This window comes from Asticcacaulis aquihabitans, from assembly GCF_032490435.1.
GTDB lineage: Bacteria > Pseudomonadota > Alphaproteobacteria > Caulobacterales > Caulobacteraceae > Asticcacaulis.
This window is the reverse complement of record NZ_JAVGWM010000004.1, coordinates 113,693-575,065: the sequence shown is the minus strand read 5'-3', so window position 1 is coordinate 575,065 and position 461,373 is coordinate 113,693. Positions and strand designations below refer to the sequence as shown.

408 protein-coding genes, 5 tRNA genes, 2 other RNA genes and 2 pseudogenes (2 of these 417 only partly in view) are annotated in these 461,373 nt (G+C 59.7%); 205 read left to right on the top strand and 212 right to left on the bottom strand.

Annotated elements, in window-relative coordinates; all coding sequences use genetic code 11:
- Positions 1-468, bottom strand: the start of a protein-coding gene (locus tag RCJ00_RS17000; RefSeq protein ID WP_316223433.1) for an NADH:flavin oxidoreductase. Its footprint begins 627 nt before the window's first position; only the first 468 of its 1,095 coding nucleotides appear in the window; its start codon is at positions 466-468; its stop codon lies beyond the left edge, outside the window.
- A 91-nt stretch (positions 469-559) separates the two neighbouring features.
- Positions 560-1,663, bottom strand: a complete 1,104-nt coding sequence (locus RCJ00_RS16995) for an Mrp/NBP35 family ATP-binding protein (RefSeq protein ID WP_316223431.1) — start codon at positions 1,661-1,663, stop codon at positions 560-562.
- Positions 1,664-1,727: 64 nt separating this feature from the next.
- Here RCJ00_RS16995 and miaA point away from each other — a divergent pair, with 64 nt between their 5' ends.
- The 5 genes from miaA to RCJ00_RS16970 all read left to right on the top strand — a co-directional run bounded on the left by miaA (position 1,728) and on the right by RCJ00_RS16970 (position 10,817).
- Positions 1,728-2,585: a tRNA (adenosine(37)-N6)-dimethylallyltransferase MiaA gene (miaA, locus tag RCJ00_RS16990; RefSeq protein WP_316223429.1), complete on the top strand. Its 858-nt coding sequence runs from the start codon at positions 1,728-1,730 to the stop codon at positions 2,583-2,585.
- A gap of 97 nt (positions 2,586-2,682) precedes the next feature.
- Positions 2,683-4,653: an alpha/beta hydrolase family protein gene (locus RCJ00_RS16985; protein WP_316223428.1), complete on the top strand. Its 1,971-nt coding sequence runs from the start codon at positions 2,683-2,685 to the stop codon at positions 4,651-4,653.
- Between the two features lie 41 nt (positions 4,654-4,694).
- Positions 4,695-6,665: a S9 family peptidase gene (locus RCJ00_RS16980; RefSeq protein WP_316223427.1), complete on the top strand. Its 1,971-nt coding sequence runs from the start codon at positions 4,695-4,697 to the stop codon at positions 6,663-6,665.
- 54 nt (positions 6,666-6,719) lie between these two features.
- A complete protein-coding gene (locus RCJ00_RS16975) occupies positions 6,720-8,735 on the top strand; it encodes an alpha/beta hydrolase family protein (RefSeq protein WP_316223426.1) in 2,016 nt (671 codons plus the stop codon).
- Between the two features lie 102 nt (positions 8,736-8,837).
- The gene (locus RCJ00_RS16970; RefSeq protein ID WP_316223424.1) at positions 8,838-10,817 is read left to right on the top strand and encodes an alpha/beta hydrolase family protein; all 1,980 of its coding nucleotides are present in this window, start codon (positions 8,838-8,840) and stop codon (positions 10,815-10,817) included.
- Positions 10,818-10,903: 86 nt separating this feature from the next.
- Here RCJ00_RS16970 and araD1 read toward each other — a convergent pair whose 3' ends face one another.
- The gene (gene araD1, locus RCJ00_RS16965; RefSeq protein ID WP_316223422.1) at positions 10,904-11,899 is read right to left on the bottom strand and encodes an AraD1 family protein; all 996 of its coding nucleotides are present in this window, start codon (positions 11,897-11,899) and stop codon (positions 10,904-10,906) included.
- A gap of 124 nt (positions 11,900-12,023) precedes the next feature.
- Between araD1 and RCJ00_RS16960 the strand changes: the two genes are divergently transcribed.
- From RCJ00_RS16960 to RCJ00_RS16950, 3 genes are all read left to right on the top strand, one after another.
- On the top strand, positions 12,024-12,845 hold the full coding sequence (locus tag RCJ00_RS16960; protein ID WP_316223420.1) for a FadR/GntR family transcriptional regulator: 822 nt from the start codon (positions 12,024-12,026) through the stop codon (positions 12,843-12,845).
- A gap of 258 nt (positions 12,846-13,103) precedes the next feature.
- Positions 13,104-14,291 carry an aldose epimerase family protein gene (locus tag RCJ00_RS16955; protein ID WP_316223419.1) on the top strand — a complete coding sequence of 396 codons (1,188 nt, stop codon included), beginning with the start codon at positions 13,104-13,106 and terminating at the stop codon, positions 14,289-14,291.
- Between the two features lie 8 nt (positions 14,292-14,299).
- A complete protein-coding gene (locus RCJ00_RS16950) occupies positions 14,300-16,111 on the top strand; it encodes an IlvD/Edd family dehydratase (protein WP_316223418.1) in 1,812 nt (603 codons plus the stop codon).
- Between the two features lie 79 nt (positions 16,112-16,190).
- Here the strand turns inward: RCJ00_RS16950 and RCJ00_RS16945 are convergent, their stop codons facing one another.
- A complete protein-coding gene (locus RCJ00_RS16945; RefSeq protein WP_316223417.1) occupies positions 16,191-17,354 on the bottom strand; it encodes an MFS transporter in 1,164 nt (387 codons plus the stop codon).
- A 92-nt stretch (positions 17,355-17,446) separates the two neighbouring features.
- Here RCJ00_RS16945 and RCJ00_RS16940 point away from each other — a divergent pair, with 92 nt between their 5' ends.
- From RCJ00_RS16940 to RCJ00_RS16930, 3 genes are all read left to right on the top strand, one after another.
- A complete protein-coding gene (locus RCJ00_RS16940) occupies positions 17,447-18,349 on the top strand; it encodes a LysR family transcriptional regulator (RefSeq protein ID WP_316223416.1) in 903 nt (300 codons plus the stop codon).
- 109 nt (positions 18,350-18,458) lie between these two features.
- The gene (locus tag RCJ00_RS16935) at positions 18,459-19,814 is read left to right on the top strand and encodes an MFS transporter (RefSeq protein ID WP_316223415.1); all 1,356 of its coding nucleotides are present in this window, start codon (positions 18,459-18,461) and stop codon (positions 19,812-19,814) included.
- Between the two features lie 116 nt (positions 19,815-19,930).
- Positions 19,931-20,773 (top strand): MCP four helix bundle domain-containing protein, encoded by an 843-nt coding sequence (locus RCJ00_RS16930; protein ID WP_316223413.1) that lies wholly within the window; start codon positions 19,931-19,933, stop codon positions 20,771-20,773.
- Positions 20,774-20,835: 62 nt separating this feature from the next.
- On the opposite strand, the gene RCJ00_RS16925 is transcribed toward RCJ00_RS16930, so the two are convergent.
- Positions 20,836-21,234 carry a YccF domain-containing protein gene (locus RCJ00_RS16925; RefSeq protein ID WP_316223411.1) on the bottom strand — a complete coding sequence of 133 codons (399 nt, stop codon included), beginning with the start codon at positions 21,232-21,234 and terminating at the stop codon, positions 20,836-20,838.
- A 348-nt stretch (positions 21,235-21,582) separates the two neighbouring features.
- Here RCJ00_RS16925 and RCJ00_RS16920 point away from each other — a divergent pair, with 348 nt between their 5' ends.
- The 6 genes from RCJ00_RS16920 to RCJ00_RS16895 all read left to right on the top strand — a co-directional run bounded on the left by RCJ00_RS16920 (position 21,583) and on the right by RCJ00_RS16895 (position 27,227).
- Positions 21,583-21,780: a DUF4169 family protein gene (locus RCJ00_RS16920; RefSeq protein ID WP_316223410.1), complete on the top strand. Its 198-nt coding sequence runs from the start codon at positions 21,583-21,585 to the stop codon at positions 21,778-21,780.
- Between the two features lie 159 nt (positions 21,781-21,939).
- A complete protein-coding gene (locus RCJ00_RS16915; RefSeq protein ID WP_316223409.1) occupies positions 21,940-22,179 on the top strand; it encodes a ribbon-helix-helix domain-containing protein in 240 nt (79 codons plus the stop codon).
- Positions 22,180-22,409: 230 nt separating this feature from the next.
- A complete protein-coding gene (locus RCJ00_RS16910; protein WP_316223407.1) occupies positions 22,410-24,710 on the top strand; it encodes an ATP-dependent helicase in 2,301 nt (766 codons plus the stop codon).
- Between the two features lie 56 nt (positions 24,711-24,766).
- Positions 24,767-26,014, top strand: coding sequence for a cytochrome P450 (locus RCJ00_RS16905; protein ID WP_316223405.1), 1,248 nt, complete (start codon positions 24,767-24,769; stop codon positions 26,012-26,014).
- An 11-nt stretch (positions 26,015-26,025) separates the two neighbouring features.
- Positions 26,026-26,862 carry a peptidylprolyl isomerase gene (locus tag RCJ00_RS16900; protein WP_316223404.1) on the top strand — a complete coding sequence of 279 codons (837 nt, stop codon included), beginning with the start codon at positions 26,026-26,028 and terminating at the stop codon, positions 26,860-26,862.
- Positions 26,863-26,933: 71 nt separating this feature from the next.
- Positions 26,934-27,227 carry a RusA family crossover junction endodeoxyribonuclease gene (locus RCJ00_RS16895; protein WP_316223632.1) on the top strand — a complete coding sequence of 98 codons (294 nt, stop codon included), beginning with the start codon at positions 26,934-26,936 and terminating at the stop codon, positions 27,225-27,227.
- On the opposite strand, the gene RCJ00_RS16890 is transcribed toward RCJ00_RS16895, so the two are convergent.
- The 4 genes from RCJ00_RS16890 to ssrA all read right to left on the bottom strand — a co-directional run bounded on the left by RCJ00_RS16890 (position 27,197) and on the right by ssrA (position 31,840).
- On the bottom strand, positions 27,197-28,075 hold the full coding sequence (locus RCJ00_RS16890) for a DUF72 domain-containing protein (RefSeq protein WP_316223402.1): 879 nt from the start codon (positions 28,073-28,075) through the stop codon (positions 27,197-27,199). The genes RCJ00_RS16895 and RCJ00_RS16890 overlap by 31 nt on opposite strands.
- Before the next feature lie 44 nt (positions 28,076-28,119).
- Positions 28,120-30,540, bottom strand: coding sequence for a serine hydrolase domain-containing protein (locus RCJ00_RS16885; RefSeq protein WP_316223400.1), 2,421 nt, complete (start codon positions 30,538-30,540; stop codon positions 28,120-28,122).
- A gap of 97 nt (positions 30,541-30,637) precedes the next feature.
- Positions 30,638-31,183 (bottom strand): SspB family protein, encoded by a 546-nt coding sequence (locus tag RCJ00_RS16880; RefSeq protein ID WP_316223399.1) that lies wholly within the window; start codon positions 31,181-31,183, stop codon positions 30,638-30,640.
- Between the two features lie 300 nt (positions 31,184-31,483).
- Positions 31,484-31,840, bottom strand: a transfer-messenger RNA (tmRNA) gene (gene ssrA, locus RCJ00_RS16875).
- A gap of 110 nt (positions 31,841-31,950) precedes the next feature.
- Between ssrA and RCJ00_RS16870 the strand changes: the two genes are divergently transcribed.
- Complete coding sequence (locus RCJ00_RS16870) at positions 31,951-32,550, top strand: DUF4142 domain-containing protein (RefSeq protein WP_316223397.1); 600 nt, start codon at positions 31,951-31,953, stop codon at positions 32,548-32,550.
- A gap of 95 nt (positions 32,551-32,645) precedes the next feature.
- Here RCJ00_RS16870 and exaC read toward each other — a convergent pair whose 3' ends face one another.
- A complete protein-coding gene (gene exaC / locus RCJ00_RS16865) occupies positions 32,646-34,163 on the bottom strand; it encodes an acetaldehyde dehydrogenase ExaC (protein WP_316223396.1) in 1,518 nt (505 codons plus the stop codon).
- Between the two features lie 291 nt (positions 34,164-34,454).
- Here exaC and RCJ00_RS16860 point away from each other — a divergent pair, with 291 nt between their 5' ends.
- The 3 genes from RCJ00_RS16860 (at position 34,455) to RCJ00_RS16850 (ending at position 37,725) form a co-directional block, all read left to right on the top strand.
- Positions 34,455-35,495 (top strand): sigma-54-dependent Fis family transcriptional regulator, encoded by a 1,041-nt coding sequence (locus tag RCJ00_RS16860; RefSeq protein WP_316223395.1) that lies wholly within the window; start codon positions 34,455-34,457, stop codon positions 35,493-35,495.
- A 234-nt stretch (positions 35,496-35,729) separates the two neighbouring features.
- A complete protein-coding gene (locus RCJ00_RS16855) occupies positions 35,730-36,800 on the top strand; it encodes a GIN domain-containing protein (RefSeq protein ID WP_316223394.1) in 1,071 nt (356 codons plus the stop codon).
- Between the two features lie 76 nt (positions 36,801-36,876).
- Positions 36,877-37,725 (top strand): slipin family protein, encoded by an 849-nt coding sequence (locus RCJ00_RS16850; RefSeq protein ID WP_316223393.1) that lies wholly within the window; start codon positions 36,877-36,879, stop codon positions 37,723-37,725.
- A gap of 702 nt (positions 37,726-38,427) precedes the next feature.
- Here the strand turns inward: RCJ00_RS16850 and fumC are convergent.
- The 3 genes from fumC to RCJ00_RS16835 all read right to left on the bottom strand — a co-directional run bounded on the left by fumC (position 38,428) and on the right by RCJ00_RS16835 (position 42,760).
- Positions 38,428-39,825: a class II fumarate hydratase gene (gene fumC, locus RCJ00_RS16845; protein WP_316223631.1), complete on the bottom strand. Its 1,398-nt coding sequence runs from the start codon at positions 39,823-39,825 to the stop codon at positions 38,428-38,430.
- 234 nt (positions 39,826-40,059) lie between these two features.
- Positions 40,060-41,934: an ABC transporter ATP-binding protein gene (locus RCJ00_RS16840; RefSeq protein WP_316223392.1), complete on the bottom strand. Its 1,875-nt coding sequence runs from the start codon at positions 41,932-41,934 to the stop codon at positions 40,060-40,062.
- 85 nt (positions 41,935-42,019) lie between these two features.
- Positions 42,020-42,760: a hypothetical protein gene (locus RCJ00_RS16835; RefSeq protein WP_316223391.1), complete on the bottom strand. Its 741-nt coding sequence runs from the start codon at positions 42,758-42,760 to the stop codon at positions 42,020-42,022.
- Between the two features lie 207 nt (positions 42,761-42,967).
- Here RCJ00_RS16835 and RCJ00_RS16830 point away from each other — a divergent pair, with 207 nt between their 5' ends.
- The 3 genes from RCJ00_RS16830 to RCJ00_RS16820 all read left to right on the top strand — a co-directional run bounded on the left by RCJ00_RS16830 (position 42,968) and on the right by RCJ00_RS16820 (position 46,854).
- Positions 42,968-43,834 carry a 50S ribosomal protein L11 methyltransferase gene (locus tag RCJ00_RS16830; protein ID WP_316223389.1) on the top strand — a complete coding sequence of 289 codons (867 nt, stop codon included), beginning with the start codon at positions 42,968-42,970 and terminating at the stop codon, positions 43,832-43,834.
- Between the two features lie 203 nt (positions 43,835-44,037).
- Entirely contained in the window at positions 44,038-45,867 is a 1,830-nt protein-coding gene (locus RCJ00_RS16825; RefSeq protein WP_316223388.1) for an aminopeptidase P family protein, read from the top strand.
- Between the two features lie 93 nt (positions 45,868-45,960).
- A complete protein-coding gene (locus RCJ00_RS16820) occupies positions 45,961-46,854 on the top strand; it encodes a class I SAM-dependent methyltransferase (RefSeq protein ID WP_316223386.1) in 894 nt (297 codons plus the stop codon).
- A gap of 7 nt (positions 46,855-46,861) precedes the next feature.
- On the opposite strand, the gene ligA is transcribed toward RCJ00_RS16820, so the two are convergent.
- The 21 genes from ligA to RCJ00_RS16715 all read right to left on the bottom strand — a co-directional run bounded on the left by ligA (position 46,862) and on the right by RCJ00_RS16715 (position 72,131).
- Complete coding sequence (gene ligA, locus RCJ00_RS16815; protein ID WP_316223385.1) at positions 46,862-48,940, bottom strand: NAD-dependent DNA ligase LigA; 2,079 nt, start codon at positions 48,938-48,940, stop codon at positions 46,862-46,864.
- Positions 48,941-48,977: 37 nt separating this feature from the next.
- Complete coding sequence (locus tag RCJ00_RS16810) at positions 48,978-49,247, bottom strand: hypothetical protein (RefSeq protein WP_316223384.1); 270 nt, start codon at positions 49,245-49,247, stop codon at positions 48,978-48,980.
- A gap of 31 nt (positions 49,248-49,278) precedes the next feature.
- Complete coding sequence (locus tag RCJ00_RS16805) at positions 49,279-51,009, bottom strand: DNA repair protein RecN (protein WP_316223383.1); 1,731 nt, start codon at positions 51,007-51,009, stop codon at positions 49,279-49,281.
- Between the two features lie 101 nt (positions 51,010-51,110).
- Entirely contained in the window at positions 51,111-51,992 is an 882-nt protein-coding gene (locus RCJ00_RS16800) for an outer membrane protein assembly factor BamD (protein ID WP_316223381.1), read from the bottom strand.
- Positions 51,993-52,090: 98 nt separating this feature from the next.
- Positions 52,091-52,984, bottom strand: a complete 894-nt coding sequence (gene lpxC / locus RCJ00_RS16795; RefSeq protein WP_316223379.1) for a UDP-3-O-acyl-N-acetylglucosamine deacetylase — start codon at positions 52,982-52,984, stop codon at positions 52,091-52,093.
- A 315-nt stretch (positions 52,985-53,299) separates the two neighbouring features.
- Positions 53,300-54,988 (bottom strand): cell division protein FtsZ, encoded by a 1,689-nt coding sequence (gene ftsZ, locus RCJ00_RS16790; RefSeq protein WP_316223378.1) that lies wholly within the window; start codon positions 54,986-54,988, stop codon positions 53,300-53,302.
- A gap of 382 nt (positions 54,989-55,370) precedes the next feature.
- Positions 55,371-56,753 (bottom strand): cell division protein FtsA, encoded by a 1,383-nt coding sequence (gene ftsA, locus RCJ00_RS16785; RefSeq protein WP_316223377.1) that lies wholly within the window; start codon positions 56,751-56,753, stop codon positions 55,371-55,373.
- Positions 56,754-56,815: 62 nt separating this feature from the next.
- A complete protein-coding gene (locus RCJ00_RS16780; RefSeq protein WP_316223376.1) occupies positions 56,816-57,724 on the bottom strand; it encodes a cell division protein FtsQ/DivIB in 909 nt (302 codons plus the stop codon).
- 484 nt (positions 57,725-58,208) lie between these two features.
- Complete coding sequence (ftsH, locus tag RCJ00_RS16775) at positions 58,209-60,113, bottom strand: ATP-dependent zinc metalloprotease FtsH (RefSeq protein ID WP_316223375.1); 1,905 nt, start codon at positions 60,111-60,113, stop codon at positions 58,209-58,211.
- A 95-nt stretch (positions 60,114-60,208) separates the two neighbouring features.
- Entirely contained in the window at positions 60,209-61,510 is a 1,302-nt protein-coding gene (tilS, locus tag RCJ00_RS16770) for a tRNA lysidine(34) synthetase TilS (RefSeq protein ID WP_316223374.1), read from the bottom strand.
- Between the two features lie 49 nt (positions 61,511-61,559).
- Positions 61,560-62,504, bottom strand: coding sequence for a tol-pal system YbgF family protein (locus RCJ00_RS16765; protein WP_316223373.1), 945 nt, complete (start codon positions 62,502-62,504; stop codon positions 61,560-61,562).
- 268 nt (positions 62,505-62,772) lie between these two features.
- Complete coding sequence (gene pal, locus RCJ00_RS16760; RefSeq protein ID WP_316223372.1) at positions 62,773-63,330, bottom strand: peptidoglycan-associated lipoprotein Pal; 558 nt, start codon at positions 63,328-63,330, stop codon at positions 62,773-62,775.
- 259 nt (positions 63,331-63,589) lie between these two features.
- Entirely contained in the window at positions 63,590-64,924 is a 1,335-nt protein-coding gene (tolB, locus tag RCJ00_RS16755) for a Tol-Pal system beta propeller repeat protein TolB (RefSeq protein WP_411267552.1), read from the bottom strand.
- A gap of 13 nt (positions 64,925-64,937) precedes the next feature.
- Entirely contained in the window at positions 64,938-65,822 is an 885-nt protein-coding gene (gene tolA / locus RCJ00_RS16750; protein WP_316223370.1) for a cell envelope integrity protein TolA, read from the bottom strand.
- Positions 65,823-65,826: 4 nt separating this feature from the next.
- The gene (locus RCJ00_RS16745; protein ID WP_316223369.1) at positions 65,827-66,315 is read right to left on the bottom strand and encodes an ExbD/TolR family protein; all 489 of its coding nucleotides are present in this window, start codon (positions 66,313-66,315) and stop codon (positions 65,827-65,829) included.
- A gap of 3 nt (positions 66,316-66,318) precedes the next feature.
- Complete coding sequence (gene tolQ, locus RCJ00_RS16740; protein ID WP_316223368.1) at positions 66,319-67,044, bottom strand: protein TolQ; 726 nt, start codon at positions 67,042-67,044, stop codon at positions 66,319-66,321.
- Positions 67,045-67,150: 106 nt separating this feature from the next.
- Entirely contained in the window at positions 67,151-67,609 is a 459-nt protein-coding gene (gene ybgC, locus RCJ00_RS16735) for a tol-pal system-associated acyl-CoA thioesterase (RefSeq protein ID WP_316223366.1), read from the bottom strand.
- A gap of 45 nt (positions 67,610-67,654) precedes the next feature.
- A complete protein-coding gene (locus tag RCJ00_RS16730; RefSeq protein ID WP_316223364.1) occupies positions 67,655-67,927 on the bottom strand; it encodes a hypothetical protein in 273 nt (90 codons plus the stop codon).
- 60 nt (positions 67,928-67,987) lie between these two features.
- Positions 67,988-69,751: a carboxylesterase family protein gene (locus tag RCJ00_RS16725; protein ID WP_316223363.1), complete on the bottom strand. Its 1,764-nt coding sequence runs from the start codon at positions 69,749-69,751 to the stop codon at positions 67,988-67,990.
- A gap of 1 nt (position 69,752) precedes the next feature.
- The gene (locus RCJ00_RS16720; RefSeq protein WP_316223362.1) at positions 69,753-70,682 is read right to left on the bottom strand and encodes an ROK family protein; all 930 of its coding nucleotides are present in this window, start codon (positions 70,680-70,682) and stop codon (positions 69,753-69,755) included.
- Between the two features lie 87 nt (positions 70,683-70,769).
- A complete protein-coding gene (locus tag RCJ00_RS16715) occupies positions 70,770-72,131 on the bottom strand; it encodes a sugar MFS transporter (RefSeq protein ID WP_316223361.1) in 1,362 nt (453 codons plus the stop codon).
- A gap of 402 nt (positions 72,132-72,533) precedes the next feature.
- Between RCJ00_RS16715 and pyk the strand changes: the two genes are divergently transcribed.
- Both pyk and RCJ00_RS16705 read left to right on the top strand, forming a co-directional pair.
- Positions 72,534-73,988 carry a pyruvate kinase gene (gene pyk / locus RCJ00_RS16710; protein ID WP_524524940.1) on the top strand — a complete coding sequence of 485 codons (1,455 nt, stop codon included), beginning with the start codon at positions 72,534-72,536 and terminating at the stop codon, positions 73,986-73,988.
- Positions 73,989-74,052: 64 nt separating this feature from the next.
- Positions 74,053-75,291: a glycosyltransferase family 87 protein gene (locus RCJ00_RS16705; protein WP_316223359.1), complete on the top strand. Its 1,239-nt coding sequence runs from the start codon at positions 74,053-74,055 to the stop codon at positions 75,289-75,291.
- Here the strand turns inward: RCJ00_RS16705 and RCJ00_RS16700 are convergent.
- The 4 genes from RCJ00_RS16700 to RCJ00_RS16685 form a co-directional block, all read right to left on the bottom strand.
- On the bottom strand, positions 75,242-75,634 hold the full coding sequence (locus RCJ00_RS16700) for a cytidine deaminase (RefSeq protein ID WP_316223358.1): 393 nt from the start codon (positions 75,632-75,634) through the stop codon (positions 75,242-75,244). The two genes, RCJ00_RS16705 and RCJ00_RS16700, sit on opposite strands and share 50 nt — an antisense overlap.
- Positions 75,635-75,783: 149 nt before the next feature.
- The gene (locus RCJ00_RS16695) at positions 75,784-76,170 is read right to left on the bottom strand and encodes an endonuclease domain-containing protein (RefSeq protein WP_316223356.1); all 387 of its coding nucleotides are present in this window, start codon (positions 76,168-76,170) and stop codon (positions 75,784-75,786) included.
- 140 nt (positions 76,171-76,310) lie between these two features.
- Complete coding sequence (locus tag RCJ00_RS16690) at positions 76,311-77,255, bottom strand: Gfo/Idh/MocA family protein (protein WP_316223355.1); 945 nt, start codon at positions 77,253-77,255, stop codon at positions 76,311-76,313.
- A 70-nt stretch (positions 77,256-77,325) separates the two neighbouring features.
- Positions 77,326-77,685 (bottom strand): L-rhamnose mutarotase, encoded by a 360-nt coding sequence (locus RCJ00_RS16685; RefSeq protein WP_316223354.1) that lies wholly within the window; start codon positions 77,683-77,685, stop codon positions 77,326-77,328.
- A 210-nt stretch (positions 77,686-77,895) separates the two neighbouring features.
- Between RCJ00_RS16685 and fucP the strand changes: the two genes are divergently transcribed.
- The 7 genes from fucP (at position 77,896) to RCJ00_RS16650 (ending at position 84,241) form a co-directional block, all read left to right on the top strand.
- Positions 77,896-79,182 (top strand): L-fucose:H+ symporter permease, encoded by a 1,287-nt coding sequence (gene fucP / locus RCJ00_RS16680; protein WP_316223352.1) that lies wholly within the window; start codon positions 77,896-77,898, stop codon positions 79,180-79,182.
- Positions 79,183-79,203: 21 nt separating this feature from the next.
- On the top strand, positions 79,204-80,031 hold the full coding sequence (locus RCJ00_RS16675; RefSeq protein WP_316223351.1) for an amidohydrolase family protein: 828 nt from the start codon (positions 79,204-79,206) through the stop codon (positions 80,029-80,031).
- Between the two features lie 11 nt (positions 80,032-80,042).
- Entirely contained in the window at positions 80,043-80,798 is a 756-nt protein-coding gene (locus RCJ00_RS16670; protein ID WP_316223350.1) for an IclR family transcriptional regulator, read from the top strand.
- Between the two features lie 91 nt (positions 80,799-80,889).
- Positions 80,890-81,912, top strand: a complete 1,023-nt coding sequence (locus tag RCJ00_RS16665) for an aldo/keto reductase (protein WP_316223349.1) — start codon at positions 80,890-80,892, stop codon at positions 81,910-81,912.
- Entirely contained in the window at positions 81,909-82,211 is a 303-nt protein-coding gene (locus RCJ00_RS16660; RefSeq protein WP_316223347.1) for a UxaA family hydrolase, read from the top strand. The genes RCJ00_RS16665 and RCJ00_RS16660 overlap by 4 nt, the downstream gene beginning before the upstream one ends.
- Positions 82,201-83,442, top strand: coding sequence for a UxaA family hydrolase (locus RCJ00_RS16655; protein WP_316223346.1), 1,242 nt, complete (start codon positions 82,201-82,203; stop codon positions 83,440-83,442). The genes RCJ00_RS16660 and RCJ00_RS16655 overlap by 11 nt, the downstream gene beginning before the upstream one ends.
- A 70-nt stretch (positions 83,443-83,512) precedes the next feature.
- Complete coding sequence (locus RCJ00_RS16650) at positions 83,513-84,241, top strand: SDR family oxidoreductase (protein ID WP_316223344.1); 729 nt, start codon at positions 83,513-83,515, stop codon at positions 84,239-84,241.
- 17 nt (positions 84,242-84,258) lie between these two features.
- Here the strand turns inward: RCJ00_RS16650 and RCJ00_RS16645 are convergent, their stop codons facing one another.
- The 7 genes from RCJ00_RS16645 to RCJ00_RS16615 all read right to left on the bottom strand — a co-directional run bounded on the left by RCJ00_RS16645 (position 84,259) and on the right by RCJ00_RS16615 (position 93,030).
- Positions 84,259-85,104 carry an aldose 1-epimerase gene (locus tag RCJ00_RS16645; protein WP_316223342.1) on the bottom strand — a complete coding sequence of 282 codons (846 nt, stop codon included), beginning with the start codon at positions 85,102-85,104 and terminating at the stop codon, positions 84,259-84,261.
- A gap of 253 nt (positions 85,105-85,357) precedes the next feature.
- Complete coding sequence (locus tag RCJ00_RS16640; protein WP_023458508.1) at positions 85,358-86,788, bottom strand: sugar porter family MFS transporter; 1,431 nt, start codon at positions 86,786-86,788, stop codon at positions 85,358-85,360.
- A gap of 262 nt (positions 86,789-87,050) precedes the next feature.
- The gene (locus RCJ00_RS16635) at positions 87,051-88,859 is read right to left on the bottom strand and encodes an IlvD/Edd family dehydratase (protein WP_316223341.1); all 1,809 of its coding nucleotides are present in this window, start codon (positions 88,857-88,859) and stop codon (positions 87,051-87,053) included.
- A complete protein-coding gene (locus tag RCJ00_RS16630) occupies positions 88,852-89,751 on the bottom strand; it encodes an SMP-30/gluconolactonase/LRE family protein (protein WP_316223340.1) in 900 nt (299 codons plus the stop codon). The genes RCJ00_RS16635 and RCJ00_RS16630 overlap by 8 nt, the downstream gene beginning before the upstream one ends.
- Before the next feature lie 121 nt (positions 89,752-89,872).
- Positions 89,873-90,613 carry a D-xylose 1-dehydrogenase gene (xylB, locus tag RCJ00_RS16625; RefSeq protein ID WP_316223338.1) on the bottom strand — a complete coding sequence of 247 codons (741 nt, stop codon included), beginning with the start codon at positions 90,611-90,613 and terminating at the stop codon, positions 89,873-89,875.
- Between the two features lie 15 nt (positions 90,614-90,628).
- A complete protein-coding gene (locus RCJ00_RS16620) occupies positions 90,629-91,813 on the bottom strand; it encodes a fumarylacetoacetate hydrolase family protein (RefSeq protein ID WP_316223628.1) in 1,185 nt (394 codons plus the stop codon).
- Positions 91,814-91,977: 164 nt separating this feature from the next.
- Complete coding sequence (locus tag RCJ00_RS16615) at positions 91,978-93,030, bottom strand: LacI family DNA-binding transcriptional regulator (protein ID WP_316223337.1); 1,053 nt, start codon at positions 93,028-93,030, stop codon at positions 91,978-91,980.
- A 398-nt stretch (positions 93,031-93,428) separates the two neighbouring features.
- Between RCJ00_RS16615 and RCJ00_RS16610 the strand changes: the two genes are divergently transcribed.
- Positions 93,429-93,884 (top strand): hypothetical protein, encoded by a 456-nt coding sequence (locus tag RCJ00_RS16610; protein WP_316223336.1) that lies wholly within the window; start codon positions 93,429-93,431, stop codon positions 93,882-93,884.
- A 124-nt stretch (positions 93,885-94,008) separates the two neighbouring features.
- The gene (locus RCJ00_RS16605; protein WP_316223335.1) at positions 94,009-94,506 is read left to right on the top strand and encodes a hypothetical protein; all 498 of its coding nucleotides are present in this window, start codon (positions 94,009-94,011) and stop codon (positions 94,504-94,506) included.
- Positions 94,507-94,535: 29 nt separating this feature from the next.
- Here RCJ00_RS16605 and RCJ00_RS16600 read toward each other — a convergent pair whose 3' ends face one another.
- Entirely contained in the window at positions 94,536-96,062 is a 1,527-nt protein-coding gene (locus RCJ00_RS16600) for a hypothetical protein (protein ID WP_316223334.1), read from the bottom strand.
- 196 nt (positions 96,063-96,258) lie between these two features.
- On the opposite strand from RCJ00_RS16600, the gene RCJ00_RS16595 reads away from it, so the two are divergent.
- Positions 96,259-96,963 carry a hypothetical protein gene (locus tag RCJ00_RS16595; protein WP_316223333.1) on the top strand — a complete coding sequence of 235 codons (705 nt, stop codon included), beginning with the start codon at positions 96,259-96,261 and terminating at the stop codon, positions 96,961-96,963.
- Here RCJ00_RS16595 and RCJ00_RS16590 read toward each other — a convergent pair.
- Positions 96,953-97,786: a sulfite exporter TauE/SafE family protein gene (locus RCJ00_RS16590; protein ID WP_316223332.1), complete on the bottom strand. Its 834-nt coding sequence runs from the start codon at positions 97,784-97,786 to the stop codon at positions 96,953-96,955. The genes RCJ00_RS16595 and RCJ00_RS16590 overlap by 11 nt on opposite strands.
- 137 nt (positions 97,787-97,923) lie before the next feature.
- On the opposite strand from RCJ00_RS16590, the gene RCJ00_RS16585 reads away from it, so the two are divergent.
- Positions 97,924-98,439: a GNAT family N-acetyltransferase gene (locus RCJ00_RS16585; protein WP_316223331.1), complete on the top strand. Its 516-nt coding sequence runs from the start codon at positions 97,924-97,926 to the stop codon at positions 98,437-98,439.
- An 8-nt stretch (positions 98,440-98,447) separates the two neighbouring features.
- Here RCJ00_RS16585 and RCJ00_RS16580 read toward each other — a convergent pair whose 3' ends face one another.
- Positions 98,448-101,219, bottom strand: coding sequence for a PAS domain-containing hybrid sensor histidine kinase/response regulator (locus tag RCJ00_RS16580; RefSeq protein ID WP_316223330.1), 2,772 nt, complete (start codon positions 101,217-101,219; stop codon positions 98,448-98,450).
- A 176-nt stretch (positions 101,220-101,395) separates the two neighbouring features.
- Here RCJ00_RS16580 and RCJ00_RS16575 point away from each other — a divergent pair, with 176 nt between their 5' ends.
- Together RCJ00_RS16575 and RCJ00_RS16570 are read left to right on the top strand one after the other, a co-directional pair.
- Positions 101,396-101,833, top strand: a complete 438-nt coding sequence (locus RCJ00_RS16575) for a hypothetical protein (RefSeq protein ID WP_316223329.1) — start codon at positions 101,396-101,398, stop codon at positions 101,831-101,833.
- A gap of 142 nt (positions 101,834-101,975) precedes the next feature.
- Positions 101,976-102,968: a DUF535 family protein gene (locus RCJ00_RS16570; RefSeq protein WP_316223328.1), complete on the top strand. Its 993-nt coding sequence runs from the start codon at positions 101,976-101,978 to the stop codon at positions 102,966-102,968.
- 105 nt (positions 102,969-103,073) lie between these two features.
- Here RCJ00_RS16570 and rpoD read toward each other — a convergent pair whose 3' ends face one another.
- Together rpoD and dnaG are read right to left on the bottom strand one after the other, a co-directional pair.
- Positions 103,074-105,164 (bottom strand): RNA polymerase sigma factor RpoD, encoded by a 2,091-nt coding sequence (rpoD, locus tag RCJ00_RS16565; RefSeq protein WP_316223327.1) that lies wholly within the window; start codon positions 105,162-105,164, stop codon positions 103,074-103,076.
- A 113-nt stretch (positions 105,165-105,277) separates the two neighbouring features.
- Entirely contained in the window at positions 105,278-107,164 is a 1,887-nt protein-coding gene (gene dnaG / locus RCJ00_RS16560; protein ID WP_316223326.1) for a DNA primase, read from the bottom strand.
- Positions 107,165-107,392: 228 nt separating this feature from the next.
- Between dnaG and carA the strand changes: the two genes are divergently transcribed.
- On the top strand, positions 107,393-108,571 hold the full coding sequence (gene carA, locus RCJ00_RS16555) for a glutamine-hydrolyzing carbamoyl-phosphate synthase small subunit (RefSeq protein WP_316223325.1): 1,179 nt from the start codon (positions 107,393-107,395) through the stop codon (positions 108,569-108,571).
- 204 nt (positions 108,572-108,775) lie between these two features.
- Here the strand turns inward: carA and RCJ00_RS16550 are convergent, their stop codons facing one another.
- Entirely contained in the window at positions 108,776-109,096 is a 321-nt protein-coding gene (locus RCJ00_RS16550; RefSeq protein ID WP_316223323.1) for a hypothetical protein, read from the bottom strand.
- Positions 109,097-109,163: 67 nt separating this feature from the next.
- Between RCJ00_RS16550 and RCJ00_RS16545 the strand changes: the two genes are divergently transcribed.
- From RCJ00_RS16545 to RCJ00_RS16525, 5 genes are all read left to right on the top strand, one after another.
- Complete coding sequence (locus RCJ00_RS16545) at positions 109,164-110,246, top strand: hypothetical protein (RefSeq protein WP_316223322.1); 1,083 nt, start codon at positions 109,164-109,166, stop codon at positions 110,244-110,246.
- A gap of 315 nt (positions 110,247-110,561) precedes the next feature.
- Positions 110,562-113,861 (top strand): carbamoyl-phosphate synthase large subunit, encoded by a 3,300-nt coding sequence (gene carB, locus RCJ00_RS16540; protein ID WP_316223321.1) that lies wholly within the window; start codon positions 110,562-110,564, stop codon positions 113,859-113,861.
- Between the two features lie 259 nt (positions 113,862-114,120).
- On the top strand, positions 114,121-116,448 hold the full coding sequence (locus RCJ00_RS16535; RefSeq protein WP_316223320.1) for a DUF6311 domain-containing protein: 2,328 nt from the start codon (positions 114,121-114,123) through the stop codon (positions 116,446-116,448).
- Positions 116,449-116,667: 219 nt separating this feature from the next.
- Positions 116,668-117,141, top strand: coding sequence for a transcription elongation factor GreA (gene greA, locus RCJ00_RS16530; RefSeq protein ID WP_023458481.1), 474 nt, complete (start codon positions 116,668-116,670; stop codon positions 117,139-117,141).
- 164 nt (positions 117,142-117,305) lie between these two features.
- Positions 117,306-118,289 (top strand): mitochondrial fission ELM1 family protein, encoded by a 984-nt coding sequence (locus tag RCJ00_RS16525; protein WP_316223319.1) that lies wholly within the window; start codon positions 117,306-117,308, stop codon positions 118,287-118,289.
- A gap of 87 nt (positions 118,290-118,376) precedes the next feature.
- Here RCJ00_RS16525 and RCJ00_RS16520 read toward each other — a convergent pair whose 3' ends face one another.
- Positions 118,377-118,637, bottom strand: coding sequence for a GlsB/YeaQ/YmgE family stress response membrane protein (locus RCJ00_RS16520; protein ID WP_316223318.1), 261 nt, complete (start codon positions 118,635-118,637; stop codon positions 118,377-118,379).
- A gap of 210 nt (positions 118,638-118,847) precedes the next feature.
- Here RCJ00_RS16520 and trxB point away from each other — a divergent pair, with 210 nt between their 5' ends.
- On the top strand, positions 118,848-119,888 hold the full coding sequence (trxB, locus tag RCJ00_RS16515) for a thioredoxin-disulfide reductase (RefSeq protein ID WP_316223317.1): 1,041 nt from the start codon (positions 118,848-118,850) through the stop codon (positions 119,886-119,888).
- 156 nt (positions 119,889-120,044) lie between these two features.
- Positions 120,045-120,521 carry an Hsp20 family protein gene (locus tag RCJ00_RS16510; protein ID WP_316223316.1) on the top strand — a complete coding sequence of 159 codons (477 nt, stop codon included), beginning with the start codon at positions 120,045-120,047 and terminating at the stop codon, positions 120,519-120,521.
- Positions 120,522-120,812: 291 nt separating this feature from the next.
- Here RCJ00_RS16510 and RCJ00_RS16505 read toward each other — a convergent pair whose 3' ends face one another.
- The 9 genes from RCJ00_RS16505 to RCJ00_RS16465 form a co-directional block, all read right to left on the bottom strand.
- Entirely contained in the window at positions 120,813-121,280 is a 468-nt protein-coding gene (locus RCJ00_RS16505) for an EVE domain-containing protein (RefSeq protein ID WP_316223315.1), read from the bottom strand.
- Between the two features lie 66 nt (positions 121,281-121,346).
- On the bottom strand, positions 121,347-122,600 hold the full coding sequence (locus RCJ00_RS16500; protein WP_316223314.1) for a pentapeptide repeat-containing protein: 1,254 nt from the start codon (positions 122,598-122,600) through the stop codon (positions 121,347-121,349).
- Between the two features lie 64 nt (positions 122,601-122,664).
- Positions 122,665-123,717 carry a DUF559 domain-containing protein gene (locus RCJ00_RS16495; protein WP_316223312.1) on the bottom strand — a complete coding sequence of 351 codons (1,053 nt, stop codon included), beginning with the start codon at positions 123,715-123,717 and terminating at the stop codon, positions 122,665-122,667.
- 119 nt (positions 123,718-123,836) lie between these two features.
- Positions 123,837-124,547 (bottom strand): 2,3-diphosphoglycerate-dependent phosphoglycerate mutase, encoded by a 711-nt coding sequence (gene gpmA / locus RCJ00_RS16490; RefSeq protein WP_316223311.1) that lies wholly within the window; start codon positions 124,545-124,547, stop codon positions 123,837-123,839.
- A 74-nt stretch (positions 124,548-124,621) separates the two neighbouring features.
- Positions 124,622-125,428 (bottom strand): MOSC domain-containing protein, encoded by an 807-nt coding sequence (locus tag RCJ00_RS16485; protein WP_316223310.1) that lies wholly within the window; start codon positions 125,426-125,428, stop codon positions 124,622-124,624.
- Positions 125,425-125,631: a hypothetical protein gene (locus tag RCJ00_RS16480; protein WP_316223309.1), complete on the bottom strand. Its 207-nt coding sequence runs from the start codon at positions 125,629-125,631 to the stop codon at positions 125,425-125,427. The genes RCJ00_RS16485 and RCJ00_RS16480 overlap by 4 nt, the downstream gene beginning before the upstream one ends.
- Positions 125,631-125,978, bottom strand: a complete 348-nt coding sequence (locus RCJ00_RS16475; RefSeq protein WP_316223308.1) for a hypothetical protein — start codon at positions 125,976-125,978, stop codon at positions 125,631-125,633. Before RCJ00_RS16475 ends, RCJ00_RS16480 begins: the two co-directional genes overlap by 1 nt.
- Before the next feature lie 68 nt (positions 125,979-126,046).
- Positions 126,047-127,120, bottom strand: a complete 1,074-nt coding sequence (gene prfA, locus RCJ00_RS16470) for a peptide chain release factor 1 (protein WP_316223627.1) — start codon at positions 127,118-127,120, stop codon at positions 126,047-126,049.
- Positions 127,121-127,183: 63 nt separating this feature from the next.
- Entirely contained in the window at positions 127,184-127,780 is a 597-nt protein-coding gene (locus RCJ00_RS16465; RefSeq protein ID WP_316223307.1) for a glutathione S-transferase N-terminal domain-containing protein, read from the bottom strand.
- 206 nt (positions 127,781-127,986) lie between these two features.
- On the opposite strand from RCJ00_RS16465, the gene RCJ00_RS16460 reads away from it, so the two are divergent.
- Positions 127,987-130,236: a bifunctional diguanylate cyclase/phosphodiesterase gene (locus RCJ00_RS16460; protein ID WP_316223305.1), complete on the top strand. Its 2,250-nt coding sequence runs from the start codon at positions 127,987-127,989 to the stop codon at positions 130,234-130,236.
- A 29-nt stretch (positions 130,237-130,265) separates the two neighbouring features.
- Here the strand turns inward: RCJ00_RS16460 and ispG are convergent, their stop codons facing one another.
- Together ispG and RCJ00_RS16450 are read right to left on the bottom strand one after the other, a co-directional pair.
- Positions 130,266-131,381, bottom strand: a complete 1,116-nt coding sequence (ispG, locus tag RCJ00_RS16455) for a flavodoxin-dependent (E)-4-hydroxy-3-methylbut-2-enyl-diphosphate synthase (protein WP_316223304.1) — start codon at positions 131,379-131,381, stop codon at positions 130,266-130,268.
- 110 nt (positions 131,382-131,491) lie between these two features.
- Entirely contained in the window at positions 131,492-132,724 is a 1,233-nt protein-coding gene (locus RCJ00_RS16450) for a helix-turn-helix domain-containing protein (protein WP_316223303.1), read from the bottom strand.
- 163 nt (positions 132,725-132,887) lie between these two features.
- On the opposite strand from RCJ00_RS16450, the gene RCJ00_RS16445 reads away from it, so the two are divergent.
- Positions 132,888-133,301 (top strand): acyl dehydratase, encoded by a 414-nt coding sequence (locus RCJ00_RS16445; RefSeq protein ID WP_316223302.1) that lies wholly within the window; start codon positions 132,888-132,890, stop codon positions 133,299-133,301.
- Between the two features lie 89 nt (positions 133,302-133,390).
- On the opposite strand, the gene RCJ00_RS16440 is transcribed toward RCJ00_RS16445, so the two are convergent.
- Positions 133,391-134,179, bottom strand: a complete 789-nt coding sequence (locus RCJ00_RS16440) for a SapC family protein (protein WP_023458462.1) — start codon at positions 134,177-134,179, stop codon at positions 133,391-133,393.
- Positions 134,180-134,422: 243 nt separating this feature from the next.
- On the opposite strand from RCJ00_RS16440, the gene RCJ00_RS16435 reads away from it, so the two are divergent.
- Entirely contained in the window at positions 134,423-134,920 is a 498-nt protein-coding gene (locus RCJ00_RS16435) for a Fur family transcriptional regulator (protein ID WP_316223301.1), read from the top strand.
- A 171-nt stretch (positions 134,921-135,091) separates the two neighbouring features.
- Positions 135,092-136,294 (top strand): pentapeptide repeat-containing protein, encoded by a 1,203-nt coding sequence (locus RCJ00_RS16430; protein ID WP_316223299.1) that lies wholly within the window; start codon positions 135,092-135,094, stop codon positions 136,292-136,294.
- A 23-nt stretch (positions 136,295-136,317) separates the two neighbouring features.
- Here the strand turns inward: RCJ00_RS16430 and RCJ00_RS16425 are convergent, their stop codons facing one another.
- The 5 genes from RCJ00_RS16425 to RCJ00_RS16405 form a co-directional block, all read right to left on the bottom strand.
- Entirely contained in the window at positions 136,318-137,283 is a 966-nt protein-coding gene (locus RCJ00_RS16425) for a magnesium transporter CorA family protein (protein ID WP_316223298.1), read from the bottom strand.
- Between the two features lie 121 nt (positions 137,284-137,404).
- A complete protein-coding gene (locus RCJ00_RS16420) occupies positions 137,405-138,289 on the bottom strand; it encodes a CHAP domain-containing protein (RefSeq protein ID WP_316223296.1) in 885 nt (294 codons plus the stop codon).
- Positions 138,290-138,384: 95 nt separating this feature from the next.
- Positions 138,385-139,470, bottom strand: coding sequence for an acyltransferase family protein (locus tag RCJ00_RS16415; protein ID WP_316223295.1), 1,086 nt, complete (start codon positions 139,468-139,470; stop codon positions 138,385-138,387).
- Positions 139,471-139,678: 208 nt separating this feature from the next.
- Positions 139,679-140,059, bottom strand: coding sequence for a YdbL family probable chaperone protein (locus tag RCJ00_RS16410; RefSeq protein ID WP_316223294.1), 381 nt, complete (start codon positions 140,057-140,059; stop codon positions 139,679-139,681).
- A 24-nt stretch (positions 140,060-140,083) separates the two neighbouring features.
- Complete coding sequence (locus RCJ00_RS16405; RefSeq protein WP_316223293.1) at positions 140,084-140,266, bottom strand: YnbE family lipoprotein; 183 nt, start codon at positions 140,264-140,266, stop codon at positions 140,084-140,086.
- Positions 140,267-140,410: 144 nt separating this feature from the next.
- Here RCJ00_RS16405 and RCJ00_RS16400 point away from each other — a divergent pair, with 144 nt between their 5' ends.
- Positions 140,411-141,451, top strand: a complete 1,041-nt coding sequence (locus tag RCJ00_RS16400; RefSeq protein WP_316223292.1) for a potassium channel family protein — start codon at positions 140,411-140,413, stop codon at positions 141,449-141,451.
- Positions 141,452-141,458: 7 nt separating this feature from the next.
- On the opposite strand, the gene RCJ00_RS16395 is transcribed toward RCJ00_RS16400, so the two are convergent.
- Positions 141,459-145,058 (bottom strand): intermembrane phospholipid transport protein YdbH family protein, encoded by a 3,600-nt coding sequence (locus RCJ00_RS16395; protein ID WP_316223291.1) that lies wholly within the window; start codon positions 145,056-145,058, stop codon positions 141,459-141,461.
- Between the two features lie 564 nt (positions 145,059-145,622).
- Here RCJ00_RS16395 and RCJ00_RS16390 point away from each other — a divergent pair.
- Positions 145,623-147,098 carry a M23 family metallopeptidase gene (locus RCJ00_RS16390; protein ID WP_316223290.1) on the top strand — a complete coding sequence of 492 codons (1,476 nt, stop codon included), beginning with the start codon at positions 145,623-145,625 and terminating at the stop codon, positions 147,096-147,098.
- On the opposite strand, the gene RCJ00_RS16385 is transcribed toward RCJ00_RS16390, so the two are convergent.
- On the bottom strand, positions 147,095-148,369 hold the full coding sequence (locus tag RCJ00_RS16385; protein ID WP_316223288.1) for an MFS transporter: 1,275 nt from the start codon (positions 148,367-148,369) through the stop codon (positions 147,095-147,097). The genes RCJ00_RS16390 and RCJ00_RS16385 overlap by 4 nt on opposite strands.
- A gap of 136 nt (positions 148,370-148,505) precedes the next feature.
- Between RCJ00_RS16385 and dapE the strand changes: the two genes are divergently transcribed.
- Positions 148,506-149,648, top strand: a complete 1,143-nt coding sequence (gene dapE / locus RCJ00_RS16380; protein ID WP_316223287.1) for a succinyl-diaminopimelate desuccinylase — start codon at positions 148,506-148,508, stop codon at positions 149,646-149,648.
- Here dapE and truA read toward each other — a convergent pair.
- The 4 genes from truA to RCJ00_RS16360 are packed head-to-tail and all read right to left on the bottom strand — an operon-like array spanning position 149,597 to position 153,224.
- Positions 149,597-150,379: a tRNA pseudouridine(38-40) synthase TruA gene (gene truA, locus RCJ00_RS16375; RefSeq protein ID WP_316223286.1), complete on the bottom strand. Its 783-nt coding sequence runs from the start codon at positions 150,377-150,379 to the stop codon at positions 149,597-149,599. The two genes, dapE and truA, sit on opposite strands and share 52 nt — an antisense overlap.
- On the bottom strand, positions 150,379-151,308 hold the full coding sequence (gene fmt / locus RCJ00_RS16370; protein ID WP_316223285.1) for a methionyl-tRNA formyltransferase: 930 nt from the start codon (positions 151,306-151,308) through the stop codon (positions 150,379-150,381). Before fmt ends, truA begins: the two co-directional genes overlap by 1 nt.
- 59 nt (positions 151,309-151,367) lie before the next feature.
- Complete coding sequence (gene def / locus RCJ00_RS16365; RefSeq protein ID WP_316223284.1) at positions 151,368-151,901, bottom strand: peptide deformylase; 534 nt, start codon at positions 151,899-151,901, stop codon at positions 151,368-151,370.
- Positions 151,902-151,937: 36 nt separating this feature from the next.
- On the bottom strand, positions 151,938-153,224 hold the full coding sequence (locus tag RCJ00_RS16360; RefSeq protein ID WP_316223283.1) for a DNA recombination protein RmuC: 1,287 nt from the start codon (positions 153,222-153,224) through the stop codon (positions 151,938-151,940).
- A gap of 136 nt (positions 153,225-153,360) precedes the next feature.
- On the opposite strand from RCJ00_RS16360, the gene RCJ00_RS16355 reads away from it, so the two are divergent.
- Positions 153,361-153,915 carry a VUT family protein gene (locus tag RCJ00_RS16355; RefSeq protein WP_316223282.1) on the top strand — a complete coding sequence of 185 codons (555 nt, stop codon included), beginning with the start codon at positions 153,361-153,363 and terminating at the stop codon, positions 153,913-153,915.
- A 177-nt stretch (positions 153,916-154,092) separates the two neighbouring features.
- Here RCJ00_RS16355 and recR read toward each other — a convergent pair whose 3' ends face one another.
- From recR to ffs, 4 genes are all read right to left on the bottom strand, one after another.
- Positions 154,093-154,695 (bottom strand): recombination mediator RecR, encoded by a 603-nt coding sequence (gene recR / locus RCJ00_RS16350; protein WP_316223280.1) that lies wholly within the window; start codon positions 154,693-154,695, stop codon positions 154,093-154,095.
- 59 nt (positions 154,696-154,754) lie between these two features.
- Positions 154,755-155,087, bottom strand: a complete 333-nt coding sequence (locus tag RCJ00_RS16345; protein ID WP_411267557.1) for a YbaB/EbfC family nucleoid-associated protein — start codon at positions 155,085-155,087, stop codon at positions 154,755-154,757.
- Entirely contained in the window at positions 155,084-156,904 is a 1,821-nt protein-coding gene (locus RCJ00_RS16340) for a DNA polymerase III subunit gamma/tau (RefSeq protein WP_316223278.1), read from the bottom strand. The genes RCJ00_RS16345 and RCJ00_RS16340 overlap by 4 nt, the downstream gene beginning before the upstream one ends.
- A 195-nt stretch (positions 156,905-157,099) precedes the next feature.
- Positions 157,100-157,193: signal recognition particle sRNA small type (gene ffs, locus RCJ00_RS16335), an RNA gene on the bottom strand.
- A 132-nt stretch (positions 157,194-157,325) separates the two neighbouring features.
- On the opposite strand from ffs, the gene pelA reads away from it, so the two are divergent.
- The 4 genes from pelA (at position 157,326) to RCJ00_RS16315 (ending at position 162,028) form a co-directional block, all read left to right on the top strand.
- Positions 157,326-158,564: a pectate lyase gene (gene pelA, locus RCJ00_RS16330; RefSeq protein ID WP_316223277.1), complete on the top strand. Its 1,239-nt coding sequence runs from the start codon at positions 157,326-157,328 to the stop codon at positions 158,562-158,564.
- Positions 158,565-158,582: 18 nt separating this feature from the next.
- Positions 158,583-160,217 carry a glycoside hydrolase family 13 protein gene (locus tag RCJ00_RS16325; protein ID WP_316223276.1) on the top strand — a complete coding sequence of 545 codons (1,635 nt, stop codon included), beginning with the start codon at positions 158,583-158,585 and terminating at the stop codon, positions 160,215-160,217.
- A gap of 72 nt (positions 160,218-160,289) precedes the next feature.
- Positions 160,290-161,327, top strand: coding sequence for a class I SAM-dependent methyltransferase (locus RCJ00_RS16320; protein WP_316223275.1), 1,038 nt, complete (start codon positions 160,290-160,292; stop codon positions 161,325-161,327).
- A complete protein-coding gene (locus tag RCJ00_RS16315) occupies positions 161,324-162,028 on the top strand; it encodes a pseudouridine synthase (RefSeq protein ID WP_316223274.1) in 705 nt (234 codons plus the stop codon). The genes RCJ00_RS16320 and RCJ00_RS16315 overlap by 4 nt, the downstream gene beginning before the upstream one ends.
- A gap of 3 nt (positions 162,029-162,031) precedes the next feature.
- Here RCJ00_RS16315 and aguB read toward each other — a convergent pair whose 3' ends face one another.
- The 4 genes from aguB to RCJ00_RS16295 form a co-directional block, all read right to left on the bottom strand.
- Positions 162,032-162,916, bottom strand: a complete 885-nt coding sequence (gene aguB, locus RCJ00_RS16310; protein WP_316223272.1) for an N-carbamoylputrescine amidase — start codon at positions 162,914-162,916, stop codon at positions 162,032-162,034.
- A 65-nt stretch (positions 162,917-162,981) separates the two neighbouring features.
- On the bottom strand, positions 162,982-164,013 hold the full coding sequence (locus RCJ00_RS16305) for an agmatine deiminase family protein (protein WP_316223270.1): 1,032 nt from the start codon (positions 164,011-164,013) through the stop codon (positions 162,982-162,984).
- A gap of 182 nt (positions 164,014-164,195) precedes the next feature.
- Positions 164,196-166,667: a TonB-dependent receptor gene (locus RCJ00_RS16300; protein WP_316223269.1), complete on the bottom strand. Its 2,472-nt coding sequence runs from the start codon at positions 166,665-166,667 to the stop codon at positions 164,196-164,198.
- A 561-nt stretch (positions 166,668-167,228) separates the two neighbouring features.
- The gene (locus tag RCJ00_RS16295; RefSeq protein ID WP_316223267.1) at positions 167,229-168,470 is read right to left on the bottom strand and encodes an OmpA family protein; all 1,242 of its coding nucleotides are present in this window, start codon (positions 168,468-168,470) and stop codon (positions 167,229-167,231) included.
- Positions 168,471-168,877: 407 nt separating this feature from the next.
- On the opposite strand from RCJ00_RS16295, the gene RCJ00_RS16290 reads away from it, so the two are divergent.
- Positions 168,878-168,967 (top strand) — tRNA-Ser (locus RCJ00_RS16290).
- A gap of 246 nt (positions 168,968-169,213) precedes the next feature.
- On the opposite strand, the gene RCJ00_RS16285 is transcribed toward RCJ00_RS16290, so the two are convergent.
- Genes RCJ00_RS16285 through RCJ00_RS16275 form a run of 3 tightly spaced genes read right to left on the bottom strand, consistent with a single transcriptional unit; the run spans position 169,214 to position 173,499 of the window.
- Positions 169,214-170,485, bottom strand: a complete 1,272-nt coding sequence (locus RCJ00_RS16285; protein ID WP_316223265.1) for a hypothetical protein — start codon at positions 170,483-170,485, stop codon at positions 169,214-169,216.
- Positions 170,486-170,488: 3 nt separating this feature from the next.
- A complete protein-coding gene (locus tag RCJ00_RS16280) occupies positions 170,489-172,861 on the bottom strand; it encodes a bifunctional diguanylate cyclase/phosphodiesterase (protein ID WP_316223264.1) in 2,373 nt (790 codons plus the stop codon).
- A 20-nt stretch (positions 172,862-172,881) separates the two neighbouring features.
- Positions 172,882-173,499: a hypothetical protein gene (locus RCJ00_RS16275; RefSeq protein ID WP_316223263.1), complete on the bottom strand. Its 618-nt coding sequence runs from the start codon at positions 173,497-173,499 to the stop codon at positions 172,882-172,884.
- Between the two features lie 165 nt (positions 173,500-173,664).
- On the opposite strand from RCJ00_RS16275, the gene RCJ00_RS16270 reads away from it, so the two are divergent.
- Genes RCJ00_RS16270 through ybaK form a run of 3 tightly spaced genes read left to right on the top strand, consistent with a single transcriptional unit; the run spans position 173,665 to position 175,516 of the window.
- Positions 173,665-173,967: an antibiotic biosynthesis monooxygenase family protein gene (locus RCJ00_RS16270; protein WP_316223261.1), complete on the top strand. Its 303-nt coding sequence runs from the start codon at positions 173,665-173,667 to the stop codon at positions 173,965-173,967.
- Positions 173,968-174,026: 59 nt separating this feature from the next.
- On the top strand, positions 174,027-175,043 hold the full coding sequence (locus RCJ00_RS16265) for a threonine aldolase family protein (RefSeq protein ID WP_316223260.1): 1,017 nt from the start codon (positions 174,027-174,029) through the stop codon (positions 175,041-175,043).
- Positions 175,043-175,516, top strand: coding sequence for a Cys-tRNA(Pro) deacylase (gene ybaK / locus RCJ00_RS16260; protein ID WP_316223258.1), 474 nt, complete (start codon positions 175,043-175,045; stop codon positions 175,514-175,516). Before RCJ00_RS16265 ends, ybaK begins: the two co-directional genes overlap by 1 nt.
- Here ybaK and RCJ00_RS16255 read toward each other — a convergent pair.
- The gene (locus RCJ00_RS16255) at positions 175,513-176,277 is read right to left on the bottom strand and encodes a molybdopterin-dependent oxidoreductase (protein ID WP_316223257.1); all 765 of its coding nucleotides are present in this window, start codon (positions 176,275-176,277) and stop codon (positions 175,513-175,515) included. The genes ybaK and RCJ00_RS16255 overlap by 4 nt on opposite strands.
- A 1-nt stretch (position 176,278) precedes the next feature.
- Positions 176,279-176,902, bottom strand: a complete 624-nt coding sequence (locus RCJ00_RS16250; protein WP_316223256.1) for a cytochrome b/b6 domain-containing protein — start codon at positions 176,900-176,902, stop codon at positions 176,279-176,281.
- Between the two features lie 128 nt (positions 176,903-177,030).
- Here RCJ00_RS16250 and RCJ00_RS16245 point away from each other — a divergent pair, with 128 nt between their 5' ends.
- Positions 177,031-177,483: a DUF4442 domain-containing protein gene (locus tag RCJ00_RS16245; RefSeq protein WP_316223255.1), complete on the top strand. Its 453-nt coding sequence runs from the start codon at positions 177,031-177,033 to the stop codon at positions 177,481-177,483.
- Here the strand turns inward: RCJ00_RS16245 and RCJ00_RS16240 are convergent.
- The 3 genes from RCJ00_RS16240 to RCJ00_RS16230 are packed head-to-tail and all read right to left on the bottom strand — an operon-like array spanning position 177,480 to position 178,784.
- A complete protein-coding gene (locus RCJ00_RS16240; protein WP_023460111.1) occupies positions 177,480-177,611 on the bottom strand; it encodes a hypothetical protein in 132 nt (43 codons plus the stop codon). The genes RCJ00_RS16245 and RCJ00_RS16240 overlap by 4 nt on opposite strands.
- An 18-nt stretch (positions 177,612-177,629) precedes the next feature.
- Positions 177,630-178,259, bottom strand: a complete 630-nt coding sequence (locus tag RCJ00_RS16235; RefSeq protein WP_316223252.1) for a glutathione S-transferase N-terminal domain-containing protein — start codon at positions 178,257-178,259, stop codon at positions 177,630-177,632.
- 60 nt (positions 178,260-178,319) lie between these two features.
- On the bottom strand, positions 178,320-178,784 hold the full coding sequence (locus RCJ00_RS16230) for a DUF2269 family protein (protein ID WP_316223251.1): 465 nt from the start codon (positions 178,782-178,784) through the stop codon (positions 178,320-178,322).
- A 35-nt stretch (positions 178,785-178,819) separates the two neighbouring features.
- Here RCJ00_RS16230 and RCJ00_RS16225 point away from each other — a divergent pair, with 35 nt between their 5' ends.
- From RCJ00_RS16225 to RCJ00_RS16210, 4 genes and pseudogenes are all read left to right on the top strand, one after another.
- Positions 178,820-179,230, top strand: coding sequence for a DCC1-like thiol-disulfide oxidoreductase family protein (locus RCJ00_RS16225; RefSeq protein ID WP_316223250.1), 411 nt, complete (start codon positions 178,820-178,822; stop codon positions 179,228-179,230).
- The gene (locus RCJ00_RS16220) at positions 179,227-179,859 is read left to right on the top strand and encodes a DUF4166 domain-containing protein (protein WP_316223249.1); all 633 of its coding nucleotides are present in this window, start codon (positions 179,227-179,229) and stop codon (positions 179,857-179,859) included. Before RCJ00_RS16225 ends, RCJ00_RS16220 begins: the two co-directional genes overlap by 4 nt.
- A pseudogene (locus RCJ00_RS16215) lies at positions 179,813-180,163 on the top strand (saccharopine dehydrogenase NADP-binding domain-containing protein); the annotation flags it as partial. The gene RCJ00_RS16220 and the pseudogene RCJ00_RS16215, both read left to right, overlap by 47 nt.
- Before the next feature lie 202 nt (positions 180,164-180,365).
- Positions 180,366-180,941, top strand: coding sequence for a hypothetical protein (locus tag RCJ00_RS16210; protein WP_316223638.1), 576 nt, complete (start codon positions 180,366-180,368; stop codon positions 180,939-180,941).
- Here the strand turns inward: RCJ00_RS16210 and RCJ00_RS16205 are convergent.
- Both RCJ00_RS16205 and RCJ00_RS16200 read right to left on the bottom strand, forming a co-directional pair.
- Positions 180,926-181,447 (bottom strand): DUF1993 domain-containing protein, encoded by a 522-nt coding sequence (locus RCJ00_RS16205; RefSeq protein ID WP_316223247.1) that lies wholly within the window; start codon positions 181,445-181,447, stop codon positions 180,926-180,928. The genes RCJ00_RS16210 and RCJ00_RS16205 overlap by 16 nt on opposite strands.
- Before the next feature lie 48 nt (positions 181,448-181,495).
- Complete coding sequence (locus RCJ00_RS16200; protein ID WP_316223246.1) at positions 181,496-182,311, bottom strand: hypothetical protein; 816 nt, start codon at positions 182,309-182,311, stop codon at positions 181,496-181,498.
- Positions 182,312-182,510: 199 nt separating this feature from the next.
- On the opposite strand from RCJ00_RS16200, the gene RCJ00_RS16195 reads away from it, so the two are divergent.
- The 8 genes from RCJ00_RS16195 to RCJ00_RS16160 all read left to right on the top strand — a co-directional run bounded on the left by RCJ00_RS16195 (position 182,511) and on the right by RCJ00_RS16160 (position 189,326).
- A complete protein-coding gene (locus RCJ00_RS16195) occupies positions 182,511-183,092 on the top strand; it encodes a YceI family protein (RefSeq protein WP_316223245.1) in 582 nt (193 codons plus the stop codon).
- A 20-nt stretch (positions 183,093-183,112) separates the two neighbouring features.
- Positions 183,113-183,673: a YceI family protein gene (locus RCJ00_RS16190; protein WP_316223243.1), complete on the top strand. Its 561-nt coding sequence runs from the start codon at positions 183,113-183,115 to the stop codon at positions 183,671-183,673.
- A gap of 99 nt (positions 183,674-183,772) precedes the next feature.
- A complete protein-coding gene (locus tag RCJ00_RS16185) occupies positions 183,773-184,579 on the top strand; it encodes a DODA-type extradiol aromatic ring-opening family dioxygenase (protein WP_316223241.1) in 807 nt (268 codons plus the stop codon).
- 123 nt (positions 184,580-184,702) lie between these two features.
- Positions 184,703-185,389, top strand: a complete 687-nt coding sequence (locus RCJ00_RS16180; protein WP_316223239.1) for a glutathione S-transferase family protein — start codon at positions 184,703-184,705, stop codon at positions 185,387-185,389.
- 237 nt (positions 185,390-185,626) lie between these two features.
- Entirely contained in the window at positions 185,627-186,841 is a 1,215-nt protein-coding gene (locus RCJ00_RS16175) for a multidrug effflux MFS transporter (RefSeq protein ID WP_316223238.1), read from the top strand.
- 99 nt (positions 186,842-186,940) lie between these two features.
- Complete coding sequence (locus RCJ00_RS16170; protein ID WP_316223237.1) at positions 186,941-187,312, top strand: PadR family transcriptional regulator; 372 nt, start codon at positions 186,941-186,943, stop codon at positions 187,310-187,312.
- Positions 187,309-187,869 carry a DUF1700 domain-containing protein gene (locus RCJ00_RS16165; protein WP_316223236.1) on the top strand — a complete coding sequence of 187 codons (561 nt, stop codon included), beginning with the start codon at positions 187,309-187,311 and terminating at the stop codon, positions 187,867-187,869. Before RCJ00_RS16170 ends, RCJ00_RS16165 begins: the two co-directional genes overlap by 4 nt.
- Before the next feature lie 77 nt (positions 187,870-187,946).
- Positions 187,947-189,326, top strand: coding sequence for an alpha/beta hydrolase family protein (locus RCJ00_RS16160; protein WP_316223235.1), 1,380 nt, complete (start codon positions 187,947-187,949; stop codon positions 189,324-189,326).
- Positions 189,327-189,332: 6 nt separating this feature from the next.
- Here the strand turns inward: RCJ00_RS16160 and RCJ00_RS16155 are convergent, their stop codons facing one another.
- The 6 genes from RCJ00_RS16155 to RCJ00_RS16130 form a co-directional block, all read right to left on the bottom strand.
- The gene (locus RCJ00_RS16155) at positions 189,333-189,761 is read right to left on the bottom strand and encodes a metallopeptidase family protein (protein ID WP_316223234.1); all 429 of its coding nucleotides are present in this window, start codon (positions 189,759-189,761) and stop codon (positions 189,333-189,335) included.
- A 2-nt stretch (positions 189,762-189,763) separates the two neighbouring features.
- Positions 189,764-190,579: an enoyl-ACP reductase FabI gene (locus RCJ00_RS16150; protein WP_316223233.1), complete on the bottom strand. Its 816-nt coding sequence runs from the start codon at positions 190,577-190,579 to the stop codon at positions 189,764-189,766.
- A 59-nt stretch (positions 190,580-190,638) separates the two neighbouring features.
- Positions 190,639-191,862 carry a beta-ketoacyl-ACP synthase I gene (gene fabB, locus RCJ00_RS16145; protein WP_316223232.1) on the bottom strand — a complete coding sequence of 408 codons (1,224 nt, stop codon included), beginning with the start codon at positions 191,860-191,862 and terminating at the stop codon, positions 190,639-190,641.
- 60 nt (positions 191,863-191,922) lie between these two features.
- Positions 191,923-192,441 (bottom strand): 3-hydroxyacyl-[acyl-carrier-protein] dehydratase FabA, encoded by a 519-nt coding sequence (gene fabA / locus RCJ00_RS16140; protein ID WP_031239575.1) that lies wholly within the window; start codon positions 192,439-192,441, stop codon positions 191,923-191,925.
- Between the two features lie 141 nt (positions 192,442-192,582).
- A complete protein-coding gene (locus RCJ00_RS16135; protein WP_316223229.1) occupies positions 192,583-192,726 on the bottom strand; it encodes a hypothetical protein in 144 nt (47 codons plus the stop codon).
- Between the two features lie 95 nt (positions 192,727-192,821).
- A complete protein-coding gene (locus RCJ00_RS16130) occupies positions 192,822-193,442 on the bottom strand; it encodes an SH3 domain-containing protein (RefSeq protein WP_316223228.1) in 621 nt (206 codons plus the stop codon).
- A 238-nt stretch (positions 193,443-193,680) separates the two neighbouring features.
- Here RCJ00_RS16130 and RCJ00_RS16125 point away from each other — a divergent pair, with 238 nt between their 5' ends.
- Positions 193,681-194,667, top strand: a complete 987-nt coding sequence (locus RCJ00_RS16125; RefSeq protein ID WP_316223227.1) for a 2-hydroxyacid dehydrogenase — start codon at positions 193,681-193,683, stop codon at positions 194,665-194,667.
- 123 nt (positions 194,668-194,790) lie between these two features.
- Positions 194,791-194,865 (top strand) — tRNA-Gly (locus RCJ00_RS16120).
- Between the two features lie 155 nt (positions 194,866-195,020).
- Here RCJ00_RS16120 and RCJ00_RS16115 read toward each other — a convergent pair.
- Positions 195,021-195,755: a hypothetical protein gene (locus RCJ00_RS16115; RefSeq protein WP_316223226.1), complete on the bottom strand. Its 735-nt coding sequence runs from the start codon at positions 195,753-195,755 to the stop codon at positions 195,021-195,023.
- A 354-nt stretch (positions 195,756-196,109) separates the two neighbouring features.
- Between RCJ00_RS16115 and RCJ00_RS16110 the strand changes: the two genes are divergently transcribed.
- From RCJ00_RS16110 to RCJ00_RS16100, 3 genes are all read left to right on the top strand, one after another.
- Positions 196,110-196,604, top strand: a complete 495-nt coding sequence (locus RCJ00_RS16110; RefSeq protein WP_316223224.1) for a hypothetical protein — start codon at positions 196,110-196,112, stop codon at positions 196,602-196,604.
- 322 nt (positions 196,605-196,926) lie between these two features.
- Positions 196,927-198,021, top strand: a complete 1,095-nt coding sequence (locus tag RCJ00_RS16105) for a serine hydrolase domain-containing protein (RefSeq protein WP_316223223.1) — start codon at positions 196,927-196,929, stop codon at positions 198,019-198,021.
- A gap of 215 nt (positions 198,022-198,236) precedes the next feature.
- Entirely contained in the window at positions 198,237-200,846 is a 2,610-nt protein-coding gene (locus RCJ00_RS16100; RefSeq protein WP_316223222.1) for a PAS domain S-box protein, read from the top strand.
- Positions 200,847-200,868: 22 nt separating this feature from the next.
- Here the strand turns inward: RCJ00_RS16100 and RCJ00_RS16095 are convergent, their stop codons facing one another.
- On the bottom strand, positions 200,869-201,075 hold the full coding sequence (locus RCJ00_RS16095) for a hypothetical protein (RefSeq protein WP_316223221.1): 207 nt from the start codon (positions 201,073-201,075) through the stop codon (positions 200,869-200,871).
- A gap of 153 nt (positions 201,076-201,228) precedes the next feature.
- On the opposite strand from RCJ00_RS16095, the gene RCJ00_RS16090 reads away from it, so the two are divergent.
- A complete protein-coding gene (locus tag RCJ00_RS16090) occupies positions 201,229-201,813 on the top strand; it encodes a Smr/MutS family protein (RefSeq protein WP_316223220.1) in 585 nt (194 codons plus the stop codon).
- Between the two features lie 19 nt (positions 201,814-201,832).
- Here the strand turns inward: RCJ00_RS16090 and RCJ00_RS16085 are convergent, their stop codons facing one another.
- Entirely contained in the window at positions 201,833-202,828 is a 996-nt protein-coding gene (locus RCJ00_RS16085; protein WP_316223219.1) for an adenosine kinase, read from the bottom strand.
- A 62-nt stretch (positions 202,829-202,890) separates the two neighbouring features.
- Between RCJ00_RS16085 and RCJ00_RS16080 the strand changes: the two genes are divergently transcribed.
- The 3 genes from RCJ00_RS16080 to RCJ00_RS16070 all read left to right on the top strand — a co-directional run bounded on the left by RCJ00_RS16080 (position 202,891) and on the right by RCJ00_RS16070 (position 205,394).
- Positions 202,891-203,832, top strand: coding sequence for an ATP-grasp domain-containing protein (locus tag RCJ00_RS16080; RefSeq protein ID WP_316223218.1), 942 nt, complete (start codon positions 202,891-202,893; stop codon positions 203,830-203,832).
- Positions 203,822-204,334: a GNAT family N-acetyltransferase gene (locus RCJ00_RS16075; protein WP_316223217.1), complete on the top strand. Its 513-nt coding sequence runs from the start codon at positions 203,822-203,824 to the stop codon at positions 204,332-204,334. The genes RCJ00_RS16080 and RCJ00_RS16075 overlap by 11 nt, the downstream gene beginning before the upstream one ends.
- Before the next feature lie 82 nt (positions 204,335-204,416).
- Entirely contained in the window at positions 204,417-205,394 is a 978-nt protein-coding gene (locus tag RCJ00_RS16070; protein ID WP_316223216.1) for an acyl-CoA desaturase, read from the top strand.
- Positions 205,395-205,396: 2 nt separating this feature from the next.
- Here the strand turns inward: RCJ00_RS16070 and nth are convergent, their stop codons facing one another.
- Positions 205,397-206,050 (bottom strand): endonuclease III, encoded by a 654-nt coding sequence (nth, locus tag RCJ00_RS16065; protein ID WP_316223215.1) that lies wholly within the window; start codon positions 206,048-206,050, stop codon positions 205,397-205,399.
- Positions 206,043-206,384 (bottom strand): pyrophosphohydrolase domain-containing protein, encoded by a 342-nt coding sequence (locus RCJ00_RS16060; RefSeq protein ID WP_316223214.1) that lies wholly within the window; start codon positions 206,382-206,384, stop codon positions 206,043-206,045. The genes nth and RCJ00_RS16060 overlap by 8 nt, the downstream gene beginning before the upstream one ends.
- A 111-nt stretch (positions 206,385-206,495) precedes the next feature.
- Between RCJ00_RS16060 and RCJ00_RS16055 the strand changes: the two genes are divergently transcribed.
- From RCJ00_RS16055 to RCJ00_RS16035, 5 genes are all read left to right on the top strand, one after another.
- Complete coding sequence (locus RCJ00_RS16055; RefSeq protein WP_316223213.1) at positions 206,496-206,957, top strand: low molecular weight protein-tyrosine-phosphatase; 462 nt, start codon at positions 206,496-206,498, stop codon at positions 206,955-206,957.
- Between the two features lie 70 nt (positions 206,958-207,027).
- Complete coding sequence (locus RCJ00_RS16050) at positions 207,028-207,339, top strand: DUF3144 domain-containing protein (RefSeq protein ID WP_316223211.1); 312 nt, start codon at positions 207,028-207,030, stop codon at positions 207,337-207,339.
- An 87-nt stretch (positions 207,340-207,426) separates the two neighbouring features.
- Positions 207,427-207,726 (top strand): DUF3144 domain-containing protein, encoded by a 300-nt coding sequence (locus tag RCJ00_RS16045; protein ID WP_316223210.1) that lies wholly within the window; start codon positions 207,427-207,429, stop codon positions 207,724-207,726.
- Between the two features lie 4 nt (positions 207,727-207,730).
- Complete coding sequence (locus RCJ00_RS16040; protein WP_316223209.1) at positions 207,731-208,006, top strand: DUF3144 domain-containing protein; 276 nt, start codon at positions 207,731-207,733, stop codon at positions 208,004-208,006.
- Positions 208,007-208,010: 4 nt separating this feature from the next.
- Positions 208,011-208,289, top strand: coding sequence for a DUF3144 domain-containing protein (locus tag RCJ00_RS16035; protein ID WP_316223208.1), 279 nt, complete (start codon positions 208,011-208,013; stop codon positions 208,287-208,289).
- A 31-nt stretch (positions 208,290-208,320) separates the two neighbouring features.
- Here the strand turns inward: RCJ00_RS16035 and hslU are convergent, their stop codons facing one another.
- From hslU to hslV, 3 genes are read right to left on the bottom strand one after another with little or no spacing between them, the layout of a single operon-like run.
- Positions 208,321-209,634 (bottom strand): ATP-dependent protease ATPase subunit HslU, encoded by a 1,314-nt coding sequence (hslU, locus tag RCJ00_RS16030; RefSeq protein ID WP_316223206.1) that lies wholly within the window; start codon positions 209,632-209,634, stop codon positions 208,321-208,323.
- Positions 209,635-210,144: a GNAT family N-acetyltransferase gene (locus RCJ00_RS16025; protein ID WP_316223205.1), complete on the bottom strand. Its 510-nt coding sequence runs from the start codon at positions 210,142-210,144 to the stop codon at positions 209,635-209,637.
- 49 nt (positions 210,145-210,193) lie between these two features.
- Entirely contained in the window at positions 210,194-210,745 is a 552-nt protein-coding gene (gene hslV, locus RCJ00_RS16020; RefSeq protein ID WP_023460069.1) for an ATP-dependent protease subunit HslV, read from the bottom strand.
- Positions 210,746-210,806: 61 nt separating this feature from the next.
- Here hslV and RCJ00_RS16015 point away from each other — a divergent pair, with 61 nt between their 5' ends.
- Together RCJ00_RS16015 and RCJ00_RS16010 are read left to right on the top strand one after the other, a co-directional pair.
- Positions 210,807-211,541, top strand: coding sequence for a HesA/MoeB/ThiF family protein (locus tag RCJ00_RS16015; protein ID WP_316223204.1), 735 nt, complete (start codon positions 210,807-210,809; stop codon positions 211,539-211,541).
- A gap of 105 nt (positions 211,542-211,646) precedes the next feature.
- Complete coding sequence (locus tag RCJ00_RS16010; RefSeq protein WP_316223202.1) at positions 211,647-212,315, top strand: YitT family protein; 669 nt, start codon at positions 211,647-211,649, stop codon at positions 212,313-212,315.
- Between the two features lie 31 nt (positions 212,316-212,346).
- Here the strand turns inward: RCJ00_RS16010 and RCJ00_RS16005 are convergent, their stop codons facing one another.
- The gene (locus RCJ00_RS16005; protein ID WP_316223200.1) at positions 212,347-212,814 is read right to left on the bottom strand and encodes a hypothetical protein; all 468 of its coding nucleotides are present in this window, start codon (positions 212,812-212,814) and stop codon (positions 212,347-212,349) included.
- A gap of 127 nt (positions 212,815-212,941) precedes the next feature.
- Here RCJ00_RS16005 and rlmN point away from each other — a divergent pair, with 127 nt between their 5' ends.
- The 6 genes from rlmN (at position 212,942) to RCJ00_RS15975 (ending at position 217,342) form a co-directional block, all read left to right on the top strand.
- Complete coding sequence (gene rlmN, locus RCJ00_RS16000; protein WP_316223199.1) at positions 212,942-214,180, top strand: dual-specificity RNA methyltransferase RlmN; 1,239 nt, start codon at positions 212,942-212,944, stop codon at positions 214,178-214,180.
- Positions 214,181-214,325: 145 nt separating this feature from the next.
- Positions 214,326-214,784, top strand: a complete 459-nt coding sequence (locus tag RCJ00_RS15995) for a DUF350 domain-containing protein (protein WP_316223198.1) — start codon at positions 214,326-214,328, stop codon at positions 214,782-214,784.
- A 96-nt stretch (positions 214,785-214,880) separates the two neighbouring features.
- Complete coding sequence (locus tag RCJ00_RS15990) at positions 214,881-215,702, top strand: peptidase (protein ID WP_316223196.1); 822 nt, start codon at positions 214,881-214,883, stop codon at positions 215,700-215,702.
- A 26-nt stretch (positions 215,703-215,728) separates the two neighbouring features.
- Positions 215,729-216,373, top strand: a complete 645-nt coding sequence (locus RCJ00_RS15985; protein WP_316223195.1) for a DNA-3-methyladenine glycosylase family protein — start codon at positions 215,729-215,731, stop codon at positions 216,371-216,373.
- Between the two features lie 145 nt (positions 216,374-216,518).
- Entirely contained in the window at positions 216,519-216,911 is a 393-nt protein-coding gene (locus RCJ00_RS15980; protein WP_316223194.1) for a hypothetical protein, read from the top strand.
- A 65-nt stretch (positions 216,912-216,976) separates the two neighbouring features.
- A complete protein-coding gene (locus RCJ00_RS15975) occupies positions 216,977-217,342 on the top strand; it encodes a YidB family protein (protein WP_316223193.1) in 366 nt (121 codons plus the stop codon).
- 64 nt (positions 217,343-217,406) lie between these two features.
- Here RCJ00_RS15975 and RCJ00_RS15970 read toward each other — a convergent pair whose 3' ends face one another.
- Together RCJ00_RS15970 and acs are read right to left on the bottom strand one after the other, a co-directional pair.
- On the bottom strand, positions 217,407-217,727 hold the full coding sequence (locus RCJ00_RS15970; protein ID WP_316223192.1) for a hypothetical protein: 321 nt from the start codon (positions 217,725-217,727) through the stop codon (positions 217,407-217,409).
- 203 nt (positions 217,728-217,930) lie between these two features.
- On the bottom strand, positions 217,931-219,868 hold the full coding sequence (gene acs / locus RCJ00_RS15965; protein WP_316223191.1) for an acetate--CoA ligase: 1,938 nt from the start codon (positions 219,866-219,868) through the stop codon (positions 217,931-217,933).
- Positions 219,869-220,064: 196 nt separating this feature from the next.
- Between acs and RCJ00_RS15960 the strand changes: the two genes are divergently transcribed.
- Positions 220,065-220,802 carry a creatininase family protein gene (locus tag RCJ00_RS15960; protein ID WP_316223190.1) on the top strand — a complete coding sequence of 246 codons (738 nt, stop codon included), beginning with the start codon at positions 220,065-220,067 and terminating at the stop codon, positions 220,800-220,802.
- 98 nt (positions 220,803-220,900) lie between these two features.
- Here RCJ00_RS15960 and RCJ00_RS15955 read toward each other — a convergent pair whose 3' ends face one another.
- Both RCJ00_RS15955 and tsaD read right to left on the bottom strand, forming a co-directional pair.
- Complete coding sequence (locus tag RCJ00_RS15955; protein ID WP_316223189.1) at positions 220,901-221,908, bottom strand: NAD(P)H-dependent glycerol-3-phosphate dehydrogenase; 1,008 nt, start codon at positions 221,906-221,908, stop codon at positions 220,901-220,903.
- Positions 221,905-223,026 (bottom strand): tRNA (adenosine(37)-N6)-threonylcarbamoyltransferase complex transferase subunit TsaD, encoded by a 1,122-nt coding sequence (gene tsaD, locus RCJ00_RS15950; protein WP_316223188.1) that lies wholly within the window; start codon positions 223,024-223,026, stop codon positions 221,905-221,907. Before tsaD ends, RCJ00_RS15955 begins: the two co-directional genes overlap by 4 nt.
- 80 nt (positions 223,027-223,106) lie before the next feature.
- On the opposite strand from tsaD, the gene hemC reads away from it, so the two are divergent.
- From hemC to RCJ00_RS15920, 6 genes are all read left to right on the top strand, one after another.
- Positions 223,107-224,048, top strand: a complete 942-nt coding sequence (hemC, locus tag RCJ00_RS15945) for a hydroxymethylbilane synthase (RefSeq protein ID WP_316223187.1) — start codon at positions 223,107-223,109, stop codon at positions 224,046-224,048.
- Between the two features lies 1 nt (position 224,049).
- Entirely contained in the window at positions 224,050-224,796 is a 747-nt protein-coding gene (locus RCJ00_RS15940; RefSeq protein ID WP_316223186.1) for a uroporphyrinogen-III synthase, read from the top strand.
- Between the two features lie 114 nt (positions 224,797-224,910).
- On the top strand, positions 224,911-225,885 hold the full coding sequence (locus RCJ00_RS15935) for a COG4223 family protein (RefSeq protein ID WP_316223185.1): 975 nt from the start codon (positions 224,911-224,913) through the stop codon (positions 225,883-225,885).
- Positions 225,882-227,435 carry a heme biosynthesis protein HemY gene (locus RCJ00_RS15930; protein ID WP_316223184.1) on the top strand — a complete coding sequence of 518 codons (1,554 nt, stop codon included), beginning with the start codon at positions 225,882-225,884 and terminating at the stop codon, positions 227,433-227,435. The genes RCJ00_RS15935 and RCJ00_RS15930 overlap by 4 nt, the downstream gene beginning before the upstream one ends.
- Positions 227,436-227,519: 84 nt before the next feature.
- A tRNA-Thr gene (locus RCJ00_RS15925) sits at positions 227,520-227,595 on the top strand.
- A 133-nt stretch (positions 227,596-227,728) separates the two neighbouring features.
- On the top strand, positions 227,729-228,208 hold the full coding sequence (locus tag RCJ00_RS15920) for an integrase arm-type DNA-binding domain-containing protein (RefSeq protein ID WP_316223183.1): 480 nt from the start codon (positions 227,729-227,731) through the stop codon (positions 228,206-228,208).
- On the opposite strand, the gene RCJ00_RS20695 is transcribed toward RCJ00_RS15920, so the two are convergent.
- The 8 genes and pseudogenes from RCJ00_RS20695 to RCJ00_RS15885 form a co-directional block, all read right to left on the bottom strand.
- Complete coding sequence (locus RCJ00_RS20695) at positions 228,169-228,510, bottom strand: immunity protein Imm33 domain-containing protein (RefSeq protein WP_524524939.1); 342 nt, start codon at positions 228,508-228,510, stop codon at positions 228,169-228,171. The two genes, RCJ00_RS15920 and RCJ00_RS20695, sit on opposite strands and share 40 nt — an antisense overlap.
- A 276-nt stretch (positions 228,511-228,786) precedes the next feature.
- A complete protein-coding gene (locus RCJ00_RS15915; protein WP_316223181.1) occupies positions 228,787-229,353 on the bottom strand; it encodes an AbiU2 domain-containing protein in 567 nt (188 codons plus the stop codon).
- Positions 229,354-229,712: 359 nt separating this feature from the next.
- Positions 229,713-230,147, bottom strand: coding sequence for a hypothetical protein (locus RCJ00_RS15910; RefSeq protein ID WP_316223180.1), 435 nt, complete (start codon positions 230,145-230,147; stop codon positions 229,713-229,715).
- Positions 230,148-230,156: 9 nt separating this feature from the next.
- Positions 230,157-230,504 (bottom strand): hypothetical protein, encoded by a 348-nt coding sequence (locus tag RCJ00_RS15905; protein ID WP_316223179.1) that lies wholly within the window; start codon positions 230,502-230,504, stop codon positions 230,157-230,159.
- Positions 230,505-230,663: 159 nt separating this feature from the next.
- On the bottom strand, positions 230,664-230,894 hold the full coding sequence (locus tag RCJ00_RS15900; RefSeq protein WP_316223178.1) for a hypothetical protein: 231 nt from the start codon (positions 230,892-230,894) through the stop codon (positions 230,664-230,666).
- Between the two features lie 157 nt (positions 230,895-231,051).
- Positions 231,052-231,108: pseudogene (locus RCJ00_RS20670) on the bottom strand (hypothetical protein); the annotation flags it as partial.
- A 218-nt stretch (positions 231,109-231,326) separates the two neighbouring features.
- Positions 231,327-231,956: a DUF2939 domain-containing protein gene (locus RCJ00_RS15890; RefSeq protein WP_316223176.1), complete on the bottom strand. Its 630-nt coding sequence runs from the start codon at positions 231,954-231,956 to the stop codon at positions 231,327-231,329.
- Positions 231,957-232,017: 61 nt separating this feature from the next.
- On the bottom strand, positions 232,018-232,470 hold the full coding sequence (locus RCJ00_RS15885) for a VanZ family protein (protein ID WP_316223175.1): 453 nt from the start codon (positions 232,468-232,470) through the stop codon (positions 232,018-232,020).
- Positions 232,471-232,622: 152 nt separating this feature from the next.
- On the opposite strand from RCJ00_RS15885, the gene RCJ00_RS15880 reads away from it, so the two are divergent.
- Both RCJ00_RS15880 and RCJ00_RS15875 read left to right on the top strand, forming a co-directional pair.
- Complete coding sequence (locus RCJ00_RS15880; protein ID WP_316223174.1) at positions 232,623-233,519, top strand: peptidylprolyl isomerase; 897 nt, start codon at positions 232,623-232,625, stop codon at positions 233,517-233,519.
- Positions 233,520-233,732: 213 nt separating this feature from the next.
- Positions 233,733-235,616 carry a putative bifunctional diguanylate cyclase/phosphodiesterase gene (locus tag RCJ00_RS15875; RefSeq protein WP_316223173.1) on the top strand — a complete coding sequence of 628 codons (1,884 nt, stop codon included), beginning with the start codon at positions 233,733-233,735 and terminating at the stop codon, positions 235,614-235,616.
- A gap of 9 nt (positions 235,617-235,625) precedes the next feature.
- Here RCJ00_RS15875 and RCJ00_RS15870 read toward each other — a convergent pair whose 3' ends face one another.
- A complete protein-coding gene (locus RCJ00_RS15870) occupies positions 235,626-237,260 on the bottom strand; it encodes a long-chain fatty acid--CoA ligase (protein ID WP_316223172.1) in 1,635 nt (544 codons plus the stop codon).
- 290 nt (positions 237,261-237,550) lie between these two features.
- Here RCJ00_RS15870 and RCJ00_RS15865 point away from each other — a divergent pair, with 290 nt between their 5' ends.
- Positions 237,551-239,038, top strand: a complete 1,488-nt coding sequence (locus tag RCJ00_RS15865) for a methyl-accepting chemotaxis protein (protein ID WP_316223171.1) — start codon at positions 237,551-237,553, stop codon at positions 239,036-239,038.
- 42 nt (positions 239,039-239,080) lie between these two features.
- Here RCJ00_RS15865 and RCJ00_RS15860 read toward each other — a convergent pair whose 3' ends face one another.
- The 3 genes from RCJ00_RS15860 to RCJ00_RS15850 form a co-directional block, all read right to left on the bottom strand.
- Positions 239,081-239,755 carry a DUF4197 domain-containing protein gene (locus tag RCJ00_RS15860; RefSeq protein ID WP_316223169.1) on the bottom strand — a complete coding sequence of 225 codons (675 nt, stop codon included), beginning with the start codon at positions 239,753-239,755 and terminating at the stop codon, positions 239,081-239,083.
- Positions 239,756-239,832: 77 nt separating this feature from the next.
- Positions 239,833-241,698: a dihydroxy-acid dehydratase gene (ilvD, locus tag RCJ00_RS15855; protein WP_316223167.1), complete on the bottom strand. Its 1,866-nt coding sequence runs from the start codon at positions 241,696-241,698 to the stop codon at positions 239,833-239,835.
- Between the two features lie 119 nt (positions 241,699-241,817).
- Entirely contained in the window at positions 241,818-242,777 is a 960-nt protein-coding gene (locus RCJ00_RS15850; RefSeq protein ID WP_316223166.1) for an alpha/beta hydrolase, read from the bottom strand.
- A 362-nt stretch (positions 242,778-243,139) separates the two neighbouring features.
- On the opposite strand from RCJ00_RS15850, the gene RCJ00_RS15845 reads away from it, so the two are divergent.
- From RCJ00_RS15845 to leuB, 10 genes are all read left to right on the top strand, one after another.
- Positions 243,140-243,289, top strand: coding sequence for a hypothetical protein (locus tag RCJ00_RS15845; RefSeq protein ID WP_316223165.1), 150 nt, complete (start codon positions 243,140-243,142; stop codon positions 243,287-243,289).
- Between the two features lie 102 nt (positions 243,290-243,391).
- Positions 243,392-243,955 carry a dihydroxy-acid dehydratase domain-containing protein gene (locus RCJ00_RS15840; protein ID WP_316223163.1) on the top strand — a complete coding sequence of 188 codons (564 nt, stop codon included), beginning with the start codon at positions 243,392-243,394 and terminating at the stop codon, positions 243,953-243,955.
- A gap of 33 nt (positions 243,956-243,988) precedes the next feature.
- Positions 243,989-244,996, top strand: coding sequence for a ketol-acid reductoisomerase (ilvC, locus tag RCJ00_RS15835; RefSeq protein ID WP_023457557.1), 1,008 nt, complete (start codon positions 243,989-243,991; stop codon positions 244,994-244,996).
- A 75-nt stretch (positions 244,997-245,071) separates the two neighbouring features.
- Complete coding sequence (gene ilvG, locus RCJ00_RS15830; RefSeq protein WP_316223162.1) at positions 245,072-246,757, top strand: acetolactate synthase 2 catalytic subunit; 1,686 nt, start codon at positions 245,072-245,074, stop codon at positions 246,755-246,757.
- Entirely contained in the window at positions 246,735-247,022 is a 288-nt protein-coding gene (locus tag RCJ00_RS15825) for an ACT domain-containing protein (protein ID WP_316223161.1), read from the top strand. Before ilvG ends, RCJ00_RS15825 begins: the two co-directional genes overlap by 23 nt.
- Positions 247,019-248,611 carry a 2-isopropylmalate synthase gene (locus RCJ00_RS15820; protein WP_316223160.1) on the top strand — a complete coding sequence of 531 codons (1,593 nt, stop codon included), beginning with the start codon at positions 247,019-247,021 and terminating at the stop codon, positions 248,609-248,611. The genes RCJ00_RS15825 and RCJ00_RS15820 overlap by 4 nt, the downstream gene beginning before the upstream one ends.
- Positions 248,608-249,552 carry a branched-chain amino acid transaminase gene (locus RCJ00_RS15815; RefSeq protein WP_316223159.1) on the top strand — a complete coding sequence of 315 codons (945 nt, stop codon included), beginning with the start codon at positions 248,608-248,610 and terminating at the stop codon, positions 249,550-249,552. Before RCJ00_RS15820 ends, RCJ00_RS15815 begins: the two co-directional genes overlap by 4 nt.
- Positions 249,553-249,660: 108 nt before the next feature.
- On the top strand, positions 249,661-251,073 hold the full coding sequence (leuC, locus tag RCJ00_RS15810; protein ID WP_316223158.1) for a 3-isopropylmalate dehydratase large subunit: 1,413 nt from the start codon (positions 249,661-249,663) through the stop codon (positions 251,071-251,073).
- 1 nt (position 251,074) lies between these two features.
- Positions 251,075-251,665, top strand: coding sequence for a 3-isopropylmalate dehydratase small subunit (leuD, locus tag RCJ00_RS15805; protein ID WP_023457551.1), 591 nt, complete (start codon positions 251,075-251,077; stop codon positions 251,663-251,665).
- Positions 251,665-252,732: a 3-isopropylmalate dehydrogenase gene (leuB, locus tag RCJ00_RS15800; protein WP_316223156.1), complete on the top strand. Its 1,068-nt coding sequence runs from the start codon at positions 251,665-251,667 to the stop codon at positions 252,730-252,732. The genes leuD and leuB overlap by 1 nt, the downstream gene beginning before the upstream one ends.
- Before the next feature lie 51 nt (positions 252,733-252,783).
- Here the strand turns inward: leuB and RCJ00_RS15795 are convergent, their stop codons facing one another.
- Together RCJ00_RS15795 and RCJ00_RS15790 are read right to left on the bottom strand one after the other, a co-directional pair.
- The gene (locus RCJ00_RS15795) at positions 252,784-253,059 is read right to left on the bottom strand and encodes a DUF167 domain-containing protein (RefSeq protein ID WP_411267551.1); all 276 of its coding nucleotides are present in this window, start codon (positions 253,057-253,059) and stop codon (positions 252,784-252,786) included.
- A gap of 7 nt (positions 253,060-253,066) precedes the next feature.
- The gene (locus RCJ00_RS15790; RefSeq protein WP_316223153.1) at positions 253,067-253,372 is read right to left on the bottom strand and encodes a YggT family protein; all 306 of its coding nucleotides are present in this window, start codon (positions 253,370-253,372) and stop codon (positions 253,067-253,069) included.
- A gap of 139 nt (positions 253,373-253,511) precedes the next feature.
- Here RCJ00_RS15790 and RCJ00_RS15785 point away from each other — a divergent pair.
- Positions 253,512-253,587 (top strand) — tRNA-Ala (locus RCJ00_RS15785).
- Positions 253,588-253,695: 108 nt separating this feature from the next.
- On the opposite strand, the gene RCJ00_RS15780 is transcribed toward RCJ00_RS15785, so the two are convergent.
- On the bottom strand, positions 253,696-254,784 hold the full coding sequence (locus tag RCJ00_RS15780) for an acyltransferase family protein (protein WP_316223152.1): 1,089 nt from the start codon (positions 254,782-254,784) through the stop codon (positions 253,696-253,698).
- 213 nt (positions 254,785-254,997) lie between these two features.
- Between RCJ00_RS15780 and RCJ00_RS15775 the strand changes: the two genes are divergently transcribed.
- Positions 254,998-255,714, top strand: a complete 717-nt coding sequence (locus RCJ00_RS15775) for an SURF1 family protein (protein ID WP_316223150.1) — start codon at positions 254,998-255,000, stop codon at positions 255,712-255,714.
- A 56-nt stretch (positions 255,715-255,770) separates the two neighbouring features.
- Here the strand turns inward: RCJ00_RS15775 and RCJ00_RS15770 are convergent, their stop codons facing one another.
- Positions 255,771-256,229: a hypothetical protein gene (locus RCJ00_RS15770; RefSeq protein WP_316223149.1), complete on the bottom strand. Its 459-nt coding sequence runs from the start codon at positions 256,227-256,229 to the stop codon at positions 255,771-255,773.
- Between the two features lie 325 nt (positions 256,230-256,554).
- Here RCJ00_RS15770 and cyoA point away from each other — a divergent pair, with 325 nt between their 5' ends.
- Genes cyoA through cyoD form a run of 4 tightly spaced genes read left to right on the top strand, consistent with a single transcriptional unit; the run spans position 256,555 to position 260,800 of the window.
- Complete coding sequence (gene cyoA, locus RCJ00_RS15765; RefSeq protein WP_316223148.1) at positions 256,555-257,661, top strand: ubiquinol oxidase subunit II; 1,107 nt, start codon at positions 256,555-256,557, stop codon at positions 257,659-257,661.
- Positions 257,662-257,704: 43 nt separating this feature from the next.
- Entirely contained in the window at positions 257,705-259,714 is a 2,010-nt protein-coding gene (cyoB, locus tag RCJ00_RS15760; RefSeq protein ID WP_316223626.1) for a cytochrome o ubiquinol oxidase subunit I, read from the top strand.
- A gap of 1 nt (position 259,715) precedes the next feature.
- A complete protein-coding gene (gene cyoC, locus RCJ00_RS15755) occupies positions 259,716-260,372 on the top strand; it encodes a cytochrome o ubiquinol oxidase subunit III (protein WP_316223147.1) in 657 nt (218 codons plus the stop codon).
- Positions 260,372-260,800 (top strand): cytochrome o ubiquinol oxidase subunit IV, encoded by a 429-nt coding sequence (cyoD, locus tag RCJ00_RS15750; RefSeq protein WP_316223146.1) that lies wholly within the window; start codon positions 260,372-260,374, stop codon positions 260,798-260,800. The genes cyoC and cyoD overlap by 1 nt, the downstream gene beginning before the upstream one ends.
- 94 nt (positions 260,801-260,894) lie before the next feature.
- Here the strand turns inward: cyoD and RCJ00_RS15745 are convergent, their stop codons facing one another.
- The gene (locus RCJ00_RS15745; protein ID WP_316223145.1) at positions 260,895-261,530 is read right to left on the bottom strand and encodes a TetR/AcrR family transcriptional regulator; all 636 of its coding nucleotides are present in this window, start codon (positions 261,528-261,530) and stop codon (positions 260,895-260,897) included.
- Between the two features lie 226 nt (positions 261,531-261,756).
- On the opposite strand from RCJ00_RS15745, the gene RCJ00_RS15740 reads away from it, so the two are divergent.
- The 6 genes from RCJ00_RS15740 to RCJ00_RS15715 all read left to right on the top strand — a co-directional run bounded on the left by RCJ00_RS15740 (position 261,757) and on the right by RCJ00_RS15715 (position 273,118).
- Complete coding sequence (locus tag RCJ00_RS15740) at positions 261,757-262,914, top strand: efflux RND transporter periplasmic adaptor subunit (protein WP_316223144.1); 1,158 nt, start codon at positions 261,757-261,759, stop codon at positions 262,912-262,914.
- A gap of 67 nt (positions 262,915-262,981) precedes the next feature.
- Positions 262,982-266,158 (top strand): efflux RND transporter permease subunit, encoded by a 3,177-nt coding sequence (locus RCJ00_RS15735; RefSeq protein ID WP_316223142.1) that lies wholly within the window; start codon positions 262,982-262,984, stop codon positions 266,156-266,158.
- A gap of 1 nt (position 266,159) precedes the next feature.
- Positions 266,160-267,551 (top strand): efflux transporter outer membrane subunit, encoded by a 1,392-nt coding sequence (locus RCJ00_RS15730; RefSeq protein WP_316223141.1) that lies wholly within the window; start codon positions 266,160-266,162, stop codon positions 267,549-267,551.
- Positions 267,552-267,667: 116 nt separating this feature from the next.
- Positions 267,668-268,423 carry an ImuA family protein gene (locus RCJ00_RS15725; RefSeq protein ID WP_316223140.1) on the top strand — a complete coding sequence of 252 codons (756 nt, stop codon included), beginning with the start codon at positions 267,668-267,670 and terminating at the stop codon, positions 268,421-268,423.
- A 13-nt stretch (positions 268,424-268,436) separates the two neighbouring features.
- Positions 268,437-269,873, top strand: coding sequence for a DUF6504 family protein (locus RCJ00_RS15720; protein WP_316223139.1), 1,437 nt, complete (start codon positions 268,437-268,439; stop codon positions 269,871-269,873).
- The gene (locus RCJ00_RS15715) at positions 269,870-273,118 is read left to right on the top strand and encodes an error-prone DNA polymerase (RefSeq protein WP_316223138.1); all 3,249 of its coding nucleotides are present in this window, start codon (positions 269,870-269,872) and stop codon (positions 273,116-273,118) included. Before RCJ00_RS15720 ends, RCJ00_RS15715 begins: the two co-directional genes overlap by 4 nt.
- 10 nt (positions 273,119-273,128) lie before the next feature.
- Here RCJ00_RS15715 and RCJ00_RS15710 read toward each other — a convergent pair whose 3' ends face one another.
- The 4 genes from RCJ00_RS15710 to RCJ00_RS15695 form a co-directional block, all read right to left on the bottom strand.
- Positions 273,129-273,425, bottom strand: a complete 297-nt coding sequence (locus RCJ00_RS15710) for a hypothetical protein (protein WP_316223137.1) — start codon at positions 273,423-273,425, stop codon at positions 273,129-273,131.
- A gap of 157 nt (positions 273,426-273,582) precedes the next feature.
- Positions 273,583-276,009, bottom strand: a complete 2,427-nt coding sequence (locus RCJ00_RS15705; protein ID WP_316223136.1) for a TonB-dependent receptor — start codon at positions 276,007-276,009, stop codon at positions 273,583-273,585.
- The gene (locus tag RCJ00_RS15700) at positions 275,939-276,937 is read right to left on the bottom strand and encodes a FecR family protein (protein ID WP_316223134.1); all 999 of its coding nucleotides are present in this window, start codon (positions 276,935-276,937) and stop codon (positions 275,939-275,941) included. Before RCJ00_RS15700 ends, RCJ00_RS15705 begins: the two co-directional genes overlap by 71 nt.
- A gap of 81 nt (positions 276,938-277,018) precedes the next feature.
- Positions 277,019-277,576, bottom strand: coding sequence for an RNA polymerase sigma factor (locus RCJ00_RS15695; RefSeq protein WP_316223133.1), 558 nt, complete (start codon positions 277,574-277,576; stop codon positions 277,019-277,021).
- Positions 277,577-277,754: 178 nt separating this feature from the next.
- Between RCJ00_RS15695 and RCJ00_RS15690 the strand changes: the two genes are divergently transcribed.
- The 5 genes from RCJ00_RS15690 to RCJ00_RS15670 all read left to right on the top strand — a co-directional run bounded on the left by RCJ00_RS15690 (position 277,755) and on the right by RCJ00_RS15670 (position 286,120).
- Entirely contained in the window at positions 277,755-278,774 is a 1,020-nt protein-coding gene (locus tag RCJ00_RS15690) for a glycosyltransferase (protein WP_316223132.1), read from the top strand.
- Between the two features lie 75 nt (positions 278,775-278,849).
- Positions 278,850-279,743, top strand: a complete 894-nt coding sequence (locus RCJ00_RS15685) for a glucosamine inositolphosphorylceramide transferase family protein (protein ID WP_316223131.1) — start codon at positions 278,850-278,852, stop codon at positions 279,741-279,743.
- 700 nt (positions 279,744-280,443) lie between these two features.
- Positions 280,444-281,289, top strand: a complete 846-nt coding sequence (locus RCJ00_RS15680) for an IclR family transcriptional regulator (protein WP_316223130.1) — start codon at positions 280,444-280,446, stop codon at positions 281,287-281,289.
- 497 nt (positions 281,290-281,786) lie between these two features.
- Positions 281,787-284,639, top strand: coding sequence for a TonB-dependent receptor (locus tag RCJ00_RS15675; RefSeq protein WP_316223129.1), 2,853 nt, complete (start codon positions 281,787-281,789; stop codon positions 284,637-284,639).
- Between the two features lie 221 nt (positions 284,640-284,860).
- A complete protein-coding gene (locus RCJ00_RS15670) occupies positions 284,861-286,120 on the top strand; it encodes a DUF2264 domain-containing protein (protein WP_316223128.1) in 1,260 nt (419 codons plus the stop codon).
- A 31-nt stretch (positions 286,121-286,151) separates the two neighbouring features.
- Here RCJ00_RS15670 and RCJ00_RS15665 read toward each other — a convergent pair whose 3' ends face one another.
- The 4 genes from RCJ00_RS15665 to RCJ00_RS15650 all read right to left on the bottom strand — a co-directional run bounded on the left by RCJ00_RS15665 (position 286,152) and on the right by RCJ00_RS15650 (position 290,004).
- Positions 286,152-287,369, bottom strand: a complete 1,218-nt coding sequence (locus tag RCJ00_RS15665) for a DUF4861 family protein (protein WP_316223127.1) — start codon at positions 287,367-287,369, stop codon at positions 286,152-286,154.
- Positions 287,370-287,377: 8 nt separating this feature from the next.
- The gene (locus RCJ00_RS15660) at positions 287,378-288,565 is read right to left on the bottom strand and encodes a glycoside hydrolase family 88/105 protein (protein ID WP_316223126.1); all 1,188 of its coding nucleotides are present in this window, start codon (positions 288,563-288,565) and stop codon (positions 287,378-287,380) included.
- Between the two features lie 67 nt (positions 288,566-288,632).
- Entirely contained in the window at positions 288,633-289,478 is an 846-nt protein-coding gene (gene kduI, locus RCJ00_RS15655) for a 5-dehydro-4-deoxy-D-glucuronate isomerase (RefSeq protein WP_316223124.1), read from the bottom strand.
- Position 289,479: 1 nt separating this feature from the next.
- A complete protein-coding gene (locus RCJ00_RS15650) occupies positions 289,480-290,004 on the bottom strand; it encodes a heme-binding protein (RefSeq protein WP_316223122.1) in 525 nt (174 codons plus the stop codon).
- 354 nt (positions 290,005-290,358) lie between these two features.
- On the opposite strand from RCJ00_RS15650, the gene RCJ00_RS15645 reads away from it, so the two are divergent.
- On the top strand, positions 290,359-290,649 hold the full coding sequence (locus tag RCJ00_RS15645; protein WP_316223121.1) for a hypothetical protein: 291 nt from the start codon (positions 290,359-290,361) through the stop codon (positions 290,647-290,649).
- A gap of 9 nt (positions 290,650-290,658) precedes the next feature.
- Here the strand turns inward: RCJ00_RS15645 and RCJ00_RS15640 are convergent, their stop codons facing one another.
- Positions 290,659-291,462 (bottom strand): IclR family transcriptional regulator, encoded by an 804-nt coding sequence (locus RCJ00_RS15640; RefSeq protein WP_316223120.1) that lies wholly within the window; start codon positions 291,460-291,462, stop codon positions 290,659-290,661.
- Between the two features lie 103 nt (positions 291,463-291,565).
- Between RCJ00_RS15640 and rhmD the strand changes: the two genes are divergently transcribed.
- Genes rhmD through RCJ00_RS15625 form a run of 3 tightly spaced genes read left to right on the top strand, consistent with a single transcriptional unit; the run spans position 291,566 to position 294,421 of the window.
- A complete protein-coding gene (gene rhmD / locus RCJ00_RS15635) occupies positions 291,566-292,765 on the top strand; it encodes an L-rhamnonate dehydratase (RefSeq protein ID WP_316223119.1) in 1,200 nt (399 codons plus the stop codon).
- 40 nt (positions 292,766-292,805) lie between these two features.
- Positions 292,806-293,678, top strand: a complete 873-nt coding sequence (locus tag RCJ00_RS15630) for a 2,4-didehydro-3-deoxy-L-rhamnonate hydrolase (protein WP_316223118.1) — start codon at positions 292,806-292,808, stop codon at positions 293,676-293,678.
- Entirely contained in the window at positions 293,675-294,421 is a 747-nt protein-coding gene (locus tag RCJ00_RS15625; protein ID WP_316223117.1) for an SDR family NAD(P)-dependent oxidoreductase, read from the top strand. The genes RCJ00_RS15630 and RCJ00_RS15625 overlap by 4 nt, the downstream gene beginning before the upstream one ends.
- 120 nt (positions 294,422-294,541) lie before the next feature.
- On the opposite strand, the gene rhaT is transcribed toward RCJ00_RS15625, so the two are convergent.
- The 5 genes from rhaT to RCJ00_RS15600 all read right to left on the bottom strand — a co-directional run bounded on the left by rhaT (position 294,542) and on the right by RCJ00_RS15600 (position 297,995).
- Positions 294,542-295,606 carry an L-rhamnose/proton symporter RhaT gene (gene rhaT / locus RCJ00_RS15620; RefSeq protein ID WP_316223116.1) on the bottom strand — a complete coding sequence of 355 codons (1,065 nt, stop codon included), beginning with the start codon at positions 295,604-295,606 and terminating at the stop codon, positions 294,542-294,544.
- A 9-nt stretch (positions 295,607-295,615) separates the two neighbouring features.
- A complete protein-coding gene (locus RCJ00_RS15615) occupies positions 295,616-296,494 on the bottom strand; it encodes an amidohydrolase family protein (protein WP_316223115.1) in 879 nt (292 codons plus the stop codon).
- Between the two features lie 9 nt (positions 296,495-296,503).
- On the bottom strand, positions 296,504-297,265 hold the full coding sequence (lra1, locus tag RCJ00_RS15610; RefSeq protein ID WP_316223114.1) for an L-rhamnose 1-dehydrogenase Lra1: 762 nt from the start codon (positions 297,263-297,265) through the stop codon (positions 296,504-296,506).
- A gap of 110 nt (positions 297,266-297,375) precedes the next feature.
- Positions 297,376-297,684, bottom strand: a complete 309-nt coding sequence (locus RCJ00_RS15605; protein ID WP_023457512.1) for a transcriptional regulator — start codon at positions 297,682-297,684, stop codon at positions 297,376-297,378.
- 11 nt (positions 297,685-297,695) lie between these two features.
- Entirely contained in the window at positions 297,696-297,995 is a 300-nt protein-coding gene (locus RCJ00_RS15600) for an antibiotic biosynthesis monooxygenase family protein (RefSeq protein ID WP_316223112.1), read from the bottom strand.
- A gap of 198 nt (positions 297,996-298,193) precedes the next feature.
- Between RCJ00_RS15600 and RCJ00_RS15595 the strand changes: the two genes are divergently transcribed.
- A complete protein-coding gene (locus RCJ00_RS15595; RefSeq protein ID WP_023457510.1) occupies positions 298,194-298,367 on the top strand; it encodes a hypothetical protein in 174 nt (57 codons plus the stop codon).
- A 197-nt stretch (positions 298,368-298,564) separates the two neighbouring features.
- Here RCJ00_RS15595 and RCJ00_RS15590 read toward each other — a convergent pair whose 3' ends face one another.
- Positions 298,565-299,767: a mechanosensitive ion channel family protein gene (locus tag RCJ00_RS15590; RefSeq protein WP_316223109.1), complete on the bottom strand. Its 1,203-nt coding sequence runs from the start codon at positions 299,765-299,767 to the stop codon at positions 298,565-298,567.
- A 197-nt stretch (positions 299,768-299,964) separates the two neighbouring features.
- Here RCJ00_RS15590 and RCJ00_RS15585 point away from each other — a divergent pair, with 197 nt between their 5' ends.
- Complete coding sequence (locus RCJ00_RS15585; protein ID WP_316223107.1) at positions 299,965-301,197, top strand: flavin monoamine oxidase family protein; 1,233 nt, start codon at positions 299,965-299,967, stop codon at positions 301,195-301,197.
- A 121-nt stretch (positions 301,198-301,318) separates the two neighbouring features.
- Positions 301,319-301,570: a hypothetical protein gene (locus RCJ00_RS15580; RefSeq protein WP_316223106.1), complete on the top strand. Its 252-nt coding sequence runs from the start codon at positions 301,319-301,321 to the stop codon at positions 301,568-301,570.
- A 21-nt stretch (positions 301,571-301,591) separates the two neighbouring features.
- On the opposite strand, the gene RCJ00_RS15575 is transcribed toward RCJ00_RS15580, so the two are convergent.
- Together RCJ00_RS15575 and RCJ00_RS15570 are read right to left on the bottom strand one after the other, a co-directional pair.
- Positions 301,592-302,119 carry a cysteine hydrolase family protein gene (locus RCJ00_RS15575; protein WP_316223104.1) on the bottom strand — a complete coding sequence of 176 codons (528 nt, stop codon included), beginning with the start codon at positions 302,117-302,119 and terminating at the stop codon, positions 301,592-301,594.
- A gap of 131 nt (positions 302,120-302,250) precedes the next feature.
- Positions 302,251-304,389: an exonuclease domain-containing protein gene (locus tag RCJ00_RS15570; protein ID WP_316223103.1), complete on the bottom strand. Its 2,139-nt coding sequence runs from the start codon at positions 304,387-304,389 to the stop codon at positions 302,251-302,253.
- 144 nt (positions 304,390-304,533) lie between these two features.
- On the opposite strand from RCJ00_RS15570, the gene RCJ00_RS15565 reads away from it, so the two are divergent.
- Positions 304,534-305,469 (top strand): sugar phosphate isomerase/epimerase family protein, encoded by a 936-nt coding sequence (locus RCJ00_RS15565; RefSeq protein ID WP_316223101.1) that lies wholly within the window; start codon positions 304,534-304,536, stop codon positions 305,467-305,469.
- An 11-nt stretch (positions 305,470-305,480) separates the two neighbouring features.
- On the opposite strand, the gene RCJ00_RS15560 is transcribed toward RCJ00_RS15565, so the two are convergent.
- The 4 genes from RCJ00_RS15560 to RCJ00_RS15545 form a co-directional block, all read right to left on the bottom strand.
- Positions 305,481-306,848 carry a leucine-rich repeat-containing protein kinase family protein gene (locus RCJ00_RS15560; RefSeq protein ID WP_316223099.1) on the bottom strand — a complete coding sequence of 456 codons (1,368 nt, stop codon included), beginning with the start codon at positions 306,846-306,848 and terminating at the stop codon, positions 305,481-305,483.
- Entirely contained in the window at positions 306,784-308,814 is a 2,031-nt protein-coding gene (locus RCJ00_RS15555) for a TonB-dependent receptor (RefSeq protein ID WP_316223097.1), read from the bottom strand. Before RCJ00_RS15555 ends, RCJ00_RS15560 begins: the two co-directional genes overlap by 65 nt.
- An 86-nt stretch (positions 308,815-308,900) precedes the next feature.
- Complete coding sequence (locus RCJ00_RS15550) at positions 308,901-311,027, bottom strand: BamB-related PQQ repeat family beta-propellar protein (protein WP_316223095.1); 2,127 nt, start codon at positions 311,025-311,027, stop codon at positions 308,901-308,903.
- A 69-nt stretch (positions 311,028-311,096) separates the two neighbouring features.
- On the bottom strand, positions 311,097-314,696 hold the full coding sequence (locus tag RCJ00_RS15545) for an EAL domain-containing protein (RefSeq protein ID WP_316223094.1): 3,600 nt from the start codon (positions 314,694-314,696) through the stop codon (positions 311,097-311,099).
- 166 nt (positions 314,697-314,862) lie between these two features.
- On the opposite strand from RCJ00_RS15545, the gene RCJ00_RS15540 reads away from it, so the two are divergent.
- Genes RCJ00_RS15540 through RCJ00_RS15520 form a run of 5 tightly spaced genes read left to right on the top strand, consistent with a single transcriptional unit; the run spans position 314,863 to position 319,835 of the window.
- Complete coding sequence (locus RCJ00_RS15540; protein ID WP_316223093.1) at positions 314,863-316,110, top strand: TadE/TadG family type IV pilus assembly protein; 1,248 nt, start codon at positions 314,863-314,865, stop codon at positions 316,108-316,110.
- Entirely contained in the window at positions 316,107-316,766 is a 660-nt protein-coding gene (locus tag RCJ00_RS15535) for a response regulator (RefSeq protein ID WP_316223092.1), read from the top strand. Before RCJ00_RS15540 ends, RCJ00_RS15535 begins: the two co-directional genes overlap by 4 nt.
- Before the next feature lie 57 nt (positions 316,767-316,823).
- Positions 316,824-317,312, top strand: coding sequence for an MOSC domain-containing protein (locus RCJ00_RS15530; protein WP_316223091.1), 489 nt, complete (start codon positions 316,824-316,826; stop codon positions 317,310-317,312).
- 49 nt (positions 317,313-317,361) lie between these two features.
- Entirely contained in the window at positions 317,362-318,801 is a 1,440-nt protein-coding gene (locus RCJ00_RS15525; protein WP_316223089.1) for an APC family permease, read from the top strand.
- On the top strand, positions 318,801-319,835 hold the full coding sequence (locus RCJ00_RS15520) for an aromatic ring-hydroxylating oxygenase subunit alpha (RefSeq protein ID WP_316223088.1): 1,035 nt from the start codon (positions 318,801-318,803) through the stop codon (positions 319,833-319,835). The genes RCJ00_RS15525 and RCJ00_RS15520 overlap by 1 nt, the downstream gene beginning before the upstream one ends.
- Before the next feature lie 2 nt (positions 319,836-319,837).
- Here the strand turns inward: RCJ00_RS15520 and RCJ00_RS15515 are convergent, their stop codons facing one another.
- Genes RCJ00_RS15515 through RCJ00_RS15505 form a run of 3 tightly spaced genes read right to left on the bottom strand, consistent with a single transcriptional unit; the run spans position 319,838 to position 324,272 of the window.
- On the bottom strand, positions 319,838-322,279 hold the full coding sequence (locus tag RCJ00_RS15515; RefSeq protein WP_316223087.1) for an ABC transporter permease: 2,442 nt from the start codon (positions 322,277-322,279) through the stop codon (positions 319,838-319,840).
- Positions 322,279-322,983 (bottom strand): ABC transporter ATP-binding protein, encoded by a 705-nt coding sequence (locus RCJ00_RS15510; protein ID WP_316223085.1) that lies wholly within the window; start codon positions 322,981-322,983, stop codon positions 322,279-322,281. The genes RCJ00_RS15515 and RCJ00_RS15510 overlap by 1 nt, the downstream gene beginning before the upstream one ends.
- Positions 322,980-324,272, bottom strand: a complete 1,293-nt coding sequence (locus RCJ00_RS15505; protein ID WP_316223083.1) for an efflux RND transporter periplasmic adaptor subunit — start codon at positions 324,270-324,272, stop codon at positions 322,980-322,982. The genes RCJ00_RS15510 and RCJ00_RS15505 overlap by 4 nt, the downstream gene beginning before the upstream one ends.
- Before the next feature lie 156 nt (positions 324,273-324,428).
- On the opposite strand from RCJ00_RS15505, the gene RCJ00_RS15500 reads away from it, so the two are divergent.
- Both RCJ00_RS15500 and RCJ00_RS15495 read left to right on the top strand, forming a co-directional pair.
- Entirely contained in the window at positions 324,429-324,965 is a 537-nt protein-coding gene (locus tag RCJ00_RS15500; RefSeq protein ID WP_316223081.1) for a response regulator, read from the top strand.
- Positions 324,955-326,208 carry a sensor histidine kinase gene (locus tag RCJ00_RS15495; RefSeq protein ID WP_316223080.1) on the top strand — a complete coding sequence of 418 codons (1,254 nt, stop codon included), beginning with the start codon at positions 324,955-324,957 and terminating at the stop codon, positions 326,206-326,208. The genes RCJ00_RS15500 and RCJ00_RS15495 overlap by 11 nt, the downstream gene beginning before the upstream one ends.
- Before the next feature lie 10 nt (positions 326,209-326,218).
- Here RCJ00_RS15495 and RCJ00_RS15490 read toward each other — a convergent pair whose 3' ends face one another.
- From RCJ00_RS15490 to dinB, 8 genes are all read right to left on the bottom strand, one after another.
- The gene (locus RCJ00_RS15490) at positions 326,219-326,629 is read right to left on the bottom strand and encodes a response regulator (protein WP_316223078.1); all 411 of its coding nucleotides are present in this window, start codon (positions 326,627-326,629) and stop codon (positions 326,219-326,221) included.
- Positions 326,622-328,247, bottom strand: coding sequence for a response regulator (locus RCJ00_RS15485; RefSeq protein WP_316223077.1), 1,626 nt, complete (start codon positions 328,245-328,247; stop codon positions 326,622-326,624). Before RCJ00_RS15485 ends, RCJ00_RS15490 begins: the two co-directional genes overlap by 8 nt.
- Positions 328,244-328,882 carry a chemotaxis protein CheB gene (locus RCJ00_RS15480; RefSeq protein ID WP_316223075.1) on the bottom strand — a complete coding sequence of 213 codons (639 nt, stop codon included), beginning with the start codon at positions 328,880-328,882 and terminating at the stop codon, positions 328,244-328,246. Before RCJ00_RS15480 ends, RCJ00_RS15485 begins: the two co-directional genes overlap by 4 nt.
- Positions 328,883-328,884: 2 nt before the next feature.
- Positions 328,885-329,712 (bottom strand): CheR family methyltransferase, encoded by an 828-nt coding sequence (locus tag RCJ00_RS15475; RefSeq protein WP_316223073.1) that lies wholly within the window; start codon positions 329,710-329,712, stop codon positions 328,885-328,887.
- Positions 329,709-333,185: a response regulator gene (locus RCJ00_RS15470; RefSeq protein ID WP_316223071.1), complete on the bottom strand. Its 3,477-nt coding sequence runs from the start codon at positions 333,183-333,185 to the stop codon at positions 329,709-329,711. Before RCJ00_RS15470 ends, RCJ00_RS15475 begins: the two co-directional genes overlap by 4 nt.
- Before the next feature lie 252 nt (positions 333,186-333,437).
- Positions 333,438-334,460: a GTP 3',8-cyclase MoaA gene (gene moaA / locus RCJ00_RS15465; RefSeq protein ID WP_316223069.1), complete on the bottom strand. Its 1,023-nt coding sequence runs from the start codon at positions 334,458-334,460 to the stop codon at positions 333,438-333,440.
- 62 nt (positions 334,461-334,522) lie between these two features.
- Positions 334,523-335,152: a thymidine kinase gene (locus RCJ00_RS15460; protein ID WP_316223067.1), complete on the bottom strand. Its 630-nt coding sequence runs from the start codon at positions 335,150-335,152 to the stop codon at positions 334,523-334,525.
- 69 nt (positions 335,153-335,221) lie between these two features.
- Positions 335,222-336,325, bottom strand: a complete 1,104-nt coding sequence (dinB, locus tag RCJ00_RS15455) for a DNA polymerase IV (protein WP_316223066.1) — start codon at positions 336,323-336,325, stop codon at positions 335,222-335,224.
- A gap of 111 nt (positions 336,326-336,436) precedes the next feature.
- On the opposite strand from dinB, the gene RCJ00_RS15450 reads away from it, so the two are divergent.
- The 8 genes from RCJ00_RS15450 to RCJ00_RS15415 all read left to right on the top strand — a co-directional run bounded on the left by RCJ00_RS15450 (position 336,437) and on the right by RCJ00_RS15415 (position 347,645).
- Positions 336,437-337,222, top strand: coding sequence for a DUF72 domain-containing protein (locus RCJ00_RS15450; RefSeq protein WP_316223065.1), 786 nt, complete (start codon positions 336,437-336,439; stop codon positions 337,220-337,222).
- The gene (locus tag RCJ00_RS15445; protein ID WP_316223064.1) at positions 337,222-338,226 is read left to right on the top strand and encodes a Gfo/Idh/MocA family protein; all 1,005 of its coding nucleotides are present in this window, start codon (positions 337,222-337,224) and stop codon (positions 338,224-338,226) included. The genes RCJ00_RS15450 and RCJ00_RS15445 overlap by 1 nt, the downstream gene beginning before the upstream one ends.
- A 108-nt stretch (positions 338,227-338,334) precedes the next feature.
- Complete coding sequence (locus RCJ00_RS15440; protein ID WP_316223063.1) at positions 338,335-339,570, top strand: efflux RND transporter periplasmic adaptor subunit; 1,236 nt, start codon at positions 338,335-338,337, stop codon at positions 339,568-339,570.
- Between the two features lie 13 nt (positions 339,571-339,583).
- On the top strand, positions 339,584-341,548 hold the full coding sequence (locus tag RCJ00_RS15435; protein ID WP_316223062.1) for a MacB family efflux pump subunit: 1,965 nt from the start codon (positions 339,584-339,586) through the stop codon (positions 341,546-341,548).
- Complete coding sequence (locus RCJ00_RS15430) at positions 341,548-342,915, top strand: efflux transporter outer membrane subunit (RefSeq protein ID WP_316223061.1); 1,368 nt, start codon at positions 341,548-341,550, stop codon at positions 342,913-342,915. Before RCJ00_RS15435 ends, RCJ00_RS15430 begins: the two co-directional genes overlap by 1 nt.
- 52 nt (positions 342,916-342,967) lie before the next feature.
- Positions 342,968-343,675, top strand: coding sequence for a DUF6445 family protein (locus tag RCJ00_RS15425; RefSeq protein WP_316223060.1), 708 nt, complete (start codon positions 342,968-342,970; stop codon positions 343,673-343,675).
- 218 nt (positions 343,676-343,893) lie between these two features.
- Entirely contained in the window at positions 343,894-346,215 is a 2,322-nt protein-coding gene (locus RCJ00_RS15420; protein WP_316223058.1) for a glycosyltransferase family 4 protein, read from the top strand.
- A gap of 110 nt (positions 346,216-346,325) precedes the next feature.
- Positions 346,326-347,645 carry a glycoside hydrolase family 130 protein gene (locus tag RCJ00_RS15415; protein ID WP_316223057.1) on the top strand — a complete coding sequence of 440 codons (1,320 nt, stop codon included), beginning with the start codon at positions 346,326-346,328 and terminating at the stop codon, positions 347,643-347,645.
- Positions 347,646-347,717: 72 nt separating this feature from the next.
- Here RCJ00_RS15415 and RCJ00_RS15410 read toward each other — a convergent pair whose 3' ends face one another.
- Positions 347,718-347,906 (bottom strand): hypothetical protein, encoded by a 189-nt coding sequence (locus RCJ00_RS15410; protein ID WP_316223056.1) that lies wholly within the window; start codon positions 347,904-347,906, stop codon positions 347,718-347,720.
- Between the two features lie 375 nt (positions 347,907-348,281).
- Here RCJ00_RS15410 and RCJ00_RS15405 point away from each other — a divergent pair, with 375 nt between their 5' ends.
- From RCJ00_RS15405 to RCJ00_RS15365, 9 genes are all read left to right on the top strand, one after another.
- Complete coding sequence (locus RCJ00_RS15405; protein ID WP_316223055.1) at positions 348,282-348,608, top strand: ElaB/YgaM/YqjD family protein; 327 nt, start codon at positions 348,282-348,284, stop codon at positions 348,606-348,608.
- Between the two features lie 94 nt (positions 348,609-348,702).
- Entirely contained in the window at positions 348,703-349,143 is a 441-nt protein-coding gene (locus RCJ00_RS15400) for a hypothetical protein (protein ID WP_316223054.1), read from the top strand.
- Positions 349,144-349,373: 230 nt separating this feature from the next.
- Positions 349,374-351,227 (top strand): sensor histidine kinase, encoded by a 1,854-nt coding sequence (locus tag RCJ00_RS15395; protein WP_316223053.1) that lies wholly within the window; start codon positions 349,374-349,376, stop codon positions 351,225-351,227.
- Positions 351,224-351,670, top strand: coding sequence for a response regulator (locus tag RCJ00_RS15390; protein ID WP_316223052.1), 447 nt, complete (start codon positions 351,224-351,226; stop codon positions 351,668-351,670). The genes RCJ00_RS15395 and RCJ00_RS15390 overlap by 4 nt, the downstream gene beginning before the upstream one ends.
- 5 nt (positions 351,671-351,675) lie before the next feature.
- Positions 351,676-353,298: a response regulator gene (locus RCJ00_RS15385; RefSeq protein ID WP_316223051.1), complete on the top strand. Its 1,623-nt coding sequence runs from the start codon at positions 351,676-351,678 to the stop codon at positions 353,296-353,298.
- A 126-nt stretch (positions 353,299-353,424) separates the two neighbouring features.
- Positions 353,425-354,075 carry a hypothetical protein gene (locus RCJ00_RS15380; protein ID WP_316223050.1) on the top strand — a complete coding sequence of 217 codons (651 nt, stop codon included), beginning with the start codon at positions 353,425-353,427 and terminating at the stop codon, positions 354,073-354,075.
- Positions 354,076-354,115: 40 nt separating this feature from the next.
- Complete coding sequence (locus RCJ00_RS15375) at positions 354,116-354,286, top strand: hypothetical protein (RefSeq protein ID WP_316223049.1); 171 nt, start codon at positions 354,116-354,118, stop codon at positions 354,284-354,286.
- Between the two features lie 24 nt (positions 354,287-354,310).
- Positions 354,311-354,670, top strand: a complete 360-nt coding sequence (locus tag RCJ00_RS15370; RefSeq protein ID WP_316223048.1) for a hypothetical protein — start codon at positions 354,311-354,313, stop codon at positions 354,668-354,670.
- A 179-nt stretch (positions 354,671-354,849) separates the two neighbouring features.
- Positions 354,850-355,590 (top strand): sensor histidine kinase, encoded by a 741-nt coding sequence (locus RCJ00_RS15365; protein WP_316223046.1) that lies wholly within the window; start codon positions 354,850-354,852, stop codon positions 355,588-355,590.
- A 73-nt stretch (positions 355,591-355,663) separates the two neighbouring features.
- On the opposite strand, the gene RCJ00_RS15360 is transcribed toward RCJ00_RS15365, so the two are convergent.
- The 3 genes from RCJ00_RS15360 to RCJ00_RS15350 all read right to left on the bottom strand — a co-directional run bounded on the left by RCJ00_RS15360 (position 355,664) and on the right by RCJ00_RS15350 (position 357,166).
- On the bottom strand, positions 355,664-355,846 hold the full coding sequence (locus tag RCJ00_RS15360; protein ID WP_023457465.1) for a DUF1328 domain-containing protein: 183 nt from the start codon (positions 355,844-355,846) through the stop codon (positions 355,664-355,666).
- 207 nt (positions 355,847-356,053) lie between these two features.
- Positions 356,054-356,749: a response regulator gene (locus RCJ00_RS15355; RefSeq protein ID WP_316223045.1), complete on the bottom strand. Its 696-nt coding sequence runs from the start codon at positions 356,747-356,749 to the stop codon at positions 356,054-356,056.
- Between the two features lie 123 nt (positions 356,750-356,872).
- Positions 356,873-357,166 carry a 4a-hydroxytetrahydrobiopterin dehydratase gene (locus RCJ00_RS15350; RefSeq protein ID WP_316223044.1) on the bottom strand — a complete coding sequence of 98 codons (294 nt, stop codon included), beginning with the start codon at positions 357,164-357,166 and terminating at the stop codon, positions 356,873-356,875.
- 85 nt (positions 357,167-357,251) lie between these two features.
- On the opposite strand from RCJ00_RS15350, the gene RCJ00_RS15345 reads away from it, so the two are divergent.
- Positions 357,252-359,147 (top strand): glycoside hydrolase family 2 protein, encoded by a 1,896-nt coding sequence (locus RCJ00_RS15345; protein ID WP_316223043.1) that lies wholly within the window; start codon positions 357,252-357,254, stop codon positions 359,145-359,147.
- Positions 359,148-359,180: 33 nt separating this feature from the next.
- On the opposite strand, the gene RCJ00_RS15340 is transcribed toward RCJ00_RS15345, so the two are convergent.
- From RCJ00_RS15340 to RCJ00_RS15320, 5 genes are all read right to left on the bottom strand, one after another.
- Positions 359,181-359,996 (bottom strand): sugar phosphate isomerase/epimerase family protein, encoded by an 816-nt coding sequence (locus RCJ00_RS15340; RefSeq protein WP_316223042.1) that lies wholly within the window; start codon positions 359,994-359,996, stop codon positions 359,181-359,183.
- 61 nt (positions 359,997-360,057) lie between these two features.
- Positions 360,058-360,957, bottom strand: a complete 900-nt coding sequence (gene phhA / locus RCJ00_RS15335; protein WP_316223041.1) for a phenylalanine 4-monooxygenase — start codon at positions 360,955-360,957, stop codon at positions 360,058-360,060.
- 135 nt (positions 360,958-361,092) lie between these two features.
- Positions 361,093-361,401: a winged helix-turn-helix domain-containing protein gene (locus tag RCJ00_RS15330; RefSeq protein WP_316223040.1), complete on the bottom strand. Its 309-nt coding sequence runs from the start codon at positions 361,399-361,401 to the stop codon at positions 361,093-361,095.
- Between the two features lie 4 nt (positions 361,402-361,405).
- Entirely contained in the window at positions 361,406-362,005 is a 600-nt protein-coding gene (locus tag RCJ00_RS15325) for a hypothetical protein (RefSeq protein WP_316223039.1), read from the bottom strand.
- Between the two features lie 26 nt (positions 362,006-362,031).
- Positions 362,032-362,637 (bottom strand): hypothetical protein, encoded by a 606-nt coding sequence (locus tag RCJ00_RS15320; RefSeq protein ID WP_316223038.1) that lies wholly within the window; start codon positions 362,635-362,637, stop codon positions 362,032-362,034.
- Positions 362,638-362,885: 248 nt separating this feature from the next.
- Here RCJ00_RS15320 and RCJ00_RS15315 point away from each other — a divergent pair, with 248 nt between their 5' ends.
- Entirely contained in the window at positions 362,886-364,976 is a 2,091-nt protein-coding gene (locus tag RCJ00_RS15315) for a prolyl oligopeptidase family serine peptidase (protein ID WP_411267556.1), read from the top strand.
- Between the two features lie 72 nt (positions 364,977-365,048).
- Here the strand turns inward: RCJ00_RS15315 and RCJ00_RS15310 are convergent, their stop codons facing one another.
- The 3 genes from RCJ00_RS15310 to RCJ00_RS15300 are packed head-to-tail and all read right to left on the bottom strand — an operon-like array spanning position 365,049 to position 368,325.
- Positions 365,049-366,239: a hypothetical protein gene (locus RCJ00_RS15310; protein ID WP_316223036.1), complete on the bottom strand. Its 1,191-nt coding sequence runs from the start codon at positions 366,237-366,239 to the stop codon at positions 365,049-365,051.
- Positions 366,239-367,414, bottom strand: coding sequence for a hypothetical protein (locus RCJ00_RS15305; RefSeq protein WP_316223035.1), 1,176 nt, complete (start codon positions 367,412-367,414; stop codon positions 366,239-366,241). The genes RCJ00_RS15310 and RCJ00_RS15305 overlap by 1 nt, the downstream gene beginning before the upstream one ends.
- The gene (locus tag RCJ00_RS15300; protein ID WP_316223034.1) at positions 367,414-368,325 is read right to left on the bottom strand and encodes a response regulator; all 912 of its coding nucleotides are present in this window, start codon (positions 368,323-368,325) and stop codon (positions 367,414-367,416) included. Before RCJ00_RS15300 ends, RCJ00_RS15305 begins: the two co-directional genes overlap by 1 nt.
- A 138-nt stretch (positions 368,326-368,463) precedes the next feature.
- Here RCJ00_RS15300 and RCJ00_RS15295 point away from each other — a divergent pair, with 138 nt between their 5' ends.
- From RCJ00_RS15295 to RCJ00_RS15280, 4 genes are all read left to right on the top strand, one after another.
- Positions 368,464-368,868, top strand: a complete 405-nt coding sequence (locus tag RCJ00_RS15295; protein ID WP_316223033.1) for a Tat pathway signal protein — start codon at positions 368,464-368,466, stop codon at positions 368,866-368,868.
- Between the two features lie 115 nt (positions 368,869-368,983).
- Positions 368,984-369,358 (top strand): phasin, encoded by a 375-nt coding sequence (locus RCJ00_RS15290; RefSeq protein ID WP_316223032.1) that lies wholly within the window; start codon positions 368,984-368,986, stop codon positions 369,356-369,358.
- An 11-nt stretch (positions 369,359-369,369) separates the two neighbouring features.
- Positions 369,370-370,158, top strand: a complete 789-nt coding sequence (locus RCJ00_RS15285; RefSeq protein ID WP_316223031.1) for a 3-hydroxybutyrate dehydrogenase — start codon at positions 369,370-369,372, stop codon at positions 370,156-370,158.
- Between the two features lie 130 nt (positions 370,159-370,288).
- Positions 370,289-370,510, top strand: a complete 222-nt coding sequence (locus tag RCJ00_RS15280; protein ID WP_316223029.1) for a hypothetical protein — start codon at positions 370,289-370,291, stop codon at positions 370,508-370,510.
- Positions 370,511-370,717: 207 nt separating this feature from the next.
- Here RCJ00_RS15280 and RCJ00_RS15275 read toward each other — a convergent pair whose 3' ends face one another.
- The 5 genes from RCJ00_RS15275 to RCJ00_RS15255 all read right to left on the bottom strand — a co-directional run bounded on the left by RCJ00_RS15275 (position 370,718) and on the right by RCJ00_RS15255 (position 377,743).
- On the bottom strand, positions 370,718-372,559 hold the full coding sequence (locus RCJ00_RS15275; RefSeq protein ID WP_316223028.1) for an ABCB family ABC transporter ATP-binding protein/permease: 1,842 nt from the start codon (positions 372,557-372,559) through the stop codon (positions 370,718-370,720).
- A 124-nt stretch (positions 372,560-372,683) separates the two neighbouring features.
- Complete coding sequence (locus RCJ00_RS15270; protein ID WP_316223027.1) at positions 372,684-373,370, bottom strand: DsbA family oxidoreductase; 687 nt, start codon at positions 373,368-373,370, stop codon at positions 372,684-372,686.
- Positions 373,371-373,456: 86 nt separating this feature from the next.
- On the bottom strand, positions 373,457-375,346 hold the full coding sequence (locus RCJ00_RS15265; protein ID WP_316223026.1) for a sodium:solute symporter family protein: 1,890 nt from the start codon (positions 375,344-375,346) through the stop codon (positions 373,457-373,459).
- Between the two features lie 34 nt (positions 375,347-375,380).
- On the bottom strand, positions 375,381-376,562 hold the full coding sequence (locus tag RCJ00_RS15260) for an AGE family epimerase/isomerase (protein WP_316223025.1): 1,182 nt from the start codon (positions 376,560-376,562) through the stop codon (positions 375,381-375,383).
- Complete coding sequence (locus RCJ00_RS15255; protein WP_316223024.1) at positions 376,559-377,743, bottom strand: glycoside hydrolase family 130 protein; 1,185 nt, start codon at positions 377,741-377,743, stop codon at positions 376,559-376,561. The genes RCJ00_RS15260 and RCJ00_RS15255 overlap by 4 nt, the downstream gene beginning before the upstream one ends.
- Positions 377,744-377,964: 221 nt before the next feature.
- Here RCJ00_RS15255 and RCJ00_RS15250 point away from each other — a divergent pair, with 221 nt between their 5' ends.
- The 4 genes from RCJ00_RS15250 to RCJ00_RS15235 all read left to right on the top strand — a co-directional run bounded on the left by RCJ00_RS15250 (position 377,965) and on the right by RCJ00_RS15235 (position 382,570).
- The gene (locus RCJ00_RS15250; protein WP_316223022.1) at positions 377,965-378,381 is read left to right on the top strand and encodes a MerC domain-containing protein; all 417 of its coding nucleotides are present in this window, start codon (positions 377,965-377,967) and stop codon (positions 378,379-378,381) included.
- A gap of 111 nt (positions 378,382-378,492) precedes the next feature.
- Positions 378,493-378,807 carry a Dabb family protein gene (locus RCJ00_RS15245; protein ID WP_316223020.1) on the top strand — a complete coding sequence of 105 codons (315 nt, stop codon included), beginning with the start codon at positions 378,493-378,495 and terminating at the stop codon, positions 378,805-378,807.
- 249 nt (positions 378,808-379,056) lie between these two features.
- On the top strand, positions 379,057-380,454 hold the full coding sequence (locus RCJ00_RS15240; RefSeq protein ID WP_316223018.1) for a glycoside hydrolase family 43 protein: 1,398 nt from the start codon (positions 379,057-379,059) through the stop codon (positions 380,452-380,454).
- Between the two features lie 130 nt (positions 380,455-380,584).
- Entirely contained in the window at positions 380,585-382,570 is a 1,986-nt protein-coding gene (locus RCJ00_RS15235) for an ArnT family glycosyltransferase (protein ID WP_316223016.1), read from the top strand.
- A 74-nt stretch (positions 382,571-382,644) separates the two neighbouring features.
- Here RCJ00_RS15235 and pstB read toward each other — a convergent pair whose 3' ends face one another.
- The 5 genes from pstB to RCJ00_RS15210 form a co-directional block, all read right to left on the bottom strand.
- Positions 382,645-383,454, bottom strand: a complete 810-nt coding sequence (gene pstB, locus RCJ00_RS15230) for a phosphate ABC transporter ATP-binding protein PstB (protein WP_316223014.1) — start codon at positions 383,452-383,454, stop codon at positions 382,645-382,647.
- A 30-nt stretch (positions 383,455-383,484) separates the two neighbouring features.
- Positions 383,485-384,336, bottom strand: coding sequence for a phosphate ABC transporter permease PstA (pstA, locus tag RCJ00_RS15225; RefSeq protein WP_316223012.1), 852 nt, complete (start codon positions 384,334-384,336; stop codon positions 383,485-383,487).
- Positions 384,337-384,347: 11 nt separating this feature from the next.
- Entirely contained in the window at positions 384,348-385,325 is a 978-nt protein-coding gene (pstC, locus tag RCJ00_RS15220) for a phosphate ABC transporter permease subunit PstC (protein ID WP_316223011.1), read from the bottom strand.
- Between the two features lie 158 nt (positions 385,326-385,483).
- Positions 385,484-386,539: a phosphate ABC transporter substrate-binding protein PstS gene (gene pstS, locus RCJ00_RS15215; protein WP_316223010.1), complete on the bottom strand. Its 1,056-nt coding sequence runs from the start codon at positions 386,537-386,539 to the stop codon at positions 385,484-385,486.
- 191 nt (positions 386,540-386,730) lie between these two features.
- On the bottom strand, positions 386,731-387,852 hold the full coding sequence (locus tag RCJ00_RS15210) for a porin family protein (protein WP_316223008.1): 1,122 nt from the start codon (positions 387,850-387,852) through the stop codon (positions 386,731-386,733).
- 237 nt (positions 387,853-388,089) lie between these two features.
- Here RCJ00_RS15210 and RCJ00_RS15205 point away from each other — a divergent pair, with 237 nt between their 5' ends.
- Genes RCJ00_RS15205 through msrA form a run of 3 tightly spaced genes read left to right on the top strand, consistent with a single transcriptional unit; the run spans position 388,090 to position 390,092 of the window.
- A complete protein-coding gene (locus RCJ00_RS15205) occupies positions 388,090-388,935 on the top strand; it encodes an MTAP family purine nucleoside phosphorylase (RefSeq protein WP_316223006.1) in 846 nt (281 codons plus the stop codon).
- Between the two features lie 56 nt (positions 388,936-388,991).
- Complete coding sequence (msrB, locus tag RCJ00_RS15200; protein WP_316223004.1) at positions 388,992-389,459, top strand: peptide-methionine (R)-S-oxide reductase MsrB; 468 nt, start codon at positions 388,992-388,994, stop codon at positions 389,457-389,459.
- A gap of 9 nt (positions 389,460-389,468) precedes the next feature.
- Complete coding sequence (msrA, locus tag RCJ00_RS15195; protein WP_316223002.1) at positions 389,469-390,092, top strand: peptide-methionine (S)-S-oxide reductase MsrA; 624 nt, start codon at positions 389,469-389,471, stop codon at positions 390,090-390,092.
- 56 nt (positions 390,093-390,148) lie between these two features.
- Here msrA and galA read toward each other — a convergent pair whose 3' ends face one another.
- From galA to RCJ00_RS15170, 5 genes are all read right to left on the bottom strand, one after another.
- Positions 390,149-392,620, bottom strand: coding sequence for a beta-galactosidase GalA (gene galA / locus RCJ00_RS15190; RefSeq protein ID WP_316223000.1), 2,472 nt, complete (start codon positions 392,618-392,620; stop codon positions 390,149-390,151).
- Positions 392,621-392,673: 53 nt separating this feature from the next.
- Complete coding sequence (locus RCJ00_RS15185) at positions 392,674-394,011, bottom strand: glycoside hydrolase family 53 protein (RefSeq protein ID WP_316222998.1); 1,338 nt, start codon at positions 394,009-394,011, stop codon at positions 392,674-392,676.
- Positions 394,012-394,081: 70 nt separating this feature from the next.
- Positions 394,082-395,716: an EAL domain-containing protein gene (locus RCJ00_RS15180; protein WP_316222997.1), complete on the bottom strand. Its 1,635-nt coding sequence runs from the start codon at positions 395,714-395,716 to the stop codon at positions 394,082-394,084.
- Positions 395,717-395,831: 115 nt separating this feature from the next.
- Positions 395,832-397,652 carry a GAF domain-containing sensor histidine kinase gene (locus RCJ00_RS15175; RefSeq protein ID WP_316222996.1) on the bottom strand — a complete coding sequence of 607 codons (1,821 nt, stop codon included), beginning with the start codon at positions 397,650-397,652 and terminating at the stop codon, positions 395,832-395,834.
- 222 nt (positions 397,653-397,874) lie between these two features.
- Complete coding sequence (locus tag RCJ00_RS15170) at positions 397,875-398,576, bottom strand: TetR/AcrR family transcriptional regulator (protein WP_316222994.1); 702 nt, start codon at positions 398,574-398,576, stop codon at positions 397,875-397,877.
- A gap of 96 nt (positions 398,577-398,672) precedes the next feature.
- On the opposite strand from RCJ00_RS15170, the gene RCJ00_RS15165 reads away from it, so the two are divergent.
- The 3 genes from RCJ00_RS15165 to RCJ00_RS15155 all read left to right on the top strand — a co-directional run bounded on the left by RCJ00_RS15165 (position 398,673) and on the right by RCJ00_RS15155 (position 403,006).
- The gene (locus RCJ00_RS15165; protein ID WP_316222992.1) at positions 398,673-400,130 is read left to right on the top strand and encodes an efflux transporter outer membrane subunit; all 1,458 of its coding nucleotides are present in this window, start codon (positions 398,673-398,675) and stop codon (positions 400,128-400,130) included.
- A gap of 10 nt (positions 400,131-400,140) precedes the next feature.
- Entirely contained in the window at positions 400,141-401,283 is a 1,143-nt protein-coding gene (locus RCJ00_RS15160) for an HlyD family secretion protein (RefSeq protein ID WP_316222990.1), read from the top strand.
- 172 nt (positions 401,284-401,455) lie between these two features.
- Positions 401,456-403,006 carry a DHA2 family efflux MFS transporter permease subunit gene (locus RCJ00_RS15155; protein ID WP_316222989.1) on the top strand — a complete coding sequence of 517 codons (1,551 nt, stop codon included), beginning with the start codon at positions 401,456-401,458 and terminating at the stop codon, positions 403,004-403,006.
- 92 nt (positions 403,007-403,098) lie between these two features.
- On the opposite strand, the gene RCJ00_RS15150 is transcribed toward RCJ00_RS15155, so the two are convergent.
- Complete coding sequence (locus RCJ00_RS15150; protein ID WP_316222988.1) at positions 403,099-403,773, bottom strand: alpha/beta fold hydrolase; 675 nt, start codon at positions 403,771-403,773, stop codon at positions 403,099-403,101.
- Positions 403,774-403,851: 78 nt separating this feature from the next.
- Between RCJ00_RS15150 and gabT the strand changes: the two genes are divergently transcribed.
- Complete coding sequence (gene gabT, locus RCJ00_RS15145; RefSeq protein ID WP_316222987.1) at positions 403,852-405,129, top strand: 4-aminobutyrate--2-oxoglutarate transaminase; 1,278 nt, start codon at positions 403,852-403,854, stop codon at positions 405,127-405,129.
- Positions 405,130-405,163: 34 nt separating this feature from the next.
- Here the strand turns inward: gabT and RCJ00_RS15140 are convergent, their stop codons facing one another.
- The 4 genes from RCJ00_RS15140 to RCJ00_RS15125 all read right to left on the bottom strand — a co-directional run bounded on the left by RCJ00_RS15140 (position 405,164) and on the right by RCJ00_RS15125 (position 413,218).
- Positions 405,164-406,678 (bottom strand): tryptophan halogenase family protein, encoded by a 1,515-nt coding sequence (locus tag RCJ00_RS15140; RefSeq protein WP_316222985.1) that lies wholly within the window; start codon positions 406,676-406,678, stop codon positions 405,164-405,166.
- Complete coding sequence (locus RCJ00_RS15135; RefSeq protein ID WP_316222984.1) at positions 406,679-408,184, bottom strand: tryptophan halogenase family protein; 1,506 nt, start codon at positions 408,182-408,184, stop codon at positions 406,679-406,681. It lies immediately after the preceding gene.
- Positions 408,181-409,734 (bottom strand): tryptophan halogenase family protein, encoded by a 1,554-nt coding sequence (locus RCJ00_RS15130; RefSeq protein WP_316222983.1) that lies wholly within the window; start codon positions 409,732-409,734, stop codon positions 408,181-408,183. Before RCJ00_RS15130 ends, RCJ00_RS15135 begins: the two co-directional genes overlap by 4 nt.
- Before the next feature lie 133 nt (positions 409,735-409,867).
- Positions 409,868-413,218: a TonB-dependent receptor gene (locus RCJ00_RS15125; protein WP_316222982.1), complete on the bottom strand. Its 3,351-nt coding sequence runs from the start codon at positions 413,216-413,218 to the stop codon at positions 409,868-409,870.
- An 806-nt stretch (positions 413,219-414,024) separates the two neighbouring features.
- Between RCJ00_RS15125 and RCJ00_RS15120 the strand changes: the two genes are divergently transcribed.
- Together RCJ00_RS15120 and RCJ00_RS15115 are read left to right on the top strand one after the other, a co-directional pair.
- Positions 414,025-415,053 (top strand): cupin-like domain-containing protein, encoded by a 1,029-nt coding sequence (locus tag RCJ00_RS15120; protein ID WP_316222981.1) that lies wholly within the window; start codon positions 414,025-414,027, stop codon positions 415,051-415,053.
- A 32-nt stretch (positions 415,054-415,085) separates the two neighbouring features.
- Entirely contained in the window at positions 415,086-415,997 is a 912-nt protein-coding gene (locus tag RCJ00_RS15115; protein WP_316222980.1) for a DUF2608 domain-containing protein, read from the top strand.
- Positions 415,998-416,005: 8 nt separating this feature from the next.
- Here RCJ00_RS15115 and RCJ00_RS15110 read toward each other — a convergent pair whose 3' ends face one another.
- From RCJ00_RS15110 to RCJ00_RS15095, 4 genes are all read right to left on the bottom strand, one after another.
- Entirely contained in the window at positions 416,006-417,148 is a 1,143-nt protein-coding gene (locus tag RCJ00_RS15110; protein ID WP_316222979.1) for an aminotransferase, read from the bottom strand.
- A gap of 101 nt (positions 417,149-417,249) precedes the next feature.
- A complete protein-coding gene (locus tag RCJ00_RS15105) occupies positions 417,250-418,287 on the bottom strand; it encodes an ABC transporter substrate-binding protein (protein WP_316222978.1) in 1,038 nt (345 codons plus the stop codon).
- A gap of 113 nt (positions 418,288-418,400) precedes the next feature.
- Positions 418,401-419,441 (bottom strand): L-glyceraldehyde 3-phosphate reductase, encoded by a 1,041-nt coding sequence (mgrA, locus tag RCJ00_RS15100; protein ID WP_316222977.1) that lies wholly within the window; start codon positions 419,439-419,441, stop codon positions 418,401-418,403.
- Positions 419,442-419,445: 4 nt separating this feature from the next.
- Positions 419,446-419,868 carry a GlcG/HbpS family heme-binding protein gene (locus tag RCJ00_RS15095; protein WP_316222976.1) on the bottom strand — a complete coding sequence of 141 codons (423 nt, stop codon included), beginning with the start codon at positions 419,866-419,868 and terminating at the stop codon, positions 419,446-419,448.
- Between the two features lie 133 nt (positions 419,869-420,001).
- Here RCJ00_RS15095 and RCJ00_RS15090 point away from each other — a divergent pair, with 133 nt between their 5' ends.
- Positions 420,002-422,491 (top strand): glycoside hydrolase family 3 protein, encoded by a 2,490-nt coding sequence (locus tag RCJ00_RS15090; protein ID WP_316222975.1) that lies wholly within the window; start codon positions 420,002-420,004, stop codon positions 422,489-422,491.
- 3 nt (positions 422,492-422,494) lie between these two features.
- Here the strand turns inward: RCJ00_RS15090 and RCJ00_RS15085 are convergent, their stop codons facing one another.
- From RCJ00_RS15085 to RCJ00_RS15075, 3 genes are read right to left on the bottom strand one after another with little or no spacing between them, the layout of a single operon-like run.
- On the bottom strand, positions 422,495-422,752 hold the full coding sequence (locus RCJ00_RS15085; RefSeq protein ID WP_316222974.1) for a DUF6587 family protein: 258 nt from the start codon (positions 422,750-422,752) through the stop codon (positions 422,495-422,497).
- 4 nt (positions 422,753-422,756) lie between these two features.
- Positions 422,757-424,595, bottom strand: a complete 1,839-nt coding sequence (gene feoB / locus RCJ00_RS15080; RefSeq protein WP_316222973.1) for a ferrous iron transporter B — start codon at positions 424,593-424,595, stop codon at positions 422,757-422,759.
- 1 nt (position 424,596) lies between these two features.
- On the bottom strand, positions 424,597-424,836 hold the full coding sequence (locus RCJ00_RS15075; protein ID WP_316222972.1) for a FeoA family protein: 240 nt from the start codon (positions 424,834-424,836) through the stop codon (positions 424,597-424,599).
- A 246-nt stretch (positions 424,837-425,082) separates the two neighbouring features.
- Here RCJ00_RS15075 and RCJ00_RS15070 point away from each other — a divergent pair, with 246 nt between their 5' ends.
- Positions 425,083-427,350 carry a catecholate siderophore receptor Fiu gene (locus tag RCJ00_RS15070; RefSeq protein ID WP_316222971.1) on the top strand — a complete coding sequence of 756 codons (2,268 nt, stop codon included), beginning with the start codon at positions 425,083-425,085 and terminating at the stop codon, positions 427,348-427,350.
- Positions 427,351-427,419: 69 nt separating this feature from the next.
- Entirely contained in the window at positions 427,420-428,100 is a 681-nt protein-coding gene (locus RCJ00_RS15065) for a Fe2+-dependent dioxygenase (protein ID WP_316222970.1), read from the top strand.
- A gap of 101 nt (positions 428,101-428,201) precedes the next feature.
- Here the strand turns inward: RCJ00_RS15065 and RCJ00_RS15060 are convergent, their stop codons facing one another.
- The gene (locus RCJ00_RS15060) at positions 428,202-428,909 is read right to left on the bottom strand and encodes a TetR/AcrR family transcriptional regulator (protein WP_316222969.1); all 708 of its coding nucleotides are present in this window, start codon (positions 428,907-428,909) and stop codon (positions 428,202-428,204) included.
- 319 nt (positions 428,910-429,228) lie between these two features.
- On the opposite strand from RCJ00_RS15060, the gene RCJ00_RS15055 reads away from it, so the two are divergent.
- From RCJ00_RS15055 to RCJ00_RS15045, 3 genes are all read left to right on the top strand, one after another.
- Entirely contained in the window at positions 429,229-430,419 is a 1,191-nt protein-coding gene (locus RCJ00_RS15055; protein ID WP_316222968.1) for an efflux RND transporter periplasmic adaptor subunit, read from the top strand.
- A 162-nt stretch (positions 430,420-430,581) separates the two neighbouring features.
- Positions 430,582-433,818: an efflux RND transporter permease subunit gene (locus RCJ00_RS15050; RefSeq protein ID WP_316222967.1), complete on the top strand. Its 3,237-nt coding sequence runs from the start codon at positions 430,582-430,584 to the stop codon at positions 433,816-433,818.
- A complete protein-coding gene (locus tag RCJ00_RS15045) occupies positions 433,818-435,209 on the top strand; it encodes an efflux transporter outer membrane subunit (RefSeq protein WP_316222965.1) in 1,392 nt (463 codons plus the stop codon). Before RCJ00_RS15050 ends, RCJ00_RS15045 begins: the two co-directional genes overlap by 1 nt.
- A 59-nt stretch (positions 435,210-435,268) precedes the next feature.
- Here RCJ00_RS15045 and RCJ00_RS15040 read toward each other — a convergent pair whose 3' ends face one another.
- Complete coding sequence (locus RCJ00_RS15040) at positions 435,269-436,033, bottom strand: FadR/GntR family transcriptional regulator (RefSeq protein WP_316222964.1); 765 nt, start codon at positions 436,031-436,033, stop codon at positions 435,269-435,271.
- Positions 436,034-436,278: 245 nt separating this feature from the next.
- Here RCJ00_RS15040 and RCJ00_RS15035 point away from each other — a divergent pair, with 245 nt between their 5' ends.
- Together RCJ00_RS15035 and RCJ00_RS15030 are read left to right on the top strand one after the other, a co-directional pair.
- Positions 436,279-438,429 (top strand): alpha-glucuronidase family glycosyl hydrolase, encoded by a 2,151-nt coding sequence (locus RCJ00_RS15035; RefSeq protein WP_316222963.1) that lies wholly within the window; start codon positions 436,279-436,281, stop codon positions 438,427-438,429.
- 122 nt (positions 438,430-438,551) lie between these two features.
- Positions 438,552-438,839, top strand: coding sequence for a Dabb family protein (locus tag RCJ00_RS15030; RefSeq protein WP_316222962.1), 288 nt, complete (start codon positions 438,552-438,554; stop codon positions 438,837-438,839).
- A 21-nt stretch (positions 438,840-438,860) separates the two neighbouring features.
- On the opposite strand, the gene RCJ00_RS15025 is transcribed toward RCJ00_RS15030, so the two are convergent.
- Both RCJ00_RS15025 and RCJ00_RS15020 read right to left on the bottom strand, forming a co-directional pair.
- Positions 438,861-440,960: an ATP-binding protein gene (locus tag RCJ00_RS15025; protein ID WP_316222961.1), complete on the bottom strand. Its 2,100-nt coding sequence runs from the start codon at positions 440,958-440,960 to the stop codon at positions 438,861-438,863.
- 88 nt (positions 440,961-441,048) lie between these two features.
- Positions 441,049-442,533: a methyl-accepting chemotaxis protein gene (locus RCJ00_RS15020; protein WP_316222960.1), complete on the bottom strand. Its 1,485-nt coding sequence runs from the start codon at positions 442,531-442,533 to the stop codon at positions 441,049-441,051.
- 177 nt (positions 442,534-442,710) lie between these two features.
- Here RCJ00_RS15020 and RCJ00_RS15015 point away from each other — a divergent pair, with 177 nt between their 5' ends.
- Positions 442,711-443,436 carry a response regulator gene (locus RCJ00_RS15015; RefSeq protein WP_316223625.1) on the top strand — a complete coding sequence of 242 codons (726 nt, stop codon included), beginning with the start codon at positions 442,711-442,713 and terminating at the stop codon, positions 443,434-443,436.
- A 9-nt stretch (positions 443,437-443,445) separates the two neighbouring features.
- Here the strand turns inward: RCJ00_RS15015 and RCJ00_RS15010 are convergent, their stop codons facing one another.
- A complete protein-coding gene (locus RCJ00_RS15010; RefSeq protein WP_316222959.1) occupies positions 443,446-443,967 on the bottom strand; it encodes a DUF4260 domain-containing protein in 522 nt (173 codons plus the stop codon).
- A 217-nt stretch (positions 443,968-444,184) separates the two neighbouring features.
- Complete coding sequence (locus RCJ00_RS15005; RefSeq protein WP_316222957.1) at positions 444,185-445,222, bottom strand: aldo/keto reductase; 1,038 nt, start codon at positions 445,220-445,222, stop codon at positions 444,185-444,187.
- Positions 445,223-445,383: 161 nt separating this feature from the next.
- On the opposite strand from RCJ00_RS15005, the gene RCJ00_RS15000 reads away from it, so the two are divergent.
- Positions 445,384-446,289, top strand: a complete 906-nt coding sequence (locus tag RCJ00_RS15000; RefSeq protein WP_316222956.1) for a LysR family transcriptional regulator — start codon at positions 445,384-445,386, stop codon at positions 446,287-446,289.
- 85 nt (positions 446,290-446,374) lie between these two features.
- On the opposite strand, the gene RCJ00_RS14995 is transcribed toward RCJ00_RS15000, so the two are convergent.
- The 3 genes from RCJ00_RS14995 to RCJ00_RS14985 all read right to left on the bottom strand — a co-directional run bounded on the left by RCJ00_RS14995 (position 446,375) and on the right by RCJ00_RS14985 (position 449,019).
- Positions 446,375-446,451, bottom strand: a tRNA-Arg gene (locus RCJ00_RS14995).
- Between the two features lie 60 nt (positions 446,452-446,511).
- Positions 446,512-447,507, bottom strand: coding sequence for a LacI family DNA-binding transcriptional regulator (locus RCJ00_RS14990; protein ID WP_316222955.1), 996 nt, complete (start codon positions 447,505-447,507; stop codon positions 446,512-446,514).
- A gap of 105 nt (positions 447,508-447,612) precedes the next feature.
- Complete coding sequence (locus RCJ00_RS14985) at positions 447,613-449,019, bottom strand: helix-turn-helix domain-containing protein (protein WP_316222953.1); 1,407 nt, start codon at positions 449,017-449,019, stop codon at positions 447,613-447,615.
- A gap of 165 nt (positions 449,020-449,184) precedes the next feature.
- Between RCJ00_RS14985 and RCJ00_RS14980 the strand changes: the two genes are divergently transcribed.
- The 3 genes from RCJ00_RS14980 to RCJ00_RS14970 are packed head-to-tail and all read left to right on the top strand — an operon-like array spanning position 449,185 to position 450,845.
- The gene (locus RCJ00_RS14980) at positions 449,185-449,337 is read left to right on the top strand and encodes a hypothetical protein (RefSeq protein ID WP_316222952.1); all 153 of its coding nucleotides are present in this window, start codon (positions 449,185-449,187) and stop codon (positions 449,335-449,337) included.
- A gap of 5 nt (positions 449,338-449,342) precedes the next feature.
- On the top strand, positions 449,343-450,623 hold the full coding sequence (gene aceA, locus RCJ00_RS14975; RefSeq protein ID WP_316222951.1) for an isocitrate lyase: 1,281 nt from the start codon (positions 449,343-449,345) through the stop codon (positions 450,621-450,623).
- A gap of 12 nt (positions 450,624-450,635) precedes the next feature.
- On the top strand, positions 450,636-450,845 hold the full coding sequence (locus RCJ00_RS14970) for a hypothetical protein (RefSeq protein WP_023457387.1): 210 nt from the start codon (positions 450,636-450,638) through the stop codon (positions 450,843-450,845).
- Positions 450,846-450,903: 58 nt separating this feature from the next.
- On the opposite strand, the gene RCJ00_RS14965 is transcribed toward RCJ00_RS14970, so the two are convergent.
- A complete protein-coding gene (locus RCJ00_RS14965) occupies positions 450,904-452,181 on the bottom strand; it encodes an MFS transporter (protein ID WP_316222948.1) in 1,278 nt (425 codons plus the stop codon).
- A 115-nt stretch (positions 452,182-452,296) separates the two neighbouring features.
- Here RCJ00_RS14965 and RCJ00_RS14960 point away from each other — a divergent pair, with 115 nt between their 5' ends.
- Both RCJ00_RS14960 and RCJ00_RS14955 read left to right on the top strand, forming a co-directional pair.
- Positions 452,297-452,512 carry a zinc-finger domain-containing protein gene (locus tag RCJ00_RS14960; RefSeq protein WP_023457385.1) on the top strand — a complete coding sequence of 72 codons (216 nt, stop codon included), beginning with the start codon at positions 452,297-452,299 and terminating at the stop codon, positions 452,510-452,512.
- Between the two features lie 57 nt (positions 452,513-452,569).
- A complete protein-coding gene (locus RCJ00_RS14955) occupies positions 452,570-453,037 on the top strand; it encodes a VOC family protein (RefSeq protein ID WP_316222945.1) in 468 nt (155 codons plus the stop codon).
- Here the strand turns inward: RCJ00_RS14955 and RCJ00_RS14950 are convergent, their stop codons facing one another.
- Complete coding sequence (locus RCJ00_RS14950) at positions 453,038-453,334, bottom strand: hypothetical protein (protein ID WP_316222944.1); 297 nt, start codon at positions 453,332-453,334, stop codon at positions 453,038-453,040. It lies immediately after the preceding gene.
- 171 nt (positions 453,335-453,505) lie between these two features.
- On the opposite strand from RCJ00_RS14950, the gene polA reads away from it, so the two are divergent.
- The 3 genes from polA to RCJ00_RS14935 all read left to right on the top strand — a co-directional run bounded on the left by polA (position 453,506) and on the right by RCJ00_RS14935 (position 458,749).
- The gene (gene polA, locus RCJ00_RS14945) at positions 453,506-456,379 is read left to right on the top strand and encodes a DNA polymerase I (protein WP_316222943.1); all 2,874 of its coding nucleotides are present in this window, start codon (positions 453,506-453,508) and stop codon (positions 456,377-456,379) included.
- 204 nt (positions 456,380-456,583) lie between these two features.
- Entirely contained in the window at positions 456,584-458,266 is a 1,683-nt protein-coding gene (locus RCJ00_RS14940) for a methyl-accepting chemotaxis protein (RefSeq protein ID WP_316222941.1), read from the top strand.
- Between the two features lie 81 nt (positions 458,267-458,347).
- On the top strand, positions 458,348-458,749 hold the full coding sequence (locus RCJ00_RS14935; RefSeq protein WP_316222939.1) for a VOC family protein: 402 nt from the start codon (positions 458,348-458,350) through the stop codon (positions 458,747-458,749).
- 36 nt (positions 458,750-458,785) lie between these two features.
- Here the strand turns inward: RCJ00_RS14935 and RCJ00_RS14930 are convergent, their stop codons facing one another.
- Entirely contained in the window at positions 458,786-460,504 is a 1,719-nt protein-coding gene (locus RCJ00_RS14930; RefSeq protein ID WP_316222937.1) for a hypothetical protein, read from the bottom strand.
- A gap of 216 nt (positions 460,505-460,720) precedes the next feature.
- Here RCJ00_RS14930 and chvI point away from each other — a divergent pair, with 216 nt between their 5' ends.
- Positions 460,721-461,373, top strand: partial view of a two-component response regulator ChvI gene (gene chvI / locus RCJ00_RS14925; protein WP_316222936.1) — the 5' portion only. 58 nt of this gene lie beyond the right edge of the window; only the first 653 of its 711 coding nucleotides appear in the window; the start codon lies at positions 460,721-460,723; the stop codon falls past the right edge of the window.

Genomic DNA, 461,373 nt, shown 5'->3' with positions numbered 1-461,373 from the left:
GGCATTACCGGCGGCGGCGGCGAAAGCCGCGATTGTATCGGCAATATCGGCATCCGACATGGGATTACCGACGGTCTTGCCGTCGATCGCGATCCCGGATGGCATATCCATCGGCGTCGGACGGTAGCCGGCGTCCGCTCCCAGAACGGCCCCGGTATGCCAGATTTGCGGCGCAATCTTGCCACCCTTGGCGTGAACGGCCGCCACAACCTTCGCCCAGCCGTCGAGCGCGTCACCGTAGAAGTTGGGGATATTGGCTTCGTTCTTGGAGGCCGGCCGCTCAATAACCGTGCCTTCGGTCAGGATCAGCCCGACATTGTTTTGCGCGCGGCGTTCGTAGTAGTCGGCAACCGCCTGGTTCGGCACCCCGCCCGGTGAAAAATTGCGCGTCATGGGCGCCATGACGATGCGGTTCGGCAGGCTCAGCGATTTCAGGGCAAATGGGGAAAACAGGGTATCCAAGGACATGGGGCGCTCCGGATTGTATCTGTCGCAGATATAGTTACGGTAATTCAGCTGACAAGGCGTTCGCCTGTGGATATGACCTGCCGCGTCCTGTTTATTTCATTTCGGCCAGAACACGCTCGGCGATAATCTTGAAACGCGTCGCCATCTCGCTATCCGGCTCGGCGGCAGTGAAGGGCCGGCCGTCGTCGCAGCCCTTTCGCAGCGCGGGATCGAGCGGCACATCACCCAGGAAGGGCACTTTCAGGGCGCTGGCCATTTTTTGCGCGCCACCGCGGCCGAATATTTCCAATTCCGCACCGTCCGGGCCGACAAAATAGGCCATATTCTCAATGACGCCCAAAACCGGGATTGCCGTCTTGCCGAACAGGGTCACGGCGCGGCGCGCGTCGGCCAGCGCCATTTCCTGCGGCGTGGACACCACTACCGCGCCATCGATCAACGTCTTCTGGGTCAGGGTCAGTTGCACATCGCCCGTGCCTGGCGGCAGGTCCACGACCAGGACATCGAGCGGGTCTTCCGCCGTGCCCCAGCGCGTCTGGGTCAGCAACTGCGTCAGGGCCTGAGAGGCCATCGGGCCGCGCCATATCATGGCCTGATCCGGATCGACGAGAAAACCGACGGAGTTGACCTTAAGGCCGAAGACCTCAGGCGGTACCATCAGTTTGTCATCGCCGAATTCCGGCGGTTTACGAACCCCCAGCATAACCGGCGCCGAGGGGCCGTAGATGTCGGCATCCAGGAACCCGACGCGTAAGCCCAACGCATTCAGACCAAGCGCGAGCCCTAACGACACGGTCGATTTGCCGACGCCGCCCTTTCCGGAGCCGACGACGATGACCTTTTTCACATGATTAGGACGCACACCGGCAACCGGCGCCTTGGGACGGCTATCTTCGACCGCACGTTCCGATAGCTTGGCTGAAGCCTGCTTTTGTGGCTGGGGGTTGGGGGCCATTTCGGCGGTCAGCACGACCTGGGCTTTGGTGACGCCCTCAAGCCGGGCCAAGAGTTTCTCGGACGCCAGACGGACCGGCCCATATTGCGTGACCCTGTCCTGCGGCACTTCCAGCATGAAGCCGACGCGTTCGGGCGACACGATCAGGGCGCGCACCATGCCTGCGTCAGACAGCCCTTGCCCGCTCATCGGATCGATGATGGTATTCAATGCGGCGAGCACGGTTTCCTTGTCAAGCACGGACGAACCTCCTAGAAAAGCTGGGCTTCACATAGGCCCTAAGTGCCGCCAGTTAAAGTCCTAAATGCCCGAATTCGACCGCCCCATATATCTCCTCGCCGGCCCGACCGCCTCGGGCAAGTCGGCCAAGGCCTTGGACTGGGCGGAACGGACAGGCGGGGCAATCCTGAATGCCGATTCCATGCAACTCTACACCGACGTGCCGATCCTGACAGCGCGGCCGGACGCTAACGACATGGCGCGCGCACCGCATCATCTCTATGGGCACCTGGCACCCCAGGCGCAGTGGTCGGCCGGGGATTGGCTGAGGGCAGCGCGACCCCATATCGCGGACGCGCTGAATGGCGGCCCGCCGCTGTGCATAGTCGGCGGAACAGGGCTCTATTTCAATTCACTGATCTTCGGTCTGGCCGAGATTCCGGATATTGCCGACGATGTCCGCGCGGCGGCGCGATTGGCCTATTCTGAGATGGGCGAGGCCAAGCTCCGAGACGTCCTGAAAGCCCACGATCCGCAATCCGAAGCGCGCATCATGCCCAATGATCAGCAAAGACTGGCGCGCGCCTATGAGGTCTGGCTACAAACCGGCCAGTCCCTGTCCGACTGGCAGGCCCGGACGACGCCGGAGCTCCCCCAAGATTCCTATGTGCTGGATATATTACAGCCCGACCGCGACTGGCTTTATGAGCGATGCGACCGTCGCCTGCGCCTTATGCTCGATCAAGGCGCGCTCGACGAGGTTCGCGCCTTGGTGGCCAAGGGACTCGAACCCAGCTGGCCTATCATGCGGGTGCTGGGTCTGGCCGAATGCGTGGCTTACCTCAACGGCGACATGCCCCTGGACGAGGCCCTGACCCTGGCGCAGCAGAAAACGCGCAACTACGCCAAACGGCAGTCGACCTGGTTTCGCAACCAGTTCTGACGCTTATCCCCGCTTCGCCCTCGTCTTGCAGGTTTACCCCCTTGCGCGCCTGACGCGAACATTATAGCCATGGGGAGAAATGCCTGTGGGGGGTTACATGACACCAGTATTCGATCGCCGCGCCCTGTTGCGCCTGTCCGGCTCCGTCGCCGCGCTCAGCCTTCTGCCGCCCTTGGCCCGGGCGGAGGACACGGTTAACGCCGGCCCACCGCCGATAGAAATGTATGCCGGGTCACCGATGGTCGATCATATCGCCCTGTCGCCGGCCGGCAAGCGCGTGGCTGTTATCAGCCAAAAAGGCGACGACAAGTTGCTGGTCTATTTCGATGTGCCCGGTGGCAAGCCGACAGCGACTCGCCTGGGTCCCGCCAAGATCCGCAATCTCTTCTGGGCGGACGAAGAGCAAGTTGTTGTTTGCGATTCACAAACGACGTCCCTTCCGCAATTCACCGGCGACAAACAGGAAGTTAGCCTGGCGCGGTTAATCAATTTGAAGACGAACAAGATCACCACCCTGTTCGACAAACTGGACCACTTCTACGGCATCGTCTTCGGCCCCGTCTATCGCGTGAAGATTGATGGCGTCGTCAATCTCATGGCGTCAAACTACCGGATGGATGGCGCTTTTAATCGTTGCCTCTACCGTTTTCCTCTCGACCGCCCAAGCGGCCGGCCCGTCTACGAAGGATCGAACGATACCGAAGGATTCGTCATTGCGCCGGACGGTTACGTCGTCGCCTATTCCGACTTCGACGATAGCAAGAAGGAATGGGTGCTCTTCTACAACACAGCGCCGCGCGGAAAATCGGAGCGGTTCAGATCGATATACAAGATCAAGGAAGCCTTGAACTATCCGTCTCTCGAAGGGCTGGGCCGAGATGGCACGTCCGTCGTCGTTTATTTTGCGAACGGGGAATCGAAGGGCGAATATCATGAGATTTCCGCCGACGGCACGATCGGTCCGTCGCTCGATACCAGCGATTATATCAGCACGACACCGCTTTTCCATCCAACCACCTACCGGCTTGCGGGCTTCTCGCATCAAGACGACTGGGTTGGCTATGATTATACCGATCCCCTGCTGAAAAAATTGGCGGCGGCTCTACCCGAACTGATGGGCGAAGATTGCCGCGTAGCGATCTCCGATTTCGCCGAAGATCCGCGCAAGATGATTCTCTACGTGGAAAGCCCCGAAGACGCCGGAAGCTATTATTTTGCCGATCTGAGCACCGGCGCCCTGGAGATCATCGGCCAGAACTACGAAACCCTGCCGGTCGAATGGATCACGCAAAAGAAGCCGATTACCTACAAGGCGGCGGACGGGCTGCAAATTCACGCCTATCTGACGCTGCCGCCAAAGCATGAGGCGAAAAACCTGCCCCTGATCGTGCTGCCGCACGGCGGCCCGCAAGCGCGCGACTATATCGATTTCGACTGGCAAACCCAGACCCTGGCGTCACGCGGCTATGCGGTGCTGCAACCTAATTTTCGTGGTTCTTCCGGCTACGGCAGCAACTTCGTCGAAGCCGGTCACGGTGAATTTGGTCGCAAGATGCAGACCGACCTCAGCGATGGAGTACGCGACTTGGTCAAACAGGGCGTGGTCGATCCGAAACGTGTGGCAATCCTTGGCGCGTCCTATGGCGGATATGCCGCCCTGGCAGGCGCGACGCTTGACCCAGGCGTCTACCGATGCGCCGTCGCCATCGCCGGCATCAGTGATCCGAAATCCTTCGTCGAGTTCATTGCCGAACTCAGCAACAGCCACAGCAGCTCCAATGTCCTGTACTGGAAACGCTTCATGGGCGACTCCAAGGGTTGGGATGCAATTTCCCCCGTCAAACAGGCCGCTCAGGCCAATTGCCCGATTTTGCTGATACATGGCACGGATGACACCGTCGTTCCGATCGACCAAAGCCGTCGCATGGAAAGCGCCCTCAAGCGCGCCGGAAAACCAGTCGAATTCGTTACCTACAAAGGCCAGGACCACTGGGAAACCGTCGGGTCATCGCGCATCGAAATGATGAAGGTGGCCATGGCTTTTCTGGGGAAACACAACCCCGCATAGGGTGCCGGAAAGACTTATGCGTTCACTAGAATTGGGGGAATATGATGACACTCGATCGCCGCGCCGTCTTACGCCTATCCACCTTAGCGACAGTGCTCAGCCTGATTCCGCTTTCAACGCGCGCGCAAAACAACGTAGCGTCCTCCACGCCGCCGCCTATCGAAACCTATGCCGCCTCGCCATTGATCGATCACATCGCTCTGTCGCCGGACGGTCGACGTATCGCACTCGTTAGCCAAGACGGCGACAACAAGATCCTGGTCTATTTTGATGTCTCCAACGGAAACCCCAGAAGCATTATCTTCGGGGCGGCGAAAGTCCGCAGTCTGTTCTGGGCGGATAACGACCACGTCGTCATCATCAATTCCGAAACTACCTCCTTGCGGCAGTTCAGGGGACAGAAACAGGAGGTGAACCTCGCTCAAGTACTAGACCTGCGCACCGGCACACTTCGCGCCCTTTTCGACCAAGACAGACGCTTTTACAGCATCGTTATAGGCCCTGTAGAGTCCGTCAAGATAAATGGCGTGCCCCACCTGATGGCATGCAACTACAGGCTGTCGGCAGGATCTTTTTTCTGCCTATTTCAATTTGATCTTGATAAACTGGACGGCAGGCTGGTCTATGAAGCGCCCATTGATACCGAAGGATTCGTCATTGCGCCGGATGGTTACGTGGTCGCCTACTCCGTATTCAGCGACAGCCGTAAGGAATGGGCGTTGTTTTACAACACTGCGCCACGCGGCAAGACGCCGGTCTGCAAAAAAATCTATGAGGTCAAGGAAGCTCTGAACTACCCCTCCCTCGAAGGGTTGGGCCGAGATGGCACGTCGGTCGTCGTTTATTTTGCGAACGGGGAATCGAAGGGGGAATATCATGAGATTTCCGCCGACGGAACGATCGGTCCGTCGCTCGATACCAGCGACTATATCAGCGCGGCCCCGCTTTTCCATCCCACCACGAAACGATTGGCTGGTTTCTCGCATCATGACGACTGGGTAACCTACGACTATACCGATCCCTTACTGAAAAGACTGGCGGACAACATGCCTGAACTCATGGGTAAGGAGTCTCGTGTCCGCATTGTCGATTTCGCCGAAGATCCGCGAAAAATGATCCTGTACAAAGAAAACGCCAATGACGCCGGCAGCTATTATTTCGTCGACCAAGCCACAGGCGACTTTCAATTCATCGGCTCAAACTACGAAAACCTGCCGGTCGAATGGATCACGCAAAAGAAGCCGATTACCTATAAGGCAACGGACGGGCTGCAAATACATGCCTATCTGACACTGCCGCCAAAGCATGAGGCGAAAAACCTGCCGCTGATCGTGCTGCCGCACGGGGGGCCGCAAGCGCGCGACTATATCGATTTCGACTGGCAGACCCAGGCCCTGGCGTCGCGCGGCTACGCCGTTCTGCAGCCCAATTTCCGCGGATCTTCTGGCTACGGCAGTGACTTCGTGGAGGCAGGGTACGGCCAGTTCGGCCGCAAGATGCAGACCGATCTGAGCGATGGCGTGCGCGACCTAGTCAGGCAAGGCCTGGTCGATTCAAAACGTGTGGCCATAATGGGCGCCTCCTACGGTGGATATGCTGCCCTGGCCGGCGCCACCATAGATCCCGGCGTCTATCGGTGCGCCATATCCATCGCCGGCATCAGCGATCCGAAAACCTTCTCGGACTTCATTGCTGCGCAGAGCAACAGTAGCAGCGGTTCCAATGTCCTGTACTGGAAACGCCTCACCGGTGACCCCAAGGACTGGGATGCCATTTCGCCCGTTAAACAGGCATCTCAGGCCAGTTGCCCGGTGCTGCTCATTCACGGCACCGACGATACCGTCGTTCCCATCGACCAAAGCCGTCGCATGGAAAGCGCCCTCAAGCGCGCCGGAAAACCCGTCGAATTCGTTACCTACAAAGGCCAGGACCACTGGGAAACCGTTGGGTCATCGCGGATCGAAATGATGAAGGTGGCCATGGCTTTTCTGGGGAAACACAACCCCGCATAGCGCTTGACGTTTCGAAAGATACGAATAAGGTTACGGTAATATTGGGGGACTATCATGACTTTTACACTCGATCGCCGTGCTCTTTTGGCCTCCGGCTCCGCACTGGCGTTTTCACTGGCAAATCCAGTGCGGGCGCGCGCTGCCGCTCCGACCACGCCGCAGCCATCAATCGAAACCTACGCGACCCCGAAAATTCGCTCGGTCACCCTGTCACCCGACGGCAAACGCGTGGCCGGGATTACCCAGACCGGTGACGACAATATCCTCGTGGCCCTGACCATAGGCGAACCCAAGCCCAAGGCCTTCGCCATACCCGTCAAGAAGGTACGTGACCTCTTCTGGGGCGACAACTCTCACATCATAATGGTGGATTCCGCCACTGTTACAGTGCCGGAATTCGTCAAGGCCCGCGCCGAAGTTTTACAGGCACGCAGCATCGACATAGACAATACCAAGTTTGTCACCTTCTTCGACTATGCGCAGAAGCCCTCGACCACCGGGACGCTGATGACGTCGCAAAGCCGCTATTATCCGATCGTGATGGGCAGTTTGCACCGTATCAAGGTGGATGGAAAATATCGCGTTACGGCCTCGAACTACAATATGCAGGGCGAGTACAGCCTGGACCTGTTCAGCTTTGATCCGAACAGCGAACGCGGGGAACGCCTGCTGGCCGGAACCAATACAACCGACAATTTTGTCGTGACACCCGATGGACGCGTCGCGGCCTTCACAACCTATGACGATTTCCGCAAGGAGTTCGTCCTGGCCTATAATATGGATCTGGCGAGCGGGGGCAAAAACTTCAGGACGATTTACCGCCATAAGGGCGACGGCTTGTCGGCACCCGGCGCATCCGGATTGGGACGCGATGGCAATTCAATTGTCATCTATATCTATCCGGACGACGGTAAAACGCCGGAATACCACGAAGTGTCAGCGGACGGCGTGCTGGGCCCCGTGCTCCATCCGGAGGACAAGACCGGTGAACACTTCCCCCTTTTCCATCCGACAACAGGTCGGTTGGTCGGTTTTGGCCGCTATGACGAGTCATTCCATCCTGACTATTTCGATCCGCTGCTGAAAAAGCTTTACGATGCCCTGCCCAAGATGGTCGGCGATGGATACCGCTATGAAGTTGCGGATTATGCCGAAGACCCGCGCCAGATGATCGTCAAGACCGAGGGGCCGGACGATGCCGGGACCTATTATCATATCGACTTCACGACCGGACAGGCACAACCCGTCGCCGCCGTCTATCCGGACCTGCCGGAAGAATGGATTTCAAACAAGACGGCCATCGATTATAAGGCGGCGGACGGACTTAATATTCATGCCTATCTGACTCTGCCGCCGTTCAAGGCGGCGAACAATCTCCCGCTTATCGTCCTGCCACACGGCGGGCCAGAGGCACGCGACTATATCGATTTCGACTGGCAGTCCCAAGCCCTGGCCTCACGCGGCTATGCTGTGCTGCAACCGAATTTCCGCGGGTCGAGCGGTTACGGCGATAGTTTCACGCAGGCCGGCTACGGCGAATGGGGCCGCAAGATGCAGACCGATCTGTCCGACGGCGTTCGCCATCTGGTCGCGAAAGGCGTGGTCGATCCTAAGCGTGTGGCCATTCTGGGCGCGTCCTACGGCGGTTATGCCGCCATGGCCGGCCCGACGCTCGATCCTGGCGTCTACACCTGCGCCGTCGCCATCGCGGGCGTATCCGACCTTAAAGCCATGCTCGACTGGGAAACCGCCAATAATGGTGTCATTGACTCCACGACGGTACGCTATTGGAAGCGCTTCATGGGAGATCCTGCGCACTACAGCGACATATCGCCCGCGAGACAGGCGGCAAAGGCCTCCTGTCCGATTTTGCTCATTCACGGCACAGACGACACCGTTGTTCCTATCGACCAAAGCCGTCGCATGGAAAGCGCGCTCAAAACCGCCGGCAAGCCCGTCGAATTTATCACCTATAAGGGGCAAGATCACTGGGAAACCATCGGATCGGCTCGTATAGAGATGATGAAGGCCGCTATCGCGTTCCTCGAAAAACACAACCCGCCCGCCTAATATGCCAGGACTGCCCGTAACGCGTCCTTAGGTTTGGCAACCGCGCGCTTGAATTGCCGCGCGGCACATCATAGCTTGGGGAACTGCCCTTTGAGACCGCTGATGCCCCATGCCCAGAATCGCCGTGCCCTGAATCGGCGCACCCTGAACCGCCGCGCTCTCCTTGCCATGACGGGCGCAGGCGCTTTGACTATAGGACTGGGTAATGCGGCCAACGCGGCGGACTTGCTGCCGCGACCAACGCCGCGCGACTGGGCGAAATCACCGGCGCTTCGCTTCGTTTGCCTGTCGCCTGGCGGTACCCACATCGCCTACATGCGCGAAGAGAACGGCCGCAAATACCTCTATGAATACGTCATCGCCACCAAGGCCTTCCAGACCTATGATCTGGGGACGGCCAAGATCGCCTCGATCTGGTGGATCGACGACGGTCATCTGGCGGTTACATCGATGGCGACGGACAAGTTCGAAGCCTTTTCCGGCGGACGCGACACCTACTATATCGTCAGCGTCTATAACCTGCAGGCTCGGACCATCAACACCCTGTTCAGCCAGATCGAAGGGTTCAAAAGCTTCGTCAGCGGCGCCGTGCGGATCATCCACTCGAATGGCAAGCGGCAGCTCACCGCATCGTCCTTTCCGATCAATTACGACGAAGCGCGCTATCTTTACCGCTTCGATCTCGACCGGTCGGCCAACGCCACAGTCATGGACAGGGCGCCGTGGCACACCGAGAACTGGATACTGACGCCGGATGGCGAGATGCTGGCGCGTGCCACCTATTCTCAAAAGACAAAGGTCTGGGAGTTGCAGCGCTATAACCAGGGCATCTGGAAGACCATCTTCAGCCAGCATGCGGAACTGGATTATCCCAATCTGGTCGGGCTGGGGCGTGACGGTCAATCGGTCGTGGTCTTTATGAATGCCGGCGAAACAAAGGGGCACTATTACGAAGTGTCCGCCGATGGAGTGTTTTCATCACCGCTGCCCATCAAAGGGCTTACGGCGGAACCGATTTTCGATCCAAAGACATTCCGGCTCAGCGGATATACGACCTATGACGGCTGGACCCAGGAACACTATTTCGATCCGGCGATGAATGCCCTGGTCGACAAAGCCAAGGCATCAGTCGAAGGCTACCGCATGAGCATCATCGACCGAGCCGATGATCCGCGCCAGATGATTATCTATTCCGAAGGTGAAGACGACGCCGGCACCTACTACTTCCTGGATTTGAAGGCCGGGACCAGCCTGACCATAGGCGCGGAATATCCGCACATCCCGCCGGAATGGATCACCACAAAAACCGTGATCACCTATAAGGCCGCCGATGGACTGGAGATCGAAGCCTATCTCAGCCTGCCGCCCAACCGTGACGCTAAAAACCTGCCGCTTGTGGTGCTGCCGCACGGCGGCCCGGTGGCGCGGGACGGACAGGAATTCGACTCCGAGTCTCAGGCCTACGCCTCACGCGGATACGCCGTGTTGCAGCCCAATTTCCGCGGATCAAGCGGTTACGGCGAGGATTTCGTTGAAGCCGGTTACGCTCAATGGGGCCGCAAGATGCAAACCGATCTGTCGGACGGCGTGCGTCATCTGGTCAAGGCAGGAACGGTCGATCCCAAGCGCGTCTGCATCGTCGGCACCTCCTATGGCGGATATGCCGCCCTGGCCGGTGCGGCCTTCGATCCGGGTATCTATCGCTGCGCCGTTGATGTGGCCGGCGTGACCGACCTGGGCGATTTCCTGGAAAGCATTCGTGGCTATGACACCACCGTCGAGTCGACCACCTATCGGGGGGAAAAGCGCATCCTCGGCGATCCAGCCACCTATGCCGAGGTCTCGCCGGTTTTCCATGCCGCCAAGATGAACATCCCCATACTGATCGTTCACGGCAAGGACGATACCGTCGTCCCATTCAGTCAGAGCCTCGCCATGGTCAACGCCCTTAAGGCGGCCAAGAAGGATGTCACCTTCATTCAATACGACCATACCGACCATTGGGAAACCAACGAAGCCGCGCGGGCGGACATGTACGAAGCCATCGTCGCCTTTATCGAAAAGCACAATCCGCCACGATAGGTGACGGGCCGCCCAAAAACAAAAAGCTCCGGACAGTCGCCCGGAGCTTTTTCAATAAGAGCTTTTTCAATGAGAGACTGTGTCGATCAGAGCGCCTTTACGGCCACCGTCTGCTCGGCATTGGTCTTGAGCGGATTACGCAGGCCGTAGACATAGGGCTCGGCAATGATTTCAAAGACATCGCCGTCCTTGGTCTGGATGCCGTCGGCGAAGGATGCCGTGGCGGTGCCGAAACAATGGACATGTACGTCGCCGGGTTGGCGGAACAGGTCGTATTTGAAGTGGTGGTGTTCCAGGTTGTCCAGCGAATGGGACATATTGTCCTCACCCGAGATGAAAGGCTTTTCCCAGATGATTTCATTGCCGCGCCAGATGCGCGAGGTGCCGCGCACGTCGCGGGGCAGCTCTCCCGTCAGGATTTCGACGCCAAGCGAAGCGGGGCGCAGCTTTGAATGGGCCAGCCACAGGTAATTCTGCTTTTCGGTGACATGGTCGGAGAACTCGTTGGCCAGCGCGTAACCGATCCGGTAGGGCGCGCCATCATCACCGATCACATAGATACCGGCCATTTCCGGCTCTTCACCGCCGTCTTCGGCGAAGGCCGGCGATTGCAATTCGGCGCCGGGACCGACCAGGGTCGAGCCATTGCCCTTGTAAAACCATTCCGGCTGAGCGCCAACGGTGCCAGCCTCAGGCTTGCCACCCTTCACACCCATCAGGAACATGCGCATCGAATCGGTCTGGGTTTCCGCTGCGGCGGCCGCCTTGTGCATCTTGTCGCGGCCTTCGGCGGAACCGAGATGGGTCAATCCGGTGCCCGTTACGTGCAGGTGCGCAGCATCGGGGTGATCGATCGGCGCCAGGACACGACCTTCGGCCAAGGCCACGGCGACATCGACCGCCTCGCCCGTCCCAAGCGCGGCCACTTGATCGGACAGGGACTTGCCGGCGGCAATCGCCTTGCGGGCCAATTCATAGGTCGAATTCACGCCGGAAATAACATGCGCAGATCCGTCCGCCTGAGCTGCCAGGACGCGGCGCTCACCTTCCGGCGTAACTATCTGGATGAGACGTAGGGACATGGTATTTCCTCACTTTTTTCGGCAGCCCGCCGCGTTATTTACTCAGACAAATGGATTTAACCCAAGCTCTTTAGCTTGTAAATTCACTTTGTCAAACAGACAATTCAATGTCATGTGTTAAGGCATGAGAAAACCCGTTGCCCCGCCCCCTACTACCGAATTACGCCCGACCGGCAACCGTCTGAAAATGAGCGGTGGACGCCCGTTGCGAACGGACGGCCAGCACAATGCCGCCATACACGGCCACAGCATGTATCAGGGCCGTTTGCATGGCGCCCTCGCCCATCGCCTGGGCGTCGATATTCTCAAGGGCACGTTCAAGTCTGGCGAGATCCTGCCCAATGAAATTGAATCGAGTTCGAAGCTCGACATCTCGCGCTCGGCCTATCGCGAAGCGATCCGCATCCTGGCCGCCAAGGGCATGGTCGAAAGCCGGCCGAAAACCGGCACGCGCGTCACCGAACGCGAACGCTGGAACCTGCTCGACCCCGAAGTTCTGGGCTGGATGTTCGAAACGGAGCCAAGCCAGGACTTCATCAAGTCCCTGTTCGAACTTCGGCTGATCACCGAACCCGCCGCCGCCGAGCTGGCGGCTGTGCGCCGCAGCGACGATCAGGTGGAACAGATGCGCACCGCACTGGACATCATGAAGCGCGACACCTTGCAGACGGAAACCGGCCGCCGCGCCGATCTCGACTTCCACCATGCGCTGATTCAGGCGACTGGCAACGAGGCCTTGGCATCGCTGTCCAGCTCCATTGAAGCCGCAGTGTCGTGGACCACGCGGTACAAGGCCCGTCACAACGCCCTGACCCGCGACCCGGTGCCGGACCATGAGCGCGTCTTTGAAGCCATCGAACGCCGCGATGCCGGCGGGGCGCGGTGGTGCATGGAATCGCTGATCCGCATGGCGCATGAAGACACGCAGAAAACCTTCCATCCCTGAGAATCGGTGACTCTGTACCGTGATGGGAAACAGGCCTGGGATGGGCCACGGCCTACCGTGCATGTGAACGCGATTATTTGATCCGTTTTCTGTTTTATTTTGTACGATATATACTTTTTTTATTGTCTGACTAATGCCCGCGCGGTATGACGGAGTCGGTGACTCATAATTATGCGCCCGGAGTCTCATCTGGGTTGCAACACAGGTTGGAGACCGGCCGCCCAATGACGGTACGGTTGATCTCAGAGAGGATGTAATATGCTGAATTCGAAGAGAATTGCGCTTGTCGCGGGACTGAGCGTGCTAATGGCCCTTGGGGCCTGCAGCAAGCCCGCGGAAAAGGCGGAAACCGCTTCCGCAACGGCCGGCGCCACCACGGCGACCCGCCTGCCCTTCGGCGCCTTGTCCGACGGCACCCAGGTCGAGATGGTTGAACTCAAGAATTCAAAAGGCGTCACCGCCCGCCTCATCACCTACGGCGCTGCGATCCAGAGCTTGATGGTCCCCGACCGCGACGGCAAGGCCGCCGATATCGTGATCGGCTACGACAGCATCGAGGGCTACGAAAAGACTCCGAACTATACCAATGTCACGGTCGGCCGTTACGCCAACCGGATCGCCAAGGGCAAGTTCACCCTGGATGGCAAGACCTATACCCTGCCGATCAATAACGCGCCGAATTCGCTGCATGGCGGCACCAAGGGCTGGGACAAGAACAACTGGACCATCAAGGACGTGAAATCCGGCGGCGACACCTCTTCCGTGACCTTTACCCTGACATCGCCGGACGGCGATCAGGGCTATCCCGGCAAGGTCGTGGCCGAGGTTACCTATTCGCTTAACGAAAACAATGACCTGACCGTCAGTTACAAGGCCACTACCGACAAGCCAACCGTGATCAATATGACCAATCATGGCCTGTTCAACCTCGGTGGCATTCCGGCGACGCGCCCGGCCACCGACGCCGTGCTGACCATCCAATCCGACGCCATCCTGCCGGTCGATAAGTCCCTGATCCCAACGGGCAAGGAAATGCCGGTCAAGGGGACGCCCTTTGACTTCACCACCCCGGCCCTGGTCAGTGAGCGCGTGACCGCCAAGGATCCGCAGATTGTCATCGGCAACGGCGGCATCGACCACAATTACATCATCCGTGGCGGCGTGACGCCGACGCCGAAGCTGGCGGTCACTCTGGAAGACAAGACGTCCGGTCGCGGCATGGCCATCTCGACCACTGAACCGGGCATTCAGATGTATACCGGCAACTTCCTCGACGGCACCGTTGCCGGCAAGGGCGGCCAGAAGCTGGTCAAGTACCAGGCCATCGCCTTCGAAGCCCAGCGCTATCCGGATAGCCCGAATCATCCCGACTTCCCCACCACGCGCCTCGATCCGGGTCAAACCTACACCCAGACGACCGTCCATCACTTCTACGTTGTGAAATAAGAGTACAGATGTCCGACTCCTCCGATCCTTCCGTCAAGGCGACCAAGCTCCGTTCTCGTGCCTGGTTCGACAATCCGTCGAACCCTGACATGACGGCGCTCTACCTCGAACGCTACATGAACTTTGGGCTTTCGCTCGAAGAACTGCAATCTGGCAAGCCGATCATCGGCATTGCCCAGACGGGGTCGGACCTGTCTCCCTGCAACCGCCACCACCTTGTCCTGGCCGACCGGATCCGTGAAGGTATCCGGGAGGCCGGCGGCATTGCGCTGGAATTCCCGGTTCATCCCATACAGGAAACGGGCAAGCGCCCGACGGCGGGCCTTGATCGCAATCTGGCCTATATCGGCCTAGTCGAGGTGCTGTACGGCTATCCGCTCGACGGCGTCGTTCTGACGATCGGGTGCGACAAGACCACGCCGGCATGCCTGATGGCAGCGGCCACCGTCAATATCCCCGCCATAGCCCTGTCGGTCGGCCCGATGCTCAATGGCTGGTACAAGGGTCAGCGCACCGGTTCCGGCACCATCGTCTGGAAGGCGCGCGAGCTGCTCGCCGCCGGCGAAATCGACTATCAGGGCTTCATCAAGCTCGTCGCGTCCTCCGCGCCGTCCACCGGCTATTGCAATACCATGGGCACCGCAACGACGATGAACTCGCTGGCCGAGGCGCTCGGCATGCAATTGCCCTATTCCGCCGCCATCCCCGCGCCGCACCGCGATCGCCAGGAAACGGCCTACCTGACCGGTAAACGCATTGTCGACATGGTGCATGAGGACCTCAAGCCGTCGGATATCCTGACCAAGGAAGCCTTCGTCAACGCCATCCGCGTCAACTCCGCCATCGGCGGTTCGACCAACGCCCCTATCCACCTGAACGCCCTGGCCCGTCATATCGGCGTCGATCTGTCGGTGGAAGAATGGCAGACCTATGGCGAAGACGTGCCTCTGCTCGTCAACCTGATGCCAGCCGGCGAATATCTGGGTGAAGATTATCACCATGCCGGCGGCGTGCCCGCCGTCGTCAAGCAACTGATGACGCAAGGCCTGATCCACGAGGATGCCCTGACCGTCAACGGCAAGACGATCGGCGAAAACTGCGGCAATGCGGTGATCGAAGACGAAAACGTCATCAAGACCTATGACAAACCGTTGAAAACGCGTGCCGGTTTCCGTGTCCTGACCGGAAATCTGTTCGATTCGGCCGTCATGAAGGTTTCCGTCATTTCGCCGGAATTCCGCGAACGCTACCTGTCGAACCCCGCCGACCCGGAAGCCTTCGTTGGGCGCGCCGTCGTGTTCGACGGTCCGGAAGACTATCACCACCGCATCGATGACGAATCGCTTGGCATCGACGAGCACTGCATCCTGTTCATGCGCGGCGCCGGTCCTATCGGCTATCCCGGTGCGGCTGAAGTGGTCAACATGCGCGCCCCGACCTATCTGATCAAGCGCGGCATCCACTCGCTGGCCTGTATCGGTGACGGCCGCCAGTCCGGTACGTCGGGCTCACCGTCCATTCTCAATGCCTCACCCGAAGCCGCGGCCGGCGGTAACCTGGCCTTGCTCAAGACGGGCGACCAGGTTCGCGTTGACCTCAAGGTTGGTACGGTCAACGTGTTGATCTCGGACGAGGAACTGAAAACCCGCCGCGAAAAGCTGGAAGCCGAAGGCGGCTACAAATACCCCGCCAGCCAGACGCCGTGGCAGGCCATGCAACGCCGCACGGTGGGCCAGATGGGCACAGGCGCATGCTTGGAAGACGCTATCGAGTTCCAGCACATCGCCCAGACGCGCGGCCTCCCCCGCGACAATCACTAGCTCGTCTGCCGTACTCGCAAAGAAAAGCCGCCCGTATCAAACCGGGCGGCTTTTTTATTATATGCCGCATTTATGTATGTCAGGCCAACTGCGGTTTGCGCTCCAGTCGAATGGCCAGCCATGCCACGGCAAAGGCGGAAATTGGCAAGATCGCCGCCACCCAGGGCAGGATGTTGAGCCCTTGGGCGTAGCCGGCTATGACCGCGCCCCCAACCCACGCACCGATGGCATTGCCGAGATTGAAGGCGGCAATGTTAAAGCTGGAAGCCAGGCTCTGACCGGACCCTTCCGCCTTGCCAAGCACCCAGATCTGCAACGGCGGCACCGTGGCGAAGCCCGTGACGCCCAAACCGAAGACGAAAAGGACGGCCCCAACCTTATTGTGCAAGGCAAACGCGCCAGACACCAGGACCGCGAACAGAGCGATAATCGCGCCCAGCAAGGCGTCGACCAGGTTCCTGTCGGCCAGACGGCCACCCAGCAGATTGCCGATAACAAGCCCACCGCCGAAAACCAGCAGGATCGGTGCAACCGCGCTTTCGCTGAAGCCCGTGAGGGTCGTCAGTAAAGGAGCGATATAGGTAAAGACCGCGAAGACCCCGGCAAAGCCCAGCACCGTCGTCAGCAATCCGAGAAGCACCGGGCGCCGTGTAAAGATGCGGAAATCGCTCTTCCAGCTTTCGACCTCTTTCGGCGCTTCCGTATGCGGGACAAAGGCCGCCAGCACCGCCATCGCGGCGACGCCGATCAGGCCGACGGCCCAGAAAGTGGCGCGCCAACCATAATGCTGGCCCAACCAGGTCCCGAACGGCACGCCCAGCACATTTGCGACCGTCAGGCCGGTGAACATCAGCGCCACAGCCGACGCCCGGCGCTCCGTCGGCACAAGGGAGGTCGCCAGCACCGAACCTATGCCGAAGAAGCTGCCGTGCGCCAATGCCGTGATCACCCGGGCGGTCATAAGCAGCCCATAGTTTGGCGCCAGGGCGCAGGCGATATTGCCGATGGTGAAGATGAGCATCAGGACGATCAATGCCGTCTTTTGCGGCCAGCGCGACATCCATCCGGTCAGCAAGGGCGCGCCGGCGACCACGCCAAGGGCATAGCCACTGATCAGAAGGCCGGCCTTGGAGACCGTGACATGGAAATCGTGACCAACATCGAGCAACAGGCCCATAATAACAAATTCAGTGACGCCTATGCCGAAGGCGCCGATCGTTAAGGCGTAAAGTGCGAGGGGCATGAGGAAACTCCATTTCAAGCGCATCAGATAGACGCTTCGCGCCGGATGAATTAGAGTGCATTATAGAATATCATTTATGAGTTGATTTCATCATGCGCCAAGACAGCAATCGGTTCGGAGATATGGAAGCCTTTGTCCGGGTCGTCGATTTAGGCGGGTTTTCGCCGGCGGCGCGTGATCTGGGGCTAACACCGTCGGCCGTCAGCAAGCTGATCAGCCGCCTTGAGGCGCGCCTCGGCTCACGCCTGATCAACCGCTCTACCCGCAAGCTTCTGCTGACGCCCGAAGGCGAGCTGTTTTTCGAGCGCAGCGTACGCCTCCTGGCCGACCTTGATGACACGGAGCGCAGCATCGGTGCCCATCGCACACCACGCGGCCGCCTTAGGGTTAGTGTCAATGTCCCCGTCGGTCGCCGCATTCTGCTGCCTTTGGTGCCGAAATTCCTGGCTCAGTACCCGGAGGTCGAGCTCGACATTTCCATGACCGATCTGGTTGTCGATCTTTACGAACAACGCACCGACGTCGCCCTGCGATCGGGGCCGATGAAGAATTCCGGCCTGATGGCGCGTAAACTGGGTGAAACACGGCTGGATATTGTCGCCAGCCCCGCCTACCTGGCCAAATATGGTACGCCGCTCACCCCCGGCGATCTGGTCCACCATCGCTCCGTTGGCTTCGGGTACAGTCGAATGATGGACGGCTGGCCGCTGGTGATCGACGGACGAACGGAAATTTTCACTGTCCCCGGGCCGGTTAAGGTCGGCGACGGCGATAGCGTCCATCGCCTATGCCTAGATGGCCTTGGCCTGGCACGTCTGGCGCGTTACATGACGGCTGACGATATCGCGCAGGGGCGGCTTCTGCCTGTCCTGGAAGAGGGCAATCCCGGAGACATCGAAGAATTGCACGCCGTTTATCTGGGTCAGGGCGGTCACATGCCCGGCCGGATTCGTGCGTTTCTCGACTTTCTTGGTGAACATGTGCGCATGGGCTAGATTGCAACGAAATTCAACCTTGTCACCGGTGTCATTTCTTGCCTAGTATCGCCGCCTGTTCTGAGCTAAATGTCAGCGCTCTATAAGAATAAATGCCTAGGGAAACGTAATGTCACAGGATCAAAGCCCTGATGCCGTCATAAATGCGGCGGCCGGTAAGGCCAGCAAATACCGGTGGGCCATCTGCATCATGCTGTTGGTGGCCATGGTCATCAATTACACTCACCGCCAGACCTTCGCGTTGTTGAAGGATACGGTCGGCGCCGAACAGGGCTGGACCGAACAAACCTATGCCGACATCGTTTTCTGGTTCCAGTGCGCCTACGCCATCGGCTACATTACGTTCGGCGGTATTATCGACCGCTTCGGTGCTCGCACCGGCTACACCATCGCCTTCGTTATCTGGACAATCTCCCATACCCTGACCGGCTTCGTCGGCAATGCCACCCAGTTCATGATGGCGCGTTTTGCCCTCGGCATCGGCGAGTCGGGTGCCTTCCCGGCCAGTTTGAAAGCCATTGCCGAGTGGTTCCCGCAAAAGGAACGGGCTCTGGCCGTCGGCATTTTCAATGCCGGCTCGAACCTGGGCGCCATCGTAGCCCCCTTTGCCATTCCGCTAATCACCCTGCCCTTCGTCAACATGACCTTCGGGGAGCACCACCTGAGCATGACCGGCCTTGGCTGGGGCTGGCGCGCCTGCTTCTTCGTCACCGGCCTGCTCAGCATGGTCTGGGTTGTCGCCTGGTGGCTCATGTACCGCACTCCGCGTGAACATCCGAAGGTCAACGCCGCAGAACTGGCCATCATCGAAAGCGACCCGGCCGATACCGGTGCCAAGATTCCGTGGCTGAAGATCATTGGTGTCAAGGAAACCTGGCTGTTTGCCATCGCCAAGTTCCTGATCGATCCGATCTGGTGGGTCTGGCTGTTCTGGCTGCCCGGCATGTTGAAGAAAAATTACGGCCTCGACCTGTCGAGCTTCGGCCTGCCGATTATCGCCATCTATCTGATGTCCGATGTCGGCTCGGTGGCCGGCGGCTGGCTGTCGGGCAAGCTGATCAAGTCAGGCGTCAGTGTCAACTGGTCGCGCAAGATCACCCTGCTCGTCTTCGCCCTGCTCGTCATGCCGGTCTTCGCCCTCGACGGCGTAAAGGATCTGTGGGTTGCCGTTCTCATTATCGGTATCGCCACTGCCGCGCACCAGGCCTTTTCGGCCAATGTCTATACCTTGCCGACCGATACCGTGCCACGCAAGGCCGTCGCCTCGGTCATTGGCTTCGGCGGCATGTGCGGTGCCATTGGCGGCATGCTGATGTCAAAGAATGTCGGGTTCATCCTGGAAACAACCGGCTCTTACAAGACCATCTTCTGGATGGCCGGCTCAGCCTACCTGATTGCCCTGATCGTCATTCACCTGATCAGCCCAAAGCTGGAACGTACAACGAAGCTGGACGGCGTCGCATAACCTCTGCGCGCCGGCCTTGTGTCGCTATTTCAACCCGGATCTCACGATCCGGGTTTTTTCTTTCACTTATTTCTTAATCTTTGGCTATATGCTGTCTCCCAACTGGGGAGGTCGCAATGTCGATCCGAGCACGTATTTTGATTCTGGTGGGCTGTTTTGCCCTCATGGCAATCGGCCTCACTGGCCTCGGTCTAATGACCATCGCCGACTATAACCGCATGATAAAAACCTATGACCATGCCTACGACGCGGCCTGGCGCGGTGAGCGATTCAATCATCTGATCAGCAATGTCGTCATGGAAACGCGCGGCCTGTACAATGCCGAAAACGCCACCCAGAACGCCGGTTTTGTCGCGAGCCTGAACCATAATCTCGATGAGATGCAAAGCTTGATTACAGACTGGCAGGCCGTCGCCACTCCGGCCGAACAGCCGCGGCTCAAAGCTTTGGCGACCCAGACCCAAACATTCGTCACTCTGCGTCGCCGCGTGGGCCAACTGGCCGCCGCCGGCGATCTGGCCGAGGCGCAAAAGCTCAGCACCAATAACCGTCCCGCCCGCATCGCGTTTCAAGCCCAGGTCGAAAGCCTCGTGCAATCCACGCGGCAGGAGTTGAATACCGTCAAGGGAACCGCGGACGCCTATAGCAAACGCCGCGCCGGTCAATTCCTGATCACCGCCCTGTTCGCCATAGCCATAATAATGGGTCTATCGGTTTGGGTCGTGTCGCACTTCATCACAACACCTTTGCGCAACCTGGCATCGGCCATAATCAAAACGTCTAAGGGCGAGTATGAGCACACTATCGTTGTGCCTGATTCGGAAGATGAGGTGGCGTCCGTATGGCGTGCCCTGGCTGTGCTTAAAGAGCGCGCCATAGAAGCCGAACGCCTGGCCGCTGCGCAACGCGAGGCAGAACACCGCGAAGAGATGAAACTGCGGGAAATATTGCTCGACTAAAGCTTTGCCGGGTTTGACCCTATCAGAACTAGATGCCTTACTGCCCCCCTTACTGGCAGCTGTTACGGCTTATCGACGACCATCTTGCCCACGGGCGCCAAGGCGAGTTGCGCCAGCTGAATATCCTTGAACGCAAAGGGAATGCCGACAATCGTCACCGCTTCGGCTATAGCGGCCACGACGTGAGCCAGGGCAATATACCAGCCGGCGAATACGAACCAGATGATGTTCAAAATAACCCCGAGACAGCCGGTGCCTATATCAGCTTCGCCCGTATAGCCTTCGCGGTCGACGATCTGCTTGCCGAATGGCCAGAACACGAAGCCGGCAATGCGCCACGCCGAAAACGCCCAAGGCAGGCCAACAATGGTGCACGCCAGGACAGCGCCGCCCAGCAGCCACAGGCATCCCGTGACAAAACCGCCGAAAATAAACCAGAGAATATTGAGCACCAGTGTCATGGGAAGTCCTTTCATCCGTTATCACTATAGTCGTTTCAGCACCGCGATCATGTTAAATTTCAGTCATATGGGACGAGATTGACATGCGGTAGGCTGATACGCGCAGGCGACCGCCCGGCCTATGGACTCACCTGAAAGGAAGGCGTATACTTTAGTTCGCCTTCTCCATGCTTAAATAGCTTTATTTTTGCTTGAAAACGACCCAATTTGGCCAGTTCATAGTCCGATTGTGACGAACCGTTTACTTGAAATTGCAAGCGACCAACCATTGGTGTTATGAAGCGAACAGGACGCGTCACCGCATGCAAGGGCGACGCGCTAAAGGGCGAATTAGAGGACAAGACACGGATGGCTGACCTAATCAATCTCAATAAAGCTCGGAAAGCCAAGGCAAAAAACGAGAAAGCCGCACGGGCGGCGGAAAACCGCATCCTATACGGCATTTCAACCCATGTTAGAAAAATCGAAAAGACGAAGCAAAAGAGGGACGCCGAAAAAGTCGACGCTCACCGCCTGAAATCTGAGCCCGACAATAAAAACGGTTGACGACTTACAATAAAAGACCACAGATTATCTTCCAATAACAACACAAGGTTAAATAATACCAGAGGTCACCATGAATAATCTTATCCCGATCGCGCGTGACGGACCCCCGTCCGTAACGGGTTGCATAAGGGCAAGGCTTCATGAAAAGGGAGAAAAGCAATGCCTGGGCTAAAAAAACGTTCCGTCAACCTGGCAGGTCACGCCACATCGGTCGCATTGGAACCTGAATTTTGGACGGTTCTGGAAACCATGTCCAAAGATCGTCGAATCAGCCTCGCCGCCTTGATCGCGGAACTTGATTCCAATCGCGGCGAAAGCCTGTTGGCGTCCTTCTGTCGCCTGTCGGCCCTCGCTTATGCACAAAGCAAAAGTCCTGGCGCCAAACGCAAAAAAGCCTGACCCGATCCCGCACGCCCTTGTCTGCGCCCGATCGGCGCGTGAAAGTTGCAGCGGGATTTTTTAGAACCTTGTGAATAACATTGTTATCCACGGGCTCTGTCAGCGTCTTGGTCCGCTCCGGCCAGATATCTATCTGGCCGGACGGGACAACGTTCACTTTTTGTGCTGATTTGTGCTTTCGGCGGCATTTGCCTCTTGGCGGGCGGGCGAACAGGGATTAACTGAGGCGCATGGAATCCAGCTCCCCGTCAATCAGCCAGATGGCTGCCGTTAAACCCGACTTTTTTGCCGGCCTGAATGCCGAGCAGGAAGCCGCCGTGCGTACCACGCAAGGTCCCGTCCTTGTGCTTGCCGGGGCCGGTACGGGTAAAACCCGTGTGCTCACCACCCGCATCGCCCATATCCTGGCACAAGGGCTGGCGCGCCCCTGGGAAATTCTGTGCGTCACCTTTACCAACAAGGCCGCTCGTGAAATGCGCGAGCGGACGCAAAAACTGGTCGGTGCGTCAGCCGAAGGCCTGAGCCATCTCGGCACCTTCCACTCCATCGCGGCTCAGATCCTGCGACGCCATGCCGAACTGGTCGGGCTTAAGTCCAGCTTCACCATCCTCGACGATGACGATCAGGTCCGCCTGCTGAAAGCCATATTCGAGCAGGAGAATATCGACCAAAAGCGGTATACGCCGAAATCCTTCGCCTGGCAGATCGACCAGTGGAAGAACAAGGGCCTTACGCCGGACAAGGTTAAAGGAGGCGATGGCGCCGAATTCGGCGGCAATAAGGGCATCAAACTGTATCAGATGTACCAGGACCGCCTGCGCATCCTCAATGCCTGCGATTTCGGCGACCTGCTGCTGCACAATCTGGAGATCCTGACCAAGCACGCCGACATTCTCGAGCACTATCATAGACGCTTCAAATATGTGCTGGTCGACGAATATCAGGACACCAATATCGCGCAATATCTGTGGCTGCGCATACTAACCAATGCCGACCGTAACCTGTGTTGCGTCGGCGACGACGACCAGTCGATCTATGGCTGGCGCGGCGCCGAAGTCGACAATATCCTCAAATTCGAGCGTGACTATCCGGGTGCGAAGATCATCCGACTAGAGCGCAACTACCGCTCTACCCAGCATATTCTGGGCGCAGCCGCCGGCCTGATCAAGGCCAATACGGCTCGCCTTGGCAAGACCCTGTTCACCGATCAGGTCGGCGGCGACAAGGTCCAGGTCCAGGGGCTATGGGACGGCGCCGCCGAAGCGCAGTTCGTCGCCGAGGACATGGAACGGCTGCACAAAGGCACGCGCGATACATCGCCCCGCAAATGGTCGGACATGGCCATATTGGTGCGGGCCTCCTTCCAGATGCGGGCGTTCGAAGAACGCTTCGTCATGTTGCAGATACCTTATGTCGTCGTCGGCGGGCCACGCTTCTTCGAACGCGCCGAAATTCGTGACGCCATCGCCTATCTGCGCCTGATCCAATCGCCCGACGACGATCTGGCGTTCGAACGCATCATCAATGTCCCCAAGCGTGGCATCGGCGACGCCACCGTGCAAAAACTGTTGCAGCAGGCGCGTCTGGCCGGGGTTAGCGTCATGACTGCCGTGCGCGACCTGGTGCAGACGGACGAACTGCCGTCCCGCACCAAGACACCGCTGATCGGCTTCCTGCGCGATTTCCAACGCTGGCTGGAGCTCAGCAAGGACACCCAGGCGGATGTCCTGCTCGATACGGTCCTGACCGATACCGGCTATTACGACATGCAACGCGCCGACAAAACCTCCGGCGCGACAAGGCTGGATAACCTGAAGGAACTGGGCGATTCCATGCAGGCCTTCGATAATCTCGAGGCCTTTCTGGAACACGTTTCCCTCGTCATGGACCTGGAACGCGACAATGGCGGCGACAGTGTCCGTCTGATGACGCTGCACGCGGCCAAGGGCCTGGAGTTTCCGGTGGTCTATCTGCCGGGCTGGGAGGAAGGTATCTTCCCGTCGCAGCGGTCAATGGATGAAAACGGGCTGCGCGCCCTCGAAGAAGAGCGCCGCCTGGCCTATGTCGGCATTACCCGCGCGCGTCAGGAAGCCAAGATTTCCTTTGTGGCCAATCGTCAGGTCTATGGCCGCTGGACCAACCAGATTCCCTCACGTTTCGTCGACGAGTTGCCGATCGAAAATGTCGAGGCGACATCGCAGACCGGATATGCCGGCCAGGGCTGGCAATCGCAGCAGAGCCGGTGGGACCGCGCGGGTTATGAACCCAACTATACCAAAAAGGCGGCCTCCAGCGATTTCGGCGGCAATCTGAGCGGGATAGACATGTCGCGTCTGGCGCCTAAGCCAACGCCGCATCGCCCCTCACCGCCGCCAAAGCCGTCCGCCAAGAATTTCAAGCTTGGGGAACGTGTCTTCCATATGAAATTCGGTTATGGCGAAATCGTCGAAATCGAAGGCAACAAGCTTGTCGTAAATTTCGAGACCTCCGGCGACAAGAAGGTCATCGACAGCTTTGTGGATCGGGCCTAAGGTTTGCACCTGCGAACAGCGGCGCACACGAGGCGTGCCGCTCTGGAGAAGTCTGCATGCCTGACGCGTCGAACCCTAGCCCGCCACGTTTTCTGCTTTTTGAATATTCCGAACTAAACCCGAACTTCCGCGACAACCCGCACGCCCTGCTCGACCCCCAACGGGCAGACCGTCCGGTCGAACATGATGGCATGTTGCCCGCCATGCTCATTACCGCCTACGCTGCCGGACGTGAAACCCTTCGCGATCCGGATCTGTCGCGCAATTTCAATAATGCCGCGCCGAACAATCCGGTCATCGCCAATGTGAGACGGCTGAATGCTGCCGTAGAGGCCGAATTCGGCAGGCACGACTCGATTGTCATTCTGGACGGTGAAGATCATACCCGCGTCCGCAACATCATTGCCGAAGCCTTCCTGAAACGCGCCGCCGCCATGCAGGCCCGGGTGTCGGAGATCGTCGACGCCCGCCTCGACGCCTTGTCAGGCCGCGACAGCTTCGACGTCGTGGCCGACTATGCCGCCCAGATTCCCATGCGCGTCCTGGGCGCCCTCATGGGCTGCCCGGATGACAGCCTGGATGATCTGAAACGCTGGACGGAAGCCGGACAGGTGGCCTTCGATCCCACTAAATCGGCAGAGCAGGAAGAACTGGCGCTTGACGGCCGGCGTGGCATTCTCGGTCATTTTCAGACCCTAATGGCCGCACGCCGGGCAGACCCGCAGGACGATCTAGTCAGCGACCTGCTGGCCGCCCAGGCCGCTGGCGCGCCCATCGACGACAATGAAATCCTGCATAACCTGTTTGCCGTACTGGTGGCGGGTCATCTGACCACGTCCGACCTTATCGCCAACGGCGTCTCCTTGCTGCTCGATCACCCCGATGCGCGCGATGCCATCCTCGCCACGCCCGCCCTCATCCAACCGGCCGTCGAGGAAATCCTGCGTTACGAGCCGCCGATTTCCTTCACGGCGCGCTTCCCCAAAGCGGACGGCCAGGTGTCGCGCTGCCCGTACCATGCTGGTGACGCCCTGGTGGTCAGCCTGATCGCCACCAATCGCGACCCCGGCCGTTTCGACGCACCCCATGCGTTCGACATCAATCGACGCCCCAACCCGCATATGGCGTTCGGCGCCGGGGCGCACATATGCGTCGGCGCCCCTCTGGCGCGCCTGGAAGGACAGATAGCACTCCTCAAACTGTTCGAACGCTTCCCGAACCTGCGCCGCGCGGGCGGTACATCGTCCGAATGGCGCGCCGTCCCCGGCGTGCGCGGGCTGGTGCGGTTGGATGTGACGGTATAAGACACGGTCCGATGCAACACAGCCCCCGCCGTTGGTTCCTTTTGCCCGCCGTCTTGTCGGCCGCCGCGTCCATCATCGGCGCGACGCCCGCAGCCGCGTCCAACTGGCGTGCGGCCGACGCGCAGAATGTTCTGGTGATCGATACTGACAAAGGCCGCGTCTTTGTCGAGCTGCATCCCGAAATGGCACCGCGCGCCGTCGAGCGGGTGAAGCGGCTGGCCCGTCGTGGTAGCTATGATGGGCTGCTGTTTCACCGCGTCATTCCCGGCTTCGTCGTCCAGACCGGCAATCCCAACAATCACGATGGCGGCAAGACGGAATTACCGAACCTCGCACCGGAATTCCGTTTCCGGCTGAACGCCGACATGGCTCACACCGTTGTGGCGCGGCCGGCCGGGCTCAACGAAGGCTTCATGGGCGCCTTGCCCTATATTTCGGTCGATGAAAGCCGCATGGCCATCAATCCGGACCATGCCGTCCACGCCTGGGCCAGCCATTGTTCCGGCACCATGGGCATGGGCCGGGACGACACGCCGATCGATTCCGCCAATTCGGAAATCTATTTCATGCTGGCCCCGACCCAGCGGCTGGACCATGAATATACCCTGTTCGGTCAGGTCGTCGCCGGCGGAGAGGTTCTGCAGGGGCTGAACGCAGGTGAGCCCCCGGCACACCCGGACGCCATGCGCCGGGTGCAGGTTTTGGCTGACATGACCGCGGCGCCTAAGCTTGAAATCATGGACACGCACAGCGCCGCCTTCACAGCGCAGGTCGCCCGCGTCCGGGCGGAAAAAGGCGCCGACTTTTCGATCTGCGACATCACCGTTCCGGCCCGTGTGATCCCGTGACGGACGGCCTAGGCGAATGGACCCTGGCGGGCAAGGTCCGGGCACGCGAAACCGCCGACGGCATCGAAATCATGATCGATGGCCTAACCACCCAGGCCAAATATTATAAGCCCCTCGTCTACGAGTTTTTCCGCAAGGAATGGCGCGGCAGCCGGCCCGCCTGGGGCGACTATGCCGTGGAAATTCGCATGGAACATATCGGCGATCCGCCGTGGATGGACCTCGACAACCTGGCTAAGGCGTTGCTGGACGCCATCAAGGGCTTTGTATTCCATGACGACAGCCAGGTTGCCCGCCTTTTGGTCGAACGGCATCCGGGTGACCGCGAACAGATTCATATCCGCGTCTGCGCGCTTAAGCGTTGACGCAAATCCTGGGCATTATGGATGGCGTGGCCGCGCATGGTGTTGTTAAAATAGGCCCAGACACGCTTTGCGCCGGACTGGCCGATCCGGTCCGTCCAATCGGTGAGCGCGGCATCGCCATAGTCATCGCGATACCAATTTTCCGCTCCATGGAAACGCAGATAGATCTCATCGCTCGTGACCATCAGATCGTCGGGCAGGTTGGGGCCTGATACGGTGCAGAAGATAACCCCCGCATCGCGAAAGGCAGCACGGACCGTGTCATTCCACCATGAGGCGTGACGAAACTCCACCACATTGCGCCGCCGGGGATCGACCTGCGAGACGATGGCGTCGAGACGTTCCGGGCTATAGGTGAAACTGGCCGGAAGCTGGAACAGGAAACAGCCCATGTGCGGCCCGAGCAGGTCAGCGATGTAACCAAAATCCTGGATCAATTCACGTACATCGTCGAAACGCCTGACATGGGTGATCAGTTCGCTGACCTTGACCGTAAAGCGGAAATCGCGGTCACGCACCGGCTCCGCCCACTTCCGAACCGCCGCAACCGTCGGCCAACTATAGAAGGACGCATTGATTTCCACCGTGCCGAAATGATCGGCGTAATGGGGAAACCACTGGTTGGTCGGCATTTGGGTCGGGTAGAAGCCGCCTTTCCAGTCCCAGTAGAACCAACCAGAGCAGCCGATATTCAGGCGGGGTGGTTCGGTTGCGGGCAATGGCGGGGTGTCGGCTAGGCGCGCAACATGCATCTTTTCCGCCCGGCCCGTATTGGCCGCGCGCTGCCTGGCGCGGCGTTCGGCCGGCGATTGCTTCGGTTTGGCTTTATCTGAGGGCGATCCGTCCATCCCAGAAGGATGCCGGGGAAAAAATCAGATTTCGATCCGAAGCCTCACCAGCTCCACCACTCCAATGCGCCCCAGACGGTCAGCAGCAGCACATAGAGCAGCCAATAGGCCAGCAGCACGGCGTGGGACACTTTTTGCCACATCGGCCACCCATCGCGGCCACGCGTGCTATAGACGAAATAATAGGTGGCGACCTGATAGATCGTCCCCAGTGACGCAATGAGGGCCAGGCCGGAGGCCAGTCGCACCTGGCCGCTGGGCCAGCGCGTGAACAGGCTACCGGGGTCTTCCGCCAGTTGCGCCCGCCAGCTATGGAATACGAAAATGGCGGCCAGCCACAACACGGACAGACAGATCGAAATCAGGGTGGCGCGGCTCTGCCATTCGGTCGGATGTTCGTGCCGGGCCGGTCCCTTAGCCAGCGACAGCCAGACAAAGATACAGGTGGCAATCATGAGCAGGGTCATGACATTCAGCGTCGTCGGGCTGTGCCACCAGCCAATGCGTTCGTAGCGCGCGACATTGGTGGCGGTCTCAAACCCACTCACCTGAGTGCCGTCGGCATTGAACAGGAAATGGAGGCCGCCGGTCTGCTGCGCCGGACCGGGGTCTTCGGCGTCCTGCTGGGTAAAGAAGCCCGCCGCCGAAGCCGGGACGAACGCCGACAGGCCGTTCTGGGTTGTCAGGATCAGCCGGCCATCCGCATCGACACTGACCGTCACCGTATTGATCAGGCGGGTAATGGCGCCTTCCAGGCCGCCATAGGCGCGGCGTGTCGAGACGTATTGGCCTTCGATCGCTTGATAATAGGCCTTGTGCTGGGCATAGGCATTGTTGGCGGTCGGCATCAACGGCGGCCGGACCAGGTCGCCCGTCAGGTGGTCGAGCAGCAGGTTGGGGAAGCTGGACGCCAGGGCGCCGCCTGTCTGGGTATTGGTGCTGATGAATATGCCGAGGTTCAGTTCGGGGATAAGCACCATGTTGGAGTTGAACCACAGAGTCGTCCCCGAATGACCATAGGCCTTATACCCGGACGGCGTTTCCCGCATCATCAAACCCGATGGCCAGCCGTTATAGCCTTCCGGCATTTTCAGCATCGGCGTGCGGAAGGCGGTGGCGGAATCGGTGTTGAACAATTGAATGCCGTCGATCTGACCGTTGCCCAGCATCACGGCCATGAGCTGCGCCATGTCCTGGGCCGTAGAGGACGCGCCCAAGGCGCCCGCCAGAGGAATGGCATGGTCGAACGGTTGCGCTTCGTAGGTTGCGCCATCCCATATGAAGCCGTCGGACAGGTCGCGCGTCAGCTCCGGAGACAGCGGATCAGGCAGGTTTTCGAGATTGCCCACGCCGATCGTGTAGGGCTCACGCAGAGACGTGTGCTTCATGGCCAATGGCTGGAAGATACGCGATTCCATAAGGGTGGGAACGTCGCGCGCCTTGGCGGTCTGTTGCAAAGCACGCGCCGCCAGACCGGCGCCGAAGTTCGAATAGGAAGCGAATTCGTCCGGCTCACGCACGCGCTTGGGCTTATGCACCCGGAAATAGCTGTCGGGACCGGCTAAGCGCGCACCATTCAGCTGGAACAGGTGACCCAGGCTGGTATCTTCGTAACCCGAGGTGTGGTCCATCAAGCTGCGCAGGGTCAGCGGCTTATACCGGCGGTCCTCGGCGAAGACATCGGCCGGCAGATAGGCGGCAATGGGGGCATCCAGCTTTATGCGTCCGGCCTCGATTTCCTGACGCGCCACAATCCAGGTGAAGGCCTTGGAAATGGATCCGATGCGGAAAATCGATGTGTTGGGGTCGACCCGGCGCAAGGGTGACAGGCGATCATAGCCATAGCCCTTGAGCAGCAAGGGCGTATTGCCTTGAACGACGGCGACGCTGACACCCAGCACATGATCGCGTTGCATCAGGGTACGCACGACCGAGTCGGTGAAGGTTTCGATATCCTCAGGGCTGATGGGGGTGCTGGTCGGCGGCGCAACATGCACACCAGACGACGAAGCCGGAAGGGTTCCTGGAACGGCTTTGGGCGCCCCCGCGCCAGGCGCCGCAATAACCGGCGGGCGCGGCGACGACGGGGCCACCATCGGCGTCGCAGGCTTGGACGGTGTTTGGTAAATAATCGGATCGCCCGGCGCGACAACGGGGGGGCGGACAACGCTTTCTGTCGCTGGTTTGGGATGGAGGCGCGGCTTTTTGGCGACACCGGCTGGGCTTGCCGCAGAATTTGCCGTCGGCACATACGGTTTCAGATCGGAGGGCTTTAGATCCGAAGGCTTTAAATCCGAAGGCTGGGAACTTGTGGAAACAGCTTGAACCGGCGCGGCGACGGGATCGGTTGCCTGCGGAACGGCCGGCGCCGCCAAACCGAAGGCTGCCAGCAATAACGCACAGCCGCCCCAGCCCGCGAGACGGGCTTGTAAACGTGGGGTGAACCTGAGCCGCCTGAATTCCATCCACCAATTCCGAAAGGGTTTATTGCCTCCGCGAACCTAGTCGATTCTCGCACCGGTCGTATGGATATTGTGAGCGATCGGCCCTATTTTCTACAGATTATTTTTTGCGGAATTGATCGAGAGATACGATCTTCGGCGCATCGTCACCGTCGTCGCCGTCTTCGGTGGATTTCGGGCCGGTTTCCGAACGCGGCGCAGGCATCAGTTCGGTCACGACATCGCCGCCCTCTTCGCTGTCTTCGTCCAGATCCTGGGTCAGGGCGGCGGGATCATCGACTTCAAATTCAAGCATGAACTGGGCGTGCGGATCGTGGAAGCGCGTGATCGCCGCGTAGGGGACGGTCAAGATTTTGGGCGCCCCGCCAAACGTCAAGGTGACGCGAAAGAAGTCATCCGTGACACGCAGGTCGCGGAACTGATGCTGCAATACGATGGTGATTTCGTAAGGATAACGCGCCAGCAGATCGGCCGGAATCGATACGCCGGGCGCCCGAGTCAGGAAGGTGATATAAAAATGGTGCTCGCCCGGCAGCCCTTCCGGTGAGGCCGCGCGTGTCAGCCCCTGGCGGATAACGCCACGCAGGGCGTTCTGGGTCAGGGTGGCGTAATCCATTTGGTCGATGATCATTTGATCTTCGGACATCGGCAGGCGAACCTTTACGGTGAATTGGGTGTGCGTTCGCGCAGACTTAGCATGGTCGCCGCGAAACGAAACAGCAAATTGCCGTGAGACCGCAAGAATCTGCATTAATCCGCTCACGGCACGCAACGCCTCCGCGAGGGCGGCGGATAGCCGCCGGCGCCCGGTCGGGAGCTTTAAACAGTGATCCGCTCACGGCACGCAACGCCTCCGCAAGGGCGGCGGATAGCCGCCGGCGCCCGGTCGGGCGCTGAAAGGCAAGTCTTGAATGGATGAACGGTACGACCAGTATTGAAAGAGAAAAGTGGAAGCCTTCTGTTGCAAGGCGGCTTCCGGGCCCCGCCTAGGAGGCTTAATTCCTAGGAGTTTAGGTGGATTAACTCCGCCGCATTACGCAGCAAGAGCTTGATCCGAAGCGAAGTTATCGTTCGCAGTTATAAAATGAGCCGATCACAGAGGCTCACACTGAGGGAAAGCTTCACCTTTACACGCCTGTCGATGCTGATCGGCCCCATAAAAAGCCTTCTTGCGAAGGGAATGGTGGAGCCGCCGGGAATCGCACCCGGGTCCAGTTCGCTTATTACGTGGGCGTTTATCCCCATAGTCGAGCCGAAACCCGACCTCACCAATATAGGCGGGTCTGCGGCAAAGGGAAAGGCCGCGAGGGTGTCTTTATCGTTTTTTTGCGGGAGAGACACCGACACACGGGGCAAACTTATGCATCGCGGCTTAGCGTGCTGGCATCAACAGATCTCTGAGGAAACCTCCATATGCCGACTTACAAACAACACCGCACCGCCGCTATCTTCTCTGGCCTGGTCATGGTCGCCGGTCTCGGCGGTATCGCCGCCTGCTCCAAAACCACCACAGACAAGGTTGAAGACGCAACCGCGAACGTCGTATCCGACGCGTCATCCGCCGTCAGCAGCATCGGCGCCGACATGGAAGCCAACAAGACGGAAGACTTCGTCAAGAAGGCCGCTGTCGCGAATCTATTTGAAGTCAAGACCAGCGAACTGGCCGTCAAGACCTCCAAAAACGCTGAGGTCCTCAGCTTTGCCAAGATGATGGTCAAGGATCACACGGCCGCCGGTAAAAAGTTCGAAACCGCCGTCGTTGGTTCGGGTGTAACCGCGCCTGCCGCCCTGGATGACGACCATCAAAAGAAGTACGATGACCTGGCCAAACTGACCGGTAGCGACTTCGACAAGAAATATGCCGATTTGCAAAAGAGCGCACATGACGATGCCATCAGCCTGTTCGAGGACTATTCCAAGAATGGTAAGGACACCGCCCTGCAAACCTTTGCCACCGACACCCTGCCGACGCTGAAAGCGCATCAGGAAAAGGTGAAGACCCTCAATCCGTAAACCTTACCGTCTCCCCTGGACGAACACCCCTGGACAAACTTCGCCCGCCCCCTTTCGGAGGCGGGCGTTTTTGTTCTGTCCCCAGGCCTGACAGCCTAGAAGAAGCCAACCTTCGCCGGGGCATAGGACACCAGCAGGTTTTTGGTCTGCTGATAGTGGTCCAGCATCATCTTGTGGTTCTCACGGCCGATACCGGACTGCTTGTAACCGCCAAATGCCGCATGGGCCGGATATTGATGGTAGCAGTTGGTCCAGACACGGCCCGCTTCGATACCGCGACCGGCGCGGTAGGCGACGTTCATGTCACGCGACCACACACCGGCACCCAGCCCGTACACCGTGTCATTGGCGATTTCGATCGCCTCTTCGACCGTCTTGAAGCGGGTGACCGACACGACCGGCCCAAAGATTTCCTCCTGGAACACGCGCATCTTATTATGGCCTTCGAAGATGGTCGGCTTGATGTAGAAGCCGTCCTTCAGATCGCCAGACAATATGTTACGGTCACCGCCGGCCAGAACCTTTGCGCCCTCGTTTTTGCCGATTTCGAGATATTTCAGGATCTTATCGAGCTGTTCCTGCGATGCCTGAGCCCCAATCATGGTGCTGCTGTCGAGCGGATCGCCTTGGGTGATGGCCTCGACGCGCTTGATCGCGCGTTCCATGAAACGGTCATAGATCGATTCCTGGACCAGAGCCCGCGACGGACAGGTACAGACCTCGCCCTGATTGAGGGCGAAGAAGGCGAACCCTTCCAGGGCCTTGTCGAGGAAGGCGTCGTCCTCGGCCATGACGTCGGCAAAGAAGACGTTCGGCGACTTGCCACCCAGTTCCAAGGTAATGTTGGTCACATTGTTCGAGGCATATCCCATGATGGCCTTGCCGACCGCGGTCGAGCCGGTGAAGGCGATCTTGGCGATACGCGGGCTCTGCGCCAACGGTTTGCCCGCTTCGATACCTGTGCCGGAGACGATATTGAGGACGCCCGGCGGCAGAAGGTCCTGGATCAGCTCGGCAACGATCAGTATGGAGGCCGGCGTCTGTTCCGCCGGTTTCAACACAATGCAGTTGCCGGCGGCCAGGGCGGGCGCCAGTTTCCAGGCCGCCATCAGGATAGGAAAGTTCCACGGAATAATCTGGCCGACGACACCCAGCGGTTCATGGAAATGATAGGCGACCGTGTCATGATCCAGCTCACCGATCGAGCCTTCCTGGGCGCGAATGCAGCCGGCGAAATAACGGAAGTGGTCGATGGCCAGCGGAATGTCGGCATTGGTGGTTTCACGCAAGGGCTTGCCATTGTCCCAGGTTTCCGCTTCGGCGATGACGGCCAGATTGTCCTGAATGCGCTGGGCGATGGCAAGAAGGATGTTGGAGCGTTCGGTAACCGACGTCCGGCCCCACTTGGTCTTGGCGGCGTGCGCGGCATCAAGCGCCAGTTCGATGTCTTCGGCGGTGGAACGCGGCACTTCGCATAGCTTGCGGCCGTTGACGGGTGAGGTATTGTCCAGATACTTGCCGTGGACCGGCTCGATCCACTCGCCGCCTATGAAATTGCCGTATCGTGTCTTGAACGGCGTGGCGGCATCGATGTTTCGTTCGAATTTAGTCATGGTGTCCTCCTGCAAGGTTTTTTGCTTGGCAAGGTTTTTTGCTTGGCTTGAAGGTGCGCCCGCCATATGGGGGCGGCAAGCCTTGCTGAGGAAAACGACACCGGTTTTGACGCCGAATCTGTCAGTAAAAACGGCGTTTGTCGCGACTTACGACGCCTCTGTCGTGGCTGTCGCAGATTGCGACACTTGCCTTGCGTTTTTCATCAAAACTATCGTGAAAATGTAGTTTGTTCTTGCGCACGCAGCGCAACATACCATCCAATATGCGCAAGTTGAGGAAACGACTTGCCGATGACCGACCCATCGCAAATACAAAAAGCTCGCGACGTTTTTTTCGCACACAAGGGTTTGCCGGTCGATCAGATCGGCCACTCCATACTCCGTTCTTGGATACGCTGCGCGGATATGGGCCTGGATGCACAGGCTGTGCCGCCGGTTAGTGCGCCGACGGCCTCTGAAATCCGCCTTTTGCATGAAAAACACGAAGCCCTGCGGCGCATATCGCGTCCGGAACTGGATGCCCTCTATACCGAAGCCCGCGAAATCTCCGGCATAGTCATCCTGACCAACGCCAAGGGGGAAATCCTCGATGCGGTCGGTGACCCGACCTTTGCCGACAAGGCTGCACAGGTCGCCTTGCGGCCGGGCGCCCTGTGGAGCGAAGACGGCACGGGCACCAATGCTATCGGCACTGCCCTGGCTGAGCGTCGCGCCGTTGTGGTCAATGGCGCCGAGCATTATTTCCAGAGCCACCAGGTCCTGACCTGCGCCGCCACGCCGATCATCGATCCGCGCGGCGCCATTATCGGCGTTCTGGATATTTCCGCACCGGCCAGCCGCGAAAACGGCCACACCATCGGCCTTGTCCGCATGGCGGTGGAACAGATCGAACACCGGCTGTTTCGCGGCGGTTTCGACGGCTGCCAGACCTTGCGCTTCCAGACCGACCCCAATCTGCTCGGCGTCGCCCGCGAAGGCATATTGGTGGTCAGAAATGGCATTATCGTCGCCGCCAATCGCCGTGGCCTGTCCTTGATCGGCCGCACATGGGACCGGCTGGACGAACTCCACGTCGAAGAGGTGTTCGATGTGCATGCGGGTCACCTGGCCTCGGGCCGTCTCAAGGCCCTGGATGGCCGCGATTTTTTCGCGCAGGTGGATGGCGAAGAGGCCGGTCAGGCGCTCCCGGTCGGGCCACAACAAAGCCTGGAAGACATCGAACTGTCGACGATCCGTCAGGCCCTGGCTGCGCATAACGGCAATGTCAGCGCCGCCGCCCGCCATCTCGGCATCCACCGCAGTACCATTTATCGCCGCATTCCCAACGCCTGAGCGCGAGCGAAATCCTTATAATGTAACCGGTGCAGCGGCTGTTACATTATGAACCCCTTTTAATTTGATTTCGGCGTCGCCTTGCTTCACTTTAAGGTCAAGTTCGATCGATCCAGATCGAGAATTCGGCTTCCGGTGCCGCACCGGGCTTAGTCTGGCGCATTCTCCCTACAACGCGACGCGACTTAAAGCCTCACGCAGGAACACTCCGGCCGTCGATTTTGGAGGTTTAGTATGCGTTATTCTGTCATTCTGCCGATACTGAGCACTATAAGCGCCGCTGCGTTCGTCACGGCGTCACCCGCCCTCGCCCAGTTACGCTATCTGTCTGACGGCCCTCAGGTCGAATTCCGCGACATGGTCGCCCGCGTCGTCGTCACGCCCGAAGACCGGAGCGATGTCGATATCCGGGTTCGCTACGGCAAGGTCAAGGTGCCGACCCTGATGGTGTCTCAACGCGGCAATGTCACGGTCCTCAATGGCCACCTGAGCAACCCCGACCGGGCATCCGGTTTCAATTTCCGCATCAATATCCATGATGACGACCAGGTGTCGGTGAATGGCGGACGGGTCAATATCAGCGGTATCGGCATGGTCAATGTTTCCGATCTGCCTCTGGTCTTCGTGCGCGTGCCGGCCAATGCCATCGTCAAGGATTCGGCCTATACGTTCGGCCGCGTTGGAGCGGCAAGAAACCTCGATATCGTCATGAATGGCGGCGGCGAATGGGCCATCGATGCGGTCAGCGGCCAGCTTAATATCATCAATAGCGGCTCCGGTACGATCAATGTCACCAGCGCCGGCGACAGCATCGTCGACAATATGGGGGCCGGCGACATCAATATCGGCACTGTTCGCAATCTGAAGGCAGTACTGACCGGCTCCGGCAATTTCGCCGTCAACCAGGCCGCCGAAACCGTCTTGCAAAACCAGGGCTCCGGTGACGTTACTCTGACGCGTACCGCCGGGCTTAAGGTACAACTCAACGGCTCAGGCGATCTGTCCCTCGGCGCGGTTATGGGCCCCCTGACCGTCGTCAACAATGGCTCCAGCGACATCAATGTCGGTCGGGTCATGGGACCGGTGACACTGGACCTGTCCGGGTCGGGCGACGTATCCATTTCAGAAGGCCAGACGCCTGCCTTTATGCTCAAGGGATCCGGTTCGGGCGACGTCTACTACGGCGGCGTAACCCACACGGTCAATGTCGATACCAACGGCTCCGGCGACGTCAGCATCATGAAGGCCACCGGTGCGGTCGTCACCAAGGTGGTCGGCTCGGGCGAAATGCATATCGGCCACTGAACCGCCATTTGCGCATCTTTACAAACAGGCCCTCTCTGCGTTAACCTTTTTAAGGGAATAGCGAGGGGGCTTTTTCATGGACCAGGTCACGCAGATACTGCACGCGGTGCAGGCGTTCGTGTTCAGCCTCGGCGCGCTGGCCATCCCCCTGATTTTCGGGCTCGGCGCCTTTATATTTTCCGGATTGCGCATCAATCAGGAATGGCAGCGCGGCGTCGTCTATTTTCTCGGCCGCTATGCCTCGACACGCGGTCCGGGCCTATATTGGATCATTCCCGCCATCGAATACGTCAAGCGGGTCGATGTGCGCATTCTGACCGTCAAACTGGAAACACAGGAAACGCTTAGCCGCGACGGCGTGGCCGTGCGGGTCAACGCCGTTGTGTGGTACAAGGTGATCGATCCGGCCAAGGCGCTCAATGCCGTCACCGACCCCTATCTGGCGGTTCTCCAGGCCTCGGAGACGGCACTGCGCGACACCATAGGCCAGCACGGGCTCGACGAACTGCTCAAGCATCGCGACATGGTCAATGCCAAGCTGATGGACCTGCTGGAACGGTCCGCCGCAAAATGGGGGGTGCACATCGACGCCGTAGAGATGCGCGACCTGGATATTCCCGAGCAGATGCAACGCGCCCTCGCCCGCGAGGCCGAAGCCACCCGCGAAGCCAAGGCCCGCCTGATTAAGGCTCAGGGCGAAGCCGCCGCCTCCGCCACCCTTGTGGAGGCCGCGCGCATGATCGAAAGCGTTCCGGCCGCCTTGGAACTACGACGCCTGCAAACCCTGAGCGAAATCGGCACGGAGCACAACAGCACCATTGTGCTGGCCCTACCGATGGAAATGACACGGGCCGCCGCCAAGCTGGTCGAAATGACCAATCCACAGCTGGCGCCCACCGCCTTGGCCGCTCCGACAGAAAAATAGCCCCTCATTATTCGGAATTTACCGCCGCAAGCGGGCCGTTTCAGCGGCCTGCGACACCCTGTCGCGCGCATTTCATCCGAAAACAGACCGCGATTTTCGGAAATTTTCCAAAGATTTGAAGGCACACGCGAGACTTTAGTTGCGGTGCACAAAAAATCGTCAACATTACAAAACCGTAAGAATAACTTGTTGAATAAATTGAATTATTACATCTGATTCATGACATCGTATTAATTTGAACTATGCACGGCGAAGGCGCATATCGTCTCCATCGACACCAACCCAATGGAGATTAAACAATGACTGCTTCGCTTTATTCCGCTTCCGCCCTGGCCGCTATCACCCTGTTCATGGTCATCGCCCTGGCCACTGTCGGCATGTAATTTAATACCGCATCAAACTCAACAAAAGGATATCTGAAATGACCAAATCCATCGCTCCGATCGCCACCGTCGCCGCCCTGTTCGGCCTGACCGTCTTCATGCTGGTCTCGCTCGTCACCGTCGGCATGTAATTCACACCTCTCGCAAAGGATCCAGACAATGACCCTCCAGATTCAAACCGCCACCGCGCTTGCTGCCTTCACGCTCTTCATGATCGTGGCCCTCGTCACCCTCTGACACCTGCCTCGTACACGCGTAAAAATAAGGCGCGGAGAGCTTGGCTCCCGCGCCTATTTCTTTGTCTTGTCGCCGGCGCCAATCAGCCCGGATGGACCATGTTTTCCGGACGGACGAACTGGTCGAACTCCTCATTGGTCAGATAGCCGCCGCCAACGGCCTCCTCACGCAGGGTCGTGCCGTTCTTGTGGGCGGTCTTGGCGATCTTGGCGCAGGCGTCATAACCAAGGCGACCATTGAGCGCCGTCACCAGCATCAGCGAATTTTCCAGGCCACGCTTGATATTGTCGAGGCGCGGCTCGATGCCCGTGACACAGTTGTCAGTGAAGGACACCGCCGCGTCCGCCATCAGGCGCACGCTTTGCAGGAAGTTATAGGCCATGACCGGATTGAAGACGTTCAATTCGAAATGACCCTGGCTGCCGGCGAAGGTCAGGGCGGCCTGGTTGCCGAAGATTTGGACGCAGACCTGCGTCATGGCCTCGCACTGGGTCGGATTGACCTTGCCCGGCATGATCGACGAACCCGGCTCGTTTTCCGGCAGGGCCAGTTCACCCAGGCCTGAGCGCGGACCGGAACCGAGGAAGCGAATGTCGTTGGCGATCTTGAACAATGACGCGGCCACCGTATTGATGGCGCCGTGGCTGAACACCATGGCATCGTGGGCGGCCAGGGCTTCGAACTTGTTCGGCGCCGTGGTGAAGCCCATGCCGGTGATCGCGGCGATCTTTTCCGCCACGCCTTCGGCAAAGCCGATGGGGGCATTGAGGCCGGTGCCAACGGCGGTGCCGCCCTGGGCCAGTTGCATCAGCTTGGGCAGGGTCTGCTGAATACGCTCAATACCGTTGGTCAATTGCTGGGTGTAGCCCGAAAACTCCTGGCCCAGGGTCAAGGGCGTGGCGTCCTGGGTATGGGTGCGGCCGATCTTGATGATCGCCTTCCACGCTTCCGCCTTGTCGTTCAGGGCGTTGCGCAGGGTTTGCAGGGCGGGCAGCAGGCGGTGAACGATTTCTTCGGCGCAGGCGACATGCATGGCGGTCGGATAGGTGTCGTTCGACGATTGCGACATGTTGACGTGATCGTTCGGGTGAACCGGCTTTTTCGTGCCCATTTCGCCGCCCAGGATTTCGATGGCGCGGTTGGAAATGACCTCATTGGCGTTCATGTTCGATTGCGTGCCGGAACCGGTTTGCCACACGACCAGTGGGAAATGGTCGTCAAGCTTGCCTTCGATCACTTCGTTGGCCGCCTGGATGATGGCATTGCCGATGGTCGGGTCGAGCTTGCCCAGCGCCATATTGGTTTCGGCGGCGGCACGCTTGACGATGCCCAAAGCCCGCACGATAGGCAGGGGCTGCTTTTCCCAGCCGATCTTGAAGTTGCCGAGCGAGCGCTGCGCCTGGGCGCCCCAGTATTTCGAGTTGTCGACCTCGATCGGGCCAAAGGTATCGGTTTCGGTGCGTGTGGTCTTGGTCGTCATCTTGGGGGTCTCCGGGGGAAGGACGGGGTCGGAAGGGCCGGACGTGGGCGGTTCTATCTGGACGGTGAAATCGGTCGCCGTGATACGGCGTTTCTTTTTCGATCCCGACAGCCAGTCCAACAGGCCCATAACGCCCTCCTCACCATAAAAACTTGCGCGTCTTCGTTATGTCCACAGGCCTTAAAGCGCAACGACTTTATCGGTCCAGAGCGTATTTTTGCCCGTGACGCGGCGTTACGCCACCGTCTCGGCCAAGAAACCGCCGGTCTGGCGGGCCCACAGGCGGGCATAAAGCCCGCCGCGGGCGATCAGTTCGTCATGGCTGCCGACCTCGATAATCCGGCCGTCCTCAACCACCACCAGCCGATCCATACGAGCAATGGTCGATAGCCGGTGCGCGATGGCGATCACCGTCTTGCCACGCATAAGATCGAGCAGGCTGTCCTGAATGGCGGCCTCAACTTCGGAATCGAGCGCCGACGTCGCCTCATCCAGCACGAGGATAGGCGCATTCTTGAGCAGCACCCGTGCGATGGCGATGCGTTGACGTTGACCGCCCGATAGCTTGACACCGCGTTCGCCGACGTGGGCATCATAGCCGGTCCGGCCCTGGCTGTCGGTCAGGCCGGGAATGAAGCCCGCCGCATGGGCGCGCTCGGCGGCCTGGGCGATATCCGCCTCCGTGGCCCAAGGGGAGCCATAGACGATATTATCACGGATTGACCGGTGCAGCAAAGACGTATCCTGCGTCACCATGGCGATGTGGGCGCGCAACGATTCCTGGTTCACGGCGGCGACATCCTGACCGTCGATCAGAATACGTCCGGATGTCAGATCGTAGAGGCGCAGGAACAGATTGACGAGGGTCGATTTTCCAGCGCCGGAGGGACCAACCAGACCGATCTTTTCGCCCGGACGGATGGTCAGGTCGAAGTCCTGGATCGCCGGTGTATGCGTGTCGCTGTCGCTCTTCGTGATGCCGTAGTCGAAGCTGACGTGGTCGAAGCGGATTTCCCCCGCACGGACGGTCAAGGCGGGGGCATCGTCGGTATCGACGACCGTATGCGGCCGGGCGATGGTTTCCATGCCGTTCTGCACCGAGCCGATGTTTTCGAACAGGCTGGTCACCTGGAACATGACCCAGCTCGACATATTGAGCAGCCGCTGGGTCAGGGCCCCGACCAGGGCGATGGCGCCGACCGTGATGTCGCCACGCGTCCACAACCATATGGCCAAGGCCCCCATGCTGAGCAGAAGGGCGGAGTTGAGGAAGCTGGTCGTGGTGTCCAACCCGGTTACGAGGCGTTCCTGGATTTGCCATTTTCGGCTGTTGTTTGCCAGCCCCTCACGGACATATTTGTCTTCGTGTTGGGTGCTGGCGAACAATTTGACCGTCTGGATATTGGTATAGGTGTCGACGATACGGCCAACCAGGGCCGACCGCGCCTCCGCGCCTTCGTCCGCCGCCTTGGCCAGTCGCGGGACGAACCACAGGCAGATGGCAACATAGGCTGCACTCCAAACCAGAAGGGGCAGAACGAGGCGGTAGTCGGCCTGGAAGAACAGGACGATGGCGCTGCCGAAATAGATGACAACGTACAAAAGTGTGTCGCACAGGGTCGTCAGGGTATTACGCAGGGCTGATGCGGTATCGACCACCTTCGACGCGACCCGCCCGGCGAAGTCGTTGGTGAAATAGGCGATCGACTGCCGAACGACGTGGCGGTGCGATTGCCAGCGGATGAGGTTGGGAAAGTTGCTCGTTACCGCCTGACGCAGCAGCAGGGAATGGATGAAACCGAGCAACGGCCAGGCAATGCCCAGCACCAGCGCCATGCGGATGAAATCCATGCCGTGCGTGCGCCACAGGTCGGCCGGACGCGTATGGGTCAGGTAGTCGATGATTTCCGACAGGTAACGAAATACGGCGACTTCGGTGATGGTGAACAAAAACCCCGCCACCAGAAGCGCGACAAACAGCGGCCAGACCTGACGCAGGAAATTCCAATAGAATGGCAGCAGGCGATCGGGCGGCACGATGTCGCCATTGGTCCTGAACGGATCTATAATCCGTTCGAAGCGTGCATAAAGTCTGTCGAGCAGGGCCATGGGCCGCTTATAGCCCCGCGCGAACAAAAAGAAACCCCGTCGGCGCATGCCAACGGGGTTCTATATACCTTATGCCTAAAAAGCCTTACTTGGCGCCGAACAGGCGGGCCCAGAAGCCGGGCTTTTTCTTGGTCGCTTCGGCGGCCTTGCCCGTCACTTCATGTGCCCGGTTGACGATGCTGCTCGAAAAATCATCGACCTTCTTGCCAACATCTTCCATGACGGGCTGGGCGGCCTTAACGGCGTCGTCGATCTTGTCCTTGGCGGCTTCGATCGTGTCCTTCGCGGCGTCGATGGCGGCCTCGGCCTTGGCGCCAGCTTCCTTGAGCCCCGGTTCAGCGGCGGCCTTCAGATCGGCGATCTTGTCGGCGGCCAGGTCCTTGGCCTCCTCAATCTTTTCTTTGGCGGTGTCGAGCGCCTCGGCAACCTTGTCCGAGGTCTTCTTGGCGGCCGGCTTAGCCGAAACCTTGGCGGCGGTCACGGCCTTGGCCGGCAGCTTGCCGACCGTCTTCGCCGTTGATTTTGCGGCTGTCGCAGCGGGCTTCGCCGCGGACTTTGCCGCCGTGGCGGCCGGCTTCGCGGCGGCAGCGGCCTTGGCCGGCGCCTTCTTGACCTTGGTGGTGGCTTCCAGGACAGCCGGCTTAACGTCGTTTACGAGCGCCTTGGACGCGCCAGCAACCTTCTTCGGCGCGGCCTTAGCAGTCGCGGCGGTCGATTTGGCGGCTGTTTTCGTAGCGGCGGCGGCTTTCGCGGGCGCTGCCTTGACGGCGGTCACAGCCTTCTCGGCCGCAGCGGCCGGAGCCTTACGTGACAAAGTCTTCTTCACGCCCGCATCTGCCGGAATTTCCGAAGCCGCGGTTTTTTTATCGCCTGAATTTGATTTTGTGGTAGCTCTCGCCATCGTCTGTCCTTAAGTGCCCAGTATCAGCGCGCCAAATATCGTGGAATGACCGCAGATTTGCCCTGAAAAATATGAAACTACCCGAATCGGTAGCCAATATCAATTCCGTATCCCTTATCCAGTATAGAGATCATGACTTACAATCCGCAACAGATTATCGCCCGTGGCCCGCGCAAGATTTCCGAAACCGCCGCAGAGGCCATAGACGCGGATGACGTGCTGGAAGGGACGACCTATTCCATCCTCGAAGAAGACGAAGATCATGACGTCTGGCGCATCGACTCCTTCCCCACGACCGAGGAAGAAGACCTTCGCCTGCAAGAGGTTCTGAACAGCTATCCGGAACTCACCGTCACGGTCGATCAACTGGCCGATGCCGACTGGCTGGCCATGGCTCTGTCCGGCCTGCCGCCCGTGCGCGCCGGGCGCTTCTTCGTCTATGGCATCCACGATCGCGGCAAGGCGCCCGACAATACCGTGAACCTGCGTATCGAAGCCGGCGCGGCTTTCGGCACCGGCCATCACGGCACCACGGTCGGCTGCCTGATCGCCTATAGCGACCTGCTGAAATCCAAGCGTTTCAACCGGGTGCTCGATGTCGGCGCCGGCACGGGCGTACTGGCTATCGCCGCCGCCAAGACCGGCACCCGCATCGCGGTCGGCACGGACATCGATCCGGTCAGCGTCCGTATTTCAAATGAAAACGCGACCCTGAACAAGGCCAATGCCCGCTTCGTCTATGCCAACGGACTGGACCACCGCCTAGTGCGCCAGGACGCGCCCTATGACCTGGTGTTCGCCAACATCCTGGCCCGCCCCCTCGTCGGTTTGTCCATGGCCATTCGCGGCGCCCTCAAACCCCAGGGCCTGGTCATTCTGTCCGGCCTGCTGCGCACCCAGGAGCGCTTCGTCAAAGCGGCCTATCTCAGCAAGGGCTTCCGCACCGTTCGCCGCATCCACCGCGATGCCTGGTGCACCTTGGTGATGCAAAAAGTCTAAAGGACTTTTTGCATTTATAGAGCTCAAACGCCGCATGGCTTACGCGCAAACGTGCGCGGCGGCCGGTCGGCCTTGCCAAAGGCTATATCGCCTTTGGACTTCGGGATATGCTTGATAAGCCGGCACCGTCCGGATGGCCATTGAAACTCAATGTCTTGCGCCTATAGTAGCGTCCGAGCCATTCCCTATTTCCGAGTTCGACCATGACCGCCGATACCGCGCATTTCCAGCATTTCGATGTCACCACCCAGCCGTCTCAGGGCGTGACACATGTCGCGGCGCTGCGGGCGGAAATGCGCAAGCTCGGCCTGGACGGCTTTATCGTGCCGCACGAGGACGAGCACCAGAACGAATACCTGCCTGACGCCAATGAGCGCCTGGCGTGGGTATCCGGATTCACGGGCTCGGCCGGGGCGGCGATCATCTTTCTCGACCGCGCCGTACTGTTTGCCGACGGCCGCTACACCTTGCAATCGCGCGAGCAGACCGACCGCTCGGTCTTCGAGGTCGCAGATTTCCATGCCACCTCCCTGGCCGATACCGTGGCCAGCGCTGCCAAAGGGACCGTCATCGGTTACGATGCCGCCCTGATCAGCCCGTCAAGCCTGGCCACACTGGAAAGCGCCGCCGCGGGCGCCGGCGTCATCCTGAAATCCGTGTCGCCAAACCCGATCGACCTGGCCTGGGGGCCCAAGCGTCCCGCCCAGCCGATGGCGTTGATCGTGCCACAGCCTCTTGAATTTTCCGGTGTCGCTTCGGCGGATAAGCGCCAACATCTGGCCGACGGCTTGAAAAATGCCAACGCCGCGGCTGCCCTGATCACCGCGCCGTCGTCCCTGGCCTGGCTGTTCAATATCCGGGGCGGTGATGTCATCCGCTCGCCGCTACCGCTCGGTCAGGCCATACTCAAGGCCGACGGCACCGCGGAGCTGTTCATCGAGCCGGCCAAGATCAGCGACGGCCTGCTGGAATGGCTGGGTAACGAAGTCAGCGTCGCCGGACCGCAGGACGTGACCAAACGCCTGACCGCCTTTGCCGGCCAGACCGTGCTGATCGACGCCAACCTGTCATCGGCCTACTGGCTGGAAGCCATCAAGACCGCCCGCGCCACGCCCGTCGCCGCCGACGATCCCTGCCTGCTGCCGCGCGCCTGCAAGAACGACGTCGAGATCGCCGGCACCCAGGCCGCGCATATTCGCGACGGCGCCCTGTTGACCACCTTCCTGCATTGGGTCGCGACCGACGCCCAGGACAGCCTGCCGACGGAAATCGAGGTGGCGCAAAAGCTGGAAGAGATTCGCCGGGCGGCGGGCGACGTCAAGGACCTTAGCTTCGACACCATTTCCGGCTTCGGCCCGCACGGCGCCCTGCCCCATTACAAAGTCACGGTGCAAAGTGACCTCAGGACCGCCAAGGGCAATCTGTTGCTCGTCGATTCCGGCGCGCAATATATGGACGGGACCACCGACGTCACCCGCACAATGGCCATTGGCGAACCCTCCGCCGAACACCGGCGCATGTTCACCTTGGTGCTCAAGGGGCATATCGCGTTGGCCACGGTCAAATTCCCCGCCGGAACTACCGGAACGCATCTCGATGTCCTGGCGCGTCAATTCCTGTGGGCCGAAGGGTTCGATTACGACCATGGCACGGGCCACGGCGTCGGCGTCTATCTGGGGGTGCACGAAGGCCCGCAGCGCATTTCCAAGGCGCTCAATAAGTACGCTTTGCAAGCCGGCATGATCGTGTCCAACGAGCCCGGCTATTACAAGGAAAACGACTTCGGCATCCGGATCGAAAACCTGCAATTCGTCACCAAGGCCAAGGTGCCGGCGGGCGGTGAGCGGCCGATGCACTGTTTCGAAAACCTGACCTGGGCACCCATCGACCGGCGCCTCATCGATGTTGCCCTACTGACGCCAGCGGAGCGTGCCTATATGGATGGCTATCATGCTCGGGTGCTTGACCTGATCGGTCCCCGTGTCCCGGACACTGTGCGCGGCTGGCTGGCCCAGGTATGCGCGCCGCTATAGGCGCCCCATCAGGCGAAATCACGTTTCCCTTTGCCGCCACTTCCCTCTAGGGTAGTGGACAACGTCGTCTGTTCACCCCTTATCGAGGTAATCATGGTCTGTCCGTTATGCGCTTCGCAAAGGGCGACCAAACTCTACACATTGCCCGAAGGCCATGACACGCGGCGCTGCGACACCTGCGCGTTCGTTTTTTTGTGGCCGCGCCCCACGGCCGACTACCTAAACGCCTACTATAATACCGCCCCGGTTTATGATTTCACCTCGGATAGGTCGGCAGACTATGAGGAGGCCGTATCGGACAAGGTATCCCTTATCGGCCGCTTCCTGGCACAATTTCCCCGTCTTTTGACTGACGGCCAGGCGGTGGATTTCGGCGCGGGCAACGGCACGACGGTGAAGGCATTGGAACGGCTCGGCTTCGACGCACTTGGCATCGAGATCAGCGCACAGGCCCGCGCCGCCGCCCACGGCTTGTTCGGCGTGGCGATGCGGGATGGAAACCTGGATGATGTGGCGGAAAACCGCCTGAGTTTTCTCAGTCTGTTTGATGTGCTGGAGCACCTGACCGAGCCCAAGGCCTTCCTCGAACTGGCCCGGACACGGCTGAAAGACAATGCCGCCTGCGTCGTCGGGGTTCCGAACTATAATAGCCTGGAGCGGATGTGGCTGGGGACGCGGTCCAAGGCGCTGATATTCCCCGAACACGTCAATCAATTCACCACCCAGACCCTCAGGCGCACATTCGAAGGGGCCGGCTTCGACGTCCTTTATATCGGTTCTCCGCCGCCCTACGGCGTAGCGATCAGCTTCGGCTGGCGGCGTAGCGTGCGGGCGCGACTAGGGCGCAACGCCCTGTCACGGCTCCTGATCCAGGCGCTGACCTATATAAAGCGGTACTTAGTTTACCCGCTACCGAATCTGTTCGTCGAAAAGACAGGCCTGTTCGGACAAAGCCTGCTGATCGTCGCGACCCGATCGGCAATATAGACAAAGATCAGCCGATCATTGCCAGCCATTCGTCCTCGGTCAAAACCGCGACGCCCAACTCGGCGGCTTTTTTCAGCTTCGACCCGGCGCCGGGGCCCGCCACGACATAGTCCGTCTTGGCCGATACCGATCCGGCCACCTTGGCCCCCAGCCGTTCAGCCTGGGCCTTGGCTTCATCGCGCGTGAATTTTTCCAGTGAGCCGGTGAAAACGACCGTCTTGCCGCTCACCGCATGGTCGCCCGCCACCGCTTCGGCATCACGCACGCGCACCTGTTCCAGCAGGCGTTCATATATCCCGCGCTGATAAGGATGGGCGAAATAGCTGATCAGGGCGTTAGCGACAACTGGGCCGATCTGGTCATGATGCGAAACGCCGTCGCGCGCTGCTTCGTCGCCTTCGGCCGCCGCCACCATCACCTCATGGAAATGACGCTCCGTGCCGTAGGCGCGCGCCAGCAGGCGGGCGGTGGTTTCGCCAACATGCTTGATGCCCAGCGCCGCGATAAAACGATCCAGCGGCAGGTCGCGGCGGCTTTCGATGGCGGCAAACAGGTTCTTCACGCTGAGATCGCCCATGCCCTCCCGGTTCTTGAGCTTGGTCAGGGAGGCCGCGTCACGCGCTTCCAGGGTAAAGATATCGGCCGGCTCCTTGATCAGGCCTTCCTCATAGAAGCGCGTCAGCTGTTTCTCGCCTAAGCCTTCGATATCGAGGACCCGGCGCGACACGACATATTTAAGGTATTCGACGCGTTGATGGGGGCAAGCCTGATCGCCGGAACATTTGCGGGCAACACCCTCCTCGCCCTTGGCATTGCTTTCACGCACCACTTCGGTTTTCAACGGGCACGGGCAAACCGTCGGGAATTGGTACGGCTGGGCGTCAGCGGGGCGCTCCGTCAGTTCGACCGCGACGATTTGCGGGATGACATCGCCGGCGCGCTGGACGCGAACCATGTCGCCGATATGGATATCCTTGCGCGCGATTTCGTCGGCATTGTGCAAGGTGACATTCGTCACCACCACGCCGCCGACATTGATCGGTTCCAACCGCGCCACGGGCGTCAGCGTCCCCATGCGGCCCACCTGAATATCGACGGCGGTCAGACGCGTCAGGGCCTGTTGCGCCGGGAATTTATGCGCAATGGCCCAGCGCGGCGACCGCGATACGAACCCCAGGCGACGTTGCCAGTCGAGGCGGTCAACCTTATAGACCACGCCATCGATGTCGTAGCCCAGGCTGGAGCGTTCACGGCCAATATGGTCGTAGACATCGAGCAGGCCTTGCGCGCCTTCGACCCGTTGCGAATTTGGATTGACCTGAAACCCCCAGTCGCGGAACTTCGCCAAGGCTTCAGACTGGGTCGTGACGAAGTGATCGTCGCTGACCTCCCCCCAGGCATAGGCGAAGAAATGCAGAGGCCGTGACGCCGTGATGGCGGCATCCAATTGCCGCAGAGCACCGGAAGCCGAATTGCGCGGGTTGGCAAAGACCTTACTGCCCTCGGCCAGCGCCTTGGCGTTCATCTCGGCGAATGCCTTGAGCGGCATGTAAACTTCGCCGCGCACCTCTATGCGATCCGGGAAGCCGGTCCCGCTCAGGCGATGGGGAATGTCGGCTATGGTGCGGGCATTTTCGGTGATGTCCTCACCGGTGCGACCATCGCCCCGCGTGGCGGCGCGGACCAGTTCGCCTTTGACGTACAAGAGGCTGCACGAGACGCCGTCGATCTTCGGCTCCGCGGCGAAGGCCACGACCTCCGTATCCGGCAGACGCAGGAAGCGGCGGATGCGGTCTTCGAAGTCTGTCACGTCTTCGGCGGCGAAGGCGTTGTCGAGCGACAGCATGGGAACGCCATGTTCGACCGGCGAAAACTTGGCGGACACCAGGCCGCCGACCGTCTGGGTCGGACTGTCCGGCGTCTTTAGCTCCGGAAATTCAGCCTCAAGCGCCCGCAACTGGGCTTCTAGCGCGTCGTACTCCGCGTCGGTAAGCTCGGGGGTTTCTTGATTATAATAGAGTTCGCGGTGGTACTGGATCTGCGCTGCCAGTTCGGTATGGGCGGCGCGGGCATCATCGATCGTCATTGGGGCCTCTTTTTGCCGATCCTACCTGCCACAAATCTCAGATATTGTCAGGATTAATCCATGGCGTGTCGTCCGGCTCTTCAAGGCTTTTGCGCGTCAGGCGATAACAGAGCAAAACCAGGCAATACAGCACGGCCACGGCCAGTCCGAACTTGAAATAGGTGTGGAGCTTTTCGGCAAATTCCGCCGTCAGGTGATATTGCCAGCCAAAGGTATGAAGGGTCACGCCTGCACAAAGACCGGTGATCAGTACCGTAACGATCACAAACTGAAGCAGGAAAAAGACTATGCGGCGAATAATGGACATCGCGTCGGGACCTCCTTGGCCCCTGACCGCATTATACGACTTCTGCCGCCTTAAGTCTAATCGCTGCTGCGCGGGCTTCGGGCGTAATTTCAGCGCCCGACAGCATGCGGGCCAGTTCTTCCAGCGCCGCTTCGGGGTCAAGGCGCGTTACGGTCGAACGCACAGTATCATTATGTTCGGCCTTCGATACCTTGAGGTGCTGATCACCGCGTGCGGCCACCTGAGGCGAGTGCGTCACCACAATGACCTGAGAATGGGTCGCCAGACGCTTGAGGCGCAGGCCGACGGCATCGGCGACCGCGCCGCCGACGCCTTGGTCGACTTCATCGAAAATCATGACCGGGCGTGACACGTCCGGCGTGTCAGCGTCTTCGCCACGCGACGCCAGTGCGGCCTTTAGCGCCAAGGCAAAGCGCGCCAGTTCACCACCGGACGCGATGACGCCCAGGCCGCCCCAGTCGGCGCCGGGATTGGTCTTAACCTCGAATTCGACCGTATCACCGCCGGTCGCGCCATAGCGTTCCGGTTCCAGCGCCGTTACGGCGACGCGAAAACGGGCCTTATCGAGCTTGAGCGGTGCCAGTTCGTTCATGACCGCGGTCGCCAAAGCTTCGCCTGCCTGAATACGCCGCGCCCGCAGGGCTTCGACGGCGGCATGGAAGGTTTTCTGCGCAGCGTGCATGGCGATGGTCAAACGGCCGAGATGCGCGTCCAGATCTTCAATCTGGTTCAGGGACGCGGCAATACGAATGCGTTCCTTGGGCAAGTCTTCGACCAGCACGCCGAGCTTGCGCGCCATGGCGCGGATGGCAAACAGGCGTTCTTCGACGCGATCCAGTTGGCCAGGTTCGACATCGAGGCTGTCGGCGGCCTGGTCCATCAGCGCCAGGGCTTCGTCGGCAGCGATCAGGGTGCGGTCGAGGGCATCGGCGGCGGCGCTCAGGCGTTTCAGGACCTCGTCATCGCCCGTCGCCCCCGCCTGCATGGCGCGCGTGCGCGCGTGATCGAGCGAGCGGAACGCCTTGACCAGCCGTTGCGACAACTGATCCCCACCGACCGCGTTGCGCGCCTCGGTAATGTCTTCCAGAGCCCGTTCACCGGCCCCCAGAAGCGCCCGTTCTGACGCCAGTGCGGCTTCTTCATCATGCTGCGGATTGAGGCGGTCCAGCTCCTGGAGGCGCAGGGTCAGGGTTTCCAATTCCGCCTTGTCGGCGCTGGCCCGCTTGACCAGATCGCGATGCTCGTCGCGGATGGCCTTAAGCGCCTTCCAGCTATCCGCCACGCGCGCCAGATCGTCGAGGTTTCGGCCATAGGCATCCAACATGCCCAGATGCGAGCGCGCATCGAGGAGGCCGACCGTTTCATGCTGGCCGTGCACTTCCAGCAGGGTGTCGCCCATGGCTTTCAGGACAGCGACGCTGACCGGTTGATCATTGACGAAGGCCTTTGAGCGGCCGTCCCGGCTGACGACGCGGCGCAGCAACAGCCCCTCGCCCGGTTCCAGCGCCAGGCCCTTGTCTTCCAGAAAATCGTAAAGCGGGTGTTCAACGGCGATCTCGAATTCAGCCGTTACCGAGGCCTGCGGTGCGCCGGCGCGAATCAGGCCGGTGTCGGCACGCGCGCCCGTCGCCAGGCCGAGGCTGTCGAGCAGGATTGATTTACCAGCGCCGGTTTCGCCCGTCAGGACGCTCAAGCCTGGCTGGATATCCAGCTCCAGGCGATCGACTAGAACCACATCGGAAATCGTCAGGCGTGTCAGCATATCGCACCAAACCAAAGGGCGACCGCCGATTCATCGGCAGCCGCCCCCATTAAACCTCATTTTCGGCATTTCGCCAAGAACGTTTCGCGAACGCGTTCGCTTTAGCTAAACTTCATGAAGCTAAGCCAGCTCTTTTTCTTTTTCGTATCGGGCGCTTCAGGGCCCTTCTTGCCGTTCGGATCGGGCGCGATCGCCGGCTTTTCACCCTTTTCCGTCATCAGCTTGTAGGCACGCGCATACCAGCGGTCGCCCGGATAGTTGTAGCCCAGCACGGCGGCGTCCCGCGTCGCTTCTTCGTGCAGGCCCATCATCTCATTGGCTTCGACCAGACGATAGAGCGCTTCCGGTGTGTGGCTGGTCGTCTGGTAGTCGCTGGCCACCGTCTTGAAGCGGCCAATGGCGGCCAGGGGCTGGTTGTCGTTCAGGTACCAGCGGCCGACGTCCATTTCCTTACCCGCCAACTGGTCCTGGACCATGTCGAGCTTAACGCGTGCATCCTTGGCGTATTCGCTATTGGGATAGCGGCGCACGACATCGCTCAAGAGCCCCTTGGCGCTGTCCGTATAGGCCTGATCGCGGCCGACATCGACGATTTGCTCGAACGCGCAGATCGCCTTCATGTAATAGGCGTAAGGCGTCAGGTCCGACCCCGGATACAGTTTGATGAACTGATCGGCGGCGGCAGTCGCTTCGACATAATGATCAGCCTGATACTGGGCGTAGATGATCATGACGATGGCACGGCGCGACCATTCCGAATAGGGATGCTGACGCTGAACTTCTTCGAAGTAGGTAACGGCGTCGGTCCAGGATTTCTGGTCCAGGCTTTCCATACCGGTCTGGTACAGAAGCTCCACCGGCCGTTCTTCGTAAACGAGGTGCTGCTGCTTGTTCTTATTCGCGCACCCGGAAAGTCCCGCGACGGATGCGCTGGCCAGCAAAAGAACGATGGCCGATTTCTTCAGAAGCCCCACAACGCTCACGTAAAAACCCTCTTCTCAGCGGTCATGCCGCTTCTTGAATCTCTCTCGGGGATACATCTACACGAGCGCACGGCGCGCGCCAACCGGAGAATTAACCCTTAGCCGACATCGGCCAGGGCAGCGCCACGAGTGACGATGCGGTAGGCATCCGGGCGGGACAGTAATTCACGAACAAGGGCATTATTAAGGCCGTGACCGGCCCGGATTCCTTCAAACCTGCCAACAATCGGCATGCCCAGAACGTACAGATCGCCGATGGCGTCCAGCGCCTTATGACGGACGAATTCGTCGGTGAAGCGCAGGCCGCCTTCGTTGAGGATCACATCGCCGTCGATGACGATGGCGTTGTCGAGCGAACCGCCGCGCGCCAGACCGGCCTTGCGCAGGGCTTCGACGCCGTCAAGGAAACCAAAGGTGCGGGCTGCGGCCAGTTCTTCACGAAACGACTGCTCGGTGATGACCAGGTCGCAAACCTGATGGCCAATCGGCGTGCCGGGGAAATCGATTTCGAAACGGACTTCGAACTGATCCGCCGGTACAAGCGAGGCGCGCTTGTCGCCTTCGACGACTTCGATCGGCTTGAGGATTTCGATGGCGCACTGCGGCATCGCCTGGCAACGGAAACCGGCCTGATCGAGAAGCTGAACAAACGGAAGGGCCGAACCGTCCATGATCGGCACTTCGGGACCGTCCAGTTCGACATAGACGTTGTCAATGCTGAGCGCAGCGAAGGCGGCCATGACGTGTTCGATCGTGGAGACCGAGACGCCGGCGGCATTGGTGATGACGGTGCCCAGGCGCGTCTGGGTGACATTGGTGGCGATGGCGGCAACCTTGTTGTCACGATCCTTGATGTCGCCGCGAACGAAGACCACGCCGGTACCCACAGGCGCCGGACGGACAAGCATGCGCACAGGCACGCCGGTATGCAGGCCAAGGCCGGCAATGATGGCCGCATGGGCCAGGGTCTGTTCGTTCTGATCAGGTAACATAACGCTCACCTACTTGCCGCCCCAGCGCGCAATAAAAAAGCGGGCTTCTGGCCCGCATTAAACATCTCATTTTGGGGCGCGGATAACAAACGAACTTGTATTTCCGTTTGTAACGCCTTGCTTAACAGGGATTTAACATGATTTTGCGGTAAAAATCACCCGGTGGATTTGGGCAGGGATATAAGCCAGAGATACAGAATGTAATACGAAAAATCCAGGTCCGCGGAGCGGGCCTGGATTCCATTTGCTTAGAATTTAATTGAGCGCCCTAAGACCAGTCTGATCTCAACGGAGCCGAAACCCTCAGGTCACGGATCAGTTAGCGAGGCGCCTTAAGAAAGACGGGATCTCGAGATCGTCCTCGGCTTCCATAGATGGCTGAACTTCGGCACGGGCGGCCGGGTTGAGATTCGACTTGGCAGCCGACGGGGCAGCGCCCGGGGTGTAGCGATCGGCTTCATCGGCTTGCGGCTGGGCCTGAGCCACCGGAGCGGCGGGGGCAGCAGGTGCGGCGCTACGTTGCGGGAACAGACCGCGCCAGAAGGATTCGCGTCCCTCGTCTTCGGTATTCAGGCGGGGAGCCGGCGCGGGCTGGCTGGGGCGCGGGGCCGCCGTATGGGCATAGGGTGACGGACGCTGGATTTGCGGTGTCACGGCCGGGCGGGCCGGAGCCGGTTGCGGCGCAATGGTCGCCGGTGTGGGCACGGAGAAATCTTCATCCGCGACCGACGGATCAACGATCCGCGCAACAATGCGCGGCTCTTCCGCCGCCGGAGCTGGCGCCTGAGCTACAGGGGTCGGGGCCACAGGGGTCGAAGCCACAGGAGCCGAAGCGGCTGGCGTTTCGGTGAACAGGCTGGAACGCGCAGGCGCCGGTGCCGGTTGTGGCGCAGGCGTTGCATGTTGCGTTACGGGTGCAGCCGCGACAGGCGCCGGAGCGGGTGCGGCAGGCGCATCATTGCGCGAGCCATATCCCAGGCCGAAGGTCGGCGCCGGGGCAGCGGTGCGGGCCGGTGTGGCCAGCGGCGTCTGAAGGGCCACGCCATCCATGCCGGTGGCAACGACCGAAACGCGCAGCTTGCCTTCCAGGTTCGGATCGAAGGCGGCGCCAAAGATGATGTTGGCTTCCGGATCGACTTCCGACGAAATGGCATTGGCCGCTTCGTCAACTTCGTGCAGCGTCATATCCAGACCGCCGGTGACGTTGACCAGAACAGCCTTGGCGCCTTTGAGCGAGGTTTCGTCGAGCAGCGGGTTCTGGATGGCGTTCTGGGCCGCCAGCAGCGCGCGGTCTTCGCCCGAAGCTTCGCCCGTGCCCATCATCGCCTTGCCCATATCGGACATGACCGAACGGACGTCGGCGAAATCGAGGTTGATCAGGCCGGGCAGAACCATCAGGTCGGTGATGGAACGCACACCGGCGTGCAGAACCTGGTCGGCCATACCGAAGGCTTCGGCGAATGTCGTGCGCTCATTGGCGATGCGGAACAGATTCTGGTTCGGAATGACGATCAGGGTATCGACATAGCGTTGTAGTTCGGAGATGCCCGCATCGGCCAAGCGCATGCGGTGGCGGCCTTCGAAGGTGAAGGGCTTGGTGACAACACCGACCGTCAGAATGCCGCGCTCACGTGCGCACTTGGCGATGATCGGGGCCGCACCGGTGCCGGTGCCGCCGCCCATGCCGGCGGTGATGAAGACCATGTGAGCGCCTTCGAGGTGCTCGGAGATCACGTCGTTCGATTCTTCGGCGGCAGTCATGCCGACTTCGGGATGGGCGCCAGCGCCCAGTCCTTGCGTAATGCCGACACCCAACTGGATGCGGGCATCCGTGCGTGAAAACTGGAGTTGCTGCGCATCGGTATTTGCAACGACGAATTCCACGCCCTCAAGGCCGGCTTCGATCATGTTATTTACGGCGTTGCCCCCGGCACCACCGACACCAAATACAACGATACGCGGCTTCAGTTCAGTCGCGCGAGGCGCAGAAAGATGAATTGCCATGTTATCTTGCCAACCTTTCACAATCTCTCCCTTCAGGGGATGCGATTAACGCTATCGGACCCCAGATGCTCGGGAGACCATGAGACAACCAATATACTTAACGATTGGTTACCCGTTAACTTGAGTCGGATAAAAATGAAGCTGTTTTAGTAAGATTTTTTAACAGAGATTACCAAAGTGTGACTTTTTACCAGGACATTGAGTCAGGAAGGAGTCACTGGGGTTGTCTTTTTCGCCTATCGGGGGAGCAGAGGTTTCCGGAAGGTTAATTTGGCCAGTGTCTCCGCGGTACGCCATTAGTGATTTGCAGGTATCCAAATGCAACTGAGCCCGGCACGCTGGGGGCGTGTCGGGCTCAGTAAGGTCTGGCTGGTGATGACGATCAGAGATTGGTCTTTAACCAATCGACGACGCGGGCAATGACATTTCCGGTGCCGCCCGAAGGGGCGTCCTTTGGGCCGATCTTGGCCGCCATGATCTTCTTGACCGGCACGACATCGCGTGGGCCATAGAGGGTGCGCAGGATGACGCCGGCGGTAGCGGCGAAGGACGGGCCGGCCGCGGCGTCGCCCAGATGCGGCACGCGCATCGGCTTACCCAAACGGCACGGGCGGTCAAAAACGCGGATCGCCAATTCACGTACGCCCGCCAGTTGCGATGCACCGCCGGTCAGGACGATCCCCGCTCCCGGTTCGATCTGGACGCCGGACGCCTTGATCTTTTCACGCAGAAGCTCAAACGTTTCCTCGACGCGCGGGGCGATGATGCCTTTCAGGATGGAGCGCGGCACGGTGATCGGCGCGCCGCCGCGATCGTCACCACGCGGCGGGGCTTCGACGGTTTCGCGGTCTTCATTGGCGGAAGCGATGGCCGATCCATGCAGCGTCTTGATCCGCTCAGCGCCGGCCAGGGTGGTCGACAGGCCACGCGCGATATCGGCGGTCACATGGGCGCCACCGACATTCAGGCAATCGACATGCACCAAGGTGCCATTGGCGAAAATGGCGGCGGTCGTCGATGAGGCCCCCATGTCGATGCAGATGCAGCCCAGTTCCTTTTCGTCCTCTTCCAGAGCCGCGACGGCAGCGGCCAGCGGCGCGCAGACAATGGCCTGGACTTCGAGATGCGCCAGCGAAACGCACTGGATAATATTGTTGAAGACGTTTTCGTCGATGGTCACGACCAGCAGTTCAAGACCGAGCGCGCGTCCGGTCAGGTTGCGCGGGTCGCGGACGCCGGGTTGATCGTCGACACTCCACGACACCGGCAGCAGATGAATGGCGCGACGGTTGGGAAAACGGACCTGAGCCAGGGCAGAGGCAATGGCGCGGTTGAGATCGAGATCGGAAATGGGCTTCAGCCCCAGCGACACCTGGGCCGATACCTTATGCGATGCGGTTTGGGCGCCGGGAATAGTGACGCGCACCCCCTGGATAGACACATTTGCCATGGCTTCGGCGCGTTCAACCGCCTGAGCGATGGCCTGGGACGCGGCCTCCATGTCGATCACCGAACCGGCGCGGATACCTTTTGACTGGACATAGCCGACACCGGCCACGCGGATCGACTGGTCTGCCTGACGCGCGCCGTCCGGACGCATGATGAAACAGCCGATTTTCGACGCACCGAGGTCGAGGGAGGCGATCAGCCCAGACGCCGCGGGCGGGCGGGCGGGCGTTTCACCGGCAGCAGGACGCGCACCCTTTGTCTGCACATGGGTGGCGGAAAAGTGTTTGGCAGCTTGACGGTCTTCAAATCGGGACATGGGCTGTAAGTCTGAGAGATTCTGCTTGTTGCCAGTTGTTCTAACTGCGGGCGGGTTTCGGATCAGGCGGCGGGCGGCTTGGGGTGGGCTTCGAGCGGGACTACCACCAGGGCATCGGGGTCGAGCAGGTCAATGGAAGCGAAGCCCTGATCCAGCACACGTTGCTGGGCCATAAGGGCATCGAGCTTACCCAGAGCCTGTTCCTGGTTCAGGGCCGGCAGCTTGATGACCGCCGTATTCTTGAGCAGGATATTCCAACGGCGCGTATCGACCCGTTGCAAGGCATAGGTCTTCTGCATCAGAGCCGGACGTTGGCGCATCAGCTCGATGATGTCGGGCGCGGCTTCATTGGCCCCCTCGCCCACCACGTATGGCAGGTTGGGAAAGCGCGTCGATATGGCTTCGGGGATGATATTGCCCTGATCGTCAATGACCGTGTTCTTGCCCTGATACTGCCAGACAGCGAGGCGCGGACGCTCGACAACATCGATGATAAGCACACCGGGAAACTGACGGCGAACGGTCGCCGACTTCACCCACCCCACAGCCTCGATATCCTTCTGGACATTTGCGAGGTTCATGAGGGCGAAGGGCTGATCCTTCTCGAACTTGAGCGCGCGTTTGACGTCGGGCATGGCTTCCGGGCTGACGCCGACCAGCGAAATCTTTTGCAGGCGCAGGCCGAGGGCGGCCATGCGGCTGTCGGCAAAGTCAGTAACCGCGTGACCGAGGGCTTCGGCGCGATGGCCGGTGGCCAGGACGACGCTAAGCAGGCCGACGATGACGGCGACAGCGAGCCAGCCCGTCAGTTCGTTCGGCATATGGACCGCGCCTATGACGCTGGGCTTACCCGCCTGCGCGGCTTTGCGTCCGGCCGACCGCTTGCCCGGGCTGCGCGGCGCAGCCTTGCCTGCCGATTTCGGTGCGGCCGGGGCGGCTTGTCGTCTGCCTCCACGAACGACGGCGGGCATGGGCACTCTCCAGGTCTTACGGCCAGCTTTTGCGGCGCGATGCGTAGATAAATATTGGAGAGAGAACGTTCCGCCCCGCGCTTGCCCGGCAAGCCCGTCACGTCAGTCTCCCGCCCATTTGGTCAAGCCTGCATAAAAACCCGAACGTCCTTAACAGAGTGATAATGCCGCAGCATTTCGTAAGGAATTTGTAACGATATCCATAAAGATTCCGCCGCCAGCCGATTCCCGGTCGAATTCGCCTGTCGAAATCGCGGAGTTCAGGATCATGTCCTGATCCACACGTCATGACCTTCGACTCATGGCGTTTGGCCATGACGTGTGGCTAGGGCGACTGCCCGCCGCCGCCTATGCGGCGAGCCATGCGGCGTTTGAGCTGAGAAAGTGAATACCAATGAAGCGGTTCTAAACCGCGCACATGGTATGACAAGCAAAAACGGGCGGTGCTTTCGCACCGCCCGCTTCGCAGATCGATTTATGCCGTTCAGGCGACCACGGGTACGGCCGATGGCACCGCTTCTGTTTCCGGCACGGCCGAGTTGGAACTCAACTCGATCGAAACGCCAGTGTCTTCGTCGCGGACGATTTCCTCGCCATTCAAAATCTTGGCGATCTCTTCACCGGTCAGGGTTTCCAGATCCAGCAACGTGCGCGCCAGGCGGTGCAGCCCTTCCAGGTTTTCGGTCAGTATGCGTTTGGCCTCGTCGTAACCGGTCTTGACCAGACGCTTGACTTCGCTGTCGATCAGTTGCTGAGTTGCCTCCGACGTATCGCGGCCGAGCGCGCCATATTCATCTTCGCCCTGCTTGTAATCGACAAAGCCGAGTTCGTCCGAATAGCCCCAGCGGGTCACCATGGCCTTGGCCAGGCGGGTCGCCTGCTGGATATCCGAAGACGCGCCTGACGTGACCTTTTCCTTACCGAAGATCAGCTCCTCGGCGACGCGGCCGGCCATAAGGATGGCAAGGCGCGAAGTCATCTGGACATAGTTCTGCGAATAGCGGTCACCTTCCGGCAACTGCATGACCATGCCCAAGGCGCGACCACGCGGAATGATGGTCGCCTTGTGGACCGGGTCGGCCTCGGGCGCCTTGAGGGCGACGATGGCGTGACCGCCTTCGTGATAGGCGGTATTCTTCTTTTCGTCTTCCGACATGGCCATGGACTTGCGTTCGGCGCCCATGAGCACCTTGTCCTTGGCGTCTTCGAAATCGCGCATGGTCACCAGCTTGCGATCCTTGCGCGCCGCCATCAGGGCGGCTTCGTTGACGAGGTTGGCCAGGTCCGCCCCGGAGAAGCCGGGCGTGCCGCGCGCAATCACCTTAACGTCGACATCGACGGCCAGGGGGACATTCTTCATGTGCACGCGCAGGATGGCTTCACGGCCGACCAGGTCGGGATTGGGCACGGTGACCTGACGGTCGAAACGGCCGGGACGCAGCAAGGCCGAATCCAGCACGTCGGGACGGTTGGTGGCGGCAATCATGATGATGCCTTCATTGGCTTCGAAGCCATCCATCTCGACCAGCAACTGGTTGAGGGTCTGCTCACGTTCGTCATTGCCACCGCCATGACCGGCGCCACGGTGACGGCCGACAGCATCGATTTCGTCGATGAAGATGATGCAGGGCGCGTTCTTTTTGGCCTGTTCGAACATGTCGCGGACGCGCGAAGCGCCGACGCCGACAAACATTTCAACGAAGTCCGAACCGGAAATCGAGAAGAAGGGCACACCGGCTTCGCCGGCGACGGCGCGGGCCAGCAGGGTCTTACCTGTACCCGGAGGGCCGACCAACAGGGCGCCCTTGGGGATCTTGCCACCCAGCTTCTGGAACTTCGACGGGTCTTTGAGGAAATCGACGACTTCCTGCAAATCTTCCTTGGCTTCCTCGACACCGGCGACTTCGGCAAAGGTGACGCGGTTCTTGTGTTCGGTCAGCAGGCGGGCTTTCGACTTGCCGAATCCCATGGCGCCGCCACGGCCGCCGCCCTGCATCTGGCGCATGAAGAAGATCCAGATGCCGATGATCAGGATAACAGGCAGCAAGGTGGTGATGACGCTCATCAGCAACGAGGCGCGGCTCGACTGGATCGTCGTCTTCACGCCATTTTGGACCAGGGCGTCGTCGAGCGCCTTATGATCATAGGTCGGAATGACGGCGTGGAACTTGGTGCCATTGGCCAAGGACCCCGTCGCTTCATCGTTGTGAATCGTGATGTCCTTGATCTGCTTGCCATTCGCCTGAACCAGCAGGTCGGAATAGGCCAACTCCTGCGGCTTCTTGCTGTCAGGGACCAGACCCCCATGGGTGTTGGTGTTCATCACAACATAGATGCCGAGCAGGAAGGCCAGAATAACCCCAATAATCGCCATTGAACGCAGGTTCATGCCAATGTCTATCCTCGATACGGCCCAACAGGGCCACCCCTCCGCGGGGTAATCAGTACATTAGTCACCCATATAGGGTGGTCCGTTCGGTTTCGCTACATACGTTTGCCAGGGCCAGGCCAAGAATTGCAAGGACTGGGCCAAGAATTGCTCCCGAAAGCCCCTCCGAACGCCCAGGCAACCGCACTTTCCGTCTCGATCATTCCGAGCGCCGCAAAAAAGCGGGGCATAACCAGACAGTTTAGTCCGGAGACGTTGTAAGCACTCAATAGTTTACTTTCATTTTCTTTTTTCAAAACCGGCAAATGTCCGCGCACAATGGCGGGCAAGGCAGCCAAAACATCGCGATCCATCGCTGAAAGATCGCCGCGTACGCGGCAGACAGGCCTTATGTCGGCCAGATCATGCCCCGGCACAACGAAGCGGCCATCCCATACCTGATCCGAAACCGCAGCCGGTCGCCGCTCGATATCGCCTGGGTTGCGCGTAATGTGGATGAGGTCGGCGGCGGGCTCTATCCGCGATCCGCACAGGGTCATGACGCCGCCGGCGGGCAGACGCGCCAGCAGATTTTCAAGTTCGGCCCGACGCGGTAACTTATCGCCCCCTCCGGCGCAAACCACGGCGGCCGATAGCACCCGAAACGCCGCGTTCGATGGCAAGGCGTGCATCACATCGGCCCGAAGCGAGATCAGCCCATAGTCTGCCCATTGCGTATCGATAAAATCTGGCAAATCCGGCAGGTCGGTCGCAAACGGCACAGGCGCTGCCTCCGCCGCCGCACCGCCGCGCAGGCCCGCCCGGACGCGGGCACGCAAGGAAGCCGGATTGTCGTTCGCCGGATCGTCGATCCAGTTCACGCCTGCATCGCGCAGGTATCCACGCAAGGCCTCACGCCGGACATCGAGCAGCGGGCGATAGAGAAAAACGCCATGACCGTCGGGCCAGACCGGCGAAGGCGACCACGCCTGAGGCGCGCCTACATTCGATCCTTGCGCCCGCATAAGCCGGGCTTCGGCTATGTCATCGGCGGTGTGGGCCAGGCACAGGACAGATATGCCGGACTGCCGCGCCGCCGTGGCCAACAGGCCATGTCGCGCCCGGCGTGCCGCCGCCGCCAAACCGGTAGACGGCTTGTCCCCGGTCCAGTGCAGCGGGGTAAAGTCGGCCCCTACCCGTTTGGCATGCGCCCCGACCGAAGCGGTCCAGGCCGCACTGTCCGGGTTCAGGCCGTGATCGACACAAAAGACGTGGAGCGGGCGCTGGCCCCATTCGGCCAGCATATATAGCAAGGCGACCGAATCCCCGCCGCCCGATACGGCAACACCCAAAGGGCCGTCGCCATCGAGACGACGGGACAGATCAGGAAAACCATGCGGGAATGGTGCGCGCCCCACCGCGCCTAAGGGATTCTTCGGCGCGACAAGGACAGCAAAGCAATGGGCTTTAGGCGGCCGCGCACCGGTTCTTGTCCTTCAGGGTCTTGGCCAGGGAGCGGGTATCTGTGGTCGCGGCCTTAGCATAGTTCTTTTCGAACTGGGCCAAGGTGGCGCACACATCAGTCGGACGATTGGTGTCAGACAGGGCCTGGGCCAGTTTCACCGTAGCTTCCGGCGCCCAGGATGTCTTGGGCCAGCCCTTAAGCGATGTGGCGTAGGCGGCCACGGCCCCCGACGCATTGGACTTCATGGCGCGAATCTGGCCCAGACGGAACCAGGCTTCAGGCAATTGCGAGGATTGCGGCCAGGTGGTGGTGAAGGCTTCGAAGGCGCGGTCGGCGTCATCGACCTTACCCGAGGTCATCAGGTTGAAGGCCTGTTCGAAATCGCTTTCGGCATTGCCAAGCGACGCCGGCGGCGGGGGTGGCGGCGCCAATTGGGCGTCAATGTCCTTAAGATGGGCATCGGCCAGGTCGGCACGCTTGACCAGGGTGTCGAGACGCGCATTCTGGTTGGTGATCTGTTGCAGCAACTGCTGGTTCTGGTGTTGCAGATCCTCGATCTGGCCGGTCAGGGTCATGATGGTCGCCGCCTGATCGTCCTGCTTGCGCGACAGGGTATCGACCGTGGCCTGAAGCGCCACGACTTCCGGGTCGGGCTCGATCAGGATGGGCGGACTTTTCTGATTCTGGACACGCGACACAGACCGTTCCAGCTTCCGGACATTGCGGTCGAGGCGTTGCAGCTTCTTGGCGTCCCAGACAGTGTTGTCGGTGGGCTGCTGGCCCGGAATTTCCTTGTCGTCCTCGTCATCGAAAATCTGCGCGTGGGCACCCGTGGGCGCCATGGCCGTCAGCGGCACGATGGACAGGGGCAGCGACAAAGCCAGTATGGACAGGCCGGCGGCAGCCTTACCACGCGCGTTGAAACGAAGTTTAAAACTGTGATTCATGACGTAATCCTACCCCCGCCGCAATCGTACTGAAAAGCGTGATGCATCGAAGCATATTTATAATATGGTTAGCAATATAGTCGGGCTGAAATAAGACGTTGTTTGTGAAAAAGTCCATCCATTCAGAGCAAACCTAAACCTGGGTGTACTGTCCCGCATCTTTACGGCCCGGCACAAAACAAAAGGCCCCCTGCCGACCGGCAAGGGGCCTTCTGAAAAATAAACCCACAGCCCCAGTAACAGCCCGAGTATCTGTAGGGCGATGGTTTTACTGAGCGCCCGAGGTCAGGCTGGTGTGGGCGTTACGATTCTTGGCCCAGGCATCTTCGCCCGAACCGTTGTCGATCGGGCTTTCCTTGCCGTAGGAGATGGTCGCGATACGGGCCGGAACGACACCCTTGCCCGTCAGGAAGTCCGACACGGCCTGGGCGCGGCGGGCGCCAAGGGCGAAGTTGTATTCACGCGTGCCGCGTTCGTCGGCATTGCCTTCGATGCGGATCTTGACGTTCGGATAGCGGACGAGCCAAGCTGCCTGAGCCGCCAGAATGCCTTGCGCGTCGGCGCGGATGCTGGAGGAGTCGGTGTCGAAATAGACGCGGTCGCCGACATTGACGACGAAGTCCTGCTGCGAGCCCGGAACGATGCCCGGCAGCGGCGCCTGAGCAACCGGTTGCTGAACCGGCGGGGGCGGAGGAGCGGGTTGTTCGGCAGGGGCCGGCGGCGCCGTGTCGACAACCGGTTGGGCCTTTTTGGTACAGGCCGCGACGGAGGCCAGAATAAGGGCTGCCATGGCGATCTTGGCAACAGATTTGGTGGATACCGTCATGTTTAATCCTCTCGTTTATAACAGTCTTGGGGAATGTATCTCGGTCTTGTGACGGGATTATGCACAAAACTCATAAAGATACGATTATATGCCTATTAACTTTTGTCAAACCTCAGACGGGAAATTTCCATACAATTGGTAATTTTTAGCCTGTGGGCGGGGAAATGCCCTGAATTGAAGTGTCTTGTTACCTCAAAACCGTTGCATTCCCCTTACGCGACATGGTTACCAATATCAGACCACATTATTTCAGGCCAAATTACTTCAGGCGGGGCGACCAGGCGGGGTCAGACGCCCCGCCCGCATAGGGCACGGCACGTTCGACGCGGCCTGTGACTTCCACCTGCCACAAGGACGGCACGCCCGCCGGGCTTTCCCGGAAGAACATGATGTAACGACCATTCGGCGCCCAGGTCGGACCTTCTTCAAGATAGGAGGAGGTCAGGAGCTTGGCGTTGCCGCCGCTGGGGTCCATCACGCCGATAGAGAACCGGCCGCCCGACTGCTTGGTAAAGGCGATCATGTCGCCCTTGGGGCTGAAGACCGGCGTCGAATAGCTGCCGCCGCCAAAGGTGATACGGCGCACATTGCCGCCACTGGCGTTCATCAGGTAAATCTGCGGTGAGCCGCCGCGATCGGAGGTGAAGGCGATAGTCGAACCGTCGGCCGAGAAGGACGGCGAGGTGTTGATCGCCGATCCGCTGGTCAGCTTGGTCATGGCGCGGGTGCGCAGGTCCATCACATATATATTGGTCGCACCGCCCTGACTGACCGAAAAGGCCAGCTTGGACCCGTCAGGCGAGAAGCGCGGCGCGAAGGCCATGCCCTGAATTTGCCCAACCGCTTCCTGACGGCCGGTTTCCAGATTGTAGATATAGATGCGGGCGCTGTCGGCCGTCAGGGCCATATAGGCGACTTCCTGGCTATCGGCGGAAAACCGCGGCGTCATCACCTTGGTATTGTTGCCGGCGACCGGCAGATAGGACGGATTGGCGCCATCCTGGTCCATGATGGCCAGATGCTTGACGCGCGCCGTGCGGTAGCCGCTTTCGGCGACGAAAACGATACGGGTGTCGAAATAGCCCTCCTGACCGGTCAGCTTTTCATAGATGGCGTCGGCGATCTTGTGGGCGATGCGGCGCCAGTTTTCCGGCGTTGCGGTCAAGGACTGGCCCAATAACTGCTTCTGAGAGAAGATGTCCCACAGGCGGAAATCGACCTGCAGACGGCCATCGGCATCGACAAAAGCGCGGCCGTTGGAGAGATATTGCGCGTTAATCGTCTTCCACGAATTGAAATCCGGCTGGACGGCAACGTCGAGATTGGTCTGGATGAAAGCCGCCGGATTGATGGGCGCGAAATAGCCGGAGCCCTCCAGGTCGTTCATAACCACCTTGGAAATTTTCGCCCCCATGTCGCCACCGGCCGCATCCGTGCCGCCGATGGAAATGGCGATAGGCAAGGGCTGGATATTGCCGGAATCGACCGTGCCGGTCAGTTCGCTTTGTGCATTGGCCATTGCGGGCACGCACAGCAAAAGGATGGCGCCGGCCATCGCCGCGAACATTCTTGATATGACTGTCGTTGTCTTCATGGTCTGTAATCCTTTAGCGGCCGCGGCAGGCTGCCTGGGCGTTGAAGGTAATCTTGATGGGACGGTTATAGAGGCCTTCGGGCAGGCCCAGGAAAGCATTGGGCTGTCCCTTGTTGACGGCGGCCATGGCCAAGTTGGCCCCGGCTTGCCACACGGGGTCGTTACGCTTGTTCACCCAGGTCGGACCATCGGTAACACGGCCATTGGGCGAAAGTGTGAAGCGGATTTCGGGGCTGACCTCATCGCTGCCCGGCACGTCGCAATTGAGCAGCCACAGCTTGTTCAGCCGCGATGTCAGGGCGCTGACCTCCGCCTTCAGTCCGGCGTCAGCCGGGCCGGAGCCTTGCGCTGACTGGCCGGTCGTCTTTTGGGTCGACGCCTGGGCCTGACGCTTGGTCGGCGCCTGGGACGGCGTCGCGGCCAAACGGCCAAGCAGGTCATCCTCCGGCGCCTTCTTTGGCGCGGGCTTGGCCGGCTGCTTTTGCGGCGGTGTCTTGGCCGGCGCAGGTTCGACCTTTTTCAGGCCGTTCTTGTCGGGCGGCGCCGGTGTGGGCTTCGGCGGTTGAGGCGTCGGCTTAGGCGGGGTCGGGGTCGGTTTTGGCGGCGTGGGCGTGGGCTTGGCCGCCGGCTTGATCGGTTCCGGCACGGGTTGCGGCGGCGCAGGAGTCGGCTTTGGCGGAACAGGCTCCGGCTGAGGGACCGGCGCGGGTGTCTTGACGGCCAGTTCATCGACCGGCGCTTCTGCCATCTGCCGGCTCGGCATGTCGGAAATGACCTGCACTGGCACGGAATTGACCACCAGCGGCTTAGGCGTATGGGTCCAGGTAATGAAGGCAAGCAGAACCAATGCCGCGTGCAGCACCAGGGAAATCAGTAAGGACGGGCCGAACTTCTTCATGCGTCTATTGCGTCACCGCCGCCGTATGGGAGGCAGAGGTCGCGCTCTTGCCACCCAGGGTATCGGTCACGAGATTGATCTTGACGAAACCAGCCGTCGACAGCTTGCCCATCACCTTGGCGACGGCATCCCATGACGCGGCGCCGGCGCCACGCACATAGATTGGCGTATCGGTATCGCCGCGCGTCATGGCTTCGATGCGCGGGGCCATCTGTTCGTAACTCGCCGGATCGTCATTGACGTAGATATTGCCATCCTTGTCCACCGACACGGTGATCGGGTCGCCCTGATCCTTCAGGGCGGCGGCTTCGGTTTTCGGCAATTCGATCTTGATGCCGGAATTGAGCAACGGCGCGGAGATCATGAAGATGATCAGCAGCACCAACATCACGTCGACCATCGGTGTGACGTTGATTTCCGACAAGGCGGCGCGGCGGCCGCGACGACGGCCGCGACGCTTGGCACCGCTTCCGCCTGAACCTCCCATGGCCATGGATCAGCTCCCCAGCTTGTCGCCGAGACGGCGGGTCAACGAGACCATAAGTTCATCGGCAAAGCCTTCCATGCGCGACGAAAACCGCGCGACCTTGGCGTTGAACAGGTTGAAGGCGATATAGGCCGGGATGGCGGCAAACAACCCCATGGCCGTGGCGAACAGGGCTTCGGAAATGGCCGGGGCGACGGTGGTCAGATTGGTGTCGCCCTGAGAGGCAATGGCCGAAAAGGCGTTCATGATACCCCAGACCGTGCCGAAGAGGCCTACGAACGGCGAAGCCGTGGCGATGACGGCCAGGATCGACAGGCCATCTTCGATAGCGTCGGCCTCGTTGGCAATGACGTGGTTCAGTTCGCGATCGGCCTGGGCGATCAGCAGGTCGCCCTGAGTGGCGCTCATCGTCTTGCCCTTGTAGTCGCGCCAGGAGCTGGTGACGATCACCAAAAGCTTTTGCAACGGCTCCTTCGGCTGGGTGCCCAGGGTCGCTGCGATATCGTCAAGCGCGCGGCCGGAATTCAGTGCGCCTTCGAAGGCGTCGGCCTCCTTGTTGGCGCGACCGAACGCCATGACCTTCTGAATAATGATAGCCCACGACCACAAGGACGCCAAGGCCAGGCCGACCATGATGATTTTCACCACGATATCGGCATGCATGAAAAGATCGATGAAGTCCAAAGCGCTTGAAGCGTTTCCAGAAGCTGAACTGGCGGCGGAACTTACGCTCATGTCGCATCCCCAATAAGAGTTAATCGGAATAGTGAATCCATAATATGACGTACCTTGCACGACAATTGGCGACATTTCTATGGCACCGGGCCATAAAATGGCGCGTCTACAGCGCTTTTCGCACTGAAACCTGCGGCTTTATAGCGTCGAGCAAGGGCTTTGCCATACGGCGCGGACGGCCCTTGAGGTCTATACATACGACCGTCACCTCACCGTCGGCGACGCAGAGGCCATCACGCTCAATCCATTGCTGGATGACGAAACTGGCGCCGCGTGCGTTCAAAAGCCGGCTCTTGACGACGACCAGGTCATCGATACGTACCGGCGCCCGGTATTTGATCCGGATGTCGCTGACGGCAAAGGCCAGAGGCTCATCAAGCGCCGCCAGCTGGTGATGGTGAACGCCCAGCAGGCGCATATATTCAGACCGGCCGCGTTCAAAATATTTCAGGTAATTGGCATGGTAGACGACACCCGAAAAATCGGTGTCCTCATAATAGATACGGACGGGCAGATGATGCTCATCGCCGATGATCTGGCCAGACAGCGGGAATTCAGTGCTCATGCCGCCGTTCTAATGAGATCGGGCGGGAAAGGAAAGACTGAACCGCTACGGTTTGCCGCCCCACCGCCAACGCCACCCGCCCTTGGTCTTGGCGGCGCAGATCAGGATATAGGCAATCGTCGCGACGACAAAGACCGACATACCCACCACAGACATGAAGTTAGACCCAGGCTTATCCTGTTCAGAAAAATTGATTACGCCGATAAAAATCAAAACATAACCTACGGTGAGCGCCCATCCTTGCCAAGTTATGGGCAGGCCGGCACCATAGCCGTAACGTTTCGGGGCAAACCAGGGTTTTGAACGATCGTTGCTCATGGGAAAGTCTCGCCTAGAGGCCCTATTATACGCCGCCGCCCCTGCTCTGACAACAGGCGGCTAGGGCTGGTCCAGTAGGGCGCACATGTCGGCGCGCAAGCCGTCATGGGTCTTGCCACCTTTTTTCGTAAATTCGATATAGCGGCCCTTGTGACCATAGGCCGGCCAGTCGTCGCGGCTCTTGCCGTTCGGATCGCCCGTCGTGGCGAATTGCACCCAGTAGTCCATCAGGGGCGGCCAGCGGTCGGATTTGACGCCTTTCGGGCGCTCATTGAACACGAAGGCCAGTTCCGATCCGTGATGGACCGTGCCTTTCGGGTCGGCATCGACATCAAGCTGATAAAGATAAGCCGTCTGGCCATTGCGTGTCGCCTGGCGCGCCATCCAGTCCGACGGACAGCGAAGCATGATGTCGGTCGACACCTGCATGGTGACGTCGCCCAGAACCTCATCCGGCTTGGGCGTCTTGCTGACATCGAGCTTGTAAAAGCGCTGGACCTTGCCGCGCTGCTCACCAAAGCGTGTCGCGATCGATCCGTATAGCGAGGCACTGACATCGGCCAAGGTCAGTTCGCGCGCCGACACACCGATGATCAACGGCACAGGCGCGCCCTCACCGGCTTTGAAAATGTCGGCCGGGGATTTCGGCAGGACGCGGCCATCGACGGTGGCAGCATCCCAGATAAAGCCCGTGTCTTCCATATGCGGCTGAAGCGTGTCTCCCGCCGTCTGTAACGCCATGGCGGGCGCGTGGCGCAAGTCAGCCAAGGCCTTGGCGCCATCGGCCGGTGCCTTGCTGAACCGTTCCGCCAATTCCACGCCCAGCGCCTCGTTCTGCGCCAGGGTGCGGGGGGCAAAGCCAAACTGCGGCGTGCCGCTTTCCTCGATCGCCTTATGGAACAGGCCACGCGCCGACGGACTGGCCATGAGGAGCCCGACATCCTGGCCGCCGGCGCTGTGGCCGAAGATCGTCACATTGTCCGGGTCGCCGCCGAAGCTGGCGATATTGTCGCGCACCCATTGCAGCGCCTTGATCTGATCCATGAGGGCATAATTGCCCGACGCGCCGCCCTGCTCCGCCGTCAAGGCCGGATGCGACAGGAAGCCAAACACGCCCAGCCGGTATTGCAGCGACACCAGCACCACATCCTTGCGCCCGAGCGCCGAAGAAATGGTACCGTCCCCCGCGCCGGCTCGGTTGGCGCCGCCATGGATAAAGACCATGACGGGCTTGCGCGCCGTATGATTCAGCGACGCCGTGCGGATTTCAAGATAGAGGCAGTCTTCCGAGCTGCGCTCGGACGCCGCCGCGTTCCAGCCATAGGACAGTTGCAGACAGGCCGGCGCGCTATCCGGGCTAAAGCGCACGCCCGACCAGGCGGCGACATCCTGTGGCGCCGTCCAGCGCAGCTTGCCCACCGGCGGACTGGCGAAGGGTACGGCCTTGAACGCAAATGTGCCATCGGGCAAGGCCTGGCCGCCAAGCTGGCCGCCGGTAGTGGGGACGATGACATCGAGTTGAGGACCGGCCTGAACCGTCTGCGCGGTCGGCAGCGGCTCGGAGACCGTCTGGGTTGTGTCGGGCGCCGACAAAGCTGGCGTTGCCGCGGACTCTGGCGTTGCTTGGGTCGTTGCTGGGGGCGCGGCCGTCTTCTTTTTTGCCGTTCCCTTACCGGGAATGACGATATGATACCGGGCGGGCGGAAGCTGAGCCTGAGCTGGCGTTTGAGCGGGTGTTGATGTTTGGGCCCGGCATGGCAGAGCGACAAGCACGGACGCCACCAGACATTGGGAGGCCAAAAGCCAGGTGCGCCACGTCATCATCCTAAAGCCCGCCCTGCTTCCACAGGTAGGCAGCCCCTCGGACGCCGGAACTATCCCCCCACTTGGCCGGAAACAGATCGGCCCGCCAGGTGTCACTGAACACGTAGGGGCGAATCTTGCCGGGCAGGCGTTCATAGATTTCCGGAACATTGCTCAAGCCCCCGCCAAAGACGAAGGCATCGGGGTCCAAGGTATTGACAATGATCGCCATGCCGCGCCCCAGCCGATCCATCAGGCGATCGAACGCGGCCTCCGCCTGCGGATCGCCGGCGCGCATGGCGGCGATGATATCCTCACCCTTTTGTGCACGACCTGTAACGGTCTGGAAATCACGAGCGAAGCCCGTACCCGACACCCAGGTTTCCAGGCACCCCTTCAGACCGCACCAGCATTGTGTCGCGGACACCTCTTCGGCAGTCGGCCACGGCAGGGGGATGTGTCCCCACTCTCCGGCCAGGCCGTTGGCGCCTTCGATCAGATGGTGGTTGATAACGATGCCGCCGCCGCAGCCGGTGCCGACAATAATCGCAAAAACATTGGCATGGCCTTTCGCGGCCCCATCGATGGCTTCTGACAGGGCCAGGCAATTGGCGTCATTCGCCAGCTTGACCGGGCGCTGGAGCGCGCCTTCGAGATCTTCGCGAAAGGTCTTGCCGTTCAACCAGACCGAGTTGGCGTTACGCATCACGCCGGTTTTCGGACTGACGGACCCCGGCGCACCGACGCCTATAGTGGCTATGCGGTTGGCCAGCGACGGATCGGCCTGCTTGGCTTCGCTTTCAACGCGGGCAATCAGGTTACATACGACCTTAAGGGCGTCGGCGTAATTGCCGGGATTGGCTTCGCGATGGCGGGCCAGGAATGTCCCTTCGGCGGACAAAGCCGCGGCCTCAATTTTTGTTCCACCGAAGTCAACGCCCACATATAGCATAGGTCTTAACCCATTAATTTCTTATATTTATTTAATAAAAAACACCCTCCGAAAGCGCCATTGGGCCTTCGGAGGGTGACTGTCGTATTAGTGACCGCCGGCAACCACGTCTTCGTCGATCGCGTGGATCGGCGCGGACTTGGAGGCGAAGGCAAACCACAGGACGTAGACGTAGCAGATCAGCGGGGCAATGAAGCCCAGTTGGCGGCTACCCGTCATGTCAGCGATCTGAGCGAAGACCAGCGGCAAGAACGCGCCGCCAACGATCGCCATGACGAGCAGACCCGACGTGGCCGAGGTCGGCGCCGTCGAACGTTCCAGCGTCAGGGTGAAGATGGTCGGGAACATGATCGAGTTGAACAGGCCAACCAGCAGGGCCGCGAAGCCGATATAAACGCCGGTGGTCAGTTCCATCGAAACGCCAACGAACGGCACGGTCAAGACCTGATGCAGATCGGCCGGTTGCGAGCCATTGGAGGCAATGATCAGGCCACAGAGGACGATCGCGCCAACAGCGAAGATGCCAAGCATGACATAGCCCTTCACAAAGCGCAGGAAGGCCGAACCGGCAAAACGGCCGATCATGGCAAACAACATGTAGAAGGTGGTCAGCTTGCCGGCCATTTGCGCCGGAATGTTGAGAATGTTGGATTGCTCGAGGAACAACAGCAGGTTCAGCGAGATGGCAACTTCGGCGCCGACATACAGGAAAATGCCGATGGCGCCCAGATTGGCCCACTTGGACTTCAAAGCCAGGAAGGGCGAGATGGTCTGACCCATCTTAGGCGCGGCGTCGCTGATGCGCTGACGCACCATCCAGATGGCGACGATGAAGGCGGCCAGGGCCAGCGCGATGTACAGATAGACATTGCCGACGAAGGACAGGGTCTCAGCGCGCAGGGCATCGGTAACGACCACATCCGGCTTGAAAATGTCACCGCCGAGCAGGAATTGCGCACCGAAGAACAGACCACAGGCCGCACCAAGCGAGTTGAAGGCTTGCGACAGGTTGAGGCGGAAGTGCGAGCTCTTGGCATCGCCAAGCGTGGCGATCAGCGGATTGGCGGCCACCTGAAGCAGGGTGACACCCGACGCCATGGTGAACAGGGCGACCAGGAAGACCGGATAAATCTTGATCTTGGTGGCGGCCAGCGCGATCAGACAACCGACCAGAATACCGAGAAGGCCGACGATGACGGACTTGGCATAGCCGATCTTCGACATGAGGGCCGCCGACGGAAAAGACATGACCCCGTAGGCGATGAAGAAGGCGAAACCGGTCAGGTTGGCTTCGAGGTTGTTGAGGGTGAAGACCGTCTTCATGGCCTTCAGGAGCGGATCGAGGAGATTGGTGACCAGCGCCCATATGAAGAAGAGCACGGTGACATAGACAACCGCCAATACGAGGCCACTGCCTCCTGGCTTGGCTGCGGCTTTGGATTCGGACATGTTACCCCTGTACGATGTTTATGGGTGGAAAGGCGCTACCTAGCCCCCACCGATTAAATAAATCAAATTGCAAAAAGCGCATTTTTGCGTTGCTTGGCAAATGAAAACTATTGCGCAGTGCAGCAATTCTGCATTGACCAACGGGGCGACGGTATATCGTAATGAATTGTCTGACAAGACGGCGACGCCCGGTCGGCGAATCAAACGCACCTTTCTCGCCGGAATAATAAATCGCCACATCGACAGCGCTGTCATTTGATGCGCCCGCAACAAAATTTTGACTTGACCCGCTCCGAGAATAGAGGCTTTGTCGCACGCGAAAATCGCTTGTAAATCAGCGCTATCGGCCGTTCAGACTAAGCCTTTGAATTGTCGTATAAATCCGTGAGGGACGCTTTGAAAATCCTACGCCGCCGCAAAACCAAGATTGTTGCCACCCTGGGGCCTGCGAGCTCGAACGCCGAAATGTTGGCACAATTGTTCCAGGCAGGCGCCGACGTTTTCCGGCTCAATTTTTCGCACGGCAGCCACGAAGACCATGGTCGCAATATCGATTTGATCCGCGATCTGGAAGCCCGGTCGAAGCACCCGATCGGCATCCTGGCCGACGTCCAGGGTCCGAAGCTGCGTGTCGGCCGTTTCCAGGGCGGCGCTGTCGTCCTGACCAATGGTCAGCCGTTCCGCCTCGACCTCAACCCGACCCCGGGTGATTCGACGCGCGCCAACCTGCCGCATCCGGAAATCATCGCCGCGGCCCAGATCGGATCGCATCTGCTGCTCGACGATGGCAAGCTTAAGCTGCGCGTCACCCATGTCCGCGAAGACCACCTGGAAACCATCGTCGTCAATGGCGGCCGCCTGTCGGATCGCAAGGGCGTCAATGTGCCGGACGTCGTCCTGCCTATTCCGGCCCTGACCAAGAAGGACCGCGAGGATATGGACTTCGCCCTGTCGCGCGGCGTCGAATATATCGGCCTGTCGTTCGTTCAGCGTCCGGAAGACGTGATCGAGGCGCGCGAAATCATCCAGGGACGCGCCTGGGTGTTGTCCAAGCTCGAAAAGCCGCAGGCGCTCGACAATCTCGATGAAATCATCCGCCTGTCCGACGCGGTCATGGTCGCCCGTGGCGATCTGGGCGTCGAACTGCCGCCGGAAGAAGTGCCCCTGGCCCAAAAGCGCATCGTGCAATGCGCCCGCGCCGCCGGCAAACCGGTCATCGTCGCGACCCAGATGCTGGAGTCGATGATTTCCGCCCCCACCCCGACCCGCGCCGAAGCCTCCGACGTGGCCACGGCCGTGTTCGATGGCGCCGATGCCGTCATGTTGTCGGCTGAAACCGCCGCCGGCCAGTTCCCGATCGAAGCGGTCACCATCATGGACCGCATCGTCGGCCGCGTGGAACAGGATGACGGCTGGCGCACCATGACCGACCGCCGTCGTCCCGATCCGGAAAAGACGACGTCAGGCGCCATCGCCGCTGCCGCCCGTCAGGTCGCGCAAACCATCGACGCCGCCGCCATCGCCGCCATGACCAATTCGTCATCGACCGTCCTGCGTGTCGCTCGCGAACGCCCCACCGCCCCGATCATGGGCTTGACGCCGAACATGCAGACGGCCCGCCGCCTGGCCCTGACCTGGGGTGTGCATCCGGTGCTGACCCCACTCACCCACTCCATGACCGAAACCGTCGCCGTCGCCAGCAAGCTGGCGCGGTCCGAAGGCATTGCCGAGCCGGGCCAGGATATCGTCATCGTCGCCGGCATGCCCTTCGGCAAGTCGGGATCGACCAATGCCCTGCGCGTCGCCCGCGTGTCGCGCAGCAACGCCCTGGAAGCCGAATTCGATGACGGCGAATAAGCCTTTACGCTAAATCAAAGCTTTGTCTTTAGGCTCCGGGTGTCGTCATCCGGAGCCTATTTTTATGTCCCTGACCGCCGTGCGCGAAGCGAACTGGCTGAATGCCGAACGCGCGCGCGTCTATGGCTGGATGATCCTGATCGCATTCGCCGTCTCGGCCATATGGATCTGTGTGGCCAATACGCTTATCTTTCATACGCCCGATCCGCTTGGCGGCGATTTCCTCAGCTTCTACGCCGCCTCGAAACTGGCCCTGGCCGGCCACGCCGCCGATGCCTGGCGGCCGGACATTCACGGCGCGGTCGAAAATAGCCTGTTCGGCGGCGATCACGGCTACCTCGCCTTCTTCTATCCGCCCCCCTATCTGCTGGCCTGCTTCCCGCTGGCGCTCTTGCCGTTCGGCGTGGCGCTATGCCTCTGGCTGGGTGTGACGACTGCGGCCGGTATCGCGGCCTTGCGCGCCTATCTCAGAAGTGTTGCCGATATCCCTCTCGAATGGATGCCGCTCCTCGCCTTTCCGGCCGTCTGGATCAATATGAGCACGGGCCAAAACGGCGCCCTCACCCTCGCCATATTGGCGACCGGATTCTGGCTGGCTGACCGACGACCGATCCTGGCCGGGCTGGTACTGGGGCTGCTGGTTGTCAAACCGCAACTGGCCATTGTCCTGCCGCTCGCCTTTGCCGTAACCGGACGTTGGAAGACCTTTTTCGCCACCGCTCTAAGCGCCGCCGCTCTCTGTGCGATCGCCTATATCGTGTTCGGCACCGATGCCTATGCCGCCTTTTGGGCCAACAGCCAATATGCCAGCCAGACCCTGAATAACGGCCTGGTCGATCCGGCCCTCATGCAAAGCCTGTTCGCCGCGCTGCGCCAGTACGGCGCCCCCTTGCCCGTCGCCTATGGCGTGCACGCCCTGCTGGCGGCCGGCATCCTGGGCGCGCTGGCTTACCTGGCCCTGACCCGCAAGCCGGATGCCTATGCCTTGGGAGCGCTATGTGTGGCGGCAACACTGCTCGTCACGCCGTTTTCCCTGAAATACGATCTGTTGATCAGCGCCGTGCCTATCGGCTGGCTGGCCGTCACCGGCATGAAGACCGGGTTTCGTCCTTGGGAGAAGAGTCTGCTGTTGCTGGCCTTTTTCCTGCCCCTGCTGACGCGGACGTTTAGCGTCGGGCTTCATCTGCCGATAGCGCCGCTTATCCTCTTCGCCATCTTCGTGCTGGTCTGGCGGCGCGTCGCCGCCCTGCCCGTCAGGTCAGCTTATCCGTGGCAAAGGCAGCCGGCAGAAGCTCGGCCATAGTCACGCTTCTTTGCGGGCCGGTGTCATCGCACAGCCAGATGCGGGTGTCCGGTCCGGCAAATTCCGACAGCTTCTGGCGGCACCCGCCGCACGGCGTACACAGAGGCGTCTTTTCGGCAATAACGGCAATTTCGGCAATGCGTTTGGCGCCGCCCATGATCATCCGGCTGATCGCGGTGGTTTCGGCGCACCAGCCATCCGGGAAGGCCATGTTCTCGATATTGGCGCCGCTATAGATGTGTCCGTCGTCGCCACGGATGGCCGCGCCGACCGGAAAATGGGAATAGGGCGAATGGCTGAACGCGAGAGCGGCCTTCGCGGCGTCGAATAGATCCTTGGCCAAGCTGGGTTCCTTGCAACGGGGGCAACTGGGCAAGTCAGCTTGGCACTTCATCGCCGTTTTGAATAGCGAAAACTTTCCCCGCCAGCGCGGGATTGCTGTTTTACTTGTACCGCCCCACCTGTGGGGCGGGGGACCGCACGAGACAGCGGTCACGCTGGCGAGATGTGGTGGTGGGGGCCTTGCCTGGCCGTAATGCGCTCGATCGCCAACAGTATGACGCCATCGGCGACACTATCGGCATCCACAAATACGGCCGCAGCCGAAATGCGATAAACATCAAGACCGTTGGCTTTCAACCAGTCATCCCTGACCTTGTCGCGTTGAAAATTGTCCTCTTCACCGTGAAGCCCGCCATCGACCTCAATGACCAATTTGGCCTGGCTGCAATAGAAGTCGGCAATATAGGGGCCAATGGCTTCCTGCCTACGGAACACAGGCTTGCCGGGGTTACGCGCCTTCAACCGCACCCAAAGCAAATATTCGGGTGGCGTTAACGTCTTTCGAATTTTGCGCGCGAGATCGTAGTTGGGTTTCATGGTAGAAACCATAGCCTGCGTGTCGGACGAAGCAAGGCCCCCACCACCACATCTAGCGCTACGCGCGTCGTGCGGTCCCCCGCCCCGCAAGCAGGGCGGTATAATATTGCTTATTCAGCCCCACGCCAATTTCAAGGCTTTTACTCGATGTATTCGGGCGCGGCGATCCGCTTACCCAGCAGCATGGCGTCGGCGACGATACGCAGCGGCGAGAAGTCGGCGTCAGATTGACCCTTGCGGATCAGGTCGTGGAAATGGGCGTAGAGGCCGGAATATTCGGCTTCCTTTTGCTTGATCATGGTCCGGCCATCGATTTCCAGCTCGGTCCCGCCCATGGACAGGGTGAGCTTTTCGTAGGCCTTGGATTCGATGTAGATGCTCCAGGTCTGCACGCCGGTTTGCAGGAAGTCGTATTCGGCGCGGATCGGGAAGCCGGCTTCGGTCACCATGTCCATTTCGACCTGGATCGGCGCATCGCAATTCACCGGAATATGCAGGTCGGCCTTTTTCACCATGACCGCATCGGCCAATATACGGGTCAGAATGGACAACGAATTGATGCCGGGATCGAAGACGCCCATACCGCCGGGCTCGAAAATCCATGCCTGGCCCGGATGCCATTGGCGGACATTTTCCTTCCAGTGAATAGTGATACTCTTGATTTCCCGCTCCGACACCCACTTGCGCGTCGCTTCGACGGCGGGGGCAAAACGCGAATGCCACGATGCCAGCAGACTTACGCCCTTGGCGGCGGCCAGGGCCTTGATCGCCTCAGCTTCACCCAATGTCGCCGCGGGCGGCTTTTCCAGGAAAACGTGACGGCCGATGCCGATGACCTGCTTGGCGATTTCGTGACGAATCTGCGGCGGAGTACAGATGGCAATGGCTTCGATTTCCGGGTGCGCCGTCATCATGGCGTCCATGTCGTCATAGGCCTGGATACCTTCGGGACGGGCGCGCGGCGAACAGCCGGCAACCAGTTGCAGGTGCTTGTTGGCGCGGATCGACGGAATATGCTGATCGACCGCGATCTTGCCGAGCCCGATCAGGCCAATTTTCAGAGGCTTCTTACCAAATAATCCCATAGGTCCGTTTCCTTGACTTTCTTGCGGCCGTACTTAGCGCGGCGGCCGGCCGTTGTAAATTATAGTATAATTAAATTTGCTCAGCGAGCGAATAGATTCGATCCATCGCCACCCACTTTTGTCCCGGCGCGGCAAAAGGCAGGGCCTGCTGGAACTCCCACATCAAGGCTTCCCATTTTTGCACATCTTCGCTGGCGGCATCGGCGGCGGCTTTCCGGTCGGCGTCGAAATCCGGCCCTGGCGTCAGGATCATGAACATGCGGTTGCCAGCCAGATAGATCTCCAGCGCTGCGATACCCGCGTCACGTATGGACGCATTGATAGCCGCAGGCACCTGACCCGGCGCATGCCAGGCCTTATATTGCGCAATCAAATCCGGATCGTCCTTCAGATCGAGCGCATAGACGAATTTTTCAGAGGTGGAAGGCATCCATTTTTCCTGTTTCTTTTCTGAGAGATAGGCGGGTTTTTCGCTGTCCGCAGCCTCAAAATTGTCTGAGTATATAAAGGCGAATTGCGTCAAGTGCAAATACGGATTCATATTTCATATTTGACCAATCCATTCATATGTGATGTTAATTTACACTAATAAAAAGCCGATGCGGCCAAACCATGCGGCCAGAACAGGGAATATACCAATATGACACCACCGTCCGCTGATGAGACCCCGATGGAAGCGGCTCCCGCAAAAGGCCTGGCCGCACTATGGCCAATCATCCTGATCACTGCCCTGTTCTTCTTCTGGGGCATGGCGAATAATCTCAACGATATCCTGATACCGCAATTCAAGAAAGCCTTCACCCTGACCGATTTCGAATCGAGTCTGGTGCAGCAATCCTTTTATCTCGGCTACTTTTTCATGGCGCCCGTCGCAGGCCTTCTGATGCGGCGCTTCGGCTATAAGGCGGCCGTGGTCACCGGCCTGTGCATCTTCGCCATCGGCGCCTTTTCCTTTTATCCCGGCGCGGAATTCCGCCAGTATGGCTGGCTGCTGGGGTCGCTGTTCGTCATCGCCGCCGGCCTGGCGTTTCTGGAAACCTCCGCCAACCCGCTGATGACCATATTGGGCGACGAAAAGCACGCTGCCTTCCGCCTCAATCTGGCGCAGTCCTTCAATCCGCTGGGGTCTCTGGTCGGCCTGTGGGTGGGTCAGACCTTTATTCTCTCCGGCCTGGAAAAGCTTGACGCCGCCGATCTGGTCCGCGAGGCCAAGGCGGTGCAGATGCCCTATATCGTTATTGGCTGCGTCGTCCTGGCCTGGGCCTTGCTGGTCGGGCTGTCGAAATTCCCGAAGGCGGCAACCGCCAGCGTCGCGGAAGCTGAGGCTGAAAAGGTCAGCATGACGGGCCTTTTCAAACACCGGCATTTCCTGATGGGTGTGGTGGCGCAGTTCTTCTACGTCGGGGCTCAGGTCGGTATCTGGAGCTACACCATTCGCTACGCCCAGGCCGAGATCGGACTGACCGACAAGGCGGCGGCCAGTTACGTCATCGCCGCCCTGGTCTTATTCGCCATCGGGCGTTTCGCCGGCACGGCCCTGTTGCGGGTGGTTTCCGCTACCCGGCTGCTCGGCGGGTTTGCGGTGGTGAACATAGCCCTGACCGGCTATGCCGCCACGGTAGGCGGGCAGTACGGCCTCTATGCCATGGTCGCCGCCTCCTTCTTCATGTCGATCATGTTCCCGACCATTTTCGCCACCTCGGTCCGGGGTTTGGGCCCGCTGACCAAGATCGGTGCGTCCTTCGTCGTCATGTCCATCATCGGCGGTGCCGTACTCACCGCCATCATGGGCGTGGTATCGGATATGAGCCACATCCGGACAGCGATATTCGTGCCGCTGGTCTGCTTTATCGTCATCGCCCTGTATGGCCTGGGTTCCAAATCCGACGCCGCCGGCACCGCCCTGCCCGTTTCCGGCGGGCACTAGACTCGAAGCCGGACCGCACCCATGATCATCGACTCCCACCAACACCTCTGGCAGATCGGTCAGAACGACCATAGCTGGCCCACCCCTGACCTGGCCGATATCTATCGCGATTTCGGCGTAAAGGACCTGATGGCCGCGTCGCACGGACTGGGTCTAACCGGCACGGTTCTGGTGCAATCGCAACCGTCCGAAACCGATACGCTCTGGCTGCTGCGCATCGCGGCGGCGGTTCCACTGATCAAGGCCGTGGTGGGGTGGACCGATCTTGCCTCCCCGCGCGCCGCAGAAAACATCGCTTATCTGGCGCGCCAGCCAAAGCTGAAAGGCCTGCGCCCGATGCTGCAGGGACTCGAGCGCGACGACTGGATTCTGTCCGCCGACGTGCAGCCCGCGCTGGAGGCCATGGTGGCCCAGGGACTTACATTCGACGCGCTCGTTTTTCCCCGCCACCTGCCGCATATCGACACCCTGGCCAAGCGATACCCGGATTTGCGCATCATCATCGACCACGGCGCCAAACCGGCCATCGGCGCCGGTAAGCCAGCCGAGTGGATGGACGCCATTGCCGCGGTAGCCGAAAACAGCAATGTGGCCTGCAAGCTGTCCGGTCTTCTGACCGAATCCGCCGCCGGACAATCGCCTGACGCCTTGACGCCCTACGCCGATCATCTGCTGGCCGTTTTTGGTCCCGACCGCCTGATGTGGGGATCCGACTGGCCGGTTGTCCTGCTGAAAGACAGCTATCGTCATTGGTTCGACTGGACAATCCGCTGGCTGGCTGACAAACCCAAGACGACGCGCGACGCCGTCATGGGCGCCACGGCGCAAACCCTCTACACACTGAATTAAGGTTCAAACCGATGTCCGACAAAGCCGCCACCAAGTATCGTGCCCCCGCACTGGAAAAGGGACTGGACGTACTGGAACTGCTGGCCGGCGCCAAATCGCCCATGACCCTGTCGCAAATTTCGACCCGTCTGGACCGTTCGGTCAGCGAACTGTTCCGAATGGTGCAGGTTCTGGAGGCGCGCGGCTATGTCGCCACGGCCGTCAATGCCGACGGGTTCGAACTGACCAACAAGCTTTTTTCCTTGGGCATTTCACGCGGTCCCAGCCAGAACTTGCTGGCCAGCGCCCTGCCCCTGATGCAGTCACTGAGCGACCAGACCCGTCAGGCCTGTCACCTGGCCATCGCGTCAGACGACCGCATGGTGGTTATCGCCCGCATCGAAGCGCCGGGCGATCTCGGTTTTTCGGTGCGCGTCGGGTATCAGCGCCCCCTGGCGGATTCGACGTCCGGCACCGTGCTTTACGCTTTTCAAAAGCCGAAGATCCGTGAGCAATGGCGCGCCGTGCTGCGTCCGACCCTGACGCCTGAAGCCTGGGCCGCCTTTGAAGCCAAGGCTGAAAAGATCGCCGAGCAAGGCCATTTTACAGCGGCGTCCAGCTATATCGACGGGATTACCGACATTTCTTGTCCGGTGAACAACGACGTGACCGCCGTTGCCGCCTTGACCATGCCATGGATCCATGTCGGCGATGGCATCAGCATGCAGGACGCCCTGGCACGTCTGAAAGCCACAGCTAAAACTTTAAGCAAGATGCTCGGCGGATAGGTCTTGCGTCATCCATATTGCGGCAGTATGGGTTTTATCTATAATAACACTTTCAAACTTGAATGAAGTGCCGAGCAGAGAAGACGCCTAGGTGACGCCCGATTATATAATTTCCGATCGCCGGCTCGGCTCTACATCTGTCGAGGTAAGTCCGCTTGGTTACGGCGCGGCGGCACTGGGTAATCTCTATCGCAAGATTTCCGACGATGAGACGCGCGAGGCGCTGACCGCCGCGTTCGACGCCGGCATTCGCTATGTCGACACCGCGCCGCATTACGGCCAGGGCCTGTCGGAACGGCGCGTTGGCGCACACCTTCGGCCCGGCACGACCGTGTCGACCAAGGTCGGTCGCGTCCTGACGCCCATCGATCCCCCGCCACCCGGTACCGAACGGCACGGCTTCATCGACGGCGATCCCTTTGACGTGGCCTTCGATTACAGCGCCGATGGCATAGTCCGCAGTTTCGAAGACAGCCTGCAACGGTTGGGCATCGATCGCATAGATCTTCTGCTCGTTCATGACCTCGGCCGCGCCACCCATGGCCCGGACGCCGAGCGTCACATGCGCGACTTTCTCGACGGCGGATACCGCGCCATGGCCGACCTGAAGGCCAGTGGGCGGGTGGGCGCGATTGGCATGGGCGTAAACGAATGGCAGGTGTGCGAAGACGTGATGGCCCATTGCGATCTCGATGCCGTTCTATTGGCCGGGCGCTACACCTTGCTGGAACAGACCGCGCTCGATAGCTTCCTGCCGCTGTGCGACCGCACGGGTGTGTCGGTGATTGTCGGCGGGCCTTTCAATTCCGGCGTCCTGATCGGGGACGACCATTACGACTACGGCGCGGTTCCGCCAGCCGTCGCGGCGCGCGTCGCCCGGCTTAAGGCCATTTGTACCGCCCATGGTGTGCCCCTGGCGGCGGCCGCCCTGCAATTCCCGCTCGCCCATCCGGCCGTGGTCAGCGTCATTCCCGGCATGGCGGCTGCCGCGCAGGTCGAGGCGAACCTGACCCTATTTTCCACGCGCATACCGGATGCCTTGTGGGACGAATTGAGACACGAAAATATGCTGCACGCGGACGCCCCTCTCCCCAAAACGACGGTGGCGATATGAATAATAGCCCCTTCCTGCTGCTCCATCCGGACGACAACGTGCTGGTTTGCCGCCAGCATGCCTATCAGGGTCAGTCCGTGGTGATAGATGGCGAAACGGTCGTTTTGGCCAACGAGATCGATGTCGGCCACAAGATTGCCCGCCGCGCCCTTAAAACCGGCGAAAAGATCATCAAATACGGTGCCCCCATCGGATCGATGAAAGCCGATGTGCCGCAAGGCACCCATGTGCACATGCATAATATGCAAAGCGATTACATCAAGAGCCATACGCGTGAGGTCACCGGCCATGGACACTAAGCCCACCGCGCCCTTTCCGACCTTCGATGCCTGGTTGCGTCCCGACGGCCGCAAGGGCATTCGCAACGTTATCGTCGTCGCCTATCTGGTCGAATGCGCCCACCATGTGGCGCGTAAGATCGTCAATGCCTGCGACGACAGCGAAGTCCACCTGATCGGATTCCCCGGCTGCTATCCCAATTCCTATGCCTATGACATGATGGAGGCCCTGTGCACCCATCCCAATGTCGGCGGCGCGGTCCTGGTGTCACTCGGCTGCGAAAGCTTCAACCGTGACGCCCTCGGGCGCCACATCGCCGCGTCGGGCCGGCCGGTCGAAACCTTCGTCATTCAGAACGAGGGCGGGACGCTGGAGACCATCCGCAAGGGCGTGGCCGCCGTGAAACGCGTGCAGGATATGGCCAGCCAGACACCGCGCGTCGCCATGGACGTTTCAGAATTGGTCATCGGCACGATTTGCGGCGGATCGGACGGCACGTCCGGCATCACCGCCAATCCGGCGGTCGGGCGGGCGTTCGATACGCTGGGCGCGGCCGGGGCGGCCTGTATCTTCGAAGAAACCGGCGAACTGGTCGGCTGCGAAAAGATCATGGCGTCACGCGCCATCACGCCAGAGCTGGGCGCCGAACTGGAAGCCGCGGTCCTCAAGGCCGAGGTCTATTACACCATCATGGGATACGGATCGTTTGCCCCCGGCAATGCCGAAGGCGGACTGACCACCCAGGAAGAAAAATCGATGGGCGCCTATTCCAAGTCCGGATCGGCGCCCATCTGCGGCATTATCAAACCCGGCGACATACCGCCGTCCGGTGGGCTTTACCTGTTGGATGTCGTGCCGGACGGCGAACCGCGCTTCGGCTTCCCGAACATTTCCGATAATGCGGAAATTGTCGAAATGATCGCGTGCGGCGCGCACCTGACCATATTCACCACCGGTCGCGGCAGCGTGGTCGGATCGGCGATCTCGCCCGTCATCAAGGTTTGCGCCAATCCGGAAACCTATCGCAAGCTGGCCGGCGACATGGATGTCAACGCCGGACGGATCATGGAAGGCGGCGCGACGCTCGATGACGTCGGTGCGGAAATCACCGATCTTGTGTTGCGCGTCGCGGCGGGCGAACAGTCGCTCAGCGAACAGATGGGCCACCAGGAATTCATCCTGACCTACAAAGCGTTCGACCCGGTCGGCCCGGCCTGCCTGCCGCTGCGCGCCAAGCCCGCTTTTTCCTAAAGACAGGACGCATAATTGCACGTGCCGGAACGCAACGAGACGTTTGTTCCGGAATATGGAGACTAAAAAAATGGGACGTTTAACCGGAAAAACCGCCATCATCACCGCCGCCGGTCAGGGGATCGGCCGCGCGACCGCGGAATTGTTCCTGAAGGAAGGCGCCACGGTTATCGCCACCGATATCAATGCCGATGCGCTCGCCGATTTTGCCGGGGTCACGACGCGCCAGCTTGATGTTACCAATGCCTCGGCGGTGACAGCCATTGCGGCCGAATTTCCGGAAGTGAACGTGCTCTATAACTGCGCGGGCTATGTCCATGCCGGCACGATTCTGGATTGCGACGAAGATGCGTGGCAGTTTTCGCTCAATCTCAATGTCACGGCCATGTACCGTATGATCCGGGCCTTCCTGCCCGCCATGCTGAAAAACGGCGGCGGCTCGATCGTCAACATGTCGTCTATAGCCTCTTCAGTCAAAGGCATCCCGAACCGCTTCGCCTATGGTGCCACCAAGGCGGCCGTCATCGGACTCACCAAGTCCGTCGCCGCCGATTTCGTCGCCCAGGGCATCCGCTGCAATGCCATTTGCCCCGGCACGGTCGAGACCCCGTCCCTGCTTCAGCGCCTGCGCGATACCGGCGATTTCGACAAGGCCTATGGCGAATTCACCGCCCGCCAGGCCATGGGGCGCTTCGGCCGGACGGAAGAACTGGCCAATCTGGCGCTTTATCTGGCGTCGGATGAATCCAGCTTCACCACCGGCACCACCCACGTCATCGATGGCGGCTGGGTGAATTAGAGCGCTTTCCGGCGCGCTTACGCCAGGGCGATATCCATCCAGGTCATCTGGGTTTCGCCGCTTTTCAGGCATTTCAGACCGCTGTTCGGCTGGTTGAACGGATCCGGCATGTGGTTGACCGGCTCGACGCAGAAATAGTCTTCGTCCAATGGCACAAAGACGTGCATCCAGTGGCAGTCAGGCGACGCCCGCAAGGTGTGGGTCAGCCGGTCGCCGTCATAGATTTCCGCCCGCCCCTTGAAGCCGGTATAGGCGTTGTCGATGGTGATGTCGTGGGCGATGGCGTCGCCGTGCGTCCAGTCCTTTTTCAACACGCCGGCATGCCAGTTGCGCGGCAGGGTTTCCTCATCGGAAATCCAGACGCCATCGACCGACGCCTTGAGCCGCGATCCGGCCCGGCGGTTGAAATAGGGGTGAAAGCCCAGCCCTACCGGCATGATGGCTTTCGACAGATTCTTCACATTGAGGAAACAGCGTAAGCCGTCGGCGCGCAGTTCGTAGATCAGGGTCGCTTCGTATTCCCAGGGCCATTCATCGGCAAAATGATGGTAGCCGAGCACAGCTCGCGCCGATGTCGCCTCGATGACCTGCCAGGGTCTGCGCCATCCCTGCCCATGCAGAGTATGGGGGTGATCCCCCAGGTTGGGCGCCAGCTTGACCTTATGCCCTTCGAAGACAAAGCTGCCATTACGGATCCGGTTGGCGAAGGGCACAAGCGGGAAGCAGGCGGTTTGCAGGGCGTCGGTGGCGCCGTCGGGCGTCGGACGCAAGGCATCTTGGCCGTCACGCACCAGGCGCGACACACTGCCGGCCACCTCAGGATTGATATCGAGCCAGGTATCGCCGGAACTTAAGCGCAGCATTTTTTCGTTCTCTTTTCTGTGCGCGCAACCGCCTGGCGGCGTCGGCGCTTTTTCATTCGCACCCCGGCTTTACGACATCCGCGCCTTTCCCTTGCGCGACCGCCACGCCGTCCGGGGCGTAGGATTTTAGTCTTGCACTACCGGTTCGCTGCTTGAGTGCTTTCTGTTTGCACTACCGCTTCGCTGCTTGAGTGCGGAAATAATAAGGGCGGAATCCCTGTAAGGTTCCGCCCCCGTACTTACATAAGATAGGTTACGATTTCTTCCAGAGGCCTTCAATGGCTTCCAGCGTCTTGCCCTTGGTTTCAGGCACGAATTTCCACACGAACAGCGCGGCGAGGACCGAGCAGCCGGCATAGACATAGTAGTTCAGGCCGTGATTGAAGACGGCGTTGATCGCCGTATCGCCGTCCACCACCTTGAAGGAGGCGGTGACGATATAGTTGGAAATCCACTGAGCGGCGACAGCAACGGCCATGGCCGGGCCCTTGATTGAGTTCGGGAACATTTCCGACAGCAGCACCCACACGACCGGGCCCCACGACAGGGCGAAACCGGCGATGTAGAAGATGGCGGCATAGAGCAGCGCCGTCCCTTCGGTGTGCGTCTGGAAGAAATAACCGAGCAAGGCCATCGAGATCGCCATCATGATGGCGCCCAGGATGAGCAGCGGCTTGCGGCCCCAGCGATCGACCGTGACCGTGGCGACCAGGGTGAAGAGCACGTTGGCGGCGCCGACGATAACCGTCTGCAACAGGGCGGTATTGGTGCCCGACCCCATGTTCTTGAACATCAGCGGGGCGTAATACAGAACGGCGTTGATGCCGACAAACTGCTGGAACACCGATAAAAGCACGCCAACGACGATGACGCCGGCACCGAAGGAAAACAGCTTGCCAGAATGGGCCTGAAGGCTGTCCTTGATTTCCGCCATGGTGTTTTGCGCCACGTCCGGACCGTCGAGCGCGGTCAGGAGCTTCATCGCCTTGTCTTCCTTGCCCTTCATGACGTACCAGCGCGGCGTATCCGGCATGAAGAAGGCCGCCAGGAAGAAGAGCGCGGCGGGAATGGCGCAGGACGCCAGCATGTGACGCCAGCCCGTGGACAGGACCCAGGCGTCGTCACCCATCTGACCGATTTTCAGGTTGACGAAATAGACCAGAAGCATGCCGCCGACGATGGCGATCTGCTGGAACGTCACCAGCAGGCCGCGTTGCTTGGCCGGGGCGATTTCGGCGATGTACAGCGGCGAAATCAGCGACGCCATGCCGATGGCGCAGCCGCCGAGGAAGCGATACACCATGAATGGCGTCAGGGCATCGGGGCCCATGCCGCCGATGGCGCCCAAGCCCAGCTCCGGATAACCGGCCATGATCGACGAGATGAAGAACAGGACCGCGGCGATCATCATCCCCATGCGGCGGCCGATGCGTGTGGCCAGCGGGCCCGCGACTAACGACCCCACAAAACAGCCCCACAGGGCGATCCCGACCGCGTTACCGGTCATGGCGTTGCGCGCCAGTTCGCTCAATTCCGTGCGCGGCTGGACAAAATTATGATCGATAGCTTCAACCGCACCGGAGATGACGGCGGTATCGTAACCGAACAGGAGACCGCCAAGAGCCGCGCCAATGGCGAGCCCCATGACCAGTCCCATATTCACGGACTTCGTTGCTGAGGACATGTGCCTCTCACTCCCTTATAGGCGGACCTTGTCCGCGTGTTCCCTAAACCCAGCGCGTTCGGACTACGGATCTTGTGGCTTATGTCCGGTCTTCCCCGCGCGTGAGAAAAGCTTAGTCGAAATTCGGCTGTTCGCAAACAAATCAATCAAAAAGCGCGATATTTTCTAAAGACTTAGACGAAAATTCGCGTGTGCGGAGCCGCAAAATGATAACGCTACCAAAAAGGGCCGCAATGATGCATCGCACCATTACGGCCTGTACTCAGTGATTATGCCGGGGCATCTTCTCGGCAATTCTTTTGTATTTCAACGCAGGCTCCATGACGGCGCCGGTGTGCAATTGCGATACCGTGGCGCGATAGATTTCCTGCCACGGCGTCTGGCTGTCCGGAATGGGTGGTAAGCCATCCTTTTTGCGTGTTTCAATAACATCGGCGTCAACCAGCATGTCACAGGTGCCGGCATTAAGATCGATGCGGATGATGTCGCCGGTCCGCAGCCAGGCCAGACCGCCGCCGACGGCGCTTTCCGGCGAGGCGTTGAGAATCGACGGGCTGTCCGACGTGCCGGACTGGCGGCCATCGCCAAGCGTCGGCAGCGAGGTGATGCCGCGTTTCAGCAAGGCGTCGGGCGGCTGCATGTTGACCACCTCGGCCGATCCCGGCCAGCCTACCGGACCTGAGCCGCGAATGACCAGGATGGTGCGCTCATCGATGCCGAGCGCCGGATCGTTCAGGCGGTTGTGGTAATCGGTCGAGCCGTCGAAGACGACAGCCTTACATTCAAAGACGTTCTCATTGCCGGGTTCCGACAAATAGCGATCGCGAAACTCCTTCGAGATCACCGAGGTCTTCATGATGGCGTAGTCAAACAGATTGCCCTTGAGCACCATGAAGCCGGCGCGTTCCATCATGGGTTCGGCTATGGTGCGGATCATCTCGCGATCCTTGCTGTTCTTGCCGGTATTGTTCTGAGCGATGGTCTTCCCGGTAATGGTGGCGGCCGATCCGTCGATCAGATTGGCATCGAGCAGTTCCGCCAGGATGGCCGGCACGCCGCCGGCGCGGTGGAAACGCTCGCCCAGATACTTGCCCGACGGCTGCATGTTGAGGATGAGCGGGATGTCGTGCGCCTGCATCCAGTCGGCGTCGGTAATCTCGACCCCGGCGTGACGCGCCATGGCGACGATGTGCGGCTGGGCGTTGGTCGATCCACCGATGGCGGCGACGGCGGCAATGGCATTGGTGAACGACGCCTTAGTCAGGATCTTGGATGGCTTAAGGTCTTCATAGGCCATTTCGACGATGCGCACGCCGGTCTCATAGGCGATCTGGCCGCGTTCGCGATAGGGGGCCGGAATGGCCGAGCAACCCGGAAGGGACAGCCCCATGGTTTCGGCGACCGCATTCATGGTCGAGGCCGTGCCCATGGTGTTGCAATGGCCCGCCGACGGCGCCGAGGCGCAGGCCATGTCGATGAATTCCTCTTCGGTGATCTCACCCGCCCCCAGCTTGCGCCGGGCGCGCCAGATGACCGTGCCGGAGCCGACCAGATCGCCTTCATGCCAGCCATCCAGCATCGGTCCGCCCGACAGGACGATGGCCGGGATGTCGACGGCGGTCGCCGCCATGATGCCGGCCGGCGTGGTCTTGTCGCAGCCGGTCGTCAGAACAACCGCGTCGATGGGATAGCCGTGCAGGATTTCGATCAGGGTCATCATCGACAAATTGCGGTCGATGGCGGCGGTCGGGCGGCGGCAGTTCTCAAAAATCGGGTGGACCGGGAATTCGATGCAGATGCCACCTGCATCGCGAATGCCTTCGCGCGTGCGTTTGGCCAGGTCCATATGGATGCGGTTGCACGGGCTGAGATCGGAGCCTGACTGGGCGATGCCGATGATCGGCCGGCCAGAGCGCAGCTCCTGCGGCGTGATGCCGTAGTTCATAAAGCGTTCGAGATAGAGGGCCGCCATGTCGATATGGCCGGGGGCCTCGAACCATTCCTGCGACCGGAAACGGCCATTGGGTGTGGCCGGAATGCGCTTCGGCTTTTGCTCGTCATATTTAGACATGTGCAATCTCATACTGCGGCTGACCCGCGATGTCGGTTTGGAAGGTGAAGAGGCCGCCGGCCAAAGGCTGCTTTTGGATATCTTCGGCCGAAAGGCCCTTGGCCGCCGTGGTGGCGTAGACGGTCTTGAGATCGGCGCCGCCAAACGCGATCTTGGTGACGTTCGATACCGGAAGGCTGACCGTGCGGATCAGGCGGCCGTCTGGCGCGTAACAATTGACGCCCCAGCCGAAAAACAGCGCGTTCCACACATTGCCTGCGCTATCGACGACCGGGCCGTCCATATAGCCTTCGCCGTGCTCACCCGTCTTGCCTGTGGCATCGAGTTGCGCGAACAGGCGCTTGTTGGACAGGTGGCCGTCACGGTCGAGATCGAAGGCGTAGATATGCTTTTTCAGCGTGTCGTTGTGATAGAGGGTCTTGCCATCGGGTGACACGGCCGGTCCGTTGGTGATGACGTAATCATCGTCCATGACCTTCAGGCCGCGCGCGTCATAACGATAGAGCTTGCCGGTCGGGCGCTCCTCGTCGTCGTCCATTGAACCGAACCACAGGCGGCCGTGGGCATCGACATAGCCATCATTGAGCCGGTTGGTTGGCAGTCCCGGCTCGACATGGGTCAGGAGGGTGAAAACACCACCATCGGGATTGAAATCATATAGGCCCGTCTTGCAGCCGACAATGAAACCGCCGCGTCGTTTGGGCGCGATGAAACCGCAGGGCGATGGCGCGTTGAAGGTCTGTTTCGCGCCGGTGCGGATATCGTAGCGATGGACATGCTGCTGCTTGATATCGACGAACCAGACGGCGTGGTCGCGGGCGGACCAGATCGGCCCTTCCCCCAGGGTCGCCTTGAGGTCCCAGATACAGTTTGGTTTGAAAAGCTCAGTCATGCGTGTCTCATTGAGAAGCCAGAAACCCCACCCCCGCATATCGCTATTGCGCAGCCCGTGCGGTTCCCCTCCCCCGGCACGCCGGCCCAGCACACCGGAGAGGGCCAGGAACCGCGAAGGCCTACCGCCAGCCGGCGTCGATCCAGTAGCCGTGGCCAGTGCACAGCGACGCATCATCCGACGCCAGGAACATGGCCAGGGCAGCAACGTTTTCCGGCACGATACGGCCAGGCAGGCATTGCGCCTCAACGATCTGGCGCTCACCTTCGGGCGTATACCACTTCATCTGGCGCGGCGTTTTCACATTGCCGGGAATGATGGTGGTGACGCGGATATTGTCCGGCCCCAGTTCGCGGGCCAGGGCGCGGGTCATGCCTTCGATCGCCGCCTTGGCGGTTTCGTAGAGCACGAGATCCGGCAGACCGAGGTGCCACGAGATCGAGCCGAAATTGATGATGGCCCCGCCGCCGGCCGCCTTCATGCCCGGCGCGATCAGGCGCGTGCATATCATCATGTGCTTGAGGTTGACGGCGATATTCTTGTCGAAGAATTCCGACGTGACTTCCGACAGGCTGTGTCGGTCGTCACGCGCGGCATTGTTGAGCAGAATATGCACCGGGCCATCCGCCAGGATAACGGCCAGGGTCCGTTCCAGCGCAGGCGTGTCGGTCAGGTCGCACTTGTGAAACACAGGCGCATTGTCACCGGACAGGCCGGCCGACACGTCATCGACCAGGTCGATGAAATGCACGCGGGCACCCTGGCGGACAAAGCCTTCGACAAGCCCCGCGCCGATGCCGGAGCCGCCGCCGGTGATCAACACCTTGCGGCCCTTGAGGCTGGGGTAAATGGCAGACGACATGGAGGTACTCACTGGTTAGGAGGCTATTTTTTCGGGTTTGGCCGAATTGCGGGCTTTCAGCAGTCCACGGTCGGCCAGGTTTTGCATCAGGTCGGCGATACCGAAGGTCCACTCACGCGCGTCTTTCGACGTGGTGACGCGGTTTTCCAGGCGCCCGAGCTTGGGCGACGAGACGGTGACCACATCGCCCACCTTGTGGGTGAAGCCACGGCCCGGAACATCGCGATCCTGGGTCGGCGCAAACAGGGTGCCGAGCATCAGAACGAAACCGTCCGGATAGTGGTGCTCGCTCATCGCCTGGGCGATCAGGTCGAGCGGATCGCGGCTGATTTCGCTCATGGTCGAACGACCGACCAGTTCATAACCCTCCGGACCGTCGATCTTGAGGTCGAGCACGGCGGTGCGCACGTCATCGATGGAGAAACCGTCGTCGAACAGGCGGATGAAGGGACCAAGCGCGCAGGAAGCATTGTTGTCCTTCGCCTTGCCGAGCAGCAGGGCGGAACGGCCTTCGAAGCAGCGCAGGTTGACGTCATTGCCGAGCGTGGCGCCGACGGCGCGGCCATGCGGCGTGACGACCATGACGACTTCGGGTTCGGGGTTATTCCAGGTGGAGTCGGAACGCACGCCGACTTCATCCCCCCAACCGACGCTCGACAGAACCGGCGACTTGGTGAAAACCTCAGCGTCAGGGCCGATGGCGACTTCGAGATATTGCGACCACAGGCCATCGGAAATCAGCGCGGCCTTCAACTTGGCGGAGGCCTCAGACCCTGGCTTGACCGAGCGGATATCGGCGCCGACACGTTCGGCCAGGGCATTGCGGATGTCCTGGGCCTTGTCGGAATCGCCACGGGCACGTTCTTCGATGACGCGTTCCACAGCCGACACGGCGAAGGTGACGCCGGCGGCCTTGACGCATTGCAGATCGATCGGCGACAGGAGCTGATTGTCGCCGCGGTTGCCGGTCCAGACCTTGGCAAAGTCGAAGTCGTCGAGGGACCCCAGCGGCAGCCCGCCTTCGGGCACGCCGGTCTCGGGCCAGGCTTTGAGAAGCTGGGAAACGGTTGGGGCGACCGGCGACATGTCAAAAACATGGCCATTTTTGATCAGGATCGGCGTTGGGCCGTCCGTCGTCTGGATGCGACCAACCAGGGTCGCGTTCCGCCAATCCTCAGGCAGAAAATCGGGCATTCCTATAAGTCCTTCAATAGATGTGAGGGGCCATTCACCCTCGTCTTCTCTACCCGTTTGACAGGCCCGTACATGCTGACGGACCACTTTTTATTGTTAGCGCTACCAATCTGGCACAACGCCGCGTCTGTCAAGAAAAATATGTTTTTTGCAAAAACGCGTGACGCCCCCTAAGCTTCCGGAATCTCGGCCGACGACTGGCGCTCGATAAGTGAAAAATCACGCACTTCGCGCACGGCTTCGAACGGTTTCCCCATGCGATAGGCGCGAATCTGGTCGAGCAGAAGGCGCACCGCCAGACCGGCCATGTCGGAGATGGGTTGGCGCACGGTCGTCAGTTCGGGCCAGACGGACGAGGCCATGGCCGTATCGTCGAATCCCACCACCGTCACCTGATCCGGGACGTCCAGGCCGATGCGATGCGCCGCGGCGACAGCGCCGGCGGCCATGTCATCGTTCGAGGCGAAAATGGCCGTCGGCTTGTCCTTGTGGCTGAGCAGACGCTCGGCCGCGTCAAAGCCGGACCGATAGGTGAAATAGCCCTGGCCCACGAAATTGTCGTCGACCTCAAGCCCGGACTTGGCCATGGCAGCCAGGAAACCATCGTAACGGATCTGGCTGGCATAGGCATTGGGATGCCCCTTGATAAAGGCGATGCGTCGGTGGCCCAGTTCGATCAACCGCCGCGTCATGGCCTTGGCCGCCTTGAAATCGTCGATGGTGACGCAGGAAACGGTCGTGTCGGGCCGCGCCATGGCGACACCGACAAAGGGCAGGTTCATGTCCTTGAGAATCTTGGCGACCCGCGTCGAATCGCTGAGCGGCGGCGACAGGATGACACCATCGCAACCGCCGGCCTTCATCTTTTCCAGGGCGACGGTCGCCCCTTCCGGGCCTTCGCAGCTTTCGATAAGCAGTTGCGCACCGCTTTGCGAGCTTTCCGACAGGATGCCGAGGAGAAATTCCGACAGGAAGGCCACGGACGGGTTGGAGTAAAGCAAACCGATGCGGGCGGAGTCCTGGGTGGCCAGGGAGCGGGCGGCCAGATTGGGAGAATAGTTCAGCGCCTCGACACTGGCCATCACCTTGGCCCGCGTCTCCTCGCGCACATTCTTTTCGCCATTGATGACCCGCGACACGGTCATGGGCGACACGCCGACATGCCGCGCCACGTCATGAATGGTGACGATATTGCCTCCGCGTCGTCCCAGCTTGCGCGCCATGGGTCCCCTGTGCCGTATTCTGAGCATTTATTGCCGTGTAAACGTTTGTATAGGGCGCAATTTCGCGCTTGGCAAATCGCTTCACTTATCAAAAGGGGTGCCCTGAGTTTTCAGAAATGAAAACAAAACCAGCTGGCTGAAAATCATACAAAAAAGGCTTGAAAACGGGAGGTTTGTTTGACGCTATAAAGGCCAAGGGCGCGCCCCAAGCGCCAAAAGACAACACGACCATACACAGGCCCGACGACCACGACACTCAGTTTTGCGCGAATCACCATGCCTTTGCTTGCCTTGTCACCCGGCATCAAACCGACCTTTACGCCGGTGCTGAAGATCACGGGCAGTGGATTGGTTTCCGCCCGGTCTTAGGCTAAACTGGACCAAACAGGGGAAACGCCATGGTCCGCAAAGCCGTTATAGTCACTGCCATACTGGCGCTCAGTCAGTGCTCGCCAAAGCCAGCAGAGGCGCCCGCCCCGGCCGCGCCGAAACCGGTCGATTTCAGCTACGATATCGCCCTGCACGTCAAACCGGAGGCAGCAGCGAAGGCCCAGACCCTGACGATTTCGGCCAAGTATTATGGACTGCCGGTCCCCGAAACCATGCATCTGGCCAATGCCGGCGGCGCCATTGAATTCAACACCGATACGGTTGAGGTCGCCCCGCGCGACCAGACGGTGCACATGACGGGCGATGGCATGCCGAAAGACCGGGTCAAGGACATCAACACCGGATCGCCCCTGGTGCAGATCACGGTGAAGGACAAGGCAGGACGGGTCCAGTGCAGCGTGTTCCAGGACTACGTCAAGACGGCCCAAGCAAAGCCCGTCGCCATCTATTGCGGTCCCGCCTGATATTTGTGACAGTTTTATGACTGGCGTATCACGGCACGATCGACTACAGCCTTTGCCAAGTGCTTTATAACGACGCCCCTTGCATCGGGGCCGTCGCGATCGATCTCTGCTACAGGAAACCGTCATGCCCTTTCGTCATTTCAAGCCCGCCCTGCTCGTGTCTTCGGCTGTCCTGATGGGCGTGATGCTCAGCCAGTGCGGCAGCCAGCCGGAAAAGGCCGGCGGCGCCCAGATGGCCGACATGAGCTACGAGGCGGCCATAACCTTCACGCCTGCCGCTGTCGCCAAACTCAAGTCTCTGGCGCAGAAAGCGACCGTCGAAGCCTATTATCACGGCGCACCGCTTGACACCGCCAAGGACAAGGTCAATGAGGCCGGGCAAATCGATCTGGGCATGGATCAGGTCGACATCGACGCCAGCACCCAGACCGTCAAGCTGACCGGCAAGGGCATAGATCCGGACGTGCTGAGCACCGCGACGGACGGCAAACCCTCGGTGACACTGCGGGTCTATTCGGCCGCCACCGCCGGGACGGCGAACCAGTTGAAATGCACGGAATTCAACGGCACGGTAGAGGCGGCGAAAGCCGCCCCGATCGCCATTACATGCGACGCCGCCTGACCCACACCTTCCACTAGCGCATCAATGCCCTAGTGGAGACGGATATCCCAGCTCCGGATAAGGATGCGGTTGGCCTTGGCGGACGCCTGGACATCGGGACGTTGCTTCAGCGCCCGCATTGACGCGACCAGTTTGGCGTCCCGTTCGCTATAGGACAGGCCGGACAGGCCCAATTGCAGGAACACAATGGCCTCGTCGCGGCTGGCCGGATCGTTGATGGCGGTTATCAAGGCCTTGGCGGCGCTTTCGGTGTCGCCCGCGCACAGATAGGGTTTGATCTGCAACAGGCCCAACCCCTCCAGCACCTTCATATCGCTGGCGAACGCAGCCTTGTCGCCCAAAAAGCCTTGCGCGCAGGCGTCGTTCATCACCAGCATGGCCTTGCCACCATCGTCGAGCCCTTTGAGATCAATGCGCGGGATCAAAGCCAAGGCGGTCTTTTCTTGTCCCCGATCGATAAGAAAGTTCATATAGGACAGCATAAGGGGGCTGGCCTTTTCGGCCCCCAGCTTTTTCGCACCCTCTTCGTAGGCGACGCCGGAGTCACCATAGCGGCCGACATTGGCAAGCAGCTCAGCGCGCGTGGTCAGCAGTTCCGGATAGGTTTCCGGCGAACCGAACTTGTCTAGCCCATACTGATCGACCAGGGCCAGAATTCCCTCAAGCTGGGTCAGGGCCAGGGAATTCTGGTTGTTCGTCTGTTCCAGCGTCATCAGGTAGCTCAGAGAGAACAGGTCAGCGGGATTGCTGGCAACGACGCGTTTCACGTCGTCGATTTCACGCGCAATGACAGGGCCGACCGGCAGGGCGGGCACGTCGGCGGCACTGATATCGGCATCACCCTGGCTGAGGACATAGAAGAGGCTGTCGGTTTTCAAACCCGCGCGATACAGGTCCGCATGGACCGTGTCGTTGCTCTTCACCGAGGCGCGCAGACCTTCCAGGCGCAAAAGGCCGATCAGGGGCCGCCCGGCGATGTTATGAATCTGCCAATGGACCTCTTCCAGCCGGTTCATGAGCGCCAGGGTCCGCGCGGGCTGGCTGTCATGGAAGTGCAGCAGGACGCCAATGACGCTTAGGTCCGTCAGGCTCGGCGCCTGGTCAGGGAATTTCGCCATGCCGGCTTCAAGCGTTGTCGCCGCGGCGTCCGGCTGATCGTTCAGCAATTGCAGGAAGACGTGCGCGTCATAGGCATTGATGTCACGCGCGCGCGATACGTTTTCCGTCGACAGGGCCAGGGCCTCGGCAATGCCACGCGTCTGCAGCGTGCAGCCGATCAATTGGAACCGAACCTGCGCCGCCAGGGCGGGGTCATTCTGTTCCAGGTAGGGATCGTGCCAGAGCTGGTTGAGCGGCACCAGGGCGCCTTCGCAATCACCTGCCTGGATGGCGCTCGTCGCCTGCATGATGGCGATGGCGGTGCCAGAGCTTGAGGCCGGCGGCTCAGCCACGGCGGGCGCGGCGGCGCACACACTTGCGACGCACAGATTCACGGCGACGGCCACCGCCGCCCATACTTTGAAACGCGTCTCTTTGTACCGGAATTGCCTGCGCATCGATTAGTCCCCCATACGGCCCGATACCCCACACAAAAGGCCGTTAACCTAACTTAACGGCAAAACAACACCTCACAAGCAGAATCTGATAAGCGGGGAATACAACGCCGGACCGTGACGTCCCCTCCACAGTTCGCATTGACGATCACGAATTCGTGATATAGCCTTCTCCCTCCTAAACAGGAGTGCGACGAATATGCCGAACAAGGGGTTTCGTGGCTTAATCATGGCTGTTCTGGCGACCGGACTGGCCAGTTGCGGCGGGATGCCTATCGGCCCGGATCTCGCCCGCGCCCCCTCACCGTTTGGCGATGCGCCGATTGTCCGTCTGGTATCGACATCCCCGGACGACAAAGCGCCCCCGATTGAGATTTTTCATGGCAATGCCACGGACACAGCCGTCCTGCCCATCACGCCCGTCAGCCCCGAAAAAAGTCTCGATGCCCTTATAACCTGGCAGGCATTCGATGGCGGTGTGACTGACGGACAGGCTTACTGGCTTGTGGGCGCCAACGTGTTCCGGACGTCGGATCGATCGTCTTACGCCGTCCTGCGTTTTCCAAAATCAGCCCGCTTCGCCCCCAAAAGCACAACCCATGCAGAACTCATGGTCCTCAGTTGCGATATGCGGACGGGCTATACACCCTCTGCCCTGCCGGCAAGCGCGCACACACCTGAAGACACAGTGGCGGGAAGCCCAGTTACGGAAAACATGGGGATGGAAAACGAGGACGACGAACCCAAAAAGGACTGCGATTTCAACTCGCGCGAAGAGATCGACAACTTCCTGCCGCTTCTGATGAAAGCCGCGCACCAGAACAGCGCGGACACGCGAAAAAAGACCACGGACGACGGTGAAAGCCATTATCAATGGGAACAGGTCGATATCCTTATCCCGTGACCAGCTTTAAGCCTACCAGGGTCAAAACGGTGGCCAGCAGGCCGCGCAGCACCTTTTCCGGCACCTTGCCCGCGAACAGCGAGCCTAGGATGATGCCGGGGATCGAGCCGATCAGCAGCGACGCCAGCATATTGAGATCGACATTGCCGATAAACAGATAGCCCATGCCCGCCAATAGGGTCAGGGGCACGGCGTGAGCGATGTCGGAGCCAACAATCTTGACCGTCGGCAGTTGCGGGTAAAGCAGGATCAGCGCAGTGACGCCGAGTGCACCGGCTCCGACAGACGACAGCGAGACCAGAAAGCCCAGGACCAGTCCGGTCAGGATGGTCAATATCGCGCGACGGCCGGTATGCAGGGGCTGGTGATCCGCCTCGGCCTTTTGCTGACGCCGGGCCGCCAGACGCTGAAGAATATCGCGCAGAAGCAGCATGGCGGCGGTGACAAACAGGGCGTAACCCAGGACATGGGTGATCAGAGACGACATCGCCGCCGACTTGCCGAAGTGATTTATGGCGAACAGGGTGGCGATCGTCGCAGGGATGGACCCCAGAGCCAGCAGGCCAACAATCATCCAGTTTATGGTGCGCTTGGTGCCGTGGATGGCCGTCCCCACCCCTTTGGTGACGGCGGCATACAACAGGTCCGTTCCAACCGCCGTGGCCGGATGGACATGGAACAGCAGAACCAGAAGCGGCGTCATCAAAGATCCGCCGCCAACCCCGGTAAGGCCAACCAGTACACCGACCATCAGGCCGGACAGCGAATAGAGCGGATTGATGTCCAGCCCGGACAGGACGGCGGGCAGGTCGAAATGCGGCATGGCTGTCCCGTGTAGGCTGAGCTTCGGCACGGCGGAACATAAAGATACCGCCGGTCGATACAAATGAATTAAATTATCTGCATCGGTTAGGCGCGCTTACGGTTGACCACGCCGTGGCGTGCCGCTCTACTGGGCGCATGTCCCAATCTCCTGCTGCTAAGTCTCCCGCCATCACCCGCCTGTCCGCCCCGTTGGATCCGGCGCTCCTGGCAAACCTCCATCGTCTCAACCAGGACCATGCCGAGGCCCTGTCCTCGCTGTCCCTCGCGTCATTGGAGCGGCTGATCGGCGGCGCCCATCTGGCCGCCACCGTCGATGACGGCGACGGCCTGGTCATCGTGTGCGATCAGGCGAGCGACTATGACAGCCCCAACTTCCTGTGGTTCAAGGCGCGCTACGATCGCTTCGTCTATGTTGATCGCATCGTGGTATCGGACACACGGCGCGGCGAAGGCCTGGCCCGGCAGCTATACGATACGGTATTTGCGGCGGCACGGGCGGACGGCCACAGTCAGGTGGTATGCGAGGTCAATTATGATCCGCCCAACCCCGGTTCGGATGCATTTCACGACCGGCTGGGCTTCGTTGAGGTCGGCCGGGCGGTACTGGCCGATCGCGGCAAGGGCGTGCGTTATCTGCGGCTCGCCCTCTAACGCGCACTCTAGGCCGGGACGCCGGCGGCGATCTTTTGCCGCAATTCCTCAGGCCGGAACGGTTTGGCGATGTAGTCATCCATGCCGACGCTCAGACAGCGTTCCCGATCGCCGGCCAGGGCATGGGCCGTCATGCCGATGATGCGCGACGGTGGGCGCCCCTCTGTGGCCTCCCATTCGCGGATCAATCGCGTAGCGTCCAAACCGTTCATGCCATGCATCTGGACATCCATAAGCACGGCCACATAGCTGCCCGCCTTGGTCTTTTCGAAGGCTTCGATGCCGTTATGGGCGACATCGACCGAGTAGCCGAAATCTTCCAGAAAAGCCGAGGCGACCACGATATTGGGCTCATAGTCCTCAACCAGCAGGACCTTTGGCTGAAGCGCGGCTTCCACCGTGCTGTTCAATATGGCCGCCAGGGTATATTCCGTTCGCGCCACCTGGTCTCCGGTCGCCACCTTCAGCGGAATGCGAACCACGAAAGTCGAACCAACGCCAACCTCGCTTTCGACCGAAATGGCGCCCCCCATGATTTCGGTCAGGGTCTTGGTTATGGTGAGGCCAAGGCCAGTGCCGCCATATTTGCGATTGATCGATGTATCGGCCTGAACGAATTTCTGAAAAATGGTGTCCAGCTTTTCCGGGGGAATGCCTATGCCGGAATCCCGCACCGAAAGGGTCACATATTCGCTGTCCTTTGTGTCGCCGGGCTCACAGGTGATGGCCACATGGACGGTGCCGGTGTGGGTAAATTTGATCGCGTTGGAACACAGGTTGACGATAATCTGGCGCAGGCGGGTCGGGTCGCCCATGAAGACGCGTTCTTCGATACAGTCGCCTTCGGCAGTAAAGGTCAGCCCCTTTTCGCGCACTTGAACCGCCATCATCGACGTCACTTCCTGCAACAGGCGGGTCAGACTGAAGGGAATATGCTCCAGCTCAACCGTGCGCGCCTCGATCTTGGCGATATCGAGCAGATCATTGATCAAGGCTAGCAAACTGTCGGCACTCGACGACAGGGTGCGCAGATATTCCATCTGGCGCGGGCTGAGGGGCTGACTTTTTGCCAGGATGGTGGTCAGGCCGATAATGGCGTTCATCGGCGTACGGATTTCATGGCTCATATTGGCCAGGAATTCCGTCTTGGCGATATTGGCGGCTTCGGCGGCGTTGCGCGCCTCGAGCAAGGCTTCCTGAGCCTGTTGCTGGGCCGTCATGTCGCGGCAAATCTTGATGAAGCCCTTTACGCGACCGTCTTCGTCATACATGGCCGACATGGTGCCGGAGGCGTAGAAGCGGTCGCCGTTCTGGCGCAAATGCCAGCGTTCATCCGAGGCGCGGGTCTTGGTCGCCGCCATGGCCAGTTCGGTGCGCGGTGCGGCGTGTGCGCGGTCTTCCGGCGTGAAAATGAGCTCGATATGCTCGCCCAGCACCTCTTGCGGCTTGTAACCGAAAATCTGCTGCGCCCCGGGGTTCCACAAGACGATACGGCCCGCTTCGTCCAATGAGATAATCGCGTAATCCTGAACACTTTCCAGCATCAGGTTGAGATAGTCCTGGCTTTCTTTCAGGCGCAAGGCGGCCGTCTTGCGTTCGGTGATGTCCTGCACCATACCGACCAGATATTGCGGCTTGCCCGCCTCGTCGCGGGTAAATTCGGCGCGCCGGTAAATCCACCGAATGGCGCCATCCGACGGACGCCGTATGCGGTATTCCGTCTCCAATTGCGTCGTGCCACGCGCCCGGTCCTCAGGTGTCGACCGCGCCAGCCTGTCCTCAGGCAGGACAAGCTTGGAAACCTCCACCAGTGAGGCGGTAGGCGCGACCGGAAGGCCAAAAATGGAGCAGAATTCTTCCGACACGCTCAGTTGGTCGGCGTCCGCTCTAGTGACGAAAACGCCAATGCCGCCAACCTTCTGGGCCATTTGTAATTGGGAATGGCTCTCTTCCAGGGCCCGTTCGGTGCGCTTTCTCTGGTCTATATCGATCAATACGCCCGGGAAACGGACGGGCGTGCCCGCAGCATCGCGTTCCACTGCGCCGCTGGCCTCGACCCACAACCAGCCATCTGCTCTCCGAAGGCGGTATTCCATGCTGAAAGGCGCGCCGTCTTCGAGAGTGGCGCGAAAGGCTTCGGCAAGACGGTAGCGATCATCGGGATGGATGGCCTTATAGGTCTCGCCGGCAGGAAGTCCGTTTTGAATGTCATCCGGCGGCAGATTGAAGGCACGGGCGAACCGTTCGTCGCCCATGATGAGGTCGCGCGCGATGTCCCATACCCAGGTTCCGACCACCGCGCCGGAATCGAGCGCCAGATTGATCCGTTCGGAGGCGCTGTCGGCCACGGTCTGAATATTGGCGATGCGTTCATCACGGGCAACGCGGTCGGAAATGTCGACATAGGTGCAGATGACGCCCTTTATCTCGCCATTCTGACGCATCGGCTGGGCGCGGTATTCGACGGGAAAACGGCTGCCATCGGCACGAAAGAACAGCTCATAGGGGATGTGACAGCCTTCGCCGCTCGACACCGTTTGATAAATCGGACAGTCTTGCGGCGAATGGACATCGCCCTCAGGACGCAAACGGATACGGTCGTGAACGATAGTGCCGACAATCTGATCGCTCGCATCGAATCCGAACATGGTGATGAAGGCGGAATTGCACATGGTGACACGACCGGCGGCATCCATCGTGCACACGCCTTCGACCGTCGAATCCAGGACGAGACGGAAAAAATCAGCCTGCTCACTGGGCGAAAGTTTACTAAGCGGCATTACCCCGAACATCCCAGCTGATACGCGTCGCCGGTTCCCATCAGCGAATGAGCCAAAGGATGACATTTCGTTATAAAGCGTCAATGTGGAAGTCCGCGGATGGACATTCAATTGCTATTTATTGACATTTTCCGCCGACCGGTTGTGAACTGGAGCGTCAACAGAATGGATCACTGATGCCTAACCTCACCAGCTACAGCGCCGCCTACATCGCCGACGCCCGCGCCAAGATCGACCTGCAACTGGCGACCTATCACGCCTTTCTTATTGCCGCCCAGACGGGGGAGGACACGGCCGCCATGGGCGCCGCCCGCGACGCCTTCGAACCCGTCTTTCTACGCAACCTCGTCCTGGCCATGGACCACTATTTCGACGCCATACCCCCGGAGGCGGAAAGCCGGGATGGCGATCCGATCAACGAGGTGCGCGCCCTGAGCGATTGCATCATGCACAATCATCACAAATTCCAGTCGGACGGCCATATCGCGCTTTCGCCGTCTACAACCGTCCTTGGCCTGAAAAACGGCGATGACATTCGCCTGACCGTGCCCGATTTCAAACGGCTGGCCGACGCCTTTTTCGCCGAAATATCCGAGCGGTATCCAGAGGCGTAAGCCGCCCGAACACGTGACGTCGGGGCACATGCGGTCCCGTCATATTTTTGTCGTGGTCCCTACGGGTTACGCACTTTCGCCGTGTCATACTTATGAGCATCCCCATACCGAGGGATGACGGGCTTCGGGGGAAGGTTTTAGTATGCGTTCTGCGTTACCGGCACCACGGGCCGGCCTGTTTTCCGGCGTGAGCAATGCCTGGCAAGTGATGACCGATCCGCATCACCGGACCGGACGCCTTATAACCCTCGCCCTCAATCTGCCCGCGTACGGTCGCTACTATGCCCGACTGCGGCGCAGCCAGTACGGCCAGGTAATCGTCAGGGGCGATCCGTTTTTCGACCGCAAGTTCGTCACGCCCTATCTGGCGACCTTTTTTACGGCCGCGCAACGCCTGACCATTCAGTCGCACCTGTGTCACCTCTTCGACACCGCCTTCTGCCTCAAGGCCTTCGTGCCGCAGGTCAGGAACGGCCTTGTCCTGTGGCAGTCGGGCAGCGGCGACACCCATCAGGACATCACCTTGCGCCTGCCGGTGCGCACCATGCTGGAAGGCGACCTGACACTGGACTACCGGCTGGGTGGCGAGCGGCTCTACCGGCTCAGCTTCGCCTTCGTGCCCGGTGTCCTGCTCGGCATGACAGATGCCCAGGTCGCCTTCATTGGCGGTTCGCAAGGCGTGCGCGGCACGGCGGAAAAGGTGCGTCAGGCTGCCCAGATGAACGGTGAAATCAATGCGGCCTCCCTGCTGCTGATCGCGCTGAAGGCCATCTGCCAGAACCTCGGCATCTCGTCGATTTGCGGGGTCGAAGCGGCGGCCCAGCCGGTCGTCCATGCAGAACCCGAAGCCCATGTCAGCGTCTACGATCAGCTTTGGCAGAAAAATCACGGGGAAAGACGTGACGGATTCTACCTCATGCCCGCGGCAACGCCTGACGACGACAGCGTGGCGGGCGGCCATAAGTCACGAACGCGCCGTAAGCGCCGCCGTAAACAAGCCCTTCTGGATGACATGACGCAGACGTTCAAAGCCTGCGTGGCGGTCCAGCCACAGGTGTCGTCTGAGGTTATTTCGCTGAAAGTACCCACAAAGCTGAACGTGACGCCGCTCAGCGCGCACCTGACCACGGCCTGAAGCCGCGCCGACAAGCGATCACCAGAGGGAATGGTCGCCATTCACATAAATAAAAAGCTCCGGACCTTAGCCCGGAGCTTTTTATGTGTGCATCGATGGTAAAACTTACGAATCCAGGAACGACCGTAGCTTGCGCGACCGGCTCGGGTGCTTCAGTTTGCGCAGCGCCTTGGCTTCGATCTGGCGAATACGTTCGCGGGTGACCGAGAACTGCTGGCCCACTTCTTCCAGGGTGTGATCGGTGTTCATGCCGATACCGAAGCGCATGCGCAGAACGCGTTCCTCGCGCGGCGTCAGGGACGCCAGCACGCGGGTGGTCGTTTCGCGCAGGTTCGACTGAATGGCGGCATCAATCGGCAGGACCGCGTTCTTGTCCTCGATGAAGTCGCCGAGGTGCGAATCCTCTTCGTCGCCGATCGGGGTTTCGAGCGAGATCGGCTCCTTGGCTATTTTCAGGACCTTACGGACCTTTTCCAGCGGCATGGCCAGCTTTTCAGCCAGTTCTTCCGGCGTCGGTTCGCGGCCGATTTCATGCAGCATCTGGCGCGATGTGCGAACGATCTTGTTGATCGTTTCGATCATGTGCACCGGGATACGGATGGTGCGGGCCTGGTCGGCGATCGAGCGGGTGATCGCCTGACGAATCCACCAGGTGGCGTAGGTCGAGAACTTGTAGCCGCGGCGGTATTCGAACTTATCGACCGCCTTCATCAGGCCGATATTGCCTTCCTGGATCAGGTCGAGGAATTGCAGGCCGCGATTGGTGTACTTCTTGGCGATCGAGATAACGAGGCGCAAATTGGCTTCGACCATTTCGGTCTTGGCCTGACGGGCTTCGCGCTCGCCCTTTTGAACGGTGCCGACGATGCGGCGGAAGTCATCGACCGCCACGCCCATGTCGGTGGCCAGTTGCGTAACTTCACCGCGAATGCGGTTGACCGCGCCGGAGTCGTTATCGACGAACTTCTGCCAGCGGATGCCCATGTCGCGCACCTTGTCGGTCCATTGCGGATCGAGTTCACGCGAATAGTAGGCCTGAAGGAATTCCGTACGCGAAATGCCGTAGCTGTCGGCCAGGCGCAGCAGGCGGCCTTCCAGGCCCATCAGCTTCTTGTTGATGCCGTAAAGCTGTTCGACCAGGGCTTCGATCCGCTGGTTGTTGAGCTTGAGCGTCTTCAGGTGACGGGTGATGGTCGAGGTGACCTCATCATAGGCGGCCTTATCGGCCGGATCGACGGGCTCGCCCTTGAGTTTGGCGTTAAGCAGCCTTTCCTGGGTGTCGCGATAGATTTCGAACTCGCCGGCAATGGCATCAAGCGTCGCCATCACGCCGTCGCGCAGTTCGGATTCCATGGCCGACACCGAGGGACCTGCGCCGTCATCGAAGTCGTCGTCGTCTTCTTCTTCGGGCTCAGGCTTCTTTTCTTCTTCGTCCATCGGGACGTAATCATCGTCCTCGTCGTCCTCGCCCTTGGGCTTTTTTGGCTCGACGGGCTTGGCTTCAACGACAGCCTTGGTTTCGACCGGTTTGGGCGGTTCCGGCGCCTTGACCACCGGCGCGGGCGCCGCGCGGGCCGGAACGACAACGTCAGCCTCTTCGCCTTCAACCTCTTCGCCCAGGGCGCCCGGAGGCGGACCTTCCGACGGGCCACCGCCGTAAGTGCCTTCCAGATCGATGATTTCACGCAGCAGGATGCGGCCGGAGCCCAGTTCCTCACGCCAGATCATGATGGCTTCGAAGGTCAGCGCGCTTTCGCACAGGCCGCGGATCATGGTGTCGCGACCGGCTTCGATGCGCTTGGCGATGGCGATTTCGCCCTCGCGGCTCAGCAGTTCGACCGATCCCATTTCACGCAGGTACATGCGGACGGGATCGTCGGTGCGGTCATAGTTCGACGTCTTTGTGGTTTCCACCACCGCGCCGGCCTCTTCGCGAACCACGACTTCGCCGCCCTCGGCAGCCTCTTCCTCGGACTCAATGACATTCACGCCCATTTCGGTGAGCATGGCCAGGGTGTCTTCGATCTGTTCCGAGGTAAATTCTTCCGATGGTAGAACCTTGTTCAGTTCATCCATCGTGACATAGCCGCGCGCCTTGGCGGCCTTAATGAATTTCTTGACCGCGGAATCGGTCAGGTCGAGCAAGGGCCCATCGGACGGGGAGTCGTTTTCAGGTTTTTCCGTCTGTGTGCTCATTTTGTCACGCTCATATGGGTCTCCGCATTGTATCCGCGGCCTGCGGATACGGCACATGTGTCATATTCGGCATAGTCTAAACGAACCCTTAACCACATGACTCTGCACGGTTTTTAGGGGGCCTCGTCCTGCCAGATTTGTCCGCTTCGCAAGGACTTCCGCAGGGCATCGCGTTCCAGCTTGAGCCGTGAAAAAAATTCTGTTCCCACCTGTTCGCGGGCCGAATTCAAGGCACGATCCAATGCCGTCAAACGCGAGACCGCGTTGAACGCCTGTATCCAGCGGGCGTGGGCATCAGCTTGAGATAGGTCCTTCGATAGGAATGGCGCGCCAGCTTTAAGGGCCGCCTTCTGAATCTCGCCTAACAATGCTCCAAGTCCTTGTTTGTGCAGATGGCGACTCAAACCGTCCCTGTCAAGCCCTTCATGTTGAAAACTCAATGCAACCAGCGCGGCTGACAGCGGCATCAGGGCCTCTTCGCCCAAACCGTAGGCTTCCAGCCCCTCCACCTGGTCCATCAGCCACTCAGGATTTTCGATCAATCCCTGGGCGATGCTGGCAGATGTCGGGTCAAGGGCCGCCGACAGGTTTTGCGCCGCCACCTTCGATTCCTGCATGGCGGGCGGAATATAGGTCTCGCCCTTCTTCCAATTGCCCTTGCCCCCCTTGAACTCAACGTTCGGCACGAAGGGCGCGCGCGGCTGAAAGGCCGGCCGTTGCGGCGTGACCAGGACATCGAAACGTTCCAGGAGGTCCTGACGGTAACTGTCGGCCAAGTCCTTGTCCTCGATCTGGGCCGCCAGGGCGCGCAGGCGTTTTTTCAACCCGGCCTTGCGCTCGGGCGTATCAAGCGGCTCGGCCTCGGCCTCACGCGCGAACAGGACTTCGACGAAAGGCTTGGTTTCCTTGAGCGCTTCGCGCAGGGCCAGCGCCCCCTTTTCACGCAACAGATCGTCCGGGTCCTGGCCGCCCGGCAAAAGGCACACCTTGAACGACCGGCCAGGCTTGAGCTTGGGCAGGGCGCGGTCGAGCGCACGGAAGGCGGCGCGCTGGCCGGCCTTGTCACCGTCGAAACACAGGGTCGGCTCCTCATGACGGCGCCACAGGATGTCGATCTGCTCCTCGGTCAGGGCGGTGCCGAGCGGGGCCACGGCGGCGACATGGGCGCGCTGGCAGGCGATGACGTCCATATAGCCTTCGACGACGACCAGTTCGGCGTGCTGTTCCTCGGCGCCGAGCAGTTTCAGCGCCTTGGGCAGGCCGAACAGCATCTGGCCCTTGTGGAACAGGGTCGTTTCCGGACCGTTGAGATATTTCGCCTTATCGTCGGGATTGAGCGCCCGCCCGCCGAAGGACACGACGATGCCGCGCTGGTCCTCGATCGGGAACATCAGCCGGTCGCGAAACCGGTCATAGGGGGCCGAGCCGTTCTCGACCTCGATCAAAAGGCCGCATTCGACCAGTTCGGATACCTTGGCGCCCCGCTGAACCATGGCATCTTTAAGGGCCGTGCGGTCGCGCGGAGCATAGCCCAGGCCGAAGGTGGCGATGTCTTCCGCCGACAGGCCGCGCCGCTCCAGATAATCGCGGGCGTTCTGGGCCGCCGGGGTCTTGTCCTGCAAACGGGCCACGAACCATTTGTGCGCCAGATCCATCCAGTCGCTGAGGCCGCGCCGCTTGATTTCCGCCGCCTTGGCCTGGGGCGTTTCGACCGGCAGGGCCATGCCGGCCTCGCTGGCCAGACGCTCGACCGCTTCATTGAAGCTCAGGCGCTCGGTTTCCTGCAGGAAGGAAATGATGTCGCCATGCTTGCCGGAGGAAAAGTCGTGATAAAAGCGCTTCTGGTCGTTGACGTAGAAGGACGGGGTCTTTTCCTTGGTGAAGGGCGACAGGCCGACCCATTCGCGGCCATTGCGACGCAGCTTCACGCTCTTGCCGATGACCTCGGACGGTCGCAGGCGATTTTTCAGCTCTTCCAGGAAATGATCGTCGAAACGCACGGGGGTGTTATAAACTTTCGCATTGCCGGTTGGGTACCGGAATTAACACATACTAACAGATGATTCGCGAAGGCGGCGGCGCCTTGCTTACGGCGCCTGTATATTCGGCCTGTATATTCGTGATGTCCGGCACACAATTAACACTTGATAACCGCGGCCCATGTCCCTATGTGTGCCGCCGTTTGCATGCACGCCTGCCGTTTGTAATTTCAAAGGAGATGATACCCCATGACAACTGAACTTCTGGAAGGTTGCACGGGTGTATTGGTCCTGGCCGACGGCACGGTTTATCAGGGCCTGGGCTGCGGCGCCGTTGGCGACGCCCTCGGCGAAGTCTGCTTCAACACGGCCATGACCGGCTATCAGGAAATCCTGACCGATCCGTCCTACATGGAACAGATCATTGCCTTCACCTTCCCGCACGTCGGCAATGTCGGCGTCAATTCGGACGATGTCGAACAGCTGGGTAACGATCCGAAGCGCGCCGCCAAGGGCGCCATCTTCCGCGACGCACCGACCCCGCCGGCCAACTGGCGGTCCGACATGAGCTTCAACGACTGGCTGACCGCACGCGGCATCGTCGGCATTTCCGGCATCGATACGCGCAGCCTGACCAAGACAATTCGCGAAAACGGCATGCCGCACGGCGTCATCGCCCATTCGCCGACTGGCCAGTTCGACCTGGAAGCCCTCAAGGCCAGGGCCCGCGACTGGAAAGGCCTGAATGGGCTCGACCTGGCGATCGACGCCACCGTGGCGCAATCGGCGGCCTATAGCACCGGGCTGTGGCAATGGCCGGAAGGCTTCAACCCCGCTACCAAGCATGACTTCAAGGTCGTGGTCATCGACTACGGCGTCAAGCAGAACATCCTGCGCGCGCTGGTCGATATCGGCGCTGACGTCGAAATCGTGCCCGCCAAGACGACGGCCGAGGACATCCTGGCCCGCCGCCCGGACGGTGTGCTGCTGTCCAACGGTCCGGGCGATCCAGCGGCCACCGGCGAATACGCCGTGCCCGTCATCCGCAAGCTGGTTGAGGCCGGCCTGCCGATCTTCGGCATTTGCCTGGGCCACCAGATGCTCGGCATCGCGCTGGGCGCTCGGACAATCAAGATGAGCCAGGGCCACCACGGCGCCAACCATCCGGTCAAGGACGAAACGACCGGTAAGGTCGAAATCGTGTCGATGAACCACGGCTTCGCCATCGACCGCGACTCGCTTCCCGAAGGCGTCGTCGAAACCCATGTCTCCTTGTTCGACGGCTCCAATTGCGGCATCGCCATGACGGGCAAACCGGTCTTTTCGGTGCAACACCACCCGGAAGCCTCGCCCGGCCCGGTTGATAGCCTCTACCTGTTCGAGCGCTTCGCCCAGAACATGCGTACCGCCACGGTGGCAACGGTTTAACGGATGTTATCACCGCAAATATCGGGTCCGTTATTAAATACTATTCCACTTCACTAGATGATGTGGCTCAAACGGGAATTTACGCAATCTTTTATCTGCTCCTGCCAGTGTAATATCTGCGCCGACTGTGCGACCTCTTTGCTGCTTAAAGGTGACCACAACGATATGTGACGCCGATTTGAAGCCACTCTCAACTTATTCTGCTCACACGTTTTTCTGTAGGAGCGCTTCGGCGACGTATCCATCATAAAAAAAGTCACAAATTTTCGCTAAATATTGACACGTCAGCGACAGCAACATAGCCTCAAACAACCTTAAGTTATTCTTTGCAATCAGAAACTGGGCGGGCATTGGTATGGTAAATTTGTCAAATGCACAAAAGGTGGGTTGCATAATACTCATAGCGGCCATTGCATGCCTTGGGGCTTGCGGTGGCGGTGATGGCGGAAATTCCACGCCAGGCCAAAGCTCGTCATCCTCGTCGTCTTCTTCATCCGCTTCTTTTTCTGCGGGCACGACCTTCACAGTTAACTCGCCGTCGCAATCTCGCTTTTCCGGACCAACCGTTGCGGGACTTAGCAATGGCAGCTTTGTGTTAGGATGGAATGACAATGGCGATATTACCACTTCAAAACCCACCATTGGTGGCATATTTCGGCTGTACAACGCTACCGGCACTGCAATTACATCTGAAATTGTACCCGCAACGTCGGCGCTAAATACTGGCTCTCAGAAGGCGTTATTGTCAGATATATCCCCTTTGACAGGCGGATCCTTTATAACGTTCTGGACAGCTTCCGTTGTTTCCGCGTCTACTAATCTGCCTACCAACAATATATTATATGCGCAGACCTACGATTCCGGAGGGCAGAAAACTGGTAGTGATAAACTGCTGCTGTCATCCAGTTATAAATATATCAAAGACATCAAAGTTAAAAACCTAACCTCTGGGGGTTTCCTAGCGAATTGGAGCAGTTACGCTGATTCCAGTCTTAACGCACCCGTAACGTATAAGGCTCAGGTTTTAGATTCCCAGCTTAATACAAGTGGGACGGAGTTTGAGATCGGCTCACCTGTCGGCCAGAAAGTCTTCACCTATAGCCTTGCTGGCCTGACTAATAGCGAGATTATGGTGGTTAAGAATGCGGACACAAAGGGCGATATTACGAACGCATCCATTACCGCCCAAAAATATAGCGCATCCGGGCTAAAAAGCAGCAGTGAAATCACTTTAGTGCCAAACTGCCCCTGCACCCCAGTTATAACAGCCTTGTCAGGTAGTAATTTTGCCTTAGCATGGGAAAATTACGAGAGTGTGTCAGGCGTTACAACGAACACAGGCATCTCTGTACAGATTTTTAATTCCCAAGGCATAGCCTTAAGTAGTCAAATTAATGCCGCCTCAACCTCTGGGGCACGATATACACCAAATATTATTAGCTTAAATAATTCAAACTTTGTCGTCATATGGATGGATGCCAATAACATCCTAAACGGTCAAATATTCGATAGTTCAGGCCTGAAAATCGGAACTGAGTTTACAATAACGTCGGATGTTGGGCTGATCACGCCCGTCGGTATATCCTCTACCAATGATGGCGGATTTGTTGTCGATTGGGGTTATGATTATTACAATTATCTTAACGGCATTAAGGCGAAAATTTACAGCCGTTAGCCGAGCTAATGTTTCTAAAGCACTCAAATGCGACATCGCCGACGTTATAACTCAAATATGAGTACAGCCCTTTCCTTAGCGGTTTTGGCGCGGCGTTGATCACCAATGATGCAGCTCTTAGCAGCTCCGGTATTTTCTGTCGGTTGAAAACTGACCCGCGTGATAAAGACTCTAAAAAATCTTGTTCAAGGGTTGCGTTGCCATCCCTAAGCCACTAAAGCACCCGCTTAGCCATAAAACATGCAGCGCCGACAGGCGTATATTCTCACCGGACTGTGCCCGTCGCAGCCCGCTATATGTGTACGAAAGACCGAGATGCCCAAACGCACAGATATCAAGTCCATTCTCATTATCGGCGCCGGTCCGATCGTTATCGGCCAGGCCTGTGAGTTCGACTATTCCGGCGTTCAGGCCTGCAAGGCGTTGCGCGAGGAAGGCTACCGCATCATCCTGGTCAATTCGAACCCGGCGACGATCATGACCGATCCGAACATCGCCGACGCCACCTATATCGAGCCCATCACGCCGGAATTCGTCGAAAAAATCATCGCCAAGGAACGTCCGGACGCGCTTCTGCCGACCATGGGCGGTCAGACCGCGCTGAATACCGCCCTCGCCCTGGAAAACTCCGGCGTACTGGCGAAGTACAATGTCGAAATGATCGGCGCCAAGGCCGAGGTCATCGACAAGGCCGAAGACCGCCAGAAGTTCCGCGACGCCATGGACAAGCTGGGCCTCGAATCGGCCAAGTCCGCCGTCGCCCACACCATGGAAGAGGCCATGGACGGCCTCGCCAGCATTGGCGGCCTGCCGGCGGTCATCCGCCCGTCCTTCACCCTGGCCGGAACCGGCGGCGGCATCGCCTTCAACATGGAAGAATTCAAGGACATCGTTTCCAACGGCCTCGACTTGTCTCCGACCACCGAAGTGCTGATCGAAGAATCGATCCTCGGCTGGAAGGAATACGAGATGGAAGTCGTGCGCGATACCGCCGACAACTGCATCATCGTCTGCTCCATCGAAAACGTCGATCCGATGGGCGTGCACACCGGGGATTCGATCACCGTCGCCCCTGCCCTGACCCTGACCGACAAGGAATACCAGATCATGCGCTCGGCCTCCCTGGCTGTGCTGCGGGAAATCGGCGTCGAAACCGGCGGTTCGAACGTGCAGTTCGCGCTCAATCCGCGCGACGGCCGTATGATCGTCATCGAAATGAACCCGCGCGTGTCGCGTTCGTCCGCCCTGGCGTCCAAGGCCACCGGCTTCCCCATCGCTAAGATCGCCGCCAAGCTGGCCGTTGGCTACACCCTTGACGAACTGCAAAACGACATCACCAAGACCACGCCCGCCTCGTTCGAGCCGTCAATCGATTACGTCGTCACCAAGATCCCGCGTTTCGCCTTTGAAAAATATCCAGGCTCAGAGCCGTTGCTCGGCACGTCGATGAAGTCGGTCGGTGAAGTCATGGCCATCGGCCGCACCTTCGCCGAATCGGTTCAGAAGGCGCTGCGTGGCTTGGAAACCGGCCTGTCGGGCTTCGACGAGATCGAAATTCCCGGCGTAAAGACCGCCGAAGACCTCAACGCCATCCGCGACGCCGTGATCCGGGAACTGGGCCGTCCGACGCCGGACCGCCTGCGCGTCATCGCCCAGGCCTTCCGTCACGGCTTGTCGGTCGAAGACATCAACGCCGCGTGCGAATACGAGCCGTGGTTCCTGCGCCAGATCGAAACCATCGTCTCCGAAGAAGCCAAGATCGGCGCGCTCGGACTGCCGACATCAGCCAAGGCGTTCCGCACGCTCAAGGCCATGGGCTTCTCCGATACCCGCCTCGCCCACCTAACCGGGAAGTCAGAAAAGGACGTCCGCGCCGCCCGTCAGGCACTGAACGTGCGTCCGGTGTTCAAGCGCATCGACACCTGCGCCGCCGAATTCGCCTCATCGACCGCCTACATGTATTCGACCTACGAATCGGGCGCCCTGGGCCAGGTGCCGGAATGCGAAGCCAATCCGTCGGACCGCGCCAAGGCCATCATCCTCGGCGGCGGTCCCAACCGGATCGGCCAGGGCATCGAATTCGACTATTGCTGCTGTCACGCCGCCTTTGCCTTCAAGGAAATCGGGCTTGAGGCCATCATGGTCAACTGCAACCCCGAAACCGTCTCGACCGACTACGACACCTCCGACCGGCTCTATTTCGAGCCGCTGACGGCCGAGGACGTGCTGGAACTAATCCATGTCGAGCAGTCCAAGGGCACGCTCAAGGGCGTGGTCGTGCAGTTCGGCGGCCAGACGCCGCTGAAGCTGGCCCAGGCGCTGGAAGACGAAGGTATACCGATCCTCGGCACCTCGCCCGACGCCATCGACCTGGCCGAAGACCGCGAACGCTTCCAGCACCTGCTGCGCGACATCAACCTGACCCAACCGATCAACGCCATCGCCCGCACGCCCGAAGAAGCGTTCAAGGCGGCGCATGAGGTCGGCTATCCCATCGTCATCCGCCCCTCCTACGTCCTGGGCGGCCGGGCCATGGAAATCATTCGCGACGACGAACAACTGACCCGCTATGTGCGTGAGGCCGTGAAGGTGTCGGGCGACAGCCCGGTCCTGATCGACCAGTACCTGTCCGCCGCCATCGAGGTCGATGCCGATGCCCTGGCTGACGGCACGGATGTCTTCGTGGCCGGCATCATGGAACATATCGAAGAAGCCGGCGTGCACTCGGGCGATTCCGCCTGCTCCTTGCCGCCCTTCTCGCTCAAGCCGGAAACGGTCAAGGAGCTGGAGCGCCAGACGGTCGAACTGGCCAAGGCCTTGCACGTGCGCGGTCTGATGAACGTTCAGTTCGCCATCCTGCATCCCTATTCGGAAAATCCGCAGATTTTCGTGCTGGAAGTCAATCCGCGCGCCTCGCGCACCGTGCCCTTCGTCGCCAAGACCCTGGGCCAGCCGCTGGCCGGCATCGCCGCCAAGGTCATGGCGGGTGAGCCCCTCGCCGGCTTTGGGCTTAAGCCGCGCGACTACCGCCACGTCGCGGTCAAGGAAGCCGTCTTCCCGTTCGCGCGCTTCGCCAATGTCGATACGGTTCTCGGGCCGGAAATGCGTTCAACCGGCGAAGTCATGGGCCTGGACTGGGTGCGTGACGGCGAAGAGATGATCGATGCCTTCTCACGCGCCTTCGCCAAGTCGCAGCAGGGGTCGGGCGTTCGCCTGCCGCAATCGGGCCGCGTCTTCGTCTCGGTCAAGGACATGGATAAGCCGATCGTCGTCGAATCGATCCGTACACTGATCGATCTGGGCTTCAAGATCGTCGCCACGGGCGGCACGGCCGATTACCTGAAGGCCCAGGGCCTGGAAATCGAAGCCGTCAAGAAGGTGCTGGAAGGCCGTCCGAACATTCTGGACGCCATCAAGAACGGTGAGATCGACCTGGTCTTCAACACGACCGAAGGCAAGCAGTCCCTGGCCGACAGCTTCTCGATCCGTCGCACCACCCTGATGATGAAGATCCCCTACTACACCACGGCGTCCGGCGCCGTCGCCGCCACCCGCGCCATCAAGAGCGGCCGCGACAACCAGCTGGATGTCCGTCCGTTGCAGGAATATGCCTGATACCGTCGCCATGAGCGGCTTAACAGCTCAGGTTAATAGGGCGGGGACTTCGGTCCTCGCCCTTTCCATTTAGGCGTAACAAAAAGTCACTGGATCACACGCTTGTGAACTTCGCGGATTTTGGTATGATTGCAGCGCAAAAAATCACTACCTTTACCGTATAAGGTGCCGCAAAAAAGCCTTGCGGTCCGGGCAGAAGCCCCGGTTTGGGCACGATTGCTGCACACTGACGACCTCCTGATCCTGAAGTAGAGACACTATGACCTTGCCGACCTGGCTCCGTCCCGGCCCGCTTTTTGCGAAAACGCAAGCCGCCGTCAGGCGCATGCCGCCGGAGGCATGGACGGGTCTGCATCGCGGCCTGTGCCTCATTGCGCCGCTCCTTCTGTTCGCCGCCTTTTTTGATCTGAACGTTCTCAATCCGACGCGCATCCTGTGGCTGCTCGATGAGGACTGGGGCCAGCACGTGCTCGGCTGGAACGCCTTCCGCCACATGCCATGGTCGACCTTCAACCACGAAACGCTCCTGGGTGCGCCGGTCGGCAACACCATTATCTCGACCGACTCGAACCCTTTGTTCGCCTTTTTCTTCAAGACCTTCCGTCACTGGTTGCCCGATAATTTCCAGTATATCGGACCGTGGTTCCTGTTCTGCGTGATCATGCATTTTACCTTTGCGTATAAGCTGATCCGCCCCCATGCCCCCAATCGCTGGGCCGCGCTCGGCGGGGCCATCGCCCTGTCCGCCCTGCCCATGCTCTATTACCGCATGCGTCACGACACGCTTGTGGCGCAATGGCTCATTCTGTGGGGCCTGCACCTCTTCATTAATGTCCGCGACGATCAGTTGCCGACGGGCAAGGGGCTGGGCTTTGCCTTAAGCTGGTTCCGCAACGGCGCCAAGATGCTCGGCTATAGCGCCCTGCTGTTCGTCACCGGTCTGATCCACCCCTATATCCTGTTCATGGTTGCGGCCATATGGGGCGGCGACTGCCTGAAGCGCTTCTTCAGCGGCCTGAGCCTCGTCGAGCGTAAATTGCAGGCTAAGCCGTGGGTTCTGGTCGATGCTGTTGTGCGCGCCGTATTCACCCTGGCCTGGGCCATCCTGGCCCTGTTCATTGCGGGCAGCTTTACCAAGGGCATGAGCCCGGGCGCCGGCGGCTACGGCTATTACTCCTTCCCGCTCGATGGCTGGTTCAATCCGGTCAAGCCGGAATTCTCGTCCGTCCTTAAGGCGTGGCCGCTCGATGGCGGGCAATCGTTCGAGGGCTATCAGTATCTTGGCTTCGGCCTCATTGTTCTGGTCGTAGCCGCAGCGATCCTCTATTTCACGCAGCCCGAAGCCCGCCAATCGCGCAGCTTTATCGCTGCCTTGCGCCCGCTCACCGCGCCATTTCTCATACTGCTGCTCATCGCCGTATCGAACCACGCGCAGTTCTACGGATACGATGTCTGGAAATTCAAACTGCCGGATGAACTGCGTGGCCCCGCCGCCGTCCTGCGCGCCTCAGGCCGCCTGACCTGGCCGATTACCTATCTGCTGATCGTGACCGCGCTGGTGGTGCTTTTCAAATCGCGCCCCAAGACCATCGCCATCCTGCTGCCGCTCGTCCTGGTGGTTCAGGCCTATGACATAGCCGGCATGTCGCGCGCCATGCGTAAGGCGACCGCGCTGGCCGCCAGCACGGAACAGTATCATGAAACCCCCAGTCCCGAATGGGACCAACTGGTCAGCGCCGCCAAGGGGATCGACTTTTATCCGACCAATGTCCACCTGAACGACCGCCTGTTCTACGAACTGACATGGCGCGCGACCTCTCAGGTCAAGCCAGTCAACACCATGTACGCGGCCCGCGAAAACCTGATCCAGATCGCCAATCAGGAAGCCAGCCAGGACGCCTTCAAACGCGGCGAAGTGCGCACCGACCATCTGTTTGTCTTCCTCAAGCAATGCGACGCGCCGCAGTCCCTGTGGCCGAAGCTGCGCATGCTCGACGGCGTCTGGATCATTCCACCGGAAGGCGCCAATCTCGACCTGCCGGCGCCGGAATGGACGCCGCTGCGCCCCGAAGTCCGCTTCGGCTGGCTTGACCAAGGCACCTGCCTGCTCGACGAAAACTGGTCGCGTCCGGAATATGACGGTGTTTGGAGCGAAGGGCCTCAGGCCAACCTGCGCATTCCGATCAAGCACGTCCAGTTCGATACGCCGCGCCCGAAGGCACTCGATCTCACCCTGAAGGCCAAGAGCCGCAAGCCGGTGTTGGTCAGCGTGGTCATCAACGATGTGAAGATGGACGAAATCATGCTCGACCACACAGCCACACTCAACACCATCCGCCTGCCGGCCTCGGTCATGCGTGGCGAGACGCTGAAAATTCGCTTCCTGATCGAAGAGCCGGGCCGTAAGACCAAGACAACCGTCGTATCGGCCAATGTCAGCAAAAATGTTCGCGGTCGGTCGGAGGCGCACACCTTGAAACCCGTCCCCCTGGAAGCGAAAGACCTGGGGATCAAATTGATCGACATCAAGCTGACCGATCCCGATACCGCCCCCAAACCCCCTGTGCCCGGCCAGATGCAGGGCTAAACACACACCAGATCGAGCGCCTGATCCGCCCGATCAAAAGCCCTTTCATATTTTTGCGAATGGAACTATAAGGGCTCCCCGGTTTCGTTTGTGCACTGCGCTCAGCAGCAAAACGGACAAACCCATCACCGTCGTACAGTTTCCTGACCGGTTGTAGTCGCCCTCAACCGTCGTCAGGCTTTTTGTCATTCCTCAGGGTGGAAAAGAACTTAATCGCACATGGAAAAAGTGCCGATGACCGTCGCGGGCTATCAGGTTCTCGACGAAGAATTGAAACGTTTGAAGTCTATAGAGCGTCCCAGTGTGATTGCGGCCATTTCGGAAGCGCGCGCCCACGGCGACCTGTCCGAAAACGCCGAATATCACGCCGCCAAGGAACGCCAGGGCTGGATCGAAGGCCAGATTGCGGACATCGAAGACCGGATCAGCCGCGCGCAGGTCATCGACGTGTCCAAGCTTTCCGGAGCGCACGTCAAGTTCGGCGCGACAGTCACCGTAATCGACGAAGACACCGAAGAAGAAGGCCGCTATCAGGTCGTGGGTGAACACGAAGCCGACGTGAAGTCGGGCAAGATTTCGCTGACCTCACCTCTGTCGCGCGCCATGATCGGCAAGGAAGTCGGCGACGTCGTCGAAGTTCAAACCCCTGGCGGCGTCAAAGCCTACGAAATCGTCAAGGTCGAGTGGCTTTAAGACTATGGGGGGCGACTTCGGTCGCCAGCCTATGCCTTTCTGATTTTGTCGAATCGGACACAGACTTGCGCGGGATTATCCTGCGCAAGTCTTTTGCTTTCTGAAGGACCGCCAAGGCATTTGGGGGCAACCGGACGCGGATATTTTTGTTTCAGGTGGAATGAATGCCAGAACCCTTGACGATCTGGGTGGTGTCCGACGGACGCGCCGGTATTGAAAACCAGGCGCTGGGTTTGGCCGAGGCCGTTAGCCGCATCACACCGGCACAGATCGTTATCAAGCGCATCCACTACGCGCCGCTGTTCGATCGCCTGCCCACCGCGCTGAAACTCTTTCCCGACGCCATGCTGCGCCCCGACAGCGACCCGTTGACGGGGCCATATCCGGACATCTGGATCGCGGCCGGGCGGGCCACCTTGCCGCACAGCCTGCGCGTAAAGGCACGATCCGGTGGCCGGACCTTCGTTGTCCAGCTTCAGAACCCCAAGCATAATCCGAAGGCGTTCGACCTGGTCATCGCGCCGGAACACGACCATATCAGCGGCGGCAACGTCCTGTCATTGATCGGATCGACCAACCGCATCACGGCGCAAACTCTGGCGGACGCCTACACACGATGGGAAGACAGCTTGAACGCCCTGCCCCATCCCCGAGTCGCGGTGCTGATCGGCGGGCGGTCCAAGGCCTATGACATCGATGAGGCGCGCGCCTCAGTTCTCGGCGCGGAAATTCACAGCGCCATTGCCCATGCCGGTGGCTCTGTGCTGTTGACCGTGTCGCGGCGGACGCCCGATACCGCGCGCCGGATACTGACCGACGCCCTCGCCGATCTTCCCGGCCTCATATTTGATGGCCAAGGTGACAACCCCTATTTCGCCTTTCTGTACGCCGCAGACCGCTTCCTGATCACGGAAGACTCCGTCAATATGGCGACAGAGGCGGCCGCAACAGGAAAACCGATCCAGATTCTCAGCATGGAGCGGCGAACCCTGGGTTCGGGTGAGAAGTTCGAGGATTTTCATGAAACCCTGCGCGCCAAGGGCATTACGCATCCGTTCAACGGCGCGCTCGCAGGCGAGGCCTATCCGCCGCTTGATGAAACCGCCCGCGCGGCGCGACACCTGCTCGACGCCTATAATAAAAAATAGGCGACGAAGCTCTCACTCTTCGTCGCCTATTTCTAAATCCTGAGAGTTGGGATCAACAGGATTATATGGTTAGCCGAAGCGGCAGTATTAAACGCGTCGACCGCGCATCATGCGACCGATGGCGATCAGGATACAGGCGCCGACAATGCCCGCGACCAGATAACCGATAACGCCACCGAAAGAGATGCCGATAATCGAGAAAAGGGCGTTGGCTACGATCGAACCGACAATGCCGAGGATGATGTTCATCAACAGCCCCTGATTGGACTTCATGATCTGCTCAGCCGCCCAACCGGCGACCGCACCTACGATAATAGCCAAAAGCCAGCCGATACCTTGTTGTTCCATGACACTCACCTCTTTCAAAAAAACCGCGCAAGAAAACGACGACGGCGGATGAGTCTGACCTTAATTGTCAGTTCGAATTTTCGAGATATGGATATGCCGCCAATTTGCAAGGTTTCAGAAAATGACCGCCTTTATGCAATTCCTAATGACAAGGCGTGCGGCACTTCCTATCTAGAAGGCCATTAACGATTTCGATTCCGAGTGAGTGTCATGTCCACGCCCCGTAACCTTCGCTGCGCCATCATCGGTACCGGCCCCGCCGGCTGGACCGCCGCCATCTACGCGGCGCGCGGCCTGTTGTCGCCGGTCATCTTCACCGGCCCCCAGGGTGGCGGACAACTGACCATCACCACCGATGTCGAAAACTATCCCGGCTTCGCCGAGGTCGTCCAAGGTCCGTGGCTGATGGACCAGATGAAGGACCAGGCCGTCCATATGGGCACCGAGATCATCGGTGAAATCGTCACCAAGGCGGACCTGTCGCGCCGTCCGTTCCTGCTGGAAACCGAAAGCGGCGCGCAATTCCTTGCCGAAACCGTCATTATCGCCACCGGTGCCCAGGCCAAGTGGCTGGGGATCGAGTCCGAAAAGACCTATCAGGGCTTCGGCGTCTCGGCTTGCGCCACCTGCGACGGATTCTTCTATCGCAACAAGGTCGTCGCGGTTGTCGGCGGCGGTAATACGGCCGTCGAAGAAGCGCTCTTCCTGACCAAGTTCGCCGCCAAGGTCTATCTCATTCACCGCCGCGAGCAATTGCGCGCCGAAAAGATCCTGGTCGAACGCCTGCTCAACGATCCGAAGATCGAGCCGGTATGGAATGTCGCCGTTGACGAAATCCTGGGCGAGACCAATGAATTTGGCGGCGCCGGTGTGGTCGGCGTGCGGCTTCAGGACGTCAATACCGGCGAATACCGCGTCATCGATCTGGACGGCGTTTTCATCGCCATCGGCCACGCGCCCGCCTCGCAACTGTTCGAAGGGCAACTGGAAACCAAGCAGGGCGGTTACCTGGTCGTCGAGCCGGGTACGCCGAAAACCTCGATCAAGGGCGTTTTCGCCGCCGGCGACGTCACCGACGATGTCTACCGCCAGGCCGTCACCGCCGCGGGTATGGGGTGCCAGGCCGCGCTGGAAGCCATCCGCCTGCTGGCCGAAGAAGACCACCACCACGCCCTGCTGACGGCGCGCGAAATCGATGAAGAATTTTCGCACCTGCCTCTTGAACAGCAAAAAGTCGCTACCAAATCATAAGGCGAAGGTGCCGATCACGGGCCTTCTGGTTTAACAACACCGCCCATTAGGGGGTGTAGATGTTTAACCAAATCAAACCTTTACGGACTACGCCCGTGTCTGCCTGCTGTGCGCACGATGTCCGTAAGGCACTCGCTTTATGCAAGGAGAGCCCTTATGCGTACTTCAGTTGATTATTCCCCCCTCTATCGTTCCGCCGTCGGTTTTGACCGCCTGTTCAACCTGCTCGACACCGCCACCCGTACCGACAATGCGCCGGGCTGGCCCCCATATAATATCGAGCGTTTGAAGAACGAATCCGAAGAGGGTGACACCTATCGCATCGAAGTGGCTGTCGCGGGCTTCAAGCCTGACCAGCTCAATATCGAAGTGAAGGAAAACGTCTTGACCGTCACCGGCAAGAAGGACGCCGAAGACGGCAACCGTACCTTCCTGCATCGCGGCCTGGCCGAACGCTCGTTCGAGCGCCGCTTCCAACTCGCCGACCATATCAAGGTGACCGATGCCGAGCTGGCCAATGGCCTGCTTTCCATCACGCTTACCCTTGAAGTGCCGGAAGCCAAGAAGCCCAAGACGATCGCCATCAAGACGGCCGTCAACGACACGACGCCGGTCCTGACCGCCGCCGAGTAACGTCTGAAAGCGTGCCCTGATCTAGGGCATTTCCCGAGACTATTGAATCGGACAAATGCTCTAGATCTTTAGTTTGCCGCACTTTTGATCCGAAAAGTGCGTCACACTTTTCGGAAAGTGCTCTAGGCCCCTGTTTTCAGGGTTTGGGGCACGCCACTACCCTTTGTTTCTCCCCGAACTCATGTGTGTCGCGCCGTCCGCCGGTATGGCTGGACAGCGCTAGAAGCCCCCGGACCGCTGATCTCCACCTGCGTCCCTACAGGTGTAGATGGTCAGCCGCCGGGGGCTTTTTCATAGTTGAACCGTCACCGCCTGACCGGTCATAGCCTGGCTGATAAGCATAAAATCGTGGTGGCTAATTTCGCGCACGCCGAACCGCAAGCTGTAGCCCCAGTTCGGGTCCGCCGTCAGTTCCAGACACTCTTTCAGCGCCTTCACCGGCTGCTCCGTCCCATTCGCCCAATCGACATCACGGCGGAAGGGCTGAAACTCGGTGCTCATATAGCCGCGATAAACCTCGCCCGGCCGGATGCGACCGATCGCGGTAAAGGATTGAAACCCGTCCTTGCGCCCCATCTGTTCCGATGGAGAATAGTAGACGATGCCATCCCCCGGCATCATGCGCCGCAATGGGCCCTGCTTGCCGTGATTGACCTGCATGAACCCTTCCGCACGGCCGCGCCGGACATGTTCGGCGCAGGCCACGGCCAGCCAGAAACGGGTAGCGCCACAGGGATTATCGGCGGGTATCTGGGTCATGGTCTGTCTCCTTACGGAATAGACCCTGCCCCATGGCCGGCAAAATATCTGTCAGCAGTGAAAGGCTTAACTGGCCAAACGGCCGCGCAGGCCGACACAGGTCACGTTTTGCAGCGACTCCAGATTCATCGCCGCCCCTTCCAGATTGGAGCGCGAAATATCGGCGCCGTCCAGTTGCACCAGCTTCATCTGGGCTTCCGAGAAATTGACATTCCGCATACGCGTATTGCGCAGATCCGCCGGTAGAAAGCGGGTGGCGTCGATCTTCAGCGCGCCGAGGTTGGCGCCTTCCAGATTGGCGCCGTCGAGCCGCGCCCGCGCCAGCCGCACGCCACGCAGGTCCGCTCCCTTGAGATTACAGTTGCGCAAATCGGCCTCTTCCAGATGCGCGCCCTGAAGCTGAACGCCGCGCATATCGAGACCGTAAAAAATCGCGCCCTTGGCCGACAGGGCCGCCAGGTTCAGCCCCTTGATGCTGACCAGCCCACGCAGGTCGGCATTATCGAATTTGGACGGCTTGCCATCCTTGCCCAGGGTGTCGACCCATAGGGCATGATCGCGCAACATGTCGCCATAGGGCAAGGCCTTGACATCCATGCCAACCACCTTGTCGGTCAACATGCCGGTCATGTCGGCCTGAGCCGTCCGCCACATGTCCGTCTTCGCGCCGATCAGGACGGCATCCTTGAGTGAAGCACCCGACAGATCGGCGCCCGACAGGTCCGCGCCGGCCAGATCGACATTATCCATGATGCATTGTCTGAGATTGGCGCGCACCAGCTTGCACGATTTCATCGTCGCATCGGTGAAATCGGCCTTCATGGCCTGAATGCCCGACAGCTTCGACCGTTCCAGATTGGCGCCGCGCAGATTGGCATAGGAGGCTTCGGAACTGCGCATGGCAATTTCAACATAGGACAGGCCGGCCTGCTTATCGGGCAAGGCGAGGGCACCTTCGCGCAGATCGGCTTCGTACAGGTCGCAATCCGACAGATTGGCGCCACGCAGACAGGCGCCGCGCAGGTCGGCCCGCCGCATCGACGCCCCCGTCAGGTTGGCGACTTGCAGGTCGGCACAATAGAGATTGCAGGTATCCAGGACCGCCCGGCTTAAATCACACCCCGTGAGAATGCAGGCCGTAAAATCGGAATCGGTCAGGACACGGTTAGCCAGGGACAGGCCGGACAGATCGCACCAGGCAAAGACCGCCCGCGCGCCGCCCGGCTTCATAGCCCGGAGACGTTCGTGCCGGGCGCAAATGGCATCCACCTGCGCCTGGGTCATCTTTGTGTACCGGTCGTCACCGGCCGTTGCGGTCATGGGACGTGGCTTTCCCTCACTGTTGGAACAGAAGTTTGCCACGTAAATCTTAAAATTTGGGTTATCAGGCCATTAAGCTTAATGCGCGCAAGGCCGCGGCAAGCGCGGACGCGGGCCGGACACAGAGATGACGGTAACCGGCGGCAGCTGCGGCTTGTAATTCCGCCCTCAGGTCCTCTGTATCGGGCCGGAATTCCGCATCGAAACCAATGCCTGTCTCGCTTTCTTCCACCAGAGGCAGACCGGTCGCATGATAATGGGCCGTGGGCGCGATCAGGAAGGCGGCGTCGTGCGCCAACAGACCGCTTTCCAGAGGTATGCCCGCCGCCTGGAGACGTTTCGGTCCGATGTGCGAGGCGTAGGGCGACGGGTCTTCGCAGGCATAGATCACGCGCGCCACGCCAGCCTCCACCAGGCGCTGAGAGCAAGAACAGCCGCCATTCGATCTTTGGCCGCATGGTTCCAGGGTGACATAGGCCGTGGCGCCCCACGCTGCCTCGCCCGCCCGGTCAAGCGCGGACTCTTCGGCATGAGGACGGCCGCCGTCGCCGGTCGTGCCTTCGGCGATGATGATGCCGTCCTTGACCAGGACACAGCCGACCGATGGATTGGGCCAGGTCTTCCCCGGCCGCGCCAGGGCAATCGCGCGGCGCATATAGTCGGCGTCCATATCCCTCTCTCCAGCTGGGGGGAAAGACGCATCTTTAGAGAGTGAAGTCACACGTTTTGCCGGATAAAACTGAAAATCATGATCGACTATAGTCTCAACGATGCGGCCTTCGCAAATGGCGAGGAGGGTTTCGATAAGGGATGCCGGAGTCGTAAGCACGTGCCCGCTGGGAAACCGCGCCACCGACCAGCCATTGGCGGTCATATAGTCATTACGGATACGGTCTTTCGGATCGTCGATATGCTGGCTGCCGTCCAGTTCGATGACGAGCCTTCGGTCGCGGCAGGCAAAATCGGCAATGTATGCGCCTATGGGCACTTGGCGGCTGAACTTGAAGCCGTTCAGATTGCGATTGCGCAGGGCTTGCCACAGCCTGTCTTCGGCGAGATTACCCGCGCGGCGTAAGGATTGAGCTAATCCGGTTAACTTGGATTTCCTGGTGCGCACGGTTGGGCCCCTCACCCCGGCCCTCTCCCCGTTTTACGGGGCGAGGGGGATTTGATGTTATAGCCCCCTCTCCCTGCTTGCGGGGAGAGGGCCGGGGTGAGGGGCCGCTTGCTTATGCTCTAAATCACCGGCAGCGGATTGGCGCGCGCGGTGTCGAGATACTTCGCCGACAGCGGCTTCAGATTGTCATCCAGCTTGAGCACCAGCGGGTTGCCGGTCGGCAGTTCAACATCCAAAATCGCCTCATTGCTGAGGTTGAACAGAAGCTTGACGATGGCGCGGATGGAGTTGCCGTGGGCGGCGACCAGGATGGTCTTGCCCGCCTTGAGCTGCGGCGCGATCTCGCCTTCCCACATCGGCAGGACGCGATCGAGCGTCGTCGCCAGGCTTTCGGTGTCAGGCAGGGTCGCGCCGGCGTAGCGACGGTCGGCCTTGAAATCATACGCGCTGCCGGCTTCCAGCGGCGGCGGCGGCACGTCATAGGACCGGCGCCAGATTTTGACCTGCTCTTCGCCGTGCTTGGCGGCGGTTTCGGCCTTGTCCAGGCCCGTCAGACCGCCATAGTGGCGCTCATTCAGACGCCAATCCTTGACGACCGGTACATAGGACTGTCCGGCCGCTTCCAGCGCCAGATTGCAGGTGCGGATGGCGCGGGTCAGGACCGAGGTGAAGGCTTCGTCGATATTGATGCCTTCGGCCTTGATCAACTCGCCCCCGCGCGTTGCCTGCGCCTCGCCCTCGCTGGTCAGGTTGACATCGACCCAGCCGGTAAAACGGTTTTCGAGGTTCCACTGGCTTTGACCGTGGCGAAGCAGGACGAGTGTGGGCATAGGCGTCTCCTATTGGGGTTTTCCAGACTATCGCGCATGGCTATAGGAGGCTTGCCGCCCCAGATCAATACAGATCAGTAGACATGCAGGGCGTCGCCCGGCCGGGCCGTTCCGCCCTTGATGACGCGGGCATAGATGCCGCAATCGCGATGACCGTACTGCTCCCACAGGGCAGCGCACAGATCGACATCACGTTCGGCGGTATCCGGGTTTACGTGCGTGGCGACGCAGCGGACGATCGGTTTCAGCACTTCGAATTCCGGCCCTTCCGCGCCCAGCCGGATATGTTTGCCGGCCCAGTCATGGTCTTCGAAGGCGCTTTGATCTTCGACCCAGATATTGGCGCGCAGGCGCAGCGGATCAAGGTCGCGCCCGATACGCTGGCCCAGGTCGCGCAGGGAATTGAGATTGAGGAAGGAGACGAACCCCTTGCCGGAATCGGTGAAACGGAAATGGCTACGCACCACCTCCGGATCGGGCGCGCTCAGCAGGGTGAGCGGAAAGGCTGCCGGATCGTAATCCTCGTGCCGGGCCAGAACCGTCTCGACATGGCGGGCCAGACTGTGCCGGCCGGCATCGCTGGCCATATCGAAGCGCCATGTCTTGCCGTCTTCATCGACGATATCGAGCACGTCGGCGAATTCGTCATACCGTGTCCGTAATCTGGCCACGGCCGCAAACCGAGCCAAGACAGCAAACTTCATCTTGGAAATGGTCTTAGGCGCCACCGGGTCGAAGCCGGAACGGCCGACTTCCAGAGCATAGAGGCGGTCGAACGGAAAGAAGCCGTCGGGGCACAACAGGGCTTCGTTCACCGGTTCAGGCGTGAAGCCCTTGACCGGATGCCGCCACAAGGCGGATATGACACCACTCTGTGTCACGGTTTATTCCTATACTGGGCGTAGCTGACCAGAAAAAGTAAGAGGCTGAGCCCCGCCGTGATCGGCGATATCTGGGTCAGGGCCTGCCCCACCGGCATGCCGAAAGTCATATTCTTGTAAATCTGATAGGCGGCCAGGAGGAATTGCGCGATCAGCAGCATGGCCCACAGGATCAGCACCTTGCGCATGATGGGTTTCGGCATCAGAGGTTTCCCTTGTTTTTGCGTGACCGCCATTGCCAGTAGCCAAACCCGGCCAATCCCATAAGCGGCAGATAGAGAACCAGCAAGGTCACGTCCCAATGGGTAATGAAGACATCGTGCCAGTCGACCGGATGGGTCATAAAATACCGAATAGCCGTGGCGCCGATCAAAAGTATACAGAGGCCAGACAAGGCCCATGTCCACCGCCCGGGCAGCATTCGGCCATTCACCGCCAGGACCAGACCCAGCATCGCCAGCGAAAAACGGCCTTCGCCCTGCACGGCCAAAAAGAAGGCCAGTGCCATAAGCAGCAGGGCGACGGCCTTGTAAACGGCTTGCCTGTTCATCTTGCGCGTCTCCCTCTGCTGCGGTGCCTTGGCACGCCCCCTCTTTCGCCGACGGGATAAACCTAATCCTAACCCAGTTCTTCAGCAAGCATGGCCAGGCGTTCGGCCTGGTCTTCGGCAATCAGGGCATTGATCATCTGATCCATATCGCCTTCCATGAATTGCGGCAGGTTATACAGGGTCAGATTGATGCGGTGATCGGACACGCGCCCTTGCGGATAGTTATAGGTGCGGATGCGTTCAGAGCGATCGCCGGAGCCCACCTGGCTCTTGCGCGCATCGGAGCGAGCGGTATCGAGCGCTGTGCGTTGCATGTCGTACAGCCGGGCTTTCAGGTTGCGCATGGCGATCTGGCGGTTCATGTGCTGCGACTTTTCCGAAGACGTCGCCACCATCCCGGTCGGCAAGTGGGTGATGCGCACCGCCGAGTCCGTCTTATTGACGTGCTGGCCGCCGGAACCCGAGGCGCGGTAGGTATCGATGCGGATATCCTTATCCAGGATCTCGATCTCGACATCCTCGGCTTCCGGCAGGACCGCCACCGTGGCGGCCGACGTATGGATGCGGCCGCCCGCTTCGGTGGCCGGCACGCGCTGGACGCGGTGAACGCCGGATTCGAACTTCAACTTGCCGAAGACGCCATCGCCAGTCACCGACGCGATGATTTCCTTATAACCGCCCATTTCGCCTTCGCTGACCGAGTCGATTTCGACCTTCCAGCCTTGGCCGGCGGCGTAGCGGCTATACATGCGGAACAGATCGCCGGCGAACAGGGCCGCTTCGTCGCCGCCGGTGCCGGCGCGCACTTCCAGGATGGCCGAGGCGTTGACGTCCTTGTCCTGGGGCGCCAGCAAAAGCGCCACACCATGCTCCAGTTCCGGGAGCGTCGTCTTCAGGGTATCGAGTTCTTCCGCGGCAAGGGGCGACAGGTCGGGGTCGTTGAGCGCGGCCATCTCTTCCAGTTCCGGCACGGACTGACGCGCCTTCTGGAGCCGGGTTACCGCCTCATAGACTGGCTTCAGTTCGGCATGTTCCTTGGACAGCTTGACGATTTCGCCGCCGTCCGTCGCCGATTCCATGCGCGCTTCGATCATCTGGAAGCGGTCCATGACCTGGGCCAGCTTGGCGTCGGGAAGGTGTATCAAGGCAATGACTCTCGGTAAAATTCAGGAACTCTGGGTAAAAATTCAGGCCTCTGCCTAAACTCATTTTGGATAGGTATCAATAAAGCTTTGCCGCTGTTCCAAAACTTCGTGCAGAGCGGCTGCTTTCGGCGCCGCAGCGCGCCAGTCGAGATCACCGAGGCGAAAATCGCAGAAGGTGCCCGCGATCGCCAGGGTCAGGGTCCCCATGTCGAAAACGTCAGGTGACGGACAGATCGCATCGGCCGCAGCGAAGCCGCGCATCAGATTCTCCTGCCAGCGGGTCAGCCAGTAGGCAGACCGCTCGCCTTCGGGACGACGGTTTTCGTAAACGATCTTCGCCATCATTTCGTTCAGGCCAGCGGCCGCGGTTTCGAGACGGCGCGTTTGCCAATAGGCCGGGCCAGGTTCGGGCAACAGGCGCGGTCCCTCCCCTTGCGTGTCCAGCCAGGCAGCTATCAGCCCACTGTCGGTCCAGGCCACGCCGTCGTCGTCGATCAGAGCCGGAATCTGCGACAAAGGATTAACGGCGAGTAGGTCCGGCGCCGCTTCCACCGGAATACGGACGATTTCTTCCACCCGGTCGGTCAGACCCTTTTCACGGACGACGATGCGCGTCTTGCGCGCAAAAACAGAGGTCAGGCTGATAAAGAGTTTCATGACGGCGTTATCCGGTTAAGAATTGGTCGAACCTTACCTGACCTGCAACCCCTTTGCCGTCAAGGGTCTGCGACACCTTTGGGTGCTTTTCGCGTCATAAATATCTTAACAATCGTTTAAATAAAAAAGGCCTTTGTTTGTCATAATTTAAGATATCTACAGTAACCTTCAGATTGAATTATCCGTAACCTCAGAATGAGGACCTGGTGAAAAGACCTTCAAGTGAATTAAAACTGCTTGCGCCAATGGCCTTGATTGTCATCGTGGCTGTGTGTGCTTTGGTGGGCAGTTTGTGGGTATGGGCGGAGCAAGCCGACAGTATGTCGCGCACCCGCGAAGAACGCCTTGTCCGTCTGGGGCTGAACCAGATGGCGGACGATCATTCCATGCTCATGACGCCAATCACCATCTGGGACAAGGCGGTCGAAAGCACCGCTGTCAAGTATAACGAAGAATGGGTCAAGGGCAATATAGGCGAATACTTCCAGAACTTCGTCAATTTCGAAGCGAATATGCTGCTGGACGGCAATGGCAAGATCGTTTTCGCCTATAAGGACGGCAACACGGTAGACCCCGCCCTCTTTGCGGCGCTACAGCGGCAAACCCAGGGTTTGGTCAATGACCTGCGCGACAGGCAAAATGCCTTGCGGGCCAAGGGACAGTTCTACAATGCCGCAACCAATCACGAAGGCCGCCTGATCGCGGTCGACGGCAAGATCTATATTGTCGGTGCATCTCTGCTCCTGTCGGACAAGAAGAATTCGCCGCTCAACGCCTATACCCCTTATGTCGCCATCGGTACGCATCGTTTGAGCGGCGACGAACTGATCGCCCTGTCGCAACGCTACATGGTGTCCAATATCACCCTGCTGCAGCCCGGCCAGGATCGCGCCGACGGTTCGGCGTCCGTCGCCTTCCGCGACGAAGTGACCGGCAAGGTCGCCGCCGAACTGACCTGGATGCCCGACACGCCCGGCCATACGCTTTTCATTCGCACGCTCGGTCCCGTCCTGATGATTTCCCTGGGCCTGGGCCTGATCGCCATCGTCCTGCTGCACCAGAGCCAGCGCGCCGCCAAGGGCCTGATTGCGTCGGAGGCCAAGGCCAAGCACATGGCCCTGCATGACAGCCTGACCGGCCTGCCCAATCGCACCCTATTCGCCGACCGCCTGAATCAGGCGACCGAGCGCCTCAAACGGCAAGGCGGACAGGTGGCCGTCATGTGCATCGGCCTCGACCGCTTTAAAGACGTCAATGATACGCTCGGCCACCTGGCCGGCGATGAGCTGATCCGCCACAATGCCGGAAAGATCGCCGCCATGATCCGTTCCAGCGATACGCTGGCGCGGCTTGGCGGGGACGAATTCGTCATCATCCAGACCGACACCGACGGCAATAGCGCCGGCTCGCTCGCCAAGCGCGTCCTGGAAGGCCTGACCGGCACGGTCAATCTGGAATCGGGCCAGGTGTTTTCCTCGTGTTCGATCGGTGTCGCCATTCTGCAAGATGGCGATATCGACCCCGCCGAAGCGCTACGCCAGGCCGATCTGGCGCTGTACCGCGCCAAGGACATGGGCCGCGGCCAATATGCCTTCTTCGAAATCGAGATGGACGCCACCATCAAGCTGCGTAAAACCCTTGAAACCGGCCTGCGCGAAGCTGTCCACAATGGCGATATCGATGTCGTCTACCAGCCTCAGGTTGACCATTATGGCGTCATCGTCGGGGTCGAAGCCCTCTGCCGCTGGACCCATCCAACCCGCGGTCCTGTCTCGCCCGCCTATTTCATTCCATTGGCCGAAGAATGCGGCCTGATGCAGGAGCTGGGCACCTTGGTCATGCGCCGCGCCATGATGGACGCCCATCGCTGGCCCGGTCTGAAGGTCGCGGTCAATGTCTCCGCCTCCCAGATTCGGTGCGCCGCCTTTGTCACCCAGATGAAGGAGATGTTGATCGAAACCCACACCACGGCGGGCCAGATCGAGATCGAAATCACCGAAGGTGTGCTGCTCAATGACGACAGCGCCACCCAGATGATCCTGCACGACCTACGCCACATGGGCTTCTCGATCGCGCTCGACGATTTCGGCACCGGCTATTCCTCGCTCGGCTATCTCAGCCGCTACCCGGTGGATAAGATCAAGATCGACCGCTCCTTCGTGTCGAACCTCGGCGTCGACCCGGAAGCCGAAGCGGTTATCCGCGCCATCGTCAAGCTGGCCAAGGCGTTGAATCTGAACATCGTCGCCGAAGGCGTCGAAACGCGCGCTCAGAAAAACCTGCTTCGCCAAGCCGGCTGCAACATTATCCAGGGCTATTTGTTCTCAAAACCCGTGGCCGGGACGATCATCGATACCATGTGGGACAACGACCGCAAGCTGGTGCCCAACGAACCGGACAACGACATTTACGCCAAGTCCGCGAAGGTGGTTAAGCTGTCGCCACGCATGCCGTAAAGCGCAGACCTTCGGCGCCTGTCAGGCGCCTAAAGCTTCTCAGCGTGGGCTTCGACCAGTTCGACGATATGTTCGATCATGTCGGCATTGCTGAGCTTGTGATCGGGCTTGCCTGCCAGGTAGACCATGCCCGAGCCAGCGCCGCCGCCGGTGAAGCCGACATCCGTATACAGCGCCTCGCCCGGGCCGTTGACGACACAGCCAATGATGGACAGAGACATCGGCTTGGCGATATGGGCCAGGCGCTCTTCCAGCTTGGTCACCGTATCGATGACATTGAAGCCCTGACGGGCGCATGACGGGCAGGCGATGATGTTGACGCCGCGGTGACGCAGGCCGAGCGATTTGAGCAGGTCGAAGCCGACCTTGATTTCCTCAACCGGATCGGCCGCCAGGGATACGCGCAAGGTGTCGCCAATACCGGCCCACAACAGGTTGCCTAGCCCAATGGCGGACTTGATGGTGCCGGTCCGCAAGGGCCCGGCTTCGGTCACCCCAATGTGCAGCGGACAATCGATAGCGTCGGCTAGGGCGTTGTAGGCGGCGACCGTCAGGAAGACATCGGACGCCTTCACCGATATCTTGAATTCATGGAAATCGTGATCGCGCAGGATATTGGCGTGGAACAGCGCGCTTTCGACCATGGCTTCCGGACAGGGCTCGCCATACTTTTCCATCAGGTCTTTTTCCAGCGATCCGGCGTTGACGCCGATCCGCATGGAGCAGCCATAATCCTTGGCAGCCTGAATGACCTCTTTCACCCGGTCGGGCGATCCGATATTGCCGGGATTGATACGCAGGCAGGCGGCACCCGCCTTGGCGGCCTCGATGGCGCGCTTGTAATGAAAATGGATGTCGGCGACGATCGGCACGTTGGCATTGTCAACGATGGTTTTCAGGGCCGCCGTGGAGTCCACGTCCGGGCAAGAGACGCGCACAATATCGGCACCGGCCTCTTCCATGGCCGCGATCTGGCGCAGGGTCGCCTGGGCATCCGAGGTCAGGGTGTTGGTCATGGACTGCACGCTGATCGGTGCGTCGCCGCCCACTGCTACCTTGCCCACCATGATCTGGCGGCTAGGGCGGCGCTGGATCATCCGCCAGGGGCGGACATGGGTGTGGTCGTGAGGTTGATGGGTATCCATGCGCCAGGTGTCTCGTCTATTTCCAGAACTATAATCAGCAAGCCATGCGGCTTATATCAGGATGTCGCCCGCGCGTCACAAGCGTGATGTCAAATAATATTACGGTGCCGCTATTGGCTGTCTGAGGGCGCGGGCGCGGCTGAACTGGCGGCGGCATCCGGCGTTGCGGCGGGCCGCTGGCTCGGCAGGTAAGGAATGGGGCCCGTTGGCTTGGTGGCCTTTAAAGGCGCAATGGGTTCGGAAACAGTCTTGGCTCCCGTCCCCTCCGACTGGGCCTGATGCTGATCGAGCGCCGCCGACAGCTGCGATGCCTTGCTATTGACTTTGCCGATCGGCGCCACCAGCGATTTGATGCCTTCAGCCGTATTCACCGTCGCCAGGCTGCCGGCGTATTCGCCGTTGTAATACATGTCGAAGGCGGTCGCGTCGGATACGTCGAGCAGCAGGTTTTGCTGATCATTGACCGGAACGCGATAGGCCTCTCCGGCGCCCAGCGAATGGGCGAAATAGACGGTGCCATCCGGCGAACGCACAACCAGATTGACCATCTTGCTGGCCTGGATGGTGACGGTGGAATTTTCCGGCGGCGCGCCATAAACCGCACCGCGCGGGTTGAAGGCCTTGCGCATCTGGAACGTATCGGCTGCCGGCGCGACCGCCGCGGAATTGGCGTGCGATTCCGCCTGCATCGAGGCAAACCCGGCTTCCAGCCCCGGCGTCACATAGGGCGCGGGCACGTCTTGATCCTGCGGCGCGGGCTGGGGCTGCCCCACAAATATAGCCCCGTTCAGGGTATTGGGCAGACCGGCAATGGTCCAGGGCTTGTTCGCCACCGCGTCGCCATGTGTGCCGCCGCCTAAACGCAGATTGGGTTGGCGCTGGAGAATATTCCACACCACGACTGCCGCCACCAGACACAGGGCGGCCCCGATATAGAGACGGTAGTTCGGCTTGACGTCATCCAGAGATGCCCCGGATGGCGCGTGCAGACGCGTCGGCGCCGCCGTCACCTCACGCTTGAACATATCGGCGAGGGTTTCTTCATCGAGGCCCAACGCCTTGGCATAGGCCTTGATGTAACCGATAGCGAAGGCGCGCGGCGGCAGGACATCGTAGGCCGCCTGCTCGAAGGCTTCGAGATAGGTTCGGCGCACGCGGGTGATGTCCGCGACCTCGTCCAGGGAAAGCCCCAGGGATTCGCGCGTGTTTTTCAGAATTTCGGCCAGATGAAAACGATCCGGCAATTGGCCGTTATCGCGGGTATGAAAGACCGGCTGACGGGCACCCTGATAGAGGCCCTGATAGGGCTCATCCTCGATAATGGGGGGCTCAGACGTACTCATGGTCTTCCTGCACTGGGTCGCGGCAACAGAACCATATAGCCATTGAATAATCAACAACCGCATAGGGTTAAGAGCCTGTACCGCCGCCAATTTTTGGTGTTTGCGCTCCCCGGCAAGTCAGTCTATGGAAATATCTCCTTTGCTGACTTCCGAAAGCTCTTTCATGCCCGCAGCCTTCGACGACCTGTATATCGGCCAAAGCGTATCCATCGGCGCCGGCGTCATATCCGAAGAGGAACTGGCCGCCTTTTGCAAATCCTATGCGCCGAGCTGGAACCCGGATGACGGCATTCCCGACGCGTTGATCTTTGCGCTGTGGTCGAAACTGGAAACCGAAGCCGCGAGCCACTGGCCGCAGACCAAGCGGCTGGCCGTCGATGCCCTGCGCTGGTCGCGAAATCCGCCGCCGGGCGAATTGCTGCGCGGCCGCCTGACCGTGATGGGTAAGGATGCGGTAGGCGACACCAAGGGCGTGGTTATCGCCCAGAACGACGTGCTCGACGAAGCCGGGCGTCTGGTCTTTTCCTGCTTGACGCGCTCGGTGTTCCAGCGACTGCCCAAGGCGCCGATAGAGTAGATCCAGCGCTACCATTCCCCGATACAGGAAAGCTCCGGACAATCGCCCGGAGCTTTCTGCATTTTTAGGCCGTAAAGTCGCCTGAAGTTTTAGTTGGCGACCGGCTGGGCGTTGTTGCGCTCGATCGTCATGGCGATCAGCTTGTCCCAGGCCAGCAGGGAGTTCAGGTGGGCGTAGATGTGGGTCAGGGCGCCATTGTCGCGCAGTTCGACCAGCTTTTCGCCCGACAGCTCGTTGAGCTTCTTGTCATCGACGGCGAAGTATTCAGCGATCTTTTGCGGTTCACCCGGCGTGCCGTCCGGATTTTGCGGGCGGTACAGGGTTTCACGCGCAGCCAGCAGGTCCAGTTCACGCAGGAGGCCTACGAAGGATTCCGTGCGACGGCGCTCGTTTTCAAAATCCGAGCAGAACTGCATGGCGTTCTCGACATAGGCCGATGCCTTGCCGTTTTCGAAGAAGGGCACGTCCGGGTTGGTCTTGGCGACCATTTCGGCCTGCGTGTCGACGCAGAGGATCATGCGTTCCTGGGTTTCGTCATTGGCGAAAACGAAGGGATAGCGGCGCGCGAAGGCCGGCAGATAGGCGTCCGGCTTGAACTGGCCGTCCGCCGAAACGAACACGTTCTGGCCAGCCGACAGGCCCATGGCGGCGACGGGCATGTAGTTTTCACCGATGAAGACGATCGGGAAGCTCAGCGACGCCGCCGGGAATTCAGCAACGGTCAGCGGCACGACATTGGTTTCCGCGACAAAGGCGTGGGGCGCCGGAATAGCCTTGATACCCATGGCGCCGTGGACTTCGGGGGCCAGCGGCTCAGGATTTTTATAGAAAAGGACGTTCCCTGTGAGCGTCGCGTCGTTGGTTTGTTCTTGTGCCATGGTCGCTTTACTGAAAAGGCTGGAGAAAAAAATGAGCCTCGCTTCTAGCGCAACGCGCACCGGTGGGCAAGCTCTGTGACCGGCCGGGCGAACGGGGTTCGATGTTTTCTGCAACCAGGCGGCTTTTGTGCCGGTATGAGGCAACCGATTGCCGGTGCCGACGACCGATTCCCTGCCATGGCCTCACTGCCGTTATATTTTAAGCCAGTTGCGGAATCGCCGTTCAGACCTTACCTTATAGGCATGAGCCATACGTGCGAACACACCCACGATCACGACCATGATCATACACCCGATGTCGTAGCCACGCGGCTGCAGGCCGCTCAGGTGCGCGTTGCCGACGCCGGCGAGCGCATGACTTCGTCACGCCTGCGCACCTATGAGCTGATCCTGGAAGCCAATGCGCCCATCAAGGCCTATGACGTCATCGACCGCTTCCATCCCGATGGCGCTGCCAAGCCGCCGACCGTCTACCGCGCCCTCTCCTTCCTGGAGCAAATGGGCCTGATCCACCGCATCGAAAGCCTGAACGCCTTCGTCGCCTGCGATACACATGATCACAGCTTTCCCAACGGACATACGGCCGCGTTCCTGTTGTGCGAATGCTGCGGCCAGAGCGAGGAAATCGCTATCCCCAGCCTTCCCGACGTCGAAACCCGTGCCACGCAAACCGGCTTCCTGGTCAATCGTGTTACGCTGGAAGTCCGCGGCCTTTGCCACGCCTGCCGTGAGACGCATTAAAGCGGCCTCGCCGGCTATTGCCTTATAAAAATTGTGGTTGAAATCAACGGGCTGACCTGCGCTGTTTGCGATATCGGCGTCAGCCTCAACTTGCCACGACTCAACAATTACCTCTATAGGCAGTGGTTGAGATTAAAAAGAGCCACAACTTCAGGGCGATAGGGAGAACGCATGCCAACTGCCGCTACCTTACAGATGCTCGACCTGAGCTCCCTGCGCCATATTCTGGACCTGCACGCCCAGTATCGGTCCGGCAAACTGGGCGGTCGCATTGCCAATCTGTCCTATATCGACCTGACGGACTTCAAGCTTGAGGGCGTGGACCTGTCTGACGCCAACCTGACGGGCGCCCGGCTATATGGCGCGTCCTTGCGCGACGCCAATTTCATGCGCGCAAACCTGTTCGGAGCGGATCTGCGCAATGCCGACCTGCGGTTTGCGCGACTGGATCGCGCCGACTTGCGCGGTGCATCCTTGCGGGGCGCCAATCTGACCGCTGCTTCGCTCATCGGGGCGGACCTGCGCGAAGGCATGATTGCCTTCAAGGACGACAAGCAGGGGCTTCGGCTCATGAAGCACGAAAAGCGGCCCGGCGAACTCGATTACGCCATCATGACCGGCGCCGACCTAAGTGGGGCGCGGATGAACGGCACCATGGCCGTATCGGCCGATTTCAACGATGCCAACCTGACGGGCGCAATCATGTCCCAGGCCAAGTTGCGCAAGGCCAACCTGTCCGGCGCCAATCTGTCCGGCGCGGATCTGGCCGGCGCAGACGTAACGGGCGCCGATATGTCGGGCGCGGTCATGGTCGACACCCAGACCAGCGGCTGCAATCTGCGCGAAGCCGACACCACTGGCGTGCTCAGCGCGCCGATTTCGGTGTATATCGATGACCATCCCCTGATCGATTATGTCGCGCAACACGAAGACTGGGCGCGCACAGGGGGCGCCAAGGGCGGTCGGCAGACCCTGCCAGGAGTCGATTTCCGGCTGGTCGGAGATATGCGCAAACGCATCTTGACGACACTCGACGCCGAAGATGCCGTCTTTTTTGGTATGGACATGAGCGGGATCGAATTACAGGGCGCCAATCTCGTCAATGCCGACCTGCGGCGCTGCAATCTTGCCGGCGCCGACCTGCGCGGCGTGCGTCTGATCGGCGCCAGGCTGACCCATGCCAATCTGGAAGGGGCCAATATTGGTCCGTTGGAACTGGGTGGAGGACGGCTGATGCGGGCGGATCTGTCTCGCGCGGTGCTCAACCACGCCAATCTGAAAAACGCCGACTTGACGCGCGCACGTATGTTGGAAACCACATCCGAACACGTAAAGGACGAGGGTTGTAACTATACCCTCACAGAGCGCGCCTAGACCGTATCAGTCGAAGCGGCGCTCTAAATCCACCGCTTGACCTTGAACAGGACTAGCAGGCCGACAATGATCAGCCCCATGATGCCGCAAACGGCTTCGAAGGCAAACGGCTGATGCAGGAACGGCATGTATTCGAAATTCATGCCGTAAATGCTGGCGATGAGCGTCAGGGGCAGGAAGATCACCGACACGATCGAAATGACCTTCACGATCAGGTTTTGCTCGACATTGATCAACCCCAGCGCCGCCTCAAGCAGAAAGGCGATGTGGCCGGAGACGTGGCTTGAATGGTCGCTTAGCGAGGTGATGTCCTGAGACATGGTGCGCAGGCGATCATGGAATTCACGCAGCTCCGCGCTTTTATGGATGCCCGTGGCCGACTTTTCCAGTGTGGCGGCAAAGGCGGTCAGGCGCGACAGGGACACAAGAGAATCGCGGATTTTGACGATATCGTTCTGCGCTGCTCCCAGGCTGATCAGCACGTTTTCCAGCCGGGTCTTGCGCCGCGTCGTGAAGACAGCTTTGGACAGGGCATCTATGCCGCCACTGGTTTTTTCAATGAGATCGGCCGTACGATCGACGATGACATCAAGCAGGTTTAGAAAGGCGACCGCCCCGTCGAAACACAGGGCGGGTTGCTTTTCCACGTGCCCCCCGAAAATCCTGAATGACGCCGGATCGATATAGCGGATGGAGACAAGCCGGCCGCCAACCAGGACGAAGGTGACCGGGCCTGACTGCAGCTGCGATTGACCGCCGAAAAAGGCGATCTGGGCGGTCATGAAGGCGGCACCGTCCTCGAGATACAGGCGGCTGGAGGTTTCAATCTCGTCCATGTCCTCGCGCGTCGGCAACTGGACGCCAAGCCAGGCTTCCAGGCTAAGTTCCTCATCGCGTGTCGGCATATGGAGATCGAGCCAGACGACGGCAGGATTGAGCGCATCTGCGCCTTCGGCCACATGGCCGTTCTGTGAGCGTAAGCTTAGCAAGCGGTTCCCCGGACGATCAGCGCGGCGACGGCGCCGGACAAAAGAAAAGGCCGGAGGCCATACCGCATGACGGCATGGCCTCCGGCCCGCATCTAGCCGCAAACCTGCGGAACGGTAAAGATCAGTCTTTCAGCTTGGTACGAACGCGCGACTTGGATTTAGTCGCCTTGGCGGACGGTGCCTTGACCTTGACGACCGGGCGGCCGGCGGCTTCGTTGTCGGCATCAATCTGAGCCACCAGTTCAGCGGCCGGCTTACCCGTAACGTGCGCGGTGACCTGGACCGGCTTCACGGACTGGAAGCCCTTGTGATTGCCGGGGGTGAGCGCGGCCTGAAGGTCGGCGGGCAGGTCCTTGGCCGACGGGCTGGCAACAGGGGCGGTATTCATGGCGATCTGGGTCGCGGCCGGCTTCGGCGCGGCAACCGGTTCAGCCTGAGCGATCATGGTCGTGACATCGTCACCCATCCGCACATTGTTCGGGTCTTGATAGATGAAGCCGTAGGTCGTGTAGACGGTGGTGCCGAGGTCATTCGTCGGTCCGTACCAAACCTTGACCAGCGACCAGTCACCCTTTTCCGAGACGTCGAGGACGTTGACATTGTCTTCGACCTGGCCGCGGCGGCCATTGATCGGCGACCAGTTGGCATGGGTGACCTGAATATAGCGGTCGGTAATGATCTGGGAGACAACGGCGACGTGGCCGCGGCTCATCTTGCCTTGCTGACGGAAAACCAGCACCGCGCCCGGACGGGGGGCCGTGCCCTCCTCATAGCGACCGGTGGCTTTTTCCCACCACGTCCACGCGTCGCCGAAGATCTGCATGCCGGTGAATTGACGGGCAAAGGTGACGCACTGGAGATAGGCGGCGCCGGCCGGAGAGTTACGCGTAGCGACCTTGACAGCGGCCGCCTTAGTCGTTTTATGGGCTTTGGTCTTGGCTTCAACAGAGCCAGCGACACATAGGGCAAGAACGGCAAAGGCCAACGCCGAAACGGTTTTTTTCACGCAAACTACTCATTTACTGTTGATCCCGTGTCTTGGATACAACAGAAAAATTAATTTTCAAATAGCTTTTGCGCCCGCTCGGAGAAAAATTAACCTTATTTCGCCCACAAATACGTGATCGAGTTGTGAAGTCGTTCACCGTGAAAACGGACGATTTTACGAAATGGCCGCTCGATGAGATGGTGCGCCAGCATCGATAACGGCACCAGCGCGACCAGGCCGACAGCCCACCAAAACAGCGGTAAAGGCTGGTGTTCCGTACCCAGAACTGCGTTGGCGGCCTTCAGATAAACCCACTTCCACGGCACATAGATCATATAGGTCGCGAAGCTGATTTCACCCAGATAGACCAAGACACGGTTCGACATCACGCCGTTTTGGTTCAGGCCTGAAACAGACAGGACCAGCAGCCCCAGGGCGACGACCATCAAAATGTCCGATTGTCCGAAGGTGGCCGCGCCCGCAACCGCGGCCAGAGCGATCAGCGTGCCCGCAACGGCCACAGTGCGATTCGCTACCGCGCCGGAGCGCCACGCCAGATAGAGCGCGCTGCCGTACAGGAAGCTCGGGATAATGCGCAAAGCGCCCCATTGGAAGGTGGCACGGGTCAAGTTGAAGCCCGCAAACGCCGCGAAGGCAACATTTATGGCCACCAGAAGGGCGATGGCCAGACTGACCGCCACGATCGGCCTGTCGCGCAACCGCCAGGCAATGAAGGCGACCGCCGGGAAGGACAGATAAGCGAACCATTCTGCCGAAATCGACCAGGACGGATGGTTGAAGGAGGGCGTCGGCGCCAGCCCCCATGCCTGCGTCAAGGTCAGATGCGCCGGCAATGCCGCCCAATTTCCCGCATTGGCGTCAAGCTGCACGCCTTTTAGAGCGGCCACCGCGATCAGCAGCAGGGTAAAGGCCAGGGTGGCGATATGAAGCGGGTAGACGCGCGCCAGACGATGGACGGTGAATTGGCCGTAGCTGAACCGCCCTTCGCCGAAGCCATCGAGATAACAATAGGAGAGGATAAAGCCGGACAGCACGAAGAACAGATCGACGCCGAGATAGCCCTTGTCGACAATGCCCATTACCGGCGCACCGGCCAGTTCGTGAATGTAGGTATAGAGCACGACCCAGAAAGCAGCGAAAAATCGCAGCGATGTCAGCGGCTTCAAATGGTCCTGCATTACCTGCTCCCGTCGTCCCTGCCTTCAGGAACCCGATGTGTCAAATCCGACGCCGACACGGCGCCGTTTTAACCCCTATGCACGAAGTGTGCCGGAGAAGGTTGCAGATTGACTTAAGCCGGAACGTAAAATCGGCAACAACCCGCAAAAAACCCTCCGGAACGTCGTCCGGAGGGTTATGTCTTAGCCGAAACTATTCTTATCGGGACTATTTCTTGACCCAGGCGCCGCCGGCGTCCTGGTAATATTCACCGGCATTGACCTTGGCCAGGATGACCTTGACAAAGGCGGCCTGGGCGGCGGCATCGACCGATACGCCGTTTTTGGCGGCGGCCTGGCCATAGACTTCGCGGCGGCCGGCATTGATCTCATCGACGGCGGCCTTCAGGGCAGCATCACCGCCACCGGAGACGAAACCGATGTAGCCGTCATTCTTTTCGCCGACCACACCCTTGGCCTTGGCGGCATCGACCTTGGCCTTGGAAGCGGCGACATCGGCATAGGCCGGCGCCGTCATTACTGCGGCGGTGGTGATCGAACCGGCCACGAGGACGGCAGCCAGGACGGTTTTAAGCAGAGCGTTCTTCATGATTTTTCTCACTTTCCGTAGCGCCTAGAACAGGTTCGGGTTTTCTTTGGCGAGGGCTTTCACGTCCTCATCCAGGTGGACCTTAACATCGACATCGAGCTTGGCGTAGATAGGCGCCAGGTTGACATTGACATTGACCGAGGGCGTGCAAGCCATCAGCGTCAGTCCGCTAATCGCTAAAGCTCCCGCCGCAATCGCTTTTTTCATAATGGCTCCCTCTTGAACACGCTTTGGATCGATATCGACACTATAGGCAGATATAGGCTGAACCGTGGCTGAACGGAATGGATATTTTACTTGAAACCGTGCCGTTTTTGACCGCAAAACAAGGCACGCCGAGAAAGTCCGTTCATGCCCTCACCCGTGGCAAAGCCGTCGTCACCGATCATCGCGAGGCGGCGCCCAAGGCTCAATATCTGGCAATCCCTTTGGCTCCGCGCCGGGCTGGTGGTGGTCCTTCTCGGCATAGCCATGGCCGGCCACTGGCTTGATCGCGGCGGTCTGCGCGACAATACCGACAACCACGTCTCCTTTCTCGACGTGGTCTATTTCACCGCCATCACCGTCACAACGGTCGGCTACGGCGACATCACCCCGGTCACCGACCGCGCCCGGATGTTCGACACCTTCGTGGTGACGCCCATCCGGCTTTTCATCTGGATAATCTTTTTCGGCACGGCCTATACTCTGGCGCTGAAAAGTACGTGGGAGCAGTTCAGGACACACATGATCCGCAAAAAGCTGAAAAACCACATCATTGTCTATGGCTACGGCGCCACCGGCGAAGCGGCGGTCGACGAATTGCTCCGTCAGGGGGCAAACCCGGACACCGTCGTCGTTGTCGACCAGAATGCCAGCCGTGTCACGGCCGCCACCACGCGCGGCGTCACCGGTATCGAAGGCGACGCCACCTATAACGCGGTACAGGACGCCGCCTGCGTCCAAACAGCACGCGCCGTGATGGTATCGACCCACCGCGACGATTCTACCGTGCTGATCGTCCTGTCGGCGCGCCAGATGAACCCGCAGGTGCCCATAAGCGCCACAGTCCGCGCCACCGAAAACGAAGACCTGATCCGCCAGGCCGGCGCCACCAACATCATCAATCCGGTCAGCATGGGCGGTCATCTGCTGGCGCGCGCGTCGGAAGGCCATCTGGTGGTCGATTGCATCGCCGACCTGGCCTCAGCCGATGGCAAAGTGGTCATGCGCGAACGTCTGGCGGCTCCGGATGATTTCGGCCGCCGCCTGCGCGACCTGACCACCGGCATGGGCGTGCGCATCTGCCGCGACGGTCGGCTATACGGCTATTGGGAAACGCCGGCCCAGGCCATTCAGGCCGGCGACATGATCGTCGAAATCGCCCGCACGGAAGACGGCCAAAGCACCTGAGACGCGGCTATTCCGATTTTACCTTCAGCGCGGTCAGGGAATTATACTGCACCGCAGCCTCAATGATCTTGTCGAGCGGCAGCGGCACTTCGAGATAGAGTTCCAGCGGCGTATTCGACGGCAAGGCGATCGGCTTCTGCATCCACTTGCCTGTAATATAGTCATACAGGCTGATATTGGCCTTCTGCTTTTGCGGCGGGTCGAAATAGCCCTTGATGTGGAAGTTGATATTGAGGATGCCGCCGTCCGTGGAATTGAGACGGGCATCGACCTTGTCGAAGGCGATATGCTCCATGGCCTGGTAGGCCAGGTCCTGAAACGGATTGAAATTCGGATCGGCGGCCGCCTGAGCGTTCTTGGCCGCCAATGCCGCGGCTGGCGACGCCGTGTCGCTGGTCATCGATCCGGTTGCCTCGATGCCGGTGACGGCGCTGCGCCGAACCGATATATGGCCGGGCGCATCCGACGACATCACGCCGTCGGACAAACGGATCTTGCCGGCTTCGACACGGAACGGCATGCGGCCAGACATATGCCCCTCAAAGGTCATGCTCTTGGCCAGGTCGGAAGCGGCCACCACCTTGCCGAAATCGAGACCATCGAAGGTCAGGGTGCCGGTCACCGGCGTCTTGCCGTCGAACGGCACAATCGTGGGCTCCAGCCGCAGCACCCCGCCAGGACTATCGACACGGGCCGATTCGACGCGCATCTGGTCGCCAAGGAACTGGACGTCCAGATCCAGATCGGTCAGCGGCACACCCAACTGAGTCTTGGCCAGGTGAATTTTCTGACCCGGCTCGGACCGCAGTGGCGCCAGGGAGGTGAAATCAATCTCACCGGTCAGGCCTTCTGAAGCGCCCGTCGGACCGATAAAGTCCATCCCCTTCGGCCCAAGATTTTGCGTTGCGCCCATGAAGTCGCGCATGCCGATTTTCAAAACGCCGCCACTCCAGGTCCGCGTCTTGTCCCAGTTGAAGGCACCCTTGAAATCTATGCCGCCGTTCACGCCACCGGCGAACAGCATGGTCGCCATGGGCGCCAATTGCGCGGGCTGAAGGCCGTCCGCGGTGAAATTCAGGTCCAGAGTATTGACCGACAAAGCGCCCGCGCCGCTGGCGTTATCATTGTCTAGGTTGATGGCCGCGATGCGCACCGGCTTGCCGTCCGGTCCCTTTGCCGCCGGGGTCGCTGCGAAGAAGCGGCCGGTCAGGGCGCGCCGGTCTTGGCTGATCGTCCCCGACAACAGCAAGGGGGTAAAGCGCGTCTGGTCGGCCGGCAATCCATCGGTCAGGGTTGCGCCGCTGAGCGCCGCCTTGAAGCCCAAGCCGTCACCCAGGCTATAGGCTTCGAACGGGCCTTTGCCATCGGCCAGCTTTACACTTTCGTTCGGTGCGGTAAGCGCCAATCCGCCGAATGCCCCGCTTACGCGCCAGGTGGCGGAACTATAGGTCAGAAAGGTCTGGCCGGTCTGGGTGATCGTCGTCGACAGATTTTCGAAATGCTCACCCAATTCGGCAGAGCGAGCCATGAAGGTGGCGGGGCGGCTAAGGCTGACGATCAGCCCTCCGCCATTGGTTACAACAAATTGCCCCTGGCCGTCGAACTTCGCCCCGGCGATAGGATCGAAATCGAATTGCGCGGCCAGGCTGAAAGCACCGGCGGCAAGACCGCGCGGATCGGACGCCAGACCATCGACCGTCAAGGCCAGTTGCGGCAGATTCGCACCCGCCAGCGCCAGACCGAAGGCGCCGGCTTGACCGGTTGCAAACAAGGGCTTGGTGGCGTGTGGCGTCAGGGTTGCCGTACCGCCGCCGTCCAGATCGGCCACAGCACTTTTGACGCGGACATTGAGTCGGGGCGGCGCGCCGGAGGGATCACCGCTGACATCGACGCTCAGACCCTTCACACGCAGGGCAAACCGCTCCAGCGCGCGATCGAGCGTAATAATAGCATCCGGCGGGGGCGGATTGGGGGCGCCCGGCACCGGAGTTTTCGATGCCGCGGCGAGTCGGTCGGCGGCGCGATCACGCGCCATGGCCGACAGGCCGGTGTAGCTGCCGCGCGCCGCCGTGATATCGCTGGTCAGGCGGAAGGTCCATGGACCGGCGTTCGCCGCCGCCTCACCTTCGCCTTGCACGGACAGGGTGGCCTGGTCGAGCGCCATGCCGGTCATGGGACGGAACTGCCCCAGGTCCGCACGGCCATTAAACGACAATTTCGCTCCGTCGCGATCCGAGGCCAAGGCCAAATCACCGAGATCGACGCGAACCGTCCGCGCCAACAGGTCGCCCTGTTTCAAAAGCGCGGCGTCGCCATGCAACGGTCCGGTGAGGTTGAAGGCCAAGCCGGTATCGCTGGAGAAACCGGTATTGAGCTGGAGGTCCTTGCCCGACACAGTGAGGGCATTGCCGCTCAGGTCCGCGCCCATCACCATGGCGGCCCGGGTCATGACCTCGGCGCGGCCGGAATAGGCCGTGCCCTTCTCATTCGTTTTCAGGTTGCCGGCGAATTGCAGCTGGGTGTCAAAGCCGGTCGCACGCGTCCCCGCGCCACGAATTTCATCGGCACGCAGCCCCACCGTCGCCGCAACCGCCCCACTGAAGGCTTCGTACATCGATTTGGAATGGCGATAGGGCAGATAGGCATCAAGGTCGAGTGCGACATTGCTGGCAAAAAAGCGTTCGTCGTCCACGCCGATGGTTTCAACCAGATTGCCGCCCGGCCGAACCGTCCAGTCGTCACCACCGAGATTGGCCTTCACGTGCAACTGGTCGCCGGTCACGCCGGTATTGACGGAACGCGCCGTGATCCGGCCCTGGCGCAACTGGCCGGCGCCCAACTTTCCCGTCAGGTGGGTCGCGGGGAGGGTCAGGTCGAGCAGCGCCAGTTGCCCGTCGTGCAGGGTGATCCCGCCGTGGCCCTGAAGCAGGCCGTAATCGCTGTCGAGGCGGACCTGCGCGTCCTCTATAATAATGTCGCGCGGCGGCGGCGTGTTGGACGGCGGCGCGGACAGCATATTCTGCACAAGCCGGTCGAGCGAACCGAAATGCAGTTTGCCGTCCTTGATGGAAAAGGCCACCACCGGTCGCGTCAGACGCACGCGGTCTACGCGCGCCAGCGGTTGTCCGCCGCTAAACAGGTTCAGCGTATAATCCGCTACAAAGCGTTCGACGCGCATCTCAGGCTGTTTCGCATTACCGATCAGGACGGAGCCTTCGGCATGGCTGAGCGACAAGGCGTCGAACGTAACCCGAGAACGGACCCCTTGGCCGCGCAGCCAGCCCTCGACCACCGCGGAGGCCACTTCCTTGCGCGCACCGACAACGGCAACGCCGCACAGGGCCACGCCGCACAGGGCGATTCCAATCCAGCCCGCTGCGCCGAAACCGCCGCCCTTCTTGCCGTTGCCTGACCCTGACCCGCGTGACCCAGACCCGCGTGACCCAGGCCCGCGCGACCCAGGCCTACGCCCCGGCAAACCAATATCGTCCTGCGTGTCAGCCGGCGGCCCACCATCCACTCCGACCGGACGCGTGAAGCTGTCCCCCGCGCTCATATGCGCAGGAAACCACAAGGCTTCGTCGTCAAAGGGGATGGGTTTCGTCATCAATCGAGTCTTATACGCTTCTGTATCGCACGGGAGGCTTCTGCCTGCGGAAAGGGGGCCAGTATCATGCAAACCTCTTAAAAAATGTGGACACAATAACAAATTTGTCCGCAGCCTAGGTCGAATTTGAGCCCAAAATCCGACATTTCGTCCGGGAACGGTGTTTTTTCGGGGACGACAGCAAATACCCCTAATTTTTCAAGAACAATGAAATGCTTACCGGCAAGAGGCAGGGCACGCGAATTTGAAAAGGTTAACGCGTTAACCTTCAATTAACCTCTTTTAAGCAGGATTTTAAGGATCACAAGGTAAATCCGGACCCTGCCGGAAGATCTGCAGTCGAGCCTTAAGCCTCATTTTCGCCTTATTTTGGCGTAAGCAGAGCCTTCCACATCTATGAGACTCAGGTCATTGTGCCGACTTTCTGCGAGTCTTGCCTGCCGCTTGGGCGCCAAACTGGCCTCAAGCAAAGCTAAATTGAGTATGTTTCCCCTGCCCGTCCACGGCCTTGCCAATGACGGAACCGGGCGGGACACCACCGCTTAACAGGACGAATACGCGTACATGGCTCAACTCGATCCCCGCCGACAACCTGTCAGACTGACGCCAATGGTTTTTGCCCTGGCGACGGCCGTGACGGTCGGCACTCTGTTGTGGCGTGTCATTCAGCCGATGCCGGGCCTGTCCGCCCCCATGGACCCCGCCGCCGCGATGGCGCTGGAAACCCAGGCCTATGCCGAAGCCGCCGCCCGTCCGGGCTACAGCCAGCCCGTCGACATGCCGGTATCCGTGCGCTCCGGCGAATCCCTGGCCGACGCGCTCAAGCGCATGGGTATCTCCGGTGACGAAGCCCAGATGGCGGTCAATACGCTCTCGCAATCGTTCAAGGTCACCGATCTGAAGACCGGCCTGAACCTGGAAGCCGCCATCGCCCGCCCGGTCAGCGGCACCGGTACGGCCCGCCTCTTAGGCCTCACCCTGCGTACCGGCCCCGCCAAGCAACTGACCCTGACCACCGACCGCGACGGCACGATGCGCCTGCGCGCCCTGGAAGAATCGGTGCGCGACGAACGCCGCATCGCCATTGGTCAGATCAAGGGCTCCTTGTTCACCTCCGCCGCTGCTCTCGGGGCGACGCCAACCCTGACCACCCAGGTGGTCAAGCTGTTCGCCCACAAGGTCGATTTCGAACGCGATATCCAGGCCGGCGACAGTTTCAAGCTGGTCTTTGACCGCAAGGTCACCGAAAGCGGCCGCACGGTCGAAGCCGGCAATCTGCTCTATGCCGAAATCCAGGCCAAGGGCGGGGTCAACCGCTTCTATTCCTTTGCGCCGCGCGGGGCGAAAAACATCGAATATTACGATGAAAACGGTCGCAGCATCAAAGGCTTCCTGCTGGCTACGCCAATCTACGGCGCCCGTACCTCATCCGGGTTCGGCATGCGCTTCCACCCGATTGTCGGCTTCATGAAGATGCATACCGGCATCGACTTCGCCGCGCCCTCAGGCACCCCGATCCAGGCCGCCGGCGACGGTGTCGTCATGGACGCCAAATGGTGGGGCGGCTATGGCCGATGGGTGCGCATCGCCCACAACAAGGAGTGGGAAACCGGCTACGGCCACATGTCATCGATTGCCGTCCGTCCCGGTCAGCGCGTGACCCAGGGCCAGATTATCGGCTATGTCGGCACCACGGGCCGTTCCACTGGCCCGCACCTGCATTTCGAAGTGTGGCATGACCACCATCCGATCGACCCGAAGGGCGCGAAGGTGCCGCAATCCAACACCCTGGCCGGTGCCGATATGCTCGCCTTCCGCGCCCGCAAGCGCGAAATCGACTCGATGATCGCGGTTGCCCAGGTCAGCCCGAACGGCACCACGATCAATGACAATGCCGTGGCGCTCAATGGCGGCTATCATTACGAGAGTGAGAACGAGACCTCACGACCGCAGGCCCTGGCTCAGACCGAGGTCAGCCCGGTCCGCGGCAATGCCCGCCCCTTGCGGTCCGCCATCACAACCACACGCGGGACGCGCTAGTCCAGCCGGTCCGCCTTCCACAGGGGCGGGAACAGCTTGATCCACGCGCCCGTGACGATAAGCGATCCAATCCCACCGAAGAGCGCGGCATTGACCGGCCCCATCAACCGCGCCACGACGCCGGTTTCGAATTCGCCCAATTCGTTCGACGCACCGATAAACAGGTAGGACACCGAGGCGACACGGCCGCGCATGTGGTTGGGCGTAACGATCTGCACCAAGGTGCCGCGGACATAGACGCTGATCATGTCAGCCGCGCCCAGGACGATCATCGCCGCAATCGACAGCCATATCATGTTTGACAGGCCGAAAACGATCGTCGCCAGACCGAAGACGGCGACGCCCGCAAACATCCACGGTCCGGCATGGCGGCGAATTGGGGACCATGACAGGATAAAGGATGTCACGATCGCACCGATGGCAGGTGATGCCCGCAACAGCCCGAAGGCGGCTGGCCCGGCGTGCAGGATATCCTTGACGAACATCGGCATGAGGGCAGTGGCGCCACCCAGAAGAACGGCGAACAGGTCGAGCGAAATCGCGCCCAGGATGATCTTGTTAGACCAGATATATTCCATGCCTTCCTTCAGCATCGCCGTCTTCGATCCCGATGGCGCGTCGGGATTGGTTGGCGTGCGGATGGTCAGAACCAGAACCGCAGCGATCAGGCACAGGCCGGCGCAGAACCCATAGGCGAAGCGGGGAGAAAACCCGACAAGCAACCCGCCCAGCGCCGGACCGACGATCAACCCGGTCTGAAACGCCATGGAATTGACGGCGATTGCCTTAGGCAGGATATGTTTCGGCACCAGCATCGGCCCGATGGCCGAACTGGCTGGAGCACTGAAGGCGCGAAGCGCGCCCAGCACCGCGCTCAGAGCAAACAGGCCCCAGAACGGCGGATGCGGAATGAAGGAATAGGCGAAAAAGCCCAGCGATAGCAGCAGCTGGGCCAGGAGCACGACGCTGACGATCTTCTTGCGGTCATGGCGATCGGCGACAATGCCCGCGGGCAAGGTAAAGGCGAACAGGGTCAGAAACTGCGCCAGGCCGATCAGGCCGACATAGAGCGCCGATTCCTTCACGCCCTCAGTACGCCGCGCGATTTCATAGACCTGCCAGGCAATGGCCGCGCTTTGGGCCGATGTCCCGAGCACGCCGAACAGACGCGACAGCCAGAACGAGCGGAAGTCCGGAATTTGCAACGGGTGGCGATTGTCCTCCTGCAGCGGCGGCAGGTCGATGGCGGGCGTTTCAGGCGGCGTAGTCACGGCAAAACCTTGAGCAAAAATGCAATCTCGACCCTAATTTAGAGTCTTCCCCCGGCGTCTAAAGGCACTTAGAGGAAAGACGCGGCAATTGCATGTGTTTTTTGCCGAAATGCGATGCATCGGCGCGGAGTGTGGAATGCTTGACGTAACAACCCTGACCCAGGCTCTGATTACCCGGCCGTCAGTGACGCCGGCCGATGCTGGGGCCATGGATACGGTCGAGACCATTCTGACCGATCTGGGCTTTACGTGTACGCGCCTCGCATTCGGCGAGATCGAAAATCTCTATGCCCGGCGCGGCACCGCCTCCCCCAATCTGTGCTTCGCCGGCCATACCGACGTTGTGCCGGTCGGGGTGCGCACCCTTTGGAAATACGACCCGTTCGGCGCCGAAATCCATGATGGCCAGGTGATCGGCCGTGGCGCCGTCGATATGAAGGGGGCCATCGCCGCCTGGATCGCCGCCGTGTCTCGCTTCCCCGACCAGGCCGGCTCCCTGTCCTTCCTGATCACCGGCGACGAAGAAGGCGTGGCGACCGACGGCACGGTGCGCGTCGTAGACTGGCTCAAGCAAACAGGCGAGGTTATCGACCACTGCATCGTCGGCGAACCGTCGTCATCGACACAACTGGGCGATATGATCAAGGTCGGGCGACGCGGATCGATCAACGCTACATTTACCGTCACCGGCAAGCAGGGGCACGTCGCCTATCCGCAGCGCGCGCTCAACCCTCTGCCCGTACTGGTCGATCTGCTGGCCGAGCTGAAGGCGCGAACGCTGGATGACGGCTATGCCTCATTTCCACCGTCGAACCTCGAAATCACCACCATTGACACCGGCAATACCGCGACCAATGTCATCCCCCAGGCGGCGCGGGCGCGGGTCAATATCCGCTTCAACCCGACGCATACCGGCGTGGCGTTGAGCCAATGGTTCGACACGGTCGCCCGCGATATGGCGGAAAGGTCGGGCGCAGCCATCGAGGTACAGTCGAGCATTTCCGGCGAGGCCTTCCTGACCGAGGCCGGGCCCTTTGTCGACCTGATCGCCGACGTGATCCAAACGCAATTCGGCCTGGATACCGACCGCTCGACGACCGGCGGCACGTCCGATGCACGCTTTATCCGTAATCTGTGTCCCGTGGTCGAATTCGGTCTGGTCGGCCAGACCATGCACCAGATTAACGAGTGTGTAGCCGTTGCCGATCTCGACGCGCTGACCGACGCCTATTCGGCCTTGATCGAGGCATATTTTTCGAAATTCGGCTCAGCCTCGTAAGTGACCTGCGTCAGATAAAGGCCGTGCGCCGGCGCGACCTGACCGCAGCGGGCGCGGTCAGCGGCGGCCAGGGCTTCGCCCGCATAGGCCACCGGATAGCGCCCGGTGCCGATATCGACCAGGGTTCCCGTCATCGACCGGACCTGACGATGCAGGAAGGACCGCGCTGCGAATACCAGATGCACTTCTTCGCCGAACCGCTTGACGCGGGCAATATCGAGTGTGCGCATCGGTGAGTTGGCCTGGCAGGCGACAAAGCGGAACGTGGTGAAATCATGATGCCCGGTCAGGGCCTTGGCCGCCTCGATCATCGCCTCGACGTCGAGCGGCTTCTTGACATGCCAGACGCGGCCCTGGTCGATGGCGGGCGGCGCTTCGCGGTTGAGGATACGGTACAGATACATGCGCCCCGTTGCCGAAAAGCGCGCCGAAAACTCGGCATCGACCTCTTCCGCCGCCAGGATCGACACGGTCAGCGGAAACAGGTGGGCGTTGATGGCGTCGCGCACCACCTTGGGCGGATAGGTTTTCTCCAGATCGAAGGTCACCACCTGCCCCGTGGCATGTACGCCCGTATCCGTCCGTCCAGCGACGGTCAGGCGCAGGGCCTGGCCGGTGAACTTGAAAATGGCCGCCTCGATGGCGGTCTGAACGCTCGGCTGATCGCCCTGGGCCTGAAAGCCATTGAACGGACGGCCGTCATATTCGACAAGGAGCTTATAGCGGGGCATTACAGCAGGATATCGCCGGGATTGAGCAGGCCGCCGTTGAGAAAATCGGCCGCGTCCTGCGCCGCCTTGCCTTCGCGCTGTATCCGCACAAGCTCAATCACACCGTCACCGGTCGCGATCTTCAAGCCCCCCAGCAGGCGTGTGCCCGGCGTTTCGGCCGACACCTCTTCGGTCAGGCGCGACATCAGCACCTTCAGCCTCTGCTCGCCCTTGGCGGTTTGCAACAGGCACCAGGCGCCCGGAAAGGGCGACAGGCCGCGAATATGATAGTCGAGATCGCGCGCCGGCCGGTTCCAGTCGATCCGGGCCTCTTCTGGCGTAATCTTGCGGGCATAGGTCGGTTCTCCGACCTGCGCCTGCTCGTTGGCGCCACCGCGTTCGATGGCGGCCAGGGCGACCGGCAGGAGCGAAGCCCCCAGCGCCGCCAGCTTGTCATGCAGGCTCTGGGCGGTGTCGTCCAAGGTGATTTCGACGCGCCCGGTCAGGATAATCGGGCCTTCGTCCAGGCCTTCGCTCATGCGCATGACTTCGACGCCGGTATGGGTGTCGCCGGCCATGATGGCCCGCTGGATCGGCGCGGCTCCCCGCCAGCGCGGCAGAAGCGAGGCGTGCAGGTTGAAACAGCCCAGAGGGGGATGATCGAGCACCGCCGCCTTCAGGATCTGACCGTAGGCGACGACAATGGCGGCATCGATATCGAGCGCCTGGAAATCGGCAATGGCCTCGGGCGCCTTCATGGATTTGGGTGTGCGAACCTCGATCCCCAGGCTTTCCGCAAAGCTGTGGACCGGCGACGGGCTGAGCACATGCCCCCGGCCTTTCGGCGCGGGCGGCTGGCTGTAGACGCAAACGATATCGTGACCGCTGGCCACCAGTTCGGCCAGCGCCCTGACGGCGAATTCGGGAGTGCCCATGAAGGCTAGACGCATAAAAGACCTCTCAGCAAGTCTGGGAGGTCTAATCGCAATAGACTATGGGAGCAAGCTCTTTACGCCGCGTTGCGCGTCAGCTTCTTTACCTTGGTGACGGCGCGGTCGCGCTTCAGCTTGGACAGGTGGTCGATAAAGAGCACGCCTTCCAGATGGTCCATTTCGTGCTGGATACACACGGCGAACAGGCCCTCGGCGTCTTCTTCGACCGCGTTACCGTTATAGTCGAGATAGCGCAGCTTGACCCGGGCCGGGCGCTGCACTTCGTCGTAGATTTCCGGAACGCTGAGGCAGCCTTCTTCGTACGGCGCGGTGTCTTCCGACTTCCAGACGATTTCCGGATTGACGAAATAGCGCGGCTTTTTGACCGCTTCGCCTTCGGGATCGTCTTCCGGCTTTTCTTGCAGGTCCATGACGATGACCCGGACGGGTTCACCAACCTGGATCGCGGCCAGGCCGATGCCCGGTGCGTCGTACATGGTTTCGAGCATATCGTCCATCAGGGCGCGCATGGCGTCATCAACGACGGCGACGGGCTTGGAGACCTGCTTCAGGACGGGGTTCGGGACGGTGAGAATTTCGCGTATTGCCATAGCCGAGATGTAATCTCACAGGTCGAAAATTTCAAGTCAAACAGATTCACTGTCGGACGATTGCAGTGATTTCAACTTGTTAGCCACCTTTGGCTGGCTTTCGATGGGCGTCAGATCCGGCAAAGGCTTGCCCTGATGGTCGACCTGGAGGTCTTCGAACCGCCGCGCCTGGGTCAGCACCTTGGTCTCCAGCGAACCGATAAAGGCATTGTATTTTTCGACCGCCCGGCCCAAAGCCCCGCCGAGGCCCGACACATGATCGCCCATGACCGACAGGCGCGCATAGAGTTCGCGCCCCAGATCGGCGATATGGGAGGCGTTCTTCATCTGGTCTTCGACACGCCAGCCATAGGCGACAGCCTTGCACAGGGCGAACAGGGTCGTCGGGGTGACGATGATCACCTTCTTGTCCATGGCCTCGTTCATCAGTTGCGGCATGCGGTCGAGCGCCGCCGCCAGGAAGCCGTCACCGGGAATAAACAGGGCGACGAAGTCCGGCGACTGATCGTTGAACTGGTCCCAATAGGCCTTGCCCGACAGGTCCCGAACGTGGGCACGCAGAGCCTGGGTATGCCGTTGCAGGGCGGCTTCGCGCGCCTCGTCGTCCAGCGCATCCATGGAATCGAGAAAGGCGGTCAGGTTGACCTTGGAATCGATGACGAACACGCCATTGGACTTATCGCCGGGCATGCGCACCACGACGTCCGGCCGGCGGCGCCCCTCATCCGTATCGAGATTGTGCTGCTCGATGAAATCGAAGCGCGTCAGCCCGGCCGCCTGGAGGACGTTGCGCAGGGTTTCTTCACCCCACCGCCCCTGGACGCCGGCGCCACGACGCAGCGAATTGGCCAGTTTCTGCGTCACTTCACGGGTCTGATCCGAGGCGGTCAGCAACTGCTTGATCTGCTGCTCCAACTCGCCGCTGTTCTTGCTGCGCGCCTCTTCCATCGCCTTCACCTGGGCTTCGAAGCGCGTCAGGGTTTCGGAAACGGGTTGCAGGCTGGAATTCATGCGCTCAAGCGCCAGCTTTTCCCGTGCGACGAAGCTTTCCTCGGCTCGCAGCAATAGGGACGATGCCGACTTCTCCATGGCCTGATGCGACACCAGCTGAAACTGCTCACTCATGGCCGTGCGGGCGTCTTCGAGGCTGCGCACCTGTGTCTTCGCCGCGGCCAGATCGGCGGTGACATCGGTCAGCCGGTCGCTCAGTTCTTCGTTGCGCGCCCGCAGGCGTTTCGTCTCGGTGAAGGCCAAAACCCACGCCCCCGCAAAAACCACGGCGACAACGATAACAACGAGCAGACTGACGCTTGACATGTTCATGCTATGTTCCTAACTTCCGGAAACAAAAATGGCAAGCCCTATTTGCGCTTGCGGTCCGCAACGCCACTGATACAGTTTCGCCAGAGAAGGCGTGCCATGAAATGGCCCGAGATGACAGAAGCTGGGGAACCATAACATGATCGACGCCAAGTCTGCCGCGCGCAAGACATTTACCGGCCGGGCGCCGTGGACCTATCTTTACCTGTTTCTGATTCCGTTCATCAACTGGGCCTATGCGGCGGTGCCGACCATCCCTCTGCCCGATCACGGCGAATGGACGCCGCTGGCCATTGTCACCGGTCTGGTCCTGGTGGTGCGCGACTTCGCGCAACGCGAAATTGGCCACTGGATTTTCATTCCTCTGATGATCGGCCTGGCCATATCGTTCAAAATGGCCCCGGCGGAAATCGCCCTGGCCAGCGCGGTCGCCTTCGGGATCAGCGAGACAATCGATTGGGGCCTGTTTACCTTTCTGAAACTGCCGCTGTCTAAGCGCGTCTTCATTTCGGCGGCGGTGGGCTCACCGATCGATACGACAGTCTTCTATCTGATGGCGGCGACAGCCATTCCCGGCATTTTCAACATCTGGGCCATCGGCGCTTCCATCCTGTCCAAGCTGGTCGGCTGCGTGATCGTCTATCTATTGATGAAGAACCGCGAAAAGAAGGCGGCATTGGCGGCAGGCGCCTGAACCGTATCTGGCTATTGGAGGTTGGCGAAGGAAGGCCCCCACCACCACATCTCAACGCTTCGCGTCTCGTGCGGTCCCCCGCCCCGCAAGCAGGGCGGTATAAGCGCCGCACGAAAAGCCTGGATTTTGGATGAGAGGCTGGCCGGCCAGCGACGCCTATCGCCAAAAGGCAGGCTTTTATCGCCTGGACTTGAACGCATGGGCTATGGTCCCGTCGTCGAGCCAGTCGAGCTCCCCGCCAACGGGTACGCCGCGCGCCAGATGGGTGATGGCGATCTGGTTGCCGAATGATTTCAGCCGGTCGGCTATGTAGTGGGCCGTGGTCTGGCCTTCCACCGTGGCGGGCAAGGCCATGATGATTTCGCGCACGCGACCGGACTTGACGCGCTGGATCAGGCCATCGAGACGCAGGTCTTCCGGGCGCACACCGTCCAGAGCCGACAATAGCCCGCCCAACACGTGATATTGCCCGGTAAAGGCGCCCACCCGTTCCATGGCCCATAAGGCGCTGTCCTCTTCGACGACGCAGATCATGGCATCATCGCGCATCGGATCGGCACAGGTCGGACAGGGGTTTTGCGTCGACAGGCGTCCACAAACCGTGCAGGTTTCCACCTTGTCGGCGGCGTCCTGCATGGCGTGGGTGAGTGGAATCAACAGTTGGTCGCGGCGTTTCAGCAAGGCCAGGGCAGCACGCCGCGCCGACCGCGGTCCCAGCCCGGGCAGTTTGGACAAAAGCGCCATCAGACGCTCGATTTCAGGTCCGGCGCCCGATGCCATCAGACGCGCCCTACCAACGGCAGCCAGATACAGGAAGGAGGCGCGGCTTCACGCATCAATCAGAAGAATTTCGGCATGTTGGGCAGACCGCCGCCAGGCCCCAGATCCTTGGCGGCCTCGGCCATGACTTCCTTGTTGAGGTCGTCGAGCTTGCGGCGGGCATCGGCGTGGGCGGCGCGGATCAGATCGGCCAGCACTTCGCCTTCGCCCGGTGTCAGGAGGCTTTCATCGATAGTCAGCGCGCTCATATCGCCCGAGCCCTTCAGCTCCATCTTGACCAGACCGGCGCCGGCGGTGCCATGCACCGTGCTTTCGCTCATCTTGGCCTGCGCTTCGTGCAGCTTTTGCTGAACGAGTTGCGCCTGCTTCATCATGGCGGCAAAATCCATCAGTCGTTTTCCTTATCTTCATCGGGACGTTCATCGACGGGAACCACAGGCTCCGTCTCCGTCACCACAGGTTTCGGGCGGGCGCGGACGGCAATAATTTCCGCGCCGGGGAAGGTTTTCAGCATGGTGGAAACGAACGGATTGGCCTGAAGACGCGCCTTGGCGGCGGCGGTTTCGCGCTTGTCGCGCTCCATGATCGATTCCGCGCCGCCGGAGCCTTCGGTGGCGATGAGCCACCGGCTGCCGGTCCATTCGCGCAGACGCATCGACAACCGGCGCACCAGGTCGGCCGGGGCACGCGGCGCCAGTTCGAAAGTAATCGCGCCGGGTTTGAAGGCAATCAGGCGGACAAACTGCTCGACATCCGTGCGCAGACCAATATCACGCTTTTCGGAGATCAGTTTCAGAACCTCGGGAAAGGTTTGCGGGTTGGGCGGGGCCTGGACCTGCGGGCGCATCTGGACGGCAGTCGCGCCGCCTCCCCCACCACCGCCACCACCGGGCAAACCGCCCGGACCATTCGGCACCAGGGGCTCGCCGCCTTGCAGGCGCTTCATCAGGAGTTCTGGTCCCGGCAGGTCGGCGGCGTAACAGAAGCGCACAAGCGCCATTTCAAAGGCCGCCGAGGCGTCCGGCGCACGGCGCAATTCTTCGAACGCCTTCAGCATCAAGGTCCACAGGCGCGACAAGGTGCCCGCCGACAGTTGCGACCCCAGTGCGGTCACGCGCATGGCTTGGGCCTTGGGCAGACGCGTCGCATCGGCGCCCAGAATCTTGGCGACAGAGGTCGCGTGGGCATATTCCAGCATGTCACCCATGATCTGGGACGGATCGGCGCCAAACCCGTAAAGGGTGCGATAGGCCAGCAGCGCTTCGCTCATCTGGCCGGAAATGATGTTTTCGAACAGGGCCAGCGTCGCGGAGCGGTCGGCCAGACCGAGCATGTCGCGTACCACTTCGGCGCTGGTCGTCTCCCCCGCTTCGCTCTGCACCAGAGCCTGATCAAGCAGGGACAGGCCGTCACGCACTGATCCTTCGGCGGCGCGGGCGATCAGGGCAACCGCGTCGGCATCGATCTTCACCCCTTCCAGGGTGCAGATTTTCTCCAAATGCGGCGTCAGGGTCTCGGGCTCGACGCGGCGCAGGTCGAAACGCTGGCACCGGGACAGGATGGTCACCGGCACTTTGCGGATTTCCGTGGTGGCGAAGATGAACTTGGCGTGGGGCGGCGGCTCCTCAAGCGTCTTCAGCAGCGCGTTGAAAGCGCCCGTCGACAGCATATGGACTTCGTCGATGACGTAGACCTTGTAGCGCGCCTCGACCGGGGCATAGCGAACGGATTCGAGCAGGTCGCGCATGGCGTCAACGCCGGTCCGCGACGCGGCATCGAGTTCGAGGACGTCAATATGACGGCCTTCGATGATGGCCTTGCAATGAACGCCCATATGCGACAGATCGACACTCGGTTCATGAACCGTATCGCTCTCGTAGTTGAGCGCGCGGGCCAGAAGGCGGGCGGTCGTGGTCTTGCCCACGCCGCGGACACCGGTCAGCATGAAAGCGTGCGCAATGCGTCCTGCCTGAAACGCATTGGTCAGGGTGCGCACCATGGCTTCCTGGCCGATCAGGTCTTCGAAGGTGCGCGGACGGTATTTGCGGGCTAGAACCGTATAGGCTTCGGACTTGTCGATCGGCTTGGCGACCGGCAACGACTTGGGTTCCGACGCGCCGCCGAACATATCGTCGGTCAGGTCATCGCGCTCCGGCACATCCAGTTCAGCGTTTGCAAAAGGATCGTCAAGGTCGGAATGATCGGACATGGTTTCTTATATAGTGGCTTTTTGGACAAGCGTCAGCCCACAAAGCTCGATTCGTACACAGGTGCAATTGTGAGGTATTTTTCAAGCGTTGCAGGCTTGTTTAAGCGTCGAAGACTTGTTTAAGCATCGAAGGCTTGGAAAGCGCAAGTGCGCGCCGGAGCCATTGCCCCAAAACGTGCGGCGTCTGAGCAAAGCGCGGGTGAGACGACTGACCCGAAGGTGAATTCGTTGTGGCTGCTGCCTTCCGGCCCTGACCAGGTTGGCGAGGCCTTCGCCCAGCCGTCTCGAGGCCTATATGCGTATTTTTGTGGCGTGATGCAAGAGCGGATTTTCGTCAATAAATGACACCGGTATCATTTATCTTGCGCCACGGCCTGGGTGGTGGCACTCTCACCCAAAAGCAAACTCAGGGATACCGACCATGCGCGCCGCTTCACTTATCGCCCTGGCGATTTTCATCGCCGCTCCCGGTTACGCTGCCGTAGTCGGCAAGACGGTGCCTGCCGAAGCGCTCACCGATGCGCGGGTGGCGGGCAAGAGCGACTGGCAGGCCTATCTGGCGCGATCGCAGGCACGAATGGCCGCAGACAAGGCGGCACTGTCGGCGGAGCAGGCCACCAATGGGGCTGTTGCGCCCATAGCCGAAACCAGCGCCGGCATCCACACCATGCCACTCGATCGCGATGCCGCGTGGTATGCCACGCCGGGTGCGCGCCATGTCGCCGATGTCATTGTCAGCTTCCAGACCCCCGCCGGCGGCTGGAGCAAGAACGCGCCACGCGATGGCGACGTGCGCAGAAAGGGCCAACCCTATGTCGCCGGCCATGCCAAGGCCATGCCCGACGACGTGGCGTGGAACTGGGTCGGCACGTTCGACAACAATGCGACAACCACCGAAATGCGCTTTCTGGCGCGCGTGGCGGCGCAAACGCCCGGACCGGATGGCGACGCCTATCGCGCCAGCATTCTGCGCGGTCTCGGCTACATTCTGGAAGCGCAGTATCCGAACGGCGGCTGGCCACAGGTCTATCCGCTGCAAGGGGGATATCACGATGCCATAACCTATAATGACGATGCGCTGGGCGATATCACCAGCCTGCTGTCGGACGTGGCCGCAGGCAAAGCCGACTTCGGTTTCGTACCGGTCGCCTTGCGCACCCAAGCCCGCGACGCCGAGGCGCGCGCCCTGACCTGTATTCTCGACACCCAGGTCCGGATCGACGGGCGATTGACCGTATGGGGGCAACAGCACGATGCCCTCAGCCTGGCACCCGTCGGCGCGCGGAATTTCGAACCGGCCGCCCTGTCCAGCTCGGAAAGCGCCAATCTGCTGATCTACCTCATGGCCATCAAGGCTCCATCGCCCCGTGTGGTCGCGGCCGTGAAGGCCGGTGCCGCCTGGCTGGAAGCCTCCGCCCTGCACGATCTGGTGTGGACGAAGGATCGCGAACTGATCGCCCAGGCCGGCGCGCCCGTACTATGGGCCCGCTATTACAGCCTGACAACGGGCAAGCCAGTCTTCGGGGATCGCGACCTGAGCATCCATGACGATGTGATGGAAATTTCAGCCGAGCGACGCAAGGGCTACAATTGGTACAGCACGTCGCCGCAAAAGGCGCTGGACGCCTACGCCAAGTGGAGGCAAGCTCACAAGGAATAAAGTGGACGGGAGAGACGCGTGCAGACACCGGATGAGATTACGCCCAATGGCTATGTCAGACGCTGGTGGAAAGAGGCCGTGGTCTATCAGGTCTATCCCCGCTCATTCTACGATTCCAACGGCGACGGCATCGGCGATCTGCGCGGCATTATCGCCAAACTGGATCACATCAAGGGGCTGGGGGTCGATGTCATCTGGCTGTCGCCGCATTTCGATAGCCCCAATGCCGACAATGGCTACGACATCCGCGATTACCGCCGGGTCGGCACGGAATTCGGCACCATGGCGGATTTTGATGCCCTGTTGGCGGCGATCAAGGCCGCCGGCATGCGGCTGATCATCGACCTGGTCGTCAATCATACGTCGGACGAACATGCATGGTTTGCCGAAAGCCGGTCTTCGCGCGACAATTCGAAACGCGACTACTATATCTGGAGCGATCACAAGCCGAATGATTGGACGTCGATTTTCGGCGGCCCCGCCTGGACGCAGGACAAAAGCGGCGACTGGTATCTGCATCTGTTCGACCCCAAGCAGCCGGACCTGAACTGGGACAATCCCGCTGTCCGCCAAGACGTCTACGATCTGATGCGCTTCTGGCTGGACAAGGGGGTCGACGGGTTCCGCATGGACGTCATCCCGTTCATTTCCAAGGACAAGACCTTTCCCGACCTGCCGGAAGACCTGCGCGCCAAACCACAATATGTCTATGCCAACGGCCCGCATGTTCACGATTATCTGCATGAGATGAACCGGGACGTATTGAGCCAATATGACGTCATGACGGTGGGCGAGGCCTTCGGTGTCACCCTGGCGGACACGCCGAAACTGGTCGACGAACGCCGCCAGGAGCTGGACATGATTTTCCAGTTCGCGGCGGTGGAGGTGGATCGCGGCCCGGACGGGCGCTGGACGCCCTGGCGGCTGACCGACCTCAAGGCGGTTTTCGCGCGTCAGGATGCGGCGCTGGACCGGCATTGCTGGCCTACTGTCTTTCTCAGCAACCATGACAATCCACGCATCGTTTCACGGTTCGGCGACGACAGCCCGCAGTGGCGGGAAAAATCGGCCATGCTGCTGGCCACCTTGATCCTGACGATGAAAGGCACGCCCTTTATCTATCAGGGTGATGAGATGGGCCTGACGAACTGCGCCTTCAGCGACATCAGCCAGTTCAACGACCTGTGGACCGTGAACGCCTGGCGCGAGGAAGTGGAAAGCGGTCAGTGGCCCCCGGAGGCCTTTTTCGCCAATCAGAACAAACTCAGCCGCGACCATGCCCGCATGCCCATTCCCTGGACAGCCGATGGCGGCTTTACAACCGGCACGCCGTGGTTCGCGCTCAACCCGAACTTTGCCGAAATCAATGCCACGACGGGTCAGGGCATCTATGACCACTATGCCCGTTTGATTGCCCTGCGTCACGCCAATCCGGCCCTGGTCTATGGCGACTATGAAGATATCGCACCGGATCATCCGCAGGTTTTCGCGTATCGTCGTACCCTGGGCGACACATCACTTCTCATTATTCTGAACTTTTCGAGCAACACCGTTGCCTTCGACTGTCCAGCCCAGGCGCCTGTTGTGACCAATTACGACGGTTCGACTGGCGCGCTGGCGGGGTGGGACGCCCGCATCTACAGGCTGGATTGATATCAATTCTGATATTTCAGAAATATATGCAAGGCAGTTTGCTTTTGCGGCTGTCTGTGCGATAGCCAGCCGATGCAAGATCCTGTCTTAGATACCCTGTTCCTGCCGCTCGAAAGCGGCGCCATCGATTGGCCCGCCAACGGCCCCGCCCTCTTCCTGCGTGCCCGCTCCGGTGACGCGCTGGACGACATTGCGCGTGATAAATTGCTCTGTGAACAGAGCTTCAAACCGCAGCACGACGCCCTGCTTCGCGCGGGCTTTGCCATGGCCAATAGCGATGCCGGCCCCTTCGGCTTGACCATCGTCCTGCCGCCGCGCCAGCGCGAAGAATATCGTGCCCTTCTGGCCCGCGCCCTGACGCAGACAGTGGACGGCGGGATCGTTATGGCCGCCGTGTCCAACAACGAAGGCGCCAAGACCGTCGAGAGCGATTTGAAGGCATTGGCCGGCAATATATCCAGCCAGTCGAAGAACAAGTGCCGCGTCTTCTGGGCCCGCGTCGATGCCACTCGCGCCAATGCCGCCCTGATCGCGGACTGGCGGCAACTGGACGCGCCGCGCGAGATCGAAGAGGGCCGCTTCGTCAGCCGTCCCGGCGTCTTCGCCTGGGACCATCTCGATCCGGGATCGCGCCTGCTGGCCCAACACCTGCCATCGACGTTCAAGGGCAAGGTGGCCGATCTGGGGGCCGGTTTCGGCTTCCTGTCCGACGAGGTGCTGAAACGCAATCCAGCGGTCACCCACCTCGACGCCATCGAAGCGGAAGGTCGCGCGCTTGAGATGGCGCGGCAAAACCTGGCGGCCTATGGCGAGCGGGTCGCCTTCCACTGGCTGGACGCCACCAAGCCCCTCCCCGGCCCGTATGACGCCATCATCAGCAACCCGCCCTTCCACGCCACAGACCGCGCCGATCGCCATGACATCGGCAAGGCGTTCATCGTTTCGGCGGCACGGGCATTGGTTTCGGGCGGACAGATGTGGTTGGTGGCCAACCGGCACCTGCCTTACGAAGAGACGTTGAGCAGCGTCTTCAAGTCGGTCAGCGTCGCCGCCGAAAACGGCTATTACAAGGTCTTCCGCGCCGTCGGACCGAAGGGTGTCAGCAAGTGAAGCTGATCAAGCGCCTCGCCAATCTGGGCTACGGATCGCGCAAGGAGATGCAGACGCTGATCCGCATGGGCGCCATCACCGATGCCGCCGGGACGCCGCTGTCCGACGATACCGACATTGCGCACGAAGAGATCCGGTACCGCGGTAAGGCGCTCGACCCCGCCTTCGGCATGGTGATGATGCTCAACAAGCCGACGGGCTATGTCTGTTCGCTGAAGGATCGCGGGCGGCTTGTCTATGAACTTCTGCCGTCACGGTTCGCCGAACGCAAACCGGTCCTGTCGACCATTGGGCGGCTCGACGCCGATACGTCGGGCCTTCTGTTGTTTACCGACGATGGCGACTATCTGCACAAGATCATTTCGCCGAAAAATCATGTCGCCAAGATTTACGAAGTGACCTGCGCCCGAGCGATCGAAGACCACTATGCCGCTGTCTTCGCCGCTGGCACGCTCGTGCTGGAAAGCGAAAAGGACGCGCTGAAGCCTGCCTTCCTAGAGGTGACCGGTGAAACAACGGCGCGCCTTACCCTTTATGAAGGGCGATATCATCAGGTTCGCCGTATGTTCGCTGCCGTCGGCAACCATGTCGAAAGCCTGCATCGCGCGCAGATGGGCAATCTGACGCTCGGCGATCTGAAACCCGGCAAGTGGCGGCTGTTGAGCGCGGCAGAGGCGCAAGGCCTCCTGATCCCGCAATAACGGCTATAGCGCAGGACGTGGCGAGGCCAGGGCCGTGTACAATTCCGGGCGGCGATCGCGGAAAAAGCCCCAGGCGGCGCGGTGCGTATTGAGGAAGTCGAGGTCAAATTGGGCCACCAGAACGCCCTCTTCCCCGGCGCCGAATTCCGCGACCTTGTCACCGCGGTGATTGGCGATGAAGCTATGGCCATAGAAGGTCTGGCCGGCGCCGTTCTGCGGCGAAATCAGGCTTTCGGTGCCGATACGATTGGAGGCGATCACCGGCATGACATTGGCGACCGCATGGCCTTGCATGATGCGTTGCCACGGCGCGGCGGTGTTGAGTTCTGAATCGTGCGGTTCCGACCCGATGGCGGTCGGATACATGAGCAGTTCGGCGCCTTGCAAGGCCATGGCGCGGGCAGCTTCGGGGTACCATTGATCCCAACAGATGCCGACACCGACCTTGGCGAACCGGGTATCCCAGACCTTGAAGCCGGTATCGCCAGGGCGGAAATAGTACTTTTCCTGGTACCCGGGACCGTCGGGAATGTGGCTCTTGCGGTAGACGCCCATCAGTTCGCCGCCGGCATCGATCATGACCAGCGAATTGAAATAATGCGGGCCTTCCTTTTCGTAGATAGAGGTCGGGATAACGACATCCAGTTCGCGCGCCAGCGTTTGCATGGCCAGGACGGCGGGATGTTCACGCCACGCAAAGGCGGTCGCGAACCATTTTTCTTCCTGCGACACGCAGAAATATTCGCCCTGGAACAGTTCCGACGGCAGTATGACCTGAGCGCCCTTAGCGGCGGCTTCGCGCACAAAGGCTTCGGTCTTGGCGATATTGGCCGCCATGTCGGAACCATAGGCGGTCTGGATGGCGGCGACGGACACGGTACGGGTCATGACTATCATACTCCATTTCCAGAATGCATTGGCATTCCGGCATGGTCAAAAAAGGGGGCGCGGGGTCACGCCTTGATGAGCGGCACCTGCTGGCTAATGCAGTGGAAACTGCCGCCGCCGGTCAGGATGGCACGCGACGACAGGCCAAGCACCTGACGTTCCGGGAAGAGGATTTGGAGCGCCTCAACCGCCAGTTCGCCCGGCCGGTCGTTATACATCGGCACGACCACGCAATCATTGGCAATCAGGAAGTTCATATGGGAAGCCGGAATGATTTCGCCATCCTCGTCCAGCACTTCGCCCGGTGACGGAATGCGCACGATCTGGAGCGGCTGGCCGCGGGCATCGGTCTGGGACGACAACAGCTTGGCCGTCGCGTCGTAGACGGCGGCGTTGGGATCGTCACGGCCATAGGCGATCGGACAGGCCACGACACCCGGCGCCACGAAACGCGCCAGATTATCGACGTGACCATCGGTGTGGTCATTGAGCATACCGTCATCCAGCCAGATCACCTTACGGATACCCAGGGACTGGAACAGGGCTTCTTCGGCGAGGGACTGGGTCCAACCCGGGTTTCGATTGGGATTGAGCAGGCATTGCCGCGTGGTCAGCGCCGTACCGTGGCCGTCATGATCCAATGCGCCGCCTTCCAGGATAAAATCCTGCACGGTGTGGGCGAAACCATCGGCCTGGCTGATCTGAAGCGCCACCTCGTCGTCGTGCTTCAGGTGATATTTGCCGCCCCAGCCATTGTTCTGAAAGCTGACTGGCAGGGCCTGATGCAGATCGTCATCGTCGGCATCGTCACTGACATAGATCGGACCGGTGTCACGGAACCAGATATCGCCAAAACGGCCCTCGACGATGTCCAGGGTTTTCAGATCGCCCAGCAGATCCTGCGCCGCGCTGCGCGCCGCCTCCCCCATCACCATCAGTTTGACGTGTTCGCCACCCAGCTCACACAGGGTCCGCACCAGCGCCGCCACCTCGGCCTGCGCCGGGATCAGGTCTTCCTGCCACAGGTTTTCGTGACTGGGAAAGCCGAGCCAGATGGCCTTGTGCGCTTCCCACTCCGCCGGAACGATACGTGTCATGATGACTCCCGCCAATTGGCCTCTGCGGACGACGATCCGCTGCGGCTCTGGTCACTCGGAGATTGGTCTCCAGGATAGTCCGGCTCTTAGCACAGGGCCGGGCGATTTGACCACGATTTACATAAAAAAACGGCTCCCGGAAACCCGGAAGCCGTTCTTTGTCAGATGGTGAACATCAAGTCTTAGAACTTGGTGCGCAACGTGATCATCGCGGTACGCGGCGCGCCACGATAGTGGAAGGTCGTCACGCCGGCCTTGCTTTGATTGCCAGCCGTGTTCGGATCGACATCCAAAACGGTCTGCGCATTCAAGCCCGAACCCAGCGAACCGAGGTAAACTTCGTCGGTCAGGTTGGTGACGTTGACTTGCAGGACGGTCGACTTGGCAAACGGCAGGGTGTAGCTGGCGTCAAAATCGAAGGTCGTATAGGATTTGACCTTCTCATCATTGACGTCGGTCGTAAAGCGTTCGCCAACATACTTGCCTTGCAGACCCAGTTCAACTTCCGGCAGGATGTTCCACTGAACGCGGCCGCTATAGGTCCATTCCGGCGTTTCCACCAACATCTTGCCCTTGGTCGGCAGGAAGGTTGTGGCGGTCAACTGCAGATCGTTCGACAGCTTGGCATGGTTATAAGATGCCGAGCCGTACAGTGACAGGGTTTTGGTGGCTTGCCAGCCAACCTGACCGTCCCAGCCGTATTGATCGACGTCGCCAACGTTACGTTCGATCGACAGTTGGGTTTCGGGATCATAGGTCGTCACTAGGCGATTCTTGAACTTGGTGGACCAGAAGGCGGTCGACAGCAGGATGGTCGAAGACTGATAGCGATACCCGAGGTCGATCGACTGAGTGGTTTCCGGTTCGGCGACCGAGACAACGAGCGGCGAACCAGCAGCGGCGGCACGGCTATACTTGTAGAGATTGTCTGTACGCGGGGCCGAAATTTGTTCGGCGTAAGACGCGTAGACCGACTGGGTTTCGGTGAAGGCGTAGGAGACGCCGAGGTTCGGCAGAGTCTTCTTGTATTCCTTTTTGAATTTGATCGGCGGGATGTACTGGGTCGTACCACCGCCAACGAGGAAGACATTGCCCGAAGCCGTCGGTGTGCCCGTAGTGGGCTCAGTCGTACAACGCGGGAAGTCGCCACCCGAAGGTTGGTAGCAGTAGTTGTTCAGCTCGCGCGTCAGAACGGGCGAACGAACCCCCAGATTGACGGTCAGCTTGTCTTCGAAGAACTGGCCACGATATTCCAAGGCGAACTGTTCAAGCTTGGCGATCGAGAAACGGTTGCGGTTCTGCAGCACATTGCCGTCCGCAGCCTTGACCGCATTGGCGATATTGTCACGCCCGCCCCAGATATCAACCGGCGTACCATCGGCCTTCAGATAGCCGAAGGCGCCCGTTTGACGGTGACGGCCGTAGTCGAGCGTATAGGCGCCACGAATACGGTTGTTGTCATTGAGGTCCCAGATCAGCGAGGTTGAGACGCCATAACGGTGCGTATTGGTGGTCGCGGGACGCCACAGCGTAATGGTGTCCAAAGTATCGCCGTCGCCATTCAGGTCAACACCCGGGCCAGCAGTGTCGGTACCCGACAGGTCGAGGCGGCTGTCCTTTTCCTTGACGTTTTCAAACTGTGTGCCGCCTTCGGCCAGAACATACTGGAACGACGGGTCGAAAGTGAACACCAAGTTGGGCAGGATGTGATACTTGAATTGGCCGCGCAAGCTGCCTGTATCCGACGGGTTGATACGCTGACCATAGAAGTTGGTACAGCCCGACTGAATTTGAGCACCACCCGTGCCGGTTACTGTCTGAACGCAGGTCGCGTCGTAATCAAGGTTCGGGTTGGCCTGGAACTGCGCAATCGACAGATTACGATAGTTGTTGTTGCGGTTCACATTCCAGTTAGCCGACACGCTGACGAAGTCGCCGGCGTCATTCAGGGTGCGATAAATACGGCCGTTGACCTGCTTTTTATTCATCTTGCCCGGGCCCTTGAACTTGTCGTACTGGGTCTGGGAGTAGGTCAGGAAGGAGGTGAAGCCCGCGATTTCACCGGTATTCACCATGAGGAAGGCGCGCGTATAATTGTCGGATCCCAGCGAAGCGGTGGCATCGACACCAAAGTTCTTAGTGGGCTTTACCGTCTTGTAGGAAACCGTACCACCGGTCGCCGAAGCCGTCGGGCTATCAACATCGGTCGTTCCAAGGTTAACGGCGGCCGATTCGATCAGTTCCGGATCAAGTTGCTGGTTGGAATAGATTGCATAGTTGCCGGTATCGTTCAGGGCGACGCCGTCAAACGTAAGGGAGACGCGGCTGCCGTCAAAACCGCGAATACGCAGGTTGCCGCCGGAATTGCCGTAGGGATCGTTATTGGTGAAATTAACACCCGGGACCAGATTGATGGTCTGGAGGATGGTCTGCCCCGGCGTTTGGGTTTTGATATAGTCCTGTGTAATCGTCGAGCGCGACTTGGAGATAGATTCCTTGGTCAAAGCGCCATCGATCGACTTTACGCCACGGCGTCCAGTGACAACGACAGTCGCTTCAACAGCATCAGAGCCAGTCGTCTGGGCATAGGTCGTTGTAGCGAACAGGCCCGTCAGAGCCGTACCGGCCAGAATGATAGACTTGGTGAACTTCATAAGGAGTATCCCTCTCCAGGTTAAAACAAAAAAGGCAACACGACACAGGTCCTCGGCACGCAACTCGGGCGTCATCGCCTATGCGTATTCGGAGGTTCAAAAAAAATTTGCCGGATTGATCTCTAGGGCTCTTTATAACTTTTTTTTTACAAATCCTATGAACGTTTTGTGACAATTGTCACATACGCAACGTGTTGCGGCATTGCAGCAACACATATTGCGGTGCAACGCAAAGATATCGCTGTTTTTATTGAGATATATTGTCCAGCATTTTGCGACATCAGAACAACAAAAAGCCTGTCCGACGAAAATCAGGCAGGAAACGACGCCCAAATTCTGACTTTATTGATATGAGTAGAAGTCCCCAGCCCTCAATTATAAAGCCAAATTCTAGCCTTACGTAGCGTCACGCTTGCAATTATGTCTTAATTTCGACGTCACCGAGGACGCGCTTCGTCCGTCAATCAGAACAACAAAAACCCGGCCTGACGTGACGTCAGGCCGGGCAATTGTGTCTTAACTTCGACTTATTGACGAGGACCGAAGTCCTTCACCGTCAAATTAGAAGGTGATGTCGATGGTCGAACGACGGTTCAGCGGTTCCTTCACGCCATCGCCGGTGGCGACAGCCGGAGCCGATTCACCCTTCCAGTCGACAGCCAGCTTGGAGCCGTCAACGCCGAGGCCAGCGAGGGCATCAGCAACGGTCTTAGCGCGGCGTTCCGACAGGCGGATGTTGTAAGCAGCCGAACCGGAGGTGTCGGTGTGACCGACGACAACGATACGGGCAGCATTACCAGCCTTGGCGTAGTCAGCGGCAGCCGAGACAACCGATTGCGCATCAGCCGTCAGGTCCGACTTATCGAATTCGAAGTACACGATGAATTCGCGGGCTTCATAGGCAGGAGCAACCGGAGCGGGCGGCGGCGGAGGCGGCGGAGCCACGACCGGCGGCGGGGGAGGAGGCGGGGGAGGAGGCGGCGGAGGCGGAGGAGCCGCTTCTTCGCCGAACGACCAACGCAGGCCAACGGTCAGAGTTTGATCGCTGAACTTACCCGAGAAGGTCCCGGGCTGTTGCCAGCCAGCCGTCGTCGCAGCAGCCGAAAGCGGCGAGATGCCCGCGTTAAAGGTCGCCTTGCCAGCGTCCAGATAACGGTAGGTCACGTCGAGGCTCAGACGATCCGACAGTTCCCAGGCCAAACCGGCCAGCAATTGATAGGCAGGAACCGTATCCTTGCCAACCATGCTCAGATCGGCAACACCATCCCGAGGGCTGGTCGACAGTTGGCCGAGCATCTTGGCCTTCACGCTGTCAAGACCGACGCCCGCACCGACGAACGGGTGGAAAGTCGATTCCGGCAGAATGTCATAGTACAGGTTGACCATGAGCGTCGTTTGTTCGAACGAACCCTTGGGGGAACCGCAAGCATCGCCAGCAGCGCGGATTACGCCGGTGGTGCAGATGCCGCTGTCGACCAAAGCGGTCGAACCCGGATAGGTGCGCGGGAAACCACGAACGCTGCTGATATCACCCGGGCGGTAGCCGCCTTCGAGTTCCACACGCCAGTTCGGGCTGTAACGGTAACCGAGACGGGCGAAGCCGGCCCAGTCGTCATCAGTTGATACATTGTAAACGTAAGGACCGCCGTCAGGCATATTGCCTTCCGAACGTGCCTTGTAATCCGACTTCCAGTTGTAACCGAGGTCAAGCGCCCCGTACCAACCGGTAGGTTGTTCTGCAGCAGCGGCACCCGCTACCGCCATCGCGGCGAGAGCAGCGCCCGCCAACAATTTGAGTTTCATGTTATTGCCCTCTCATGGCCATCCAACGAACAGCCGATCATCTCGACTGAAACCTTAGTACTCTGCTTCATAACTTTCCGAACTCGTTTTGCATAGCACCCAAATGCGTATTTGAGCGAATTATGCGCTTTTATAGCGCCTTTCAGGATAACTGACACCTGAAAGACACGCTTAGTCGGAATGAAGCCGTACCTGCCGTATATAGGTCAAACATCACCGTTAAAAAGCTATAGCACCAGGGGGGTGCATTATAAAAATTCCATAAACGCCGGAAAAACACTTGCGGTTTGTTCTGGCTTTCAGTAGAGACACGCCCTCTGATCGACCCCGGCGGCGCAAGCCGTCCAGAATCAGGCACAAAAATTCTTTATAAAATAAAGACTTTGTGCGGTTCCCCCTTTGAATACGGAGAGGTGGCAGAGTGGTCGAATGTACCGCACTCGAAATGCGGCGTGGGTGCAAGCCCACCGTGGGTTCGAATCCCACCCTCTCCGCCATTCTCCTTGAATCCCTGACAAGTTATTACGCTTTTCAAGGGTTTATGGCGTTTTAATCTTAAAAAGATGACGTAACGCCATTTTTTAAGAAACAAGCATATAATACCGTTTTTAATGTGCTCGCAATGCGCTGCAACATGCGTGAAAGACGCCATATCGCAAAACCTCAAATTGCAGCCCTGCGTCCAGATTTCGGGTGAATGGCGTAAACAACCTATCAATACGGCGAGCTGGCCTTTGAAGCCCTTACAGGTGTAGCTTAAGTGCCACCTGAATTTGCGTTTGCGCCTGCTTCGGCGACAGGTCGTGCGTCACCCGCGCCGGACGGTCACTGATGACATGCAAGGCCTCAAGGCCGCAGTCCAAATGATCACTCACCGGCCTCAGCCAGGCAAATGTGGCGCTATAGCCGGTTTCACCATTGTCATCGACCGCGCGTCTGGAATAGTCCTTCGCACCGAACCAATCGAAGCGCGCGCTTAAGCGGCCACCGCTTTGCAGACGCCGTGACCACAGCATATAGGCCGACTCGAAGTCCACATCGACCACGCGGCGCCCCTGCCCTACCGCCCAGCCCGTCGCCGTATGGCCGGCCATATATTGCGTCAGAAGTTCATCTTGCGCATTGAGCCGGTAAGCCGCTCCCACATTATAAAAGCGCGTCGCCCATCCCCATTGACCGTTGCGCAGGGCCATGGGGTCGCCTTGATTGTCGTAGACTTCGAGGTTGAGGGCAAAAGGCGCCGGCGGGCGCCAATCGATGCGCGCATAATAGCCGAGACGCTCGTCAACCTCGACCATCGGCCGGCTTTGTGCCGCCTGATTCGTCTTGAACAAACGATACCAGCCCTGGTTTTGGCCCTCCGGCAGAGGCAGGGCCGTATTTTCGGCCGACGATATGTCGTGAAGCGCCCAGCCCCGCCAGCTGAGGATCGTCCCCGCCGTATCGTCGCGCGTGAAACCGCCAAGCGTCAGTCCAACGCCCTGTCCCCAGACATTGGCCTGGCCGCTGATTTCAACGCCGCGTACGAGTACCTCTTCGCCGATCCAGGTGTTGATGGCCGACGGCGTCAGGGTACGCGGGACGGTCCACCCTGTCCCGTCATGCTCCATGGATATCGGCGGAAACATCTGGCCGGCACGCATGTTGAAGCGAAAACCAGACCGCGGGACCGGTCGCCACTGGACATAGGCTTCTTCTACTCCAACCGGCACGGCCGCATCCGAAACGCCTTGAAGCAAAACGTAGCCCGATACGGTATCTGTCAGTTGCGGCTTCCATAAAATGGCCAGTTGGGCAATGTCCGCGGCGGTTTCGCCACCGTGACGCAGCTTGCCAAATCCACCGTCGAGCCAGCTTCGCTCTCCGTCGGCATAGGCCAGGCGCAGATCGGCCCAGGCTGTGTAGGTTGCCGAATCGAACAGCTGCGTTTCAGCCCGGACCATCGCCGGCACGGCCGCCATGCCCACCAGAAGGAGCGCCAGTCCGCCTCGCCGATATGCTGGCCATGCCGCCATTTTTCAGGAAGCTGCCTTTCGATTACGATAGGTCGGCATCTTCGTCTTGGCCTCGCCAACACCTATGAAGTCATTGAGGAACAGCACCAGTTCGCCGAACGGCATGGGCTTGGCGATTCCATAGCCCTGCGCGATATCGCACCCCATCGATTGCAGCAGCGTGAACGACGCGGCGGTTTCCACGCCTTCCGCCGTTACCTTCATACCCAAGCCGTGAGCCAGGTCGATTGTGGAACGCACCAGCAAGGCATCCCGCTGACCGCTCTCGATTTCCATAATGAAGGATCGGTCGATCTTCAGCTCATTGGCCGGAATCTGCTTGAGGTAGGCCAGAGACGACAGGCCCGTGCCGAAATCGTCGATCGATATTTCCAGCCCGCGGCTGCGGAAGGTATTGATGGCGTCAAGACCGATCTTCGGGTCTTCGATAACCGCCGTTTCGGTGATTTCCAGGCATATCTGTCCGACCGCCTGATCACACAGGCTGAGCGCCTTGGCGTTATAGGCTTCGTCAGACAGCAGGCGGCCGGAATAGTTGATGCTGATGTCGAGATTGAACCCGGCCGACTTCAGCCGGCCCTGGTCTGCCAGACAGGTTTGCAGCACCTGGGTGGTCAGGTCGCGAATGGCACCGGTTTCCTCGGCGATGGCGACAAAGCGTTGCGGCGACACGAAACCCCGCTCCGGGTGGTTCCACCGCACCAGGGCCTCGACCGCCGTGACGCGACCTTCGCGATAACTGAATTTCGGCTGATACCAGACCTGCAACGCCTTGCTCGCCAAGGCGGCATGCAACTGGTCGGTCAGCAGCAGGGTATCGGCCAGTTCGGAATAGATACGCGGGTCGAACAGAGCGACCTTGGCCTTGCCCGCTCGCGCACGATCCAGGGCGATCAGGGCGCGTTCGATCATCTCATCCGGCGTGGGACGGGCGTTGGCGATATGATAGACACCCAGCGACACCATAACGTCCAGACTCTGGTCTTCCGTTACCCTGATACGTTTATCGAGACGTGCGGCGATGGCGCGCGCCAGCGGCATGGCCTGGGTGGCCTCGCAGGGGGACAGGCACAGGCCCAACGTATCGGCCGACAGACGGGCAATATAGGCATTGGAGAAGATGCGGACCAGAATATCCTGAAGGCGCGACACCAGCGTATGGGCATAGGATACGCCCCACACGGCGCGAATTTGCGTATAGCGGTCGATACCGATACAGACCACGACGACACCATTTTCCGTCCCCTTATCGCGCAGATTGGCGATGTGGTCTTCGAAGGCGGAACGATTGGGCAAATCGGTCGCCACGTCCGTCTTGGCCAGGCGCGTAATGTCGCGTTCACGGTCTTCGATCGACACGGCCATGTCGTTGAATGCGGAGGCCAGATCGGCCATTTCGTCGTGCGTGGTGATCTTGACCTGACCTGGACGGCCATCGCGCAAGGCGAATGCCGCATCCTTCAACGCCAGAATCGGCCGCGTCAAATTCCGCGCCAAATACAGCGAGCACAGCACCACGCACATCAGGCCGAACAGACCAATGCCCAAGAGCACGGTCAGCAAGGGCTGATAGGACTTCAATGCTGCGTTCAACGGATAGCTCAGCAGCAGAACGCTCTTCTGGTTGCCGTCGAGATTGGGCAATGAGGTCGCCACGGCGATCATGGTGCCGTGGCCGCTCTTGATCATGCTGGCCGCGTTGGTTTGCAGACTCTGGTCGATGAAGAAGCTCAGGGTCGAGGGCTTATAATCATTGGCCTGCTCCTGCGGCCCAAGCCATAGGCCGCCACGCGTTTGCGTCAGAACCGATGCCTTGATCGGGATGGACGACAGGCCTTGCAGGTTCTGCATTTCGGCCTGATCCAGGCGCTGGGCGAAGACAACCCAACCCTGGCGGTCGGGCGCCATGACCGGGGCGGCCACAGCCTGATAGGGATGACTGTCGACGGCGACGATACCGTTGATGGCGTTGAATTCGTTCTTGGAGGCCAGGGCGCTAGCCAATGCCTGACCCAGGTCACCCTTTTCGCCCACCACTGGCTGGCCGTCAGGCCCGATAATCAAGCCTCTCTGAATATTCAAACGCGATTGCAGATTGGTGAACGCCGATTCGACCGTCGCCGTATCCTTGGTCGCCAGAGCAGATTTGAAGCCGAAATCGCGCGACAGCAACACCGCGTTGGTCTGGAGGGAGTCCGACTTCAACGTCCAGATGCGGTTGAACACACTGGCCGACGCCTGAAGCTCCTTCTGCACCGAAGTGCGGGCATAGGACACCACCGCCATGTAGCAGGCAAGCGCGATCATCAGCAGGGCCACCGAAAACAGCCCACCGAACATCACAGATAACTTGGTGCTCAGGCGTTTGAAGATCATGCGGGTTCCAGTGACATTACTCAGTACTGACCGGCGGTCGGGGCCGGAAGATGGACCTTGACGCTGAAGGCCTGGCTGCCCGACGTCTTGGCTATGGCTCGCGCCATCTGATGCTCCGGCGCGTCCATATTGGGATGCCAGACCGCAAGGCTTCCGGCTGTGTCAGGCAGTTTCAGCATGACACGGCCGGCGCCATCGGTTGTGGCGTAGTAAGGGGTGGAGACGACACGAATATAGGCCGACATCGAATCGTGAATATTGCAGCCGAGCGCCACCGTGCCCGGCTGAGTAAAGGTCATGGATCGGCTCTTGCCCTTGCCATAGAGCGGAAACTGAAACTTGGCGATCGGCGAAAATGAATAGACGTGGTGGTTGACACGGTCTTCGTTCGGAAATGCCACGGTGGCGCCGGCCGGTACCGCCAAAACATAGGGCGCGAACTGGACATTCTTCTGAGCCATGACAAATGCCTTGCTCTTTTCCGCCGCAGGCACAGAGGCACCACTATCCGGCGTAAAGGTCACCACCGCATTTGGCACCGGCTTGCCCGCCGCGTCAGTTACGACAGTCGCCAGATCGCCGGCGGTCGCCGAAGTCGCGGTCAGAACAAGTGGAAAGATGAGCAGCGATGGTTTCATACGCTCTGCATATCACAACAGTTATAAGACTCGGTTAAACTGCAAATCCGCCTATTTCATTTCTGAAATACGTCTTTAAAAGCGCATTCAATCGTTAAGAACAGCTTATCCTGACACAGTCTGGTCACGATCATGCCAGTATCGCCACGAAGGAGATGATCCCCTATGAGCATATTGAGAGTGAATGAATTCAAGGCCCTGCCCGGCAGGTTCGAGGATCTGGTAAAAGCCTTCGAATCGGTCGTGCGTCAAATTCGCACAGTAGACGGCTGCGAACGCTGCGAATTACTTCTGAAGATCGCCGATGGGCTGGATGCCGACGACACGCTGATCGTTCTTGAGGTGTGGACCAGCATCGCGGCGCATAAACAGGCGGCTTCCGCGGTCGATCCCGACGACTTCAATCGCATCATGGCGTTGTTAAGCACCCGCCCGATCGGCCAGTATTACGGAGCCATCACCGAATAGGCTTTTCAGCCGGGACCATGGCCCTTATAGGAAGGCTGTTCCGATCTTGAGAGACTTCCATGGCCAATTTCGCCAGCGACAACACCGCCCCCGTTCACCCGAAGGTTTTGCAGGCGCTGAGCGATGTCAATTCCGGCAACGCGCCCGCCTATGGCAATGACGTCGTCACAGACCAGTTGCAACAGACCTTTCGCGCTGTGTTCAAGGCGACCGACGCCCGGGTATTCCCGGTCTTCAATGGTTCGGCCTGCAACGGACTGGCCCTGGCGCGGATGATCCGCCCCTATGAATCCATCCTGTGCCACCAGCAGGCGCACATCAATAACGACGAATGCGGCCTGCCGGAATTCTTCACCGGCGGCAAGATCGTGGGACTGTCCGGTGATCACGCCAAGCTCAGCGTCGCCAGCATCGGCAACCTGGTCGAAAAGACGCTGGAACACGCCCCGCACACCTCCCGCCCCCGGGTCATCAGCCTGACGCAATCGACCGAACTGGGCACCGTCTATTCGCTCAGTGAACTCGCCGACCTCTCGGCCTTTGCGCGAGCACATGGCCTGTACATCCATATGGACGGCGCGCGGATCGCCAACGCCGTTGCATCGCTGAATTGCGATCCGGCCCAGGTGGTGGCGGGGGTGGACATCCTGTCTTTTGGCGGCACCAAGAACGGCGCCATGCTGGCCGAAGCCGCTGTCATCCTCAATCCGGCGCTTGCCGAGGATTTCGCCTATGTCCATAAGCGCGGCGGTCAATTGCCATCCAAGGCGCGCTATGTTTCGGCACAGTTGCAGGCCCTGCTCGACGACGATCTGTGGATCACGCTCGGCCGCCACGCCAACGCGATGGCCATGACCTTGCGTGACGGCCTGATTGACCGCCCGGGGGTTGGCCTGCTGCATCCGGTCGAGGCCAATGAACTGTTCGTCACTCTGCCGAAGGCCACCGCCGACCGGCTGTTCGCCAAGGGTCACCGCTTCTATCCCTGGCCGAACGCCGGGGCGGACGCTTATCGCCTGGTTACCAGCTTCGCCACCACCGACGATGAGGTGGCGGCTTTTCTCGCGGATTGCTGATGTCCAAGACCACACCCGGCACATTGTTGCTGTCCAAGGCCGGTATCGCCTTCGACCTTCATCCCTATGATTACGATCCGGACGCGCCGCGCGTCGGCTTGCAGGCGGCCGAGGCTCTGGGCATCGATGCATCGCAAACCTTCAAGACCTTGATGGCGGAGGTCGATGGCAAGCCAGTCTGTGTCGTCGTGCCGTCGGATTGCGAAGTCAGCATGAAGAAGATGGCCGCGGCCTTCCACGGCAAGTCCGGCCAGATGATGAAGGTACCCGACGCCGAACGCCTGACTGGTTATAAGGTCGGCGGCATTTCACCCTTCGGCCAGCGCAAATCCACGCCGACGGTGATTGACGAAATGGCCCAGCTTTACGATATCGTCTATATCAATGCCGGACAACGCGGGCTGTTGCTCAGCATCGCACCGGACGACGCGGCTCACTTTCTCAGCGCGCCATTCGCGGACCTGACGTCCTAACTGCCGCCGAACCAGTTATAGCCCAGGTCTTCCCAGTACCCGCCGGGATAGACATTGGTAACGAAGATTTCGACGATGTGCTTGGGGTTCTTATAGCCCAGCTTGGTCGGCATGCGCAGCTTCATGGGAAAGCCGTATTTCGCCGGCAGTAACTGACCGTCGAACGTGAAGGCCAGCAGGGTCTGGCTATGCAGGGCCGTCGGCATGTCGATCGAGGTGAAATAGCCGTCAGCGCATTTGAAGCCGACATATTTGCACGTCGTGTCGGCCCCTACCCGCTTGAGGAACTCAGAAAACACTACCCCGCCCCATCGGCCAATGGCGCTCCAGCCTTCGACGCAGATGTGACGGGTGATCTGTTCGGTATAGGGCAAGGCGTGAAGATGTTGGAGATCCCAGGGCCGACGGTCGGCGATCTTACCCGACAGCTCCAGCCGGAACTTTTCACCATCGACGACCGGGGCCTTGTCGACGCTGTAAAAGGCATTGAACGGAAAGGGATGCTTGATATCGGCCTCGGAATAGGTCGGGGCCAGGGCATTGGGATTGAAGATAACCCCTTGCGCACCATCATTGAAGCGCGACACGGCCTTGAGGATTTCGTTGACCGATCCATAGTGGCTAATTGTAATGCCAGTGGCCAGGGACAGGCCGCCCAAGGTCAGGACGTTGCCGAGGAGGCGCCGTTTAGCCGGGTCCTTCAGCAGGTGATTGGCTTCCTTGAGGATCGCCTCTTCGTCGTTTTTGATATCCGGCGTCATGTCAGCGGCCCCACAGCATGGCTTTGATCGTCTTGGGCACCAGCACGGCCATGACGACATGGATGACAATAAAGGCGACAATGCCGCACATGGCGTAGAAATGGATGTAGCGCGCGGCTTCGTAGCCGCCCAGCAGAACCCGCAGCCAACCGAACTGCACCGACTTCCACAGCACGAGGCCGGACGCGATAAGCACCACCAGGTCGGCCATGGCGAACAGGTAGGCCAGCTTCTGAATGGTGTTGTACTGGCGAATATCGGCGTGGCTAAGCTTGCCCTTGAGGAAGGCCTTGATGTCCGCCCACAGGCCCGATGGCGTCACCGGCAGGAACTGTTTTCCACGCCGGGTGAGCAGAAACAAAAGAATGTAGAAAACGGCGCTGGCGAACAGGACCCATATGGCGGCGAAATGCCATTGGATCGCGCCGCCCAGCCAGCCGCCAATCGTCCATCTGTTGGGGAACAGGGCCTCGCCGGTAAATGGCACGCGCAGATGCATGAACCGCGTGGCGTTATAGATGCGCCAGCCACTGAGGATCAGTACGATCACGGCGGCCGCATTGAACCAATGGATCAGCCGCAGCCACAGGGGGTGGACACTGCTCTTGTCCCCATTTTCACTCATGCCCGTGCCTCCGTATATTGACCTTAACATGGATACGTTCCGAAACCCAGTTTGGTAACATGGTGGCGAAAATATTGACTTTCGTCGGCACCCATGTTGACGTTTGCGGAAAGAAACGGAGCGTACCCATGGCTGATCCCAAGCGGTTCAAGATGATCAACTGGTATCCGCCGATGATCGGCGCTGGCATACGGGTCATAGACACCGCGCCCGACTTTACGTCGATCACCGTCGAAATGAAGCTGCGCTGGTGGAACCGCAATATCGTGGGCACGCAATTCGGCGGTTCGCTCTATATGATGTGCGACCCGTTTTTCATGGCGATTTTGATGATGAACCTGGGCAAGGACTACATTGTCTGGGACAAGGCCGCTTCTATCCAGTTCCTCAAGCCCGGCCGCCGGCATGTCCGCGCCGTCTTTCACATCGCCCCGGACGAGATAGCTCGTATTAAGGCCCAGGCCGACAGCAACGGCAAGTACGAACCGGAGTTCGATGTCGATATCCTGGACACCGAAGGCACCCGCATCGCGCGGGTGCATAAGGTCCTCTATGTCCGCAGGAAGCCAGACAAGGCCTAAGCCTTGGCTGCGGCTTCAGCCTGCTTCTTCTTGGCGGCCAGCATTTTGTCGACCTGCGCCTGAGCGAGCGCCTTGCGTTGCTCGGCCAGTTCGTTCGGCGTAAGCAGGCGATGTTTGGCTTTGTTCATTTCGGTATCTTTCTTAAATTAAGGCAGGAGCATACCACGCTGCACCGCCTCACGGCGACCGACTTCTTCCAGCCAGCTCTTAATAAAGGGCCGCGCCTGGATTAGAGGCTCTATATGATCCTTCACGCGCACGCGATATTGCGCAAGCCAGGGATAGATGGCCATATCGGCAATGGAGTAGGCATCCCCGCCGACATGCGGCGATTCGGACAGACGCTTTTCCAGCACATTGAACAGACGTTCCGTTTCCTTGAGGTAGCGATCAACGCCCAAGGGCGTGGGTTCCGGCGCCGACAAGGCCCACCAACCCAATTGCCCCATCATCGGCCCCAGGCCACCCATCTGCCACATCAGCCATTGAATGACGGTATAGCGTTCATGGGGAATAGTGGGCAGGAAACGGCCAAAGCGTTCGGCCAGATAGATCAGTATGGCGCCCGATTCGAACAGGCTGAGCGGACCGCCATCAGCATCTTCATCAACAATGGCCGGTATCTTGTTGTTGGGGGCAATGGCCAGGAACTCAGGCGCGAATTGCGCGTTCTTGCTGATATCCACCGGGTGCAGAACGTAGGGTACGCCCAGTTCCTCCAGCATGATGGAAATCTTACGGCCGTTGGGCGTGCCCCATGTGTGCAGCTGAATCATGGCGTGTCCTCTCTTGTGAATCGCTGGACTGAAGATAGGTCTTACCCACCGCCATGCAAGTCAGGACGGCGTAAAGACCATGAGCCAAAAGATTGCTACGACGGCCGGAAAGGCCAATGACCCAAGGACAAGCCACCAGCGGTTCAGCACCCAGTAGGCTTTTGGCAAGGCTGTACCGCTGGCCAAGGCGTCGGCCGCCAGGCGTTTCATGCGGATCTGCATCCCCACGACCGGTACCCAGCAGGCGCCGGCAAACACATAGAGCCCCATGGCCGCCATAAGCCAGGGCGCGGTTAGCGAATATCCGGCCATATGAACCAGGGCCAGGCCGGTCAGAGGCTGGATAATTACCGCCGGCGTCGTAAAGCACCAGTCGGCCATCACCACCGTTCGCGTGGCAAAGGCGATGGCGCGTAGATCGCGGGAAAAATTGGCCATCAACATAAAGAAGGCGGTGCCCACGCCCGTTCCAAACAACACGGTCGATGACAGGATATGCAGCCATTTGACGCACAGATATAGCATGGCTGGCCGCCCCTTCCGTGGTACCCTTTGACGCAATGGACAGTATACACGCCACGCCTTCACCGCAATCGCCACGCGACATCTGGCTCGTCTACGATGGCGATTGTCCCTTTTGTTCCGCCGCAGCGAATGTCGTCCAGGTCAGGCGCGCCGTTGGCGACCTGCATATCTTAAACGCCCGCGATGCGTCGGGCCAGCCTCTGATGGCGGAGATCGCCGCCGCTAAGCTGGACCTGAATCAAGGCGTCGTGGTGAAATTCGAGAACCGGCTTTATCACGGAGCGGACGCAATCCACCTGCTGGCTATGATCGGTTCCGGTAACGACTGGCTGAACCGGTTGAACGTCAGCCTGTTTCGCAACAGGACGATGGCGGTCCTGGCCTATCCTGTCCTGAAATCGCTCCGCAACCTGGCTCTGGCCATACGCGGGAAACGGCCCATATGACCGACGGCCGCCCGACATTCGCCGCCGTCTTCGCCGACCAATGGGACGGATTGCCGCCAGCTATGAAGCTGCACTACGCCAACCGTCCGTTGTCGAACGACCGCGTAACGGTGACGGGGACATTGACGATAGAGATGGGGGCGATGATGCGCCTGTTGGCCCCGCTAATGGCCGCCCTGGGACTTTTCACGCCACGGGACGGCAAGGCTATTCCGTGCACGGTGCATTTCCTCAGCGAGCCCGGATCAAACGCCTTCATCTTCGAACGCTGGTTTCAATTCCCCGGCCGGGCGCCCTACAGATTTCGCTCCCGGCTGGTGCCCCAGGAAAACCATGAGGTTATCGAATATATGGCCAGTGGCGTCGGATGGCGTTGTGTCTATGAATACGACACGGATACGGTGCGCCTGCGTCACCGGGGCTATGTCTGGCGTCTGTTCGGCCGCGATATTCCCCTGTCCGGGTTGGGGGCGTTTTTGATGGGACGTGGCGACGCCTTTGAGCAGGCGACCGGAGCGGCCAGCTTCCGTATGCGCATGACATTGTCCGGCGGGCTGTTCGGCCGCGCCATGGCTTACAGCTATGCGGGCGAATTCACCGTCACCGAAATGGCCCTTACCGATGCGTGATATCCTTATTCTTGGCGGTTACGGCAATTTCGGTAAGCGCATCGCCGCGGCCCTCGACCGTCACGGCCTGCCCGTCCTGATCGCCGGCCGTGACCGACATAAGGCCGAAGCCCTGTGCCGTGAGCTGGCCCATGCGCGTCCGCTCGTCGTCGATATCACTGACAATCTGACTGAGGTTCTGGCCACAGAGCGGCCTTCGGTGGTGATCCATACCTGCGGCCCGTTCCAAGGCGCCGACTATAGCGTGGCGCGCGCCTGCATCGCCGCCGGCGCGCACTATATCGATCTGGCCGATGGCCGCGACTTCGTTCGCGATTTCGTACACCTGAATGCCGAAGCCCGTGCCGCGGGCATCACGGCGATAAGCGGCGCCAGCACCGTGCCGGGTTTATCGTCGGCGGTGGTCGATCATTTCAGGCCGCAATTCAGCCGTATCGATGAGATGGATTTCGGCATATCTCCCGGCCAGAAGGCCGAACGCGGTCTGGCGACCACCCGCGCCATTATTGAGCTATGTCGGCAAGCCCCTGCGTCCCTTCGCCGACCACCCGCGCGCTTATGGCTGGCAGGACGCGCATCGCCAAACCTATCCCGTTATGGGCCCGCGCTGGCTCAGTACCTGCGATATTCCCGATCTCGACCTGCTGCCTCCTGTCTACGGCCTGAAATCGATCCGCTTCGGCGCGGGCCTGGAACTGGGCTTTATGCATCTGGGCCTGGGGCTGATGTCCGTCCTGGTGCGCGCCGGCCTTCCAATCGACCTGCCGCGCTTCGCCAAGCCGCTGCTGGCGGTGAGCGACGCGTTCAATATCATGGGCAGCGACGTCGGTGGGATGCATGTCATCCTCATGGGCATCGGCCTGGATGGCGCACCGCTGACGCACCGCTGGTTCATTGTCGCCAAATCGGGGGATGGTCCGCAAATTCCTTGCGTACCCGCCATTCTTCTGGCCCGGCGTCTATACGAAAACGGCCCCGGCATATCTGCCGGAGCCTTTCCGTGCGTCGGGTTGATCACGCTCGAAGACTATCTGGACGAACTCGGACGCTTCGATATCAGCGTGCATCAGCCGCCAAGATAATCCGGCTTGCCAAGTGGAACGCCTGAATGGCGCAGGATGGCATAGGCCGTGGTGTAGTGGAAAAAGAAGTTAGGCAGACCGAAACCGGTCAGGTAGCTCAGGCCCGTAAATTCCATGGTCCGTTGCGGGAACTTTATCACCACTTGACGCGTCTCCGACCCTTCGAAACCGGCTTGCGGAACCGAGTTGACGAAATCGATGGTCTTTTGCAGGCGCTCGTGCAATTCCGCAAAGGTCTTTTCGTCGTCGGCATAGCTGGGGTTTTCGACATTACCGAGGCGCGCGGCGATACCCTTGGCGTTATCGCTAACCAATTGGATCTGCTTTGAGAAAGGCAGCATGTCGAGCGCCAGGCGGGCATTGAGCACCGCGTCTTCCTTGACGTTCTTTTCGCCGGCCCAGGCCTCGGCCTTGCCCAGGATGGTCTTCAGGTTGGTCAGCGCGCGCAGAACGATAGGCACGCTGGCCTGATACATGTTGATGGCCTCATTAGCGGTTTCGGGCATCAGATCCTCTTTCGGTTAAGTGGGACCCCGCATATAGGGAGTGGCGCGTTACTTGGAAGGCCTGTTCTGCTTGATATATTCGAGTTCGCCCTTGGCAATCTTATTGCCCGGTTCCGCGATCAGCGAGTCGCTATAGGCTTTTTCCGCCTCGTCCCAGCGGTGCAGTTCGACCAGCACATAGCCGCGCTTGCGCAGCGCGCCCGCCTTCAACACATCGGGCAGGTCAGTGTTCCGCGTCATATAGGCGTCGAGTTGCGTCAGCGCCTCTTCGCTGCGCCCAAGCTCAGCCAGGGTAAGGGTGTCTTCCATGATCAGGGCGTGATTGTCCGGATCGTTTTTCAGGCCCTTGACATAGACCTCATGCGCCGCCGGAAAATCTTGGTTTTCATAATCGGTCCAGCCAATGATGAAGGCCAGAAGGGGGTATGGTAACGGTGAGCGCTGCTCGACCTTGCTCCCTTTCAATGGCGATTGCGGCGCCATCACGTAGGCGGACAGGGCCAGGAACTTCGTTAGATCCTCGGTATACACAACGACCGTATCGCCGCATTTTTCCGTCGCCACCGGCACATCCGGCGCGTGACCCAAGGCCGCCTTCAGGGCCGGCATCATCTCATTAAGCTTTGCAATATCGTGCGCCTGCATGAGGTCGAGAGCCTTGGACGCGACCTCCTGATCCGCCTTTTCCTGCGCCGCATCGTGCGTGCGGCAATCGACGATTTGAAATGCGCCTGCCAGATCGCCTGATGGGTCGGCTGGCGCGACCTGAGCCGCCGCCCCCCCTCCCAGGCCCACGATCGCGACAAAGGCCAACGCCCCGAACAGCGCCCCGAATAACGGCACGAAAACGTGTCTCGAAATCATCGTCATACCCCTGTAGTATTCGGCCGCCGTAGTCGGCCGGGAATAGACCACAGTTTCGCGACCTCGGCAATTGGCGGGGAATGACCGGCCAAGGGCAAATTCGGGCGGAGAAAATTGTAATGCCCCTCTTGAAAGGGCAAACAGTAACCACTATTGTTACGCTTCCAATTTACGACTCACTCTAACGGGAGACCTCCCCATGTTGTTCAAGTCCTTCGTATCCGCTTCGGCGGTCGCTCTGGCGCTGTTCGCCTCCGCGCCGTCCTTCGCCGCCGATGTTTACAAGCTGGAGCCCACCCACACGTCGGTGACGTTCCAGTGGACGCACTTCGGCTTCTCGCATCCGTCCGGCAAGTTCATGAACGCCGTTGGTCAGGTCACGCTTGACGAAGCCAATCCGGCCAAGAGCTCGGTCGAGGTTTCCTTCGCCATCGACGGCATGAACACCGGCGTCCCCGCACTCGACAACCATCTGAAGGGCCCGGAATTCTTCGACGCCGCGAAGTATCCGACCGCCACCTTCAAGTCGACCAAGGTCGAACCGACCGGCGCCGATACCGCCAAGGTGACCGGCGACCTGACCATCCATGGCGTGACCAAGCCGGTCACCCTGACCGTCAAGCTCAACAAGAAGGCGCCGCATCCGATGATGAAAAAGGATGACGCGGGCTTCAGCGCCACCGGCCAGATTAAGCGTTCCGACTTCGGTATCGGCGCCTATGTGCCGAACGTCTCCGACGAAATCGACCTCTTCATCGAAGCCGAATCGATCAAGCAGTAAGACGCTGAATGGGGGTTCGAATGTTCAGATACGTCGCGCTATTATTCTGCCTGTTGGCTACGCCGGCGATGGCGGGCGGCCCGCTGACATTCGAACCCGACCATACCTCGGTCACTTTTCAATACCCCCATTTCGGCCTGTCACATCCATCGGGCAAGATCATGGGGGCCAGTGGCACCCTCGCGCTCGATGAAAACGACCTGACAAAAAGCACGGTTGACATCACCCTGGACATGGCGACCCTGACGACTGCCCTGCCTCCTTTTGACCAGATGCTGAAGGGCGATGACTATTTCAACGTCGTCAAATTTCCAAAGGCCAGTTTCAAAAGCACCAAGGTTGAACCAACGGGTGAAAACACAGCCAATATGACGGGCGATCTGACCATACATGGCGTGACGCAATCGGTCGTGCTGGCCGTGGTGTTCAACAAAAAAGCCTTCAATCCGGCGCTGTTCAAGACCGGTTACGGCTTTTCCGCCACCGGCCACATCAGCCGCAGGGCGTTCGGCATGAGCAAGTTCGAACCGATCGTCGGTGACGACATCGACCTGTTCATCGAAGCCGAAGCCTATCCTTAATCCCTGGTTGCGTCCCGCCTACGCCTGGGTTCCGATTCGTGAACAGGGCCGGATGACGCGCGGAGCGATGCCAGAACGTATTTCCTAGAAAGTATGGCCATGACCCGCGCCTCTCGCACGCCTACGGTTTACATTCCTCACGGCGGCGGCCCCTGCTTCTTCATGGAGTGGAACCCCGCCGACATGTGGGACGAGATGGGCGCCTATCTGAAGCGCTTGCCGCAGGACGTCGGCGAAAAGCCGAAGGCTTTGTTGATCGTTTCCGCCCATTGGGAGGCGGCCGAATTCACCATCCAGACCAAGCCCGCGCCGGGGATGTTGTTCGACTATTACGGCTTTCCGCCACATACCTATGAACTCAGCTACCCTGCACGCGGGTCGGAGGCGGTGGCGCGGCGCGTACAGGCACTGGCTGCGGAGGCCGGGATCGCAGTGGCCAGTGACGCGGATCGCGATTTCGATCACGGCGTCTTCATTCCCATGCTGATGGCCTGGCCCGACGCCGACATTCCCACCCTGCAACTGTCGCTGAAACAGGGTTTGAGCCCGCAAGAGCACATGGCGCTCGGCAAGGCTCTGGCACCGCTTCGTGATGAAGGCGTTTTGATCATCGGCTCCGGCATGAGCTTCCACAGCATTCCGCGCCTGATGGGACGCGGATCGGGCAGCGGTCCGGCTTCGCACGCCTTCGACGACTGGCTGAGCGCCACGGTGGCGGGAGATGTGCAAGGCCTGACCCGGTGGGCCAGCGCCCCCAACGCCCATGATTGCCATCCGCGCGAAGAACATCTGTTGCCGCTTATGGTCGTGGCGGGAGCTGGCGATGGCGACGCAGGCCGCCGCACCTATCACCAGGACAGTTTAGGGCCCACGGGCATCGCCATCAGTGCTTTCCAATTTGGTTGATTGGCGAAAACTCGCCGGTCATTGGCGGTAAAACCTACTGGCAAACTTACAGGCTCTACGACATTAAAGTCGCACAAGATTGCGGCGGCGGGTCGCAAGGCTGTAAACGGAAAGGACATCGCCATGTACGAACTGCATATCGGCAATAAGAACTATTCCTCCTGGTCGCTTCGCCCCTGGGTGTTGTTGACGGCGCTTGGTATTCCCTTCACCGAGCACCAGCACTATTTCCAGACCGACAACAGCGCGTTCAAGGCATTTTCGCCGTCGGCCCTCGTGCCGTGCCTGATCGATGGCAAGACAACGATCTGGGATTCGTTGGCCATTGCCGAGCATGTCGCCGAAGATCATCCGGAGGTGTGGCCCCAGCAATCGCGTGAGGCGCGCAGCTTCGCGCGATCGGCCGCCGCGGAAATGCATGCGGGCTTTTCAGCCCTGCGCAATCTGTGCTCAATGAGCGTCGGCGTACGCGTCAAGATGCACGACACGCCGCCCGCACTGATCCGCGACCTGGCGCGCATAGACGACATCTGGCGCTACGGCCTGGCCAATTTCGGCGGCCCGTTCCTGGCTGGCGGCGTCTTTACCAATGTCGACGCCTTTTATGCGCCGGTCGTTTTCCGTATCCAGACCTATGGCGTCGGCTTTGACCTGAGCAAGGAAGCGCGTGCCTATGTCGATCACATGCTGGCCCAGCCTGCCATGCAAAAATGGTATGAAGGCGCCCTGGCCGAAACCGCGCGCGACGAACCGCACGAAGTCGAGATTGCTCAGTCGGGCCAGATAATCGCCGACCATCGCGCCAAATAGCTTGCCTGGAAAGGTCAGGCAAAATAAGCTCCCGGGACAATACAATCTCGGGAGCAACATCATCGCCGGTGTCTCATCCGAACGCGCGGGCAAAAACCGGATCAAGACGGTGAGCAATAGCTATCCGACCGGGGGCGCATACCACGACATATCGATCTGCATGGCAGGAGGCAGATCGGTACGCTATCCCCGTAATTTACTCTCGCACTTGCGAGATATTGAGCCTATATCCGCCGCATGTCCCAACCCGTCACTCCTCGTACACCGCACTTTGTTGAATTCGTCGCCCTGATCGCGTCTTTGATGGCGCTGGGCGCGCTCGGCATCGATTCCATGCTGCCTGCCCTGCCGGTCATCGGCCAGGATCTCGGCGTCACCGTGCATAACCACCTGCAATGGATCGTTTCGATCTATTTCCTCGGCATGGGCTTTGGGCAACTCTTCTTCGGCGTCATGTCCGACTGGCTGGGACGTAAACGCGTGTTGATCGGCGGCGTCATCCTGTATGTCGTGTTCGGCCTGATCGCCGCCTTCAGCCAGAATTTCACCTTCCTGCTGATCCTGCGCCTGTGCCAGGGACTAGCCGTCGCCACCACGGGCGTCGTCACGCGATCGATCATCCGTGACCTCTATTCCGGCCCGCAGATGGCCAAGGTCATGTCGATCAGCTTCGTGGTGTTTCTTCTGGTGCCGATCCTGGCGCCAAGTCTGGGCCAGGTTGTGCTGCTGGTATGGCCGTGGCGCGCCATCTTCCTCATCATGGCTGCCCTGGGCGCGCTGACGGCGATCTGGGCCTGGATACGCCTGCCCGAGACCATGAACCCGGCGGACCGCCACCGGCCGGATATTTCCCATATCCGCCGCGTCGCCTTCTTCGTCGTTACCGAACCGAGTTCGATCTTCTACTCATTCGCCATCACCTTCCTGATCGGCGGGCTTCTGGCCTATGTCGCCCTGATGCCGCAGATCTTTGCCGATGTCTTCCATAAGCCGCATCTGATGGCCATCATCTTCGCCGTCTGCGCCGCCACCATGGGGGCGGCGTCGGCGCTGAATGCTTCGCTTGTGGTCAAGCTGGGCGTCAAGCGTATCTCGCACAGCGCGCTGACCGGCTATATCGTCGTCACGGCGATCCATCTGGCCTGGGCCGCCGCCGGCAAGGAAACCCTTGTCAGCTTCACCCTGTTACAGGCCCTGACCATGGGCCTGATGTCGTTATCGACCTCCAACTTCTCTGCCGTGGCCATGGAAAAGGTCGGCCATGTCGCCGGCACCGCCGCCTCGCTGCAAGGCGTGATCACCACGGTCGGCGCGGCCGTCGTTTCCGGCCTGATCGGCCAGGGCTGGACCGGACATATCGCCTGGCTGCCCGGTGCGGCGCTGGGCTGCGGTCTCATCGCCATCAGCCTGATCGCCATTGCCGAAAAGGGCCGGCTCTACGACCGCAACTAGAGCATTTCGCATACCTAAAATTTGCGACAGAAACCGCTTGCCAATCGATCGTCTCAGTCATATACCTTGCATGACAAAGTATATGGTATGGAAAGCCTAATGCCGCCCGCCGACAAGGCCACCGCTGATAAGACGCCTGAAGGTCGCCGCACCCAGATGTACAAGGGCGTGCTGGAGCTTGCCCTGATGCGGCTTTTGCGCGACGGCCCGCAATACGGCCTGCGCATCCTCGATCAACTGCATGAAGAAGCCGGGCTCGACCTGTCCGAAGGCACGCTCTATCCGCTGCTCCACCGCCTGGAAAAAGGCGGACTGATCCAGGCCGAGTGGCGCCATGAAACGGGTGCCAGCCACCCACGTAAATATTACGGCCTGACGGCGGCGGGCACGAAGGAATTTGGTGAACAGAGCGAAATCTGGCTCGACATGACGGAACGGCTAAACGCCTTTTTGAGGGGAGGATCGAAATGAGCGACGCATCCATCGAAACCTGGCTGACCCAGCTTGAAACGGCCCTGCAACCCCTGCCCGCAGACGAGCGCGCTGATATTGTCGGCGAGGCCCGCACCCATCTGGAGGAACGCCTGGACGCGGGGCTGAGCCCGGCGTCGGCGCTGGCGGGCTTCGGCCGGGCGGAAAGCTATGCGCGCGATTTTCTCGACGATCACACCGTGACCAGTGCGCTGGACAGCAAGCGGGCCTTCGCCATGGTCAAGGCATTGGTCTCGGTCGCGGGCCAGAGCATCGTGGCAACGATCGGTCTGTTATGCTTCCTCGTCTTCGGCGCAACGACTCTGGCCAGTATCGCCTGTATCCTGATAAAGATTGCGCGGCCACAAATGGTCGGCCTGTGGTCCGGCGACGGTACATTCGCCTTCGGCGCAATCAGCGATCCGCCGGCCACGCCGGAACTCCTCGGGAACTGGGCCTATGTCGTCCTGATCGCCCTCATCATCGTCGATGCCTGGCTGGCGCGATTCAGCCTGATCGCGGCCCTGAAAGGCCTCAAGGGCCGCACGATCACCTGATCGTCCAGGGGCCTTCCGATGCCTTTACACGCATGACGAAAGTGCTACTGTCGCGTCGCAACATGTTAGGGACTGAAATGAAAAAGCTGTCGATCCTGGTGGGCATACTGGCTCTGGCATCGGGGCCGGCCCTCGCCGAAGAGGCCGCCGGCGACTGGGGTGGCATACTGGGCGGACAGTTGCACGTCATCGTCCACATCAAGAAAAACGGAGCGGCCTATAGCGGTACGCTCGAAAGCCCGGACCAGGGCGCGGTCGTCATTCCCATCGACACGATTACCACGACACCCGACCATCTCGCCTTTTCAATAGCCGCCATCCACGGCAGCTATGACGGCAAATGGGACGACGCCCAGAAGACATGGACAGGCACCTGGACCCAGGGCCAGGCTATGCCGCTCACCCTTAAGCGTCTCGACCCGGCCGCCAAACCAACACCGATCGCGCGGCCGCAGGAACAGGCCATATCCGTCGGCCCCAATCCCTATACCGCCAGCGAGGTGACCTTCGACAGTCGCGCCGCCGGCGTCAAGCTGGCCGGGACGTTCAGCGTGCCGAACGGCAAAGGGCCCTTCCCCGCCGTAGTGCTGATCGCCGGTTCCGGACCGCACACCCGTGACGAAGACGTCTTCAATCACAAGATTTTCGTCGTCCTGACCGATGCGCTGAACCGGGCGGGCATCGCCGTGCTGCGTTACGACAAGCGCGGCATCGGCCAGTCGAGCGGCAACTACAAGACGGCCACGACCACCGACTTCACTACCGACGCCACCGCTGCCGTCGAATGGCTAAAAAGCCGTCCCGAGGTGAATAAGAGCCGCATCGGACTTATCGGCCATAGCGAAGGGGGGCTCATCGCGCCGACTGTCGCGGTGGCCGATCCGTCCGTCGCCTTCGTGGTGCTGATGGCAGGCCCCGGCCTGCCCGGCGATACTCTGCTTCTTATGCAGCAGGCAGCCATTGCTCGCGCTTCCGGTGAATCAGAAGCGGCAATCGCTACCGCCCAGGCCATGAACAGGCAAGCCTTCGACGTGATCAAGGCGTCTTCGAGTCCTGAAGACGCTCAAGGTAAGGTCAAAACTTTGATGGCTAGCCTTGTCGCCAGTGGCCAGATAACCCAAGCCCAGGCCGACGCCGCCGTAACGCAATTGACCTCGCCGTGGGGCTATGAATTCCTTCGCTATGATCCGCGCCCGACCTTAAGCAAGGTCAAGGTGCCGGTCCTGGCCATCAATGGCGGGCTCGACCGTCAGGTGCCGCCCAAGGAAGACCTGGAGGAAATCCGTCAGGCGCTTAAAGACAACCGCGACGTAACGGTGACGGAACTGCCTGGCCTCAATCACCTGTTCCAGACGGCAAAAACCGGCGCCCCGTCAGAATACGGCCAGATCGAGGAAACTGTAGCCCCAGTCGCCCTGAAGATCATTACCGACTGGGTGTCGGCGCACAGCAAATAAGGACGCTCAGCCCTTTTTCAATTCCGTTTCCAGCCATTCCATGTCGTCGTCCGACAGGCCGAAATGATGACCGGCCTCATGGACCAGGACGTGGCTGACCAGGTCTTCCAGCCTCACCCCGGCGCTTTTGAGGCTGCCCGCCTCGTCACATTCGACGGAGGCAATCCATTCATCAAGGATAGGACGGCGAAACAGGTGGATCATGGCGGGCAGGTCGCCCGTGACGGCTTCCAGTTCCGCCGGACGACCAGTGTAAAGTCCCGTCAGCTCAAACGGATCCTCGATTCCCAATTCGCCGAGCATCTCTTCGGACGGAAAGTCTTCCACGATCAGGACTACGTCGCGCAGATAGCCCGCAAACGGATCGGGCAGCCGTTTGAGGGCTGCCCGGGCGATCGTTTCGATATAGTCGAGGGTGGGCGCCAGACCGTGCACCTTTAGCCCTCTTGCTCGTCCGACAAGCCCATTATGTGGAAACCGGCATCGACGTGGACGACTTCGCCCGTGGTCGAGAAACCGAGATCGGAGGCCAGCCACAGGGCGGCGCCGGCGACGCCTTCCATAGAGGTCGCTTCCTTCATCGCCGAAAACTGACCCGACTTGGCGTGGAGCCCACGACCGCCGGAAATACCGGCCAGCGACAGGGTGCGCATGGCCCCGGCCGAAATGGCGTTGGCGCGGATGCCCTTGGGGCCCAGATCGCGGGCGATGTAGCGCGTGGACGCTTCGAGCGCGGCCTTGGCAACACCCATGGTGTTGTAATTCGGAATGACGCGTTCGGACCCGAGATAGGTCAGGGTGACCAGAGACCCACCGTTCGGCATCAACTCAGCCGCGCGACGCGCTGTATCGACGAAGGAGAAGGCAGAGATATTCATGGCCAGCAGGAAGCCTTCGCGCGTCGTGTTTTCAACGAACGAGCCTTGCAGCTCGTTCTTGTTGGCGAAGGCGATGGAATGGATGACGAAATCGATTTCGCCATAGATGTCCTTCAGCTTGGCGAAGGCGTCATCCATCGACGCATCGGACGACACATCGCATTCGATCAGATGCTTCACACCGATCGAGGCCGCCAGAGGCTCGACGCGGCGCAGCAGCGATTCGCCCATATAGGAAAAGGCGATATCCGCACCCTGGGCCGCCAGTTGGCAGGCGATGCCCCAGGCGATGGACTTGTCATTGGCGACGCCCATGACCAGACCCTTCTTGCCCTTCATCAGGTCGCCCTTGGGGAAGTTCCATTCATCGGACATGCGATTATCTCTCTTGTTGCGGTTGGGTTTGAGCCACGGAATTGGCCGGGCAAACCGTCTTAAAGGTCTTCTTGCGACAGAATGATCGAGCCGTTCGTGCCGCCGAAGCCGAATGAATTCGACATGATGGTGCCAATGGGCCCGTCATGGCGCTTACGCAGGATGGGCATGCCGTCAAATGCCGGATCGAGGTTTTCAATATTGGCGCTTTCCGCCGCGAAATTGTTCTGCATCATCAACAGGCAGTAGATGGCTTCCTGCGCCCCCGCCGCGCCGAGCGAATGCCCGGTCAACGACTTGGTCGATGAGATCATCGGCATGTTGGCGCCAAACACATCTCGCACCGCGCCCATTTCCTTTTCATCCCCGACCGGCGTGGAGGTGCCGTGCGGATTGAGGTAATCGATCTTGCGGCCACCGGCTTCGGCCAGGGCGATCTTCATGCAGCGTGCGGCGCCTTCACCCGACGGGGCGACCATGTCGTAACCGTCGGAATTGGCGGCGTAACCGACCACTTCGGCAATGATGTTGGCGCCGCGCGCCCGGGCGCGCTCATAGTCTTCCAGAACGACCATGCCAGCGCCACCGGCGATGACGAAGCCATCGCGATCGCGGTCATAGGCGCGCGAAGCGACCGCCGGGCGATCGTTGAAATTGGACGACATGGCGCCCATGGCGTCAAACATGTCGCTGAGCGTCCAGTCGAGCTCTTCGGTGCCGCCGGCGAACATGACATCCTGCTTGCCCAGCATGATCTGTTCCGCCGCCGCGCCGATGCAGTGCACGGAGGTGGCGCAGGCCGAACTGATCGAATAGTTGATGCCGCGAATTTCGAACCAGGTGGCCAGGACGGCCGACGGTCCGGACGACATGGCCTTCGGCACGGCGAAAGGCCCGATACGTTTCGGCGATGTCTTTTCGCGGGTGATGTCGGCGGCTGCGACGATGGCGCTGGTCGACGGGCCGCCGGCGCCGAAGATGATGCCGGTGCGCTCGTTGGAAATATCGTCCTTTTCGAGTCCGGCCGAGGTGATCGCCTGCTCCATGGCGATGTGGCCATAGGCCAGGCCCGGCGACAGGAAGCGCGCAGCGCGGCGGTCGATCAGGGCCTGCCAGTCATCGACCTTCGGCGCGGCATGAACCTGGCACTTGAAGCCCAGGCGCGCATAGTCTTCCGCAAAAATAACACCTGAGCGCGCTTCTTTCAGTGACTGCGTCACTTCGTCGACACCCATGCCGATGGAAGAGACAATCCCCAGTCCTGTAATTACGACTCTACGCATGCAAACGTCCTATCTTCTGCCGCCCTGTGGCATTTAATCGTCGCCCCATTGAGCAGGGTCTTAACCGAGTTCCTTGGCGTCGAACAAGCCGACACGCAGGCCCATAGCCTGATAAATAGGCTTGCCGTCTGCTTCAACAACCCCGTCACCAATGCCCATAATCAGTTTGCCGGACATGACCCGCTTCATATCGATCTTGTACACGACTTTTTTGACATTCGGTGTCACCTGGCCGGTGAACTTGACTTCGCCGACGCCCAAGGCGCGGCCACGGCCGGGATTGCCCTTCCAGCCGAGGAAAAAGCCGACAAGCTGCCACATGGCGTCAAGGCCCAGGCATCCCGGCATGACCGGATCGCCGATAAAGTGGCAGGCGAAGAACCAAAGTTCCGGATTGATATCCAGTTCCGCTTCGATATAGCCCTTTCCGAACGCGCCGCCCGTATCGGCAATCTGAGCGATACGGTCGAACATCAGCATCGGGGGCGCCGGAAGCTGAGCGTTGCCAGGGCCGAACATCTCGCCGCGGCCACAGGCCAGCAGGTCTTCATATGAGAAAGATGAGGGGCGTTCGGTCATCAAATGGCTCCGCAGCATCTGCGACGTATCGTTTCATACGTTTCTGATGCGTGTAACATTAAAAAACGATGCGTTACATTATGCGGCGCGTCGGCTCAACCCTTTTGAGGGATTTATGCGGAGTTTTGCTGCGGAAACCGATCAGCCGACCAGGCGCAGACGCAGGCGGTGCGCGTTCATCATGCCGCGGAACCGGGTTTGACGGAAAAACGCCGTCAGACCATAGGCCAATTCCATGGCCAAACACGCAAGGCGGTATTCCGCCCGGATTTTGAAATGACTCATCGGTGGCACCCCGGCAACCTGAACAGATAGGTTACTATGGCGCGAACTGATTAAAGGGTTGGCCACCAAAGACGGTTAAGGAAGGCTTGCAGGACCTATTTGGGCGCAAAAGGATCTGGCCGTTTGCAGACGGCAGCGGTCTGCGTTCCCCACAGCTCGGATTGGGGCGCCCAGCCGGTCTGGCCGTCAGCGGAAATCCGGCACCACCCCTTCTTGCATTTGTCGAGAGACGCCAGGGATCGGGGCCGCAACGTGGCTCTCACATCGCTGTCGGCGGAGGGGGATTTGCGAATGGCCACCTTCTGCCCGACGGGACTCATGACCGTCTTCTGGGCCTGGATCATGCTGCGCGCCACCCAGGCCACGCCGCCATCGGGATCGCAGATAAGCCGCCAGTCGCGCGTTTCGGAAATGATCTGCACCGGCAATGTCGCCTGACGATAGGTCCAGACGATGCGGTTATCCTTGCTGGGTCCATTGCGCGCATAGACCTCATTCTTGCGCAGCATGGCCCAGCGCGGCACAGCCAATCCGGTCGGCGTATCATAGGTCGTCTCTTCGGCATGGGCCGGCATGACGCCGGTCGTCAGCCCGGCGACCACCAGCCAAAAAGCGGCCGCGAACGCCGGCAGGACTTGAAAAACGCGGCGCAACGCGTTTATGTCGAAACCCCAGGGACGAACTGCGGCAAAAGAAACAGCTTTAGACTGACGCATAACGAACATGGGACTTTTGCAAATGACGGGAAGCCGTCATCATGGCCCGCAAGGGTTCAGATTTGGTTAACGGAATGCTAATGCACTGCGAATGCGGGCAACCGTCTCAGGCCGGAAAGCGCTACCGCTCTCATGCGCTTTTCAGGTAGGATGCGGCGCAAATAGCCCCGCGATGATCGGCCGCTTCGGGAAAGAGCGGCTGGCCGTCGACGAAACGCTTAACAAATTAAAGGCTTAAATGAACACGCAAAAACTCAAGGTCGTCCTTACCGTCAAATTGCCAGACGCGGTCGAAACGCGGATGCGTGAATTGTTCAATACCACCCTCTGGCTCTTCATGACGCCCATGCCGCCCGACCGGGTGCTGGAGGTCGCGCGCGATACCGACGTGCTGGTCACATCGATCAACGACCGCATCGATGCCGACTTCTTCGCCAATTGCGGCGACCGTCTCAAGATGATCGCCAATTTCGGCGTCGGCCACGACCATATCGATATCGCCGCCGCCACCGAAAAAGGCATCATGGTCACCAATACGCCCGGCGTCCTTACCGAAGATACCGCCGAAATGACCATGGGCCTCATCCTGGCCGTGTCGCGCCGCTTCGTCGAAGGCGCCGAACTGGTGCAGAATGGCGAATTTTCGGCCTGGTCCCCCACCTTCATGCTCGGCCGCCGGATATTCGGTAAACGGCTGGGCATTATCGGCATGGGCCGCATCGGTCAGGCCCTGGCCCGGCGCGCCAAGGCGTTCGGCATGAGCGTGCATTATCATAACCGCAAGCCGGTCTCAGCGCGCATCTCCGACGAACTGGGCGCCACCTATTGGGACGATCTCGATCAGATGCTGTCGCGCATGGACGTGGTGTCGATCAACGCCCCCGGCGGCACCGGCACTCAGCACATGCTCAATGCCGACCGCCTGTCGCGTCTTCAGCCCCATGCCATCCTGGTCAATACGGCGCGCGGCCAGATCGTCGACGAGCAGGCCCTGGCGGCCATGCTGCGCAACAATCGCATCGCCGGGGTCGGCCTGGACGTCTATGAGCGCGAACCGGCCATCAATCCGGAACTCATCGGACTGCCCAATGCCATCCTGCTGCCGCACATGGCCTCAAGCACCATCGAGGCGCGCCAGGACATGGGCGATCGCGTCATCCTGAACATCAAGACGCATCAGGACGGCCACCGCCCGCCCGACCGCGTAATCCCCGCCATGCTCTAAGCGGGGTTTGGACCTATAAAAAAGTTTTTCACAGGATTTCGCAAATAGGCCCTTGCAATGTTTTCGGCCTTCCGTCTATAAGGCCCACCTCGCGGTGAGGCACACACCTCTCCAACGGATAATGCGGGCGTAGCTCAGCGGTAGAGCGCCACCTTGCCAAGGTGGATGTCGAGAGTTCGATCCTCTTCGCCCGCTCCAATCCTTCTTTAGGATTGCTTTTGTTGGTTTTTGAAACCAACGTGTAACGGATAAAAAGCACCCTCTTGGGTGCTTTTTTCGTTTTTGTCCCTCGGCGTGAAAGTCTCTTATTTTTTCGGCAATACAATAGCGCTGGCGTCCGTAACAAGGGCCGCTTAGGCACGTTCATTAGCGCGTTTAAAAATATATGCATCCATGCCAGCAACCTGACGGCGGCTTATTTCGGCTGTGGCTGCCTTGTAATTTCGCCCATCAATGTCATCTCCCAATCCGGTGGGATCGGTAAAATAGAGGCTTCCAAGTTCCAATTGAAGGGCCTGAAAGTCGTAGGGCTCCATCCTTTCTGTCTCTCGGCGCACATAACGGTACATTGTTCCTGCCAATGCCCGTAACGACGCAATCTCGATAACGTGCTTGATTAGGTCTGAGTGCAATACAACGGTATTCGGCGAGGACAGACTTGCCTTCAGTCCCCTCAAACGAGAGTAACAAAGCTGATAGGTTGAGATGATATCCGCCAGCCTATCTTGAATGTCACGTCGGGTTGAGCTCTCAATAGCTTTTTGCAGTCCATCTACGATTGATGGTCGGCCCCGCGGCAGCTTTAACGTAGCGACCGATTTGTCCACTACGTTCGAAACAGTAGAACCAAACACGCTGCGAAGACTTTCCCTAAGGTCATCAGTGAAATCATAAATTTCAGCCAACAATACCGGTAGCGCGGCCCTTGAAGCTAAATGCGTTTTCCGGAGACGCTCGGCCTCATGGCGTTCTGTCTGAGTAATTTGCACAAATAACAAAATGCCGGCAATTGCTGTGGCTAATAAAGCCGCTAGGGCGATTCCATTGCCGTGGCGTTGCGCACACACTTGTCCAACGTCGGCGGGCATCACGGTTTTTCTGCATTCTCGACTGAAATCATAAGATATCGGAGCGCGGACTGGGGGCATCCTCACGTCGGTCGCAGGAACCGGAGGAGGTGAAATGGGAGCCGACCTAGGCAACAGCTGCGACCCAACCGCAATTGCACACATTAATCCCAAGCCAGGCCAAATATTGTCCGTCATCCCTCACCCCGAATCACTTCGCAACGATCGCACATTAGAGCTCAGCTTTTGAGTTCGCTAAAACTATTGATACAAATTTTCAACTTTTACAGGTAATGCTGATGTCATTCAACGTCACGCATTGCTTTACCATCGCCTTCATTTGGTAACCAACGCTGCTTTATAACGGTCAATACCTTGGCATTAGAAATCGAAACTGCTTTAATAGCTTTAGGTGGTGTGGTGATAGGCGGCTCAATCTCCAGCTTCACAACCCTGATGGTCCACAGAGGTGAACGTCAAAAATTTAGGCGCGAACGCTCGTGGGAACTGCGACGAGAGGCTTATACATCGATATTTGGATCTCTTGATCGAGCACGGGACATTCTTGCCTACATAAATGAAGCTTACAAAGATGATCCACATGGTTATGATGCAAGTAAGGAAAGGCGCGAAGCCCAAGGGCAAATGATCGAACTATTCCAGGCAGCTCGATCTACGTTCCACACAAATAGACTAATGCTGTCCAAAGCATTTGTGTCCGAATATCAATACATGCTCGAGCAAATAAACGAGGCAAGCTGCGAAAATCTCATCCCGCCTGAAGTCGCTGAAAAGACATTATTGGCAGTTCAAACAGCACTTCCACGTTTGGAATTATTAGCACGAAGAGAGTTGAGTGCTGAGAATTAGAGCCATTCCGCCCCCTACGATTGGCAACAGTAAGGCTAAATAGTACTACTGTAGCACCACCACCTAAACACAAATTATAAACGGACGATCCTGTGATGATAAGCGCGCAGATCTTTGCGTATATTGGTTTATATTTCTCTTCGCTTTCACGCCCATAGCGTTGCGAATATGAGAACACGCAGGCGCTCAGCCCATTAATTTTGTTTAACTTGATTATCGCGCACGCCTGACGCACGCCTGAAAGCGCTTACACGGCATCGCATTGATAAGAAAATTGGACGGCGGATCAAGGCGCGAACCGTCCAACACCAGGAGGCACGCTTTGAAGACAGTCTCATCCACACTCCCTTCGCCTCATCGGATGTCACGTCGCGCCTGCCTGGGCGGGTTGGCAGCAGCCGCCACGCTTACGCCTACCGCGACGTGGGCGGCTGCCACCAACGTCATCGATCGGCTGCCTCTGGATGGTGCGCCCGGGCTTGCCGCGGGCATTGTCCGCAAGGGGCAGGTCAAGGCCACCGGCGGCAAGGGCATCGCCACCCTTGGCTCTAAAGCAGCCCCTAATCGCAACACGATTTTTGAAATTGGCTCCCTGACGAAGACCTTCACGGCCTGCCTCATCTTCCAGCTTCAGGAAGAGGGGCGCTTGAGCATTGAGGCGCCAATCGGCACGTACGTAACGGACCTGCCCAAAGCCTGGCAGGGATTGCCCCTCTCGCAACTTCTCAGCCACACCGCCGGGCTGCCCAACTATCTCAACGGCGAAAATTTCCGCACGATCATTCCGCAGGATCTCAAGCCAAGGCAGCTCATTGCCATGGTCGCTGACCAGCCGCTCGTCTTCACGCCGGGGGAACGGCATGAATACAGCAATACGGGCTTTATTCTGCTCGGCATGGCCGCGGAAGCCATAACCGGCACGGACTATTGGGACGCATTGCAGACGCGGTTTTTCGGTCCGGCCGGCATGACATCGACGGGACCGCGAAACCGCGTGAAAACAGGTACACGGCTGGCGTCCGGGCATCTCTGGGACGGCACAGCTTACGACATGGCGCCGCCGCGTGCCGCTCCGGGATCGACATGGGCGGCGGGCGGCTTGCTATCGTCCGTAGCCGATATAGACCGCTGGTCCATCGCTCTCGATGAAGGGCGCATCCTGACCCCGGCCCTGCGTCAGAAGATGTGGCAGCCCGCCACCTTGAACGACGGCAGTCCGGCGGGATGGGGATATGGATGGCAGGTGGAGCGTATCGACGACCGAACCATCGTCTCCCACGGCGGCAGCACGGCCGGTTTTTCGTGCTGGTGCCGGCGCGATCTGTCACAGGCCCTTTCGACGATTGTCATGACAAATCAGAATGGCCTGGCCGATCCGAAAGCTATGACCGAGGCTCTGCTGACCTATAAATTGTAATCCCGCCCGCCCTAAACCGCGCTGCTCACGCCGGGAACCAGGCGCCGTCGCGTCGGCAAAGACGCCAAAACGGGTCTATGCCTTAAGCAATTGTCATGTAAGATAAATCCCGCACCGTCATGTCAGGTATATTTCTTGCTGGTTTGATGGCAGCGGGCGGAGTCTGTCACAAAATGACGCGCTGCCCGCAGAGATTATAGGTGGGATTTCTCGGTATGTTATTGCAAAATGAGCATGATCTGATCGCCCTTCTCGGGGTTGCCGCATTCATTTTGCTTGCGCTCGCCATTGGCGGCGGGGTCATCGCCTCGTTGAAATCCTTTCAGGTCCGCCAGTTCCAGGACCTGCTTTTCAAGGCGGAACGCAAGATCGACACCCTGGAACGGCGGATGTTCAACGTTTTGAACGCTGTCCCCGTGGCCTTGGTCGAAACCGATGTGACCGGAAAATTCACCTTCGCCAACCGGGCGGCGCACCAGCTTCTCGGCCGCAAGGATTCCGAGCTGATCGGCCTGCGCTTCCATTCCGCCACCTGGGGCATTTCCTATCCCGACGGGCGGGTCATCCCCGCCGATCTGATGCCGATTGCCCGAACCCTGCGCGGCCAGACCGTCAAGGGTTTTCAGCATATGCTGACCAACCACGGCAGCCACGAAAAAGTTCTGGTCAGCGTTACCTCCATGCCGATCATGAACGGCGCGGGCGAAGTGATCGGCTCGACCTCGGCCATGGTCGAAATAGAAAGTTCAACCGGCGAAGGCGTTGACGATCTGAACGGCCTGTGGCGCGGGCATTGGTTCGCCGCCGCGACGGTCCCTTTCTGGGGGCTCGACGCCAAGGGCCAGATTTTGGACATCAATAATGCGGCGCTCGACATCTTCGATCTGAAACGCGAGCAGGCGCTCGGTCAGAATTGGACCCAGTTCTTCGTCGAGGACGGCGATTTCCAAAAGGCGCTCGATTATCTCGGTGAGATTCAGGACGATCAGTCCCCGCACAACCAGGCATCGGCGCAACTGACCCTGAGGGTAACGGACGGCGACCGTCAGCCATCGATCGTGACGGCGTGGGTGGTCCGCACCCACGAAGGCGGAGAGCGCGGGCTCACCGTCATGGCCTTGCCGGCAAGCCAGGCCGCTGAGTTGGGACCTGTGCCGATTTCGCACATGGCGCCCTCCGTCGCCGCGCTCGACGAAGACGATGCCCAGGAACTTTCCGATCACCGTCTGGCCGAAGAAGCCCGCGCCGCCCTCGGCATCGGGACCTGGCAATATGACGCGGACGCCGACACCATTGTCGAAGATGAGGGCATGATGGCTCTGATCGGCCGAGAATATGTCGGCGGGCCGACCTTGATTTCCGAAGCGGATCAGGCCGCGGCCGATCAGGCCTTCGGCCAGCTCATGACCGGGGAAACCGATCACCTTGCGCTCGATCTGCGCGTCCGTCGCAAGGATGGAACGGAGCGCTGGATCGCCCTGGAAGGCCAGGCCAGACCTTTGCCCGGTGGCGGAAAGCAGATTTACGGCGTTGCTTTCGATTGTACGGCCTGGAAGGGCGAAAAACAGATCGAGACGGTCGTTCAAACAACAGGGATCACCGAAGCGGACCTCGAGATCGCCGTCGAAAAAGCGCGTATCGAGGCGCTTAATCAAGGATTGGCTAAAGGATTGGCGGAAGGACGGGCTGAAGCCCTGACGGATGCCCGTGAAGCGGCTGACCAGGAACGGGAACGTGCAGTTGAAGCGGCTCTGACCGAGGCGAACGCCAAGGCCAAGGCCGAGCTTGATGCCGCGGTCGCCGCCGCCCGCATGGACGCCGTGTCCAGCGATGTCTACGGATGGCAATCGCCGCCGGTAAGCCAGCCCCTGCCCGACCCGGTAATTGTCCACACGCCGGACCCGGTCGTCATGGCGGAAAATGATTCCCTGAAGGGGCAACTCGACGCCCTGCGCAACGACTATGAGCAGGCGGAGATTCGTCGTGACGAACTGCAACGGCAGCTTGACGAAATTATCTTCGCCAAACCGATTGCGGTCGAAGCGATTGAAGACCCGCGCATAGCCGAATTGCAGGCGGAACTCGACGCCGCCAGAGCTGCCCAGACGGAGCTGCAGGAGCGGCTGACGACACTAGCTAACACGCCCGCGCCGGAGCCCGATTTCAGTCAGCATGAAAAGCGCATAGACAAGCTGAGCGCTGATTTGAAGACAGCGCAAGACGCCCTGGCAAGCCTCGCCACGCGTTACAAGGCTCTGGCCGAGACACCACCGCCCGAACCCGACTATAGCGCCCACGACGCCCGTATCGCGCAGGCCGAAGCCGAACTCGCCACCTTGCGTCAGGCGCATGAAGCCTTGGTCAATGCCCCTCCGCCCCAGCCCGATACCAGTGCCTGGGAGGCCCGTCTGGCCGCCGTACAGTTCGAAGTCGTCAAGTGGCAGGCCGCCTATCAGGATGCTCAGGCAAAACTGATGGCTACCCCCGCCGTCGATACGGCCGCTCTGGAAAAGCGACTGGATGAGTTGCAAGCCCTGCTCGACCAATCTCAAGCGCAACAGGCCGAAATGCAGGCGCGCGTCTCTCAACTGGATTCCGCCCTCACCAATGCGCAAAGATTTGAAACCGTCGGCCGCCTGACAAGCGATGTGGCGCAAGACTTCGCCCAGATGTTGAACGTGATCAACGGGGCGCTGGAGGTGATGTCCAAGCAACCAGAGACGCCGGAAAATATCAAACGTCTGTCGGAAGCTGCCCTTACGGCGGGTAAGCGTGGCGAACGCCTGACGCGCCAATTGCAGGCCTTTCAGTCAGAAGAGTTCTGAGGGCCCGCGCGGCTCGCTCCGACTAATTGACCAGGTGTGATGCCAAGCTGATAACGGTCAACCAGAACACGCCGCAGACAACCGTTACGCCGGCTATCGTCCAGGCAAAGGGGTATTTTTGCGGGCGATCGACCGTGACTTTGCGCGAAAAGATATAGTATGCCGGATGATCGAAACCGCCTTCGACATAGTCCTTCGCCGCATTATGAAAATTGAAGGTGGTGGCCATGTTTCCAACCTTTCTGGCTTTATCATTCTACCGATGTCTATCGTCCGTCGTTTCGCATAAAAAGGAAAGATGAGTGTTCGGCGCGAAAATAAGGGCGGCGTTTGGGACGCATTTCGGTAGCCACGGGCCGCAAACCTGAATTAAACTGGTCCCATGGCGCGCTTCGGTTTCAAGGCAGAGGATTTACGGCTGTGGGCGCTGGTGACGGCGACTGTCCGCCCGCACACGACCGCCAAGCCCAAAAAGCAACCCAAGCCACCGCAGCCGGAAACCGAAACCATTACGGTCGCCGACATGCCTGGGGAAATGACCGCCGAACGACCCAGACCGGTGCCTCTGACGCCGTTTAAGCTGGGTCAGGCCGTCAAGCCTACCGCCGGCTTCAAGATCACCCGCGCCGCCGACCAGGCGCCCGATCCGATCGAGCCAAAGCGTAAACGCCGCATCAGCCGCGAACGCGATCCGATCGAGGCACGGCTCGATCTGCACGGGCTCAATGCCTTCGCCGCCGAGGCGCGCCTGAAAGCCTTTGTGCAACAAGCCTATGCCAACGACTATCGCGCCGTTCTGGTCATTACGGGCAAGGGCATGGCGGAAAACGGCATATTGAAGCGCTACGCGCCCGAATGGCTGGCCGATCCTGCGCTGTCGCATATTGTCGCCGGCATTTCCCAGGCCCATGCCCGCCATGGCGGTTCCGGTGCGCTCTATGTCGCGCTCAAGCGTCGAATGAACTAGCGATCAGGCCAAAGAGGGACTAAATCAGCCCGCGCTCGGTCGCCAATTGCTTGAGCGAGACTTGGGCGCGCGGACCAATGTGACCGATGACGTGGGCGGCGGCCAGCGAACCCAGTTCGGCGCAGGTGGTGACATGCAGGCCTTGCGTCAGGCCGAACAGAACGCCGGCGGCATATTGGTCGCCCGCGCCGGTCGTATCGACGACCTGAGGACAAGGGGCCGCCTTGATGACATGGGTATCGTCCATCTTGGCCACCACGGAGCCTTCGGCGCTGCGCGTCACGAAGGCCAGGTCGGTCTTGCCGCGCAGATAGCGCAGGGCCTTGTAGAAATCATCCGTTTCGAACAGGGCCAGCAATTCGGTTTCATTGGCGAAGACCAGGTCGATATGGCGGTCGATAAAGGCCAGCAGGTCATCGCGCCAGCGGTTGACCACAAAGCCGTCCGACAGGGTGATCGCCGTCTTGCGACCAGCGGAACGGGCGACTTCGGCAGCCTTGGCGAAGGTTTCGCGCCCGGACGGGCTGTCGAAGAGATAGCCTTCCAGATAGGTGATCTGGGACGCCTTGATGACCTCTTCCTCGATATCTTTCGGGCTAATCAGAGCTGCGGCGCCGAGGAAGGTGGCCATGGTGCGCTGACCGTCCGGTGTCACATTGATCAGGCAACGCGCCGTTGGCGTGGGATCGTCGTGCAGAACGGGTGTCTGAAAATGGACATTCATCTTCTTGAGGTCGTGCGCGAAAAACTCACCAAGCGCATCATGGGCGACCTTGCCGACATAGGCGCATTTGGCGCCAAACGATGCCGCGCCCGAAATGGTGTTGCCAGCGGACCCACCCGACGCCATCTCCGTATCCTGCATCGCGCCCGACAGGCTGAGCGCCCGGTGCGCGTCAATCAGCGTCATCGCCCCCTTGTGCAGGTCATGCCGGGTCAGGAAAGCGTCATCCGTCTGAGCGAGAACATCGACGATGGCGTGGCCGACAGCGGTGATGTCATAAGAGGTCGTCATATTTGTTCTCGTAAGTCAGGCTATGGGTTGAATGGCGTAACCTAATGATCAATAACGGCTCTATGAGCAAGCGTATTTTAATCCTGACCCCGAATCCCGACCATCCTTCGCACCACGGCCGCTGGCCTTACGTGCTTGACGGGTACCGTGAGGCCCTGGCCGGCATTGGCGCCGAAATCTTCGACCAGCCCTGGTCCGAGCCGGTGACGGGGGACTACGATCTCATCGTCCCACTCGTCGCGTGGGGGTACCACAACGCGCCGGACGATTTCCGCGCCGCCATGACGCGGCTGGCCGGACGGCGCGTCTTCAATCCGCCGGAAATCGTCAGCTGGAATGTCGACAAGCGCTATCTGCGCGATCTGGCCGATGCCGGTGTGCGGATCATCCCGACCGTGTTCGTCGACCAGGTGACGGATGAGGCAGTCGCCCGCGCACGTCTTGACTTCGGGCAACAGGCTCTAGTCCTGAAGCCGGTCGTATCGGCCGGCGCCAAGAACACCCTGATCTGGGAAGGCGACAGCCTGGCCGCTTTCACCGACGGCGCGCCGGACGTCGAAGACCGTAAGGCCATGCCGCCGGAAGGTGCTGCCATGATCCAGCCCTTCATGCCAGCGATCCGCAGTGAAGGCGAATGGTCCTTGCTCTATTTCGCCGGTGAATTTTCACACGCGGTGCTGAAGACGCCCAAGAGCGGCGACTTCCGGTCGCAGCCGGACTACGACGCCAATCTGCGTGTGCTCGACGCGCCGGCCGCGGCGCGCGTGCTTGCCGACGCTGCTATTGACTTCATCGGCCGTGACCGCCTGCTTTATGCCCGTATCGACATGGTGCGCGCCAGCGACGACGGCTTCTGCCTGATGGAAATGGAACTGATCGAACCCGACCTGTACCTGACCTATGATCCGGAAGCGGCGATGCGCTTCAAGGACGCGTTTGAGACCGCCCTGCATGTCTGCGGCTGCTCCGGGCATGACCACACGGATGGCCACCATGATCATTGAAACCGACCGACTAATTCTGAAGCCCCTGGCTGTGACCGACTATGAGGCGCAATGCGCCCTGTGGAACCAGGAACCCGTCTTTCGCCATATCACCGGCAAACCGATGACCGGGGACGAGGTTTGGCTGCGGCTGCTGCGCGATATCGGCCACTGGCAGGTTTTCGGCCACGGCAACTGGTCGGTCAAGCTCAAGACGACCGAGCAGCACATCGGCAGCATCGGCCTGTTCGACTACAAACGCGACATTACTCCCGCCTTCGACGCGTTCGAGGCCGGATGGGTATTCGATCCGGCCTTTCACGGTCAGGGCCTGGCCTCCGAAGCCCTTCAGGCCACCCTTCTGTTCGGTGACGAAAAGCTGAAGCTGCCCAAGACTCTCTGCATGATCAGTCCGGAAAACGAGGCTTCGTTGCGATTGGCCGAACGGCATGGCTATGTCCGCATCCGCCACAGCCTGTTTCACGGCCATCCCGTATTGATCCTGGAACGCCCGCACGCCTGAAACCCGCCATTGATACCCGCTTGACGAATATAACATCTCATGCTTAGTTATTTAGATAATTAGCTAAATGAATGGATTTGTCATGCGTTTTGAAAATATCGATCGCGTCGATGGCGCTCAGGCCGATCCGGTGTCGGGAACGGTTGTTTATGCCCCCGTCAAATCCCTCTTCCTGCTGGCGATGTATGGCGCAGCCATCTACGGCCTAGTGCGTTATCTGCGCATCGACGCGGTATTGCTGTTCACGGTCAAGACAATGGTTGTCCTGCTGCTGGGCCACAGTGTCGGCATGCACCGCAGGCTCATCCACAAAAGCTTCGAATGCCCGCTGTGGCTGGAACGCACCCTTGTCTATTTCGGCGTGCTGGTCGGCCTGGGCGGTCCCTTCGCTATGATCCGAACCCATGACTTTCGCGACTGGGCGCAAAGGCAAGGCCGTTGCCACGACTATTTCGCCCATCGGCGGCGGCCGATTATCGACGCCATGTGGCAGATGCATTGCGACCTCCGTCTGGCGAAACCACCCCGGTTGACGATTGAACCACAGGTCGCCAATGACGCCTTCTATCGCTTCATCGACCGGCACTGGATCGCGGTTCATCTGCCCTGGGCCCTGGCTTTTTACCTGATTGGCGGCTGGGCCTGGGTCATCTGGGGTGTCTGCACGCAGATCGCCACGACGGTTACGGGCCATTGGCTGATCGGTTATTTCGCCCACCAGGCCCATGACGACAACTGGCAGGTCACTGGCGCCGGCGTACAAGGTCGCAATGTGCCACTGGTCGGCTGGCTAACCATGGGGGAAGGCTGGCACAATAACCATCATGCCTTTCCCGGCTCGGCGCGGATGGGGCTTTATACCGGTCAGAGCGATCCCGGCTATCGGTTCATAAAGATGCTGGAGGCAATGGGATTGGCATGGAACGTGCGCACCGCGCGCGATCTGGCCCACCGCCCGCAATTACAATGGGCATCAGGCGCGCAACCGCACTTCAAACCGGACATAAAACCCTGCCCGACCCTGCACTGGATCGGCCGGCGCTTGCGCCTTCGGGTATAGCTCTAAAGCAGGGGCAGCGTCTCGACCCCGATCTTGGGGCACAGGTCGCGCACGATACATATGTCGCACTTGGGCTTGCGCGCCACACAGACATAACGGCCGTGCAGGATGAGCCAGTGATGCGCCCGCGTCAGCCAATGTTTTGGGATGATCGCCATCAGTTGCGCCTCGACCTTGTCCGGCGTGTTGGCCGCGGCATCGACCAGCCCCAGCCGGTGCGACACGCGGTAGACATGGGTATCGACCGCGATGGCCGGCTCAATGTTCATCTCATTCAGCACGACACTGGCCGTCTTATTGCCAACACCCGGCAGACTCAGCAGCGCGGCGCGAGTCATTGGCACCTGACCGTCATATTGCGAGACCAGAATGCGCGACATCTCGATCAGATTTTTCGCCTTGTTGCGATAGAGGCCGATCGTGCTGATCATGTCCATGATCCGCGCCTCGCCAAGCGCCAACATGTCCGCCGGATTATCGGCCAGCTTGAATAGTGGCGCCGTCGCCTTATTGACCGCCACATCGGTCGTTTGGGCCGACAAAGCCACCGCCGACAACAGGGTAAAGGGGTTGGTATAGTTCAGTTCGGTGCGCGGATCGGGTTTGTCCGCTTCGAACCGCTCGAACAGCTTCTTGATCAGGGCGGGCTTAGCCAAGGGCTTCTTCGGCCATGACCGCCTCCCAGCTCAGCCACTTCTGCTCTACGGCGGCCCTCAGGTCGATATCCTCGGCACGCGCCATGAGCAGAAGAAAGGCCAGGACATCGGCCATTTCCTTGGCGACCTCCGCCTTGGCGCCTTCGACCGGGCGGCGCGAGCGTCCCGTCAGGGCGAGATAGCTTTGGGTTAGTTCGCCCGCTTCTTCCTGAAGTTTGAGCATATACCAATCCCGGTCGGGTTTGATGTCATGAACCCGGCGATAACGGCCCAAGACCGCTTCGAGACGGTCGGTCAGGGCATCGAGATCGGGAAAGGGTGTTTCGGTCATCATGGACAGTCTCCATGGCTTTTTGAGATTTACATGGATGCTATGGGGCGATTCTATAGGCCCGCAAGGTAAAAGCCGCTTGCCGACCGCTATCAGGCTTCATAAACAGGGCGCATGATCGCCATTCTGTTTGTTTGCCTTGGCAATATCTGCCGCTCCCCCCTCGCCGAAGGCGTGTTCCGTGCCCAGGTTGAAACCGCTGGCGCGACAGACCGCTTCAGTATCGACTCCGCCGGCTGCGGCGGCTGGCATGCTGGTGAGCAACCCGATACGCGCGCCATCCAGACGGCGGCCCGTCATGGTATCGATATTTCCGCCCAGCGCGCCCGCCAGATTCAGATCGACGATTTCGATCGTTTTGACCTGATCCTTGGGCTGGATCGGGACAATGTCCGCCATCTCACCGCCATGCGACCCGACACGGCGCGCGCCAAGGTCGCTCTTTACCTGGATGAAGCCCTGGGCCTGAGCAAGAATGTGCCCGATCCCTATTATGGCGGGCTTTCCGACTTCGAAACGGTCTATGCCCTGTGCGAAAAGGCGAGCGCCGGTTTGCTAAAGCAACTACCGGGTTAAACAGGCTGGCCTAAGCCGAAATTTCGAGGCATGGTATGGTTTCATTTCTGACTTTCCAGTGAGCCATGCCATGTTGAACATTCCTGACGACCGCTTTGCCGCCCGTGCCGATGAGCACATCAATCTGGCGAATAGCCATTTGCAGGACACCGGCTCCGATCGCGTGGTTGCTTCCCTGGTTGATGCGGCTACGCGTTTCTACGTCGGAATGTGGGCCAACCACAATGTTGGCAGCGCCGAGGAAATGGTCGCGCGCCGCGAAGAAGCGATAGAATCCTTCGCCGTGCAAAGCCGCCGCATGCTGGAACGGCACCTGGACGAATACACGCGAAACTACGCCGCCTATACGGCGACTGGAAATCTCAGCACCGGATCGCGCTGATCCTTTAGAGCACCGACCTGATTTTCGACTTCACACACCGTCTATGTTCGCCCGTTTCAGCGGGCGCAGATCAACAACAGGTAATCCATGTCCGACACGCCCAAAGTTCCTGATCCCAGTTTTTTCGAACGGACCAACACACTGATCAACGTGGCCAATGACCAATGCAGCGGCGTCTCCGCCGATCAGGTCAGCCACTCCTTCACCAATGCCTCGACGCGCTTCAATGTCTGGCTGTGGTCGATCACCTCGAAAGATGTCGAGGATCTGAAAGCGCGCCGCGAACAGGCGCTGGACCTTTTGCTGCAGGAAACTCATGACGCCTTTGCGCGCCATTTTGAGGAATATGTCGCCAACTACGACGCCTATGTGAACGCGAATCGCTAAGTCCATGGACGATCAATTCAATAACCGCGCCGATTCGCACATCCGCCTGTCGCATCAGCAGGCGATGCTGTTCGGCGAACAAAAGACGGCGGAGTCCATGCTCTATGGCGCTGCCTGGTATTCGGCGTGGTTGACGGCGAAAGCGGCCGGCTCGAAAGATGAACTGGCGGCGCGCGCCGCCGCCGAAACCGAGCGTTTGACCGAGGCCTTTCGCGCGGCGGCCGAAGCCGCCATGGCCGATGTCATCAACCGCTTTGACGACCTGAACACAAAGGCCTGATCCCATGGCAAGCCAGGAAGAACTCGACTTTACCGGGCGCGCAAAGGCCCATATCGACCTATGCAACGCACAAAGCGCCCATGCCCACAGCGAAGATGTCGCCCTGTCAGCCATGTACGCGGCGGCGCGCTATACGGCCTTTCTGTGTCTGGGCGCCAATACGTCCGGTGAGCAGATGGCCGGACGCCGCGAAGAAGCCCTGGCCATTTTCGATGACCAGTTCCGCCAGATGTTCCTCGATTGCTATGACGAATTTGCCCGGGATTTCGACAGATCCAAATAGGGTCAGATCCAAATAGAATTGGGCGAAATAGCTATAGGATATACCGGCTGAGATCGGCGTCGCCGGCAATTTCGCCGAGGCGCTTTTTCACGTAGTCCGCATCTATGGTTACGGTTTGGCCGGACATGTCCGACGCCGTGAAGCTGAGGTCCTCCATCACCTTTTCGATGACGGTATGCAGCCGGCGTGCGCCGATGTTCTCGACCTTGGCGTTGACCGTCGCCGCCGCTTCGGCCATGGCGGCGATGGCGCCGTCGTCGATGTGCAAGGTGACGCCTTCGGTCGCCATCAGGGCCTGGTTCTGCTTGATCAGATTGGCTTCCGGCTCCGACAGAATGCGGCGGAAATCCTCCTGGGTCAGGGCTTTCAGCTCGACACGGATGGGCAGTCGCCCCTGCAGTTCCGGCAACAGGTCGGAGGGTTTGGCGACATGGAAGGCGCCAGAGGCAATAAACAGGATGTGATCGGTCTTTACCGGTCCATACTTGGTCGAAACCGTCGTGCCTTCGATAAGCGGCAGGAGATCGCGCTGCACGCCTTCGCGCGACACATCAGCACCGCCACGTTCCGACCGCGAAGCGACCTTGTCGATTTCATCTAGGAAGACAATGCCTTCGTTTTCCGCCAGCTTCAAAGCCTCGGCGGCCACAGCATCCTGATCGAGCAGTTTGTCCGACTCTTCGGCGACCAAGGACGGGATGGCCGCCTTGACCGTGGTCTTGACCGTCTTTTTGCGACCGCCCATGGCCTTTGACAACATGTCGCCGAGATTGAAACCGCCGGGCTGCTGGCCTGGAATCTCCATCATGCCAATCGGCGTGCCGGTTTCGGTCATCGAAATCTCGATGTCCTTGTCATCCAGTTCATTGTTGCGCAATTTCTTGCGGAAGCTTTCTCGGGTTGCGGGCGCGGCCGTTTCGCCGACCAGCGCGTCAATCAGACGTTCCTCGGCGGCGGCCTCGGCCTTGGCGCGAACGCCCGCGCGATTCTTGTCTTTGATCATCAGCACTGCGGCTTCGACCAGGTCGCGCACAATTTGATCGACATCGCGACCGACATAACCGACTTCGGTAAACTTGGTCGCTTCGACCTTGATGAACGGAGCCTGGGCCAACTTGGCCAGGCGCCGCGCGATCTCGGTCTTGCCGACACCCGTGGGCCCGATCATCAGGATATTCTTCGGCGTGATCTCGTCACGGATGTCATCGGCCGTCGCCTTGCGGCGCCAGCGGTTGCGCAAGGCGACCGCGACCGCCTTCTTGGCATCGGCATGGCCGATAATATAGCGATCGAGTTCCGAGACGATTTCCCGGGGCGAGAAAACATTGGGAGAAAAAGAGGTCATTTATGCATCATAGGTTGGAGATTTGGACATAAGCGTGACCTGGCCCCAACGGGGGCTGTCATGCTCAGCGTAAATGGTGAAGCCGGCGTTCTGATAGGCCTTGATGGCCTGGGCATTGGCGGTATCCGGATCGATCAAGAGCTTAGGCACGCCCCGCGCCAGCAGGTCATCCGAGAATTGGCGAAGGATACGCGACCCCAGTCCCTGGCCGGTCAGGCTGACGTCGCCGATGAACATATCGACACCCATGGCACCGGTCGGCTGATCGGCAAAGTAGAAGCCATCATAGGCATAGTTCGGATCGTAAAACTGGATATAGCCAATCGGTTTGCGGTTATATTCGACAATGAAGGCCGCGCCATAATCCGCACCGATAAAGCCCAGAGCGTCTTCCAGTTCCTCTTCCGGCCCGGAGCCATCCTGCGTCCACCACGGCTGGACATGGGGGGACGACATCCAGATCAGCAGCAGACCGGCATCGCGTTCATGCAAGGGACGAAAGGTAATCACGACATCCCTCCGAACACATGGTCACCGGTCATAGGATGGGCTGTGCGCATCAGGACTCGAGCATTTCAATCGTCAAATGGTCATTGGTATAGACGCATATGGACGACGCGATCTTCATGGCCTTGCGCGCAATCACTTCCGCATCCGGCTCGTATTCGAGCAGGGCCCGGGCCGCCGACAGAGCATAAACACCGCCGGAGCCAATGGCGGCAACGCCATCTTCCGGTTCGAGCACGTCACCGACACCGGTAATGGTCAGGACCGTGTTCTTGTCCGCCACCAGAAGCATGGCCTCAAGGCGACGCAGGTAGCGGTCGGTCCTCCAATCCTTGGCCAGATCGACACAGGCACGGGCCAGTTGATCGGGATAGAGCTCAAGCTTGGCCTCAAGCCGCTCAAGCAGGGTAAAGGCGTCGGCCGTCGCACCGGCAAAACCGGTGATGACCTTGCCGCCGGACAAGGTGCGCACCTTACGCGCGCCGCCCTTGACGATGGTTGGCCCCATGGAGACCTGGCCGTCGCCGGCGATGACGGTCTTGTTGTTCTTGCGCACGGCGACGATGGTGGTGCCGTGCCAGTTCGGGAAGTTTGAGTCTGTCATGAGGCGTTAATTGGCGCTTTTCCCCTTGCAGTTCAAGTGCGCCCGGCGCATTTGACGCACTATGCTCACAGACGATGAAATCGACCGCTACGCCCGTCACCTGGTATTGAAGGAGATCGGCGGTCAGGGCCAGATGAAGCTCAAAGCCGCCCGGGTGGCCCTTGTCGGCATGGGCGGCATCGGCTCGCCGGCGGCGCTGTATCTGGCGGCGGCGGGGGTTGGCGTGCTCGGCCTGATCGACGACGACCATGTATCGGCAAGCAATCTGCAACGCCAGGTCCTGTTTCAAACCCGCGACGTCGGCGCCGCCAAGGCCGAAGTGGCCGCAACGCATCTGGCGGGCCTCAACCCCCATTGCGACTGCCATATCCATCGCCTGCGCCTGACGCCGGACAACGCCGTCGATATACTCCGGGACTACGATATCGTTCTGGACGGATGTGATAATTTCGAGACGCGGCTGTTGGTTAACCGCGTATGCCACGATTTGAAAAAACCGCTGGTGTCCGCAGCACTCGGACGCTTCAGCGGGCAATTGGCGACCTTCGACGGTCGCCCCTGCTATCAGTGCCTGGTGCCCGATATTCCACCCGACGCGGAGACTTGCGAACGCGTCGGCGTGGTGGGCGCCCTTGCCGGCATTATCGGCACCATGGCGGCACTTGAGACGATAAAGCTGATTACCGGGGCCGGTGACGCGCTGCGGGGACAATTGTTGATATTCGATGGCCTTGGCATGACGTCGCGGACGGTGAAACTGGCCGCCGATCCGGCCTGCCCCGTGTGCGGGGGTTAGCTATTTCGTGTTTACAAAAATTGTGTCATAAGAAACCATAATTACAAAATGGCAGGGATGAAGCGTATGGGCCGGGCATAGACCGCTTTCGGAACGGAATGCCGCATGACGACTGCCAAGGCTATCGACAAGGGGACGGGCAAGATGCCCGACAAGGACGGCGCGGATGCCCTCTATCCGACGGTCAAACACACCCTGATTGAAGACATCTATGCCTTCGCCATCGGCTGCGCCTTTATTGCGCTGGGCATTGTCATGCTGAAATCGGCCGGACTGACGACAGGCGGCGTGGCGGGTATCGCACTGCTCGTCTCCTATATCGCGCCACTGCCGGTTGGCCTGCTGTTCATCCTGATCAATATTCCCTTCTTCCTGTTCGCCTGGCCGGCCATGGGCAAACGCTTCATGATCAAGACGGTTGCCGTCAACCTCGCCATCATGGCCGGGGCCAATCTCGCCCACTACGCCTTCAAGTTCGAGACGGTCCACCCTTTGTTCGCTGCCCTGTTCGGCGGCACGATTATCGGCATGGGTATATTGGCACTGGCCCGTCATGGCGCCGGTGCCGGCGGTACGGGTGTTCTGGCGCTCTATCTGCAAAAAACGAAGAACATCAACGCTGGCAAGACGCAGATGGCGTGCGATGCCCTTATCATGGCGGCGTCGATCCTGATCCTAAGTCCGCAGCATCTGCTCTATTCGGTGATTTCCGCCGTCGCCATGAGCGGCGTCCTGGTCGGATTTCACAAACCGGAACGATATCTGGGTCGTTAAGCACTACGGCTCAATCAACCCACCGCCTTGACTATCTGCCCAGTCCTGTCAGGGCCCGCAGCAACTTTGTTTGATCGACATATTGCAGCATATCGCCGATGGCGGACTGGACATTGGCATCGCCTAGCAACCCTTGCAGGGCCTTCTGGCCCAGGGCCGTGAACGAGGCCTGAATCGCCTCCTGACCGTCGGTCTGAAGGGCTGTGCGGGTTTCAGCGGTACAGTCCGTCGTCAAAAGACGGGTAAAGAGGTCACCACCGGCCTTGTTGATCGCGACATATTGCGACGCGGAGATAGCGCTCATGTCGGCCACCTTCGGATGGCGCGCCATGATGGCGAACGCCCAACGCACCAATGTGACCTGATCATCGGCGGAGGCTGACCGGACCAGACAGGCCGACAGGGCCTGGGTCGCGGGGCCGGTGGCGGCATTGGCGGCGACCGGAAGCGCCGTCGCGGCGACTGCGCTGATCAGGAAAATTTTGAGGAAATGCTTCATAACAGGACCTTCCAGGTAATATGACCACCAGGATGACCAAGCAATGTGGCGTCGATTAGACATTTGCAGCCATTTCCTGTATAGCCTCGCGCAATCCCTGCAATCTGACCTTTGAAAGCCGCATATCTTGGCCCATACGCTCGACCTGTCCGTTAAATCCTCGGTTGTCACCCAAGCTGTCGCTCCGTTGGTGAACATCACCGGACTGACGCGGGCTGGCCTGATTGAGGCCTTGACCGAGTCCGGCGTGGTCGAACCGCGCAAGGCCAAGATGCGCGCCACCCAGATCTGGCGCTGGGTGCACCATTACGGCTTTACCGATTTCGACCTGATGACCGACATCGCCAAGGATCAGCGCGCGCTCCTCAAAGAGAAATTCTCGCTGGCCCGGCCGGAAATCGTCGAACGCCAGATCAGCCAGGACGGCACACGCAAATATCTGATCCGTATGGCGCCGGGCATCGAGGTGGAAAGCGTCTACATTCCGTCGGTCGGCCGCGCGGGCGCCCTGTGCGTATCGTCCCAAGTCGGCTGCACGCTCAACTGCTCCTTCTGCCATACGGGTACGCAAAAGCTGGTGCGCAACCTGACGACGGCGGAAATCGTCGCCCAGGTCCAGGTGGCCCGGGACGATCTGGGCGAATGGCCGTCGCCAAAGGAAGACCGCCAATTGTCGAACATCGTCTTCATGGGCATGGGCGAACCACTCTACAATCTTGACCAGGTCGCCGACGCCATCGACATCATTTCCGACGGCGAAGGCATCGCCATTTCGCGCCGTCGCATCACCGTATCGACCTCGGGCGTTGTGCCGGAGTTGGAAGCGCTCGGTAACCGTACCCAGGCCATGTTGGCCATTTCCTTGCACGCCACCAATGATGAACTGCGCGACGTGCTGGTCCCGCTCAACAAGAAATATCCGATCGAACAGCTTATGGCCGGGATCCGCGCCTATCCGGGCCTTTCCAATGCCCGCCGCGTCACGTTCGAATATGTCATGTTGAAGGGGGTGAACGACACCCCGGCCGAAGCCCGCGCCCTTATCCGCCTGCTCAAGGGCATTCCGGCCAAGATCAACCTGATCCCGTTCAATCCGTGGCCGGGCAGCGACTATCTATGCTCGGACTGGCGCACCATCGAAGCCTTCGCCGCCATCCTCAATAAGGCCGGCTACGCCTCGCCCATTCGCACGCCGCGCGGACGCGATATCCTGGCGGCGTGCGGACAGTTGAAATCGGAAAGCGAAAAGAAACGCGCCTCAGTTGTGCGTCGCGAACAACGCGACGAAGCTGCGTCAAATCGGGACACGGGTGCCGCCGAAGGCGGCCTGCCCTTTGCCTATCTGACAGGCGACATGCTGGACTAACCTGTTGTCCGAGTTAAACAAACAGCCTGTCATATAAAATTTGTCCACAGGCCGACAGCGTGGGCTTGATCTTGCAGGGAAGTTACCTCATTAGTATGCGCGCCCGTTACAATAGTGACGGTCAGCGCAATAGAGGGGACCGCGCATGACGCCCGACAGTTTTAACCTTAACTTCCTGTCGCCCGACGTTTTGCGGCCGGAAATGCAGGCCTTCGCGACGGGCTTTCCCATCACCCTGCTGCATGCCGGCGTGACGCTTCTGATGCTGCTGATCGGCGCCACCATCTATTCTTTGTTGACGCCTTACAAGGAAATCAACCAGATCCGCGACGGCAATTCGGCTGCCGCCGTCGCCTTTGGCGGCGTCATCATCGGTCTGGCCCTTCCGCTGGCCGCCTCCATGGCCGCCTCGACTTCGCTGCGTGAAATTGCCCTGTGGGGCGGCGCCACCATCATCCTGCAACTGTTTGTTTTCCGGTTGGTCGATTTCCTGCTGGCCGGCCTGCCCAACCGCATCAATGAGGGCGAGGTTTCCGCCGCCGTGCTGCTGGTGTCGGCCAAGCTGGCCGCCGCCCTGATCCTTGCCGCCTCTGTCGACGCCTAGAACGTTTCCGATCATGTGGAATCGAAAAATTCTCTATCCGTCTGTTTTTCCAAAAAGTGGCGTCCACTTTTTGGCATGATGCTCTAGGATTACGGTATGAAACTGGACTGGCTCCTATATGCCGCGGCCCTTACGACCATTGTGGTCGTAACCGGCAATTGGCATGAAACGTCCAATTCGCCGCCCGCCCCGCCACCCCCGGGGATCGGCGAAATGTCCCTGTTCGCCAATTTCACGCCCTTCACCATTTCCTCGATCATCAACCTGCCCGTGGACGATCAGAAGATCATGACCGGCACGGCCTTTTCCATTTCGAAAAGCGGTGAATGGATTGTCGCCAAGGACAGCGTTGGTGACTGCACCCACCCCTTCCTCAATATCGGCGGCAATCTGGCTGTGCCGTTCAAGACCCGCCCGGCACCCGGTCATGATAATTTCCTGGTCGCCGTGACCAGTGGCGGCGGACGGCCGCTAAGCCTGGTCGATATGGCCAATGTCAAACCCGGCATGCGCGGCTTCATGATCGGTTATCCAGGCGGCAGCGTCGGCGAGGCCACGGGCCGTCTGATCGGGCGCGCCACCTTGGAACGCTCCAAGCGCTTCCAGCATAACGAAGCTGTTCTGGCCTGGGCCAAGGCCGGTCAAACAGAAGGTTTGAAAAGCGACCTGAATCAATTGCAGGGCGGGCCGGCGGTCGATGACAATTCGCACGTGGTCGGCATCACCTTGCGGGAAAATCCGCGCCGGGGCCGTATCTACACCACCGTGCCGGAAACGGTGTCCGCCATCGCCTCGACCGTGGAGCGTAAGCCGGATTTTGATGCCGAAAACACGCTGACCAAGCGCAACTACGGCATTGTTTCGGATACCTTGCGCCGCGAATACCGCGTGGCCCAGGTCGGCTGCATCATATCCTGACGCAATTGCGCAGCTGGCTGTGCTAAATGCCGGACATGACCGCCAATCCGCTCGATCCCGTCCACCTCGCCCACCTGGCGCAATGCGATGCGCGCCTGAAGCCCCTCACCGACGCCTTTTCGCATATCCAGTATCGTATACGGCCCGGCGGCTTTCCGGCCTTGCTCGGCCTGATCGTCGAACAGCAATTGTCGGTGAAGGCGGCAGACACCATCTTCGCCCGGCTGCGCGACGGCATCGGCGAATTGACGCCGCAAAACCTGCTGGCCCACGATGAGGATCTGTTGCGTGGCTATGGCCTGTCGCGTCCCAAGATCGCCTATGCCCGCGCCCTGGCCGACGCCTTTCACAGCGGCGGATTCGACACCGAGGCCTTGGCGGCGCTGAACATCGAGGACGCCGCCGCGCGTCTGATCGCATTGAAGGGAATCGGGCGCTGGACCGCCGAGGTCTACCTGATGTTTTCGGAGGGACGTCTCGATCTGTTTCCCGTCGGCGACGTTGCCCTGCGCGAAGCCGTGGGCTGGCTGGACGACCTGACTGAGCGCCCAAACGAAGCCTATTGCGCGGAGCGGGCACGCGATTGGTCGCCCTATCGGTCCGTTGCCGCCCACCTCCTGTGGGCCTGGTATGGGGCGGTGAAACGGGGCGAAATGTCCCGGCAGATCTAAGCCGGCTGGCCTTTGACACCGGCGTTATGCGGAGGCGGTCTATGGCCCTAAAACTGACAAAATGCTGCCGATATCCTCCCCCTCGACATGGTCCCCCATGCCCGGGGCCTGCGATTCAGGCCGAGAGTCTCAGAGGAAACTCAACATGCGAATTGCTTTTACCCTCAGCATACTGGCACTAGTGGCCACACCCGCCGCGATCATCAGCCAGGCCAACGCCGCCGCTACGCCGGCCAACACAAAGATGACCCAGTGCGCCGCGCAATGGCAAAAGGACAAGGCCGCCAATAAGACCAACGGACAGGACTACAAGGCCTATTCCGCCGCCTGCCTGAAGGGCGCTACGCCCGCACCTGCGCCTGTGGCGAAACCCGCCATGGCTGCTGCCAAGCCCGCCGCCACAGTGGTCAAGGCGTCCAACACCAAGCCGCAGGACCGCATGAAAGAATGCGGAGCCAAATGGAGCCAGATGAAGGCTGCCGGAAAAACCGGTAATCAGACCTATAAGCAGTTTTCGGCCACCTGCCTGAAAAGCTGATCTGAACAGGTGGGTCAGGCCGACATCAGTCTGACCCGATCTTCCCCAATCCAAGGAATAGAATCATGAGTCTTTTTGACGGCGTCCTTAACGCGCTGGGCGGCGAAAGCGGCGCCATGGCCGACCTGCAAGCCCTTGCCGGCCATTTTGGTGATGGCGGGCTCCAGACCGTTATCGATAAGTTTCACCAGGGCGGCTTGGGCGACATCGTCCAATCCTGGGTGAGTAATGGCGCGAACCTGCCGGTGTCCCCGGAACAGCTCCAAGCCGTTCTTGGGTCCGAACAGGTCACCAAGGTGGCCTCAGCGCTTGGAGTCGACACGACACAACTGGCGTCGGCCCTGCCGGAACTCATTCACAATCTGACCCCCGACGGCCAGGTGCCGCAGGGTGGCCTGAGCGACATACTCGGTGGTCTCTTCAAGGCTTAAACCAAGGACTAAACACTTAGCACGCAGGCGGCCAAGGCGGTCACCTGCGTGTTTGTTTCGCGGCCTAACCGATGCGCTTTACGGTGTTGTCTGGCGTAACTTCGACATCCGGCGTCAAGGCGTTGGCATTAGCATCCTTCGGCGCATCGAATTTACGCCCTTTGTCGGGGTGGAAATACTCCTTGTCCTCTCCCGATTGATTGAGCTCGTTCGGCGAAAACACCGTCTTGCCTTCAAACGTCTCGTCAACAGCCGGTGCGGTTTCGGTTTCCGTTTCGGCTGGGGTGGTCGAGGGCGGCGTCCGATCTTTCACCCGATCTTGGGCCGGATCTTGAGGCGGCGACGGGTGGTTGGACGGATGTGAGGTAAAGGTCTTAGGCATCATGGCGCGTCTCCTTTGATGGTCTTCTGGCAACAGCTTTTTAGCAGGTCAGTCTAGGCCACCTGCCGTAAGGAGAACGTCGTTTTTTATCACCCGAACCGTAAGACTGGCATGAGTGATACGCCTTACGGGTTTCTTGCATGTCACGAAAAAGGCGCCTGACCGGCTCGGTCGGCGCCTCTGTTTCGCGGGATATAGCTGGCGATCTAACCTAGCCCTTTGGCGCCTTCAACCAGGTCCGCCACCACGGATGGATCGGCCAGGGTCGAGATATCGCCCAACTGATCCGGATGTCCTTCGGCGATCTTGCGCAGGATACGACGCATGATCTTGCCCGAGCGGGTTTTCGGCAGGCCCGGCGCCCATTGAATGACGTCCGGCGCCGCCAATGGCCCGATTTCCTGACGTACCCAGGTCACCAGTTCCTTTTTCAGGGCGTCGCTGGCTTCGACACCCTGCTTCAGCGTGACATAGCACCAGATGCCCTGGCCCTTGATATCGTGCGGGTAGCCGACAACCGCCGACTCGGCGACGCTGTGATGCGCCACCAGGGCGCTTTCGATTTCGGCCGTTCCCAAGCGGTGGCCCGACACGTTCAGCACGTCATCGACACGCCCGGTGATCCAGTAATATCCGTCCTCGTCGCGGCGGCAGCCGTCACCGGTAAAATATTTGCCAGGGTAGGTCGAGAAGTAGGTATCAAGGAAGCGCTGGTGGTCGCCATAGACGCTGCGCATCTGGCCCGGCCAGCTGTCGCACAGACACAGATTGCCTTCGGTCGCCCCTTCCAGAACATGCCCATTGGCATCGACCAGACAGGTGACAACGCCAGGCAGAGGCTTCGTGGCGGACCCGGGCTTGAGCGGCGTGGCGCCGGGCACGGGCGTAATCAGGTGACCGCCGGTTTCTGTCTGCCACCAGGTATCGACGATCGGGCAACGGCTATCGCCGACCACACGATGGTACCACAGCCAGGCTTCCGGGTTGATCGGTTCGCCCACCGTGCCGAGAACCCGCAAGGAGGCGCGCGATGTCGCCTTTACCGGATCGTCGCCATGCCGCATCAAGGCCCGGATAGCCGTCGGCGCGGTGTAGAAGATGTTGACCTTGTGCTTATCGACCACCTGCCAGAACCGGCTGTTGTCGGGATAGTTGGGTACGCCCTCAAACATCAGCGACGTGCCGCCATTGGCCAGGGGCCCATAGACGACGTAGGAATGGCCCGTCACCCAGCCGATATCGGCCGTACACCAATAGACGTCGCCATCCTGATAATCGAAGGCCGTCTTGTGCGTATAGGCCGCCCAGGCGAGGTAGCCGCCCGTCGTATGCAGGACCCCTTTGGGTTTGCCTGTCGATCCGGACGTGTAGAGGATGAACAAGGGGTCTTCGGCATTCATCGGTTCCGGCGGACAGTCGGCGGACAGGCCTTCCAGTTCTTCAGAGACCACCAGATCACGCGGCATGCGGCTCCAGCCCGCTTTCGTGTGTTCGACCACAAAGACGTGGCGCACACCGGGGCAGGACTCCATGGCCTTGTCGATATTGGCTTTGAGCGGAATGATCTTGCCGCCGCGCAGGCCTTCATTCGCCGTGATGACGATATCCGACTGGCAGTCCTGGACCCGGCCGGATATCGAATCGGGCGAGAAGCCGCCGAAGATGATGTTATGGACCGCACCGATGCGTGTACAGGCCAGCATGAAATAGGCGGCTTCCGGTACCATGGGCAGGTAAAGGGTGATGCGGTCTCCCTTCTTGGCGCCATACTTTTTCAACAGGTTTGCGCGCTTGTTCACTTCGACGCTGAGCTGGTTATAGGTGACCGTATAGGATATGCCGGGATCGTCGCCTTCGAAGATCAGGGCCACCTGGTCACCACGCGTCGCCAGATGGCGATCAATGCAGTTGACGCTGACATTGAGCACGCCGTCATAGAACCAGCGGATACGGAAATCTTCGCGATGGAAGGAGACGTCCTTGACCTTGGAAAAGGGTTGCATCCATGCCAACGCGTCGCCGAGGGTTCGCCAATGCGCATCCGCGTCTTTTTCGAATAAGGCGTGCTGCGCCGCCAGTCCGTCGGCGGTCAACGTCTTCGGACGGATGAAATCGGCGGGGACGCGGAAAAACGTGTCGCTCATCAGGGCATTTCCTCAGGTCTTTTTACTTATGCAACAGCTTAGGGAAACAGGATTCGAGAGTCTATAAGACCAATAAGAAAAAACCCGCGGATTGGCGTGTACTAACGGCGCCTGATGCGAAATGCGACACGGAGCGGCTTGCCCTCGGCCACGGAGCGGCTATGGTCGCGGTAACAGCTTTCCAAGGAGTGCCTCCATGCTTTTGGCCATGTCTACCTGGTGCGAGATCGACGAGCGCCTGAAGGCGTCGCGCACCGTCGTCATCCCCATCGGTTCCAACGAACAGCACGGGCCGATGGGCCTGCTCGGCACCGACTGGCTGTGCCCGGAAATCATCGCTCACGCCGCCGAAAAGGAAGGCGACATTCTCGTCACGCCGACTTTCAATATCGGCATGGCGCAACATCATCTCGGTTTTTCCGGCACGATTTCGCTGAGGCCCTCCACCTTCATGGCTGCGATCGAGGACTGGGTCGACAGCCTCAACCGCCACGGTTTCGACCGCATCTATTTCCTGAATGGCCATGGCGGCAATGTCGCAACAATCGAAGCGACCTTCTCGGAAATCTATTCGCACTATTCCTATGCCGCAACGCCCTGCCCGTTCATCCTCAAGCTTCGCAACTGGTGGGACTTGCCTGGCATCAGCCGCCTGTGCGCCCGCCTTTACCCGCAGGGTCACGGCAGCCATGCCACCCCGTCGGAAATCGCCGTCACCTATGCCGCCTATCCCGACCGCGTCAAATCGGCCGCGATGGAACCGCAGATCGCGCCGACCGGCCCGATACGCGACGCCCTGGATTATCGCTATCGCTTCCCCGACGGCCGTATCGGATCGGATTCGTCCCTGGCCACGGTCGAACAGGGTCAGCAGATCATCGCCGCTGCGGTGAACGGGCTGATCGACGACATCGCTAAGTTTGACGCGGAGTAGATTAGCGCTTTCCGAAAAGTGTGCTGCACTTTTTGGGATGAAAAAGCGCGTGAAAGAAGGAAAGTAGAGCGCCGATTTCAGTCAGATCGGAATAGGCTCTAAACCCGCTCGGACTTCAGCGGCCGCGACAGCAGGGCTTCGATGGCGCGCGACACATCCATGTCGCCATTGAGAACGGCGTTGACCGCCTCGCAGATCGGCAGTTCGACCTTGTGCTTGCGGCCGAGGTCGACCACGGCCGGCGCCGACTGCACGCCTTCGGCCACACTGACCTTATCGGCGAGGAACTGTTCCAGGGTCTGTCCCTGCCCCAGCGCCAGGCCGACGCTCATATTGCGCGACTGCGGCGACGAACAGGTCAGCACCAGATCGCCAAGGCCGCACAGGCCGGCCATGGTTTCAAATTGTGCGCCCAGCGCCATGGCCATGCGCGACATTTCGGCAAAGCCCCGCGTAATCAGGGCGGCATGGGCATTGCGCCCCAGCCCCTTGCCCTCGGCAATGCCGCAGGCGATGGCGATAACGTTCTTGATAGCCCCGCCCGCTTCTGCGCCGATCAGATCGGTCGATTGGTAGGGGCGAAACGTCGGACCGGCGATGGTGGCGGCGATACGCGCGCCCAGGGCCGCATCCTCGCATGCGATAGTGACGGCGGACGGCAGCCCCATGGCCACTTCGCGGGCAAAATTGGGACCGGCCAACACGCCCGCCACGGCTTCCGGCAACACGTCTTCCAGCACCTCGGTCATCAGGCTGTCGGTTCCGCGCTCAACCCCCTTGGCGCACAGGACGATCGGCAGCCCCTCACGGACATAGGGCTTGAAGGCGGTCAAGGTCGACCGCATGTGCTGGGCCGGCGGCACGGCCAGTATCAGGTCGCATGTCGCCAGATCGGCGAAGCTGCTTGTCGCGGTGATGTCAGGCGACAAGGGGACGCCGCCAAGATACAGGCGGTTTTCATGGTCGGCATTAATCGCGGCAACGACTTCGGGTTCGCGCGCATGCAGGATGACGGCATTGCCGCCCAGGGTCGATACCTGCGCCAGTGCCGTACCCCAGGCGCCGGCGCCGATCACGCCCACCTTTTCGAACGTCTGTATCGTCACGCCTTCGCTCCCTTGCGGCCGGAATATTTATGGATTGGCGCGTTGGCGGCGCTGATCTCGTCGAGCGGCCAGCGCGGACGTGCGACGGTTGCCATGCCTACGTTCATGTCCGGCAACGCCGCCTGATGTCCTTCTTGGCTCAGCTTTTCGTAATGTTCAAGACCCGCCAAGGCGATCATGGCCGCATTGTCGGTGCAGTATTTGAGCGGCGGCGCCTTCAGCTCGAACCCGTTCCGATCGGCAACCGTCGTCAGGGCCGCACGAATCGCCTGGTTCGCGGCCACTCCGCCGGCGACAACAAAGGCGGGCCGGGAAACCGTCACCTGAGCCTTGAACAGCGCCATTGCCCGTTCCGAGCGTTCGACCAGTTGCCGTGTAATCGCCGCCTGGACGCCGGCGCACAGGTCGGCGCGATCCTGCGCCGTCTTGACGTGATCGTAAGCGATCAGGGCGGCAGCCGTTTTCAGGCCCGAAAAAGAAAAATCGCAGTCCTTACGGCCCAGCAGGGCGCGCGGCAGCGTAAACCGCGCGGCGTCGCCTTTCAGGGCTTCGGCTTCCAACGCCGGACCGCCGGGATAGCCAAGCCCCAGCACCTTGGCGATCTTGTCAAAAGCTTCGCCGGCCGCATCGTCTATGGTCGTACCCAGACGCGCGTAGTCGCCCACGCCCGTGACCGACAGCAATTGGCAATGGCCGCCGGAAATGAGCAGCAACAGGAACGGAAAGGCTACGTCTTCGCTCAGGCGCGCCGACAGGGCATGGCCTTCCAGATGGTTGATGCCGATCAGGGGCAGGTTGCGCGCTAAGGCAAAGCCCTTGGCGAAGGACAGCCCGACCATGACCCCGCCGATCAGGCCCGGCCCGGATGTCGCCGCCACCAGATCGAGCGGCGGCTGACCCGCTTCCGCCAGGGCGCGCGCCGCCAGATCGTCGATGGTTTCAACGTGGGATCGCGCGGCGATTTCAGGCACCACGCCGCCAAAAGCCTTATGCTGCATGACCTGGGAATGAATGACGGACGACAGGACATGCGTGCCCGTTGCGTCACGGCGCACCACCGCGACAGCCGTTTCATCGCAACTCGATTCAATACCCAAGACGGTGATACTGTGCGTCATCCTGCTCCTACACCCCGTCATATGGTCGCACGTCAAGTCTTTTGCATTGCCACCTCGTCATAAAATGCTAGGACACCCACATGACGAAGCTGAAGATTGGCACCCGTGGATCGAAACTGGCCCTCACGCAATGCGGATGGGTGCAAAGGCAGATCGTGGCCGCACTTGGCGGCGATCCCGCTCAGGCCGATGAGACCGCCCCCCTTGTCACCATTTCCACGGCCGGCGACCGTATCCAGGATCGTCGCCTGATCGAAGCCGGCGGCAAACAGCTTTTCACCAAGGAAATCGAGGACGCGCTGTTGCGCGGCGACATCGACGTGGCCGTCCATTCGCTGAAGGACATGCCCGCTGCCGATATTCCCGGCCTGTCTTTGGCGGCCATTCCCGTGCGCGAAGACCCGCGCGACGCGTTTTTGAGCCTCAATTACGGCACGATAGACGATCTGCCGCAGGGTGCGCGCCTGGGGACGGCCAGCCTGCGCCGCCAGGCCCAGATGCTTAGCATCCGTCCGGATCTCGAAATCGTCATGACGCGTGGCAACGTCGATACGCGCCTGGCCAAGCTGAAGGCCGGCGACTGCGACGCCATGCTGCTGGCGGCGGCGGGCCTGAACCGCATGGGCCTGAGCGACCACATCCGTTCCTATATCAATCCCGACATTCACGCCTCCGCGCCGGGTCAGGGCGCCCTGGCCATTCAATGCCGCACCGAGGACCTAGGCGCCGGCTGGATGAAGGCCCTCCACCACGAAGCCACCTTCCTGTGCGTGCAGGCCGAGCGTGGCGCGCTCGAAGCGCTTGAAGCGTCATGCCGCACGGCGGTGGGCGCCTATGCGACACTGACCGGCAGCCAATTGACCCTGTTCGTCGAGGCGCTAAGCGCCGATGGCCGGACGCGGTGGCAAAGGCGCGAGATGGTGTCCAATCCAGATGCCGTGTCCGCCCGTAATCTCGGCCTGCGGCTGGGCGTGGACATCAAGGCCGAGGCTGGCCCCGATCTTATCCAGTACGAAGGCTAACATGAAAACCGCCGTCTGGATTACCCGCACGGCATCGGGCGCGAACCGCACCGCGCGCGCCATAGAGGCCAAGGGCTATGAGGCCATTGTCGCCCCCGTCCTTCAGGTCCAGCCGCTGAAAGCGATCATCGATCCGCACAGTTTCGATGCGGTCATCGTCACCAGCCGCAATGGCCTGGCTGGCTTCACCGCCCTGTGCGCGCGTCGCGCCGTGCCTGTATGGTGCGTCGGTGACGCCACAGCCGAAGCGGCGCGCGCCGCCAAGTTCCAGGAAGTCATCAGCGCGGGCGGATCGGTCGATGATCTGGTTAACCTGATCGACCGGCAAGGCGACCGGCATCTGCGGTTCCTGTACGCGGCGGCGAAGACCCCGGCCGCACCGCTTACCGACCGGTTGCGAACCCTCGGTTTCACGATAAATGAGGTGTCCGTCTATGACACCCAGCTCGTGTCAGCCCCCCTCGCCCCGGACGGTCTCTCTCGGATCGGCCCGATCCTGATCCACTCCGCGCGCGGCGGACAGGCGGTCGCCGAGATCCTGATCCGGCATCACGATAAAATTGCCTTTCGTGATCTGAGCTTTATCTGTATTTCTGAGGCGGCGTGGCAGGGTGTGGAGACGGCATTGCGGGCCGCCCGGACTCCGGAGATTGAAAAATCTCTGGCCGAGGGGATCGCGCATCGCATTTCCCCGTTCCCAGACGAAGCCGCCATGCTTATGCTATTGGACGAAAGCGCCTCCCGATAAAGTCTCGGTACTTAATGCCGGTACTTTATGGATGAGACGCCCGGCCAGACAAAACGTGGCGCGGCGCCGGAGATCATGTCCCCGTCATCGCGTTAACTCATACGGGAAGAGACCATGAGCGATCCGCTAACCCCCACCGATGCCGATACCCGGCCTACCGGCGCGGACGCCGTACCCCCATCCGAGCCCGTCGATTGGCAGGAAACGAAGAGCGCGCTGAAATGGCCGATGATCGTGCTGTTTGGCCTGCCCATGGTGATCCTGGCCTGCGGCCTCCTCCTGTTCTTCCTGTCCTATCGTATCAAACCGTCAGCGGCGCCGGCAAAGCCCGCGGCCGTCGCCACCGCACCGGCGCCACAGGCCGACAAGGATGCCCAGATCGCCGAGCTCAGGAGCCAAATCGCCAGCCTGCAGGGACAGTTGGCGCACCCCGCCGATGCCGCCGTCCCCGCTCAGCCGCCGGTTTACACCGCGGACCCGACCGCCCTGACGCAATTGTCGGCGCGTCTGGATCGGATCGAAGAGAACCAGCGCGTCCTGGCCAAGGCAACCGCCTCGGCCTTCGCCGCCCGCACCTTGCAACTGGCCGCCAAGAACCAGCAACCCTTCCTGTCCGAACTGGCCGTGGTCGAGGCGGGCCTCGATGACGCCTCCTTGGCAGCGGCTCTGCGGCCCTATGCCGAAAAGGGCGTCCCCAGCGAGATCACCCTGGCGGTCCAGTTTCCCGCTGCCGCCGCCAAGGCCAATATCGCCGATAAGACGTCCGACCGCGAAGACAGCCTGATCGACACCATCCTGCATGCAATCGGCGGCTTTATCAGCATCCGCCGCACGGACAATCCCAACGGCCAGGGTACCCAGGCGATATTGCAACGCGCGGAAATCCGCCTCAATGGCGGCGACCTGAAAGGCGCGGTGGCCTATCTCGACACCCTGCCCCCCGCCGTTCAGTCCGCGCTGGGCCCTTGGCTTGCTCAGGCCCGGGCGCGCGTTCTGGTCGACGACGCGACCCGGCGCATTTCCGAAACCGCCCTAAATCGCTTAAGCCAGATGACGCGTGAACCGCTCAACAACGGGGGCGTTCTGTGATCCGCACCCTTCTGATCCTGCTCGGCATCACCGCACTCCTGGCCATCGCCATTGCCTGCGTAAGCGATCCCGGACAGGCGTCACTCACCTGGCTGAACTACCGTATCGATACGTCGGCATCGGCGGCGGTCATCATTATCGGCGTATTGGCCTTTTGCGCCGTCAGCTTCTGGAACATCGCCCTGTGGCTGTCGCGATCGCCTCAGCGCGCCGAACGCAAACGCGCCGCCGTCCGCCGCAAGCAGGGCGACGAAACCCTGACGCGCGGCTTCATGAACGTCGCTAGCGGCGACGGCACCGAAGCCCGCCGCCAGGCCGCCAAGGCGCTCGACCTGTGCGACAATATCGTCCTGGTCCGCATCCTCAGCGCCATGGCCGCCGAACAATCCGATGACGATGTCGCCACCAAAGCCGCCTATACTGCCATGCTGAGCGTCCCGGAGCTGAAACTGGCAGGGCTCAAGGGACTTATGAAACTGGCCAAAAGCCGGGGCGAAAAGGCCGAAGCCCTCAAACTGGCGGGCGAGGCCTATAGCCAGCCCAAGCCTAGTATGTGGGCGTTCGAAGCTTTGTTCGAAGCGCATCTGGAAGCCGGCGAATGGCCGCAGGCCCTGGCCCTGATCGACGGGGCCCTGACTCGCAAGCTGATCTCGCCGCTGTTTTCCGAACGCGCCAAGGCATCGCTTATGGCGGCTTCGGCCGCGCGGCTGGAAACGGCGGACGAAGCGTCGTCGCGCGATCAGGCCCTGGATTACGCCCAGCGCGCCGCCAAGCTGCAACCCGCCTTCACGCCAGCCGCCGTCATTGCCGCCCGCCTGCTGGGCAAGACAAAGAAGCTTGGGCGCGCCGAGGACGTGCTGGAAGCGTCATGGGCCGCCGCGCCGCATCCGGCAATCTGGCTCACCTATCGCGACCTGGTTTCGGACGAAACGCCTAAGGAGCGCGCGCGCCGCCTTCAGGGCCTGATCGACCGCAATCCCAAACATCGTGAAAGCCGCATGCTTCAACTGGAATGCGCCCTGCTGACCGCATCCAAACCGGATATTTCGGCGGCCGTGGCGGCCCTGGCCGACGATGCCGCCGACGATCATGTCACCCGGCGAATCACCGGCCTGATGTCGCGCGCCGCGCAAGCGCTCGGCGATCATGACGGCGCCCGAAGCTGGGTCGCCCACGCCGCCCAGGCCAAGGGCGAACCGGAATGGTCCGATATCGATGCCGACGCGAACGCGTTCGCCTACTCGGCCTCGGACTGGAGCGATGTGATCCTGACCTTCGCCCAAAAGGGTGTATTGGCGCATCCGCGCTATGAGCGCGGCGAAAAGGGCCTTCCTGAGGTGCCGGACCTGTCCTCGCGCTACGTCCCGTCCATGCCGTTCATCAAGGGCGCCAAGCGGACAACGGTCCGCGCCGTTGATCTCACACCCCAACCGGACGATGTCGGTCAATATGACGCCGCCATTACGGGCCAGGATTTGGATGAGGTCGCAGCCTTGCCACCAAAGCCCGCTCGCCCGCGAAAAGCTGCCACACCGAAAGCGAAGAAATAATCGCATCAGGCCTTGGCAAGGCGATATGAGGCGTGTAAAGAAACGCGCCTGTTCGCGGGGCAAGTCCCCCGTTTCTGTTTCCGGGCCGCTTTAGCTCAGCCGGTAGAGCACCTCATTCGTAATGAGGGGGTCAGGTGTTCGAGTCACCTAAGCGGCACCACTACCTCGTTCGCCAAAGTCCGCGAATGTTTGAAAATCCAATAAAATCTGCTACTTTAGGCGCTAGCTGGCCGCTAGTGTCCGCCGCCGTTCGCCTACATTCGGGTGATTTGGGGGGCCATGATGGGGGCCACTTGGAAACAGCTAAAAAGCGTGGCCCCCAAATGACCCTCGTCTTTGCCCAACTGCGTAATGCCAAGCCTGGTCTCAAGCCCTACAAAATGGTTGATGAGAAAGGATCGTTCCTGTTGATTCAGCCTTCAGGCGGCGTGTTATGGCGGTTCAAATACCGCATCAACGGTCATGATGACGATGGCAGTGCCAAACGCATAGAGAAGAAACTCTGTCTTGGCACATATCCAGAGGTCAGCCTAAAGGTGGCTCGGGAGCGGCGAGACGAAGCACGACGTTTACTCGCAAACGACATCGACCCCGCTGAACAGAAACAACGTGATAAGCGCGCTGCGATGGCCTCGGCCGCAAACACATTCTGTCTGGTTGCCAAGGCCTACGTAGCGAAGAACCGGCAAGATGGTCTACCTTTTGCCATTGGTTTGATTAGCAAGAACGCCTCTTACTTCAGAAGGTCCTTATCATGCCAAACATCCTCATAATCCCCATCTATTAGAAAGCGCCAGCCAGGTGGCAGCGCTAAATAGGGTAGTACCACGGGCGCCCACTCTTCCAAATGCTTGCCATGAAAGGGCAAAAAGAAATCATCGTCATCGGAAAAATCCTCACCAGCCCAGATATACCAGCCGGACGTACCGTTCTCGGGAACCATCCTCAAACCATTCAGAGGACGTCGACCTTCACGAACGGTGAGCGAAACACCAAGCTTGAGATTTAGGTCACAGCCAAAAAAAGGGGCTTCTAACCGCGCACATGACACTTGCTGTAACGACCTAATATCCATCACGACACCCTCAGAAATCTTACCGAAAATGTATCGATGTTAATCGTCAAAGCGTCAACCGTACGCTTATGCTGATATTATGGGACTTAATGAGGAGTATGACTCAGCAAACGCTCTGTACCCGGAGATGACTAGAGGTTGACCTAAGGTAACTTAAAATTGGACTTAAAGGTATCTGAACCGGGCCGAAAGGTTGTGCTCCTAGAGGAGGCTTTAATTCGGCGACAGACATATCAAGACCTAACGAAGTGAGAACTCTCGCACCTTCGGTGCTACTTATGCGCCCTGCGCTGCCAATAATGCCAACAGTGTCTTCGTATTCGCACGCTGATCCTCTCGCTTCCAAATGTCGTAGAAGGGGACCGCGATGCATAGTGCGGCCGCGATTTCATAATAGGTTTCAGCCAAAGCACGAAGCTCTGAGGTGGTGATCGGGTATTTGTCTCGTATTTCGCGGAAGGTATGCTTTTCAGACCTGTGTGCAACGAGGGAATTCCTCTGATGCTTTATGTTCTTCAATACACGCGAGTGGGCATCGAGTTTATCACTGAGGGCTCTCTCAACGTTAGAATCAATTTTCCCTTCTCGTTGTGCCTCAAATATGAGCTTGCGCAAGCTCACGCCTTGGCCGCTGTCGATCATGTCCAAATGAACGATGAGGCTATGATATGCTGTTTGGCGAAGAACCCGAATTGGAGCAAACAACCCAGACGGAATCGGAGCATTACGGTGATCGTGGTCTTCAATCTCTTCATATACTTGGAGGTAGGCGTCAACATGCTTAGCCAGTCGCGACTGGTTCCAGATGCGATAACCGAGGTTGTGGAGAGCCGGTCTGGTCATAGAGATATAGGCCTACAAGCTTGGAAATATGTCAAAACGCGAATGCACCTCACTTGTAAGCAAGACTGAGGCTTATTGCTTCCATTGTTACCGCCATCGTGATGACTTTTTATAGCCCGAGCAAGTGACGCCATCACAACTTAACGGATGAGTTCTGCGTTTTTTCTAATCGTTGTATTGCGGCACGGCTCACGCCGTATGTCGACGCAGGATCATGGACTTTGATCAGGCTTAGATGCGCCACTCAGATAAATTTCCTAGTGGATGGCTTTGCGGTCAGCCTTGTTAACAAATTGCGTTCGCTGCATACCTGCTGTCGAGATAGACTTTCGTCCTCCCCTCGTAGCAACCCTACCGCCTCACACCCCGGTGAGGCGTCGTGAGATGAAGCGTTGCCATTCCAGCACGATCATACGGATAAAGAGAGGCAGGAGCAGGCAGTAGCCCCCGAACAGGCCTGCGGCAGTGATATAGGCGACAAGGCTCATCTGCCGGGCGGTGTAGAAGGCGACGTGTGTCAGAACCGCAAGCACCGTGAAAGCGGCGCAACAGGCCACCCAAAGCGCGCGCGTGCGTTCCGAATAATAGAGCAGTATCAGCATGGTAAGGACGTCGATGCACACCACGACCGAACCCGGACCATGGCCGGCATTGCTTTGCAGAAACGTGCTCAATATCCAGCTGACCGCAATAATGGCAGCTCCGTATCTTTCAACGGAGCCGCCGCGCCAGAAGGCGTAACCACAGACAATAACCGCAAGGACGTGCGAGAGGATCGCCCAAGTATATATCATTCTTGTCCTTTATGCCGCGACGTCTTCGCCCGGCACGCTTTCTCGAACAATGCCATCACCCGGCGGCTTTTGGTAGCCGCCGCCTATAGCAACAGCCCCGCAACCGATCTGTGTTTTGACTGCATCGAGGTGCCCGTGGGCGCGAACCATCGCCCCACGCGCCTTCGTTAAAGCCCTAATGGCTGCGGCGACTTCGCACAGGGCGTCCTGACCGATAACGGCCGATAATCGCGAATCGACACGCATGCGACTGAGGCTGCTGGCCAAGCCGGCCGTATCCGCCAGGGCTTGCTCAATGGCATTTTCAGACAGTATGAGTTGTTCGGCGCCATACAGCACCATATCAGATCGTTTCATGTTACTCCCCAAATCAATTGCGCCAACCGGCGTAGTGCGTGATTTGCTGAATAACCTGTATTATGCCGGCGACGGCGGCGACTATGCCCCCCACGAATATGAGGCTTATGATTGCCAACACCAGCACGAACCCTACCCATTGGGCAGGCGACAGGCTATTCAGCCATCGAGTGAGCCAACCCTTTCGTCCGTCAACCAGGCTATCGCTGACACCAGCGTGTAGATGGCTTTTTCCGTGCCCACCTGCATGTTGATCGTGCGCACCGTATTGATCGTCTCCGATACGTGGTGCGACTTCTGCGGGTCGGCCAGCATTTTCAGAACCATATCCAGTTCGTCGTAGCTGATGCTCAGGTAATTCTGTTGGTCGGGGTGATAAAGTTTGCTCATGGACCCAGTGTGGCCCATCTTCATCCGGGTCCGATATCCCTATCGGTGGGGGTCGGTAATCGATAGGGAGGCCTGCGGCGGCTTCATATTCCATAAGCATCCGTGCGGCTTCGCGACTGGTTGCGACGCCAAGCCGCTTCCGCGCCTCTTCGGTGTGGGTATCGACCGTATGCTTGCTGATATTGAGCGCGCGGGCGACTTCTTTCGCCTGCATATGCTGACCGACCAAGCGAAGGATTTCCTTCTGCCGTGGCGACAGGCTGTCCAGCGCGGATGCTTTGTCTGTCAATGATCCATTCCCCGAGTGACCATCCTGATATCAAATCGAAGATGCAATGTAATCCGGATTCGCGGCGGGGTATAGTTCTGGTGTTAGCGCTCACACCATCACACCGCGTAGACCACTTTGAGCTTTGCGCTTCCGCCCGCCGGTTATCCGGCGTTTTCGGGCGTCAGGAGTGCCTGGGACATGTCGATCTTGACCAACTTCCAAGAGAAGAGGTTGCGGCGTTCGAAAACGAAATCGATATGCTGGGCCGGCTTGGATTTGGGTGCGGCGGACGCGCGAAATCGATCCAGGGTCACATAGCTGTAGCTATGGACGGTATTGTCGTCGGCTTTTGACGGAGTCGGCGCGGGCGTAAGCTCTGTTTTTGAAGCATCAGGCTGGGAGGCGTCAGGTTGGGAGGCGTCAGGCTGGACCGGAGTAGCCGCGGGCTTCGCCGTCGCCATGGCGGCGATCCCTTCGGGTGTGACCATGGCATCCACGGCCCGTTCGGTGAGAGTAGGCACCATCATTTGCCCAAGACCCGCGAACGGGTTGCCCTTTAGCTCAGGATTGTTCTGCATTTTGGCCGTTAGCATGGCCGTGAGCTGCGATTTCAGGCCGTCGCGAACAGCGGGAAAATCCACCAGGGCTTCCAGTTGATCCTTATTTCCGGCCTTGGCCGCGTCCGCCAGCGCTTTCGCGGCAAAATAGGGCGAGGCAAAATAGGCACCGCCGATCGCAACCACCGCTATGCCGGCCAGTGCCGCCGCGATCCATGTTCCCGTCTTGCGCATATCGTACCCCCGAAATAATCGCGGTAACGGTACACAGCGCAATCACACGTGTAAATATTGTTTAGTCTTTTGTCACCAGATCGGTGAGCGTCTTATGCGCCTTGTTGAACGGCTGGTCCGTACGGCGGCGGCGCGGAGTGGCATTGAGCACGGAGCGGCGCATCGACTGCACCGTCATCGGGACCATGACCAGGGCCACACCGAAGGCATCCGCCAGCCAGTCGGCCATGTCGCCGTCGCGGCCCGTCATGGTCTGGACAACCTCAACCAGGCCGCCGCCGACGAGACATAGCAGAGCCACATCCCATTTTCGCAGCTTAGGCAGGGCCAGTATAGCCAGGCAGGTGATAACGAAGGTGGCAAGGACATGGCCTTCCTTGTCCGTCAGACCGATACGGGCTTCCTGACCGCCGAAGGGACCGAAGGCCAGAATACCCGCCGCTATGGTCAGCACCACAAGGCAGATACGGATCATCAGGGTCATTTTTTCAGCGCGGGTCATGGGCGGGAACATGCGGCAACTCCTGTATATTCTGTTGTGTAGCTTAACGAAGGAGTGCGAAAAGCTGGTAAAATATTAGGGTTAACAATTTGTCTTTCTGAATTTTCTGCTTGCGGGGCCCAGGTTACGGGTTAGTCTTCGAAGATACATTCCCGAGGGGTTCCATGATCAAGCGCGTTTTGATGGTCGGCTGTGCCGCCTTGTTTCTGTCCGGTTTTGCCCCCGTGACCCAGCAAGGCACGAAAAATGCCCCTTCGCCTCAGGAAGTGCTGGACGCAGCACCCGCAACGACCTGGATCGACGTGAAGGCGGACGACATCGTGGTCATGACGCTCGCCGACGGCTCGGTGATCGATTATCAACTGGCGCCCGATTTCGCGCCTGTCCACGTCGCCAATATCCGGCAATTGGTCCGGTCCGGCTATTTCGACGGCGCATCGATCCTGCGTGTGCAGGACGCCTATGTCGTGCAGTGGGGGCGCCCCGATGAAGACAAGACCGAAGCCAAGGGCATCACCGCCACGCCGCCGGCAGAATATGAATTCGGTGCCGGCCTGAAATTCACGCCCCTGCCCTATGCCGACGCCTATGCCAAACAAACCGGACACATCAAATCATGGCCCGTAGCGACCGATGGCAAGACGCGGTGGCTGGTGCATTGCTATGGCATGATCGGCGTGGCGCGCGATGTGGCGCCCGATACCGGCTCCGGCACCCAGCTCTATACGGTGATCGGCCATGCGCCGCGTCACCTCGATCGCAATCTGGCGGTCGTGGGCCGCGTGCTGAAAGGTATGGAGCTATTGACCGACCGGCCGCGCGGCACCGAAGAGCTCGGCTTCTACAAAGACGACACGCAGCGTATCAAAATCGTATCCACCCAAATGGCGTCCGACCTGCCGCAGATGGAACGCCCGGCCTTCCAGGTGCTGGACAGCGATACCCCGACCTTCGCGGCCTGGGTGAAGGCGCGCGCCAACCGCTCCGGCGCATTTTTCGTCCGCCCAGCCGGTGCGGTCGACATCTGCAATGCCCAGGCACCTGTACGACTTCATCCTTGAACACTGCCGCACGGCCTGGTTGCCGCACACAACCCTTTCGGGTTTTTTCTGAAAACGCATAAAGAGATTATACATATCGCCATGTTATCGTACCGGCTGAAAATCAGATAAAGAGCAGTCTGACTGAGACTGCCGGTACGGGTGTAGTCTTTGTTTTTTGGGAATTTTTCGCTTAAAAAAATCTTGTCGCTGTTTCGGGTTCAGACCGACAACATGGAGTTATTGCGCGCTCAGTTCGCGGCCTACTCCAAGCAGATCCCGCTTCTCTATTTCATCCTGTGCACCAATACTCTGGCGACCGCCTGGACCTTCTGGCCGCTGACGCCGGTCTGGCTGTCCATATACTTCCCCGCGATCCTGTGCGTCGTTTGCGTCATACGATGCCTGTGGTGGTGGAAAGCGCGGGATACGGCCCTCAGCGACGCAAAAATCGTTCGGCAAATGCGCCTGACGACGCACCTGTCGGTGGCCCTGACGCTCATCTTCACCATCTGGGGCCTGAGCCTCTATCCCTATGGCGATCCCTATGCCCGCGGTCAGGTCATTTTCTACATGGCCTTGACGGTCATCGGCTGCGTATTCTGTCTGATGCTTCTGCGACCTGCCGCGCTGGGCGTCACCATCACGGCGAACATACCCTTCGTCCTGTTTTTCTTCTTCGAAGGTCATTCCAGCCTGAAGGCGATCTCGGTCAACCAGGCACTGGTATCGGCCGCCATGATCATCATATTGCTCACCTATTCCCGCAATTTCGCACGACTTGTGGCATCCCAGGGGGAAACGCGCCGGCTGTCGGATGAAAATTTTCGCATCGCCAATCTTGACCTCCTCACCGGACTGCCCAACCGCCGCTGGTTCTTCACCGAATTGCACCGCCAGCAAGCCAGCGCGGCTGCAAGCGGTCGCGGTTTCGCGGTCGGCATCATTGACCTAGACGGTTTCAAGCCAGTCAATGACACCTATGGTCACGCCACGGGCGACCGCGTGCTGACCGAAGCCGCCCAACGCATTCAGACCGCGTGCAATACGAGCGTCATCCTGTGCCGGCTGGGCGGCGATGAATTCGGCTTCCTGATGGACGGCAATCCGGCTCCCGAAGACCTGCAAGCCCTGGGTAATGCCATAAACGATGTGGTAAGCCTGCCCTTCAGCATCGGCGGCTCCCATGCGCCACTCGGCTGCTCGATTGGCGTCGCCTTTTATCCGCGGTCGGCCGACACGGCGGAGCTGTTGTTCGAGCGGGCAGACTACGCCCTTTATCACGCCAAGCGCCATCTGCGCGGCCAGATGGTTATCTTCTCCACCGAACACGAAGAACAGATCCGCAGTCACGGCGCCATGGAACGCGCTTTACTGGCGGCCGATCTCGATACCGAATTGTCCATGGTTTTCCAGCCTATCGTAAACCTGAAAACCGGGCGGGCGGTCGCGATGGAAGGCCTGGCGCGCTGGCAGAGCCCGTCATTGGGCGCGATTCCTCCCGATCAGTTCATCGCGCTCGCCGAGCGCACGGGCCTGATTCGCAGCGTTACCAAGGCGTTATTGAAGAAGGCGCTGGCGGCGGCCATCTCCTGGCCCGACTCCTTGCGCATCTCATTCAATCTGTCGGCCCACGATCTGTCTGATGCCGAAAGCGTCGTTCAGATCATTGCCCTGGTCAACCAGTCCGGCATCAATCCGAAACGCATTGATTTCGAAATAACGGAAACGGCGATGACGCACGATTTCCAGCAAGCCTATGCAGCCGTGCGCACCCTGAAGGCGATGGGCGCGGGCGTGTCGCTGGATGATTTCGGCACGGGCTTCTCCTCGCTTAGTCACGTCCATCGCCTGCCGCTCGACAAGATCAAGGTCGACCGCAGCTTCATCACCGACCTGGGCCGCAATTCTGTCAGCCTGAAAATCGTCAAGTCGCTGACCGCCCTGTGCACGGACATGGGGCTGGACTGCATCGTCGAAGGCGTCGAAACCGAGGCGCAACTGGCGATATTGCGCGATCTCGGTTGCACACTGGCTCAGGGCTATTACTTCGCCCGGCCTATGCCGGCCGAAGCGGTTCTGGACTATCTCGACGAAGCAGAACAAAGGCGGGCCTGATCGCGTCCTTTACATCTTTTGGGCGTCGGGGTGGTTTTCGGCCCCGTAGAGTTCACGCAGAGCCGTTTTCAATATCTTGCCGGTCGCCGTGTGGGGAATTTCATCCACGACGATAAAGTCCTCCGGGATCCACCACCGCGCCACGAACGGTTCCACGACCTTGCGCAACTCCGCCCCAGTTATTGTCTTGCCGGGATGCAAGGCCAGGATAAAGCGGGGCCGCTCGCTCCATTTGGCATCGGCGCGCGCGATGACCGCGGCTTCGCGGACACTGGGGTGTTGGAGAGCCAGGTTTTCCAGCTCAATCGACGATATCCACTCGCCGCCCGTCTTGATGACGTCCTTCACCCGATCGACGATATTCATGAAACCGTCTGCATCGATCGTCGATATGTCGCCCGTACGGAACCAGCCGTCTTTCGTAAATTGATCCCGGTCGTCGAGATTGTAATAGGCAGACGCGACCCATGGGCCACGTACCTCCAGCTCGCCGCGCGTCTTGCCGTCCCATGGCAAGGTCTTCCCTTCGGCGTCGGTGATGCGCATCTCAATTCCGAAGGGCGACCGCCCGGCTTTCAGTTGCAGGGCCATTCTGTCTTCGGCCGGCAAATCTTCGTGGCGCGTATCCAGAACGCTGACAGCACCCAGCGGCGATGTCTCCGTCATGCCCCAGCCCTGAATGGCCAGCGCCTGATGAGCGGCGAATCCGTCGATCAGCACCTGGGGCACGGCGGCGCCGCCGATCACGACGCGACGCATGGGGGCTACGGACTGATTTGTCTGGGCGCAGTGGTTGAGCAGGTTCATCCATATGGTCGGCACGCCGGCCGATACAGTAACGCCTTCGCCGCGAATGACCTCCAGAAGACCCGGTCCGTCCAGGCGCGGTCCGGGCAGAACCAGGCGTGCCCCGACCAACGGTGCGGCGTAAGGCACGCACCAGGCATTGACGTGGAACATGGGCACGACGGGCATGACGGTTTCGTCCGGTCCAAACCCGAACAGGCCCGGCTGGTTGATTGCCATGGCATGCAGCACGGTGGACCGGTGGGAATAGAGCACGCCTTTTGGATGCCCCGTCGTACCGGACGTGTAGCACAGGCCCGAAGCGGTCCGTTCGTCGAACTGAGGCCACTCGAAAACAGGCGATTCCGCCACCAGCAGGTCTTCGTAGCACAGGGCGCGGTGCAAGATATTGCCCGGCATCTGTTCACGGCTGCCCATGACCACTACGCCCTTTACCGAAGGCAGGTTCATAATCATGGCCTCGACCAACGGCGCGAAACACGGGTCAGTGAAGATGTACTGATCCTGAGCATCGTTGATGATATATTCGATCTGCTCCTTGAACAGGCGCGGATTGACTGTGTGACACACCATGCCCGCGCCTGGAACGCCGTAATACATTTCCAAATGCCGGTAATTGTTCCAGGCCAGGGTGGCCACGCGGTCGCCAGTTTTAAGGCCAAGCCGGTTCAGGGCATTGGCCAGCTTGCGCGTCCGGACCAGTGCCTCGGCATAGGTATAGCGATGCAGGCTATGGTCTTCGTTTCGCGAAACGATTTCCTTATTGGGATGATACTTGGCGGCATATTCGAGAATCGAGGGGATGAGCAGAGGCGCATCCATCATCAGACCCAGCATGGCGTTTCCCTTAATCTGTATATATCCGACCTCATATTGCGGGTCTTGCCGTAAGTTAATCAGGAATTGACGCGAAGGTAAACTTATTTCTGCACCTCCCCTCCACCCGGCAGGAGGGTTGCAAATTGAGCATAAACGCCTCTAAGTTTATGATTTTTACCGAATTTTCCCTTCTAGCTCTGGCGGTAACCCAGTGTTAACGGCACCGCGTCTAGCAAAAAAACCTGTACCGCGTATGACCCACTCATTTTGCAAACGGGGCGCAAGAGCCTCCAAAGGATCAGGAGATCATGTTTTTCAAGGCACCGGGCGGTACCGATGGCAAGAGTGTGTTGGCGGCATTGGACGCCTCGCAGGCCATTATAGAATTTAAGCCGGACGGAAGCATCCTGACGGCGAACAGCAATTTCCTGACAACACTCGGATATACGCTCAGCGATATTGTGGGCCGTAACCACAGCCTGTTCTGTGCCCGCATCTACACGGAAAGCGAAGACTACCGCCGATTCTGGCGCGAGTTGGCGTCCGGCCAGTCTCAGTCAGGCAGCTTCAAACGATTCAGCAAGACCGGCGATGTCATCTGGCTTCAGGCGACCTACGCGCCTGTGCGCGACCTGTCGGGCCGCGTTATCAAGATTATCAAGTTGGCGACGGACATCACAGCTGCCAAGTTGGCCGAGATCGACCATAAGGGCAAGGTCGAGGCGCTTAACCGTTCACAAGCCGTGATCGAATTTACCCCATCGGGGAATGTCGTCACCGCCAACGACACCTTCCTCAAGACCATGGGCTACAGCCTGGCCGACGTTACCGGAAAACCGCACAGCTTTTTCTGCGACGCAGACTTTTCCAATTCCCCCGAATATCGCCAGTTCTGGGAACGCCTGCGCGCCGGACATTTCCAGACCGGAGAATTCGTCCGAATCGGCCAGGGCGGCCGCAAGGTCTATATCCAGGCCAGCTATAATCCGATACTCGATGACACAGGCCACGTGATCAAGGTCGTCAAGTTCGCCACCGATATGACGGCAACCGTGGAAAAGCGCCTGCGCAACGCCAACCTGAGCCAGAGCATTCATGGCGATCTCAATGGTCTTGTCGCCAATATGACGCAAGCGACACATATGACAGCCTCCGCCGCCACCGCCTCTTCCGAAACCGGGGCCATCATCAATTCCGTCGCGGCAGCCTCAGAAGAGCTGAACCACAGCGTCCGCGATATATCGACCAGTATGGGCCATGCCCGCCAAAGCGTCGAGGGCGTCTTCAAGCATGCGGAAAACGCCATCGTCTCCGCCGCTGGGTTAAACAAGTCCGCCGCCGCCATGAACAATATCGTCACCCTAATCCAGAGCATTGCCGGCCAGATCAACCTGCTGGCGCTCAATGCCACTATCGAATCCGCACGGGCGGGCGATGCCGGCAAGGGATTCGCCGTCGTGGCCAGCGAGGTCAAGACCCTGGCCAATCAGGCAGCGGCGTCCACCAAGACCATCGCCAGCGAAATCGCCACCATGCAAGCGGCCACGGGCGAGGTCGTCGATGCGCTGGACCTCATCTCCGGCTCGATGGACAGCGTGCTTGGCAATGTGACCTCGGTCGCCAGCGCTATGGAACAACAGAACGCCGTCACCAATGAAATCAGCCATAACATGCAGTCGGCGGTGTCGGCGGTAGAGCAGATCAACGACAGCCTGGGTCAGATCACCCACACCTTCTCCAACGTCGCAGCCGCGTCGGAAAAGGTGAGATCGGATGTGGAAGTGCTGGTCGCCTGAGGTGCTTTCGCCAAATGACGCGCCTTCGCCGAATGACGCGCTTTAGCCGAAAATCGCTTTCAGGATTTGCGTCGTCCGCTTGGCCGGATCGCGGCGGATGGCGGCTTCCTCGCTGCCGACATAGTAGAACAGGCCCTGCAGGGCCAGACCAACGGCATAGTCACCAAGATAGGTCTTGGCGTCCGTCTTGAGAAAGCCTTGCATATTGTTGCGCTTGACGACCCGGTCGAGATAATCGACGGCGCCGGTCTGCTGCATCGCGTTCTGCATCGGCGGCGTGAACGCCGTCTTCAGCCCAGGCGTCGCCGTGCGCTGGAGATACTGCGTCCCCGATGTGTCGCCACCGTTGATGATACCAACGGCATCCTTGATCGTCATGCCCTTGATGGCGTCGATGAAGAGGCCCTTGGCCGCCGGTGCCGCGCTTTCGGCGGCGCGATTCATGCGCAGGTGCAGATCGTCGAGCAAGCCTGACTGCCCCAGTGGTTTTAGCAGCTTCTGGGTCTTGGCCAGGGTTTTGGGTAAGGGAATCTGGATGCGCGTATCGCCCCAATAGCCATCAGGACGGGAGACCCGTTCGACAGCCGCCTGCGTCCCCTTTGTCAGGATATCGCGAAGACCGGTCTGCGCGTCTTTTTCGGACACGGCCTTGGCCCAGGCGTTACCGGAAAACCCCAGGACGCCAACAGTTCCCCATATGAATAGCCGTCTGTCCATGGTCGCTCCCCTTGTCACACCGGGCGAGCCTACAGCCAATAACCGCAAAATCCAGAGCTATTATGCACCGGACGCCCTCACCGCTTTAACTGGCCCAGATCACGCACCGCGCCGGTATCGGCGGAAGTGACCAGCGCTGCATAGGCTTTGAGCGCCGCTGAGACATAGCGTTCGCGGTTTTTCGGCGTGTAGGCGTCAACGCCACGATGTTCTTCGGCGGCCCGGCGTTCGGCGATTTCGCGGTCGGAAATGGCCAGATGGATGGACCGGTTGGGGATATCGATTTCAATCGGGTCGCCGTCCTCGACCAAGGCGATCAGGCCGCCCGCCGCTGCTTCGGGCGAGGCGTGGCCGATGGACAGGCCCGACGTGCCGCCGGAGAAACGCCCGTCGGTCAGAAGCGCGCAGGCCTTGCCCAGCCCCTTGGATTTCAGATAGGTGGTCGGATACAGCATTTCCTGCATGCCCGGACCACCCTTGGGGCCTTCGTAGCGGATGACCACCACATCGCCCGCTTCGATATGATTGTTCAATATGGCCGTCGTCGCCGCATCTTGAGATTCGAAAACCCGCGCCTTGCCCGTAAACGTCCAGATCGACTCATCGACGCCGGCCGTTTTCACGATGCAGCCCTTTTCGGCGATATTGCCGTACAGCACGGCCAAGCCACCGTCCCTGGTGAAGGCGTGCTCGACGCTGCGGATCGCGCCGGTCTGGCGGTTGCTGTCGAGTTCGGCCCAGCGCTTGCTTTGTGAGAAGGCCTGGGTCGTGCGCACGCCGCCCGGCGCCGCCTTGAAGAATTCGGCAACGCTGGAGTCGTTGGACGACTTGATGTCCCAATGCGCCAGGGCCGCCGCCAGGGACGGGCTATAGACCGTCGGCAACTCCCCGTGCAACAAGCCGCCACGATGCAGTTCGCCCAGAATGCCCATGATGCCGCCGGCGCGATGGACATCTTCGATATGGACGTTGGAGACGGCTGGCGCGACCTTACAGATGCACGGCGTGGTGCGCGAAATCCGGTCGATGTCCTGCATGGTGAAATCGACACCGGCTTCCTGTGCCGCCGCCAGTATGTGCAGAACGGTATTGGTCGAACCGCCCATGGCGACATCAAGGCGCATGGCGTTTTCGAAGGCTTCGAAGGTGGCGACCGACCGCGGCAATACCGAGGCGTCGTCCTGGCCGTACCAGCGCTCGCACATGTCCACGATCGTGCGGCCCGCCTCGCAGAACAGGCGCTCGCGGTCGGTATGGGTGGCCAGAGTCGTGCCGTTTCCGGGCAGGGACAGACCGAGCGCTTCGGTCAGGCAGTTCATCGAATTGGCGGTAAACATTCCCGAGCAGGAGCCGCAGGTCGGACAGGCATTTTCCTCAACCGCCTGGACCTGTTCATCAGAAATGCGGTCGTCGCCGGCCTGCATCATGGCGTCGACCAGGTCGAGCGCATGCTCCCGGGCCACGCCGTCCTTATCCGCCCATACGACCTTGCCGGCTTCCATCGGACCGCCCGACACGAAGATGGTCGGGATATTGATGCGCATGGCGGCATTGAGCATGCCTGGCGTGATCTTATCGCAGTTCGAGATGCACACCATGGCGTCGGCGCAGTGGGCATTGACCATGTACTCGACGCTGTCGGCGATCAGGTCGCGGCTGGGCAGGCTGTACAACATGCCGCCATGCCCCATGGCGATGCCATCATCGACAGCGATAGTGTTGAATTCCTTGGCGACGCCGCCGGCGCGCTCAATCTCGCGCGCGACGAGTTGCCCCAGGTCCTTCAGGTGAACGTGGCCAGGCACAAACTGAGTGAAGGAGTTGACCACGGCAATGATCGGCTTGGAAAAATCGCCGTCCTTCATCCCGGTTGCCCGCCAAAGCGCCCGTGCGCCCGCCATGTTGCGGCCGAAGGTGGTGGTGCGGGAACGTAAAGCGGGCATGATAGTTACCTGTGTAAGCAAATCTAGGAGAAACAAGGCTTTGCGGGATTGCGCCTATATAGGCTTGTCTGCCGCAATGGCAATATTATTCGTCGCGTATTTGACCAGGGTCGCGGAGGCTATTTTACGTCGCGCCATAGCCAGCGAATGATATCGGGCAGCAGCGCGCCGCCATGTTCGCCCGTATGACCGCCATCGCCCCAGACATATTTAAGGTCGTAGCGCGCCGGGCCCAAATTCCATTTGTCGGCATTGGCGTTGGCCCATTCGATCGATTTGACCATCTGCTGATTGGCCAGGAACCAGTTGCCATGCTCATTGTCGAGATCGTTGGAGCCGTCCTGCATGAAGATGCGCAGCGGGCGGATCTTCGACTTGCGGATCAGACCGGGATAGGCGTCGCCGCCGGGGATGTAGGGTGTAGTAGCTGTCGCCGGGCGCATGCCGATGGACGTGTAGGAACCGATCAGGCTGATCACATTGCCAAACGCCTCTGGATGACGCCACGCGACGGTGAATGAGGCTATGGCACCGCTGGAACCACCGCCGATGATGCGACGCTTCGGATCATTGGTGAACCTGTACGTCTTGGCGACTTCGGGCAGCAGTTCCTCGATCAGCATACGCCCGAACGTATCATCCAGCGCGTCATATTCTTCGGCGCGATGGTCGGGATTGCTCATGCCGAGCGTGTCGGGATAATGCTCACCCGTATTGCCGGGCGTCACGAATATGCCGAGCGTCGGGGCGATGTCGCCCTTGGCGATCAGATTGTCGAGCACGACGGGCACCTTTTCCGACCCGGCTATGGCGCGTTGACCGTCCTGATAGACAATAAGATTCGGCGGATTGGCGGCGTTATATCCGACCGGCACATAGACCCAGTAGCGGCGAACCGTGCCGGGAATCAGCTTGGAATGAAATTCCATCGGCCCCAGCAACTGGCCATGCGGCACATTTTGAACTTGGGAATCAACGGTCGGCGGATATTCGCCGGGTGTGCGCCCGTCCGTATGCGGTTGCGCGGCGGCCGGAAGCGCCATGCAAAACAGAATGGCTGCGGTGACAATCGCCTTCATGATATCTTCCCTGTGTTTGCACCATGTGTTCGTGCCCTGGGGTTTTCACCCTGGATTTTTTGCAATGATAGGCTTCAGCCAGCGGTTGGCAAGGCACGGAAGCCGCCAGGGCGGATGGTTGCCGCTGAAACCGGGACATAAGTTTTCGCATTTTGCCATCACAGGGCCGTGATTTCCGCCTTTTGCCACCAAGAAATGAAATACTTTTTCCTTACATGTGGATTTTTAGGTAAAATATTTTGCTGCGTCGCCGTAATACCCGGAATTGCCGGAAAATTTTTCCAAATTTTCGATTGCCATTTAAACAAACATCTGTCTATATGTGGACACACGCACCCACACCGGGCGGCGGGGAGATCGTTATGACCCAGGCTTCGGCCATTGCCATTACGCAAAACAAGACGCGGGAGCTTTACGCTCTGGCGACGTCTTTTGCCATGGTTGTCATTATCGTAGACCTCGTATCGCTGCTTATTGGAGGCGTAGTACGCCCCCTAATGCCGGAGTGGTAGCGCAGGTTTAAACACCCGCACTTTCGAGGACAAAAATCCTCCCGCTCCCCAAACGAGCGGGATTTTTTCGCACATCTGACCTTTAGAAACCGAGACATCGCCATGACCATCCAGACCCTGAGAAAGCAAGACACCACCGCTCCGTTCGGCGCCGGTTCGCTTGTACGCTCGCAGCAGGGCGGTTTTGCGATTATGCACGGTACGCTTGCCCCCGAAGGCTGCGTCATTCGCACCGGCGCGTTTGCCGAGGACGTGTTCGATGGCACGGCGCGCGTCTTCGGCCACGCCGAAGCGGCGCAGGACGCCATCTTCTCGGGCGAAATCAAAGGGTCTGACATCATCGTCATGCGCGCCGCCTCGGCGGAAGCGCTGTCGGCCATCGCCCGCGCCCTCGACATCATGGAACTGAATGGCGTCTGCGTCCTGACCGACAGCCGCATCGGCAACGGGTCGCACGGCCGCATCATCGGCAACTGCGCCCCGTCGGCCGCTGCCGGCGGTCCGATCGCGCTCGTCCGTGATGGCGACACCATCCATATCGACATCGCCACCCGCCACATCGACCTGATGACCGAAACCGCGGCCCAGGGCGCCCAGAAATTCACCGCACATATGCCGAAGTCGTTTGCCCCCGGCGAACGCTACGCGCGTATGTTCGGCGCATAACTTCAACCTACTCAAGAGACTACGGAGCCTATTGTGAAGATCTATACGAATGACGACGTTTCCCCCGACAGCCTGAAGGGTGAGCGCATCGCCATCATCGGCTACGGCAGCCAGGGCCGCGCCCACGCCCAGAACCTCCGCGACTCCGGCGCGGATGTCATCGTCGGCGTGCGTCCCGGTGGTGCCGGCGAGGAAAAGGCCAAGCACGACGGCCTGCAAACCGCCGACCTGGCCGACGCCGTCAAGGACGCGACCATCATCGCCATCCTGACGCCGGACATGAGCCACGCCGAGATCTACAGCAACATCATCGAAAAGCACGCGCCGAAGGGTTCGGCCCTGCTGTTCGCACACGGCTTCTCAGTTCTGTATGGCCGCGTCGTTCCGCGCGCCGACATGGACGTCATCCTGGTCGCCCCGAAGGGCCCGGGCGACCTCGTTCGTCGCGAATATCAACGTGGCCGCGGCGTGCCGTCGCTGTTCGCCGTTGACAAGGACGTGTCCGGCCAAGCTGCGCGCAAGGCGCTGGGCTATGCTCGGGGCATCGGTGGCACCGTTGGCGGCGTCATCGAAACCTCCTTCAAGGAAGAAACCGAAACCGATCTGTTCGGCGAACAGGCCGTCCTGTGCGGCGGTACGACCGAGTTGGTCCTGATGGGCTTCGAAACCCTGGTCGAAGCCGGCTATCGTCCGGAAATCGCCTATTTCGAATGCCTGCACGAACTCAAGCTGATCGTCGATCTGCTCTATGAAGGCGGCTTCGCCAAGATGCACTCCTTCGTTTCGGAAACCTGCAAGTATGGCGACCTGGTTTCGGGCCCGCGCATCATCAACGCCGAAACGCGTGAGCGCATGCGCGACGTCCTCAAGGACATCCAGAGCGCCAACTTCGCACGTGACTGGATCCTGGAAAATCAGGCCGGCCGCCCGCGTTACAACGCCCTGATGAATGCCGACCTCAACCACCCGATCGAAAAGGTCGGCAAGGATCTGCGCGGCCGCATGAGCTGGCTGCAAAACAAGGCAAACGTCGACGCGTAACTGTCGACTTCTCCGGCGGCGGGTCATAGGCAGACCCGCCGCACCCCTTCTATTTGAATGATCTGAGATTTTTTGATGAGCAACCAACCTACCGGAGCCCAACTGGTCATCTCCACGCTGAAAGCGCTGGGGGTTGAGACCCTATTCGGCTATCCGGGCGGGGCGATCATGCCCATCTATGACGCGCTGGCCGGTTCAGGCCTGAAGCATATCCTGGTGCGCCATGAGCAGGGCGCGGCGTTTGCCGCTGACGCCTATGCGCGCGCCACGGGCAGCGTCGGCGTCTGCATGGCCACTTCCGGTCCCGGCGCCACCAATCTGATTACCGGCATAGCCAATGCCTATATGGACAGCGTGCCCGTGGTCTGCATCACTGGCCAGGTCGCCACGCACCTGATGGGTACGGACGGCTTCCAGGAAGTCGATATCCTCGGCATCTGCCTGCCCATCGTCAAGCATTCGTGGCTGGTCCGCGATCCCGCCGATATTCCGGCCATACTGGCCGAGGCCTTCGCCATCGCCGCCGAAGGTCGCCCGGGTCCGGTCCTGGTCGATATCCCGAAGGATGTCGCCGCCGCCCATGTCGCCGTGTCGTCCGCTGCGTCCTTTCCGGAATGGACCCCACCCGCACCCGATGCTGGCGCGATCAAGGCCGCCGAAAAGCTGATTGAACAGGCCAAGCACCCGCTGCTCTATATCGGCGGCGGCGTCGAAATCGGCGACGCGTCCAAGGAAGTGCGCGATTTGGTCGCCCGTACGGGTATCCCCGCCGTTTCGACCCTGAAGGGCATCGGCACCCTGCCGACCACCGACGATCTCTATCTCGGCATGCTGGGTATGCACGGCACCCGCGCCGCCAATATCGCCGTTCAGGACGCCGACCTGCTGATCGCCCTGGGCGCCCGGTTCGACGACCGCGCCACGGGCAAGCTCAACGCCTTTGCCCCGAACGCCAAGATAATCCACGCCGATATCGATCCGGCCGAGATCAACAAGCTGCGCAAGGCCGATGTCGCCATCGTCGGCGACCTGAAAAAGACCGTCGCCGGGCTGAACCCGAAAATGCCGGGGATCCAGAAGTGGGTCGAAAAGTGCAAGGCCGACAAGTGGGAACACCGCTTCAAATATAATGCGCCCGGCAAGGGCATCTACGCCCCCGGCCTGCTGAAATCCCTGTCGGAAAAGGCCGGTGACAAGTTTATCGCCGCCTGCGACGTGGGTCAGCACCAGATGTGGGTCGCACAGCACTGCGAATTCGCGCACAATCGCGCCCACCTGACCTCGGGCGGGTCCGGCGCCATGGGCTATGGCTTGCCGGCCGGCGTCGGCGCCAAGCTGGCAAAGCCCGACCACCATGTCGTCACCATATCCGGCGACGGCTCCTTCATGATGAACATTCAGGAGATGGCGACCTTAAACCGCTATAACATCCCCCTGAAGATCGTCCTGCTCGACAATTCCTCGCTCGGTCTGGTGCGCCAGTGGCAGGAACTGTTCTACCAGGAAAATTACAGCGAAATCGACCTGTCGGACAATCCCGACTTCGTCGAGGTCGCCAAGGCCTTCGGCCTGAGCGCGTTCCGCATCACCCATCGCCATGAGGTCGAAGGTGCGCTGGACAAGCTTCTGGCCGCCGAAGGCCCTACCCTGTTGCATGTGTTGATTGACCCGAGAGAGAACGTCTGGCCGCTCGTGCCGCCGGGCGCTTCGAATGCTGAAATGATGGAGGAGCGTTGGGATGAGCCACTTGATTCATATTGAGCTGGATCGCCTGGAAGGCTCCTTGCTGCGAATTCTGGGCCTCGTCGAGAGACGGGGTTTCAACATCGATGGTGCTGAACTCTACGATCTCGGCGAGGACAAGCGCGGCCTGTCTCTGACAGTGCGGCCGCGCGACCTTTCCCGCAGCCTGGATATCCTGGGCCTTCAGATCGATCGCCTGTACGGCATCAAGCGCCTGGCCAGTGACCCGAGGGGGCAAGCCACGCCATCGCCTACAGAGCCCAAAGCAAAGATAAATGCATGAGCTATGTCAGTCCGCTTCAGGACCCGAACCGTATCCTCGTCTTCGACACCAGTCTACGCGACGGTGAACAGGCGCCCGGCTTTTCCCTCGGTGTAAAAGAAAAGCTGATGATGGCCCACGCACTCAAGGAATTGGGCGTCGACATCATCGAGGCGGGTTTCGCCGCCTCCTCTCCCGGCGACGAAGCCGCCCTGCACGCCGTGGCCTCGGAAGTCGAAGGCCCGACCTTCTGCTCCTTGTCGCGCGCCCTCGAATCCGATCTCGATGCCGCCGCCCGTGCGCTCGAACCCGCCAAGCGGTCGCGCGTCCATATCTTCCTGGCGACGTCACCTATCCATCGCGCGGCAAAGCTGAAAAAGACTCGCGACGAGGTGCTGGAAATCGGTGTCCGCGCCGTCTCCTATGCCGCGAAGTTGTTCGACGAAGTCGAGTTTTCGCCGGAAGACGCCATCCGCACGGAGCCGGACTTCCTGACCGAAATCTGCCAGGCGGTCGCCGATGCCGGTGCGACGACACTGAACATCCCTGACACGGTCGGTTATTCGACGCCGAACGAAATCTTCCGCATCTTTACAGCGTTGAAGTCGCAGATCACCGGCCATCCGGACATGGTCTATTCGGCGCACTGCCACAACGACCTGGGTCTGGCCGTCGCCAACACCTTGTCGGCGATCGATGCCGGGGCACGTCAGATCGAATGCACGATCAATGGTATCGGCGAACGGGCCGGCAATTGTTCGCTGGAAGAGGTCATCATGGCGCTCAAGGTCCGTCCCGACCTGTACAGCGTCACGACCGGCATCGATACCACCAAGCTGACCGGCGTGTCGCGTATGTTGTCGCGCGCCACCGGCAGCGTCATGGTCCGCAACAAGGCGATCGTTGGAAAGAACGCCTTCGCGCACGAAAGCGGCATCCATCAGCACGGCATGCTGAACGATGCTCGCACCTACGAAATCATGCGCCCGGAAGATGTCGGCCTGGAAAAGTCGAACATGGTGTTGGGCAAGCACTCCGGCCGTCATGCCATCGCCAAGCAGGCCGCCGCAATGGGTCACGTTCTTGACGACAAGGCGCTGACCGAGGTCTTCCAGGCCTTCAAGCGCCGCGCCGACGAAATCGGTGAGATCGACGAAAACGAATTGAAGTCGCTGCTCAACCGGACCAATGCGCATGGCGATACCGCGCGTATCTCCGGCGTCCGCACCCAGGTCATCCGCGACCGTACCGACATCGCGCTCGACCTGTTGCACGACGACCGGTCGTTGCAAACGGTGCGCGGCGAAGGCAGCAATGCCTTCGAAGCGGGCATGGATGCGCTGAGCAAGGCCTATGGCATCACGGCGCAGGTCGCCGACTGCGAAATCACCCAGGCCGGGTTCGATTTCGAAGGCGGCGCGTTTGCCGAAATCAGTCTCAATATCAAGGGAGAGGTTTATCGGGGCCGTGGTCGCGGCCCCGACCCGGTATGGGCCGGATTGCGCGCATTATGCGATGCGTTTGAAAAATCCGTCTTCTTGGCGCTCGCGAATGAGCGTAAAGACGTTGCCCCAGATACCACTCCTATAAAGATTGCTGCAAACACATGACAAAACTCGCTGACAAAATCTGGATGAACGGCCAAATGCTGGCTTGGGAGGACGCGAATGTCCACGTCCTGACCCACGCCCTGCACTACGGCACCTCTGTCTTCGAAGGCATCCGCGCCTACGACACACCGAACGGTTCGGTCGGCTTCCGTCTGCGCGACCACCTGGTCCGCCTGGAAGATTCCGCCCGCATCTACGGCATCAAGATTCCCTACACCCTGGAGCAGATGATCCAGGCCTGTAAGGACACCCTCACCGCCAACGGCCTGAAAAGCGCCTACTGGCGTCCGGTCGCCTTCCTGGGTGAAAACGGCCTGGGCGTTACGCCGAAGGGCGATAATATCAAGGTCGACCTGGCCATCGCCGCGTTTCCGTGGGGCGCTTATCTCGGTGAAGAAGGCCTGCTGAAGGGCGTGGATGTCTGCGTTTCGTCGTGGCAGCGCGCCGCGCCGAACACCATTCCCAATGCGGCCAAGATGGGCGGCAACTATCTGTCGTCCTACCTGATCGGTAAGGAAGCGCGCGGTCGTGGCTACGCCGAAGGCATCGGCCTGGGCACGGATGGCCGTCTGTCGGAAGGCGCCGGTGAAAACCTGTTCCTCGTCATGAACGGCAAGATCCACACGCCGCCGGTCGCCGCGTCCATCCTGGGCGGTATCACCCGCGATTCGATCATCAAGCTGGCCAAGGCCGACGGTTTTGAAGTCGTCGAACAGGCCCTGCCGCGCGAGATGATGTATCTGGCCGACGAAATCTTCATGTGCGGCACCGCGGCGGAAATCACTCCGATCCGCAGCGTCGATGACATCCCCACCCGCGCCGCCGGCCCGGGCAAGGTCACCAAGCGTTTGATGACCCTGTTCCACGGCCTGTTCAACGGCACGACGGAAGACCGCTTCGGCTGGCTGGACCCGATCCAGGCGACCGTTCCGGCTGAGTAAACCAACACCACAGCGTGCGCGGGGCGGCCCGCCACGACGTGAATTTTTACGCATGTGTTCAGGCGTTTCGGCAAGCCCGAAACGCCTGAACTGAAACACGAGAGACCCATGACCGCTAAATCGCTGTTTGAAAAAGTATGGGACGCGCACGTCGTCGAGCCGGAGGGCGCCACCAGCCCCGCCGTGCTGTATATCGACCTGCACCTGGTCCACGAAGTCACGAGCCCGCAGGCCTTTTCCGAACTGGAAGCGCGCGGCCTGAAGGTCCGCCGCCCGGACCGCACCTTCGCGACGCTCGACCATTCCATTCCGACCCTGCGCCCGGATGCCCAGGGCAACCGGCCCTACGTCACGGAACAAGCGAAAAAGCAGGTCGAAACCCTGGAACGCAACGCCGCCAACAACGGTGTGCGCCTGTTCGGTTACGACGCGGAAAACCGGGGCGTCGTCCACGTTATCGGGCCGGAAATGGGCCTGACCCAGCCTGGCTATACCGTTGTCTGCGGCGATAGCCACACCTCTACCCACGGCGCCTTTGGCTGCATTGCATTCGGCATCGGCACCTCGGAAGTCGGCCACGTCCTGGCCACCCAATGCCTGGCCCAGCGCAAGCCCAAGACCATGCGCATCACCATTGACGGCAAGCTGAAACCCGGCGTGACGGGCAAGGATGTCGCCCTCACCGTCATCGCTACCTTGGGCTTCTCCGGCGGCACCGGCTACGCGCTGGAATATGCCGGCGAAGTTATTCGCGACCTCGACATGGAAGGCCGCATGACGGTCTGCAACCTGTCCATCGAAGCCGGCGCACGCTGTGGCATGATCGCGCCCGACCAGAAGACGGTCGATTGGCTGCGTGGCCGGGAATATGTGCCGCAAGGCGAAGCGTACGAAACCGCCGCTCAGCAATGGCTGGCGCTCAAGTCGGATGATGGCGCCGTCTTCGACAAGGAAATCCGTATCGACGGCTCCGCCATCGAGCCCATGGCCACCTGGGGCACCTCGCCAGACCAGGGCGCACCGATCGTCAAGGGCGTCCCCGTCGCCACCAACGAAGACCAGGAACGCGCCCTGAAATATATGGGCCTGCATGGCGGCGACAGCCGCGATGTCGCCAAGGTTGATGTCGTCTTCATCGGCTCGTGCACCAATGGCCGCATGGCCGACCTGCGCGCTGCCGCCGAAATCTTCAAGGGCCGCCATGTCGCCGAAGGCGTGCGCGCCCTCGTCGTGCCGGGCTCCGAATGGGTCCGCATCGAGGCCGAAAAGGAAGGCCTGGACAAGATCTTCACCGACGCCGGCGCCGAATGGCGTCTGCCGGGCTGTTCGATGTGCATTGCCATGAACGGCGATTTCGTCCTGCCGGGCCAGTTAGCCGTCTCGACGTCCAACCGCAATTTCGAAGGCCGCCAGGGTCCGGGCTCCCGCACGGTCCTAGCTTCACCGGCCACGGCCGCTGCCTCCGCCATCGCCGGCCATGTCGCCGATCCCCGTCAATTCATGGCTCTGGAAAGCGCATAAGATGAGCAATCAAGAACCCGTCAACACCTTTTCATCGCGCATCGTCGTTCTGCCCGAAGCCAATATCGACACCGACCAGATCATCCCGGCGCGTTTCCTGACGACCACCACTAAGGCCGGTCTGGGCAAGGTCGCCTTCAACGACTGGCGCTACAACGCCGATGGCTCGGACAAGGATTTCATCCTCAACCAGATCGACGCACAAGAGCATCAGGTGCTGGTGGCCGGCAACAATCTCGGCTGCGGCTCGTCGCGCGAACATGCGCCGTGGGCGCTGATGGATTATGGCTTCAAGGCGGTGATTTCGACGGAAATCGCCGACATCTTCAAATCGAACTCGTTGAAAAACGGCCTGCTGCCGGTCGTCGTCGATAAGGCCACCTACGATAAGCTGCTGGCCAATCCGCAACAGCGCGTCACCATCAATCTGGAATCCTGCGAACTGTCGCTCGAAGACGGCACCGTCTTCCACTTCCAGGTCGAGGAATTCGCCCGTCAATGCCTGCTCGAAGGCGTTGACGCCATGGGCTGGCTGATCAAGCGTCTGCCGCAAATCGAACAATACGAACAATCGAACGGAAAGGCCGCCTGATGAGTACCTATAATATCGTTGTGCTGCCGGGTGACGGCATCGGTCCGGAAGTCGCCGCCGCCGGCGTATCGGCACTGAAAGTCATCGGCGAAATCTACGGCCACAGCTTCAATTTCGATGAAAAGCGCATCGGAGGCATTGCCATCGACACCGACAACAACCCTTATCCCGAAGAGACGGACAAGGCCTGTCTGGCGGCCGATGCCGTGCTGCTCGGCGCCGTTGGCGGTCCGAAGTGGGACCTGGGCAAGATGCGTCCGGAGCAGGGTCTTCTGGCGGTGCGCAAATCGATGGGCCTGTTCGCCAATCTGCGCCCGATGGAGGTCAAGGCTTCGCAGGTGCATCGCTCGCCGCTGAAGGCCGAAGTGGTCCAGGGCGCCGACATGCTGATCGTCCGCGAATTGACCGGCGGCCTCTATTTCGGCAAGCAGACCCGCACCGAAACCTCGGCCACCGACGAATGCGTCTACACGGTCGCCGAAGTCGAACGCGTCGCCCGCGTCGCCTTCGAAGCTGCGCGCAAGCGCCGCAACAAGGTCACCAGCGTCGATAAGGCCAATGTCATCGAAACCTCGCGCCTGTGGCGTGAGACGGTTATCCGCCTGCACAAGGCCGAATATGCCGACGTCGAGCTGGAACACAATCTGGTCGATTCCATGGCCATGCACCTGGTCACCCGTCCGACCTCGTTCGACGTCGTGGTGACCGAAAACATGTTCGGCGACATCCTGTCCGATCTGGCTTCGGTACTGCCGGGCTCCATCGGCCTGCTGGGCTCCGCCTCGCTGGGCGCAACCGGTAAGGGCGTCTATGAGCCGATCCATGGCTCAGCCCCGGATATCGCCGGGAAGGATCTGGCCAATCCGATCGGCACGCTGAAATCGGTGGCCATGTTGTTGCGCTTCTCGCTCAATCTGCTGACGGAAGCTGACGCACTGGACGCGGCAATTGATGCGATCGTCGAAAAGGGTGTCCTGACCCGCGATCTGGGTGGCACCGCTTCGGGCTCTCAGGTGTCGCAGGCCATCAATGAGCAAATTCGCGCCGCCGCATCGGTCGCCGCGTAATCTGATCCCTCGCAAAGGGCGAACTGGGGATTGGAGGCAACTCCAGTCCCCTTATTTTTTGGGCTCATATGTCGAGGCCAGGCCGTCCAGATCGGCGCCGTCCATCCCATCAATCTCTATCTGTTTCAGCCGTGACGTATCGCCGGACGCCAATGTCAGGCGTGACTTCGGTACCTTTAGGCTCTTTGACAGAAAGGCCAGCAGGGCCTCATTGGCCTTGCCTTCAATAGGCGCGGCCCGCACGCGAACCTTCAGATAGCGGCGGCCCTTGTCGTCCGTGTCCCATCCGTCGATCCGCTCGGCGGCGGCCTTCGGCGTCAAACGCACATATAGCCTAGCCAATGAGCTGCCGCAGGGTTTCAAAAGCGGGCGGCAACAGGAAATTGCGCATCCCCTGAATAACCAGGAAGGCGACGATGAAGCTGATGTCGAGCCCGCCCATAGGGGGGATAACAGCCCGGAAAGGCGCTAGGATCGGCGTCGTAATCCGGTCGAGGATATCCATGATCATGTAGATGCCGCGATTGCGGGTATTGATGATGTTGAAAGCCACCAGCCAACTCAGGATGGCGCTCAGGATCAGGGCCCATATGACGACGCTGAACAGACCGTAAACGATAAATGCGATAAAGTTGGTCATGCCCGCGCGCGCCCCTTGTAATTTCTTAATAGTCGACTGAACTTCTGTGAATATAGGCACTTCCATAGCGGGCGCAAGTTAATGGCTGCTTGACAGGCCGCGAAGTTCGCTTATTAAGACAACTCCTTCCGGAAGGCATGGGGCTATAGCTCAGTTGGTAGAGCGCCTCGTTCGCAATGAGGAGGCCAGCGGTTCGAATCCGCTTAGCTCCACCATTCCTTCCACTATTTTTTCGAACAGTTTGCGCATTTATAGCCGTCAGGTTCGCCTTACGGAAAAGATGCTACGCGATTTACAAGGGCCATATTGCCGTCAATAACGCTCTAAGGTGAGGTCACTTTACGAACCGCCGCTTTGACTTTTTCCGTGTTGGCTTCGGTCATTATTGAAAAGACGTATCCAATAATGACCACCGGAATAGGAAGCGTGAACACAAGCAGCCAACTCGACCAATTGGCTGCCAGTCGGTGTTGCGGCACGATGAAGTTCAGCACAAAAACGATTAGCGGAAAGTGCATGGCATAAAGCGAATAGGACGAGCTGGCGCCGAACCGCGCGACCGGCGACAAAACCTTTGGCATTCGAAGCTTCGCCGTCAGGGCGCAGTAGAGCAATACGGCAAAGCTGATCGCGACCAAGACATTGGCGATCATCTTATGGTCGTTGACAAGATTGGCAATACCCAAGCTCCAAAGGAATATCAGCAGACTCAGACCAAAATGAACACCCCTGGTTTGAATTTTGAGCGGGCGCTTTTCAGCCAGAAAATAAACTACACCGCCGAGTAACCAGATGCCAAAAAGGTGAAGGCCGGGAACGAATGGCAAAAAAGCGAGTGCCGGCAAGATGAAGTAAAGTTTTTTAGATTTCAGCAAAAACCAGAGCGCCGGAAAATAGATGTAGTACCAGAATTCGTAGCTCAAGCTCCACAGAGGCCCATTCGAGCCAAACGTGTTCACCAATAGACGTTGCAGGAAGGCAATGTTGCCAAGGAACGTCACAGGTCCGAGGGACTGGCTGACCGAATTGGTAAGAGAAACCGCTCCTTGCGTGCCATTATACAGGGCCGACGGAAACCAGGTCGTTCCCATAAAATCCAAAACGCCCCCAAATACAAGCGCCGGCAACAAGACAACCCATAGCCTGGTCAATCGAGCCAGCAGATAGTTTCCCCACGAGAAAGTCTCAGCGGTCCGGGTCACACTTCGAATGATCCAAAAGCCGGAAATGACGAAGAAAACAACAACGGCGTTTTCCCCTTGCGTCGTTGCGAAGCTTAGAGCTTGGTTGACAATTCCAGCTGCCAAGGGGCGGTCAATGACTATCTGCTGCACGTGGGATATAACCACAAAAGCGGCAGCGAGTGCGCGTACGACATCGATAAAATCATACTTTGACTGGGAATGCTCCATGCTTTCAGTTTGTTTTGTAAGTATTTAAAAGGAACTTAAGACGGCACCGTATATCTGATCATAGCGCCATAACGCGTGCCAAGGCGCCCGGCCGCGTGAACAGAGCGGCAATGTGACAATGCGGCGGATTGAGATATCTGCCGCCTGTGATAAAGCGAGCAAACCTTTGCCATTTGCCCACGAACGGGCGCGTCTGTCGACAAAGAGGCTCTCATGCGCCGTATTGCTTTCGCTATTCTGCTTATTCTGTCGGTGGCTGGCCTGACCGCGCTGGGTGTTTGGCAATTGCAGCGCTTGGCGTGGAAAACCCACCTTATCGCGCAGGTCAACGAACGGACAACCGGCCCGGCAATACCCGCCCCCGGACCGGGGCAATGGGCAGGGCTGTCGAAGTCATCCGATGAGTATCGTCATGTGACAATAAAAGGGCACTATCTCAATGCGGCGGAAGCTCAGGTCTATGCGCTGACCGAACTCGGCGCCGGTTACTGGGTACTGACGCCGCTGAAGACAGCAGATGGCACAATTGTTTTCGTAAATCGCGGCTATGTGCCGACGGAAAAAAAAGCGCCCGCGACACGGCCGCTCGGTCAGTTGGAAGAAGAGGTTCAGGTAACGGGCCTGTTGCGTATGTCGGAAACAAAGGGATGGCTGTTCTCGCAGGAAAATGATCCCGGTCACGACGCCTGGTATCGCCGCGACGTCGCGGCTATTGCCAGGGCACGGCATCTCGGCACTGTCGCCCCCTACTTCATCGACGCCGACGCCACACCCAATCCTGGCGGATTACCGAAAGGCGGCATGACCGTGGTTCGGTTCCCCAACAGCCATCTTGCCTACGCGCTGACCTGGTTCAGCCTGGCCCTGATGCTGGCGGGCGCGGGCATCTGGTTATGGCGTCGTGGCCCCGGCCCGGTTGGCGACGCGTAATCTCCAAATAAAAAGGGCGCCACGTGGGCGCCCTTTCGTATGGTGATTTGGAAGTTCTAAACCTTGGCGGCTTGTCCGTGCGGAAGATCACTGTACCAGCGCTCGAATGCCTCGTCCTTCTTGCCCAAGATAGCGATATGCAAGCGCTTGAAAGGCTTGCCGGCAACCGTCAGGAACAGCGAAAACATGCCATAGCTTTCGCGCGGCGACATAGCGTCGACGATGGCGGACCGCGGAATCGATGCCTCGATCAACAGCCCCTGGTACTCCAGACGATCCTCGTGAACTTCAAGCTGGCAACGCAGGACGGCCGGAGCGCCGAAAAGCGCCAGGGCAACAGGCACCATGCCCAAAACGATCCCGAAAAACTGCTGAATGACACCATTATGCGCGCTGAACGCGTTGGCGATTTCCCAAATGCCTGCGGCAATTAGTCCCATCGCCGCAACAACTGTCAGAATTCGGACCGTAGGGCCAAACCGATAAATACGTGTAGCAGTCGAAGTCGTCGCCATTACTTTTCTCCTTGGCCAACAAATTAACGCATGCGTCAATTTATCCAATGCTATCCTTAAAGTGAGTTTTTGCAACACCTTATTCAAGGTTCTGACGAATTTTTTATAGGAAATTTGTTTAAGAAACGCCGTTTTTTGACAGTGAGGACAAAAATATTTTCCAAGCGAAGCGCTTCTTTTTTACGCATTTGCGAAAAAATATGTCCTCCCTTGCGACATTTTGACACTTGATGTCAGTGCGTTTTTCCTATTCAGCACACAAGGATCAAAGATGCGGCCGGCCGTGCCGCGCCCGTACGCCCTTGTGTGTAATAGGTTTTATCTCGTGTCTGATTTTGATTTCGCGGCCGCTTTAGCGCGCCGTTTCCGTTTCCCCGAACAACCAAGCCCGCACAGCAATATGCTGCGCCGCAGCATAAAAAGAGGCATGAGCCTTCTGGCGCTTGGCGCTGGAGCCGCTGTGTTAAGTGGCTGCCAAATGGTGATCCTCGACCCGAAGGGCCCCGTCGGCCTCGCCGAAAAGGACCTGATCATCCTGGCCGTTCTCCTCATGCTGATTCCGGTCATACCGGTTATCGTCATGACCCTGTGGTTCGCCTGGCGGTATCGTGCCTCGAACACCAAGGCCACTTACGATCCGGACTTCGAACATTCCAACCGTATCGAAGCCGTGGTTTGGGCCATTCCGACCCTGATCATCATCGCGTTGGGCACGGTCACGTGGATCTCGACCCACGAACTGGACCCGCACGTCAAGGTGCAGGCGGCGGCGCACAAGCCTGACGCCAAGCCGATTGAGGTCGAGGTCGTCTCGCTCGATTGGAAGTGGCTGTTCATCTACCCGCAATACGGCATCGCCACGGTCAACGAGATGGCCATGCCGGTCGGCACGCCCGTCCATTTCAAGCTGACCTCGGCCTCGGTGATGAATTCCTTTTTCATCCCGCAACTGGGCAGCCAGATTTACACCATGACCGGGATGCAGACCCAACTCAGCCTGCGTGCCGACCATGAAGGCGTCTATGACGGGATTTCGGCCAATTACAGCGGTGAAGGCTTCGCCGGCATGAAGTTCCAGGCCCACGCCCTGTCCGACGCGGATTTCGATGCCTGGATCGCAAAGGCCCGCACGTCTGGCCAGGCGCTCGATTCCGCCACCTACCTGTCACTGGCCAAGCCCGGCATGTTCAACCGGCCGACCTATTTCACCTCGATCGACCCGCAACTGTTCCACAAGGTCCTCAACGGCTGCGCCGATGGTTCGCTTTGCAAGGACGACTCCGTCAACCTCGCCAGGATGAAGACACTCGATCCCGACGCCAAATTCTGTGAAGCGCCGGAAGATGCCAAGCAACGCGCCGGCCAAACACCGGTCACGCAGCAAACCCAGTCGAACGTGGCGCTGAACAGCGCCGTCGCCCCCAAGATCTAGTAGAGTGCCAATGCTCACCGCCCCCGCCCATAATATACCCTCCATGTCACCCGACACCCCCTTGCTGAACCTGTTGTTCGGTAAGCTTCGCCTCGACTCCGTGCCTTGGCACGAGCCGATCATCATGGTCGCCGGCGCCGGCATGGTTGGCGCCGCCATCCTCGTCCTTGGCCTGACCACCTATTTCAAGAAGTGGACCTATGTCTGGACCGAATGGCTGACCAGCGTCGACCACAAGAAGATCGGGGCGATGTACATCATCCTCGCCCTGATCATGCTACTGCGCGGCTTTGCGGATGCACTGATGATGCGCAGCCAGCAGGCGCTCGCGTCCGCCGGCGGAGCGGGCTACCTGCCGCCCGAACACTTCGACCAGATCTTCTCGGCGCACGGCGTCATCATGATCTTCTTCATGGCCATGCCGTTCGTCATCGGCCTGATGAACATCGTCATGCCGTTGCAGATCGGCGCCCGCGACGTCGCCTTCCCCTACCTGAACTCGATGAGCTTCTGGCTGACTGCCGCAGGCGCTATCCTGATCAACGCCTCGCTGGTCATCGGTGAGTTTTCCCATGCCGGTTGGCTGGCCTATCCGCCACTGTCGGAACTGGAATTTTCTCCCGGAGTTGGCACGGACTATTACATATGGGCCTTGCAGATTTCCGGGCTGGGGACGCTGTTGTCAGGGGTCAACCTGATTACCACAATCTTCAAGATGCGCGCGCCCGGCATGACCATGATGCGCATGCCGATCTTCACCTGGACCACCCTGGTCGCCAACATGCTGATCGTGGCCGCCTTCCCGATCCTGACCGTCACCCTGGCCCTGCTAGGCGCCGACCGGTATCTGGGCATGCACTTCTTCACCAATGACGGTGGCGGCAATCCCATGATGTATGTCAACCTGATCTGGGCCTGGGGTCACCCCGAAGTCTATATTCTCATCCTGCCCGCCTTCGGCGTGTTCTCCGAAGTCGTCGCGACCTTTTCGCGCAAGCGCCTGTTCGGCTATGACGGCATGGTCTACGCGACCTTCGCCATCGGCATTCTGTCCTTCCTCGTCTGGCTGCACCACTTCTTCACCATGGGCGCCGGCGCCAATGTGAACGCCTTCTTCGGCATCACCACCATGATTATCTCCATCCCGACCGGGGTGAAGATCTTCAACTGGCTGTTCACCCTGTACCGTGGCCGCGTGCGCCTCGAATTGCCGATGCTATGGACGCTGGGCTTCATCATCACCTTCGTGATCGGCGGCATGACCGGCGTTCTGATGGCTGTGCCCGGCGCCGATTTCGTCCTGCATAACTCGGTCTTCCTGATCGCCCACTTCCACAACGTCATCATCGGCGGCGTGGTGTTCGGCTGCATCGCCGGCCTGAACTACTGGTTCCCCAAGACGTTTGGCTTCAAGCTGCACGTCGGTATCGGCAAGGTATCATTCTGGTGCTGGCTGATCGGCTTCTACATCGCCTTCCTGCCGCTCTACGCGCTGGGCCTGATGGGCATGACCCGCCGTCTCGATTTCGTCAACAATCCGGTCTGGCACATCTATCTTATCGTCGCCCTCTGCGGCGCCCTGCTGATCTTTGTCGGCATCATCGCGCAGATAGTTCAGATTGTTTACTCGATCTGGAAGCGCGACGAACTGCGCGACCTGACGGGCGATCCCTGGGATGGCCGTACCTTGGAATGGGCAACGTCGTCGCCGCCCCCCTTCTACAACTTCGCCGTTTTGCCGAAGGTCGGCAACCATGACGCCTTCTGGGACGCCAAGCAGACCGGCACCGCCTACGTGCAGCCGAAAAGCTACGAGCCCATTCACATGCCGCACAATACGCCCACGGGCTTCCTGATCGGCATCGTGAGCGCTGGTCTGGGCTTCGGTCTCGTCTGGCACATCTGGTGGATGGCGGGCGGCGCCCTGCTGGTCATGATCGGCCTTGGCATCGCCCACACCTTTAATGAAAACCGCGACTATTATGTGCCCGCCGAAGAGGTGAAGGCCATCGAAGACGCCCATTTCGCCAACCTGAAGAAGGCGGGAAATTAAGATGAGCAAACCCTCCAACCCCGTCGAAGCTTACGAAAACCAGATCGATTCGGCTTACGACCACAATCCGAACGACACCCATCACGCCGGCGATCACCACGACGAAGGCCCCAAGGTCACCCTCGGGTTCTGGATCTACCTGATGAGCGACTGCATCCTGTTCGCGTCGATCTTCGCGACCTACGCAGTGCTGAAGGACAACATCGCCGGCGGTCCGAACGGCCGCGAATTGTTCGACCTCAGCTATGTCGCGATCGAAACGGCCCTGCTGCTTCTGTCCTCGCTGACCTTCGGCCTGTCCATGATCAGCATGGACGCCGGCAAATTGAAGGCCGTCATCGGCTGGCTGGCCGTAACGGGCCTGCTGGGACTTGGCTTTATGGGCATGGAAATCCATGAATTCATGAAGCTGATCCACGAAGGCGCCGGGCCCAATCGTTCGGCCTTCCTGTCGGCCTTTTTCACCCTGGTCGGCACCCACGGCATTCACGTCACGTCCGGCCTGATCTGGATGGGCGCCATGTTCGGCCATCTTATCCGCCGCGGCCTCACCCCCGCAAACCGTATCCGCATGATGGAACTGAGCCTGTTCTGGCACTTCCTCGACATCATCTGGATCGGCGTTTTCAGTATCGTTTATCTGATGGGAGCCGCCTGATGAGCACACCCCACGTCGCGAAGCCTAAAAAGGCCAAGACCCCGCACACCAAGCCCGTCGATATCGATCAGTCGAAGTCGGAAGTGGCGCACCACGAACACCATGATGACGGCGCCGGTCACGGCACCGTCAAATCCTACCTGATCGGCTTTATCCTGTCAGTCATCCTTACGGGCATCCCGTTCGCTCTGACCATGATGCATATTCTGCCGTCATCGTCTCTGGTGCCCGTCATCCTGGTTCTGGGCGTCGTCCAGATCCTGGTTCACCTCTATTTCTTCTTGCACATGAATGCATCGTCCAGCCAGGTATGGAACAATGCCGCCTTTGTCTTCACCCTCATCATCGTCGGCATTCTGATTGTCGGTTCGATCTGGGTGATGTTCCACCTGAACCACAACATGATGCCAGGCATGGCGCCAATGTAGGCGCTGGCGCCAAAGCCCATACAAAAGAAAGGCCGCGACATCCTGATGTCGCGGCCTTTTTGTTTGCCTTTTCACGTTTAACGGGGCGCTATCTTTAGTCCTGGGGGCCGGCGGGCATGGTGAATAGCACCCGCATCACGTGGCGCAGTTCGGCCAGAAGCGCCTTACGGTCGATAGCCGGATTGGATATGGCTCGGATCATCATGCCGTCGAAGATCATGCCGATAATCTCTCCGCGTGCGGCCATCTGTGCCTCGCTTCCGGCTGGCATCAGTCGGCGGCATAGGCTGCGCCCCAACTCGCGTTCCTGGGTATCGGCATTCTCAACAATCGCGGCAACCCTGGGATTACGCGCGGCTTCAGCCAATACTTCCAGCGCCAGGGCCGCATTATCGCCGGTATATTTGTGCTCGACTGCCATCTCCAGCGTATCGAGCAAGGTGTCGAGCAAGACGTCGTCGGGCAAATTCTCCCATTCGGCGAACTTGGCCCGCATCTCGGCCAGGTCATTGGCAACGATGGCCTCGATTATGGCTTCCTTGTTGGCGAAATAGCGATAGATGACGCCGACGCTCATCTTCGCCTCTGCCGCAATATGTGACATGCTGGCGCCGTGGAAACCCGAACGCCGGACACAGCGCAACGTCGCATCAAGAATATGCTGTTGACGCGCTTCACGATTCTGGCGGGGCTTGGAGCCCTGCGCTTTCAGGGTAGATGGGTTATTCATTCGTTAAGCATTTTCCTTGCCACACAAGGTTCTAAACGATTTTTAATGCGGCAGTACAGTTGACATATATCAAAAAGACGCCTAATGCCAGTTAAATGAGAATGATCGTTCATTCACATTTGTTTGAGCAGCCATGCTGACGCTTATTTGTTAGGATGCAGCGCAAAAAGTTCCGCGTACCTGCTGCACCGCAATTCAAAGCCCGCCAGACCCGGAGACCTCCGTAATGAAATCGTCCCCATTCCTCTTGACGCGCGGCGCCTTGCCCGTGGCCGTCCTCATGGCCGCCGCCATCGGCGTCACTGCCTGCGGCAAGAAGCCGGAAGGGCAGCCCATGGGCGGACCGACCGATGTCGGTATCGTGGTCGTCGCTTCGACGCCCGTCAATCTGACAACTGTGCTGTCCGGCCGGACCTCCGCCTATCTGGTCTCGGACGTACGCCCGCAGGTCGGCGGCATCATTAAATCGCGCCTGTTCACCGAAGGCAGCTATGTCAAGCAGGGGCAATCCCTGTACCAGATCGACCCGGCGCCTTTCCAGGCACAGTATGCCAGTGCGCAGGCCGCGGTGGCCCAAGCCAAGGCCGGTCTGACCACAGCGCGCCTGAAAGCAGAGCGCTACGCCGAACTGGTCAAGATCAATGCCGTGTCAAAGCAGGATAATGACGATGCACAGGCTGCGCTGGCGCAGGCCGAAGCGGCGCTCGCGTCTGCCAATGCCGCGCAGCAGACGGCCAGCATTAATCTCAACTACACCAAGGTCATCGCGCCGATTTCCGGCCGTATCGGCAAGTCGTCCGTAACGCCCGGCGCACTCGTCACCGCGTCCCAGGCCACCGAGCTGGCCCGCATCCAGAACATCGACCAGATCTATCTCGATATCAACCAGTCGGTAAACGAACTTATGGCTTTGAAACAGGCCACCAGTTCCGGAAAGATCGGCGAAGCTGCGACGGCGGATGTCGAGCTGATCCTGGAAGACGGCAGCGTCTATCCAGTCAAGGGTAAGCTGCAATTCTCCGACGTGTCAGTGGATGAAGCCACGGGCACGGTCACGCTTCGCGCCGTGTTCCCAAATCCGAACGGTACGCTGCTGCCCGGCATGTACGCCAAGGCCCGCATTGTCTCCGGTATGGTCAGCAACGGCATCCTCGTGCCTCAGCCCGCCGTCACCCGCGATCCGAAGGGCAATGCCCTCGTCATGACCGTGACGCCGCAAGGCAAGGTCGCCCCGCGCCCCATCAAGACCGCCCAGACCGTCGGCGACAAGTGGCTCGTGACCGAGGGCCTTCAGCCCGGCGACCGCGTCATTGTCGAAGGATTGCAAAAGGTTCGCCCCGATGCCCCCGTCAAGGCGACCGTTCTCGGCGCCGCTGAAAAATAATCACAGACTCCGGTCCCAACGCGCCCAATCGGGTGCGATCTGAAACCTGTTCCGCAAGGACACTGCCATGATCTCGCGTTTCTTCATTCATCGGCCCATTTTTGCATGGGTGGTGGCCATCGTCATCATGATGGCGGGGCTATTGTCCATCGCCAATCTGCCGATCGCCCAATATCCTCAGATCGCCCTGCCGCAGGTCTCGGTCAGCGCCCTCTATCCTGGCGCCTCGGCCAAGACGGTCGAAGACTCGGTGACGCAGATCATCGAACAGCAAATGAAGGGCATTGACGGCCTGCTCTATATGACTTCGACGTCGGATTCGAGCGGCTCGGCCAGCGTGACACTGACCTTCAAAGCGGGAACCGATCCCGATATCGCTCAGGTTCAGGTTCAAAATAAACTTCAGTCGGCAACCCCGCTCCTGCCTCAGGAAGTGCAGCAGCAGGGCCTGACCGTGGCCAAGGCGTCCAGCGGCTTTCTCATGGTCGTTGGCCTGTATTCGGATGACACGAAAGTCACCGGCGAAGACTTGGGCGACTACATGTCTTCGACCCTGGTCGATCAGATCAGCCGCGTCAACGGCGTCGGCACCATTCAGAACTTCGGCGCTCAGTACGCCATGCGCATCTGGCTCGACCCCTCGAAGCTGAACAGCTACAGCCTGACTCCGAGCGATGTCATGGCCGCAATCCGCGCCCAGAACACCCAGGTGTCGGCCGGTCAGCTCGGCGGGTTGCCTGCCGTCAAGGGCACCGCCCTTAACGCCACCATCACCGCCCAGTCGCGCCTGACCAATATCGATCAGTTCCGCAAGATCATCGTGAAGGATTCCGCCGGCGGCGCCGTCGTTCACCTGGAAGACGTGGCCCGGCTTGAACTCGGCGCCCAACAATATAGCGGATCCGTCAAGTTCAACGGCCGTCCGGCTACGGGTGTGGCCATCAGTCTGGCGACAGGTGCCAATGCGCTTGACACTGCGAATGCGGTCAAGGCCAAGATGGAGCAACTGCAGAAGAACTTCCCGAAGGGCTATCACTATGTGGTGCCGTTCGACACGACTCCCTTCATCCAACTGTCGATCCATGAGGTCGTCAAGACGTTGATCGAGGCCGTCGTTCTGGTCTTCGTCGTCATGTTCCTGTTCCTGCAAAACTGGCGCGCCACCATCATCCCGACCATCGCCGTGCCGGTGGTGCTGCTTGGCACCTTCGCCGTCCTGGCCGCCTTCGGCTATTCGATCAATACCCTGACCCTATTCGGTCTTGTGCTCGCCATCGGTCTGCTCGTTGACGACGCCATCGTCGTTGTCGAAAACGTCGAACGCGTGATGCACGAAGAAAAGCTACCGCCGCTCGTCGCCACCATCAAATCGATGGACGAAATCACCGGCGCCCTGATCGGTATCGCGCTTGTCCTGTCGGCCGTGTTCATTCCCATGGCTTTCTTTGGCGGCTCGCAAGGCGTGATCTATCGCCAGTTCTCTATCACCCTGGTTTCGGCCATGGCCCTGTCGGTCGTCGTGGCGCTTGTCCTGACGCCGGCTCTGTGCGCCACGCTGCTTCGGCCATCGGATGCGGAACATTCGCAAAAGAAGGGCTTCTTTGGCTGGTTCAACCGCAATTTCGACCGTGCCGCTAACGGCTACCGCAATACCGTGCGCAAGATATTGGGCCAGTCGGCGCGTTACATGGCCGTGTTCGCCGTAATCGTCGGCCTGATGGTGCTGCTCTTCACCCGCATCCCCACCTCCTTCCTGCCCGAAGAAGATCAGGGCATCCTGTTCACCATCGTCCAGTTGCCGCCCGGCGCCACCGAGGAACGTACGCTCGGCGTCCTCGATCAGGTCCAGAAGCACTTCGAGAAGGACCCGGCCGTCGAATCGGCCTTTACCGTCTCGGGCTTCTCTTTCTCGGGCCCCGGTCAGAACGCGGGCATGGCCTTCGTCCGCCTCAAGGATTTTCATGATCGGAAAGGGGCCGACCTCAAAGCCTCTGCGGTCGCCGGTCGGGCTATGGGCGCCTTCAGCCAGTTCCGCGATGCCATGGCTTTCGCCATCGTACCGCCGGCTGTGACCGAACTGGGCAATTCGTCCGGCTTCGACCTCCAGTTGAAGGATGTCGGCGGTCTCGGTCACGAAGCTCTGCTTAACGCCCGTAACCAGGTGCTCGGCATGGCCTCGCAAAACCCCAGCCTAGTCGCTGTGCGTCCGAACGGCATGGAAGACACGCCTGAGCTCAAGATCGAGATCGATCAGACCGCGGCCGGCGCCATGGGCGTCAGCCTGGCCGACATCAACGCCACCCTGTCGACGGCAATGGGTGGGGCCTATGTCAACGACTTCATCGACCGCAACCGGGTCAAGAAGGTCTATATCCAGGCCGATGCGCCCTTCCGCATGAAGCCTGAAGACCTGAACCAATGGTATGTCCGCAACGATAAGGGCCAGATGGTGCCGTTCACAGCCTTCGCCACCTCGCACTGGGAATTCGGCTCGCCACGTCTGGAACGCTATAACGGTGCTCCTTCCATGAACCTTCAGGGCATGGCCGCGCCGGGCAAGTCTTCGGGTCAGGCCATGGCTGAAATGGAAAAGATCATCGCCTCCCTGCCGCCTGGCATCTCCTATGAATGGACCGGCCTATCGCTCCAGGAAAAGCAGTCCGGCGCAGAAGCCCCGATGCTGTACGCCCTGTCGATCTTCGTCGTCTTCATTCTTCTGGCGGCGCTATATGAAAGCTGGTCGATCCCGATCGCCATCGTCATGGTGATCCCGCTCGGTGTGCTCGGCGCGCTTGCCGCCACCATGCTGCGCGGACTGTCCAACGACATCTACCTTCAGGTCGCGCTTTTGACCATCATCGGCCTGAGTTCGAAAAACGCCATCCTGATCGTGGAATTCGCCAAGCATAACCACGAAAAAGGCATGAGTCTGATCGACGCCACCCTGGAAGCCGTCCGTGTCCGCCTGCGCCCGATCATCATGACCTCGCTGGCCTTTACCTTCGGCATCCTGCCCCTCTTCTTCGCCAATGGCGCGGGGTCGGGTAGCCAGAACGCCATCGGCACCGGCCTAGTCGGCGGTATCCTGTCGGCGACTCTGCTGGCCATCTTCTTCATCCCGCTCTTCTTCGTCATCGTTGAAAAGATCTTCAAGGCCGACGAAAAGCATCTGAAGAAAATGGCGCTCGAGCGCGAAGCCATGGCCATGCTCGACAAGCCCGACACCGACAGCAAGGGACACTAAGATGACCGCATTCGTCAAAATCACCCTGCTCGGCGCCGCCAGCGCGATCGTTCTGAGCGCCTGCACGATGTCACCTCGCTATGAACGCGGTGCCCTGCCCGTGCCAAGCCAGTTCCCGACGGCGGTCACCGCCACCGGCGCATCGGCCGACACCCTGCCCTGGCGTCAGGTCTTCCTCGATCCGCGCCTGCAAGGCGTCATCGATCAAGCCCTGACCAACAACCGCGACCTGCGGGTTGCAATCCTGAACGTCGACAAGGCGCGGTCGCAGTACCGCATCCAGCGGGCCAGCCTGTTTCCGGCTGTGAACGCTACCGTTGCCGGCAGCCGCGGCAATACCGGTACGGTCGACACCAACGGCAATCCGGTCGGTACGACCGAAGCCTACTCCGCCTCGGTCGGCGCTTCGTGGGAAGTCGATCTGTTCGGCCGCGTGCGGTCGCTCAACCAAGCCGCCCTGCAAAGCTATTTCGCCGTGGCCGAAAATCGAAAGGCGGCACAGATCAGCCTGATTTCCGCCGTTGCATCGGCCTGGCTCAACCTGGCCGCCGATCAGGAGCAATTGCGCCTGTCGCAGCAAACCCTGCGCCTGCGCGAAGAAAGCCTGAACCTGACGCAAAAGCGCTTCGATGTCGGCGCGACAGATCAGATGATTCTTCGCCAGACCCAGGTGCTGACTGAACAAGCGCGCGCCGATGTCGCCAGCCTCACCGCCACGGTACAGCAGGACAGGAACGCCCTGCGCCTGCTCGTTGGCGCGGAAGTGACGCCGGATCTTCTGCCCGACGCCTTCCCGGATAATGCCGTGCTGGCCAATCTGCCCGTCGGCGTACCGTCGGACATTTTGCTGAAGCGGCCGGACGTGATGGCGGCGGAATACAGCCTCAAGTCGGCAAATGCAAATATCGGTGCCGCCCGAGCGGCGTTCTTCCCTAGCATTTCGCTTACGGCCAGCGCCGGCAAGGCCTCCAGCGACCTGGGCAAGCTGTTCGATGGGATCGATACCTGGACGTTCGCCCCGTCCATTTCCGTGCCGATCTTTGCCGGTGGCGCAAATGCCGCCAATCTGTCGGCCAGCAAGACCAGCCGCGACATCGCCGTGGCCCAGTATGAAGGCGCGATCCAGTCCGCCTTCCGCGATGTGGCCGACCAGTTGGCCACCCGCGCCACCATCGACGATCGCCTGACGGCCCAGACGCGAGTCGTCGAGGCGGCAACGGACAGCAATACCCTGGCCCAGGCGCGCTTCGATCGCGGCGTCGATTCCCGGTTGACCCTGACCGATTCCGAACGCACTCTGTACAGCGCGCAGCAGCAATTGATCAGCATTCGCCTGGTTCGCACCTTGAACCTGATTAATCTCTATGCGGCGCTCGGTGGCGGCCTGAACTAGCTCCGCCCCACTTCTCAGGGCAATGAGTCGAGACGTTAACAAACGTCTTGACTCTTGCGTCATATGAGAACAAAAAGTGAACAATATGCCGAAGAACTCGGTGAGGATATTGTTCCATGTTGAAGCCTGTTCCTAGCGACCTTGCACACCTGCGCCAGCATATCGCAACGCTGGACGGCAGCCTGCATGCGTCCGGCGCCCTGCCGTTCGGCGTTGACGCCATAGATCGTCACCTGCCGGGCGGGGGACTGGCGCTGGGCGCCGTTCATGAAATCGCGGGGCGGGACGGCGGGGGTGTCGATGCGGCGGCCGCGGCCCTGTTTGCCGCCGGCATAGCCGCGCGAACACACGGTCAGATCCTGTGGTGCGTAACCCAATCCGATCTGTTTGCACCGGGCCTGGCTCAGGTCGGGCTGACGCCAGACCGGGTGATCTATGTCGAAGCCCGCGATGAAAAGTCGGTTCTGGCCTGTTGCGAGGAAGGTTTGCGCCACGGCGGCGTCACAGCCGTCGTAGGCGAAGTGGCGAAACTGTCGATGATGGTGTCTCGGCGGCTGCAACTGGCGGCGGAAGCGTTCGGCACCCTGGGCCTCATTGTGCGCCGCTGGAAACAGGAAAGAGGCGCGGCTGATTATGGCCAGCCGACAGCGGCGACCACCCGATGGCGCATTTCGGCCACCCCTTCCGCGCCCTTGCCGGTCGCTGGCATTGGACGGGCGCGCTGGCATCTGGAACTGCTGCGATGCAAGGGCGGCCATAGCGCCGAATTCGATGTGGAGGCGTGCGATGGCAAGACTTGTCTCGCTCTGGCTGCCCCGCTGGTCCACCGACCGGCTCAGGCGTCAGATGCACAGTTGCGCGCCGCCTCCTGAGGGGCCGCTTATCTTGAAAGGAACGGACGGCCGACGTCGCGTGGTCGTCGCCGTGGATCGCGCGGCGCGGCAGGCGGGCCTGTATCCCGGCATGGCGCTTACCAAGGCGCAGGCACTCGTGGCGGGTCTGGCCATCCACGATGCCGACCCTAAGGCCGATCGCGACGGGCTGGAGCGGCTGGCGCAATGGGCGCTGCGCACCTTTTCCCCCCTTGTGGCTGTCGATCCACCGGACGGTCTGGTGATGGATGTGACCGGGGCGGCGCATCTGAAAGGCGGAGAAGCCGCCCTGCTGGACGGGCTGATTCAGGCCCTGGCCGCGCAGGGTATCGAAGCGCGCGCCGCCTTGGCCGGTACCTGGGGGGCCGCGCATGCCCTGGCCCGCTTCGGCCCCGGTTCATCCGTCATCACCGCCCCCGGCGAAGAGGACAAATGCCTGCCCGGTCTGCCCATCGCAGCCCTGCGCCTGCCGGGGGACACCGTGCATAGCCTGAGCCTCCTCGGCTTTCAGATCGTCGGAGACCTGGCGGCCCAGCCACGCGCCCCCCTGGTCCATCGCTTCGGGCCTGATATTGCGCGGCGACTGGACCAGCTTTTTGGTCGCCTGAACGAACCCTTAGATCCCGTACACCTGCCCGACATCACGGAGGTCACGCGCGTGTTCGCCGAGCCCATAGGCGCGCCGGAAACTCTGGCGCGCTATACGGGCAAGCTTACAGCGCAGATATGCGACCGGCTGGACAGTAAAAACCTCGGAGCAACGCAACTCGACCTGATGTTTCATCGTGTCGATAACCGCATTGAAGCCGTGCGCATCGGGATGGCCCGCCCGGTACGCGATGCCGCCCGCCTGACACGCTTGCTATGCGACCGGCTGGAAACCGTCGATCCCGGTTTCGGCGTCGAGCGCATGCGCCTGGTCGCCACGGGTGCCGAGCCGCTGGCGTTAGCGCAGAGCAGCACCCTCGATACGCCGGGCGATACTGCCGGTGCGGGCCTGTCCAGCCTGATCGATACGCTTAGCAACCGCATAGGCGCCGAACGCATTTATCGCCTGTCCCCGGCCGAAAGCGACGTACCGGAACGGTGCGCGCACCGGCTGTCTCCCCTGGCGATTGAGAACACCCAAGCAGACATCTGGCCCCAACACTGGCCGCGCCCGGTTCGCCTGTTCGCCCGACCAGAACCGATAACCACCCTGGGTCTTCTGCCCGACTATCCGCCGCGGGCTTTCACCTGGCGCGGCGCGCGTCATCAGGTCATCGCCGCCGACGGCCCCGAACGCATCTTCGGGGAATGGTGGAAACGCGATCCGGAAATCCACGCCGTACGCGACTATTTCCGGGTCGAGACCGAGGCCGGGGCGCGGTATTGGCTGTTTCGCTCCGGAGATGGCGAAGGCCATAGGACGGGCACGCGCGGCTGGTTCATGCACGGAGTTTTCGCATGACCGCATTCCCGGCGCATCCCTATGTCGAACTCCAGGTGACGACGCACTTTTCTTTTTTGCGCGGCGCCAGCAGTTGCATCGAACTGTTCAAAGAGGCGCAGGCGCTCGGCCTGGACGCCTTGGGTGTGGTGGACCGCAACTCGGTCGCCGGTATCGTTCAGGCCTGGCAGGCGGCAAAGGAAACGGGCGTACGCCTGATCGCCGGTTGCCGGCTCGACCTGCGCGATGGCAGCGCGCTTCTGGTCTACCCGATGGACAGGCCCGCCTGGTCGCGGCTGTGCCGCCTGTTGTCGCTCGGCAAGCGACGGGCAGGCAAGGGTAAGTGCGATCTGGACTGGGACGATGTCGAAGCCTTCGGCGATGGGCTGATCGCCGTGCTTGTGGCCGATGCGGCCGATGCGGTGTGTGCGCGAAACCTGCGCCGTCTGGCCGCCATCTTCGGCGACCGCGGCTATATGGCCCTGACCCTGCGCCGCCGCCCCAATGATGCCTTGCGCCTCCATGACCTGACCCAGTTGGCAAGAGAGGTCGGCGTGCCGACCGTGGCGACCAATGACGTCCTGTTCCACGTGCCCGACCGGCGCCTGCTCCAGGACGTCGTGACCTGCATCCGCCACAACTGCACCATCGACACTCTCGGCTTTCGCCGCGAACGCCATGCCGACCGCTACCTGAAACCGCCTGAGGAGATGGCGCGGCTATTCAACACCTATCCGGACGCCATTGCCCGCAGCCGCGAAATCCTGGACCGCTGCACCTTCGATCTGGGGGAGTTGCAGTATCAATATCCTGACGAAAAATCCCATACCCACCTGACACCGCAGGAGACTTTGGAAAAGTTCGTCTGGATGGGCGCCATCGCGCGTTACCGGGACCCGCAACAGCATCCGTTCGGCATGCCTTTCAAGGTAATCACGCAATTGCGCCATGAACTCGGCCTCATCGCCGAGATGGGATACGCCAACTACTTCCTCACCGTCCATGCCATTGTGAATTATGCGCGGTCTCAGGGCATCCTGTGCCAGGGACGCGGGTCGGCGGCCAACAGCTCGGTCTGCTATGTCCTGGGCATTACCGAACTGGACCCCACCAAATACGATCTGCTGTTTGAACGGTTCATTTCAAAAAACCGCAACGAACCGCCCGATATCGACGTCGATTTCGAACATTCCCGGCGTGAGATCGTGATGCAGTGGGTATTCGATACCTATGGCCGCGACCATGCGGCCCTGGTTTCGGTCGTCACCCGCTATCGCGCGCGGGGCGCCCTGCGCGATGTCGGCAAGGCGCTGGGGCTCCCCGAAGACCTGATCAAAGCCCTGTCGCGGGAATATAACCATTGGGTCGGCAAGATCGACGAAAAGAACATGAAAGGCCTGAACCTGAACACGGTCGACCGGCGTATCCGGTTGACCCATGAACTGGCCAGGCTACTCGAAGGTGTGCCGCGTCACCTGTCTCAGCACCCCGGTGGTTTCGTGCTCACGCGCGACCGGCTGGACGAGCTGGTGCCAATCGAACCGGCCGCCATGATCGACCGGCAAGTCATCGAATGGGACAAGGACGATATTGACGCTTTGAAGTTCATGAAGGTCGATTGTCTGGCGCTCGGCATGCTGACCTGCATGCAGATGAGTTTTGATCTGCTTCGCCGCCACAAGGGCATAGACATGTCCATGCCGGCCATTCCCGCCAATGACACACCAACCTACGACATGATCTGCAAGGCGGATACGATCGGTGTCTTCCAGATCGAAAGCCGGGCACAGATGTCGATGCTGCCGCGCCTGCGGCCGCGTAAATTCTACGACCTGGCCATCGAGGTCGCCATTGTGCGCCCCGGCCCAATTCAGGGCGACATGGTCCATCCTTACCTGCGTCGCAAACATGGGCTGGAACCGGTTGACTACCCCAATGACGAAGTGAAGCACATTCTGGGCCGGACCTATGGCGTGCCGCTGTTTCAGGAACACGCCATGAAGGTCGCCGTCATCTGCGCCGGTTTCACCGCCGATGAGGCCGACCACGTGCGGCGCAGCCTGGCGACCTTCAAGAACACCGGCGGGGTGAAGAACTTTCGCGACAAGATGATGAAAGGCATGATGGAGCGCAACTATACGCAGGCATTTGCCGAACGCCTCATCAAGCAATTGGAAGGTTTCGGCTCCTACGGCTTTCCCGAAAGCCACGCCATCTCCTTCGCCATGATCGCCTACGCCTCCTCATGGATGAAGTGCCATCACCCGGATGTCTTCTTGTGCGCCCTGCTCAATGCCCAGCCGATGGGATTTTATTCGCCGGCGCAACTGGTCCGAGATGCCCGCGACCATGGCGTTGAGGTGCGGCCGGTCTGTGTCAACCGTTCGCGCTGGGACTGCACGCTTGAATCCACCGGCGCGCCTGGTGCGTTCGCGGTGCGACTGGGCTTGCGCCTCATCAAGGGCCTGTCCAATGTCGATGCGGCGCAATTGATCATGGCGCGCGCCGATACCCCGTTTGGCGATGTGGACGCCGTATGGCGGCGCAGCGGCTTGCCTGTCTCAAGTCTGGTTCACCTGGCCGAAGCCGACGCCTTCCTGCCGGCACTGGGCAAACCGCGCCGTGAGGCCTTGTGGGCGCTGAAAGGATTGCGCGACACGCCCCTGCCTCTGTTCGATAGCACGCCGTCCACGGAGCCGGCCGTACATCTGAAGCCCATGACTGCCGGCAGCGAGGTGGTGCAGGATTATGGCCATGTCGGCCTGTCGCTACGGCGCCACCCGGTCGCTTTCCTGCGCGGAGATCTTGACGACCGCGGCGTTCTCACCTGCCGGGCAGGTACAGCGCTTGAAAATGGCTCAACCGCTATTGTGGCCGGCATGGTGCTGGTCCGGCAAAGGCCCGGCACGGCCAAGAATGTGACCTTCATGACCATCGAGGACGAAAGCGGTGTCGCCAATATCGTCATCTGGAGCAGACTATACGAAGCTCAGCGCAGTCTTATTCTGACCGCACGGATGGTGGCGGTAAGCGGTCAGATCCAGAAGGAGGGCGAGGTAGTGCATCTGGTCGCAACGCGCCTGACCGACTTGTCGGAAGAGCTCGACAGCGTCAGCGACCGCGACGACGGCTTTTCATCACCGCCCCTGCGCGGTGATGATTTCCGTTATGGCGAACCCGGACCCGACCCGCGCACGCTGAAGCGTACGGGCAGCCGCGCGGCGCAATCGCCGGTCATTCTGGTCCGGTCTCGCGACTTCAAATGATCACAGACGGTTAGGCCACTTCCGGTTCATGCGCGTCGATCCTGTCGACCGTCCAGTTGGAGCTGGTTCCCGGCAACCGCGTCACGGGTCCATCCCCGCCGCGCCACGGCCGGCATACCAGGCGTTTTCCATTCATGATCAGATATAGACCCGTCACGTCAAAGCGATCCACCAGAGCCTCCGCCGTTTTACCGGATGGCAGACCGATATCGAGTATGTCCCGGTGCCTGAGCACGCCGGTATGGATGCTCAAGGTCATGGCGGGCAAGACATTATCGCTGATCGTTACAGCACGGTGCCGTTGCATGGCGTTACTCCCTAAAATATCGTTAATTTCGCGACTTCACCATATTCGGCCATCAGGAATCAATGTGGCTTTGGGCCGGGTGATCTCATCGGCGATCCTTTGAGGCTCAATATCCCGGAGCCGTAGTCGCGTCTGTTGTGCCGGATTAGACCCCGGTTCAGAAGTGTCCCGTAACCGCCAGCCACAGAGTCCGCGGCCGAAGTGGAGTGATCTGGTTGCCGGAGGCAAACGGATTACCGTAGGCGAAGCTGTTGCTCTGCGCGCCTGTGGCGTTGGTAACGCGCGCTGACACGGTATATCGGCCGATATCCGCAGACGAAGTCAGCTCCAGATTGGTATAACCGCGCATCCAAGTGGTCTGGGTGATTGGATAGTTAAGCGGAGACCGCCCCCGATATGCCAGAATGGCGCTGTGACGCAGGACCAGCCCCTTCAGGCTTTGGCTCCATTGTGCGTTCAGGCTGCCGCTGGCGCGTGACATATAGGGCATGCCGCCACCGGCGAGCTTTGGGAACAATGGATTGACCCGATCGAGCCTTGGGTCGTTATATTGGCCAATCAATTGCAAGGTCAGAGCGGGCAAAGGGCGCCACTCCGTATCGAATTCCACGCCCATATTCGATCCGTCACCAATATTCAGCGTGATCGGAAGTCCGGTCGCGCGCAACTGATCGCTCTGTATATCCGTCCAGTCCGCCTTGAACACGGACAGATTGACACGCCAGTGGTTGTCGACGGTGTGATATTTGACACCCGCTTCACGATTGCTCAGCTTGTCGCCGCGATAGGCGGGTGAAACCGCCGTCGTAATCAGTGTGGTGGTGTTGAAGCCGCCTGTGCGAAAGCCATTCGACGACAGGGCGTAGAGAAGCAGGCGGTCTGACGCCTGGTAGCTGACCATCAGTTCATGCGACACGGGCGTGGCCGACATATCGTCTTCTATATGCCCTTGCGGCCTATAATTGACGAGCCGGACATTGCTGATGCGGCTGTCGGTTTCATGACCCGACCGCTGGATGCGCAAGCCCGCAGACAGGCTCCAGCGCGGCGTCACGTCATAGGTCAGGCGACCGAACACGGCTACGTCGCTGATCCGGTCCTTTCGCAATTCATCGTAAAGGGTATGCTTGGTGTAAAAGTCCGTCAGGTGCGGCGTGAAGACCTCGTCGCTGCGCGCAGCGAACACACCTGCCAACCAGCGAAAGCGCTGATCCGAGCGCGACACCAGACTGGCGTCGAGAGACGACATACGAAAAAACTGATCTTCTTCAAAATAAAGGATGCCTGAATTCGGTATGGAGACGTAACGTCCCACCGGCTGAGCATCATAGCCGCTGCGAACCTTATGCCTAAGCTGGTTGAAGGTCACCTTCAACGTACCGATGTCCATATCCTTGGTCAGACCCAGGGACAGATTGTTGAACCGGTTGTTGTGCGGCTCCGTCAGAGAAACCGGCCGCCGGTAAGGGCCGCGCTGCCCCATGACGTACTGGCTGTTGGACGAGGTGAGGTTCTGCAGGACGGCGGTGGCGTCAAGCCGGGTATCCGGCGCTATCTGCCATGTCAGCATAACCCGGCCGCCACTGCGTTCGGTGGTATTGGTCGCCTGTCTTGACGGGTCGGGGGCGGCCTGCGTCCCGCTCGACGCGCCCGGCTGGGGAATGCCATCGCCCTTTATGAAACCACCGGTCTTTTCTTCGTATAAGGCAACTCGCATTGCGACTTGGTCCTTGATCAACGGCAGATTGACAACGGTGGTGGCGCGCCACGACTCCTTGCCATGTTGGGTAAACCCAACAGCGGCCCCTACCTCGCCTTCGAACAGGTTCAGGCGCGGCTTCTGCGTCACCAGGCGTACAACGCCGGATAAGGCGCCCTGTCCGTACAGATTACCCTGCGGTCCCTTCAACACCTCGATACGCGCCATGTCGACCAGCAACAGGTCCGGATCGGGCGCATTGTAGGTGATCGGCGCGTCGTCCAGATACAAACCCGTCGTCGATTGCGTGCGCCCGGTCAGCACACTATCGGACAGGCCGCGCAACAGGATCTTGTCACGCCCCGGCCCCAGATTGGTGATCATCATACCGGGGACATGCGCGGCAATAAGCGACAGGTCCGTATCGTTGCCGGACAGTAAGGGCGGCGCCACCACATTGACGGCCGCCGGCGTGCGGGCGGCACTTTGCTGACGACGAACGATTACGACAGCGATATCCTCATCCGCCAGTAAGCGCGGCTGAACCGGCCGCGTTGGCGAAACCGGCCTGACAACCGGCTTTGCCTTGGGGACGAGCCGAAAGGTAACCGCATCAATTGGCTGGACGTCGCAGGCACTGTCCTTAAGCAGCCGTCTCAAGGCCTGATAGGAACTAAACCTGCCTTTCAGGGCCAAGGGCTTGGCGGAGCAGGCAACGGGATCGACGCCACCAATAGACAATCCCCGGATGGCGGCCAATTCAACGAGGGCTGCCGGCAAGGGCTTGGCCGCTATATCGAGATTTGGAACGCGCTCAGCCGCCCCTGCCGCTGTCGCCAGAAGCAGAGCCGGTATCACTACGACGGCTGAGATAAATGGCTTCATTGGAAACGCGAACTTCGAGCGGTAGGAACTCCCCCAGGCGCCCGGCAACCGCAGTCTGCGAATCGAGGGTCACGATCATGTTCAGCCTCAACTGTCCGACAGCGGGGTCAACGATTATCGGCTTATCGTAATACCGGTTCAGATCCTTGACGACCGCGGACAGCGGCTGATTTCTATAGATAGCATGGGCCGACTGCCACGCAAAGGCCTCTTGCAGATCGGCCTTGTCGAAGCGATTTTGACCGCTCGCCTCATCATGCGTGCCCATGTCTCCAGCCTTCAGGTTGCGAGCCTGGCCGCGCGACATCAGTTCGACCTCGCCTTCGCGCACGTCAACGCGGGTCACCCCGTCCAAACGCGACACATTGAATTGCGTGCCGATATCGGTCAGCTGCGCATCGCCGCTCTTGACGACAAAGGGATGGGCGTCGTCATGAACGACGGTCAAGGCAATTTCACCCTTTTCCAGGGTCAGGGTGCGCTGTGCACCGATATGGGCGCCGATACGGGCAACGACACGCGTATCCGTGTTGAGCATGAGATGGGTGCCGTCCGTCAGCACCACATCCTTGCGCTGCCCCTTGGCGGTTTCATAGGCAGTCGCTGGCACCTGGGTGACGACGAAAATCGCGGCCAGTGCGGCCGCCATAAGGGTTGCGCCACCGCCGAACCAGGCCAGGTAAGCCTTTCGGCCGACCGGCCGACGCACGATTGACGTGAAGGGATCGGCGGGCATGACGGGGTCGACCTCCGGTGCATCCAGGTCTGCCCACAGGAGGAGCGCCTCGCGATACGCATCGGCATGACGGGGCGACGCCGCAACCCAATCGGACAAGGCTATGATTTCGGCCTCGCCGATGGCGCCGCCCATGGCCTTTACGACCCAATCGGCGGCCTGTGCCTCGATATCCGTGTCTAAATCCGACATATAAAACTTGCCTCTTTGTATGGAAGACACTTCAGGTACGCATACCCCGTAACCAAAACAACCAATTGTAATAAGAACTGCTTATTGTAAATTTCGACTTCGGTTGAGCGCGAGAAGGTGTTTTAGCGCCCGGCTCAGATGCTTTTCGACCGAACTGATGGACACGTCCATTCGTTTGGCCACCTCAGGCTGCGTCAACCCATCAAACTTGTGCAAGCGGAAAATCGCCTGCGTCTTTTCCGGCAAGGTTGACAAAGCCGCCATGACCGCGCGCAACTCCTGCCGCGCCGCCACGACCGTTTCGGCACTGGGCGTCGCATCGGCATCCGGCAGGTGTTCGGCTTGTGGATGCAGGTCGCGCCAGGCCGTGTCGCGGACACGATGACTGTTTTCACCGCGCAGGCGATTGAGGTACATATTGTTGGCCATCCGGAACAGGAAGGCCAGGGGCTCACGAATTTCGGTGTGAATGTCCTGCGTGCTGAGCTTCAGGTAAATATCCTGCAACACATCTTCCGCCACAGACTCATCGCCGCACAACCGCACAAGAAAACGCAGAAGCACTTCGCGCTTGGCGAAATAAGTCTCTGACAGGATGCGGTTTTCCGGCAATTCTACACTCTCTGAGAGGATAGGCACATATAGCGCCGTCTTGACATCGGGAGCAAGGGCACAGCTGGCGCCGCAAATAAATTCATCGCGTTGACTTTTTGTTTACCTCCACCGTGAGGGACCGCCCGCGCAGCCGTGTCTTATTATCGGAGGCGCCGTGCACCGGGGATGCGGTGTCTCCACCTAATAGGGTTGGGGACTTGGTATGCGTCTGCTGAACATCATGATGACTCCCGTAAAAGGGGGCGACGGCCTCATGGCCATGCACTACCACGAGGCGCTGAGCGCAGAAGGATTCGACGTCCTGAGCATCGGCGAACCCACGGGCATGTTGACCGAGGCCACGTCCAGCCACGGGTTCAGGCCCATTCACATGCACTCCCTTTACGACCCCCTGGCTGCGCTAAAGCTGGCCGGGCTGAACCGCGAGTTCCGTCCGGACTTCGTTATCGCCCACGGCAATCGTGCCGGCCGCCTGTGCATGTTGCCTTTCACCGGGACGCAAAAGAAGCTGGTTCAGGTTCTGCATACGCCCAGCTACAAACCCCACCTCAAGCAGGCCAGTGCCGCCCTGTGCATCAGCGAACATGTCCGTGACGGCGCGCGCAAGGCGTTTCCGGATCTGAAAGTGGTCGATATGGCCAACTTCTCTCACCTGCGCACACTGCCCGTAAAAAACACCACCGCCGCACGCCCGACCATAGGCGCCATGGGCCGCCTCCATGCCATCAAGGGCTTCGATGTCCTGATCCGCGCCGCCGCGCAGTTGCGCGCCGCCGGCCAGGCGTTCCGCTTGAAGATCGCCGGCGACGGTCCGGAGCGCCAGAATCTGGAAGCCTTAGCCGCCGAACTGCGCCTGGGCGACTGTGTTGAATTTTGCGGATGGGCCGCCGATCCGATCCAATTCTTGTCGGATGTCGATCTGTTCGTGGTGCCGTCGCGTTATGAGTCCTTTGGCCTGGTGGTGATCGAAGCCATGGCCGCTGGCGTCCCCGTCGTCGCCTCGGACACCGAAGGCCCCCGCCAGGTGCTCAAGGCCGGCCAGTTCGGCGCGCTGTTCAAGAACGAGGATGTCAATGCCCTGGCCGCTGCCGTCGGCTCCATCTTTTCCGACTGGTCGTCCTGGCGCAACCAGGCCCGCGCCGCGCAAGCCTATGCCATGGATGCCTTCGGCTTCGATTCCGGTCGCCGCCGCCTGCGTACAGCCATCGAATCCCTAGTCTGATCGCGTCGGATCCCCGTTGACAGGCGCCACCTACGCGTCCAGACCATTGCCGGCAACACACATGCGGAGGCGCCGGTGAAAACAGATCTGTGGCATGTCGGATTCCTGAACCGGCCTATAACCGATCTGATGGTCCCGGGCGCTTTGGCGAAATCAGCCATCACATGGCTGCCCCTGCCCGGCAGTTTTCAGTTCATAGCCGACCCCTTCGGCATCAAAACAGACGAAGGGCTCACTATATTCGTCGAATATTTCGATTACCGCATCAAACGTGGCGAAATTCACTATTACAGCTATGATACCACCGGCGCCCTGACGGCGAGGGGCGACGCCCTGGTCACCCCGTTCCACCTGTCATACCCCTATCTCATCCAGGATGACGGCGTGCTCTATATGCTGCCGGAAGCGCACAAGAGCGGCGTCTTGACGCTTTACAGATGCGATCATTTCCCCGATCGCTGGACGCCGGTAGCGACCCTGCTCGACGTGCCAGCCATAGATGCGACGGTCGTGCGGCATGATGGGCGCTGGTGGATGTTCTACGCCCTGCCCGGACCCGACGGACGCGCCATGCGGGAACTGCACATCGCCTACGCCGATGCCTTGATGGGGCCATGGCGACAGCATGCGGGCAATCCCGTTCGTATCGGCTACGAGTCCTCGCGGCCGGGCGGCAATGCCTTCGTTCATAACGGCAAGCTTCACCTCCCCATGCAGGACTGCGTCGCTCACTATGGCGCGGCCATGAACATCCTTAGGATCGACACCTTGACACCGGAGCGCTTCGACGCAGAACCGGTGGGACGCCTAACGGCCGAGGGTTTGATGGCGGGCTATACGGACGGAATCCATACCCTGGGCGGTTTTGGCAACACGACGTTCATCGACGTCAAACGCATCGAGACCTCGGCCAAGGCGCATTGGATAAAGCTGCAACACAAGCTCAATCGGGCCTTGGGTAAACGCTGAAATGAAAACGGGTAGTACATCTGCTGATGCACTACCCGTTTTCGATTGCATGTGACGCGACCGGTATGGCGTATCGAAGAGGTTGCGAACACTGTCGCCCTTGCTCCGATTGCCGGGTACGATTCTTCCCTCAAATTGGCGTGGTGCGATTATAATTTCGACCTGCGCATGTTTTCTATGCCACCGCTGACAATTTCCTGATAGCGGTATCATTGAATGTGTTATCGGTAACACCAGTTTATGAGTCGGTCAACCGGCAACAGTAAAAAGCCATGTTGCGTCTTGGCCAGCTAAACTCCTTAAGAATCCAGACCATTTACGGAGTAATCACGATAGAAACAGCTCACAACGCCACTATATCACGCATTCGTGTATGCTTGTCATTTGTCATACTATTGCGATTTAGAAATACAACTGCCGGAGACTGTTAGGGCGCCTTGCGATTTGGTTACGAATGCCACGCCATTATCGGTATAGGGCAGATAAATCAGGATAGAGGCGCCCTCGTCGACCGCCTTGTCGCAATAAAGGGTCGAACGCCTAGCTATAAAGTCCGAAGCCCCGTCATGGCCATGGAACATATTGCCCGGTGAAACGCTCCCTCTTGTCAAGCGTCGCCAAAATCACCTATACCCATAATAGGAACGGGCGTATTGTTTGCTGCCGTTCCTGACGTCCGCACCTTTAAACATCTGGCGACATGAAACACAATCCGGCTGAACTCGACGAACCGTCCCTCGACAGCGAAACCCAGTTTGGTGAACCTCAGACTGGCGACACCCAGGTCGCGTCGAAGGGCATGGCCGGCGCATTGACCCTTATGAAGGGGCTGGATGTGCTGACCCGGGTGTCCAAGGGCGACAATACGCTCGGCAAGATGGCCAAGTCGCTCGGCATCAACAAGACGACGGTTCACCGCTTGGCGACCACGCTGGTCGAAGCCAATTATCTCAACTTCTCGCAGCGCGACGGTTACAGCCTAGGCACCAAGCTGCTCGAACTCGGTTACGCCGCTTCGCAACAGATTACGCTCACGCGCGTAAGCCATGCCCACCTGATGCAATTGTCCGCCGATACTGGCGACACGGTCAATCTCGGCGTCATCGACCGCAATCAGGTCCACTACATCGACAAGATTCCCGGCACACGCCGCATCGAAGTCCGCTGTGTCATCGGCGAACGCCAGCCATTGCGCCACACGGGCCTGGGCAAGGCCCTGCTTCTGAACGAAAGCGAAGATACCCTGCGCGAAATCTATCAGCGCGAGGCGGCCGAATATCCGCGCTACAAGTATGACGTCAAGCAATGGCTCGACATCATGAAACATTACCGCGAAGAGGATTACGCGCTCGATCTCGATGAAAATGAGGATCATATCCGCTGCGTCGCCGCGCCCATCCGCGACATGAATGGTCGCATCGTAGCTGCCGTCAGCGTGTCGTCCGCCGCGCAGTACATGGACGACCAGCGCATCCAGACGGTCAAGGCCTATGTCCAGGAAACTTGCCTGCACATCAGCCAGGAGTTGGGCTACCGTCGCGCATAAACCTCGCTGAGGACGAATCGCGCCGGAAACACGCGCGCGCAATGCTATTTCAGATCATGAATTTTAGTTACCGCCGTGACGACGGCGCCGCGGCGCGTCGACCGTTCCGCATTCCGGTGCGAAATCGTTCCACATAACGGAACCCGAACGCAAAACGTTGCGAAAGTGGCACATAACTCTCATTCGAGGCGGATTTCAGCACCATTTTCGTTCCGATATATGTACAGACATGCCTATAAATGTTACGCATTGTCCCAAGACAGCCCGAAACGCGTTTTTTCGGCGGTCCATAAATATAAAAACCAAGGAAACAGGAAATGCTTGAACACTCAGCCAAGATGTCTCGTCCGTAAACTCTGCGCGTAAAGGCCGGGTATCAGGCCCGCCGTTTTTCACATCACATGCAATTCAATAACCGCGGGCTGTCCAAGCCCTGTGGCGGAGCGAGGCCCTATGCCTCACGCCATCTGAATGACTGACCTGGGGAGGTATACTCAATGAAGACCTATCTGTTAGCGACAACCATGCTGATCGGTTTGTCAGCGCCAATCGTAGCGCAGGCGCAGGCGGCCGCCGCACCGGCCCCAGACGCGCCGGCCCCAGAATCGGCACAGGCTCAAGAGCCAACCACCGTCGTCGTCACCGGCTTTCGGTCTTCGCTGCAAAAATCCATCAACCTGAAGAAGGAAGCCATTGTCGTTCGCGACTCGATCGTCGCCGAAGACATCGGCAAATTCCCGGAAGCCAACGTCGCCGAAGCCCTGCAACGCATTCCCGGCGTCTATATGAGCCGTGACGGCGCCTCGAACGAAGGCCAGCGCATTTCGATCCGTGGCCTGGGCTCGGAATATAATGTGACGACACTGAATGGTGCGCCGGTTCACGTCACCTCATCCTCTAATGTCGGCGGCTCGTCGCGCGACTTCAACTATGACGTTTTCGCCTCGGAACTATTCGGCCGCGTCGACTTCTACAAGACGCCTCTGGCTGAACTTGAAGAAGGGGGCATAGGTGGCGTGGTCGATTTGCAGACCCCACGCCCGTTCGACAACAAGAACCAGATCATCCGTTACGCGGCGTCGGCTTCGTACAACACGGCGTCGCAGCAGGTCGACCCCAACCTGTCTGTGCTCTATTCAAATACCTGGGGTGACTGGGGTTTTCTGATCGGCGCCGCCCATTCGACCAGCGTCAACATGAAGTCGGGCTTCGAAGCGACCGGCGGCTATAACAGCTCCTATCTCGCCAACCACGCTAATAGCCTGGGCAGCGGCCCATTCAGCTTCGCGCTTGACTTCAATGATCCGCGCGCCGCCGCTTCGCTGGCCAACCGCACGGCGATCGAGAACGCCTACCTGCCCCGCTTCTACCGCTATTACGGCGCCGAAAACACCCGCGACCGCGATGGCCTCGTCTCTTCGGTGCAGTACAAGCACGACAATCTGAATGTCAGCCTAGACATGCTGTACTCGCACCTTACAGACTCGCGCGACGAATTTACCTTCGGCCTGCCGATCCGTAATTCGCGCACCACCAACACGGCCGCCCAACCGGGCGCCTCTGGCCACAACGGTTTTGTACCCATCGCTGTCACCATCGACCCAAACGGCAACCTGCTCGAAGGCACGTTTGGCAACACCTCGTATCTGGGCGAAAGCTACTACTACAACGATGAAACCAAGTTCGGCTACATCGCGCTGAACGGCAAGTACGACCTCAGCAACACCTTGAGCCTCACCGGCCAGGTCAGTTCGAGCGAAAGCGTCGCCTATTATGACAACAAGCGGATCGTTTCGAACATCTACGGCGTCACCACCACCATCGACTGGGGCAGCGATCACGTCTATCCGGGCCTGACGGCGCAGGGCATCGACTTCACCGATCCATCGCGTTACCAGGACTTCTCGACCGCGCTCGACTGGAACCGTGAAATCGACCGCGAACGCACCGCCAAGCTGGTCGCCGATTGGGACTATGGCCTAGGCGGCTGGACCGGCCACCTGAAGGCTGGTTTGTCCTATGTCAGCACCACCAAGGAAAAGACCAAGCGTAACGGCACTTCGCTCGCCTCAGCCAAGCTGACCGCCGTGGGCGCGGCCGGCCTGCGTGCCGCCATGCTGCACAGCGTACCGCTCGATAACCTGGTGATCGGCGATAGCTACCCGAACGCCTGGGCGACCTTCTCACGTGACTATGTGAACAGAACTCTCGACCCCATTGGCGACGCGTTGGCCTCGCCCATCGACCTGTCGACCAGCTTCACCGCCGAAGAAAACATCGCAACGGCCTTCATCCAGTCCGACTTCACCGGCCAGGTTTTCGACCGCGAACTACGCGTCAATGCCGGGGTCCGTTATTCTGACACCAAGTCGGTGATCGACAACTACAAAAAAACGGGCACCGGTGGCACCTATCAGCCCAATCAGGAAAAGAGCGGCTACGACAATATCCTGCCGTCCATCAGCTTTGCCTACAATCTGCGTGACGATTTGATCTGGCGCGGGTCGTGGGGCAAGACGATTACCCGCGCCTCGCTGTCGTTGATCGCCGCCCAGACCGTCATCCCGAACATCTATAACCAGTATGCGACATCGGGTAATCCGGACCTGAAACCCCAGATATCGACCAACTGGGATACGGGACTGGAATGGTATTTCGGCCGCGGCTCCTTGGTCAGCGCCGGCTTCTTCAAGAAAAACCTGGTCGACACCACCGTATCCCAGACCACCCACGTGCCGTTCTCCAGCCTGGGCCTACCCGATACGTCGCTGGCCAATATCTTCTACGACGCGAACGGCCACGTCGATCCAAACCTCGATATTACGCTGGCGACCTATTACAATGCGGGCAAGATCGAACTGGACGGCTACGAACTGGCCTACCAGCAGCAATTCAGCTTCCTGCCCGCCCCTTGGGATGGCCTGGGCGCCTTGGCCAGCTACACACATGTCAATTCGTCGGGCTACGACTTCAAAACGACGGACGGCCGTACGCTCAATGTCAACACCATCCCGAAATATTCGTACAGCCTGACCGGCTACTACGAAAAGGGTCCGCTGGGCATCCGCCTGACCTATAACTACAAAGACAAAAACATCATTGAAACGTCTGCCAACGGTTCGGACCTGCAACGCTGGCACGCTGGCGCCGGCTATCTCGACGGCAATGTCAGCTACAAGCTGAATTCCTATGTCGAACTGCGCATCGACGCGCTGAACCTGGCCAACACGCTCGGCTACGACTATTTCGACGACGTGTCCGGCCGCTATGGCAACGGCAAGAAGACGCGCATGGATTACGCCAAATATGACGGACGGACCATCAAGTTCGGCATCCGTGGCCGGTTCTGACGCTAACCTATGTACCGCGTACCAGGCGGTGGAGTCTTCCCTAAGGCCTCCGCCGCGCCACCTCCCTGATTAGAATTGTCCTCACTTCACGGGCATGCGTCATCGGCGCATGCCTCTTTTTTTATCAGAATCGTATCTATAAATGGACACATCTTTCTATATACGATACGAATTTGACAATAACGGCCGTCAAGCCGCGCATACAGAGAGGGTGAATTGCGATGAAAAGACGTGAGTTCATGGGCGCCGTGATGGGCGCGGCCACGATTCCGGCCATGGCGGGCGCCGCCACCGCCGCAACGCGCGGGACGGCGGCCAACGCGGCAGACGACCGGGCCTATATGACCGGTCTCATGACCCAGATCGCGACGCCGGTACTGAGCAATATGTCGCAAGGCCAATTGCAGAAGAACTTCAAGCTGGAACTGTCACCAACCTGGGATGGCCGCCCCTCGGGCGTGGCCTATCTGGAATGTTTTGGTCGGCTGATGTCCGGCCTCGCGCCCTGGCTGAACCTGCCGGAAGACGCCACGCCCGAAGGCCGGTTGCGCAAGACCTTCACCGACCAGGCTCTTCAGTCTTATGTCCATTCGGTCGATCCCAAAAGCCCGGACTACCTGCTGTGGTCGAACGCGGGCCAGGCCCTGGTCGATTCCGCCTACTACACCAACGCCTTTCTGCGCGCGCCCAAGCTTTGGGACGGGCTGGACACCACGACAAAGGTGCGCATTGTCACCGAAATCAAGGGCCTGCGCCGCGTATCCCCGCCCTATACCAACTGGCTGTTGTTCGCCGCCATGAACGAAGCCTTCCTATTGTCGATCGGCGAGGACTGGGACCCGGTACGCCTCGACCTGGCCATCAAGAAGATGAACGAATGGTACGTCGGCGACGGCTGGGTGGCCGACGGCGTCCACTTTCACTACGACTATTACAATTCCTATGTCATTTACCCGATGATGGTCGAAATCCTGGAAGTGCTGGAACGCCTCAATCCGTCCTTCAACAACCTGAAACCCGCCGATCAGCACGCAATCTGGCTAAAGCGAATGCAGCGCTATGGCGAGCATCTGGAACGCATGATATCGCCGGAAGGCACCTATCCGCCGATCGGCCGTTCCATGACCTATCGTACCGCGGCCTTCCAGCCGCTCGGCCTGCTGGCATGGCGCAAGGCCTTGCCCGACAGCCTGCCGGAAGGCCAGGTGCGCGCCGCCCTGACCGCCGCCCAGAAACGCATTTTTGCCAATCCGAGCAATTTCAACGACGCTGGGTATCTGACCATCGGTTTCGCCGGGCACCAGCCGACGCTCGGTGACTGGTATTCCAACAACGGCAGCATGTATATCGTGTCGGAAAGCTTTCTGGCCCTTGGCCTGCCCGCGAACGACAGCTACTGGACAACGCCCGCCCTACCGTGGACGGCGAAAAAGGCCTTCGCGAACGAGACCTTCAAAAAGGACTACTACGTCGATTATTGACGCGTTTTTTGAAAGCGTGTGACGGCAACAGTCAGCGTGTCGAGACGACAAGCGGATGATTCAACTCGGCCACCGTAGCTTCCAGCCAGGCCTTGAAACCATCGAGGTCGCGTATGCCCGGCACGGCAGTTTTGCCTTCCTGCGTCCAGCGCGCGCCAAAACGATAATTGGCCTCGGTCCTGGATTTGAACTGCACGAACAGGGTCTGACCGTCATTGACGGCCGGGCCCGTGACATCGGCGCGACGATAGAAGACGGCGGTCCCGATTGGGTCCGGTCCATGCTCCTGCGGCCCCCAGGCGGCGATGTAGGTCCATTGGCCATCGGCATCCGAAGGCTCGATACGCTGATCCCCCGCGTGGAAGGTCAGGCCGGTGATCAATGGCGCGTCCACCTTCTCGGCGCGCACCGTTACTTCGGTGATCACCCGCCCCGCGGTGATGGCGTAGGTGGCGTGTATACGCCCCGCGCCGCCGCCGATCGCGTCGGCATCAACGCCGGCTATGGCCGTGACGGGTCCGTTGGCCAACACCTTGCCGGTAATGGTCGAAGGGCCGATCTGTGTCGCCTTTCCGTTACGCAGAAGGCCAATGCCGCCGACGCCGAGCGAGGGACCGACCTTGAAGATATCGCCGCCCCACGCCACCGGATACTGGTAGTCGTCGAAGCCATGACCGACGCTGGGGAAGATCATCCCCGTGCCGTATTTACCGAAGATATCGGTGACATTACGCTCGTCGAGATAGAGGCGGTAGGCTACCTTGTCCGACTCCCAGCCTATGCCTTCGAAGGCGATCAGGCCATCGTGGATGAAATGGTCCTTGGGCGAGGTGAACCGGTCGCGCAGATGAAACGTGCCACCCTTTATCGCCCCGCCCGTCGCGGGCGTGCCTTCCAGCTTGCCGCCGTCCTGGATATTGAGGGTAACAAGGACGCGGGGCGGCGCCGTGGGCGCGGCCTTCGGCATCAGGATCGCCTTGACCTGCTCCCTGGGATTAAGCGACAGGGTGAAGCGCACCTTGCCGGCGATCCATTGCGCCGGAAGAACAGTCTGACCGACCGTCACCGACCAGTCCTTATGCGGCTTGCGCCCCTTGGCGGGTGCGGGTGCAGGAACGGCGACCTCGACCCCTTCGTCGCTGCGCGCGACGTCAAGCGGGTTGGTCACGGTGATGTCCACGGTGGTTTTCTGGGCATTGGCAGAGACGGCCGTAAGGGCAAAGGTAGTGATCAGCAACAGGCGCTTCATGACGGTCCCTACTTTTTCCGGCTGCCGAGTTGGAGATCGGCCACGGCCGTACCCGCCATCAGGAAGGCGCCGACACCATAATATTGCGTGTCGTCATAGCTGACATTGTCGGGCTGATCGCCGATGGCCTGAACATAGCCCAGCTTTCCGTCCGGATGGACCGACCTGACCAGGGCTGCCCACCCTTTGCGGACGGCCGGTTCATATGCCTTGGCGTCGAGCAGACCGGCTTTGACGCCCCAGGCCAGACCGTAGACATAAAAGGCCGTGCCGCTCGATTCCGGCACCGATGTCGCCGGGTCAGCCAGCAGGGATGGCGACCAGTAGCCATCGGCCTTCTGGATCGAAACCAGCTTGGCGGCCATTTCCTTGAAGATGGTTTCCATGCGGCTTCGGTCGGCGCCCTGCGGCATCAACGGGATGATATGGGCCAGGCCCGCAAACACCCAACCATCGCCGCGCGACCAGAACACCTTCTCACCATGGGGGCCCCGTCGCTCGAAGAAGCGCGAGTCGCGATAATAGAGATGCTCCGTCTTGTCATAGAGGTAATCAGTCGCCGCCCAGAATTCCTTGACGGCATAGTCGCGATACTTGGCCTCACCGGTCTGGTTGGCCAGTTCGAGCCAGGTCGCCGGGGCCATGAACAGGGCATCGGCCCAGCACCAGCGCTGGCCGCAATCGACGCCGCGCGGATCGGTATATTCACGATGTTCCAGCCCGACAGTGGGCTGGAATTCCAGAATGGTGTCGTAGCTTTTACGCAAGGGCGCGATGGCGTCAGGCCCTGCGCCGTGCCGTGCCGCCCACAGATAGACCTGGCCTATAGCATGATCATCGGCGTGATAGAGCCGCTTGCCCAATTCCCAGTGATTGGCTTCGCCCCGTTGCAACACGACCTGCTTATACAACCCATTGTCGCTATGGTCGGCCAGGGCCGTCAGGCCGATGAACAAAGCCCCCTGGACCCAGTTTTTTGGGTCCGGCGTATCACCCGACGCATGGGCGGGCACAAGTCCGGCCGCGAGCGACGCGATTTGATAATCCGCCACCTTTTCAGTCAGGCGCATAACGTCGGCGGGTGTGTACGATACGGACGGCACAGCGGCGGCAGGCGGCGCAGCGTGAACCGGCAGTATCGGCGCGGTAAAACCGAGACCTAAGGTCAGCGCCAGAAGAAGGGGCTTATATTGCATGGGTATTTCCTCAGTCTTATTTTATGTACCTAAGGTCCAACGCAGCCAGAGGACGGCGGCCGCCGGCTCAGGCCAGTTGGCAGATATCCAGTTCATTAAAGTCGCCATAGTCAAGGTTTTCCCCGCCCATGGCCCATATAAAGGCGTAGCTTGATGTGCCAGCCCCCATATGGATCGACCAAGGCGGACAGATCACCGCCTCTTCGTTACCGACCACGATGGAGCGCGCCTTGTCCGGCTCGCCCATGAAATGGAACACACGCGCGTCGTCCTTCAGGTTGAAGTAAAAATAGGCTTCCGACCGCCGGTCGTGCAAATGGGGCGGCATGGTATTCCACACGCTGCCCGGCTTGAGAATGGTCAGGCCGAACAGCAGTTGTGCCGACGGGCAGGCATCCGGCGTCACCATCTGATAAATGGTCCGAGCGTTTGAGCTTGCTAACGCGCCGCGCTCGATTGGCACAGCGGTTTGCATCGAGAACATCTGGGTCGTGAAGCCACAGTGGGCGGGAGTCGAGGCCAGGTAAAATCGCGCGCCAGCCGTCTCCAGACTTTCGAATACGACCTCTTGCGCCCCTTGCGTGATGTACAGCCCGTCAAGCGGCTGAAGCGCGTAGGCGACCCCATCGACCGTGACCCGACCCGCGCCGGCGCCGACATTGACCAGGCCCATTTCGCGCCGATGCAGGAAGGGCTTGCCACGGTTCGATTCCGGCTCTTCATATACCGGCAGACGCACTGGCATCGTTTCCGGCATCGCCCCGCCGATGACCATGCGTTCCTGATGCAGATAGTTCAGCACCACCCGATCCGGTGAAAACAGGCCGTCGATCAGGTAGTTGTCGCACAGGTCGGCATTGCTGGCGCCGGCCATGACCGCCGGAGACGTCGCATAATAGGTCTTGCGGTACATTCTATTTCAATCCGATGGCCGGATATCTGGCGACTGCCGCCCGCGCGCAGGCATCGGCAACCTCATGCGGCACATCGGCCACCGCCAAGGCGCCAATCAACTTGCCACCGGTGTGCAAGGGAACCGATCCGGCGTGATCATTGTAGATGTCCTTATGCGCGTCGATCAGCGCCTTGAAAGCGGCATCACTCTTTTCGCGCAGTTCCATTTCGGCGCCCGGCTGATCGAAGGTAAAGGCAGTGAAAGCCTTTAACGGTGCGGCGACCGGCGGCTTGATTGCGCCATCGGCGCGCAGGGTGATCTTGACCACACCCTTGCCATCCACCACGCTGGCACTGGCCGGATAGCCTCGCGCCTGGCAATCGGCGATGGCGGCCTGGGCCAATTCCATTGCCTGGGTCAGGGCTATGCCGCCGTCGGTCGATGGCGAGCTTGCCGTTTGCGCGCACGCACCGCCTGCAACGGCCGCAGCGGCAAGCATGGCGACACTTCCATATTGCGAGGCCAGTGTGCTTAACCGCACCATTCGCGCCCTCCCTCACCCGTTGACATTGGCATGATCGTGCGTCTTGATCGACGCCTGTTAGGAAAATTCGTAACATATAACGACACGGCACGTCCATATAAAGATACGATTTTGGATGTGATAATGCGAATATGCAAAAATATGTTCCGATTTTCTTAGGAAAAATCCCACCGTTCCGATATTCGGAACGATTAAGGGTGCCGGTTACGTTTCAAGGGTAACAAACCGTCACACGGGAAGCCGCAGCGGAAACAAGCGCTTACGTCATTTTATTTACGCGCACGTCAAGATTGATGACTTATTTTATAATCGGCGTATTATGGGTTTCGGTTCCCTCATCAGGAGCGTAGTTCGATGCCCGAATTATCTTTGCCAACCGCCACGCGCACAGTGTCGCGCCCGCCATTTCATCCAAACGCCCTTGAGCCCGAAAGCCATTACCCGGGGGTATGGGATTGGACGCCGCGCGATGCGCCGGCCATCCTGCCGCTTCAGGCCAAGCGCCCCCTTGGTGGGTCGGAAGGCGTGCCGGACACGCAACCGGATACAGACGACCTGCTCAATATCGCCCTTACCGTCATTGCCGGCATCGGCATCACAGTGGCGATAACGAGTCTGGTTCGGTCCATCCTGCCGCGCCGCTGACCCTCACCCTTATCGACGCTCGCGCCAGCCGAACTCGCTGGAAATCGCCTGAACCGTATCCAGAACCTGGCGCTTCAGGATTTCCATGCGCGTGTCGTCCAGATACTGCGCCGCCGACGAAACGCTGATCGATCCAATGATTCGGCCGGCCGCGTCGCGAATGGGCGCCGCCACACAGCGGATGCGATCTTCATTTTCCTCGAGATCCAGCGCATATCCGGCGGCAGAATAGGCCTTCATGCGCTCCAACCATTCCGCCTCCGGAACGCGATAGGCCGGGAACTGCCTGGCCTCACGGGCATAGACCTCTTTCCACGCTTCCTCGGTTTCATCGAGAAGAAGCGCCTTGCCTATTCCCGTGGACCGCAAGGGCTGGCGCTCACCGATGCGCGATGAAATCTCGATGCGGCGCGAGCCCGAAATCTTGTCGAGGTACAATGCCTGATCCTTCTCCAGAATGCCGAGATGCACCGTGTCTCCGCTGTCGTGCGACAGTTGCAGCAGATAGTCGTGCGCCACGCGCGGCAGGCTCATATTGCGCGATGCCAGGTGCCCTAGTTCGAGCAGTCGCGGCCCCAGACTATAGCCGACGCGGGGCGTGAAATTGAGAAAGCGCTGCTCGACCAGGGTCGTGGCCAGGCGATGGGTCGTCGAGCGCGTCAAGCCAATCGCTTCGGACAGGTCGGGCAATGTCTTGGCCCCAGCGGCGATGGCCATCATGACATCAAGACCCCGCACCAGGGTCTGAGCGCCACCCAGAGTTTTGGCGACGGCCTCGTCAGACTCGTCGGACACATTCTCAATTGACGCCATTTGTTTCATTCTGTAGAACTCAAATCTAGATAATGGGACAATAACACGCTGTATTGTCTATGAACAGGGCTCCGGGATAAGCTTTATCCCAAATGGTGAGATTATGTCTAGATATCCAAAAATTAAACAGGTCCGCGCCTCGGTTATCAAGGGTGGTGAAGGCGGCGGTGGGGCCGATTATCACGATCAGGGCGAAGGCCACTGGATCGACAACCACATTGCGACCTCCATGGGCCGCTATCCGGAGTACCGCCAGAGCCGAAAATCCTTCGGCATCAATGTGCTGGGGACGCTGGTCGTCGAAATCGAATGTGAAGACGGCACGACCGGTTTCGCGGTGACCACCGGCGGCGAACCGGCGGCCTATATGGTCGAAAAACACTTCGCACGGTTCCTCGAAGGCCGTTCGCCCTTCGACTACGAAACCATCTGGGATCAGATGTACTTCGCCTCGCAATATTATGGCCGCAAGGGTATTGTGGTGAACGCCATTTCCGGCGTCGACCTGGCCCTGTGGGACTTGATGGGCCGCCTGCGCCAGGAACCGGTTTATCACATGCTGGGCGGCGCGGTGCGCAACGAATTGCAGTTCTACGCCACCGGCGCGCGTCCTGACCTGGCCAAGCAGATGGGCTTTATCGGCGGCAAGCTGCCCTTGCTGCACGGTCCGATCGAAGGCGACGAGGGCCTGAGGAAGAATGTCGAGCTGCTCGCCGACATGCGCAGCAAATGCGGCGACGATTTCTGGCTGATGTACGACTGCTGGATGGCGCTCGATGTGAACTACGCCACCAAGCTGGCCCATGCCTGTCATGAATATGGCCTGAAATGGATCGAAGAAGCCATTTCTCCGGACGATTACTGGGGCTATCAGCAGCTCAAGATGAATGTTCCCGCCGGCATGCTGGTCACCACCGGCGAACACGAAGCCACGCGCTGGGGCTTCCGCATGCTGATGGAGATGGACTGCTGCGACCTGATCCAGCCGGACGTCGGCTGGTGTGGGGGCGTGACCGAACTGCTGAAGATTTCCGCCATGGCCGATGCCAAGGGCATTATGGTCGTGCCGCATGGATCGTCCGTGTACAGCTATCATTTTGTCATCACGCGCCACAACTCACCGTTCGCCGAATTCCTTATGATGGCGCCCAAGGCCGATCGCGTCGCACCGATGTTCCATCCGCAGTTGCTGGGGGAACCGGTGCCGGAAAACGGCCGCCTCAATGTCAACATGCTGGATAAGCCCGGCTTCGGGGTCGAACTGAACCCGGACGTCAAGCTCTACCGCCCCTACACCCATTAAGACCTTCCCGGGTCTCAAAACTTACCAAAGGACTTCCCCCATGAAATTCTGCCGCTATGGCCCCAAGGGCCAGGAAAAACCCGGCGTCGTCGATGCCGACGGCAAGATCCGCGATCTGTCTGGCATCGTGTCCGACCTAACGCCGGAGACGGTGCGCCTGTCGCAACTGGCCAAGCTGACGGCGCTCGACATCGCCACGCTGCCGATCGTGGACAGGACGCCTCGCTACGGGGTACCGGTGAACCATATCGGTAAGATCATCGCCGTCGGTCTCAACTATGCCGACCATGCCGCCGAATCGAACCTGCCCGTGCCGCCGGAGCCAATCTTTTTCACCAAGGCGGTCACGTCGCTAAGCGGTCCCAATGATGATGTCATGAAGCCGCGCGACGCCACCAAGATGGATTGGGAAGTGGAACTGGGTCTCGTCATCGGCAAGACCTGCCGCTATGTCGAGGAATCCGAAGCCCTCAGCCATGTCGCCGGCTATGTGCTGGTCAATGACGTGTCGGAGCGCGCCTTTCAAAAGGAACGCGGCTCTCAATGGGTCAAGGGCAAGGGCTGCGACACCTTCTGCCCGACCGGCCCCTGGCTGGTGACGCCGGACGAAGTCGGCGATGTGCATAATCTCGACATGTTCCTCGACGTCAACGGCCAGCGTATGCAGACCGGCAATACCAAGACCCTCATCTTCAATGTTGCGCACTGCATCAGCTATATTTCGCGCTTCATCACGCTGCAACCTGGCGACCTCGTCATCACGGGTACCCCGCCAGGCGTTGGCGAAGGCAAGAAGCCCAACCCGATCTACCTCAATGCTGGCGACGTCATGACGCTCGGCATCGCCACCCTCGGCGAACAGCGGCAGACCGTCGTTCCGTTCAGCCTCGAAGGCCTGGAGATTATCGCGTGATCTATACCGACCGCTTCAAGGGCCGTACGGCCATTGTCACAGGTGCAGCGTCGGGTCTCGGCAAGGCCGCAGCAAAGCGCATTGTCGCCGAAGGCGGCGCCGTTGTCCTGTGGGACCTGAATGCCGAAGCGCTCGAAGCCGCCAAGGCGGAGATCGGGGCGGCCGGCGTCGTGGCGCTCGACGTTTCCGATCAGGCCGCCGTCGCGGCAGCGGCCAAGCAATCCGCCGAAATCCTCGGCAAGATCGATATCCTGATCAATTCGGCTGGCATCACCGGCGCCACCGTGCCGGTGTGGGAATTCCCGATCGATAGCTGGCTGAAGGTCATGGATATCAATCTCAACGGCCTGTTTTATTGCTGTCGCGAGGTCATCCCCTACATGCTGGACAGCGGCTACGGCCGCATCGTCAATGTCGCCTCCGTGGCCGGCAAGGAAGGCAATCCGAACGCCTCAGCCTATTCGGCCTCAAAGGCGGGCGTGATCGGCCTGACGAAAAGCCTGGGCAAGGAACTGGCCACCAAGGGTGTCATCGTGAATGCCCTGACACCGGCCACGTTCGAAAGTCCGATCCTGGCGCAATTGCCCCAGAGCCAGGTCGATTACATGCGCTCCAAGATCCCCATGGGCCGGCTGGGCGTGGTCGACGAATCCGCCGCCACGGTCTGCTTCATGGCGTCGGAAGAATGCTCATTTACCACCGCGTCGGTGTTCGATACGTCAGGCGGCCGAACCACCTACTAATCCGATCGGCACGCCCATTTACACGGTTTATGGATCGCTTTCCCTGATGATCCAGACTGAAGGCCCGGCAGGTATCCTGCCGGGCCCTTTTTCTCGGGAAACTTGTTGGGCAACTCGGCGTCAGCCGGCAAGGCCGGCCAGATAATTGCCGTAGCCGATGATGACGGTCGAGCCAACCAGGGCCAAGATGCCCAACCAGACCAGTCCCTGCGTATGGGCCGACGTACCCTTCCATTCCTTGAGCGCGAAGCCCCACAGGGTCGAGAACAGGATGATCGACGCCATGTGCAGGGTCCAGCTGGAGAAGCCGAAGCGGCCCATCTGGCTTTCGCCCATGGTGTAAAAGAAGAATTGGAAATACCACAGGGTGCCGCCTAAGGCGGCCAACAGATAATTAGTCAAAAGCGGAATTTTTTCCGCCGATGCACCAGGCCGGGCCTTGCCTAGCCATTCACCCGCCGAACGGTTCTTGATGATCAGATAGCCGCTCCACACCAGATTAGTAGCAAACCCGCCGATCAGCACGATGCAGATGACCGGCAAACCGGCCCATAGCACGCCCGTGCCGGCGGCCAGGCTGGCCTCCTTGATCGGGGTGCCGCGTTCCAGACCGAAGGCGAAGAAGGATGACATGACACCACAGAAGACAGCGACCATGAGTCCCTTACTGAGGTTGAATTCGCTCAAGCCTTCCTTTTCGCCGGGCAGTTCCTTTTCCTTGGCGTGACCGGCCAGGGCCACCACGACAATGGCCACCAGCACCACCGCGATGCCGATGAAGGTGTACAGGCTGCCAGGCTTGGCGGCGACATCGCCCAGGGTCCCGTTGACGAGCGGTGGCCCAAGCGTACCGATAACCGTGGTTAGGCCCAGCGCCACCGCCATGCCCAGCGACAGCCCCAGATAGCGCATGGTCAGGCCGAAGGTCAGCCCCCCCATGCCCCACAGCGCACCACAGCCGACGCAAGCCCAGATGACGGACGGCGCGGTCGAGCCGAGGACGGCAAACAGGTGCTCCGTACCGATCATCGCCCCGATCCATGGCGCTATGATCCATGAAAAGACGCCGCCGGTCAGCCAGAAGATTTCCCACGACCATAGCCGGATGCGTTTGTAAGGCACGTAGAAGCTGGCCGAGGAGAGCCCTCCCAGCCAGTGAAAAAAGACGCCCAATAACGGGTTCATTGGTGTTTCCTAAATCCTGTATAGACGTTCGGCATTCGCTGCGAACATGGCGTCCCGTTGGCTTTGGCTGAACTTTTCCGTCAGCTCGTCGTAGAATTTTAGGCTTTTCGCGTAGCTGTTGAACAGCTTGTCGGTTGGAAAATCGCTGGCGAACATAACACGGTCCGTCCCGAACATGTCTATCGCCTCGCGTACCAGCGGCCCCATGGTTTCCGGGCTCCAGTGCCGGTCGACAAAGCCCATGCCGGAGATCTTGACCGCCACGTGCGGCAATTGCGCCAATGTCTTCATGCCCGTGCGCCACTCGGTCTTATCGGCGTCAACCGGCATGCCCATGTGGTTGATCATCACGGGAATATCGGGATGACGCGCCGCCAGCGCGGCGGCCTGCCTCATCTGGCCAGGATAGATTTGCAAATCGAACGACAGGCCGTACTTGGCCAAAAGGGCGTAACCGCGCGCGAACCCATCGTCTTCCAGCAGGTTACGCGGCGTGTAAGTCCGTTGCGGGTCGACATGCCAGTTGATGATATGACGGATGCCACGCACATTTGGGCTCAGCATATGGGCGGCCAGCAGCGCTTCGACATCGGGGTCGTTGAGCGCAGCGAAGGCAATGATCGCTTGCGGGTAGCCGCCAGCATCGGCCAGGGACTGCAGCCACTGCGTTTCCGCCAAGGCGTCGTCAGCATGGGCACCGGCATCGATATGCACGACCTTTTCGACCTGAAAGCCCGCTGCATCGGCCAGGTAGTCGACCGGCAGGTATGTGTGCGCAATCGCCTCGACGCTGCCGTTGGGTCCGTCATCGGCAAAGGGCGGCATCAGCCACGGATAGCGCAACCGGTCCAGTTGCCACAGATGGATATGGGCATCGACGAAGCGCATGGCGCGCCTCTATTGCAGGTTCACGAACATGCCGCCATCGACCAGCAAAGCGGCGCCAGTGACATAGCCGGCCAGTTCGGACGCCAGGAAGATGGCGGGGCCAGCCAGATCGTCCGGCTGGCCCAGGCGGCCGAGCGGAATACGCTTTTCCATGTAATCGCGCTTTTCGACGTCGGCCAGGTCGTCCTTGTTGATATCGGTCAGGATGGTACCCGGCAGCAGGGCGTTACAGCGGATCTTGTGTTTGCCCAGCGCAATGGCCGTCGATTGCATCAGCGACAAAACCCCGGCCTTGGTCGGGGTGTAATGGGTCTGGAATTCACCGCCGACCAGGGCCGAGATGGAGCTGACCGCCGTAATCGAACCGCCCTCCCCTTGCGTCACCATCTGGTTGGCCGCCGCCTGGCACATATAATAGGCGCCGTGCAAGTTGACACGCATGGTGCGTTCCATCACGTCGGCGGGCATGTCGAGAAAGGCATGAAAGGGACAGATGCCGGCGTTGTTGACGAAGGCGTCCAGCCGGCCGAACCGCTTCACGGCTTCGGCGACAAAGGCCGGCGCGGATGCGGCATCGGACACGTCGCCTTTCAGGGCAAAGGCCTGACCACCGGCGGCTTCGATTTCCGCCACGCAGGACTCGGCAGCCGTTTCGTCACCGGCATAGTTGATGCCAACCCGCGCGCCGTGCCGTGCCGCACCAACGGCAATTGCCCGGCCGATTCCCTTTGAGCCGCCCGTTACCAGCAGCACCTTGTCCTTGAGCAGCATGCGCGTTTCCTTACCTGTTTCGCGCAATATTGCTCATGTTTTTTACCTTATCAATCCATCAATCCCAAATATTCAAACTTTTTACCCATATGTGGTGAAATGGGTGGGATTTATGAGGGATTTTGCGCCAATGTCATCGCGACATTGTATAAAAAGTCAGAATTTTCATGCATGCGCTTGTCCGCCAGGCGCAAGGCCTCGGCGATCCGCTCGGCCGGCGCAGGGTGACGTTCGTCCTTGAGCCACCGCTCTATGGAGCTTTCCGACACGCCAGTCGCTTCGGAAATCTGGCGCGCCAGCGAGGCGCGCGGATCGGTCCGCCAGGCCAGATCGGCGATGCGGGCAAATTCGAGCGGCGTCAGAAGGGCCTTACGCTTGAGGCGGGCGGGCTCGGGGGTATCATTATCGGTATCGGACATGTGTCGAGATCTCAAAAATATTGCTTCACGGTTTCGCCGTGGACCACCATGGGTGGTTCGATGAAGAAAGGACCGGCCAGGGCCCGCCATTGTTTAAAGTTTTCGCTTGAGCGAAACAGTTCGGTATGATGTTCAACGGTTTCCCAAAGGACGCGCAGGTTGTAGACACCCGGCGTCTCGATCACCGCTTCCAGCGACATGGAATGACAGCCTTTCGCGCTTTCGAAAAAAGGCGCAGCGTTGGCGACGGCGGCTTCGAATGCGTCAGCCTGGGCCGGATCGATGCGTATGGTGGCGATTTCGGTGATCATGCGGAACTCCTTTGGGCGCTTCTATGTCACGAACGCGCACCCTACTCAAGCGTTGCTGGTAAAGCTTATGGTAGCCTTACGCCAGGCAGGCCTCTTCGCCACAATGACTTTATCCCGCTGCGGATACACTTAAGGCAGGTACCACAATCTGACATGGCGCCGGCCCTCTGGCCGCCGCCTTACACAGGAGGATGGATTATGCGTACGATTACTACCTTTATTTCCGGCTTTTTGAATGGATTTTTCCATATGACGCCGACCCGGACCTGCCTGCGCGGCGATCGCAAGATCAGAAACAACCTGGATGAACATCAGATCGATTCGATGGTTGATGACAGCTTCCCAGCCAGCGATCCGCCCAGCACCTATTAGGATTAAACGGGTCCGCGAGGGCCCGTTTTTTTTATCCGCACACAGCAAAAAACCAGAGAGATCGAATACAGTGACATGCGTCAATGGTTTCAATCATCTCTGGCTTTGTTTGTCTTTGATATCTCATCGACGCTTTATAATCTCAGATTTACCCTAAGGAAAAAATCTGAAAATCGCACGAAAAGATAAGATTACTATCAAGGCGCATAGGCCCCCTTGTGAGAAATAGCGATCTGCGCATCGCCCAAGGCCACCTTCAAACGGCGGTTGAATTCGCGGCCCACCTTCATGCGTTCATGCGGCGTTGTCATGATGCGTATACGCAAGATTGCGCCGAAATCGGCCAGACTATCAACGCCCAGCACTTCCACGGGCTCCATGATCAACGGACCGAAGATAGGATCGGCCTTGAGATCGGCGCCCACTGTCTTGATGACGGCAATGGCGTGATCGATATCGCTGTCGAGCGCGATCGGCAGGTCGAGCACATAGCGAGCGAATGTCTTGGTGGTGTTGTGGATGATCTGCGCTTCGCCATAGGGAAAGACATGGAGCGTGCCATCACCGCCTCGCAGCGAGATATAGCGCAAGGTCATGTTCTCAACCTCGCCTGTACTGCCACCGATGGTGACGGTATCGCCGACGGCCACCACATCCTCGATAAGAAGGAAAAAGCCGGTGAAGAAGTCCTTCACCAGGGTCTGGGCGCCGAAGCCGATGGCAATGCCCACTACCCCGGCTCCAGCCAGAAGCGGCGCGATTTCGACACCAAGCTGGCTCAGGAAAATCATGACACCGACCACGAGTATGGCCGCCTGAAGCGTACGCCGAATGATGGGACCGAGTGTATCTATCTGGGCGGCACGGCGGAGATCGAGGCTTTTGCGCGCCTTCAATCGCGTCAGGAAATAGCCGATGAACACGCCCGCCGTTTCGAACGCCACCGCCGTTATGACAAGGACGATCAGGAGTGTGACCAGCGTATGGGTCAGGCGGGTGGCCAGGCTGGCCGACATCAAGGCAAAGACATCCAGCCCCCATATGCCGCCGATCATGACGATTGCCGCCAGGACGAAGACAAAGACGATGATGGACCGCGTCAGACGCAAGGCCTTCTGGATGGAGGCCCGACCGGCTTCGCCGTCATGCCCCGGCGTCCGGGATAGCAGCGAACACAAGCCCGCACGCGACCCCCAGATAAGCAGCCAACATACGCCTGCGATGGTGACACTCATGCCAATATTGAGCGCCAGGGCCTGAGGCGTCAAAGTGCTCAGGTGCCTCCACAGACCATCGAAGCCGCTGATCAGGCGCTCGCTGAGAGTGAGCTCAGACGCCACATGCGACGGCGCGGCGGCGGAACGGGTAGGGGCGCTGGCGGCGAGCAGCGTAACAATCATGAGGCCTCAGTCTGCGTTTTCACCAGATGGATGATCTTGTCGGTCTTGCGACCGCTTTTACGAGTTGTCTGGACCATGACCCTGAGGCCTGTAAGATAAAAATAGGCGTGCCCGCCTCTGCCGTAAGAATGGGATAAGGATATTGTCGCCGCGACGACATATTGTGTTTTTATCAAAAGCCGGGATGAACTGAGCACATGACCGATATTCTCATCATTGGCGCCGGCATGGCGGGTCTGGCCGCGGCGCTGGAATTGCAACGCCACGGCCTCGATTTTCTTGTCCTGGAAGCCGCGCCAGAACCGGGCGGCCGCGCCGCGACGGTGACAACGCCCACCGGTACGCCGGTCGACCTGGGCGCACACTGGCTGCACGGCGACGGTACCCCTCTCAAGGCTCTGATCGAAGACTACGGCATCGGATACCGCGAAGACCGTTCGGATAACCTGACCCTGTACGAAGGCGGTCGGGCGCGCCCGGCGGACGGCGACTGGTTGGAGGGCCTGCTCGATGCGGATAAGGCCCATGGCATAAAATCCGGCACCGTGCCCGACTGTCCTTTGCCCGAGCTGGCCAAGGATGCCCGAGGCCGTAAGGTGCTGACCGAGTTCGGCCTGATGTGGAACGGCGTCGATCCGCCGGTATATCCGTCGGCGCATGAATTCCTGACCGATGAAAATACCGTCGGCGGCCTGCAACCCGACGGCGGCATAGGCACGGTCATCGCCCGTATGGCGGAGGCGGTCAGCGACCATATTCGATATGGCACCCATATCACCGAGATAGTGACTCTAGGCGATATAGTGGAGGTGCGCAGCGCCGAAAACGATATCTGGAGCGCAAGATATGTCCTGTTTACGGGGTCCCTCGGAGTGCTCAAATCCGGTGATGTTGTGTTCGACCCGCCGCTTAGCGAGGCTTTGACCGATCATCTGGCCGGTCTTGTCATGGGGGATATGAACAAGATCGTGGTCGAGGTCGAACCCGGGTTTTTCGAGGCACGCGGCGTCGCGCCGGATACGGCCCTGGAACTGCTCGACGCCGCGCCGCCGCACTTTTGCCATGTCTACAGCGCCGGCCAGCCCTTGATCAGCCTATATATTTCCGGCCGCCAGGCCGAAGCGGTCGAAGGCTTCACCGGCGCGGAAGCGCTGGGCTACTTACGGACCCTTCTGGCGCCGGTCGAGACACTGGCGGACTTTGAAGCGCATATGACCGGCGATGTGATCCTGTCGCACTGGTCCGGCAATCCGCTGACGCGCGGCGCCTATTCCGCCTGCCTGCCCGGACACAAGAGAAGCGGCCCATGGTTGGAAGGCCAAGTCTGTTTTTGCGGCGATACATTCGATACACGCTTCCCGGCATCCCTGGCCGGGGCATTCCGCTCGGGACGCAAGGCGGCTCGCCAGATCGCCACCTATTGGGGGTGAATGGCTAGATCGGGCTTATCTCCATCTTATACGGCGCGCTGGCTTCGCAACCGCATTTTGATGCCCGCGATTATAGACTCTTTCACTCGGTTAAGACGCCAAGCCTTGAAAGGTCCGGATCATGGAAACCTATTTCGAAACGCCGACCACCGATAAACCGTCGCCGGATTATGCGACGATTTTCGCGCCAACGAAGGACACCCTGCAAATGAAGGCGGACCGCCTTCTCACCAATTACCGCAACCTGCCAAAAACCAGTCTGGCTTTGGCCGGCCTGGCCGGAATAGGGGTACTGGCCATACTCGGCGGCTTGTGGGCGGGCAAAAATGCGCTGTTTCCCCACCATGCCAGCAAGGACGCAACCGACCTCTAAAACCCGTCGGCACGCCAGATCTTAACGTTTGACCACATCAGCCTCGGGTCCGCAGCTGTTGATGATATGTTGCGGGCCGATCATGTTGCCCAGGATTTTCAGGCCCGCGTCGTGGAAGTCGGCCCCCTTGTCGCTGGCGCACAAGTCTTGCAGAACCCAAGGCCTGATATTCAGCTCGAACAGATCAATAGCCGTTTTCAGCACGCTCGAATCGGTGGCTATACCGGCAATGAACACCTCACGCATGCCCCAAGTCTTAAGACGTACCAAAAGCGCCTCCGTTACACCGCTATAGAGAGGGCGGCTTATGATGACGGCGTCGTCTCGCGGCTGTAAAGTCAGGTCGGTTTGGGCGCTGTGCTGCTTCATCCGGTCATAGCCGACGAACTTGCGGAAGGGGGACGGATCGGGATTATAGAATTTGGTAAAAATAACGTAGTCGAATTCATACTGGAGATTTTCCAGCGGCCGTACCACATGTTCTGATTGCGGGGTTACAAACCCATTTTGCACATCGATGACAAGCAGCACTTGCGGCTGTTCCGACATTCTTCTCTCCTGAAATCGCAGGACTGTTGCAATTAAAAACGATCATATAGTCATGTGGCAATTTGCATCATCGGTACAGTCAAATTTCGCGCCTTGCGCTAATTTTGACAAGGTAATTCAGACCTTATGGCCTAAGCGCAGACGCCCAGGCGCTTTTCATTGACCAGGTTGAGCAGTTCAGCGGCCGCGCGAGCATCGGCCAGCGCCCGATGATGCGTCCTCAGGTCGATATTGAACTCGCGGCACAGATTAGCCAGGCCATAGGAGGTCAGGCCCGGATAGTGCCGGCGCATGGAGGCGCAGGTGCACAGCTTCGGGTGGCGAAATCGCCTTTCCAGACGGCGGAACTCGCTGGCGATAAAGCCGTGATCGAAGGCCACATTGTGCGCCACGAAGATGGCGCCCTCCATGAAGTCGGCGAAATCGTCAGCGATATCGGCAAATTTTGGCGCATCGCGCACCATGTCGTTGGAAATACCGGTGAGTTGCGTGATGAAATGCGGAATGCGTTTTTCCGGATTGATCAGCGACGACCATTCGCCGATCACCGCGCCGCGCTGAATCTTGACGGCACCGATTTCCGTGACGCGGTCATTGGGCGGCCGACCGCCGGTCGTTTCGACATCGACCACAACATAGACCTGATCGGGATCGGTGCGATAGCTGACACGGCAAATGTCGGCATCGAAGCCGGCGGTACGTAGGAGGTTCAGGCGGGCCAACTGGTGGCGGCGCACCTGATCGCCCTCGCCCTTTATTTCTACGAAACGTACCTGCCCGTCCCGCATGAGCATCAGGTCGGGGAACCCGTCGCGCAGGGCGTAGTAGTCTTCCGCCATCTTGCCGAGCAGAATAGCCGTCGCCTCAGGTGGCGCCACGGCAAGGAACTGAGTCATGAGGGCGTCCAGGCCGTTAAACCAATAGAACAGGCCATTGCTTTCCCCGGCATGGCCGGCGATCGTGGCCTGAACCAGTTTCATGGCATCGCCTGTCCGCACCTGACTGAGCTTCGCACCGATCTCAGTGGCAAAACGGGTGTGAAAATTCCGATCCTTCAGGGTCTGGGGCCGATAGTCGAATTCCGACGCGAAACTGGCTTCGCTTTCGAACAATTCATCCCAGAAGACCAGGCCGAACAGCACGGGCCACAAGCCGTTTTCGGTATGATGACATGTCCAGCCCTGCTGACGATAGGCCTGCATGGCGCCATATTCGGCGTCACCACGAAACAACTCGTCGACTTCCAGCGTCTCGGCCGAGCGCAGCAGATGGGTAAAGACGCCGATGCGTTGCTGGCCGAACTTGCGGGCATAAAAGTCGCTGGCGAAGATATATTCCTCATCGTGTGCCGGGTTTTGCAGCATGGCCTCCAGCCGAACCTTGGCCTCTTCGGCCGCGCCGAGATTATACAGCAGCCGCACGCTGCGCTCATGACTTTCGAAGGCGCCGGAACGGGCATAGAAGGCCAGCGCCGCGTGCGTATCCCGGCGCTTTTCACAGGACAGGCCGAGTTGATGCAGAAGGGCATCACGCAGGTCGATCGTGCTTTGCGTCGTGGGCCGCGGCCATGTATCGACGCTCTCGGCGAGTGCCGCCATAACCGTTCCGTTTTTCAGATCGCGCAGATGTCGCGTGTAGAAATAACCGGCGCGCGCCTCGGTCAGGCTGTCGAACCGCGCCTGATAGCTGTCCCGGTTTTTCACTGATACCACCCCCAGATCACGTAGCGCGAAACTGGTCATGTTGTCGCTCAGGCGACCGAAATAGAGGTAGAGCAGGAAGCCCAGCGTGTCCTTATGCCGGGGTACGATATGATCCGACCGCAGGAAGCCGGCGGAGAAATCCGCCCAGGCCAGGTGCTGATATACGAAGTCGACCAGTTTCGGCTTTGACCAGCCGGATTTGACGTCCAGCCCGTGATCCTTCGCCAGGGCCAGCAGATCCGGTTTTGTCCGGTCATCGAGGCAGGCGCGATAGTCGCACTCATCGATGTCACGGACAAAGCCGCGTTCGCGCAACTGATCCAGCCCACCCCACAGGTCGCCGATTTCCTGGTAGGCGAGATCGCGCGGCGAAAACACCGCCTTCTTGCGATTGCTCATGCGGATATAGAGACATTGCGCCCATTCATCCAGTTCGCCAAAGGCGGAAATGAAAGCCCGTTCTTCCTCGCCCAGCATGGCACCGTACATAGACGTAATGAAACCGACCATTTCCACGAAATGGTCGCGATAGTAGAGCGGCGGCAGGGTAATAAACTCACGGGACATGGCATTGTTCTATATATGTTCGCATGATCAAAAACAACTCTGCTGCAATTCACAGCTGCGCGACCTGGCCATTGTAATCGAATACAATCCGTGCTTTTCTGCCTTTGCACGGCGCAGACCGTCATTTTCAGGCAGGAAATATACATGACCGCAATCACCGCTTCGCGCCGCCATATGTTGTTCGGCGCCGCCGCCCTCCTCGCCCTTTCAGGCTGCAAACCCGCGCCGTCGGCTACGCCGGCCAGCGACAGCGCCGCCACCAAGACAGCCATCGATGCTTGGCCCGTCGGTATGCAATTGTGGACGGTCGGAGCGGAACTGGCCAAGGATGTGCCCGGCACGTTGAAGGCCGTCAAGGACGCCGGCTACGACGTGGTTGAAACCGCCGGCACCCAGGGCAAGACCGCCGCTGAGTTCAAGACGCTGATCGAGGCCGCAGGCCTGAAGGCGCGCTCCGCGCACACCAATATGCCCAAGCTGATCGAAAACGCCGATAAGGAAATCAACGAAGCCCTGGCTCTGGGCGTCGAATGGCTGATCTGCTCATCGCCCCAGACGCCCGCGCCCCTGCCCGCCGGATCGGACTGGATTGTCGGCATGACCAAGGCGATGACGGCCGATGCCTGGAAAATGAACGCCGAACACATGGCCAAGATCGCGCCTCTGGTCAAAAAAGCGGGGCTAAAGTTCGGCTATCACAACCATCCCATGGAGTTCAAGGATCTGGGCGGCGGCCAGACAGGCTACGACATCCTGATGTCGGCGGGCGACGCGTCCTTGATCCGCGCCGAACTGGATCTGGGCTGGGTCGCCGTCGCCGGTCTCGATCCCGTGGCGACGATGAAGAAATACGCCGACCGTCTGGACCTGCTGCACATCAAGGACATGATTAAGGACGAGAAGCAGCCCGCCGGCTTCCGTTCAACGGAAATCGGTCATGGCATGATTGACTGGAAGCCGGTTTTCGCCGCCGCACAGACACTGGGTGTCAAGAACTATTTCGTCGAACAGGAGCCGCCCTTCCTCAAGCCCGCCATCGAGTCGCTGAAGGAAAGCCGCGCCTTTATCGCTGCACTTTAGAGAGCCGAACTTTAGAGACAAAGTCCCTCAACAATCCTGGCAAAGGACGGTCGGTTGGCCGGCACTTCGTCAAGACAGGCATCACGCAGGTCGGCCAGCCGGCTGGCCTGCGGGCTGGCGGATACGCAACGCGCCACCAGTTCTTCCAGCAGGCAGCCAAAGGCCCTGACCTCCAGGCGTTCAAATGCAGCGGCCGAGGCATCGCCAAGGTCGTAAAAGGAGGCCGCGCCAAAATCGCCCAACAGGGCAGCACCACGGCCGTCGTGCAAAATATTGTGCGCATAGAGATCGCCATGCATCAGCCCTAGGGCATGGAGATGACAGGCAGCAGCGGCAATGCCGCGCGCGATGGCGAACGCGGCCTCGGTATCGAATACTGCATCAGGCGAATAGATGTCGCGCGTGCACGACTCCAGGCTGGGCGGTCCCGCCAACGTGACAAAACGCGTATCGATCATCTCCATGACCAGACCCTGGCGGTGGTCCGGATGATCCGCCACCCGACCAATCACCGGGATCAGGTTAGGATGTGCGCCGGCGGCCAGACAGGCCGACAGTTCGCAATCGGGCAGGCCGTCACTGGTCACCGCGCCCTTGAACACCTTTACCGCCACCGTCCGTGAGGTGTCGGCACTGCGATAGAGCGCGCGATAGATGTGCCCGGACGCGCCTTCGCCGAGGCATTCGCCGATGTCGAGATCGCGCCAGGCAATCGGCTGGGCCGTACCTGTAGACCGTTCTGCCGCCGCACTGAACGGGTTACCGGCGAAAGCCAGCCAGGACAGCCGCGGCAGCTCGGGCAACCAGGCGGGCAATTGTGTCAGCCGGTTCGCCGCGATGCGCAGCAATTCCAACCGCGTGCACCGCGCCAGCCCGTCAGGCAAGGCCGACAACTGGTTACCCGCCAGCATCAGCTTCTGCAGGTCTGGGCAGTTCCCGATGTCGTCCGGCAAGGCGTCGATTTCGTTGTCGGTCAGTATCAACCAGCGCAGCCGGGGCGGCAGGGCGCCCGGCGGAACCCGCCGGATACGGTTGGCCTTGAAGCCGATCATGCTGAGATTTGCGCATTGCCCCAACACCGCCGGAAATTCGGTGAAGCGGTTGTTCGAGCAAAACAGAATCCGCAAACGGTACAGACGGTGCAGGTCGTCCGGCAAGACTGACAGGGCATTGCCGCTCAGGTCGAGGCTTTCCAGCGTATCGGCCAGAGTGAAAATCGCCTCGGGAAAGGCTGTCAGGCCGCAAGCCAATTTGACATGGCGGGCGCCGGCCAGCCGGCCCGTCTGAAGGTCTTCGAGTGTCTGCATGATGTCCTTACCGGCGATAGCTGAGACGCAGCCAAACCACGCGGCCGGTGTCGTAATTGAGTGTGCCGTCATTGCTGCGCTGGATCGGCACAGCGGCGTCAAAAGCGTTATCGATGCGCACGCCGACCTGAACGCGTGGGGTCAACGGATAGTCGGCGGACAGGTTGATCTTGCTATAGGCATCGAGCGGCAAGGCGTTGAGATCGTCTTCGAAACTGCGTCCTTCAAACAGCACGTCGGCACGCCAGTCCAGTTTCATCCAGCGCCCCGCCACACCGACGGATGCACCATAATCGGGCGCCTGGGCCGGGTGCAATCCACCGTCGGTGCGGGCATGCGTCACCGTTACAGTGGCCGTCACGCTTATAGCATCGGTCAGGTCGTATTGGCCTTGCGCCTCCAGACCGTAGGCGCGAATCCTGCCGGCGTTTTGACGCTGACGATAGGCGCCGCCCGCGGGCACGAAGCCAGCCAAGGGAAAGGTGCCCGGCCCAATGCCAAGGGTGATGTTGGCGATCGGGTCAGTCACGACGTTATAGAAGAGATCGGCGTCAAACCGGACACGGCGGCCCGATGCGCGCCAGCCGATTTCCGCTCCGGACAGGGTTTCGGGCTTCAGGTCCGCATTGGCCTCTGTGACGTCGTTGCCGACGCGGAAGGGTCGATACAGCTCATTCAGGCTTGGTGGCCGAAAGCCGGTATAGACCGCGACCCGCCATGCCTTGTAGGCCGCGCCGAACCGACCGGACACCAGGGTTTGCGATCTACCCGGCAGATCGAGGTCAAGGACCGCATTGCCGGTGCCGAGGTCCTGTTCGAAGCGATGGGCGTCAAATGTCTTCCACTGATCGAGACGTACCGCGCCGGTCAGGGTCCACGGCCCCATAAACCGCGTGCCTTCGGCGTAGGTGCCGATCAGGGAATTGCCTCCGCCCGAGACGCGGTAACGCGTCGCCACCGCCGATACGTAGCGGTAAAATTCGCGCGACTCGCCATCGCCCGTGCGGGCATCGATGCCGACTTCCCACTCGACAGACGGGGTGCGGTGGCGAATGGCGGCGTTGATGCCATCGCCTGACGCTGGCGTCTTAACCTGATCATTGGCCAGCAGCGTGCCGGTCCGTCCCGCCAGCACCGATACAGACCGGTTGGCCAGGTCGGAGTCCTTATGCCAGATTTGCAGGCGGTAGCCATTGGCATCCGCCGTCGGTTGGCGCGTCCACGACAGGCCGACCTGATCGCCTGTCGATCGCGCGGTCGCCCCTTTCAAGCCCGTATTGCGCACACTGTCATAACCGCCCGCCAGCAGGGCCAGTTCACCTCCGGCCAACGCCCATTGCCCATTCAGCAGTATCGCCTTGTCGCGGCCATAGGTTTTGACATCGGCCGCCCCGCGCTGGGTTCCGCGCACCGGCACATCGCCATGCAAGGTCTGGTCGCTCAGATGCACAGCGATGTTGCCCAAGGCAAATCCGGTTGCGACCGACCTGCTGTCGCTATCGCTGACCGACACCTCCGCATAGGGCCGAAGGGCCTGAGGCGGGACAAGCGACACGTCGATCACGCCGGTCAGGGCCCCGGCCCCATAGGCGCCACCACCGGCACCGCGCACAATGTGGGCGCCGGCCAGGGCGTTCGTCGGCAGCCCGGCCCAGATTACCCAGCCGCCGAACGGGTCATTTTGTGGAATGCCGTCGAGCGTGATCAGGGTGCGCCCGGCCCCGGACGGCGCAATCGCGCGCAATGACATGCCCTGAACCGTGGGATTGGCGGTCAGGCTGGACGACCGGCGAAACAGGGCGGCCTGCGACGCCTGCTTCAGGGCCTGGTCCAGAGAGGCGCTTTGGTCGATCTGATCGGCTGTAATATCTATCCGGCTGAAGACGGCGTCCCCGGCATAGGCGGGAAAACGCTGCCCGACGACAACCACTTCGGTAGGGACTTCGGTGGGTGTGGGGGCGTGCGGGGCGGCCTCTGGCTGGGCATGGGCGGACATCGCCCAAAGCCCCAGTACGGTCACATATCCGAAACGCCACATGTCTGTCTCCGCCGGCAAGGCCTCCTCTTGGCCGGAATAAAATAAGAAATCCAGCTAAACTTGAGATCACGCGTTCCCGGCCAGGCTCACGGCAAGCTATAGGCGATAATCTCTCCGCCGGGCTTGACCTTCGGATTCTTCCCGCCGCCGGCGCTGATGGCGACATACTGTTTTTTGCCTACCAGGTAGGTGGCGGGCGTGGCTATGCCGGCGGCCGGCAGGGTGGTTTCCCACAGAAGCTTGCCCGTACGTTTGTCAAAGGCCCGGAACCGGTTGTCGAAGATCGTGGCGGCGATGAAGACCAGTCCGCCCTTCGTCACCACGGCCCCGCCATAGTTTTCGCTGCCCGTCGTCTTGTCGGCCAGTTCCGGATATTCGCCCAGGGATCGCTTCCAGACATATTCGCCGGTGTTGACATTGAGCGCCGACAAGTTGCCCCACGGCGGCGCGATGGCCGGATAGCCGTCGGGATCGATGAAGCGGACATAGCCGTCAAAGACATAGGGATCGCCATCGGTCGATGGAAAGGCGGGGGCTTCCTTTTTGGCCGTCTGGGCCGCATCGCCCTTGAGATAGGCCACAATGGCGGCGCGGTCGGCGGCATCGAATTGCGCGAAAGCCGGCATACGCCCGCCACCCATCTGAATTTGACGCGCGATCTGCGCATCGCTGAGGCGTGCCCCGACACCAATCAGAGACGGAAATTCCGGTGGCGACCCTGTGCGTTCTAAGCCGTGACAGGCGGCGCAGGCGTTCTGATACAGGGCCTCGCCCGAGCGGCCGGCCAATAGTGGTGGCTGCTTCTTGACCTTCAGTATCCACGCCATTTCATTGGCGTTGATATAGAGGAGCCCGGTGGTCGGATCATAGGCCGCGCCCCCATATTCAGCGCCGCCGTCCATGCCGGGCAGGAGTATGGTCCCGCCCAGAGACGGCGGATCGAACGGCCCGCGCGAGCGCACCGACGCAAACGTTTTGGCGACCGCCGCATGGGCTTGCGGCGTACGCTGTGTCAGAAGGTCAGCCGTCAGGTGCTGGCGCGCGAACGGTTCCGGCTTGAGCGGCAGGACCTGGGTTGGCGAAGTGACTTCGCCCGGTATGTCTGAGGCCGGCGGATGAAGGTCCTGCAACGGATAGAGTGGCTTTCCCGTCAGGCGATCCAGGATGAAGACCACACCCGCCTTTGTCACCTGAGCCAGGGCCGGTTTGCCGTTGACAGTGATGAGGGTTGGCGGCGTCGGTGGATCACGGTCCCAGACATCGTGCCTGACCAACTGAAAATGCCAGCGCCGCTTTCCGGTAGCGGCATCGAGCGCCACCAGCGACGTGCCGAACAGGTTATCGCCGGTTCGGTCACCGCCGTAAAAATCCTTGTTGCCCATGCCAGCAGAGGCAACCGGGACGAAGACCAGTCCGTTTTCGGGATCAAGTGTCAGGCCGGACCAGGCATTGGCCCCCATGGCGGTTTTCCACGCCTCCTTGGGCCAGGTCTCGTATCCTGGCTCCCCCGGATAGGGGATGGTATGGAATATCCACTTCATCGCCCCCGTGCGCACGTCATAGGCCCGGATATGCCCCGGCGTATTGCCGGTGGACCCCATGATGATCAGGTCCTTGTAGACCGCGCCCGGTGTGACATTGCCGACGGAAACGCTGGCCGGATCGCGGTCCAGTCCCACCTTGAGATCGACCTCGCCATTGTGGCCGAAGCTGTCGATCAGCCTGCCGGTCGCCGCGTCGACGGCCATCAGCTTGCTGCGAAAGGTGAACAGGATGCGTTCGGCGCGGCCGTCCGACCAGTAGGATACGCCGCGCAGGCGTTGCTTGGTGTTAACCTCTTCGCCAAAGGCCGGATCGAACACCCATTGCTGTTTGCCGCTGGCGGCATCCAGACAGAACAGGCGTCCCTTCGGTGAGATGAAGTACAGGCGGCCGCGCACCACAAGCGGGTTGCCCTCCATGTCGGATCCACTGGCGCCGTCGCCGAAGGCATCACCGGAATCGAAACGCCAGGCGACCTTCAGCGTCTTCACATTGTCCGTATTGATCTGGTCCAGGGTCGAATAGTGCGTACCGTTGGGGTTACCATGATAATAGGGCCAATCGGCGCCGGAGGTCGAAGAGGTCGCATCTACGCCGCGGGGTCCGGAGCACCCGCATAGCGCCAATACAGAGGCTAGCGCCAAGACGGCGGCGATAATCCCAGGCTTCATGTTCAGCTCCCCGTTTTTGAGGCAGGTAAACATGACTTGTTATCGATTACAATGCGTCGGAGAAACGGCTTAGGCACGTCTTTTCGGCGACGTTTTGCCGATCAGAGCTGCGAACGCGTCCGTCGATATGGGTTTACCGAACAGATAGCCCTGCATCTGGTGCACACCCGCCGCCTTTAGGTGGCTGTGTTGGGAAGTGGTTTCTATACCTTCGGCGACCACCTGCATGCCGAAGGCGCGGCCGATGCCGGTCACCGCCTGTATGATGGCCAGAGCTTCCAGCGCCGCCCGTGGCTCCCCGTCCAGCGCGACAACAAATTCGCGGTCGATCTTGATCTTATCAAAAGGAAAGCGATGCAAGGCGGTTAGCGAGGAATAACCGACACCGAAATCATCGAGCGCCAGCTTGATGCCCATGGCGCGCAGATCATTGAACAACTGGCGCACCCGGTCCGGATCACCGAGAAAGGCGGTTTCGGTGACCTCCAGGACCAGGCGTTTGGGGTCGAAACCCGTTTCATCCAGCAGGGCTCGGACACCCGCCACGAAACCCGGTTTGTCGAGTTCTATGGGAGAGACGTTGATCGCCACTGGAATTGTCCAGTCTGCCGCCGTTTCCAGCACGCGGCGACGGGCAAATGTTCCAAGGCGCGTGATCAGACCGGATCGTTCCGCGATGGGAATGAAGACCGCCGGCCCGACCGGCGCGCGATCACCGCGGCGCCAGCGCATAAGCGCTTCAGCGCTGACGACATCCTGCCCCATGCGATCATAAATGGGCTGGTATTCCATCTCGAAGGCGCCGGTATCGATATCCTCTTCCAATTCGCGGATCAGAACGGCTTCTGGATTGTCTTGAGCGATGGCCTCCTTAACGATCTCGGCGGTCGACAGTGCCGGCAGCGGTGCAGAATTTTCTGCTTCGGCGCCGTCCTTGGGCGTGTCAACTGTATCCACATTCGTTGCCGGACCATCAATGATGGCGGCCAGGCCTGCAAGCGTGCGCTTCACCCATAACGCGGCCAAGGCAACTTCGTCGGCGCCAACGGAGCGGTGTTCGATACGGATGGCTCGCTCTATGCCTGCCGCGACACCCGCCACGGCCTTGGCGCCGATATTTAGGCTCATCGATTTCAGGGCGTGCGCCGCACGGGCCAGATGATCATCATCGGCCTCCGACAAGGCCCTGGCCATGTTGGCCGCGGCTTCCGGTCCATGCTGACGATAGAGGCCAACGACACGGCGGACAAAATCACTACGCCCATTGTGGAGCCCGTCTACCAGCGACCGTATGACCGCCGCGTCGAACAGATCACCATCCGTCGCGGGCAACTCGACAGGCACCGCCAATTCGTCCGGTCGATCGCGGCTCAGCGGGCCTTGGCGCAGTTCTTCAGGTAGATGATCCCGCAAGACGTCCGCCAGGTCGCGTAGGGTAAAAGGTTTATGCAGCACATCGTCCATGCCCGCGTCCTTCCACGCATGCGCCGCCGGACCGACGACGTGCGCCGTCAGCGCCACGATCGGCAGATGCGAGCTGCGCTCGCGAGCATTTTCCATGGCACGCCATCGGCGCGTCGCCTCAAAACCGTCCATGACCGGCATGGACCCATCCATTAGAACCAAATCGAACGCGCCGCCGGCCAGTTTTTCAAGCGCATCAGCACCGTCGACCGCCACCTTTGCCGCAATGCCGAAGCGTGCCAGCGCCTCAATGGCGACTTCGCGGTTGACCTCGCCATCGTCGACGACCAGAACACTGGCCATCGGATAGGCGGCATCGACGCCTTCGGGGTCCGTCTCGGTATCATTGAGTGTGAAGCCTTCACGATCACGCAGGCGCATGATCAAGGTGTCGATATCGCGGTGCCGGAGTGGACGCGGCAGGACGGCAGCGGCGCGCCCCGCCCGCACCCACTGCTCGGCCTCTACGTCTTCGGGATCGGCCAGCAGGACCAGACAGGCCGGGTCGATACCGGCTTGCAATGCGTTGCGGCCGCCGGCATCGGCCAGAACCAGGCGGGGCGCGTCAGCTCCGAAACCGACATTCGCTACAGACAGCCTTTCGGCGACAACGGCACGTTCCGCCTCACCGGCGATATAGAGATTTACCATCGGCTGGACCCTGTCGTGGATCACCGGAGGCGCACAGGTGACCGGGATTTCCGGTGCGGGCAGGCGGACATGGAACTGCGAACCCTTGCCTTGCTCGCTGGTCACGGCGATGGCGCCGCCCATGGCCTCGATCAGCCGCTTGGAGATGCTGAGCCCCAGTCCCGTACCGCCGAACCGGCGCGTCGTCGTCTGGTCTTCCTGACTAAAGGCGGCAAATATGCTCGACAGCTTGTCGCGAGCGATCCCAATGCCGGTATCCTTGACGACCAGCCGCCAGAAGCCCGCCTTGCGGTCCGGCTCAATCGACACCAATACGTGGCCCTGTTCAGTGAATTTCAAGGCATTGGACACCAGGTTGGACACCACCTGCCCCAGGCGCACCGGGTCGGCCGGAACCAGCCGCGGTGCATCCGGATGGGCTCTGGCGACCAATTCCAGACCTTTTTCGCGCGCCTTGGCCTGAAACAGGGCCAGGGTATCGTCAACGCAATCAAGAACGTCGACCTCGCAGATTTCGACCTCCAGCTTACCGGCCTCGATCTTGGAAAAGTCAAGAATGTCGTTGATCACCGCCAAAAGGGAACGGCCCGACCTGGCAATGGTGCGGGCATGACGTTTGGCGCGCGCGGGCAGACTTTCAGCGGCCAGAAGCTCAGCCATCACCATGACACCGTTCATCGGTGTACGGATTTCATGACTCATGGTCGCCAGGAAATCGGACTTGGCGGCATTGGCCGCCTGGGCTTCGTCACGCGCCTGCAAATAGTCGCGCGTCCGATCCTCTACCTCATGTTCCAGTCCGACGAGGTGCGCTTCCAGCTTCTGGTCGCGTTCCTGGATGGCGTCAATCATAGCATTGAAACCGGTGACCAACTGGCCAACCTCGTCGCGGCTTTGGGTGTCCACTCGACGCGAGAAATCACCCTTTTCAGCAATGGCGGCGACCGATTCCGTCAGATCGCTCAGAGGCTTGATCATCGCCTTCTGCAAGCTGCGAGCAATCATCAGGGCGATAATAAGTGCCAGAATCGCAACGCCGAATATCCCAGCCAAGGCCTGCATGAGGATGCGCAGGAAGTCTTCGGACTTGTGCACCACGACCACCTGACCGATCTGATGCCGGCCCGACATGATCGGGGCATGAACCTGGATCGTCCGCGTACTGACAAGCGCCAACACATCCGGATTGGGACTTTCGGCATTGAGCGACACGTCACTTTTCAAGCGCGCGCCAGCCCCTATTTCGGCCAGGGACGAACCGTCATGAGCCTCGATACGGGCATAGGTGATGCCGGGGGTCCGGGTGACGGCGCGCAAGGCCGTATAGGCGAGGCCCTGGTCATTGCCCTTTACAGCGTCCTCGGCGCTCGAGGCCAGCACATCGGCGGCGGTTTTCATGACGGACCAGCGCGCCTCAGCCTGACGGGCTGTCTCACGTGCAACGAACAGGCCGGCGACAGGCACGGTCGAGATCAGCACCGCGCCGATGACCAGCCCGTTCAGGCGGCTCGCAATCGAGGCTTTGGGCCGTCCCGAGCGCATTGTCTTACCCATGAATGCCACCACCTCTACCGAAAACGCGCCTATAAAGTGCTGCCCATATTTGCACAACCTATGGAAGTCATTATGGAAATTGCAGCAGTCGCCACGGTGTTAACCAACCCTAATGAGTAAATCTTAAAAACTCACTGATAGGCTATTGTCCTCTGAGGAAGAGTGCATGAGCTGGAAAGTTATCCTTAATCATTTGATAAAGGCGTTTTGCGACAAGGGTGGGAACGTCAGCATGATTGCGGCGCTGGCGGCCATCCCCGTGATCCTTGGCGTGACGGGCGCTATCGAAATGAACGATATTGCCAGGCGTCACACCCAGCTTCAGAATGCCGCCGATGCCGGGGCGCTGAGCGGCGCCGGGCAATTGGCCATAGCGGCCGTCACCAAGACCCAGATCAGCCAGACGGCCATCGCCGTGGCAACGCAGTCCTTGAAAAATCAGGGTCTGGACGAAACAGCGACCTTTGTCGCCACCGTCGATATGAAAGCCGGTTCGGTAACACTGAAAGGCGATATGGCACACAAGCCGCTGATCGGCTTTATGGGGCTGGGCAAGAATACGCTGTCAGCGACTGCGACCGCCGAGAATGTCCAGCGCATTCCCCTATGCATTCTGCAAACAGACAGTGGCTCGGGTATATCGGTCAGCGACACCGCCCGTATTCGCGCCACCGGGTGCGCCATCCACGCCAATGCCGATATCAATGTCGACAGTGGCGCACAAATTCAGGCGGAAGCCACTCAGGCGGTCGGTACGGTGTCTGGCCCGATAGAGCCTGTCGGCCGTTCTGGCGCCCTGCCTATAGACGATCCCTTCGCCAATCTGGACCTGAATCCTAAAAAGCTGTGCAATTCTATTCTGACACCTGGTGAGCCGGTGGTGCCCATCCAGCTCGGGTCTGGCGTCATGTATCTGCCGCCAGGCGTTCACTGCACGCCCATTCTCGTACTGGGCAAGGGAACATTGATGCTCCAGCCCGGCGATCATTATTTCCTGGCCCCTCTGGTCATGAACCAGGATTCAACTCTGCGAGGCGATGACGTCGCCTTGATCTTCGGCGCCGGCAACGCCTTCAATTTTTCACAAAATGCCAGTGTGCGCCTGAGTGCGCGCAAGACGGGCCCCTATGCCGGCTTTCTTATCGCCACGTCGCGCGACAATGTCGGCGTTTTCACCATAGCGTCGGGCAAGGTCAGCCAGTTACTCGGCACCATCTACACACCCAACGCCAAGCTTGTCATCGATACGGGCGGCAACGTCGCGCAGGACTCAGCTTGGAGCGTCATTGTCGCCAAATCATTGACGCTGCGCCAAAGCCCCATCCTCGTCATTAACAACAACTACGCATCCGGTGGCGTGCCGGTGCCGGAAGGAGTGGGACCGATGAAGTCCGCACCTAAGTTAACCCATTGACTATTCTTGGCAGCCATTTCGTCGATTTCGACACGGCGCGCATCCTTGTCGCCGATGACGATCCTATTCTGCGCGAATTCGCCGCTGTCCATCTGGCCACGCCCACGCTTGAGGTCGAGGTCGCCGAAGACGGCGTCTTTGCACTGGAAAGGCTCCAGCAAGGCGGTATCGACATCGCACTGATCGATCTGGACATGCCGCGCATGGACGGCTTCGAACTGATCGAACGCATTCGCTGGGACGACCAACTAAAGCACCTGCCCATTGTCGTCGTCACCGGGCGCGAGGACATGGTCGCCGTAGACAAGGCGTTTGCCATGGGTGCCACCTCATTTGTGGTGAAACCGCTGAACTGGCGGCTGCTGTCGCACCAGTTGGCCTATGTCCTTAGAAATGCACAGGCTGAAAGCAGCGTGCGCAGCCGGTTGCATGATTTGCAACGCGTCAGCGACCTGAAAGACCGCGTCCTGCGCCTATCGCGGCAGAAGCTGACCGGGCCGCTCAACGACATCCTCGATTCGGCCCAAACGATAGAACATCTCAGCACTATACCAGAGATCAGCGCTTCATTGCGCCGTATAGCTGAAGCATCGGTGGCGCTGACGCGGGTGCATGCCGATATGGGTGAAGCCGAACGGTTGACGCCTGCCCCATAATTGATGCCTTACTTTCGGCCGGATAAACTCAACGGATTCGGCCATAAGGACTTGGCAGTGCTCAACCCCAAATCGGCCCTTGCGGACCTCCTCAACGCGACCATGCGTCCAGGCACGGTGGAATGGATCGGCTTGAGGCCCATTCGGCGCGGTGACATAACCGTTGTCGATCATGCTGATTTGGACATCCAGGCAGGACTGGTCGGCGATCATTACAATAACCCGCGCAAGGGGACGCGCCACGTCACGCTTATCCAGCGCGAAGACCTCTTCGCCATATCCAGCTATCTCGATCAGGCAGTAACGCCCGCACAGCTTCGCCGCAACATCATGGTCAGCGGCATCAACCTCCTGGCGCTGAAAGATAAGGTGTTCCAGCTTGGCGACGCGGTCCTGGAAATGACCGGCGAATGTCATCCGTGCTCGCGAATGGAAGAGACGTTCGGCACCGGCGGCTACAACGCCGTGCGTCATCATGGCGGCATTACCGCCCGGGTTGTGGCCAATGGCCGGGTGCGAATCGGCGACCGACTCACGGTGGCTTGACGATCGTCCGTTCGCGTCGCAATCATCTGTCTTGCACAGGGGTGGCGTCATGACCGCAGGCGACAAGACGGGTTCCACAACAGGCTCAAAGACTGGCCCCAGAACCGGTCTATGGGGCATCGCCCTGTACGGCACCGCCATGAATTTCAGCATCCGATGGCTGGCCACAGGCGCGGCCACCGGACCCGTGGCCATCACCTTATGGATTGTCGCCGCGCTTCTGTTCCTTGTGCCGCTAGTCTGCGCCACGCTGGAGCTGTCGGCGCGCTTTCCTGAGGAGGGCGCCGTCTATGCCTGGGTGCGCGAAACCCAGGGCCCCTTCGCCGGCTTCATGACCGGTTGGCTCTACTGGGCCTGCAACCTGCCCTATTTCGCCAGCCTGCTGTTCTTCATCGTCAACCTGCTGGGCAAGGCCTGTCTCGGCATTCCAGCAACGGCAGGGCTGGGTGCCGTGCTCAGTCAGCCCGTAGGCGCCTTCTGGGCGGCCACGGCGATCCTGCTCGTCGTTGCCGCCCTGCACGCGCGCGGCTTCGGCGTCGGCAAGTGGCTGCCGATCGCCAGCGCTGCCGTGTCGGTGGCTATTCTGTTCTTTCTGATCTGGGCCGGATTTTATCTAAGCGATGTGACTGGATCGGCGACCGATTTCGCCCGCGCCAACTACACGCCGCCGTTTGATGCCAACGGCGCCATCCTGTGGGCCAGCATCGTGTTCGCCTTTGGTGGGGTCGAAGGCGTCGCCCTGATGCGTAACGACGTCAAGGGTGGCGTGCGGACCATTGTGCCCGCCCTGATCGTGCTTGGCCTGTTCCAGACTATTGGCTATGCCGGAGGCACAGCCGCCATGCTGGCCATCGTTCCGCAAGAGATCGCGTCGCGTCTGGGCGGCCTGCCCGACGCGCTTGCCGCCGCGCTGACCAAGCTGCACGTCTCGGCCTGGCTGCCCTACCTTCTGGCGGCGGCAGCCCTGACCTTTCTGGGTGGCATGAGCGCCTGGTTCGGCGCGGCGGCGCGCCTGCCCTTCGCCATCGGCGTCGACCATATGTTGCCAAAGGTGCTGGGCCGCACCGACCCCAAGACCGGCGCCCCGGTTGTCGCCATCACCATTCAGGCCGTCCTGGTGATCCTCATCATGGGCCTGAGCGCCTTTGGCGCCACCTTGGCCGGGGCTTACGATTTTGTCGTCAGCATGGGCGTGCTGACATTCGTCATTCCCTATCTGTGGATGTTCGCCGCCTACTGGATCGCTCAGAAGCGACCGGACGCGGGGCTGGACTGGCGGACGCCCGGTGGCGCCATGGGGGCGAAGATATTGGCAGCGCTCGGCTTCATCGTCGCCTTCACCGCCATACTCGGCAGCCTGGTGCCTAGCTCCGCGACAACGGACGCCATGGGCGATTTTCTTAAACTGGCCGGCGCATCGGCCGTACTGATCGCCATAGGTGCGGTCATTTACGGCACGCACTGGTTTCGCAGCAGGAGGACACAGTAATGGACAGCATGGACACGACCGCGAAGCCCTCATCGCCCGTCACCGCACCGGCCAGATGGTACACCGATCCGACCCTGTGGCCGGTCGAACGCCGCGACGTTTTCGCTCGCAACTGGCAGTTCCTGACGCATGAAAGCGCCGTGCCTCATCCGCGGGAGTGGCGGGCCGATACACTGGCCGGCTATCCGGTCGTCATTGTGCGCGGCGATGACGGCGTCCTGCGCGCCTTCCATAATGTGTGCCGTCACCGTGCCGGACCGCTAACCCGCGAGGAGGCGGGGACGTGTGACGGCTATCTGACCTGTCAATATCACGGCTGGCGCTACACGCTTGATGGTCGCCTGCGTGCCGCCCGCGATTTCGGCGCGACCGCCGATTTCGACCCGCGCGAATACGGCCTGTATCCGATCCGGCTTCAGACCTGGCGCGGCCTTGTCTTTGCCGGGATCGGCGACGACCTGCCCGATTTGAGCGTGCAGATCGCGCCGCTGGATGCCCGTCTGAATGAGGCCGACTGGTCAAACCTGAAGGTTGGTCTGCGCCGCGCGCATTTGCTCGATTGCAACTGGAAGACCTATGTCGAAAACTATCTCGAAGGCTATCATGTGCCGTCCATGCACCCGTCGCTCGATGCCGAAATCGTTGCCGAGCAATACAAGGTCACGGTCGAAGGTCGCGTTGTGCTGCACGACGCGCCACCAAAATCGCCGGACGCCGTCTATGACGGGCTATGGGGCTGGGTTTGGCCCAATATCGGCATCAATGTCTATAGTCGCGGCCTGATGATCGAGCGCATGTCGCCGGTCGGTGCGGACCAGACACAGCTCGATTATCTATACCTGACGCCCGACGGCGAACCGGTGCCGGAGGCGACCATCGCCATGTCGGATCAGGTGACGGCCGAAGACAAGTGGATCGTCGAGAAGGTGCAGGAGAACCTGAACGCCGGCGTGTACGACACCGGCCGTCTCTCGCCGAAGCATGAGACGGCCGTGACGGCGTTTCAGCGCTGGGTGGGCTCCGTTATCGCCTGATCCTATTCGTGCCTTAAGGCCTTTCCGGGCTCCGTGCTGGCGGCGCCGAAGGCCACGCCGGCCACCGTTACCAGGGCGATTGCCAAGGCAACGCCTGAGGCCACCGGGAAAACCCATAAGGGCATGGCAATCGCATCATCGAATTGCGACAGCCAACGCTCCAGGGCCAGCCAGCCCAACGGCCAGGCGATGAGGCTGGCGATAGCGACCGGATACAGGAACTGCCTCAGCAGCAGTCCAACCACTCGCCCGGCAGATGCGCCCAGTACCTTGCGGACGCCGATCTCACGGACGCGCCGGCCGGTGTTGAAGGCAGCCATGCCATACAAGCCAATACATCCGATAAGGGCGGCAATTCCGGCACCGATAGTGAACAGGTGCGTCCGGTCACGCTCGGGCTTATAGTATTTGTCGAGATTGTCAGCCGCGCTCGTCACGTCGAATGGCACGGCAGGGGCTATTTGTCGCCACAGATGCTGCAGCTTTTCACGCATGGCCGGCGCAGACAATCCTTGATAGCGGACCATCCCAACGACGGACTCGGATGCGTGCGCATCGAACAAATAGAGCTTTGCCGGTATGGGTTCATTGGGGTTATAGAACCGCATGTCTTCGACAACGCCGATGATGCGCACAGTGTGGTCGTTAAATCGCGCCGTTTGATTAAGCGCCGCCTGCGGTGTCGGGAAGCCCATGTCCCTGGCGGCGCGACGGCTGATGACGACACTGTAAACACGATCTTTGTCGGTTGTCTTGTCGTCCCACATCTGGTCTTCGCCGCGTTGCACGTCGAAAACACGCCCGACCAGCATTTTCGCCCCGAGAAGCTGGAAATACTCCGGTCCGACAATGGAGTAGTTCACGGTCGGCGACTCAGTCGCGCTATCAACCTGGCCAGGCCGGACAATATTCGAATTGTTGACCGAGCTCGTGTCGCCGGGAATTGCATTGGCGATGGTGACATAACTGACGCCCGGCAAGGCATTCGCTCCGGCGACGAAGGCATCCCGCTGGGACTGGGTTACGGCGTTGTCGCGAATCGAATTGACGATCATCAGGTTGCTCCGCTGAAACCCGATATCGGCATTCTGGATATGGCGAATTTGCAGCAGGAAACCCATGATGAGGATAAAGGCGACGGCGACGGCGGTGAACTGCACCATGGCCAGCCCCGTACGCAGAATACCAGCCGTACGGCCGCCGCCGGGCGTGCGGCTGGAGGCCAGGACCTGAGCCGGCTTGAAAGCCGACAAGGCGAACGCCGGATAAAGCGCCGCAACAAGCCCCGCCACCATCACAATGGCCAGCACGCTCGCGATCCACAGAGCATCGGCATGATAGTCGAGCTTGAGCGACAGGCCGCCAGCACTATTGAGTAGAGGCAGGCTCAACTCAACAAAAGACAAGGCAACCAAGAACGCCAGAAGCAGGGTCAGCATGGCTTCGAAGATAAATTGCAGGCGCAGGGCAAGGGGTGCCGCCCCCAGCGTCTTGCGCACCGCCACCTCCCGTGCCCGCAACCCTGCGCGCGCCGTGGCCAGGTTAACATAGTTGATCAAGGCGAGCGCCAAGGCAACAATACCGACCACGCCTAGGGATATGACAGCGGCTTTCAGCTTAGGCGAAATCAGGTGCGCATCGGCCAACGGAATGAGTTTGAGTTCCAGCATCTTGTGCGGCTTAACGTCAGGACCAAACGACTGCCCAGCCTGGCGATCGGTGAAGGCCGGAAACTGCACCGCAAGTGCATTGGCTTCTGTTCGGCTTTTGAATTTGAGATAGGTCGCCAATTGCACCGATCCCCAGTGATGCCAGTTGGACCTAAGCGCTGTGCGTTGCGGCGTGAGAAGGCGCAATATATCGAGTTTCATCTCGGTATTTTTTGGCAGGTCGGCAACGATGGCGCTGACAGTATAGGTCTTCAATCCCTCCTCGTCGTTTAGGACCATGGTGCGTCCAACAGCGTTTGTCACCCCGAAGTATTTACGCGCCAGGCTGGCACTCAGCACGACGTGAGAAGGATCGCTCAGGGCATTGGCCGGGTCACCATAGACGACGGGTACAGCAAAAAAGATCAGAAAATTGGCGTCTACCAGGTTGATCTGTTCATTGAAGACATCGGCCCCCTTATGCACGATGACGCTGTCGGGCCAGTAACGCGTGCCGTCGGTTTGCGGATAGGCCGTCTTGAGCTCCTCCAATAGGCCGCCCATTGAGCCGATGCCTGTATCATCCGTCATACCGGGGAAATGGAAACTTATGCCTATCGTGTAGATTTGCGGCAATTTAGGGCTCCAGCTCTCGTAGCTGGTTTCGAAACGATAGAAGAGACTGAGCGCGATAAAGACGGCAATGCCCAGGCTGAGGCCCAGCAGGTTGAGCAGGGCATAGAGCGGATGGCGGACAAACGACCGGTAGAAGGCGGTAAAGGTGCTTTTCAACATCACAGCACCTGCGCCACGGAGGCGACGAGTTGTCCGTCGAGAATATCGACCTGGCGCGTGGCCTGGTCGGCATGGGATTGCGAGTGGGTGACCATGATGATCGTCGCGCCACCCTGGTTAAGCGTCTGCAAGATCTGCATCACCTGCGCGCCGTTTTCGGTGTCGAGATTGCCGGTGGGTTCGTCGGCGAGAATCAGGTCGGGTGAGCCCACGATGGCGCGTGCGATGGCGGCGCGTTGCTGCTGACCACCGGACAGCTGATGCGGGAAGTGGCGGGCGCGGTGGCCGATACCGACCTTGTCCATGGCCGCTTCGATGATGGGCCGTCGGCCGCCCTTCACGCCTCCGCGGTAGAGCAGACCCAGTTCGATATTTTCATAGATGGTCAGATCGTCAACCAGATTGAAGCTTTGGAAAATAAAACCCAGATGCCGGGCGCGATGCCGGGCCAGATTGACTTCGTTCATCCGGGCCAGGTCCTGCTGTGCGCCTGAGGCATCGGTAAACAGGTAGGCGCCCGATGTCGGCCGGTCGATTGTGCCCAGGATATTGAGCAGGGTGGACTTGCCGCAGCCCGACGGTCCCATGATGGCGACGAATTCACCGCGCTTGATATGCAGCGAGATATTGTGCAGGGCCGTCGTTTCGACTTCGTCCGAGCGGTACAGACGCGTGATATTCTGAAGTTCGATAAGGCTGGTCATTCTGTGTCGCTCTTTCGGATACGGAGGTGTTGCGCTTTGAGATAGGCCTGGGTGCCGCCGGTGACGACGTGCTCACCGATCTTCAGGCCCGACAGGATTTCGGCATATTCGGGATTGCGCCGGCCGACGGTTATGGGACGCCGCGTCGCCGCGTCGCCATGGGCGTTAAGCACGAAGATGGACGTGCCGTTGCTGTCGGTGAGCCAGCCGCCGGTCGGCACCAGAAGTGCGTCTTGGGTGGCACCCAGCGACAGGCGCACATCTATGGTTTCGCCACGTTTCAGGTCGGTCGGCATGACGTCGAATTCCAATTCGACGGTGATGCGTCCGTTATTGACCTGCGGAAAGATTTTGGAGACGTGCACACCCACATCCTTGCCATGCACATTGGCCATAGCCTTGAGGCCGACCGACAGACGGGCCAGATAATATTCGTCGACCTCGGCCTTTAGCTTGTAGGTACCTTCGGAATCGACCTCTGCGACCGGATCGCCCTGCTTTACGGCCTGTCCGGGCTTGAGCGTAAAGCCCGTAAGCCGCCCCTGCGCCGGCGCGGTCAGGCTCAGGGCTTTCAGGCCGGCGCGCACTTCGTCGCGGCTGCGGCGTAGGTCATTGGCGGAGGCCAGGATTTGCTGGCGCTGAGAGGTATAGAATTGCGTCTGCTGCGCCTGCTGGGTCTTGAGCGCGGCCAGTCGCTGCTTTTGATAGGCGACCTCATCGACATAGGTCTGGACCGCCGCGTCGTTATATACACCGTGCTCACGCAACAGAGTGCGCTTCGTCAGTTCCTCCTGGGCCTTGTGCAGGGCGTAGGCCACATCGGCGATGCTTTGTTCGCTGGCATTCTGTGCATTTTGCAAGGTCATGAGCTGGCTGTTGGTGTCGCTCAGGCGGGCGGAAATATCGGCCTCGCGCGAAGACACGGCCAGGGTCAGATCGGGATTGCCCAGCCCGGCCAGGGCCTGGCCCGGCATGACCATATCGCCATCGGCCGCGCTGACGGCGATGATGCGGCCGCTGGTTTCGGCCGTGATGTAGGTGATTTCGAGCGGCTCGACAGCCGCACGCAGGGCGACATAGTCCTGGAACGCAGCACGGCTCACGACGCCGGTATCGAGGGAGTTGGCATTGACCGTAACCGTGTTGGGCGGCGGCAGAAGGACAAAGGCGCCCAAAGCCAATACGGCGGCGATCGCCACGGCGCCAACGATTTGAATGGGACGGCGGCGCCACCACGGTTTGGCCAGGCGACGGTCATTTGAAGCGGAGTTGAGAGGTCTATCGGGCATATTACAAGGCTAACACAGGATACGAAATAGACATAAACGCCTAATTCTATTTGACTTTTAAGCTCTTCAGGGCATTATCCGCCCCAATTGCCCCCATGAAAGTGTCCGTTTTCGAACATGTCCGAAGCCGCTCAAGACGTTGTACAAAAAGGGCCTTTGACCGCTCTGTTCCTCGATGACGACGCCGATATTCTCGACGCCGCCGAGCTGATTTTGACGCGCCACGGCATGCGTCTGCTCAAGGCGCAAAGCCCGGAGGCCGCGCGTGAACAACTGGCGGCCAATGCCATCGATGTCCTTCTGCTCGATCTCAATTACCGGCGCGGCGACACGTCAGGGGACGCCGGCCTCAGCTTTCTGGATGAGCAGATGAAACGTGACGCCAGCCTGCCCGTCGTGGTGGTCACCGGGCATTCCGGTATGAACATCGCCATTCAGGCCATGCGCATGGGGGCCCAGGATTTCGTCGTCAAGCCATGGAACAATGACCGTTTCATCGCCTCCATCAAGGCCGCCATGGAGGCGCCGCGCATCCTGCCCCAGGCGCCCCAGGACCTCAATCTGGAGCGGTCGGAACGGGAACTGGTCAAGGCAGCGCTCAATCGGCACCAGTTCAACATTTCGGCGGCGGCAAAGGACCTGGGCGTGACGCGCGCCGCATTGTACCGGCGGATGGAAAAACATGGTCTTTAGACGCATCATGCTCCCGCTGGCGGCGCAAATGGGTGTCTTCATCCTGGGCGCGTTCGGCTGGCTGGCCCTTACACGAGGGCTGTATGCCAGCGCTCTGGTGTGCGGGCTGGGCGCCCTGACGCTGGCCTCTCTGGGCCTGACCCAGTCCGCCTTTGTGCTGGGGCGCGACCTGTTGAAACGTAACCAGCCCGGCACCAACTTCACGGCAGAACTCAGCCGTCGCCGCCTGCAGGTCCTGCTGGACCAGACGCCTTCACCGCTCCTGCTTCAACCCGATAACGGCCAGTTGATCGCCGTCAATCGCGCCGCCCGCAAGCTGTTCGACGTGGCCTATGCCCTGCCCGTCGCCGCGCGTAAGGCCTTACTGGGAGATGCCGCCGATCCGGCCGGTCAGCGGCTGCTGGGCTTGGCGACGATAGGCTCCCAAATCAAGTGGAAGGGCCAGACCTTTGCCGTGCATCTGGCTGAGATGGAGGAAGAGACTCACGTGTCGCATCTGGCGGTACTGACCGATATTTCCGCCGACGTCCGTGCCGCCGAGGCCAGCGCTTTGCGTGACCTTTTGAAGGTGCTCAACCACGAACTGATGAACGCCCTGACGCCCGTGGCGTCGATGAGTCGAAGCGCACTCGATCTGCTGGGCGACGAGACGGCCGAATCGCACGCGGCAGCGCGTAAGGCGTTGGAACGCGTGGTCGCGCGCACCGAGGGCCTGACCGATTTCATTAATGCCTACCGTGCCCTGACCCGTCTGCCGCCGCCCGTGATACGTCCGTGCGCGCTCGGTCTGTGGCTCGACGTCCTGACGGAAAGCTTCGAGGCGCAATGGGGAGAAAAGGGCGTACGGTTCGACGCCGAACGCCTCGATGGCCTGGCCGAAAGCGACATATCCCTGCTGATGGACGAAGACCAGATGTGGCTCGGGGTATCGAACCTGCTCAATAACGGCGCGCAGGCCGCTCTGGAAAAGCCGGACGCCTGTGTACGCCTGCGCCTGAAGCGCGACGGGGAAGGCGTGATCTTCGAAGTCGAGGATTCGGGCAAAGGGATCGGCGCGGACAGCGCCGAACAGGTCTTCATGCCGTTCTATTCGACAAAGGCCACGGGGACCGGTGTCGGCCTGAGCCTGGCCAAGCAGATCGTGCAGGGCCACGGCAGTGCGCTGGACCTCGTGACACCTCAGGACGCACGTCCTGAACCGCTGGGCGGCGCCTGCTTCCGATTTCGGATCAAGGCCGCCTAATCGTTCCGTGTCAGGCGGAACCCGTCTTCTGCTTGGCGATGTCGCCCAGCAGCGTCTCCAACGCCTCCAGGTAAAGCGGCTTGACCATGTGGTGGTCAAATCCAGCTTCCGCCGTCATGCGACGATGTTCGCTTTCCCCCCAGCCCGTCTGAGCGATGAAGACCGCATTTTTCAGATCCGGACGCGATTTCAGTTCCCGGCACAGGTCGTAACCGTTCATGCCGGGCAGCCCGATATCGATCATGAACACGTCCGGCTTATATTCCGCATAGGTGTCGATCGCCTGTTTGGCGTTAGCGGCCAGCTTGTAATCATAGCCGATCATTTCGACCAGCCAGCCAGTGGTCTGCGCCAGAGCTTCATTGTCCTCGACAATCATGATGCGCATGGTCTCAGTCCTGCCATTTCCGTCGTCAGCCATGGGTATGTCCTTCGGTAGCGGTCTGCTTGATATCTGCCAACAATTGGGTAAGCAGGTCAAGGCTGACCGGTTTGGTGATATGATGGTCGAAACCGGCCGCAAACGCCTTCTGGCGATCGCTTTCCTGCCCCCATCCCGTCTGGGCGATCAACACTTTTTGTTCCATCCCAGGCATTTTGCGCAGGTGGCGGCAGACCTCGTAGCCATCCATTCCCGGCATCCCGATATCCAGCAGCACGACATCGGGTTTCATCTCGCTGGCCATTTCCAGCGCCCTGGCACCGTCGTTCGCTACCTCGGCCTTGTGACCGATCAGATCGAGCATCCACAGGCTGGTCTGGGCGGAGTCGACGTTGTCATCGACGATCAATACCTTCATCGGGGCGGCGGGTCGGCCATTTTTCTGCAAGGGCTTGCCTTGGGCTTCACCACTGGCGCCGACCAGGGGTAGGCTGACCGTAAAGGTTGAGCCCTTGCCCGGTCCGTCGCTTTCGGCCTTGCTGGTGCCGCCATGCATATCAACAAGCTTGCTTACCAGGGCCAGGCCGATACCCAGCCCCCCCTGCGAGCGGTCAAGATGACTGTCGGCCTGGGCGAACAAATCGAAGACGCGCGGCAGCATGTCGGCTTCGATGCCCAGGCCATTATCGGCAACGATGATGTCGGCGTGGCCGGTATGTGGCGTCACGGTCAGGCAGATACGACCGCCATGCGCCGTATATTTAGCGGCATTGTTGAGCAGGTTCGATACCACCTGGGCCAGGCGCGTCAGATCGCCTTCGACCCATAAGGGCTCCGTCGGGATGTCGAGTGTCAGCTTGTGGCCATTGGCGTCGATGAGCGGCTTTGACGTTTCCACGGCGGCCTTGACGGCATCCTGAAGGCTTATACGCTCCTTGCGCAGGTCGATGCGGCCACGCGATACGCGCGAGACATCGAGCAGGTCGTCGATTAGGCGCACCAGGTGGGTCAGTTGGCGGTCCATCATGCTGCGAACGTCTTCGGCGCGCGGTCCGTCCGGCGACATTTTCAATATCTGCAAACCGTTGCGGATCGGCGCCAGGGGATTGCGCAATTCGTGTGCTAAGGTGGCCAGAAATTCGTCCTTGCGAACATCGGCTTCCTTCAGCGCCTGGGCATTGTCGCGGCTGTCCTTAAGCAGCCGCAGGTTTTCCTCGGCAAAGGCCTTCAGATTGTCACGCTGAACGGCGATCTGGCGACGTTGCAGATATAGCTCCGAAAAGACAGCCACCTTTGACCGCAGAATATCGGCTTCCAGCGGCTTTTCCAGAAAGTCGACGGCGCCAGCTTCGTAGCCGCGGAATTTCCGCGACCGGTCGGTCACGCCGGCCGTCAGGAAGATAATGGGAATGCGCCGCGTCCGTTCCGACCCGCGCATCATCTCCGCCAATTCGAAGCCATCCATTTCCGGCATTTGCACGTCCAGCAAAGCCAGAGCAACTTCACGCTTGAGCAGGATTTCCAGTGCCTCCGTGCCGGAACTGGCCTTGATGAATTCGAGACCATCCCGGCGCAGCAAGGCTTCGAGCGCAATCAGATTTTCGGATAGATCGTCGACAATCAGAATCGGAACAGGGGTAATCAGGGCCGGGTTCATGTCGTCACCGCTTTCTGCAGTGTGTCTGCGATCTGTTCCAGGGTCATGGCTTCCGCGTCAGGGCTAAGCGCCAGCGCCGCTTCCGGCATGGCACTGGCGTAGGCTTGATCAGGCCTTTGCACCAACCCACGGCCACCGGCTTGCAATATGGCCTTTAGGCCGAGTGCGCCGTCCGGGTTGGCACCGGTCAGAACAACACCGATCAGGCCTTCGCCGTAGACGTCAGCCGCGCTTTCGAACAACACGTCGACCGACGGGCGCGAAAACAGGACCGGTTCCTCTGATGACAGCGAGAGGCGGTGGTCAGGCTCGATAAGCAGATGATAGTCGGGCGGCGCGAAGTAGGCATGACCGGGCAAAATGTCTTCCTTGTCTTCGGCCTCCCGCACGGTAAGCGCACACTTGGCGTCGAACAGCTCAGCAACCACGCTGTCGCGGTCGGGCGGCAGGTGAATGACGATCATGATCGGCAATGGATAATCTGCCGGCAGGACCGGCAGGATGGCGGTCAGCGCCTTAAGCCCTCCCGCGGATACGCCGATGACCACCGCTTCGGGCGTTGCGACGGCTTTTTCCATAACACCCCCCAGGCGCACGATCGGATTGTCTTTCAAGGACTTTGTTGTCGCGGTCATGCTCATGTCACGTCCCGCTTCTGGTATATGCGCTCATCGTGCGCGAAATCGCTGAAGGCGTCGGCGCTCGCCGAAAACCGCAAGGTTTCCTTGGAGCCAAGACCTAAGAACCCCTTGCGCGCCAGCGATCCCTTGAACAAGGTTATGGCCCGGTCCTGAAGGTCTCGATCGAAATAGATCAACACATTGCGGCAGGACACCATGTGGGTTTCGGCGAAGACAGCGTCCGTGGCCAGGCTGTGGTCGGAGAAGACGACGTTCTTTCGCAAGGCCTTGTCGAACGACGCCGCGCCATAGGCGGCGGTGTAGTAGTCCGACAACGACCCCTTGCCGCCCGACAGGCGATGGTTTTCCGTGAACAGCTTGATGCGGTTGAGGCTATATACCCCCGCCTCTGCCTTCTTCAGCGCCTCATGATTGATATCGGTGGCGTAGAACATGGTGCGGTCAAAAAGGCCTTCTTCGAGGAACAATATAGCGAAGGAATAGAGTTCCTCGCCTGTGCTGCACCCGGCAATCCACACCTTGAGCGACGGATAGGTTCTGAGGTGCGGCACGACCTTTTCACGGACGGCCTTGAAATACAGCGGATCGCGGAACAGCTCCGATACCTGAACTGTCAGATAGGGCAGAATGGCCGCCATCATGGTGGGATCGTGCAGCACGAGATCCTGTAAGCCGGATATGGTGTGACATTGGAAATGATCGCGCGCCTGCAAGAGGCGGCGCTTAACAGAAGCCATCGCATAGCCGCGAAAATCGTAATGATACTTACGGAAGATCGCTTCCAGCAGCAGCCGGATTTCGATATCCTCTGTCTTTGGCATCATCTCGGCATCCATACACGTACCAGAGAAATGAGTTTTTCCACGTCCAGGGGTTTGGCCATATAGTCATTGGCGCCGGCATCCAGACAGCGTTCCTGATCATCCTTCATGGCCTTCGCCGTCAGCATGATGACTGGTAGCTTAGCCCAGTCGGCGCGCTTGCGGATTTCACGTGTCGCCGTCAGACCATCCATTTCCGGCATCATGACGTCCATGAGGACGAGATCGATGGCCGTGTCGGCGTCCTTGCGGTCATTGGTCTTTTCAAGGAGGTCGAGCGCTTCGCGACCGTTGCGCGCGATCGAGATGATGGCACCCAGCGGCTCGAAGATGTTGGTGACGGCATAGACATTGCGTACGTCGTCCTCGACGATCAGGATGCGCCGGCCTTCCAGCATGGCGTCGCGACTCTTGGCCTTCTTGAGTAGGGTCTGCTGCTCCGGCGACAGCTCGGAAACCACCTGGTGCAGGAACAGGGTGACTTCGTCCAAAAGGCGTTCCGGCGACTTGGCGCCCTTTATGATGATCGATGACGAGTATCGGCGCAGGCGTTGCTCGTCCTCATAGCTCAGATCGCGGCCGGTATAGACGATGACCGGCGGGAAGGCGTAGGCGTCTTCGTGCGACAGGGTTTCGAGCAGAGAATAGCCCGTGGCGTCAGGCAGGCTCAGGTCAAGCACCATGCAGTCGAAGGTATGTTCCTTCAATTGTTCCAGACATTCCGCCGCTGTGCCGACGGCAACGGTTTCGGTGTCGTTCGACTTCAACAGACGCGATACGCTGTCACGTTGTACCTCGTCGTCCTCGACGATCAGGACGCGGCGCATCTGCTGGCTGAGGCGGCCTTCGAGCGATTTGAAGGCGTCGACCAGTTCGTCACGCTTGACCGGCTTGAGCATGTAGCCGACCGCACCGAGCGACAGGGCGGTATGCTGGTAATCGCTGCCCGAGACGACGTGAACCGGAATGTGACGCGTGCGGTTGTCGCGCTTCAGGCGGTCAAGAACCGACAGGCCCGAATGGTCGGGCAGGCCGATATCGAGCACCACGGCGTGGGGCGTGTATTGCTGAACCATTTCCAGCGCCTCCTCGGCCGAGGTCGCCACGAGGCACTGGAACGACTGGTCGCGCGCCAGATCGTAAAGGATGCCGGCGAAGGACACGTCGTCTTCAACCACCAGAATAATCCGGCGTTTGGGATCGAGCCGGTCACGATCATCCTGAACGCGTCCGGGACGCAGGACACCTTTGGTCGTCTTGCCCGCGGTCTTGGCGGCCACGGTCGGCGGGGGCGGGAGGATAGCGATATCATCATCGCTGTCGGCAGGCGCGACAAAAGGCGTGATCATGCCGGAGGTGACATTGGCCGCATCGTAAACAAGCGGCAAGGTCAGGGCGAAGCTCGATCCCTTGCCCGGTGCGCTCTTAAGGCCGATGGCGCCGCCAAGCAGACGGGCCAGTTCGCGCGAAATCGACAGCCCCAGGCCGGTGCCGCCATATTTGCGGCTGATCGTCCCGTCGGCTTGACGGAAGGCTTCGAAAATGGCCGCCTGCTGATCGTCCGAAATACCTATGCCGGTGTCGTTTACCGCCATGACAATGCGGCCGTCGCTGTTCAGGCTAATGGCCAGTTCGACCGACCCGGTCTCAGTGAATTTGAACGCATTGGACAGCAGGTTCTTCAGCACCTGTTCGACACGCTGGCGGTCGGTATCGATGGTGTCGGGCAGGTTCTTGGCCAGCCTGACCTTGAAGGTCAGCCCCTTTTGCTCCGCCACCGGATCGAAAACGCGCTGCATATCCTTGACGAGGCGGGTCAGCGACAATGCCTCAGGGCGGATGTCCATCTGTCCGGCCTCGATTTTAGACAGGTCGAGGATATCGTTGATCAAGGCCAGCAGGTCATTGCCCGAAGACTGGATGGTACGGGCGAATTTGACCTGTTCCTCGGTCAGGTTGCCATCCGGATTGTCCCCAAGGAGTTTGGCCAGGATAAGCGAAGAATTGAGGGGGGTGCGCAGTTCGTGCGACATGTTGGCCAGGAAGTCGGACTTGTACCGGCTGGCCTGCTCCAGTTCGCGCGCCTTTAGTTCTATTTCGCCACGCGAACGCGACAGGTCGTTTTTCTGGCTCTCGAGAGCGGCGGCCTGCTCTTCCAATTGCGAATTGGTCTGCTCCAGTTCGGCCTGCTGCTGCTCCAGACGGAAGTGCGACTCCTTGAGGGCGCGGCTCTGTTCTTCCAGTTCCTCGTTGTTGACGCGTAACTCCTCGCCCTGGCTTTGCAATTCTTCCGACTGACGCTGAGTTTCTTCCAGAAGGTTCTGCAGATGGGCACGGTAATTGGCCGATTGAACAGCGACGCTGATCGTTTCGGAGACGCGCTCAAGCAGTTCCAAGGCGCGGTCGTCGATCGGCTGCATATAGCCCAACTCAACGACGCCATCGACCATGCGTTCCGATTTCGCCGGTGCGATGAGCAGGTGGCGCGGTCGCCATTTTCCCAGGCCGGCTCCAACGGCCAGATGCGTTTCCGTTACATCACGTAATATGATCGGCTTAGCCGTCGAAACGGCCTGGCCCAACAGGCCATCCCTTGCCGAGAACGTCGCGGGAACGTCGTTTTCCTCAGGCACACCCACCGTCCCCATTCGGGCATAGCGGCCGTCGGTCAAGGCAAAAAAAGTGCCGGCATGGGCGCCAGTATATTCGGATAGGAAGGTCAGAACACTATTGCCCAGTTGATCGAGCCTTTGTTCACCCATCATAGCGGCTGAAAGGCCCACCTGCCCCACCTGCAACCATTCCTCCCGGCGGCGCGCCGCTGAGGCGCGGCTGATCATCCAGGTGATCATGGCCGACAGCAGGATGCCGATGACAGCCGCTATCGTCACACTCGCCTGGGCGACCTTATAGGCGTCGTTCATTTCAGCAATACGCTGCTCGCGACGCTGGGTCGTTACGGCCTGCATACCCATGACCTGAGAACGGATCTGGTCCATATAGACCTTGCCCGAACTCTCCTTCACCACAGCCACCGCGGCGTCGAGGCCGCCGGTACGTCTGAGTTCGATCGTGCGCGCCAACTCCGCCATTTTACCGTTGATCAGTTCCCGCATGCGGTTCAATCGGACCACCTGCTCGGGATCGTCTTTTACCAAGGCGCCTATCTTGGTGAACTGCTCATCAATATGCGTCGTTGCGTTGTTATACGGATCGAGATAGGCGTCATCCCCAGTTATCACATAGCCGCGCTGGCCGGTTTCGGCATCCTTAACCGTCGACAAGAGCTCGTTCAGGCTGATCAGAATGATGTGAGTCTGCGTCACCAGCACGGTATCGCGCCGGATTGTCTGAATGTTGGCGTAGGAAATGATGCCACTGATGATAAAAAAGACGCCGACAAGCGACAATCCCAGCGACGTCGTCAGATCTGAGCGTTTCTGCTTGTCACTATGCTTGCCAAAAACTCGTAACATCAAATATCCATGCCCCCTTGCGGTCAGGAACATAAGGTTCCGGCCGTTCGTCTGAAAAAACCCTATGGAGCGCCACGTAAGCATCCAATAAGGAGCCCGGCACTGCTTATAAAAATTCCATAAAGATTTAATGGTTTACGCTACTGAACAGCTATACCATACCACCGCGTGTGGCCAGCCCAGCTATAGGGTTGCAGCCCTTAAGCATGCTGTCTTCAAATATATAGGTCGCAATCGATAGACGGCAACCGCTTAACCCCCCGTCAACGACATGGTGCGCGCCGGGGCATGTACGCGTGCGGGCCGTTCCAGCCCGGCGCCGGCAATAAAAAACTCATGCGCCCTGGGTTTGGCGGCCAAGGCGCCATCCAGCGCGGTATCCAGAGCCGTTGTCGTCGGGTCGTCGCGCAGGGCCGCGCGCAGATCGACGTGGTCGTCCTGGCCAAGGCACATATAGAGCTGACCAGTGCAGGTGATGCGGACACGATTGCAGGTATCGCAGAAATTATGGGAAAGCGGCGTGATTAATCCCAGGCGCCCACCGGTCTCGGCGACGCGGTAATAGCGGGCGGGCCCTCCCGTTGCGTCATTGACCCCATCCACGTGCCAGAAGCTGCGCAGATCGGCCAGGACATCCGTCACGGAGACGAACTGATCCTCGCGGCCGGCAATCTCATCGCCCAAGGGCATGGTTTCGATCAGGGACACGTCCATGCCACGCGCATGGGCGAACTGCACGATAGCGGGAATGTCGCGGCGATTATCTTCGGCCAGTACGACGACGTTGAGCTTGATACGGATGCCCGCAGCCTGAGCCAGTGCAATCCCGTCAAGAACCTGGGTCAGATCGCCGCCGCGCGTGATACGGCGGTAGGTCTCCGGGTCCAGGCTGTCGAGTGACACATTGATGCGACCGATCCCCGCCGCGACTAAGGTCGGCACAGCCCCCGCCAGCAGCGTGCCGTTCGTCGTCAGGGTCAGTTCCTTGAGACGGCCGTTATGGACCTGCTCGCCCAAACGCAGCAGGAAATCGAGCACGCCTTTGCGGACCAGGGGCTCGCCGCCCGTGATACGCAGCCGCTCAACGCCCCGGTCGATGAGGAACAGGCTTAGACGTTCCATCTCTTCGAAACTGAGCAATGACGTGCGCGGCAGGAAGGTCTGGCGCTCGCTCATGCAATAGGTGCAGCGCAGGTCGCAGCGATCCGTCACCGACAGACGCACATAATTTATGCGGCGTCCGAAACCGTCGATCAAGGGAGCGCGCAGTGACATGTCTACACTCTAAGTCCGACGCTGAGAAATAACAAGGCGGGCCGTCATCGCGAAAACGCGGATCAAACCTGCCGCGGATTCGCCCCGTCCAACCAGTCTTCCGGTCCATTGACCGGCCAGTGCCCAATGGCTTCTTCCCAGTGCTTGCGGCACAGGGAGATATAGTCCGACTTCTCCGCCGACACCTGATCGCCATCGGCAACCACCAACCCGTCGGCGCCCTTGCGCACCACCATCGTCGCCTTGGACCCGCAAAAGCAGATGGTGCGGATTTCGCGCAAGGTGTCGGCGATGGACAAAAGCTCCGCCGATCCGGCGAACAGCTCGCCCCGGAAATCGGTGCGCAGCCCGTAGCACATGACGGGGATACCGAGACGGTCGGCAATCCGCGCCAATTGCCAGACATGTTTTCGCGTCAGGCATTGTGCTTCGTCAACGAAGACACAATCGATCCGGTCGGCTTCCAGGTGATCGCGGATGCTCTGAAACAGATCGTCACCGTCGCTATAGAGTTCGGCTGGTTCCGAGATACCGAGGCGCGAACTGATGACGCCTTGCGGTCCGTCAGCATAGGCCGCGCAGGTATACATCAGCACGGTCATGCCGCGTTCGCGATAGTTATGGGCTGCCTGCAGAAGCAAGGTCGATTTGCCCGCGTTCATGGTCGAATAGGAGAAATAAAGCTTGGCCATGCCCTGCTTTTAGCGAAGGCGCCGCGATTCCGCGAGTCGGATGTCGGGTTACCAACACCCAGTTTCACACTAAAGCGACAGGCTCAGTTGTTCAGCCTGCGGATGATCCTTCTCGCCCAGGGACGACATCGATACGCCCAGCAGCCGGATCCCCTTGGCGACAGGGAAAACACCTTCCAGAAGCGTGCGAGTAAAGGCGGTCAGTTCGGCCCTGTTGGCGACCGGCGCCAGACCTGATCGGCTGCGCGTAATGATGCGGAAGTCGCTGAACTTGACCTTGAGCGTGACAGTGCGCCCCTTGATCTGATTGGCATCGACATAGCGCCAGACCTTGTCGATCAATGGTTCCAGGAAGCTCCAGGCCGTATCGAAATCGGTCGTGTCGGTGAAGAAGGTGTTCTCAGCACCAATCGATTTGCGTTCCCGGTTGGGCTTGACCTGGCGATGGTCGATCCCGCGCGAAATGCCGTAATAGTAGCGCCCTGAGACGCCGAAATGCTGCTCCAGGAAATCGAGTGTCTGGTTGCGTATGTCCTGGCCGCTGAACAGGCCCAGCCGGTTCATCTTGGCCGCCGTCGCCGGACCAATGCCGTGAAATTTCTTGACCGGCAGGGCGGCGGCGAAAACAGGCCCCATGGCCGGCTTGATAACGAACAGGCCGTTGGGCTTGTTCTGATCGGAGGCCAGCTTGGCCAGGAATTTGTTATAGGAAACGCCCGCAGACGCCGTCAATTGCGTTGCCTCCCAGATGCGCGCGCGAATCTCCTCGGCGATTTCCGTGGCGGACGACATGCCCTTCAGATTTTCGGTGACGTCGAGATAGGCTTCGTCGAGCGACAGAGGCTCGACCAAAGGGGTGTAGTCTTCGAAAATATCGCGGATCTGGCGCGATACCGCCTTATAGACCTCGAAGCGATGCTTGACGAAGATGAGATCGGGGCATTTACGGCGCGCCGTTACCGACGGCATGGCGGAATAAACACCGAACTTGCGCGCCTCGTACGACGCTGCGGCCACGACCCCGCGTTCGGAGCCGCCGCCCACGGCCACGGGCTTGCCGCGCAGGTCGGGACTGTCGCGCTGTTCAACCGACGCAAAAAACGCATCCATGTCGATATGGATGATCTTTCGTGTCGGCGCGGGCTGTTCGTCGTCCATAACCATTTGACTCATGCCACATCAAGAACATAAAGTGAACATGAAAAATTACTGCCACAAATGCGTTGCCATGCCATAGCATAGTTTGGCACGCGTTTAGGCGATACGTGTCAGCAGGAGGAAAACATGACCATCTATGTCGGTATCGGCGGCTGGACCTATGAGGAGTGGCGCGGCCCCTTCTATCCGGAAGGCTTGGTGCAAAAGCGCGAGCTGGAATATGCATCCTCTAAATTGACCTCGATCGAGATCAACGGCACCTATTATGGCGCGCAAAAGCCGGCGTCCTTCCAGAAATGGCGCGCCGAAACCCCGGACAATTTCGTCTTCGCAGTCAAGGGCACCCGCTACGCCACCAACCGTAAGAACTTGGCTGAATCGAAGGACAGCGTCGATCGTTTCCTGAACAGTGGCATCAGCGAACTCAAGGAAAAGCTGGGCCCGATCAACTGGCAATTCATGGCGACGAAAAAATTCGATCCGGCGGATTTCGAAACCTTCTTCAAACTGCTGCCGCCTGAGGTTGATGGCGTCCGCCTGCGCCACGCGGTCGAGGTGCGCCACCCCAGCTTTGGCTGTAAGGAATTTGTCGACCTGGCCAGTCATTACGGTGTGGCCATTATCACCGGAGCCGATTCTGAATTTCCGGTCATTGCCGATCTGACAGCGGATTTCGCCTATGTCCGCATCATGGGCACCACCGACCAGCACGAGAAGGGCTATAGCGAGCAGGCGCTCGACGAATGGGCGTATCGCGCCCGCGCCCTGTCGGAAGGACAAGTGCCGAACGATCTGGACACCTTCGGCGCGAAACAGCCGCCCCGTCCGCACGATGTCTATCTTTACGTTATAAGCGGTTACAAAACGCGCAACCCCGCCGCCGCCATGGCGCTGATCGAAAGACTGTCGTGATGAAAAAGACGGTATGGGGTGTACTTAGCACGGCCAGGATCGGCGTCAAAAAGGTCATTCCGGCGCTGATGCAAAGTGACGAAATCCACGTGAAGGGGATTGCGTCACGCGATGCAACGGCGGCACGCGCAGCGGCAGACACCTTAGGGCTGGATACCGCCTACGGCGCCTACCAGGACCTGATCGACGACCCCGAAATCGACGTCATCTATAATCCCTTGCCCAATCATCTGCATGTGCCCCTAACACTCGAAGCGGCCCGGGCGGGCAAGCACGTCCTGTGCGAAAAACCGATGGCGCTCAACGCGGCAGAAATCGGACAGCTGAGCGAGGTGGCGCAGACAGTCCACATCATGGAAGCCTTCATGGTGCGCCATTCCCTACAATGGCTGGAGGCCCGCCGCTTGATCCGCGAGGGCAGCATAGGCACGCCGCGCATCATCCAGTCGCAGTTCAGCTACAACAACACCGACCCGGCCAATATCCGCAACAAGGTCGAATGGGGCGGCGGCGGCCTGATGGACATCGGCTGCTATCCCATTGTGGCCGGGCGTTTCTTTTTCGAGGCTGATCCAGTGCGTGTGATGGCGCTGATCAGTCGCGACAAAACGTTCGGGACGGATACCCTGACCTCCGGCCTGCTCGATTTTGGCGGAGGACGGCAACTGACCTTCGCCGTCTCGACCGCGCTGGCGCCGGCGCAAAGCGTCACCGTCTATGGCGACAAGGCGCGCCTCAGCCTATCCATCCCCTTCAACCAGCCGCCCGATGCGCCGCAGGTCATCACCGTCGACGACGGCCAGACCTTCATCGGCGCCACCGCGGTCACCCACACCTTGCAGCCCTCCAATCAATACCAACTGATGGGGGAGGCCTTCAGCCGTGCCGTCCGTGGCGAGGCACCGTTGCCGTATGGCATTCAGGATGCCGCCATCAACATGCGGATCATCGACGCTTTGTTCCGCTCAGAAACGTCCGGGCGTTGGGAGGCGGTGGCCGCCTAAAATCGAACCTCATCGTTTTTTTACGACGGATATTTCACAGTCATTGCGTAGAATGGCCATGGACATGGTCTGCGGGGGCGCAATCCAGATGGAATAGCGGCGTAAGGCATGTGGTATAAAAACAGGCGGTTCCTCACCTTCGCAGGTCTTGCGGCCGGTCTTCTCCTTGTCATTGTTCTCTGGCTGACCGTATTCAATAAACCCAAACGTCCGGAGCTGATCACCCAGGCCGCCGCCATGGGAACCGTCGAAAAAACCGTTCTGGCGTCCGGTACGCTGGAACCGTTCGAACAGGTCAATGTTGGCGCACAGGTATCGGGCCAGGTCACGAAGCTGGCCGTCGCGCTGGGCGATAATGTCCAGGCCGGCGCTTTGATCGCCGAAATCGACTCGCAGAAGCAGAGGAACGACCTGGACACCAGTGCCGCCGCCCTCAATAGCCAGAAGGCCCAGCGCGCATCGGCCCAGGCCACGCTGGCCCAGGCACAAAACAATTTCACCCGCCAGCAAACCCTGTATCAGGCAGATGCCGGCTCCAAGGCGGATTATGAGGCGGCGGTGCAGCAGCTGAAAAGCGCGCAGGCCGCGCTCGATACCGCTAATGCCCAGATTGACCAAGCGTCGATTTCGGTTCGCACCGCCAAAGTTAATCTCGGCTATACCCGGATTTCGGCGCCGATGAACGGCACGGTGATCGCCATCGTCACCAAGCAGGGTCAGACGGTCAACGCCAACCAGTCGGCGCCGACCATCGTCGTATTGGGCCAGCTCGACAAGATGACGGTCAAGGCCGAGATTTCCGAAGCCGATGTCATCAACATCAAGCCCGGCATGCGCGTCTATTTCACGACCCTGGGCGATCCCGACAAACGTTATTACGCCACCCTGCGCAGCATCGAACCGGCGCCGACCGATTTTTCCGGCGACACCTCGACAACCAATGCCACCAGTTCGTCCGCCATCTATTATTACGGCCTGTTCGACGTAGATAATCCCGATGGCGTCTTGCGCCCGTCCATGACGGCACAGGTCTATATCGTGCAGCAAAGCGCCCAGAATGTTCTGACCATTCCGGCGGCGGCCCTTGGCCGCAAGGACAAGGACGGCGGCTATACGGTCCGTGTCGTGGGCAAGGACAAGAAAAAGCCGGAGGTTCGTCACGTCAAGATAGGCATTAATGACGGCACCAACGTCCAGGTCCTGAGCGGTATCACCGTCGGGGAACAGGTGGTGATCGCCCAGGCCCAATCCGGCGCCAGTTCGTCCGCGAACCGCAGCGGCGGCAATAATCGCAGCACTGCCGGCGGCCTGGGCGGCGGTACGCGTCCGCCACGCGGCCTGTAATGGGAGATTTGTCATGACGGCACCTCCTGCCCTGGAAGTGTCCAAGCTCAGGCGCGAATTTCCCGCCGGCGAAGGCACCATAACCGTTCTGCACGATATTGACCTTACCGTCATGCCGGGTGAGATGCTGGCCATTGTCGGCCAGTCGGGGTCGGGCAAATCGACGCTGATGAATATTCTCGGCTGTCTCGACCGGCCTACCGCCGGCACATACAAGGTCGGGGGCCGGCCAACCTCGGAACTCGGTCCAGATGAACTGGCCGAACTGCGCCGTGAGCATTTTGGTTTTATCTTTCAGCGCTATCATCTGCTCGGCGACCTGACGGCGCTGGGCAATGTCGAAGTGCCCGCCATCTATTCGGGAACGCTGCCGGAAAATCGCAAAACGCGCGCAGCCGATCTCCTGGGCCGGCTGGGCCTGGCCGATCGCACCGGTCACCGCCCGGGACAATTGTCGGGCGGGCAGCAACAACGGGTTTCCATCGCCCGCGCCCTGATGAACGGCGGCGAAATCGTCCTGGCCGACGAGCCCACCGGCGCGCTCGATACCGCGTCGGGTGAAGAGGTGATGCGTATTCTGAAAGGCCTGCACAAGGAAGGCCACACCGTCATTATCGTCACACACGACATGGAAGTGGCGGAGCATTGCGAACGCGTCATCGAAATCCGCGATGGCCGCATCATCAATGACCGAAAGGGTGAAGGCCGCGGTGTCGCCGAGGATCAGGGCCTGCCGCCCATCGCCGCGACCAGCCAGGGCGGATTCCAGGCCGCGATCGACAGCTTCAACGAAGCCTTCCGCATGGCGGTCCTGGCCATGAACGCCCATCGCATGCGTACCTTCCTGACCATGCTCGGCATTATTATCGGCATCGCTTCGGTCGTCTGCGTCGTCGCCTTGGGTGAGGGCTCGCGCCAGCAGGTCCTGGCGCAGATCGCCTCGATTGGCACAAATACCTTGCAAATCAATCCCGGCCAGGGCTTCGGCGATACACGCTCCGGACGGGTGCGAACACTGGTGGTCTCGGACGCCAATGCCTTGGCTAAACAGCCCTATGCCGACAGCGTGACCCCGCTGGTGCAGTCGAACACGGTCATGCGGTCAGGCGCTATCGCCGCAAACGCCACGATCATGGGCGTGGGCGAACAATATGACCGGGTGCGCGGCCTGACCATGGCGCAGGGGCGCTGGCTGACGGCAGAAGATGTCTCAGGCCTTAGCCAGGATGTCGTCATCGACGACAACACCTACAACACCCTCTATCCAAACGGGGGTGGGAAACCGCTCGGCCAGGTCATTCTGCTGGGGTCCGTGCCGGCGCGCATTGTCGGTGTGACCAACAAGAGCACCGGCATAGGCGGCGGCAGCCCGGACGCGCTCAATATCTACATGGCCTATACAGCCGTTAATTCGCGCATATTGGGCACCAATGTGTTGCGCAGCATCACCGTCCGCATCAAGGACGACACGGAATCAAGCGTGGCCCAGGCGGGCGTTACCACGCTTCTCACCCAGCGCCACGGCACCCAGGATTTCACCATTCTGAACACGGATGAAATTCGCCAGACGATCACGGCCACGACCACGACCCTGACCGTTCTGATCTCCGCCATCGCCATTATTTCGCTCATCGTGGGCGGCATAGGGGTGATGAATATCATGCTTGTCTCCGTCACCGAACGGACCAGCGAGATCGGCGTCCGCATGGCCGTCGGCGCGCGAACGCGCGATATCATGCAGCAGTTCCTCATCGAAGCGGTCCTTGTCTGTCTGATCGGCGGCGTGCTGGGGATTGTCGCCGCCCTACTGTTCGGTGTGATCTTCAAGCTGTTCAGCAGCGATTTCACCCTGGTCTATTCACCGATATCGATCATCGCGGCCTTCCTGTGCTCGACCCTGATCGGCGTCGTCTTCGGGTTCCTGCCGGCGCGCAATGCCGCCAAGCTCGATCCCGTCACCGCGCTTGCGAGGGACTAATGCATCATTTCGCGAAAATCAGAATATTTTCCGCCCTCGGCCTGGCGGCCCTGCTGACGGCCTGCGCATCGACACCCTATCACACGCCATCGGTACCGACACCGGGCCGGTTCGCACATGCCGAGGATACGACCGGACAGGGAGCGAATGCTGCTTCCGATCTGACTGACTGGTGGACGGCCTTCAACGATCCGGTGTTGAACAGCCTCGTTTCGAACGTGCTCGCCAAGAACAACGACCTGTCGGCGGCTGCCCTGCGTGTACAACAGGCCAAGCTACAGGCCGGATTGACACGGCTTGACCAGCTCCCCTCGGCGAACGGCAATGTCGGCGTAAGTACGGGTGACGCCACGCGCTGGTCGGCCAGTCTGGGCGTCTCCTACGAGGCAGACCTGTGGGGCCGCCTGGCTGCCGCCACACGCGCCGCGAATTGGGAGGTCCAGGCGACCGCCGAAGATCGCGAAGCCGCCCGCCTCGCCCTCATCGGAACGACGGCGGAACTGTACTGGCGCATCGCCTATACGCATCAGCAGATCACGGTCGGTGAACAAAACCTGGCTTATGCGCGCAAGGTGCTGGACCTCGTCACCATTCAGCATAAAGCCGGGGCCGTTTCGGGCGTCGAGGTGTCGGAAAGCGAGCAAAGCGTCAATTCGCAGATTGCCAGCCTGGCCGACCTGCAACAGCAACTTGTCGAATACCGGTCATCACTCACCGTTCTGCTGGGCGGCGATCCGTGGCCGCAGACCAGCGAACCGCAAGTCCTGCCCGATACCCCTTTGCCCGATGTCCGTGCCGGCCTGCCCGCCGAACTGCTGGGTCGCCGGCCCGATTTACGCGCTGCCGAATGGCGTTTGCGTGAAACCTTGGCCGATGTCGATATTGCCCGAACGTCACTCTATCCCGGCCTCAACCTGACCGCATCAGGCGGCGCGTCGTCGAGCGAACTGGGTGCCTTGTTCCGCAATCCGACCGGGTCGCTGGCCGCATCGCTCAGCCTGCCGTTTCTCGATTTCCCGCGCCTGAACCGCAACGTCAAGATCAGCGAAAAGACATACGACATTGCCGTCCTGACCTTCAAGACAACCCTGTTGCAGGCCTTCGCCGACACAGACAACGCCCTGTCGGCGCGCACACAACTGGCGCAACAGGCTGACGCCCAGGCCGCCAGCCTGGCCGCCGCGCGCAAGGCCGAATCCCTTTATGCCGTACGCTATCGCACCGGTTCGGTCGCCCTTCGCATCTGGCTTGATGCGCAGCAATCCCTGCGCCAGGAACAGCTCAGCTATGACAACAACCGCCTGTCGCAATTGATCAACCAGTCTACCCTCTATCAGGCGCTGGGTGGTGGTGTGCCACCGCAATAAAGAACGAAATAAATTCCGAGCCGACAGCGCCGGACTGCGTTATCATGGCGACATGTCCGGGGAAGAAATAAGCATTCAACTCAATCCGCAGGCGCGTGTGCGCCTGATGCATATTGGTGACGAACAGAATCCGCTGATCGTCATAGACGATGTCCTGCTCAATCCAGATGATTTGATCGAAGCGGCGGCGCGAACCCCGTTCGCCGCCCCGGAAGCGACCTACTATCCCGGCGTGAACGCCGCCATCCCCACGGCCTATCTTCAGGCCTTAGTGCCCATACTGCGCCCGACCCTGATGCGCGCCTTCGGTATAGGGAAGGGCCAGATGAGCGCCCGCGCCTTTTTCGCCCTGTCGACGCGAAGATCCGACGAACTGGTTCCGCTGCAAAAAATCCCGCATTATGATCAGCCCGACCCCCGCGGTCTGGCCATGGTGCATTACCTGGCGCGCGACCAGGCCGGCGGCACCGGCTTCTTTCGCCACAACACGACCGGCTACGAATCCATCCCGCCCGAACGTCGCGAGCGCTACATGGCCATCGTCGCGCGGGAGCTCGAGGCGGCGGCCGCGCATTTGAACGGATATACGGGCGCGGACACGCCCAACTATACCCTTTTGGAAGCCGTCGAGCCCAAATTCAATCGCCTCATCCTATACCGTAGCAACCTGCTGCATTGCGCGCTGTTCGACGGTGCGCGCCTCAGCGAGGACCCACGTACCGGGCGCCTGACCGCCAACAGCTTCTTTTTCTGTGGTTAAACCGTAGCCGCAACGCCTTCACGCGCTTGTGACTCCGCACTTATTGCAGTGCGGGGTGTTCCGTACTGAATCTTTACAGGCGAACCGGCAGTGTCGTCTCGTCAGCAGGCACTCCAAAGTCCTGCCCCCATTCCTAACATCACGTCCCCTAAAAAGGTTTTGTCAGAGCGTATCTGTAACTTTTCGGCTGGGACTCTGAATTTCTAGCGGAGAGCGACATGTTACAAGCCAACAGCTTCGAAATCGCCAGTGACCTGGAAGCGGAGATGGAAGGCTTACCCGCTACGGCGGCCGCTACGCTTAACCGATCCGTTCCTGACCGAATTGGCGCCCCCGGCATGACTCTGTCGAAAACCGCCATCATCGGTAACTTTCCGCCCCGTCAGTGCGGTCTGGCCACGTTCACACGCGATATGTATGCCTGCCTGTCACGCGCCCTGCCTCATGCCAGCTGGAGCGTCATCGCCATGAACGACCCCGGCGCGGCCTATGACTATCCGTCGGAAGTGACGCATCAGGTGCCTCAGAACGATATTGCCGCTTATCGCGCCTTGGCCGACGAACTGAATGACAACGGCACCCAGGTGCTGTTCGTGCAGCATGAATTCGGCATCTATGGCGGCCCGTCGGGCGCTTACCTGATCGAATGCCTGGAACGCCTGAACATGCCGATCGTAACCACCCTGCACACGGTTCTGGAAAACCCGAACGATGAGCAGCGCCACGTCATGAAGGCCCTGATCCGCCTCTCTTCGACCCTGGTGACCATGGCCCAGAAGGGCCGGGATATTTTGAAGCGTGTGTACGGCGTCAAGGATGAGCAGATCCAGGTCGTGTTGCACGGCGCGCCCTCGCGCCCCCTGCGCGCCACCTCCGAATTCAAGCCGATGCTGCATCTGACCGGCAAGAAAACCCTGATGACCTTCGGTCTTCTGTCGCCGAACAAGGGCATCGAAACGGTGATCAAGGCCTTGCCGGAAATTCGCAAGACGTGCCCGGAGGTCGTCTATCTCATCATCGGCGCCACCCATCCGCACCTGGTGCGTAATGAAGGCGAAAAGTATCGCGAAAGCCTGATCGCCATGGCCGCGGAACTCGGCGTCGAAGAGAATGTACGCTTCATCAACCGGTTTATGAACGACAATGACCTGATCGATGTGCTTCAGGCGACGGATGTCTATGTCACACCCTATCTGACAGAAACCCAGATCACGTCGGGCACGCTTAGCTACGCGCTGGCGCTGGGACGGCCCACCGTTTCGACACCTTACTGGCACGCCACCGAAGCCCTGGCTGACGGCGTCGGCATTATTTGTCCGTTCAGCGACGTCGCAGCCTTTGCCAAAGCCATTTCCAGCCTGCTGGACAACGATCACCTGCGTACGGAGATGTCCATGAGAGCCTACCAGGCCGCCCAACCGTCGCGCTGGAGCGAAGTTGCTCGCGCCTATGTTACCCAAGCCGAGTCAGATGTCGCCAATTACGACGTGCCGCCGGAAAAGTTGATTGTGTCCCTACCGGAAGCGCCGTCATGGAACGCGATTGCCCGCATGACCGACGATTGCGGCATCTTCCAGCATGGCAAATATAGTCTGCCCGACCGTCAGCACGGCTATTGCGCCGATGACAATGCTCGGGCGCTGTCACTGGTGGCGCGGCAATCGAACCTAGGGCCCCTGACGCCTGAGCAAATGAAGCTTGGCTACATCTATGCCTCCTTCATGAACCATGCCTGGAATAATGACAGCCGGTTCCGCAACTTCATGTCCTATAACCGCGAATGGCTGGATGACGGCGGCTCCGACGACTGCTGCGCGCGCTCCTATGAATGCCTGATCGACGTGGCCCGCTCCAACCTGCCTGCCGACCTGCGTCAATGGGCCAGTGATCTGGCCGCCCAGATTCTGCCGAAGACACCGACATGGAACTCACTGCGGTCACGCGCCGTTATGATAAAGAACCTGGTGCGTACCTTCGGTGTTTTCGGCGATGGCCAGGAAATTCAGGTCATGGTGCGTTACCTTACCCGCGACCTTCACGACCGTCTCAGAACGCAAGTTCGTGCTGGTCACAACTGGTTCGAACCGTCCCTGTCCTATGACAATGCGCGTGTCTGCGAAGGTCTGATCGTCGGTGGCGCCTTCCTGGGCGAAGCCGAAATGGTGAAGGACGGCCTGGCCTCCCTGACCTGGCTAATGAAAAAGCAAACTCGCAATAGCGTCTTCGCGCCCATTCCCAATTCGAAGTTTTCCGACGATGGCCCGGATCACCCGCTGTACGATCAACAACCCCTGGAAGTCCTTGCCACCATCGACGCCTGCCTGACAGCCCTGCGGATCAGCGGCGATACGAAATGGCGTGACGAAGCTATGCGCGCCTTTGCCTGGTTCCATGGCGAGAATACCTCAGGTCTCAGTCTGCTCGATGGCAACGGCGGTTGCTATGACGGGCTGAACCCAAATGGCGTCAACCTGAATCAGGGCGCGGAATCGATCCTGTCCTATCCCATGAGCTGGGCGGCTCTCAAAGCCGACCTGTAAACACCTGGCCTGCAAAATACAGGCCCTCACGTACGCGAACCGCCAAGGCGGTTCGCGACTTTGCCTTGCCTAAACCGGACCGGAAGGACCGGCATCTGAGGGGATACACTATGACTGAAATGCTTATTAGCCCGATTACTCTGCACGCCAATCCGGAACGGGTGGTCATCCTGCCGTTCACCATTTCCATCACTCCGCGTGACAGCGCCATGGGTGCCGGCTCCCGGGTCAGTCGCATTTGCGATGCCATTGCGGCCATGTCGCTCGAACAGGTGCGTAACGAACTGGAGGTGGTCAATCGCGACTTCACCTCACGTCACTGGCAGGCACGCGGCATTTTCCTCGAACGATTCCGCCAGATCAAGGCCATGAACGGCGGGCTGGACACGCTGGGCGAAGACCATATGGCGCTTATCGGCGCCTATTTCTGCCATGAATATAGCTATTCGGCGGCGGCGGTCATGAACCCTTCCGTCGTTCTTCACCCCGACCAGAGCGGTGCCGGCGAAGGCGTTAATTTCATCATGTCGACGCGCACGGTCGGTGAAGGTCACATTTCGACGGTCTCCTTCCGCGAAGGCACGTTTCATCCCGATGGCACGGTCGAACTCAAGCCGGAAGCCGATTTTGCCGTCGCCGCCAAGCCGCAGGGTAATGCGCCGCTGGACGGTGTCGTGACGGTTCACGGGCACCAGGCCTGTCCGATCTCGGAAACCGTTCTCTTTCCGGTCACCCGGTCGCAAAGCAACGGGCTTGAAGACCTACGTATGTTGAAATTCACCGATGAAAGCGGTAGCGCCAGCTATATGGGCACCTATACCGCCTATAACGGCAAGGAGACCGCGTGCGAGTGTCTGGAAACGTCGGATTTCCGCTCGTTCAAGCTCACGCCCTTCCGAGGCGCGGCCTCTGGGCACAAGGGGCTCGGCATATTTCCACGCAAGATAAATGGGCGGTGGGCCGCCGTGGGACGTCTGGACCACGAAAGCATCTTCTACCTGGAGAGCGACGACAAATACACATGGAACTACGGCGACCGTATTTTGGGTCCGGAAGCCCCATGGGAGTTGATCCAGATGGGCAATTGCGGCTCTCCCATCGAACTGGACGAAGGCTGGCTGGTCCTGACCCATGGGGTCGGTGCGGTGCGCCGCTATTCCCTGGGCGCAGCCCTGCTGGATAAGGACGATCCGCGCATTGTCCTGGCCCGATCGACAGAACCGCTTCTGTCGCCGTCCGAAGATAACCGCGAAGGCTATGTCCCCAATGTCATCTATACCTGCGGCGCCATGCGTATCGGTGACTGGATTTTCATGCCCTACGGCGTAGCGGATTCCTCAATTCATTTCGCGTCCATCAAGATCAAGGACCTTCTGGCCCACCTGGGCTACAGCCCGGCGGCTGTGGACCAGGAAAACGCCGCGGAATAAATAGCGTTTTAAACCAAAAAAGAAAGCCTCCCGATCGTTCGATGGGGAGGCTTTTTTCATATGGCAGGGCGATTAGGAGCCGAGCTTTACATTGTCTTTTTCGGTGCCTGGGACGTGCGTCTTCGGCATCTTGCCATTTTCGATACGGCCTTCGTTGCGCAATTGACGTCCCTTGTCGGCCATCTTGTCGTTTTTCAGCGCTTCGCCCAGTTCTTCTTCGGCAGCGCCGGCGGTTTCCTTGATGCTGGCTTTAACAGTCATGATGAATTCTCCTGCAATCTGTCGCCGGGACTAGCCCCCGCGATCCCTTGTAGCCTAGCCTCACCGACATAAAAAGGATGCACCGGACCGTGATGAAGGGATAAGAATGAGGTAAGTCATTTACACCGGCAGGCGGTCACCCCGCATTTTTATGCAATCTTTATTTTCGCCTAGCAGGCGTCACATCGCTTCCTTAAAGCCGGACCGATAATCTTAAATCATCACGTTCACGGCCGCTTCTCTCAAGCCCTTCTCCGCCCCCCCAGCCCCTGGGTTTCAGACAAGCCTGCTGTGAACGTGACCCCCTTTTCTTCCTCCCCCGAAAAACCCGTAAATGCCGGTTTCCGGCAGTCTCTGTGCAGGAGTAATCGACCCATGCTGTCTTCCGCAACCAAAGCCGCCGCAAATGTCACCAAGGGCCTGGCCGAAAACGATCTGCGCAATAGCGCCCGCGATGCCGCCGACCGGGCGCGCGACGCGATCGACGACGTGAAGGATCGCGGTGAAGATGTTCTCAACAATGTCAGCGGCTATGCCAACGAAGCCGGACAAAAGGTGCGTGGCCTGTTCGATCGCACCGCCGACACCACATCGCAATATACGCGTAAGATCGAAAGCGAAATCAAGACGAACCCGATCCGTTCGTCAGCCATCGCGCTCGGCGCCGGCTTTATCCTCGGCGCCCTGCTTACCCGCCGCTAAGCCAATACACATGACGCCGGACGGCCCTTTCAGGCTGCCCGGCGTTTTTGTGTCATATGTACCGGAGTCCACCGCCATAGGAGGCAATCGCATCATGTTCTGGGTTTCGCGAATTTTCGAGCTTTTGTCGGCGACGAAAAAGCTCAATACGGCGAAAGCCCATGTCATGAGCGCGGTTTCCGGTCTGACGCTCGTCCTCCTGCTCGGGATATTCGGGACATTCCTTTCCGCATTGATGATTGGCGGCCTGTTATGGCTCATTTACATGCAGCTAATTGCCGCCAACCTGGACGTTCTGCCATCCTGTGCGGTGATCGCCGCCCTTACCCTTGTCATACTGGGTGTTGCAGCGGCTGTGGCCGCGCGTATCTTTAACCGCGTCCGTAGCGACGTCGAGCAGATATTTCACAGCCAGGCGCCGATGGTCGCACCGGTCATCGACAAGGCAACAAACATGGTCGGCGCATTTGTGCAGGGTTTGCGAACGTCGCGGAGCTTATCCCCAAAGGACAAGCTGGAGCGGGCGCGGCGCTAACCGGCCTTTTTTCGCGCGATTAGGACTTATGTCATCTTTATAAAAATGGTGCCGCAGCTTATTGCTCCATTATACGCCCTTACGCTAGATTTAAGGCGGATATGTCACTCATAGCGCTTGGGTGACGCCTTCCTGCGTTAAGGTTTTCATTAAATAGCTCTTGTTAATGCAAATATTGAGCGGGTCGACCACATATATCTCATTGGCGCCATAGAGGCCGGCGGATAGATATGCGACTACCCTGGGGCTTGAATGTTAAGCATCTATATCTGGCATTCTTCAGTGTTATTTCGATAGCGCTCTGTTCTTTCAGCCTGATTATTTATGATCAGTACACAAAATCCCAAAACCTGAACGACCACATTCGTTATGAGTATGAGAATATTCGCCAGACCAAGGTTATCCTGATGGACATGGTGAATATGGAAACGAGCGTGCGCGGATATGTGCTATCCGGCGACAAGGCCTTTCTTGAACTGTACGAGGTGTCCGCCGCCCGCCTGCCCGACGAAATCAACACCCTGCGCCAGTCGACCTATTACGAAAACACCGCATTTGCTGAGACCAGCAACCTGCTCGACCGCTTTGACGGAATGGAGCGCCTTCTGGAATCGCAAATCAATTACATGCGTGGGCATGGCCGCGGCCAGATCAGCATGAATGCACTGGGCATCCAGAAGCGTCAGATGGACGAATTGCGCCAGTTGGTGGCCACTGTCACGGCGCGCCGCCTGACCAACATGGAGGAGCGGCGCAAGCTGGTGGAGCCGCGCCGCCGTAACTTTGCCTACATTCTGATCATCGGAAGCATTCTGGGTGTCGGTATATTCCTGGCCGGCACCGTACTGATCATCAAGCTGGAAGCCGAAAACGAGGCTATCGAAGCGCAGAACGAACGGGCGGAAACCCGGTTCCGGGCGGTTATGAACGGGATCAATGACGGGGTGTATGAGATCAACTTCGTCAACGAAACCATCTATATGTCCAAGGAATACCTGGCGATGCTGGGCTTTGAGGAGGGCGAGCTGGATGAGGATATCCGCTCCCTCATAGGCCGCATTCATCCTGACGACCTGGAATCCTATATGCAAGTCCGTCACGACTATATCATCAAAAAAACACCCACCTATAACAACGTCTTCCGCCTCAAACACAAGGACGGCACGTGGCGCTGGGTCATGTCACGCGGCATCGGCACCTGGGACAAGTTCGGCCAGATCCGCAGCATGATCGGCACCCATACCGACATCACCGAACAAAAGAGCCGCGAAGAAGAACTGCGCCAGCTGAACGCCGACATGGAGGCCTTCACCTACATTACGTCGCACGACATGCGTTCCCCCCTGGTCAACCTAAAAGGATTCTCTCACGAGCTCACGCTTGCTGTGAAGGATATAGACGACCTGCTTGAACCGAAGCGCAAAGGAATTGGCGAGGAAACCTGGGCCAAGCTTGAGCATATTCTCAAGCGCGACATTCCCGAGGCCCTGGGCTTCATCGGCAATGCCGTGGACCGGATGGACACCCTGACAACCGCCATTCTGGATTTATCGCGCATCGGTAAGTTCACCTACCGCGATGAAGTCGTCGACGCCCAGGCCGTGTTCGACAAATGCCTGGGCGCGCAAAGCTATGAGATTTCCAGCAAGGGGGTCGAGGTCAAGGTCAACCCACTGCCCAAACTGGTGACCGATCCCGTGGCGCTTGAGCAGGTCTTTTCCAACCTGCTCGACAATGCCGTCAAATATCTGCGGCCGGGTGTCGCCGGCCATATCGAGATGAGTTGCCTGGAAACGTCGCGCGATTACATATTCTCTATTCACGACAATGGACGCGGCATCGATGCCGAAGATGCCGAGCGCGTGTTCAACATCTTCCGACGTGCGCGTAATACCGGTGACGTGCGCGGGCTAGGCCTGGGCATGGCTTTCGTCAAGGCCACCTTGCGTAAGATGAATGGCGGCATATGGTTCGAATCCAAGCTCGATGTCGGCACGACATTCTATGTCAGCCTGCCGCGCCGCCAACCTGTCGCCAATGATGCAGCGGAAAAACTGTCCGGTAAACGGGAGGACGCGGCATGATCAGCGCTTTTTCCGAACCGTTCACTGTCGTTCTGGTCGAGGATGATGAAGGTCATGCCAGCCTCATCAACCGTAATTTACAACGGGCCGGCGTATTGAATCCGATCGTGCGTCTGCGCGACGGCGGAGAAGCCATAGCCTACTTCTTCGGGACGCCCGCGCGTACCGAACCGCTTGAAAAGACGATTATTGTTCTCGATCTCAATCTGCCCGACATCGACGGCTTCGAGGTTCTGCAACGTCTGAAGACCGATGATCGGACGCACCACATCCCCGTCGTCGTCCTGACCACCACCGACAACCCGAAAGACATTGACCGGTGCTATGCCCTGGGCTGTAATGCCTTCATGACCAAGCCTGTGGGATATGATGACTTTTCCGATGCTATTCGAAAGCTTGGCCTGATGCTGACCACAGTTCGCGTCCCGCATACCCGAGCCTAACTCCCATGCCCCACACCATCGCCCACGAGTCCAAAACACCACCAACCATGCATCAGATTCTTTATGTCGAAGACGATGCCGCCCTGGCGCGTCTGCTTCAGAAGCGTATGGAAAGACTGGGGCTAAAGGTCGAAACCGCCGGCAGCGCCGAGGATGCGCTCGATCTGCTGCACAGGCACGATTTCGACCTGCTGCTGATCGACTATAACCTGCCCGGCATGAACGGCCTGCAGATGCTCGACCGCCTGACCGACCTGACCGTCGTGCCCCCCGCCGTCATCCTGACGGCCGGCGGCGATGAGCGCATTGCCTTGGAAGCCCTGGAAAAGGGCGCTGCCGACTACTGCGTCAAGGATGTCAACCAAACCTATCTCGATCTTCTGCCGGCCATCATGGTCGCCGCCTTCACCAAGGAGCGGCTGTTACGTGAAAACGCCCAGCAAAGCATCGAGCTGACCGCTGCCAAAGAACGCGCCGAAGCGGCCAACCAGGCCAAGAGCCGGTTCCTGGCCACCATGAGCCATGAAATCCGCACGCCGATGAACGTCGTGACCGGACTGGCCACCGTATTGGCGAATACGCGCCTGGACGATCACCAGAAAAAGATAGTCGATACCTTACGCACAAATGCCGATCTGCTGCTCAAACTGATCAACGACCTGCTCGATATCAGCCGCATCGAAGACGATCATATCGAGCTGGAAGCCATACCTTTCGAGATTTCGGCTATTTTGGAAGATATTCGCGTCATGTTCGGCCAGGACATTGAGCGCAAAGGCCTGAGCTTCCGCATCGAGGACACCACCAACGGCATGTGGCTGATCGGAGACCGGTCGCGTCTGCAGCAGGTGCTGATGAACCTGGTCAGCAATGCGCTTAAATTTACCGATAGCGGCGAAATCCTCATCCAGGCCAGCGCCAGACCGCTGAGCGGCGATATGTGCGGCCTGATCGTTCGAGTGCACGATTCGGGCATCGGCATTCCGGCCGATAAGCTGCCCGCCATCTTCGAAAAGTTCACTCAGGCCGACGAGAGTATCACCCGCCGGTTCGGCGGTTCAGGCCTGGGCCTGTCCATCGCCCGCTCCCTGACCCAGCTCATGGGGGGGGATATCCATGTCGAAAGCCAACCGGGCGAAGGGTCCAGCTTCACCCTGACGCTCGACCTGCCGCGTGGCGCCAATCCGAACCGCCCAATCGCGCCTGCGGCCGATTACCGGCCCGAGCCGCCGATAGATGGCCGCAAACCCTGCGTGTTGATCGTGGAGGATTACGAACCCAATATCATGGTCCTGACCCTTATGTTGGAGGAGTTGGGCTATGACATTCTGTCCGCCACATCGGGCGCGGAAGCCTTAAGCATACTTGACGCGGAAGGCCCCTTTCACGCTATCCTCATGGATGTCCAGATGCACGGCATGGACGGGCTGGAAACCACCCGCCAAATCCGTCAGGATGAAAGCCAGGGCGGCCCACGTCACACCATTATAGGGGTGACCGCACATGCCTTAGCCGGGGATCGCGAACGCTGCTTGGCCGCGGGCATGGACGACTACATTTCCAAGCCGGTCCTGCCCGACATACTGGCGCAAAAGCTGCGCGCCGTGGCTTCGCGCCACCCGGCGTGATACGGGTTTTTATATCCCCCTTATCTCACTGCCAGGCTTAGGCACTGTGCCTTTGCAGCCTTTTTCGTACGGTCATCCATATCCGCCTTCGCGGATCATGAGATTACTTTGCAGGAGGAAAAGGCCATGCTCGATTCAAACGTCACTACCAGCCCGACAAGCCAGGGCACGACCGGCACCGATAACGCTGCGCCGGCCGATCAGACGCAAGCCTCGCCAGTTTCCGCGACAAGCCAGCTAACAGGCCTATCCGCTCTGTATGACGAAGATCATATCGCCTCCGTGCAGCAGGTATCCTACGATCTGAAGCGTCTTCTGACCGGTTGTGACGCCGCACGGTTGAAGACCGACGTCAAGCTTCAGGTCGCCAAACTCAACGACTGGACCAATACCTATCTGAAGGGGCTGGAGGCCGCGCAGAAGATCAGCGAAGCCGGTTATGACACCCTTATCGAAGCCCAAAAGGAATTGGCCTTGTCTCTCGATGATTTCCTGCGGTTCGAAGGCGAAGGCGGCAATCCTCCCTCACCGGATCAGGAACGCCGAATTGACGATATTTCCAAGGCGTTGCGTCGTATCAGCGGCTTGATCCCGGCAGTCGAAAATGCGTTCGCTTCCGAAGGCCCGAACGATCCGGAGGACCCGGAAATCGAGCCGCATGAACCCGCGACCAACCCGGACAGCGAGCCCGAATACAATCCGCCCGCGCCGGATGGCAATCCGGAATTGCCGTCTGAAATTCCCCCGGTCACCAATCCACAATTCAAGACCGCCTAACCCTTGTGGGTATGGCCCATCTCATCAACGGACGTCTGCCATGAACGCCACCATTCTCCCCTTTCCCACTCCGAAACCTTCCCCCGTTCGCCAGGTCAAACTGGAGGGTGAATATGTCGAGGACGATCTGCCGCCGGAGCTTTTCGATCCGGAAGAAGACGAGGGTGAATTGGCGGCCTATGCGCATATCGCCGGCACCTGGAACGATTAAAAATGCGCGACGCGGGGATGACCTATGGCCAATGATATTTACCGCGGACCGGGACTTGGACGATTTCTGTTGCTGATCGTCCTTGTCCTTATCCTCGCCGTTGCCGGCGTATGGTTTTACAACAAAAGCCATTCGGTGACGGTCGGGGACCGCGTCGGCAAGGTGATTGACGAACTGCCCGTAGGCGCCAGCAAGGCGGCGGACGAGCTTAAGGACAGTCCGGCGCTCGCCAAGGCTGGCGACGCCATAAAAGAGAGCGGTCACGCGGCGTCCTCGGCCCTGTCTAAAACCGGTGCGGCCACTGAGCGGGTCGTCACGGACGCCAAAGAAGACGTAAAGGCAGCCGCGGACAAGCAAAAAGAAAACAACGCCGACAAAAAGTAGAAAATTACCCGTCGATTTTTTTAGCGTTTAGGATTTCCCATATGTCAAAGCCACAGTTTTCCCCTGGCTGATCGGTTTTGACACCCAAAGGGAGCAGGGTTCGAAGACCTTGCTCCCTTTTCTATCGTATATGGCTTGAGCGCGTTGCTTGCGCAGGACAATATTGGTAAGACACGGTTATGAAGCCCGAAGAGATGACCTCCCCAACTCACGACGAGATCCGTGAGTACCTGCATCGCCAGATGCTATCCTCGGTGTCCCACGACCTCAAGACGCCGTTGGCGACGATTATCGGCTCGCTCGAAGTCATGACGATGCTTTATGACAAGCTGAGCGAGGAAAAGCGCAAGTCGCTCATCAGCTCAGCCCTGACCGAGGCCTTCCGGCTTGACCACTTCATCACCAACATCCTCGATATGGCGAAGTTTGAGGCCGACGCGGTTAAACCGCGCTTTGAAGCCGCCAGACTGAGCCAGATGATCAATGACAGCCTGGCGCGGCTGGGGCCCCTCAAGACGCGCGGCGAAATAAAGATCGCTCCGCCCGTCGGCAACGACGATCTGGTTACCGATCCGATGCTGGGCGCCCGCGCTATAGGCCTGGTCTTGCACAATGCTTTCAAGTTCGGCGGCCGCAAGGCGGCCGTGCCGGTGATCGAGGTCGAATACGGAATCACCGGTAATGAAGGCTTCGTGCGTATTCGCGACCATGGCGATGGCATCCCCCCCGCCAAGCAGGCGGCGGTTTTCGACAAATATACCCGTCTGCAGAAGTCCGACCAGCAAAACGCCAGCACAGGCCTGGGCCTCACCATCTGCCAATACATCATGCGCCTGCTCGACGGCCGCATCGAATTGTCGAACCACCCTGAAGGTGGCGCCATTTTCACCCTATGGTACGCCAACAAAAAGGCGACCTGATCGGCAGCCAGGCCTAAACCATAAAAAAACCGGCCCTGCGAAGGACCGGCTTTTTTATTTGATTCTAGCCATTTTATAGAGGTGGATTGGCACTGCGGCCGGTAATCATGCGGTAAACCAGGCTGGCGATAAACAGCACGACAAAGATGACGGCGATAAACTTGGCGATTTCAGCAAAGGTGCCCGCCAGGCCTGTAAAACCGAAGAAAGCCGCGATAACGGCCAGAATAAAGAAGGTTACGATCCAGTTGAGCATAGTATTCTCCTATTGAACAGCCCCGCCCGTAATCGGAGGAAACTTGTATTTCAGGCTATGCTTTCCGCCATAAATTACAAAGACGGCAAAAACTGTCCGCTCATAAGGAAGCGGTAAGACTCAGTCCCGCCACGGCATCTGGAACAAATAAAAAGGTCCGGTGAAACCTGTTCCACCGGACCTCTATTTTAATACTCACGATCGGGACTAGTTGACCATGTCCATGCGGTAACCGATGCCGGATTCCGACACGATCGATTTCCCCAGGCCCGGACGCGTCTCAAGCTTGTCACGGACCTGACCGATATAGACGCGCAGATATTGGGTGTCTTCGAGGTGCGCAGGGCCCCACACTTCCTTGAGGATCTGCTTGTGCGTCAACATGCGGCCGCGATTGACCAGGAAGTAGCGCAGGAGATCATATTCCTTGGGCGTGAAACCGATGCGCTCATCGTCAATGAACACTTCATGGCGCACGAGGTCCATGCGGATCGGGCCGTGAACGATTTCCGGATCACCGACTTCCTTAACCGCGGACTTGCGCAGGTTGGCATTGATGCGCGCCAGAAGGACTTCGGCAGAAAATGGCTTGGTGACATAGTCATCCGCGCCGATATTCAGGGCGGGGGCCGCTTCCATGTCCTCAGCACGGGCGGTCAGCACGACGATGGGCACGTTAGACCATTCGCGTACCTTGGTAATGACTTCCTTGCCGTCGATGTCAGGCAGGCCGAGATCGAGCAGGATCAGATCGGGCCTGACCGAAGCGCTCATGCGCAGGGCTTGCTTGCCACTGTCGCATTCGCACACCTTGAAATCCGCGGCATCGAGGAAGATGCTCAGCATCTTGCGGATCTCTTCCTCGTCATCAACGATCAGAATGGTGTTTTTCTTTTCAAGCATGGGGGTATTCCGTGATCCTCTTATTAGACGCCGCCGGACCCCTGGAACTCAGGGGATCACAAACTTTTGTACCTACAGCACTACGGTCAGAAAAATAAAAATTAAATGCGTGAGTTTCGCCCGTCAGTCGCTGGCAGCAGCGTCGACAGCCCGCGCCAAAACGATATCTCTGGCCGTTAAGCCCTTGGAATCATGAGTGGTTAGCCGGATAGACACCCGATTGTAAACATTGGACCATTCGGGATGGTGGTCCAGCCGGTCGGCCGCTTCAGCGACCTCGGTCATGAAGGTGAACGCCGTCTTGAAGTCTTTGAATTCCAGGTGTCTTGTTATGGCAAGGCCGCCGGGCTCAAGCGTCCATTGCGGCAAATCATAGGCGAGGGCGTCAATTTCAGCAGAAGATAAGGTCGGGCGCATTCCGTCACTTTGCGCCCCAGCGGCGGGTTTGACAAGGCCCGCATCCCGGTGTCTTGTCACCGACAAAATATCAGGAGGAGATGTCATGAGGTTAGCGCAGATTTTCGTCGTCGCCGTCACGGCCGCGCTTCTGGCCACGCCTGCCGACGCCAGACCGGCCCGCCCTGCCGACGCTCCGGCCTACAGCACCACCGTTCCAGGTACGGTTCTGGTCAATGCCGACCGACGCACCGGAGAAAGCCTCTCCGGCCCCTGGCACTATTCGGTAGACCCTTACAAGGACGGGATGGCCGATTTCCACGGCAAGCCTTTGGACGTCACGCACGGCCGCGGTTCGGACGTCAATGTCGAGGCCGCGATGAAGGCCGATCCCGATGTCTTTTTCGAATACGACCTGGCCCGTGCGCCAGTCGGTCCGGTACCGTCCGCCTGGATCGCCTACTCACCGGAACTGCGCTACTATAACGGGTTGATGTGGTATCAAAAGAGCTTCGATACCGCATTGATCAAATCCGGCCAGAGGGTCTTCCTGCGCTTCGCCGCCGCCGATTACAAGACCATGGTCTATCTCAACGGGCACCGCGTCGGCGAGCATGAAGGCGGCTTCACGCCGTTCAGCTTCGACGTCACCCGTCTGCTGCGCGAGAAAAACAACAACCTTGTTGTCGCTGTCGATTCGACCCGCACACCTGACTCCGTACCAACCCAGGTCACTGACTGGGAAACCTATGGCGGGCTGATCCGCGATGTCACCCTGGTCGCCACGCCGGAAACCTATGTCGATGACGACTTTATCCGCCTCACCACCGACGGCCTGATCAAGGCCGACGTCGCGCTGGACGGCCCTGCCAAGGCGGGACAAGTCGTCGAAGTCAGCGTGCCGGCGCTCAAACTCAGCCTGAAGGGCACCACGGACGCCGATGGCCATGTGTCGCTCAGCACCCGCGCGCCCAAGGACCTGAAGCGCTGGTCGCCGGACACACCGACGCTGTATGAGGTTTCGGTCAAGGCAGGTGCTGACGTTTTAACCGACCGGATCGGGTTCCGTACGATCGAGGTCAAGGGCACACAGATCATCCTCAACGGCGAACCGATCTTCCTGCGCGGCATCTGCCTGCATGAAGAAGAGTTCGGTCCCAATCCATCGCGACGCATCACACCGGAAGCGTCGCGCGCCCTGCTCAGCGAGATCAAGACGGGTCTTCACGGCAACTACGTCCGCCTGTCGCACTATCCCCATTCGGAAATCACCACGCGCATGGCCGATGAGATGGGACTTCTGGTCTGGAGTGAGGTGCCGGTCTATTGGGCGGTGAAGTTCGACAATCCCGACACCCTCAAGGTCGCGCAGAGCATGATGGCGGAAAACATCCTCCGCGACCGGAACCGCGCCTCGGTCATCATCTGGAGCGTGGCCAATGAGACGCCGATATCGGACGCCCGCAACAGCTTCCTGACCGCGCTGGCGCGCGAAGCCAAGGCCCTGGACGGCACACGTCTGGTCTCGGCAGCGCTGCTCACCGGCAAGAAAACCGTCGACGGCCATATCGACATCACTATCGACGATCCGTTGATCCCGGAACTCGATGTCATGGCGGTCAACACCTATAATGGCTGGTACGGCAACGACAAGATCGCCGACGTGCCGGCAACCGTCTGGCATTCCAGCTTCAACAAGCCGCTGATCCTGTCGGAATTCGGCGCCGAAACCCTTTACGGTGTCCGCGACCCGGTGCGTGAAGCCCGTTTCACCGAGGACTATCAGGCGAAATACTACAAAAATACCTTGGCCATGGCCGACCGGATTCCGTTCCTGGCCGGCCTGTCGCCATGGATTTTGAAGGATTTCCGCTCGCCCCGCCGCCAGAACATCTGGCAGCAGGGCTGGAACCGCAAGGGCGTAGTTTCGGAGAACGGCGAACGCAAGATGGCCTTCTTCGTTCTTAGTGATTACTACGCGAAGATGGCGGCAAAGAAGTAGGGGGCGGCCGCCAAGCTCAGCGCTTCAAATGGCTCAGCCCTTCAAATTCTTGATGCTGGTGGCGATGCTCGCCCACGGGTCGGTCGGGTTGTCGTGTTCGACATAGACGTTTTCCACTCCGCTCTTAACGGCTGTGTTCAGCACGGCGGCAAAGTCGATCGTCCCCTCGCCCACCGGTGCCATCGAACCATCGGCCAGCTTGTCCTTGAGATGCAGTTGGCGAATGCGGCTGCCATGTTCCTTAAGGACGTGGACCGGATCATGGCCGGCAAAGCTGGCCCAATAACAATCCAGTTCAAAGGCTACCAGGGACGGATCGGTATTTTCCAGCAGGAGGTGATACGGGATCTCGCCGGACGCTGTCTTTTTGAACTCGAAATCGTGGTTGTGGTAGCAGAAGGTCAGGCCGCGCGCCTTGGCCAGTTGCCCCCAGGCGTTCATCTTGTCCGCCCAGGCTTTCCAGCCGTCGCGGTCTTCGGTCGGCAGCCAGGCCAGGACGGCATAACGGGCGCCGACAGCCACTTGATCGTCAAGCGCCGCTTCCGCACGCGTTTGCCAGTCAGTGAGACCAACGTGACCCGACGGGGCGGTCAAGCCAACGTCATTGAGTCTGGCCTTGAAATCCGCGGCGGAAAAACCGCCAAACGCGATGGTTTCGACCTGATCGTAACCCAGGGCCTTTACTCGCTTCAGCGTACCGACCGGATCCTTGGCGAAGGCGTCGCGCACCGTATACAACTGGACGCCGATTTTCTTGAAAGGTGATTTAACCGGCTTGGCCTGAGCGGATGCACCGGCAAGACCGAGTGCGGACAGGGCGGCAAGCAGATGACGACGATTGAGTTCCATGATGTTTTCTCCCGTTTGGGACATCAATCATGGGTTTTACTCGGGTGTCAATTCCTGGTCATCAGGCACCGGTGAGCAAGGCCCGATGATAGTCGCCGGTGCCGCGCGTGAATACATGGTCATCGGGCGTCACCGTGGCCAGGCCGAAATCGGGCAAGGCTTTCAGCTTTTCATAGATGGGCGCAAAATCCGTATTGGCCATGTCGAACAGGGTGTCGAGCGACGGCATGACAAAATAGGTCTCCTGGAATTCGTCAATGCGGTAAGCCGTGCGCATGACGCGTTCCAGATCGAAGCCGATGCGATTTGGCGACGCACTTTCCAGCGCAAACCGCGTTTCCGTAAATGACGAGAGGATGCCACCGCCAAAGATGCGCATGCCTCCCGCCTCTTCGATCAGGCCAAACTCCACCGTATACCAGTAGAGCCGCGCCAGATAATCGAGCACACCCAGCCGTTCGGCACGCAGGCCGCCTTCGCCATAAGCCTGCATGAAGTCGGCCATGACCGGATTGACCATCATCGGCACGTGCCCAAATATATCGTGGAAAACGTCGGGCTCCTGCAGGTAGTCGAGCTGACGCGCCTTGCGGATAAACTGTCCCGCCGGAAAACGGCGGTTGGCCATATGATTGAAAAAGACATCATTGGGCACCATGCCCGGCACGGCCACGACCCGCCACCCCGTGCGCTTTTCCAGCGCGTCGGAGAGGGCTTCGAAATCAGGAATACGGTCAGCCGTAATCGGCAGTTCAGCCAGTCCGTCGAGATAGGCCTGACTGGCCCGGCCGGGTATGAGTGTCATCTGACGCTCATAAAGAGTCTTCCAGGTGGCGTGTTCTTCCGGGGTGTAGGCGGCCCAGTTCTGGTCGATGGTCCAGTCGGCGCGTTCCGGTATATAACCGCCAACAATGCCGTGAAAGTCAGATTGGGCGTTTTCGCCCGATTGGGTCTCCAGCATGTCACGCCTCCTCTTATTTTTGGAAGTGTAACGCGAATTTGGTTTCACATGAAATGAATTTTTTCGTGAGCCGAAACGCGAAGCGCTCCCCTTTTGACAAGAGGAGCGCGGAAAGGCCGCCTTAGGGATAATCGGTCAGCCCTCCATATCGGAGATCAGCTTTCGCATGGCATCGAGGTAAGCGATATAGGCTGTGCGGCCGGTCGGGCTCAGGCTTATGGTCGTCAGCGGCTTCTTGCCGACAAAGCTCTTGTCTATCCCAATGTAACCAGCCTCTTCCAGCTTGCGCAACTGGACCGACAGGTTACCATCCGTTGCCTGGAGCTTGGTTTTCAGCAGGGTAAAATCCGCCGAACCGGCCGTGGACAGGTAGGCCATGATCCCTAACCGTAAACGCCCGTGAATGACATCGTCAATGGCATCGATGGAAAAATCGTCACCCATGACGTTAGGCCCTGTCTGCGCGCATCAACACAATGCCAGGCACCATGGCGAACAAAAACAGACACGCGGCATAGGCAAGCATCTGAAGCGCATTGCCGGCCAGGAAGGAGATGGCCGGCGCCCCCAGGAAGCATCCGAAGCTGACCAGTTTCAACCAGCCCTGGCCGGACATCAGAGCGCTGACCCACCATCCCATGCCGTAAAGCAGGAGGATTACCGGCGCGATCAGATAGGATAGCGGCTCAAAGGTTTGGTATATATTGGCGATAATCACCAGACAGGCGATGAAGGAAAATATGCCGATTCCAACCGCCGACCAGGCCGAAGCCGTGGCGCGGTTGCTGACCGATCCCTTGACACGCATTCGGTTAATGCCAAACACCGTGGCGCAAATCCCGAACAGAATGCTGGCGCCGATCCAGATCACAGCGGACATGGCGCCCGACTTGGGTATCCAGTTCATGATCATGGCATAGTGGGCGATGGCAGCCACGCCGTAGATCAAGCCGGCGCAGAACAAGGTGGCGCCGTTCTTCAACGGGCCCTTACTCCCGTCTTCGGCCAGAGATTTTATGTAGTCGATATCGGACTGGAGATTGGACATCAGGTATTTCCTCTTTGAACGGTATATTATTCAGCGGCTTCGGGCGTTTGCTGACGCAGAAGTAAAGCCAGACCGGGAATGACGGCGAAGACGACAAGGCACAGGCTATAGGCGAGGGATTGCGCCGCCGTACCGGCCAGAGCCGCCAGGCCGATCGCACCGGCGAAACATCCCATGGTCAGCAGGTTCGGCCAACGGCTGCCGGTCATGACGGCGGCGACGCGCCAGCCAATGCCATAGACACCCAGCGCAATCGGGGAGACGATGAAGCTGGCATTAGACCCAAGGTCGAATTTCGCCATCATGATCATGAGGGCGGCGATAAGAACCGCTGCGCCGACGATCAGGCCAGTCCATATAGCGCGAAACCGTTTGACCGCCGGCTGTTGCAGCAGCAGACGGTCACTGCCGACTTTCAGGATTACGCCGAACAGCATGAAGGCGGCCGTGGCGCCCATCCATATCAGACCGATCATGGCAGGATGGAGCAGGTGGATATAGCCGGACATGACCAGATAGTTGGACAGGCTGGCCGTCCCGTAGCAAAGGCCGGCCCAGAACATCATGCCACCGTCCATGGCGATGCCGCTGGCGGGGCGATAGGCGGTGGACAGGGACAGAGTGGCGGACATGAAAAGCTCCCATTCAGGTGTGTCGACATAAATGACGAAAGAACTTTATTTTGTAAAGTACTTTTCTCGAAAAAAGATGAACCTTTTGTAATCTTGCCAAGGCGCGGAAACGGGCTAGTTTCACCCGTTATCTTTTGCTGAACAAAAAAGGCGGGCCCCCGGTGCAAAACTCCCTGAAATCCCTATGTGTAACCACGGCACTTGTCGCGCTCAGCCCCCTGCATCCCCTCGTTTCCCACGCACAGACCATGACCACAGTCGCCAAACCCCTTTCGTCCAACCCCAATACGGCCGCGAAGGAGACCGCCGACCCGCGCGCCTTCCTGGATGAGATCGACGGCGCGGAGGCGATGAAGTGGGTTCTGGCCCACAATCAGACGACGCTAGACCGTCTGTCAAAAGACCCACGTTTCGCGCAAAGTCAGGCTGAGGCCCTTGCCATTCTTCAGGCGACCGACCGGATCGCCTATCCCAGCTTCGCGCACAAGGGCATGGTCCAGAACTTCTGGCAGGACGCCGACCACGTTCATGGTATCTGGCGCCAGACCACCTGGGACTCTTACAAGACCGCCACCCCGGCATGGGACACCATTCTCGACATCGACGCTCTGTCCAAGGCGGAAGGCAAGAACTGGGTCTATGAAGGCGCCGACTGCCTGGCGCCCGACTACACGCGTTGCCTGATCTCCCTTTCCGATGGCGGCAAGGACGCCACCGTCATCCGTGAATTCGACATCACCACAAAGTCCTTCATCGCCGGTGGCTTCGACCTGCCCGAAGGCAAGCAAAGCGTCAGCTGGCGCGATGCCGATACGGTATATGTTACGCGCGAATGGACGCCCGGCGATGTCACCGCGTCGAGCTATGCCTACATCACCAAGGCACTCAAGCGCGGTCAGAGCCTCGATCAGGCGACCGAAATCTTCCGCGGCACCAAGGCCGATGTCAGCGCCGGCCGCTACGTCCTGCGCAATATCGACGGCAGCTACGTGATGGACATGTCCTACCGCGGCATAGATTTCTTCCATACCGAGCAGAGGTTCTATGTCGACGGCAAGGCGATCGCCCTGCCCCTGCCCACGTCGTCCAGCTTCGCCGGCTACATGCAGGGCCAGGCTATCTATACCTTGAAAGAGGACTGGACCTCCGCCGGCGGCAAGACCTTCAAGACCGGCGCTGTCCTGGTCTTCGACCTGAAAAATGCCCTGACCAAACCGGCGGCGCTGGAACCCACCCTGCTCTTCCAGCCGGACGCGCACCAATCGGTCGAAGGCTTAAGCCAGACCCGAAACCGCCTGGTCCTCAACCTGTTGAACAATGTCACCAGCGAGGTCTGGAGCTATCAGTACAGCGGCGGCAAATGGTCGTCTAAAAAGCTCGACCTGCCGTCCAATTCTGCCATCGCCGTAACCTCGGCCGATGACCAGAGCGACCGCGTGCTGGTCAGCGTCTCTTCCTTCCTGATCCCTGCGACCCTGGTGATGGTCGATGCGGCGTCCGGCACGTCGGAAACGCTGAAATCCTCACCGGCGCGCTTCAATGCCGATGGCTTGCAGGTCCAGCAATTCTGGGCCAAATCCAAGGACGGCACGCAGGTTCCCTACTTCCTGGTGGCGCGCAAGGATATCGCGCTCGACGGCACCACGCCGGTCATACTCAACGCTTACGGCGGTTTCGAAGTGTCGATGACACCGTCCTATTCGGGCACGATCGGCAAGCTGTGGCTGGAAAAGGGCGGCGCCTATGTGCTGGCCAATATCCGCGGCGGCGGCGAATTCGGTCCGGCGTGGCACGAAGCCGGGCTGAAAACCAAACGCCAGAATATCTATAACGATTTCCAGGCCGTGGCCGAAGACCTCATCGCCCGCAAGATCACCACGCCGCGTCATCTCGGCATCATGGGCGGCTCGAACGGCGGCCTGCTCATGGGCGTGCAATTGACCCAGCGTCCGGACCTGTGGAACGCCGTCGATGTCCAAGTGCCGCTGCTCGACATGGTCAACTATACGCACATGTCGGCAGGCGCGTCCTGGCAAGGCGAATACGGCGATCCGAACGATCCGGTCGAAGGCGCCTTCCTGCGCTCGATCTCGCCCTATCACAACGTCAAGGCTGGCGTCGCCTACCCGGAACCTTTGTTCGAAACCTCGACCAAGGACGATCGCGTCGGACCGGTCCATGCCCGAAAGATGGCGGCGCTGTTCGAAGAGATGGGCCTGCCCTTCTTCTATTATGAAAATACTGAAGGCGGCCATGCGGCGGCGTCCAACCTGCCGGAGCGGGCGCGTCGCTACGCCATCGACTACACCTATTTCATGCAAAAGCTGATGGACAAGTAGGCAAACGCGATAGGGGCATTTGCCCGACAGTACCTCAAGGCTCCGGGCATACCGTCCGGAGCCTTTTGCGCGCTAGGCCCGCTGGCGCATTATGTCCTTTTTCATGACATTGAACAGGCCGGCTTCGAAATCCATCAGGATGTCGGCGAATTCTATATCCTGAAGCGGCTTGACGCCCTTCTTGTTGAGACGCGCCATACGGAATCGCCAGAACGAGGAGATATGGTTGAGCGTGCCGATCTTCTGCCCAAGCTCGACGAAGAGTTCCGAGCCGAAGAGGAGGAATTGACGGAACGGTTCTGGATCGCGACGCATCGCCAATGCAGTATAGACCTCGTCGTAGTGGGTCAGGGTTTCTTTCGCATCGTTGATCATGCCAATGATGGCGCGGGCGATGCGCGGACGTGCCTTACGCAGATAGGTGCGCAGGTGATCGTCATGGGTGCCGGAAATACGGTGACTGCCGATGCCAGCCAACACTTCACGCAGGCCGTCCTGCAATTCGACATGGCACCATTTGTAATAGAGGAAGCCGCGCCAGCACATGATGCCTTCGTGGAACTCCTCATCGGACATGTGCAGGGTCTCTTGTAACGGCGCGAGGGTCTGGTTCAGCTTGTCCGACAGGATCTTGTTGCCCAGCTTGGTCGCCCCGCCTCCCTTGCTGCCGCCGAAGGCGACATTGACCAGGTTTTCGATTTCGCGCGCTGTGAAGGCCGTCATGGCCTTGAGGTCCGCCGCGGAAATCTGGAAATAGACACCGGACGGATTAAAACCGGCCTTGTCGAGATGCTCGCGCAGCAGGAAGGGATCGAGCGAAGGCAGTTCATCAATGCAGCGCAGGATACGGGCATCGCGGTTCTTGCCCAGGTCCTCGATGCCGAGATAGCTGCGCATCAGGGTTTCAAACTGGGTCTGGCGATAAAAGAATGACCGGCCGCCCAGTCTCAGGTCGTAAGGGTCGTAGGGTAGAATAATCTTGGTCACCGTGCGGCGGCCATTGGGAAACAGGTCGCGCTCATCGAGGCGCAAGGTATGTTTGAGGATGACCGCTCGGTTCAAGGCCGAATGTTCGAACATCGGCTTGGCGATGTAATCTTCGTTCTCGTTATAGGCGGTGTACAGCTTGGCGAGATTGAGCACCCGGCACGACGACCAGGTGCGGTTCAGATTCGCCAGGTTGCGGATCTCCCGTGTGGTCGAGAAATCGCTGTCACTCGCGGCACGCAACAAACCGGCGGATAGGATGGGAGCGGCACCCATCACCGGTCCCTGTCGTCTTCATCGTAACGCGTGACGAGAGACAAGGAGTCCTCGAAATCCGCCAGGATGTCACCGTATTCAGTCGGCGTCAGACGTTGGGTTATCATTGACTGACTCATGCGGTAAGACCAGAAGGAACCGATGTGCGACAGGATGCCAATGCTTTCGCCCAATTCGAAGAACAGGCCGGGGCCGTCGATCAGGAACCGGCGGAACGGAGCGGGGTTTTCACCTTCGACCAGGGCGTGATAGGCTTGATCATAGACGCTGAGCGTGCGGCCGACGCTGGCGATGGCGTTGACGATGCGGCGCGCGAGACGCGGGCGCGTTTCCTTGAGATAATCGCGGATACCATCATCGCACGGTCCGACCGGTTGGTAGGTCGCGAGACCTTCCAGCACCCGGCGCATCTCATCCTGCAGCTCCAGATGCCGCCACTTGAAATACAGAAAACCGCGCCAGGAGAAGATGCCGTCGGAGAACTCTTCATCCGACATGCGCAGAGTCGATTTGAGCGGCCACAGTTCTTTGTCAAGTTCGTTGGCGAGTATTTTGCCTGCCAACTTGATTGCCGCACCGCCGGACAGGGCGTTTGAAAAGGCCGTCCGCACCAAGCGTTCGATTTCTTCGTTGGCGAAGCCGATCATGCGCTGAAGGTCGAACGGCGAAATTTTCAGATAGACCGCGCCCGGCTTGAAACCGTGGCGTGACAGGTGCTCGCGCACGAGGAAAGGATCCAGCGAGGGCAACTGGTCGAGCAGTCGCAGGACCTGGACATCCACATTAGCGTTGACGTCATCCGTATTGAAATAGTTGCGGCAAAACACGTCGAAACCGACCTGATTGACCAGTATGGAGCGCCCGCCCAACTTCAGATCCAGCGGATCAAACGGCAGGATGATCTTGGTTGCCGTACGGCGATGCCGCGTGAACATGTCGCGTTCATTGGCGCGTAAGGTGTGCTTTATCACAATGCACTTGTTCATCTGCGAGTCGCGGAAGAACGGCTTGAGCTGGTATTCCTTCTCGCGCGCCGACGCCAGATAGACCTGAGACAGGTTGAGCACCCGGCTGGTGGAGGCCGTTTCACCCAGATTTGCCAGGTTGCGCACATCGCGGTTATTGCTGTTGTTGGCAGCGGCTCCCTTGGCGTCAATGGTGGCGGATGCGTTCATTAGGCGACCTTGCGATTGGCTTTGCGCTTATCGACCAGCGCGGTCAGATGCTTGATAATGTCCAGGGCTTCATCGGGATCGGCATAAGGTATTTCGTTCAGGCGGGTCAGGGCGTCGAGGTGGACATCCAGAACATCGGCTTCGGCTTTTTCGCCGAACAATCGCACATAGTCGTTTAAAGACTGTGTCGCCTGTTCGATCAATTTCATGCGAAAATCATGGGCGACGGTCTGGGTGTGCATAAGCCGCATCACCACTTGGTTGACATGATCGCGGTCTATTTGGGTCCCGGACTGTCCTTCCGCGCGGATCAGGCCGCGCAAAGCGTTGATTTCCTGGCCCAGGGACCGCTGACCCAAGGCCGACAATTCCTGGGCATCTTCGGCACGACGCAGCAGGCCCGGGAAGAGGCCTGCCCGGCGGCGGCGATCAGGCCCGACGAAATTTTCCGAGACGACGAAACGGCGCTTCTTGACCAGGGCGGACGACAGGGCGCGCAGGAGCGAACTCGTCGAAAACGGCTTGATGACGAACTCATTGACCCCGGCATTTCGCGCCAATGTCACGTCATGCGCCCGCTGGCGCGCCGTCAACATGACGACCGGCAATTGCGGATTGGGAAAACGGGGATCGGGTAGCAAGGCCGCCTGGCGCAGCGCGGTGACCAGCTCGATACCGGACATGCCCGGCAATCCCCAGTCCAGCAACATGAGGTCCGGGTTCTGAGCCTGAAGATGATCGATGGCTTCTTCGGCATTGCGGGCGAAGGACAGGTTGTTGAAACCGGCCGCTCGCAGCAGTTCCATAACCAGCCGGCGCGAAGCGTCGTTGTCCTCGACAATCAACACAGACGTCGTCGCACTGTTGATACGGCGCAATAGCCTCTGGGTCTGAGAATGTTGGGTCGTCATGCGGCTTCCGGGTTGCAATTCCCTTAGCCTAGCCGAAACCCCTTAATCTGAAGTTGACTTAAACCATTGATTTTATGGTTACTTTTTTATTACCGCGATATACCGCCTTTTAACCCTGTATCGATACAATAGCGCATTATGATCCGCAGACGCTTTCTTGCCGCCGCCCTAGGCTTAACCGCCGCCAGCTTCATGGCCCTGCCAGCCACCGCCAGCGAACCCAAAAAAAAGGGCGGTGGCGTAGGCTATACTCAGTTCCGCACGGTTACCGCCTTCACGGATGTCGGCCGGCGCAGGCATGGGACATTGAGTGTCGACATGGGCCTCTACACGGATAATCCCAAGCTGACGGAACAGATCGTCATGATGATGCCACGCCTCCAGGACGCCTATCTGACGCGCCTCCAGAGCTATGCCGGTGGCCTGACGTCTCAGTCCGTGGTCGACCCTGACTTCATTTCAAGTCAGTTCCAGGCCGTCACGGACCAGATTTTGGGGCAGAAGGGGGCCAAGGTTCTCCTCGGCTCGATCCTTCTTAACTAGCAGCGCACAAAATATTTTCCGCATTGCACCTAAGCGGAAATATCGCCATAGTTTGGTGGCTTTTGATCCCTAGGATCTCCCGGCGCGACCAAAGTCCATACGCTAATTGAGGCCTATGATGAGCACTCCCTCGGCTTTCGAACACGGCCTGCGGTTAATGGCAGACCAGCAGCAGCGCGCCGCGCGCAGCCTGATCAACCTGATCGAAATGATCAGTACAACCTCTCGCCGCTACGCAGAAGATACCACCGCCTTCACCCAGGAAGCTCTGAACCTGATGAACGAAGCGGCGCAAATTACCAAAGACGGCAAACGCGACCCGGCCGCCGTGGCCGATTTGCAAAAAAAATGGGCCGATACCTGCCTGAAATACGGCCAGGATCAGACCAAGGCAACCATGCATTTCGTCGAACAGTGCGGAAAGCAGGCGCTGACTGTCGCCGCCCACGCGTCTGAGACGCCAACCTCTACTGAAACTCCCAAAGAATAAGGACTACCCTCATGGCTACCCTCTCCGGCAAGACCGCCCTCGTCACAGGTTCCACCAGCGGCATCGGACTGGCCATAGCGAGGGGATTGGCGGCGCAAGGGGCGAATATCATGCTCAACGGCATGGGCGACCCGGCCGCGATCGAAGCCGAGCGCAGCGGTCTGGCCAAGGAATTTGGCGTCGAAGTGCTGTTCAACGGCGCCGACCTGACCAAACCAGACCAGATCGCAGCCCTGATCACGGAAATCGATACCAAACTGGGCGGCGTCGACATACTGGTCAATAATGCCGGCATTCAGCACGTGTCCCCGATCGAAGACTTTCCGCCGGAAAAATGGAACGCCATCATCGGCCTTAACCTGACGGCGAGTTTTCACACCACCCGCCTGACCTTCGCCGCCATGAAGGCAAAAAAATGGGGCCGCATCGTCAATATCGCCTCAGCGCACGCGCTTGTTGCGTCGCCCTTCAAGTCGGCCTATGTCGCCGCCAAACACGGCCTGCTCGGCTTTACGCGCACCATCGCCCTGGAGGGCGCGGAACATGGCATTACCTGCAACGCCATCTGCCCGGGCTACGTAAAGACACCGTTGGTCGAAAAGCAAATTCCCGACACCGCCAAGGCCCGCGGCATGACCGAAGCCGAAGTCATCAAAACGGTAATCCTGGCCGCCCAGCCGACCGGTGAATTCGTGACCGTGGAAGATATTACCGCGCTTGCCATGTTCCTGTGCTCGGATGCCGGCAAGTCCATCAACGGTGCCCCGCTCAGCATCGATGGTGGCTGGACGGCACAATAGCAAATCGGGCACGGGCGGCGTTTATTTCGCACTTACTAAATTTTTATGAAATTACGCCCCGAGCCACAGCGCTTCCATACACCCTCTCCTCCATATTCCCTTCACGTCTTGGTGAGAAGGAATCACAATTATGCGCAATATTGCTAAAATCATGACCATCGCTGCTGCTGCCAGCCTGTGCCTGTCGGCCGCCGCCTGTTCGAAGAAGGAAGAAACCTCCACGACGACGGAAACGTCGACGGAAGTGACTTCGCCGGCTGCCGACGCCATGGCGCCGACATCGGGAATGGCACCGGCTTCGGAAGCCGCCATGTCCACGACCACGACGACGACCACCTCGTCTTCGATGTAAGCCATTTGACGGAAACGCTCGTTTCCGGCTGCGCTTCGCGGATTTGTGGGCTTTTACGATCGGGCCCGCTCAATACAAAGAATCCCTACTTTGGCCGCGCCATAGTCCCTCTTACCCGCCGGTAAGAGGGACTTTTGCTATGCGCAAAGCAAAAGCCCCTCCGAATTATGTTTCGGAAGGGCTTCGAGCATATATTCCGTGTTCGGATTATTCGACTTCGGCGGCGACCTTGGCCAGGGTTTCCCTGGCAGCATCTGCCGCACGCTGACGCTCCCACATCGAATGGTACAGGCCATTGAGGCGCATCAGGTCGGCATGCTTGCCGCGTTCGGCAATGACGCCATCCTTAAGCACCAGGATTTCGTCCGCGCCAACGACGGTGGAGAGGCGGTGAGCGATAACCAGGGTCGTGCGATTCTTAGACACGTCATCGAGCGACGCCTGGATTTCACGTTCGGTATGCGTATCAAGCGCAGACGTCGCTTCGTCGAGGATCAGGATCGGTGGCGCCTTGAGCAGGGTGCGGGCGATGGCCACGCGCTGCTTTTCTCCGCCGGATAGCTTCAGGCCGCGTTCGCCAACCTCGGTATCATAGCCTTTCGGCAAGGTGGCGATGAAGCCGGCGACCTGAGCCTGCTCGGCCGCATGTTCGATTTCAGCCCGTGAAGCACCATATTTTCCGTAACCGATATTGTAGGCAATGGTGTCGTTGAACAGGACGGTATCCTGCGGCACCATGCCGATGGCCTTGCGCAACGACGCCTGGGATACCTGACGGATATCCTGGCCGTCGATTTCGATGCTGCCACCCTTCACGTCATAGAAACGGAACAAAAGGCGCGACAGGGTTGATTTGCCGGCACCCGACGGGCCGACAACGGCCACCGTCTTGCCCGCCGGGATGTCGAAGGACACGCCTTTCAGGATGGCGCGGTCGGGATCGTAGGAAAAGATCACATCATTGAACCGGACATGCCCATCGCTGATCACCAGATCGGTCGCATCCGGCGCATCGGTGACCTCCTGCGGTTCGTCGAGCAGCTTGAACATGGCCTCCATGTCGATCAGGCCGGTCGAGATTTCACGATAGAGGGTGCCGATGAAATTGAGCGGAATGGACAACTGCATCATATAGGCATTGACCATGACCAGATGGCCGAGCGTCTTCGTGCCGTTCATCACTTCCAGGACCGACATGACCATGACGACCAACATGCCGATGCCGAAAATGACCGTCTGACCGATATTGAGCCAGGCGAGGGAGGTATAGGTTTTGATCGCCGCCTTTTCATACATGGCGGTGGCGCGGTCATAGCGTTGAGATTCGTGATCTTCGTTGCCGAAATATTTGACGGTTTCGAAATTGAGCAACGAGTCGACCGCTTTCGACATCGAATCCGAATCGGCTTCGTTCATGTCCTTGCGGATACTGATGCGCCAGTTGGAGGCGATGATCGAGAACCAGACATAGACGACCACTGTAACCGCGACGACGCCGACATAGATCAGATCGAACTGCAAGGCGATGATGGCCGCTGTCAGGACGAATTCGACAATGGTCGGAATGCCGACCATCATGGTCAAACGGATGATGGTTTCAATCCCGGCCTTGCCGCGTTCGATGACGCGCGACAGCCCCCCGGTACGGCGCTGGAGATGGAAGCGCAGGGAGAGGTTATGCAAATGGACGAACGACCGGTTAGCCAGACCGCGCACGGCATGTTGACCGACGGCCGCGAACATGGCGTCTCGGATATTATTGAAAATATTGAACAGAATCCGGACCAGGCCGTAGGCCGCCACCATGACCAGCGGCATGCCGATGATCATGGTCCACCAGTCGGGGTGCGCCAGTTGCGGGGCGTGGACGGTCAAAGCGTTGGTCGCCCATTTGAACGTCAGCGGCGTAAAGGCGGTCAAAATCTTGCCGACCAACATGGCCAGCAGCGCCCAGACGACCTGGATCTTCAAGTCGGCTCGGTCGGACGGCCACAGGTAAGGTTTCAGGAACGCGATGGTCTCCGATGCCTTGCCTTTTGGCTTGGGCATAGGGGTATTCTGTAGATTGGGAGAACTCATCAGGCGGTCGCTTTCGACTGGCTCAGGTATGGGAGGGAGGTTTTATCGGCCCTATATAGGCCGCGCCTTACCATTCGCCAATCGAAACCGATATTTATTTTTGTGCGGGTTCGCAGCCATCTACGCCGCAGACTTCACCTTCGCCGATCACGGCCGTCTTCTCGGCTTCGGCCGCTGCCGCTTGAAGGGTCTGGAGAAATGCCTGAACCGGCTGCGCCCCCGAAACGGCAAACTTGCCGTCAACAACGACAAAGGGCACGCCGCGCACGCCATAAGCCTGGGCCTGGCGCTGATCCAGGGCAATCGACATGTCGATGTCGGACGAGGTAAACGCCGCATCGATATCGGCAGCCTCAAGACCGATCTCCGCACCGATTTGATACAGGACGGCGCGATCTAAGATATTGCGACCGTCGGTAAAATAGGCCCGATACAGGGCCGCGACGGCGTCTGCCTGCCTGGAATGCGTAGCGGCCAGAGCGATTAGACGATGCGCGTCCGTGGTGTCGCCGGCGATCGTGCCCGCCAGGTGAAATTCCAAACCGGCACGCGCCGCGTGAGCTTCGACATTGGCCAGATTGGCCTTTACCTGATCCGGTGTGAGGCCATATTTGCGGCCCAGCATCTGCTCGACCGGCGTCGGCGCTTCGCCAGGGCTCAGGCGGAAGGCGCGATGGCTGATCTCAGCCTCACCGCCCCATTGCGCCAAAGCCGTTTCAAGCTCCGCCTTGCCGATATAGCAAAAGGGGCAAATGACATCGGACCAGATTTCAATTTTCACAGCGGGCTCTCCGAATTGCAGCCTTCTGTATGTAGTACGGTTACGGTTTTGCGCAAGTCCTTCAAAAGCTAGCAAGCGTTTAGACCCTAAACCGGCTCATTGCGCAGCCGATCCCACCAGGTAAACTTCATCACCACCGAACACAGGGCGACCAGTCCGAATGTCAGCCAGAACTTATCCATCTCACGGATAATCAGGAAGATGGCCGAGGCGGTGATCGCTGTCTGCCAGATGACGCCTATGATCGAATTGAACATATCGCGGGCGAAATCGCGGTTCGGCTGGGCGTCGGGGTCATCTGCGCGCAAGGCGGTCAGGACCGGTCCCCACAACCCCCAGGGCCGGGTCTTGCGATAGAATTCCTTGAGCACCACCATGTCGGCCGGCCGGGTCAGGCAGGAGCCCAGCACCGCAACCGCCGCGCAGGCCAGAAATAGCCAAGGAAAGGCGTGCAACGGGTCGATGACCATGCCGCTGATCTCCTTAGGCAGGGCCATGAATACAGCCGCCGCGACGCCGAGCGCCATGGAGGCGGCATAGCCCGTGCCGTTCAGGCGCCACCAATACCACTTTATGACGTTGGCGACGGTGTAGCCGCCATATAGGCCTGTCGTAATCCAGCCCACGACCTGATCGATCGATTTGAGCTGCCAGCCGATGAAGGCACCCAGGACGGCGAAGGTCAGCGAGGTGGCATAGGAGATGTGAACCAGCGATTTTTCGGAAGCGTCGGGCCGGATATATTTGCGGTAGATGTCGTTGACGACATAGGCCGGGGCGGCATTGAGCGACGCGGAATAGGTGGCCATGAAGGCCGACAGCATGCCCGCCAGCGCCAGTCCCATCAGTCCCGCCGGCATATAGTTGCGGATAACCCAGGGCAGGATGGAATCGATATCGCCGGCGAAGGCCTGACCTGACGCCACGGCCGCGGCCTGCATTTCGGTCCATCTGGGGCCAATGAAACACAGGGCCAAAACTGCCATACCGGCGATCATCAGGTAGCGGGGAAACAGCAGCACGACATTGACGAAGCCTGAAATCTTGGCGGCCTCCACCGGGGATTTGGCGGACAGCAGGCGTTGCATGTCATAGTTGGGCGCCGGGCCGGACATAGCCTTGAAGACCCCCTGAAAGACCATAAGGGCGAAGAAGGTGCCAAAGGCCGAATAGCCCTCGCGGTGAATCACGGCGATAGCGGTATCGGCGACTACCTTCTGATCGGGCGCGGCGGTGCGGGCAACGCCGGCCCAGTCCAGGTTCAAGTGTGCACCAAACAGAATATTGTGCCATGTGGGCGGCACGACGGCGCGGATCATTTCCGGCGTCACGAGCGAGATGGCAATGCAGGCAATGGCGATACAGACCACCAGCTTGATAAAAAATTGCAGGATTTCGGTCATGACCACCGAATACATGCCGCCTTTCACCGAATAGACCGTGGTCAGGGCAACCACGATCAGGCCGTAGATCTTATCGTTGATCATCGCGTCGGCGGAGAATTTGTAGGGAATGAATTCGGCTGCCAATTTGCCGATGCCTAGGAACCCGAAGGCCAGCATACCGACCACGGTGATTAGGGCGAAGACGACGTTGATCAGGTGGGAGGCACGGGCGCCCGTGTCCTCGCCAAACCGAAAGCTGATCCATTCGGCGCCCGTCAGCTTGCCCGACCGCCTCAGCCAAACCGCGAGGAAAGCCATCAAGAAAATCTGGTTGAAGACCGGCCACAGCCACGGAATGAACACCGATTTCAGGCCGTACACCACCAGCAGCCCGACCATCCACATCGTACCCGCAACATCGAACATGCCCGACGCGTTGCTAAGGCCCAGTACCCACCAAGGCAGCTTGTTGCCCGCCAGGAAATAGCTTTGCAGGCTGCCCGACGACAGTTTGGCAACCCAGAACCCCAGACCTATGGTCAACAGCACATATCCGGCGACAATAGCCATATCTATCGGTTGTAAGCTCATTCCCTGCTCCCTCTTGGCCCCATTTTCGGGTCTTTTATCCAAGCCGGTGATCAAGCTCGATCATGGCGCGGCCATTATGATACGGGCACTTCCACATGCCCGCCGTGTAGATTTTCTCCCTGCCCGATGCAGCGGCGTACCAGCTCCATTCACGCCTCCCGCCCGCGCCGTATTGCGCCTTCGTATAGGCCCATACGCGGTCAGCGGCATCGAGCCAGCCCGGCTCACCCGTCATATGCCAAGCATTGACGAAGCCGACCAAGGCTTCCGCCTGCTCCCACCACTCACCGTCGGGATCAAAGTGACCGTCAAACCGTTTTTCGTAATTCATGCCCCCTTCCGGCGACAGGCCCTCATGCAGGGTGGTTCCGGCCAAGGCCAGCACAACCGGGCGGCACCGGTCACGCAGGGCGTCGTCATCGAGTGCCTGCGCCGCTTCCCAGATCAGCCAACTGGCTTCGATATCGTGGCCGTAAGATACGCCCGCCGTGCGATCGGTCCAGTCCATGTCGAAAAACAGGCGCAGATGCCCCTGCGGGTGGGAGAAGCGATCGAGGAAGAGGGTCAGGATACGGTCAAGCCGCGCCTGGGTCGCCTGGCGTGGCGCTGCCCTATGAAGGGACGTATAGGCTTCCAGGATGTGCAGATGCGTGTTCATGGTCTTGGGTGCGTCGATATCCTTCTCCGACAGGCGCGGATCAGCCAGAGGCCGCCACTCGCGATCCAAGGCTTCGATATAACCACCGCGCCCGCTATCCCAGAACCGCGCCTCGATCATATCCTGTAACGCCTCGGCCATTTTCAAGGCGATGAGGTCATGGCTGGCCAGATAATATTCCGCCAGGGCGTAGACCGTGAACGCCTGGGCATAGGCTTGCTTCTTGCTGTCAATGACGCGGCCCTGCGCATCGAGCAGCCAGTAAACGCCACCAGCCCCGGCATCGATGAAATACCGGTGCAGATAGTCCGAAGCGCGGGACGCCAGAACCAGGGCCTCGTCGGATTTGAGCGCGCGCGCGGCGGCGCTGAAAAACCACAGCAGGCGCGTATTGAGGATGATGCTTTTGGGAGCATCCGCGACCGGCAAGCCGTCGGCGTCGACCTCCCCTAGAAATCCACCATTCACCGTATCGACCAGGTTGTCCGACCACCAACGCAGCAGGCGTCCCGCTTCATCACGAGCCTGCCGTTTAAGGTGTGCGGTAACGTCACTCACGGCTGGTTCGCCATGAAGGCGGCATTACGGTCAATGAGCGCGATACGTTGTGCCACGCAGGCTGCCGAGGTCAACGGGTCTTCCGGCGTATGTTTGCAATAGTCGACCAGTTGCGCCACGCTAGAGGTCGCCACATGCAGGCGGGTGTCGGACGAGGCGTAATAGATGAAGACCGCGCCATCGTCATCGGCGATCCAGCCATTGGCGAAGGTGACATTCGACACATCCCCCACGCGTTCTTCGCCTTGAGGCGCGATGAAATGACCACCGGGCGCGTGGATGATCCGCCATGGTTCGTCCAGGGCGGTCATGAACATGTAAAGCACATAGCGCAGACCGGCGGCAGTGTTACGCACGCCGTGCGCCAGATGCAGCCACCCGTCGGCGGTCTTGATCGGCGCCGGTCCCTGGCCGTTCTTGATTTCCTTGATGGTATGATAGGCCTTGTTATCGACGATGATTTCGCGCTCCACCACCGCGCGGGTCATGTCGTCGCACAGGCCCCAGCCGATCCCGCCGCCGGAACCGACAGAAATAAAGCCGTCCTGGGGACGGGTATAAAGAGCATATTTGCCGTCGACAAATTCGGGATGCAGGACGACATTGCGCTGCTGGCCCGAACGGGTGATGAGGTCGGGCAGGCGCTCCCACTCGGCAAGGTCACGGGTGCGGGCAATCCCGCATTGCGCCGTTGCCGCCGACAGGTCGTCCGGCTGGCTCAAATCCTTGCGCTCAGTGCAGAACAGCCCATAGATCCAGCCATCTTCGTGGGCCGTCAGACGCATGTCATAGACATTGGTATCTGGGTCTGCGGTCTGTGGCAGGACGACCGGCTTGGGCCAGAAACGAAAGCCGTCGACGCCCGTGTCGCTTTCCGCGATGGCAAAGAAGGATTTGCGGTCATTGCCTTCGACACGCACGACGACGATGTATTTCTCCCACCATTTCATCGCGCCGGCATTGAAGGTGGCGTTGATGCCCAGACGCTCCATCATGAAGGGGTTGGAGTGCGGGTTGACGTCGTAACGCCATTCGGGCGGTACATGGTCAGCGGTGATCACAGGACGCTGCCAGCGTTGATAGATGCCGTTTGACCAAGGCTGCGGCGCGTTTGATTCTGTCATCAGCGCCTCGTATTCTGCCTGCACGTTTGCCAGCCGCCGCACCGCTGTTTCGGTCATCTGTGCCTCCCAACCTGTCCGATCTTTTTCATATGCGTCGAACCCCTGATTAATTAAATTTGATTTATTAAAATACGCAAGCGAATTCACGGGTCCGTGCAGATGGGATTTTTGACCTGTCACCAGACTGCGAGCAGTTTATTTCGAGCTCAGCCTTGCAAAAGGTTATGATATAACATATTTGCATGTACGGCCTTCCGCCGTCGACGGTACATTTGACCATGCTGCACCTGAAGAAGAAATGGCTTGATATCGCCTCCATGGGGCTGTCAGCCCTGTGCGTCGTGCACTGCCTCGCCCTACCCTTTCTGGTCGCCGTTCTGCCGATGCTGACGCCGTTTACAGGCAGCTGGGTGCATGCTGCCCTCGTCCTGACCGCGGCCCCCGTGAGCATATGGGCCATCCGCGCGTCGCATGTCTGGCGCAAGTGGCAAATTTCCGCCCCCATCGTTGTCGGGCTCGCTCTCCTCGCGGCGGCGGCCTTCATACCGGCCCTGGCCGATATCGAAGTCGCGATCAGTGTGATGGGTGCGCTGTGCATCGCCTTCGGCCACGCCTATAACTATCTGTACCACAGCCGACCCTCCCATGTGCACAGCCGTGAGTGCGGCCATGCCGAAGGTCTGGCCGGCGAATAATTGCCTACGACTTTTACGGCGCGTGAGGCTCTGCGGCAAAATCACAGCTTGACGGACAGGCCTGAGGCTTTAAGGAAGCGGTCGTTAGATTTGTTACAAAAAGCGCCCGCCATGATCCGTCACATCGTTATGTTTTCCTGCAAAAACGCCGCGGATCGCGACACTATCTACCGGGGGCTCTCTGTTCTGACCCAGATCGAACACGCCGCCGTGCTGGAAGTGTCGTACAACGAAAAAATAGACCAGTTGGCCAACGATATTGACGTCATCGTCTACGGCGAGTTCGCCAATATTGACGATTTCCGCGCCTATAAGGCCCACCCGCTCTACGAAGAATCGATCCGTCAGGTCCGCCACCTGCGTGATGTCCGCGTCGCCGCCGACTACACCGTGTCCAACGCCACGCGCGAATTGGTCAAGGGCTAAGGCACCGGTTAGCCACATATCGCCATTACCGCTGTCTGGTGCCGGGCCATATCCCCTATGCCGGCCGGGGTCACGCGGGTGCGCGACATCAATCCGTCCATTGCGGTTTTTCGTTCCGACGCTACACAGCGACGCTGCCATCACCCCATTCTGTTCTGGCTAACATGTGCGACAACCTCGGCATTATATAAAACCTATTTTTACTGAGGATGGCTGTTATAGTCCCGGCGTCTTCTGAGGAGGTTTTCGATGTTCAGCCGCTACGTGCCCTTAGCCATAGCCTTGGCGTTTGCGGCGCCTCTGTACCTTGCCCAGCCGGCAATGGCCGAAAATCCGATCATTCAAACCTCCTTCACCGCCGATCCGGCACCTTTGGTGCACGACGGCGTTGTGTATTTATATACCAGTCATGATGAAGACGATGCCAACGGCTTCAAAATGCGGGATTGGCACCTCTACACATCTACCGACATGGTGAATTGGACAGACAAGGGCGTTGTCGCGTCGTTGAAAACATTCCCCTGGGCAGTGCAGGAAAACGATGCCTGGGCACCGCAGGTTGTCGCGCGCGATGGCAAGTTTTACCTGTATGTCCCTATCAGCGTAGCCGGTTGGCCTAAGAATGTGATCGCAGTGGCGGTTGCCGATAAGCCTGAAGGCCCCTTCCGGGACGCGCTCGGCAAGCCTCTGATAGACAAGGCAGACGGCTTTATCGATCCGACCGTGTGGATCGATGATGATGGCCAGGCTTATCTGTACTGGGGCAATCCAAATCTGTGGTACGTCAAGCTGAACAAAGACATGATTTCCTATAGCGGAAACATCGAAAAAGTTCCGTCCAAGCCTGCCAACTACCAAGAGGGTCCTTGGTTCTATAAACGTCAGTCAAAATATTATCTGGCGTACGCCTCGACCTGCTGTCCGGAGGGCATTGGCTATGCCATGGCTGACAAGCCCACGGGTCCGTGGACCTATAAGGGCGACATCATGGATCATAATCCGGGATCAACCGGTAATCACCCTGGCATCATCGACTTTCAAGGCCATTCCTATCTGTTCGGCTTCAACTATCGCCTCAATTTCGCGGAGACGCCCATTCATCATGAGCGCCGGTCGGTTACGGTGACGGAATTCAATTATAACCCCGATGGCACGATCAGCACCCAGCCATGGTGGGACACAGTCGGGGTTAAGCAACTCCACACGTTGTCGCCGTATCAGCGGGTGGAGGCCGAAACACTGGCTTGGACGTCAAGAGTGAAACGGGACCGCGACCGTCCAATCGACTGGGCGCCAGGCATCAAAACAGCCCGCAGCGACACAGTCGGAATTTATCTCACCCGCATTACAGATCTGACCTATGTCAAAATCAATGGCGTCGACTTCGGCGCGGGCGGCGCATCAACCTTTAGCGCCAACGTCGCGAGCAACGGCAAGGGCGGCGTCATTGAGCTACACCTGGATTCGGTCGATGGCCCGAAGATCGGTCGCTTGACCGTTACACCCACCGGCGACTGGAACCATTGGAAGGTGCAAACGACGCAGGTATCGGGCGCCGTTGGAACGCATGACCTTATCCTGGTGTTTAAAGGCGAGGGAGATAGCCCGCTTTTCAATCTGGACTACTGGTCTTTTGGAAAATCCTGACGTCCTCCTTTAGGGCCGTCAAGATATGGCCAGAGTGACTGGACGACGGTTTGAGGACTGGAGCCTGGCGAAGAAGTAGGGTTTACGCGCTGTCCGCTTGCTGGCAATAAAGCCGCATTGGGGAGACACCATGGTTGAATTCTACGATCTGAACGCCGACCGTCCGGCACTGGCGCCGCAAAAGCCTTTCCTCGGCGACGACAAACATCTGATCCGCGCCCTCTTCATCGTTGGCGCCCTTCTGGTGGTCTGGAAATTCTATATCGCCCTGATCAGCCATGTGATCTGGGAAGAGGGCCACTTCGTCCTGTCCGGTGAATATCTCGACCTGGGCTATCCTGACATTCCCGCCGGCTTTCCCTGGCTGGCGCGTCTGATCACCGCCCTCTTCGGTTGGCACCTCATGCCTTTGCGCATCGTGTCACTGCTGATCGCAACGGCCATTCCGTTCGCCGTCTATTTCATGGCCAAGCCGTTGGTCAGCCATCGCAACGCCTTGTGGGCGGCGATGATCGCCCTGCTGCTGCCGCCCCTGTCGCTCAACGGCACCGTCTTCTATCCGGAAGGCTCGCTGCAATTGCTGATGGCGCTCATGCTGGGATGCCTGATCCGCGGCATCCAGCGCGACGAGATGAAGTGGTGGATCCTGACCGGCGTCTGCGCCGCGCTGGGCCTACTGGTCCACTTCCGATTCATGGGCCCCGGCCTTGGCGTCATAGCCTTCATGTTGATCAGCCGCGAAGGCCGCAAGCTATGGACGCGACCGGGCGTCTGGGTGACCGCCGGCATCGCGTTCCTGGGCCTTGTGCCGTCCCTGATCTACAATGCCGTCAACGAATGGCCAGCCATCCAGTTCCACGTCCTGAACCGCCCGAAACTGCAACCCAATTTCGGCCGGATACTGGGCTATGTTGAAACTCAGTTCGCCCTGGCCACGCCCGTCTTCTTCATCGCTATGGTGGTTGCCGCCAAGAACCTGCTCACACGCGACCGTGACAAGCCGGAAAGCCTCCTCGCATACCAGGCCGTCGTCATTTTCCTGTTCTATGGCCTGCAGACCATTGTCAACAAGAAGATCATGCCCCACTGGCCGTTCATGGCCTTCGTCCCCCTGCTGCCCTACGTTCCGGAACTGCTGGAAAATTTCATCGCCAAGGCTGTGACCGGCCGTGGTCTCTGGATGCGGCAGGCCCTGATCGCCACGGGCCCGCTTCTGGCCCTGACCGTCGGCATCGCCGGCACCGCCTATCAATGGGCCTTCGTCCATTCGGCGGAATTGCCCTATCGCGTGCGCGAGCACAACATCCTGAAAAATGAAAACTGGTCGCTGCTGGAACCCGATCTGGCGGCCGCTGACGCGCGCGCCAAGGCCCGCTTCGGCCCCGACATCGTGTGGGCGGCCAACAGCCATATGAGTGCGGTCCACATCGAGTTTCCCGCCGTGCCCGGCGTGCGAGGCCGGCGCCTGTTCACGCTCGACGATCCGAACGATGAACTAACTCGCTTTGTTGTGGCGCGCCATCACTGGGGCCTGGACCTGCCGACCCTGGTTGAGACGCACAAGGGCAAGGGCGTGATGATGGCCGTGCTGGAACCATCCTACCTGTACCATGAGCCGGATCAGGTCGCGATGTACACGGCATTGTGCCGCAACTTCGAAGCCGTCGAACCCTTCCGCGTCGTCAGTTTACCGCCGTACAAGATGGCAGTCGATTTCTATACAGCCAGGGTGCGTCAAACCCCGCTGACGGATATCTCCAAGGCGCCCTGCCCCTTCTTCCCACAAGTCTATATCGCCCACCCGGAACGCGGCGAATTTCTGGACACAGACAACAGCAGCAACTTCTTCGGTGTCGCCGCCGATCCGAAAGGTGTGACGGCGGTCGATATACTGATCGACGGTAAGGTGGTAACACGCGCCCGCTACGGCCTTGACCCCAAGGAATTCCGCGTACCCGACCTGCTGAAATACGATTCGAACTGGCCCAGGCTGCAATACGACTTCCAGTTCCCGAAGGGATCGCTGGTACCGGGCGAACATAAACTTTCTGTCCGCGCCACCCGCAGTGACGGCACCACCCTGGACGGTGAGCCAAGGACCCTTTACGTGCGCTGATCCATAGGCGGCGAGCATAAAAAAAGACCCGTCAGATGGCGGGTCTTTTTCGTTAGTGACGGTAGATATCTCGATCAGCCGAAGCGGCCACCGATATATTCGCCTGTCTTGTCGACCTTCGGCTTAACGAACAGCTCTTCGGTCGGCCCGAATTCGATCATCTTGCCCAGGAACATGAAGCCGGTGTAGTCGGACAGACGCGCCGCCTGCTGAAGGTTGTGCGTGACGATAACGATGGTGTAGTCGCTCTTCAGCTCTTCCAGCGTGTCTTCAAGCTTGGCGGTCGAAATCGGGTCGAGCGCCGAGGCCGGTTCGTCAAGCAACAGGATTTCGGGATTGACCGCAATGCCGCGCGCAACGCAGAGACGCTGCTGCTGGCCACCCGACAGGCCAAGGCCGGACTTGGTCAGCTTGTCCTTGACTTCGTCCCATAGGGCCGCACGGCGCAGCGAGGTCTCGACAATCTCGTCGAGTTCGGACTTAGACTTCGAACTGTGCAGGCGCACGCCAAAAGCGACGTTGTCGTAGATCGACATCGGGAACGGGGTCGGCTTCTGGAAGACCATGCCGATGCGGGCACGCAAGGCGGCGACGTCGACCTTCGGGCCGATGATGTTCTCGCCCTCGAACAAAATCTCACCATCAGCGCGCTGGCCGGGATAGAGATCGTACATACGGTTGATGGTGCGCAGCAGCGTTGACTTGCCGCAGCCGGACGGACCGATAAGGGCCGTGATGGCGTTCTTCTTCACCGGCAGATCGACGCCGTGCAGGGCGCGGTTCTGGCCATAATAGAAGTTGAGCTTCTTGACCTCAAGCACCAGGCTGTCAGCCGGCGGGGGAGTGATCACGCTCTGGAAATCGGGGGACATTGTGTCGGTCATAACGGTTCTCAGTTACGGTCAAGAATGAAATCAGTGAGAGTTTTTATCGCGGGCAAGCCAGCGGCCGAGGATATTGACGCCGAGGACGGCAACAGCCACCAGCAGGGCCGCGGCCCAGGCCAACTTGTTAAGGTCGGCATAAGGTGTCAGCGCAAAGTTATACATGGTGTGCGGCAAGCTCTCCATCGACTGGCTCATATTGGCGTTGAAGAACTGGTTGCCGAGCGCCGTGAAAAGCAGGGGCGCCGTTTCGCCGGAGATACGGGCGAAGCCGAGCAGACCACCGGTCAGCAGGCCTGCGCCGGCCGCTTTCCAGATGATGGTGCGGATGGTCGTGAACTGCGACGCACCCAGCGCCATGCCGGCTTCACGCAGCGCGTTTGGCTGGAGGTTCAGAATATCTTCGGTCGTACGGGTGACGATGGGCGTGGCCAGAATGGCCAAGGCGACCGCGCCGGCCCAGCCGGAGAAGTGCCCAAGCGCAATGGGGCTACCCGAAACGAGTACCTGGGCGACGAAGACACCGATCAGGATGGACGGCGCCGACAGGAGCACGTCGTTAAGGAAGCGGACGACGTGTCCATAGGCCGTATCGCCGCCGATTTCCGCCAGCCACGTGCCGGCCAGGATACCAACGACCAGCGCGATCACCATGGCCACACCACACATCAGTATGGAGCCGACGATGGCGTTGCGAAGGCCGCCCGGCGAGCCTGCGGCCGGCGTATCCATTGTAAAGATTTGCAGGTTCATTCCCCCGATGCCCTGCGAGAAGAGGGACCAGAGAATGAGCGCCAGGGCGATCAGGGCAATGGCTGTGCCGATCAGGCAGAGCGCGATGAAAACGGAATTGGCGATTTTGCGGCGAAGGGCGCGATCCATGACAGCGGCTCCTAGTAGCGTTGCGAAGACAGCAGCCAGCGCGCGATGGCCAGGACTGTGAAGGTGATCAGGAAGAGGACAAGGCCGAGCGCGATCAGGGCCGACCGATGGATATCGGCCGCTTCGGCGAATTCGTTGGCGATGGTCGAGGCCAGGGTCGATGACGAGTCGAACAGGGATTTGGGAAACTTATGCGAATTGCCGATAATGAAGGTCACGGCCATGGTTTCGCCCAATGCGCGGCCCAGGCCGAGCATCACGACACCGATCATGCCTTTGCGGACGTAGGGGATGATGACGGCGGTGACGACTTCGAACGGCGTGGCGCCGACCCCGAAGGCAGCTTCACGCACCTGAGGCGGGATGGAGCGGAAGAGTTCGCGGAAGACGGCAGCCATGTAAGGCAGGATCATAACCGCCAGGATGATGGACGCCGTGAACAGGTTGGCCCCGTTCGGAATGCCTGCGACCAGCTTGGCGAAGAAGGAATTGGGATTTTGCGACGCCATGATCATCAGCGGCGTCTGGACATGCTGCGCGAAGAAGGGCGCGAAAACGAACAGACCCCACATGCCGTAAACGATGGACGGGATGCCGGCCAACAATTCGACAGCGGTCGACAGCGGCTGGGCGATACGTTGCGGGCAAAACTGGGTTAGGAAAACGGCGATGCCGATGGCGATGGGCAGGGCGAAGAGCAGGGCCAGGAAGGAGGTGATCAGGGTGCCCAGGATCGGCGCGGTGGCACTGTAGCGATCCGTCACGGGATTCCAGGGCGTGTCGATGCAGATGCCGTGGCCGGTCGGACAATCCTTGAATTTCAGGAAGAATTCCAGACCGAATTTCGACAGGGCCGGCCAACCACCGATGAACAGCATGGTGATCAGCGAACCCAGAACCAACAGCAACAGGGTAGCGGCAGCGAATGAGACCCAGCGGAAAATGGGGTCAGTCAGATCGATGCGAGGGGATTTGACGTCTGTAGACATGTGTCCTTGTCTCTCTTGTCGGTTCGTTTCGGCAGCCAGTATTCGGCGGTCAGTGTCGTTAAGGCCAGGTATTTTCAGGCAGAAACCGGGCGAGGTCGATTGGGGACCTCGCCCGGCTCATTATCGGGTTTTCGTAGTCAGCGGAAGTCCGCAGTGACTTACGGGTTCGGCGAGACGTAAACCGGCTTGCCGTTCGACTTGATGTTTTCAGCCCATTGCTTGCGGACCATGGTCTTCACCGAAGCCGGCAGCGGCACGTAGAAGAGGTCGTTGGCGTTGAAATCACCAGCCTTGTAGCCGTAGTCGAAGAACTTCAGAACTTCGGCAGCCTTGGTCGGGTTGGCTTGATCCTTGTACATCAGGATGAAGGTGGCACCCGTGATCGGCCAAGCATTGGCGCCCGGCTGGTTCAGAACCAGCAGGTAGTTGCCGGGGGCGTGGGCCCAGTCAGCACCAGCAGTCGCAGCCTTGAAGGCAGCGGCGGTCGGTTGCGGCCAGGTGGCGTCCTTGGAAGCGACCAGAGCGTAGCTGATGCCGGTCTTCATGACATAGGCGTATTCGACATAACCGATCGAACCGGCCGTCTGACGAACCAGGGCGGCAACGCCATCGTTCTTCGCACCGCCAACACCGGTCGGCCACTCAACGGCGTCCGAAGCGCCGACGTTTTGCTTCCATTCGGCCGAAGCGATCGACAGGTAGGAGGTGAATAGGAAGGTGGTGCCGGAACCGTCCGAGCGGTGAACGACGGTGATCGGCAGGGCCGGCAGGGCCAGACCGGCATTCCACTTGGTGATGGCCGGATCGTTCCACATGGTGATCTTGCCGAGGAAGATGTCGGCCAGAACAGCACCCGGCAGCTTCAGCTTGCCATTCGGCACGCCCGGAATATTGATGGCCGGAACCACGCCACCGACGACGGTCGGGAACTGGTAAAGGCCGGACTTGTCGAGCTCAGCTTGGGTCAGCGGCTTATCGGAGGCACCAAAATCGACCGTCTTGGCCTGGATTTGCTTGATGCCGCCGCCAGAACCGATGGCCTGATAGTTCAGTTGGTTACCAGTGGTGCGCTTGTAGCCTTCAGCCCACTTGGCGTAGAGCGGGGCCGGGAAGGTAGCGCCGGCACCCGAAATCGTGTCGGCAGCCATGGCAGCCGGAGCGACCGCTGCGGTCATCAGCACGGCGGCGATGGCGCCTTTCAGAAACTTGAACATCCATATCTCCATGAGAGGAAGTGTTGGGCAGACTATTAATTAATGCTCTATCTGTTTTTTATGACAGATTTGTAACAGTCCGCAGAATTTAAAAAGACAAGAGTCGCAAAGCTAAGGAATACCGGTAGTTACGCCGGTGAATGGGCCCACCGCTCCAAGGGAGCGGCGGGCCCATCTGCCCCCCAAAGCCCTTAGTAGCGCAGCTCGCTGAAGATGCCGATTTCGTTGAACTTAGTGTTCGTCTTGGCACCCTTCAGAGCCGGACCGCCGGCATAGGCGTCGAACTCGTCGTGCTTGGCAACCAGGGCAAGCGTGATGCCCTTCAGCGGCGACATCTGGATACCGAAGTTATAATAGTTGCCTTCGTTCCAGGGCGCGAGCTTCTTGGTCGGCTTGACGTTGTCGAAGCGGCCGAACACGGTATACATCGGGCTTACGCGGTACGAGCTGAAGACCGAGTAGCCGTCTGAATCGTCAGCCTTGGCGTGATCCGCCGAGGTGTCGAGGATGCTGGCAGTCTGCCAATCGGTCGCCGTGAAATATTCGACACCGGCCTTGAAACGGTCACCCGTGAAGGCAGCCAAGGCGTTATAACGCTGAGCGGTGTGCGGAGCGACAACTTCAGTCGTGCCCGAATAGGTTTGCTGGCCACGCTTGCCGGTATAGCTGCCGACAGCGAAGTTCCATTGGTCGAACTTGGCCGACAGACGGGTTTCCACGTCCATGCCTTCCGAACGCGACGAGTCGCGGTAGCCCTTGCCGTTTACGAGCGAGACTTGATAGGCGAAGTTCTGAGCAAACTTACCGGCGACGTGAACACCCCAGTCAGCCGATGTGCCGAAGGTCGAGCGAGCACCAGTGTTGTTTTGCTCAAGCAGGGTGTTTTCCAGCCAACGGTAGCCGTAGATGCTTTCGGCGTAGGGGATCCAAGGCATTTCGTTCGAACCGACCGAAACTTCAAAGGCCGGATCGAAAGCCGCCTTGAAATAGGCCTTCTTCAGATAGAGGCCTTGACCCGCGATCGAGCCGCTCGTTTGGTTGACCGGAGACACGTCGGTCTGCATTTGCAGCGAGTAGATATCGTTGAACTTCTTGTCGACTTGGAAATACACGCGCTTCACGTCGAAACCAAAACCGTTCTTGCTGCCCGACTTGGCGCCATTGACTTCCAGCGAGCTCGACGACACGTCGAGGTACATACGGCCGCCGACGGTGATATTGTCGGTCCAGCTCTGAGCCGAGGCGCCCGACACGGCGGCGACCATCGTGAGCGCCGCAGCGGCGACACCGATGGCGAAAGACGATTTTTTCATGTGATGAACCTTGTGCGTTTTTTTGAAATGGCAATTTTGGGGCCGCTTTGTGGCCACGCAGGGGGCAATAGGCTCCACATGTGACAGTCGCATGTAGGTTGTATGACAGCGGTGTGACACCGCCCTTTATGCGGCGTTTGCAATTTCAATACGCACGTGGTGCGTTATAAAAGGCACAGATTCGCCACACAGGCGCGGTGATGTAAACCGCGCCGCTTTTCAGGACTGAGGCCCATCATGCTGGCCATTATCGGAGGCACTGGCCTCTACTCGCTCGATTCGCTGGAGACGATCCGCGACCATGACGTCATGACGCCGTTCGGCGCACCGTCTTCGCCGATACTGGAAACGCGCTATGGCGATCATACCGTCTTCTTCCTGGCGCGCCACGGGCGCAACCATCAGCACCTACCGCATGAGGTCAATTACCGCGCCAATATCTACGCGCTCAAAGCCCTCGGCGTCCGCCAGATCCTAGGGGTATCCGCCGTCGGTTCACTGCGCGAAGGCTTGGCCCCCGGCCATTTCGCTGTCCCATCGCAATATCTCGACCTGGTAAAGGGTCGTCGGGAAAAAACCTTTCTTGGCGGCGGGCTGAGCGCTCATATCTCCACCGCCGAGCCGGTCTGCCCTAATCTGGGGGCCTGGATAGCGGCCGCGGTTGTCGCCAGCGGCCACAGCTTCCATGGCGATGTGACCTATGCCTGCGTTGATGGTCCCCGCCTGGGCACCCGCGCAGAAAGCCACATGCTGCGCGCGCTCGGCGCCGATCTGGTTGGCATGACGAACGTACCGGAGGTGTTTCTGGCGTGCGAAGCCCAGATAGCGTACGCCACCTTGGCCATCATTACCGACTATGACTGCTGGCGCGACGATCCCAACGATCATGTCAGCATTGCCGCCATCATGAAACGCTTCGGCGACAGCTTAGGCGTCGCTCGCCAGATTTTGCGCACCCTGCTCAACGGCCCCCTGCCCGCGACCGACGAAGCCCGCCGTCAGACCCTGAAACACGCCTTGATGGTCCGTCCGGACAGCCTGACGCCAGAAAAACGGGCGCTCCTGGCAGTTTTGCAGGCGTGATGTAACCCAAAGCCATTTTCAGGCGTATAACAGGTAAACCCGCATGGAGGTTACTCATGTTACGTCGTCATTTTCTTACCCTGGTCGGCGCCGGCGCGCTCGCCGCCGGCTGCGCGCAGAGCCAGGCTGAAACCGTCGCGCCGCTTAAACTCAGCGATGCCGAATGGAAAAAGCGTTTGCCGCCTGCCGCCTATAATGTGCTGCGCCACGAAGCGACCGAACGCCCTGGCACCAGTCCTCTGCTTAACGAGCATCGCAAGGGTACGTTCGCCTGCCTGGGCTGCGACCTGCCGCTATTCAACTCAGACGCCAAATATGACTCAGGCACCGGCTGGCCCAGCTTTTTCAGAGCAATCCCAGATCACCTGCAAACCAAGACCGACTTAGCTATCGGATATCCGCGCACGGAATATCATTGCGCGCGCTGCGGCGGCCACCAGGGACACCTGTTCGATGACGGCCCGCGGCCGACCGGTAAGCGGTATTGCAACAACGGCGTCGCGCTTAAATTCATTCCAGCCTAGGATCATCACATGTTGAAACGCACTTTTTTGGGTCGTGTCGTTCTGGCCGGCGTGATGGCCCTGAGCCTGGCCGGCAATGCCCTGGCGGCGGATAGTCAGGTCGCCGTATTTGCCGGCGGCTGTTTCTGGAGCACGCAGAAAGCCTTCGACCATGTCAAGGGCGTCACCAATACGCGGGCTGGCTTCATGGGCGGGAGCGTCAAATCTCCCAGCTATGACGACGTGGTGCGCGGCGGCACAGGTCATGTGGAGGCCGTCGAGGTGACCTACGATCCGGACAAGGTCAGCTACCAGCAACTGCTCGATACCTTCTGGCATTCAACCGACCCCACCAATCCGCGCGGCGTCATCTGCGACCTGGGTGACAATTACCGCACAGCGGTCTTCACTTTTTCCGATGCGCAATACAACACCGCCGTGGCGTCCAAGCAGGCTGTCGGCAAGCAGTTGAACAAGCCGATCTATACGCTCGTCGTCAAATCGACACAGACCGGATTGCCCTTTTATCCGGCCGAGGCCTACCACCAGCACTATTGGCAGACCCATAGCGATCATTACGACCGCTACGTGATCGGGTGCGGCCGCCCGGGCGCCCTCAAAAAATTGTGGGGCGACCAAGCGCCGAAATACTGATCGCCGAAATACGGGTTAAAGCCGAACGCCTCCCCCCCGGGAGGCGTTCTTGCCATCTAGGCCGACTTTAAGACCAGTTTCCCGCCGGCTAATCCATCCGCGCTGGCCGTGACGGTGATTGCGCCCGCGCCGGTGACCTGCACGATGGCGCAACAGAGACCGTTGAAGGCCTTGCGTTCAGACGCCTTGTCGGCTTCGTGACTGTTCGGATTGCCGTTGCCGACACCAATCACCGCCCCCGGGCCGGATACGGTGAAGCGGACAAGGCTGTCAGCCTTCGGCACGGGACGGCCCTTGGCGTCAAATACTTCCGCCTTAATCACCGTGCAATCCATGCCGTCATTGCTCAAGGCCGTACGGTCGGTTGTCAGCACGACCTTCGCTGGCGCACCGGCCGTTTCGCGCGCGGCTTTAAGAATGACCTTGCCGGCCTTGTAGGCATAGGCTTCGATCTTTCCAGGCTGGTAAGGCACGGTCCATTCGACATGGCGGTTCTTCACCACGGCCTTTCGACCCGCTGACTTGCCATTGACGAACAGCTCAACGGCGTCGGCGTTGCTGTGTGCCCAGACGGAAATGTCCTGGCCTTCCTTGCCTTCCCAGTTCCAGTGCGGGAAGAGGTGAAGAAGCGGCTCTGGCCGCCACCAGGCGCGATAGTACCAGTAGTTATCCTTCGGGAAGCCGCAGGTATCCAGTGCGCCGAATTGCGAGGAAATGCTCGGCCACGATGAATAGGGCGTGGGCTCGCCACGATAATCGAAGCCGGTCCAGATGAAACCGCCGGCAATGTAGGGCTTTTCATCGAAATGCGGCCACCAGCCTTCAGCAGTCGTCGCCCACCACGGCGCAGTTGTGTCGTAAGCCGGGACGATATGAGCAGCGTCGTCCTTGATATATTCCCCGCGCGTCGCAACAGTCGACGCCGTTTCGGTACCGATGATGGGCATGTTGGGGAATTTTGCGTGGAAGTCGTCGATTACACCATCGCGATAATTGAAGCCCATGACGTCAATGACTTCGGTAATCCCCTGGCCGTAGCCATTGTCCATGGCGGCCGTGACCAGACGTGTCGGGTCCAGATCATTGCACAGTCGCTTCATGGTGCGAGCGATTTTGGCGCCGCGCTTAGTCCCCTGCTGCGGCTCCTCATTGCCGATAGACCATAGTATAACCGAGGGATGGTTGCGGTCACGCAGGATGAGGGTTTCCAACTGGGCCAGCCCCTCCTCGCTCGACGCCATCATCCGCGTCTCATCGATGACCAGTATGCCCATGCGGTCGCAGACATCGAGCAGTTCGGGCGTCGGCGGATTATGCGAGGTGCGATAGGCGTTGCAGCCCATGTCCTTGAGCTGTTGCAGGCGCCAGACCTGGAGCGCGTCGGGGATGGCCGCGCCGACCCCGGCGTGGTCCTGATGGTTACAGGTGCCCTTCAGCTTGACGGATTTGCCATTGAGGAAAAAGCCCTCTTTCGCATCGAACCTGATATCGCGAAAACCGAAGGTCGTGGACACACGGTCAACAGCCGTCTGATCTGCACGCAACGTCGTTGTCACCGTGTAAAGGTTGGGTTGTTCGAGCGACCACAGCTTGGGCGCGCTCACCTGAATTGTCTCGGAAACCACTGACTGGCTCCATGGCGCCAATGTCACGGAGGCCGGAGCCGTATTGGCGGATACGACATCGCCCGTCAGGCTGCGGATGCCTGACAAAATATCGATGGTGCGGGCCTGGTCGCTGTCGTTTTTGACCGTCGTTGCGACTTCGACCGTGCCGTCCGTCTTCGCCCGGACACGGACACCGTATTGCGGGACATGCACTGGATCTGTCTTGACCAGCCAGACGTGGCGATAAATGCCCGCGCCTTCGTAGAACCAACCCTCGCCGAGTGAGGCATCGACGCGAACCAGCACCGTATTGGGCTTATCGTCCGTATTCAGCACGTCATTCAGTTCGACGCGAAACGGCGAATAGCCGCTGTCGTTGACCTTCAGGATATAGCCGTTGACGATGACCATGGCATTACGGAAAACGCCATCGAATTCCAGGGAGATGCGCTTGCCTGCATCGCTTGCGTCAAGTGTGAAGGTTTTGCGATACCAGCCGACGCTGGTGTCCGGGTAGTCGCGGCCCAGCGGTTTGAAACCGTGATTGGCAGCCGGATCCCAGACCGAGCCGTGGTCGTCAGGCTTAAAGGTTGCGGCCTTTGGATTCGGCACGAACGGCAGTTCGACAGCCCAGTCATGCGGCAAGGTTACCCCGCGCCACGTCGAATCGTCATAATCCGGTTTTGCGATCGGCGTCGCATCCGGCCCTTGCTTGGCATAGGTCCGCAGATCGGCGCCGAATCCGAAGTCTTTTTCGACATCATTGAGATGACCGAAGGCGAATTTCCAGCCAGTGTCGAAACGCAGGCGGCGGCGCTGGCCGGTTTCGACGGTTTGCGCCAGGGCGGGCAGGCCGGCGCTTACGGCGGCAAAGGTTGCGGCAGCGCTGGCCAGCAAGTGGCGGCGGTTCATATCGAGCATGATGGCGTTCCCTGTTTTTATTGTCATACAATTAAAGCGCTAAATCGCGCCGGTCAAGGGAGCGTAATCACACCCCCTGTTTTGGGCACCTTGACTTGAAGCGCCTCGGCAGTGTCCAGCGCGGCCTCGGCGTCGGCATGACCGACTACGATATCGCTGTCGGGGCGTAGCCAGGCGCTATAGACAAAACGACCGCCTTCCCTACGCATGGCCACCGGGACGCCGCCGGTAAAATCGCCGCTGAGATATTGCGCGGCCTGGCCCCTATTGGCCACGGCAAAGCGTGTTTCCACCGGCCAGACATAGGACGCCTTTGGCCAGTTCATAACCGGCAAGGCCTTGCCCTTATAATCGAAAAAGGCGGCATTTTCCCAATCGGAGCCTTGCGCCCAACGTGTCCGGCATTTGGTCGATACCCACGCCGGCTCCCAATAGACAACACCCTGTCCACCCGCGTCCAGCGTCAGTTGCATGATATCGTGCATGTACAGCGCCTGCCCCGCCGGGCTTACCGGATAGCCCTTCAGGGCGGATTCCGAACCCAACAGATTATGGGCGCTGTCGGCGGCGTCATCGGTAAAGGCATAGCCGGTTTCGACAACAACCACCGCCTTGCCAAAGCGATAATGGACGCGGCGAATTGTTTCTGAAAGTCCGGAAAAGTCTTCCTTCGACCACTTGCTGTAATAGCTCAAACCGATGATATCATAACCGGTTACGCCCGCCTTCGTGGCCTGTTCGAACCACGGTTCTACGTTTTCCGGCTGGGCGACGTGCAGCATAATTTCCGGTTTTATTGTACTGTCGGCGGACGCATCGCGCACGCCCTTGATGCCGGCATTGAACAGTTTAGCATTGCGCGCCCAATTGATCGCGACATGTTCCTCCGGCTGAGTGCGCAGGATTTCACCATTGGTCTCATTGCCGACCTGAACCATTTCCGGCATCAGGTTTTTGGCCTTGAGCGTGTTCAGGGTGTCACGCGTATATTGGTAGAGCGCCTTGGCTTGGTCATCGTCACTCAAGCCCGCCCAGGCGGCGGGCACAAGTTGCTTTCCACCGTCGGCCCAATCGTCCGAATAGTGGAAATCGAGCAGAACCTTTTGCCCCTGTGCCTTGGCAGCGGCGATGGTCTTTTCGACATCGGCCAGATTGGAATAGGGCGTCCATTTGGCGTCAACCCATATGCGAACGCGCACCAGGTTATGGCCTGACCGGGCGAAGATCGCGTAAGGGTCGGTTTGACTGCCGTAACTGTATCGCGCGCCGCAGTCCTTCATCTCATTGACATAGGACAGGTCGGCGCCGAACCAGTAGTCACGGGCGTGAACGGGGAGCCCCGCGACAAGCGCAAGGACGGGGATGAGCGAAATCAGGTTTTTCGGTTTCATACCTACCAAGATGTCCGGCGATGAATTTTCCGCCGGAGTTTAGCTCTAATCTGGCGCTTACGCGAACTGCCTACCGCCAGGTTTCCGTGACGCCCTTGCGCTTGCCGTTCAAAATAGGTCGCGGGGTATCGATCTCGAGCTTTGGCTTGCCAAAGTGATAGCCCTGACCGAAGCCTATGCCCAGGTCCTGGCAGAGCCTTGCCATGGACTCGTCCTCTATCATCTCCGCGACGACATGGGAGTTCAGTTCCTTGCACAGGTGGCTGATGGAACGGATGAGCGCGCGTTGACGGGGATTTTCCCGGGCCTCACGCAGAAAAGGGCCGTCGATCTTGACGAAATCGAAATCGAACTTGCGCAGGTATGAATAGGTTGCTGCTCCGGATCCAAAATCATCAAGGCAGATATGGAATCCACCGCGACGCAACCAACGCAGGAAGGTTCCGGCGGCCTCCATGTCATCGATCGTATTGGATTCGGTCAGCTCGAACATCAGTCGCTCGCTGATATCCCTGAACGGGCTGACGAGATGACGCAGATTTTCACGGAAGGCTTCGTTTTGAATGGATAGGCCGGACAGGTTGATGGCGATTTTTACATCTGGCCGCTGGATCAAGGTGTCAATCGCCTTGCGCGCGACAGCCATGTCAAAATCCTGCACTAGACCCAGCTGCTCCGACAGACGAATGGTGTCGAACGGCCTATGGCCATCGGCGAAACGCAACAGAGCTTCGTAATGGTGTGTCGTGCGGTCGTCGAGATTGACCACCGGCTGATAGAACAGGGTGTATCTGTCACTGTCGATCAGCGCGCGGATATCGTCGAAATGCTGGACCGTTTCGGCCATGGCGGCCTTGAGCCCCTGGGCCAGCGAATGGATCGGGCTGCGTTCAGGCTTGCAGAAGTCCTGAAGCGTATATTGCAGGGCGCGGGCGATACTATCTTGATCGAGATTGCCGATCGATAGCTCCAGATTCATCATGGTTGGACGCAGGCTGTCTTCGGGTAGGCCAACCGCCCGCACCGCTGCCTGAATATCTTTGGAAATGGCGTCCGAAGATACGGCTTCGCTCTTGGCAGACGGTATGTAACTGAAGGCCTCGTCTGAGAGCTGCGCCGCGGCGGCGCCGGCCATGGATTGCGAACGCAACACCGAGCCGATTTCACCAATCAGCATGTCGGCCTGTTCCGCCGGCAGTTCCCGCATGGCGCGTGACAAGCCGGTTAAGCGGACCAGTTTCAGATCCTTCGGAGCGGTGTAGCCTTGGATAGCAATCTTCTTGCTGACGAATTTCAGATAGGAATCGAGATTTAGCAGACCGCCTTCGCCGTCGATCATGACACCGTCCGACAGAACGGTAATGCTGATAAAGGTGTGGCTGTCGCCGCTACCCAGGAAGCATGCCCCCATATTGACCTGGAGCGCGGGCCCTTGTGGCTGACTGAGTTGCAGGCTGCATGGTTCGATACGGCCGATCGATTGAGCCTTGGTCAGGAGACGGCGGGCAAAGGCCTGATCGCTGGCAACGAAGATGTCGCAAACGTCGCGTCCGATCACGTCTTCGACCGGCCCGCTGAGCAGGGCCTGGGTCGCACCGACGGTAGTGACGATACGAAAATGGGTGTCGACCTCAATCAACAGATCCGCTGCCGCCAGAGAAAACGCAATGTATCGGTCGCGTTGCCTCTTGAGATCCTCAATCATGCGTTTACCTGTGGTGATCCCGCCTCCCCGGACGGTTACGTCGGGATACACCGTAGATGGCAAGTCTTAAGATACGGCTTAACGCCGACTGCGTCATTTCGACCCAATTGCGATATTAAAGGTCCAGCTTCATGTCGGCCAGAAGCGCACGCAGATATTCGCGATTTATCCGATCCGCGTCGACAGGGGGATGCGCCTTGGGCAATACGGCCTCCGGCGATGGCCGGATCGGCGCGTAGGCGGGGCGGCGGGCTTCGGCGGCCGGCCGCGGCTCGGACGGGACGCCGAAGCTTTCGCGGGCCAGAGTGCTCGGTATCGGGGTGGCCTTGGGATCACGCGCGAGCGGCAAGGGGGCCGTCCAGGCGACCGGAATTTCGAACCAGGCGGTTGTGCCGTCTCCCGGCCGAGACGTCACACCGATCTGGCCACCGAGCATCTCGACGATCGTCTTGGTGATGGACAGGCCCAGCCCGCGCGTGCGGCCGCTGAACAGACCCGCCGACTGCTCGTCACTCATGCCAACGCCGGTGTCGCGTACGCTGACGTGGAGATGGTCTTCAGGGAGATGGGTTTCAGGCATCTGGCTGTTCGGATTTTGCGTCGTCACTTGGCGCGCGGTGACGGTAATTACGCCGCCTTGTGTGAACTTGCAGGCATTGGAGATCAGGTTTTGCAGAACCTGCTGGACGCGCATGACATCCATGCGTGCTGTCGTATGGGTAAAGTCGCTGAAATGCACGCCAAGCCGTGTGTGATTGCGCGCCGCCTGTTCCGTAAACGCATTTACCACCTCGCGGATCAGGTCGGTAACGTCGATAATCTCGTCATCCGCGGCGCTGCCTACGCTTGCCTCGGGCACGATGGGTGCAGCGGTCAGCCCCTGCCGCCCAAGCGTCTTCTGCAAGGTCTCCGCCGATTGCAGCAAGTCGTGCGTATAGGTCGCGATGTCCGGATTAAGCTGCGCCTTGGTGTCGAGCAGGCGGGCATAGCCGACAATATCATTCAGGGGCCGGCGCAGCTCGTCCGTCACATGCGCCAGGAATTCATCCTTTGCCGTACTGACGTCGCGCAGCGGCGTTGCCGTCACGCTCAGGTCGCGAACGACGGCGCATAATCGCACCGGTACACCCGATGTGTCCGATTCAACACCCCCGCGCATACGAATGCGCCGGGCGATGTGATCCTTACGATTCAGGACGTTAAGCTGAACGTCGAAATCCTGGCCATCATTAACCGAGGCCTGCAGGCGCTCGATAAGCATAGACCGGTCTTCCGGCTCAAAGATATCAAGCAGGGCCGCCACCGTCGGCGTATAGGTTTCCGGCGTCAAACCCAGGATGGCGTAAAAACCACTGGACCAGATCACATCCCGCGTATTCAGATCGATCTTCCAGTAACCCAGTCCGGTCATATCGGAATCGAGGCGTGCCTGGCGGGCCTGCAATTCGGCGATCAGGTCCGTCTGCTGGCGGGCGCGTCCAGCCAAGTATAACAGTTTCGCCGCATGACCGGCGAATGCCTCGAGCAAGGCCAGTTTGCGGACATCGAAATCGTGGCGCGGCGAGGGCTCGGCGAGACCGATAACACCGAGCACGCGGCCATCGTGCACCAGCGGCATGTCAGCATAAAAGCGGATGTGCGGCGCACGCAGGACCGTGGTTTCCAGAAAATACCGGCTGTCGCGGGTGGCGTCGGCGACGATGAGCGGCCCATCCAGCACGCGTTCGACAAAGGCAAAATGGTCCAGTCGTCCACTGTCTATCCCAACGGCGGCCACCGGTCCGTCCGTAAGCCTGAGAAACACTATGGGCAGGTCAAAAATGGCCGCCGCAAGAGTACAAACGGACGCGCACAGGGCCTTCAGGTCTCCATCACGCCCCGTCACCGCGGCCTGTTTATCGGTCGGAAACGCAGACGAGTCGGACGAACGGGCCATAGGCTAACCTCTAAAAACGAATCGACGCTAACCACAAAGATTTACACATTAGTAAACAATTCGAATTGCTGCTGACGTACGCTGACATGCGCCCGCCTGATAAGGAGGCGAACCTAGCGGAAGGCGCAAATGCACAGACAGGACATGGCCGCCACCGCGCATGCAATCGACCGCGCGGCCCGCCCCTTCGACGGCCTGGCTAAATGTCCCGCGGCTCGCGCGTCAGTCCGTGGGGCGGCCGTAATAGGTCATGAAGACATCGACGGCCAGGTCGATCTGGCGATGCAGTTGCCCCTCGGTCGGCTCCGGCGCCAGATTCATGATGCGTTTGAAATGACAGTCCCCGAAGAGCAGACTTTTGAGCACCATAGTCGCTTCGGCAATATTCGGCGCGTCGATCTGTCCCTTGTCGTGCGCCGCCTGAAGCAGACCGATCAAATTATCACGTCCCTGACTCTGGATCACATTATGGAACATCTCGGACAGGTGCGGATTCCGGTAGCTCTCCTCGACGACCAACTGAATAGTGCGGATAACGCCGTCCGACATGACAGCGCCCATCAACTGGCGCGCCATAACCGTCAGGCTGGAGCGCAGGTCATCAGAACCGATGTGGCGCTGGAACAGAGCAGCCATTTCGCCGCACTGTTCGCGCACAATCGCCTCAAACAGCTCTTCTTTGCTGTTGAAATAGGCGTAAAGCGTCGCTTTCGATCCACCGAGGCGGTTCGAGATCATCGACATGCTGGCGCCAGCATAGCCGACTTCGTAGAATACGCTGCGCGCCACCTGGATTATACGGTCGCGGCGCTGGTCCTTGAAGGACGGCTGGTCCTTCGTATGCGCGGACTCTTTCAGGGAGTCCTTCAATTCTGGCGCGTCAGGAAAATTAGTGATTGGCAATTCCATAAAAATTTGTACCATACTGTACAGTTCGTACTTGACTTGAGTTGGAGTGTAGCGCAAAGAAAGCAGACTGTACAGTACGGTTCACCTTTTTGTGTTTCAGGACCTCCCCCTATGCACTCCCCTGCTTCCCATAAAAGCCCCCTTTCCGTGCGGAAAGCGGTCAGCCTGAGCGCACTTGTTGCCGCTGGGGCCGTACTGACGGCCTGTGCGTCTGTTCCCGCCTCTCACACCATTACACCGCGCAGCGATCTGGCCGCGACCCAGAGCCTGGCGTCCGAAAACGGTCAGTGGCCGGCCCGAGAATGGTGGAAGGGGTTTAACGATACGCAGTTGAACACCTTGGTCGATGAAGCCTTCGCCGGCTCTCCCGACCTGCTGGCGGCTCAAGCCCGTCTGGACAAGGCTTTGGCCACCCAGTCCCAGGTCAAATCGGCGCTCGATCCCGACCTGACGCTCAACGGCTCGGTCACAGCCACAGAGCAGAGCCTGAACATGGGCTACCCGGCGGAATTCAAGACTCTTCTGCCCCAAGGCGTCCTGCCGCTCGGTCGCATCACCCTAGACGCCAATTATAATATCGATCTTTGGGGCAAGAGCCGCGCGGCGCTGAAAGGTGCCATCGGTCAGGCGAAGGCCTCTGACATCGAACGCGAAGTGGTGCGCCAGAATCTGGCCGTGGCCGTCGCCAACGCCTATGTCGAACTGAACCGTCTTTATGAGACGCGCGACGAACTCACCGAGTTGAAACGTGGCGCCGCCACGAAACTTGATCTGTATCAGGCGCGCGCTGATCACAATCTCGAGCCCAAGGACACGCTCCTATCGGCACGCGACGACCAGCAGCAGCTTGACCGCCGTCTGGCCAATGTCGATGGAGCCATACGGTTGCAAGATAACCTGATCGCCGCTCTCGTCGGGGCCGGGCCGGATCGCGGCCTGTCCATTTCACGGCCACAACTGGCACCCAGTGAAATCACCACCTTGCCCGGCAACGTACCCGCTGACCTGATCGGTCGCCGCCCGGATGTGGTCGCCGCCCGCCTTCGTGTCGAAGCCGCCGGCCAGGGTATCAAATACGCCAAGGCTGACTATTATCCGAACCTCAATCTGTCTTTGTCCTGGGGCCGCGAAGCGCTCGGCCTGCAATATTTCGGACAATCGGATTCGAATTTCGGATCGTTCGGTCCGGCCATCAGCCTGCCGCTATTTCATCAGAAGCGCCTGAACGCCAGTTACCGATCATATGAGGCGGATTACAACACCGCCGTCGCCACCTATGACCAGACCTTGACGACCGCCCTGCGCGAAGTCGCCGACGCCGCCGGGCGCACCAAGTCCACGACCGGGGAGCTGGCCGCCGCGCAAGGCCGTCACGATACGGCGTTGCAAAGTTACGAGCTGTCCAAAGCCCGCTTCGGTAAGGGACTGGCTACGAAAATAGATGTGATCAGCGCCCATGCCCGCGTCATATCGGTCGAAAATGAAATTACAGATCTAAAGGCGCAAGCCTATCGTGATCGCATCGCTTTTATCGCCGCGCTTGGCGGCGGCTACCAATCCCAAAACTGAGTTTTAGCCCATGTCCGATCAATCCTCCCCCGATGCGGCCCCGCAAAACAACGCCCCACCCGTTCCCGGTGCCAGTGGCCCGAATGGTGGCAGTAAGCCGCCCACGTCCTCCCGGGCGCGCGGTCCGCTCTTTCTCATTTTCGGCGGCGTCGTCCTGTTGGCCGGTCTGGCCTTCGGCGCCTATACGCTGATCGAAGGCGGCAAATCGGTCGAAACCGACAACGCCTATGTCGATGCCAGTTCCGCCGCCGTCACAGCCCAGATTTCGGCGCCGGTCAAATCCTCGAACATTATCGAAACCCAAGCCGTCAAGGCCGGCGACGTACTGGTCGTGCTCGATGACACCGACGCCCGCCTGGCGCTGGCGTCCGCCAAGGCCCAACTCGACCAGGTCGAGCGCCAGGTCGGCACCTATTACGAAAATGATACGACGCTGGCGGCTCAGGCCGACGCCTCGACGGCCCAGGTCGCCAATGCTCAGGCGGCCTACGATAATGCCGTGAAGGCTTATAACGATCGCAAGAGCCTGGTCGCCATTGGCGCCGTGTCGGGCGAAGATCTGCAAAATGCGAAGACAACGGTCGACCAGACCCAAGCCGCGCTGAACAGCGCCCGCGCCCAGGCGCTGGCAGCTCAGGGTCAACGCGCTGCCAATGGCGCGCTGATTTCTGGTGTCGACCGTGGCGACAATCCTGAAGTGGTTGCCGCCCGCGTCAAGGTCGAGCAGGCCCAGAACGACCTCGACCGCACCGTCATCCGCGCGCCGATTTCCGGGGTCATCGCCAAGAACACCGTCGAAATCGGCCAACGCGTTCAGGTCAACCAGGTGCTGATGAACATTGTGCCGATTGAAAACGCCTATGTGAACGCCAACTTCAAGGAAGTGCAGCTCAAGAAGGTGCGCATCGGCCAGCCAGTCCTGCTGACCGCCGACACCTATGGCGGCGGTATAAAGTTCCATGGCAAGGTGGCCGGCCTGAGTGGTGGCACCGGCTCGGCCTTCGCCATCATCCCGGCCCAGAACGCTACCGGCAACTGGATCAAGGTGGTCCAGCGCCTGCCCGTCCGCATCGCACTCGACCCCACTGAGCTCAAACAACACCCGCTGCGCGTCGGCATGAGCATGAAGGCGACGATCAGCGTCAACGACTAGACCTGACCAGCGAATGCGTATGTTTCGACTACCCCTTCCCGCCCCTCGGCCCTTCGCACGATAACGGGGGCCGGGTAACGGGGACTGAGGCTGCACGTTCGAAACCCGGCGGACCCCGCCCGGCGCGTAGCCTGCGACCCTTGTATATCAACGTCATCGGAAAGTTGCGACCATGTCCGCTTCCACCGCCGCCTCAGACCCGACCTATAAGGAACCCGTACCGTTGACAGGGCTGACGCTCTGGCTGTGCGGTATCCTTCTGGCCATGGCCAATTTCGTGGCTATTCTCGATGTGTCCATCGCCAACGTCTCGGTGCCCAATATCGCCGGTGCGCTTGGCGTTTCGACCTCGCAAGGCACTTGGGTCATCACCTCCTACGCCGTGGCGGAGGCCATTTCCGTACCCCTGACCGGATGGCTGGCGATGCGGTTCGGCACGGTCCGCACCTTTTCGGTCGCTTTGGTCGGGTTCGGCCTTGCCTCTTTCCTGTGCGGCATTTCGCCGTCCCTGGAAATCCTGGTTGTCGCCCGTATCCTTCAGGGATTCTGCGGCGGACCTTTGATGCCGCTGTCTCAGACCCTTCTCCTCACTATCTTCCCGAAAAAACTGCAACCGGCGGCCATGGGGATCTGGGCCATTACCACCCTCGTCGCGCCGGTGGCCGGCCCGGTGCTAGGTGGCACCCTGTGCGATAATTTCGGCTGGGGTTCGATCTTCCTGGTCAATGTGCCTGTTGCCATTGGTGCCGGCTTCCTCGTGTGGCGTGTGCTGCTCAGCCAGGAAACACGCACCGTCAAAGCGCGCGTCGACGTGGTCGGTCTGGCGCTTCTGGTCCTGTGGGTCGGTGCCTTGCAGATCATGCTCGACCTGGGCAAGGAGCATGAATGGTTTTCATCACCCTTTATCGTCACCTTGGCCGTTGTCGCCGTACTGGGATTCATCGCTTTCCTGATCTGGGAATTGACAGACTCTAATCCCATTGTGGACCTGCGCGTCTTCCGGCACAGGGGGTTTTCCATCGCCATGGTGTGCATGGCGTTGATGATTGGGTCCTTCTTCGCCATCAATGTCATCGGTCCGCTATGGCTACAGAATAACCTGGGCTGGACGGCATCGTGGGCGGGCAATGCCACCGGTATGGTCGGTATCCTGGCGATTTTTGCTGCGCCCATTGCCGCGCAACTAGCCGTCAAGATCGATCCGCGTCGTCTCATCTTCTTCGGTGTCGGTTGGCTGGCCCTGATCACTTTCATCCGCGGTCTGTCCAATATGGATATGAGTTTCGGCCAGATCGCCTTCCTCATCTTCCTTACAGGCGCAGGCATGCCTTTCTTCTTCATGCCCTTGCTGCAAATATCGATGGGGTCGGTGAAGGTGGAGGAAACCGCTAATGCCGCCGGCCTGCAGAACTTTATCCGCACCATGGCTGGCGCCGTTGCGACCTCCCTGGTCGCCACGATTTGGGAAAACAATGCCACGTCCAACCGCGCTGCAATCGTCAGCGGACTGGACGCCAATCAATCGGTGCAAACCCTGGTCCAGCATGGCGTGAACCCAGGTGCGGCGCTTGGCATTCTCGACCGGCTGGTCAGCGGTCAGGCTCTCATGCTGTCCACCAATGAGGTCTTCATGGGGGCCGCGGTGCTGTTCCTGTGTTGCGCCCTCCTCGTCTGGACGATCCCGCGTCCCAAGGGGCCAGTCGACATGTCCAACGTCCACTGATCAGGCGGACCAAATTTCGGGACCTTCTCCCCGGCAGGTCCTGAAATGGCGGAGCGGTTTGTGTCCCCTCACAACCGCTCCGTTTTTTTGTTTCAGGGCCGTCTGAAAGTGCCCGTTTGCAGGAAGTGCAGGACCTGAGCCTGGACATGGGGAGACGTCGGCATGAAACTGTGCGTCACGGGCATGATCAGATGGTCCGCCATACCGTCCCATCGCGTCCGCGCCACTGATACGCGGCCGTCGTTTGCTTCACGGATGAATATCAGTCCGGACAGATATGGCCAGCCTACCGTCCCCGCTATAATACCCAGCGGATAGTCGGGGCGGATATTATCGAGAAGGCCAGAGGTAGTGACGAGGTCCTGTCCAGCAGGCCCATACATCCACCTGTACATCGGCAGTTTGCACAAGGCGTCAGCGACTTCGCTTCCGCCCAGCGGCGGCCCCAGCATAACCACGCGGCCGATCGCCGCAGCCAGACGATCCCGCTGTGTGCCGAGCAGGTAGGCCGCCACCAGACCGCCCATAGAATGGGTGACGAAGTGCAATTTGTTCGTCGGCCCCGTCAGACCTTTCGCTTTGAGCGCATCGGCGACAAAGTGGGCAAGGCCGGCAATATCCCTGTCTCGCCAGGGATAGGCCAGGTTGCACGTCGAATAGCCAGCCCCAGTCAGCCGCTTCTCGAGCGCAGCCAAACTGCGCGGGGAGCGACCCGTGCCGTGCAGGAGAATAACCGTTTCAACAAGGGGGTCCATAACGACAGACAAGACACAGTCGCCGTCAAATTCAACTGGCAAATTGTGATCACAATATGTACTCTTCGCTAAACTTCGCGGAGCCTTATCATGACCCATAATGCCGATCTCGCCACCCGCCGGGCCGCCGCCGTGCCGCGCGGCGTAGGCCATGCCACCACGCTTTACGCCGCCCGCGCTGAAAACGCCGAGTTGTGGGATGCCGACGGCAACCGCTTCATCGATTTCGCCGGCGGGATCGCCGTTCTCAATACCGGCCATCGCCACCCGAAGGTCCAGGCCGCCGCGCTGAAACAGATGGACGCCTTTACCCATACCGCGTTTCAGGTCGTGCCGTACGAATCCTATATCGCCCTGTGCGAACGGCTCAACGCCCTGGCCCCGATCGATGGGCCGGCCAAGTCCGTCCTGTTCACCACCGGCGCCGAGGCGGTGGAAAATGCCGTGAAGATCGCGCGCTGCGCCACGCGCCGCGACGGCGTCATCGCCTTTACCGGCGGCTTTCATGGACGCACGGCACTCACGTCTGCGCTGACAGGCAAGGTGGTGCCGTACAAGAAGGACCTGGGGCCGCAGCAACCCGGCGTCTATCACCTGCCCTTCCCCGTCGAAGCGTCCGGTATAGACACCGCCGATACGCTGAAAATGCTAGATTACCTGTTTAAGGCCGACATCGCGCCTGACGCCGTGGCGGCCATCATCATCGAGCCGGTGCAGGGCGAAGGCGGCTTCCTCATCACACCGCCAGAACTTATGCGCGCCTTGCGGAAAATCTGCGACGATCACGGCATCCTGCTGATCGCTGACGAAGTTCAGACCGGCTTTGGCCGGACCGGCAAGCTGTTCGCCATGGAAAATTACGACGTCAAGCCGGACCTTATGACCATGGCCAAATCACTGGCCGGCGGATATCCGCTGTCCGGCGTCGTGGGGCGCACCGACGTAATGGATGCACCGGTGACCGGCGGACTCGGCGGAACCTATGGCGGCAACCCGGTGGCGTGCGCTGCCGCGCTGGCCGTATTAGATGTTATCGAGGAGGAAGCTCTGCTCGACGCCGCCAACCGTCAGGGGACACGGCTGAAGGCCCGTATCGAAAGCATCAGCCAGCGGAACGACAGTGTGCCGATATCGGCCCTGCGCGGATTGGGGGCCATGATTGCCTTCGATATCGTCACCGAGCCAGGCGGCCATACGCCCGATGCCGCGGCAACCAAGGCGGTATGCCTTAAGGCGCAGGAACACGGCCTGATCCTGCTGTCCTGCGGCGTCTATGGCAACACGATCCGGCTATTGGCGCCACTGACTGCCTCGGATGAGATCTTAGACGAAGGACTGGACAAGCTGGAAGCCGCGCTCAGACGGTAAAGCACTTTCCGGAAGGGGCGCCGAAAGTCTGGCTCTAAGCGGCTTTTGGCGCCGCGCAGAATTTGGCGATATAGTCATCATGGGACATCATGCCCTTGACGCGCTGATCGACCTGGCTGCGCAGGCGCCCGAGGCGTTGCCTCAGGTCGTCGTCGGAAATGACATCGGCGACCGGATGGTAATCCCCCGGCATCAGCCCCTGGCCCGCCAGAACCGAGAACCAGCTCACCTCCTTGAACAGCTCCCATTGCTGAGCGGCGGCTTGCCCGGTGGCCCGGAAGGTCTCCAGACGCGCCGTCAGGCTGTCGGGAACGCTCATATGCTTGCACCGTCGCCAGAAAGGCGTGTCCTCACGCTCCGTGACCTTGTAGTGGGCGATCAGGAAGTCCTTGACGTTGACATAATCGGCGATCGTTTCCCGGTTATATTGATCGACGACGCTTTGGGCTATGCCGGTACGGGGGAATAGCGCCAGCAGCTTGGCGATGCCTGCCTGGACGAGGTGAATGGAGGTCGATTCCAGCGGTTCAAGGAAGCCGGAAGCCAGGCCGAAAGCGACCACGTTTTTGTGCCACATCTTACGGCGATGCCCCGTGGTGAAACGCAACACCTTCGGGTCCTTCAGCGGGGCGCCGTCCAGCCGTGTCAGAAGCTTTTCGCAGGCTTCATCCTCGCTGATGAATTCCGAACAGAAAACATAGCCATTACCCGTCCGGTGCTGGAGCGGGATGCGCCATTGCCATCCCGCCTCGCGCGAGGTTGAGCGTGTATAGGGCGTGATCGGCCCGTCAGGCTTGGCCGATGGCACGGCGGCCGCGCGGTCGCAGGGTAGCCATTCGCTCCAATCCTCATAGCCGCATTTCAGCGTCTGTTCGATCAGCAGACCGCGGAAGCCTGAGCAATCGATGAAGAAATCGCCGGCAATCGACTGACCGTTCTCCAGATGAAGCGCGGTGAGGTTGCCCGATTCCGGCGCCTGATCGACACGGACAATTCGGCCTTCCCGTCGCGTGACGCCACGCGCCTCGGCGTAGCGGCGAAGGAAAGCGGCATAAAGGCTGGCATCGAATTGATAGGCATAGTTGATTTGAGGCAATCCCGATGCGTCGCCCTTCGGGATGCGGGTAAACTTGTTTTCCCGCATGGCCATGGTTTCGGCGTTGAAGCGCCCCCAGTCGCCATTCCCCCCCATATTGGCCAGACGATGCCAGAAGTGGGTGAAGGGAATACCGTCCATATCGACGCCATAGAGGCCGAACGGGTGAATGTAGCTCTCCCCTGGACGCTTCCAGTCAACGAAGTGGATGCCGAGCTTGAACGTGCCATTGGTTTCGCGCACGAACGTATTCTCGTCTATGCCCAGCAGATCGTTAAAGGTGCGGATTTGCGGAATGGTCGCTTCGCCGACCCCAACCGTGCCGATGTCTTCGGATTCGACCAGGACAATGTCATAGTTGACGGTCCCGAGTATCTTGGCGAACGCCGCCGCCGTCATCCATCCGGCCGTACCGCCCCCCACAATGACGAGCCTGCGTATCCGGTCATCCATTCAGGCAAAATCCTTGGAGGCGTGCATTTCCAGGAAGGCGTCATGCGAATTCATATCCTGCACCTGCGCCTTGATATAGCCCAGCATACGCTGGAACTGCGGCACGGCCTGTTCGGTCGGAACCAGGTCGATGGCGGGGTCGTAGCCGCGAGGGATCAGGCCGTGGCCGGTGAACAGGGCCAGCCAGTCATCGGTTTCGAAGGTTTCTTCTTCATATATGGCGACCGTACCGCGCGCCTTGAACAGATCGATCTTGTAAGCCAGCGTTTCCGGGACCGCCATGTCGCGCAAGGAATCCCACATGGGTTGGTTTTCGATACGATTGAGCTTGTAATGGCCGATCTGGTAGTCGCGGATACGGTCGAACGCATTGCCCATCTGGGTGTTGTATTCATAAGCCTCCGTCTCGACATGGCGATCAAGCGGGAACAGGTTGATCAGATGCGCCAGGCCGAGCTGGACGGTATGCAGGCTGGCATTGTCGATCGGGTCGAGCACGCAGGCCGCTTCACCGAGCGCGATGCAGTTCTTGACCCAGGACGAAGTGCGCCGCCCGACAGACAAGGGCGACACAACGGCGTCAGGCGCCAGACGCAGGTTTGAAATCAACGCCGCTGCTTCCAGGGCTTCCTGATCGGTCGAGGTCGCGTCATTAAAGACATGCTGCACCCCCGTTTGGTCCTGCACAGGCGCCAGGTGCAAGACGCTGTTCGACAGGGCACGCACCTGACCATAGGGTGGCAGGCTGCGTAACCGCTCGCCCGCGACGGTCAGGACGCGATTGCCTGGGAACCACGCCTGCCAGCTGTCGAACGGCACACCCAAGGCATCCCCCAGCAAGGTGCTTTCGGCATCCGAGGCATCGATGAAGAGATCACCCGCGACTTCGCTGCCATCCGGCAGCACCACCGCACGAATCGCGCCGGCGTCATCGAGGCGGGCTGTGACGAAACGCGCTGAGTGAACCGTCACCCCGCGACGCAAGGCATGGGTTTTCAGCAACTGCACATAGGGCCTGGCCTTGAGGTGATAGGCATAGTCGGTGCGGCCAAACACGCTGTAGGCTTCTGTCGGCAGGAAAAACCGTCCCTGCTTTGCCGCCGCTGCGGTCAGAGAAAAGTCCTCAAGCGCGACATTCATGCCGGCTTGCCGCGCCTTGATCCAGAACGGCATGAAGGGCTGGCCGGCGATGGGGGCGCCATGACCACCATAGCCATGGAAGAAGGGCGCCGCCGATCGCGCGAAATTGACAAAGCTCTGCCCCAGGCTGAAGGTCGCCGCAGTCGCCTTCATCAAGGCGTATTCATCTAAGCCAAGCAGGCGATGAAAGGCCTCCAGCGGCGGCAGGCTGCTGAGCACGTCGTGAGATCGCAACAGGCTTGGCAACTCAACCACTTCCACCGTCAGGCCGCTGCGACCGAAGGCGCGCAACAAGGCATTGGCCGCCAACCACGCCGCTGCGTCGCGGCCGCAAATCACGACCTTATCGATCTTATGCGCACTCATTTCGACACCTCAGCCATGACTTTTGCGGGCGGGACAAAACAATAGTCACGGACAAAATCCGCGTGATCGGGCATGGCGTCGACATTGGCACGGATACGCGCCCGCATATCGGCCAGTTTCTCGATCACACTGGCATCGTCCATCGCATCGGCCATCCGATCATAGCCTTGCGGGACAACGCCCTGACCGATGAAGACGGCAAGCCAGGACGGCGGTGAAAACAGGCCGTCGCGATATTTTTTCACATAGCCGCGCCGTTTGAACTGTTCGATCTTGTGCGTCAGGCTGTCGGGCACGCTCATATGTCGGACATAGTCCCACAGCGCTGAGTCCGTGCGTGTATTGGCGTGGTAATGCAGGATCAGGAAGTCGCGCACCCGTTCGTATTCGATATCGATCAGGCGGTTGAATTCATCCGCCAGTTTGTCGTCGATCGGTTCACCCGGCTTACTGGACGGAAACAGGGCAATCAGGGTCTGGACCGCGATCTGAACCAGATAGATGCTGGTCGATTCGAGCGGCTCGAGGAAGCCAGACGACAGACCGATGGTCAGGCAGTTCTTGTACCAGGATTTCTTGCGACGGCCGGCCTTGAAGCGGAGTGGCTTGGGGTCCATCAGGGCCGCACCGTCGAGATTGGCCAGCAAGGCCTTTTGGGCATCGTCATCGCTGATGAAGGCACTGCTGTAGACATAACCGTTGCCAGTCCGGTGCTGGAGCGGAATACGCCACTGCCAGCCGGCGGACAGGGCGGTCGAACGGGTATACGAAGGGAAGTCGCCTGTGCGCTCGCTCGGCACCGCCAGGGCGCGGTCACATGGCAACCAGCGCGACCAGTCTTCCCAGCCGGCGTGCAGGTGCTCTTCAATCAATAGGCCGCGGAAACCGGAGCAGTCGATGAACAGGTCGCCTTCGATCACCTCCCCCGACGCCAGGGTCAGGCTGGCGATATCACCGCTGTCCGGTTTCAGAACAACGGTTTCGACCTTGCCTTCGGTACGTTTAAGCCCCCGTGCTTCGGCAAATTCGCGCAGGAATGCGGCGTAAAGGCCGGCATCGAAATGATAGGCATAGGAAAAGGTCGATTTGATCGATTCCTTGTCTTCCGATGGGAAATCGAACTTCTGGCCTCGCGCGGCCTGGATGGCGTAGGAATAGTCTTCGATCGACGCCGCTTCGCCCAAGGCCTGGGCGCGCGTCCAGTAGTGCTGAAACTCCACGCCGGCCAGGGTCTGACCAAAGGTCCCGAATGGGTGGATGTAGCTGTTGCCGACCTGACCCCAGTCGCGGAACTCGATGCCCAGCTTGAATGTCGCTTTGGTCTTACGCATGAACTCGGCTTCGTTGATGCCGAGAAAGTCGTTGAATTCTTTGATATGGGGCAAGGTTGCCTCACCGACGCCGACCGTGCCGATGTCCGCCGATTCGATCAATCGCAGGTCAAGCACGCTGCTCGGCATCCCCGGCTTCAGGATGGCGGACAGAGCGGCCGCGCACATCCAGCCAGACGTCCCGCCGCCGAGGATGACGACCTTGAGGGGTGATGCCATTGTATAAGCCTCCAGTGGCGCGGTTTGCCGCGCGACTTATTATGCAGTGCAGGTTGCCCGCCGCCCGCAAAAAAAGCAAGCGCGCCGCAGTTTCCCGCGACGCGCTTCCCCCTTTTGCCCCGTGTAGGGTCTCTTAGTATTTCAAGCGGATGCCCACCTGAACGCGACGGTCGTTCTTGAACCAGGCGTTCGGCAGCAAGGTGCCACGGTTGTCGACCTGCTGCATCAAGACCGTATCTGAGTCGAGCAGGTTGGAGCCCTGGATCGACAGTTCGATATTGTCATTGACGCGATAACGGGCCGACGCATCGAGGTAGCCCACGCCCTTTTGCCAGATCGGGAAACCGACGCAGCAGTCAGCGGCGGTAACCAGGAACTTCGAGCGCCAATTATAGGCGGCGCGCAAGGCCCATGGTCCCTTTTCGTACATGCCGATGAGGTTGTAGGAGTCGTCCGACAGCCCTTCGAGGCGATCCACCGTGATGTTGTCATAGGCCGCGATAACGCCGCCACCCGACGAACCCAGACCACCACCACCGCCGGCGGAGGTCGAACCCAGGCCCGTATTCTTGATGCCGGTGTTCTTGATGTGGGTGTAGTTAGCCTGGATACCGAAGCCGTCAAACGGCGCGGGCAGGAAGTCGAAGTAACGTTGATAGGCCACTTCGAAACCCTTCAGGCTGGCACCTTGACCATTGACCGGTCCGGTAACCTGAACGTCACGCGTTACGCCATTGTGCGTAAGGGTGACGACCTGACGAGTGCCGTTCTGAACGTAATCGTAGAACTTCTTGTAGAAGATGTCGAACGAGAACGAACCGACTGCGGCAAAGTAGTTTTCGAAGGTCAGGTCGTATTGGTCGGCCGTGGTCGCTTTCAGGTAGGGGTTACCCGACGAAGCGGTGTAACGATACCCCTTATAGCTACAAGCTGTACCGACGGCACAGTTCGTGGCCGGGCCACCGGTACCCGTTCCCAGGACCACATTGGGGTTACCGATATACATTTCCGACGAGGTCAAAGCCGACCCCTGAACGTAGAAGTAGTTGCGCAGATAGCCCATGTCTGGGCGCGACATGGCGCGCGAATAGGCGAAACGTGCTAGCCAGGTATCGTTCAACTGGACCTTCATGTTGAACGAAGGCAGGAAGTTGATGTGTGTTGTATTCACAACCGCCGGGAATTGCGGATCGCCTGTGATAACCCCATCGCGGAACGCGACGTCATCCACCGAGTGATTGGTGATACAGGGCAAGAACACAACATACTGGCCTGCCGCCTGAGCTTGAGAGGCCTGAAGCGCGGTCAAAGAGCCATCGCAGTTGCTCTGGTTATATTCAAACGCATCCGGGTACTTTACGCCACCACCCTTTGAGGTGATGTTGGTCTGAACCCAGCGCACACCGGCATTGCCGGTAACGGCCTTGCCGAAGATCGTCTTGTCATTCCCGCCGAACTTCACTTGCAAGTAGCCCGCGTAGCTTTCTTCTTCGATGTCCATCTGCTCAGCCGCTGTATAGCAGCTGTTGGCAACTTCGTTCGTCCGATCGCAGATTGGCACCCACGAACCGATACCCGTGCTGGCCTGGCTCATGGCCTTTGACAACGCTGAACGGCTTTCGAGCGTATCATAGTTGAAGAAGACGAACTGATGTTGATTAATCAGATCGCTGCGATGCATGAAATCATTGCCGAAATCTTCGACATGATAGAGCGGCCCGCCGGTACGCAAAGGCGTATCGATGTTGAAGGTTGCGGCATTCTGGCTGTACGTATTGGAGATATTCTTCCAGTTATAAGCCGACCAGTTCACCTTTTGCTCGCGGTCGGCGTAACGGACGCCCACTTTTAGAGTATCGATCCAACCTTCATCAAACGACATCTGCAGATCGAAACGGCTAGCCAGTTCATTGCCGTGCGAGTCTTCGGTGTGGTCCATGACCGAGTTATAGTAATAGCTGTTGGGGTTGGCCAAACCACCTGCCGACAGGTTAATATTCGTGCCCGGCGACAGGGTGGTTACCGGGTATTTGCCGCTGGCATCAAGGCCGACATTACCGAAGGAGTTCATATCCACTTCGATGTCATAATTGGTGACATCGGCGTCGACATACTGAACATCGAAATTCGCGCGCAAACGATCACTAATGATCCAACGCAAATTGAACGAGGTATCGGTTGTCGTTTCCTTGTTGTGGTTAAAGCGCGTCCCTGTTCCCACTGTGGCGCCGCGACGATTAGGCTCGCACCCGTTCCAGCCGTAACAGGCATTAACCATCTGCTGACCGGAAGAATTTTGTGCGATCTGAGCCGAACCAGCGTTATCCGCACCCCACCAGCCGATATCCGATGTCAGGACGCCCGTCTGGAACAGGCCCTGATCATTGAACGTAAAGCTCTGGCCCGGCAGCGGCTTGGCGGCCGTATCGTTCGAGAATTGATAGCCAAGCGGTTGAGCCCAGACGTCGAAATAGCTCGTTCCGACGAAATGTTCATGCCACTTGTTTTCGTAGCTGGACGTATTGAACTGCAAGGTGGCAAGAAGGCTCTTATTCGGGCTTTCCCACTGACCGGCGGCGGAAACACCATGACGCGTACGATCGAAGTTCGTATCGCGCATTGTTGTCGACACGGGAATATAGGCGAAGTTATGCGTCGTGTCGGCGTTGTTGTGGCCGAACTGGTTGCCGTTGCAGGTGTCGTGTTCACCGAGGTTTTGGTTATTACAGAAGATACCTATACGGCCGAACTGGATACCCTGCGACGTCGTGGCGATATCCGAATAGGCGGCGTTCACCATCAGGCCGAATTCACCGATATCGGTCGACCAGCGGTCGGAATAGATACCAGAGAAGGACGGCGTCCACTTCTTGGCCAGATCGCCGTAGGAGGCGTCGGCCGAAAGCGCCAGAAGGCGGCCCTTGGAATCGAAAGGCAGGCGGGTCTTGAGGTTGATCGAGCCGGCGATACCGCCTTCGATCAGGTCAGCCGTCTGGTTCTTGTAGGTATCGACGCCGGCCATGAGTTCTGGCGATACGTCGCCCCACGACAGACCACGCGACGAGTTGGCCGAGAACACGTCACGGCCGTTGAATTCGGAACGAACCTGTTGCAGACCACGGACCAGAACGCCGGAAGGTTCGGCCGAGAAGTGCGCCGTATCGGTAGCGGCGGCGAAGCGGGTCACCGTAATACCGGCGACGCGTTGCAGCGCCTCGGCGACCGACTTATCCGGGAATGAACCGATATCGGTAGACGTGATCGAATCGACGACCGTATCGGCGTCCTTCTTGATTTGCTGAGCGGTTTTCAGTGAGCGGCGGACGCCGACGACGACGACCTGTTGAGCCCCTGAATCGTCTGTCGCCTTGGCGTCCTGCGCAAACGCAGGAACCGCCAGGCTGGCAGCCATGGCGGTCAAGGCGACGGCGGAAGCACCGCTCAACAGGGTCAGCCCGCGAGCCTTGCCTTTGGTATCTCTCATAATACTTCTTCTCCCTAATTGTCCCGAACGGCAGACCCGAGATGCTGCCGGTAAGACCGTTATACAAAACAGCAACCGTGACGAGGCTAAGCGGGTTTGTCTTGATCAGGGTGGTCCGGACTGGCAATTCGCACGCTTGGTCAGATGACAGCCATTAATTTTGACACGTACGTCAAAATTAATTAAGCCGACGATGCTGCCGCATGTCTCTCAATTTCCGGGTTAACCTGTGACGCTTCTCGACCTGATTAATTATTTCGTCTTTATTTGTTACAGAAACGTCGTGAAAATATCCAGCGTCAAGATCGGCTTTCGCCACAATCTGGCCCAAAGATGGCACGAATGCCACACTTCATACCGGTCATAAACCGGTTCAAATTCTCCACTTTGCCCGAATTAGTAGGAACGTTTCTACATTTAGAAGTGCCCCCCAACGCCAAGCTTCAATAAAAAATTATTATAAATCAACGCAATAATTTGATTTTTAACAATTTATCGCCTCATGAAATGATAATAAAAATACTACGACATATCTAATTGAGCCTGTTCAACCAAGGCGATACTGCGTGCGACGATATCGCTATATGCGCGTCCAGAGCATAATATAAGGTATTTTTTAGGCCACACCCCTCCTACCTCGTCAATTGGTCCAGAATTGGTGCGACACTCCTGTTACACGTGGCCTGTTACGCTTGGCCGGTTACACCTGGCCCGCCACACCTTGACAATCACCGTGATCTACCACCAAACCCGTGGGCAAATCCGCGCCCTAAGGGTCAACCCAAATCCAAACCCAGAGCTCTCCGATGCCGGACATTATCGAATCCCTCCCCCGCATCGATACGATCGATGGCGTCACGCCAGACATATTCGCGCAGGCGATCCTGCCGGCGAGCCGACCAGTCCTGATCCGCGGGCTGGTCGCGGACTGGCCGGCGGTAAGGCATGGCCGGGCCGGCGCCCAACCCATGGCGCACTACCTGAAAACGCTCGACACCGGCCATCCGACAACCGTGCTTGAAGCCCATAATGGTGTACAGGGCCGCTTCTCCTATAGCGCCGACATGAGCGAATTCAATTTCAACAAGCGCTTCAAAACGATTTCAGCCGGCATAGACCAGATCCTGGCGGCGATGGACCATCCCAATCCGCCCTATACCTATATCCAGTCCACGGTGATCAAAGACTATTTGCCGGACTTCCTGGCCGAAAATATAAACCCGCTTCTCCCGCCTGCCATTGCCCCGCGTATCTGGATTAGCAACGCCACGCGCGCGCAAACCCATAACGACAACGATCATAACCTGGCCTGTGTCGCCGCCGGGCGACGGCGTTTCATCCTGTTCCCGCCGGAGCAGCTAAAGAACCTTTATATCGGGCCGATGGATCATACCCCATCGGGACGCGCCATCTCCCTGGCGAGCCTGGAGGAACCAGACTTCGCGCGCTTCCCACGCCTGAAAGATGCCCTGGACGCGGCCATGGTCACTGAGCTTGAGCCCGGAGACGCCCTCTACGTGCCGAAATACTGGTGGCACCACGTCCAGTCGCTCAGCCCCTTCAACGTCTTGATCAACTACTGGTGGGGGAATAGCGCCCCCACGGTTGAAAACCCCATGTCGGCTTTTCTGGCGGCGCTCCTGTCGCTGAAGGACATTTCGCCGGCGGACAAGGTCTATTGGAAGGCCATGTTCGACCACTACATCTTCCAGGTCGACGGCGATCCGATGGCTCATGTACCGCCGGCGCGGCAGGGCGGTCTTGGGCGGCATGATGCCAAGATGCGCAAAGGCATTTTCGACAGCCTGCGCAAGCTGATTGAGGGACGCGGCTAGTTTTTGGCGTAAAAGCGCGCTAACAAACCGTCATGAAACTGTCACACATTCTCTTGATGGCCGCCTTGTCGTGCCTGCCCGTCGCAACCGAGGCCGCGCAAAGGCCGCAACCGGCTTACATCTCCATCACCGACCTGGCCAATCCGGTCGATGCGGCCCTGGCTGCCCATGCGCAAGGCCGCCGCGTCCTGGTCGTTTTCGACATCGACAATACCCTCCTCACCATGCCTCAGGACCTCGGCAGCGACACCTGGTTCAACTGGCAACAGACACGCGACAAAAGCGAGGCCGGTTTTCAGGCCTTGCTGGTAAACAACACCGCCCTGCTGCAACTCAGCACCCTGTCCCCCACACAACCGGACGCGGCCCAGCAGGTCAAGCGCCTGCAGACGGCCGGCATTGCCGTCTATGCCTTGAGCGCGCGCGGGTCCGATTTGCGCGGCGCCACCGAAGCCGCCCTGAAAGCCAACGGTATCGACCTGTCATCGGCGCCGGAATGCGGCCCGCCTTTGTGCGTGCGCCGCGGCAATCTGGGGGATGCTGAAATTCGCCGGGCGGCAAAGCGCGCGCGTATTTCGGTACAGACAAAGCCGTATCGTCCAGTAACTGTTTCTGATGGCGTAATGATGCTGTCCGGCCAGAACAAGGGCGTGATGCTGGGCATTTTGCTCAAAAGCCTGAAAGGGCGTAGCTACACCGATGTCTATTTTGTCGACGACACCTTCCAGAATATTCGCAATGTTCAGGCGGCAGCCCCGGAGATGAAGGCCGACATACATTTGTACAGCTATGAACGGCTATGGCCGACCACCGCCGCCTTTATGGCCGATCCGGTGCGCCAAGGCAAAACAGACAGCGATTTCAAGGCCGTGCGTGATTCACTGTGTAATGCTATCCGCGCAACCCTGTGCGTGACGCCGTTCCACACAGAACCGGTCGAGTAGGCTCACACTTAGCGCGCCGCTGCCAAAGCCACCGCACCTTGAGTCAGGCTATCGCGCGACTTGGCAAAGCACAGGCGCAGTACCGGCAGGTCGCGTCCAGACTCGCAGAAGGCCTGCAACGGGATCGTGGCCAGACCATGTTCACGAACGAGGCGATAGGCGAAATCGAGTCCCGAACCCGCCACGCCCGAAGCGACCAAATCGACATTCAGGAAATAGGTGCCCTCGGCCGGCAGGCGTGCAAACCCAGCCTCTGCCAGTAATCCCGCCAGGTAGTCGCGTTGCGATTTCAATTCCGCACGCGCCGCCTCGAACCGGTCTTGTGGCAGGCCCAGGCCATAAGCGACGGCATGTTGCAAGGCAGGTGGCGTCGCAAACGTAATGAACTGGTGCGCGCGCGCCACCTGGTCGACGAGCCCCTTTTCGGCAACAACGAAGCCGACCTTCCAGCCGGTGAGCGAAAATATCTTGCCCGCCGAACCGATCTTGATCGCGCGGTGCGCCAGTGCCGGAATATGCAGCACGCTGACATGTGTGCGGTCAAATATGACCTCCTCCCACACCTCATCGCTCATCACCCACGCGTCGAAACGCTGGCAATAGTCGCCCAGCAAGCTCAGTTGTTCGCGGCTGAAGCAATGGGTCGTGGGATTGTTGGGCGTGGTGATAAGGACCAGCTTCGTTCTGTCGCTGAAGACCTTACTGAGGTCGTCGTCGCTGAACTCCCAATGTGGCGGACTAAGCTGGACAATGCGCGGCACGCCGCCGGCGCGGCGGATGAGAGGGACATATGCGTCGTACATCGGCTCGAAGACCACCACTTCATCGCCCGGCGTGACCATCGAAAAAATAGCGACGCAAATGGCCTCGGTGGCGCCCGACGTAATCAGAACCTGAGTATCCGGATCAAGCGTTAAGCCCTGCACCCGATGGTAAAAATTAGCCACCGCATCGCGCAGGACCGGCAGTCCGCGCATGGGCGCATACTGGTTCGATTGCGTCATCAAGGCGCGCCCGGCGGCTTCGCGCACGTCCGCAAAGCCGTCCACCTCTGGAAAGCCCTGCCCGAGGTTGACCGCGCCTCGCGCCCGCGCCTCCAGTGACATGATCTCGAAAATACTTACGGGCAGGTCGGAGAAGACAGGATTCATGCGGCCTTCATAATATGAAAAGGCCCGAAGGGAACAGGGAAAACCTTCGGGCCCAAGGCTGGCATCGGGCTTGAGCCTATGCTTGAGGTAGGGATAAGGCCTCAAGCATAGGCGCTCAAACCGTCTTGCACCTTTTGTAAGGGTGCAGGCGCCAGCCAGTCATCGAGCCGGTGCGCCGATGGCAGCAGATGGCGATGTTTTAGCCAGTCTGCGAGGCCCGCCAAGGTGGACAGACGGCTGGAGTCGATACCTATTTGTGCACCCTCGGTCAGAAGCGATCCATAGGCCGTCACCGCATCCTCCAGTTCAACCTTGCCCTCGATAGCGGCCTGCCGGATGGCTTCATTCGGGAAACGTTCAGCCCACCGGGCGGCCTCAACCAGATTGTCCAGAATGCGGGTCACGATATCTGCACGGCCTTCCAGCAACACACTGTCAACCGTCACGGCACGCAGCTCGACCAGGCCAGACAGGCGAGCATCAGCCTTGATCTCTTCGGGTGTGAAACGGTGCACCGTCTTCAGGTGCGCCGAGCGCACGAGTTCCAGCCCCTTAGCGCCGAACAGGATCGCGACGTCGGTGTGGCCACTCAGCACCGCTTCAACTTCACGCCGGGCAACGTCTCCGAAAGGCACGCTGGGATGGTCGGCAACCACCGGAACGAATTCAATGTCAGTCTTGGCGACACCGGCCACCTCCAGCACGGTTTCCCAGGCACGCAGCGAGCGTACCTGAGCCGGTGAAAAATTACCGGCCTCCTTGATCAGGGACAGACGCCGGCCGGCCAGATCGCTCAAACTCTGAATCGATTGCCCCGGCCGCGTTACGATGCTGATCGTATGCCAGGTTTGCCCAACGGCCAGCAAGCGCGACCGTTCATTCTGGCCATGCGCCCAAAGGGCGGTCGCGGCGTCGGCTTCGCGGATCAGATTGGGCAGGGTGTGATCGAGATGCCCCTGGCGCACCGACGGCGTCGAATTTTCGCGCACCGAAACCAGATGAACGTTTTCGCGCAGGAATTCGCGTTGCAACACGCCCCGATTAGCAATCAGGCCCAGAGCTGTCAGGGTCGGGCATCGCGCATACCAGATTAAGGGAGCTGGCGACGGCGCGGTATCGGTTGGGCGGGCTTTGGTCATGGTCTCATCGGTCCTGTGACAACAGTCAGGTGACGAATGAAACCATACTGAACTTGTGTAGTTTTGCCGAGCGATCAAAAATCGCCCGACAGTTGAGCAAACTTAAACTATATCTACAGCGTCGAAGAGACCTTCCACAGATCGATTCCGCCTTCGGTGGCATAGGTGTCGATGTCGGCCAGTTCCTGATCGGTGAAGACCAGATTGTCCAGCGATTTCAGTGTATCGGCCATCTGCTCCACGGTACGCGCCCCGACAAGCGCTGAGGTGACGCGGCGGTCGCGCAGAACCCACGCAATAGCCATCTGAGCCAAGGTCTGGCCGCGCTTTTGTGCGATATCGTTGAGTGCCCGAATACGGCGAATATTGTCGTCTGTGATCAGGTTTTGGTTAAAGGAACCCGCCTTGGCGGCGCGGGCGTCAGCCGGCACGCCGTTGACGTATTTGTTGCTGAGCATGCCTTGGGCCAGGGGTGAAAAAGCGATACAGCCTGTGCCCAGATCTTCGAGTGTATCGAGTAGTTCCTCCTCGATCCAGCGATTAAGCATGGAATAGGAGGGCTGATGAATCAGCAGGGGGACATTTTCCGATTTCAGTATGGCGGCGGCCTTGCGGGTCAATTCCGGTGAGTAAGAAGAAATGCCGACATAGAGCGCCTTGCCCTGGCGATACAGGGTAACCAGAGCCCCCATGGTCTCTTCCAGCGGCGTTTCCGGATCGACACGGTGCGAATAGAAGATATCGACATAATCCAGACCCATGCGCTTCAGGCTCTGGTCGCACGACGCGATCAGGTATTTGCGCGAACCGCCGACATCGCCATAGGGCCCCGGCCACATGTCCCAGCCGGCCTTGGTCGATATAACCAGTTCGTCGCGGTGCGCCTTGAAATCAGAGGCCATGACCCGTCCGAAAGTCTCTTCAGCCGAACCGTAGGGCGGGCCGTAATTGTTGGCCAGGTCGAAGTGGGTCACGCCCTTGTCGAAGGCGTACTGCAAAATGGCGCGGCCGGTCTCATAGACATCGACGCCGCCGAAATTCTGCCACAGGCCCAGCGAAATCGCCGGCAGTTTGAGCCCCGAGCGCCCGCAGCGGCGGTAGGACATGGTGTCATAACGGGTTGGAGAGGCGACGTAGGGAACAGGAAAGGCCATGATGTTATGCGTCCAGAGAGTTGAGAATTGCCGTGATGCCGATATTGGCGATTTCGAGATCTTCGACGCCGGACAGGCCGCTGACCGCGACGGCGCCAATGCACTGACCGTTATAGATGACAGGCGCGCCACCATCCCAGCCGACATAGCGCGCATCGCCGTGGTAATGCACGTCCGAGCCGTCAATTTGTGCAGCGCGCCCCAGGTCGCCAGACGGACCGCGCACGCGGGCAGCCGTATACACCTTGTTCTGAGCGATGACGATCGGCGGCAAGGCGCAGCCGTCGGTGCGCCACAGGGCCAGTAATTCGCCATGGCTGTCGCCAACCGCGACCACACCCGCCTTGCCGCGCGTCTTGAGTGCGTGAACGCAGGCGTCTATGGCCAGGCGCGCTTCGGCTTCGCCCAAGTTCAATGTGGTTTGCACCCGCGTCTCCTCAACTTTTTTATGGGTGAACCTGCATAGAGAGGCCATGTCATCAGTGTCAATAGGGACTTGACGACAACGCTGTCATCATGATCCTCTGTGAAAAAATATAATAAGCGGAGAAGAAGCGCCCATGTCCCTCAGCCCCCTCTCGAAGGGCGCCGCCTCCGTGGCTGCGCTGCTTGTCGCCATCGCCTTTGCGGCGGACGCCGCGCCCCAAAGCCCCTCCCCCACAGGCCCATCGCCAGCCGTCGTCCATCCGGGACTGTGGCCAGTCGCGACGTCGCCGATCGGTCTCGATCCCATCATGGAAAAGCGCATCACCGCGATGTTGGCGCAGATGACGGTCGAAGAAAAGGTCGGTCAGGTCATACAGCCGGAATGGAAGACTATCAAACCGGAAGAGGTTGCAAAATACCACATCGGCTCAATCGAGAACGGCGGCGGTGCGGTGCCGAACGGCAACACGCATGCAACGGTGAAGGACTGGGTCGATCTGATTGAACCCTATTACCAGGCGTCTGTAAGGCCAGGCCAGAACGTGACGATCCCGCTCATATGGGCGTCGGACGCCGTGCATGGTCATAACAACGTCTACGGAGCGACCTTGTTTCCGCACAATATCGGCCTGGGCGCCGCGCATGATCCGGACCTTATCCGGCGTATCGGCGAAGTCACCGCCGCAGAGGTCCGGTCCACCGGTATGGACTGGTCCTTCGCCCCGACCATCGCCGTGGCGCGTGACGACCGGTGGGGCCGCACTTATGAAAGCTACTCCGAAGACCCTAAAATCGTCGCGCAATATGCCGCCGCCATGGTGGCTGGCATAGAGGGACGGGGCGCGACCTTCCTTGACGACAGCCACGTCATTTCGACCGCCAAGCATTTCCTGGGCGACGGCTCGACAGACGGCGGCCGCGATCAAGGAAATTCGACGGTTTCGGAAGCCGATCTGGCCCGCCTGCATGGCGCCCCCTATGTCGACGCCATCAATGCCGGCACACAGTCCGTCATGGCGTCCTATAACTCCTGGCACGGCACCAAGATGCACGCCAACCGGGCCTTGCTGACCGACGTGCTGAAAGGCCGGATGGGTTTCGACGGCTTCGTCATGGGCGATTGGCTGGCCCACGGCCAGATTCCCGGCTGTACCAATTCCGACTGCGCCGCCGCCTTCAATGCCGGCCTGGACATTTTCAACCAGCCTCAGGACTGGAAGCTGCTGTATGCCAATCTGGTGCGCGACGTTAAGAACGGCACAATTCCGATGCGGCGTCTTGATGATGCCGTCCGCCGTATCCTTCGTGTCAAGATGCGCATGAAGGTCTTCGAGCAGCCTTCGCCCGCCAACCGATCCGCGACCTACCGCCCAATCGGTACGCCTGAACATCGCGCCGTTGCCCGCGAGGCCGTCGCCAAATCGCTCGTCCTGCTCAAAAATTCTGGCGTCCTGCCCTTGAAACCGACGGCACGGGTGCTGATTGCCGGCGATGGCGCCAATAATATCGCCATGCAGTCGGGCGGCTGGACCCTGAGTTGGCAAGGTGCCAACAATAGCAATGCCGATTTTCCTGGCGCCACCTCCATCTACGAAGGACTCAAAGCCGAGATTGAAGCCTCCGGTGGCCAGGTCCTTTATAGTCCGGACGGCACCGCGCCCCAGACGCCGGACATCGCTATCGTGGTATTCGGTGAAACCCCCTATGCCGAATTCATGGGTGACCAAGCCGATGTCGCCCTGCACCACGATAATGTCGAATCGCTTGCCTTGATCCGCAAGTTGAAGGCGCAGGGGATTCCTGTTGTCGCCGTGATGATGTCCGGCCGGCCTTTATATGTGAATCCTCAGATCAATGCCGCCGATGCCTTTGTCGCCGCCTGGCTGCCCGGATCGGAAGGGGCGGGAATCGCCGACGTGCTGACCGGCAAGCGCGATTTTCAGGGGCGTCTAAGCTTTTCCTGGCCGAAGCGGCCGGACCAGACACCGCTGAATGTCGGTGACACCAATTATGACCCGCAGTTCGCCTATGGTTACGGCCTTAGCTACGCCGCGCCCGCAGTCACGCCCCATCTTGCCGAGGTGGCCGACACCATCCGCTACGGCGAAAAAAATGTTTATTATAGCAAGGGCACCGCCTGGAATGGTTATAAGATTAGCCTGTCCGACGACGCCCAGCATCGCATGGAGTATGTCGGCACGCAGGCAACCCTATACGGCTCCGCGGCTCTGACGGTATCGCCGCAGGATGACGGTGCCCTGCATGCCATGTGGAACGGCAAGGCCAAGGCCGCGCTGGAAATCGGCGCCGAAAAGCCTTCCGATATTGCCCGCGAAGCCAACGGCGCGATGATGATTTCCCTCTCTGTCCGCGTCAATTCAGCGCCGACCGGTGAGGTGCGTCTGGGTATCGGCACGGCCTCCGTCCCAGTCACGGCCTGGCTGAAAACGACATCCACCGGCGCCTATACGGCACTGGCCGTGCCCCTGTCCTGCTTCAAGGCGCAGGATCTATCCGCGACGCCAAGCGTAGCCCGTATGGAAACGTCCAGCAGCCTGGATATATCGGTGGCAGATATTCGCCTGACCGAAACCAAACCGGGGGCGGCCTGTCCTGCGGAATAGGACCTACCCCTTTTTCAGTTCCGACAGCGAACACCCCTTGCAACTGCCGCAGCCGGAGCCGCAACCGCTATCGGCGGCCTCGGCCGGTTTTAGGGTCTGTCCTATGGCTTGAACGACCGGTGGCAAGTCGGCGCGAGTCAAAGCGTCCGCACCTTTCACCTGAAGCTCGCGGCTAAGCTTGGGCATCAGGCGGCGAAGCATCTGTACCGCGCAGAAGGCCACGATAAGGGCAATAATGACGGTCTGGACGATGGCATACATGCAGTCAGACTCCCGGAACGAAATAATGCGTGATCTGGTAGGTCAGGAATGCCGCGACATAGGCCAGGGCGAACAGATAGCCAGCTGTCACGCCTACCATTTTCCAGGAATTGGTTTCGCGGCGAATCACCGCCAGGGTGGAGAGGCATTGCGGCGCGAAAACGTACCACGCCATCAAGGACAAGGCGGTGGCGAGCGGCCACTGCGCTGAAATCAGGTGTCCCAATTGGTCGGCCACAGCAGCATCGTCACCGGAGACCGAATAGACGGTGCCCAGCGCCGAGACGGCCACTTCGCGCGCCGCCAGGCCGGGGATGAGGGCAACGCAAATTTGCCAGTTGAAGCCGATGGGCGCGAAGACCGGCTCCATCCAATGGCCAATCATGCCGGCGACGGAGTAGTCGATATCGGGCCCTTGCGCGCCCGCCGGTTTGCCGGGGAAGGTGGTCAGCACCCACAACAGGGTATTGACGGTAAAGATGATGCCGGTGATGCGGCGCATGAAGATCATGGCGCGTTCGCCCAAACCGATGAGCAGGTTCTTGGCGTGCGGCAATCTATAGGACGGCAGTTCCATGATCAGCGGATGTTCGCTCTTGTCGCGCCGGAAGATCGACATGACGAGCGAGACCGTAAGCCCTCCCGTGATGCCGATGATATACATGCCGAACAGGATCAGGCCTTGCAGGCTGACAAAACCCCACAGTTTCTGTTCTGGCACGAAGGCGGCGATAAGCAGCGTATAGACCGGAATGCGCGCCGAACAGGTCATCAGGGGCGCGATAAGGATGGTGGTTATGCGGTCGCGGACATCGTGAATCGAGCGCGTCGCCATTATGCCCGGAATGGCGCAGGCATGGCTGGACAGCAACGGAATGAACGACCGTCCCGTCAGGCCGGCCTTTGACATCAGGTTGTCGAGCAGGAAGGCGGCGCGCGGCAGATAGCCGGACTCTTCGAGGATCAGAATAAAGAAGAACAGAATCAGAATCTGCGGCAGGAAGACGATCACCGCCCCCAGGCCGCCGATCAGGGCATCGGCGATAAAGCTTTTCAGCAAGCCATCGGGAAGGGTTTCTGTCACCACTCCGCCGAGCCAGCGCATACTGGCTTCGATGAAATCCATGGCTGGCGTCGCCCAGGTGAAGACAGCCTGGAACACAACGAACATGATGACGACGAGTATGGGAATGCCGAGAACCGGGTTGAGCAGTATGCCATCCAGCCGGTCGTCGATCAGGGATGTCCGCGTCGGCATGACAACGGCGGCTTTAAGGACGCGGCGGACATCGCCATGCAGATCGCCGGTTTCGCGAATTTCAGGCACATGCGGCGCGACATTGGCGTCGAGATGCGCCACCAGCGCTGCCGTGCCATTCGCCTTGACCGCGACGGTTTCGATCACCGTAACGCCCAGTTCCTGTTCCAGACGGGCCGTATCGATTTGGATGCCGCGCTTGCGGGCCGCATCCATCATATTCAGCGCCAGAATCATCGGCCGCCCGAGGCGCTTGACCTCCAGCACGAAGCGCAGATGCAGTCGCAGATTGGTGGCGTCGGCGACACAGACGATCAGGTCCGGCATGGTCTCGCCCGGCCGGCGCCCCAGGCAGATATCGCGCGTGATGATCTCGTCCGGGCCCATGGCGTCGAGGCTATAGGTGCCGGGCAGGTCGAGCACCTGCACCTTGCGGCCCGATGGCGCGGTGAAGTAACCTTCCTTGCGCTCGACGGTCACACCAGCATAGTTAGCTACCTTCTGCTTGGCACCCGTCAGTTGGTTGAAAAGCGCCGTCTTCCCGCAATTCGGGTTGCCGACGAGAGCAATTGTGAGCGTGTCCATCCTATGCAGCCTGCTCCACCGTCACCCGGGCCGCTTCCGAACGGCGCAGGGCGAAGCGTGTAAAGCCGATCTGTATCAGCAGGGGATCGGCGCCGATGGGCCCGCGCCCGACAACCTTGACCTCCTCACCCGTTACGAAACCCAATTCGCGCAAGCGATTGCTGATCAGATCGCCGTCATGTGCATCGACGACGCCGGTCACCAGGGCGGGTGAAAAAGCGGGCAACTCAGTCAGTTTCATAAATAGTCACTCTAAAGGTTGCGAATGATTATCATTTATGAGCCCTGCGGGTCAAGGGACATAGAGTCACGGTCCTGCGACAATTGGCAGCGTTCAGGCCTTGCCCTGGAGATTCAGGCGGGAAGACGGCTTTTCATTGTCAATAATGCAAGTTATTCGCAAGATTTCACTTGCAATTGATAATAGCTCGCAATAACACGCTTGGCGACGCCGACTCCCCTCGGCAAAATCTGAGAGAAACACACCATGTCCGCCTCCATTCGCAGCCGTAAGCACCCTGTCAATCCCTATGCTATTGCCTTAGCCGCCATCGCCCTTCCTGGCGTTGCCCTAGCTGACGCCGCCGCTGATATCAACGATCGCGGCACCGAGGTGACCGTGAAGGGCGAACGCCATGGGCCGTACAAGGCAGACCATGTGTCGTCGCCGAAAAAGACTCAGGCGCTGGTCGACACGCCACAGACGGTCGCCGTCATCAGCAAGGAAGTGTTGCAGGACCAGAATGCGACCACCCTGATCGACGCTTTGCGCAACACACCGGGCATTACCATGCAACTTGGTGAAAACGGCAATACCAGCGCCGGCGACACGTTCCAGCTACGCGGCTTTTCGGCTCAGTCCTCGGTGTTTCTGGATGGCGTTCGCGACCTTGGCGCGGTGTCGCGCGACGTGTTCAATGTCGAGCAGGTCGAGGTCGCCAAGGGGCCGGCCGGCGCCGACATCGGTCGTGGCGCATCGTCCGGTTATATCAACCTGGTGTCCAAGCTGCCGACGCTGAAAGGCGGGCAATCGGCGACCGCCAGCCTCTATAGCCAGGGCGGCGCCCGCGCCACGGCTGACGTCAACTTCCGCACCGGCGAAACCAGCGCCTTCCGGCTGAATATCATGGCTCAGGATATCGATGTTGCCGGTCGCGACCACGTCAACAATAGCGGTTACGGCATCGCGCCATCCTTCGCTATCGGCCTGGGCACGGACACGCGTTTTTACGTTTTCGCGCAGGCCCTTCATCAGGACAACCTGCCCGACGGCGGCATCTCGGCCATCGGCTATGACGGCTATTACAACAGCGTCCCCGCACTCAATGCCGGAAAGCGGGTGAACCGCGAAAACTTCTACGGCAGCGTCAATGACTACGAGAAAGTCGATGCCGCCATGCTGACCGGCAAGGTCGAGCACAATTTCGCCGGCGGCGCAGTCCTGACCAATACCAGCCGATATGGTCAGACCAGCATGAACCGGGTTCTGACCGGCATCAGTTCGGGATCTGCCGGCATTACCGCCGTCAACCCGGCGGATCCGTCCACCTGGACCATGACGCGCAACCGCCAGCGCGTCGATCAGGACAACAAGATACTGATCAATACCACCAATGTCAGCCTGACGGCGCATACCGGCGCCTGGGAGCATGATCTGGCCATCGGCGCGGAAGTATCCTACGAAAGCCAGTTCAACCGCACCTACAGCACGACGGCCAAGGGCGTAACCGACGTCGTGCCGGCAAGCAACCTGTACACGCCGAACCCCGACATCGCCCTGCCTCTGCCGCGCGCCACGGGCGCCTACACGGACGGCAATACGGTGACCGTGGCGGCCTATGCCTTCGACACGATCAAGCTCAACGAAAAATGGCTGGTCAACGCCGGCCTGCGTCTGGACAACTACGCCACAGAAACCGACGTCGCCACGGCTGGCGCCGCCGCCCCCTATACACCGACGGTCGACCACCTCAAGGCATCGGGCACCCTGGCCAGCTGGAATGTCGGCCTTGTCTACAAGCCACGCCACAACGGCAGCCTGTACGTCGCCTATGGCAACTCTCTGACACCGCCGGGCGGCAACAACTTCGTTCTCAGCGCCTCGGCGTCGAGCACATCGAACTCGGCCTTCGATCCGGTCGAGGTCGGTAATCTCGAAGTCGGCACCAAGTGGGACCTGCTGTCGAAAAAAGTGTCGCTGACCGCGGCCTGGTACCAGACAGTCGCCAAGAACGAACTGACCCTGGCCGATCCGCTCAATCCGACCTCTTTCCTTCAGGTCGGTGAGCGCAAGGTTGACGGCATCGAACTGGGCCTGGTCGGCCAGATCACCCCAGGCTGGCAGGTCTCGGCCGGAGTGCAGACCCTGCATACCGAAATCACCGGCGGCACCAGCGGCAATAACGCCGAAGGCGCAGCCGCCCGTTGGTCGCCGAAGCTGACCGGCACGGTCTGGACAACCTACAAGGTGACACCTAAATTCACGATCGGCGGCGGTGCGTCCTATACCGGCGACCAGCTGCGCGTCGTCGACCCCAGCGTCAATCTCGCCACATCGGCGGGCCTGGCGAAAATCCCCGAATACTGGGTCGCCAATGCCATGGCGTCCTATGACATTACTCCGCGTTTGGCGCTTCAGCTCAACATCTACAACCTGTTCGACGAAGACTATATCGCCACCCTCAACAATGGCGGTTCACGCCTGACACCCGGCGCGCCGCTCAGCGGCACCCTGACCTTGAACGTCAGGTTCTGACCGCAGTCCTTCGGCCTGCCAAGCGCTCCGGTTTACGCCGGAGCGCTTTGTCTATAAGGAGTATAGAACATGATGCTGCACATTCCCGACGTCCTGACGTCCGCCGAACTGACTCATATTCGCGGTGTGCTGGCCCAGGCTGGCTGGACCGAAGGCCGGCACACGACCGGCGCACAGGCGGCCGGGCAAAAGTGGAATTACCAGTTACCCGTCCTGGCGCCAGAGGCGCAACCCCTGGCCGATCTGGTTCGGAGCGCCTTGCTGCGTCATCCATTATTTCAGTCGGCGGCTCTGCCGAAAACGGTCCTGACGCCACGCTTCAATGCTTATGAAGACGGCGGTTACTTCGGCAATCATGTCGATGGCGCCATCCAGCCCGATCCGGTCACGCAAGCCATGGTACGCACCGACGTGTCAACCACCGTCTTTCTGAGCGATCCGGATGATTATGATGGCGGCGAACTCGTCGTCGAAGACACGTACGGCGCCCACGAAGTCAAGTTGAAGGCCGGAGATGCGATCCTGTATCCGGGAACCAGCATTCATCGCGTCGAGCCGGTGACGCGCGGGATGCGCCTTGCCTCCTTTATCTGGACACAGTCTATGGTGCGTGACAGCCATCGCCGCCAGATGCTGTTCGACCTGGATATGACCATTCTGAAGTTGCGAGCGCAATTGGGCGACACGCCGGAAGTGGTCGCCCTTACGGCCCACTATCATAACCTGATCCGCCAGTGGGCGGAGCTTTAGCTAGAGCATTCGTCGGCTCAGTTGAGCCGCCTCATGGCTTTAATTTTTTGTAACGCCTCATGTTTTTCCGAAAAGTGGTATCCACTTTTCGGCATGAAGTTCTAAGGAAACAGGAAACTTGTCGTCGCTTCGACGATGGCCTTCAGGTCGTCGCGGCTGGCACCAGCACGGGCACGAACAGCCAGACTGGAGGTCAGGGAGGTGATCATTTGTGACATCACCTTCGGATTCTGATTGGAACCGATATGACCCATTTTCTGCGCCTTGGCGAAGAACCGTTCAAAGCGGGCGTCAAACTCTTCGATCGTACCCTGTAATACGCTCATGATCGATTCATGCCGCGGCGCTTCGTTCAGAGCCGTACACATGAACGCGCAGCCCAAGCACTCACCGGCTTCCGACTCGCCGTCTACATCGCCGGTATATGACCGGATCATGACGTCGAAATAGCGGTTTATAATGCCGCGCAGATTGTCGTTCTGACCATTGCATTGCAGCACCTGATCCAGTTTCCCGGAAATAGCCTGGCGATAGCGCTCCATAGCCTTGAGATACAGCGCTTCCTTGTCGCCGAACGTCGCCGACAGGCTAGGCCGGCTGACGCCCGTCGCAGCAGCAATATCGTCGAGCGACGTATTGGCAAACCCGCGCATCCAGAACATCTCCAGCACGGTTTCCAGCACGGCGTCGGGATCGAAGGCGCGGGGTCGTCCGCGTTTGCGCGGGGCTTCGCAGGCACAGGCTTGCGGATCAGCCGCCTCGCCGCCGCACGCCACATCGGGCAATTCAAACCCTTTGAAATCGTCCACGATACAAACTCCAAACCCAAAAGCGGCAACTGCCATTTATTGGCGAGCCCGCAGAGTAATCCTCTTCCGCTGCGGAGGCCAGCCTGAAAAAGCGGGCGATTTCGCAGCGTTCACGGCGCCTCGGCAGAGCCTTCGACTACGCCTTAGCATATTTATTTGCGATGTCGCATAAAAATATGTTTACAAAATGACAGGCACGGACTATTTAACTGCGACGCCGCATAAAATAAGCCTGCACCCGAGAAGCGCAAGCCCTTTTGCCGCCATCCGCCAGTATGCGTTCTCCTCCCTGCTCCTTTCTCCCCAAAGGAAATCCGTTATGTTCGACCCCGTCATCTCCACCCTCAAGCTTGATCGTTATCGCAAAATACTTGTCGCCGGTGCCGTATCTCTGACCGTTCTGGCCGCCGCCGGCATCGGCACGGCCCTGACCACCCAGGCCGCCAGCCAGGTTCAGGCTCCCGCCGCCACACCCGTTACCGTTTCGGTCGTCGCCTTGCAAACCGCCGCCCAATGGACCGATTTTTCCGGCCATCTCGAAGCCGTCGATCGCGTTGAAATCCGCCCGCGCGTTGCCGGTGCCGTCAAGGCCATCCACTTCCGCGAAGGCGCCCTGGTCAAAGCCGGCGACCTGCTGGTCACCATCGACCCGGCTACTTACCAGGCCGAAGCGGCCCGCGCACAGGCCGACGTCTCCGCCGCCTCCGCCCGGCTGACCCTGGCCACGTCCGAAGCCGCCCGCGCCCAGCGTCTGTGGAACGATCACGCCATTGCGCAATCCGAACTGGAAAGCCGCACCAACGACCTGAAGGCAGCCGAAGCCAATCTGGCGGCGGCCCGCGCCAACCTGCAAACCGCCAACCTCAACCTCAGCTACACCCAGGTCCGCGCCCCTGTATCCGGCCGCGTCGGCCGTATCGAGGTCACCGTCGGGAATTTGATCGGCGCCGGCCCGCAATCCCAAGTTCTGACGACCCTGGTTTCGGTCAGCCCGATCTATGCCAGCTTCGATGCCGACGAAGCGGTCATCAACCGCACCCTTGCCGACCTGGGCACAACCTCTCTGGAAACCATCCCAGTCACGGTTGACACAGATGCGAGCAGCGAGCCCATTTCCGGCCACCTGCAACTGATCGACAACCAGTTCGACGGCACCAGCGGGACCCTTCGCGCCCGCGCTGTGTTCCAGAATGCTGAAGGCAAGCTGATTCCCGGTCAGTTCGTCCGCGTCCATATGGGCGCAGCCCAGCAAAAGCCGGTCCTGCTTGTCTCGGAACTGGCTATCGGCACCGATCAGAACAAGCGCTTCGTCTATGTCGTCGGCGCCGATCACAAGGTGGCCTATCGCGAAGTGACGCTGGGTGGGACGGCCAACGGCCTGCGCATCGTCACCTCCGGTCTGAAGGACGGCGAACGCATCATCGTCAGCGGTCTCCAGCATGTCGGCCCCGGTTCCGTCGTCGCTGAAACCGTCGTGGCGATGGGCAAGACCGCCGCCCCGAAAGCCTGATAACACCCTGACCTCAGCCCTATAAGCGCCCACCGTGACCGAAGCCGGTCACGGTTCCGCCCGCTCCCTGCCTGCATGCCCTGAAACGGGTAGACGGCGCGCCGACTTTCGGCGCGGCGGCGGGCGACGCTTACCTCAAATCCGCCAGCTCAAGAGGCAAACATGAACCTCTCCAAATTCTTTATCGACAGGCCGATCTTCGCCGGGGTGCTCTCCCTGCTGATCCTTGTCGCCGGGCTGCTCAGCCTGCGCGTCCTGCCTGTTTCCGAATACCCCGAAGTGGTGCCGCCCCAGGTCGTGGTGCGCGCCGCCTATCCGGGCGCATCCCCCGCCGTTATCGCTGAAACCGTCGCCGCGCCGATCGAAGAAGCGGTCAACGGCGTCGAGAACATGCTCTACATGTCCTCGCAAGCGACAGCCGATGGCCAGATGACCCTGACCGTCACCTTCAAGCTCGGCACCAATGCCGACCTGGCGCAACAGATGGTGCAGAACCGCGTATCCCAGGCCGAAGCCCGTCTTCCGGCCGATGTCCGCGCGCTCGGCATCACGACCCAGAAGAGCCAGTCCTCCCTGCCGCTGGTGGTGCATATCACCTCACCCAATGGCCGCTATGACGCGACCTATCTGCGCAACTACGCCCTGCTCCATGTCAAGGATCGCCTGCAGGCCATCAAGGGCGTTGGCCCGATCCAGATGTTCGGTGGCGGCGATTACGCTATGCGCGTCTGGCTCGATCCGCAAAAGGTCGCCGAACGCGGACTGTCACCATCTCAGGTCGCCGACGCCATCCGCTCCGAAAACGTCCAGGCCGCCGCCGGCGTCATCGGCGCCTCGCCCGGCTTGCCCGACCTTACCCTGCAACTGTCGGTCAACGCCCAGGGCCGCCTGAGCACCGAAGAAGACTTCCGCAACATCATCGTCAAGACCGGCGCCGACGGGGCCGTTACCCGCCTGGGCGACATCGCCCGCATCGAAATGGGTGCGTCGGACTACGCCCTGCGCTCACTGCTCGACAATAAGAACGCGGTCGGCATTCCCATCTTCGAAACCGCCGGCGCCAATTCGCTCCAGCTGTCCAAAGAAGTCCACGAGACCATGGAGCAGTTGAAAAAAGCCATGCCGGAAGGCGTCTCCTATGAGATCGCCTACGACACCTCCGAATATGTCCATGAATCGATCGACTCGGTCATCCACACCCTGCTCGAAGCCATCATCCTGGTCGTCATCGTTGTCATCCTGTTCCTGCAAACCTGGCGCGCCTCGATCATCCCGCTGCTGGCCGTGCCTGTTTCGGTTATCGGCACCTTCGCGGTGATGCACCTCTTCGGTTTCACCATCAACGCCTTGACCCTGTTCGGGCTGGTGCTGGCCATCGGTATCGTGGTCGATGACGCCATCGTCGTCGTCGAAAACGTCGAACGCAATATCGAAGCCGGAAAGTCTCCCCGCCAGGCCACCTACCAGGCCATGCGCGAAGTCTCCGGCCCGATCATCGCCATCGCGCTCGTCCTAGTAGCGGTCTTCGTGCCTCTCGCCTTCATTACCGGCCTGTCGGGCCAGTTCTACCGCCAGTTCTCGCTGACCATCGCCATCTCGACCGTGATTTCGGCGGTCAATTCCCTCACCCTGTCTCCTGCCTTGGCGGCCCTGCTGCTCAAGGGGCACAATGCTCCCAAGGATGGCCTGACCCGCTTCATGGACAAATGGCTGGGTGGGTTCTTCGCCCGCTTCAACCGCACCTTCAAGCGCGGATCGGAAGCCTATGGCAAGAGCGTCGGCAAAACGGCTACCCGCAAGGGCCTGATGCTCGGCCTCTATGCCGGTCTGGCCGCCCTGGCCTATGTCATGTTCCAGGTCGTTCCCGGCGGCTTCATCCCGCAGCAGGACAAGGCCTATCTGGTCGGCATGGTCAAGCTGCCCGACGGTGCGACCCTCGACCGCACCGAAGCGGTCGCCCGCAAGGTCTCGGAAATCGCCGCCCAGACGCCGGGCGTCGCCCACGCCTTGGCGTTCCCCGGCCTGTCGATCAACGGCTTCACCATCGCCTCCAACGAAGCCGTCGTCTTCATGCCGCTGAAGCCGTTCAAGGAGCGTCACGGCGCGGCTCTATCCGCCGGCGCCATCGCCGGTGCGCTTAACGGCAAGCTGGCCGGCATTCAGGAAGGCTATTCTGTCATGTTCCCGCCGCCGCCATTGCTTGGCCTCGGCACAACAGGCGGCTTCAAGCTGCAACTGGAAGACCGCGCCGGTCTCGGCTACGCCAAGCTCGACGAAGCCACCAAGGCCTTCATCGCCAAGGCGTCGCAAACCAAGGAACTGGCTGGGGTGTTCAGCGGCTATAACATCAACACGCCGCAGCTCTACGCCGATATCGACCGCACCCGCGCCCGCCAGCTGGGCGTCAGCGTCAGCGACATCTTCGCCACCATGCAGATCTATCTCGGTTCGCAATATGTCAATGACTTCAACCGCTTCGGCCGCACCTACAGCGTCCGGGTCCAGGCCGATGCTCCGTATCGCGCTCACCCGGAAGACATAGGTAAGCTTAAGGTCCGCTCGGCATCCGGCGAGATGATTCCGCTCGCTGCCGTCCTCAAGGTCGATCCGACCTCCGGCCCGGTCATGGCCAGCCGCTACAACGGCTACCTGTCCGCCGACATCTCCGGCGGTCCGGCACCCGGCTATTCGTCCGGCCAGGCTCAGGATGCGATCAAGCGCATTGCCGCAGAAACCCTGCCGTCCGGCATCGACTACGAATGGACCGAACTGACCTACCAGCAGATCTTGGCCGGCGACTCATCGTCGCTCGTCTTCCCGCTGGTCATCCTGCTGGTCTTCCTCGTGCTCGCCGCCCAGTATGAAAGCGTGGTCCTGCCGATCTCGATCATCCTGATCGTGCCTATGGGGCTGCTGTCCGCCATGGTCGGGGTTTTCCTGACCCATAGCGACAACAACATCTTCACCCAGATCGGCCTGTTCGTCCTGGTGGGGCTGTCGGCAAAAAACGCCATCCTGATCGTCGAATTCGCCCGCGAACTCGAACTGACGGGGCTCAATCCGTTGGAAGCCGCCATTCGCGCCTCCCGCCTGCGGTTACGCCCGATCCTGATGACGTCCATCGCCTTCATCATGGGGGTCCTGCCGCTTGTCACCTCGCAAGGGGCAGGGGCCGAAATGCGCCGCGCCATGGGGATCGCCGTGTTCAGCGGCATGATCGGGGCCACCCTGATCGGCCTGTTCATGACCCCCTTCTTCTACGTCCTGCTGCGCGCCCTGTCGGGTAACCGGCCACTCAAATCGCATACATCGACGCTCGAAGGCGAAGACGATGTGCACGATGAGCTCGCGCCGCAACCGACCTCTACGCCCGCCAAACTCAAGCCGGAGGCTTTCTGATGAAACGCCTGATTTCCCTTACCCTCGCGGCCACCCTGCTTAGCGGCTGCGCCACCGCCCCGCTCCAGCAAGCGGCCGTGGAGACACCCACCGCCTTTGCCGGCCAGACCACACCCGGCGTCCGTGCACCGACACCGGTCGGCACCTGGTGGCTGGTCTTCAACGACGACGCCTTGAACGGCCTTATGGCCCGCGCCATGGAGAAGAACAACGACATCAAGCTGGCCTATGCCCGCCTCGATCAGGCCCAGGCCTTGCTGGGGGCGTCCCGCGCCGACCTGTGGCCACAGCTTGGCGCCAGCTATAATGGGAGCCACGGGGCCAATCCGGTCCTGAATAATGGTTCGACCAAGCCCGGCACGACCCACACCCTGGGGGCTGACCTCAGCTACGAGGTCGATCTGTTTGGGCGTTTGCGTGCTGCCGCCGGCGCGGCCAGTTTCGACGCACAGTCGAACGAGGCCCTGCTGCGCGATACGCAACTGCTGGTCCAGGCCCGTGTCGCCGAAAGCTATTTCGCCCTGCGGGCCCTCGATGAAGACCGCGCCATCGTGAGCGACACCCTGACCGCCTACCGCGGCAGCCTATCGGTCACGCAACGCCGCTTCCAGGAAGGCGATGTCGCCGAGCTGGATGTCGCCCGTCTCCAGACCGAGGTCGCATCGACCGAAGCGGCGTCCGCCGCGCTCGACCAGCAACGCGCCCAGGTGGCCCATGCCCTGGCCGTCCTGCTCGGCGAGCCGGCCAGCACATTCGATTTCGGCGTTGCGCAGTGGGCCTCCCAGCCCTGGGCCAGCGCTGTGCCGGTCATTCCCGCCGGCATACCCGCCGACGTCCTGCATCGCCGCCCCGATGTCGCATCCGCCGAAGCGTCGCTTTACGCCGCGCAACGCCGCGTCGGCATCGCTAAGGCCGCCTGGTTTCCTACGCTGAGCCTGACCGCCAATGGCGGCTATGCGTCGGGTGACCTCGACACCCTGTTCAAGGACGCGGCGCGGACCTGGTCTTTGACCGGTATTCTATCGCAGGCGATTTTCGACGGCGGCCGACGCCGCGCCGGCGTTGACTACGCGAAGGGTGGTCTCGACGCCGCTTTCGCTCAGTACCGGCAGGCCGGCCTAGTCGCCTTCGCCGATGTCGAGGACCAGTTGTCCGACCTGACCTACCTTAAGCAGCAGCAGGCATCGCAGGATCAGGCGGTCGAGGCCGCCACCCGCGCGTTCAACATGTCGCAGTCACGCTACACCAATGGCTCATCGTCACAGCTTGAAGTGCTCGATGCCCAGCGGCAACTGCTCACCATAAGACGTCAGGCCCTGCGCGTACGGGCGGCGCAATACCAGTCCACCGTCGGCCTGATCAGGGCCCTCGGCGGGGGGTGGTCGGCCTGATCTGGCGGCCAGGCTGACCCCTTACAGGCGCGCGGCAAAGCTGCGCGCCTGTTTTCTGTTTAGATATCTGTGGAAATGGCCTTGAACCGCCCCGCCATGGCCTTGCGGCGGTCCTGGCTGGCCTGCTTTGCGCTTTCGACCGCCAGCACTTCCGTGGCGTTGAGCAGGTGCTCGATAACGCGGTCCATATGCTCGTGCATGGCCTGACGCGCGGCAGACGATGACCGGTTGCGCAAAGCTTCGAGAATTCCCGTATGCTCGTTGATGCGCTGCTTCATACCCATGTTGGCAGCCCGGGCCAGAACAATCTTGGCGAAGGGCGATTGGTAGCGCCAGTCCCACAGGTTTTCGACCGTCGTGATCAACGCACCGTTTCCGGTAATGTTAGCGATCATGACATGGAACTCCCGGTCGGCCTTTTCCGCCTTGACCGGATCCTTATCGTCCATGGCCTTGATCAATTTTTCCAACTCGGCAATGTGCGCCTCATTAACCAGGGTCGCCGCCATGGCCGCGACCTCGCCTTCGAACAGGCGTCGCGCCTCTATCAGTTCAAAAGCGCCAATTTCCGAGTCGGTAATGGGCGGCGCCTTGGCGGCGTGGCCAGTGTTGGTCACCAAAATGCCGTGACCGTGCTTGGCTTCGATCAGGCCCAGAATTTCCAGCGCGATCAAGGCTTCGCGCAAGGTCGGGCGGCTGACACCGAATTGCAGAGCCAGATCGCGCTCGGTCGGCAGACGATCGCCGGGCCTGTATCGCCCCGATTCGATTTCGGCGGCGATAGAGTCGGCTATCTGACGATAGAGCTTCTTGGTATCTGACATTCTGCGGTCAAGGGATAAGGCTAAACCATTGGTATGACCTTTAACCGCACCCGACACAATAAAAAACGGGCGTACCATGGAGCGATGATAGGTTAGAGACAGCTGCAAAATGCGCATATATGTACGTATCTGCTGATAAATCGCCGCCAGGACAGACGGATATTTAATTGGTAGTCTGTTCACCGTTTGCGTCATTCACCTGCTTTGCCCGCGCCGGGAAAAAGTCACCGCCTAAAAGGTTCGTCATGCGTCATTGGTCACATCGCTGGATTGCCGTCGCCCGCATCGCCATCACCTGTATCGCCATCGCCGCTGCCGCATCCCCGCTCCTGACCAAGCCAGCACGGGCCGAGGACGGTTACGATCTATGGCTACGTTACCGCCCGGTCGAAACGTCTTATGCCGCGCAGTACAGACCGCACGCCACCGCCATCATCGGCGGCAATACGCCTATCCTGATGCGTGCCAAGGCCGAACTGCAACGCGGGCTGGACGGCCTGCTTGATCAGAAAACCCCCATCGTCGACTTGCCGGTGGATGGCGCCGTCATGTTGGTCACTGAGGACGCAAGCGTACCGGAAGAGGGCTTCCGTATCGAGGCCCGCACCGTCAATGGCCATGCGGTGACGGTCATTTCCGCACGCACCGACCAAGGAGCACTCTACGGCGCCTTCCGCTTCCTGCGCCAGATCCAGACGCGCCAAAGTCTCGACCATCTAAAAATCGCAGATGCGCCGAAAATCAAGCTGCGTGTCGTCGATCATTGGGACAATCTCAACGGCACGGTCGAACGCGGCTATTCTGGCGCCTCCATCTTCGACTGGTGGCGGCTGCCCGATCTGGTCGATCCGCGCCTGACCGACTATGCCCGCGCCGAGGCCTCGATCGGCATCAATGGCGTCGTGCTCAACAATGTCAATGCCAAGGCCGACAGCCTGACCGAGCCCTATCTGCGCAAGACCGAAGCGGTGGCGCAGGTCCTGCGCCCCTACGGTATCAAGGTCTATTTGTCGGCGCGTTTTTCTGCCCCTATCGACTTAGGCGGACTGAAAACCGCCGATCCGCTTGATCCCGCTGTCCAGGCCTGGTGGGCCGCCAAGACGGATGAGATCTACAAGATCATCCCCGATTTCGGCGGCTTCCTGGTCAAGGCGAATTCCGAAGGCCAGCCCGGCCCCGGCGACTACGGCCGCAACCATGCCCAGGGCGCCAACATGTTGGCGGCGGCGCTGAAACCGCACGGCGGCATCGTCATGTGGCGCGCCTTCGTCTATTCCGAGCATGACGCCGATGACCGTGCCAAACAGGCCTATAACGAATTTGCCCCGGTAGAAGGCCAATTCGCCGACAATGTCCTCCTGCAAATCAAGAACGGGCCCATCGACTTCCAACCCCGCGAGCCCTTCCACCCCTTGTTCGGCGCCATGCCCAAAACCAACGAGATGCTGGAGGTGCAGGTCACCAAGGAATATCTCGGCCAGGGCACGCACCTGGTCTATCAAGGGCCGCTCTATGAAGAGACGCTGAAGGCAGACACCTTCGCCAAGGGCAAGGGCTCAACCGTCGCCAAGATCATCGATGGCTCGCTCGATGGCCACACGCTGACCGGCATTGCCGGCGTGTCTAATGTCGGCGACGACCGCAACTGGACGGCGCACGATTTCAGCCAGGCCGATTGGTACGCCTTCGGACGGCTGGCCTGGGACCCGGAGGCCTCGAGCCGCGACATCGCCGCCGACTGGGTAAGGATGACCTTCTCCGCCGATCCGGCCTTCGTAAAGCCCGTGGTCGAGATGATGATGACCTCGCGAGAAACGGCGGCCCGCTACATGACGCCCCTCGGCCTGGCGCACCAGATGGCGACCGGGCATCATTATGGCCCCGGCCCCTGGGTCTGCGACCTGGCGCGGCCGGAATGGAATCCGTGCTATTACGCGAAGGCCGACGCACGAGGTATCGGCTTCGATCGTACGGCCACCGGCTCCAATGCGCTTGCGCAATACACGCCCAAAGCCGCCAAGCTGTGGACTGACCCAAAGACCATGGATGAACGCTACCTGCTGTGGTTCCACCACCTGCCCTGGACGTACAAGGTGCAATCGGGCCGCAGCCTGTGGGACGAACTGGTCACCGATTACGATGCCGGTGCCAATGCCGCTGGCGATATGCGCCGTACCTGGGCGGGCTTAAGCGCCTATGTCGATCCGCAACGCTTCGCCGCCATATCGGCCAATCTGGCCATTCAGGAACGTGAGGCCAGGTGGTGGCGCGATGCCTCCATAGCGTATTTCCAGTCGAAGTCGGGTCTGCCCCTGCCCGCTGGCATCGCCGCGCCGACGCACGATTTGGACTATTACAAGGGCCTCAACTTCCCCTATGCTCCAGGTCACAACTAGAGCGGTCTGCATACTGACGAATCAAGTCAGGGCATGCAACCCGGTCTAGGTTTTACGTTTTTCCGCATCTTGCGTTTAATTTGTGAGTCAAATTGACCGCTCATTGCTCTAGGGAGACCCGCATGATACGCCATATCGTTCCGTTCCGCCTGACACATGCCCATGGCTCGGCTGAGGAAGCCGATTTTCTGGCCGCCAACCGCGCCTTGGCCAATATTCCCGGTGTCGAAAATTTCGAGCTGCTGCGCCAAGTCAGTCCGAAGTCGAACTACGACTTCTGTGTCTCCATGGCCTTTGCGGATCAGGCCGCTTACCAGGCTTATAACGTCCATCCGGCCCACGTTGATTTCGTGCAAACGCGTTGGATTCCGGAAGTGGCCGATTTCATGGAAATCGACCTCGTGGAATAGAGGCCAACCGAATTTCGGCAATTATTTTTTCGCCGCGGATGCATAAAGCGCGACCATCGGGCCCGACAGGGACGCGTTTTTGCTGGCTGGCGTCGCCACTTTCAAAGGGACTTCAAACCAGAATGTACTGCCCGAGGCGACGTCTGAAGCCACACCTATCTCCCCCTGCATCAGCTTTAAAAGCTCGGCGCAGATGGCAAGGCCTAAACCGCTCCCGCCATGCTTACGATTTATGCCGGCATCCAATTGCTGAAACGGCTGGAACAGCTTTCTGGTCTGTTCGGTGTTCAGTCCAGGCCCCGGATCGGAAACCTCAACCCGCATACGCCCGCCAATTTGCCCTGAAACCGCGCGCATAGAGACGCAGATATTGCCGTCGGAGGTGAACTTGCAGGCGTTACTGACCAGGTTGCTCAATATCTGGCCCAGGCGCGTATCATCGATCACCTGCCATTCCGGCAGCGCGTCGTCATAGGCCACAGTCAGGTTGAGATTGTGCGCCTCAGCTTGCCGCTGAAACTGGTCAACCGTGTCACGCGCCAGCTCTCGCACATTGACCACCTGGGGGCTTAGCGTCATCTGGCCGGCTTCCAAACGCGAGACGTCAAGGATGTCATTGACGATGCCAAGAAGTGTGTGCCCAGCCCGGTCAATGCGCTTAACAAAGGACTGAGTTTCCTGCGACAGGCCGGCTTGATCGCTCAAAAGATTAGCATATCCCAATATGGTCGTTATCGGCGTTCGGATTTCATGACTCATCGTCGCCAGGAACTGTGCCTTGATTTCCAACGCGGCCTCGGCTTGTTTACGCGCGGCAATCAGTTGGGCATTGCTGTCGGCCAGCGCCAGTTCTTTGAGCTTCATATTGGTGATATCGGTGACCATCACGTAGAAGCCGCAAACGCGGCCGTCCTCTTCGAAGTCAGGCAGGTATTGCGCCAGCATATAGCCAACGGCGCCGGTAGGCTTTGTCATCGCACGCTCGAAGATTTGCTTTTTACCGGCCAGCGCACCGCGAATATAGGGCTGATTCAGAGCGAAGATGTCTGGGCCAAGCAAGGTTTTGAGATGAACACCCATGAGCTCATCCGGCTGTTTGTTGAACCATTCAAAATAGGCATTGTTGGCGAAACGGCACTTCAGGTCTAAGTCCCAGTACCCCAGCATACCGGGCATGTTCTCCGCCAGCAATCGATGACGGGCTTCGCCTTGACGCGATTGTTCTATGGCTGCGCGATAGTCCGTTACATCCTGGAAAACGCCGTTGAGCGTCTCCACTTCACCGTCGCCGCTTCGAAGGACGACGGCCTTCGCGACGACATTGCGCAATGAACCGTCGGTGTGGCGTATACGCGCGTCGAGGGTATAACCCTGGCCGGTTTTTAAAGCGCGTTCAACCATCATGGCGAGCTTTGCCCCGTCTTCCGGTTCGTAAAGAGCCAAGACCTGCGCGTAATCAGGCGGTTCGTCGGCGATCGGAAGACCGTGAATGCGAAAGACCTGATCCGACCAACTTACACGGCCCGTTTTTACATTGAACGACCATTGACCTATGCCGGCTATATCTTCGACAAGCTCAAGCGTTTTCTGGCCCTCCTCCTTCGCCTTTATTATGGCGCTACTGGTCAATGCCGCCTTGCGCATAGCCAACACTGACGACACTGAGGCCGCCATCTGTTCGAGTTTGCGCGCTTCGGCAGGGCCGAAATCTGGCCGCGGTATGCGATCAATCACGCAAAGCGTTCCGATCAGAACCTTATCGTAACGCACCGGTGCGCCCGCATAGAATCGAATATAGGGCGCGCCGACAACCAGCGCATTGGTCGAAAAGCGTGGATCGTCCAAAGCATCGGTAACGATCATGACCGCATCTTCGCGGATGACGTGGTCGCAAAAGGAGACGTCACGCGCCGTATGATCAACGTCCAGGCCTATATGGGACTTGAACCACTGCCTCTCCTCATCGACGAGCGAGATGAGGACGATAGGCACATCGAAAATCAGCTTCGCGAGTCCTGTCAGTTGATCGAAGGCGGGTTCTGGCGGCGTGTCGAGAATGTCCAGCGCCGCCAAGGCGTCAAGCCTTTGGACTTCATTTTTGGGAGTTCGCAGCCTTGGCATTATTTCTCTCGACGATTCTGCTAGACGCTTTAGTAGTCTGCCGGGACCCGCAGGCATTCACGCTTACGCCGTCCCGGACCATAAGGCGTCACGCAACCAGTTGCTCGACGCTCTGCTTGACCTGCTCCGAGGCATTGGCGACGCTGGTGAAGGTTGAGTTGATCTGTCCCAGACTGTCTTCGATCTTTTGGACTGAAGAGACAGCCATTTGCATATTATTGGATATTTCGCCGGTCGCCGCATGCTGTTCTTCAATTGCGCTGGCGACACTCGCGACATTTTCCAGCACGGCATTCAGCGAAGACGAGATCACGTCCATGGCGCCCACAACCTCCGAAGTCACCGACTGCATCTTGGCGATTTCCGCCCCGATGGTTTTGGTAGATGCTGCCGCCTGATTGGCAAGCGACTTAACCTCCGAGGCAACGACGGCAAAGCCTTTACCAGCTTCTCCCGCGCGTGCCGATTCAATGGTGGCGTTTAGCGCGAGCAGATTGATTTGTGACGCAATGTTTTGAATGAGGGCGACGATATCGTTCATCGCCGTTGCGGACTCGTTCAGGGTCGCTACGGAATCGTTCGCCTTCTGTGCGCTATTGAACACGCTCTCGACGCCCGCCTGAGCATTGGTCATGCTTTCACCAATCTCACGGACGCTGAGGCTGAGTTCTTCCGATGCCGCCGCGACAGAATGGATGATTGTCGTGGTATCGCTCGACGCATGGGCGGCGCCAGACGTCATTTGGGTTGCATCGACCATCTGATGGATGACGTTGCCAAGCTCGGAGTTGATTGCCTGGCCAAGCGCATCATTGCGAAGCCGCCGCATGACAGAGGCGGTAAGATCGGTTGCAAACTTCACAACCTTGATGACCGCACCGGTATCGTCAAAAATCGGATTGTAGGTCGCCTGGATATAGACCTCGCGGCCACCCTTTCCGATACGCTTGTATTCGGCGGCCTGAACTTCACCGCGGCCTAAGCGATCCCAAAATACCTTGTAGTCACTAGAGTTGGCGTAACTCGGCTCACAGAATATCCGGTGGTGCTTCCCAACAATCTCGTCGGCAACATAGCCCATCGTATCGAGAAAGTTTTTGTTGGCCTGGAGAATATCACCTGTCGGCGTGAACTCGATCACGGCCTGGGCACGATCAATTGCGGCGATCTTTCCGGCGTGGTCGATCGCGATAAGTTTGGCGGCGGTAATATCGGAGGCGATTTTTATGACCTTTACAACCTTACCCGCCTTATCTGTGACGGGATTGTAGGACGCCTGGAGCCAAATAGCCCGTCCGTCTGCGCCCAACCGTTTGAACTCTCCGGCGCGGAATTGGCCGGCGCGCAGACCCGTCCAGAATGTCTTGTAGTCATCCGACGCCACGTAGGCAGGATCGCAAAACAGGCTATGGTGGCGCCCTTTGATTTCCGACAGGGTGTAGCCTACCGCCTCCAGGAAATTGGTATTCGCCGATAGAATGCTGCCGTCAGGTGAAAATTCGATGAGCGCTTGGGACGCGTTGAGACTGGCGATAACCGCCTTGTCATCAGTCTTGCCGGATCCAAAAAACATAGGGTTCTCCCACTCGTTATATCTTTGCTAGGAGCAGGATAGGCTCGTGACCTTAATGCTGAGAAAAAAGATTCTTACACCAATGTCGCAATTCATAAATGGTCGCTTATAGTCTCCCTAGTAATATGGAGCACATCTACAAGGGTGTTGTTTCCGCGTTTATTCAAAAAATTAACTATGTTGTATCCCCGCTCTACTAAACACAGGATCCTCGTTGTCGATGACATGGAGGATATACGAGATCTCGTCAGCATTATACTGGTCAAAAATGGATACGATGTGCTGACAGCCGACGGTGGCGCACAAATGGATGTCGTGCTGAGTCAAAAAAGGGTTGATCTCATTATCCTCGATACAATGATGCCGCTGGAGGATGGACTGTCTATTTGCAAACGGCTCAGCACAAAAAGCGCGCCTCCAATCATCATGTTGAGCGCCCGGGGGCAGGATATCGACAGGATAAAGGGGCTGGATCTGGGTGCGGAAGACTATATAGCCAAGCCATTCAATGCAGACGAACTGGTCGCCAGGGTCCGCGTGGTGCTCAGGCGGTTCCATAGGCCTGACCTGGGCGACGCCCAAAATGTCGACGTTTTCGGCTGGCGCCTTGACGCCATATCGCGTGTAATCACAAGCCCGGTCGGACTATCCCTGGCACTATCGTCAACGGAATTCGCAGTCATTCGAGTCCTGTTCGACAATCCAGACCGCCCACTGAAACGCCTGTTTATTCTTGATCGCATAGCAGACATGCAGGAACATTCGACGGCGCGAGCGCTCGATACGCTCATCTCGCGCCTAAGACGAAAGCTCGCCTCAATCCACCCGAATGCAGACAGTGACGACGAACTGGTGCGCACGGTCTATGGCGTGGGATATATGTTAAAGCCGGAAAACGGTTAGACCGCCCCTTTACACCGCGACCGCATTCCGTTTCTTGTCGCGACCTTTCAGCCCGAGGTGTGTGAAGCCAAATCCCGCTGCGTATTTCAGGCCATAGCCGGCAAAACGGTCAAAACCGACATGGGCGATCCAGATCAGACCCGCGCTCAACACCTCGGTATGTCCGAAATATTGGCCAATCGCGAGACACGCAATCGGTCCAATCAAACTGTGCCCGGCATTGTAAATCGCAGCCCCCGCCTTTTTGCCCAGCAGATACCCAAGCATGCTAAGGTCCGGCACAAGGAAAAATATGGCGAACCACATCCAGCCTGCGCCGAATTTTGAATAGGCCAGACATGCGGTAGCAAATATGACCAAGCCTTCTGTGCGAAGGATGAGGTTAGGAATTCCGGTTACAGACCCTGACATCGCAATCTCCTTGATAGGCCATGACCCTAACCCATTTGAAGATGAATTGAATTTGTCTAATTCTGAACATAACCTATGCGCTTTTGCATGGAATGTGGTTGCGCTCAGCTTCGCAATCATGTGCGCGAAGCGATGGATTATGGTCGGTGCCATCCAGGATGGAATAGGGTATGAGGGTTTTCATCACGGGTCCGAGCGGCGCCGTGCCAATGGGGCATGACGCCCGGCGGGACAAAGGCCCGCATCGCCGTCATCTCCCCCCGTGGGCTGGATAACAGCCTCTGGACGAGGAAGGTTTCGCTGGAGACGCCTGGTGTGTAGAGCACCCTCCGAATTGCTAACCGGCAATCGGAGGGTTGAGGCGGGAGAATCCCGCCTGGCGACGATAGGGAAAATGGGGGTAGGATGCAGAGACGGCGCTGGCTTCATCAAGCTTTGCGATCTGCTCGGGTGCAAGCGTCCAACCGACTGCGCCGAGGTTCTGGCGAAGCTGTTCTTCGTTGCGCGCGCCGATGATGACAGAGGAGACGGTGGGCCGCGTCGTTAGCCAGTTGAGCGCCACTTGCGGCACAGTCTTCCCGGTTTCCTCCGCCACGATGTTCAGCGCATCGATAACCCTGAACAGGTGTTCGTCGTCGACGGGAGGGCCGTAGCTCGCGGTTTCGTGCAGGCGACTGACTTCGGGCAACGGCGCACCGCGCTTGATCTTTCCAGTCAGGCGGCCCCAGCCGAGCGGCGACCAGACCAGCGCGCCCAGGCCCTGATCGGCCCCCAGCGGCATCAGATCCCATTCATAGTCGCGGCCAATCAGAGAGTAATAGACCTGGTTGGCGACGTAACGCGGCCAGCCATAGCGGTCGGCGACTGCCAAGGCCTTCATGATCTGCCAACCGGAAAAGTTGGACACGCCGACATAACGGATCTTCCCGGCTCGCACGAGTGTATCAAGCGTGGACAGAACCTCTTCCATCGGGGTGTTCACGTCGAAGGCGTGCAATTGCAGGAGATCGATATAGTCGGTGCGAAGGCGCTTCAGCGCATCCTCGACGGCGCGGATGAGGCGGAACCGCGACGAACCGGCGTCATTGGGACCATCTCCCATCGGCAGGCTGGTCTTGGTCGAAATTAGCACGCTGTCGCGCCGCCCCTTGAGGGCCGCCCCAAGCACCTCTTCAGAGGCGCCACTGGAATAAACATCTGCGGTGTCGAACAGGTTGACGCCGGTGTCGAGGCAAATGTCGATCAGGCGCCGCGCCTCCTCAACATCTGTGGTACCCCAAGCTCCGAACAGTGGCCCCGTTCCGCCGAATGTGCCCGCGCCGAAACTCAGCACTGGAACCTTGAGGCCCGACCGGCCCAGAAAACGATATTCCATGAAGAGGTCCTTTCTATTGGTGGATGAGGCATCGGCCGTCAGGCATAGAGAGCCAAAGGCATGATCTGTCTCGCAAGTTTCAAGTTGATACGACACATAGATCTCCATCATAAGATGATATAGTATGCGTAATAGAACATCATTTATGAATTGAAAGACCAATGGCACGCTCCGAGATAAACCGGACCCGCGAAATGGAAGTGTTCGTCTGTGTCGTGGAACGCGGAGGGTTCTCGGCGGCCGCGCGCGCTTGCCGCATGACGCCTTCCGCCGTCAGCAAGCTTGCCATCCGGCTCGAAGCGCGGCTTGGCGCTCGGCTGATCAATCGCTCGACACGCGCATTCCAGCTCACGCCAGAAGGATGCGCGTTCTACGAACGCGCGACACGCATTCTGGCGGATATTACGGATGCAGAACGCAGCGCGGGTGCAGGAGAGCAGCCCGTGGGACGCATCCGCCTCAACACCAGTGCGTCATACGCCACTCACATCCTGGCGCCGATCTTGCCGGAGTTTCTGGATCGCTATCCGGGCGTCACGCTCGATCTCGTGCAAACCGATATGGTGGTCGATCTGGTGGCGGAAAGGACCGACGTGGCGGTACGCGCCGGTCCGCTCAAAAGTTCCAGTCTTGTCGCCCGTAAGCTGGGCGACACGCCGATGATCGTGGTCGCTGCTCCGTCATACCTTGCCCGATTCGGCGAGCCTAAGACGCTTGAAGACCTGGAACGGCACAACCGTATCAGCTTCGGCTATGCCCGCACCGTCGATGGTTGGTCGATGAAGAAGGGAGCCGAGACCGTCATCGTCCCCGCTGTGGGGAGAGTTCAGGCAAGTGATGGCGAGGGGTTACGCCGATTGGCACTAAACGGCGCGGGGCTGGCACGTCTCGCGGCATTTACGGTGCGCGAAGATATCGCAACGGGGCGACTGGTGCCGGTGCTGGAACATCTGAACCCTGGTGATCGCGAAGCTTTCCACGCAATCCATATAGGACAAGGCGGACCGCTCCCGTCGCGCGTCCGGGTACTGCTCGATTACCTGGCCGAATGCGGACGGATTTCATGAGTCGGATGCTCGCGTTCCGCCTCATGCGGTAGCATAGAGTAATCGGCGGAAATCAGTTCGCTGAAAATGTCATTTCTAGGAAATATGGCGCACCCAAGAGGATTCGAACCTCTGACCTTTGCCTTCGGAGGGCAACGCTCTATCCAGCTGAGCTATGGGTGCCTGTGGCCTGAGAAGCCTACCTAAGCGAAAGCGGCTTCGTACTCAACTGCTAAAATGCGTTCAGGCGTTTTTGCGGCGCGTGCTGTCGCGGATAACCAGTTCAGGCGTGACGATCAGGCCTTCGTGCGGCTTCATTTCCCCTTCGTCGAGCGCGGCCACCAACAGTTCCAGCCCCCGCCGTCCGATGTCGAAGATACCCACGCGCAGGGTTGTCAGGGGCGGTGAGGTAAAGCGCGCGATGGGAATGTCGTCGAAGCCAATGACGGCGATATCGTCCGGCACATTCAGCCCCGCTTCGCGCAGGGCCAGAAGACAACCGACGGCCATCATATCGTTGGCGACGAATATGCCGTCCGGCCGGTCGCCGGACGCCAGGAACGCCTTGGTGCCGCGATAGCCCGACGCCTCGGTGAAGTCACCTTCGAAGACCTGCGGCGCGCGGCCTTCGGTCGCCGACAGGAAGCCGCGCTTGCGTTCCTCGGCTTCGAAATTGTGCTTCGGCCCGGAAATATGGGCAATGCGTTGGCATCCCTGGTCAATCAGGTGCTGCGCCGCCGTCACGCCGCCACCGAAATTATCGACGCTGATCGAGCCCTGGCCCACCTTGCCGATCCGGCTGGAAATGGTCACGAGCGGCAGGTTGAGCGGGATGATGGCGGCCAAGTCGTGCGATTCGACGAACGGCGACATGACCAGCAGCCCATCGACGCGTCCACCCATGGCCCGCACCGCGCGCACCGCTTCGTCCGGATTGCCATGGGAGCCCGACACCAGCACATGCAGATCACGCGCCCGTGCCGCCACGTCGACGCCGCGCATGATTTCGGCAAAGAACTCGCCGTAGATGTCAGGCAGAAGGACGCCCACCGTATTGGTACGCGACATGACAAGCGAGCGGGCGCCGCCGTGTGGCACGTAACGCAGGCGCTTGGCGGCTTCGAGCACGCGCGCCTTCACATCGTCGGTGACATTGTCCAGCCCGTTTATGGCGCGGGATGCCGAAGCGATCGACACGTTCGCTTCGCGTGCAATATCCTTCAGCGTAACTCCCGACATGGTGTCTCCCAGAATGGCGGCAACCTATGCGTTTCCGGCACGGGTGTAAATGCAGACTTTGTGGCGCTCAGAGGCCGCGCACGCTTGGCATTATTCGTATTTAGGTCAAAATGGAAAAGCGGTCACGCCTTTGATCCATTCGTCGATCTGTAACGCCTTGACCGCCGGCGGGGCGGCGCGTTCGCGACAGTTCGGGCGCTCACACAGGCGGCACATCGGCCCGGTCTGGACCGCATTGGGTTGGGCCAGGTCAAGCCCGCGGGCGTAGATCAGCTTTTCGGCATATTTCAATTCACAGCCCAGGCCGATGGCCGCCTGGGAATAGGCCCCATCGGCATAGGGGCTTAAGTTGCGGTCAAGCGTGCGCGATACAGTGAAATAGCGCAGGCCATCCGGCGTCTCTATGACCTGGGTAATAACCCGGCCTGGCGTCTGGAAGGCCTGATGGATGTTCCAACGCGGACAGGCGCCGCCATATCTCGAAAACGGGAAATGTCCGGCGGCGAAGCGCTTGGACACATTGCCGGCGCTGTCGATCCGCATCAGGAAAAACGGTACGCCGCGCGCGCCCGGCCGCGATAATGTGGTCAGACGTTGGGACGCCTGTTCCCACGACACCTCGAACGGGGCGCGCAACAGCTCGATATCGTAGGCGTTTTGTTCCGCCATTTCCAGAAAAGCAGAATAAGGCATCAGGGTCGCGGCGGCGAGAGCGTTGAGCAGGGCGATTTTGTACAGACGCTGCGTCGCCAGGTCCGGCGCCCGCGTCTTTTCCGCCAAGGCATTGATTTCAGACCCATATTCGCTAAGCGCCAATTGATAGAGGATGGCGAAACGCCGTGACGAGGCGCCGAGCGTCTCGGAAATCATCAGCCGGCGACGGTGCGGATCGAAGCGGCGCTGGTACATCATCATCACCTGAGCCGGCATCAACCGGATATCGATGCGATAGACCTCGGCCAACCGCTTTTGCGCCGCCTCGGCCAGGCCATGCGGATCGCCGCCCAGCACAGCGAACAGGCGCTCACCCAGTTCGTCCAGTTCGGGAAAGAAGTTGTGATGGGTCTGAATCTGGTCGCGCACCCAGTCGGAAGGCGACTGGTCGGCGTCTTCCGGCGCAATGGCCACGGCGTCGCGTTTCCGACGTTCGACATAGGCGCGGTACAGCCGCGTCACCGCCTCGGCCGCCATTGGGGATACGGCGACCAGTTCGGATATTTCCCGGCGCGGCAGGTGCAGGCCCTTGAACAGGGGATCCGCGAAGATTTCGAGCAGGTCCGCCTCCCCCGCCGGCTCGCTGTCATCGGTAAAAGTGCGCAGGTCCAGATCGTAGGTTGCAGCCAGCTTAAGCAGGACCTGAGCCGTTACCGGCCGCTGGTTGCGTTCGAGGTGGTTAAGATAGGAGGCCGACACGCCCAGATCGGCGGCCATCTGGGTCTGTGTCAAGGACAGATCATAGCGCAGCCGTTTCAGCCGCCCCCCGAGAAACAGTTTGCGATCCAGGTCTGCCATGTCACCTCACAGGTGGACACATTGTCACAAATTTACAAAACTTGCAATGTCACAATTTTCCAAATGTCGCCAATTGTGCTGCCAGATCTCTATATTTTCCTATCATATAAGCGTTTCATGTCTCCACACATACCGACGGCAAGACCGTCCGAAAGGAGACATGTTATGACAAATAGACCAGAGCCTACACCTTTTACCACCCCATGGGACGTGGCCACGGCCTATGTCGCCTCCTTCGGGCTGTTCGCGCCCGGCCTTCTGATGGCCGCCCGCCGCGTTCCGCCGCCCCAGCCTTCACGCCAATCGTCTCAAGGATAACAGACATGACAACCTTCCAAGATCTTGTTCCCACCGCCGCGCCGAACCGGTTCGACGGCATCGAGCGCCCCTACACCCCGGCCGATGTTTTGAGGCTGCGCGGATCATTTCCTATCCAGCATACTCTGGCCGAACGCGGTGCGAACCGTTTGTGGGACCTTTTGCATACCGAGCCGTTCATCAACTCGCTGGGCGCCATGACCGGCAACCAGGCTATGCAAATGGTCCGTGCCGGACTTAAGGCGATCTATCTGTCCGGCTGGCAGGTCGCGGCGGATTCCAACACCGCGTCGTCCATGTATCCAGACCAATCACTGTATCCGGCCAATGCCGCGCCGGAACTGTGCCGCCGCATCAACCGCACCCTGCAACGCGCCGATCAGATCGAGCATAGCGAAGGCGGCGCCAAACGCGAATGGTTCGCCCCCATCGTCGCCGATGCCGAGGCCGGTTTCGGCGGCCCGCTCAACAGCTTCGAGATCATGAAGGCCTTTATCGAGGCGGGCGCCGCCGGCGTCCATTTCGAGGACCAGCTGGCCTCGGAAAAGAAGTGTGGGCATCTCGGCGGCAAGGTGCTGATCCCGACCCAAGCTCACGAACGCAACCTGATTTCGGCGCGTCTGGCGGCCGACGTCATGGGCGTGCCGACCCTGACGGTCGCTCGCACCGATGCGGAATCCGCCCAACTCATCACATCGGATGTCGATGAACGCGATCACCCGTTCATTGAGCGCGACAACCGCACCGTCGAAGGCTTCTTCCGCCTGAAACCCGGCACAGGCCTTGATCACTGCATCGCCCGCGGCCTGTCCTATGCGCGCTATGCCGACCTGTTATGGTGGGAAACCTCGCACCCCGATCTGGACGACGCGCGCCGCTTCGCCGAAGCCGTCCACAAGCAATATCCCGGCAAGCTTCTGGCCTATAACTGTTCGCCGTCGTTCAATTGGGAAGCCAAGCTCGACAAGGCGACCATCGCCAAGTTCCAGCGCGAATTGGGCGCCATGGGGTACAAGTATCAGTTCGTCACCCTGGCCGGTTTCCACGCCCTCAACAATTCGATGTTCGAATTGGCCGACGGCTACCGCGATCACGGCATGGCGGCCTATTCCGAGCTTCAGCAGCGTGAATTTGCCAACGAAGCGCGCGGCTACACCGCCACCCGTCACCAACGCGAAGTCGGCACCGGCTATTTCGACAAGGTCGCCGAGACCATCACCAATGGCCAGTCTTCCACCACCGCTATGAAAGCCTCAACCGAGACGGCGCAATTCGCGGCCGAATAAGGAGTAATGACAATGGATCCCCTGAACCGAGCCGACGCCATCATCGACTTCTGTCTGTCGCCGCTGGCGCTCGATCCCAATGCCCAAACCACCCTGGAGGTGCGACGCCGCCTGGAGCATGTCATCAAGACCTACCAGACGAAAATCACGCAGCCCGTCGCGGTGGATTTTTCCAAAATGCCGTCACTGGTTATCAATGAGGCGGCGCACGGCTACGAATAGCCGCCAGCCGTGCCTTAGCAAGTCGTGCCTTTTCCGCCCTCATGCGGAAAGGGCATGCTTACGTTTCATCGGTGTCAAAAGCCGACGCGCGCCGAGTATCAGCAGTGAAGACATAGACCAGCAGCGAAACGGCGATACAGGCGGTCACGTACCAGAAGAAGTGCGATTCATGACCGGCGTTTTTCAGCCATAGGGCGACATATTCCGCCGACCCGCCGAACACAGACACCGCCAAGGCATAGGGCAGCGCGACACCAAGCGCGCGGACGTGGGAGGGAAACAGTCCCGCCTTCACCACCGCGTTGATCGACGTATAACCACTGACGATGACCAGGGCCGCCATGACAAGCCCGAAGGCGGTCCAGAAGTCCTGCGCCCCCGCCAGGGCGGTCATGATCGGCACCGTAAACAGGACACCCAGCACGCCGAAACCGATCAGCAGCGGACGCCGGCCGATACGGTCGGACAAGGCGCCGAACGCCGGCTGCAACAGCATGTAGAGGCATAGGGTCAGGGCCGACAGGGTGGTGGCGTCGTTCTTGCTCCAGCCGGTCGTGTTGACCAAAAACTTCTGCATGTAGGTGGTGTAGGTATAGAAGGCTACCGTTCCGCCAAGCGTCAGGCCCACGACTTGAAGCGCCTGCCACGGATGATCTTTTAGAAGCGCCCAGGTGCGATTGCGCGCAAATGCGCGCCCGGCTTCGAACGAACGGGTTTCAGCGATGTGGGTGCGGATGAACAGGGCCGCGACGGCCAGCAATGCCCCGATGACAAAGGGAATGCGCCAGCCCCAGATGTCGAGTTGTTCAGGCGTCAGCAGCCATTTTTGCAAGGCGATCAACACGCCGAGCGCAATCAGCTGGCCCATGATCAGGGTGACATACTGAAAACTCGACCAGAACCCGCGGTGGGTCGCCCCGGCCATTTCCGACAGGTATGTGGCACTGGCGCCGTATTCACCGCCGACGCTTAAGCCCTGCAACAGGCGGGCAAACAACAGAAGCGCCGGTGCGGCGATGCCAATGGTGGCATAGCCCGGCGTGATGGCGATGATCAGTGAGCCCGCGCACATCAGCAAAATCGAGGCGGTCAGCGCGGTTTTACGCCCGTACCGGTCAGCATACCAACCCAGCAGCCATCCGCCGATCGGACGCATGAAAAATCCCACGGCGAAAATGGCCGCCGTGTTGAGCAATTGCGCCGTCGGGCTCGAATTGGGGAAAAAGGCCTTTGAAAAATAGAGGGTAAAGGCCGAATAGGCGTACCAGTCGTACCATTCGACCAGATTGCCGATGGACCCGCCCAGGATAGAACCGAGTTTGCCGCCCTGCTTCATTTGCGTCCCTGTTGTATCGGCCGAAGGTTTCACACTTCAATTGACGACACAAGGCGGTTTGATTTAAGGATCGGAGCGGTTTCCGCCCCAATTGCCCCTAAGGTACAGCAGCGTCATGAGCGACACCCTCCCAGCCCCCGAAGTCATCTATGTCGACACGCATAAGGTCGCCTGCAACGGCGGTGGTGGCGCCTTGGGCCATCCGCTGACCTATTATGAGCTGGGTGAGGACGGCACGGCGGAATGCGGCTATTGCGACCGCAAGTTCGTGCACAAGGATCACGCCCACGACTATCACGATCCGGCACCGCGCCCCGAAGGCGAGCACTAGGCGCATGCCAAACACGTTCGCGGGCCTCCCGGCCACCCTGCGCGCCCGGGCAGGCTGATGCGTTATCTGCACACCATGGTCCGGGTGAAGGACATCGATGCGGCTCTGCGCTTCTACTGCGACGGGCTAGGGCTCTACGAACAACGTCGGATCGACAATGACGCAGGCCGCTTCACGCTGGTGTTCCTGGCTGCGCCGGAAGACCGGGACATGGCGACACCGACCGAGGCCTTACGGGGCCAAGCACATGTCGAACTGACCTATAACTGGCCCGACGAAACCGGCGCGGTCGAAGACTATCAGGGCGGCCGCAACTTTGGTCACCTGGCCTATGAGGTCGACGACATCTACGCGCTCTGCCAGCATCTAAGCGATATGGGTGTGGTCATAAATCGTCCGCCGCGTGACGGGTCGATGGCCTTCGTGCGTTCGCCGGACGGCATTTCAGTCGAGCTGCTGCAAAAAGGCCACCCGAAGGCGCCGGCGGAACCGTGGGCCTCCATGCCCAACAGCGGAAGCTGGTAGTCATCCCGCCTTGAAAACCGGCGTCTGTGTGACGTCCAGCGTTTTGACGGCGGACAGTTCCACCAGATGGCTCAAAGCACTGTCCGCGTCGAATTCACGCGTCTGAACCATAGCCAGCGTCTTGGCGATATAGGCATCCAACCCGGCACCATCATCATGGCTCAGTTGCGGATGGCAGAATTTTTTCAAATCGGCCACGGCATCGCCCGGCGTGATATCGCCGCGCAAAAACATTTCGAGAATCCGGCTGATATTGATGCGCACCGCCGTATGACCGGCATCTTTGACCATGGACATTTGCCACTCCATTTCCATAAAATTTTCATGGTTATTATACACACGCGAAAACGCCTGACACTGCGACATAGTGCCCACGCCACCTATACTGACGATGGCTGTCGCTTTTGTTTGGCATGATCGTCAGATCGCCGTATGAAGGCTGACCGTAGACAAGAGACCCTACCCGACATGGATGACACTTCGACCGCCCCCGCTGAAAAACAGAAGCGACTCGTCCTGATTGATGGGTCGGGCTACATTTTCCGCGCCTATCATGGGCTGCCCCCCCTGACACGCAAGTCGGACGGCCTGCCGGTTGGGGCGGTGGCCGGTTTCTGCAACATGCTGTACAAGCTGATCAAGGAACACCGCGGGGACGATGCGCCGTCGCATCTGGCCGTCATTTTCGACGCGTCTTCGCATACCTTCCGCAACGAAATCTACGATCAGTACAAGGCGCACCGCCCCCCGCCCCCGGAAGACCTGATCCCTCAGTTTCCCCTGATCCGCGACGCGACACGCGCCTTCGGCCTGCCCGCCGTCGAGCAACTAGGCTTCGAAGCCGATGACCTAATCTGTACCTATACGCATCTGGCCAAAAAGGACGGTTTCAAGGTCACGATTATTTCGTCCGATAAGGACCTGATGCAATTGATCGATGACGATGTGATGATGCTCGATCCTGTCAAGAGCACGCTGGTCGGGCGCGAGGAAGTCATTGCGAAATTCGGCGTGCCGCCGGAACTGGTCGTCGATGCGCAGGCGCTGATTGGCGATTCCGCCGACAATGTGCCGGGCGCCCCCGGTATCGGGGTCAAGACGGCGGCGCAGTTGCTCCTTGAATACGGCAATCTCGACAGCCTGCTGGCCCGCGCGTCCGAGATCAAACAGGAGAAGCGCCGCCAGACCCTGATCGATTTCCGCGACCAGATCCTGATGTCGCGCGAACTGGTGACCCTGCGCTGCGATTCCCCCACACCGGTAGACATCGACACATTCGCCTTGAAACAGCCGGAGCCCGATGTCCTGACGGCTTTTTTGAGCGTGATGGAATTCGCCTCTCTGGCAAGACGGGTCGGCGGCACCCTGTCCAATCTTGATTCGTCAACGGCACTCGACAAGGTGCCGACCGCACCGATCCTGCGCCCGCTTTACGGCGCCCCGGTCAAGGGACCCGCTGAGGCCGCCATTCAGCCGGTCGAGCGCGACAAATATGTCTGCGTACAGACCCTGAGCGAACTGGAACGCTGGATCGCCTGCGCCTACGACGCCCAGGTCATCGCCATCGACACCGAAACCGACGATCTGTCGGCATCGCATGCCAACCTGTGCGGCATTTCACTAGCGGTCGGCCCGACCCAGGCCTGTTACATTCCGCTCGGCCATACCTCAACCGAAGGCTTCGATTTCGGCGATGGCGGCGGCCTGGAACAGATTGATCTGAAACAGGCCATCAACGCGTTGAAGCCTTTGTTCGAAAATCCGACGGTCCTGAAGGTCGGCCAGAACATCAAGTACGACCTGTCGGTCCTGCACCGATACGGCATAGATGTCGCGCCGTATGACGACACCATGCTGATCTCCTATGTCCTGGAAGGCGGTCTGCACGGCCACGGCATGGATGAACTGTCCGAACAGCATCTAGGTCACACCCCCATTACGTTCAAGCAGGTGGCCGGTAGCGGCAAATCGGCCAAGTCGTTCAAATATGTCGAGCTCAAGGCCGCGACCGAATATGCGGCCGAAGACGCCGATGTCACCTTGCGCCTGTGGCAGATTCTTAAGCCGCGCCTGCAACGCGAAGGCCTGCTCACGGTCTACGAAACCCTTGAACGCCAGATGCCCGCCGTCCTGTCCGAAATGGAACTGGCCGGCATCCGTATCGATCCAGCGGTGCTGCAATCCTTGTCGCACGATTTCGGCACCCGCATGGCCGAGATCGAAGCCGAGGCCCAAAACCTGGTCGGGCGGCCGTTCAACATGAACAGCCCCCAACAACTGGGCGCCATCTTTTACGATGAGATGAATCTGCCCGGCGGCAAGCGCACGGCGTCGGGACAATGGGCGACGGATGCAAAGACGCTGGAGGAAATCGCCGAGGGCAAGGGCGGCACGGAAGCCGGCCAGCCGCTGGCGCGGCTGCTGCTCGATTACCGTCAGATGGCGAAGCTAAAAGGCACCTATACGGACGCCCTCGTCACCTACGCCGATGCGCAGACCCAGCGCATACATACCAGTTTCCATCTGGCGGCAACGCCGACGGGGCGGCTGTCGTCCAACGAACCGAATCTACAGAACATCCCGATCCGCACCAAGGAGGGCCGCAAGATCCGGCAGGCCTTCATCGCCAAGCCGGGACACAAGCTGATCAGCGCCGACTATTCGCAGATCGAACTGCGCATCCTGGCCCATATCGGTGACATTCCCCAACTGAAACAGGCCTTCGCGCGCGGCGACGATATCCACGCCATGACCGCGTCGGAGATGTTCAATACGCCGATGGCCGATATGACTTCTGAAATCCGCCGCCGCGCCAAGGCGATCAATTTCGGCATCATCTACGGCATTTCAGGCTTCGGCCTGGCCAATCAACTTGGCATCGACCAAGGCGAGGCCGGACGATACATCAAAACCTATTTCGAACGTTTCCCCGGCATCAAGGACTACATGGACGCCACTAAGGCGTTCGTGCGGGAACATGGTTTCGTCACGACCCTGATGGGCCGCAAGATTCACATCCCGGAAATCAACGGCAAGGCCGGAGCGCTCAAGGCCTTTGCCGAACGCGCAGCCATCAACGCGCCGATCCAAGGCACCGCCGCCGACGTCATCCGCCGTGCCATGATGCGCATGCCCAAGGCACTTACCGACGCTGGCTTCGCCACCCGGATGCTGCTTCAGGTCCACGACGAACTGATCTTCGAAGCCCCGGATGCCGAGGTCGATGCCGTCATGCCGCTAATCAAGCGGATCATGTCGGACGCCACCCTGCCCGCGCTTGAAATGAACGTCCCGCTTGTGGTTGAAGCCCATGCCGCTCTTAACTGGGACGAAGCTCACTAACCCTTATAAATCATAGGGGTTTGGCCACAAAAAATTCCCTCTGAAATGTGTCGCAAGAGCAAAAATTAATTCATTCTTCACCATAGGTTGACATTTTCCCAAAATGTCGAAACGGGCTGCGTATTAGGGCCACCGATCCGCCGCAGTTTGCGCAGGCTGCCGGATGCGACCTGTTTTGCGTATCCGGCCCCTGGGAACGGCTAAATGCTGAAAAATATGACGATCCGCGCACGTGTTATTGCGGCATTTGCCGTGGTCTTGTGCGCTACCGCTGCTCTCGGCATCTTCTCGATCCTCCGCCTCGGCGCCGTGAACGCCGCTGCCAACGATGTGGGCACAAACTGGCTGCCGGCTGCAAATGTTCTGGGTGACCTGTCCCAGGACTTCGAACGGCTTCGCGCGCGCCAGGGCCAGTACCTGCTGGCTCCCACCGAAAAGAAGGCGGCACTGGCCGACATGATCAAGGATTCGGAGAAAGCCGTTTCCGCCTCGCTGACCGCCTATAAGCCGCTGATCACCAAGGGTAAGGAAGAAGCCCTGGCCGACTCGATCAATACCTCTGTCGGCGCCTATCTCACAACGAGCGGTGCCTTGCTCGATATGGCTGGTGCCGGCGACCTGAACGGGGCCGTAAGTCTCTATTTCGGGGATATGCAAGACAGCGCCAACCTTGCCCGCACAGCTATCCGGGCCGACCGCGCCTACCAACTCACCGAAGGTCATAACGCCGCGCAAGCCGGAATGGCGCTCGGTAAATCCGCCGTGACCTTGATCATGCTGGCCCTCGGCTTTACGGCACTGGTCTGTGTCGTCATCGGCTTTGTGATGATCCGCACGATCTCGACGCCGATAAAGCGCATGTCGAGCGTCATGCAGAAGCTGGCCGACGGCGATACGACGGTCGCTATTCCCAATGCCGGCGAACACAATGAAATCGGCGACATGGCGATGACCGTCGAAGTCTTCCGCGACAATCTGATCCGCACGCGTCAACTGGAAGAAGACAGCCGTCAGGCACGCGAAGACGAGGAAGTACAGCGCAAGCGAACCATGTATGAACTTGCCGATCAGTTCGAAAACGCCGTCGGCGGTATCGTCGAAATGGTATCCTCGGCGGCCACGGAGATGCAAGCCACGGCATCGCAATTGACGTCGTCCGCCCAGGAATCCGCCGCCCAGGCCATTTCCGTCTCCGCCGCCGCCGAAGAGGCCGGCACCAATGTCACCTCCGTCGCCGGTTCAGCCGAAGAGCTCGGCGCATCCGTGTCCGAGATCGGCCGCCAGGTCGAACATTCGTCGGCCAAGGCCCGCGCTGCCGTTACCGAAGCCGACGCCACCGCCGCCATCGTCTTCGAATTGTCAGAGGCCGCCGGCCGCATCACCGGCATTGTCGACATGATCACAGGCATTGCCGCCCAGACCAACCTATTGGCGCTAAACGCCACGATCGAATCGGCGCGCGCGGGAGAGGCCGGGAAAGGCTTCGCGGTCGTCGCCGCCGAGGTCAAGCAACTGGCCCAGCAGACGAGCAAGGCCACCGCCGAAATCAGCCAGCATATCGGTAGCATTCAGACCACGACCCAGCGCGCGGTTGAAGCGATTGGCAACATTACCGGCACGATCCGCGACATCAACATCGCCTCTTCCACCATCGCCGCCGCTGTGGAACAACAGGGCGCGGCGACCAGCGAAATCGTCCACGCCGTCAATCAGGCGTCATCGGGCACACAGGAAGTCACCTACAATATCACCGGCGTGGCACGCATGGCCGAGGAAACCGGCGCGGGTGCTTCTCAGGTCCTCAGCGCATCGGCAGAACTGGCACATCAGGCGTCAAACCTGCGCAGCCAGATCAATAGTTTCCTGGCGCACGTACGGGCGGCATAGCCCTACCCACGGCTGGAGCAACACACTATAGGCAAGGCGCGGCGGTTGAACATCGCCGCGCTTTTTGCTTATTGTGGCAATATGATCGTAAAGAATCTCAACCATATCAATATTCAGACGCGCGACATGGCGCAAACCATCGCCTTTTACAGCGAGTTGCTGGGGCTTGAAGCCCGCACCGCGCCGCGCCGGAAGCCGGAAGAACGACAATGGCTATATGACAGCAAGAACCGCGCGGTCATTCACCTCAACCTGTTCGGAACGGACAACACCTATACGCGCGAAGTCATTCCTGGCGGCACGACCGGCGCCATCCATCATATCGCCTTCGAATGCGACGGGCTTGAAGAAATGGTGCGACGGCTAGAGGGCCGCGGCCTGCGTTATGAACGTACCGAACTACCGGAAATCGATCTGACGCAGTTGTTCGTGGTTGATCCCAACAATGTGCTGCTTGAGCTGAATTTCAGGCACCCGGCCTGACGTCTGCGGTCTATCCCGAATTCGGCTTGCGATCCGCTACGCCGCTAAACCGGCCGCCTGCATCATCGGCCGCAAGGTCGCAAGTATCTGCGGCTGGGACGACAGGCCTGAGCGGATTTGCGGGTCGCGCAGCATACGCATGACTTCGGCCTTCGCCTGGTCGCTCAATGGGCCCAGCGGTGCCGACCGGCCAGAGGCGAAACTGAGCAGCATGGATAATTTCTGCATCGGTGGGAAATTGCCGCGCACCACATGCGCCAGCAGTTTGATCTCTCCGGCGATCCGATCACCGATCTGCCCCAGCTTCAGGCTGATCTCCTGACTATCCTGATCGATAAGCGCTGCGGCGCGGACCCGGTCTTGCATCTGGGCCAGGGCCAGCAGACGTTGCGCCGGCGACCGGGTATTGCCCTGGCCGCTTTCGCGCATATAGCGTTCGAACTTGGCCGCGCCAACAATCTGGGTCAGCCAACGCGCGGCCTGGCGTTTATTGGCGGCGCCAACCATGTTTTCGCATAGCCAGATCAGTTTGTCGGCCTCATCGGCCGGTGATACGGCGGTTTGCAACAGGCTATCGACGAAATCGGCGGATACCAGCTTCTTGGAGCGCTCCGCAAACGCATCCTTGATGTCCTCACGCTGGGCATCGTCGCGGCCCGCGGCCGTCATGCACAGGGCCAGGACACGCAGGGTTTCGATCTCGCCATCCGGGTTGCCCGGCTTCAGGCGACGTGGCCCTTTCAATTCCTGCATCAGGCGGCGCGAAATGCTGTTCGCCAAATGGGGCAGACGACCGTCACGAATTAAATCGTGGTACCCGCCCAGCACACCGTCAAGCGGCGGCATCAGCCGCGCAACGCGCGGATCGACATCGGCGATGCAGGCGACTTCGCGGCCCGCCGCCATGCGTGTCATGACGGCCATGGAATCCCCCAGATCCGTTTCCTGACCCAGCACATCATTCAGACTGGCGCGCGAAGCGAAAATCTCGACCACCGGCCCTTCGATCATCTGCAAGGCCCAGCCGCAGGTCTCCTGACCAGCGAAGGCCTGCGCGAACTGCAAGAGCAGCTCAAGCTTCGCGGCGGGGCGTTTGTGCGGCTTAAGCGCCGACGCGACGGCGCCGCCCAAGATGTAGGTGCGCTCGGGGTGCGCCTGCAACCGGGCCGCCAGAGCCACGGCCGTCTCCGGCGAGGTGGCTGGGAACAGGTTTTTTCGGCCATCCTGAATCAGGCGCGTGCAGGCCTTGTCGAACAGAGCTGTCCAACGTCGCATCAGGTTATGCAGGTCCTGGCCGGTATCATGACTTTCCGGCACAGCCAGCTTCTGCACCACATGCAGCAGATCACTCCCGGACGCTTCCAATTTTTCGGCCAGGTCAGGGCGATGCAACAGTTCAAACGGTGTCACCTGCTGCTTGTTCAGCCAGTCTTCCAGCAGACGGGAAATTTTTTCACGGGCCAGCGGGGTATAGAGGTCCTGAGGGCTGGTGCAGATTGTGTCAGTGTCCGGCGCCAGCTTCAGCTTCTTCGCCGGCGCCGTCACGCCCTTTTCAAAGACGGTCAGACTACGGAACTCGCCGCTGTCCTGATCGTACATCTCCTTAGAGACGCGAACCGCCGAACGACCGCCTTTCAGCATGTCTTCCGCCGCTTCCATAACCAGATTGCGTGTTTCGGACGCCATTTCGAGCACCCACGAGGCCTGTGGGGTGCGGCGCGAAAACAACTCGTAATGCACCGGATGATGGCTCATGCCTGTTTGTCACCTGCTTGATATTCTTCAAAATCTTACACATATGATATTAAATTATCCTTATGGCCGCGAATTCGCCGCGTTGACGCCTTTAAAAGAACGCGCCTAAGGTTGTATGGATCAAACGCGCCTGTCCAAAATCCGAATGGACTTTTTGTAATTCGATTTGGCATCGGTAGTGAAATAGGCAGGCTTTACCTGCGGACTGGAGAAAATATGGCCAGAATTACCTTGGTCGACGACGACGAAAACATTGTCACCAGCGTCTCCTTAGCGTTGGAAAGCGGCGGACACACGATACAGGCCTATTACGACGGCGCTGCCGGTCTGGCAGCCCTTGAAAAAGATCCGCCCGATCTTGCCATCCTCGACGTCAAGATGCCGCGTATGGACGGCATGGAAGTGTTGCGCCGCTTGCGGGCCACCTCCAACCTGCCGGTTATCATCCTGACGTCCAAAGATGACGAAATCGATGAAGTGCTCGGCTTCAACCTCGGCGCCGACGACTACATGCACAAGCCGTTCTCGCAACGCCTACTGCTCGAACGCGTCAAGGCCGTACTTCGCCGCGCCGGCATTGTCGAGCAAGGCGAGGCGCCGGAAGTCACCGAAGCGCTGAACGCCAAATCGCTCAAGCGCGGCAAGCTGGTCATGGACGCCGCCCGCCACGAATGCACGTGGGACGGCAGGCCCGTTCGCCTGACCGTCACGGAATTCCTTCTGCTGCATGCCCTCGCCCAGCGTCCCGGCTTCGTGAAGAGCCGCGACAACCTGATGGATGCCGCTTATGACGACCAGGTATATGTCGATGACCGCACCATCGACAGCCACGTCAAGCGCATGCGTAAGAAATTCCGTCAGGTCGATCC

Bases quoted from the DNA above. Each gene is read 5' to 3' on its own strand.
- miaA (WP_316223429.1), top strand. From the start codon at position 1,728: ATGCCCGAATTCGACCGCCCCATATATCTCCTCGCCGGCCCGACCGCC.
- RCJ00_RS16985 (WP_316223428.1), top strand. From the start codon at position 2,683: ATGACACCAGTATTCGATCGCCGCGCCCTGTTGCGCCTGTCCGGCTCC.
- RCJ00_RS16980 (WP_316223427.1), top strand. From the start codon at position 4,695: ATGATGACACTCGATCGCCGCGCCGTCTTACGCCTATCCACCTTAGCG.
- RCJ00_RS16975 (WP_316223426.1), top strand. From the start codon at position 6,720: ATGACTTTTACACTCGATCGCCGTGCTCTTTTGGCCTCCGGCTCCGCA.
- RCJ00_RS16970 (WP_316223424.1), top strand. From the start codon at position 8,838: ATGCCCCATGCCCAGAATCGCCGTGCCCTGAATCGGCGCACCCTGAAC.
- araD1 (WP_316223422.1), bottom strand. From the start codon at position 11,899: ATGTCCCTACGTCTCATCCAGATAGTTACGCCGGAAGGTGAGCGCCGC.
- RCJ00_RS16960 (WP_316223420.1), top strand. From the start codon at position 12,024: ATGAGAAAACCCGTTGCCCCGCCCCCTACTACCGAATTACGCCCGACC.
- RCJ00_RS16955 (WP_316223419.1), top strand. From the start codon at position 13,104: ATGCTGAATTCGAAGAGAATTGCGCTTGTCGCGGGACTGAGCGTGCTA.
- RCJ00_RS16950 (WP_316223418.1), top strand. From the start codon at position 14,300: ATGTCCGACTCCTCCGATCCTTCCGTCAAGGCGACCAAGCTCCGTTCT.
- RCJ00_RS16945 (WP_316223417.1), bottom strand. From the start codon at position 17,354: ATGCCCCTCGCACTTTACGCCTTAACGATCGGCGCCTTCGGCATAGGC.
- RCJ00_RS16940 (WP_316223416.1), top strand. From the start codon at position 17,447: ATGCGCCAAGACAGCAATCGGTTCGGAGATATGGAAGCCTTTGTCCGG.
- RCJ00_RS16935 (WP_316223415.1), top strand. From the start codon at position 18,459: ATGTCACAGGATCAAAGCCCTGATGCCGTCATAAATGCGGCGGCCGGT.
- RCJ00_RS16930 (WP_316223413.1), top strand. From the start codon at position 19,931: ATGTCGATCCGAGCACGTATTTTGATTCTGGTGGGCTGTTTTGCCCTC.
- RCJ00_RS16925 (WP_316223411.1), bottom strand. From the start codon at position 21,234: ATGACACTGGTGCTCAATATTCTCTGGTTTATTTTCGGCGGTTTTGTC.
- RCJ00_RS16920 (WP_316223410.1), top strand. From the start codon at position 21,583: ATGGCTGACCTAATCAATCTCAATAAAGCTCGGAAAGCCAAGGCAAAA.
- RCJ00_RS16915 (WP_316223409.1), top strand. From the start codon at position 21,940: ATGCCTGGGCTAAAAAAACGTTCCGTCAACCTGGCAGGTCACGCCACA.
- RCJ00_RS16910 (WP_316223407.1), top strand. From the start codon at position 22,410: ATGGAATCCAGCTCCCCGTCAATCAGCCAGATGGCTGCCGTTAAACCC.
- RCJ00_RS16905 (WP_316223405.1), top strand. From the start codon at position 24,767: ATGCCTGACGCGTCGAACCCTAGCCCGCCACGTTTTCTGCTTTTTGAA.
- RCJ00_RS16900 (WP_316223404.1), top strand. From the start codon at position 26,026: ATGCAACACAGCCCCCGCCGTTGGTTCCTTTTGCCCGCCGTCTTGTCG.
- RCJ00_RS16895 (WP_316223632.1), top strand. From the start codon at position 26,934: ATGATCGATGGCCTAACCACCCAGGCCAAATATTATAAGCCCCTCGTC.
- RCJ00_RS16890 (WP_316223402.1), bottom strand. From the start codon at position 28,075: ATGGACGGATCGCCCTCAGATAAAGCCAAACCGAAGCAATCGCCGGCC.
- RCJ00_RS16885 (WP_316223400.1), bottom strand. From the start codon at position 30,540: ATGGAATTCAGGCGGCTCAGGTTCACCCCACGTTTACAAGCCCGTCTC.
- RCJ00_RS16880 (WP_316223399.1), bottom strand. From the start codon at position 31,183: ATGTCCGAAGATCAAATGATCATCGACCAAATGGATTACGCCACCCTG.
- RCJ00_RS16870 (WP_316223397.1), top strand. From the start codon at position 31,951: ATGCCGACTTACAAACAACACCGCACCGCCGCTATCTTCTCTGGCCTG.
- exaC (WP_316223396.1), bottom strand. From the start codon at position 34,163: ATGACTAAATTCGAACGAAACATCGATGCCGCCACGCCGTTCAAGACA.
- RCJ00_RS16860 (WP_316223395.1), top strand. From the start codon at position 34,455: ATGACCGACCCATCGCAAATACAAAAAGCTCGCGACGTTTTTTTCGCA.
- RCJ00_RS16855 (WP_316223394.1), top strand. From the start codon at position 35,730: ATGCGTTATTCTGTCATTCTGCCGATACTGAGCACTATAAGCGCCGCT.
- RCJ00_RS16850 (WP_316223393.1), top strand. From the start codon at position 36,877: ATGGACCAGGTCACGCAGATACTGCACGCGGTGCAGGCGTTCGTGTTC.
- fumC (WP_316223631.1), bottom strand. From the start codon at position 39,825: ATGACGACCAAGACCACACGCACCGAAACCGATACCTTTGGCCCGATC.
- RCJ00_RS16840 (WP_316223392.1), bottom strand. From the start codon at position 41,934: ATGGCCCTGCTCGACAGACTTTATGCACGCTTCGAACGGATTATAGAT.
- RCJ00_RS16830 (WP_316223389.1), top strand. From the start codon at position 42,968: ATGACTTACAATCCGCAACAGATTATCGCCCGTGGCCCGCGCAAGATT.
- RCJ00_RS16825 (WP_316223388.1), top strand. From the start codon at position 44,038: ATGACCGCCGATACCGCGCATTTCCAGCATTTCGATGTCACCACCCAG.
- RCJ00_RS16820 (WP_316223386.1), top strand. From the start codon at position 45,961: ATGGTCTGTCCGTTATGCGCTTCGCAAAGGGCGACCAAACTCTACACA.
- ligA (WP_316223385.1), bottom strand. From the start codon at position 48,940: ATGACGATCGATGATGCCCGCGCCGCCCATACCGAACTGGCAGCGCAG.
- RCJ00_RS16810 (WP_316223384.1), bottom strand. From the start codon at position 49,247: ATGTCCATTATTCGCCGCATAGTCTTTTTCCTGCTTCAGTTTGTGATC.
- RCJ00_RS16805 (WP_316223383.1), bottom strand. From the start codon at position 51,009: ATGCTGACACGCCTGACGATTTCCGATGTGGTTCTAGTCGATCGCCTG.
- lpxC (WP_316223379.1), bottom strand. From the start codon at position 52,984: ATGTTACCTGATCAGAACGAACAGACCCTGGCCCATGCGGCCATCATT.
- ftsZ (WP_316223378.1), bottom strand. From the start codon at position 54,988: ATGGCAATTCATCTTTCTGCGCCTCGCGCGACTGAACTGAAGCCGCGT.
- ftsA (WP_316223377.1), bottom strand. From the start codon at position 56,753: ATGTCCCGATTTGAAGACCGTCAAGCTGCCAAACACTTTTCCGCCACC.
- RCJ00_RS16780 (WP_316223376.1), bottom strand. From the start codon at position 57,724: ATGCCCGCCGTCGTTCGTGGAGGCAGACGACAAGCCGCCCCGGCCGCA.
- ftsH (WP_316223375.1), bottom strand. From the start codon at position 60,113: ATGAACCTGCGTTCAATGGCGATTATTGGGGTTATTCTGGCCTTCCTG.
- RCJ00_RS16765 (WP_316223373.1), bottom strand. From the start codon at position 62,504: ATGAATCACAGTTTTAAACTTCGTTTCAACGCGCGTGGTAAGGCTGCC.
- pal (WP_316223372.1), bottom strand. From the start codon at position 63,330: ATGACGGTATCCACCAAATCTGTTGCCAAGATCGCCATGGCAGCCCTT.
- tolB (WP_411267552.1), bottom strand. From the start codon at position 64,924: ATGAAGACAACGACAGTCATATCAAGAATGTTCGCGGCGATGGCCGGC.
- tolA (WP_316223370.1), bottom strand. From the start codon at position 65,822: ATGAAGAAGTTCGGCCCGTCCTTACTGATTTCCCTGGTGCTGCACGCG.
- RCJ00_RS16745 (WP_316223369.1), bottom strand. From the start codon at position 66,315: ATGGCCATGGGAGGTTCAGGCGGAAGCGGTGCCAAGCGTCGCGGCCGT.
- tolQ (WP_316223368.1), bottom strand. From the start codon at position 67,044: ATGAGCGTAAGTTCCGCCGCCAGTTCAGCTTCTGGAAACGCTTCAAGC.
- ybgC (WP_316223366.1), bottom strand. From the start codon at position 67,609: ATGAGCACTGAATTCCCGCTGTCTGGCCAGATCATCGGCGATGAGCAT.
- RCJ00_RS16730 (WP_316223364.1), bottom strand. From the start codon at position 67,927: ATGAGCAACGATCGTTCAAAACCCTGGTTTGCCCCGAAACGTTACGGC.
- RCJ00_RS16725 (WP_316223363.1), bottom strand. From the start codon at position 69,751: ATGATGACGTGGCGCACCTGGCTTTTGGCCTCCCAATGTCTGGTGGCG.
- RCJ00_RS16720 (WP_316223362.1), bottom strand. From the start codon at position 70,682: ATGCTATATGTGGGCGTTGACTTCGGTGGAACAAAAATTGAGGCCGCG.
- RCJ00_RS16715 (WP_316223361.1), bottom strand. From the start codon at position 72,131: ATGTCCGAATCCAAAGCCGCAGCCAAGCCAGGAGGCAGTGGCCTCGTA.
- RCJ00_RS16705 (WP_316223359.1), top strand. From the start codon at position 74,053: ATGTCCCTGACCGCCGTGCGCGAAGCGAACTGGCTGAATGCCGAACGC.
- RCJ00_RS16695 (WP_316223356.1), bottom strand. From the start codon at position 76,170: ATGAAACCCAACTACGATCTCGCGCGCAAAATTCGAAAGACGTTAACG.
- RCJ00_RS16690 (WP_316223355.1), bottom strand. From the start codon at position 77,255: ATGGGATTATTTGGTAAGAAGCCTCTGAAAATTGGCCTGATCGGGCTC.
- RCJ00_RS16685 (WP_316223354.1), bottom strand. From the start codon at position 77,685: ATGCCTTCCACCTCTGAAAAATTCGTCTATGCGCTCGATCTGAAGGAC.
- fucP (WP_316223352.1), top strand. From the start codon at position 77,896: ATGACACCACCGTCCGCTGATGAGACCCCGATGGAAGCGGCTCCCGCA.
- RCJ00_RS16675 (WP_316223351.1), top strand. From the start codon at position 79,204: ATGATCATCGACTCCCACCAACACCTCTGGCAGATCGGTCAGAACGAC.
- RCJ00_RS16670 (WP_316223350.1), top strand. From the start codon at position 80,043: ATGTCCGACAAAGCCGCCACCAAGTATCGTGCCCCCGCACTGGAAAAG.
- RCJ00_RS16660 (WP_316223347.1), top strand. From the start codon at position 81,909: ATGAATAATAGCCCCTTCCTGCTGCTCCATCCGGACGACAACGTGCTG.
- RCJ00_RS16655 (WP_316223346.1), top strand. From the start codon at position 82,201: ATGGACACTAAGCCCACCGCGCCCTTTCCGACCTTCGATGCCTGGTTG.
- RCJ00_RS16650 (WP_316223344.1), top strand. From the start codon at position 83,513: ATGGGACGTTTAACCGGAAAAACCGCCATCATCACCGCCGCCGGTCAG.
- RCJ00_RS16645 (WP_316223342.1), bottom strand. From the start codon at position 85,104: ATGCTGCGCTTAAGTTCCGGCGATACCTGGCTCGATATCAATCCTGAG.
- RCJ00_RS16640 (WP_023458508.1), bottom strand. From the start codon at position 86,788: ATGTCCTCAGCAACGAAGTCCGTGAATATGGGACTGGTCATGGGGCTC.
- RCJ00_RS16635 (WP_316223341.1), bottom strand. From the start codon at position 88,859: ATGTCTAAATATGACGAGCAAAAGCCGAAGCGCATTCCGGCCACACCC.
- RCJ00_RS16630 (WP_316223340.1), bottom strand. From the start codon at position 89,751: ATGACTGAGCTTTTCAAACCAAACTGTATCTGGGACCTCAAGGCGACC.
- xylB (WP_316223338.1), bottom strand. From the start codon at position 90,613: ATGTCGTCTGCCATTTACCCCAGCCTCAAGGGCCGCAAGGTGTTGATC.
- RCJ00_RS16615 (WP_316223337.1), bottom strand. From the start codon at position 93,030: ATGGCGCGCAAGCTGGGACGACGCGGAGGCAATATCGTCACCATTCAT.
- RCJ00_RS16610 (WP_316223336.1), top strand. From the start codon at position 93,429: ATGGTCCGCAAAGCCGTTATAGTCACTGCCATACTGGCGCTCAGTCAG.
- RCJ00_RS16605 (WP_316223335.1), top strand. From the start codon at position 94,009: ATGCCCTTTCGTCATTTCAAGCCCGCCCTGCTCGTGTCTTCGGCTGTC.
- RCJ00_RS16600 (WP_316223334.1), bottom strand. From the start codon at position 96,062: ATGCGCAGGCAATTCCGGTACAAAGAGACGCGTTTCAAAGTATGGGCG.
- RCJ00_RS16595 (WP_316223333.1), top strand. From the start codon at position 96,259: ATGCCGAACAAGGGGTTTCGTGGCTTAATCATGGCTGTTCTGGCGACC.
- RCJ00_RS16590 (WP_316223332.1), bottom strand. From the start codon at position 97,786: ATGCCGCATTTCGACCTGCCCGCCGTCCTGTCCGGGCTGGACATCAAT.
- RCJ00_RS16585 (WP_316223331.1), top strand. From the start codon at position 97,924: ATGTCCCAATCTCCTGCTGCTAAGTCTCCCGCCATCACCCGCCTGTCC.
- RCJ00_RS16580 (WP_316223330.1), bottom strand. From the start codon at position 101,219: ATGCCGCTTAGTAAACTTTCGCCCAGTGAGCAGGCTGATTTTTTCCGT.
- RCJ00_RS16575 (WP_316223329.1), top strand. From the start codon at position 101,396: ATGCCTAACCTCACCAGCTACAGCGCCGCCTACATCGCCGACGCCCGC.
- RCJ00_RS16570 (WP_316223328.1), top strand. From the start codon at position 101,976: ATGCGTTCTGCGTTACCGGCACCACGGGCCGGCCTGTTTTCCGGCGTG.
- rpoD (WP_316223327.1), bottom strand. From the start codon at position 105,164: ATGAGCACACAGACGGAAAAACCTGAAAACGACTCCCCGTCCGATGGG.
- carA (WP_316223325.1), top strand. From the start codon at position 107,393: ATGACAACTGAACTTCTGGAAGGTTGCACGGGTGTATTGGTCCTGGCC.
- carB (WP_316223321.1), top strand. From the start codon at position 110,562: ATGCCCAAACGCACAGATATCAAGTCCATTCTCATTATCGGCGCCGGT.
- RCJ00_RS16535 (WP_316223320.1), top strand. From the start codon at position 114,121: ATGACCTTGCCGACCTGGCTCCGTCCCGGCCCGCTTTTTGCGAAAACG.
- greA (WP_023458481.1), top strand. From the start codon at position 116,668: ATGGAAAAAGTGCCGATGACCGTCGCGGGCTATCAGGTTCTCGACGAA.
- RCJ00_RS16525 (WP_316223319.1), top strand. From the start codon at position 117,306: ATGCCAGAACCCTTGACGATCTGGGTGGTGTCCGACGGACGCGCCGGT.
- RCJ00_RS16520 (WP_316223318.1), bottom strand. From the start codon at position 118,637: ATGGAACAACAAGGTATCGGCTGGCTTTTGGCTATTATCGTAGGTGCG.
- trxB (WP_316223317.1), top strand. From the start codon at position 118,848: ATGTCCACGCCCCGTAACCTTCGCTGCGCCATCATCGGTACCGGCCCC.
- RCJ00_RS16510 (WP_316223316.1), top strand. From the start codon at position 120,045: ATGCGTACTTCAGTTGATTATTCCCCCCTCTATCGTTCCGCCGTCGGT.
- RCJ00_RS16505 (WP_316223315.1), bottom strand. From the start codon at position 121,280: ATGACCCAGATACCCGCCGATAATCCCTGTGGCGCTACCCGTTTCTGG.
- RCJ00_RS16500 (WP_316223314.1), bottom strand. From the start codon at position 122,600: ATGACCGCAACGGCCGGTGACGACCGGTACACAAAGATGACCCAGGCG.
- gpmA (WP_316223311.1), bottom strand. From the start codon at position 124,547: ATGCCCACACTCGTCCTGCTTCGCCACGGTCAAAGCCAGTGGAACCTC.
- RCJ00_RS16480 (WP_316223309.1), bottom strand. From the start codon at position 125,631: ATGCCGAAACCCATCATGCGCAAGGTGCTGATCCTGTGGGCCATGCTG.
- RCJ00_RS16475 (WP_316223308.1), bottom strand. From the start codon at position 125,978: ATGAACAGGCAAGCCGTTTACAAGGCCGTCGCCCTGCTGCTTATGGCA.
- RCJ00_RS16465 (WP_316223307.1), bottom strand. From the start codon at position 127,780: ATGAAACTCTTTATCAGCCTGACCTCTGTTTTTGCGCGCAAGACGCGC.
- ispG (WP_316223304.1), bottom strand. From the start codon at position 131,381: ATGGATACCCATCAACCTCACGACCACACCCATGTCCGCCCCTGGCGG.
- RCJ00_RS16450 (WP_316223303.1), bottom strand. From the start codon at position 132,724: ATGAGTACGTCTGAGCCCCCCATTATCGAGGATGAGCCCTATCAGGGC.
- RCJ00_RS16445 (WP_316223302.1), top strand. From the start codon at position 132,888: ATGCCCGCAGCCTTCGACGACCTGTATATCGGCCAAAGCGTATCCATC.
- RCJ00_RS16440 (WP_023458462.1), bottom strand. From the start codon at position 134,179: ATGGCACAAGAACAAACCAACGACGCGACGCTCACAGGGAACGTCCTT.
- RCJ00_RS16435 (WP_316223301.1), top strand. From the start codon at position 134,423: ATGAGCCATACGTGCGAACACACCCACGATCACGACCATGATCATACA.
- RCJ00_RS16430 (WP_316223299.1), top strand. From the start codon at position 135,092: ATGCCAACTGCCGCTACCTTACAGATGCTCGACCTGAGCTCCCTGCGC.
- RCJ00_RS16415 (WP_316223295.1), bottom strand. From the start codon at position 139,470: ATGCAGGACCATTTGAAGCCGCTGACATCGCTGCGATTTTTCGCTGCT.
- RCJ00_RS16410 (WP_316223294.1), bottom strand. From the start codon at position 140,059: ATGAAGAACGCTCTGCTTAAAACCGTCCTGGCTGCCGTCCTCGTGGCC.
- RCJ00_RS16405 (WP_316223293.1), bottom strand. From the start codon at position 140,266: ATGAAAAAAGCGATTGCGGCGGGAGCTTTAGCGATTAGCGGACTGACG.
- RCJ00_RS16400 (WP_316223292.1), top strand. From the start codon at position 140,411: ATGCCCTCACCCGTGGCAAAGCCGTCGTCACCGATCATCGCGAGGCGG.
- RCJ00_RS16395 (WP_316223291.1), bottom strand. From the start codon at position 145,058: ATGACGAAACCCATCCCCTTTGACGACGAAGCCTTGTGGTTTCCTGCG.
- RCJ00_RS16390 (WP_316223290.1), top strand. From the start codon at position 145,623: ATGGCTCAACTCGATCCCCGCCGACAACCTGTCAGACTGACGCCAATG.
- dapE (WP_316223287.1), top strand. From the start codon at position 148,506: ATGCTTGACGTAACAACCCTGACCCAGGCTCTGATTACCCGGCCGTCA.
- truA (WP_316223286.1), bottom strand. From the start codon at position 150,379: ATGCCCCGCTATAAGCTCCTTGTCGAATATGACGGCCGTCCGTTCAAT.
- fmt (WP_316223285.1), bottom strand. From the start codon at position 151,308: ATGCGTCTAGCCTTCATGGGCACTCCCGAATTCGCCGTCAGGGCGCTG.
- def (WP_316223284.1), bottom strand. From the start codon at position 151,901: ATGGCAATACGCGAAATTCTCACCGTCCCGAACCCCGTCCTGAAGCAG.
- RCJ00_RS16360 (WP_316223283.1), bottom strand. From the start codon at position 153,224: ATGAACATGTCAAGCGTCAGTCTGCTCGTTGTTATCGTTGTCGCCGTG.
- RCJ00_RS16355 (WP_316223282.1), top strand. From the start codon at position 153,361: ATGATCGACGCCAAGTCTGCCGCGCGCAAGACATTTACCGGCCGGGCG.
- recR (WP_316223280.1), bottom strand. From the start codon at position 154,695: ATGGCATCGGGCGCCGGACCTGAAATCGAGCGTCTGATGGCGCTTTTG.
- RCJ00_RS16340 (WP_316223278.1), bottom strand. From the start codon at position 156,904: ATGTCCGATCATTCCGACCTTGACGATCCTTTTGCAAACGCTGAACTG.
- pelA (WP_316223277.1), top strand. From the start codon at position 157,326: ATGCGCGCCGCTTCACTTATCGCCCTGGCGATTTTCATCGCCGCTCCC.
- RCJ00_RS16320 (WP_316223275.1), top strand. From the start codon at position 160,290: ATGCAAGATCCTGTCTTAGATACCCTGTTCCTGCCGCTCGAAAGCGGC.
- aguB (WP_316223272.1), bottom strand. From the start codon at position 162,916: ATGACCCGTACCGTGTCCGTCGCCGCCATCCAGACCGCCTATGGTTCC.
- RCJ00_RS16305 (WP_316223270.1), bottom strand. From the start codon at position 164,013: ATGACACGTATCGTTCCGGCGGAGTGGGAAGCGCACAAGGCCATCTGG.
- RCJ00_RS16300 (WP_316223269.1), bottom strand. From the start codon at position 166,667: ATGAAGTTCACCAAGTCTATCATTCTGGCCGGTACGGCTCTGACGGGC.
- RCJ00_RS16295 (WP_316223267.1), bottom strand. From the start codon at position 168,470: ATGAAACTCAAATTGTTGGCGGGCGCTGCTCTCGCCGCGATGGCGGTA.
- RCJ00_RS16285 (WP_316223265.1), bottom strand. From the start codon at position 170,485: ATGGCGGCATGGCCAGCATATCGGCGAGGCGGACTGGCGCTCCTTCTG.
- RCJ00_RS16280 (WP_316223264.1), bottom strand. From the start codon at position 172,861: ATGATCTTCAAACGCCTGAGCACCAAGTTATCTGTGATGTTCGGTGGG.
- RCJ00_RS16275 (WP_316223263.1), bottom strand. From the start codon at position 173,499: ATGAAACCATCGCTGCTCATCTTTCCACTTGTTCTGACCGCGACTTCG.
- RCJ00_RS16270 (WP_316223261.1), top strand. From the start codon at position 173,665: ATGAGCATATTGAGAGTGAATGAATTCAAGGCCCTGCCCGGCAGGTTC.
- RCJ00_RS16265 (WP_316223260.1), top strand. From the start codon at position 174,027: ATGGCCAATTTCGCCAGCGACAACACCGCCCCCGTTCACCCGAAGGTT.
- ybaK (WP_316223258.1), top strand. From the start codon at position 175,043: ATGTCCAAGACCACACCCGGCACATTGTTGCTGTCCAAGGCCGGTATC.
- RCJ00_RS16255 (WP_316223257.1), bottom strand. From the start codon at position 176,277: ATGACGCCGGATATCAAAAACGACGAAGAGGCGATCCTCAAGGAAGCC.
- RCJ00_RS16250 (WP_316223256.1), bottom strand. From the start codon at position 176,902: ATGAGTGAAAATGGGGACAAGAGCAGTGTCCACCCCCTGTGGCTGCGG.
- RCJ00_RS16245 (WP_316223255.1), top strand. From the start codon at position 177,031: ATGGCTGATCCCAAGCGGTTCAAGATGATCAACTGGTATCCGCCGATG.
- RCJ00_RS16240 (WP_023460111.1), bottom strand. From the start codon at position 177,611: ATGAACAAAGCCAAACATCGCCTGCTTACGCCGAACGAACTGGCCGAG.
- RCJ00_RS16235 (WP_316223252.1), bottom strand. From the start codon at position 178,259: ATGATTCAGCTGCACACATGGGGCACGCCCAACGGCCGTAAGATTTCC.
- RCJ00_RS16230 (WP_316223251.1), bottom strand. From the start codon at position 178,784: ATGCTATATCTGTGCGTCAAATGGCTGCATATCCTGTCATCGACCGTG.
- RCJ00_RS16225 (WP_316223250.1), top strand. From the start codon at position 178,820: ATGGACAGTATACACGCCACGCCTTCACCGCAATCGCCACGCGACATC.
- RCJ00_RS16220 (WP_316223249.1), top strand. From the start codon at position 179,227: ATGACCGACGGCCGCCCGACATTCGCCGCCGTCTTCGCCGACCAATGG.
- RCJ00_RS16205 (WP_316223247.1), bottom strand. From the start codon at position 181,447: ATGCCCGAAACCGCTAATGAGGCCATCAACATGTATCAGGCCAGCGTG.
- RCJ00_RS16200 (WP_316223246.1), bottom strand. From the start codon at position 182,311: ATGATTTCGAGACACGTTTTCGTGCCGTTATTCGGGGCGCTGTTCGGG.
- RCJ00_RS16195 (WP_316223245.1), top strand. From the start codon at position 182,511: ATGTTGTTCAAGTCCTTCGTATCCGCTTCGGCGGTCGCTCTGGCGCTG.
- RCJ00_RS16190 (WP_316223243.1), top strand. From the start codon at position 183,113: ATGTTCAGATACGTCGCGCTATTATTCTGCCTGTTGGCTACGCCGGCG.
- RCJ00_RS16185 (WP_316223241.1), top strand. From the start codon at position 183,773: ATGACCCGCGCCTCTCGCACGCCTACGGTTTACATTCCTCACGGCGGC.
- RCJ00_RS16180 (WP_316223239.1), top strand. From the start codon at position 184,703: ATGTACGAACTGCATATCGGCAATAAGAACTATTCCTCCTGGTCGCTT.
- RCJ00_RS16175 (WP_316223238.1), top strand. From the start codon at position 185,627: ATGTCCCAACCCGTCACTCCTCGTACACCGCACTTTGTTGAATTCGTC.
- RCJ00_RS16170 (WP_316223237.1), top strand. From the start codon at position 186,941: ATGCCGCCCGCCGACAAGGCCACCGCTGATAAGACGCCTGAAGGTCGC.
- RCJ00_RS16165 (WP_316223236.1), top strand. From the start codon at position 187,309: ATGAGCGACGCATCCATCGAAACCTGGCTGACCCAGCTTGAAACGGCC.
- RCJ00_RS16160 (WP_316223235.1), top strand. From the start codon at position 187,947: ATGAAAAAGCTGTCGATCCTGGTGGGCATACTGGCTCTGGCATCGGGG.
- RCJ00_RS16150 (WP_316223233.1), bottom strand. From the start codon at position 190,579: ATGTCCGATGAATGGAACTTCCCCAAGGGCGACCTGATGAAGGGCAAG.
- fabB (WP_316223232.1), bottom strand. From the start codon at position 191,862: ATGCGTAGAGTCGTAATTACAGGACTGGGGATTGTCTCTTCCATCGGC.
- fabA (WP_031239575.1), bottom strand. From the start codon at position 192,441: ATGACCGAACGCCCCTCATCTTTCTCATATGAAGACCTGCTGGCCTGT.
- RCJ00_RS16135 (WP_316223229.1), bottom strand. From the start codon at position 192,726: ATGAGTCATTTCAAAATCCGGGCGGAATACCGCCTTGCGTGTTTGGCC.
- RCJ00_RS16130 (WP_316223228.1), bottom strand. From the start codon at position 193,442: ATGCGTCAGTCTAAAGCTGTTTCTTTTGCCGCAGTTCGTCCCTGGGGT.
- RCJ00_RS16125 (WP_316223227.1), top strand. From the start codon at position 193,681: ATGAACACGCAAAAACTCAAGGTCGTCCTTACCGTCAAATTGCCAGAC.
- RCJ00_RS16115 (WP_316223226.1), bottom strand. From the start codon at position 195,755: ATGCCCGCCGACGTTGGACAAGTGTGTGCGCAACGCCACGGCAATGGA.
- RCJ00_RS16100 (WP_316223222.1), top strand. From the start codon at position 198,237: ATGTTATTGCAAAATGAGCATGATCTGATCGCCCTTCTCGGGGTTGCC.
- RCJ00_RS16095 (WP_316223221.1), bottom strand. From the start codon at position 201,075: ATGGCCACCACCTTCAATTTTCATAATGCGGCGAAGGACTATGTCGAA.
- RCJ00_RS16090 (WP_316223220.1), top strand. From the start codon at position 201,229: ATGGCGCGCTTCGGTTTCAAGGCAGAGGATTTACGGCTGTGGGCGCTG.
- RCJ00_RS16085 (WP_316223219.1), bottom strand. From the start codon at position 202,828: ATGACGACCTCTTATGACATCACCGCTGTCGGCCACGCCATCGTCGAT.
- RCJ00_RS16080 (WP_316223218.1), top strand. From the start codon at position 202,891: ATGAGCAAGCGTATTTTAATCCTGACCCCGAATCCCGACCATCCTTCG.
- RCJ00_RS16075 (WP_316223217.1), top strand. From the start codon at position 203,822: ATGATCATTGAAACCGACCGACTAATTCTGAAGCCCCTGGCTGTGACC.
- RCJ00_RS16070 (WP_316223216.1), top strand. From the start codon at position 204,417: ATGCGTTTTGAAAATATCGATCGCGTCGATGGCGCTCAGGCCGATCCG.
- RCJ00_RS16060 (WP_316223214.1), bottom strand. From the start codon at position 206,384: ATGATGACCGAAACACCCTTTCCCGATCTCGATGCCCTGACCGACCGT.
- RCJ00_RS16055 (WP_316223213.1), top strand. From the start codon at position 206,496: ATGATCGCCATTCTGTTTGTTTGCCTTGGCAATATCTGCCGCTCCCCC.
- RCJ00_RS16050 (WP_316223211.1), top strand. From the start codon at position 207,028: ATGTTGAACATTCCTGACGACCGCTTTGCCGCCCGTGCCGATGAGCAC.
- RCJ00_RS16045 (WP_316223210.1), top strand. From the start codon at position 207,427: ATGTCCGACACGCCCAAAGTTCCTGATCCCAGTTTTTTCGAACGGACC.
- RCJ00_RS16040 (WP_316223209.1), top strand. From the start codon at position 207,731: ATGGACGATCAATTCAATAACCGCGCCGATTCGCACATCCGCCTGTCG.
- RCJ00_RS16035 (WP_316223208.1), top strand. From the start codon at position 208,011: ATGGCAAGCCAGGAAGAACTCGACTTTACCGGGCGCGCAAAGGCCCAT.
- hslU (WP_316223206.1), bottom strand. From the start codon at position 209,634: ATGACCTCTTTTTCTCCCAATGTTTTCTCGCCCCGGGAAATCGTCTCG.
- hslV (WP_023460069.1), bottom strand. From the start codon at position 210,745: ATGACAGACTCAAACTTCCCGAACTGGCACGGCACCACCATCGTCGCC.
- RCJ00_RS16015 (WP_316223204.1), top strand. From the start codon at position 210,807: ATGCTCACAGACGATGAAATCGACCGCTACGCCCGTCACCTGGTATTG.
- RCJ00_RS16010 (WP_316223202.1), top strand. From the start codon at position 211,647: ATGACGACTGCCAAGGCTATCGACAAGGGGACGGGCAAGATGCCCGAC.
- RCJ00_RS16005 (WP_316223200.1), bottom strand. From the start codon at position 212,814: ATGAAGCATTTCCTCAAAATTTTCCTGATCAGCGCAGTCGCCGCGACG.
- RCJ00_RS15995 (WP_316223198.1), top strand. From the start codon at position 214,326: ATGACGCCCGACAGTTTTAACCTTAACTTCCTGTCGCCCGACGTTTTG.
- RCJ00_RS15990 (WP_316223196.1), top strand. From the start codon at position 214,881: ATGAAACTGGACTGGCTCCTATATGCCGCGGCCCTTACGACCATTGTG.
- RCJ00_RS15985 (WP_316223195.1), top strand. From the start codon at position 215,729: ATGCCGGACATGACCGCCAATCCGCTCGATCCCGTCCACCTCGCCCAC.
- RCJ00_RS15980 (WP_316223194.1), top strand. From the start codon at position 216,519: ATGCGAATTGCTTTTACCCTCAGCATACTGGCACTAGTGGCCACACCC.
- RCJ00_RS15975 (WP_316223193.1), top strand. From the start codon at position 216,977: ATGAGTCTTTTTGACGGCGTCCTTAACGCGCTGGGCGGCGAAAGCGGC.
- RCJ00_RS15970 (WP_316223192.1), bottom strand. From the start codon at position 217,727: ATGATGCCTAAGACCTTTACCTCACATCCGTCCAACCACCCGTCGCCG.
- acs (WP_316223191.1), bottom strand. From the start codon at position 219,868: ATGAGCGACACGTTTTTCCGCGTCCCCGCCGATTTCATCCGTCCGAAG.
- RCJ00_RS15960 (WP_316223190.1), top strand. From the start codon at position 220,065: ATGCTTTTGGCCATGTCTACCTGGTGCGAGATCGACGAGCGCCTGAAG.
- tsaD (WP_316223188.1), bottom strand. From the start codon at position 223,026: ATGACGCACAGTATCACCGTCTTGGGTATTGAATCGAGTTGCGATGAA.
- hemC (WP_316223187.1), top strand. From the start codon at position 223,107: ATGACGAAGCTGAAGATTGGCACCCGTGGATCGAAACTGGCCCTCACG.
- RCJ00_RS15940 (WP_316223186.1), top strand. From the start codon at position 224,050: ATGAAAACCGCCGTCTGGATTACCCGCACGGCATCGGGCGCGAACCGC.
- RCJ00_RS15935 (WP_316223185.1), top strand. From the start codon at position 224,911: ATGAGCGATCCGCTAACCCCCACCGATGCCGATACCCGGCCTACCGGC.
- RCJ00_RS20695 (WP_524524939.1), bottom strand. From the start codon at position 228,510: ATGGATATTAGGTCGTTACAGCAAGTGTCATGTGCGCGGTTAGAAGCC.
- RCJ00_RS15915 (WP_316223181.1), bottom strand. From the start codon at position 229,353: ATGACCAGACCGGCTCTCCACAACCTCGGTTATCGCATCTGGAACCAG.
- RCJ00_RS15910 (WP_316223180.1), bottom strand. From the start codon at position 230,147: ATGATATATACTTGGGCGATCCTCTCGCACGTCCTTGCGGTTATTGTC.
- RCJ00_RS15905 (WP_316223179.1), bottom strand. From the start codon at position 230,504: ATGAAACGATCTGATATGGTGCTGTATGGCGCCGAACAACTCATACTG.
- RCJ00_RS15900 (WP_316223178.1), bottom strand. From the start codon at position 230,894: ATGAGCAAACTTTATCACCCCGACCAACAGAATTACCTGAGCATCAGC.
- RCJ00_RS15890 (WP_316223176.1), bottom strand. From the start codon at position 231,956: ATGCGCAAGACGGGAACATGGATCGCGGCGGCACTGGCCGGCATAGCG.
- RCJ00_RS15885 (WP_316223175.1), bottom strand. From the start codon at position 232,470: ATGTTCCCGCCCATGACCCGCGCTGAAAAAATGACCCTGATGATCCGT.
- RCJ00_RS15880 (WP_316223174.1), top strand. From the start codon at position 232,623: ATGATCAAGCGCGTTTTGATGGTCGGCTGTGCCGCCTTGTTTCTGTCC.
- RCJ00_RS15875 (WP_316223173.1), top strand. From the start codon at position 233,733: ATGGAGTTATTGCGCGCTCAGTTCGCGGCCTACTCCAAGCAGATCCCG.
- RCJ00_RS15870 (WP_316223172.1), bottom strand. From the start codon at position 237,260: ATGCTGGGTCTGATGATGGATGCGCCTCTGCTCATCCCCTCGATTCTC.
- RCJ00_RS15865 (WP_316223171.1), top strand. From the start codon at position 237,551: ATGTTTTTCAAGGCACCGGGCGGTACCGATGGCAAGAGTGTGTTGGCG.
- RCJ00_RS15860 (WP_316223169.1), bottom strand. From the start codon at position 239,755: ATGGACAGACGGCTATTCATATGGGGAACTGTTGGCGTCCTGGGGTTT.
- ilvD (WP_316223167.1), bottom strand. From the start codon at position 241,698: ATGCCCGCTTTACGTTCCCGCACCACCACCTTCGGCCGCAACATGGCG.
- RCJ00_RS15850 (WP_316223166.1), bottom strand. From the start codon at position 242,777: ATGAAGGCGATTGTCACCGCAGCCATTCTGTTTTGCATGGCGCTTCCG.
- RCJ00_RS15845 (WP_316223165.1), top strand. From the start codon at position 243,140: ATGACCCAGGCTTCGGCCATTGCCATTACGCAAAACAAGACGCGGGAG.
- RCJ00_RS15840 (WP_316223163.1), top strand. From the start codon at position 243,392: ATGACCATCCAGACCCTGAGAAAGCAAGACACCACCGCTCCGTTCGGC.
- ilvG (WP_316223162.1), top strand. From the start codon at position 245,072: ATGAGCAACCAACCTACCGGAGCCCAACTGGTCATCTCCACGCTGAAA.
- RCJ00_RS15825 (WP_316223161.1), top strand. From the start codon at position 246,735: ATGAGCCACTTGATTCATATTGAGCTGGATCGCCTGGAAGGCTCCTTG.
- RCJ00_RS15820 (WP_316223160.1), top strand. From the start codon at position 247,019: ATGAGCTATGTCAGTCCGCTTCAGGACCCGAACCGTATCCTCGTCTTC.
- RCJ00_RS15815 (WP_316223159.1), top strand. From the start codon at position 248,608: ATGACAAAACTCGCTGACAAAATCTGGATGAACGGCCAAATGCTGGCT.
- leuC (WP_316223158.1), top strand. From the start codon at position 249,661: ATGACCGCTAAATCGCTGTTTGAAAAAGTATGGGACGCGCACGTCGTC.
- leuD (WP_023457551.1), top strand. From the start codon at position 251,075: ATGAGCAATCAAGAACCCGTCAACACCTTTTCATCGCGCATCGTCGTT.
- leuB (WP_316223156.1), top strand. From the start codon at position 251,665: ATGAGTACCTATAATATCGTTGTGCTGCCGGGTGACGGCATCGGTCCG.
- RCJ00_RS15790 (WP_316223153.1), bottom strand. From the start codon at position 253,372: ATGACCAACTTTATCGCATTTATCGTTTACGGTCTGTTCAGCGTCGTC.
- RCJ00_RS15780 (WP_316223152.1), bottom strand. From the start codon at position 254,784: ATGGAGCATTCCCAGTCAAAGTATGATTTTATCGATGTCGTACGCGCA.
- RCJ00_RS15775 (WP_316223150.1), top strand. From the start codon at position 254,998: ATGCGCCGTATTGCTTTCGCTATTCTGCTTATTCTGTCGGTGGCTGGC.
- RCJ00_RS15770 (WP_316223149.1), bottom strand. From the start codon at position 256,229: ATGGCGACGACTTCGACTGCTACACGTATTTATCGGTTTGGCCCTACG.
- cyoB (WP_316223626.1), top strand. From the start codon at position 257,705: ATGTCACCCGACACCCCCTTGCTGAACCTGTTGTTCGGTAAGCTTCGC.
- cyoC (WP_316223147.1), top strand. From the start codon at position 259,716: ATGAGCAAACCCTCCAACCCCGTCGAAGCTTACGAAAACCAGATCGAT.
- cyoD (WP_316223146.1), top strand. From the start codon at position 260,372: ATGAGCACACCCCACGTCGCGAAGCCTAAAAAGGCCAAGACCCCGCAC.
- RCJ00_RS15745 (WP_316223145.1), bottom strand. From the start codon at position 261,530: ATGAATAACCCATCTACCCTGAAAGCGCAGGGCTCCAAGCCCCGCCAG.
- RCJ00_RS15740 (WP_316223144.1), top strand. From the start codon at position 261,757: ATGAAATCGTCCCCATTCCTCTTGACGCGCGGCGCCTTGCCCGTGGCC.
- RCJ00_RS15735 (WP_316223142.1), top strand. From the start codon at position 262,982: ATGATCTCGCGTTTCTTCATTCATCGGCCCATTTTTGCATGGGTGGTG.
- RCJ00_RS15730 (WP_316223141.1), top strand. From the start codon at position 266,160: ATGACCGCATTCGTCAAAATCACCCTGCTCGGCGCCGCCAGCGCGATC.
- RCJ00_RS15725 (WP_316223140.1), top strand. From the start codon at position 267,668: ATGTTGAAGCCTGTTCCTAGCGACCTTGCACACCTGCGCCAGCATATC.
- RCJ00_RS15715 (WP_316223138.1), top strand. From the start codon at position 269,870: ATGACCGCATTCCCGGCGCATCCCTATGTCGAACTCCAGGTGACGACG.
- RCJ00_RS15710 (WP_316223137.1), bottom strand. From the start codon at position 273,425: ATGCAACGGCACCGTGCTGTAACGATCAGCGATAATGTCTTGCCCGCC.
- RCJ00_RS15705 (WP_316223136.1), bottom strand. From the start codon at position 276,009: ATGAAGCCATTTATCTCAGCCGTCGTAGTGATACCGGCTCTGCTTCTG.
- RCJ00_RS15700 (WP_316223134.1), bottom strand. From the start codon at position 276,937: ATGTCGGATTTAGACACGGATATCGAGGCACAGGCCGCCGATTGGGTC.
- RCJ00_RS15690 (WP_316223132.1), top strand. From the start codon at position 277,755: ATGCGTCTGCTGAACATCATGATGACTCCCGTAAAAGGGGGCGACGGC.
- RCJ00_RS15680 (WP_316223130.1), top strand. From the start codon at position 280,444: ATGAAACACAATCCGGCTGAACTCGACGAACCGTCCCTCGACAGCGAA.
- RCJ00_RS15675 (WP_316223129.1), top strand. From the start codon at position 281,787: ATGAAGACCTATCTGTTAGCGACAACCATGCTGATCGGTTTGTCAGCG.
- RCJ00_RS15670 (WP_316223128.1), top strand. From the start codon at position 284,861: ATGAAAAGACGTGAGTTCATGGGCGCCGTGATGGGCGCGGCCACGATT.
- RCJ00_RS15665 (WP_316223127.1), bottom strand. From the start codon at position 287,369: ATGAAGCGCCTGTTGCTGATCACTACCTTTGCCCTTACGGCCGTCTCT.
- RCJ00_RS15660 (WP_316223126.1), bottom strand. From the start codon at position 288,565: ATGCAATATAAGCCCCTTCTTCTGGCGCTGACCTTAGGTCTCGGTTTT.
- kduI (WP_316223124.1), bottom strand. From the start codon at position 289,478: ATGTACCGCAAGACCTATTATGCGACGTCTCCGGCGGTCATGGCCGGC.
- RCJ00_RS15650 (WP_316223122.1), bottom strand. From the start codon at position 290,004: ATGGTGCGGTTAAGCACACTGGCCTCGCAATATGGAAGTGTCGCCATG.
- RCJ00_RS15645 (WP_316223121.1), top strand. From the start codon at position 290,359: ATGCCCGAATTATCTTTGCCAACCGCCACGCGCACAGTGTCGCGCCCG.
- RCJ00_RS15640 (WP_316223120.1), bottom strand. From the start codon at position 291,462: ATGGCGTCAATTGAGAATGTGTCCGACGAGTCTGACGAGGCCGTCGCC.
- rhmD (WP_316223119.1), top strand. From the start codon at position 291,566: ATGTCTAGATATCCAAAAATTAAACAGGTCCGCGCCTCGGTTATCAAG.
- RCJ00_RS15630 (WP_316223118.1), top strand. From the start codon at position 292,806: ATGAAATTCTGCCGCTATGGCCCCAAGGGCCAGGAAAAACCCGGCGTC.
- rhaT (WP_316223116.1), bottom strand. From the start codon at position 295,606: ATGAACCCGTTATTGGGCGTCTTTTTTCACTGGCTGGGAGGGCTCTCC.
- RCJ00_RS15615 (WP_316223115.1), bottom strand. From the start codon at position 296,494: ATGCGCTTCGTCGATGCCCATATCCATCTGTGGCAACTGGACCGGTTG.
- lra1 (WP_316223114.1), bottom strand. From the start codon at position 297,265: ATGCTGCTCAAGGACAAGGTGCTGCTGGTAACGGGCGGCTCAAAGGGA.
- RCJ00_RS15605 (WP_023457512.1), bottom strand. From the start codon at position 297,684: ATGTCCGATACCGATAATGATACCCCCGAGCCCGCCCGCCTCAAGCGT.
- RCJ00_RS15600 (WP_316223112.1), bottom strand. From the start codon at position 297,995: ATGATCACCGAAATCGCCACCATACGCATCGATCCGGCCCAGGCTGAC.
- RCJ00_RS15595 (WP_023457510.1), top strand. From the start codon at position 298,194: ATGCGTACGATTACTACCTTTATTTCCGGCTTTTTGAATGGATTTTTC.
- RCJ00_RS15590 (WP_316223109.1), bottom strand. From the start codon at position 299,767: ATGATTGTTACGCTGCTCGCCGCCAGCGCCCCTACCCGTTCCGCCGCC.
- RCJ00_RS15585 (WP_316223107.1), top strand. From the start codon at position 299,965: ATGACCGATATTCTCATCATTGGCGCCGGCATGGCGGGTCTGGCCGCG.
- RCJ00_RS15580 (WP_316223106.1), top strand. From the start codon at position 301,319: ATGGAAACCTATTTCGAAACGCCGACCACCGATAAACCGTCGCCGGAT.
- RCJ00_RS15575 (WP_316223104.1), bottom strand. From the start codon at position 302,119: ATGTCGGAACAGCCGCAAGTGCTGCTTGTCATCGATGTGCAAAATGGG.
- RCJ00_RS15570 (WP_316223103.1), bottom strand. From the start codon at position 304,389: ATGTCCCGTGAGTTTATTACCCTGCCGCCGCTCTACTATCGCGACCAT.
- RCJ00_RS15565 (WP_316223101.1), top strand. From the start codon at position 304,534: ATGACCGCAATCACCGCTTCGCGCCGCCATATGTTGTTCGGCGCCGCC.
- RCJ00_RS15560 (WP_316223099.1), bottom strand. From the start codon at position 306,848: ATGACGGCACACTCAATTACGACACCGGCCGCGTGGTTTGGCTGCGTC.
- RCJ00_RS15555 (WP_316223097.1), bottom strand. From the start codon at position 308,814: ATGTGGCGTTTCGGATATGTGACCGTACTGGGGCTTTGGGCGATGTCC.
- RCJ00_RS15550 (WP_316223095.1), bottom strand. From the start codon at position 311,027: ATGAAGCCTGGGATTATCGCCGCCGTCTTGGCGCTAGCCTCTGTATTG.
- RCJ00_RS15545 (WP_316223094.1), bottom strand. From the start codon at position 314,696: ATGGGTAAGACAATGCGCTCGGGACGGCCCAAAGCCTCGATTGCGAGC.
- RCJ00_RS15540 (WP_316223093.1), top strand. From the start codon at position 314,863: ATGAGCTGGAAAGTTATCCTTAATCATTTGATAAAGGCGTTTTGCGAC.
- RCJ00_RS15525 (WP_316223089.1), top strand. From the start codon at position 317,362: ATGACCGCAGGCGACAAGACGGGTTCCACAACAGGCTCAAAGACTGGC.
- RCJ00_RS15520 (WP_316223088.1), top strand. From the start codon at position 318,801: ATGGACAGCATGGACACGACCGCGAAGCCCTCATCGCCCGTCACCGCA.
- RCJ00_RS15515 (WP_316223087.1), bottom strand. From the start codon at position 322,279: ATGTTGAAAAGCACCTTTACCGCCTTCTACCGGTCGTTTGTCCGCCAT.
- RCJ00_RS15510 (WP_316223085.1), bottom strand. From the start codon at position 322,983: ATGACCAGCCTTATCGAACTTCAGAATATCACGCGTCTGTACCGCTCG.
- RCJ00_RS15505 (WP_316223083.1), bottom strand. From the start codon at position 324,272: ATGCCCGATAGACCTCTCAACTCCGCTTCAAATGACCGTCGCCTGGCC.
- RCJ00_RS15495 (WP_316223080.1), top strand. From the start codon at position 324,955: ATGGTCTTTAGACGCATCATGCTCCCGCTGGCGGCGCAAATGGGTGTC.
- RCJ00_RS15490 (WP_316223078.1), bottom strand. From the start codon at position 326,629: ATGGCTGACGACGGAAATGGCAGGACTGAGACCATGCGCATCATGATT.
- RCJ00_RS15485 (WP_316223077.1), bottom strand. From the start codon at position 328,247: ATGAACCCGGCCCTGATTACCCCTGTTCCGATTCTGATTGTCGACGAT.
- RCJ00_RS15480 (WP_316223075.1), bottom strand. From the start codon at position 328,882: ATGACCGCGACAACAAAGTCCTTGAAAGACAATCCGATCGTGCGCCTG.
- RCJ00_RS15475 (WP_316223073.1), bottom strand. From the start codon at position 329,712: ATGATGCCAAAGACAGAGGATATCGAAATCCGGCTGCTGCTGGAAGCG.
- RCJ00_RS15470 (WP_316223071.1), bottom strand. From the start codon at position 333,185: ATGTTACGAGTTTTTGGCAAGCATAGTGACAAGCAGAAACGCTCAGAT.
- moaA (WP_316223069.1), bottom strand. From the start codon at position 334,460: ATGTCACTGCGCGCTCCCTTGATCGACGGTTTCGGACGCCGCATAAAT.
- RCJ00_RS15460 (WP_316223067.1), bottom strand. From the start codon at position 335,152: ATGGCCAAGCTTTATTTCTCCTATTCGACCATGAACGCGGGCAAATCG.
- dinB (WP_316223066.1), bottom strand. From the start codon at position 336,325: ATGAGTCAAATGGTTATGGACGACGAACAGCCCGCGCCGACACGAAAG.
- RCJ00_RS15450 (WP_316223065.1), top strand. From the start codon at position 336,437: ATGACCATCTATGTCGGTATCGGCGGCTGGACCTATGAGGAGTGGCGC.
- RCJ00_RS15445 (WP_316223064.1), top strand. From the start codon at position 337,222: ATGAAAAAGACGGTATGGGGTGTACTTAGCACGGCCAGGATCGGCGTC.
- RCJ00_RS15440 (WP_316223063.1), top strand. From the start codon at position 338,335: ATGTGGTATAAAAACAGGCGGTTCCTCACCTTCGCAGGTCTTGCGGCC.
- RCJ00_RS15435 (WP_316223062.1), top strand. From the start codon at position 339,584: ATGACGGCACCTCCTGCCCTGGAAGTGTCCAAGCTCAGGCGCGAATTT.
- RCJ00_RS15430 (WP_316223061.1), top strand. From the start codon at position 341,548: ATGCATCATTTCGCGAAAATCAGAATATTTTCCGCCCTCGGCCTGGCG.
- RCJ00_RS15425 (WP_316223060.1), top strand. From the start codon at position 342,968: ATGTCCGGGGAAGAAATAAGCATTCAACTCAATCCGCAGGCGCGTGTG.
- RCJ00_RS15420 (WP_316223058.1), top strand. From the start codon at position 343,894: ATGTTACAAGCCAACAGCTTCGAAATCGCCAGTGACCTGGAAGCGGAG.
- RCJ00_RS15415 (WP_316223057.1), top strand. From the start codon at position 346,326: ATGACTGAAATGCTTATTAGCCCGATTACTCTGCACGCCAATCCGGAA.
- RCJ00_RS15410 (WP_316223056.1), bottom strand. From the start codon at position 347,906: ATGACTGTTAAAGCCAGCATCAAGGAAACCGCCGGCGCTGCCGAAGAA.
- RCJ00_RS15405 (WP_316223055.1), top strand. From the start codon at position 348,282: ATGCTGTCTTCCGCAACCAAAGCCGCCGCAAATGTCACCAAGGGCCTG.
- RCJ00_RS15400 (WP_316223054.1), top strand. From the start codon at position 348,703: ATGTTCTGGGTTTCGCGAATTTTCGAGCTTTTGTCGGCGACGAAAAAG.
- RCJ00_RS15395 (WP_316223053.1), top strand. From the start codon at position 349,374: ATGCGACTACCCTGGGGCTTGAATGTTAAGCATCTATATCTGGCATTC.
- RCJ00_RS15390 (WP_316223052.1), top strand. From the start codon at position 351,224: ATGATCAGCGCTTTTTCCGAACCGTTCACTGTCGTTCTGGTCGAGGAT.
- RCJ00_RS15385 (WP_316223051.1), top strand. From the start codon at position 351,676: ATGCCCCACACCATCGCCCACGAGTCCAAAACACCACCAACCATGCAT.
- RCJ00_RS15380 (WP_316223050.1), top strand. From the start codon at position 353,425: ATGCTCGATTCAAACGTCACTACCAGCCCGACAAGCCAGGGCACGACC.
- RCJ00_RS15375 (WP_316223049.1), top strand. From the start codon at position 354,116: ATGAACGCCACCATTCTCCCCTTTCCCACTCCGAAACCTTCCCCCGTT.
- RCJ00_RS15370 (WP_316223048.1), top strand. From the start codon at position 354,311: ATGGCCAATGATATTTACCGCGGACCGGGACTTGGACGATTTCTGTTG.
- RCJ00_RS15365 (WP_316223046.1), top strand. From the start codon at position 354,850: ATGAAGCCCGAAGAGATGACCTCCCCAACTCACGACGAGATCCGTGAG.
- RCJ00_RS15360 (WP_023457465.1), bottom strand. From the start codon at position 355,846: ATGCTCAACTGGATCGTAACCTTCTTTATTCTGGCCGTTATCGCGGCT.
- RCJ00_RS15355 (WP_316223045.1), bottom strand. From the start codon at position 356,749: ATGCTTGAAAAGAAAAACACCATTCTGATCGTTGATGACGAGGAAGAG.
- RCJ00_RS15350 (WP_316223044.1), bottom strand. From the start codon at position 357,166: ATGCGCCCGACCTTATCTTCTGCTGAAATTGACGCCCTCGCCTATGAT.
- RCJ00_RS15345 (WP_316223043.1), top strand. From the start codon at position 357,252: ATGAGGTTAGCGCAGATTTTCGTCGTCGCCGTCACGGCCGCGCTTCTG.
- RCJ00_RS15340 (WP_316223042.1), bottom strand. From the start codon at position 359,996: ATGGAACTCAATCGTCGTCATCTGCTTGCCGCCCTGTCCGCACTCGGT.
- phhA (WP_316223041.1), bottom strand. From the start codon at position 360,957: ATGCTGGAGACCCAATCGGGCGAAAACGCCCAATCTGACTTTCACGGC.
- RCJ00_RS15330 (WP_316223040.1), bottom strand. From the start codon at position 361,401: ATGGGTGACGATTTTTCCATCGATGCCATTGACGATGTCATTCACGGG.
- RCJ00_RS15325 (WP_316223039.1), bottom strand. From the start codon at position 362,005: ATGTCCAATCTCCAGTCCGATATCGACTACATAAAATCTCTGGCCGAA.
- RCJ00_RS15320 (WP_316223038.1), bottom strand. From the start codon at position 362,637: ATGTCCGCCACTCTGTCCCTGTCCACCGCCTATCGCCCCGCCAGCGGC.
- RCJ00_RS15315 (WP_411267556.1), top strand. From the start codon at position 362,886: ATGACCACAGTCGCCAAACCCCTTTCGTCCAACCCCAATACGGCCGCG.
- RCJ00_RS15310 (WP_316223036.1), bottom strand. From the start codon at position 366,239: ATGGGTGCCGCTCCCATCCTATCCGCCGGTTTGTTGCGTGCCGCGAGT.
- RCJ00_RS15305 (WP_316223035.1), bottom strand. From the start codon at position 367,414: ATGAACGCATCCGCCACCATTGACGCCAAGGGAGCCGCTGCCAACAAC.
- RCJ00_RS15300 (WP_316223034.1), bottom strand. From the start codon at position 368,325: ATGACGACCCAACATTCTCAGACCCAGAGGCTATTGCGCCGTATCAAC.
- RCJ00_RS15295 (WP_316223033.1), top strand. From the start codon at position 368,464: ATGATCCGCAGACGCTTTCTTGCCGCCGCCCTAGGCTTAACCGCCGCC.
- RCJ00_RS15290 (WP_316223032.1), top strand. From the start codon at position 368,984: ATGATGAGCACTCCCTCGGCTTTCGAACACGGCCTGCGGTTAATGGCA.
- RCJ00_RS15285 (WP_316223031.1), top strand. From the start codon at position 369,370: ATGGCTACCCTCTCCGGCAAGACCGCCCTCGTCACAGGTTCCACCAGC.
- RCJ00_RS15280 (WP_316223029.1), top strand. From the start codon at position 370,289: ATGCGCAATATTGCTAAAATCATGACCATCGCTGCTGCTGCCAGCCTG.
- RCJ00_RS15275 (WP_316223028.1), bottom strand. From the start codon at position 372,559: ATGCCCAAGCCAAAAGGCAAGGCATCGGAGACCATCGCGTTCCTGAAA.
- RCJ00_RS15265 (WP_316223026.1), bottom strand. From the start codon at position 375,346: ATGAGCTTACAACCGATAGATATGGCTATTGTCGCCGGATATGTGCTG.
- RCJ00_RS15255 (WP_316223024.1), bottom strand. From the start codon at position 377,743: ATGACCGAAACAGCGGTGCGGCGGCTGGCAAACGTGCAGGCAGAATAC.
- RCJ00_RS15250 (WP_316223022.1), top strand. From the start codon at position 377,965: ATGCTGCACCTGAAGAAGAAATGGCTTGATATCGCCTCCATGGGGCTG.
- RCJ00_RS15245 (WP_316223020.1), top strand. From the start codon at position 378,493: ATGATCCGTCACATCGTTATGTTTTCCTGCAAAAACGCCGCGGATCGC.
- RCJ00_RS15240 (WP_316223018.1), top strand. From the start codon at position 379,057: ATGTTCAGCCGCTACGTGCCCTTAGCCATAGCCTTGGCGTTTGCGGCG.
- RCJ00_RS15235 (WP_316223016.1), top strand. From the start codon at position 380,585: ATGGTTGAATTCTACGATCTGAACGCCGACCGTCCGGCACTGGCGCCG.
- pstB (WP_316223014.1), bottom strand. From the start codon at position 383,454: ATGACCGACACAATGTCCCCCGATTTCCAGAGCGTGATCACTCCCCCG.
- pstA (WP_316223012.1), bottom strand. From the start codon at position 384,336: ATGGATCGCGCCCTTCGCCGCAAAATCGCCAATTCCGTTTTCATCGCG.
- pstC (WP_316223011.1), bottom strand. From the start codon at position 385,325: ATGTCTACAGACGTCAAATCCCCTCGCATCGATCTGACTGACCCCATT.
- pstS (WP_316223010.1), bottom strand. From the start codon at position 386,539: ATGTTCAAGTTTCTGAAAGGCGCCATCGCCGCCGTGCTGATGACCGCA.
- RCJ00_RS15210 (WP_316223008.1), bottom strand. From the start codon at position 387,852: ATGAAAAAATCGTCTTTCGCCATCGGTGTCGCCGCTGCGGCGCTCACG.
- RCJ00_RS15205 (WP_316223006.1), top strand. From the start codon at position 388,090: ATGCTGGCCATTATCGGAGGCACTGGCCTCTACTCGCTCGATTCGCTG.
- msrB (WP_316223004.1), top strand. From the start codon at position 388,992: ATGTTACGTCGTCATTTTCTTACCCTGGTCGGCGCCGGCGCGCTCGCC.
- msrA (WP_316223002.1), top strand. From the start codon at position 389,469: ATGTTGAAACGCACTTTTTTGGGTCGTGTCGTTCTGGCCGGCGTGATG.
- galA (WP_316223000.1), bottom strand. From the start codon at position 392,620: ATGCTCGATATGAACCGCCGCCACTTGCTGGCCAGCGCTGCCGCAACC.
- RCJ00_RS15185 (WP_316222998.1), bottom strand. From the start codon at position 394,011: ATGAAACCGAAAAACCTGATTTCGCTCATCCCCGTCCTTGCGCTTGTC.
- RCJ00_RS15180 (WP_316222997.1), bottom strand. From the start codon at position 395,716: ATGATTGAGGATCTCAAGAGGCAACGCGACCGATACATTGCGTTTTCT.
- RCJ00_RS15175 (WP_316222996.1), bottom strand. From the start codon at position 397,652: ATGGCCCGTTCGTCCGACTCGTCTGCGTTTCCGACCGATAAACAGGCC.
- RCJ00_RS15170 (WP_316222994.1), bottom strand. From the start codon at position 398,576: ATGGTACAAATTTTTATGGAATTGCCAATCACTAATTTTCCTGACGCG.
- RCJ00_RS15165 (WP_316222992.1), top strand. From the start codon at position 398,673: ATGCACTCCCCTGCTTCCCATAAAAGCCCCCTTTCCGTGCGGAAAGCG.
- RCJ00_RS15160 (WP_316222990.1), top strand. From the start codon at position 400,141: ATGTCCGATCAATCCTCCCCCGATGCGGCCCCGCAAAACAACGCCCCA.
- RCJ00_RS15155 (WP_316222989.1), top strand. From the start codon at position 401,456: ATGTCCGCTTCCACCGCCGCCTCAGACCCGACCTATAAGGAACCCGTA.
- gabT (WP_316222987.1), top strand. From the start codon at position 403,852: ATGACCCATAATGCCGATCTCGCCACCCGCCGGGCCGCCGCCGTGCCG.
- RCJ00_RS15140 (WP_316222985.1), bottom strand. From the start codon at position 406,678: ATGGATGACCGGATACGCAGGCTCGTCATTGTGGGGGGCGGTACGGCC.
- RCJ00_RS15135 (WP_316222984.1), bottom strand. From the start codon at position 408,184: ATGAGTGCGCATAAGATCGATAAGGTCGTGATTTGCGGCCGCGACGCA.
- RCJ00_RS15130 (WP_316222983.1), bottom strand. From the start codon at position 409,734: ATGGCATCACCCCTCAAGGTCGTCATCCTCGGCGGCGGGACGTCTGGC.
- RCJ00_RS15125 (WP_316222982.1), bottom strand. From the start codon at position 413,218: ATGAGAGATACCAAAGGCAAGGCTCGCGGGCTGACCCTGTTGAGCGGT.
- RCJ00_RS15120 (WP_316222981.1), top strand. From the start codon at position 414,025: ATGCCGGACATTATCGAATCCCTCCCCCGCATCGATACGATCGATGGC.
- RCJ00_RS15115 (WP_316222980.1), top strand. From the start codon at position 415,086: ATGAAACTGTCACACATTCTCTTGATGGCCGCCTTGTCGTGCCTGCCC.
- RCJ00_RS15110 (WP_316222979.1), bottom strand. From the start codon at position 417,148: ATGAATCCTGTCTTCTCCGACCTGCCCGTAAGTATTTTCGAGATCATG.
- RCJ00_RS15105 (WP_316222978.1), bottom strand. From the start codon at position 418,287: ATGACCAAAGCCCGCCCAACCGATACCGCGCCGTCGCCAGCTCCCTTA.
- mgrA (WP_316222977.1), bottom strand. From the start codon at position 419,441: ATGGCCTTTCCTGTTCCCTACGTCGCCTCTCCAACCCGTTATGACACC.
- RCJ00_RS15090 (WP_316222975.1), top strand. From the start codon at position 420,002: ATGTCCCTCAGCCCCCTCTCGAAGGGCGCCGCCTCCGTGGCTGCGCTG.
- RCJ00_RS15085 (WP_316222974.1), bottom strand. From the start codon at position 422,752: ATGTATGCCATCGTCCAGACCGTCATTATTGCCCTTATCGTGGCCTTC.
- feoB (WP_316222973.1), bottom strand. From the start codon at position 424,595: ATGGACACGCTCACAATTGCTCTCGTCGGCAACCCGAATTGCGGGAAG.
- RCJ00_RS15075 (WP_316222972.1), bottom strand. From the start codon at position 424,836: ATGAAACTGACTGAGTTGCCCGCTTTTTCACCCGCCCTGGTGACCGGC.
- RCJ00_RS15070 (WP_316222971.1), top strand. From the start codon at position 425,083: ATGTCCGCCTCCATTCGCAGCCGTAAGCACCCTGTCAATCCCTATGCT.
- RCJ00_RS15065 (WP_316222970.1), top strand. From the start codon at position 427,420: ATGATGCTGCACATTCCCGACGTCCTGACGTCCGCCGAACTGACTCAT.
- RCJ00_RS15055 (WP_316222968.1), top strand. From the start codon at position 429,229: ATGTTCGACCCCGTCATCTCCACCCTCAAGCTTGATCGTTATCGCAAA.
- RCJ00_RS15050 (WP_316222967.1), top strand. From the start codon at position 430,582: ATGAACCTCTCCAAATTCTTTATCGACAGGCCGATCTTCGCCGGGGTG.
- RCJ00_RS15045 (WP_316222965.1), top strand. From the start codon at position 433,818: ATGAAACGCCTGATTTCCCTTACCCTCGCGGCCACCCTGCTTAGCGGC.
- RCJ00_RS15040 (WP_316222964.1), bottom strand. From the start codon at position 436,033: ATGTCAGATACCAAGAAGCTCTATCGTCAGATAGCCGACTCTATCGCC.
- RCJ00_RS15035 (WP_316222963.1), top strand. From the start codon at position 436,279: ATGCGTCATTGGTCACATCGCTGGATTGCCGTCGCCCGCATCGCCATC.
- RCJ00_RS15030 (WP_316222962.1), top strand. From the start codon at position 438,552: ATGATACGCCATATCGTTCCGTTCCGCCTGACACATGCCCATGGCTCG.
- RCJ00_RS15025 (WP_316222961.1), bottom strand. From the start codon at position 440,960: ATGCCAAGGCTGCGAACTCCCAAAAATGAAGTCCAAAGGCTTGACGCC.
- RCJ00_RS15020 (WP_316222960.1), bottom strand. From the start codon at position 442,533: ATGTTTTTTGGATCCGGCAAGACTGATGACAAGGCGGTTATCGCCAGT.
- RCJ00_RS15015 (WP_316223625.1), top strand. From the start codon at position 442,711: ATGTTGTATCCCCGCTCTACTAAACACAGGATCCTCGTTGTCGATGAC.
- RCJ00_RS15010 (WP_316222959.1), bottom strand. From the start codon at position 443,967: ATGATTGCGAAGCTGAGCGCAACCACATTCCATGCAAAAGCGCATAGG.
- RCJ00_RS15005 (WP_316222957.1), bottom strand. From the start codon at position 445,222: ATGGAATATCGTTTTCTGGGCCGGTCGGGCCTCAAGGTTCCAGTGCTG.
- RCJ00_RS15000 (WP_316222956.1), top strand. From the start codon at position 445,384: ATGGCACGCTCCGAGATAAACCGGACCCGCGAAATGGAAGTGTTCGTC.
- RCJ00_RS14990 (WP_316222955.1), bottom strand. From the start codon at position 447,507: ATGTCGGGAGTTACGCTGAAGGATATTGCACGCGAAGCGAACGTGTCG.
- RCJ00_RS14985 (WP_316222953.1), bottom strand. From the start codon at position 449,019: ATGGCAGACCTGGATCGCAAACTGTTTCTCGGGGGGCGGCTGAAACGG.
- RCJ00_RS14980 (WP_316222952.1), top strand. From the start codon at position 449,185: ATGACAAATAGACCAGAGCCTACACCTTTTACCACCCCATGGGACGTG.
- aceA (WP_316222951.1), top strand. From the start codon at position 449,343: ATGACAACCTTCCAAGATCTTGTTCCCACCGCCGCGCCGAACCGGTTC.
- RCJ00_RS14970 (WP_023457387.1), top strand. From the start codon at position 450,636: ATGGATCCCCTGAACCGAGCCGACGCCATCATCGACTTCTGTCTGTCG.
- RCJ00_RS14965 (WP_316222948.1), bottom strand. From the start codon at position 452,181: ATGAAGCAGGGCGGCAAACTCGGTTCTATCCTGGGCGGGTCCATCGGC.
- RCJ00_RS14960 (WP_023457385.1), top strand. From the start codon at position 452,297: ATGAGCGACACCCTCCCAGCCCCCGAAGTCATCTATGTCGACACGCAT.
- RCJ00_RS14955 (WP_316222945.1), top strand. From the start codon at position 452,570: ATGCGTTATCTGCACACCATGGTCCGGGTGAAGGACATCGATGCGGCT.
- RCJ00_RS14950 (WP_316222944.1), bottom strand. From the start codon at position 453,334: ATGTCCATGGTCAAAGATGCCGGTCATACGGCGGTGCGCATCAATATC.
- polA (WP_316222943.1), top strand. From the start codon at position 453,506: ATGGATGACACTTCGACCGCCCCCGCTGAAAAACAGAAGCGACTCGTC.
- RCJ00_RS14940 (WP_316222941.1), top strand. From the start codon at position 456,584: ATGCTGAAAAATATGACGATCCGCGCACGTGTTATTGCGGCATTTGCC.
- RCJ00_RS14935 (WP_316222939.1), top strand. From the start codon at position 458,348: ATGATCGTAAAGAATCTCAACCATATCAATATTCAGACGCGCGACATG.
- RCJ00_RS14930 (WP_316222937.1), bottom strand. From the start codon at position 460,504: ATGAGCCATCATCCGGTGCATTACGAGTTGTTTTCGCGCCGCACCCCA.